This window comes from Nonomuraea sp. NPDC049421 (genome assembly GCF_040677005.1).
Classification (GTDB): domain Bacteria; phylum Actinomycetota; class Actinomycetes; order Streptosporangiales; family Streptosporangiaceae; genus Nonomuraea; species Nonomuraea salmonea.
In genome coordinates, this window is sequence record NZ_JBFAQA010000005.1 from 16,772 (window position 1) to 379,754 (window position 362,983).

At 70.9% G+C, this 362,983-nt stretch carries 333 protein-coding genes, 3 tRNA genes, 5 pseudogenes and 1 riboswitch; of the genes and pseudogenes, 185 read left to right on the top strand and 156 right to left on the bottom strand.

All coding sequences use genetic code 11. The features are described from left to right. A partial coding sequence (locus tag AB0K18_RS10425; protein ID WP_364912801.1) for a tetratricopeptide repeat protein occupies positions 1-845 on the top strand: 845 nt, incomplete at its 5' end. Positions 846-2,014: 1,169 nt separating this feature from the next. Here AB0K18_RS10425 and AB0K18_RS10430 read toward each other — a convergent pair. Further along, complete coding sequence (locus tag AB0K18_RS10430; protein ID WP_364913628.1) at positions 2,015-3,157, bottom strand: hypothetical protein; 1,143 nt, start codon at positions 3,155-3,157, stop codon at positions 2,015-2,017. Between AB0K18_RS10430 and AB0K18_RS10435 the strand changes: the two genes are divergently transcribed. Together AB0K18_RS10435 and AB0K18_RS10440 are read left to right on the top strand one after the other, a co-directional pair. Further along, positions 3,076-3,630 (top strand): polymorphic toxin-type HINT domain-containing protein, encoded by a 555-nt coding sequence (locus tag AB0K18_RS10435; RefSeq protein ID WP_364912804.1) that lies wholly within the window; start codon positions 3,076-3,078, stop codon positions 3,628-3,630. The two genes, AB0K18_RS10430 and AB0K18_RS10435, sit on opposite strands and share 82 nt — an antisense overlap. After that, a complete protein-coding gene (locus AB0K18_RS10440; RefSeq protein WP_364912805.1) occupies positions 3,627-4,253 on the top strand; it encodes a hypothetical protein in 627 nt (208 codons plus the stop codon). The genes AB0K18_RS10435 and AB0K18_RS10440 overlap by 4 nt, the downstream gene beginning before the upstream one ends. Before the next feature lie 44 nt (positions 4,254-4,297). Here the strand turns inward: AB0K18_RS10440 and AB0K18_RS10445 are convergent, their stop codons facing one another. Then, positions 4,298-4,765, bottom strand: coding sequence for an integrase core domain-containing protein (locus AB0K18_RS10445; protein ID WP_364912808.1), 468 nt, complete (start codon positions 4,763-4,765; stop codon positions 4,298-4,300). A gap of 180 nt (positions 4,766-4,945) precedes the next feature. Continuing rightward, complete coding sequence (locus tag AB0K18_RS10450; protein WP_364912810.1) at positions 4,946-5,080, bottom strand: hypothetical protein; 135 nt, start codon at positions 5,078-5,080, stop codon at positions 4,946-4,948. 671 nt (positions 5,081-5,751) lie between these two features. On the opposite strand from AB0K18_RS10450, the gene AB0K18_RS10455 reads away from it, so the two are divergent. From AB0K18_RS10455 to AB0K18_RS10465, 3 genes are all read left to right on the top strand, one after another. After that, positions 5,752-6,516 carry a hypothetical protein gene (locus AB0K18_RS10455; RefSeq protein WP_364912812.1) on the top strand — a complete coding sequence of 255 codons (765 nt, stop codon included), beginning with the start codon at positions 5,752-5,754 and terminating at the stop codon, positions 6,514-6,516. A gap of 149 nt (positions 6,517-6,665) precedes the next feature. Then, entirely contained in the window at positions 6,666-10,022 is a 3,357-nt protein-coding gene (locus tag AB0K18_RS10460) for a polymorphic toxin-type HINT domain-containing protein (RefSeq protein ID WP_364912814.1), read from the top strand. Continuing rightward, complete coding sequence (locus tag AB0K18_RS10465; protein WP_364912817.1) at positions 10,022-10,462, top strand: Imm1 family immunity protein; 441 nt, start codon at positions 10,022-10,024, stop codon at positions 10,460-10,462. The genes AB0K18_RS10460 and AB0K18_RS10465 overlap by 1 nt, the downstream gene beginning before the upstream one ends. Positions 10,463-10,601: 139 nt before the next feature. Here the strand turns inward: AB0K18_RS10465 and AB0K18_RS10470 are convergent, their stop codons facing one another. The 6 genes from AB0K18_RS10470 to AB0K18_RS10495 all read right to left on the bottom strand — a co-directional run bounded on the left by AB0K18_RS10470 (position 10,602) and on the right by AB0K18_RS10495 (position 14,929). Then, positions 10,602-10,745, bottom strand: coding sequence for a hypothetical protein (locus AB0K18_RS10470; RefSeq protein WP_364912819.1), 144 nt, complete (start codon positions 10,743-10,745; stop codon positions 10,602-10,604). Continuing rightward, entirely contained in the window at positions 10,735-11,139 is a 405-nt protein-coding gene (locus AB0K18_RS10475; RefSeq protein ID WP_364912821.1) for an integrase core domain-containing protein, read from the bottom strand. The genes AB0K18_RS10470 and AB0K18_RS10475 overlap by 11 nt, the downstream gene beginning before the upstream one ends. An 18-nt stretch (positions 11,140-11,157) precedes the next feature. Further along, the gene (locus AB0K18_RS10480; RefSeq protein WP_364912824.1) at positions 11,158-11,547 is read right to left on the bottom strand and encodes a hypothetical protein; all 390 of its coding nucleotides are present in this window, start codon (positions 11,545-11,547) and stop codon (positions 11,158-11,160) included. A gap of 425 nt (positions 11,548-11,972) precedes the next feature. Beyond that, positions 11,973-13,190 (bottom strand): site-specific integrase, encoded by a 1,218-nt coding sequence (locus tag AB0K18_RS10485; protein ID WP_364912827.1) that lies wholly within the window; start codon positions 13,188-13,190, stop codon positions 11,973-11,975. A 530-nt stretch (positions 13,191-13,720) separates the two neighbouring features. Continuing rightward, positions 13,721-14,500 carry a plasmid pRiA4b ORF-3 family protein gene (locus tag AB0K18_RS10490; protein ID WP_364912830.1) on the bottom strand — a complete coding sequence of 260 codons (780 nt, stop codon included), beginning with the start codon at positions 14,498-14,500 and terminating at the stop codon, positions 13,721-13,723. Positions 14,501-14,572: 72 nt separating this feature from the next. Further along, positions 14,573-14,929, bottom strand: coding sequence for a hypothetical protein (locus AB0K18_RS10495; RefSeq protein ID WP_364912832.1), 357 nt, complete (start codon positions 14,927-14,929; stop codon positions 14,573-14,575). 93 nt (positions 14,930-15,022) lie between these two features. Here AB0K18_RS10495 and AB0K18_RS10500 point away from each other — a divergent pair, with 93 nt between their 5' ends. From AB0K18_RS10500 to AB0K18_RS10510, 3 genes and pseudogenes are all read left to right on the top strand, one after another. Next, positions 15,023-16,321, top strand: a complete 1,299-nt coding sequence (locus AB0K18_RS10500; RefSeq protein ID WP_364912834.1) for a hypothetical protein — start codon at positions 15,023-15,025, stop codon at positions 16,319-16,321. A 73-nt stretch (positions 16,322-16,394) separates the two neighbouring features. After that, a pseudogene (locus tag AB0K18_RS10505) lies at positions 16,395-17,571 on the top strand (IS3 family transposase). 105 nt (positions 17,572-17,676) lie between these two features. Then, positions 17,677-17,829, top strand: a complete 153-nt coding sequence (locus AB0K18_RS10510; RefSeq protein WP_364912837.1) for a hypothetical protein — start codon at positions 17,677-17,679, stop codon at positions 17,827-17,829. A gap of 600 nt (positions 17,830-18,429) precedes the next feature. Here the strand turns inward: AB0K18_RS10510 and AB0K18_RS10515 are convergent. Next, positions 18,430-20,034, bottom strand: a complete 1,605-nt coding sequence (locus AB0K18_RS10515; protein ID WP_364912840.1) for a hypothetical protein — start codon at positions 20,032-20,034, stop codon at positions 18,430-18,432. A gap of 997 nt (positions 20,035-21,031) precedes the next feature. On the opposite strand from AB0K18_RS10515, the gene AB0K18_RS10520 reads away from it, so the two are divergent. Further along, entirely contained in the window at positions 21,032-21,451 is a 420-nt protein-coding gene (locus tag AB0K18_RS10520) for an HIT family protein (RefSeq protein WP_364912843.1), read from the top strand. A gap of 339 nt (positions 21,452-21,790) precedes the next feature. Here AB0K18_RS10520 and AB0K18_RS10525 read toward each other — a convergent pair whose 3' ends face one another. The 6 genes from AB0K18_RS10525 to AB0K18_RS10550 all read right to left on the bottom strand — a co-directional run bounded on the left by AB0K18_RS10525 (position 21,791) and on the right by AB0K18_RS10550 (position 26,165). Beyond that, the gene (locus tag AB0K18_RS10525; protein ID WP_364912846.1) at positions 21,791-22,009 is read right to left on the bottom strand and encodes an IS3 family transposase; all 219 of its coding nucleotides are present in this window, start codon (positions 22,007-22,009) and stop codon (positions 21,791-21,793) included. Between the two features lie 42 nt (positions 22,010-22,051). Further along, positions 22,052-22,627: an IS3 family transposase gene (locus tag AB0K18_RS10530; protein ID WP_364913600.1), complete on the bottom strand. Its 576-nt coding sequence runs from the start codon at positions 22,625-22,627 to the stop codon at positions 22,052-22,054. After that, a complete protein-coding gene (locus tag AB0K18_RS10535) occupies positions 22,627-22,932 on the bottom strand; it encodes a transposase (protein ID WP_364912848.1) in 306 nt (101 codons plus the stop codon). Before AB0K18_RS10535 ends, AB0K18_RS10530 begins: the two co-directional genes overlap by 1 nt. 309 nt (positions 22,933-23,241) lie before the next feature. Beyond that, the gene (locus tag AB0K18_RS10540) at positions 23,242-23,808 is read right to left on the bottom strand and encodes a hypothetical protein (protein ID WP_364912850.1); all 567 of its coding nucleotides are present in this window, start codon (positions 23,806-23,808) and stop codon (positions 23,242-23,244) included. Between the two features lie 28 nt (positions 23,809-23,836). Continuing rightward, complete coding sequence (locus AB0K18_RS10545) at positions 23,837-24,964, bottom strand: NucA/NucB deoxyribonuclease domain-containing protein (protein WP_364912853.1); 1,128 nt, start codon at positions 24,962-24,964, stop codon at positions 23,837-23,839. A 574-nt stretch (positions 24,965-25,538) separates the two neighbouring features. Further along, positions 25,539-26,165 carry an ATP-binding protein gene (locus AB0K18_RS10550; RefSeq protein WP_364912855.1) on the bottom strand — a complete coding sequence of 209 codons (627 nt, stop codon included), beginning with the start codon at positions 26,163-26,165 and terminating at the stop codon, positions 25,539-25,541. A 647-nt stretch (positions 26,166-26,812) separates the two neighbouring features. Between AB0K18_RS10550 and AB0K18_RS10555 the strand changes: the two genes are divergently transcribed. Both AB0K18_RS10555 and AB0K18_RS10560 read left to right on the top strand, forming a co-directional pair. Beyond that, positions 26,813-27,403 carry an RNA polymerase sigma factor gene (locus tag AB0K18_RS10555; protein ID WP_364912857.1) on the top strand — a complete coding sequence of 197 codons (591 nt, stop codon included), beginning with the start codon at positions 26,813-26,815 and terminating at the stop codon, positions 27,401-27,403. Further along, positions 27,400-28,368 carry a CU044_5270 family protein gene (locus AB0K18_RS10560; protein WP_364912860.1) on the top strand — a complete coding sequence of 323 codons (969 nt, stop codon included), beginning with the start codon at positions 27,400-27,402 and terminating at the stop codon, positions 28,366-28,368. The genes AB0K18_RS10555 and AB0K18_RS10560 overlap by 4 nt, the downstream gene beginning before the upstream one ends. Positions 28,369-28,378: 10 nt before the next feature. Here the strand turns inward: AB0K18_RS10560 and AB0K18_RS10565 are convergent, their stop codons facing one another. After that, positions 28,379-29,290: a DUF4241 domain-containing protein gene (locus AB0K18_RS10565; RefSeq protein ID WP_364913604.1), complete on the bottom strand. Its 912-nt coding sequence runs from the start codon at positions 29,288-29,290 to the stop codon at positions 28,379-28,381. Continuing rightward, on the bottom strand, positions 29,197-29,574 hold the full coding sequence (locus tag AB0K18_RS10570) for a hypothetical protein (RefSeq protein WP_364912862.1): 378 nt from the start codon (positions 29,572-29,574) through the stop codon (positions 29,197-29,199). Before AB0K18_RS10570 ends, AB0K18_RS10565 begins: the two co-directional genes overlap by 94 nt. Positions 29,575-29,595: 21 nt before the next feature. On the opposite strand from AB0K18_RS10570, the gene AB0K18_RS10575 reads away from it, so the two are divergent. From AB0K18_RS10575 to AB0K18_RS10585, 3 genes are all read left to right on the top strand, one after another. Further along, on the top strand, positions 29,596-32,550 hold the full coding sequence (locus tag AB0K18_RS10575) for an AAA family ATPase (RefSeq protein ID WP_364912864.1): 2,955 nt from the start codon (positions 29,596-29,598) through the stop codon (positions 32,548-32,550). Between the two features lie 80 nt (positions 32,551-32,630). Then, positions 32,631-32,807, top strand: coding sequence for a hypothetical protein (locus AB0K18_RS10580; protein WP_364912867.1), 177 nt, complete (start codon positions 32,631-32,633; stop codon positions 32,805-32,807). A gap of 17 nt (positions 32,808-32,824) precedes the next feature. Next, complete coding sequence (locus tag AB0K18_RS10585) at positions 32,825-39,049, top strand: carboxypeptidase regulatory-like domain-containing protein (RefSeq protein WP_364912870.1); 6,225 nt, start codon at positions 32,825-32,827, stop codon at positions 39,047-39,049. Between the two features lie 296 nt (positions 39,050-39,345). Here the strand turns inward: AB0K18_RS10585 and AB0K18_RS10590 are convergent, their stop codons facing one another. Beyond that, on the bottom strand, positions 39,346-40,350 hold the full coding sequence (locus tag AB0K18_RS10590; protein WP_364912873.1) for a LacI family DNA-binding transcriptional regulator: 1,005 nt from the start codon (positions 40,348-40,350) through the stop codon (positions 39,346-39,348). A 79-nt stretch (positions 40,351-40,429) separates the two neighbouring features. On the opposite strand from AB0K18_RS10590, the gene AB0K18_RS10595 reads away from it, so the two are divergent. From AB0K18_RS10595 to AB0K18_RS10620, 6 genes are all read left to right on the top strand, one after another. Then, the gene (locus tag AB0K18_RS10595; RefSeq protein WP_364912875.1) at positions 40,430-41,707 is read left to right on the top strand and encodes a polysaccharide pyruvyl transferase family protein; all 1,278 of its coding nucleotides are present in this window, start codon (positions 40,430-40,432) and stop codon (positions 41,705-41,707) included. Further along, a complete protein-coding gene (locus AB0K18_RS10600) occupies positions 41,700-42,611 on the top strand; it encodes an ABC transporter permease subunit (RefSeq protein WP_364912877.1) in 912 nt (303 codons plus the stop codon). The genes AB0K18_RS10595 and AB0K18_RS10600 overlap by 8 nt, the downstream gene beginning before the upstream one ends. A gap of 89 nt (positions 42,612-42,700) precedes the next feature. After that, entirely contained in the window at positions 42,701-43,570 is an 870-nt protein-coding gene (locus tag AB0K18_RS10605; RefSeq protein ID WP_364912880.1) for a carbohydrate ABC transporter permease, read from the top strand. A gap of 33 nt (positions 43,571-43,603) precedes the next feature. Further along, positions 43,604-45,235, top strand: coding sequence for an extracellular solute-binding protein (locus tag AB0K18_RS10610; RefSeq protein WP_364912882.1), 1,632 nt, complete (start codon positions 43,604-43,606; stop codon positions 45,233-45,235). 34 nt (positions 45,236-45,269) lie between these two features. Beyond that, entirely contained in the window at positions 45,270-48,677 is a 3,408-nt protein-coding gene (locus tag AB0K18_RS10615; RefSeq protein ID WP_364912885.1) for an alginate lyase family protein, read from the top strand. An 89-nt stretch (positions 48,678-48,766) separates the two neighbouring features. Continuing rightward, on the top strand, positions 48,767-49,015 hold the full coding sequence (locus AB0K18_RS10620; RefSeq protein WP_364912888.1) for a hypothetical protein: 249 nt from the start codon (positions 48,767-48,769) through the stop codon (positions 49,013-49,015). Here the strand turns inward: AB0K18_RS10620 and AB0K18_RS10625 are convergent. From AB0K18_RS10625 to AB0K18_RS10650, 6 genes are all read right to left on the bottom strand, one after another. After that, positions 48,976-49,932, bottom strand: a complete 957-nt coding sequence (locus AB0K18_RS10625; RefSeq protein ID WP_364912891.1) for a hypothetical protein — start codon at positions 49,930-49,932, stop codon at positions 48,976-48,978. The genes AB0K18_RS10620 and AB0K18_RS10625 overlap by 40 nt on opposite strands. A 76-nt stretch (positions 49,933-50,008) precedes the next feature. Further along, positions 50,009-50,689 carry a DUF998 domain-containing protein gene (locus tag AB0K18_RS10630; protein WP_364912893.1) on the bottom strand — a complete coding sequence of 227 codons (681 nt, stop codon included), beginning with the start codon at positions 50,687-50,689 and terminating at the stop codon, positions 50,009-50,011. Between the two features lie 142 nt (positions 50,690-50,831). Then, positions 50,832-51,032, bottom strand: coding sequence for a hypothetical protein (locus AB0K18_RS10635; RefSeq protein WP_364912896.1), 201 nt, complete (start codon positions 51,030-51,032; stop codon positions 50,832-50,834). A gap of 111 nt (positions 51,033-51,143) precedes the next feature. Then, the gene (locus AB0K18_RS10640) at positions 51,144-51,773 is read right to left on the bottom strand and encodes a PASTA domain-containing protein (RefSeq protein WP_364912898.1); all 630 of its coding nucleotides are present in this window, start codon (positions 51,771-51,773) and stop codon (positions 51,144-51,146) included. Positions 51,774-51,859: 86 nt separating this feature from the next. Continuing rightward, on the bottom strand, positions 51,860-52,057 hold the full coding sequence (locus AB0K18_RS10645) for a hypothetical protein (RefSeq protein WP_364912901.1): 198 nt from the start codon (positions 52,055-52,057) through the stop codon (positions 51,860-51,862). A gap of 101 nt (positions 52,058-52,158) precedes the next feature. Continuing rightward, positions 52,159-52,806, bottom strand: a complete 648-nt coding sequence (locus tag AB0K18_RS10650; protein WP_364912903.1) for a winged helix-turn-helix transcriptional regulator — start codon at positions 52,804-52,806, stop codon at positions 52,159-52,161. A 101-nt stretch (positions 52,807-52,907) separates the two neighbouring features. Here AB0K18_RS10650 and AB0K18_RS10655 point away from each other — a divergent pair, with 101 nt between their 5' ends. Next, positions 52,908-53,195, top strand: coding sequence for a DUF4287 domain-containing protein (locus AB0K18_RS10655; RefSeq protein WP_364912905.1), 288 nt, complete (start codon positions 52,908-52,910; stop codon positions 53,193-53,195). A gap of 132 nt (positions 53,196-53,327) precedes the next feature. On the opposite strand, the gene AB0K18_RS10660 is transcribed toward AB0K18_RS10655, so the two are convergent. After that, entirely contained in the window at positions 53,328-54,023 is a 696-nt protein-coding gene (locus AB0K18_RS10660) for a hypothetical protein (protein ID WP_364912907.1), read from the bottom strand. 488 nt (positions 54,024-54,511) lie between these two features. Here AB0K18_RS10660 and AB0K18_RS10665 point away from each other — a divergent pair, with 488 nt between their 5' ends. Continuing rightward, on the top strand, positions 54,512-55,291 hold the full coding sequence (locus AB0K18_RS10665) for a hypothetical protein (protein ID WP_364912909.1): 780 nt from the start codon (positions 54,512-54,514) through the stop codon (positions 55,289-55,291). Positions 55,292-55,311: 20 nt separating this feature from the next. Here AB0K18_RS10665 and AB0K18_RS10670 read toward each other — a convergent pair whose 3' ends face one another. From AB0K18_RS10670 to AB0K18_RS10680, 3 genes are all read right to left on the bottom strand, one after another. Continuing rightward, a complete protein-coding gene (locus AB0K18_RS10670) occupies positions 55,312-56,118 on the bottom strand; it encodes a hypothetical protein (protein WP_364912912.1) in 807 nt (268 codons plus the stop codon). Beyond that, positions 56,115-56,663 carry an RNA polymerase sigma factor gene (locus AB0K18_RS10675; RefSeq protein ID WP_364912915.1) on the bottom strand — a complete coding sequence of 183 codons (549 nt, stop codon included), beginning with the start codon at positions 56,661-56,663 and terminating at the stop codon, positions 56,115-56,117. The genes AB0K18_RS10670 and AB0K18_RS10675 overlap by 4 nt, the downstream gene beginning before the upstream one ends. A 170-nt stretch (positions 56,664-56,833) precedes the next feature. Then, entirely contained in the window at positions 56,834-57,715 is an 882-nt protein-coding gene (locus AB0K18_RS10680) for a TIGR03854 family LLM class F420-dependent oxidoreductase (protein ID WP_364912918.1), read from the bottom strand. A 569-nt stretch (positions 57,716-58,284) separates the two neighbouring features. On the opposite strand from AB0K18_RS10680, the gene AB0K18_RS10685 reads away from it, so the two are divergent. The 3 genes from AB0K18_RS10685 to AB0K18_RS10695 all read left to right on the top strand — a co-directional run bounded on the left by AB0K18_RS10685 (position 58,285) and on the right by AB0K18_RS10695 (position 64,982). Further along, the gene (locus AB0K18_RS10685) at positions 58,285-59,259 is read left to right on the top strand and encodes a multicopper oxidase domain-containing protein (RefSeq protein ID WP_364912921.1); all 975 of its coding nucleotides are present in this window, start codon (positions 58,285-58,287) and stop codon (positions 59,257-59,259) included. Positions 59,260-59,364: 105 nt separating this feature from the next. Further along, positions 59,365-63,303: a ThuA domain-containing protein gene (locus AB0K18_RS10690; RefSeq protein ID WP_364912923.1), complete on the top strand. Its 3,939-nt coding sequence runs from the start codon at positions 59,365-59,367 to the stop codon at positions 63,301-63,303. Positions 63,304-63,371: 68 nt separating this feature from the next. Beyond that, complete coding sequence (locus tag AB0K18_RS10695) at positions 63,372-64,982, top strand: chitobiase/beta-hexosaminidase C-terminal domain-containing protein (protein WP_364912926.1); 1,611 nt, start codon at positions 63,372-63,374, stop codon at positions 64,980-64,982. A 135-nt stretch (positions 64,983-65,117) separates the two neighbouring features. Here AB0K18_RS10695 and AB0K18_RS10700 read toward each other — a convergent pair. The 5 genes from AB0K18_RS10700 to AB0K18_RS10720 form a co-directional block, all read right to left on the bottom strand. After that, positions 65,118-65,191, bottom strand: a tRNA-Thr gene (locus AB0K18_RS10700). A 10-nt stretch (positions 65,192-65,201) separates the two neighbouring features. Beyond that, positions 65,202-66,617: a hypothetical protein gene (locus AB0K18_RS10705; RefSeq protein WP_364912929.1), complete on the bottom strand. Its 1,416-nt coding sequence runs from the start codon at positions 66,615-66,617 to the stop codon at positions 65,202-65,204. Positions 66,618-66,641: 24 nt separating this feature from the next. Further along, complete coding sequence (locus AB0K18_RS10710; RefSeq protein ID WP_364912931.1) at positions 66,642-67,133, bottom strand: hypothetical protein; 492 nt, start codon at positions 67,131-67,133, stop codon at positions 66,642-66,644. 19 nt (positions 67,134-67,152) lie between these two features. Next, entirely contained in the window at positions 67,153-68,580 is a 1,428-nt protein-coding gene (rox, locus tag AB0K18_RS10715) for a rifampin monooxygenase (RefSeq protein ID WP_364912934.1), read from the bottom strand. Between the two features lie 307 nt (positions 68,581-68,887). Continuing rightward, positions 68,888-70,069 (bottom strand): SGNH/GDSL hydrolase family protein, encoded by a 1,182-nt coding sequence (locus AB0K18_RS10720; RefSeq protein WP_364912937.1) that lies wholly within the window; start codon positions 70,067-70,069, stop codon positions 68,888-68,890. 318 nt (positions 70,070-70,387) lie between these two features. On the opposite strand from AB0K18_RS10720, the gene AB0K18_RS10725 reads away from it, so the two are divergent. From AB0K18_RS10725 to AB0K18_RS10755, 7 genes are all read left to right on the top strand, one after another. Further along, positions 70,388-71,173: a GntR family transcriptional regulator gene (locus AB0K18_RS10725; protein WP_364912940.1), complete on the top strand. Its 786-nt coding sequence runs from the start codon at positions 70,388-70,390 to the stop codon at positions 71,171-71,173. 118 nt (positions 71,174-71,291) lie between these two features. Continuing rightward, complete coding sequence (locus tag AB0K18_RS10730) at positions 71,292-72,332, top strand: ABC transporter substrate-binding protein (RefSeq protein WP_364912943.1); 1,041 nt, start codon at positions 71,292-71,294, stop codon at positions 72,330-72,332. A gap of 5 nt (positions 72,333-72,337) precedes the next feature. Further along, complete coding sequence (locus tag AB0K18_RS10735) at positions 72,338-74,035, top strand: iron ABC transporter permease (RefSeq protein ID WP_364912945.1); 1,698 nt, start codon at positions 72,338-72,340, stop codon at positions 74,033-74,035. Positions 74,036-74,055: 20 nt separating this feature from the next. Then, a complete protein-coding gene (locus AB0K18_RS10740; protein ID WP_364912947.1) occupies positions 74,056-75,195 on the top strand; it encodes an ABC transporter ATP-binding protein in 1,140 nt (379 codons plus the stop codon). 4 nt (positions 75,196-75,199) lie between these two features. After that, positions 75,200-76,006, top strand: coding sequence for a phosphatase (locus AB0K18_RS10745; RefSeq protein WP_364912950.1), 807 nt, complete (start codon positions 75,200-75,202; stop codon positions 76,004-76,006). Between the two features lie 11 nt (positions 76,007-76,017). Then, complete coding sequence (locus AB0K18_RS10750; RefSeq protein ID WP_364912953.1) at positions 76,018-78,282, top strand: phosphodiester glycosidase family protein; 2,265 nt, start codon at positions 76,018-76,020, stop codon at positions 78,280-78,282. Between the two features lie 218 nt (positions 78,283-78,500). Beyond that, the gene (locus tag AB0K18_RS10755; RefSeq protein WP_364912956.1) at positions 78,501-78,686 is read left to right on the top strand and encodes a hypothetical protein; all 186 of its coding nucleotides are present in this window, start codon (positions 78,501-78,503) and stop codon (positions 78,684-78,686) included. Here AB0K18_RS10755 and AB0K18_RS10760 read toward each other — a convergent pair. Next, positions 78,676-79,533 carry a LysR substrate-binding domain-containing protein gene (locus tag AB0K18_RS10760; RefSeq protein WP_364912958.1) on the bottom strand — a complete coding sequence of 286 codons (858 nt, stop codon included), beginning with the start codon at positions 79,531-79,533 and terminating at the stop codon, positions 78,676-78,678. The genes AB0K18_RS10755 and AB0K18_RS10760 overlap by 11 nt on opposite strands. A 105-nt stretch (positions 79,534-79,638) precedes the next feature. On the opposite strand from AB0K18_RS10760, the gene AB0K18_RS10765 reads away from it, so the two are divergent. The 4 genes from AB0K18_RS10765 (at position 79,639) to AB0K18_RS10780 (ending at position 84,572) form a co-directional block, all read left to right on the top strand. Further along, positions 79,639-80,664, top strand: coding sequence for a hypothetical protein (locus tag AB0K18_RS10765; RefSeq protein ID WP_364912961.1), 1,026 nt, complete (start codon positions 79,639-79,641; stop codon positions 80,662-80,664). A 292-nt stretch (positions 80,665-80,956) separates the two neighbouring features. Then, positions 80,957-81,421 carry a (2Fe-2S)-binding protein gene (locus AB0K18_RS10770; RefSeq protein WP_364913607.1) on the top strand — a complete coding sequence of 155 codons (465 nt, stop codon included), beginning with the start codon at positions 80,957-80,959 and terminating at the stop codon, positions 81,419-81,421. Further along, positions 81,418-82,401 (top strand): xanthine dehydrogenase family protein subunit M, encoded by a 984-nt coding sequence (locus tag AB0K18_RS10775; RefSeq protein ID WP_364912964.1) that lies wholly within the window; start codon positions 81,418-81,420, stop codon positions 82,399-82,401. The genes AB0K18_RS10770 and AB0K18_RS10775 overlap by 4 nt, the downstream gene beginning before the upstream one ends. Next, a complete protein-coding gene (locus tag AB0K18_RS10780) occupies positions 82,398-84,572 on the top strand; it encodes a xanthine dehydrogenase family protein molybdopterin-binding subunit (protein ID WP_364912967.1) in 2,175 nt (724 codons plus the stop codon). Before AB0K18_RS10775 ends, AB0K18_RS10780 begins: the two co-directional genes overlap by 4 nt. On the opposite strand, the gene AB0K18_RS10785 is transcribed toward AB0K18_RS10780, so the two are convergent. The 3 genes from AB0K18_RS10785 to AB0K18_RS10795 form a co-directional block, all read right to left on the bottom strand. Beyond that, positions 84,554-85,252: a TetR/AcrR family transcriptional regulator gene (locus AB0K18_RS10785; protein WP_364912969.1), complete on the bottom strand. Its 699-nt coding sequence runs from the start codon at positions 85,250-85,252 to the stop codon at positions 84,554-84,556. The two genes, AB0K18_RS10780 and AB0K18_RS10785, sit on opposite strands and share 19 nt — an antisense overlap. A 26-nt stretch (positions 85,253-85,278) precedes the next feature. Then, positions 85,279-86,115 (bottom strand): alpha/beta fold hydrolase, encoded by an 837-nt coding sequence (locus tag AB0K18_RS10790; protein WP_364912972.1) that lies wholly within the window; start codon positions 86,113-86,115, stop codon positions 85,279-85,281. Between the two features lie 67 nt (positions 86,116-86,182). Further along, positions 86,183-86,917, bottom strand: a complete 735-nt coding sequence (locus AB0K18_RS10795) for an NUDIX domain-containing protein (protein ID WP_364912975.1) — start codon at positions 86,915-86,917, stop codon at positions 86,183-86,185. Between the two features lie 88 nt (positions 86,918-87,005). Between AB0K18_RS10795 and AB0K18_RS10800 the strand changes: the two genes are divergently transcribed. Genes AB0K18_RS10800 through AB0K18_RS10810 form a run of 3 tightly spaced genes read left to right on the top strand, consistent with a single transcriptional unit; the run spans position 87,006 to position 90,303 of the window. Then, on the top strand, positions 87,006-88,751 hold the full coding sequence (locus AB0K18_RS10800; protein WP_364912977.1) for a hypothetical protein: 1,746 nt from the start codon (positions 87,006-87,008) through the stop codon (positions 88,749-88,751). Further along, positions 88,748-89,629, top strand: a complete 882-nt coding sequence (locus tag AB0K18_RS10805) for a 5'-methylthioadenosine/S-adenosylhomocysteine nucleosidase (protein ID WP_364912980.1) — start codon at positions 88,748-88,750, stop codon at positions 89,627-89,629. The genes AB0K18_RS10800 and AB0K18_RS10805 overlap by 4 nt, the downstream gene beginning before the upstream one ends. Next, a complete protein-coding gene (locus tag AB0K18_RS10810) occupies positions 89,626-90,303 on the top strand; it encodes a hypothetical protein (RefSeq protein ID WP_364912982.1) in 678 nt (225 codons plus the stop codon). The genes AB0K18_RS10805 and AB0K18_RS10810 overlap by 4 nt, the downstream gene beginning before the upstream one ends. 280 nt (positions 90,304-90,583) lie before the next feature. Here AB0K18_RS10810 and AB0K18_RS10815 read toward each other — a convergent pair whose 3' ends face one another. After that, complete coding sequence (locus AB0K18_RS10815) at positions 90,584-90,775, bottom strand: hypothetical protein (protein ID WP_364370870.1); 192 nt, start codon at positions 90,773-90,775, stop codon at positions 90,584-90,586. A gap of 166 nt (positions 90,776-90,941) precedes the next feature. Between AB0K18_RS10815 and AB0K18_RS10820 the strand changes: the two are divergent. Together AB0K18_RS10820 and AB0K18_RS10825 are read left to right on the top strand one after the other, a co-directional pair. Further along, positions 90,942-91,058: pseudogene (locus AB0K18_RS10820) on the top strand (DUF4236 domain-containing protein); the annotation flags it as partial. 3 nt (positions 91,059-91,061) lie between these two features. Beyond that, entirely contained in the window at positions 91,062-91,937 is an 876-nt protein-coding gene (locus AB0K18_RS10825) for a hypothetical protein (RefSeq protein WP_364913630.1), read from the top strand. A gap of 104 nt (positions 91,938-92,041) precedes the next feature. Here the strand turns inward: AB0K18_RS10825 and AB0K18_RS10830 are convergent, their stop codons facing one another. Genes AB0K18_RS10830 through AB0K18_RS10840 form a run of 3 tightly spaced genes read right to left on the bottom strand, consistent with a single transcriptional unit; the run spans position 92,042 to position 93,597 of the window. After that, complete coding sequence (locus tag AB0K18_RS10830) at positions 92,042-92,212, bottom strand: hypothetical protein (protein ID WP_364912986.1); 171 nt, start codon at positions 92,210-92,212, stop codon at positions 92,042-92,044. Then, positions 92,196-92,567, bottom strand: a complete 372-nt coding sequence (locus AB0K18_RS10835) for a hypothetical protein (RefSeq protein ID WP_364912989.1) — start codon at positions 92,565-92,567, stop codon at positions 92,196-92,198. The genes AB0K18_RS10830 and AB0K18_RS10835 overlap by 17 nt, the downstream gene beginning before the upstream one ends. Positions 92,568-92,589: 22 nt before the next feature. Then, positions 92,590-93,597: a LacI family DNA-binding transcriptional regulator gene (locus AB0K18_RS10840; RefSeq protein WP_364912992.1), complete on the bottom strand. Its 1,008-nt coding sequence runs from the start codon at positions 93,595-93,597 to the stop codon at positions 92,590-92,592. Between the two features lie 154 nt (positions 93,598-93,751). On the opposite strand from AB0K18_RS10840, the gene AB0K18_RS10845 reads away from it, so the two are divergent. From AB0K18_RS10845 to AB0K18_RS10865, 5 genes are read left to right on the top strand one after another with little or no spacing between them, the layout of a single operon-like run. Next, on the top strand, positions 93,752-95,080 hold the full coding sequence (locus AB0K18_RS10845; RefSeq protein ID WP_364912995.1) for an extracellular solute-binding protein: 1,329 nt from the start codon (positions 93,752-93,754) through the stop codon (positions 95,078-95,080). 10 nt (positions 95,081-95,090) lie between these two features. Then, a complete protein-coding gene (locus tag AB0K18_RS10850) occupies positions 95,091-95,972 on the top strand; it encodes a sugar ABC transporter permease (RefSeq protein WP_364912997.1) in 882 nt (293 codons plus the stop codon). Then, the gene (locus tag AB0K18_RS10855; RefSeq protein WP_364913000.1) at positions 95,972-96,817 is read left to right on the top strand and encodes a carbohydrate ABC transporter permease; all 846 of its coding nucleotides are present in this window, start codon (positions 95,972-95,974) and stop codon (positions 96,815-96,817) included. The genes AB0K18_RS10850 and AB0K18_RS10855 overlap by 1 nt, the downstream gene beginning before the upstream one ends. Before the next feature lie 29 nt (positions 96,818-96,846). Further along, on the top strand, positions 96,847-98,241 hold the full coding sequence (locus AB0K18_RS10860; protein ID WP_364913003.1) for a cellulase family glycosylhydrolase: 1,395 nt from the start codon (positions 96,847-96,849) through the stop codon (positions 98,239-98,241). After that, the gene (locus AB0K18_RS10865; protein WP_364913004.1) at positions 98,238-99,329 is read left to right on the top strand and encodes a mandelate racemase/muconate lactonizing enzyme family protein; all 1,092 of its coding nucleotides are present in this window, start codon (positions 98,238-98,240) and stop codon (positions 99,327-99,329) included. The genes AB0K18_RS10860 and AB0K18_RS10865 overlap by 4 nt, the downstream gene beginning before the upstream one ends. Positions 99,330-99,351: 22 nt before the next feature. On the opposite strand, the gene AB0K18_RS10870 is transcribed toward AB0K18_RS10865, so the two are convergent. Then, positions 99,352-100,746, bottom strand: a complete 1,395-nt coding sequence (locus AB0K18_RS10870; RefSeq protein ID WP_364913007.1) for a hypothetical protein — start codon at positions 100,744-100,746, stop codon at positions 99,352-99,354. A gap of 163 nt (positions 100,747-100,909) precedes the next feature. On the opposite strand from AB0K18_RS10870, the gene AB0K18_RS10875 reads away from it, so the two are divergent. Together AB0K18_RS10875 and AB0K18_RS10880 are read left to right on the top strand one after the other, a co-directional pair. Continuing rightward, positions 100,910-103,687 carry a BTAD domain-containing putative transcriptional regulator gene (locus AB0K18_RS10875; RefSeq protein WP_364913010.1) on the top strand — a complete coding sequence of 926 codons (2,778 nt, stop codon included), beginning with the start codon at positions 100,910-100,912 and terminating at the stop codon, positions 103,685-103,687. A 50-nt stretch (positions 103,688-103,737) separates the two neighbouring features. Then, the gene (locus AB0K18_RS10880; protein ID WP_364913012.1) at positions 103,738-106,524 is read left to right on the top strand and encodes a BTAD domain-containing putative transcriptional regulator; all 2,787 of its coding nucleotides are present in this window, start codon (positions 103,738-103,740) and stop codon (positions 106,522-106,524) included. A 39-nt stretch (positions 106,525-106,563) separates the two neighbouring features. Here AB0K18_RS10880 and AB0K18_RS10885 read toward each other — a convergent pair whose 3' ends face one another. Then, on the bottom strand, positions 106,564-108,198 hold the full coding sequence (locus tag AB0K18_RS10885) for a hypothetical protein (protein WP_364913015.1): 1,635 nt from the start codon (positions 108,196-108,198) through the stop codon (positions 106,564-106,566). A gap of 170 nt (positions 108,199-108,368) precedes the next feature. Here AB0K18_RS10885 and AB0K18_RS10890 point away from each other — a divergent pair, with 170 nt between their 5' ends. After that, positions 108,369-108,575, top strand: a complete 207-nt coding sequence (locus tag AB0K18_RS10890) for a hypothetical protein (protein WP_355424071.1) — start codon at positions 108,369-108,371, stop codon at positions 108,573-108,575. 9 nt (positions 108,576-108,584) lie between these two features. Here AB0K18_RS10890 and AB0K18_RS10895 read toward each other — a convergent pair whose 3' ends face one another. From AB0K18_RS10895 to AB0K18_RS10905, 3 genes are all read right to left on the bottom strand, one after another. Then, positions 108,585-109,640, bottom strand: coding sequence for an alpha/beta hydrolase (locus AB0K18_RS10895; protein WP_364913018.1), 1,056 nt, complete (start codon positions 109,638-109,640; stop codon positions 108,585-108,587). Between the two features lie 25 nt (positions 109,641-109,665). Beyond that, on the bottom strand, positions 109,666-110,286 hold the full coding sequence (locus AB0K18_RS10900) for a DUF3887 domain-containing protein (protein ID WP_364913021.1): 621 nt from the start codon (positions 110,284-110,286) through the stop codon (positions 109,666-109,668). 214 nt (positions 110,287-110,500) lie between these two features. Next, positions 110,501-111,058, bottom strand: coding sequence for a hypothetical protein (locus AB0K18_RS10905; RefSeq protein WP_364913025.1), 558 nt, complete (start codon positions 111,056-111,058; stop codon positions 110,501-110,503). Between the two features lie 250 nt (positions 111,059-111,308). Between AB0K18_RS10905 and AB0K18_RS10910 the strand changes: the two genes are divergently transcribed. From AB0K18_RS10910 to AB0K18_RS10945, 8 genes are read left to right on the top strand one after another with little or no spacing between them, the layout of a single operon-like run. Beyond that, positions 111,309-112,781: an oligopeptide:H+ symporter gene (locus AB0K18_RS10910; RefSeq protein WP_364913028.1), complete on the top strand. Its 1,473-nt coding sequence runs from the start codon at positions 111,309-111,311 to the stop codon at positions 112,779-112,781. Further along, on the top strand, positions 112,778-113,998 hold the full coding sequence (locus tag AB0K18_RS10915) for a ketosynthase chain-length factor (protein WP_364913031.1): 1,221 nt from the start codon (positions 112,778-112,780) through the stop codon (positions 113,996-113,998). Before AB0K18_RS10910 ends, AB0K18_RS10915 begins: the two co-directional genes overlap by 4 nt. A gap of 16 nt (positions 113,999-114,014) precedes the next feature. Continuing rightward, entirely contained in the window at positions 114,015-114,770 is a 756-nt protein-coding gene (locus AB0K18_RS10920; RefSeq protein ID WP_364574069.1) for an SDR family oxidoreductase, read from the top strand. Further along, complete coding sequence (locus AB0K18_RS10925) at positions 114,767-115,126, top strand: antibiotic biosynthesis monooxygenase (protein WP_364913034.1); 360 nt, start codon at positions 114,767-114,769, stop codon at positions 115,124-115,126. The genes AB0K18_RS10920 and AB0K18_RS10925 overlap by 4 nt, the downstream gene beginning before the upstream one ends. After that, entirely contained in the window at positions 115,123-115,443 is a 321-nt protein-coding gene (locus tag AB0K18_RS10930; protein ID WP_364913037.1) for an antibiotic biosynthesis monooxygenase family protein, read from the top strand. Before AB0K18_RS10925 ends, AB0K18_RS10930 begins: the two co-directional genes overlap by 4 nt. A 51-nt stretch (positions 115,444-115,494) precedes the next feature. Continuing rightward, positions 115,495-117,150, top strand: coding sequence for an acetyl-CoA carboxylase carboxyltransferase subunit alpha/beta (locus AB0K18_RS10935; RefSeq protein WP_364913040.1), 1,656 nt, complete (start codon positions 115,495-115,497; stop codon positions 117,148-117,150). Beyond that, on the top strand, positions 117,147-117,638 hold the full coding sequence (locus AB0K18_RS10940) for a biotin/lipoyl-containing protein (RefSeq protein ID WP_364913043.1): 492 nt from the start codon (positions 117,147-117,149) through the stop codon (positions 117,636-117,638). The genes AB0K18_RS10935 and AB0K18_RS10940 overlap by 4 nt, the downstream gene beginning before the upstream one ends. Further along, entirely contained in the window at positions 117,635-119,053 is a 1,419-nt protein-coding gene (locus AB0K18_RS10945) for a biotin carboxylase N-terminal domain-containing protein (RefSeq protein WP_364913046.1), read from the top strand. Before AB0K18_RS10940 ends, AB0K18_RS10945 begins: the two co-directional genes overlap by 4 nt. 15 nt (positions 119,054-119,068) lie before the next feature. On the opposite strand, the gene AB0K18_RS10950 is transcribed toward AB0K18_RS10945, so the two are convergent. The 5 genes from AB0K18_RS10950 to AB0K18_RS10970 all read right to left on the bottom strand — a co-directional run bounded on the left by AB0K18_RS10950 (position 119,069) and on the right by AB0K18_RS10970 (position 124,289). Continuing rightward, a complete protein-coding gene (locus tag AB0K18_RS10950) occupies positions 119,069-120,925 on the bottom strand; it encodes a BTAD domain-containing putative transcriptional regulator (protein ID WP_364913049.1) in 1,857 nt (618 codons plus the stop codon). A gap of 521 nt (positions 120,926-121,446) precedes the next feature. Beyond that, positions 121,447-122,703, bottom strand: a complete 1,257-nt coding sequence (locus AB0K18_RS10955) for a beta-ketoacyl-[acyl-carrier-protein] synthase family protein (RefSeq protein ID WP_364913052.1) — start codon at positions 122,701-122,703, stop codon at positions 121,447-121,449. After that, on the bottom strand, positions 122,700-123,182 hold the full coding sequence (locus AB0K18_RS10960) for a cupin domain-containing protein (RefSeq protein WP_364913054.1): 483 nt from the start codon (positions 123,180-123,182) through the stop codon (positions 122,700-122,702). Before AB0K18_RS10960 ends, AB0K18_RS10955 begins: the two co-directional genes overlap by 4 nt. Continuing rightward, positions 123,179-123,517, bottom strand: a complete 339-nt coding sequence (locus tag AB0K18_RS10965) for a TcmI family type II polyketide cyclase (protein ID WP_364574087.1) — start codon at positions 123,515-123,517, stop codon at positions 123,179-123,181. Before AB0K18_RS10965 ends, AB0K18_RS10960 begins: the two co-directional genes overlap by 4 nt. Before the next feature lie 88 nt (positions 123,518-123,605). Next, positions 123,606-124,289: an SDR family NAD(P)-dependent oxidoreductase gene (locus tag AB0K18_RS10970; RefSeq protein WP_364913057.1), complete on the bottom strand. Its 684-nt coding sequence runs from the start codon at positions 124,287-124,289 to the stop codon at positions 123,606-123,608. 152 nt (positions 124,290-124,441) lie between these two features. Between AB0K18_RS10970 and AB0K18_RS10975 the strand changes: the two genes are divergently transcribed. Continuing rightward, entirely contained in the window at positions 124,442-125,683 is a 1,242-nt protein-coding gene (locus AB0K18_RS10975; protein WP_364913060.1) for a nucleotide disphospho-sugar-binding domain-containing protein, read from the top strand. Positions 125,684-125,703: 20 nt separating this feature from the next. Here the strand turns inward: AB0K18_RS10975 and AB0K18_RS10980 are convergent, their stop codons facing one another. Next, a complete protein-coding gene (locus AB0K18_RS10980; protein WP_364913063.1) occupies positions 125,704-127,704 on the bottom strand; it encodes a carbamoyltransferase C-terminal domain-containing protein in 2,001 nt (666 codons plus the stop codon). 14 nt (positions 127,705-127,718) lie between these two features. Further along, a complete protein-coding gene (locus AB0K18_RS10985; protein WP_364913066.1) occupies positions 127,719-128,849 on the bottom strand; it encodes a cytochrome P450 in 1,131 nt (376 codons plus the stop codon). A 166-nt stretch (positions 128,850-129,015) separates the two neighbouring features. Between AB0K18_RS10985 and AB0K18_RS10990 the strand changes: the two genes are divergently transcribed. Further along, positions 129,016-130,035, top strand: a complete 1,020-nt coding sequence (locus AB0K18_RS10990; protein WP_364913069.1) for a methyltransferase — start codon at positions 129,016-129,018, stop codon at positions 130,033-130,035. Here the strand turns inward: AB0K18_RS10990 and AB0K18_RS10995 are convergent. Together AB0K18_RS10995 and AB0K18_RS11000 are read right to left on the bottom strand one after the other, a co-directional pair. Beyond that, positions 129,983-131,464, bottom strand: a complete 1,482-nt coding sequence (locus AB0K18_RS10995; protein ID WP_364913608.1) for an MFS transporter — start codon at positions 131,462-131,464, stop codon at positions 129,983-129,985. The two genes, AB0K18_RS10990 and AB0K18_RS10995, sit on opposite strands and share 53 nt — an antisense overlap. A 5-nt stretch (positions 131,465-131,469) precedes the next feature. Beyond that, the gene (locus AB0K18_RS11000) at positions 131,470-132,492 is read right to left on the bottom strand and encodes an LLM class flavin-dependent oxidoreductase (protein ID WP_364913072.1); all 1,023 of its coding nucleotides are present in this window, start codon (positions 132,490-132,492) and stop codon (positions 131,470-131,472) included. 252 nt (positions 132,493-132,744) lie between these two features. On the opposite strand from AB0K18_RS11000, the gene AB0K18_RS11005 reads away from it, so the two are divergent. The 5 genes from AB0K18_RS11005 to AB0K18_RS11025 all read left to right on the top strand — a co-directional run bounded on the left by AB0K18_RS11005 (position 132,745) and on the right by AB0K18_RS11025 (position 136,548). Then, on the top strand, positions 132,745-133,224 hold the full coding sequence (locus AB0K18_RS11005; protein WP_364913074.1) for a hypothetical protein: 480 nt from the start codon (positions 132,745-132,747) through the stop codon (positions 133,222-133,224). Between the two features lie 69 nt (positions 133,225-133,293). After that, on the top strand, positions 133,294-134,091 hold the full coding sequence (locus AB0K18_RS11010; RefSeq protein WP_364913076.1) for an SDR family oxidoreductase: 798 nt from the start codon (positions 133,294-133,296) through the stop codon (positions 134,089-134,091). 37 nt (positions 134,092-134,128) lie between these two features. Next, positions 134,129-135,316 (top strand): cytochrome P450, encoded by a 1,188-nt coding sequence (locus AB0K18_RS11015; RefSeq protein WP_364913078.1) that lies wholly within the window; start codon positions 134,129-134,131, stop codon positions 135,314-135,316. A gap of 13 nt (positions 135,317-135,329) precedes the next feature. After that, positions 135,330-135,539 (top strand): ferredoxin, encoded by a 210-nt coding sequence (locus AB0K18_RS11020; RefSeq protein WP_345388421.1) that lies wholly within the window; start codon positions 135,330-135,332, stop codon positions 135,537-135,539. 7 nt (positions 135,540-135,546) lie between these two features. Further along, positions 135,547-136,548, top strand: coding sequence for a reductase (locus tag AB0K18_RS11025; protein ID WP_364913080.1), 1,002 nt, complete (start codon positions 135,547-135,549; stop codon positions 136,546-136,548). 93 nt (positions 136,549-136,641) lie between these two features. Here AB0K18_RS11025 and AB0K18_RS11030 read toward each other — a convergent pair whose 3' ends face one another. From AB0K18_RS11030 to AB0K18_RS11040, 3 genes are read right to left on the bottom strand one after another with little or no spacing between them, the layout of a single operon-like run. Next, a complete protein-coding gene (locus AB0K18_RS11030; protein ID WP_364913082.1) occupies positions 136,642-136,848 on the bottom strand; it encodes a ferredoxin in 207 nt (68 codons plus the stop codon). 2 nt (positions 136,849-136,850) lie between these two features. Next, positions 136,851-138,047 (bottom strand): cytochrome P450, encoded by a 1,197-nt coding sequence (locus AB0K18_RS11035; protein ID WP_364913085.1) that lies wholly within the window; start codon positions 138,045-138,047, stop codon positions 136,851-136,853. Positions 138,048-138,072: 25 nt separating this feature from the next. Continuing rightward, positions 138,073-139,128 carry a methyltransferase gene (locus AB0K18_RS11040; RefSeq protein ID WP_364913088.1) on the bottom strand — a complete coding sequence of 352 codons (1,056 nt, stop codon included), beginning with the start codon at positions 139,126-139,128 and terminating at the stop codon, positions 138,073-138,075. Positions 139,129-139,341: 213 nt separating this feature from the next. Here AB0K18_RS11040 and AB0K18_RS11045 point away from each other — a divergent pair, with 213 nt between their 5' ends. Next, positions 139,342-139,740 carry a SchA/CurD-like domain-containing protein gene (locus tag AB0K18_RS11045; protein ID WP_364913090.1) on the top strand — a complete coding sequence of 133 codons (399 nt, stop codon included), beginning with the start codon at positions 139,342-139,344 and terminating at the stop codon, positions 139,738-139,740. Here AB0K18_RS11045 and AB0K18_RS11050 read toward each other — a convergent pair. Further along, positions 139,717-140,724, bottom strand: a complete 1,008-nt coding sequence (locus AB0K18_RS11050) for a methyltransferase (protein WP_364913093.1) — start codon at positions 140,722-140,724, stop codon at positions 139,717-139,719. The genes AB0K18_RS11045 and AB0K18_RS11050 overlap by 24 nt on opposite strands. A gap of 200 nt (positions 140,725-140,924) precedes the next feature. Between AB0K18_RS11050 and AB0K18_RS11055 the strand changes: the two genes are divergently transcribed. The 8 genes from AB0K18_RS11055 to AB0K18_RS11090 all read left to right on the top strand — a co-directional run bounded on the left by AB0K18_RS11055 (position 140,925) and on the right by AB0K18_RS11090 (position 145,669). Beyond that, positions 140,925-141,662 carry an SDR family oxidoreductase gene (locus AB0K18_RS11055; RefSeq protein WP_364571263.1) on the top strand — a complete coding sequence of 246 codons (738 nt, stop codon included), beginning with the start codon at positions 140,925-140,927 and terminating at the stop codon, positions 141,660-141,662. A gap of 18 nt (positions 141,663-141,680) precedes the next feature. Next, complete coding sequence (locus AB0K18_RS11060) at positions 141,681-142,532, top strand: LLM class flavin-dependent oxidoreductase (RefSeq protein WP_364913096.1); 852 nt, start codon at positions 141,681-141,683, stop codon at positions 142,530-142,532. Between the two features lie 31 nt (positions 142,533-142,563). Further along, a complete protein-coding gene (locus tag AB0K18_RS11065) occupies positions 142,564-142,944 on the top strand; it encodes a SchA/CurD-like domain-containing protein (RefSeq protein ID WP_364913098.1) in 381 nt (126 codons plus the stop codon). Continuing rightward, positions 142,941-143,906, top strand: coding sequence for an NAD(P)-dependent oxidoreductase (locus AB0K18_RS11070; protein ID WP_364913101.1), 966 nt, complete (start codon positions 142,941-142,943; stop codon positions 143,904-143,906). The genes AB0K18_RS11065 and AB0K18_RS11070 overlap by 4 nt, the downstream gene beginning before the upstream one ends. Further along, complete coding sequence (locus AB0K18_RS11075) at positions 143,903-144,355, top strand: DUF1772 domain-containing protein (RefSeq protein WP_364913104.1); 453 nt, start codon at positions 143,903-143,905, stop codon at positions 144,353-144,355. The genes AB0K18_RS11070 and AB0K18_RS11075 overlap by 4 nt, the downstream gene beginning before the upstream one ends. Positions 144,356-144,440: 85 nt before the next feature. Further along, the gene (locus AB0K18_RS11080) at positions 144,441-144,701 is read left to right on the top strand and encodes an acyl carrier protein (RefSeq protein WP_355430381.1); all 261 of its coding nucleotides are present in this window, start codon (positions 144,441-144,443) and stop codon (positions 144,699-144,701) included. Between the two features lies 1 nt (position 144,702). After that, entirely contained in the window at positions 144,703-145,158 is a 456-nt protein-coding gene (locus tag AB0K18_RS11085) for an SRPBCC family protein (protein ID WP_364913107.1), read from the top strand. A 37-nt stretch (positions 145,159-145,195) separates the two neighbouring features. Beyond that, entirely contained in the window at positions 145,196-145,669 is a 474-nt protein-coding gene (locus tag AB0K18_RS11090; protein ID WP_364913109.1) for a DUF1772 domain-containing protein, read from the top strand. Positions 145,670-145,761: 92 nt separating this feature from the next. On the opposite strand, the gene AB0K18_RS11095 is transcribed toward AB0K18_RS11090, so the two are convergent. Both AB0K18_RS11095 and AB0K18_RS11100 read right to left on the bottom strand, forming a co-directional pair. Beyond that, positions 145,762-148,338: an FtsX-like permease family protein gene (locus tag AB0K18_RS11095; RefSeq protein WP_364913112.1), complete on the bottom strand. Its 2,577-nt coding sequence runs from the start codon at positions 148,336-148,338 to the stop codon at positions 145,762-145,764. 5 nt (positions 148,339-148,343) lie between these two features. Then, positions 148,344-149,078: an ABC transporter ATP-binding protein gene (locus tag AB0K18_RS11100; protein ID WP_345388393.1), complete on the bottom strand. Its 735-nt coding sequence runs from the start codon at positions 149,076-149,078 to the stop codon at positions 148,344-148,346. 176 nt (positions 149,079-149,254) lie between these two features. Here AB0K18_RS11100 and AB0K18_RS11105 point away from each other — a divergent pair, with 176 nt between their 5' ends. Further along, positions 149,255-149,827 (top strand): MarR family transcriptional regulator, encoded by a 573-nt coding sequence (locus tag AB0K18_RS11105; RefSeq protein WP_364913116.1) that lies wholly within the window; start codon positions 149,255-149,257, stop codon positions 149,825-149,827. Positions 149,828-150,035: 208 nt separating this feature from the next. Beyond that, positions 150,036-150,311 (top strand): hypothetical protein, encoded by a 276-nt coding sequence (locus tag AB0K18_RS11110; protein WP_364913119.1) that lies wholly within the window; start codon positions 150,036-150,038, stop codon positions 150,309-150,311. A gap of 65 nt (positions 150,312-150,376) precedes the next feature. Here the strand turns inward: AB0K18_RS11110 and AB0K18_RS11115 are convergent, their stop codons facing one another. After that, positions 150,377-150,640: a hypothetical protein gene (locus AB0K18_RS11115; protein WP_364913122.1), complete on the bottom strand. Its 264-nt coding sequence runs from the start codon at positions 150,638-150,640 to the stop codon at positions 150,377-150,379. Positions 150,641-150,834: 194 nt separating this feature from the next. Here AB0K18_RS11115 and AB0K18_RS11120 point away from each other — a divergent pair, with 194 nt between their 5' ends. From AB0K18_RS11120 to AB0K18_RS11135, 4 genes are all read left to right on the top strand, one after another. Then, positions 150,835-153,813 (top strand): ABC transporter permease, encoded by a 2,979-nt coding sequence (locus AB0K18_RS11120; RefSeq protein ID WP_364913125.1) that lies wholly within the window; start codon positions 150,835-150,837, stop codon positions 153,811-153,813. After that, positions 153,810-156,389 carry an FtsX-like permease family protein gene (locus AB0K18_RS11125; RefSeq protein ID WP_364913128.1) on the top strand — a complete coding sequence of 860 codons (2,580 nt, stop codon included), beginning with the start codon at positions 153,810-153,812 and terminating at the stop codon, positions 156,387-156,389. The genes AB0K18_RS11120 and AB0K18_RS11125 overlap by 4 nt, the downstream gene beginning before the upstream one ends. An 80-nt stretch (positions 156,390-156,469) precedes the next feature. Beyond that, positions 156,470-157,579: a C45 family peptidase gene (locus AB0K18_RS11130; protein WP_364913131.1), complete on the top strand. Its 1,110-nt coding sequence runs from the start codon at positions 156,470-156,472 to the stop codon at positions 157,577-157,579. A gap of 152 nt (positions 157,580-157,731) precedes the next feature. Beyond that, the gene (locus AB0K18_RS11135) at positions 157,732-158,136 is read left to right on the top strand and encodes a spore-associated protein A (protein WP_364913134.1); all 405 of its coding nucleotides are present in this window, start codon (positions 157,732-157,734) and stop codon (positions 158,134-158,136) included. A 60-nt stretch (positions 158,137-158,196) separates the two neighbouring features. Here AB0K18_RS11135 and AB0K18_RS11140 read toward each other — a convergent pair whose 3' ends face one another. From AB0K18_RS11140 to AB0K18_RS11160, 5 genes are all read right to left on the bottom strand, one after another. Beyond that, positions 158,197-158,343, bottom strand: a complete 147-nt coding sequence (locus tag AB0K18_RS11140; protein ID WP_364913137.1) for a hypothetical protein — start codon at positions 158,341-158,343, stop codon at positions 158,197-158,199. A gap of 153 nt (positions 158,344-158,496) precedes the next feature. After that, on the bottom strand, positions 158,497-160,287 hold the full coding sequence (locus AB0K18_RS11145; protein ID WP_364913140.1) for an FtsX-like permease family protein: 1,791 nt from the start codon (positions 160,285-160,287) through the stop codon (positions 158,497-158,499). Between the two features lie 5 nt (positions 160,288-160,292). Further along, the gene (locus AB0K18_RS11150) at positions 160,293-161,030 is read right to left on the bottom strand and encodes an ABC transporter ATP-binding protein (RefSeq protein WP_364913143.1); all 738 of its coding nucleotides are present in this window, start codon (positions 161,028-161,030) and stop codon (positions 160,293-160,295) included. Then, entirely contained in the window at positions 161,027-161,557 is a 531-nt protein-coding gene (locus tag AB0K18_RS11155; RefSeq protein WP_364913146.1) for a PadR family transcriptional regulator, read from the bottom strand. Before AB0K18_RS11155 ends, AB0K18_RS11150 begins: the two co-directional genes overlap by 4 nt. Positions 161,558-161,651: 94 nt before the next feature. Further along, on the bottom strand, positions 161,652-162,527 hold the full coding sequence (locus tag AB0K18_RS11160) for an AraC family transcriptional regulator (RefSeq protein WP_364913149.1): 876 nt from the start codon (positions 162,525-162,527) through the stop codon (positions 161,652-161,654). Positions 162,528-162,572: 45 nt separating this feature from the next. Here AB0K18_RS11160 and AB0K18_RS11165 point away from each other — a divergent pair, with 45 nt between their 5' ends. Both AB0K18_RS11165 and AB0K18_RS11170 read left to right on the top strand, forming a co-directional pair. Beyond that, a complete protein-coding gene (locus tag AB0K18_RS11165) occupies positions 162,573-163,118 on the top strand; it encodes a sugar ABC transporter permease (protein WP_364913152.1) in 546 nt (181 codons plus the stop codon). Between the two features lie 15 nt (positions 163,119-163,133). Continuing rightward, the gene (locus AB0K18_RS11170; protein ID WP_364913155.1) at positions 163,134-163,718 is read left to right on the top strand and encodes a hypothetical protein; all 585 of its coding nucleotides are present in this window, start codon (positions 163,134-163,136) and stop codon (positions 163,716-163,718) included. 21 nt (positions 163,719-163,739) lie between these two features. On the opposite strand, the gene AB0K18_RS11175 is transcribed toward AB0K18_RS11170, so the two are convergent. Further along, positions 163,740-166,037: a tetratricopeptide repeat protein gene (locus AB0K18_RS11175; protein WP_364913158.1), complete on the bottom strand. Its 2,298-nt coding sequence runs from the start codon at positions 166,035-166,037 to the stop codon at positions 163,740-163,742. A gap of 408 nt (positions 166,038-166,445) precedes the next feature. Between AB0K18_RS11175 and AB0K18_RS11180 the strand changes: the two genes are divergently transcribed. Then, positions 166,446-167,471 carry a LacI family DNA-binding transcriptional regulator gene (locus AB0K18_RS11180; RefSeq protein ID WP_364913161.1) on the top strand — a complete coding sequence of 342 codons (1,026 nt, stop codon included), beginning with the start codon at positions 166,446-166,448 and terminating at the stop codon, positions 167,469-167,471. On the opposite strand, the gene AB0K18_RS11185 is transcribed toward AB0K18_RS11180, so the two are convergent. Next, on the bottom strand, positions 167,456-169,012 hold the full coding sequence (locus tag AB0K18_RS11185) for a glycoside hydrolase family 43 protein (protein WP_364913164.1): 1,557 nt from the start codon (positions 169,010-169,012) through the stop codon (positions 167,456-167,458). The genes AB0K18_RS11180 and AB0K18_RS11185 overlap by 16 nt on opposite strands. A 124-nt stretch (positions 169,013-169,136) precedes the next feature. Between AB0K18_RS11185 and AB0K18_RS11190 the strand changes: the two genes are divergently transcribed. The 4 genes from AB0K18_RS11190 to yicI are packed head-to-tail and all read left to right on the top strand — an operon-like array spanning position 169,137 to position 174,585. Then, on the top strand, positions 169,137-170,486 hold the full coding sequence (locus AB0K18_RS11190) for an extracellular solute-binding protein (protein WP_364913167.1): 1,350 nt from the start codon (positions 169,137-169,139) through the stop codon (positions 170,484-170,486). A 51-nt stretch (positions 170,487-170,537) separates the two neighbouring features. Next, positions 170,538-171,464, top strand: a complete 927-nt coding sequence (locus AB0K18_RS11195; protein WP_364913170.1) for a sugar ABC transporter permease — start codon at positions 170,538-170,540, stop codon at positions 171,462-171,464. Beyond that, positions 171,461-172,345 carry a carbohydrate ABC transporter permease gene (locus AB0K18_RS11200; RefSeq protein ID WP_364913173.1) on the top strand — a complete coding sequence of 295 codons (885 nt, stop codon included), beginning with the start codon at positions 171,461-171,463 and terminating at the stop codon, positions 172,343-172,345. The genes AB0K18_RS11195 and AB0K18_RS11200 overlap by 4 nt, the downstream gene beginning before the upstream one ends. A 5-nt stretch (positions 172,346-172,350) precedes the next feature. Further along, positions 172,351-174,585, top strand: a complete 2,235-nt coding sequence (gene yicI / locus AB0K18_RS11205) for an alpha-xylosidase (RefSeq protein ID WP_364913176.1) — start codon at positions 172,351-172,353, stop codon at positions 174,583-174,585. On the opposite strand, the gene AB0K18_RS11210 is transcribed toward yicI, so the two are convergent. Then, complete coding sequence (locus AB0K18_RS11210; RefSeq protein ID WP_364913179.1) at positions 174,570-174,827, bottom strand: hypothetical protein; 258 nt, start codon at positions 174,825-174,827, stop codon at positions 174,570-174,572. The genes yicI and AB0K18_RS11210 overlap by 16 nt on opposite strands. Positions 174,828-174,923: 96 nt before the next feature. On the opposite strand from AB0K18_RS11210, the gene AB0K18_RS11215 reads away from it, so the two are divergent. The 3 genes from AB0K18_RS11215 (at position 174,924) to AB0K18_RS11225 (ending at position 176,362) form a co-directional block, all read left to right on the top strand. Beyond that, entirely contained in the window at positions 174,924-175,127 is a 204-nt protein-coding gene (locus tag AB0K18_RS11215) for a hypothetical protein (protein ID WP_364913182.1), read from the top strand. 118 nt (positions 175,128-175,245) lie between these two features. After that, a complete protein-coding gene (locus AB0K18_RS11220) occupies positions 175,246-175,815 on the top strand; it encodes a DUF5709 domain-containing protein (RefSeq protein ID WP_364913185.1) in 570 nt (189 codons plus the stop codon). 10 nt (positions 175,816-175,825) lie between these two features. Further along, entirely contained in the window at positions 175,826-176,362 is a 537-nt protein-coding gene (locus AB0K18_RS11225; RefSeq protein WP_364913187.1) for a hypothetical protein, read from the top strand. A 134-nt stretch (positions 176,363-176,496) separates the two neighbouring features. On the opposite strand, the gene AB0K18_RS11230 is transcribed toward AB0K18_RS11225, so the two are convergent. Genes AB0K18_RS11230 through AB0K18_RS11240 form a run of 3 tightly spaced genes read right to left on the bottom strand, consistent with a single transcriptional unit; the run spans position 176,497 to position 181,365 of the window. After that, positions 176,497-178,428, bottom strand: coding sequence for an alpha/beta fold hydrolase (locus tag AB0K18_RS11230; protein WP_364913611.1), 1,932 nt, complete (start codon positions 178,426-178,428; stop codon positions 176,497-176,499). Next, entirely contained in the window at positions 178,428-180,215 is a 1,788-nt protein-coding gene (locus AB0K18_RS11235) for an N-acetylglutaminylglutamine amidotransferase (RefSeq protein WP_364913189.1), read from the bottom strand. The genes AB0K18_RS11230 and AB0K18_RS11235 overlap by 1 nt, the downstream gene beginning before the upstream one ends. 7 nt (positions 180,216-180,222) lie before the next feature. Next, positions 180,223-181,365, bottom strand: a complete 1,143-nt coding sequence (locus AB0K18_RS11240) for a glutamate--cysteine ligase (RefSeq protein ID WP_364913192.1) — start codon at positions 181,363-181,365, stop codon at positions 180,223-180,225. A 127-nt stretch (positions 181,366-181,492) separates the two neighbouring features. Between AB0K18_RS11240 and AB0K18_RS11245 the strand changes: the two genes are divergently transcribed. Continuing rightward, a complete protein-coding gene (locus AB0K18_RS11245; protein WP_364913195.1) occupies positions 181,493-182,209 on the top strand; it encodes a DUF2071 domain-containing protein in 717 nt (238 codons plus the stop codon). Between the two features lie 18 nt (positions 182,210-182,227). On the opposite strand, the gene AB0K18_RS11250 is transcribed toward AB0K18_RS11245, so the two are convergent. Continuing rightward, positions 182,228-182,701: a MarR family transcriptional regulator gene (locus tag AB0K18_RS11250; protein ID WP_364913197.1), complete on the bottom strand. Its 474-nt coding sequence runs from the start codon at positions 182,699-182,701 to the stop codon at positions 182,228-182,230. A gap of 78 nt (positions 182,702-182,779) precedes the next feature. Here AB0K18_RS11250 and AB0K18_RS11255 point away from each other — a divergent pair, with 78 nt between their 5' ends. Next, the gene (locus AB0K18_RS11255; protein ID WP_364913200.1) at positions 182,780-184,879 is read left to right on the top strand and encodes an MMPL family transporter; all 2,100 of its coding nucleotides are present in this window, start codon (positions 182,780-182,782) and stop codon (positions 184,877-184,879) included. On the opposite strand, the gene AB0K18_RS11260 is transcribed toward AB0K18_RS11255, so the two are convergent. Beyond that, positions 184,859-186,067, bottom strand: coding sequence for a flavin-dependent oxidoreductase (locus AB0K18_RS11260; RefSeq protein WP_364913203.1), 1,209 nt, complete (start codon positions 186,065-186,067; stop codon positions 184,859-184,861). The genes AB0K18_RS11255 and AB0K18_RS11260 overlap by 21 nt on opposite strands. Before the next feature lie 99 nt (positions 186,068-186,166). Then, positions 186,167-187,045 (bottom strand): hypothetical protein, encoded by an 879-nt coding sequence (locus AB0K18_RS11265; protein WP_364913205.1) that lies wholly within the window; start codon positions 187,043-187,045, stop codon positions 186,167-186,169. Between the two features lie 115 nt (positions 187,046-187,160). Between AB0K18_RS11265 and AB0K18_RS11270 the strand changes: the two genes are divergently transcribed. Both AB0K18_RS11270 and AB0K18_RS11275 read left to right on the top strand, forming a co-directional pair. Continuing rightward, on the top strand, positions 187,161-187,673 hold the full coding sequence (locus AB0K18_RS11270) for a SigE family RNA polymerase sigma factor (protein ID WP_364913207.1): 513 nt from the start codon (positions 187,161-187,163) through the stop codon (positions 187,671-187,673). Beyond that, entirely contained in the window at positions 187,660-188,385 is a 726-nt protein-coding gene (locus tag AB0K18_RS11275) for a hypothetical protein (protein ID WP_364913210.1), read from the top strand. The genes AB0K18_RS11270 and AB0K18_RS11275 overlap by 14 nt, the downstream gene beginning before the upstream one ends. Here AB0K18_RS11275 and AB0K18_RS11280 read toward each other — a convergent pair. The 3 genes from AB0K18_RS11280 to AB0K18_RS11290 all read right to left on the bottom strand — a co-directional run bounded on the left by AB0K18_RS11280 (position 188,369) and on the right by AB0K18_RS11290 (position 194,374). Next, a complete protein-coding gene (locus AB0K18_RS11280) occupies positions 188,369-189,649 on the bottom strand; it encodes an acyltransferase (protein WP_364913213.1) in 1,281 nt (426 codons plus the stop codon). The two genes, AB0K18_RS11275 and AB0K18_RS11280, sit on opposite strands and share 17 nt — an antisense overlap. Positions 189,650-189,689: 40 nt before the next feature. Beyond that, positions 189,690-193,373, bottom strand: a complete 3,684-nt coding sequence (locus AB0K18_RS11285) for a hypothetical protein (protein WP_364913216.1) — start codon at positions 193,371-193,373, stop codon at positions 189,690-189,692. A 353-nt stretch (positions 193,374-193,726) separates the two neighbouring features. Then, positions 193,727-194,374 (bottom strand): hypothetical protein, encoded by a 648-nt coding sequence (locus AB0K18_RS11290; RefSeq protein WP_364913218.1) that lies wholly within the window; start codon positions 194,372-194,374, stop codon positions 193,727-193,729. Between the two features lie 420 nt (positions 194,375-194,794). Between AB0K18_RS11290 and AB0K18_RS11295 the strand changes: the two genes are divergently transcribed. Beyond that, positions 194,795-196,129, top strand: coding sequence for a GAF domain-containing SpoIIE family protein phosphatase (locus AB0K18_RS11295; RefSeq protein ID WP_364913221.1), 1,335 nt, complete (start codon positions 194,795-194,797; stop codon positions 196,127-196,129). On the opposite strand, the gene AB0K18_RS11300 is transcribed toward AB0K18_RS11295, so the two are convergent. Further along, positions 196,124-197,122 carry an ABC transporter permease gene (locus AB0K18_RS11300; protein WP_364913223.1) on the bottom strand — a complete coding sequence of 333 codons (999 nt, stop codon included), beginning with the start codon at positions 197,120-197,122 and terminating at the stop codon, positions 196,124-196,126. The genes AB0K18_RS11295 and AB0K18_RS11300 overlap by 6 nt on opposite strands. Before the next feature lie 91 nt (positions 197,123-197,213). On the opposite strand from AB0K18_RS11300, the gene AB0K18_RS11305 reads away from it, so the two are divergent. Next, entirely contained in the window at positions 197,214-198,068 is an 855-nt protein-coding gene (locus AB0K18_RS11305; protein ID WP_364913226.1) for an aminoglycoside phosphotransferase family protein, read from the top strand. A gap of 325 nt (positions 198,069-198,393) precedes the next feature. Here AB0K18_RS11305 and AB0K18_RS11310 read toward each other — a convergent pair whose 3' ends face one another. Continuing rightward, entirely contained in the window at positions 198,394-199,446 is a 1,053-nt protein-coding gene (locus AB0K18_RS11310) for an amidohydrolase family protein (RefSeq protein WP_364913228.1), read from the bottom strand. A gap of 69 nt (positions 199,447-199,515) precedes the next feature. Here AB0K18_RS11310 and AB0K18_RS11315 point away from each other — a divergent pair, with 69 nt between their 5' ends. After that, complete coding sequence (locus AB0K18_RS11315; protein WP_364913232.1) at positions 199,516-200,115, top strand: TetR/AcrR family transcriptional regulator; 600 nt, start codon at positions 199,516-199,518, stop codon at positions 200,113-200,115. 163 nt (positions 200,116-200,278) lie between these two features. Here the strand turns inward: AB0K18_RS11315 and AB0K18_RS11320 are convergent, their stop codons facing one another. Further along, positions 200,279-201,283: a polysaccharide deacetylase family protein gene (locus AB0K18_RS11320; protein ID WP_364913235.1), complete on the bottom strand. Its 1,005-nt coding sequence runs from the start codon at positions 201,281-201,283 to the stop codon at positions 200,279-200,281. A gap of 380 nt (positions 201,284-201,663) precedes the next feature. Between AB0K18_RS11320 and fdhA the strand changes: the two genes are divergently transcribed. The 4 genes from fdhA to AB0K18_RS11340 all read left to right on the top strand — a co-directional run bounded on the left by fdhA (position 201,664) and on the right by AB0K18_RS11340 (position 207,387). After that, positions 201,664-202,887, top strand: a complete 1,224-nt coding sequence (gene fdhA / locus AB0K18_RS11325; protein WP_364913238.1) for a formaldehyde dehydrogenase, glutathione-independent — start codon at positions 201,664-201,666, stop codon at positions 202,885-202,887. Between the two features lie 188 nt (positions 202,888-203,075). Further along, the gene (locus AB0K18_RS11330) at positions 203,076-203,702 is read left to right on the top strand and encodes a TetR/AcrR family transcriptional regulator (protein WP_364913240.1); all 627 of its coding nucleotides are present in this window, start codon (positions 203,076-203,078) and stop codon (positions 203,700-203,702) included. After that, on the top strand, positions 203,702-205,438 hold the full coding sequence (locus tag AB0K18_RS11335; RefSeq protein ID WP_355428628.1) for an ABC transporter ATP-binding protein: 1,737 nt from the start codon (positions 203,702-203,704) through the stop codon (positions 205,436-205,438). Before AB0K18_RS11330 ends, AB0K18_RS11335 begins: the two co-directional genes overlap by 1 nt. Beyond that, on the top strand, positions 205,435-207,387 hold the full coding sequence (locus tag AB0K18_RS11340) for an ABC transporter ATP-binding protein (RefSeq protein ID WP_364913242.1): 1,953 nt from the start codon (positions 205,435-205,437) through the stop codon (positions 207,385-207,387). The genes AB0K18_RS11335 and AB0K18_RS11340 overlap by 4 nt, the downstream gene beginning before the upstream one ends. Positions 207,388-207,558: 171 nt before the next feature. Here the strand turns inward: AB0K18_RS11340 and AB0K18_RS11345 are convergent, their stop codons facing one another. The 3 genes from AB0K18_RS11345 to AB0K18_RS11355 are packed head-to-tail and all read right to left on the bottom strand — an operon-like array spanning position 207,559 to position 209,620. After that, positions 207,559-208,023 (bottom strand): hypothetical protein, encoded by a 465-nt coding sequence (locus AB0K18_RS11345; protein ID WP_364913245.1) that lies wholly within the window; start codon positions 208,021-208,023, stop codon positions 207,559-207,561. Between the two features lie 56 nt (positions 208,024-208,079). After that, on the bottom strand, positions 208,080-208,784 hold the full coding sequence (locus AB0K18_RS11350; RefSeq protein ID WP_364913248.1) for a DUF4097 family beta strand repeat-containing protein: 705 nt from the start codon (positions 208,782-208,784) through the stop codon (positions 208,080-208,082). Further along, positions 208,781-209,620 carry a TetR/AcrR family transcriptional regulator gene (locus AB0K18_RS11355; RefSeq protein ID WP_364913251.1) on the bottom strand — a complete coding sequence of 280 codons (840 nt, stop codon included), beginning with the start codon at positions 209,618-209,620 and terminating at the stop codon, positions 208,781-208,783. Before AB0K18_RS11355 ends, AB0K18_RS11350 begins: the two co-directional genes overlap by 4 nt. A gap of 436 nt (positions 209,621-210,056) precedes the next feature. On the opposite strand from AB0K18_RS11355, the gene AB0K18_RS11360 reads away from it, so the two are divergent. The 4 genes from AB0K18_RS11360 to AB0K18_RS11375 all read left to right on the top strand — a co-directional run bounded on the left by AB0K18_RS11360 (position 210,057) and on the right by AB0K18_RS11375 (position 214,052). Next, the gene (locus tag AB0K18_RS11360) at positions 210,057-210,392 is read left to right on the top strand and encodes an Lsr2 family protein (RefSeq protein ID WP_364913254.1); all 336 of its coding nucleotides are present in this window, start codon (positions 210,057-210,059) and stop codon (positions 210,390-210,392) included. 251 nt (positions 210,393-210,643) lie between these two features. Then, positions 210,644-212,239 (top strand): FAD-dependent oxidoreductase, encoded by a 1,596-nt coding sequence (locus tag AB0K18_RS11365; RefSeq protein ID WP_364913257.1) that lies wholly within the window; start codon positions 210,644-210,646, stop codon positions 212,237-212,239. Next, entirely contained in the window at positions 212,236-213,435 is a 1,200-nt protein-coding gene (locus tag AB0K18_RS11370) for a cytochrome P450 (protein WP_364913259.1), read from the top strand. Before AB0K18_RS11365 ends, AB0K18_RS11370 begins: the two co-directional genes overlap by 4 nt. A 155-nt stretch (positions 213,436-213,590) precedes the next feature. Further along, positions 213,591-214,052, top strand: coding sequence for a hypothetical protein (locus tag AB0K18_RS11375; RefSeq protein WP_364913262.1), 462 nt, complete (start codon positions 213,591-213,593; stop codon positions 214,050-214,052). Here the strand turns inward: AB0K18_RS11375 and AB0K18_RS11380 are convergent. After that, positions 214,040-214,792, bottom strand: coding sequence for an NAD(P)H-binding protein (locus AB0K18_RS11380; RefSeq protein WP_364913264.1), 753 nt, complete (start codon positions 214,790-214,792; stop codon positions 214,040-214,042). The genes AB0K18_RS11375 and AB0K18_RS11380 overlap by 13 nt on opposite strands. An 82-nt stretch (positions 214,793-214,874) precedes the next feature. Here AB0K18_RS11380 and AB0K18_RS11385 point away from each other — a divergent pair, with 82 nt between their 5' ends. Next, complete coding sequence (locus tag AB0K18_RS11385) at positions 214,875-215,360, top strand: Rrf2 family transcriptional regulator (RefSeq protein WP_364913267.1); 486 nt, start codon at positions 214,875-214,877, stop codon at positions 215,358-215,360. An 81-nt stretch (positions 215,361-215,441) separates the two neighbouring features. Here the strand turns inward: AB0K18_RS11385 and AB0K18_RS11390 are convergent, their stop codons facing one another. The 3 genes from AB0K18_RS11390 to AB0K18_RS11400 are packed head-to-tail and all read right to left on the bottom strand — an operon-like array spanning position 215,442 to position 218,073. Next, positions 215,442-215,636, bottom strand: a complete 195-nt coding sequence (locus AB0K18_RS11390; RefSeq protein WP_364913269.1) for a ferredoxin — start codon at positions 215,634-215,636, stop codon at positions 215,442-215,444. Between the two features lie 29 nt (positions 215,637-215,665). Beyond that, positions 215,666-216,877, bottom strand: a complete 1,212-nt coding sequence (locus AB0K18_RS11395) for a cytochrome P450 (protein ID WP_364913270.1) — start codon at positions 216,875-216,877, stop codon at positions 215,666-215,668. 29 nt (positions 216,878-216,906) lie between these two features. Beyond that, positions 216,907-218,073: an FAD-dependent oxidoreductase gene (locus AB0K18_RS11400; protein WP_364913272.1), complete on the bottom strand. Its 1,167-nt coding sequence runs from the start codon at positions 218,071-218,073 to the stop codon at positions 216,907-216,909. Between the two features lie 128 nt (positions 218,074-218,201). Here AB0K18_RS11400 and AB0K18_RS11405 point away from each other — a divergent pair, with 128 nt between their 5' ends. Then, positions 218,202-218,819 carry a TetR/AcrR family transcriptional regulator C-terminal domain-containing protein gene (locus AB0K18_RS11405; protein WP_364913275.1) on the top strand — a complete coding sequence of 206 codons (618 nt, stop codon included), beginning with the start codon at positions 218,202-218,204 and terminating at the stop codon, positions 218,817-218,819. Positions 218,820-218,846: 27 nt separating this feature from the next. After that, a complete protein-coding gene (locus tag AB0K18_RS11410; protein ID WP_364913278.1) occupies positions 218,847-220,691 on the top strand; it encodes a DUF2264 domain-containing protein in 1,845 nt (614 codons plus the stop codon). Between the two features lie 7 nt (positions 220,692-220,698). Here the strand turns inward: AB0K18_RS11410 and AB0K18_RS11415 are convergent, their stop codons facing one another. From AB0K18_RS11415 to AB0K18_RS11440, 6 genes are read right to left on the bottom strand one after another with little or no spacing between them, the layout of a single operon-like run. Next, the gene (locus tag AB0K18_RS11415) at positions 220,699-220,896 is read right to left on the bottom strand and encodes a CsbD family protein (RefSeq protein ID WP_364913279.1); all 198 of its coding nucleotides are present in this window, start codon (positions 220,894-220,896) and stop codon (positions 220,699-220,701) included. Between the two features lie 40 nt (positions 220,897-220,936). Further along, on the bottom strand, positions 220,937-222,025 hold the full coding sequence (locus AB0K18_RS11420; RefSeq protein ID WP_364913282.1) for a Gfo/Idh/MocA family oxidoreductase: 1,089 nt from the start codon (positions 222,023-222,025) through the stop codon (positions 220,937-220,939). Continuing rightward, the gene (locus tag AB0K18_RS11425; protein ID WP_364913285.1) at positions 222,022-222,807 is read right to left on the bottom strand and encodes a ThuA domain-containing protein; all 786 of its coding nucleotides are present in this window, start codon (positions 222,805-222,807) and stop codon (positions 222,022-222,024) included. Before AB0K18_RS11425 ends, AB0K18_RS11420 begins: the two co-directional genes overlap by 4 nt. 20 nt (positions 222,808-222,827) lie before the next feature. Continuing rightward, positions 222,828-223,646, bottom strand: coding sequence for a carbohydrate ABC transporter permease (locus AB0K18_RS11430; protein ID WP_364913288.1), 819 nt, complete (start codon positions 223,644-223,646; stop codon positions 222,828-222,830). 10 nt (positions 223,647-223,656) lie between these two features. Continuing rightward, positions 223,657-224,598 carry a sugar ABC transporter permease gene (locus AB0K18_RS11435; protein WP_364913291.1) on the bottom strand — a complete coding sequence of 314 codons (942 nt, stop codon included), beginning with the start codon at positions 224,596-224,598 and terminating at the stop codon, positions 223,657-223,659. Positions 224,599-224,612: 14 nt separating this feature from the next. Further along, positions 224,613-225,791 (bottom strand): extracellular solute-binding protein, encoded by a 1,179-nt coding sequence (locus AB0K18_RS11440; RefSeq protein ID WP_364913293.1) that lies wholly within the window; start codon positions 225,789-225,791, stop codon positions 224,613-224,615. Between the two features lie 299 nt (positions 225,792-226,090). Between AB0K18_RS11440 and AB0K18_RS11445 the strand changes: the two genes are divergently transcribed. Further along, positions 226,091-227,098, top strand: a complete 1,008-nt coding sequence (locus AB0K18_RS11445) for a LacI family DNA-binding transcriptional regulator (RefSeq protein ID WP_364913296.1) — start codon at positions 226,091-226,093, stop codon at positions 227,096-227,098. Here AB0K18_RS11445 and AB0K18_RS11450 read toward each other — a convergent pair. Further along, positions 227,043-227,687, bottom strand: coding sequence for a TetR/AcrR family transcriptional regulator (locus AB0K18_RS11450; protein WP_364913297.1), 645 nt, complete (start codon positions 227,685-227,687; stop codon positions 227,043-227,045). The genes AB0K18_RS11445 and AB0K18_RS11450 overlap by 56 nt on opposite strands. A gap of 80 nt (positions 227,688-227,767) precedes the next feature. On the opposite strand from AB0K18_RS11450, the gene AB0K18_RS11455 reads away from it, so the two are divergent. The 3 genes from AB0K18_RS11455 to AB0K18_RS11465 all read left to right on the top strand — a co-directional run bounded on the left by AB0K18_RS11455 (position 227,768) and on the right by AB0K18_RS11465 (position 230,020). After that, positions 227,768-228,178 carry an organic hydroperoxide resistance protein gene (locus tag AB0K18_RS11455; RefSeq protein ID WP_364913300.1) on the top strand — a complete coding sequence of 137 codons (411 nt, stop codon included), beginning with the start codon at positions 227,768-227,770 and terminating at the stop codon, positions 228,176-228,178. A gap of 91 nt (positions 228,179-228,269) precedes the next feature. After that, the gene (locus tag AB0K18_RS11460) at positions 228,270-229,637 is read left to right on the top strand and encodes a HAMP domain-containing sensor histidine kinase (protein WP_364913303.1); all 1,368 of its coding nucleotides are present in this window, start codon (positions 228,270-228,272) and stop codon (positions 229,635-229,637) included. Positions 229,638-229,738: 101 nt separating this feature from the next. After that, a complete protein-coding gene (locus tag AB0K18_RS11465) occupies positions 229,739-230,020 on the top strand; it encodes a hypothetical protein (protein WP_364913306.1) in 282 nt (93 codons plus the stop codon). A gap of 11 nt (positions 230,021-230,031) precedes the next feature. On the opposite strand, the gene AB0K18_RS11470 is transcribed toward AB0K18_RS11465, so the two are convergent. Together AB0K18_RS11470 and AB0K18_RS11475 are read right to left on the bottom strand one after the other, a co-directional pair. Next, complete coding sequence (locus AB0K18_RS11470) at positions 230,032-230,388, bottom strand: STAS domain-containing protein (protein ID WP_364913309.1); 357 nt, start codon at positions 230,386-230,388, stop codon at positions 230,032-230,034. A 123-nt stretch (positions 230,389-230,511) separates the two neighbouring features. After that, positions 230,512-231,414, bottom strand: coding sequence for a hypothetical protein (locus AB0K18_RS11475; protein WP_364913311.1), 903 nt, complete (start codon positions 231,412-231,414; stop codon positions 230,512-230,514). A gap of 84 nt (positions 231,415-231,498) precedes the next feature. Between AB0K18_RS11475 and AB0K18_RS11480 the strand changes: the two genes are divergently transcribed. The 3 genes from AB0K18_RS11480 to AB0K18_RS11490 are packed head-to-tail and all read left to right on the top strand — an operon-like array spanning position 231,499 to position 233,837. After that, on the top strand, positions 231,499-231,867 hold the full coding sequence (locus tag AB0K18_RS11480; RefSeq protein WP_364913313.1) for a MerR family transcriptional regulator: 369 nt from the start codon (positions 231,499-231,501) through the stop codon (positions 231,865-231,867). After that, a complete protein-coding gene (locus AB0K18_RS11485) occupies positions 231,864-232,736 on the top strand; it encodes a patatin-like phospholipase family protein (protein ID WP_364913316.1) in 873 nt (290 codons plus the stop codon). Before AB0K18_RS11480 ends, AB0K18_RS11485 begins: the two co-directional genes overlap by 4 nt. A 24-nt stretch (positions 232,737-232,760) precedes the next feature. Further along, positions 232,761-233,837, top strand: coding sequence for a 1-acyl-sn-glycerol-3-phosphate acyltransferase (locus tag AB0K18_RS11490; RefSeq protein WP_364913318.1), 1,077 nt, complete (start codon positions 232,761-232,763; stop codon positions 233,835-233,837). On the opposite strand, the gene AB0K18_RS11495 is transcribed toward AB0K18_RS11490, so the two are convergent. Continuing rightward, a complete protein-coding gene (locus AB0K18_RS11495) occupies positions 233,737-234,300 on the bottom strand; it encodes a helix-turn-helix domain-containing protein (RefSeq protein ID WP_364913321.1) in 564 nt (187 codons plus the stop codon). The genes AB0K18_RS11490 and AB0K18_RS11495 overlap by 101 nt on opposite strands. A gap of 89 nt (positions 234,301-234,389) precedes the next feature. Here AB0K18_RS11495 and AB0K18_RS11500 point away from each other — a divergent pair, with 89 nt between their 5' ends. After that, positions 234,390-234,785, top strand: a complete 396-nt coding sequence (locus tag AB0K18_RS11500) for a nuclear transport factor 2 family protein (protein ID WP_364913324.1) — start codon at positions 234,390-234,392, stop codon at positions 234,783-234,785. Between the two features lie 77 nt (positions 234,786-234,862). Here the strand turns inward: AB0K18_RS11500 and AB0K18_RS11505 are convergent, their stop codons facing one another. Further along, complete coding sequence (locus AB0K18_RS11505; RefSeq protein WP_364913326.1) at positions 234,863-236,347, bottom strand: cobyric acid synthase; 1,485 nt, start codon at positions 236,345-236,347, stop codon at positions 234,863-234,865. Between the two features lie 136 nt (positions 236,348-236,483). Here AB0K18_RS11505 and AB0K18_RS11510 point away from each other — a divergent pair, with 136 nt between their 5' ends. Continuing rightward, the gene (locus AB0K18_RS11510; RefSeq protein WP_364913329.1) at positions 236,484-237,863 is read left to right on the top strand and encodes an MFS transporter; all 1,380 of its coding nucleotides are present in this window, start codon (positions 236,484-236,486) and stop codon (positions 237,861-237,863) included. A gap of 59 nt (positions 237,864-237,922) precedes the next feature. On the opposite strand, the gene AB0K18_RS11515 is transcribed toward AB0K18_RS11510, so the two are convergent. After that, entirely contained in the window at positions 237,923-238,228 is a 306-nt protein-coding gene (locus AB0K18_RS11515) for an antitoxin (protein ID WP_364913332.1), read from the bottom strand. A gap of 148 nt (positions 238,229-238,376) precedes the next feature. On the opposite strand from AB0K18_RS11515, the gene AB0K18_RS11520 reads away from it, so the two are divergent. The 3 genes from AB0K18_RS11520 to AB0K18_RS11530 are packed head-to-tail and all read left to right on the top strand — an operon-like array spanning position 238,377 to position 241,179. Beyond that, on the top strand, positions 238,377-239,270 hold the full coding sequence (locus tag AB0K18_RS11520) for an ABC transporter ATP-binding protein (protein WP_364913334.1): 894 nt from the start codon (positions 238,377-238,379) through the stop codon (positions 239,268-239,270). Next, on the top strand, positions 239,267-240,058 hold the full coding sequence (locus tag AB0K18_RS11525; RefSeq protein WP_364913337.1) for an ABC transporter permease subunit: 792 nt from the start codon (positions 239,267-239,269) through the stop codon (positions 240,056-240,058). Before AB0K18_RS11520 ends, AB0K18_RS11525 begins: the two co-directional genes overlap by 4 nt. Beyond that, on the top strand, positions 240,058-241,179 hold the full coding sequence (locus AB0K18_RS11530) for a helix-turn-helix domain-containing protein (protein WP_364913339.1): 1,122 nt from the start codon (positions 240,058-240,060) through the stop codon (positions 241,177-241,179). Before AB0K18_RS11525 ends, AB0K18_RS11530 begins: the two co-directional genes overlap by 1 nt. Positions 241,180-241,206: 27 nt before the next feature. On the opposite strand, the gene AB0K18_RS11535 is transcribed toward AB0K18_RS11530, so the two are convergent. The 4 genes from AB0K18_RS11535 to AB0K18_RS11550 all read right to left on the bottom strand — a co-directional run bounded on the left by AB0K18_RS11535 (position 241,207) and on the right by AB0K18_RS11550 (position 246,190). Then, the gene (locus AB0K18_RS11535) at positions 241,207-241,824 is read right to left on the bottom strand and encodes a LysE family translocator (RefSeq protein ID WP_364913342.1); all 618 of its coding nucleotides are present in this window, start codon (positions 241,822-241,824) and stop codon (positions 241,207-241,209) included. Positions 241,825-241,829: 5 nt separating this feature from the next. Next, entirely contained in the window at positions 241,830-242,777 is a 948-nt protein-coding gene (locus tag AB0K18_RS11540; RefSeq protein WP_364913345.1) for a quinone oxidoreductase, read from the bottom strand. Between the two features lie 578 nt (positions 242,778-243,355). After that, positions 243,356-244,345, bottom strand: coding sequence for a virginiamycin B lyase (locus tag AB0K18_RS11545; protein ID WP_364913348.1), 990 nt, complete (start codon positions 244,343-244,345; stop codon positions 243,356-243,358). Positions 244,346-244,489: 144 nt separating this feature from the next. Continuing rightward, the gene (locus AB0K18_RS11550) at positions 244,490-246,190 is read right to left on the bottom strand and encodes an ABC-F family ATP-binding cassette domain-containing protein (protein WP_364913614.1); all 1,701 of its coding nucleotides are present in this window, start codon (positions 246,188-246,190) and stop codon (positions 244,490-244,492) included. Between the two features lie 49 nt (positions 246,191-246,239). Between AB0K18_RS11550 and AB0K18_RS11555 the strand changes: the two genes are divergently transcribed. Then, entirely contained in the window at positions 246,240-246,836 is a 597-nt protein-coding gene (locus AB0K18_RS11555; protein ID WP_364913351.1) for a TetR/AcrR family transcriptional regulator, read from the top strand. Positions 246,837-246,929: 93 nt separating this feature from the next. On the opposite strand, the gene AB0K18_RS11560 is transcribed toward AB0K18_RS11555, so the two are convergent. The 6 genes from AB0K18_RS11560 to AB0K18_RS11585 form a co-directional block, all read right to left on the bottom strand. Beyond that, entirely contained in the window at positions 246,930-248,561 is a 1,632-nt protein-coding gene (locus AB0K18_RS11560) for a serine/threonine-protein kinase (protein WP_364913354.1), read from the bottom strand. Between the two features lie 90 nt (positions 248,562-248,651). After that, complete coding sequence (locus AB0K18_RS11565) at positions 248,652-249,257, bottom strand: HAD family phosphatase (protein WP_364913357.1); 606 nt, start codon at positions 249,255-249,257, stop codon at positions 248,652-248,654. Further along, entirely contained in the window at positions 249,247-250,329 is a 1,083-nt protein-coding gene (locus AB0K18_RS11570) for an ABC transporter ATP-binding protein (protein ID WP_364913360.1), read from the bottom strand. The genes AB0K18_RS11565 and AB0K18_RS11570 overlap by 11 nt, the downstream gene beginning before the upstream one ends. Beyond that, positions 250,326-251,180, bottom strand: a complete 855-nt coding sequence (locus AB0K18_RS11575; protein WP_364913363.1) for an ABC transporter permease subunit — start codon at positions 251,178-251,180, stop codon at positions 250,326-250,328. Before AB0K18_RS11575 ends, AB0K18_RS11570 begins: the two co-directional genes overlap by 4 nt. Then, positions 251,168-251,992 (bottom strand): ABC transporter permease subunit, encoded by an 825-nt coding sequence (locus tag AB0K18_RS11580; protein ID WP_364913366.1) that lies wholly within the window; start codon positions 251,990-251,992, stop codon positions 251,168-251,170. Before AB0K18_RS11580 ends, AB0K18_RS11575 begins: the two co-directional genes overlap by 13 nt. Continuing rightward, positions 251,989-253,029 carry an extracellular solute-binding protein gene (locus tag AB0K18_RS11585; RefSeq protein WP_364913368.1) on the bottom strand — a complete coding sequence of 347 codons (1,041 nt, stop codon included), beginning with the start codon at positions 253,027-253,029 and terminating at the stop codon, positions 251,989-251,991. The genes AB0K18_RS11580 and AB0K18_RS11585 overlap by 4 nt, the downstream gene beginning before the upstream one ends. Positions 253,030-253,252: 223 nt before the next feature. Here AB0K18_RS11585 and AB0K18_RS11590 point away from each other — a divergent pair, with 223 nt between their 5' ends. The 3 genes from AB0K18_RS11590 to dnaE all read left to right on the top strand — a co-directional run bounded on the left by AB0K18_RS11590 (position 253,253) and on the right by dnaE (position 258,010). Continuing rightward, positions 253,253-254,020: a GntR family transcriptional regulator gene (locus tag AB0K18_RS11590; protein ID WP_364913371.1), complete on the top strand. Its 768-nt coding sequence runs from the start codon at positions 253,253-253,255 to the stop codon at positions 254,018-254,020. A gap of 61 nt (positions 254,021-254,081) precedes the next feature. Beyond that, positions 254,082-254,348: a DUF6504 family protein gene (locus tag AB0K18_RS11595; protein ID WP_305915238.1), complete on the top strand. Its 267-nt coding sequence runs from the start codon at positions 254,082-254,084 to the stop codon at positions 254,346-254,348. Beyond that, entirely contained in the window at positions 254,348-258,010 is a 3,663-nt protein-coding gene (gene dnaE / locus AB0K18_RS11600; RefSeq protein ID WP_364913374.1) for a DNA polymerase III subunit alpha, read from the top strand. Before AB0K18_RS11595 ends, dnaE begins: the two co-directional genes overlap by 1 nt. 4 nt (positions 258,011-258,014) lie before the next feature. Here the strand turns inward: dnaE and AB0K18_RS11605 are convergent, their stop codons facing one another. Together AB0K18_RS11605 and AB0K18_RS11610 are read right to left on the bottom strand one after the other, a co-directional pair. Next, positions 258,015-258,863 carry a DUF4328 domain-containing protein gene (locus tag AB0K18_RS11605; protein ID WP_364913376.1) on the bottom strand — a complete coding sequence of 283 codons (849 nt, stop codon included), beginning with the start codon at positions 258,861-258,863 and terminating at the stop codon, positions 258,015-258,017. A gap of 46 nt (positions 258,864-258,909) precedes the next feature. Then, positions 258,910-259,560, bottom strand: coding sequence for a response regulator transcription factor (locus tag AB0K18_RS11610; RefSeq protein ID WP_364913379.1), 651 nt, complete (start codon positions 259,558-259,560; stop codon positions 258,910-258,912). A 107-nt stretch (positions 259,561-259,667) separates the two neighbouring features. Here AB0K18_RS11610 and AB0K18_RS11615 point away from each other — a divergent pair, with 107 nt between their 5' ends. Further along, the gene (locus AB0K18_RS11615) at positions 259,668-260,345 is read left to right on the top strand and encodes an ABC transporter ATP-binding protein (protein WP_364913382.1); all 678 of its coding nucleotides are present in this window, start codon (positions 259,668-259,670) and stop codon (positions 260,343-260,345) included. Further along, complete coding sequence (locus tag AB0K18_RS11620) at positions 260,342-262,279, top strand: FtsX-like permease family protein (RefSeq protein ID WP_364913384.1); 1,938 nt, start codon at positions 260,342-260,344, stop codon at positions 262,277-262,279. Before AB0K18_RS11615 ends, AB0K18_RS11620 begins: the two co-directional genes overlap by 4 nt. A 3-nt stretch (positions 262,280-262,282) precedes the next feature. Here AB0K18_RS11620 and AB0K18_RS11625 read toward each other — a convergent pair whose 3' ends face one another. Beyond that, on the bottom strand, positions 262,283-263,284 hold the full coding sequence (locus AB0K18_RS11625) for an LLM class F420-dependent oxidoreductase (protein ID WP_364913387.1): 1,002 nt from the start codon (positions 263,282-263,284) through the stop codon (positions 262,283-262,285). 88 nt (positions 263,285-263,372) lie between these two features. On the opposite strand from AB0K18_RS11625, the gene AB0K18_RS11630 reads away from it, so the two are divergent. Continuing rightward, entirely contained in the window at positions 263,373-264,800 is a 1,428-nt protein-coding gene (locus tag AB0K18_RS11630) for a sulfatase (protein WP_364913390.1), read from the top strand. Positions 264,801-264,849: 49 nt separating this feature from the next. Here AB0K18_RS11630 and AB0K18_RS11635 read toward each other — a convergent pair whose 3' ends face one another. Continuing rightward, positions 264,850-265,596 carry an FCD domain-containing protein gene (locus AB0K18_RS11635; RefSeq protein ID WP_364913393.1) on the bottom strand — a complete coding sequence of 249 codons (747 nt, stop codon included), beginning with the start codon at positions 265,594-265,596 and terminating at the stop codon, positions 264,850-264,852. A gap of 81 nt (positions 265,597-265,677) precedes the next feature. Here AB0K18_RS11635 and AB0K18_RS11640 point away from each other — a divergent pair, with 81 nt between their 5' ends. Genes AB0K18_RS11640 through AB0K18_RS11650 form a run of 3 tightly spaced genes read left to right on the top strand, consistent with a single transcriptional unit; the run spans position 265,678 to position 268,375 of the window. Next, positions 265,678-266,409, top strand: coding sequence for a (Fe-S)-binding protein (locus AB0K18_RS11640; RefSeq protein ID WP_345388164.1), 732 nt, complete (start codon positions 265,678-265,680; stop codon positions 266,407-266,409). Continuing rightward, positions 266,406-267,815: a lactate utilization protein B gene (locus AB0K18_RS11645; protein WP_364913396.1), complete on the top strand. Its 1,410-nt coding sequence runs from the start codon at positions 266,406-266,408 to the stop codon at positions 267,813-267,815. The genes AB0K18_RS11640 and AB0K18_RS11645 overlap by 4 nt, the downstream gene beginning before the upstream one ends. After that, on the top strand, positions 267,812-268,375 hold the full coding sequence (locus AB0K18_RS11650; protein WP_364913399.1) for an LUD domain-containing protein: 564 nt from the start codon (positions 267,812-267,814) through the stop codon (positions 268,373-268,375). The genes AB0K18_RS11645 and AB0K18_RS11650 overlap by 4 nt, the downstream gene beginning before the upstream one ends. 159 nt (positions 268,376-268,534) lie before the next feature. Here AB0K18_RS11650 and AB0K18_RS11655 read toward each other — a convergent pair whose 3' ends face one another. Together AB0K18_RS11655 and AB0K18_RS11660 are read right to left on the bottom strand one after the other, a co-directional pair. Next, positions 268,535-269,548, bottom strand: coding sequence for a Vms1/Ankzf1 family peptidyl-tRNA hydrolase (locus AB0K18_RS11655; RefSeq protein ID WP_364913402.1), 1,014 nt, complete (start codon positions 269,546-269,548; stop codon positions 268,535-268,537). Positions 269,549-269,551: 3 nt separating this feature from the next. Further along, the gene (locus AB0K18_RS11660) at positions 269,552-269,956 is read right to left on the bottom strand and encodes a DUF2795 domain-containing protein (protein WP_364913405.1); all 405 of its coding nucleotides are present in this window, start codon (positions 269,954-269,956) and stop codon (positions 269,552-269,554) included. Positions 269,957-270,033: 77 nt separating this feature from the next. Here AB0K18_RS11660 and AB0K18_RS11665 point away from each other — a divergent pair, with 77 nt between their 5' ends. The 10 genes from AB0K18_RS11665 (at position 270,034) to ettA (ending at position 286,144) form a co-directional block, all read left to right on the top strand. Continuing rightward, on the top strand, positions 270,034-271,113 hold the full coding sequence (locus tag AB0K18_RS11665; RefSeq protein WP_364913408.1) for a GNAT family N-acetyltransferase: 1,080 nt from the start codon (positions 270,034-270,036) through the stop codon (positions 271,111-271,113). Between the two features lie 79 nt (positions 271,114-271,192). Further along, positions 271,193-272,371: a precorrin-6y C5,15-methyltransferase (decarboxylating) subunit CbiE gene (gene cbiE / locus AB0K18_RS11670; protein ID WP_364913616.1), complete on the top strand. Its 1,179-nt coding sequence runs from the start codon at positions 271,193-271,195 to the stop codon at positions 272,369-272,371. A gap of 68 nt (positions 272,372-272,439) precedes the next feature. Beyond that, positions 272,440-273,285, top strand: a complete 846-nt coding sequence (locus tag AB0K18_RS11675; protein WP_364913410.1) for a sirohydrochlorin chelatase — start codon at positions 272,440-272,442, stop codon at positions 273,283-273,285. 12 nt (positions 273,286-273,297) lie between these two features. Then, positions 273,298-274,368: a nicotinate-nucleotide--dimethylbenzimidazole phosphoribosyltransferase gene (gene cobT, locus AB0K18_RS11680; RefSeq protein WP_364913412.1), complete on the top strand. Its 1,071-nt coding sequence runs from the start codon at positions 273,298-273,300 to the stop codon at positions 274,366-274,368. A 281-nt stretch (positions 274,369-274,649) separates the two neighbouring features. Beyond that, positions 274,650-275,882 carry a uroporphyrinogen-III C-methyltransferase gene (gene cobA, locus AB0K18_RS11685; RefSeq protein WP_364913415.1) on the top strand — a complete coding sequence of 411 codons (1,233 nt, stop codon included), beginning with the start codon at positions 274,650-274,652 and terminating at the stop codon, positions 275,880-275,882. 698 nt (positions 275,883-276,580) lie between these two features. Then, a complete protein-coding gene (locus AB0K18_RS11690) occupies positions 276,581-278,986 on the top strand; it encodes a dynamin family protein (RefSeq protein WP_364913417.1) in 2,406 nt (801 codons plus the stop codon). Next, entirely contained in the window at positions 278,983-280,605 is a 1,623-nt protein-coding gene (locus AB0K18_RS11695; protein WP_364913420.1) for a GTP-binding protein, read from the top strand. Before AB0K18_RS11690 ends, AB0K18_RS11695 begins: the two co-directional genes overlap by 4 nt. 336 nt (positions 280,606-280,941) lie before the next feature. Beyond that, on the top strand, positions 280,942-281,601 hold the full coding sequence (locus tag AB0K18_RS11700; protein WP_364913423.1) for a single-stranded DNA-binding protein: 660 nt from the start codon (positions 280,942-280,944) through the stop codon (positions 281,599-281,601). Positions 281,602-282,416: 815 nt separating this feature from the next. After that, the gene (locus AB0K18_RS11705) at positions 282,417-283,766 is read left to right on the top strand and encodes a GGDEF domain-containing protein (protein WP_364913425.1); all 1,350 of its coding nucleotides are present in this window, start codon (positions 282,417-282,419) and stop codon (positions 283,764-283,766) included. Between the two features lie 713 nt (positions 283,767-284,479). After that, positions 284,480-286,144, top strand: a complete 1,665-nt coding sequence (gene ettA, locus AB0K18_RS11710; RefSeq protein WP_364913428.1) for an energy-dependent translational throttle protein EttA — start codon at positions 284,480-284,482, stop codon at positions 286,142-286,144. A 258-nt stretch (positions 286,145-286,402) separates the two neighbouring features. Here the strand turns inward: ettA and AB0K18_RS11715 are convergent, their stop codons facing one another. The 3 genes from AB0K18_RS11715 to AB0K18_RS11725 all read right to left on the bottom strand — a co-directional run bounded on the left by AB0K18_RS11715 (position 286,403) and on the right by AB0K18_RS11725 (position 288,162). After that, complete coding sequence (locus tag AB0K18_RS11715) at positions 286,403-286,579, bottom strand: hypothetical protein (RefSeq protein WP_364913431.1); 177 nt, start codon at positions 286,577-286,579, stop codon at positions 286,403-286,405. A gap of 63 nt (positions 286,580-286,642) precedes the next feature. Further along, on the bottom strand, positions 286,643-286,846 hold the full coding sequence (locus AB0K18_RS11720; RefSeq protein ID WP_364913434.1) for a hypothetical protein: 204 nt from the start codon (positions 286,844-286,846) through the stop codon (positions 286,643-286,645). Continuing rightward, complete coding sequence (locus AB0K18_RS11725; RefSeq protein WP_364913437.1) at positions 286,843-288,162, bottom strand: MFS transporter; 1,320 nt, start codon at positions 288,160-288,162, stop codon at positions 286,843-286,845. Before AB0K18_RS11725 ends, AB0K18_RS11720 begins: the two co-directional genes overlap by 4 nt. A gap of 164 nt (positions 288,163-288,326) precedes the next feature. Here AB0K18_RS11725 and AB0K18_RS11730 point away from each other — a divergent pair, with 164 nt between their 5' ends. From AB0K18_RS11730 to AB0K18_RS11740, 3 genes are all read left to right on the top strand, one after another. Next, positions 288,327-288,839 carry a VOC family protein gene (locus AB0K18_RS11730; protein WP_364913440.1) on the top strand — a complete coding sequence of 171 codons (513 nt, stop codon included), beginning with the start codon at positions 288,327-288,329 and terminating at the stop codon, positions 288,837-288,839. 73 nt (positions 288,840-288,912) lie between these two features. After that, entirely contained in the window at positions 288,913-289,320 is a 408-nt protein-coding gene (locus AB0K18_RS11735) for a Zn-ribbon domain-containing OB-fold protein (RefSeq protein ID WP_364913443.1), read from the top strand. Then, a complete protein-coding gene (locus tag AB0K18_RS11740) occupies positions 289,317-290,444 on the top strand; it encodes a thiolase (protein WP_364913447.1) in 1,128 nt (375 codons plus the stop codon). The genes AB0K18_RS11735 and AB0K18_RS11740 overlap by 4 nt, the downstream gene beginning before the upstream one ends. Before the next feature lie 113 nt (positions 290,445-290,557). Here the strand turns inward: AB0K18_RS11740 and AB0K18_RS11745 are convergent, their stop codons facing one another. Together AB0K18_RS11745 and AB0K18_RS11750 are read right to left on the bottom strand one after the other, a co-directional pair. Next, positions 290,558-292,645, bottom strand: coding sequence for an acetate--CoA ligase family protein (locus AB0K18_RS11745; protein WP_364913450.1), 2,088 nt, complete (start codon positions 292,643-292,645; stop codon positions 290,558-290,560). Positions 292,646-292,650: 5 nt separating this feature from the next. Further along, the gene (locus AB0K18_RS11750; RefSeq protein WP_364381314.1) at positions 292,651-293,823 is read right to left on the bottom strand and encodes an acyl-CoA dehydrogenase family protein; all 1,173 of its coding nucleotides are present in this window, start codon (positions 293,821-293,823) and stop codon (positions 292,651-292,653) included. A gap of 91 nt (positions 293,824-293,914) precedes the next feature. Between AB0K18_RS11750 and AB0K18_RS11755 the strand changes: the two genes are divergently transcribed. Next, on the top strand, positions 293,915-294,526 hold the full coding sequence (locus AB0K18_RS11755; protein ID WP_345388109.1) for a TetR/AcrR family transcriptional regulator: 612 nt from the start codon (positions 293,915-293,917) through the stop codon (positions 294,524-294,526). Here AB0K18_RS11755 and AB0K18_RS11760 read toward each other — a convergent pair. Further along, positions 294,523-295,341 carry a MaoC/PaaZ C-terminal domain-containing protein gene (locus tag AB0K18_RS11760; protein ID WP_364913454.1) on the bottom strand — a complete coding sequence of 273 codons (819 nt, stop codon included), beginning with the start codon at positions 295,339-295,341 and terminating at the stop codon, positions 294,523-294,525. The two genes, AB0K18_RS11755 and AB0K18_RS11760, sit on opposite strands and share 4 nt — an antisense overlap. Before the next feature lies 1 nt (position 295,342). Then, positions 295,343-296,242 carry an SDR family oxidoreductase gene (locus AB0K18_RS11765; RefSeq protein ID WP_364913457.1) on the bottom strand — a complete coding sequence of 300 codons (900 nt, stop codon included), beginning with the start codon at positions 296,240-296,242 and terminating at the stop codon, positions 295,343-295,345. A 76-nt stretch (positions 296,243-296,318) separates the two neighbouring features. On the opposite strand from AB0K18_RS11765, the gene AB0K18_RS11770 reads away from it, so the two are divergent. The 3 genes from AB0K18_RS11770 to AB0K18_RS11780 are packed head-to-tail and all read left to right on the top strand — an operon-like array spanning position 296,319 to position 299,360. Beyond that, positions 296,319-297,749, top strand: a complete 1,431-nt coding sequence (locus AB0K18_RS11770) for an MFS transporter (RefSeq protein WP_364913460.1) — start codon at positions 296,319-296,321, stop codon at positions 297,747-297,749. A 14-nt stretch (positions 297,750-297,763) separates the two neighbouring features. Continuing rightward, positions 297,764-298,192, top strand: coding sequence for a thioesterase family protein (locus AB0K18_RS11775; RefSeq protein ID WP_364913462.1), 429 nt, complete (start codon positions 297,764-297,766; stop codon positions 298,190-298,192). A gap of 13 nt (positions 298,193-298,205) precedes the next feature. After that, positions 298,206-299,360 carry an MFS transporter gene (locus AB0K18_RS11780; RefSeq protein WP_364913464.1) on the top strand — a complete coding sequence of 385 codons (1,155 nt, stop codon included), beginning with the start codon at positions 298,206-298,208 and terminating at the stop codon, positions 299,358-299,360. On the opposite strand, the gene AB0K18_RS11785 is transcribed toward AB0K18_RS11780, so the two are convergent. From AB0K18_RS11785 to AB0K18_RS11800, 4 genes are all read right to left on the bottom strand, one after another. Next, on the bottom strand, positions 299,355-300,863 hold the full coding sequence (locus AB0K18_RS11785; RefSeq protein ID WP_364913467.1) for a glycoside hydrolase family 13 protein: 1,509 nt from the start codon (positions 300,861-300,863) through the stop codon (positions 299,355-299,357). The two genes, AB0K18_RS11780 and AB0K18_RS11785, sit on opposite strands and share 6 nt — an antisense overlap. A gap of 18 nt (positions 300,864-300,881) precedes the next feature. Further along, positions 300,882-301,262, bottom strand: coding sequence for a globin (locus AB0K18_RS11790; RefSeq protein ID WP_364381334.1), 381 nt, complete (start codon positions 301,260-301,262; stop codon positions 300,882-300,884). A gap of 10 nt (positions 301,263-301,272) precedes the next feature. Then, positions 301,273-302,136, bottom strand: coding sequence for a mechanosensitive ion channel family protein (locus AB0K18_RS11795; protein ID WP_364913469.1), 864 nt, complete (start codon positions 302,134-302,136; stop codon positions 301,273-301,275). 596 nt (positions 302,137-302,732) lie between these two features. Continuing rightward, a complete protein-coding gene (locus AB0K18_RS11800; protein WP_364913472.1) occupies positions 302,733-303,017 on the bottom strand; it encodes a hypothetical protein in 285 nt (94 codons plus the stop codon). 275 nt (positions 303,018-303,292) lie between these two features. Between AB0K18_RS11800 and AB0K18_RS11805 the strand changes: the two genes are divergently transcribed. The 7 genes from AB0K18_RS11805 to AB0K18_RS11835 all read left to right on the top strand — a co-directional run bounded on the left by AB0K18_RS11805 (position 303,293) and on the right by AB0K18_RS11835 (position 311,370). Then, on the top strand, positions 303,293-304,834 hold the full coding sequence (locus tag AB0K18_RS11805) for an XRE family transcriptional regulator (RefSeq protein WP_364913475.1): 1,542 nt from the start codon (positions 303,293-303,295) through the stop codon (positions 304,832-304,834). Then, a complete protein-coding gene (locus AB0K18_RS11810; RefSeq protein ID WP_364913478.1) occupies positions 304,831-305,319 on the top strand; it encodes a GNAT family N-acetyltransferase in 489 nt (162 codons plus the stop codon). Before AB0K18_RS11805 ends, AB0K18_RS11810 begins: the two co-directional genes overlap by 4 nt. 301 nt (positions 305,320-305,620) lie before the next feature. Continuing rightward, complete coding sequence (locus AB0K18_RS11815; protein WP_364913480.1) at positions 305,621-306,871, top strand: DMT family transporter; 1,251 nt, start codon at positions 305,621-305,623, stop codon at positions 306,869-306,871. Between the two features lie 200 nt (positions 306,872-307,071). Then, a complete protein-coding gene (locus AB0K18_RS11820; protein WP_364913483.1) occupies positions 307,072-308,790 on the top strand; it encodes a tetratricopeptide repeat protein in 1,719 nt (572 codons plus the stop codon). A 31-nt stretch (positions 308,791-308,821) separates the two neighbouring features. Then, positions 308,822-309,274, top strand: a complete 453-nt coding sequence (locus tag AB0K18_RS11825) for a hypothetical protein (protein WP_364913485.1) — start codon at positions 308,822-308,824, stop codon at positions 309,272-309,274. Positions 309,275-309,376: 102 nt separating this feature from the next. Then, positions 309,377-310,522: a pyridoxal phosphate-dependent aminotransferase gene (locus AB0K18_RS11830; RefSeq protein ID WP_364913488.1), complete on the top strand. Its 1,146-nt coding sequence runs from the start codon at positions 309,377-309,379 to the stop codon at positions 310,520-310,522. A 74-nt stretch (positions 310,523-310,596) separates the two neighbouring features. Then, on the top strand, positions 310,597-311,370 hold the full coding sequence (locus AB0K18_RS11835) for a hypothetical protein (RefSeq protein ID WP_364913491.1): 774 nt from the start codon (positions 310,597-310,599) through the stop codon (positions 311,368-311,370). Between the two features lie 98 nt (positions 311,371-311,468). On the opposite strand, the gene AB0K18_RS11840 is transcribed toward AB0K18_RS11835, so the two are convergent. Genes AB0K18_RS11840 through AB0K18_RS11855 form a run of 4 tightly spaced genes read right to left on the bottom strand, consistent with a single transcriptional unit; the run spans position 311,469 to position 313,918 of the window. Then, complete coding sequence (locus tag AB0K18_RS11840; protein ID WP_364913494.1) at positions 311,469-311,954, bottom strand: NUDIX domain-containing protein; 486 nt, start codon at positions 311,952-311,954, stop codon at positions 311,469-311,471. After that, the gene (locus tag AB0K18_RS11845; RefSeq protein ID WP_364913497.1) at positions 311,951-312,289 is read right to left on the bottom strand and encodes a helix-turn-helix domain-containing protein; all 339 of its coding nucleotides are present in this window, start codon (positions 312,287-312,289) and stop codon (positions 311,951-311,953) included. The genes AB0K18_RS11840 and AB0K18_RS11845 overlap by 4 nt, the downstream gene beginning before the upstream one ends. A 22-nt stretch (positions 312,290-312,311) precedes the next feature. Beyond that, positions 312,312-312,944, bottom strand: coding sequence for a DUF47 family protein (locus AB0K18_RS11850; RefSeq protein WP_355420143.1), 633 nt, complete (start codon positions 312,942-312,944; stop codon positions 312,312-312,314). Between the two features lie 23 nt (positions 312,945-312,967). Continuing rightward, positions 312,968-313,918, bottom strand: coding sequence for an inorganic phosphate transporter (locus tag AB0K18_RS11855; protein WP_364913500.1), 951 nt, complete (start codon positions 313,916-313,918; stop codon positions 312,968-312,970). Between the two features lie 176 nt (positions 313,919-314,094). Between AB0K18_RS11855 and purU the strand changes: the two genes are divergently transcribed. Then, the gene (gene purU, locus AB0K18_RS11860) at positions 314,095-314,949 is read left to right on the top strand and encodes a formyltetrahydrofolate deformylase (protein WP_364913503.1); all 855 of its coding nucleotides are present in this window, start codon (positions 314,095-314,097) and stop codon (positions 314,947-314,949) included. 104 nt (positions 314,950-315,053) lie between these two features. Here purU and AB0K18_RS11865 read toward each other — a convergent pair whose 3' ends face one another. Next, the gene (locus AB0K18_RS11865; protein WP_364913506.1) at positions 315,054-317,111 is read right to left on the bottom strand and encodes a prolyl oligopeptidase family serine peptidase; all 2,058 of its coding nucleotides are present in this window, start codon (positions 317,109-317,111) and stop codon (positions 315,054-315,056) included. A gap of 283 nt (positions 317,112-317,394) precedes the next feature. On the opposite strand from AB0K18_RS11865, the gene AB0K18_RS11870 reads away from it, so the two are divergent. Genes AB0K18_RS11870 through AB0K18_RS11880 form a run of 3 tightly spaced genes read left to right on the top strand, consistent with a single transcriptional unit; the run spans position 317,395 to position 318,986 of the window. Further along, complete coding sequence (locus AB0K18_RS11870; protein ID WP_345409331.1) at positions 317,395-317,901, top strand: HNH endonuclease; 507 nt, start codon at positions 317,395-317,397, stop codon at positions 317,899-317,901. A 56-nt stretch (positions 317,902-317,957) separates the two neighbouring features. Next, entirely contained in the window at positions 317,958-318,755 is a 798-nt protein-coding gene (locus AB0K18_RS11875; RefSeq protein WP_364913509.1) for a GNAT family N-acetyltransferase, read from the top strand. 18 nt (positions 318,756-318,773) lie between these two features. After that, positions 318,774-318,986, top strand: coding sequence for a zinc ribbon domain-containing protein (locus AB0K18_RS11880; RefSeq protein WP_364913618.1), 213 nt, complete (start codon positions 318,774-318,776; stop codon positions 318,984-318,986). 237 nt (positions 318,987-319,223) lie between these two features. Here the strand turns inward: AB0K18_RS11880 and AB0K18_RS11885 are convergent. The 5 genes and pseudogenes from AB0K18_RS11885 to AB0K18_RS11905 all read right to left on the bottom strand — a co-directional run. Next, positions 319,224-319,907: pseudogene (locus AB0K18_RS11885) on the bottom strand (serine hydrolase); the annotation flags it as partial. 87 nt (positions 319,908-319,994) lie between these two features. Next, positions 319,995-320,495, bottom strand: a complete 501-nt coding sequence (locus AB0K18_RS11890; RefSeq protein WP_355420158.1) for a WYL domain-containing protein — start codon at positions 320,493-320,495, stop codon at positions 319,995-319,997. A 65-nt stretch (positions 320,496-320,560) separates the two neighbouring features. Next, a complete protein-coding gene (locus AB0K18_RS11895; RefSeq protein ID WP_364913513.1) occupies positions 320,561-321,004 on the bottom strand; it encodes a hypothetical protein in 444 nt (147 codons plus the stop codon). Between the two features lie 110 nt (positions 321,005-321,114). Continuing rightward, positions 321,115-322,953, bottom strand: a complete 1,839-nt coding sequence (gene ilvD, locus AB0K18_RS11900; RefSeq protein WP_364913515.1) for a dihydroxy-acid dehydratase — start codon at positions 322,951-322,953, stop codon at positions 321,115-321,117. A 152-nt stretch (positions 322,954-323,105) separates the two neighbouring features. After that, complete coding sequence (locus AB0K18_RS11905) at positions 323,106-323,933, bottom strand: nuclease-related domain-containing protein (protein ID WP_364913518.1); 828 nt, start codon at positions 323,931-323,933, stop codon at positions 323,106-323,108. Positions 323,934-324,073: 140 nt separating this feature from the next. On the opposite strand from AB0K18_RS11905, the gene AB0K18_RS11910 reads away from it, so the two are divergent. Further along, entirely contained in the window at positions 324,074-324,226 is a 153-nt protein-coding gene (locus tag AB0K18_RS11910) for a hypothetical protein (protein WP_364913521.1), read from the top strand. Positions 324,227-324,241: 15 nt separating this feature from the next. Next, positions 324,242-324,448, top strand: a pseudogene (locus AB0K18_RS11915) (amidase family protein); the annotation flags it as partial. Between the two features lie 104 nt (positions 324,449-324,552). On the opposite strand, the gene AB0K18_RS11920 reads toward AB0K18_RS11915, so the two are convergent. Then, positions 324,553-324,726 (bottom strand): type II toxin-antitoxin system prevent-host-death family antitoxin, encoded by a 174-nt coding sequence (locus AB0K18_RS11920; RefSeq protein ID WP_364365171.1) that lies wholly within the window; start codon positions 324,724-324,726, stop codon positions 324,553-324,555. Between the two features lie 53 nt (positions 324,727-324,779). Here AB0K18_RS11920 and AB0K18_RS11925 point away from each other — a divergent pair, with 53 nt between their 5' ends. From AB0K18_RS11925 to AB0K18_RS11950, 6 genes and pseudogenes are all read left to right on the top strand, one after another. Next, positions 324,780-324,854: a helix-turn-helix domain-containing protein gene (locus AB0K18_RS11925; RefSeq protein ID WP_364913621.1), complete on the top strand. Its 75-nt coding sequence runs from the start codon at positions 324,780-324,782 to the stop codon at positions 324,852-324,854. Continuing rightward, a pseudogene (locus AB0K18_RS11930) lies at positions 324,853-325,587 on the top strand (transposase); the annotation flags it as partial. The gene AB0K18_RS11925 and the pseudogene AB0K18_RS11930, both read left to right, overlap by 2 nt. A 60-nt stretch (positions 325,588-325,647) precedes the next feature. Next, a complete protein-coding gene (locus AB0K18_RS11935; RefSeq protein WP_364913623.1) occupies positions 325,648-326,496 on the top strand; it encodes an amidase family protein in 849 nt (282 codons plus the stop codon). Beyond that, the gene (locus tag AB0K18_RS11940) at positions 326,382-326,702 is read left to right on the top strand and encodes an amidase family protein (RefSeq protein ID WP_364913626.1); all 321 of its coding nucleotides are present in this window, start codon (positions 326,382-326,384) and stop codon (positions 326,700-326,702) included. The genes AB0K18_RS11935 and AB0K18_RS11940 overlap by 115 nt, the downstream gene beginning before the upstream one ends. Positions 326,703-326,754: 52 nt before the next feature. Further along, on the top strand, positions 326,755-327,042 hold the full coding sequence (locus AB0K18_RS11945; protein WP_364913524.1) for a hypothetical protein: 288 nt from the start codon (positions 326,755-326,757) through the stop codon (positions 327,040-327,042). 91 nt (positions 327,043-327,133) lie between these two features. Further along, positions 327,134-327,496, top strand: coding sequence for a TPM domain-containing protein (locus tag AB0K18_RS11950; RefSeq protein WP_364913527.1), 363 nt, complete (start codon positions 327,134-327,136; stop codon positions 327,494-327,496). 39 nt (positions 327,497-327,535) lie between these two features. Here the strand turns inward: AB0K18_RS11950 and AB0K18_RS11955 are convergent, their stop codons facing one another. The 3 genes from AB0K18_RS11955 to pepN form a co-directional block, all read right to left on the bottom strand. Then, positions 327,536-328,486, bottom strand: a complete 951-nt coding sequence (locus tag AB0K18_RS11955; RefSeq protein ID WP_364913530.1) for a hypothetical protein — start codon at positions 328,484-328,486, stop codon at positions 327,536-327,538. A 159-nt stretch (positions 328,487-328,645) separates the two neighbouring features. Beyond that, a complete protein-coding gene (locus AB0K18_RS11960; protein WP_364913533.1) occupies positions 328,646-329,938 on the bottom strand; it encodes a protein kinase in 1,293 nt (430 codons plus the stop codon). Positions 329,939-330,022: 84 nt separating this feature from the next. After that, positions 330,023-332,566 carry an aminopeptidase N gene (pepN, locus tag AB0K18_RS11965; protein ID WP_364913535.1) on the bottom strand — a complete coding sequence of 848 codons (2,544 nt, stop codon included), beginning with the start codon at positions 332,564-332,566 and terminating at the stop codon, positions 330,023-330,025. An 89-nt stretch (positions 332,567-332,655) separates the two neighbouring features. Here pepN and AB0K18_RS11970 point away from each other — a divergent pair, with 89 nt between their 5' ends. Together AB0K18_RS11970 and AB0K18_RS11975 are read left to right on the top strand one after the other, a co-directional pair. Beyond that, on the top strand, positions 332,656-333,276 hold the full coding sequence (locus AB0K18_RS11970) for a disulfide bond formation protein DsbA (protein WP_364913538.1): 621 nt from the start codon (positions 332,656-332,658) through the stop codon (positions 333,274-333,276). A gap of 101 nt (positions 333,277-333,377) precedes the next feature. Beyond that, the gene (locus AB0K18_RS11975; protein WP_364913539.1) at positions 333,378-334,781 is read left to right on the top strand and encodes an aldehyde dehydrogenase family protein; all 1,404 of its coding nucleotides are present in this window, start codon (positions 333,378-333,380) and stop codon (positions 334,779-334,781) included. Here the strand turns inward: AB0K18_RS11975 and AB0K18_RS11980 are convergent. After that, positions 334,778-335,509 carry an SDR family oxidoreductase gene (locus tag AB0K18_RS11980; RefSeq protein ID WP_364913542.1) on the bottom strand — a complete coding sequence of 244 codons (732 nt, stop codon included), beginning with the start codon at positions 335,507-335,509 and terminating at the stop codon, positions 334,778-334,780. The genes AB0K18_RS11975 and AB0K18_RS11980 overlap by 4 nt on opposite strands. 9 nt (positions 335,510-335,518) lie before the next feature. Beyond that, complete coding sequence (gene def, locus AB0K18_RS11985; RefSeq protein ID WP_364913545.1) at positions 335,519-336,004, bottom strand: peptide deformylase; 486 nt, start codon at positions 336,002-336,004, stop codon at positions 335,519-335,521. A gap of 100 nt (positions 336,005-336,104) precedes the next feature. On the opposite strand from def, the gene AB0K18_RS11990 reads away from it, so the two are divergent. After that, on the top strand, positions 336,105-336,572 hold the full coding sequence (locus tag AB0K18_RS11990; RefSeq protein ID WP_345388030.1) for a ribose-5-phosphate isomerase: 468 nt from the start codon (positions 336,105-336,107) through the stop codon (positions 336,570-336,572). On the opposite strand, the gene AB0K18_RS11995 is transcribed toward AB0K18_RS11990, so the two are convergent. Both AB0K18_RS11995 and AB0K18_RS12000 read right to left on the bottom strand, forming a co-directional pair. Further along, the gene (locus tag AB0K18_RS11995; RefSeq protein ID WP_355420198.1) at positions 336,569-336,715 is read right to left on the bottom strand and encodes a hypothetical protein; all 147 of its coding nucleotides are present in this window, start codon (positions 336,713-336,715) and stop codon (positions 336,569-336,571) included. The two genes, AB0K18_RS11990 and AB0K18_RS11995, sit on opposite strands and share 4 nt — an antisense overlap. Positions 336,716-336,748: 33 nt before the next feature. Beyond that, a complete protein-coding gene (locus tag AB0K18_RS12000; RefSeq protein WP_364913548.1) occupies positions 336,749-337,978 on the bottom strand; it encodes a GNAT family N-acetyltransferase in 1,230 nt (409 codons plus the stop codon). A gap of 118 nt (positions 337,979-338,096) precedes the next feature. On the opposite strand from AB0K18_RS12000, the gene AB0K18_RS12005 reads away from it, so the two are divergent. Further along, positions 338,097-339,212, top strand: coding sequence for a PP2C family protein-serine/threonine phosphatase (locus tag AB0K18_RS12005; RefSeq protein ID WP_364913551.1), 1,116 nt, complete (start codon positions 338,097-338,099; stop codon positions 339,210-339,212). 128 nt (positions 339,213-339,340) lie between these two features. On the opposite strand, the gene AB0K18_RS12010 is transcribed toward AB0K18_RS12005, so the two are convergent. After that, entirely contained in the window at positions 339,341-339,937 is a 597-nt protein-coding gene (locus AB0K18_RS12010; RefSeq protein ID WP_364913554.1) for a response regulator transcription factor, read from the bottom strand. Positions 339,938-340,090: 153 nt separating this feature from the next. Here AB0K18_RS12010 and AB0K18_RS12015 point away from each other — a divergent pair, with 153 nt between their 5' ends. Beyond that, complete coding sequence (locus AB0K18_RS12015) at positions 340,091-341,395, top strand: site-2 protease family protein (RefSeq protein WP_364913557.1); 1,305 nt, start codon at positions 340,091-340,093, stop codon at positions 341,393-341,395. A gap of 22 nt (positions 341,396-341,417) precedes the next feature. On the opposite strand, the gene AB0K18_RS12020 is transcribed toward AB0K18_RS12015, so the two are convergent. Continuing rightward, positions 341,418-342,206, bottom strand: a complete 789-nt coding sequence (locus AB0K18_RS12020) for a hypothetical protein (RefSeq protein WP_364913560.1) — start codon at positions 342,204-342,206, stop codon at positions 341,418-341,420. Between the two features lie 228 nt (positions 342,207-342,434). On the opposite strand from AB0K18_RS12020, the gene AB0K18_RS12025 reads away from it, so the two are divergent. The 4 genes from AB0K18_RS12025 to AB0K18_RS12040 all read left to right on the top strand — a co-directional run bounded on the left by AB0K18_RS12025 (position 342,435) and on the right by AB0K18_RS12040 (position 346,184). After that, on the top strand, positions 342,435-343,355 hold the full coding sequence (locus AB0K18_RS12025) for an ABC transporter ATP-binding protein (protein WP_364913562.1): 921 nt from the start codon (positions 342,435-342,437) through the stop codon (positions 343,353-343,355). A 27-nt stretch (positions 343,356-343,382) separates the two neighbouring features. Next, positions 343,383-344,168: an ABC transporter permease gene (locus tag AB0K18_RS12030; protein WP_364913565.1), complete on the top strand. Its 786-nt coding sequence runs from the start codon at positions 343,383-343,385 to the stop codon at positions 344,166-344,168. 61 nt (positions 344,169-344,229) lie between these two features. Beyond that, positions 344,230-345,510, top strand: coding sequence for a sensor histidine kinase (locus AB0K18_RS12035; protein WP_364913568.1), 1,281 nt, complete (start codon positions 344,230-344,232; stop codon positions 345,508-345,510). Continuing rightward, entirely contained in the window at positions 345,507-346,184 is a 678-nt protein-coding gene (locus AB0K18_RS12040) for a response regulator transcription factor (RefSeq protein WP_364913571.1), read from the top strand. Before AB0K18_RS12035 ends, AB0K18_RS12040 begins: the two co-directional genes overlap by 4 nt. Positions 346,185-346,196: 12 nt before the next feature. On the opposite strand, the gene AB0K18_RS12045 is transcribed toward AB0K18_RS12040, so the two are convergent. The 6 genes from AB0K18_RS12045 to AB0K18_RS12070 all read right to left on the bottom strand — a co-directional run bounded on the left by AB0K18_RS12045 (position 346,197) and on the right by AB0K18_RS12070 (position 351,664). Further along, positions 346,197-347,153, bottom strand: coding sequence for a hypothetical protein (locus AB0K18_RS12045; protein ID WP_364913573.1), 957 nt, complete (start codon positions 347,151-347,153; stop codon positions 346,197-346,199). Positions 347,154-347,158: 5 nt separating this feature from the next. Next, positions 347,159-347,297, bottom strand: a riboswitch (cyclic di-AMP (ydaO/yuaA leader). 71 nt (positions 347,298-347,368) lie between these two features. Further along, a complete protein-coding gene (gene galT / locus AB0K18_RS12050; protein WP_364913576.1) occupies positions 347,369-348,442 on the bottom strand; it encodes a galactose-1-phosphate uridylyltransferase in 1,074 nt (357 codons plus the stop codon). Further along, the gene (locus AB0K18_RS12055) at positions 348,439-349,215 is read right to left on the bottom strand and encodes a DeoR/GlpR family DNA-binding transcription regulator (protein WP_345388001.1); all 777 of its coding nucleotides are present in this window, start codon (positions 349,213-349,215) and stop codon (positions 348,439-348,441) included. Before AB0K18_RS12055 ends, galT begins: the two co-directional genes overlap by 4 nt. 289 nt (positions 349,216-349,504) lie before the next feature. Beyond that, complete coding sequence (locus AB0K18_RS12060) at positions 349,505-350,830, bottom strand: TrpB-like pyridoxal phosphate-dependent enzyme (RefSeq protein WP_364913579.1); 1,326 nt, start codon at positions 350,828-350,830, stop codon at positions 349,505-349,507. Positions 350,831-350,834: 4 nt separating this feature from the next. Continuing rightward, positions 350,835-351,488 carry a uridine kinase gene (locus AB0K18_RS12065; RefSeq protein ID WP_364913582.1) on the bottom strand — a complete coding sequence of 218 codons (654 nt, stop codon included), beginning with the start codon at positions 351,486-351,488 and terminating at the stop codon, positions 350,835-350,837. 105 nt (positions 351,489-351,593) lie between these two features. Next, positions 351,594-351,664: transfer RNA gene (locus tag AB0K18_RS12070), tRNA-Gly, on the bottom strand. A gap of 89 nt (positions 351,665-351,753) precedes the next feature. On the opposite strand from AB0K18_RS12070, the gene AB0K18_RS12075 reads away from it, so the two are divergent. The 4 genes from AB0K18_RS12075 (at position 351,754) to AB0K18_RS12090 (ending at position 353,622) form a co-directional block, all read left to right on the top strand. Continuing rightward, positions 351,754-351,830: transfer RNA gene (locus AB0K18_RS12075), tRNA-Pro, on the top strand. A gap of 166 nt (positions 351,831-351,996) precedes the next feature. Then, positions 351,997-352,398 carry a DoxX family protein gene (locus AB0K18_RS12080; RefSeq protein ID WP_364913585.1) on the top strand — a complete coding sequence of 134 codons (402 nt, stop codon included), beginning with the start codon at positions 351,997-351,999 and terminating at the stop codon, positions 352,396-352,398. A 6-nt stretch (positions 352,399-352,404) separates the two neighbouring features. Next, positions 352,405-353,094: a hypothetical protein gene (locus tag AB0K18_RS12085; RefSeq protein ID WP_364913588.1), complete on the top strand. Its 690-nt coding sequence runs from the start codon at positions 352,405-352,407 to the stop codon at positions 353,092-353,094. Between the two features lie 27 nt (positions 353,095-353,121). Then, positions 353,122-353,622, top strand: a complete 501-nt coding sequence (locus tag AB0K18_RS12090) for a DinB family protein (RefSeq protein WP_364913591.1) — start codon at positions 353,122-353,124, stop codon at positions 353,620-353,622. Between the two features lie 16 nt (positions 353,623-353,638). On the opposite strand, the gene AB0K18_RS12095 is transcribed toward AB0K18_RS12090, so the two are convergent. Beyond that, the gene (locus tag AB0K18_RS12095) at positions 353,639-354,115 is read right to left on the bottom strand and encodes an ATP-binding protein (RefSeq protein WP_355420232.1); all 477 of its coding nucleotides are present in this window, start codon (positions 354,113-354,115) and stop codon (positions 353,639-353,641) included. 234 nt (positions 354,116-354,349) lie between these two features. Here AB0K18_RS12095 and AB0K18_RS12100 point away from each other — a divergent pair, with 234 nt between their 5' ends. The 6 genes from AB0K18_RS12100 to AB0K18_RS12125 all read left to right on the top strand — a co-directional run bounded on the left by AB0K18_RS12100 (position 354,350) and on the right by AB0K18_RS12125 (position 362,504). Further along, positions 354,350-355,216, top strand: coding sequence for a helix-turn-helix transcriptional regulator (locus AB0K18_RS12100; RefSeq protein ID WP_364913594.1), 867 nt, complete (start codon positions 354,350-354,352; stop codon positions 355,214-355,216). Positions 355,217-355,395: 179 nt separating this feature from the next. Then, positions 355,396-356,781, top strand: a complete 1,386-nt coding sequence (gene tig / locus AB0K18_RS12105) for a trigger factor (RefSeq protein WP_364913596.1) — start codon at positions 355,396-355,398, stop codon at positions 356,779-356,781. 340 nt (positions 356,782-357,121) lie between these two features. Next, positions 357,122-357,754 (top strand): ATP-dependent Clp protease proteolytic subunit, encoded by a 633-nt coding sequence (locus AB0K18_RS12110; protein ID WP_043640066.1) that lies wholly within the window; start codon positions 357,122-357,124, stop codon positions 357,752-357,754. An 11-nt stretch (positions 357,755-357,765) separates the two neighbouring features. After that, positions 357,766-358,389 carry an ATP-dependent Clp protease proteolytic subunit gene (locus AB0K18_RS12115; protein ID WP_364381435.1) on the top strand — a complete coding sequence of 208 codons (624 nt, stop codon included), beginning with the start codon at positions 357,766-357,768 and terminating at the stop codon, positions 358,387-358,389. A 184-nt stretch (positions 358,390-358,573) separates the two neighbouring features. Further along, on the top strand, positions 358,574-359,857 hold the full coding sequence (clpX, locus tag AB0K18_RS12120; protein WP_043640058.1) for an ATP-dependent Clp protease ATP-binding subunit ClpX: 1,284 nt from the start codon (positions 358,574-358,576) through the stop codon (positions 359,855-359,857). A gap of 82 nt (positions 359,858-359,939) precedes the next feature. Continuing rightward, entirely contained in the window at positions 359,940-362,504 is a 2,565-nt protein-coding gene (locus tag AB0K18_RS12125; RefSeq protein WP_364913599.1) for a valine--tRNA ligase, read from the top strand. The last annotated feature ends 479 nt before the right edge of the window (positions 362,505-362,983 follow it).

Sequence of the window (362,983 nt, forward strand, 5' to 3'; positions counted from 1 at the left end):
AGGAACGGGCGCTGGCCATTTTCGAGGCGGCGCTCGGCCCCGACCATCAGAACGTGGCTATCGGACTGGGGAATCTTGCGTCGAGTTATCGTGAGTTGGGCCGCCCTGGTGAGGCGGTTCCGCTACAGGAACGGGCGCTGGCCATTTTCGAGGCGGCGCTCGGCCCCGACCATCAGAACGTGGCTATCGGACTGGGGAATCTTGCGTCGAGTTATCGTGAGCTGGGACGCGATGATGAGGCGGTTCAGTTGGGGGTACGGGCGCTGACCATCACCGAAGCGGCGCTTGGCCGCGACCACCCACACGTGGCTACCTTGCTAGGGAACTTGGCGCTGAGTTTCAGTGCATTGGGCTATCATGATGAGGCGGTTCAACTGGGGGTACAGGCGGTGGCCATCGCCGAAGCGGCGCTCGGCCCCGATCACCCGAACGTGGCTTCCTTTCTAGGGGGCCTGGCGGCGAGTTCTCGTGGTTTGGGCCACCCCGGTGAGGCGGCCTCGCTGGAGGAGCGGGCGCTGACCATCACCGAAGCGGCGCTCGGCCCCGACCACCCGGACGTGGCCATTCGACTGGCGAACCTGGCGGAGAGTTTTCGTGTTTTGGGCCGCTCTGGTGAAGCGGTCTCGCTCCAGAAACGGGCGCTGGCCATCACCAACGCGGCGTTTGGCCCCAACCACCCTAATGTCAAGGTCTTACGAGAGCACCTGGACGTGATTCGCGAACATACCAAGCAATCTTGTGAACAGGTGCCCGCCCGATTTAGCGGTCGAGACCGTAACGCCCCTTGTCCGTGTGGTTCGGGTAGGAAGGTCAAACGCTGCCATGGCGTCCACCCGGCCTCCTGACGTGTCAACGGCTCACAGAATGCCCTGTACCTTCCCCTGCCAGCCGTTTCGGGAGCCTCGCCATCATGAACGCGAGAACAACACGCCACGATGCGGAGACCTCCTGGACAGTCCCACGGCTTCACCGTCCTTCCTGACAGGACGGGACGTCCTGCACACGCCTTCAGAACCTGGCGCTCGGCACGCGGGCTCGTGGGCAGGCGGACACACAAGCCATGCACGCCCTGCATGAACGGGCCTTCCTTGATCAGAGCGTGTTGCGCTTGTGCAGACGGCTGTACAACTGGGCGGCGCCCTGGCGGGTCATCCCTCCCACGGCCTGGCCGACTAGATCCCATGGGGTATCGGCTTCGCGGGCACGGCGCATCGCCTCGCTCAGCAGCTTGTCGAGTGTGTGTCTGCCGAAAATTACATCCGTGCAGGTCAAGAGGCAGCGGGTCCAGGTTCTCGATGCCTGTGGGCGGATCGTCGTGGGTGGCCGGCACAGGACTGGATGACGTCGCCCAGGGTGCGGTTCAGGTAGAGCGGTCGGCGGCGTTGGAGCACGCGCCGAGCGCACAGGCGTCAACCCAGACTTCATGTGGGTGCGGGCTGGCGTGGGATCCACAATGCGAAGGTGTGGCACGATAGTTGATCACGGTGTCCGCTGTGCTCGGTGCGTGCTCGTACGCCCCGTCACGCGTCGTCAAAGCCCGGCAATGCTCGACACGCAATGCGCGCGAAGGCGGCACGAACTACTGTCAAATGGCACTCCGCGACACTAAAGGATCTTGCTTCTAATCCGACGGTCGCAGGTTCGAATCCTGCAGGGCGCGCAGATCATGACGAGGGAAAACCCCGCCTCACCTGCACGGATACAGGAAGGCGGGGCGCTCGCATGTCCGGCTGTCTACGGCGCTCATCGATCGTTTGCGGGCGTCTCCGCCCAATGTCCGCCCACGGTTGCGAGGCTCACGGATCGTCGTCCAGAGCCGCAGTGATGCGACGCTTGGCGGCCAGGTCCTGGCCGACGATGCACTTGGTGTAGATCCTCAAGAGGACTTCCACGCTGTGGCCTGCCCACTCGGCAACCTGCGTGGCCGGCACGCCCGCGTTGAGCCAGGTCGAGACACAGGCGTGGCGCAGGTCGTAGACGCGCTTCGCGAGCGGCGATGACGCCTCTGCTTCGGTTAGGGCCTCTGCTCGCGCCTTGGCCCAGACACGCCGGTAAGTGATGCTGGGCAGTTCGTCACCGCGAACGCCGGTGAAGAGCCGTCCGCCGGGGCCAGTGTCGAACTCGGCGAGGTGGGCGCGGATGAGCTTGGTGAGCGCGGGAGGGCATGGCACAGAGCGTGTCTGACCTTCGGCGCGGTGCTTGAGCGCCCTTTCTTCGCGCAGGGCGCCGTCATCGGTCCACTCGCGGCCGGCGAAGGGTGCTGCACTGGCGAGGTGGAGTTCTCCCAATCGTCGGCTGGTGGCTCCATCTCGCCGGTCTCGGGATTTGCGACCAGCTCGGGGATGGTGACGTTGTCCCTCCGGAGGTTCACCGCCTCTTCGGGACGTAGGCCGGCGTAATACATGGCGCCGAAGAAAGCCACGAGACGCTTTCCGCTCGGCTTCTGTGCGCCGACCTCGGTGAGCAGGCGGCGTGCCTGCGCTGGATTGACCACGCTGCGCTTGTCCACCTCGTAGGTCACCTTCGGCGGCTTCCATTTCAGCGACTTGATCGGATTCGTGGTCAAGAGCTTGAGTTCGATGGCGTAGTCGAGGGCGTTCTGAAGGATGGTCTTGTTCCTGCGAATCGTGCTCGTGGCTGCGGGTTTACCACTGAGTTTTGCCGTGGCGGTGTCGAGCATGCTCCGCACTGTTGCGGCTTCGGCAAGCGCGGAAACCGGCAGGGTGTTCTTGGCGAGCCATGCCAGCGCATCGGCCATTTCTTCGGGGGACTCGGCACGCTGCTTGCTGTTGAACCCCCAGCGGCGCATGGCCGTTCGTAGGGTGAGGTCGTCTGGCTTGCCCTTGCCGTTCCTGAGCAGGGCGGGCGTGGCGGCGGTGAGGGCTCGGGCGATGTCCTGCCGGTACTTCGCTGAGGCGGACTTCCACTTGAAGTCGGCGAACTTGCAGGCGAACTCGTACCAAGTCATTTCGACTTGATCCGCGCGATTCCACTTCACAGGCTCGCCCGTCAGGAGGCTGAACGCTTCACCATCCCGTGCGGCGGTAACCAGCTTGCTGCGGTAGCCGTCGGCTTGTGCGCTCTTCTGGAAGGTCTTCTTCCATTCCTTGCCCGCCGTCGTCGTGGGCGCCTGCGCCACGAAGGTGGGTCGATGCAACGTATCTTCATCCGGGATCTTGGCTCCGCACCTCTGCCGGTACCTGGATTCAGGTTGCTGACGTTAAGCGCTGGACGGCAGCGCAGCAGGTTTTCAATCTGACTATCGCCGACGTGCACACCTATCATGTCCTGATAGGCGACGTTGCGGTCCTGGTTCACAATGCCGAGCGCATTCCTTCGTTCGTCACTGATATGCTCAGAGCTATTAAAGACGGCAGCCTTGGGCAGCGTAAAAATTCTGATGGCAGTCTAGACTTCTATCGGTATAGGGCGCCGGATCCGCACACTGGGTTAGGGGGGATCCGCGTAAAAATAGGTGGTGGGACGGGGCGAAAATCTACGGAGTTGAAGGAAATAATAGCTTTAGAATTCTCGAAAAGGATGGCAAATATGTCTGGGTCCAAAACCACAACTATAAGAATCTTAGATCGTTCTGCGACTAGTCTACATTGCGAATGGGTCATCCGATGAACGAGCAGTTGATCGCCGAACTCATGTCAAGTTTCGGCATGAAATTCCTTGGACCCAGAAGGCGAACGGGAATTCCTACCTGGGTGGCGTCGGTGATGACGACGGTCGGCCCGGGCGAGGGGCGCTATGATCGCACGGTCAGCCGCAGCAACCCCCATTCGGTCGAAATATTCAACCGTGACTGGTATGCGCTCTCGTCTGAGGCGGGGCTGTTTTCGGGCGAGCATGAATTCCTCGTATCGCTGGATCCAGGTATCGATCCGGATTTTGACCGAGCTCGGGAGGCGTCCGATGACTCATCAGACCCGGCCTGGTGGGAGTGCGAGTGGGGAGCGGTGGAGCTCCAGGCTGGATGGGATTTGGCTGGGCAAGGAGCAGCGTCCGGTGTCGTCGGCTCCGGGTACGGCTATCCCGGATTTGTGATGTCTTCTATGAGCGGCTCAGTATTCGTCGTCGGAACGGTTTGGCAAGAGGAAATCGGCGTTGCGGTGTTGCCGAAACCTCATTGTTCCTCAACGCTGCAGGAGGCGGCACGGCGATATCTGGCAGGGCGTCGAACGGCCTCAGAGAGGGAAGACTTGAAGGCCTGGCTTGCTCGTGGTGAGAAGTGTCCTCCTGCGTAGACCTTGAATAAGTGCTGTGCCTGCCGAAATTCTATCCATGCTGGTCAAGCGGCGTGTGAGTATTCGTGGAGGATGCCGCCGAGTCGGTCGCGTCGGCGTACATTCAGGTCGGTGATTCGCTCTGGATCCGTGATCGGATTGGGGACGGTACGCAGCGGCGCTGCTTGGTTCAGGGCTTGGTGGGCTCGGTGCTGGTTGTAGAAGCGTTCGTACTCACGTAGGGCGTGCCGTAGGTGGTTTTCGTTCCAGATGAGGCATCGGTCGAGGAGTTCGCGGCGGCACGACTGCACCCACCGCTCCATGATCGAGTTCATGCGCGGTATCCGGATGCCGGTGATCACGGTCTTGATGCTGGCTTCGGCGGGGATCTCGTCCATGAGCGCGGGGAACTTCCCATCCCTGTCTCGGATCAGATATCGCGGTCGGTAACCCGTATCGATCAGATCTGTCACCAGGTTCCTGATCGCCTGGGCGACCCAATCTGGGGTGGGGTGCGCGGTGGTGCCGAGCACCCGGATGCGCCGGGTGGTGTGCTCGATGACGGCCAGGATGTATCGGCGCTGGCCGTTCCGGGTGATGGTCTCGATGAAGTCGCAGGCCAGTAGGGCGTCTGCTTGCGAGCGCAGGAAGTCGGCCCAGATGGTGGATGCCCGCTCGGGCGCTGGCTCGAGTCCCTCCTGCTTGAGGAACTCTCAGACCGTGGATGGTGCCACCTTGATGCCGAGGGTGATGAGCTCTCCGTGAACACGCCGGTAGCCCCAGTTGGGGTTCTCCTGGACCAGGCGCGGAATGAGGGCGTGGATGGAGCGGGCCGTGGGTGACTGCATGGGCCGCCTTGGCCGGCAGATTAGGGCATGGCGCCGTCGTATCAGATCGCGGTGCCAGCGTGGGACGGTGTCGGGCCGGACCAGGAGCCGTAGCCGGCCTAGGACCTCGCGGGGCAGAGAGGTTAGGAGCGCGGCAACGAAGGCTCGGTCCTCGGGTGCGGATTTCACTCTGGTGTCAGCGCTGAGTTGGCGTTCAAGGACGGTGATCTGGTGACGCAGGACGAGGATCTCTACGTCCTTGTCCCGATCGCTCATAGGAAGCAACCGCAGCGCGGCGAAGGCGTTCGTGACGGTCAGGTACGCCAGGCGAAGGAGCACAGCGGATCATCCTGCCGTACGCGCTCCCGTCTCTCGGGGGATCGGAGCTCGCGTACGTCACGCGAAGCCCTCGCAGGGCCACGACCTGGGTGGAGGCAATTATCGGCAGGCGCAGACCTGATCCATGAATACGCGCAGATCGCATAAGGTGACCGAGTTTCTGACCACAGGCTACCGATTTGGGCTGGGCATGGATGTCTACTCGTTCTTGACGGAGACCTTTCACTTTCGGTCACGCCTTCTATCTCTCTAGAGATCAAAGAGTGCCTGATCGCCTTCTATCCGACCTGCACGATTGCTTTGTATCGTCACTTGATTGATCCAGATCTCCTGCTCGTTGGCGAGGGCGTTGCATGAGACTTAGGGATTCACGGTGGACAGAGGAGCAGTTCGAGGAGTGGTTCCAGACCCGATTCGGTCAGTGGGTCAACGACCGGTTCAGGGAGGGTTTCAACGCAGAGCTGGACCGGCGGATGCCGGTATGGGCGGACAAGGTGGATGGCCGTTGCCGGGACCAGTTCGACACCCGGTTCGATTCCCGGTTTGCCAGCCGTATCAACGCGTGGCAGGACCATGAGCTGAAGAAGGGCTTCGACGCCTGGCTTGAGGAGGTATTCGACACCCTGTTCACGGTGTGGGCGAATACGTGGGCAGATAAAGCCGACTTCCATGAGCGTTTCGATCTGCGCTTCGAGCGTCTCTTCGAGGAGAAATTCGAGGAGAAGCTTGACGAGGTCGTCACGGCGCGAGTCGCCAACCGGATGCACGACTTGATCGATCTGCGCATCAAACAATGGGCGGTGGACCGCCGGCAAGCCGTGGACGCCGCCGAGTCTCCCAGCGACAAAGAGGATGACGGAGTAGACGAGGCAGTCGGCATGAGGGAAGACGCAGCTGAGCAGGAACTGTCGGCGAGCGAGGCAGACGAGCAAGATGCTCTCACAGCGACGGCCGCCGAACTCGCTGAGTGTTTGGCCAAGAAGCCGGTAGGACCTCAGCAGATCCGCAGGCTGCTCAGAGGCCAGGAAATCCCTGGGTCGCGTCCGGCCAGGTACCTGCTGGGTGATGCAGCCGTGACCCTGCTGCTGCGCAAGGGGCGGCCGTCTACGCGTCCCTAGCGGTGCGCCGCATTCCGGATCAGCCCCGCTTCGTAGCGGCTGGGCCCCTGGCAGCATCTTCTCCGGGTCTTGCCTGCCGGGTGGGGTGGAGTGACGTCCGATGCCCGCGTGCGGGTGTCCCTCGTTGTGGTGATGGAGCGTGACGGCGTATGCGCCGGTATTTGGCATGGAATCGTTCGGGCCGTCGCACCTACAGCTACGACGCGCTCGGCCGTCCCGCCAAGACCACCAACGCCCTGGGCAACACCATGGCCGGAAGCTACGACCTGGCGGGACGCCTCACCGAGGTGCAAAGCCTGAACAACACCGGCGCGACGGTACGCGCCGTCGGCCTAGGCTACGACGCGGCCGGCAACCCGATCCGCCACACCTCCGGCGAAGGCCACGTCACCCGTTACACCTACGACGCCACCAACCTGCTCACGCAGATGGTCGAGCCGGTCTCCGCCGACGAGTCGATCACCACCAGCTTCGGCTACGACGCCGCCGGCGCCCGCACACGCGTCACCGACGGCCGGGGCAACGCCACCTGGACCGGCTACAACACGCTCGGATTAATCGAAACACTCACCGAACCGGCCACCGCAGCGCACCCCGACGTGGCCGACCGCACCTGGACGCACGTCTACGACGCCAACGGCAACGAGACCGCGCTCATCCAGCCCGGTGGCGTCCAGCACGACAAGGAGTACGACAACCTCAACCGGCTGACCAAGGTCAGCGGATCAGGTGCGGGCATCGTCGCCACCGACAAGACCTACGGCTACGACCTGGCCGACCGCCCCACCAAGGTCAGTGACCAGACGCTGGAGTACAACGACCGCGGTCTGCTCACCAAGCTCACCCCGCCCACCGGAACCGCGACGACCTTCGCCTACGACGCGGTCGGCAACCCAACCCAGCGTGTGGACATCACCGGCACCACCACCTACACCTGGGACGCCGACGACCGGCTCAAAACCGTCACCGACCCGGTCAGCGGCCGCACCAACACCTACGCCTACGACCGAGCCGACCGGCTGACGACCATCACCTCAGCCAATCCGGTCAACACCCAGGCCTTCACCTACGACGCCCTGGACAGAGTAGACACACACACGCTGAAGGACAGCAGCGGCGGCCAGCTCTCTAAGATCACCTACGGCTGGGACAAGGACGACAACCTCACCAGCAAGGTCACCGAGGGCCTCGCCGGAGCCGGCAGCAACACCTACGGCTACGACCACGCAGGCCGCCTCACCTCCTGGACCGGCCCCGACGGCACCACCACCGCCTACGAGTGGGACGCCTCCGGCAACCGCACCAAAGCCGGCAACAAGACCTACACCTACGACGAACGCAACCGGCTCACCGAGGGCGACGGCAGCACCTACACCTACACCCCGCGCGGCACCCTGGCCACCCAGACCAAGAACGGCGTCACCCGCAACCTCACCTTCGACGCCTTCGACCGGCTCATCAACGACGGCGACGCCACCTACACCTACGACGCCTTCGACCGCATGGCCACCCGCCAGCGAAGCGGCGCCGCCCAGCAACACTTCGCCTACGCCGGCCTCGACAACGACATCATCGCCATCACCGACCAGACCGGTGCCGTACAAGCCAGCTACGGCCGCGACCCGTTCGGCGGCCTGATCAGCATCAAGGAAGGCACCACGCCCGCGACCGGCGCCCTCACTGACCTCCACCACGACCTGGTCGGCACGTTCACCGGAACTGCGCTGTCCAGCACCACCACCTACAACCCCTTCGGCGAAGTCACCGCCGAGACCGGTACCAAACCCGCCCTCGGCTACCAGAGCGAATACACCGACCCCGACACCGGCAACGTCAACATGCACGCCCGCTGGTACCAACCAGGGATCGGTACGTTCATCTCCAGGGACAGTTGGACCTTGCCTCCTATCCCCTCAATCCACAACAATCGCTACGCATATGGCAATGGCAGTCCGCTTCGCTATACCGACCCGAATGGCCATGCATCAATTCCTCTGGATTGCGTTACGCGCGCCTGGTGGTTTATACCTCTCTGTGTAGTTTTCACCCCAGATCCACTCGAGGGTGAGGGCAGTGGCGGCGCATGTAAGGATAAATGGGGTAGGACCGCTTCTTGTAACCCACCCCCGGCGCCTGGTAAGTGCGCCGAATTTGCGAACGCGTGCCGAAAGGACGGTGCAAACAAAACATCCCCTCCGAAGAAAAAAGGGGAGAAGAAAAGAGGCAATCCTACAGTTCCTCCCGTGGTTCCCGTGCCGCCGCCAGTTCCACCGCTCGCACCTGTCCCTCCCACTAAGGGTCCGCGAGGAACAGGCAAGAAGGATAATGGACCAACCTATCGCTGGGTCAACGTCAAACGTCCAGACTGCAAAACCTGTTTTGAGGAAGGAGAGCTTTCCATTGAAGAGAAGTGTCCTCTCGCTCCTGGAGCACCATGCGAGAATCCCAACCGCATCCAAATAGGCGTTGACTCACTTGCAGATCTTGCCGGTGTGGAGAGCGGCCTCGACTCCGTCACCGACTCCATCATCACTTGCGATGATGCCTGGAACCTTACTGGGCTCTGCATCGACGGTGTCGGCGTCGTCGACGCTCACCAGTCAACCGACACCGACTACGGCGATCCGCCACCTCCAACCATCTTCTCCTGCGACGGCCCCCCCAATAGCTTCACTTCCGGCACCGAAGTACTCATGGCCGGCGGCTCCACCAAGCCCATAGAGGCAATAAATATCGGTGACATGGTTGTCGCCTCCGATCCGGACACTGGCCGGACAGCGGCTCGCCCCGTAACGGCGCTGATTGACGGCATCGGAACCAAACGACTGGTCGAGATCACCGTGGAGACCGACGGAGGCGTCTCCGGCCCCACTGGGACGATCACTGCGACGGACAACCACCCCTTCTGGGTGCCTGCCCTGCATCTGTGGGTCGACGCTGGCAGTTTGCAGCCCGGCATGTGGCTACAAACAGCGGCCGGTACATACGTCCAGGTCGCCGCAGTACAGGCATGGACCACTGTCGAGCGAGTCCACAACCTAACAGTCGACGACTTGCACACCTACCATGTCGTAGCTGGTAGTGCGTCAGTTCTAGTCCATAATGTTGATGACCCAGGCTGTGACGATCTGCCCCCCTATGTTCCGGGGCGCGGAACAAGTGGTCGAGGGAAAGCTGCGGATGGCAGTAGGACGTACGATCTTAGAAGTGGCGATAAGAAGAGAGATGCCGATCTAATCAGTTGGGTTAATAATAGGCTGCGCGAAACGGGCCACATCAAGGGGGCGTATACCTCATGGCGGGCCAGCGATGTAGAGCAGAAGATGGTTGCCATCATGGCTCGGGACGGCATCAAAAAGGCAGACCTAGAAATAAATAACCCAAACGGCCCGTGTTCGATTCCACTAGGCTGTGACAGGGTGCTGGACGACCTTCTCGGCGAGAACGAACTTACGGTAAGATGGCCAGGAGGGCCACCTGGAGGAAAGACTTACGGAGGTCGTTGATGAAGAAACCTCGGGCCGTAGCTCGGTATCTGTCCGAACACAGCAAGGAACCGATGTTGCTGAGTACATCCCAAGATGCCGACACGCTTATCGACGCGTTGGCGTCCGCTCCCATCGATCGCAATCTGGCGCAGATTCATTCGCTGGAGCGGCAAAGCTTGTCTTCAGGAACTCCTGATCATGAGCTACTCGTTGGCATTGATTCGCTTCTCGCTGTTGGAATTCTTGCATTTATGGACGACGAGCATGGCAATCTAGTAACGGCAGGGCCATCAGAAACGCGAAGTGAGCCGATCTATTGCATTATGGGTCACGCGACTGAATTTCCCGCTCATTCGGAAATCGCAATCGACCAGGTGCGATTGGCACTCAAAGAGTTTATTTCTTCTGGAGGTCAGTGCCCTACCTCCGTTATATGGAAGACAGCTGAATTTACGTGACCACGGAGTCGGTTGAGCGAGTGAACGGCATGCGTGTCGGGCGGCGTCTGGTTGGGTGGACTTAAGCGGAGCAAGCTCAGGGAGTATGTGTCGAGCACAGCGATCGACACCTATATGTGCGGCAGCTTTGATCCCAGCGTTAGTGCAGGTAGGGAAGGTAGGCATCGAGGATCGCGCGCTCGTCGATGATGAGTTCGTCGGCGCTGGCGGTTGTGGCGTAGCAACGCACGGTCTTGCGAGACTGCGCCTGCCGAAAATTGCATCCATGCTGGTCAAGCGGCATGTGAGTGCTCGTGGAGGACGCCGCCGAGCCGGTCTCGTCGGCGGATCTTCAGGTCGAGGATTCGCTCTGGGGCCGTGATCGGATCGGGGATGGTGCGCAGCGGGGCTGCTTGGTCCAGGGCTGGATGGGCGCGATGCTCGTTGTAGAAGTGTTCGTACTCGGCCAGAGCGTGGCGGAGGTGGTGTTCGTTCCAGAGCAGGCAGCGGTCCAGGAGTTCGCGGCGGCAGTTCTGCACCCACCGTTCCATGATGGAGTTTACCCGCGGCATCCAGATGCCGGTGAGCACGGTGGAGATACCGGCTGCGATGAGGATCTCGTCCATGAGAGCGGGAAATTTGCTGTCGCGGTCTCGGATAAGGAATCGTGCCCGGCAGCCCGCGTCCTCCAAGTCCATGACGAGATTCCTTAACGTCTAGGCGACCCAGGCCGCGGTTAAGTGGGCGGTGGTGCCGAGCACGAGGATACGCCTGGTGGCATGCTCGATGACGGCCAGGATGTAGTGGCGCTGTCCGTTGAGGGTGACGGTCTCGATGAAGTCACAGGCTAGGAGTGCGTCGGCTTGGGAGCGCAGGAAGTCGGCCGAGGTGGTGGAAGCTCGCTCGGGTGCTGGGCCGATGCCTTCCTGCTTGAGGATCCCCCAGACGGTGGACGGCGCGACCTTGAGGCCGAGTGTGGTGAGCTCGCCGTGAACGCGCCAATATCCCCAGGACGGGTTCTCTCGGACCAGGCGCAGGAAGCGTGTGCGGATGGAGCGGACGGTTGGCGGCCTGCGCCTGCCGAAAATTCCGTCCGTGCAGGTCAAGCGGTATTCGAGGAGGATGCCGCTGAGTTGGTCTCGTCGGGGTCGGAGTTGCGTCCACGGGAGTGGCGTACAGGTTGGAGCACGTGCCGAGCACTCCGACCGTCGTCTATCGATGGCGTCGTTGACACTGGAGCGCGGGATCCATCCAGGGCCGCGGCGCAATGTCGAATAGAGTGGCCCGGCCGTGCTCGGTACGTGCTCGTACGCCCCGTCACACGCCGTCAGGACCCGGCACCGCCTGACACGCAAAACGCGCCGAGGCGGCACGAATCGTCCTTCAACGGCACGGTGCGGCACCTAAAGATCTTGCTTCTAATCCGACGGTCGCAGGTTCGAATCCTGCAGGGCGCGCTTCTCCACCAGCGGAGACCCACATTATGGTCACGCTTGATGATGGTGTGGGGCAGATGTGAGGCAAAGCTGGGTCAGCCGCCGAGCGGCCGCCCCAGCGCGGACGCGGCACTGAGCACTAGCCGGGCCGTCTCCTGGGCCGCGTGGTGGGCCACCTCTGGCAGCACCGAGACGTAGGTGTCGGCGGTCAGCATGATGCTGGCATGCCCGAGCATGGCCTGCACCACCTTCAGGTCGGTGTGCGCGGCCAGTGCCAGGGTGGCGGCGCCGTGCCGTAGGTCGTGCAGCCGGATAGGGGGCTGTCCGGAGGCGGCCACCAGCCGGCGGAACCGGCCGGTGAGGTAGTCCGGCCGCAACGGCGCCCCATCCGCGGTGGTGAACACGTACCCCGAATCCTGCCAACGGGTGCCCGGCGCCGCGCTCAGCTTCTCTTGGCGCTCATAGTGCCGGGTCAGCACCCGTACGGTCTCCGCGTCCAGGGCCGCCACCCGGCAGCTGGCGGCGCTCTTCGGTGGCCCGGTCACGACCTGGCCGTCGGCGTGCACTCGCTGCTGCGTCACCGTCAGCTCGGCGGTCTGGAGGTCGATGTCCGTCCAGCGCAACCCGGCCAGCTCGCCGCGGCGTAGGCCGCGCAGTGCGGCCAGCCACCAAGCGGCGTACAGGCGGTCCTGTGCGACGCCGGTGAGGAAGGTCGCGAGCTGTTGTCCGGTCCAGACCGCCACCGCCGGGCGCTCTCCCGCTTGCTGCCATCGGGCCGTCCGCCCGGCGGTCCAGACGACTGGATGCGGTCGGCGGGGATGGGGGAGTTCGGCGCCGTTGGCCGGGTTGATGGGGATCAGCCGGGCGCGCACCGCGGCGTTCAGTGCGGTCCACAAGGTGGCGTGAATTCGCACCACGGTGGCGGGCGACAGTCGGCGGCCGGTCGGCGAGGGGCGGGACGCCAGCGTCGCGAGCAGTCCGTTGACATCGCGAGAGGTGAGCTGGTGGAGCAGGATCCGTCCCAGCTGCGGGATGAGGTAGAGGCGGATGTGTGTGGCGTAGCCTTGCCGGGTCGACGGACGTAGGGCGTTCTTGGTGGCCAGCCAGCGTGCCAGCCACTGTTCAAGGGTGCATCCGGCCCCTGCGCCGTCATGGTCGGCAGCGGCCAGGGCGCGGCCTGCCGCTTGGGCTTCCTCGGGGTCGGCGTAGCCGCCCTGGCGGATGCGCTGCCGCTGCCCGTCCAGGCCGCGCACCTGCACCGCGAAGTACCAGCTGCCATGGTCGTCGTCTATTGGCAGACGCGGACACGTCACCCCTCGCTGGTGTCCCGTTTCTGCATCCACACAGCCGCATCGCCTGCTGACCTGCACACGAGTCTTCGGCATCTGTCCCACCTCCTCCTCTCACGGTGGGCGACGACAGACGCGCCGGCCAGGGCTCGCACTCGATCAGGGGATGACCTCAGGGCAATGTCCAGGGTGCGGGGAACTCAGGTTGAGCCGGGCCAGCGCTCCGTACCGGTTGGCTGCCCGCTGGGAGGCTTCAGGGCGTTCTGGTGCTGGCGGACGTTGGGCCTCTGTCCGGCCTTTTGGCGTTGTTTCGCTTCCGGCAGCGTGAACGCGTACGCCCTCAACTCATCAGGGGGCGTCGCATCGTACGAGGTGAGCCCACCACACGCTGACCCTCACCCGTGGTCGTCCCGAGCTGTCAGCTTGAACCTGACCTCCGCTCCAGGGGCAAGACTGGCGATCACGCTTGTGCCCTCCCGACGTCAGAGGCTATGGCGTGGCCGGCCTTGAAGGCCGCGACGTCCCACGTGACTGGCGGCAGAAGGGGAGACGGATCACCCGGCCGACGACAACGCCTTTCGGGTGGCTTCAAGCGCGAACCGGGCGGGGTCGAATTCCTGCGCGCTGTTCAGGCCGGCCCAATGGACGTATTCATTGTGCTCGTCGTGCCTGGGATCGGCCAGCGCCCGCCGGAAGTGTTCGTAGCCTGTGATGCCGCCGACGTCCTGTGGCGGGCAGGCGCCCGCCCCGTCCACCAGTATCGGGTAACGGGCTCCTTCCTCCGCGGTGAGGATGTCCTCCAGCACGATGTCATGTCGCCAGCTGTCGCCCAGATCGTACTCGTACTCCATGGCCGCCCCGGCTTGTGTGAGTACGTCCTGCAGCTGGGTCTTCTTTTCGTCCCGGACGTCCAACTCCCATTCGGGTGATGCCTGGCCGTACAGGACGCCGTCCACCGTGAACAGGTGGAGGTGGCTGTTCTCCCAGCCCATCGCCGTGACCAGGATGTGGTGCAGCCTGGCGAGGGTGGTCGCGGGGGAGACGAGCAGGCGCCGCCAGATCACCGGATCGGCGCTGTCCTGGAGCGTCACCAGGATTTGGTGGATCGGCTCTCCTGGTGCGGCTTCACCCAGGGTGCGCTGTACGGCGTGGACGGCTGCCGGAGTCAGAGCTGCCGTCTCCTCCGTGAGCTCCACCACGCCCAGCCGCGCCAGGACGGTCAGCAGCCGATCGATGTCCTGATCGGTCATTCGCCGTTGCGCTTGCGGGTCGCGCATCTCGTAGTACGGCGAGGCGATCTGCCAGGCCAGCTCCCGCAGATTCGCGACGGACACCGGTCCACCGTACAACCTACGCTGCAACGCCGGCCAGATGAGCGCGAACTCCTCGCCGACCAGGGATGAGTATCAGTAATTCTTAGGAAAGAGCGCCTGGCTCATCTTCCCCAGTGCTGTGAACGACGCCTCCCACAACCGCTTCGGGTCATTCAGCAGCGGTGCCGCCTTCTTCGCTGGCAGCAGCCGTCCCTTGACTACCCTGACCAGCCCGGTCGCTTTGGCCCATTCCACGATCAGGTTCAGTTCGGGCAGTTCGGTGCTGCTCTTCGTCCGGAACACCCGGTCGCCGATCTTCGGGTCGATTTCGTCGCCGGTCTTCAGCAGCGCCACCAGCGTCCGCGCGTCCGACAGCGTCAGCTTCCCCGTTTGGGTCAGCTTCCGGCCTTCGCCCACCCACTCGGTAAACGCTCGCAACTCCTCCTGCATAGCGTTCAGGGTATGACGCGGGAGTTCGCCTCAGCCGCCCGCACTGCGCGAACGAGCCCTCCTGGCTCGCGAACATCCGTAGGATCGGGTGTCGTGGCGAAGAAGCGCAAGGCGAAGGCAAGCCCCAGGCGAGGGGTCAGCGGTCATCCTGCTCGGCGCGCGCTGCAAATGGCCGCCCGCCGGCCCGCACCCGATCCTCGTTCCGGGCTGCTTGATTTGCTGCTGGACACAGCTGGGGATGAATGGTGGCCGGACTCTCAGAATGCGATCATCGAGCGCCTCGCCGACCTGCCCGCCCACTCGCCGCTGCGGCTGGAGAACGCCGTCGTCGACCTGGTGGGCGAGGAGTTGTGGGCACGTACTCAGACCGAGACCATGGGTTTCCACTGGGACCAGTACTTGGCCGCTCTGGCCGATCTCGTCCGCGACAAGATCCAGATCGGCGCGCGTACCGGCAGTAAGGTGGATGACCTGTGGCGGTTGCTGCACGGGCTGGCGGCGATGACCCCACCGCCCAGCGGGCAGATGCTACGCCGCGACCCCGACCTCGCCGTTCGAGAAGCCATCACGGACGCCACGGCGGCCTTGGCCAAAACCGGCATCGCTTCCGGATGGCCGAGTGACGTCCTCCGGGCCGGTCCGGCCGGGGAACCACTGCTGCTGGCTGACGCGTACGGCTCGCGGTACGCGCTCCTGGCCCCCTTCGCCTGGGGCGAGCAAGACCCGCACTGGTACTGCTGGGACATCGACCGTTGCACCGGAGACCGGGTCGTGCATGCCGGCGTCTTCGCCTCACCGCAGGAAGCGTTGACTGAGTGGCGAGCCGCAGTCGGGGCGCACGCGGCACCCGCCTTCGCTCAACCGGCTCCGTGCGACCAGGCCACAGCCCGCGACCTGTTGAATCCGCTGTGTCGTTCTGACCTCGTGGGTGCCCTGCTGATGGGCAGTGAGTCGCGACAGCTCATCGCCGAGCATTTCCGCCTGCGCCAGCGCGCCCGCGCGCTCTGCGGGTCGTTCACCGTCGCTCTCGGGCCCAAGCCTCAGCTGGACCTGAACCCGATCATCGACGACTTCACCGCCTGGCTACGCGATCGAGATGACCGTCGGCCCGAACGGGAAGATGTCGCCACGCTCGCCGACCATTGGTCCCACCTGCCCGGGCCCGGCTATTACGCCTGCTCCCCGCACCGGATCGAGCACGCCGTGATCCTCATCGCGGACGGTTACATCGAGAAGTACGCCGAGGCCGCACTCGATCTGCTGCCGCAGTGGGTCGAATGGTGCATCGAGCGCACCGGCCTGACCGGCGAACTGGCAGAGCGATCCCGCCGGGCAGCCACGAACAACCGGTGGAACGGATCTGACACCATGGACCTGCGCCGCATCGAATAGGGCGGGTGAGGTGCCTCGAAGATCCCGGACAGCCAGCTACATAAGCTGACAGCAGTCTGAAAGAGGTAGGTACGTGACGAGGCGTCGCCGGCAGTTCTCGCCGGAGTTCAAGGAAGAAGCCGTCCGCATGGTGCTGGAGGGCGATCGGACGGTCGCGTCGGTGGCGCGGGAGTTCGACATCAATGCCAGCACTTTGGGCAGCTGGGTGAACCGGCATCGGGTCGCCAGCGCGCAGGAGGAGCAGCAGCGGCCGGTCTCGGCTCCGGAACGGGCCAGGATCAGGGAGCTGAAGCGGGAGAACGCCGAGCTGCGCGAGAAGTTGATCCTCCTGAGATAAGCGGCCGCCTTCTTCGCGTCCGAGACTCGATGACGCTCGCCAAGTACGAGCTCATCGACGCGGAGAAGGCCCGTCACTCCATTGCGCGGATGTGCGCCTGGCTGGGCGTGTCCCGCTCGGGCTACTACGAGTGGCGCGGGCGGCCGGCCTCGGCCACCGCGCAACGCCGCACGCTGCTGGGCGCGCTGGTCACCGAGATCTTCGCCGGCTCGCACGAGACCTACGCTACCGGCGCGTGCACGCCGCCCTGGCCCGCCGCGGCGAGCGCTGCTCGGCCGAACTGGTCCGTGCCCTGATGCGCGAGCAGGGCCCCATCCCGGCCCAGGTGCGAGCGTTCCGGCCGGCCACCACCGTCGCCGGCGACTCCCGTGGCATCCCCGACCTGGTCGGCCGGGACTTCACCGCCGCCCGTCCGGGCGTCAAGCTGGTCGGCGACATCACCTATATCCGCACCTGGGAGGGCTTCCTCTACCTGGCCACCGTGATCGACTGCCACAGCAAGGCGGTGCTGGGCTGGGCGATGGCCGATCACTACCGCACCGAGCTGATCAAAGACGCGATCCGGATGGCCACCGGCACCGGCCTGCTCCCGAGCGGCGCGGTGTTCCACGCCGACCGCGGCTCGAACTACACCTCGGAGGAGTTCGGCCGCTTCCTGACCGGCCAGGGCATCCGCCGTTCGGTCGGCCGCACCGGCGTCTGCTGGGACAACGCGATGGCCGAATCGTTCTTCTCCGCGCTCAAGAACGAGTGGCTGCACCGCTTCGTCTTCACCACCCGAGCCAAAGCCAAACGGCAAGTTATCCGCTACATCGAAGGGTTCTACAACCACCGGCGCCTGCACTCGGCGCTCGGCTACCGAACACCCATGGAGGTACTCAACGAGTCCCTCTCAGCCCAAACAGCCGCATAGGCTACGCCCCATAAGACGGCTGTCCGGAATCACCGCGGCCCCTCACATCGACCATTAAGTGCGGCTGGAGTACTAGACGGGCACAACATCCAGCACACTTTCGCCATGCTGATCGCGGCAGCGGGCATCCAGGCACCGCCCGGCCGCCGTGATCCCCGGCTGCACGACTTGAGGCATACGTTCACCGTCGCGACGATGCTGGACTGGTATCGCGACGGCGGGAGCATGCAGGTCCAGCTCCAGCTGCTGTCCACCTGACTCGGCCATGTGGACCCGAAGTCGACCTACTGGTGCCTCCAGGCCGTCCCCGAGATCCTCGCCCTGGCAGCCGACAGGCTCGTGCAGGCCGACGGGCAGGTGACCCGGTGACCGATCTTGCCCCCATCCTGCAGGGGGTCTTCACCGACCGGCTGGCTCGGCAGATGAAGGCCAGTCCGAACACGGTCACGGCTTACCGCGGCACGTGCCAGCTCCTGCTGTCTCTTCGCGCAGGCCAAGACAGGGAAGGCCCGTACACGCCTCCCTCTCCTGACGGCCGGAGGTCGAGTACGCCATGCGAAGCCCTTGTAGGGCTATGACGTGGACGGACGCGATCATCGGCAGGCGCAGAGTTCGTATCGGCAGACTACCGCGCGATCTCCTGGCGGAGTTGGAGGTGACGCTGGTGAACAACGACTTCCAGGTCCGGGCCGAGCTCAGCTGGGAGCTTACGGAGGACGAGCTGGGGCACATGAATCGCATTCTCCAGAGTGTCACCGCCGAGTTTTGCGGCCGCCTGACCTCCCCGAGATGAGCGCGCGGTGAGCGCCTCGAGGAGGTCAGGGGCGGTCCCGCCCGATCCCGACCCGGAGCGTGCGACTATTCGATGCTCTCCTTGACCTCCACCTCGTGGTCGGCCTTCGCGGGCGTATAGTCGGCGTTCCCCGCCCACTCGACGGTGTAGGTGTAGTGCCCTGTCTCGGCCGGTCTGTCGGAGAAACTGTAGGTCCCGTTCTTACGGCCGGCCGCGCCCGGCAGCGTGGTCGTGACGGTGCCGTTGGCGTTGGTGACGGTGCGCTTCACCGTGAGCGGGTAACCCCATCCCGAGGGCGGGGGCGCGGGCAGCAACACGCCGCTGAGCGTCAGGGCAGCGTCGACGGGCCACTCCGAGGGCCCCGTCACCGTGAGCGACGAGGTGTTCTTGACCGTCACCTTCGCCGAAGCCGTACTCCAGCGAACGTGGTCGTCACCGTCCCAGAGCACGGCATAGGTATACGCCCCGCCGGCCGCCGGGGTGTCGGTGACGGTGAAGGTCCCGTCGGGCGCGGTCGTCACGCCGGCGAGCGTCTCGGTGGTCCCGTCGGGCAGGCGGCGGGTCACCGTGAGCGGTTTGGCTCCCGTCGCCGCTCCGCCGGGCAGTTCGAGGCGGCCGGTCAGCGTGAGCAGCTGGTTCACCACCCCGCCGGACGGGGGCGTCAGCGTCAGCGCGGAGGCCGGGAAGGTGATGTCCTCCACCCGCCACAGGTGGAGCCGCCCGGAGGAGGCGGTCTTCACGGCGAAGACGTCCGTCCCCGAGAACGCGAGGCGGTCTGTGCCTCCGGCCACCGCCGGGTTGTCGAGCGCGTGGATCGTCGCCCCCGTCACCGCGTCGTACATCACGAGGTTCGCGCCGTCACCCTGCCCGACCACCACGTACGCCCCGTCCGGGCTGATCGCGACGGCTGAGGAGGAGTCTTCGACGGTCGACTCTCCCGCATAGGTGCGGATTCGCTCCAGGCTGTTGGCGTCCCACAGATCGGTCCCGCGCCCGGGAAAGGCCACCGAGAAGAACTTCGACCCGTCCGGGGTGACGACGAGATCGCCCACTCTGCCGAGGTCGTGCGTGAATCCGTCGATCTCGCCGCGCAAGGTGGGAGTGCCGCTCACGTCATAGACGAACAGGTGGCCGGTACTCGTCCCCAGTTGACTCAAGACCAGCGTGCCCCCGTTGGCGGCGAGCAGTGGAGCACCGGAGATCCCTGATGCGACCACGATCGGCTGTGGTGCCGTCACTGTCAGATCGAGCCCGACCACGCCGCCGTTCCAGTTGCTGTCGCAGCCGTAGCCCACCCACAGCCATTCGCCGGACCGCGCCAGGTGCGTCGGGCACGGGTACGACAGGAGGTCGATGCGCCGGGTGATCTCCAGGGTGGCCGTATCGATCTCGACGACCTGTCGCGGACCGACCAGCGCCGCATACAGGTGCGCGCCGTCCTGCGACATCGCCAGCCCGGAGGCCTCTGTCAGCCCGCCGACCTCGCCCAGGAGGTCACCGTTGGTGTCGGCGACAACGAGTTGACCCCCGCTCGAGACGAAGACTTTTCCGTTGCCCAGGGCCAGATCGCCCGGCCTGTAGTAGCTGTAGTCCACGCCGAGGTCGGTCGTGGTGTCGGCGGCGGAAGCGGCCGGGCTCAGCGCGACGAGGAGCCCGGCCACCGCGGCCATGGCCGAGACGAGGCTCAACGACCGGCGTGCGAGTCGGCCGGGCGGTGACGCGAGAGGGCGGGAACGTGCCATGGATAACAGACGCACAGAGATCTCCGCTCGTGAGGCGATGGGAAAGATCCAAACGCCCTGATCAAGCCAGAAAATCGCACGCTCCGTCAAGATCGGCAGTCGGCGATCGTCTCGGCTTTTCGCGCACTGATATCGAATCGTGACAGGTGTCGCTCGCTTCCTTCAGTTGCGCGATCTGACGGATGTTCGCGTGTTTGAGCACGTGCCGAGCGCGGCGACCGTCATCGCTACAGAGTGCCGGCGTGCTGCGGGGTAGGGAATTCGTGTGGCGCCATCTGCAATGATTCTTCGATTAGGGTGTCAGTCGTGCTCGGTGCGTGCTCGTACGCCCCGTCACACGCCGTCAGGACCCGGCACCGCCTGACACGCAAAACGCGCCGAGGCGGCACGAATCGTCCTCCAACGGCACGGTGCGGCACCTAAAGATCTTGCTTCTAATCCGACGGTCGCAGGTCCGAATCCTGCAGGGCGTGCTTTGATCATGGTCTGACCTGCGCTTACGTGGGATCGGACGCGTTCTCGATGTTTCGTCTGGCGGTTGCGTGCTCCGTACGTACTCGCCCGCAGAACTGCACATACCATGATCCATTCGCCATCCCTCACTCGGCCGGAGAGCAGAGGCCCCACGTGACGTGGCACTTTCGCGAAAGTCTCGGTCCGGGCAGCAGCACAGGCTGGGAAGGTGGCCTGGCGTGCTGCTGCCGGACATTCAAGGGGCAGTTTCCTGGCGTCGCGCGGCGCTGCGTGTGGTTGCGTCTACGTCCGTTTCTTCACTGCCCGTGGATGAGGACCGAGTCTCGATTCGACCGCCGCTCGACGGTACGGGTCGCAGTGAGGCTCTGGGAGGCTCTGGACACGCCCCGCTCTCCCCAAGCCTGATCAGCGTCGCTACGCTCTGGTTCGATCAAGTGGAGGAAGGGCGGCCATGACTAGGACCTGTACATTCTGCGGCATCGTTGCTGGGGAGATCCCCGCGGAGATCGTCTACTCCGACGAGCACGTGGTCGCCTTCCTCGACATCTCGCAGGCGACTCGCGGTCACACCCTGGTCGTCCCTCGCGAGCACTGTCGCGACCTGACCGACATCGGCCCGGACCGCGCGGGCCTGCTGATGCGGGGCGCTGTGCACACCGCCGCCCTCCTGCGGCGCGCGCTGGAACCGGGCGGAATGAACATCTGGCACGCCACCGGCCCTACGGCCTGGCAGACCGTGTTCCACTTCCACCTTCACCTGCTTCCCCGCTACACCCCCGAGGAACTCAAGCAGGCATGGACGCATAGGGAGCTGCCGCTGTCGTCGCTGTCGCCACTCGCCGATCACATCAGAACCGCCGCAGCGTCCTGAAAGCGGCGTCACTCCGGCGCCGTCCGCATGGTTCACCCCACGTGGACGGCGCGGGGCGTGACTGTTGAAACCAGCGACGACTTCGATCGGAGCGGGTAGCTTGCGCTGCGGAGATCACCGAGTTGCGTACGGGTTAGAGCACGTGCCGAGCACTGCGACCGTCATCTATAGATGGTGCCGACAGATGGTGCCGACGTGCGCAGGAGGCGGACGGCGAGGGGTGGGACGTGGGCGTCGCCAGCCGGGACTGGCTTCCAGATGTAGCGGTGTGTGAACCGCGCCGGGATTGATGGAGGCCGTGGTGTGCCCCGAGTTCGGTGGAGTCGGGTTCCTGGATTGTCATGCCACGGTGGGTATGTTCTCGAACTGTATCGGGGTGAGTATGCCCAGGCTGCTGTGTCGTCGTTGCCGGTTGTGCCAGATCTCCAGGTATTCGAAGATCGCGTTCGCGAGTTCGATGCGGGTGTTCCACCTTCGGCGGTCCAGGAGTTCGACGTGCATCCGGGAGCAGAACGATTCCATCATGGCGTTGTCGAAGCAGTCGCCGACGCTGCCCATCGAGGGCAGCAGGCCGGAGTCCTTGGCCCGCTGGGTGAAGGCTCAGGATCCGAGCTGGACCCCCTGGCCGGAGTGGATGATGGTTCCTGCGGGTGGTGTGCGGTTGTCGATGGCCATGCCTAACGCGCTGGTCACCAGCGTGGCGGTCTGAGGGAGTCGATGGACCAGCCGACCACCCGGCGGGAGTAGGCGTCCAGCACTATGCAGCAGTACACCTTGCCCTCGCGGGTTCGGGTGCTCGGTGATGTCGGTGATCCACAGCTGCTTGGGCCCGGTCCAGGTGAAGGCGCGGTCGACCAGGTCGGTGGCGATCTGGTCCGGTCTGGCGCGCCGCCACTTGGGCCGGCCGCTGAGTCCTTCCGGCCCGGCCCGGCGCATGAGCAGCTCCACCGCTTCGTGGCTGACCGTGACCTGGTGGCCGAGGGTCAGTTCGGCGTGCACCTGGCGGGCGCCGTAGGTGCCGCGCGAGTCCTGGTGGATCTGCCGGATCAGGCTGGTCAGCCAGGCGTGCCGGATGGCCCGCGGCGAGGGCGGGCGGTCCTGCCAGGCGTAGTAGCCGGACACCGACACGTTCAGGACGCGGCAGGCGACCTCGACCGGGATGCCCTCGCCGGCCATCACCGCGATGGCTTCACATCGTCTTCTGGGGGTGCCGCCTGGCGGATCAGCTCGATCGCCCGCCGGGTGGCCTGCAGCTCGGTCTCCAGCTCGGCGATGCGCCGTCTGGCGACCGCCGGCTCGGCCTTCTCGCCGCTGGTCAGGCCCGGCTCCAGGCCGCGATCGATGCGGTCCTGGCGGCGCCAGGTGTAGATCGTCTGCGTGCTGATGTCCAGGTCATGTGCCAACTCGGTGGTCGCGCGACCTGCTTTGAGCAGGTCCAGTACCTTGCGCCGGAACTTCGGCAGGTAGCCCCGTCGTCCCATGCCACCTTCCTCTCATCAAGCGGCACAAGAATCCAGAAATCCACCTCCACTCAACCCGGGGCACACCAGGGCCTCTAGGAAACCCGGACCGGTTCATGCCGCTGCGGGTGTGGCTACTGGCTGGCGATCGGAATTTCTTGGAGTGGGAAGGGCTCACTCGAGCGCCGTCATCGGGGTCGATGTCTTGCAGGATTGGGGTTACAAGAGGGCGGTGCTCCTCCGATCCCTGCAAGTGAGGCGGACGCGGACAGCTTCGAGGGCCCACTCCTGCTGGGATGGGCCCTCGTGCTGCGACGTTCGATGGCGCGCTCAGAGTCGCCCTCTGTCGCCGAAGGGATCATTATTGGCGCTCGACCAGGATCTGATCTGGTCAGACAAGCTAGCCTCCCCATGCTGCGTCTCCGCTGAGGAGAACCCCTCATCAGCGCTGACAGGCCAGGTCACGATCAGGAACTCCTCCATCGCGCTTGGGGTTCCACCTGTTGCTCTTGCCGAGTTCGGGCGGCGGGTATGGACGCGTACCCCGTAGCTTCCGGGCCCTCGCGGAGTCAGGACCGGTAGTTCATCTGGCGGGAAGTCCATGAAGCCCATCACCCGCATGAGCCCCGTGGAGGTCACGAGTTCGATCTCTGCAACCTTGTCCCAGCCGGACGACTGCCGCTCCGGTGGATGGTCCCATATCTGAACGCTCACTTGAACGGGACCGGTGTGCACGTCAGCCCAGATGGTTGCTGCGTCCTTCCGCGCCACCACTAGCCGCGCGGAGTCGCCCATCGGAGGCTCCGTATAGGTCTCCTCGTCTGCCGCCTTGATGAGCATTTGGTGGTAGGAGACGTTGACGACCGCTCTCGCTGTTGGAGGGATGTCAGAGCTCATGACGCAAGGCTACCGTGATAAGCCCTGGTTAATTGACGACTTGAATGTAGAAGGCGTCCCTGGCGATGAGCCTGTAGTCCCGGTAGAACCCTTTCAAATGGGCGCCGCCAGCCTGGTTTTGTTCTATGGGGATAAGGCGCCAACTATAGTCGCCGCCGCTCGTAGCCGCACCCTCCAGGGTCGAGGCTGGAGGATACTCATCACATTCCCAGCCGGCTGGACGAGGGCTGGGTGCATCCTGGCATGCGGTGTTGCGATTTTCGGTGATGTCTGACTGGTTCCTGATCCGATGCAGCGGATAGTTGTTGCCTGGCGTGGGCGGTGCGCCAGGAAGGCCCTCAGTCTGGGCTTCGGCGATGTGGTTGGCGTAGCCTAGAAGGATCGACCGAGGGACCTTGTGAGTCCCCCAGAAGAGGGGAAAGACGCATCCGTAGTAGGCGATATCGCCGCCTGCGGCCTTGTAATCACAGCGGAGCGGCTCGAAGATTTCCGATACGACAGTTACCGCGTCCACTGCCAGCGGATGGATAAAGACTAGTTCGGCCTCGGGGAAGATTCCGTTCGAGACTTCGACCTGAGTGCCGGAGAGCTGGCCTGAGAGTTCGTGGTGAACTCTCTTGTATTCTCCTTCCACAAGCTCGGTCGGAGGGTAGGGATTTGTCATGACGTTACAGGGGCCGCTGCAACCTGGGATTGCCGTGAACATGATGGCATAGCCTTGTCCGTCCAGGTCTTCCGCTCCGACCCATTGATCGAAGGTGATTTCGTTCTTTGCCGGGTTCGCGGTGATGAGGCTCCACAGATCGAGTTCGAACTTGCCAACCTGCTTGACGCCTTGACGCACGATGATGGTGCCCAGTTGGTGTGAACACCCTTGTACTCGGTTGGTTGGCCACTCATTCAAGAAGTCGGCGCACCATTCAGGTACTTCGGCCGGCCGAGCGAGAGCTTGGATCGCATTGCGAGCGGCGGGTTCTGCCGGCTCGAAACAGATCGTGTAGGGCTTGCCTTCGGTCTGCGAGGGTTGCGTGCTCTGGCAGGTATCCTGAACTACCGCTTTGCGCTTTGCGTTTGGGTTGACTCGGCCAGGTTCTTCGGATGGGCCTTGCCGATGCTTTTCCAGTTTTGCGATGAGCGGGTTTCCGGGGTCGGTCATCGGAGGATTGGCTAAGGCGGGCGATGGCGCGAGAACGGCCAGGGCTAAGAGTGGGCCCACCGTCGCTGCTAATGCTGCTCGGAATCGCAAACCAGTATTCTCCCTTCCATGCCCGCCAGGGCATGCCTCATGGCCGTGGGACAGTAGCCCCAACGGAATGACCTTACGGTAGATTGTTTATCCTAGGGTTGCGAGATTTGACAGCCTTGACAATCGTTAGTGCATATGTAGGCGAGCATCTACAGAACTTCCATATAAGCGAACCGTGAGGGCGCGGCTACGTAGGGCTGAAGTGTTCTCAGTAGGTGCAACGCGCGCAGGCTCATAAAGCTGACTGGTTGAGGGCGCGCGCAGATGGCAAATCCCACGCCCCATGCCGCGTTCCGCAGATGTGTGCAGGAAAAGCACACGGATATGAGCTCTGAGCTCCGGGAACGCTTGCGGGCGTGCTGATGCGGCGTGTCACTGGGCTTGAGCGTTGCGCCTGGTCAGGTGTCTGCGGCGGGGATGGCCTCGACGATTTTCGTCGGGGGCGGGATGTCGAGTTTGGCCAGGATGTCGCTCTGGGGTTTGATCAGCTCTGCGCGCTGGCGGAAGGTGCCGGCGGATGCCGGTCGAGCAGGGCCGCTGCCGCTTTCGGGGCCAGCCCCGAAAGGCGCGACTCCGGCAGGCCGGGGGCGGGAAAGGAGCCCTCGCCGTCCCGGGCAGCGAAGATCATGACCACGCCCTCGGTGTGCAGGCGCCGGGCGGCGAACAGCAGCGCCTCCCGCGAGGCCCGGTCGATCCACTGCGCGTCATCCACGAGACACAGCAGTCCCGTCTCGCCCGCGTACTCCGCCAGGAGGGACAGCACCCCCAAGCCCACCAGCATCGGCTCCGAGCCGGTCGCGGGCCCGAGCCCGAACGCGGCCTCCAGGGCCGCGCGCTGCGGGCCTGGCAGCGCGGCGAGATGGCCGAGCGCCGGGCGCAGCAGCAACTGCAGCCCCGAGAACGGCAGCTCCGCCTCGAACTCGACCCCCGTGCCGCGGACCAGCCGCAGGTCGCGGGCCGCCGCGGCGGCGTGGTCGAGCAACGCCGTCTTGCCGATGCCCGGCTCGCCGCGCAGCACCAGCGCCGAACTGCCCCCCGCCCGCGCCCTCGCCAGCAGTTCGGCGATCGCGTCCATTTCGGGCTCTCTTCCGTACAGCCCCCCCGCGCCCATGACCCCATCCTGGCATTCGTCCAGGCAGGCTCACGATGTGGCCATGAGAGTCGCGCTTTCGTCTTTCACGGAGGTCGCTGCATTCGCGGTGGACAGCAGGTGATCCGGCGCATGCCCACCCCGGTTCAGCCCTCAGCCTGGCCGGAGGCGTTCACGGGCAGCTCGCCTTCTCACTCCAGGGGGATGGCGTTGACGACCTCGCGCCACTCGTAGCCGCCCCCGTGACCGCTGACCGAAGGGTGCGCGCCCTTCCATGCGGTGAGCACCGGCTCGATCTCCAGCAGAGCAGCGTCGCGAATGTTGCGATCCCATCGGGGGTTCGAGGAATCGCGAACCGCTCCGCGTCACGAGCTAGCATCTCCAGTTCACCTATCAGGGATCGAATCCGGCGCTGAGAGACCGCTGTGCTGTCGCCGGCGCAGGCATGCACTTCGGCGGTGATGGTCACCGGTCGCGTCCCTGCCCGATCCTGCGGTTGGAGCGGAGCCACGTGCCCCATTCGGCGAACTTCGACACTGAAGATCTCTTTGGGAGGCACTGGTGAAGTGGACCTAAGTGTCCTGCATGGATGTGATGTCCGGTCCGTGTCGTCCACAGGGGCTCGTGGCCGTCGAGAACTCGATCCGTCCCATCGGGAAACAGCAGGCATGACACGAACATCACCGGAGGAGATGGTCGAGGCGGATGACGCCGAGCTCATCCGCCGGTCAATCGACGATCCGGAGCGGTTCGCCGGCCTGTTCGACCGGTATGTCGAGCAGATCCACCGCTATGTCGCGCGGCGGCTGGGCGTGCAGGTCGCCGACGACATCGTGGCGGAGACGTTCCTGACCGCCTTCCGCTCCCGCGCCTCCTACGATCACGCGCAGCCGCTGGCCAGACCGTGGCTGTACGGCATCGCCACCAATCTCATCGCCAGGAGACGGCGCGACGAGGAGCGGTTCCTGCGGGCGCTGGCGCGTACCGGTGCGGAGCCGCCGCCTGAGTCGATGGCCGACGCGGTGGTCGGCCGCGTGGCGGCGCAGGCCGAGGACCGCCGGCTGGCGGGGGCGCTGACGAGCCTGGCCCGCGGAGATCGCGACGTGCTGCTGCTGGTCGCGCTGGGAGACATGGCCTACGACGAGGTGGCCCAGGCGCTCGGCATCCCGATCGGGACCGTGCGCTCGCGCCTGCACCGGGCCCGCAAGCAGGCGCGGGCCGCCCTCGGCACCGGCGATCACACGAGTGAGGACGCATGATGGACGAGTTCGGACGGTTCCTGGAAGCCACCCCGCCGATCACCGGCGAGGCGAAGGAGGCGGCGCGCACCCGGTTGCTACAGGCCATGCGCGAGCCGCTTCCCATGTCGCCGACGCCCCCGCCGAAGCGGCGCGGGCCGCGCCTGGCCTGGCGGCTGGCGCTGGCCGCGGCGGTCGCGCTGGCCGTCGGCACGGGCCTCATCACGGTGCGGGGCGGTGAACAACCCGCCACCGTCCCCATCGCCGGCGTTCAGGAGCTCGGCGCCAGGGCGGCCAGGAGCGCCGAGACCGACCCGTACAAGATCACGCCGTCACCGGGCCGCTGGCTCTACGTGAAGCAGACCATCGCTCCGCTCCGCAAGGAGCCGGAGCCCGAGGTGGATCGCGACAGGCGCATGACCCTTGAGACCTGGTACAGCCTGGACGGCAAGCAGATGGTGCTGGACGACGGACGCGGCAAGCTCGTCACGGAGGAGGTCGGCCCCGGCATCACGGGCGCGGACCTGGCCACGACGCCGGTCACGCCCGAGGAGATGATCGCCAGGATCGGGGCGAGCGTCGACGCGACCCCCGTGACGGAGTTCGACGACGCCGGCGCGACCCGGCAGGAGCGGATCTTCCTGAAGATCTCCCAATTGCTGAGTGAGCAGCCGTTGGCCGCCGACGTGCGGGCCGCGTTGTTCCGGGCGTTGCCCATGATCCAGGGGGTCTCGGTCAGGCAGGACGCGATCGACGCGGCCGGCCGCCACGGGGTCGCGTTCGACTACACGGGAACGTGGGAGCGCTTCGAGATCATCGTCAGCGCGCAGGACTACCAGTTCTTGGGGACGTACGGCGAGAGCGTCGCCGACCGCACCTACGACCTCCCCGGCGGCGCGACGCGCACGGTCAAGGCGGGCACCCCCCTGGTGTGGAGTGCCCGCATGACGGCCGAGATCGTGGCCAAGCCCGGTGACCAGCCGTGACGCGCCCGTGTCAGTAGTCGATCCGCAGTGAGGCCGCCTTACGATACGGCCGAACCGCGTCCCCGGGTACCCGCCGCCTGGCCTCGTCCTTGGGACCGATCAACTGGACCACGTCGAACCCTGAAGAGCGACGATGCTCGGCCCAGCCGTCGATGACGTCGTTGACCCGGGCCGTCATCCACGTGGCCGTGGCGCCGGGACTGGTGAAGGGCGCCTCGCGTCGGTCGTCGGTCACCGGGGTGGTCAGCGGCAGGTGGACGGCTGTCGACGGCACCGTGGGCGGCAGCGAGTCGGTGTCGTGCAGGATGAGCATGTCCGCCACGAACGCGGTGACTTCCCCGTCGGCGTCCCGGCCTATCCACACCGGGTAGCTGCCGTCGCCCAACCCGCTCTGATAGGCGATCAGGTTGGTGCCGGTCTCCGGGGCGCGGAGCTCGGAGTCCAAGAGGTCCATCTCGTTGTACTCGTCATCCAACTCCTCGACGAGGCTCCCGAGCTCCTCGCGGCCCGAGGCGTCGAGGAAGCAGCCCATACCCGCATCCACGCCGAACCCGAAGAACTCACCGGCGCCGAGCAGCCGGGCGTCCTGCCCCGGCAGGAGCGCGGGCTCCCAGCCGGCGGTCGGCTTGTCGAGGATCCGCACCATCACGGCCGGGGTCTCGCCCTCGCCGTCCGTCCCCTCCCACCGCATGGAGGCGATCAGAACGGCGTAGTCGCCAGGCGCCACGGTGACGGTGAAGGGAACGGCATCATCCAACAGGAAGGGGTCGGTGGCGATCACCGAGCCGGTGGGCAGGTGAAGCCACCCCGCATGCGACGGCTCGGTGATCAGTGCGACGCGTCCGTTTGCCGGTATTCCAGCTCCTTGTTGAGCCGTTCGTACTCGTCGAACAGGAACAACCCGAGATGACCATGGCCCCAGTCGGCCTGGAACAGGGTCTTCGGCCTCCCTTGCGCGGACAGCAGGACGGCGTATCGCTCACCTGATGCGTCCCTGTCACGGGCCTGTGGTTCCGAGATCGGAGCGACGGCGGCACGGGCCTGTGGATCCCACCCCTCACAGTAGGTGACGTCAACTACCTGACCGGGCCCCACGGCAGCGACATCAGCACCCGGCCCATCCTCGTGGCCTGCCAGGTCGTCGCTCCAAGGGCTCTGCCAAGATTGTCGGGCTGATAGACGAAATGTGCCGTTGCGCCCGAGCATCGGAAAGCGAGATCATCACGCATGCTCGACCCCCTCCCCGACGACGATGGGACTTCACCGACGGTTTCCACGCCGCTTTTCGTGGGTCGTGATCGGGAGATGGCGGCGCTTCGAGTCGCCTTGGCCAGGCCACCGGCGATCGTGCTGGTGGAGGGTGAGGCGGGGATCGGGAAGAGCCGGCTGCTGCGGGAGTGGCTGGCCGCGCCGGACCAGCGCACTGCCTTGGTCTCGGTGTGCCCGCCGCTTCGCGAGTCGCTGACGTTGGGGCCGATCGTCGACGCGTTCCGTGGGATCGGCCGCCCGGTGTCGCGATCGCGGCTCACCGAGCTCGCGGGTGCGTTACGGCCCCTGTTCCCTGAATGGTCCTCGGACCTGCCGCCCGCGTTGCCGCCTTTGAACGATGCGAAGGCGGCACGGCATCGCCTGTTCCGCGCCCTGGACGAGCTGCTGCGGGCTCTGCACGTCGACGTTCTCGTGCTCGAGGACGCTCACTGGGCAGACGAGGTGACCTTGGAGTTCCTGCTGTTCGTCGCCTCTCGGCAGCAGGCGGACGGGCCGAGCCTCGTGATCTCCTATCGGCCGGAGGAGGTGGACGCAGGATCGCTGTTGCTGCGGCTGACGTCCCGGATTCCCGCCGGCGTGACCCAGCTGAGGATCGCCCTGGCGCCGCTGCGACCCGACGACACGGCAGCGCTGGTGTCCTCGATGCTGGACGGCAACCCGATATCGCAGGAGTTCACGACGTTCATGCACGAGCGGACCGGTGGGGTGCCGCTGGTGCTGGAGGAGTCGGTCCGCCTCATGTGCGACCGTGCCGACCTCGTCTTCCGCGACGGACAGTGGGTCCGGCTGAAGCTGCGCAAGCTCCAGGTGCCGCCGACGGTGCGCGACTCCACCCGGGAGCGGGTGGGCCGTCTGTCGCCGACGGCGCAGCAGGTGTTGCGAGCCGCGGCCACGTTGGCCGAGCCGTCATCGGTGGCCACGATCGCGATGACCGCCGGTCTGTCACCGGCTGCGTGCCGGGGCGCCATCGCGGAGGCGGCCGACGTCGGCGTCCTCGACGGAGACGACCGCGGCCAGTGGCGATTCCGGCACGTGCTGGCCGCCACGGCCGTCTACGAAGCGATCCCGCTGACCGACCGCAGACACTTCCACCTGTTGGCCGGCCGGGCCTTGGAGGGCATCCATCCGCCGCCCGTCGCACGCCTTGCCCACCACTTCCGTGAGGCGGGCGAGACACGGTCCTGGGCGCGGTACGCCGAGCAGGGCGCCGAGCTGGCCATGGCCTCGGGTGACCACACCAAGGCGGTCGACTTGCTGGTCGATCTGTTCTCGTGGTCCGAGTTGCCGCCGGCGGATCGGGCACGGGTGGCGCGCATCGCCGGAGTAGCCGCACTGGGCCGTCGTGAACCGGTCGACGAGGTCTACCACCGTGTGATCCGTACCTTGCGCTCGGTGCTGGAGACCCCCGGTCTCTCCGCCCGCCAGCAGGCCGAGATCCGTAACCCCTTGGGCCGGCTGCTGATCATCGGGGGTGAGGCGCAGGCCGCGCTCAGCGAGCTCGAGCAAGCGGTGACCAACCTCGACCATGACCCGGTCGAGGCGGCCCGGGCGATGACCTATCTGGGATGGGCCTACGCGGGACCGTGGCCGGCGTCGACCCATCGGCGCTGGCTGGATCGCGCCGCCGAGCTCACCGCCGGCGTCGACTCTCCCGCGGAGCGGCTCAACCTGGCCGGCAACCGAGCCGCCGCGTTGCTCATGCTGGGCGAGGAGGAGGCCTGGGACGTCGTCGCCGGGCTGCCCGTCGACGGCGCGACCTCGGCGGAGCGGCTCGACGTGGCCCGCATCCACACCAATGTCGGGACCGGCGCGCTGATCTGGGGCCGGTACGCCGACGCGGAGAAGCACCTCTCCGTGGCCATGCGCCTCGCCGAGGCCGAGCACGCGTCCCGGCTGCGACACAACGTCCGGCTCGAACAGAGCAACCTGGCGTGGTTCACCGGCCGGTGGGAGGGTCTCGCGGAGGCGAGCGCGGCGCTCGCCGGCGCCGACCGGGACCGGCCGGCGCTCTACCTCGGCAGCATTCGCCTCGCGGCCCGGCTGGCGGCCGCCGCAGGACGGCGGCGCGCCGCGAGGGAGCAGTTCCGGCTGGTCCTTGAGGAGTCCGCCCGTCTCGGCGCGGCCGACGACACGATGGAGGCCGCCGCAGCGCTGGCCCGACTGTGGCTGACGGAGCGGAACAGCGGCCGGGCGCTGCAGATCACGAACGAGCCGATGGACACGGTCCGGAGAAAGGGCATCTGGGTCTGGGCGACGGACCTCGTCCCCGCCCGGATCGAGGCGCATCTCGTCGCGGGCGACCTGCGGGCCGCGACCCGCCTGGGCGACCAGTTCGCCAGAGGACTGCGTGGCCGTACGGCGCCTGCGCCTCGCGCCGCCCTCGCCGTATGCCGTGCGCTGCTGGCCGCCGCGGCCGGAGACCACGCCCGCGCGGCGAGGGCGTACGACCGGGCGGCGCGGGCCTGGGACGCGTTGCCCCGCCCCTACGACGCCATGCTCGCCCGCGAGCGTCAAGCCGAGGCGCTCATGGCGCAAGGCCAGATCGAACAGGGCCGGGAGCTGCTGGCCGCACAGTACGAGCACCTGTTCGGGCTCGGAGCCCGCGGCGACGCGGACCGTGTCGCGCAGCGGCTTCGCGAACACGGCGCCGAGGTTCCGCGCTTGTGGCGCGGCGGTCGGCGGGGGTACGGCGACCGGCTCTCACCTCGTGAGCTCGACGTGGTGAGGCTGGTCGTCGCCGGCAAGACGAACCGGGAGATCAGCCGGATCCTGGCCAAGTCACCGGCCACGGTGGATCAACAGCTGCGTGCGGCGATGCGTAAGTTGAAGGTGAGCACCAGAACCGCGCTCGCGGTCAAGGCAGTAGAGGCCGGAGTGTTCGCGGAAGAGGACTCCCTCGGCGACCCGTCGTGAAAATTGACGTATCCGCCGGATAGCGAAGATCGCTCGTCACCCAGAGCATGACTTCATGATCCATGCCCCTAGGGCGATGCATGCCTGAGCGACCTGTCGCGCGTGACGACTCCCTCATCGACCCCCAGCACCCACTTGAGCTGTCGCGCGGCGGCGTCAGCACCCCTGACGCCCCCGACGCCCCTGACGCCTCCGATACCCGGGACGACGGCGATGACGGCGATGACGAGAGCCACGACCCCTACCAACCCCTGTAGGCCGGAGGACCCCCCACGTGAGACTGCAAGCCCTCGTCACCTCGCTGGCCTTAGCGGTCGGCCTGAGCATGATCGCGCCGGCACCGGCGTCGGCCGCTGAGCCGGATCCCGGTGCACCCGCCAACAAGATCACGTCGGATCTGAAGGGCCGTTTCCGCACGGAGCCGGTCTCCGACTTCTGGATCACGTTCGACACCAAGGCCGACCTCGCGCCGGCGATGAAGATCGCCGACTGGGCCGCTCGCGGTCAGTTCGTCTACGACGCACTGCAGGCCGCGGCCAAGGCCTCCGCGGCGTCCGTGTCCGCCGAACTCGACGCGGCGGGCGTGAAATACACGTCCTACCCGCTCGTCAACGCCGTGCTCGTCAAGGGCGGCACGCAGGAGCTCGCGCTCGACGTCGCCTCGGTCGGGCAGGTCGCCGAGATCCATGCGTCGCCGCAGGTCGCGCTGGTCGAGCCCGTGGACGGGAAGACGCCGGACGACCAGGCCACCCGCCCCGCCGCCCCCAAGGACGGCTCCAAGGACGCCTCCAAGGACGCCGACGCGGACGCCGCCGAGGACGGCACCGTCGCGTGGGGCCTGGACGCCATTCACGCTCCCGAGGCCTGGGCCATGGGGGCCACCGGTTCGGGCATCACCGTGTCCAACCTCGACTCGGGTGTCAAATTCGACCACCCCGCCCTGACGCGGCAGTACCGCGGTAAGAAGCCCGACGGCACCGTCGACCACAACTACAACTGGATGGCCACCCGGGGTACGTGCACCGCGGCACCGTGCGACGACGACGGACACGGCACGCACACCATGGGCACCATGGTCGGCGACGACGGCACCAACCACGTCGGCGTCGCCCCGGACGCGCAGTGGATCGCGACGAACGGCTGCTGCGACAGCACCGGCGTCGAGTCGTTGCTCAAGTCCGGCTGGTGGTTGCTCGCCCCGACCGACGTCAACGGGAACAACCCAGACCCGTCCAAGCGCCCCCACGTCATCAACAACTCGTGGGGCCAGACCGTCGAGCACAACTTCGACGACTTCTTCCGGGCCATCGACGAGGCCTGGAGCGCCGCGGGCATCTTCAGCGTCTGGTCGTCGGGCAACACCTCGCCGTACGCGGCGTGCGACACCGTCTCCTCGCCCGGCTCCGCCGAGAGCGCCTACTCGGTCGGCGCCTACGCGTCGGACGGCACGCTCGCGTTGTTCTCCCGCAAGGGCGAGGGTGAAGGTGGCCGGATCAAGCCCGAGATCTCCGCTCCGGGCGTCGCCGTCACGTCGTCCTACCCGAACGACGGTTACATCGCGATGTCCGGCACCTCGATGGCTGCTCCGCACGTCGCCGGCGCCGTCGCCGCCCTGTGGAGCTACGACCCGACCCTCATCGGCCAGGTCGAGGAGACCCGCCGCCTGCTGGCCGAGTCGGCCGTCGACGTCGACGACACCGAGTGCGGCGGCGCCGCCGGCTTCAACAACAAGTACGGCGAAGGCCGGCTCGACCTCGTCCGCCTGCTCAAGCTCGCACCCCGGGAGGGCGGCACCCTCACGGGTGTCGTCACCGCCGACGGCGCCCCGGTCTCCGGCGCCGACGTGACGATCAGCGGACCGTTCAGCCGGTCCGTCGGGACCGACAAGGACGGCCGGTTCACGGTCAGCCTCCCGGTCGGCGACTACCAGCTCAGCACCAAGCCCTTCGGGTACCTGACCGCGACCGCGAGCGCCACGATCGCCCTCGGCCAGGACACCTCGGTCGAGATCGCCCTCACCGCCGCCGCGCGCCACGACATCAGCGGCAGGGTCGTCGACGACAAGAAGCAGCCCGTCCCGAACGCCGACGTCTCCGTCAAGGACACGCCGCTGGACGCCGTGCGCACGGACGCCGACGGCGCGTTCACGATCGCCGGTGTGCCGGAGGGCCAGTACGGGCTCGCCGTCACGCCCAACGCCTGCTTCTCGCCGACGTCCGTCCCGCTGACCGTCGGCGCCGAGAACACACCGCTGGAGATCCCGGTCGGGCTCGTCGTCGACAAGGGCGGCTACAGCTGCTCTGTGTCCGAGGGTGAGTACCTGCGCGGCACCGACCCGGTCACGTACGGGAGCGGCGTGTGGGCGACGGTGAACCTGCCGTTCCCGATCGCGCTCTACAACGGCAGCCACGACAGCCTCGCCATCAGCCTGCGCGGCGTGATCTCCCCGGACAGCTCCACCGGACCCGGTTTCGGCGGTGCGGGCCTCTTCCCGTTCACCGTCTCGTCCCCCGTCCAGTTCGCCGACGGCGGGGGAGTCTTCACGGCGGCCACCAAGGTCGACGGCGAGGACGCGTTCGTCATCGAGTTCCGCGACGCCAAGATCTGGGCCTACCCGATCCGGTCCGAGTACACGGAGCCGGTCAGCTTCTCGGCCACGCTCACCCGCTCGGGCAAGGTGATCTTCGGGTACGGCGACGGCATCGGGACCGAGGACCCGGTGACCGGCGGCGCCCGCACCATCACCGGCATCCAGGGCTGGGCCGGTGTGGACGGCATCCGGTTCTCCGAGAACGTGCCGGTGCTCCACGACGGGATGATCGTCACCTACGATCTTCCTGACTGGGGCTACCTCGACGCGACCGTCGTCGACAAGAACGACGGGCTGCCGGTGTCCGGGGCCAAGGTCTCGTTCACCGACAAGAACGGCCTCGTCGAGAGCGTCACGACCAACGGCACGGGCGTCGTGCACCGCCAGCTGCCGGTCGGCGGCTACACGATGACCGTCGAGGCGCCGAACTACGTGACGGGGTCGTACGACTTCACCCTCGACAAGCTCTTCGCGAAGGCGACGATCGACGCGCGCCTCAGCACGGGCGTCGCCGGCCTGCAGGTGAGCGGCCTCGACGCCGTGATGGGGACCGACCAGAACGGTGTGGGCTCGCTCACGCTGACCAACACCGGTTCCGCCCCGCTCACGTACGACCTGGGCGAGGCCGCGCGCCACCCCGAGCTCGACGCCGCCGGCGCCATCACGCGCACCGGGAAGGGCACGGACAGCACGATCGACCTCAAGGCGTGGAAGGCCGGCGCGAGCGGCATGCAGCGGTCGAACGTCGACGGCAAGGCCGCGAAGGCGAGCGCCGCGGAGGCGAAGGCGGCCGACAAGGTCGGCACGACCTCCGGCGGCGACGTCATCACCCGCATCGAGATCCCGGGCACGATCGCGGAGAAGGAACCCTCCGGCATCGGGTACGACGGCGACGTGTGGGTGCACGACTACAACGCGCGGACCAACACCGCCTACACCGTGACGGGCAAGAAGACCGGCAAGGTCTTCGACGCCTCGTGGAATCCCCAGTACCGGGCCTTCGACATGGCGCTCGACACCAAGACCGGTGACATGTGCCAGATGGAGGACAGCCCGGCCAGCTACATCCACTGTTTCGACCGGGGGACAGGCAAGGAGACCCGGCAGATCAAGGGTGACTGGTCCACGCTGCAGCTGACCGGACTCGCCTACAACCCCGCCGAGGACGTGTTCTACGTCGGCGGCCGGTCGAACGGCCTGATCGGGACCGTCGCAGGGACGTCGCACGACAACGCGGGTGCGCTGCTGTCCTTCTGCACCCCGCCGCTGCGCGAGGTGATGGGCCTGGCCTACAACCAGGCCTCGGACACCATCTGGTACACCGACCTCACCTCGGACAGGCCCACCCGCCTGCTGCAGGTCGACCCCGACGACTGCTCGCTGGTCAACGCGTGGTGGTTCCCAGGCCAGAAGGTGGGCCAGGGTGGCGGCCTCGAGACCGACTCGACCGGGGCGCTGTGGGCGGCGGACCAGATCGCCGATGACGTCGTGCTGGTCGACGTCGAGGACGACCTGGTCACCGACCTGCCCTGGCTGTCGCTCTCCTCGACCGGCGGCACCCTCGCCCCGGGCGAGTCGACGACGGTCAAGGTTGCGATCTCCTCGAAGGACGCCGACCCGGGCACGCTCGGCGCGAACATCATCGTGCGCTCCGACTCGGGACGGCAGTCCAAGACCTACGTCCCGGTGACGCTCACGACCACGAAGTACCAGGTCGGCGTCAACGCCGGCGGCCCCTCGTTCACCGACGCCTCCGGCTACACCTGGTCCGGCGACCAGACGGCCCGTGGCAAGGACTGGGGCTACACCGGGAAGAGCAAGGCGACCTCCACGAGGGCCCCGATCGCGGGCACCGAGGACGACGCCCTGTTCCAGGCCCAGCGCACCACGCCGGGCAAGGACCTGGTCTACACGTTCCCCGACGCGCCGAAGGGCACCTACGCCGTCGACCTCGGGTTCGCCGAGATCGAGCGGGTGAAGCAGGGCAAGCGGGTGTTCGACGTCCTCATCGACGACGAGCTGACGCAGTACGCCTACGACCCCGTGAAAGCCGCCGGCCAGAACACCGCCGACTGGCACACCGCCGTCGTGCAGCACGACGGCGGTCCGCTGACCGTGGAGCTGAGGGGCAGCAAGGGTCTGCGGGCTCCGAGCGTCGCGGCGCTGCGCGTGACGCTCGATCCGCGCGGAGACAAGGAGGAGCCGGAGCCCCAGCCCGAGGAGCCGGAGCCGGGCCCCGTGCCCGTGTCCCCCGCCGGTCGCTCGTACGCGATGGAGGTGACCGACGGGCTCTACCGCCAGGGTACGGAGGACTCCGGGTGGCACGGCGATGACGCCTGCGGCGTGCTGTGGTTCGACTCCAGCTTCCTGTTCCCGTTCTACGACACGGCCTGGGACGGCGTGTGTGTGACGACGAACGGCGCGCTGGTCTTCGACCGGGCCAGTTCCCTGGCGAACAACACGGCGCTGCCGACGCCGTACGTGTTCGACGCGGTCTTTCCGTTCTGGGACGACCTGGTCGTCGACAACGAGGCGGGCATCTACTTCGGCACCACCGAGGTGGACGGCCTGGCCGCTGAGGTCATCGAGTGGCGCAACGTCACCTTCGACAGCGACAGGACGGCCCGGGTGAGCTTCTCGGCCACCCTGATCGCGGACGGCCGCATCCAGATCGGGTACGGCGGCGGCGTCGGCGGTGACAACCCCGTCACCCGCGGGTCGTCGGCGACGGTCGGCCTGGAGAGCCTGGCGCGCAACCCCGCGAGCCTGTACTCCTTCAACCAGCCCACCCTGACGGCCGGTCTGGGGCTGGAGTACACCCTCCCGGCCGCGGGCACGATCGAGGGCACGGTCACCGACGCGAACGACGGCAAGCCGATCGCGGGCGCGATCGTCACGCTCACCGGGCCGAACGGTGAGCGGGTCATCACCGCCGACGAGAAGGGCCGGTGGAAGGCCCAGGCCCTGGTCGGCGCGAACACCGTGCAGGTCTGGGCGCCGAACTACGTCACGGCGAGCCACCCGGTGACCATCGCCAAGAAGGACCAGGCCGAGGTGGTCGACACGGCGTTGGCCACGGGCGTCGCCACCGTCACGGGAGGTGACCTCGACTGGTTCCTCGGCCCGGACCAGAAGGCGACCGCCGACGTGGTCGTGACCAACACCGGCTCCGCTCCGCTCGAGGTGCGGCTCAGCGAGCAGAAACGCACCAGCGACGGCGGGCACGAGGCCGCCGACCTTCCGTGGCTGACCCTCACGGGCCCGGCCGCGGCCGGCACGGTCGAGCTCGCGGCCGGCGAGTCCACCACGGTCACGGCGACGGCCGACAACGCCGCGGTCGAGCCCGGCGTGCTCGTCGGGGACGTGCTCGTGGCGTCGAACACCGGCAAGGGCGAAGCCCAGCTCAGACCGGTCAGCCTGGCGACCTCGGCCTACTGGCAGGGCGTCGACGCGGGCGGGTCAGGGCACGTCGGTGCCGACGGCTTCGTCTGGGCGCCCGACCAGAAACTCGGCTCACGGCCGTGGGGCTACGTCGGCGGCAAGGCGCGTGCCACCAAGGCCGGCATCGGCGGCACGGAGGACGACGACCTGTTCCGCACCCAGCGGACCGGCGAGACGTTCACCTACGTGTTCAAGAACGCGCCCGCCGGGAAGTACCGGATCGGCCTCGACTTCGCGGAGATCGAGAAGGTCAAGGTCGGCAAGCGTGCCTTCGATGTCCTGGTCGACGGCGAAGTCGCGCTCCACGACCACGACGTGCAGAAGAAGGCGGGTGCGCTGACCGCGGACGTGAACACGGTCACCGTCGAGCACGGCGGTGGCGATCTGAAGGTCGAGTTCCTCCGCGAGAAGGGCGAGCGCGACCCGATCCTCAACGCCCTGAAGGTCCAGGAGGACCCGCGCCTGTGAGATAACCGACCCATCCGCCGGCAGCGGTCAGAGCCTCCTCGGAGAAAAACGCCGTGGAGGCTCTGACCACGCCTCCCGAGTTCGCGGCTCGCGACCTGCGCTCGCCGAGAACAGCGGCTGATCTCCTCTTCGGCCGTCGATGCACTTGGCGTAGACACGCAGCATCATGTCCACGCCATGCCCCGCTCTCTCGGCTGCTTCATCCGCGTGCGCGCCCGCGTTGAGCCAGAGCGAGGCGGCCGAGAGCCAGCGGTCGTACGGCCGGCCCGCCAGGGGAGAGGACGATCATTCGACCGCTAGTCGCGGAGCCGGGTCAGGGCGGTCGCTGAGTCGCGGATCACCAGCTCAGGCTCGGGGTCGGTGATGACGCCGCCGATGATCGGCCGCCCCGCGATCAAGTCGTAGAGCGACTCGACGCCGGCCCGGCCGAGTTCGTACATGGGCATCCGGACGGCGGTGACGGCCGGGCGGAGGTGGTGCATCAGGTCGACGTCGTGGATGCCGACCACGGACAGCTGGTCGGGGATGGTGATGCCGAGGTCGTGGGCGGCGGCCAGGACACCGACCGCGCTCATGATGTTGTTGACGACGATGGCAGTCGGCGCGGTCGCCGCCTGCATGGCCTGCCGGAGGCCGTCGGCGCCGGCCTGCTCGCCGAACCCGGTGGCCAGGTGCGGTGCCGGGGTCAGGCCGGCGGCGGACATCGCCTGCCGGTAGCCCAGGTAGCGCTGCTGGGAGAGGTATCCGGAACCCCCGACGAAGACGATGTGGCGGTGGCCGAGGTTGGCCAGGAACCGCGTCGCGATCTCGCCCGCGCGGAGGTCGTCCACGTCGATCCAGGGGTGGTCCACGTCATGTTCGAGGATGAGGATCGGCTTCGGGTGGGAGCGGAGTTCGGCCATCACGTCGTCGTCAAGCAGCCCTTCGCCGCGGATCAGGATGCCGTCGACCGTGCCGTGGCTGAGCAGCCGGGTCAGGAACCGGCTGCCGGAGCGCGTCGTCTCGGCGTCGCCCAGCAGGACCGTCGCGCCGTGCTCCGCCGCCGCCTCGTAGACCCCGCGCCGCAGCGGCCCGTAGACCGGGTTGTCGATCTTGTTGAGGATCATCGCGATCATGTCGGTCTGGTTGAGCCGTAGCGAGCGCGCCGTCTGGTTGGGCTGGTAGCCCAGCTGCTGCATCGCCTGGAGCACCCGGGCGCGGGTGGATTCCTTCATCCGGGTGTGGCTCGTGCCGTTGACCACCGCCGACACCACGGCGAGCGACACTCCGGCGGCCCGTGCGACGTCACGTTGCGTTGCCATGGTCAGAGCCTACTCGGTTATTGACGTAACGTCTCACCATCTCTATGTTGAAGCAACGTTACGTCATGAAGGAGTCTGTATGACATCGACACGTCGCACCGTCCTCCTGCGGTCCTCCTGGGCGACGGTGAACATCGGCGACGTGGCCCACTCCCCTGGCGTGGTGCGGGCGTTTCAGCGGTTCGCGCCCGAGGTCGAGGTCGTCCTCTGGCCGATACGGCTGGAGGAGCGCGAACGATCCATGCTGCGGCACGCGTTTCCCGACGTGCGCGTCGTCGACGGCGCTCTCGGTGCGGACGGGCCGAGCACCCCGGAACTGGCCGCCGCCATCGACGGCGCGGACGTCCTGATGCACGGATCGGGCGCGGACGCCTTCCAGGGCGCCGAGATCGACTGGTGGCGCGAGCACGTGGGCCGCCCGTACGGGTACTTCGGGATCACCGTGGATCCGCTGTGCCCGCCGACCACGGCGACGCTGCCCGAGCTGGCACAGATGGTCGATCAGCTCCCGCCGTCCTATCTCGAGGACGACGTCAAGGACCGTTTCGACGGCGCCGACTTCGTGTACTGCCGCGAGACGCTGACCCTGGCCACCCTGCGCGGCCAGAAGATCACCGGGCCCCACCTCGCCTTCGGGCCGGACGGCACGTTCGCGTTCGACCACACCGACGACGTCGCCGCCGCTCGCCTGCTGGAGGAGCTCGGCCTGCGGCCCGGCCGGTTCGCCTGCTTCGTCCCGCGGCTGCGCTACGCCCCGTACGCGAAGATCTACGGCACCGCACCGACCCGCGAGCAGATGCGGCGCGACGCGATCAACCGGGCCACCGCGACGCAGGACCTGGCGGTGCTGGCGGCGGCGATCGAGACCTGGGTACGCGTCAGCGGCCTGCCGGCCGTCGTGGTGCCCGAGATGAGCTATGCCGTCGAGCTCGCCCACGAGCAGCTTCCGGGCCTGCTCAGCCCGCAGACGCTCGGTCAGGTCAGGATCCTGGACCGCTACTGGCCGCTGGAGGAGGCGACCGGTGTCTACGCCGTCTCGTCGCTGGTGGTCAGCATGGAGTGTCATTCGCCGATCATGGCGGCACGACATGCGATCCCGACGATCTACCTTCGGCAGCCGACCGAGACCACGAAGTCCCAGATGTTCGCCGACCTCGGCGCCCCCGACCTGGTGATCGAGCTCGACCATCGTGCCTCGGCGACGGTCGTCGCGGCGGTCACCGACATCGCGACCGACCCGGCGCCCGCGGTCGCCCGGAGCAGGAGGGTCGCGGCCAACGCCGACGATCGGCTGCGGGCGGCGGTGGAAGCCTGCGTGGCGGGCCGGCCCCTGTCGGCGGGGATCGGCGATGCGTAGCCTGCGCGAGCGCTGGCGGCGCGACCGGGTCCTGCTGCTGCTGGCGCTGCCCGGGGTCACGGTGCTGCTGCTGTTCCACTATCTGCCGCTCGGCGGGAACGTCATCGCGTTCCAGGACTTCCAGCCGTTCCTCGGCATCTGGCACAGCCCGTACGTCGGGCTGGACAACTTCGAGCCGGTGCTCACCGGCGACCCGGTGTTCCTCAACGCGCTCGTCAACACGCTGATCATCACGCTGATCCAGGTGGTCTTCGTGTTCCCGCTGCCGATCTGCCTGGCGTTGATCCTCAACGCGACCATCAGCGAACGGCTCAAGCGCCTGGCCCAGTCGATCCTCTACATGCCGCACTTCCTGTCCTGGGTGATCGTGGTCGCCCTGTTCCAGCAGATGTTCGGCAACGGCGGGATGCTCAACGCCTGGCTGCGCTCGGCCGACCTGTCCACGTTCAGCATCGTCGGCGTACCCGAGCTGTTCAAGCTCATGATCACCTCACAGGTGATCTGGAAGGACACCGGCTGGTCCACGATCATCTTCCTCGCCGCGCTGTCCAGGGTGGATCCGGCGCAGATGGAGGCCGCGGTGGTGGACGGCGCCTCGGCGGTGCGCCGCCTGTGGCACGTGACCCTGCCCGCCATCCGCCCGGTGATAGTCCTGCTGCTGATCCTGCGGCTCGGAGACTCGCTGTCCGTCGGGTTCGAGCAGATCATCCTGCAGCAGGCACAGGTCGGCGCCGGCGCGAGCGAAGTGCTCGACACCTACGTCTACAACCACGGGATCGTCGGCGGCGACTGGGGCACCGCGGCCGCGGTGGGGCTGATCAAGGGCATCGTCGGTGTCGCGCTCGTGCTCGGCGCCAACCGGCTGGCGCACGCCCTGGGCGAGCAGGGGGTGTACGCCAAATGACGAGCCGACCTGCGCCGGCCGCGGTGTCCGTGGCGCGCCGCGCCGCACGCACAGAACCACGCCCTGGCCGCAGCGGCCGTCCTGTCTGGATGGGCGAGCCGAGCAAGCTGGGGGTCGGCGCCCGGGGACTCGTGCTCGGCCTGGGCTGCCTGGCGGTCCTGGTGCCGTTCTGGGCGGTGCTCATGACCAGCATCGCCTCCCCGGAGGAGGTCAACAGCGCGGGCGGCTTCGTGCTGTGGACGAACGAACCGACGCTGGACGCCTACCGGGCCGTCCTGTCCGGCGGGATCGTCACCCGTGCGCTGCTGGTGAGCGCCGGCGTCACCCTGGCCGGCACGGCGCTCAGTCTCGTCGCCACGATCGCCCTGGCGTACGCGCTGTCGCGGCCGGGTGCGTTGCTGCAGAAGCCGATCCTGCTGATGACGCTGTTCACCCTGCTGTTCAACCCGGGCATCATCCCGATGTACCTGACGGTCAAACAGCTCGGCCTGCTGGACGACTACCTGGCCCTGATCCTGCCGGTGCTGGTGAACGCCTTCAACGTCATCGTCATGCGCGCGTTCTTCCAGGGCATCCCAGGCGAGCTGCGGGAGAGCGCCTACATCGACGGCGCCGGGGAGCTGCGCATCCTGCTGCGGATCGTCCTGCCCCTGTCGAAGGCGGTCGTCTCCGTGATCGGGCTGTTCTACGCGGTGGCGTACTGGAACTCCTTCTTCTCCGCCATGTTGTACCTCCAGTCGTCGGAGAAGTGGCCGCTGCAGCTGGTGCTGCGCACCTACGTCGTCAACAACACCCCGATCGGGGCCGACCAGCTCAGCTCGAACCTGGAGAACCTGCCACCACAGGTCTCCGTCCAGATGGCGATCCTCGTCATCTCCGTCCTGCCCATCCTCTTCATCTACCCCTTCATCCAAAAGCACTTCGCCAAGGGACTCATGGTCGGCGCCGTCAAGGGCTGACCGGTCGTCCGCGCAGTGTGGCAAGGAGACGTCATGGCACCCATCTTCAGCCGCCGCCGCGTCCTGGCACTCGGCGCGGCAACGGGGCTGGCCCCGCTGCTCGGGGCCTGCGGCGACGGCGGCCCGAGCTCGCCGAACGGCTCGCACAGCCCGGCCGGGTCGCTCAAGCTGCCCACCTACAAGCCCGTCACCGTGGCCGCGCCCGACCTGGCCGCCGAGCCGGCCGGGGTGTCGCCGGGGTACTTCACCTACCCGGCCACCTCCAGCGCCGCGGCACAGCCGGTGCGGGGTGCGGCCGTCACGGCACTGACGTACACCTATGACCCGATCGCGCCCGCGCTCGGCTCGAACCCCTACTGGCAGAACCTCAACAGCGAGCTCGGCACCGAGCTGAAGATCACGTACGTCGCCTCGACCGACTACAAGAGCAAGGTCGCCACGACCATCGCCGGTGGCGACGTGCCCGACATCGTGGCCGTCCAGGGCGTCGTCCAGCAGATGCCGGCCATGCTGCAGGCGACGTTCACCGACCTCACCGAGCACCTGTCAGGGGACGCGGTCCTCGCCTACCCGAACCTCGCCGCCCTGCCCACCGACGCCTGGCGCGGCACCGTCTACGACCAGCGGATCTGGGGCGTCCCCGTGCCGCGGGCCCGGATCGGCACCGTGCTGTACACCCGGGCCGACCTGCTGGAGAAGGCGGGGCTCGGCCTCCAGCCCGACTCGTGGGCCGAGTTCCAGGAGATGGCGCGTGCGCTGACCGACGAGCGGGCCGGTCGGTGGGCGTTCGGGCAGATCCCGTTCAACACGATCCTCGAGATGAACGGGATCACCGGCAACTGGCCCGGCGGCGTCGGCGTCTGGCAGGCCCAAGGCGGCGTCTTCACCCACTCAGGGACGACACCGCAGTTCATCCAGGCCCTTGAGGACACCGTCGAGCTGGTGAAGTCGGGGGTGGTGCATCCCGACCACGCGGGCGCCCCCAACACGAAGCGCAACGCGTGGATGCTGGCCGGCACGACCTCGTTCACCGTCGGCGGATACGCCGGGTGGGGCAAGTTCTACGGCCAGGCGAAGGACGTGCCAGGATTCCGCCTGACCGGCATGCTCTCGCCCACCCGTGACGGCAAGGGGACGCGGGTACGCACGCCCGGCCCGACCCTTTCCAGCTTCACCGCCGTCGCCAGGACCGACGACGCCAACCGGATCAAGCAGATCCTCAAGGTCCTCGACTGGTTGTGCGCGCCCTTCGGCAGCAGCGAGTACCTGGCACTCCGGTACGGCGTCGAGGGCCGGACGTTCACCCGCGACGGCGCCGACCCGGCACTCACCGAGGCCGGTCGCAGCCAGCTGTTCCTGCCGGTGCGCTACCTCGCCGAGGCATCGCCGGTCATCTACGAGCCGGGCAACCGCCAGGCCGTGCAGGACCAGCACGACCACCAGGTCGCCGGCGTCCCGCTCGCCGTCGAGGACCCGACGCTCGGGCTGTACTCGGAGACCGCCGCCAGCAAGGCGGCCAGCGAGCAGCAGGAGCTGGACTCGGTGCTGCTGGAGATCCAGCTGGGCAACAAGCCCGTCTCGGCGTGGCAGCCGGCCATCAAGAAGTACATGGACCGGGTGGGCGACAAGATCAAGGCCGAGTACGAGGAGCAGGCGGGTGGCTGACGTGAACCCTCACGAAGATAGGGAGAAACCAGTGGTGAGACGGAGCAGGTTACGTCGGTACACCCGCCGCCGGGCACGTGCGGCGATCGTGCTGGCTCTGGTGGCGGCGTTCCTGTCGCCGGCCGGTGCCGCCGTCGCCGACATGTCGGACCTCGGCCGGCTGCTCGACCTGACGCGCCCGGGGCTCGGCGCGGTGGCGGCCGAGCTGGCCGCCGGTGACGAAGCGGGCGCCGCGAGCGAGCTCAAGGTCTATTACGCGGGCCGCACCGGCGTCCAGTACCCGGCTCCGGCCGCGGGCTCGGGCGGTGGCGACGCGGGCCCCGACGAGCTCGCGGCGGGGATCTTCCGGTTCGGCTCCCAGACCCGCGACTTCTACGACAGCGCCGAGCAGCGGATCGACGTGGACTGGCAGGACCTCTGGGGCGGGACGCAGAGCGCCCCCGGCGGCGCGCAGACGTTGATGAGCGACTTCACGTTCATGCCCAAACTGGCCTCCGCGTACCTGACCGCGAGCGACCCGGCGAAGCGCGCGGCGTACGCGAAGGCGTGGATGGACATCTCGCTGGACTTCTTCGCCGACAATCAGAGCTGGCCGCAGGGCCGCAACCTGTCGGCGGCCAAGCGGCTTGCCCAGCTCATCAGCACGTTCTCCGTGTTCCGGGCCGATCCCGGCATCGACGCGAGCGATCTCGTGGCCTACCTGTCCGGCGTGCACGCCACGACGAACTACCTCGTCGGCGTGCTGCAGATCCATTTCGGCAACAACTGGTACATGTCGATGGCCCGCTCCGTCCACGCGGCAGCCGTGTTCCTGCCCGAGTTCTCGGCATCGTCCGGCTGGGAGTGGTTCGCGATGCGCTCGGCCGAGCGGTTCGTGCGCACGTGGCTGAAGGGCGACGGTGTGTACCGCGAGCCGGCGTTCAACTATCAGGCGTACGTGGCGGACATGCTCAACGCCGTCGTCACACTCGCACAGTCCAACGGGCGGACCGTTCCTGACGCGCTCGCCCAGGGGGCGGACTGGATCGCGGACTCGCTGTTCGCGACCCGACAGCCGAACCTCGAACCCGCGGCGATCGGCGACACGCCGAACGACACCGCGGGGACGTCGGCCATCCGCCGGAGCGGCGTCCGCAACTCCTGGTCCGACTTCACCTGGGTCGCCACCGGCCGGAAGCAGGGGACCGTCCCGACGCTGTCGTCCACGGTGTTCCCGATCAGCTTCGCGGTGCAGCGTTCCGGGTGGGACGCCGACGCCCGCTACCTGCTGATCAACAACCAGAACACCAGTTACACCGCCTCGCATCGGCATCCGGACGACCTCAGCCTGGTGATGGCGGCGTACGGGCGTCCGCTGATCGTCGACTCCGGGGTGGGGGACTACAGCTCGACCGAGACGAACAACTGGATGCGCCGTGAGACCGAGGCGCACAACACCGTCGAGGTCGACGGAGAGCCGCAGGCCGAAGGCGTTGCCCGCACGACGTCGCGGTGGCGTTCGAACGCGGGCCTCGACATCTACCGCGGTGCGGCGATGGGCTACCGGCCGGTCGAGCACGATCGCGTGGTCTACTTCGTCAAGCCCGGCTTCTGGGTGGTCTCCGACGCCCTCACCGGTGACACCGCCGCGCATAGATACCGGCAGCTCTGGCACTTCCCCGGCGATCCGGTGGCCGTCGACTCGACGACGAAGGCCGCCACGGTCGGGTTCGACACCGTGCCGGGAGCCGCGTCCGTCGCCGGCGTGCGGCTCATCCCGGTGGCCACGCCCGGCGCCGCAGTGACTCCCAGGGTCCACAAGACCGGCGCCGTACGCGTCGGCGAGCGGGTGCTCACCGACGTCGACTTCCTGTCGTACGACTGGTCCTCCACGGGGCCGACGGGACTGGACACGGTCGTGGTCCCCGGCCCGGCCGGCGCGGCGCCCTCGGTGACGGCGAAGCGCATCGCCATGTCCGGGGTGAGCCACTCCACGGCGACGGCGATGGAGATCGCCATGCCGGGCGCGACCGGGCGCTTCTACCTGTCGCGCGAGGCGAACCCCTCATCGAGGACGTTCGGGGCCGCCACGACCAACGCCGAGACCGCGTACCTCGAACGTGCTTCGGGCGGCGGCCTCACCCGGTACGCGCTGACCAGAGGGACGTCGCTGACCGACGCGAACAGCACCGTCGTCGGCGCGACCGCACCGGTGTCCGACGTCAGCGTGGAGCTGAGCGGCACGACCGCCCGGATCTCGATGGGGGACCCGTTCACCGGCACGCTCTCCCTCCACGCGCCGAACGCGACCGCGGTGACGGTGAACGACGCCCCGATCACGTTCACCCGAACGGGCGACCTCATCACCGTGTCACTGCGGGAACAGTTCGCCCCGGCGCCCGTGCTCGCCGACGAGTTCGACGACGCCGGCCTGGACCGCACCGTCCATGACTTCGACGGATCCTTCGGCGGCTGGACGCCGGTCCAGGGGACCTGGGCGGTGAGCGGCGGACAACTGGCACAGACCTCCACCGCGGACATCGTCTCGTTCGCGGCGCTGCAGGACGTACCGGATGACGTGGTCATGTCCGCGGACGTCGTTCCCGGACCACGCGGCCAGACTACGTCCCGTACCGGTCTCGCGTTCCGCTACCAGAATGCCCGCAACTACTACCGGGCCGAAGTGCTCAACTCCACGTCGGGCGCGACGCTCAAGCTCGTGAAGATCGACGACTCGGATACCGAGGTCCTCGCGGAGACGGCGCTGCCGGGCGGCGCCAACGTCCCGCACACGCTGGTCGTGTCCGCGATCGGGAAGCATCTGAGCGCCAAGGTCGGCGACACGTCGATCTTCGCGGACGACACGCGGTTTCCGACGGGCGGTGCCGCCGCCTACACGCATCGACGGGCCGCGAGCTTCGACGACATCGTGATCAGGGAAGGGCTCGACCAGGCCAACTGGCGAGGAATAAGCGGGTCCGTCTCCGTCGCCTCGGGCAGGCTGCGCCTCACGCCTGCCGACGGCCGGGCGCACGTCCTGGCCGAGCCGACCCTGCCGAAGCGCTTCTCCGACGCGTGCGACTACGCCGTGGAGACCACGCTCACGCTCGAGGGACCCGCCGCCGGTAACGCGGGAATCTCGCTGCGGGACAGCACGGACGCGTACGGGTACCGGATCCACGTCGGCAGGACGAGCGACGGAGACCGGTACGCGAGCATCATCCGCGAGGCCCACGCGTCGGGCCCCTTCATCGTGGCCAAGGCGGATCTCAGCGATCCGCTGACAGGTCCCGTGCGGCTGGGCGCGACGATTCACGGCGACCGCATCACGATGACGTTAAACGGCGAGGAGATCCTGAAGGGCCGCGACACCGTGGTCCGCAGCGGCGGCGTCGGGCTCTACGCCTCCACGAAGACCTCGTTCGAAGACGTCACCGTCGCCGGCTCCTGCGGAGGACGCTAGCCCTGCCCCTGCCACGAGCAGGTGCCCTCGCCGCGTCAGGACGAGCGTGGGCACCTGCACCTCGCGGATCAGCGCATGGTGTATCGGGTGTGGCAGCCCTCCATCCACGCCTCGTCGAATTCCCGGCGTTCGGCTCGCGAGCGGGCCGGCGCTCCTCCACGATCTGGATCTCGACCGGCAGGATCACCGGGCGCTTCCTCGATCGGGAGAGCGACGCACGGGTGGAGGCGCGCAACGGGGTGATCGTGGTCGGGGACGCGGCCGTCACCGACGAGGAGTTCAGCGGTGGGGCGTTCGATCAGGTGTCCCAGGGGTGGGTTTCCAGGTTGCCCAGATGATCGATGGCGACGCGGTCTTCGCGGGCGAGGGTCGTCACCAGGTCGTCGGCCTCGTCAAGGGTGACGTGACGGCCGCGGGAATGGCGGGCCTCCTGGTCAGGGGTTTCCAGCCACAGCCGGCGTCCGTCCTCCCAGCGCATCTGGATGACGCCGCCCGAGCGGCCGATGAAGACGGCGAAGTTGCCCTTCCTGGGCGTGAGATCGAGCAGGAGGCTTCTGGCCTGTTCCAACGGCATCGGTACCGGTTCGTCCTCGTAACGGCCCCGCCGGTAGTCGCAGTAGGTGACGGTCATGTGGTGCGGGTCGGGGGAGGCCGGCGGTGGGCCGCCCGGCCAGGTGGCGAGTCGGCCGAATCGTCGGCGGCGCCAGGCCAGGGGCACCTCGATGCGCGTGCCGGGATCGCCGTTCCACTGCGCCTCCAGGCCGTGGCGGCGGATCGTCTCGGCCACCTCCCTGCCGATGCCGGCCTGATCGGTGGTGACCGAGGCGTCGTTGAACACCCCGTAGGCCAGGCTGAGGCGGCCGCCGTCCACAGCGTCCCGCATGTCCTGCCGGTGGCAGAAGACATAGCCGCGGTACGCGTGCCGCTCGTCGTCCGGCACCTCCCCGCCGATCTCGGCGATCCCGCAGTTCTGGCAGCACGCGAAGTCCGCCCTCGCGACGATGCCCGCGAGCTCCAGATCTTTGAACGCGCGCAGCAGCCGATCGCTGTCGAGCACCTCCGGCCAGATCGGCTGGTCGGACAGGTAGCGCGAGAACTCCTCGACGGCCAGCTCGCGCAGCAGCGATTCGGCCCCCGGAGTGCCTCCCAGGAGATCGGTGCCCTGTTCGACGATGCCGTCGAAGTCGTCCTGGCCCAGCGCGAGCAGAAGCCGTACGAACTCTCGCGCTTCGGACTTTTGCCTCTCGTCGAACATGCTTCCGTAGTATGCCGTCTGGGCGGCCGGCGGGGCACTCGCCGTGGACTGGAGCGGCCCTCCATGACAGAGATGATCAGGCGGGTGCCGTCGCGCGGGGCCGAGTCAGCCGGTACGCGGCCAGGAGCGACGCCCACGTCATGATGAGCGCGATGGCGAGGGCGAAGGCGACATTGGCCACGCGGGAGCCCTGCACCACGAAGATCGAGATCCAGGCCGCGAGAAAGAGTGCGCCGATCGCCCTGCTCAGGAGGGCCCGGCTGCGGCGTTGGGTGGCCGCGAAGTGCCGGCCGAACGCGAAACACGCGGCGACCAGCGCGAGAAAGGCGACCCCCGAGACGAGCAGGTGCACCATCCCCTGCGTGCTCATGCTCGTGGGCGTGCCGAGGGGCGTCCCAGGCGGAAAGCCGTCGGCAGGATCGGCGGAGAAGAAGGCGGCGGCGACCATCCCGGCGCCGAAGACGCCGACCAGTCGCGGCCCCCAGATGCCGCCCCGGCGCGCCGGGTCATGCGCCCGGTGCAGGCCGACCGCTCCGGCCACGAACAGCAGGCCGCTGACCGCGAAGTTGGCGATCTGCACCCAGCCCTGGTCACCGTTGCTCAGCATGCTGGCCGGGTGCCGGCTGATGTCGAACCCGTCCCTGGTGAGCAGCTGCAGCACGACCACGACGATGTAGAGCGGGCCGGCGGCGGTGCCGCACATCAGCAGCGTCCGCGTCGCCCTGCCGGCCGCTGCGGAGGTGAGGTTGTCGGTCATTCGGCCTGTTCCTCTCACGAGAACGAGATGAGCTGTGGCGCGCCGGGTCATCTGCCGCCGTCCCCGCCGGTCTCGGAAACCACGTGCCCCATGGGTAACGCGACGGCCGTGGAGATGCCGTCGTTTCGCAGGTCGCTGTCGATCATTCGTCGTCCTTCTCCTCATCGTTCGAGCCGGGTCGGCCATTCGCGGACGGCGGCTCGTCAAGCGGGTGGTGGTGCTCGCGCCGGCCACTCGCGAGTTCGGCGCCCAGCGCGTCCAGGCACCAGCTCCAGAACCGGCGAAAGCGCTCCATCTGAATGCCGACCTCCCGGATGGTGCGGGGCCGGCGTCGTACGGACACAGGGGATCCCGGCCGCGTCGCCGAACACGTCGAGTGAGTGCACGAGGCCAACAATCCCACTCTTCGCTTATATAAGTCAATCCTAATAACGAACCGTCGCCTGGGCGGCGATCACCGGGTGCACGCCCCCTTGCTGTCGGCGACTCGCAGCCTCAGCGTCGTCCCGTAGTGCTGGCGCATGCTCTGGCCGGCGGGCGGGTCCTGGGTGCAGACGGTGCGTTCGAGGTGCGAACCGTCGTCGTATCCCTCGGTCACGATGGGTTGGCTGCTGACGAGTGGGAAGCCGAGCTGCAAGGCCTTCTGCTTCGCTTCGTTGCCGGCCTTGCCGACGAAGTTCGGCACGACGGGCCAATCGGTGACACGGCCATCGGGCGGGCACGGCACCTGCGGTGGCAGGAAGCCGAGCTCTACCTTCTTGGCCTGGGAGTCCTCGACCTGGGTGCAGACGATCCAGGTGCCGGAGTAGGACTCACCGTCGAACAGATGGCCGTCGGGCAGAGCCTTGTACGCGGTGGCATAGGCGGGCCAGGAGCGCCTCAGCTCGCCGCTGACGGCGTCGAGCGTCTTTCCCTTGAAGGAGGGCAGCGCGGGGGAGGGGCGTTGCGATTCTGTGCTGCTTCCCTCGCTCGCTCCGGTGGGAGCTCCGGTGGAAGCTCCGGTGGAAGCTCCGCCAGAGCAGGCCGCCAGACCGAGCGCGGGCACTGCCAGCAGATTGAGTGCGAGGAGGCTGATTCTCACCATTGCCGCTCCTGAGCGTGGTCGGACATGGCGCGACCTTAATGGTCGTCTTCGCGCTGCGGGGCAGCGCGCCGATGATCGGTCGGCGGCTAGGCGACGTTGAACCACTTGGTGCAGGTCCAGCGGTTGCTGGATTTCAGGCAGGCGCGGAACCAGCGGCCGCTCGGCTGGTTCACGCCGCGGGTGTGGGCTCCGCCTCCCTTGGCCTTGGCGTGGCAGGAGTGGTAGCCGTGGCCCCAGCCGAGAGAGATCCGGTCGCCTTCGCGGATCACCCAGCCTCGTGTCATCTCTCGCTCCTTAGCGTCCGTCGATGAACGAAGGATGGCCGAGGGGGCGTTGAAGATCTGTTGAGCGCACGTTGAAGCGCTGAAGGTCGCGGCCTGTGCCGTCAGAAGCGAAACATTTCGGCGAATCGGTCGAGCAGCGCGGGGTCGCCTTCTGTTTGTACGCTGCCGTCGCGGAGTACGTCGTCAGGAGTCTTGCTGCCGCTCATCAGTTCGCGGATGGGGTAACCGGTCAGGCGTTCGATGACGAGGTCGGGGGAGGGGTGGGGGCCGATGCCGACGGTGAGCTTCCCTTGGGTGATCTGCAGGCGGAGCGTGATGTCCCTCATGCGGATCTCGTAGCCGGCGGTGATTTTTTCTGCTGCTTCCGGTCGGTAGGTGGTGTGGAAGGACATGGCGACCGATTCGGCGGTGATGAGCTCGCCGGGGCGGGGCTCGGTGAGCGTCCGCGCGCCCCAGCGGCCCAGTGCGATCAGCGCGGGCTCGAGGTCGCGTCCGTAGTCGGTGAGCTCGTAGACCACGGCGCGCTCGGGGCGCGGCAGCGCGCGGCGGGTGGCCAGACCCGCCTCCTCCAGCTGTTTGAGGCGGGTCGAAAGGATGTTGGTCGGGATGGTGGGCAGACCTTTGTGCAGGTCGGTGAAGCGCTGGGGCCCGATGAGCAGGTTGCGGATGATCAGCATGCTCCACCGTTCGCCGACCATCTCCATCGCGCGGGCCAGGCCGCAGAACTGTCCGTACTCCCGAGAGGCCATGATGCAGATCCTAACCCATGGTTCAGTTGACAAAGTCTGCTTGTAAAAGACAAGCTTGCCTGGCGCGAGATCGTGACAGGTCGTACAGAATGGAGAAGCGCATGTCGTTCCAGGCCTACCTCGACAACATCGAGACCAAGACCGGACTGACCCCACGTGAGTTCATCGCTCTGGCGAAGGAACGCGGCTTCGACGACCCGTCGGTGAAGGCCGGAGTGATCGTTGACTGGCTGAAGCAGGACTATGGGCTCGGACGTGGACACGCGATGGCGTTGGTGCACGTCATCAAGAAGGGGCCGAAGATCGACGCCAAACACGTCGGCAGCTCGGGCTCCCACCGCGACGAGTCCGACACGCTCTGGCTGGACGGCAAAGACAACCGCCCCTGACAAGCCGCCCGAGCCGCTGCTTGGGCCTTCAGTGTCGCGACGGAGTGTCGGTGCGTCCATCATCAGCGGACGGTGACGACGGCGAGTCTGCCGTTCGTGTTCGCGCCGGCGGGTGGCTGGGCCCTGCCGTCGTCAGCACACTGGCTTCTGGTAGCGGGAGAGGCGGAGCTCGAATCCTGTGGCCTGGCCGGAGGGCGTGAGTGCGTGGCCGCCGCTGGTCGTGAGGCTCCATAGCCAGGGCTGTACGTGGCGGAGCGGGGATCCTTCGGCGCCGGCGCAGATGGCCTGGCGCAGGGCCAGGCGTAGACGATGCAGTTCTTCCAGGTCTGCTGCCGGATGGTCCACCGCTCGCTGTCGGCCGTCCCTTGCGGTCGCTTGGGCCAGGGCCATCGCCTGGGCTTCGACTGCCGGCGGCTCGTTCCTCTTGCTGGAGACCTGCTGTGTCCTCCAGTCGGACCAGTTTGATCCGATGCTGTACAACGCCGCCAGCAGTGCCGTGAGGACCTGCCGTTCCTCTTCCATGCCCTGACCCCAGATGTCCCTCAGCAACGGGATGATTCGGGCCCAGGTCACATGAGCGAACCTTCTGCCGTCCTCTTCGGGCGGCGGTGTGAAGGTGAGCGGGGGTGTCAGGTAGGTGAGGTCCACTTTGGTGTGCGGATGATGGTGGCGGGCGAGCGTGTAATAGCCGGAAAGCTGGCCTCGTCGATGGCTGGAGCTCTCGGTCTTCAGTTCGATCATCCACAGGCGTTCCGTCCACAGCACCGCGTAGTCGGGGGCTCCGCCCTGCTCGTCGTCGTGGCGCGGGCGTAACTCGAACTCGTCCACGAACAGCGGCTGCCCGTTCCAATCGGCCCGTCCGAATGACAGCGCGTCCAGCGATCGGAGGAACCGGGCGCCCTGGGGTGACAGAGGGGTACGGCTGTTCCATCGGGGATACGGGCCGCCCACGATCAACATGGTCAGGAGGCGCTGGCAGTACTCCTCTCGTCCCAGTCGTAGGCGTCCCAGCAAGTGGATGGGGTCTTCTATCGTCATACCTCTCACGCTTTCAGTCGGACGGCCGGCGTGGCATGGGAAGGTGGTCCGGCGGAGGAGGAAGCATGTCCATTGATCTGTCATTGACTCCGATTCTCGCTCGCTCAGCTAAAAAAGGCAGAACAAGGCTTCATGACCGTGCCCAGAGGCGGGATCGACTGTCGGCTTCGGCCGTTCGTACCTGCCGTAGCGTGTGGCAGCCTGGGCGGGTGGCGGTCTTATGGGGGCGAGAGGAAATTGTCCAAGCGGTCAGGAGTTGTTTGCTCCGGGCCGGGGTGATGGCGGACGGGTTCTCCGGTGTCGATGTGGTTGCGGAGCCGGAGAAGCTCTTGGTGATTTTCCGTTGGCGGCGGGATCCGAACGTTTACGCCTTTGAGGTCGCGTTTCCGGCCGCGCCTAGAAGTCCGTGGACCGGTCTGCCGGTGAGCTCGGCGGATGAGTGGGCCGTGGAGGTGCTGGCCAAGCTCACGGAGGAACTCGCGACCGGGTTGGTGAGTCGTAGCCGCCGGAAGGTTCGCGAGGGGTACGTCGTGCTGGATGCGCGGGACGCCCCGGATGTCTCTCCCGCTGGGTTCAGTCTCAGCTCGGTGCCACTCGTCGGGTTGCCGTCCCGCCCGAGGCGGCGGCGCGGGACCCATGCGGAGGAGTTGGTGCCTCTGCCCGCCTCCGAGACCGGGACGTGGCTGGCCAAGGTGGGCATGGATGTGAGCGTTCCCCATCGGCTGATCGCCGAGGACAGGCTCGCCTGCTGGGTGCAGGCGTATGCGGACGAAGCGCGCAGGCACCGTTACGTCGGGCATGCGGTCGCGTCGTGGGAGGACGAGCGGCGCGGCGCCGCGCGTCTCGATCTGGTCCAGATCCGGCCCGGCGTCCCGGCGGAGGTACGCGGTGCGCTGGTGCATGTCGTGGTCCGTACGGCGGCCGAGGACGGTGCTCTGCGCGTGGTCACCGCGATCGACGATCCAGGACTCCACCCGTACGGCTTCCAGGCCGCGGCCGGGGGCGGACTCGTGTTCGGCACCGTCGACACCGAGCCGCCGCCGGGAGGTCACGGGTGAGACGGCCTACCCGGAGGCCGTCAGCCCTCGGCTTCCGGGCCTACGAACAGGATGGCCTGGTCGTCCGTGCCGCGCAGACCCTCGTGGACGTGCCAGCCGGGGTCGACGTCGCCGGCGGGGACGCCGTGGGGGTAGGGCTGGTCGGAGCCCCGGTATCGGTAGCGGTACTCGATGCGCATGCCGCGCGCGCGGAGGATGGCGACCGCCTCCGCCACCGTGTACTGGTCGATGCCGGGCAGGCCGATGCCCTCGCCCGGCTGGTCGCCGGGGCCTGTGTCGTACATCTCACCCTGCTCCGCCGTACGGCCGAAGACGATCCTGGCGAACGACCGGTAGCCCACCGGCACCTTGACGGCCACCGAGCACGCGTGCTGCCCGCATGAGCCGCCGATGGCCTCGATCCGGCCGGCCGGATCGTCGCGATCCTCCATGAACAGGACGGTGCCCGCCTTGTCCTGGCTCGTGGGGGCCAGCTTGAGGTCGATGTCCATGCCTCGCTGCCGGAACTCCTCCCGGTAGCGCTCGGGGTCGGCGTTCGGGTCCTGGATCCGTACGACGAGATAGCCGCCCTCGCGCTGGAAGGACAGGGCCGCCGCCTCCGCCCGTTGCGGCCCTCCCCAGACGGCGGTGAACGCGATCATCGCGGCGGCCGTCGCCGCCGCCGCGAGCGGAATGCCGACGAAGAGGCGCCACCGCGGCCGGGGTGCGGGTTCCGGAGTGGTCGCGGTGATGTGCGCTGCCAGCGCGTCCCTGGTCTCCGTGCTCACCAGCGTGGCGATCTCGTCGTCGGTGACGGGGTTGAGGCGGCTGATCGAGATCCCGGTCATGCGGAGTCTCCTTCCGGTACGTGGGCGCGGGCGGCATGCCGTGGCGGCTCCGCCGGCAGGGCGCGGGCCAGGCGGCGGCGGGCCCGATGCAGGCGGATCCGTACGGCGTTGGCCGAGCAGCCGAGCACGACCGCGATCTCGGCGATGGACAGACCCTCCCAATCGGCGAGCGACAGGACCTCCCGGTAGCCGTCCGGCAGCGCCCCGAAAGCCGTCGCCAGGGCGTCCATAGCGGGCTCCTCCCGAACCTGCCGTTGGACGACGCTCAGCTCGGAGGCCAGCTGGGTGGTCAACGCGGCGTGCCGCCGTTCACCGCGGCGATGGTTCGCGAGCACCCGTCGCGCGACGCCGAACAGCCATGGACGTGCCTTCTCGCCCGCGGGCACGTCGTCCAGCCGCCGCCACACGGTCATGAAGGTCTCGGCTAAGACGTCGGCCGCGTCATGGCCGTTCGCCGTCCGCCGTACCAGGTAGGCGAGCACCGGATCATGGTTGGCCTGGTACAGCTCCTCGAAGCGACGACGTCTGTCGTCAGGTGGTGGCACGACTTCACGCTCCCTCTGCGTCCGACATTTCGCACATGTCCTGCAGAGGGCGGATGATTTCACTGCCGCCGGAATCAGCCGCCAGCCCCCGCACCGGGCGGCGGCTCACCATAGGCCGGGGCAGGGGTCGCCGCGCCCTGACCCCGGCCCCGAGCACCGGCGGAAGCCGGTCAGTTCTGCAGGGGCATGAGGTGCGTGGCGAAGTCGTCGAGCCAGCGTTCGGCCGAGGGCACGGGGGTGGCGGGGCGGACGACGAACTTGGTGATGCCGGCGTCGACGAAGCGTTCGATCATCGCGCGGGCGGCGGGCCAGCCGACCGGGACGATCTCGGCGGGGTCGGCGCCCGGGTTGCGTCTGGCGATGGCGTCGAGTGCGGTGGCGGGGATCTCGGTGGTGGCGACCGCGAGGCTGGTGCCGTAGTGGTCGGCTTCGATCTCGCGGCCGGCCTCGGCCGCGTGCGTGGCGATCGCCGTACGGCCCGCGGCGGCCTGGCCGGGGGTGAGGAAGCTGGCGAGCCAGCCGTCGGCGAGCCGGCCGGCGCGGCGCAGGGCGCGCTCGCCGCTGCCGCCGACCCAGATGTCGAGCGGTTTCGGCGGGAGGGGGCCGATGCCGACGTCCTGTACGGTGAAGTACTCGCCGTGGAAGGTCACCTTCTCCTGGCTCAGGAGGAGCCTCAGCAGTTCGAGCGACTCGTCGAACACCGCGCCGCGCGGCCCGGGGACGGGGAACGCCTCCCGGTCGGCGGGTCTGGCCGGGGTCAGGCCGAAGGCCGGCAGGACGCGCTTGGGGGCGAGCGCGGCCAGGGACGCCAGTTGCTTGGCCACCCGCAGCGGGTGGCGGCCCGGCAGGATCATCACACCAGTGCCGACCTTGAGCTTGCGGGTGGCGGCCAGCGCGTACGCCATGCCGACCATGGGCTCGACGGCCGGCTCTTGGACCAGCTCCGACAGCCACAGGGAGTCGATCCCGAGGGCCTCGGCCCGCTCCGCCAGCCCGGCGAGGTGGTGAGGGGTGTCTCCCGGCGGCGGCGCGATCCCGATGCGTACCTTCACCGGCCCATTATCGCGGCCCTGACTCCCGTGCGGCCGCCTGAGGGCCGGCCCGGGATGACGACGGCTGAAACGGTGAGCACACAAAGGCGCGCGTACGCATATTGATCACCATCACCACTCAAAGCTCAGGACATTGCGCCGGGGGAGGGGAAGCGGAGCGAAGGGGGAGGGGCCGGGCATAAAGGCTGTATAAAGTGATCGCGTCGGGCCCATTGATAACACCCGTGCTCACTCGTTGTCCAGCCACCAGTTTCGCCGCGCTCCGTCACGTAGCGCGATCGAAGAGGCCGTCATCAGCCGATACGCTGCGTCACACCCCACCGAAATGGCCGCGGCCGGCCACTTGTCGGACGAGTCGCTCGCTCGTACGACGGACACGGGGAGTGATCACCGGCCTAACGCCGATGACCTGCCCGTCCATAGCCGGATATGAGCCGAAGTTCTGACGCTTTCGGTGTTACTTCTTGACATTTCGCCGGAAATGGCGCGTACTTCGATCGAAGATCGGTCTAACTACCCCCGCCCCGAGCACCGCACAAACCCTCGCAAGCGTCACCGATTGGGGAACCGTGACCGAAGTACGTAGCGGCATGGCCGAAAACCTGCTCTCCCGGCGTGCCTTCACCACCTCGGCGGCGGCCGCCGCCCTCGCACCCCTGGTCACCACGCAACCCACCGCGGCGTCGTCCCTGGCCGGCCCGGCCGCGGGCGCGGTCCGCCGCATCACCCTGTACGCCGAGCGGCTGGCGGACGGCCAGCTCGGCTACGGCCTGGAGCCCGGCAAGGCGACGATCCCCGGGCCGCTCATCGAGATGGTCGAAGGCGACACGCTGGAGATCGAGATGGTCAACACCCTCGACGTCGCGGCCAGCCTGCACGTCCACGGCGTGGACTACGACGTGGCCAGCGACGGCACCCGGCTGAACGACGGCGTCGTCGAGCCGGGCGGCCGGCGTACCTACATCTGGCGCACCCATGCGCAGGGCAAGCGCGGGGGCGGCGCCGGCATCGAGCCGGGCAGCGCCGGCTACTGGCACTACCACGACCACGTGGTGGGCACCCCGCACGGTACGGTCGGCATCCGGCAGGGGCTCTACGGCCCGCTGGTGGTCCGGCGGAAGAAGGACGTCAGGCCGGACAAGACGTTCACCGTCGTCTTCAACGACATGATGATCAACAACCGCCCCGCGCACGACGCGCCGGAGTTCGTGGCCAAGGCCGGCGAGCGCGTGGAGTGGATCGTGATCACGCACGGCGAGTTCTACCACACCTTCCACATCCACGGGCACCGCTGGGCCGACAACCGCACCGGCATGCTGGAGAGCACCGACGACCCGAGCCGGATCATCGACACCAAGATCTGCGGGCCCGCCGAGTCGTTCGGCTTCCAGCTGATCGCGGGCGAGCGGGTCGGACCTGGGGCGTGGATGTACCACTGCCACGTCCAGAGCCACTCCGACATGGGGATGGCCGGCATCTTCAAGGTGACCGACGAGAACGGGAACGTGCCAGGTCAGCCCGGCGACGGTCACACAGGCCACTAGAAACACCCTCGACATCCGCGACAGGTCCCGAGCCACTCTCGATCCCGAGGAGCGACGATGGGTCGAACAGACCGTTTACCGTCCCGATCATCTTTCTGGCGGCGTGTGTTGACAACGCTGTCGATCGCCGTCCTGGTGCTCGGCCTGGCGCCACCGGCCGTCACGCCGGCCCTGGCTCAGGCCCCCGCCGCCCCGGACGCCAAGAAGGCCGCCGTCCGCGTGCTGGTCTTCAGCGGCCTGGCCGCGCAGCAGGACGACCCGGTGCGGACGGCCGTGACCGCGATCAGGGAACTGAGCAAGAAGAACGGGTTCACCGTCGAGGAGGCCCAGGATCCCGCGGTCTTCACCGCCGACAACCTGGCCCGCTACCGCGGCGTGGTGTTCCTGTCCGCCAACGGCGTGACCCTGGACGAGGCGCAGCTCGCCGCCTTCCAGACGTTCATCAGGAACGGCGGCGGGTTCGTCGGCATCCGCGACGCCGCCAAGGCGCAGGTGGACTCGGCCTGGTTCACCGAGCTGATCGGCACCCGCCCCGTCGGCGCCCTGCCCATCGCCGAGAAGGTGACGGAGAGCGCGGCGAGCGGCGAGAACCCGCCGAACGAGACCAAGGACAAGGTGTTCGACGGCGACAACGACACCAAGTGGCTGGCCAGGACGCCGACCGCCTGGGTGCAGGGCAAGCTGGAGGAGCCGGTCGCGATCGCGCACTACGCGCTGACCTCGGCCAACGACTTCGCGGGCCGGGACCCGAAGGACTGGACGCTCAAGGGCTCGCAGGACGGCACGACCTGGACGGATCTCGACAAGCGCAGCGGGGAGACCTTCCCCCAGCGCTTCCAGACCAAGGACTACGAGTTCGAGAACGACACGGCGTACCAGTACTACCGGCTCGACATCACCGCGAACAGCGGCGAGCCGCTCACCCAGCTCGCCGAGCTGCGGCTGTACGGGCCCGACGCCGCGCCTCCGCCCGAGCCGAAGGCGCAGAAGGCCACCGTGGACATCGTCGACCGGCGGCACCCGGCGAACGAGGGGCTGCCGCTCACCCTGTCGCGGACCGACAAGTGGCTGAGCTGGAGCCCGAACCCGGTGGGCAAGGTCCACACGATCGCGCAGGTCGAGGAGTGGACGTACAACCCGAAGATGGACGGCAACGGCGCGTTCCACCCGGTCTCCTGGTGCCGTGACTACGACGGCGGCCGGTCCTTCTACACCGGCATGGGCGGCACCGCGGACAGCTACGCCGACAAGCACTTCCGCACCCACCTCACGGGCGCCATCCGGTGGGCGGCCGGCATCGTCAGGGGCGACTGCCAGGCGACCATCGCCTCCAACTACGCCGTGGAACGGCTGACCGGGCAGAACGCGCAGGGCCAGATGGACCAGATCGGCGAGCCGCACGGCCTGACCGTCGCGCCGAACGGCAAGGTCTTCTACATCGGCAAGGCGGCCTGCGCCACCGGCCCGGTCCCCGACTGGAACGACCCGAAGGTGGGCCTCGGCTGCGGCACCATCCACCAGTGGGACCCGCGCACCAAGCAGGTCAAGCTGCTCGCCACGCTGCCCGTCATGGGCAACCGCGGCAGCGGCGACGAGCTGGTCAAGAACGAGGAGGGCCTGGTCGGCATCACGCTCGACCCGGACTTCGCGGAGAACGGCTACATCTACGTCTACTGGATGCCGCACGCCTCGATCGACCGCGACCGGCGCATCGGCAAGCGCACGGTCTCCCGGTTCAACTACGAGTCGCGGACCCAGACGATCGACCTGGACAGCCGCAAGGACCTCCTGGCGTGGGACACGCAGATCCACAGCTGCTGCCACGCGGGCGGCGGCATGGCGTTCGACGACGACGGCAACCTCTACATCGGCACCGGGGACAGCAACTCCTCCGGCGGATCCAGCGGCTACTCCGGCAACAACTGGACCCAGGACTACAAGGGCACCTCGTTCCAGGACGCCCGGCGTACCTCGGGGAACACCAACGACCTCAACGGCAAGATCCTGCGCATCCACCCCGAGCCCGACGGCACCTACACGATCCCCGAGGGCAACCTGTTCACCGGCAAGGAGGAGGGCGGCGGCAAGACCCGCCCCGAGATCTGGGTGATGGGCGTGCGCAACATCGCGCGGCTCCAGTGGGACAAGGTGAACGACTGGATCACCGCCGGCTGGGTCGGCCCCGACGCCTTCGGCCCGAGCGAGACGTGGGGCCCGGCGAAGTACGAGACCGCGACCGTGCTCACCTCCGCCGGCAACCAGGGCTGGCCGTACTGCATGGGCGACAAGCAGCCCTACCGCGACCGCAGCAACAGCGACGCGACGCAGCCGGCCGACTGGTACGACTGCGACGACCTGAAGAACACCTCGCCGCGCAACACCGGCCTGGTGGACATCCCGCCGGCGCGCAAGAACATGATCTGGTACTCGCCGCAGGGCGGCGGCCCCGTCTACCCGGAGCGGCAGGACGGCAGCGGGCTCCCGTCGTACCAGCAGGGCGAGGAGACCTTCACCATGCCGTACCTCAAGGGCGGCAACCAGGCGGTCATGTCCGGCCCGACCTATCACCGCTCCCTGGCCGACACCGCCAGCGGGGTCGCGTGGCCGGAGTACTGGGACGGCAAGTGGTTCATCGGCGACGAGGGCAACAGCAACAACCGCATCGCCGTCACCGTGGATCCGAAGACCGCGAAGGACGCGGGCCGGCCGGCGTTCGCCGAGGACCTGCGGCACATCATCCCGGGCGGCACCGGCGCGAACCAGCTCCAGTCGTGGATGGACGCGAAGTTCGGCCCCGACGGCGCGCTCTACATGCTCGACTACGGCAACGGCTTCTTCAGCCTGCACCCGAACCAGAAGCTGATCCGCATCACCTACAAGGGCGGCCCGGCGACGCCGGACCCGAGCGCGGCCGTGGTGCGCCCGGCCCGGCAGAACGCCGACCCCAGGACGATGACGTTCTCCAGCGCCCAGGCCGGCGGCGTGGCGTGGGAGTGGAACTTCGGCGACGGCAGCGAGCCGTCCACGCAGGCCGCCCCGACGCACACCTACCCGGGCTTCGGCGTCTACCAGGCGACGCTGAAGGTCACCTACGCCGACGGCGAGCAGGCCACCGGGAAGATCGTCGTCACGGTCGGCTGCGGCGCGCCCGACGCCAGGCCGACGGTGCAGTTCCTGGACACGCTCACCGGTGTGCGCAACAAGGTCGTCGCGGGCGGCTGCACGATCAACGACCTGATCGACGACGAGCGCCAGTGGAAGAACCACAACCAGTTCGTCAAGCACGTGCAGGCCGTCGTGGACCAGCTCCTGGCGGACGGCGTCATCACCGCCCAGGAGGCGGACGCCCTGCGCAAGGCCGGCCGCCAGTCGGAGGTCGGCAAGGTGAGCGGGTACGAGCCCATCTTCGACGGCACGGCGTCGTCGCTGCTGGGCTGGAGCCAGGCGCCGTCCGGGCAGTTCACCCTCCAGCCGGACGGCACGATCCGCAGCTCGGGCGGCCTGGGCATGTTGTGGTACGCGGACAAGGCGTACGCGGACTTCTCGGTCCGGCTGCAGTTCCGCGACAGCTCGCCCGGCACGACCCGCGCCAACAGCGGCGTCTTCGTCCGGTTCCCGGATCTGAGGACCCCGCTGGAGCAGCGTCCCGCGGGGAGCTGCGGCACGGTCGGCTCGGCGCGCACGTCACCCGCGTGGGTCGCGATCTTCTGCGGCCACGAGATCCAGATCTACGACGGCGACACGGGCGAGCCGCAGAAGACCGGCTCGGTCTACAACTTCTCGTCCAACAGCCTGAGCCGGGCCGGGGTGACCCCGAAGGGCCAGTGGAACGACTACGAGATCAGGGTGGTCGGCCAGCACTACACGATCACCCGCAACGGCACGGTGATCAGCGAGTTCGACAACACGCCGGGGAAGGCGTCGTCGCGCGCCGGTGACCCGCCCACGGACCTGCGCCAATTCATCAGCGGGTTCATCGGGCTGCAGAACCACGGCAACAGCGACGTGATCGACTTCCGCAACATCCGCGTGCGCGAACTCTAGGCCGGGCGCCGGGCGCCGTCCCCCCTGCGCCCGGCACCCCCCACCAGCTCGGAAAGGTGCATCGACCCATGCATGTCTCCCTCTTACGTCGAGTGCGCGCAGCGGTGACGGCGCCGCGGCTCGCGGTGGTGCTGCTCGCCGTGGCGCTGCCCGCGCTCTTCCTCTCCTCCGTCCAGGCCGAGGTCCAGCCGCGTACGCAGGCCATCTCCGTGAAGGCCGCGGAGCAGGTGCTGACCTGGACCGCCGACGACAGCATGACCGCGTACAAGACGGCGCCCGAGTCGGCGACGGCGGGCCCCGCCACCATCGTCTTCGAGAACAGCACGGCCACCGGCAACACGACCGGCATGACGCACACGCTGACCTTCGACGTCTCGACGCCCGGCTACAACCACGACGTCAACCTCAACATCATCGCCAGCCCCTTCGACGCCGACGGCGGCCGGCACGTCGCCCAGGTGAACCTCACCCCCGGCAAGTACCGCTACTCCTGCGTGATCCCAGGACACGGCCAGATGTTCGGCGAGTTCGTCGTCACCGACGGCGGAGGCGAGGACACGACCGCGCCGCAGGTCGCCGCGCAGGTGGCGGGCGACCAGAACGAGGAAGGCGCCTACGTCGGCGCGGCCACGGTCACGATCTCGGCGAGCGACACCGAGTCCGGCGTGGACACCGTCGAGTACGCGCTCGACGGCGGCGCGTTCGCCGCCTACACGGCCCCGGTCTCGGTCGACCAGCCCGGCGAGCACACGGTGACCTTCCGTGCCACCGACAAGGCGGGCAACACCTCGGAGGTGGGCTCGGTGACGTTCACCGTGGCGGCTCCGCAGGGCGAGGACACGACGCCGCCCGAGGTCACCGGTGAGGTGACCGGCGACAGGAACGAGGAGGGCCAGTACGTGGGCGCGGCGACGGTGACGCTCACGGCGAGCGACGCCGGGTCCGGCGTGGACACCGTGGAGTACTCGCTGGACGGCCAGCCGTTCGCGGCGTACACGGAGCCGCTGTCGGTGGACCAGCCCGGCGAGCACACGGTGACCTTCCGTGCCACCGACAAGGCGGGCAACACCTCGGAGGTGGGCTCGGTGACGTTCACCGTGGCGGCCTCGCAGGGCGGGGACACCACCCCGCCGCAGGTCTCCGCGCAGTTGTCGGGCCGGCAGGACTCGGCGGGCAACTACGTGGGCTCGGCGACCGTGATGCTCTCGGTGAGCGACACCGAGTCGGGGGTCGCCACGCTGGAGTACTCGCTCGACGGTGAGCCCTACGCCGAATATCCGTCCCCGGTGTCGGTCACCGAGTCCGGCGCGCACACCTTCGCGTACCGGGCCACCGACCGGGCCGGCAACACCTCGCCGGTGGCGACGCTGCGGTTCACCGTGGTCTCTCCCGAGGACGACACCACGCTGCCGCAGGTGGCGGCCGCGCTCACCGGCACCCAGGACTGGGCCTGGAACTACGTGGGCTCGGCGACGGCGACGCTCACGACGAGCGACGTCGGCTCAGGGCTGGACAAGGTGGAGTACTCGCTGGACGGCCAGCCGTTCGCGGTCTACACGAAGCCGCTGAAGGTCGATCAGCCCGGCGCGCACGTCCTGTCCTATAGAGCCACCGACAAGGCGGGGAACATGGCGGTCGGCACCGCCCCCTTCATGATCGTCGAACCCGCCGCCGAGTAGGCCGGGCTCCGGCCCCGGGTCCCGGGGCCGGAGTCACACGGCGTCGTAGCCGGTGGTGCAGCGAAAAGCCCGGCTCGGGAGGCAAGGGCGGGGGCGGCGCTGCTGGTGAGTGTTACGCGTACGCAGTTGGTGAGGCTTCGCCGGCCGGGCTCGAACCGGCGTCCACCCGGAATGACGAGCCGGGCGCTCTACCGCTGAGCTACGGCGAAGCCGCGATCATTATGGCCGGTCGCCGTGCCGGTCGCCACCGGGTTCGTCGGGCAGGTTTCCGGTGATCACGCCTGCTTCGAACGCGTGCGTGATCTCCGGGGCGCGGCCCGGTTTGACGGGTCTGCCGCTGAACGCCCCCGCGCTGCGCAGCAAGGACGCCCACACGGGGTCGGCGACCTCGACGCCGTGGACGAGCTCGGGCGTCACCTCGAAGCGGGGCACGCTGCGCTTCGGGCGCGGCATGGTCCAGCCGCGCTGGCTCGCCACGATCCCGGCGCGCGCGCAGGCGTTCTCCACCTGCTGCCGGGTGCAGGAGACGGCGCCGTCGAGCACGTCCCACGGGAAGGGGAGCCGCGCCCACACCAGCGTGTCGGGGTCCAGGTCGGAGCCCGTGCTGCGGCGCCAGCGCACCAGGTCGTACGCCATGAGCCGCATCACCTTGCCGGGGCAGGACACGTCCAGAAGGTGCAGCGTCCCGGTCGCCGACAGGCATTCGAGCCAGGACAGCCGGGCGGTGTTGTACGCCTGGGCGAGGAGGTTCCAGGTGGTGGAGTCGTCGCCGCGGTAGACGATCATGTCCTCGCGGTCGAAGTCGTTCTCCTCCCACACCTCGCGCAGATGGACGGCGCAGTCGCGCATGGCCGTGAACCACATGCCGAGCAACCGGCCCCGCTCGGTGTCGCTCAGCCGCGCCAGCACCTGCGCGTCCGCGTAGACCCAGGAGATCATCGCCCAGTCCGTACGGTCGCCGCACCGCCGCAGCAGCATCTGCGCGATCTCGTCGAACGCGCTCTCGCGGCCGGACAGCGAGAACTCGCGGCGCAGGTTCCTGCGGGCCACGTAATAGGCGATGAAGCACGCCGCCGCCGGGTCGCTCAGGAAGCGTTCGAGCGTGATCCGGGACGCGAACCGGGACCGGCCGAGCAGCGTCAGACGTCTCTTGTCCTGCTCGCGGCGGAGCGTCCCGGCCTTCGCCTCCAACCGGCGCAGTGCCCGGAACCGCCGGTTGTACTGTCGTTTCGACACCTCGATGCCGGCCGCCGCGCGTTCGGCCCGGTCCAGGCGGTCGTCGAGGAAGTCGCCGTGCCCGGAGATCCAGCCGACCTCGTCGCCCACCCGCGCGGCGAACCCCATGAGCGCGTCCGGCCGATCGCCGTCCACCGTGGACGCCTCGTCAGGCACCTCGAACAACCGCGCCGTCGCCGCCACCTGCCGCGCACCGCCCACGGGCCGGGCGAAGTCCTCGCTCATCGAGGTCGCGTACCCGCGCCGCGCGCCGGAGTGCTCCGCCGCCCGCTCCAGCAGCCGCCGCTCCCGATCGGTCAGGCCCGGTTCCGCGCGCAGGACGAGCTCGGCGATGTCCTCGGGACGCCGCCGCTGATCGAGCGACGCGTGCAGCTCCGCCAGAAGCGCGTGATCAGTCACGCTGCTCATTATGGCCACGGTCCATCAGGACCACTGGGCGGCGCTGCCGACGGGCCGATCGGGGCACTCCAGGCAGACGAAGAGATGTGCGTCGCCGGCGTCGCCGATCATGAGGCCGCTGGGGCCCAGCTGCTCAGGGTCGAAGTCGGAGCTGAGGAGATGCCGCTCCTCAAGGGGCGCCCACCTCGGGGCGGCGCCCGGGTCGTGTTCCCAGCTGGCGATCGTCAGCAGGTGCTCCATCTCGTGGCCGTGACGGCAGGTGACGGTCTCGGGGGCCTGCACCCAGGGGATCCAGCCGCCGACCTTCGTGCCCGGGGCGACCGACAGCTGGTCCTCATAGAGGTCCGCACCGATCAGTGCTGATTTCTCGATCTTCTCGTACAGCTCGTCCGGCAGCTCCTCGATCGGATACTCCCTGACCCGCAGAACCTGGCACAGGTCCGTGCCCGGCGGGAACGGCAGCTCGGGGAAGATCTCCGCCACGTCGTACGGGGGCGGCGGTGTCGTCAGGCCCACGTCTTCTCCTCCGATCAGGTCAGGGAGTGAAGGTACCGAACCAGTGGGACAGTTCCGTGGTCAGCTCTGCCTGGGTGTCGCCGGTCCAGGCCACGTGGCCGTCCGGGCGGAGGAGGAGGGCGGGGGCGGGGAGGTCGGCGGTGCGCACCGCGATGCGGTCCACGCGGTCCGTCCACCCTTCGGTCGAGAGGCGGCCGGTGCCGTCGAGGAGCAGGGCGCGGCCGGAGCGCATGTGCGGGTAGAGGCGGCCGTCGCCCAGGTCGATGTCGCGCAGGCGGCGTCCCACCAGGTTGGAGCCGGTGCCGAAGTCGTAGCGGACGCCGATGGCGGTGAGCTGCTCGGCGAGGTACGTGCTCACCTCGTCGAACCGCAGGAGCCGCCCCAGCAGCCGTCCCACCGCCCGGGGGCCTGGCTCGGCGGACATCAGGTGCATGCGGACCCGCGTGTCGTCCAGCACGTCGGCGGCCACCGGGCGGCGTTCGGCCTCGTAGGTGTCCAGCAGCCCGTCCGGCGCCCAGCCCGCGACCTCGGCGGCCAGCTTCCAGCCGAGGTTGAAGGCGTCCTGGATGCCGAGGTTCAGCCCCTGCCCACCGGCCGGCGGATGGACGTGGGCCGCGTCCCCGGCCAGCAGCACCCGGCCGGAGCGGTAGCGGTCGGCCAGGCGGGTGGCGTCGCCGAAGCGGGACAGCCAGCGTGGCTCCCGTACGCCGAAGTCCGTGCCCGCGACCGCCTTGAGCGCCTGCCGGAAGTCCTCCAGCGCCGGCGGCACGGCACGGTTCCCGGCCACGTCCAGGGCGGGCACGACCACCCGGTACACCCCGTCGCCCAGCGGCGCCAGGCCGAAGCGCGGCTGCGTCGCACGGATCCGCGCGACGGTGGCGGCGATCACCGACGGGTCCTCGTCCGCCTCCATCTCGCCGAGCAGCGTGTCCATCCTGCTCGGCTCGCCGGGGAAGCCGATGCCGAGGAGCTTGCGCACGGTGCTGCGGCCGCCGTCGCAGCCCGCGAGGTAGCGGGCGCGCAGGCGCGTGCCGTCGCCCAGCTCGGCGGTCACGCCGCCGTGGTCCTGGTGGAGGCCGGTCAGCTCGGCGCCGCGCCGGATCTCGGCGCCCAGCCCCGCGGCGTGCTCGGCCAGCAGGCGTTCGGTGACGATCTGCGGGATGGCGAGCAGGTAGCCGTGCGCGGTGTCCAGATCGGCGGGCGCGGGCCGGTCGGCCCCGCCGAGGGAGACGCGCAGCGGGTGCCGCCGGCCGTGGTCGAGGAAGCGTTTCAGCAGGCCGCGCTGGTCCATCACCTCGATGCTGCGTACGTGCAGGCCCTGCGCCTTGGCGTACGGCGCCGGCTCGGTCTCCTTCTCCAGCACCAGCACCCGTACGCCGTGCAGCCGCAGCTCGGCCGCCAGCATCAGGCCGGTCGGCCCGCCGCCTGCGATGATCACGTCGAACATGCGCTTCAGTCTGGGCGGTGCCCGGGGTCTTGCCGCAAGCCCCAGGTCGCGCTATAGCTTGGAAGCGGCAGGGGGACGCGATAGACCGACCCGTGCGAGCGTGACTCGGCGGTGAACTCGGCCCCGCCCAGTCGGCGTGCCGGGTCTCCGGCTCCATCCCGGCCGGCTGCGCCATGAGGTCGAGCTCGGCCGGCCAGATGCAGCGGTGCGGGCTGCGGAACACACCTTGGCACGCGGCCCGCCCGTCCCCGGCGAGGGGACGGCCGACGCCGGTGGCGGCGTCGGCCGTGCTCGGAGATCCGGCAGGTCAGCGGTCGCGTCTCTGCAGAATCGGGCGCAGGACCTTCTCGTACGTCTTCGCGTACGTCGCCATGCCGAGGTCGCTGGGGTGCGAGCCGTCCACCAGTTCCTCGGGCCCGGGGAGTTTGTCGGCCGAGAGGTAGGACAGACCTCTGACGCCGGAGGCGCGCAGGTTCTCGTAGGCCGTGCGCAGGGCGGCCGCGTTCTGGGCGTTGCGGGTGCGGCGGAACTCGACGAACTGGCCGTCGCCGTACCGGCGGTCCTCGACCATCACGATGGGCGTGTCGGGGCGGGCGGCGCGCAGGATGTTGACGAAGGGTTCGGCGCGCTCGGAGATCTGCTGCGGGTTCATGTTGGGGGAGCTGTCGACCACGTAGACGGACGCGTCGAGCTCGGTGAGGAGCTGGGCGATCTCGGGCTCCATCCGCGCGTTGCCGGAGAAGCCGAGGTTGATGGTGGGGACGTCGAAACGGCGGCCCAGGAGCGCGGTGATGGACATGCCGGGCCTGGACGCGACGCCGCCCTGCATGATCGAGCTGCCGTAGAAGACGGCGGGCGGGGTGGTGCGCGGCGCGACCCCGAGGAACTTGGCGCCGGCCTGGACGCCGATCTCCAGCCGCTGCGGGCTGTTGTAGAGCGGGAGGTAGGCGGTGTAGAGGCGCTCGCCAGGGTCGACCGCGATGCCCATCTGCTGGTCGATGTTCTGCGCCGCCGGGTGCGTGTTGGCGAGCCAGGCGTCATGGCCCTCCGGGGTACGCGCGTACAGGTCCACGCCGCTGTGGCCGATGGCGGGCATGTGGTACATCGCGACGGTGGCCAGGCTGAGCCGGTAGCGGGCCCGGAAGATGGTCGAGTCGGTGACGAACCGGGTCAGGAGCCCCGAGGAGTTGCGGCTGCGCACCCAGACCTCAGGGGTCACGACGCCTTCCGCCTTGGCCGGCAGCCGGTCGTAGTAGGCCACCGTGTCGGACCAGCCCTTGCCCTCGACGCCCCAGTGCGAGACGTCGTACCAGGCGATGTCGCCCTCGACGGTGGGCGTCACCTCGACGAACTCGGTGGGCCACGTGGCGGGCGGGTGCGGGACGGCGGCGTTCGCCGGCGTCGGTAACAGGCCGGGGATCGCGAGGGCGGCGCCGCCGGCGCCCGCGAGCCCGAACAGATGACGTCGATTGACCATGTGGTTGCCCATCGGTGCTCCCTTGTCGGAACGATGCTGCTCAGGGCCGAGGCCGGTCGGGGGAAGGCGCGGGTCGGGGCAGGGTGGTCATGCGTCGGCCCTGATGCGACGATGATCGGACCCGGCCTGACGGTCGCGGCCAGCCATGGGACGGAGGAGTGGCGGTGGCGTCATCACGCCCCGCCCTGGTTCACCGGAAGGTCATGATTCTTCGGTGACTGTAAGAGTTGGTATACAAGTCGTCAATACCAATCCGTGGCCGTGACGTAAAATGCGGGGGAAGTGCGGGTGTCGCCATAAAGGGGCTATAGAGGGCAGGAGGGGGTGGACGTGAGCGACGCGGACGCTCGTCGCGGGCGCAAGCACAACATGGTCCGCGAGCGGATCATGAGCCTGCTCGAAGACCTCAACGTGGGAGATCCGATTCCGCCCGAGCGGGTGCTCGAAGAGGACTGCGGCGTCTCCAGGCTCACGGTGCGGCGCGCCGTCGACGACCTGGTCAGGGACGGTCACCTCATCCGCAAGCAGGGCAGCGGCACCTACGTCGCGCGGCCCACGATCACGCAGTCGCCGACGGCGTCGTCGTTCTCCATGGGGCTGCGCAGGCGGGGCATCACGCCCTCGACGCGCGTCGTCGGCGTGGAGCGCTCCGACGCGGGTGTGCGCATGAGCTGGCGGCTGCAGATCGCGCCGTCCGACATGATCGTGACGATCCGCCGGCTGCGGCTGGCCGACGGCGACCCCATCGCGCTCGCCACCACGACGCTGCCCGACGCGCTGGTGCCCGGCCTGCCCGCCGACGAGCTGGAGGAGAAGTCCCTCTACCAGTTGCTGTCGGAGAAGTACGGCCTGAAGGTGGCGGCCGGCACGCAGACCATCGAGCCGACGGTGCTCAGCCAGGAGGAGTCGGGCGTGCTGGACGCGCCGCCGTACTCTCCCGCGTTCCTCTTCAGGACGGCGACCCGCACGTCGGACGGCGTTCCCATCGAGTTCACCCAGACGTTGTTCCGCGGCGACCGCTACATGATCACATCGGAGCTGGACCTGACGGCGACCCCTGAGGAGGACCTCGGACACCCACGCGGAGTGACCCACAAGGTGACGTCTCTGGGATGACGATCGGCCAATTGGTCTACAAGAGGTATTGACACCTCGCGTCACAGATAACACCATTTCGTGCATCGTGACCTTGCGTCCCCTTCCTGCGGGCGCATCGATCCGAAGGCGGTCACTCATGCACAAGTCCCTGTTACGAGTCGCCGCAGGCGCGCTCTCTCTCGCACTCCTCATGTTCGGGTCGGCCTGCGGATCCGGCGGCGGCGGCGACGACGCCGCGTCCGCGTCCGGCGGCGGCACGGTGACCTGGTACACGCCGATGCCGGAAGAGCCCGCCCGGCGGCTGGCCGAGGCGTTCACGGCCGAGACCGGCACCGAGGTCGAGGTGCTGCGGCAGAGCGCCGGCGAGCTCCTGGCGCGGCTGAAGGCCGAGGCGGGCCGTCCGGCGGCCGACGTGATCGGCCTGGCCAGCGGGGACGCCGGACCGCTCGCCAAGGAGAAGCTGATCCGGTCGTTCAAGCCCGCCGCCGAGGGCATCGACAAGCGGTTCGTCGATCCCGAGGGCTACTGGCACGCCAACGAGCTCATCCTGATGACCGTCGGCGTCAACGCCGACCGGTGGAAGGAGGAGACCGGCGGCGCCCCGCTCCCGACGACGTGGGACGAGTTGCTGCGCCCCGACCTGAAGGGCCAGCTCGTCATGCCGAACCCGACGCTGTCCGGCACCGGGTACACGTTCGTGGCGACGCAGATCTTCCGCCACGGCGACGAGGCGGGCGCGTGGAAGTTCCTCGACGAGTTCCACAAGCTGATCGGCCAGTACACCGACAGCGGCGGAGCGCCGTCGCAGCTCGTCGCCACCGGCGAGTACGCCGCCGGCGTCTCCTTCGCCCACGACCTGCTCAACGTGCGCGGGGCCGGCTTCCCCATCGAGCTCGTCTACCCCAAGCCCACCGGCGTCGTCATCTCCGGCAACGCGCTCGTCCAGGGCTCGCCGAACCCCCAGGGCGGCGAGAAGTTCGTCCAGTGGCTGCAGGGCAAGAAGGCGTCCCAGATGATCGTGGACCTCGTCCACTCCTACCCCGTGCGCAGCGACGTGGACCTGCCCGACGGCGCGCAGGGTCTCGCCGAGCTCGACCTGGTGGACTACGACCCGGTACGCGCGGGTGAGATGCGCGACGCGGTGTCCAAGGAGTTCGCCAAGCGGTACGGGGTCTGATGCCCGTGCCTTCGACGACCCAGCGGACCGTCGTACCGGAAGAACGGACCGAGCGGGCCCCCGGGACCCGGCCCGACTGGCAGCGGCGCAGTCGCCGCCGCCTGCTGGCCGACCGGATCACGGTGGGCACGCTCGTCGCCTACGTCGCCGGCCTGCTCCTCCTCCTCGTCCTCGTGCCGACGGTCGCCATGCTGTTCGAGCCCGACGGCGAGGCGTGGAGCAGGCTGGCCGAGCCGCGCGTGGCGACGGCCGCGAAGAACACCGTCGTCATCGGCGTGGCCTCCACGCTGAGCGCCACCGTGGTCGGCTTCCTGTTCGCCTACGCCCTCAGCAGGCCCGACATCAGGGGCCGGGCCGTGCTGCGGGTGATGGCCCTGCTGCCGCTGATCTCGCCGCCGTTCGTCGTCGGCCTGGCGGTGCTGCTGCTGTTCGGGCGGCGCGGCCTGATCACGCACGAGCTGTTCGGCCTGGACATCAGCCTCCTGGGACTCGGCGGGCTCTGGCTCGTGCAGACGCTCGCCTTCTTCCCCATGGCCACGCTGACCCTGCTGCCGACGCTGAAGAACATCGGCTCCACCCTGGAGTGGGCCAGCCGGGACCTCGGCTGGACGTGGTTCCAGACGTTCCGCCGGGTCACGCTGCCGCTGGCGTTCCCCACGATCCTGAACGCGCTGCTGCTCGTCGGCATGTTCGTCATCACCGACTTCGGCAACCCCGTCCTCATCGGCGCCGGGTACCAGGTGCTGTCGGTCGAGGCGTACGTGCAGGCCGTGGGCCGGCAGGACTTCGGGATGGCGGCGGTGCTGTGCGTGCTGCTGTTCGTACCGACGCTGATCCTCTTCCTGATCCAGCGGCGTGTGCTCGCGCGGCGGTCCGCCGTCACCGTGTCGGGGAAGACGGGCAGCCTGCCGCCCGCGCCGCTGCCCGCGGCCGTGCGGCGCGGCCTGCTCACCGTCCTCGGCCTGGTCAGCATCCTGATGATCCTCATCTACGGGAGCATCCTGGTCGGCTCGTTCACCCGGGCGTGGGGCGCGGACTGGAGCCTGACGCTGGACCACTGGCGGACGGCCCTCCTGCGCGGTGACGACATCCGCAACTCCGCGCTGTTCTCCGCCACGGCGGCGATCATCACGACGATCAGCACGCTGGTCGCCGCGTACGTCGTGCACCGCACGCGGGTCTTCGGCCGGGGCGTGATGGACGGGCTCGCGGTGCTGCCGTCGGCGATCCCCGGGACGATGATCGGCATCTCGTGGCTGCTCACGTTCAACGAGCCGCCCATCGCGCTGACCGGCACCGCGCTGATCCTGGTGCTGGTCATGGTCGTGCGGGCCATCCCGGTCGGCTACCGGACCGCGGTGACCACCATCAACCAGATCAGCCCGTCGATCGACGAGGCCGCCACCGACCTCGGCGCCTCGCGCGCCCGGGTCATCGTCCAGATCATGTTCCCCCTGCTGGGCGGCGCGTTCACCACGTCGCTCGTGTTCGGGTTCCTCCACGCGATCAACACGCTGAGTGCCGTGATCTTCCTGACCTCGCCGGGCATCGGCCTGGGCGCGCCCACCATCGTCAACCTCGCCGAGTTCGGCCAGTGGGGTGCCGCGACCGGTGTCGCGGCCGGCCTGATGGTGGTCAGCTTCGCCGGGCTCGCCGTCGCGAAGCTCGCCCTCGGCTCCCGGCTGCGGCTCTACGACCTGTGACACCTGCTGATGGAGATTCCATGATCGAACTGAAGTCGTTGTGCAAGTCGTTCGACGGGGTGCCGGCCGTGCGCGACCTCGACCTCGTCGTCGGCCGCGGCGAGTTCCTCTGCCTCCTCGGCTCCAGCGGGTGCGGCAAGAGCACCACGTTGCGGATGATCGCCGGGTTCATCCAGCCGGACAGCGGGAGCGTGCTCATCGACGGCGTGGACGTGTCAGGGTACGGCCCTGACGCGCGGCCGACGTCCATGGTGTTCCAGGACTACGCGATCTTCCCGCACCTCACCGTCGCGGAGAACATCGAGTTCGGGCTGAAGGCGCAGAAACTGGCCAAGGACGAGCGGGCCCGGCGCACCGAGGAGGCGCTGGAGCTGGTCGGCCTCACGGGGCTCGGCGGCCGGCGGCCGAACGAGCTGTCGGGCGGCCAGCAGCAGCGTGTCGCCGTCGCCCGGTCGCTGGCGATCAGGCCGTCGGTGCTGCTCATGGACGAGCCGCTGTCCAACCTCGACGCGAAGACCCGCATCCAGCTGCGCACCCAGCTGCGCGAGATCCAGCGCGACACCGGGACGACGATCGTCTACGTCACCCACGACCAGGAGGAGGCGCTGGCCCTGGGCGACCGGATCGCCGTCATGAAGGACGGCTCGCTCGAACAGCTCGGCAGCGGGCACGAGATCTACCTGGCCCCGTCCAACGGGTTCGTCGCCGACTTCGTCGGCATCACGAACTGGCTGGCGGGGGAGTACGCGGGCGGCTCGGACGAGTCGTGGGAGGTGAACGTCGCGGGAGCGGTGCTCCCCGCGACGCCCGCGAGCACGTCGTCCTCCGTCTCGCCCGGCTCGCCGGTGGACGTGTCGGTACGCCCCGAGGACGTGTCGCTCAGCGAGGAGGACGCTCCCGGTGTGGGTGCCGGCGCGGGTGCGGGTGTGCTGCGCGGTGTCGTCCGCGACGTGCAGTTCCTCGGCCCGGTCGTCCGCACCTACGTCGAGGCCGCCGGCTCGGTCGTGATCGTGCACTCGGCCCAGAGCGGCTGGTCGCCGGGGGCGAAGGTGCGGCTGAGCATCGGCGAGGGAGCGGCGCGGGCGTTCCCCAGGGTCGAGGGCGCGTGGCGCCCGCCGGAAGCCGCCGCCCGGCCCGTCGTCGCGGCGGCGGCGAGCTGACGGCATGGGCATCGCACACGAAGAGGCGGAGCTGCGCGACCTGCTCGTCGAGCGGAGCCTGTCCGGCGGCATCAGGACCGTCCGCCGGCAGTCGCTGGCGTACGCGCACAAGATGCTCAAGGGAGACCTGGACAACACCTTCGGCCTGGAGGACTGGCGTACCGCGTCCATCGACGAGGTCGTGGCCGCCGTCGAAGCCGGGATCGGCGACCGCATCACCGACGGCGACCCCGAGCTCGGGTACATCGCGCCCGGGCACACGCTGGCCGGCATCAGGGCGCACGCCGACGCCCTCGCCCCCTTCCTGCGGGACGGCGGCGGCACGGTGCTGCTGGCGACCGGGCACCCGACCGGGCTGCTCGACCACTACGCCGACCTGGCGCGCGCGCTGCGGAACGCGGGCAACAGGATCGTCAGCGTCCTCGACGACCACCGGCTCGACCGTGCCGTCGGGGCCCACGCCGCCGGCGAGACCGGGATCCGGTTCTTCGGCGGGGTCGCGTGCGCCTTCCACGACGAGGCGATCCTGCACACCCACCGGCCCGACTACATGGAGGCCATGATCGCCGCGGTGGCCGGCGGCGGCGCGCGGATCGATCTCGTCATCGCCGACCACGGCATGGCGGGCGCGGCGATCGCGGCCGGCCTGCCCACGCTGTCGATCGCCGACGCCAACGACATCGCCCTGTTCCTGGCGCACGCCAGGGGACGGCACGAGCCCGTCCTGCCGATCGAGGACAACTTCACGCCCGCCGAGTTCGCGCCGGTGACCGCGTACATGCTCCGCCGCGCGGCCGGTATCGCTGTTTGAGGAGGATGGTCATGTCCCGTCGTGATTTGCGGCGCTGGAGCCTGTTATCTGCGGCTCTCGCTCTCGTCCTGACCGGCCCGGCGTACGCGGTGGCGACGCCGCCGCCCGCCGCCGCGGCGGTCGTCGTCGAGGGCCGCACCGAGACCTACCGTGAGACCCAGCCGGTCGCTCCCGGCGTCGAGCTGAGCACGGTCGAGCTGTACGGGCCCGACGGCGCCACCGGGGAGCCCGGCTGGCTGCAGACGTACCAGATGTCCGTCGACCTCAAGGCCGGCGTGCAGATCGGGCGGCTGTTCCCCGGCCAGGTCGCCGCGCGGCGGCCGCTGCTCGACATGGCGCGCGAAGCGGGCGCCATCGCGGCGACGAACGCCGACTACTTCGACATCGCCGCCTCGGGCGCGCCGTGGGGCGTGGCCGTCCAGGACGGCGAGCTGCTGCAGTCGCCGCTGCCCAACACGAAGGCGACGCAGACGAACCAGACCGCGGTGATGTTCTCCGAGGACCAGATCGGCGCCATCGGCGAGATCGTCTTCGAGGGCACCGTCAAGCTGCCCGGTAAGACCGTCCCCCTGGACGCGCTCAACAAGGCCGAGCTGCTCAAGGACCAGATCGGGATGTTCACCCCCGTCTGGGGCACCTACTGCCGCTGCCATCCGGTCAGGGGCGTCGCGCGGACGATCGAGGTGGTCGTGCGCGACGGCGTCGTGACCGAGGTGGTGGACGTCCCCCGCGAGGGCGCGATCGCCGAAGGCGCGTTCGTGCTGGTGGGACGGGAGGCCGGCGCCGACGCGCTGTCCTCGCTGCGGGTCGGCGACCCGGTATCCGTGGACTACGCCGTACGCGCTCCCGGCGACATGAAGGTCAAGGCGGCCGTGAGCGGACGCCAGCTCATCGTCGCCGACGGCAAGCCGCTCCGGCTCCCGCCCGAGAACAACACGCCGGAGCCCCGCACCGCCGTCGGCTTCTCCGCCGACGGGACCAGGATGTGGCTGGTCGCGGTGGACGGCCGGCAACCCGAGTTCTCCCGCGGCATCGGGCTGGACGAGCTGGCCGAGATGATGGTGAAGCTCGGGGCGCACACCGCGCTCAACCTCGACGGCGGCGGCTCGACCACGCTCGTCGTCCGCGAACCTGGCCAGCGGCAGGTGGACCTCGTCAACCGGCCGTCGGACGCGGCGGGCACCCGTCCCGTGCCGACCGGGCTGGCCATGTTCCTGCCCAAGGGCAGCGGCAAGGCCAAGGGCTTCTGGGTGAGCACGGCGACCGAGCGCGACCGGTTCCCCGGGCCCGAGGCCGCCGCGTCGTGGCGTACCGAGCGGGTCTTCCCCGGGCTCACCCGCCGGCTGACGGCGGCCGCGTACGACGAGACGTACGGGCCCGCCGACAAGCCCCGCACCGTCAAGCCGCACTGGCGGGCCGGCGACGGCCGGGTCGGCCGGGTGGACCGCGACGGCGTCTTCCGCGCGCTGGCGTCCGGCGAGACGACCGTGACGGCCAGGCACGGCAAGGCCGCCGGCGACATCGACCTCACCGTGCTGGGCCCGCTGGCCCGCCTGGAGACCGACGCCCGCCGCATCAACCTCCTGGCCAAGGACGCCCAGGGGACCTTCGAGGTCAACGGCGCGGACGCCGCCGGGTACGCCGCCCCCATCGACCCCGCCGACGTCCGCCTCGCCTACGACAAGGCGGCGCTGGAGGTGACCCCGACCGGCGACGGCGCGTTCACCGTCACCGCCAGGGCCGCGGAGGGCGAGCACGTCGTCACGGTGACCGCCGGCGGCGTGCGGACGGAGCTGGTCGTCGGCATCGGAACCTCCCAGGACGTCGTGGACACCTTCGACGACATCTCCAACTGGGACTTCTGGAGCCTGCGCGCCACCGGCACCGCCTCCTCCACCCCCGACGGTCACGCCGGGAACGGGCTGAAGCTGGACTACGACTTCACCCAGAGCACCGAGACGCGCGGCGTCGGCATCTGGCCGTCCGCCAACCTCCTCCCGGTGGCCGGCCAGCCGACGGCGTTCAAGCTGTGGGTGCGGTCGGAAGGCCACGACCAGCGGACCCGCCTGGAGGTCGTCGACCGCAACGGCACCCTGCACACGATCGAACCCGCCTTCATCACCGAACCCGGGTGGCAGCAGATCACCTACGACGTGCCGGACGGCATGGCGTACCCGGTGAGCCTGCGCCGCATCTTCTTCAACGAGATCAACCCCGACGTCCGCTACACCGGCACGCTGGTCCTGGACGAACTGACCGCCGTGGCCGCCGGCTGACCCCGCCTGAGCGCGGCGACCGGGCGGTCGCCGCGCTCACAGCTGAGGCGGGCCCGCACGGTGCGCTCGCCACCCGAGGTGGTGTCCGCGTCCAGTGCGTACGCGAGGCTGGTGCGGCGAGGGGGCGCCGGCCCGGTGGGCGGGGGAGTGTTGTGAGGCCGCCCAGTGCCGCCCCCAGGCCGAGGCGGTGGCGGAGCAGGGCCGTCAGCTCGATCCCCATGGCCATGCTTTGCTGCTACGCGTACGAGCGCGGCGGCGTCCTGACCTCCATCGCCGTCCATTTCGCCACGAACGCCAGCATGGTCCTGCTCACCGTCCAGCAGCCCGTCACGCTGGCGGTCATCATGGGCCTCCAGGCCGTCACCGCCACCGCGCTCCTCGCCACCCACCGTGCTAGCCGGTGAGGCGGAGCAGGGCGGACTCGCGGAACGGGGTGAGCAGGGGATTGTCGTCGCCGGCTCGCGTCGCGAGTGCCACCTGGCTGGGCGGCACGTCCTCCAGGGGGACGCTGGTGACGCCCGGGTGGTCCGCGCGCAGGCCGGCGGAGACGATGGCCACGGCCTGGCCGGCGGCGACGATCTCGAACTTCTCCTCGGGCGACTCCACGAGCGGGCCGTCCGAGCGGGGGACGAGGCGCCAGTACGCGTTCCACAGCGGGTCGGGCAGACGGGGGATCGGTTCGCCGTCGAGGTCGTCGAGCGTCACGTGGTCCTTGCCGGCCAGGCGGTGGCCGCGGGCGACCAGGACGGCGCGCGGCTCGTCGTACAGGAGCGTCACCTGGAGGCCGGCGTCGCGGAGCGGGAGGCGGCACACCGCCGCGTCCACCCGGCGCGCGAGCAGCGCGGCGCGCGGTTCGTTCCAGGCCAGTTGCACCACGCGGACGTCGGCGTCGGGGTGACGGTGGCGCAGTTCGCGTACGGCGGGCAGGACGGGCACGTGCAGGGTGTGCCCGATCGCGATCCTGCGGGGACGGGCCGCGGCGCGGGTGGCGGACACCGCCTGCGCCGACGACCGCAACAACGCCTTCGCGCGCGGCAGGAACACCTCGCCCGCCTCGGTGAGCCGGGTGCCGTACGGGGTGCGGTCGAGCAGGGGAGTGCCGAGCCGGCGTTCGAGCGCGCGGATCTGGCGGCTCAGCGAGGGCTGGGTGATGTGCAGGGCCTGCGCGGCCCGGCCGAAGTGCCGGTGCTCGGCGACGACGGTGAAGTAGCGCACTGATCGTAAGTCGAGATCCGGCTCTGACTCGGCCATGCCTGCAGCATAACTCCGGGCCTGACGTCGGGTGATGCCTCGGGCGTATGAGGATGCCGCACAGGCTTTGGACCGCGCGGGCGGGCTCTCCAGACCATGGGAGCCATGACAAGAAGCGAGAATCACGAGTCCGCGACGACGCGCCGCGCCGTGCTCAGGACGGCGGCCGGGCTGTCGGCCGTCCCCCTCCTCGCCGGCACGACGGCGGCCGCCGCGCCCGGCGAGGACGAGATCCTGCGGCAGATGGCCGACGCGTTCGGCCGGCAGCTCCGCTCGCCGATCATGCGCACGCCGGCGGAGCAGGGCCTCGACTACGAGGACGTCACCTTCCAGGCGATCGACGGCGTGCCCATCGAGGGCTGGTTCATCCCCGCCCGTGGCTCCGACCGGCTGATCATCGCCAACCATCCGATGGGGTTCAACCGGTCGGGGCTGCCCGGCCATCTGGAGCCGTGGAGGTCGATCTGGAGCTCCAGTGGCAACGACTTCGAGGTGGATCTCGTACCCGACTACAAGATCCTGCACGACGCCGGCTACCACGTGCTCGCCTACGACCTGCGCAACTCCGGTCTCAGCGGCGCCGCCAACGGCGGCATCGCCTCCAGCGGCATCTTCGAGTCGCGTGACGTGCTCGGCTCGCTCCGCTACGCGCGCGAGCGCCGCGACACCAAGGGCATGCGGATCGGGCTGTTCAGCCGCTGCCTGGGCTGCAGTTCGACGTTCCACGCGATGAGCAGGGACCCGCGGGCGTTCGAGGGCGTGCGCTGCCTGGTGGGGCCGCAGCCGGTCACCATGGAGGTCATCATGGCGCGGCGGCTGGTCATGGCGGGGGTGCCGGCCGACCGTATCGATGAGCTGGAGCGGCTGGTGGTGCTCCGGACCGGCATCCCGTTCGCGGCGCGGCAGCCGCGGGAGTGGGCGAAGGGGGTGCGGGTTCCGACGTTCCTGTACCAGGTGCACGATGACACGCTGACGGAGCCGAGTGACGTGCAGGCGATGTTCGACAATATCCCGGTCGCTGACAAGAGGCTCCAGTGGGTACGCGGCACGAACCGCCGCTTCGACGGCTACCTGGAGTTCCAGCGGCGGCCGCAGCCGATGCTGGAGTGGTTCGCGTCCCATATGGACTGAATCGTTGCTAACAAGCTGCCGCTAGCACCTCTTGACGTAAGCATCGATAACGAAATAGCGTTTTCAGTGCTTACATGTCTGGGGAGGGAGCGCGATGAACGACCACGGCAGATCCACCTTCGACCCGCACGAGCCACCGGAGAGACGTACGGAAGCCCTGCTCGACCCGTCCCTGCACACCCGCCGCACGGTGATCAAGGGCGCCGCCGTGACCGCGGTCGCCGCGGCGGTGGCGGGGAGCGGCATCGCGTTCCCCGCCCCGGCGCACGCCGCCGCCGCGCCCGGCACGACGATGGAGGTCGAGATGACCGTCAACGGCCGGGCGCGCACGGTCGTCCTGGAGCCGCGGGTGACGTTGCTGGACGCGTTACGCGAGCGGCTCGGCCTGACCGGCACCAAGAAGGGCTGCGACCGCGGCGAGTGCGGGGCCTGCACGGTGCTGGTGGACGGCGAACGGGTCAAGTCGTGCCTGACGCTGGCGGTGATGCGGCAGGGGGCCGAGATCACCACGGTCGAGGGGCTGGCGCGGGGCGACGAGCTGCACCCGGTGCAGGAGGCGTTCATCAGGCACGACGCCTTCCAGTGCGGCGCCTGCACGCCCGGCCAGATCATGTCGGCGGTGGCCTGCATCGATGAGGGGCACGCGGGTTCCGAGGCGGAGATCCGCGAGTGGATGAGCGGGAACCTGTGCCGGTGCGCGGCCTACCAGAACATCGTGGCCGCCGTCGCCGACGCCGCGAAGGAGGTGCGGCGATGAGGGCCTTCGGTTACACCGTCGCCCGCGACCCGGCCGGCGCGGTGCGGGCCGCGACGAACACCGCCGGCGCGACGTACGTGGCGGGCGGCACGGATCTGCTCAACCTCATGCGCGACGGCGCCGAGGCCCACGACCACCTCATCGACGTCAACCGGCTGAACCTCGCCTCCATCACCGCCGGCTCCGGCGCGCTGCGCATCGGAGCGGCGGCCAGGATGCGGCAGGTCGCTGAGCACGCCGGGGTGCGTGAAGAGTTCCCCGTGCTGTCGGAGGCGCTGCTGGCCTCGGCGTCCCCGCAGGTGCGCAACATGGCCTCGATCGGCGGGAACCTGTTGCAGCGCACCAGGTGCGGATACTTCCGCGACGCCGGCTCGGCCTGCAACAAGCGGGTGCCCGGCAGCGGCTGTCCCGCCATCACCGGCCAGAACAGGTCCCACGCCGTCCTCGGGGGCAGCGAGCACTGCATCGCCACCCACCCCTCCGACCTGGCGGTGGCGCTGACCGCGCTGGAGGCGACCGTGCACCTGCTCGGCCCCGGCGGCGAGCGCGCGGTCCCCATCGCCGACTTCTACCTCCTGCCCGGGTCCACCCCTGACCAGGAGACGGCGATGCGTCCCGGCGAGCTGATCACCCGGGTCGACGTGCCCCGCACGGACCTCGCCGGGCGGTCGCGTTACCTGAAGCTGCGCGACCGGGCCACCTTCGAGTTCGCGGTGGTGTCGGTGGCCGCCGCGCTGCGGACGAGGGGCGGCGTGGTACGGGACGTCCGGCTGGCGTTCGGCGGCGTGGGCACCCGCCCGTGGCGGGACACCCGGGTCGAGGCGGCGCTGCGGGGCCGTCCGCTCACCCCGCAGGCGATCCAGGAGGCGGGCCGGCTCCTGGTCGCGGAGGCGAAGCCGTACGAGGGGAACGCGTTCAAGGTCGAGCTCGTCCAGCGCGCGCTGGTGAGCATCCTCGGTGAGCTGGGAGGGCTGCGATGAGCGGGCTGGTGGGCAAGGGCGTGGCGCGGGTGGACGGCCGGGCGAAGGTCACCGGCGCCGCCCGTTACGCCGCTGACCAGGAGGTGCCCGGTGTGCTGCACGGCGCGCTGGTGATGAGCACGATCGCGCGCGGCGAGGTGCTGGAGATCGACCGCCGGGCGGCGCTGGCGCATCCGGGCGTCGTCGCGGTCTACACGCACGCGGACCTGCGGCGGCTTAATCTGCCGAATTTTCCGTACAACCGGCGGTTCATCCCCATGCAGGACACGCGGGTGCACCAGCAGGGGCAGCCGGTCGCGTACGTCGTGGCCGAGACCCTGGAGCAGGCCCAGGAGGGGGCCGCGCTGGTGAAGGTGCGCTACCGGGCCGAGGAGCCGGTCGTGCGGATGGCGGACGTGCTCGGCGAGGCGTTCCTGCCCGAGCGGTTCCGCGACCGGCCCAACGAGATCGCCCGGGGTGCCGCCGCCGCCGCGTTCGAGCAGGCACCGGTACGCGTCGACCGGACGTACGGCAGCCCGATGCAGCACCACAACCCGATCGAGCCGCACACCACCACCGCCGTCTGGGAGAACGGCACGCTGACCCTCTACGAGAGCACCCAGGGCGTGGTGTTCGCGCGGGACGCCGTCGCGACGGCGTTCGGGTTCGACCAGCCGGCCGAGAAGGTCAGGGTCGTCTCGCCCTACCTGGGCGGCGGGTTCGGCGCCAAGGGCCCCACCTACCCGCACACCCTGCTCACCGCGGCGGTGGCGGAGCTCTGCGGCCGGCCCGTGCGGCTGGTGCTGTCGCGCGCGCAGATGTACACCTCCAACGGCCACCGCGCCGAGCACCGCCACCACCTGCGGCTGGGCGCCGACCGGCAGGGCCGGCTGACCGCCATCGAGAGCACCTCGACGGCCCAGGTGACCCGCGTGGACGAGGCCATCTACAACGGCAGCGAGTCCGCGGTGCGCCTGTACGCCTGCCCGAACGTGCACGTACGCCAGCTCGGCGTCCGGCTCGACCTGCCCACGTCGAGCTACATGCGCTCGCCCGAGACGACCGCGCACTTCGGCCTCGAGACCGCCATGGACGAGCTGAGCTACGAGCTCGGCATCGACCCGGTCGAGCTGCGCGTACGCAACCACACCGACGTCGACCAGCAGGCCGAACCGCCCGCGCCCTATCCGGGCAAGCGGCTGCTGGAGTGCTACCGGGTCGCGGCCGAGGCGTTCGGCTGGTCCCGGCGCCGGCCCAAGCCGGGCACCACCAGGGACGGCGATGAGTACGTCGGCTGGGGCATGGCCACCGAGACCCACACCCACGCCGCCATCCCGTCCCAGGCCAGGCTCACCGTCGGCACCGACGGGCGGGCGACCCTGCGGACCGCGACCCAGGAGATCGGCACCGGCACCTACACCGTGCTCACCCAGATCGCCGCGGAAGGGCTCGGCCTGCCGCTCGGGCACGTCACGACGCTGCTCGGCGACACCGCGTACCCCGCCGCCTCCCTGTCCGCCGGGTCGGCCACGATGCCCAGCGTGGCGGGCCCGGCGGCCGAGGCGGCGGCGCAGGCGCGGCAGGCCGTGATCGCCCTGGCCGTCGCCGACCCGCGCTCACCGCTGCACGGCGTGCCCGCCGGCGAGGTCGTGGCCGGGAACGGCCGCCTGTCCGCGCGCGGGCGCACGGACACCTACCGCGACGTCATGCGTCGTCACGGCCGGCCCGTCGAGGCCACGGGGAGCAGGAGGAACACCGGCGGGCACGCGTTCGGCGCGGTGTTCGTGGAGGTGCGCATCCATCCTCGGCTGGGGCGGCTGCGGGTGTCGCGGGTGGTGGCCGCGTACGACCTGGGCCGGGTGCTCAACCGCAGGACCGCGCGCGGGCAGGTCATCGGCGGGGTGACGTGGGGGATCGGGTTCGCGCTGATGGAGCACACGATGGTGGACCCGAACACCGCCCGGGTCGTCAACCCGAACCTGTCCACGTACCTCGTGCCCGTCTGCGCGGACGTGCCGTCGGTGGAGGCGCTCTTCGTGGACCCCGAGGAGCAGAACGCCGAGCTGACCGGGATCCGCGGCTTCGGCGAGACACCGGGGACCGGGGTGCCCGCCGCCATCGGCAACGCCGTCTACCACGCCATCGGCCGGCGGCTCAGGGAGGTGCCCTTCACTCAGGACAAGCTGCTCTGAGCGGCCCTGTCGAGCAACTCGTCCAGCAGGGCCCGCTCGCCCGGCGTGTAAAGACCCGGCACGTCGTCGAGGACGGCCATCAACCCCACGGCCCGCTGAGTCACGCTCGGCGGGCCGGTCGGCGTCTCCGTGGTGATCGCCGCCAGCACCGCCTCGCGCAGGCGGCCGGGCAGGGCCGGGTCGCGCTGCTCCTGCGGGGTGCGGATGAGGTTGAGCGTGCAGCCGACGCTCGCCGCGTGCATCATGTCCATCGCCGTGCGTACGCCGACGGTGAGCCGGCCGGCGGCGGCGATGCGTTCGACCAGCAGGCGCAGTTTCTCCATCGACCGCTCGGTGCTGCGCCGGTGGGCGTCGGGGGTCTGGCGGCCGAACATGAGCATGTACTGCTCGGGGTTCTCCAGGCCGAAGCCGACGTGGTTGTCCCAGCCGCGGCGCAGGTCGTCCACCGGGTCGCCGGAGGGCTTCTGCCTGTCCTTGCTCGCGAGGTAGCGGGCGAACCCGTCGGCCGCGACCGCTTCGAGCAGCCCGTTCATGTCGGTGAACAGGCGGTAGAGCGTGGGCGCCTGCACACCGGCCGCCGCGCTGACCGTACGCGTGGTCACCCCTTCGCGGCCCTTGTCGCGCAGCAACTGGGTGGTGGCGTCGATGATGCGCTGGCGAACCTCTTCCCGATCAGCCATGTATCAACGATAACAGAATTCCGCTATCAACCGTTTTGTACGATCACCTCGGCCAGCCGGCCGGGCATGGACAGGAACGGCGAGTGGGAGGCGTCGAGCGAGACGACGGACGTCGGATTGCCGGAAAACGCCGCGTCCGCCTCGGCGACGAACCTCCTCTGCACGGCCGGCTGGAGCGCCTGGTCCTTGGCGCAGAGGACGTACGTCCGCGGCACCGACCCCCAGCCCGCCCGGGTCAGCGTGGTGGTGCCCAGCATGATCCCGAGCGGCCCGTCCGGGGTCAGCAGCCCGGTGGCGGCATCGGCGAGCCTCGGATCCACATCGCCGTAGAACGCCTCCCGCAGCCCCCGCCGGTAGGCCGGGTCATCGGTGGCGACGTCCAGCCGCAGCGCGCCGATCTCGGCCGGATCCCCCCGCAGCAGGGGCGCGACCTGATCGCCCGCGGCCTCCGGAATCCTCGTGTAGGCCACCGCCGGCATGTCCGACGCCGGCATATAGGCCGTCAGATAAACGGCATGCGCCACCAGCTCGGGCGCCTGCTCCGCCACCCGCGTCAGCACCGGCCCCGCCGCGCTGTGGGCGACCACCGTGACCGGCTCACCCCGCCCGATCCGCTTGACCTGCTCCGTCAGCAACGCGGCCGCGCCGTCCAGGCTCACGTCCGCGACGGGCGACACCTCGGCGGCGACCGCCGCGCGATCGTAGGGCCGCTCGGTGAACCACCGGGGACGGCGCGCATGGAGCCCGTGCCCCGCCATGTCCACGGCGACGGCCGTCCGCCCCGCGGCGACCAGGTGGGGGATGACCTCGCTCCAGCACCAGGAGCCATGCCAGAAACCGTGCACCAATACCAGCGTGGACATGAACGCTCCCCGGGATCACACGAACGTCGTGCTCCATACTGCCCGCCCCGCGCGCGCCTCGCGGAGGCTAGCGCAGAGCAGAAGCGGTCGTGTGGCGGCGGGCGAGGTGCCCCTCGCGTAGTAGCGGCGGATGCAGTAGCTGGGCGGGACCGCGGCGGTAGAGGGGGGCGGGACGGCCTGGCTCGGTGAACCGCCGTTCCCCTGTTGCCTCCAAGAACTGGTCGGCGCGGGTGACCTTGCGACGGAAATTGCTCGGGTCGAGCTTGAGCCCCCATACGGTCTCATAGACCTTGCGCAGGTCGGAGATGGTGAACGGTTCGGGACAGAATGCGGTGGCCACCGTCGTGTACTCCAGTTGCGACCGGGCCCGCTCCAACGCGTCGCGAAGGATGGTCAGGTGGTCGAAGGCCAGCAGATCGGGCTCGGGCAGGACCGACGACACCGGCGCCCACGCGGCCTTCGCGGCATCCGTGCCGGCCTGTGGAATCGGCAGGTCGGGGCCGAGTGCCAGGAAGGCCATGGTGATCACGCGTCCCCGAGGGTCGCGATTCGGTTCGCTGTAGGCGCGAAGTTGTTCCAGATGCAGCAGGGCCGCGTCCAGGCCCGTCTCCTCCTCGAGTTCGCGCCGGGCGGCGTGCTCAAGGGTCTCGCCCGGCCGTAGGAAACCGCCGGGGAGAGCCTGGCAGCCTCTGAACGGTTCATTTCCGCGTTCGATGAGGAGAACATGAAGTTCGTCGTCCCGAATGGTGAGGATGACGAGGTCGACAGTGACCTCAATCCCCACTTGGTGCTCGCGTGACAAGACTCTCTCCCCTTTAGGTCATATTGACCTTATAGGATTGTGGACTTAAGGTCATAGCTACCTAAATTCAGCAGGAGATAGGGGCCACATGGCCAACGGTGCGGATTCACCTGGGCGGCGACCTGCTCATCCACGGGGTAAAGCCACTCGGCAACTGTGTGCCGGCGTCTACTTCGACCGGGACTATCGCGACTCGGTGATCTGGCGGGTGCTGCTCGACCCCGCTCATCGCGTGGCACCTTCGTACGGCTTCGATCTGGTGCCTGTTGTTGCGCACGCCAAGCGTGCGCTGATGCTGGAGGTCTGCGAGCGGCTCGGATATCTGTCGGTGTTCGTCGGGGCATGGCTGGTCCTGCCCGCGCTGGCCCTCACGGTGGTGTGCATCCTGCTGCTCTGGCTGGCTGTGCGGCGACTGGCTCGTACGCTGCCCGCGATCGGGCGACGGCAGGCGCTGGAGGCAGTCGACCACTTCCTGCACCGCAGACGATACCGCCAGCACAAGCGCGGGTTGGAGGAACTGCGCCGCGAGGTGAGACTGCTGTTCATAGCGTGTGCAGCGCTCATCGTCGCCCCCCTTCTGATGGCGGCGCTGCACTATCAGTCCATCGAGAGCGTGCTCCGCATGGCGGTGGTGCTCATCGCCGCGCTGGCCCTTTTCGCGTTCACTGCGGCCGCAGGCCGACGGCTGGGTGCCAACCGCATGTGGGTCTCCGACTCGTTGGGTTTCGGGCGGATGAGCCAGCGCATGAAACGCATCAGGGAACAGCAGGAGTCCGAGTACGCGATCTACCGGCGGCCCGTAACGAAAAGCGAGGAAGACGACGAGGACGAGGACGGTATCCGCCTGCGTTTGACGGCGGACTACTTCGAAGATCCGCAGGACATCTTCGTCGGCGCGGGTGAGCTCGTGCACAAGTGGCTGCCACCGCTCATCGTGCCCCTGCTTCCGGAGCCGGAAGCGCCCGAAGGCGAGGAAAGCGTCCGTGACTTCGAGCCGGACATGCTGGTGGACGTGCTGCACAAGGCTGTAGAGGAGGTCGGTGGGGAAAACGAGCCGACCTCGCTGCCGGGTCTCAGCATCGGGGACCGAATCTATGTAGAGGAGATGGTTCTGTCCAAGGACCGGGACCGCCTGCGAAGCTCGCTCGATCCGGACGAGCGCAGGAAGATTATCAACAACCCCTACGGTCCCTTTCATCACTTTTTGGAGATCTCCACGTCGCCGACCGGTGAGGTGGTCGTGACGGTGTTCGTCCGCGTCACGATCAAGGCCAGAACGCTCTGTCTCGACTTCGCGGCCTGCGCCCTGACCAGGCTTCCCAGAGAGTACGAAATCCTCGATCACTACGGCGAAAGGGGATGGGGGTCGGTGATGCGGGAGGGGCTCAAAGCGGTCCTGCGCCTGCCGGACGAGATTTTGGCCATGCGGCGCATCGCCGGTGTGCCTCGGCTGCTCCTGGCCTGGCTGCTGGCCCGCGTCGACTGGACGGTCCTGCCGCGCAGAGGGTCGGCCGTCGGGACAGCTCATCGAGTGCGCGAGGATCGCGCCACCCCCTGGCAAGATGCCGAGCACGACCGCGCCGAGATTCTCGGCCTGATGAAGATCATCGAGCAGCGGCTGTTATGGGCGACAGAGAAATTCCTGGAGGACCACGGTGTTGACACCTCCGAGTTCAAAAAGCGGGCACAGCTGATCATCAGTGCAACGGTTCTCAACATGGGCCGAATGGAGATTCGTGACTCGGCCATCGGCAAGAACGCCTCCCGGACCAATCAGTACGGGTCCGATCAGCAACAGGAGCCCAACGACCAAAAGGACGGTGAATCATCGTGAGCCGGCTGCACGTCGACGGCATCCTGAACTACGGCGATACCATGACTGTGCGCGACTCGGCGGTGGGCAGCAACGCCAAGGTGGTACGGACCGCCGGAGCGTCTTGCGACGAAACCGCGGAGCGCACCCAGGTGGGAGTGATCAGCATCCTGCCGCTGGAGACCCGGGCCGTGCAGGCCGCACTCGGGCTTCGCAGTGAACGCGTCGGAGATCTCACGTTCTACCGGGCGGTCGTGGACGGAGTGACGGTGGCCGCCACTATGGCTCTCGAACAGGGACAACGCTCGGCCATGGCCGCCTACGCCAACCTTGTCGAAGCCTTCGACCCTGAGGTCACGGTGCTGGCAGGGATCGGTGGAGGTATCCACAAGTCCGTGGCCATTGGTGACGTGATCCTGGCCACGGAAATGGTTTACTACGACTTGCGCAAGGTCACGCCCTCCGGCACTCATCGCCGCGGTCAGACGCGGCCGGTGCCCGCTGCCGTCGGCCATGCGATTAACACCTTTATGGCCGATCTCGATGCGTCTCACCAGCTGACGATCGTGGATCCTGAGGGAACGCCGCGATCATCGGCTGTGCATGCGGGCCCCATCGGGTCGGGGGAAGCGGTCATCGCGGACGAGGACGCCGCCGAGATCGCGTTCCTGGCATCGTTCAACGACAAGATTCTTGCTGTTGACATGGAAGCGGGTGGTCTCGGACAAGCGTGCCACGAACGCTCGGCCGCCTCGGGGCGCCAGCATCGTTGGATGGTCATACGTGGCATCTCCGACCACGCCGATCAGCACAAGTCCGACACACCTCAGCAAGTCGCGGCTTGGCACGCCGCTCAAGTCCTGCGTCGTCTGCTGCCCTACCTCAGGACCACGCGATGAACGACTTCACCCTGGGCGTGGTCAGCTCGATGGCGGCGACAGCGCTGACCGTCGCGGTGGGATGGGTTCTCTCCGCCCGTGCCCGCGACTGGGCCGTCGCTGTACTCTCGCACTATTCCGGGTTGGGGGTGCGCAAGCTGTACCGCCAGCAGCGGCGGGCGGCGGACGAATTGGCTACCGACCTGGCCCGCGCTCGGTGGGTTTGCGTGCTCACCGGCCGCGGCAACGAGCTCACGCGGGATGCCTTCGCCCCGATCTGGTCAGGCGCGGTACGACCCCTCGATGCGGTGAAGGTGCTGCTGCCCGACCCCCGGCCCGGCTCCTGGCTGGTCAGGCGAGAGGAGTCGCTCCGTCGCTTCGACCGGGGGCTGAGGCCCGGTATGTTGCTCGAGCAGGTGCGCAACAACGCGGAGTACGTGCGGGAAGCAGCGCAGCACATGGACGTCGTCGAGTTGCGCTTCTACGACATGCCGAACCTGTATCGGATCATTCTGACCGACGAAGTCGCGTACATAACGCTCTACGACGAGACCGAACACGGTCGTAACTCACCCTGTCTGGTTGCGCGACCACCGGGACTGCTCTACGGGCTTGCCTTGCGCATCTTCACCGGCGCCTGGGAGAGCAGCGGTTCCGCTCGCACCAGCCCTGCGAATTCGGACCTGGGAGGGTGACGGCTTGGCGCACCATCTGGCGGCCTGCGCCGGGACTCCTGCGCCAACATACGTTGATACGCAAGGGCGGATATGTGCCCTCTGCACCTCCACAGAAGGCCCCCGCAGAGGACGACGGGCCGGGATCGGTTCTCCATCTCGTTCCAGTGCGCACGCGAGGAGCACCTCCGGCACGTCCCGGCGCAACGGGACGTCGTCGATGACGGGCGAGGGCGCTGGTCATGACCAAGCGACACAGCTTGACGAACACCAGCGCCGCTTCTCGCATTGCTACGACACGCTAGTCGGCGGTGCGCAGCAGCATCGCCTCCACCTCGGCCCCGGCGTCGGCCGTGCACACGTACGTCGGCCGTCCCGTCGCCGGTTCGACGAAGTACAGGGTCGCGCGCTTGCCGCACCGCGAGCACCGTGCATCGGGCCCGCCACCTAGCTCGGCCAGCCCGACCTTGATCTCTGGGATCACGAAAGCCATGCGGGAAGCGTAGATCGGCACGATCAGGCCGTCCGTGGCGACAACCCGCCTTACGAAATCATGCCCGTACGTTGTTCCACCTGGGAGACGCCGACCCGAGTTCTGGGACATCGGGCCTCGGTAACGGCGGTCCTGGCTGGAGGGATTCCTCATCGTGGGTTTCTATGTGCGTACCAGCCTGAGGGTTGGACCGTTCCGTTTCACGCTCAGTCAGGCTGGGATGGGGGTCTCGACCGGGATTCCCGGGCTTCGGGCGGGGATGATACCTCGGGGCAACGTTGTGCGCATGGGGCACGGCATGGTCTCCTACCGCACCACCGCGTCCGGACGTGACGTCGTCATGCATGATGCCGTCAGCCTGGTCCCGGCGCAGCCGAGCGACATCGTCCAGCAGGTGCAGCGGGCCGCCGCGCGCCGGGCGTACTGGCCGTTCGCGCTGGCTGCGCTGCTCGCCTCGGGGCTGGTCACGGGGCGTTTCGGACTGGTCGTCATCGCCGTCGGACTGCCTTTCGTGCTCTGGGTGGCGTTGCGCGATCGGGCGGCGCGCGCGGTGGTCGTCATGTACGACGTGACCGACGAGGCCGCCCAGCGCTTCGATCACCTCGTCGCCTCGATCGCCGGCCTCCAGCGGGCCCACGGATTCTGGCTGATCACCGCATCGGGCGCGGTCATCGACACCTACCAGTTCAAGGTGAACGCCGGCGCCTCCACGCTGCTGCGCAGGCTGAACGCCGCGGTCCGGTTCGCGGGACCGCGGATGCTGGTCACCAACGTCGCCGTCCCGACCCTGACCGCGGGCAGCCTGTCGGTGCACTTCCTCCCCGATCGCGTCCTGGTCCAGGACGGCCGCCACATCGCCGACCTCGCGTACCAGCACCTCCAGGTCGCCGTGGAACCTTCGCGCTTCATCGAGGAAGGGCCGGTGCCACGCGACGGCACGGTCGTAAGCTCCACCTGGCGCTACGTCAACGTCAAGGGCGGCCCCGACCGCCGCTTCAAGAACAACGCCATCCTGCCGATCCTGTTGTACAGCAGGCTCATCCTGCGCAGCCACAGCGGCCTCCATCTCGCCTGGGACGCCTCACAGCCCGCGCTCGTCCACGCGGTGGCGACTGCACTTCAGCACCTCATCGCCACCCACCCACCCGTCATCCACCCTTGAGGAGTCGCGAAACCGGCATGCCGGGAGCGGAACGTCTCGAAGCGGCGACGCCGGAGACGTACCTGGCCGTCAGCCGCTACAACCTGCCGTAGCACCAGAGGCGATCAGCGGTCGTGCAGGGTCGCATTCGCCTGTCTGGAGACTTCCTCGTTCGGGTCCTGGAGCAGAATCTCCAGGATCTCTCGTGGGGTGGTGGGCCAGGTGGCGAGCCACCAGCGCACGTTCAGTGAGCGGTCCTTGGCGAGCAGCCGGAGGTCCTCATCGTCCAGTTCCACGAACTTCAGCAGGGTCGCGCGGACGCGGGCCGAGCGGTCGCGGGTGGGAGGGCAGGTCCCAGCGCACCGACCCGTGCGGGTCGTCGACCAGGATCAGCAGGAGGTCGGCGGGGCAGGAGGGGTTGGCGGCCAGGGTCTGGCGGGTTCTGAGGTCGGGGTCGTTCGCCAGGGGGCGGAGCAGGTCCCAGGCGTCCAGGTCGGTACGGGCCGCCAGCACGCGCCGGACGGATCGGGAGGGGTCGTTCACCAGCACGGCCAGGACGTCCCTCGGTAAGGGGACGGCTTGTGCGGCGAGGACGCGGTGCCGCACGAGCTTGGCGTGCGCGAGGCTGCGGAGATCGTCCTGAGGCGGCATGGTTCCTCCTTCGGCATGGTCCCTACTTCGGCGGGGCGCAGGAGGAGCGGGGGACGAGGCGGGTGGGGAGGCGGACGTGGCGTTGGGCGGGGTCGCGGCCGGCCAGCAGGTCGAGGAGCATCTCGACGGCTATCAGGCCCATCTGCTGGATCGGCTGCTCGACCGTCGTCAGGGGCGGGTCGCTCATCATGCTCTCGGGGACGTTGTCGAAGCCGATGACCGAGAGGTCTTCTGGGACGCGCAGGCCCATCGACGTGGCCACCTCGATCGTGGAGATGGCGGAGACGTCGTTCGCGGCGAAGATCGCCGTGGGTGGGCTGGGGAGGGTGAGCAGCTCCCGGACGGTGTTGCGGGCGTCGGTCTCGTCGTAGCCGGCGACGCGGATGAGGGCGGGGTCAAGCGGGAGGCCGGCGTCGGCCAGGGCGGAGCGGTAGCCCTCCTCGCGTAGCGGGCCCGACTCCAGGTCGCGGGGCGGCCGGCCGAGGAAGCCGATGCGCCGGTGGCCGAGGGCGATGAGGTGTTCGGTGGCCAGGCGGCCGCCCTGGAGGTTGTCGGCGTCGACCGTCGGGACGGTCTCGCGCCCGCTGTGCGGATCGACGGCCACGACCGGGGTGCCGCCGTCGACGTCGAGCACCGTGGGCGTGACCAGCACCGCGCCGTCGATGAGCGTGCCGGACAGGCGCGACAGGTAGCGCCGCTCCCAGCCGAGCCGGCCCGAGCCCTTGCCGCCGCCCGCGTAGACCACCAGCTCGTAGTCGGTGCCCCTGATCGCGCGGGCGGCGCCCTTGAGCAGCTCGGCGCTGAACGGCTCGATGTCCCAGACCAGGACGCCGATGACGTTGGTGCGCTGGTTGCGCAGGCTGCGGGCCACGAGGCTGGACTCGTAGCCCAGCTCGGCGATCACCTCGCGCACCCGGTCGACGGTGGCGGCCGCCACGCCGTAGCGGTCGTTGAGCACCTTCGACACCGTCGCCACCGACACCCCGGCATGCTCGGCGACGTCGCGGATCGTCACGCGGCCACTGTTCACGGCGCCGATCCTAGCGCATGTAAAACGTTATCGATAACGATTGACATCGGCGTGAGCGGACTTGCACCATGTCGGACTAACCGCAGCAAGACCGGCTGTGTGCGGTGTCATGCCGGAGCCCTGTCTCCGGCGGGTGCGCAGGAAGGTGAAGGACATGAAGACAGCGGTCGGATCCCCCAGACCACTGCTCGCGATCGGGCTCGCCGTGCTGACGGCGGGCGTCGCCGCCTGCGGGACCTCCGGTCCCCGGCAGGCCGGGAGCACCTCGGCGGACGCGGGAGGCCCTTCCGCGTGGATCATCAGCGGCGTCACCGCCAAGGCCTTCCAGAACTCCTTCGACTCCTGGAACGCGGCCCACGAAGGGCAGAAGTTCGCCATCCAGGAGTTCGCCAACGACCCCTACAAGCAGAAGATCCGCACCGCCGTCGGCGCGAAGCAGGCCCCCACGCTGATCTACGGCTGGGGCGGCGGCGTGCTCAAGTCGTACGTGGCCGCCGGCGCCGTCGAGGACCTGAGCGACCTCGCCGAGGACCCCGCGGTCAAGGACCGGTTCCTGCCCTCGATCGCCGCGGTCGGCAAGGTGGACGGCAAGACGTACGCGGTGCCGAACAACGGCGTGAAACCGGTGGTCGTCTACTACAACAAGGACCTGTTCGCCAAGATCGGCGCCCAGCCGCCCAAGACGTGGAACGAGCTGATGGCGCTGGTGCCGAAGTTCACGGGGGCGGGCATCGCGCCGTTCACCGTGAGCGGCCAGGCCAAGTGGCCGCTGCTGCCGTGGCTGGCGTACCTGGTCGACCGCATCGGCGGCCCGCGCGTCATGGACGACATCACCGCGGGCAAGCCGAACGCCTGGTCGGACCCGGCGGTGACGGAGGCCAACAAGAAGATCCAGGAGCTGGTCAAGGCGGGCGGCTTCGTCAAGGGCTTCTCCTCGATCTCCACCGACAGCGGCGCCGACGTGGCCCTGCTCTACACCGGCAAGGCCGCGATGACGCTCGGGCTGCCCGCGACGTACCAGACGATCAAGACGGCGAACCCGCGGTTCGTCAAGGACGGCAAGCTCGGCTACGTGCCGTTCCCCGCGGTGGAGGGCGGCAAGGGCGACCCCGCGAACGTGGTGGGCAACCCGACCAACTTCTGGTCGATCTCGGCGGCGGCGACGCCGGAGCAGAAGCAGGCGGCCCGTGAGTACGTCAAGAGCGATCTGCTGAACGAGAAGTACGCCGCCGACCTGCTGGCCGTGGGCAACGTCCCGCCGGTGGAAGGAGCGGAGGACGCCATCGCCAAGTCGGACGACCCCGCGTACTACTCGATGATCTACGAGACGGCGAAGAAGGCGCCGAACTTCCAGCTCAGCCTGGACCAGGCACTCGCCCCCGAGGCGGGCGACAAGCTGCTGACCACGCTGCAGCAGGTCTTCCTCGAAGAGATCACCCCAGAGCAGTTCGCCACCACCATGAACGCCACGATCACCGGCTGAGGCGATGCACGTGTCCGCAACCCGAGCCCGCACCCGCAGCGGGCTGTTCACCCTGCCGGCGCTGGCGATGTTCGTGGTGTTCGCCGTGATCCCGCTCGCGGGCGCGGTGGTCCTCAGCCTCACCCGGTGGGACGGCCTCGGCGAGATCTCGTGGGAGGGCCTCGGCAACTGGGCCGAGGTGCTGCGCGACCCGGTGACCGGCAACGCGCTCCTGCTCACCCTGAAGATCATGGTGTTCTCGTGGGTGGTGCAGACGCCGATCAGCCTGCTGCTCGGCGTGTTCACCGCGGGGACCCAGCGCTACCGGGCGGTGCTCGCCGTGCTGTACTTCCTGCCGCTGCTGCTCTCGTCGGCCGCCGTGGCCATCGCGTTCAAGGCCGTGCTCGACCCGAACTTCGGCCTCGGCGGGGTGCCGGGCCTCGGCTTCCTCAGCCTCGACTGGCTCGGCGACCCCGACCTCGTGCTGTACGTCGTGATCTTCGTGATCGCATGGCAGTTCGTGCCCTTCCACACCCTGCTCTACCAGGCCGCCGTCCGGCAGATCCCGGCCTCCCTGTACGAGGCCGCCGACATCGACGGCGCCGGCCGCGTCAAGCAGTTCCGCTACGTCACCCTGCCGCAGCTCCGCAACACCGTCGTCACGTCGTCCACGCTCATGGTGACCGGCTCGCTGACGTACTTCGACGTGGTGTTCGTGCTCACCGGCGGCGGTCCTGGCAACGCCACGCGGCTGCTGCCGCTCGACATGTACCTCACCGGCTTCTCGGCCAACGACATGGGCAAGGCCAGCGTGCTCGCCGTGATCCTGGTCGTGACCGGGCTGGCGCTGGCCTTCTCGTTGACCAAGTACACCGGCTTCGCCCGCATGCGCAGCGAACAGGAAGGGCTCTGATGGCCACCACCCTGACCAGGACCAAGGTACGGCGGCTGCCCAACGTCGGCGCCGGCATCGGCGGCCTCGTCTGGCTGGCCGTCATCATCGTGCCCATCTACTACGTGGTGATCTCCAGCCTGCGCAGCCAGACCGGCTTCTTCGACAGCAACCCGCTGGCCCTGCCGGACAGCGTCTCGCTCGACAACTACGCGCTGGTGCTGGAGAGCGGGTTCGGCCGCTACTTCCTCAACAGCGTGATCATCACGGTGGTCTCGGTCGTGGTGACGGTCGCGTTCTCGCTGATGGCGGCGTACGGGGTGGTGCGCGGTGAGGGCAGGCTCGCGCGTACCGGCTTCTCGGTCTTCCTGCTGGGCCTGGCGATCCCCGTGCACGCCACGATCATCCCGCTCTACTACATGATCACCCGCCTGCACCTGTACGACAGCCTGCTCGCGCTGATCCTGCCGTCCATCGGCTTCGCGATCCCGATCACGGTGCTGATCCTGGCGAACTTCATCCGCGACATCCCCAGGGAGCTGTTCGAGTCGATGCGGATGGACGGGGCGGGCGACTGGGTCATGCTGTGGCGGCTGGTGCTGCCGCTGGCCCGTCCCGCCCTGGTCACGGTCGGCATCTACGACGCGCTGCACGTCTGGAACGGCTTCCTGTTCCCCCTCATCCTCACCCAGAGCCCCGACCTGCGCGTGCTGCCGATGGCGCTGTGGGCGTTCCAGGGCGAGTTCACCGTGGACGTCCCCGCGGTGCTGGCCGCCGTGGTGCTGTCCACCCTCCCCATGCTCGTCGCGTACGTGCTGGGCCGCCGCCACCTCGTACGCGGCCTCACGGCCGGCTTCGGCAAATGACCCCCACCCCAAGGAGAGATCCCACCACCATGCACGAGTCCGCAAGGCTGCACATCGACGGCGACCGACTGGTGACCGCGTCCGGCGAGACGGTTCGCCTGCGCGGCGTCGGGCTCGGCGGCTGGATGAACATGGAGAACTTCATCACCGGCTACCCCTCGACCGAGGAGCTGCAGCGCGCCGCGCTGCGCCGGGTGCTCGGGCAGGACGTCTACGACGCCTTCTTCGAGCGCTTCCTGGAGGTGTTCTTCACCGACGACGACGCGCGCTTCCTCGCCGATCTCGGCATGAACAGCGTCAGGGTGCCGTTCAACTACCGGCACTTCGAGGACGACGACCGGCCGATGCGGCTCAAGGACGAGGGTTTCCTGCTGCTCGACCGGGTGATCGAGACGTGCGCGCGGCACGGCCTCTACACCGTGCTCGACCTGCACGCCGCGCCCGGCTACCACAACCAGCGCTGGCACAGCGACAACCCCACGCACCGGTCGCTGTTCTGGACGCACCGGCACTTCCAGGACCGGGTCGTGCACCTGTGGGAGGCGCTGGCCGACCGGTACAAGGACAACCCGTGGGTGGCGGGCTACAACCCGCTCAACGAGCCGGCCGACCCGTCGGGCGAGCGCATCGGGCCGTTCTACGAGCGGCTGCACGCCGCGATCAGGGCCGTCGATCCGTCGCACGTCCTCTTCCTGGACGGCAACCGGCACGCCACCGACTTCGAGCTGTTCGCCGACCCGCTGCCCGGCACGGTCTACACCGTGCACGACTACGCGCTGGCCGGCTTCGCCGACAGCGGCGACTACCCGGGCCCCTCGCGGGGGCGGCACGTCGATCGCGACTACCTGGAGGCCAGGTTCCTGGAGCGGGCGGAGTACATGCGGCGTACCGGGACGCCGATCTGGGTGGGGGAGTTCGGGCCGGTCTACAGCACGCCGTACGGGGGTGACCCGGCGCTCGACGGCGCCCGCTACCGCGTGCTGGCCGACCAGCTCGGCATCTACGACGCGTACGGGGCCGGCTGGAGCCTGTGGACGTACAAGGACATCGGGCTGCAGGGCGTCGTGCACGCCGCCGCGGACTCGCCGTACCTGCGCAGGATCGCGCCCGTCCTGGAGAAGAAGGCCCGGCTGGGCGTGGACGTGTGGGGCGGCGTGGACACCGGCGTCCGGCACCTGCTGGAGCCGATCGAGCGGACCGTGGCCGAGGAGTTCCCGGGCTTCGACCCGTCGCCGTTCGGCCAGAAGCAGTGGATCCACGTGCTGGTGCGGCACATCCTGCTGGCCGAGCCGATGGTGGACGAGTTCGCCGCGCTCTTCGCCGGCATCGACGCGGAACAGGCCAGGGAGCTGGCGGACTCGTTCCGGTTCGACCGCTGCGCCGTACGGACGCCCCTCGCCGAGACGCTGAGGAAGCACCTGTGAAGATCACCGAGATCGAGACCCTGACCCGGGGCAAGCTCGCCGTCGTCCTGGTCCGCACCGACGACGGCCTGGAGGGCATCGGGCAGACCGCGCCGTACGAGGCGGCCACCACGGTCAGCGTGCTGCACTCGATGGTCGCGCCGATGTTCGTCAGCCGCGACCCGTGGGACGCCGAGGCGCTGGTCGACGCCTGCCTGCGGACGCACTACAAGTTCCCGAGCAGCTTCCTGCACCGCGCGCTCGCCGGAGTGGAGACCGCGCTCTGGGACATCATGGGCAAGGCGGCGGGCCGGCCGGTGTGCCAGCTGCTCGGCGGGCACGCGCGCACGTCCGTCCCCATGTACGCCTCCAGCATGTCCCGCGCCATCACCCCCGAGGACGAGGCGGAGCGGCTCGGCCGGCTCATCGGCGAGCAGGGGTTCAGGGCGGTCAAGATCCGGGTGGGGGAGGCGATGGGGCGCGACGGCGACGCGGCGCCTGGGCGTACCGAGCGGATCATCACGCACCTGCGCGACGCGCTCGGCCCCGACGTCGACCTGTCGGCGGACGCCAACGGCGGGTACTCGGTGCCCAGGGCGATCAGGGTCGGCCGGATGCTGGAGGAGCACGGCTACTTCCACTTCGAGGAGCCCTGCCCGTTCACCGACCTCGAAGCGACCGCCCAGGTCACGGCGGCCCTCGACATCGCCGTCTCCGGCGGCGAGCAGGACTTCTCGCTGCCGCAGTTCGGCCGCATGATCGCGATGCGCGCGGTGGACATCGTGCAGCCCGACATCGGCTACATCGGCGGCGTCTCGCGCGCCCGCAAGGTCGCCGTGCTCGCCGAGGCCGCCGGGATCCCGTGCACCCCGCACTGCGCGAACGACTCCCTGCTGCGCGTCTTCACCCTCCACCTGGCCGCGGCGATGCCGGCCTGCGTGCATCCGCAGGAGTGGAGCATCGAGACCACCCCGTGGACGCAGGACGTCTACGGGCCGCTGCCCGAGGTGCGCGACGGCGAAGTCCCGGTGCCGACGGAACCCGGCTGGGGCGTCGAGCTGCTGCCGTCCTTCGCCCGCACCGCCGACCGGGCCCTGACCCGCGCCTGATCACCCGTCGGCGTGAGAAGCCTCACCCGGTGGCGTACAGGCCGGCGATGAGCGCTCCGAGGTCGGCGCCGTAGTTCTCGTGGTAGACCTGCGCCGAGCAGTAGACCGGGCCGCCCCGGCGGGCGAGGTTCGGCGTCCAGACGGCGGCGTTCTCCACGCCCGGATCGCTCATCGTCATGCCGGTGAGGGTGATGTCGTCCACGCCGGCGTCCACGACGTAGTTGGTCACGGCCTTGCGCTCGTACAGACGCCATTGCAGCGTCGCGCTCGTCGCGCCGGCCAGCCGGGACGTGACGTCGACCGTCGCCCGCACCCACGTGCCCGCCGTGACGTCACGTTCCCAGACCACCGTGCCGTTGAGCAGGAACTGCTTGACGTGGTGGCCCGCCGGATCCTGCGGCCCGCGGGTGTCGCTGTGGTGGAAGGTGATCCGCTTGACCGTCCCCGAGGTCAGGGTGGCCGTCCGCGTCGCGCCGCACCACATGCCGGCCGTGGTCGCGGTGTTCTGCTGGACCACGAAGCTCAGCCGCCCGGAGCCCGTGCGGGCCAGGTTGTCGGCCGCGGGGCGTGTCCACGCCAGGTCGCGGGAGTGGTACGGGAGCTTGTACTGCAGCACGCCGGCCAGCTCACCGCTGCGGACGTGCTCGACGCCCTTCCTGGTGACCGCCTCGACGTAGGACACCGTGGGCTTCTGGGCGGCGTGGCTCAGGGGGTGGGCGTAGGGCATCAGGTAGATCTCGGTGCCGGGCAGCCGCTGGGCGAGCTGCCGCACCTGGTACGACAGGCTCCACGGCCAGGAGGTGTCGCGGTACGGCTCGTCGCGGAAGGGGAAGATGACCCCGTCCAGCAGCGGGATCTGCTCGGCGACGAACGCGTCGGTGAACTGGGGGTAGTAGACGGTCGGGACGAATTTGAGGTCGGGGCTGATCGCCTCGGCCGCCGCCCGCATCTGCCGGAGGTAGGCGGGGGTGAACGCGCGCAGGTCGTAGGCGTAGTCGTCCACCGTCCAGCCGGTCAGGTTCGGGTGGCTCCCGGCGAGCGTGGCGATCTCGCGCGACCAGGCGACGTAGTCGTGCCTGAACGGCCTCGACACGCAGCAGCCCGCCTGGCTCGGCGAGTACACCAGCACCCAGACGTCGACCCCCGCCGCGGCGGCCGCAGGCAGGAACTCGTCGCGCAGGTCGGTCCACTGCACGTCGTCACCAGCCATCGGATACACGTAGGTGTTCGCGTTGATCGCCTTGAGCCCGGCGATGATCGCCTTGGTGTCGGTGTGCCTGACCCCGTCGGCGCGTGGTTGCTCCTCGCGTATGAGGTTGCCCACCGTGCCCAGGACGCCGGGGGCGGCGGCGTGGGACACGCCGGGAAGCATTGACAGCAGCACGGCGAGCACGGTCGCGAGCGCGAGACGGGTCACGGGGTTCCTTCGCCAGGTGATCAGGGGTGGGACCGGTGAGCGTAACGACCGGCGGTATGCGTCCGGTATGCGGACGTCATAGGTGGATCGTCACAAGCCGCCAGCGGGCGAACCGGCGCGGTGACTAGAATTTGTGATCTTGGCTGACGACGGGAGCGTTCGCTTGAGCCTGGAGATCAAGTTACTGGGTCCGCTGGAGGTCGAGGCGGGCGGCAGGGCGGTCACGATCGGCGGGGAGCGGCGGATCGGCGTGCTGGCCCGGCTCGCCCTCGACGCCGGGCAGGTCGTGCTCACCGAGACACTGCTGTCCGACGTGTGGGCGAGCAGCTCCGCCGCCACCGCCACCAAGCAGCTGCACATCGTGATCTCGAAGCTGCGCGACACGCTCGGCCCCGGCGTCATCGAGACCGTGCCGGGCGGCTACCGGCTCGCCGTCGAACGCGACCACGTGGACGTGCACGCCTTCGCCCACCTGTCCAGGCAGGCCCGCGCCGCCTGCGCGGACGGCGCCACGGCCACCGCGGACGCGCTGTTCCGCGGCGCGCTGGAGCTGTGGCGGGGGCCGGCGCTGACCGAGGTGGACGCGCCCTGGGCGGGCATCGAGGCCGAGCGGCTGGAGGCGGAGCGGCTCAGCGTCCTTGAGGACCACGCCGAGCTGCGGCTGGCCGCCGGCGACCAGCGGGCCCTGGCCGGCGAGCTCGCCGGGCTCGTCCGGGCGCACCCGCTGCGCGAACGTCTCACCGGCCAGCTCATGCTCGCGCTGTATCGGGACGGCCGGGCGCCCGAGGCGCTGGAGACGTACCGGCGCCTGCGCCGGGCCATGGTGGACGAGCTGGGGATCGAGCCGGACGCCGAGCTCCGCCGGCTGCACCAGGCCGTCCTCGCCAAGGATTCCGCACTCGACCTGCCCAGGACGCGGCGGCTCGAGCACGTTCCTCCGGCGGAGCTGCCCGCCGACGTCCAGGCGTTCACGGCGCGGGCGGACGAGGCGGACCGGCTGCGGGCCGACCTGCTGAGCGACGTCATGGTGACCGTGATCGACGGGCCGGGCGGCGTCGGGAAGTCGGCGCTCGCCGTCCACGTCGCGCACGGCGTCGCCGGCCGCTTCACCGACGGCGTCATCTACGTCAACCTGCACGGCTCCACCGCCAGGCTCGCCCCGCTCGCCCCCATCGAGGCGCTGCGCCACCTGCTGCGCTCACTCGGCCTCGACGGCGCCGCCATCCCCTCCGACGCCGAGGAGGCCGCCGCCCGCTACCGCTCGCTCACCGCCGCGAGCGACCTGCTGGTCATCCTCGACAACGCCCGCAACGTCCGCCAGGTACGCCCGCTCATCCCGGCCGGGCCCGGCTGCCGGGTGCTGATCACCGGCCGCGACCCGCTCGCCACCCTTAGCAACGCCCGGCACCTTCACCTGGGCGGGCTCGACGACGCCAACGCGGCCACCCTGCTCGCCCGGATCGTCGGATCCGGTCGCCTGGAGGCCGAGCCGCGGGCGGCGGAGGAGATCGTCCGGCTCTGCGGCGGTTTCCCGCTCGCGCTGCGCATCGTGGGCGCGCGCCTGGCCGCACGTCCCGACCGTCCGCTGTCCCACCTCGCGGCCCGTCTCGCCGACGCCACCAGACGGCTCGACCTGCTGGAGTACGCGGACCTCGCGGTACGCGCCGGCCTCGCGGTCAGCCATCAGCAGTTGCGCGAGGAGCCCGCCGGCCAGGACGCCGCGCACCTGCTCTGCCTGCTCGGGCTGGCGGACCTGCCCACGTACACGCCCGCCGCCACGGCCGCGCTGGCCGGCTGGCCGGAGCACCGCGCCGAGACCGCCCTGGAACACCTCCTCGACGCCCGCCTGCTCGAACACGCGGGGCCGGACCGCTACCAGCTCCACGACCTGGTCGGCCTGTACGCGCGCGAGCAGGACCTCCCTGACGACGAACGCGCGAGCGCGACCCGCCGCGTGCTGCACCACTACCTGGCCACCGCGCAACGGGCCGCCGACCTGCTGAACGACCACACGGAGGCCGGCATGTACGCCACCGACCAGGCAGGCGAGGAGCTGCCCACGCTGGAGGCCGCCAACGCCTGGCTGGTCGAGGAGCGGGCCGACCTCGTCGCCACGGTACGCCAGGCGGCGCGGCTGGCCGACGGCTCGGCGGTCGGGCTCGCCCACCACCTGCTGTGGCTGTTCGACCGCAGGGGATGGTTCGCCGAGGCACTCGAAGTGGGTGCGGAGGTGCTGCGGCAGGCCAGGGAGCGGGCGGACTGGCAGGCTCAGGTCAACCTGCTGCAGGGGCTCGCCGGCATCCATCAGCAGGTCGGCGATCTCCAGGAATCCGTGCGCTGCCTGGAGGACGCGCTGGCATGCGTCGATCGGACGGAATCGTCCCGCAGGAAGGCCGGCCTCTACAACGACCTCGGCATCACCTACACCCAGATGAAGCGCTACGACGACGCGCTCAACGCGCTGCGCGGCGCCCTCGCCATCACCCAGGAAGAGGGGCGGACCCTGCACGAGGGGATGGTCCGCTCCAACCGGGCGCAGGTCTATCACCGGCAGGGGAGGCACGCCGAGGCCGTGGACGAGGCGCGGCTCGCCCTGTCGCTGACGGTGAAGGATCAGGGCAACGCCGGCGCGGTGGGCACCGCGCACGACACGCTGGGCGACTGCCTGCGGGCGCGGGGCTCGCTCGAGGAGGCGGTCGGCGAGTACCGCGTGGCCATCGAGTGCCAGCGCGAGGCCGGCTACACCATGGGCCTCGCCGTGTCCCACTGGTGGCTCGGTCACACCCTGTACGACCTGGGCCGGCACGAGGAGGCCAGGGAGTCGTGGCGGGTGTCGCTGGCGATCCTGCGCGAGGCCAGGCTGCTCACGCCCGAGGAGGAGGCCCGTTACCTCGCGCAGCCGGTCCCCGACCTGCCCGAGGCGATCAAGAACCAGCTCTGAGAACCAGGACATACCGGCGGCATACCGCGCCTGCGTAGGGTCCTGCCCTGATGACACTCGAGATCGGGCTGCTCGGGCCCTGGCAGATCACGATGGACGGACGGCCGCTGCGGGTGGCCGGCCGCCGCCGCGTCGCCGTGCTGACCCGCCTGGCCCTTGACGCGGGCCGGCCCGTCACCACGCGCCGGCTCGTCGCCGACGTGTGGGGGCAGACCTCCACGGCCACGGCCGCCAAACAGGTCAACATCGTCGTGTCGAAGCTGCGCGACACGCTCGGCTCCGACGCCATCGTGACCGTGCCCGGCGGCTACCTGCTCGACGTTCCCCGCGAGCAGGTCGACGCGCACCGGTTCACGCTGCTGGCCGGCCAGGCGCGCACGGCCCGCGACCGGGGCGAGTCCGGCACGGCGGACAGGTGGTTCCGCCAGGCGCTGGACCTGTGGCGGGGACCGGCCCTGGCCTGGCTGGACGAGCCGTGGGCGCAGGAGGAGGCCAAGCGCCTGGAGGCGGAACGCGTCGCCCTCTTCGAGGATCACACCGAGCTGCGGCTGGCCGCGGGTGACCAGCTCGCGGTGATGGCCGACCTCGTGCCGCACGTCAAGGCGTACCCGCTGCGTGAGGGGCCGCGCGCGCAGCTCATGCTGGCGCTCTACCGGGCGGGGCAGCCGGGCGAGGCGCTCGCGGTCTACCAGGAGGGGCACGCGGCCATGGTCGAGGAGCTCGGCCTGGAGCCGGGCGCCCCGCTGCGCCGGCTGCGGGAAGCCATCCTCGCCAGGGACCCCGCGCTCGACCTGCCCGTGCCGGCGCGGCAGGCCACGATCGTCCCCGCCGAGCTGCCCGCCGACACACGGTCCTTCACCGCCCGGCGGGAGGAGGTGACGTGGCTGAGCGAGGCGCTGCTGCACGCGAACGTGGCCGTCATCGACGGGCCGGGTGGCGTGGGCAAGTCGGCGCTCGCCGTGCACGTGGCGCACACGATGGCCGGGCGGTTCCGCGACGGCGTCGTCTACCTCAACATGAACGGCTCCACGCCCGGCCTGCCGCCCCTGCCCGTGCCCGACGGCCTCGGCCACGTGCTGCGGTCGCTGGGTCTCGACGGGTCCGCCGTGCCGTCCGACGTGGAGGGGGCGGTGGCCCGCTACCGGTCGCTCACCTCGGGGAGCGAGCTGCTCGTCATCCTGGACAACGCGCTCGACGCCCGGCAGGTGCGGCCGCTCATCCCGGCCGGGCCGCGCTGCCGTACCGTCATCACCAGCCGCACCGCACTCGGCGGGCTGGACGCGGAGCTGGGGGACGTCCGCCGGCTGCACCTGGCCGGGCTCGGCCACCGGGACGCCGTCACGCTGCTGTCCAGGATCGCCGGTGCCGAGCGCGTCGAGCGCGAGCCCGAGGCCGCCGCGGCGGTCGCCCGGCTCTGCGGCGGCCTGCCGCTGGCCGTGCGCATCGCCGCCGCCCGCCTGGTGGCGCGGCCCGACCGGCGGATGGCCGACCTCGCCGGCCGCCTGGCCGACGCCACCCGCCGCCTCGACACCCTGCAGTACGACGACCTCGCGGTACGCGCCGGCATCGCGGTCAGCCACCGGCAGCTCCACGAGGAGCAGGACGGCCACGACGCCGCGCACGTACTGCCGCTCCTGGGCCTGCTCGACACACCGACCCACACCCCGGCCGCCACGGCCGCCCTGGCCGGCTGGCCGGAGCCACGGGCGGAGGCGGCCCTCGAACACCTGCGCGCCGCCCGGATCCTGGAACCGGCCGGCCGCGACCGGTACCGCTTCCACGACCTCATCCGCCTGTACGCCAGGGAGCAGGCCGCCGAGCTGCCCGGGGACGAGCGCGCCGCCGCGCTCGACCGCGGCTACCACCACTATCTGGCCACGCTCAACACCGCCACCCTGCTCGTGCACCCGCAGCCCATGGAGCCCTGCTACGAGGCCGAACTGCCCGGCGTCCCGCTCGCCGACGCGCAGGAGGCCGGCAGGTGGACCGAGGCGGAGCGGGACAACCTCCTCGCCGTGACCCACCAGGCGATGGAGTCCGCGGTCCCGCACGTCGCCCTCGGGCTGGCGCTCGGGCTGCACATGCCGTTCAACTACCGGGGCTGGGTCACGCACCTGGCCGACGTTCACGCCGGCGCGGTCGAGCTGGCCGCGCGGTGCGGCGACCGGGCGGGTGAGGCGCAGGCGTCGGCGTACCTCGGCTGGGTCCACCGCGACCAGGGACACGACGAGCAGGCCATCGCGTACCTGGAACGGGCGGCGGAGCGCTGGGACGAGGCTGGGCTGCCGCACCGGCGCACCGGGCCCGTCAACAATCTGGGGATCATCCACACCAAGCTGGACCGGCTCGACCTCGCCCACACCTACCTGTCGGAGGCGCTGTCCATCGCCGTGGCGAGGGGCGAGGAGTACCAGCGCGGGGCCATACTCAACAACCGCGCGCACGTGCTCTACCGGCAGGGCCGCTACGACGAGGCCGTCGCCGAGGCGAAGGAGGCGACCGCGGCGTGGGCCGGCAGCCTGTACGGCGAGGGCCTGTCCCGCGAGACCCTGGCCCGCGCCTACATGCACGCCGGCCGCCTGGAGGAGGCCGCGGAAACCTTCCAGGTGGCGCTGACGCTCCTGCACGAGGGCGGCTACCGCATCGGCTACGCCGTCGCCGCCTGGTGGTCCGCCCAGACCCTGCACGCCCTGGGCAGGACGGACCTGGCGCGCAGGGACTGGCGCCGCTGCTTCACCGCGCTCCTGGAGGCCCGCCTGCTGACCCGCTCGGAAATGGACGACCTGCTGGCGCAGCCCGTCCCCGGCATGCCCCAGCCGATCAGGCACATGCTGTAGAGGAAGCCCCGCCGGTTCTGCGGCGGGGCTTCCCTCACGTCACTCGACCGTGATGCGGTGGACGGCCTTGGCCGGGCCGGCCGTGATGTCACCTCCCCATGTCGCGAGGTAGGTGTAGCGGCCGGCGGTGGTGAGGGTGTCGGTGAGCGTGAACGTGCCGTCGGCGTTCAGGCGTACCGGCGGGAGCGTCACGCTGTCACTGGCGCCGTCGACCTTGATGCTGCGCAGCACGGTGAACGTGGTCCACGAACCGAGCGATCGGCCGTTCGCCGTCAAGGTGCCGGTCAGCTGCACGGTCGTGCCGGCGGTGCCCGTCTCGGGGCCGTCCAGGGTGAGGGTGGACCTGTCCCTGGCGTTCAGGGCGGCGAAGGCGCCGGCGCGGCGGTAGCGATCGTCGCCCTCCCAGTACACCAGGTAGATCCACTCGCCCCGCTCCTGCATGGTGTCCTCGAAGCTGAACGTGCCGTCCTTGCCGGTCCGCACGCCGGTGATCAGCTCCTTCCCCTCGTAGGTCGAGCGCCGGACCACGGTGAGCGGCTTGAGCGCGAGCGGCTTGCCGTCGGCACGGGTGAGCCGGCCCTCGATGGTGGCCGGCGAGCCGACGTACGCGTACGTCGGGGCCGTCACCGTCAGCGTGGAGGCCGGCAGCTCGGCGCCGGTCACCCGCCACAGCAGCAGCCGGTCCGTCGTGCTGCGCAGCAGCATGAAGACGTCGGAGCCGGAGAACGCGACGCCGTCCAGGAGTGCCTCGGCGTCCCACTGCTCGGCCCCGAACAGCGCCGTGCCGCTCGCGGCGTCGTAGACGGTGAGGTCGTGGTTGCCGTATTCGGCGGCCAAGGCGACGTAGGCGCCGTCGCCGCTAAGTGCCACGGCCGACGCGTAGCCGACCCAGCCGTCGCCGTATTCGCCGGTCACGGTCAGCGTGCGGGTGTCGAACCGGATGACGTCGTTGGGGCTGCTGGCCATGGCGAACAGCGCGGTGCCGTCGGAGCTCAGCGCGAGGTCGCGCAGGTAGTCCAGGTAGACCTGGTCGCCTTCGATGGTGCCGCGCAGCTCGGGGGTGTCGCCGACGACGTCGTAGACCAGCAGGTCGCCCTCGTGCACGCTGCGCTGGCCGACCACCAGCGTGTCGCCGGCGGCCGCGAGCACCGGAGCGCGCAGCTGCTCGCCGCCGACCGCCACCGGCACGGGGGCGGTCGCGCTCAGGTCGAGGCCGACGACGCCGCCCTTGCCGGTGTCGCACCCGTGCCCCACCCACAGCCGCTCGCCCAGCAGCGCCAGACTGACCGGGCACGGGTGTGACGACAGGTCGAGCCTGCGGGTGACGGCGAGGCTCGCGGTGTCGATCTCGGCGACCTCGTTCGAGCCGCTGAGCGCCGCGTACAGGCGGGCGCCGTCCTGGGCAATGGCAAGCTGGCGGACGCCGGACAGCCCGGTGATGACGTCGCCGGTGGGGATGCCGGTGGCGTCGGCCACGATGACCCGGTCGTCGGCGCCGACGAACACCCGGCCGCCGCCGACGGCCAGGTCGGCGCTGTAGGCCTGGGTGGTCACCCCGAGGTCGGCGGGGGCGGTGGCCGCCGCGGCGGCGGGGGTGGGGACGGTGAGCAGGCCCGTGACCAGGCCGGCGGCGCCCAGGTGAGCGGCTAATCGGCGGACGAGGGAATGACGCACGAGAACCTCCGAAGACGATGGGAACGTACGTTCTAATAACGTCGTACGGAGGCTCTCGCGTCAAGATCGGCCACTCGCGTGACACCGAACCGTGATCATGCGAATTCCAGGATGGCGGGTTCGGGCGGACGGTGCGAATGTAGAGGCATGGCGACCCGCTGGAGGAGAACGTGGGAAACCCCGAGCTGACCACCAAGACAGTGCTTGCCGCCATCCGTGACCACGGAGACGCGGCCTACGACTTCCTCATCGACGACTACCCGTCCGACCGGGTGATCGCCGAGTTCACCAAGGCGGCCAGGTCGGGCTTCACCACGTTCGGGGTGGCGGTGCACATGGCGTCGCTGACCGACAAGGGCCGTAAGGAGCTCGGCTGAAGGCGGCGGTCACCGGGCGAACGCCTGGAGCGCCTTCTTGAGCTGCCGTGAGTACGGCAGCGGGTCGCCGTAGTGCTCGGCGGTCCTGCTCGGGTCCTCCTTGAGCACGTGGCTGACCCCGGTCAGCCGGACGAACGTCGTGTCGGCCTTCCTCAGCCCGGTGGCCAGGTGCTCGACGTCCGCGCAGCTCACCTGGATGTCGGCGTCGCTGCAGCTCAGCAGCGCCGGGGTGCGGGGCTTGAGCCGGGCGGCGACCTTGGGCGGGTCGAGGCGGTCGATCTCCGACAGGAACTTCGCGTTCACGGGGGAGAGCAGGCTCGACAGGCCGCCGGGCAGATTCGGCGGCACCGTGCCGTCGGCGCGCAGCGACGCGACGGCCCGCGCCATGGCGTCCCCGATCTCCTTCGCCTGCGCCTCGGTGATGAGGCCCGCCTGCACCTGGGCCCGCAGCTGGGCGGTGACCTGGGCGCTGATGACGTCGAGGTAGCGGCGGCTCAGCGGCTGGAGCAGGGCGACGCCGCGCACCGGGGTCTTCGACCTGGTGGCGAGCAGGAGGGCGAACAGCGCGCCCTCGCTGTGCCCGATGGCCGTGAGCCGGCGCTTGTCGACGCCGGGCCGCCTGGCCAGGAACGCCAGCGCCGCCTGGGCCTGCCGCTCGAAGACGCCGACGCCGATATCGGCGACCTTGTCCGCGTACGGGCCGAGCCCGGTCTTGCCGGTGCCCAGCTTGTCGTAGCGCAGGCTCGCCACGCCCGCCTTGGACAGCAGCTCGGCCGTCGACTTCAGCGAGTTGACGCCGCTGAGCAGGGCGCTGTTGCCGTCGCGGTCGGTGGGGCCGCTGCCCGCGATCAGCAGCGCCGCCGGAACGGGTCTGCCCGCGCGTGCCGGGTGGCGCCAGGTGCCGTACACGGTCATACCGTCCACCCGGAAGCTCACCTCCTCCTCGACCCAGCGGGCCTGCGCGGAGGCGGCGGCCGGGGGAGCGGCGGCGGCTCCGTCCACGTACGCGGCGGTCAGGAGGGTGAACGCGCACAGGCAGGCGGTCAGGCGTGAGCGGACGAGCATGGGTCACTCCCTTTCTCGGGGAACGTCACAGAGCGTCGGGGCGCAGGAGGTAGAACCCGGCGGTCCTGCCGTCGCGGTCGTAGGTGACGCGCAGGGTCAGCTCGCCCGCCTCGAAGAACAGCGGGGCGTTCACGACGGTGTGGTCGGCCGCCTGGTGAGCCGTCGGCTCGCCCATGCGTTCGTAACCGCCGATCGCGCCGACCACCTGCGCCCAGATCGTGGCGAGCTGGTCGGGGGAGAGCCCGGCGGCCATCGTCTCGTCGAAGTCGCGGCACACCTCCTCCCACCGGCCGTCGGCCAGGCCGGCGACCAGCGCCGTCGTACGGTCGGCCGCGCCGGGCAGGATCGTGTCGGTCATGGGAGCTCCTGTTCGCGGGTCGAGGGGCCGGCCGAAGCGCTGGAACGCGGCCTGCCGGCTGGAGCCCAGCACGTCGCCGATCTCCTGCCAGGTGTGCCCGGCCGTACGCGCGCCGGCGACCGCCGCCCGCATGGCCTGATCGGCCACCCGCGCGAGGTCGCGAGCCGCCGCGACCGCCTCGAGCGGCGCGGCGGCGGCACTCAGCCGCTCCAGCAACCGTCCCGCGGCCTCCGCCAGGTCCGGTTCCGTTGCGTCGTCAATATCTCCTTTACGAGCGGTGTCTGTCAAGTTCTCTTTTACGTGCTCCGCCTGATCGCGAGCCCTCCGCGCCGCGCTCCGGCAGGTCGCGTCGCAGTACTCGCGCTTCCTCCCCCGGCCTGACCTGGTGGGAAGTGGTCTCCCGCACTGGCGGCAGGCCAGGCTGTCGTACGACTCCACGCCGCTGCTCCTTATTTCGTGCCAGCTCGATGGCACGTAATAATATCCGAGAGCAGCACGAAAATCAGACCCTGATCCCCTTCACGATGGCGGGGAGATCGCGGACCAGGGGCGCACTGGCCATCACGGTGACGACGACGCCGCCGCGCGCCACCCAGCCGACGTACCGGCCGTGGCCCAGCGCCCCGTCGCCGGTCTTGCCGAGGACCTTTCTGCCGCCCAGCCGCGCGGGCTTGCCGGCGCTCGTGAAGGTGCCGAGGTCCACGGGAAGCTTTCGCAGGTCCTTCAGGTCGCGCGCCTTCGGCCAGCAGACCACCCGCACCCACAGGGATCGGTGGGCGCGGTCGGTGTCGTCGCGGTCGTCCGACCAGCGGTAGGCGTACTCGGTGACGCCGTCGTGCCTCGACGCCTCCAGCTCCCCGTAGGTGAAGCCCTTCGGAAGGTGGGCGACGCGGACCCCCTTGAGCGCTCGGGTGCCCTTGGCGGGCTTGTCGGTCCGTCCCTTCAGCTCCGCCTTCGACGGGGCGGGGCAGGTGGGAGCGGCGTGGGCGGGGAGCGCGAACAAGGTCGCGGCGGCTATGGGGGCCGCGGTGAGGGCGGCGAGGATTCTGATCGTTTTCATGCCGGGTTGGATGCCGGTCCGCGCCCATAAGTTGCGGCGAACGCCGATGGGCCGGCGCCCGCTGCCCGCGCCGCAAGGGAGATTCGAGTCGGCTGCCGTACCCAAGAGGGGTGTTGCTGGGTCGAGCCGAAAGAAGGGCCTGCATGTACGGACTGACAGTTCTGGTGCGCGCCGGCGAGCGGGCGGGCGGCCTCCCCCGGGGCGGCGGGCCGCGATGAGCACCGCCGACAGAGCCATCACCCTGCGCGGGATGCCTCGCTGGTACTTCACCCTGTTCACCAGCGACGCGCTCGAACGCTTCGGCTTCTACGGCCTGCAGGCCATCCTGGTGCTGTACGCCTCGGCCCCCGCCACGAGCGGCGGGCTCGGCCTGCCGGTCACCGACGCGGCGACGTTGTTCGGCGCCTGGATCGGCTTCATGTTCATGCTGTCCATCGCCGGCGGCTGGCTCGGCGACCGGGTGCTGGGCAACCGGCGCGCGCTGGTCGCGGGCTGCCTGACGGGCATGGCCGGATACCTGTGCCTGGCGGTGCCCGCGGGCTGGGCGGCGGCGGTCGGACTGCCGCTGGTGGCGGTCGGCGGCGCGGTCTACAAGCCGAACCACCAGGCCATGATCAACATGATGTTCGGCGGGAGCCGGGGCCGCGAGGCCGGGATCTCGCTGATGTACGTCGCGACCCAGGTCTCCGCCCTGGCGGCACCGCTGCTGGTCGGCTATCTGGGCGAGCGGGTCAGCTGGAGCCTGGCGTTCCTGGTCGCGGCGCTGGTCATGCTGATCACCGGGGTGCAGCTCCGGGTGAGCGCCGCCCAGTTCGGCGAGGTGGGGCAGCGGCCGGTGCGGCCTTTGACGGCCGGCGAGCGGGGGGCCGCCGCGCGGCGTACCGGGCTGGCCGGCGGGGTGGTCCTCGCCGTGGTGCTCGGCCTGGGGCTGGCCGGGATGCTGAGCGTGTCGCTGGCGATCGGGCTGGTCGGCGTGTTCAGCGTGATCGTGCCGATCGTCGGATACACCGTGGTCTACCGCAATCGCGGGCTCGGCGCGGACGACCGGCGCAGGCTGCGCGCGTTCCTCGCCGTGTTCCTCGGCTCCACGCTGTTCTGGATGATCATCGCGCACGCCGCGTCGCTGCTGAACCTCTTCGCCCGCGACCACGTGGACCGCGTGGTGTTCGGCATGGAGATCCCGGCGAGCTGGCTGCAGGCGGCGACGCCGCTGTTCATCCTCATGCTCGCGCCGCTGATCGCGGTGACGCTGCCGGCGCTGTCAGGCCGCACCCACGTGCCGGTCAAGCTGGCCATCGGACTAGTCCTCGTCGGCGGCGGCTTCCTCGTCATGTCGCTGACCACGGTGTTCGCCGCGTCGGGCGAGAAGGTGTCGCCGCTGTGGCTGGTCGTCGTCTACCTCACCCACGCGTGCGGCGAGGTCATCGTCGCCGCGGTGATCATCTCGGCCGCCGCCGAGGTGCTGCCGGCCGGCTACATGGGACGCACGCTCGGCCTGATGTGGCTGTTCGCCGGGCTCGGCGGCGGGCTGGGCAGCGGCGTGGTCAGGCTCGCGGAAGTCGTCCCCGAGCCGATCTACTACCTCGGCCTCGGAGGCGTGGCGAGCGTCGTCGGGCTCGCGTTCGCGCTCGGCCGGCGGGCCCTCGCCAACGGGCTGAGGGCGGGCCTCGAGACACCGGCGGAGCGTCCGGAGAGCGACGCCGTCACGGAGGGCAGCCGATGAGCGAACGCAACGACCGGCCGGTGGTGACGGGCATCGGCGTCATCGCCCCCACCGGCATGGACACCGAGACGCACTGGCAGGCCACGCTGGCCGGCAAGTCGGGCATCGGCCGGATCACCCGCTTCGACGCCGGCGGCTATCCCGTGCGGCTGGCCGGGCAGGTGCCCGGGTTCGTCGCCTCGGAACGCCTGCCCCACCGGCTCATCCCGCAGACCGACCACTGGACGCACATGGGCCTGGCGGCGGCCGAGTCGGCGCTGGCCGACGCCCGCGTGGTGCCCGCCGAGCTGCCCGAGTACGAGATGGCGGTGGTGACCGCGAGCTCGTCGGGCGGCACCGAGTTCGGCCAGCACGAGATGGAGCGGCTCTACCAGAACGGGCCCTCCTGGGTGGGCGCGTACCAGTCGATCGCCTGGTTCTACGCCGCCACCACCGGCCAGGTGTCGATCAGGCACGGCATGCGCGGCCCCTGCGGGGTGATCTGCTGCGAGCAGGCCGGCGGCCTGGACGCGGTCGGGCAGGCACGCAGGCTGATCCGGCGGGGCTCGCGCGTCGTGGTGACCGGCGGCACCGACGCCTCGCTGTGCCCGTACGGGCTGGTCGCGCAGCTGTCCAACGGCAGGATGTCCACCGTCGACGACCCAGAGCGCGCGTACCTGCCGTTCGACGAGGACGCCTCCGGCTACCTGCCGGGGGAGGGCGGCGCGATGCTCATCGTGGAGAGCGCCGAGAGCGCGGCGCGGCGCGACGCGACCGTCTACGGCGCGGTCGCGGGCTACGCGGCGGGCTTCGACCCCGCCCCGGGCTCGGACCGGCCGCCGGCCCTGCGCCGCACGATCGAACGCGCGCTCGCCGACGCCGGCATGTCGCCGTCCGACATCGACGTCGTGTTCGCCGACGCCTGCGGCACGCCGGACGACGACCTGGCCGAGGCGCGGGCCATCACCGAGGTGTTCGGCCGGCGCGGCGTCCCGGTCACCGCGCCCAAAACTCTGACCGGCCGGCTCTACGGCGGCGGCGCCGCACTCGACGTGGCGACGGCGCTGCTCACGCTGCGCGACGGCGTCGTCCCCGCCACCACCGGCACCTCCCGGCTCGCGCCGGGCTGCGACATCGACCTGGTCCTCGGCCGGCCGCGCGACGGCGCGCTGCGGACCGCGCTCGTCCTGGCCCGCGGGCACGGCGGATTCACCGCCGCGCTCGTGCTCACGAAGTGAAAGGGAAGGGAACACCATGGATCTCGGCCTGAGCGGTAAGCGGGCACTCGTCACCGGCGGCACCCGCGGCGTGGGCCGCGGCATCGTGCTCGCGCTCGCCAAGGCGGGCGTGGACGTCATCACCAACTACCGGCAGGAGGGTGAGAACGTCGTCTCGCTGGAGCACGAGCTCAAGCAGATCGGCGGCCGCCACGGCGTGCTGCGCGCCGACCTCACCGACCCCGGGCAGATCGCCGGCCTGCTGGAGCAGTGCGGCGAGCGGTTCGACGGCCGGCTCGACCTGGTGGTCAACAACGCCGCCGCGATCAGCCACGTCCCCTACGCCAAGCTCGACCTCGCCGAGTGGCAGCGCATCGTGGACACCAACCTCACCGCCGTGCACCTGACCATCCAGAACGCGCTGCCGCTGCTGGGCGCGGGCTCGTCGGTCATCGGCGTCAGCTCGAAGTCGATAGAGGTCGGCATCCCGCTGCGCGCCCACTACACCGCGACCAAGGCCGCGCTGCACGGCTTGTTCCGCACCCTGGCCAGGGAGTTCGGCCCCCAGGGCATCCGGTTCAACGTGGTGGCGCTCGGCATGATCCACACCGAGGCGTTCGACGCGATGCCGGAGGAGCAGCGGAACCAGATGATCGAGCGCTACTCCGGCAAGACCTGCCTGGGCCGGCTCGGCACCCCCGACGAGGTCGCGGGCGCGGTGATGTGGCTGGCGGGAGACCTGTCCCGGTACGTCACCGGTTCCGTCGTGGCGGTGGACGGGGGGATCTCATGAGCCAGGCCCGGTTCCGCGTCATGCTGCGCCTGCAGATCAAGCCCGGGATGGAGCGCGAGTTCGAGCGGGTGTGGATGGAGGTCGGCGACTCGGTCACCACGCACCCGGCCAACCTCGGCCAGTGGCTCGCCCGCGACGGCGAGGAGAAGGGCGTCTACCACATCATGAGCGACTGGGTGGACGAGCCGCGCTTCCGCGAGTTCGAGCTGAGCGAGCGGCACCTGGAGCACCGCAAGAAGCTGCACCCGTACCGCTCGGGCGGGTCGATGAGCACGGCCCACATCGTCGCGCACCTGCCCGGCGCCACCTCGGAGGAGACGGCCACGCACGAGGCGTGGGAGGAGGCGGCGCGATGACGGCTCAGGCGCCCGACGGGCACGGCGTCCGGGTGCTGCTCTACCACGCCACGGACGACCCCGCCGGCATCGAGGCGGCCTACCACGAGGCGAGCAACCGGCTGGCCGGGGTGCCCGGCCTGCTCGGCAACGAGCTGCTGCGCTCGGTCGCCGACGAGGGCGACTTCGTGGTGGTGAGCACGTGGCGCAGCATGGAGGACTTCGAGAAATGGGAGCAGGGGCCGGACCACAAGCGGCAGACGGCGCCGCTACGCCCCTTCCGTGACGGCAGGATGCGCCGGCCGTTCGCCGTCTACCGAGTAACAGCGTCCTACTAGCCAGGAGACCGGCTCGTGAAACTCGTTCCGAATGGGACTTCGCATACCACGATGGATCTGACCGACTGGCTGTCCTGCGCGGGCTGCGGGATGCTGGTCTACCGCAAGCGGTTCGACCGCATGGGCGGGGTGTGCCCCGACTGCGGCAGGCACGCGCCGCTGACCGCCGAGCAGCGGCTCGGGCGGCTGCTCGACCCTCGCTCCGGCACGACGGTGGAGCCCGCGCCGTCGGTGCACGACCCGCTCCGGTTCGAGGACCTGCTGCCGTACGCCGACCGGCTGGACACCGCCCGCTCGCGCACCGGCATGGACTGCGCGGTGCGGGTGGTGCGCGGCACCGTACGCGGGCGCGGCGTCGTGGTGGCGGTCATGGACTTCCGCTTCCTCGGCGGCAGCATGGGCACCGCCGAGGGCGAGGCGGTCGTGGCCGCCGCCGAGGAGGCGCTGAAGCACCGGCTGCCGCTGCTGATCGTCACCGCGTCGGGTGGCGCGCGCATGCAGGAGGGCGCGTTCTCCCTGCTGCAGATGGCGCGGACGAGCAACGCGATGGCGGCGCTCGACGAGGCGGGCCTGCTGACGATCACGCTGGTGACCGACCCCACCTACGGCGGGGTGGCGGCGTCGTACGCGACGCTCTCCGACGTGATCATCGCCGAGCCCGGAGCCAGGATGGGCTTCGCCGGACCCCGGGTGATCGAGCAGACCATCAGGCAACGGCTGCCCGAGGGCTTCCAGACCGCCGAGTTCCTGCTGGAGCACGGCCTGCTCGACGGCGTCGTGCCGCGCGCCGAGCTGCCGCAGGTGCTGCAGCCGCTGCTCGCCCTGGGCACGCCGGCCGAGCCCGGCTGGGGCGCGGCCGTCGAGGACCCGGTGATCCGCTACCCGGACCTGCTGCCCGAGCGGCCCGCCGCGCAGGTGGTCAAGCTGGCCCGCGACCTGGGCAGGCCGACCACGCTCGACCACGTCGCCGCCTGGGGCGGCGAGTTCGTGGAGCTGCGCGGCGACCGGGCGGGCGCCGACTGCCCCGCCGTGGTGGGCGGCCTGACCGACCTGGACGGCCTGCCGGTGATGGTGATCGGCCACCAGAAGGGCCACACCACCCAGGAGCTGGTACGCCGCGACTTCGGCATGCCGTCGCCGGCCGGCTACCGCAAGGCGGTGCGCCTCATGCGGCTGGCCGCGAAGCTGCGGGTGCCGGTGGTCACGCTCATCGACACGCCTGGGGCGCACCCCGGCCTGGAGGCCGAGCGGCACGGTCAGGCGCACGCCATCGCCGACTGCCTGCGGGTGATGGGCTCGCTCGACGTGCCCGTGGTCAGCGTGGTCACCGGCGAGGGCGGCAGTGGCGGCGCCCTGGCGCTTGCGGTGGCCGACCGGCTGCTGGTGAGCGAGAACGCCACGTTCTCGGTGATCAGCCCGGAGGGCTGCGCGGCGATCCTGTGGCGCAGCGGCGAGGCCGCCGCCACGGCGGCGGACGCGCTCGGCGTGGACGCGCCTACGCTGCTGGCCAACGGCATCGTGGACGGCGTCGTGCCGGAGCCCGCGGGCGGCGCCCACGTGGCGCCCGAGCAGGCGAGCGAGGTGGTGCGCGACGCGGTCGTGTGCGCGCTGCGCGAACTGCGCGAGCAGGACGGCGCCGCGCTGCGCGAGGCCAGGCGGCGGCGCCTGCGCTGGTTCGGCACCTACAGAGAGAAGGTGGCTCTATGACGGACGGGCAGCAGCCGAGCGCCTGGGACGGCGCGCTGGCCGGCCTGGGCGCGCGGGACGCGGTGGCGATCCTGTGCCGGGGGCTGGCCGACGCCGTCCAGGCGGCGCCCAGGCCGCCGAGCAGGGCGTGCGTCCGGCTGGGCAACGCGAGCATCGAGGTCGAGTGGCCGGCGCTCGCCGAGCCCGCCCCCGGCGCGTACGCCCCGCCGGAGGCGGCGGACCCCGCCACCGAGGCGGCGGGGCACACGGTGCGGGCCGAGCTGGTGGGCACCTTCTACCGCAGGCCGGAGCCGGGCGCGAAGCCGTTCGTGGAGGTCGGGGACCTCGTCGAGCCGGGCCAGCAGGTGGCCATCGTGGAGGCGATGAAGCTGATGAACCCCGTGACGGCGGACGTGGGCGGCCGGGTGTCGCACGTCCTCGTGGACGACGCCCAGAGCGTCGAGTACGACCAGCCGCTCATCGTGATCGACCAGGAAGCCGACGAATGACCGGGGACACGCGCCGCCCGTTCGACACCGTCCTGGTGGCCAACCGCGGCGAAATCGCGCTGCGTATCGTACGGACGTGCCGGGAGATGGGCATCAGGACCGTCGTCGTGCACTCGTCGGTCGACCGTGACTCGGCCGCCGTACGCGCCGCCGACGTCGCCACCCAGATCGGCCCGGGACCGGCGAAACGCAGCTACCTCTACCCGCCGGCGATCATCGAGGCCGCGCTGCGCACCGGCGCGCAGGCCGTGCACCCCGGGTACGGGTTCCTGTCCGAGGACCCCGACTTCGCGGAGATCTGCGCGGCCAACGGCCTCGTCTTCGTCGGCGCCCGCCCCGAGGTCATGGCGAGACTCGGGGACAAGGCGCTGGCCAGGAGCATGATGGCGGACGCCGGCCTCCCGGTGCTGCCCGGCACGCCCGAACCCGTCGGCACCGTCGCCGACGTGGTGGAGGCCGGGCGGCGCATCGGCTTCCCGCTGATCATCAAGGCGGTGGCCGGCGGCGGCGGGCGCGGCATGGCGGTGGTGCGCAGGATGGAGGACCTGGCCTCCGCCTACCGCGCCACCGGCGCCGCCGCGCGCGCGGTGTTCGGCGACGGCCGGGTCTACCTCGAACGGCTGATGGAGCGGGCCAAGCACGTCGAGGTCCAGGTGCTGGCCGACGAGCACGGCTCGGTCGTGGCGCTCGGCGACCGCGACTGCTCCGTGCAGCGGCGGCACCAGAAGCTCATCGAGGAGACCCCCGCGCCCGGCGTGTCGCCCGGGCTGTCCGCCCGGCTCGCCGAGGCGGCGGTCGCCGGGGCGAAGGCGGCGGGCTTCACCGGCGCGGGGACGTTCGAGTTCCTGGTGGCCGGCGAGGAGTTCGCGTTCATCGAGGTCAACTCGCGCATCCAGGTCGAGCACCCGGTCACCGAGGCGGTGACCGGGATCGACATCGTCCGCGAACAGCTCTGGATCGCCGCCGGCCGGCCGCTCTCCTTCTCGCAGGAGGACGTCCGCCCGCGCGGCGTCGCCGTGGAGTGCCGCATCAACGCCGAGGACCCCGAGCGGGACTTCGCGCCGAGCGCGGGCACACTGAGCGAGTTCGTGCCGCCGGGCGGCCCGTTCCTCCGCGTGGACACGCATGCCTACGCGGGGTACGCGGTGCCGCCCGACTACGACTCGCTGCTGGCCAAGGTGATCGCCTGGGGGCCCGACCGCGAGCAGGCGATCGCCAGGATGGAGCGGGCCCTCGCGGAGTTCCGCATCGAGGGCCGCGGCATCCGTACGACGAAGGCGCTGCTGCGGGCCGTGCTGGCCGAGCCGGCCTTCCGGGCGGGCGCCCACACCACGTCGCTGCTGACCGAGGGCGTCTCCATGAACGGGACGCCCGCCCGCTCGGCGGGTTCACCCCCGGGTGCGAGCCGGGGGTGAACCGCCGAGGCGGGGTCACGAGACGTGCGCATGTCCGGCACCGACGGCTCGGTAAGCGGCCGAGCCGTCGACCGGGCCCGCGTCCGCGAGCAGCAACCGCCCCGCCGCTCGCACGCTGGGTAGGAAACGGTAGTGCAGGTCCCCGTCCGTTCCGAGTTCGGCGACCATCAGCTGGAACTCGACGAGCTCGTCCAGCAGCGACTCCGTCTGCGCCTCGGTCATGTCGAGCAGGCACGAGGCGAAGCGCGGCGTGAACGTCGAGAGGTCCAGCCTGGTGAGCTTGCGGAAGGCCCGCTGGACGCTCGGCGGAGCGAGCCGGTAGCTCAGCTCCACGCTGGCGTACAGGAACAGCTCGTGGTGGTTGGGTGTGCCGGGTTCGGACGGCAGGCCGCTGCCCTTGACCACCTTGCTCAGCGGCCAGTGCCGTCTCAGTTGCAGCAGCGCGGCGGCCGCCTGCAGCGCCGTGGGCAGGCCGTCGCAGAGGCGCACCAGCTTGCGGGCGGCGTCCTCCTCCTGCATGACGCGGTGCTTGCCGAGCACGTTGACCAGCAGCCGCAGGCCCTCCTCGACGTTGAGCGGGCCCACCTCCACGACCGCGGTCACCACCGGCGCCGACAGCTGCCTGCGCGCGGTGACCAGGACGCCGCAGTCGGGGCTCGCCGGCACCAGCGGATGCAGCTGGTCGGCGCGGACCACGTCGTCGAGGGTCACCAGCACGTGCCGGTCGGCCGTCCAGGTGCGGAAGAGCCGGGAGCGCTCGCTCAGCGTGCCGGGGATGCGGTCCTCGGGCACGTCGAGCGCGCGCAGGAACTCGGCGAGCACGTCGCGGGGGTCGGCGGGGCGGCCCTGGGCGTCCACCAGCCGCGCGTAGAGCTGTCCGTCGGGGTAGGGGCCGTTGGCCCGGTGCCCGACCTGCGCGCACAGCGCGGACTTGCCGGAGCCTGGCGGACCGGTGATGACGACCACCGGTGGCGCGTGATGCTGCCGCGCGGACAGTGCCCCCAGCACGGCGCCGACCTGCGGCTGCCGGCCGACCAGGGCGGTGCGCTCAGGGGGGAGCTGGCGCGGCGGCCTCGTACGGCTCAGCGTGACGGGCGCCCTGGGCTGGGGGAGCGCGAGGCTTTCGTCGGCCGCCAGGACGGCGCGATGCAGCTGTTCGAGGTCGCTGGACGGGTCGAGGCCCAGCTCGCCGGCGAGCGTGCTGCGGGTGCGCTGATAGACCTGCAGCGCCTCGGAGCGCCGGCCCGCGCGGTGCAGCGCCAGCATCAGCTTGCCCTGGAACCCCTCGTGGGTGGGCTGCTCGGCGGCCAGCCTGGTGAGCTCTCCGAGCAGTTCGTGGTGCCTGCCGAGGTAGAGGTCCGCCTCGATGCGGCGTTCGAGGGTGTTCCTGTTGATCTCCTCCAGCCGCAGCACCTCGGCCCGCAGCACGGGGCCGTGGCCGACGTCGACGAGCGCGGGCCCGCGCCACAGGCGCAGCGCGTGGGAGAGCGTGTCGGCCGCGGCGTTCATGTCGCCCGCCTCGAGCTCTCTCCTGCCCTGGTCGGACAGGCGCTCGAACCGCGTGGTGTCGAGCATGTCGGGGTCGAGGAACAGCGCGTAACCGTAGGGAGAGGTACGCAGTGCGGCGTCGGCGGGTGCGTCCCCCGCGCCGCGCCCGTCCGGCGGCGTGCCCAGTCGCAGCAGCTTGCGCAGCTGGTAGATGTACGTCTGCAACGTGGTGGTCACACTCGCCGGCGGGTTGTCCTCCCAGAGCTCTTCAATGATCTTGTCGGTTCTGACGACGATGCTCGACTGGACGGCCAGCAAACTGAGCACCGTGCGCAGTTTGGGGGCCGACGGCGTCAGGACGACGCCATGTCTGAGTACTTCCATTGGTCCGAGCAGGTTGATTTCCACCACCACACGCACCGTCCCCTGCATCCATTGGCCGGCGTACGTGCGGGAGGACCCCGCACGCCGCGCGCCATGCGTCTGCTTACCCGAGAGCGTGCGCCGACAGCGTTGAGACGTCACCCCGTTGTCGTCGGCCACACTGGACGATCTGCTTCCTCAAGGGAATTTAGCAGATGCGTGTTACAAGATCTCGAAATTCACTCGAAGATCACTGGGTTTCGGTAGATGGTGGTACTTGACTGAGAATATTTCCACATTCTGACAAATGGCATCAGGGAAATCCCTGAACCTATCCCCTACTCCCGGTGCCGTCGTCCTGTGCGGATGCCGGTCAACGAGCCGTCCGCCATTCGAGGAGAGGCCTGTGAGCTGGGTATATCCCGAGTATGCCGGGCTGCGGCCCTTGCCGGCGAGTAGTGGTGATCCCTGGTTTCACGACTCTTCCCCTTGGTTGCCTTGACATGGATAGATAATCGAGTCATGGCCATTGTGCTGTGCCGTTATACGGAACGGGCCAGGACCATCGCGCTTTGGAACCCGCCGAAACCGCTGCCCACACTCAGCACCACGTCCATTTCGTGGTCGCGCGCTGTAATCGGCACATAGTCCAGGTCGCATTCGGGATCGCGGTTGTGCAGATTGGCCGTGGGCGGCACGACCTGCCGTTCCAGCGCCAGAGCGCACGCCGCGACCTCCAGCGAGCCGATCGCACCGAGTGAGTGCCCGACCATCGACTTGATCGAGCTCGCCGGAATCTCGTACGCGCGCTGCCCGAGGCTGCGCTTGAACGCCGCCGTCTCGTGCCGGTCGTTCTGGCGCGTCCCCGAGCCGTGCGCGTTGATGTAGCCGACGTCCGCCGGGTCGATCCGTGCCTGGTCCATCGCCACCCTGATCGCCTCGGCCATCTCGCGCCCGTCGGGCCGCAGGCCGGTCATGTGGAAGGCGTTGCTGCGGCTGGCGAAGCCGGCCAGGTGCGCGTAGATCCGGGCGCCGCGCCGCCGCGCCGACTCGGCCTCCTCCAGCACCATCACGGCGGCGCCCTCGCCGAGCACGAAGCCGTTCCTGGTCGCGTCGAACGGGCGCGAGGCGTGCTCGGGGTCGTCGTTGCTCGGCGAGGTCGCCCTGATCGCGTCGAAGCAGGCGGAGGTGATGGGCGACAGCGGCGCGTCCGTCGCCCCGGCGATCACGACGTCCGCCGCGCCCTCCTGGATGAGCACGGCGCCGTGGCCGACCGCGTCCAGCCCCGAGGTGCAGCCGGTCGAGATCAGCGCCGCCGGGCCCTCGGCGCCCGCCTCCCACGCCACCTCGACGGCCAGCGTGCTCGGCACCATGTAGCCGTACAGGTGCGGCACGCCGTAGGTGTGGTCGGCGAGCCAGTGGCGGCCCTCGTCGGTCAGGACCGTGTACTCCTCCTCCAGGCTCATCGTGCAGCCCACGGCGCTGCCGATGGCGACGCCGACCCGGTCCGGCTCGACGGTCCCGAAGTCGAGGCCGCTGTCGGCGACCGCCTCCCTGGTGCAGACCGTGGCGAACTGGGCCGCCCGGTCCATCCGCCTGACCTGCTGCGCCGACAGCCCCGCGGCCCTCGGGTCGAAGTCCACCTCGGCCGCGATCTGCGAGCGGAACCCGCTCGGGTCGAACAGCGTGATCCGCCGGGTCGCGGTACGCCCTTCGGTGAGCAGGTTCCAGAACGCCTCCCGGCCGATGCCGCCCGGCGCGACCACCCCGATACCGGTGATCACCGCCTCTCTGCTCAACTCGGCCCCCCGACCTGCGGGCCCGGCTCCTGCGGCGCCGGCAGCTGCTCGGTGTCCACGTGGCCGAGCTCGGGACGGGGCGCCAGCGGCGACAGGTGGAAGACCACCTGCGCGCGCTCCGTCCCGACGTTCACCAGCCGGTGCCGTACGTCGATCGGCACCAGCAGCGAGTCGCCGGCGTTCAGCGGGATCGGCGCGCCGTCCAGGCTCATCTCCAGCTCGCCCGCGACGACGTGCAGGAACTCCTCCGAGTACGGGTGGTAGTGCTCGGCGACGAACTCCCCGGCCTCCAGGTAGAGCACGCCGCCGAACCCGGAGGCGCAGGCGGCCGTCTTGGGGCTCAGCGTGACCCTGATGTCGCCGCCGCGGCGGCGGTTGGGCGCCACGTCCGCGGCCTTCACCACGGCGGGCCTGGCCGTCTTGGCGATCTTCGCGCCGGTCGTCCCGGTGCTCGTCCCGGTGCTCGTCTCCGTAGTCACTGGATCCTCCCCTTGTCGCTGGTCCACACGTAGAACGGGCTCGCCATGGCGTCCTTCGGCTCCTTCCAATCCGGGTCGTACGGCGCGACCAGCTTGGCCAGCCGCGCGTTGACGTCCTCATAGAGCGGGTGGCTGCGCGCCTTGTAGAGGTTGGGGGAGATGTCCTCGTCCGCCTCGACGAGATGGAAGTAGAGGTCGTGGAAGTGGAAGAGGGTCCGCCTGCTCACCCCCACCATGTGGGGCAGCTCCGACTCGTCCGACGCGCCGAACGTCTCGGCGATCGGCCCGATGTTGTCGGCGCTCCTGAGCTTGGCGACGATCAAGGTCCTGTGCACGTTCCTCGCCTCCTGCGGTGAGTGGGAAAGGCTGCCTCGATGGTGGCCGTACGCAGTGGAAAGATGCTCGAAGTAAGCTCCATCGGGCTCACCACCCGATCTCCCTGCCGCCGCTCAGGAACACGCCGGAAGGCCCGTCGTCGGGCAGGGTGGCGGCGTCGGCGATGCCGGCGGCGGCCTGCTCGGGGGTCCGCTCCGCCCTCGGCATCATCCTGGTCCTGGTCTGTCCCGGGTTGACCGCGTTGACCAGCACGCCGGTGCCCTTGGTGCAGGTGGCCAGCATCGTCGTCAGCCCGTTGACGGCGGCCTTCGACACCGAGTACGCCGGCGCCCCCGTCCACAGCCCGGCGCTGAACGACCCGGTGCCGCTGGAGACGAAGACCACCCGCCCCCAGCCCCTTTTGACCATGCCGGGCACGAACGCCTGGGCCACCCGCCAGCCGCCCAGCAGGTTGACCGCGAGCGTGCGCTCCACCACGTCCAGCGGCACCGCCAGCGGGTCGTCGCCGGCGTCGAGCAGCACGCCCGCGTTGCACACGAGCACGTCCACGGCGCCGAGCCGGGCCGCCGCCCGCCCGGCCGCGTCGGGATCGGTGACGTCGAGGGGATGGGAGCGGACGTCGGGGCCGATGCGCGCGGCGGCCTCGGCGGCGGCGTCGCCGTCCCGCGCGGTGACGATGACGCGCAGGCCCCGGCGACGCAGCTCGGCGGCGGTCGCGTGCCCCAGCCCTCGGTTGGCCCCGGTGATCAGGGCGGTGCGTGGTTCGCTCATGCCGTCACGATGGCCGCGCCCGCTCGATGCGCGACGGTGCCGCGCTCCAGCGAGTCTCCAGGACGCGGTGCCATCGTCGGCGCAGGAGCACGCGCCCTCCGACCGGCTCTGCAGGCGGGCGCGACCGCGATCAGCCGAGGAGGAGATGCCCCATGCGGGTGCTGTTCACGACCTGGGCCTGGCCCTCGCACCTGTACGCGCTGGTCCCGCTGGCCCGCGCCTGCCGCGCCGCGGGGCACGAGGTGATCGTCGCCAGCGAGCCAGGACTGACCCGCGACGTCCTGCGCGCCGACCTGCCGTCGGCGGTCGTGGGAACGGACGTCGACACGGCCGGGATGGTCCACGAGTTCCTGCTGCCCCTGCCGGGCGACCCGGCGCCGGTGCGCGACGGCAAGGGGCCGAGGGTGCTGCGCATGCTGATGGCGCACGCGGAGACCATGACGCCCGGCCTCGTCGAGCTGATCAGGGACTGGCGGGCCGACCTCGTGGTGTACGACCAGGTGACACTGGCTGGCCCGGTCGCCGCGGCGGTCACCGGCGTCCCCGCCGTGCGCCAGCTCTACGGCGTGGACCTGCTGCAGCGGGCCCGCGCCGTGCTGCCGGACGCGCTGGCGCCGCTCGCCGACCGGCTCGGCGCGGGGCCGGTGGACCCGTACGGCACGGTGAGCGTGGACCCGGTGCCCACCGGCATGCAGCTGCCCGGCGAGCACCGGGTGCTGCAGATGCGGCACCTGCCCTACAACGGGCCGGAGGCCGCGCCCTGGCGCCCGCCGGCCACGCGCGGCCGGCCCCGGGTGTGCGTGAGCTGGGGGCACACCATCGCGAAGGTGGACCCGTCCAGGTTCGTCGCCGGCCGGATCGCCGCGGCGCTCGCGGAGGCGGGCTTCGACGTGGTGCTCGCGGTCTCCGCCGCGCAGCGCGACCTGCTCGCCGCCCGGCCCGACCTGCGGACTGGGCGGTGGGACCCGCCGGCCGGGCGTCGGGACCAGCCGCCCGGCCGGCGGGAGGCGGAGGGCTCGCTGCCGGAGAACGTGCGCGTCGTGGTGGACACGCCGCTGCGCGACGCGCTGCGCGACTGCGACGTCTTCGTCGGGCACGGCGGCGCCGGCGGCATACTCGCCGCGCTCGCCCAAGGGCTGCCCATGCTGCTGGTGCCGCAGCTGCCCGACCACGCCGGGCACTCGGGGCGGGCCGTGGCGACCGGCGCGGCGTCCGTGCTCGGCGCGGCCGGGCTGACGCCTGAGGATCTGCGGGATGAGGTGACCAGGCTGCTGGACGCCCCCGAGCCCGGCCTGGCCGCCGCCGAGCTGTGCGAGGAGATGGCCGCCCGGCCGGCGCCCGCCGAGGTGGCGGGCGCGCTGACCGAGCTGACCCCCTCACTCGCGCGCGGCTGAACGCCGGATCCGCCGGATCGCTACGCGCCGGTGATCTGGCGGACGGCGCCCAGCTCCAGGTTGAGCAGCGCGTCGGGCCCGAACGTGGTGAACCTGTGTTCGGCGCGCCGCATGCTGCGCTCGGCGGCCTGCCGCAGCGACGGGTCGGCGCGCAGCCTGCTGTCCACCGCCTCGTACGCCTCCGCCGCCCCCTCCTCCGTGCGCAGATCGAACTTCCCGCTCAGGGCGAGGTCCAGGTAGAGCACGTGCAGGTACAGCTCGGGCAGCCCGTACGGGTTCAGCTCGGCGTGCACGGCCTCGGCCCGGCTCTCCGGGATGGCGGTGAACGGCTGCCGCGTCCGCGGGTAGGGCCCGCCCGCGGCGTACCGGTCGAAGTTCTTGAACACCACCCTGCGCCCGTTGAGATAGGCGACGCTGATCCTCCTGCGCAGGCAGAAGTTGATCGTCTCGCGGATGGTGTCGATGATCGGCTCGCCCTTGTCGTTCAGCGAGGTGTTGCAGAGCATCGGCACGCCGGTGCGCTCGTGGAAGGCGGTCAGCAGCGCGTGCAGCGCCGGGTTCTGCGCGGCGTTGAGCGACTGCACGCGGGCCGAGTAGTCGAGGTGCGCCACCGCCGGGATCTGCGCGCGCCGCTCCTCCCTGATCGTGAAGGTCTCCAGCATGTACGGCGACGGCCTGCTGTCCTCGAACCACTCCGCCAGCCGGTCCTCCAGCACCACCGGCGCGACGGGCCGCCACCACTCGCGCAGCTTGAACGCGTTGAGCGCGTCCTTGGCCGCCCGCGAAGTCGGGTCGCCGATCAGGCTGCGGTTGCCCAGCGCCCGCGGCCCGATCTCGGAGCGGCCGTGGAACCAGGCGATGGGCTCGGCCAGGATGTCCCGTACGGCCTGGTCCAGATCGAGGTCGGAGACCTCCGCGACGTGGTCGCCGAACTCCGCGAGCGCCCCGTCGAGGTCGTCGTCCGCCCGCCCCAGGTACGCGCCGGGGAACCGGAAGGTGAACGGCTCGCCGCCGGTCTTCTTGTGGAAGGCGGCCAGGCCGATGCCGACCGCCTGCCCGCCGTCGTCCACGCAGGGCGGGGCGAGGAAGCCGCGGAAGCCGTACTTCTCCATGAGGTGGCTGTTGGTGGGGCAGTTCAGCGCGTAGCCGCCGGCCAGCGCGAGGTGCGTGGTCGCCGGGTCGAGGTCGTAGCGCTCCAGCGCGGTCTCGATGCTGCGCTCCATCACCATGACCGAGATCGCCTGGATCTCCTTCATGACGGCGCTGACAAAGCTCTCCTCCTCGGTGAAGTCGGGGTCGGTGCTCGCCGTCTCCTTGACCTGGGCGACGATCTCATCGAACGCGCGCGGCGCGCCCTCCAGCGCGGCCAGGCCGGTGAAGTCGTAGGAGTCGAGGATGTGCTGACGGTCGCACCGCCCGGTGGCCGTGGTCGCGGTGGCGAGCGCCATCAGCGTGCCCTCGCGCATCTTGAACCGGTCTTTGGCGGTGCTGTAGAGCAGGCCGGGCGAGGCGACGGGGAACGTCTCGACGACGCCGCGCCGGCTGACCGCGCCGGTGAACCAGTAGCGCTTGTAACGCCCGTCGAGCAGGCGGTCGGGGCCGCCGTCCACGGCCAGCGTCAGGATGTCGCCGCCGAAGAACGTCTCGCTGTCCAGCAGCATCGCGCTGTAGAGATGCGCGATGCTGTGGAAGGACAGCTCCGGATACTCCTCGACGAAGTGGTAGTCGTTCGTGGTCGCGAGCCCCGGGGTGCCCCAGATCTCGGTCATGTCGTCGAGCGACACCCCGAACGGGCCGATCAGGCCGTTCACGAACGCACGCAGCTCCTCCATGCTGAGGAACGGCGTCCGATGGTGTTTCAAGCCGCTCATCCGCTCGAACTCCCAGTGGCCGAGGAGCCGGATCAGCGATCCCTCCTTGTGCCACAGCGACACGTTGTTGTCGTGCCGGTACGACACCATCGCCAGCCGGTGCAGCCCCGGGATGGTCACGTAGCTCGAAAGATAGAAGCCGTCTCGCATGTCTCCTCCGGTGGTCACCAGGTGACGGGAACCTCGACGAAGCCGAGTTCGAGTGGGTTGTCGTGATGCCTGAGCTCGGTCACGTCCACCGCGAGCCGCAGGCCGGGGAAGCGCCCGATCAGCTGGGCGAACGCGGTCCGCAGCTCGAGCCTGGCCAGCGCCGCGCCCAGGCAGTAGTGGGGTCCCGCGCTGAAGGCGATCTGGTCCCGCGCGTCCCTGGTGACGTCCAGGCGCAGCGGGTCGGGGAACACGGACGCGTCGAAGTTGGCGGACTCCAGCACCGGCACCACGCCGGAGCCGGCCGGCACGGTGCACCCGCCGATCTCGATGTCGTCGGTGACGTAGCGCAGCATCGACAGCGAGTGGCCGGCCACCTGGAAGCGCAGCAGCTCCTCCACCGCGTCGGGGATGCGCTCGGGGTCGTCGCGCAGCAGGGCGAGCTGGTCGGGATGCCGCATGAGGAGCACCGCCCCGCTGCCGATCTGCGCCGCGGTCGTCTCGTGCCCGGCCATCAGCAGCACCGTGCACCAGACGTGCAGCTCGTGCGTGCTCAGCCGCCCGTCCTGGTCGTCGTGCACGGAGATCAGCTCGCTGATCAGGTCGTCGCCCGGCTCCGCCCGCTTGACCTCGATCAGCTCGCCGATGTACTGCCACGCCTCGCCCAGCCCGGTACGGAAGCGCTCCTGGTCGGCCACCGGGACGCCGAGCAGGCGGCAGATGACCCGCAGCGTCAGCGGCAGCGCGAACTCGGAGACCAGGTCCACCGGCGGCTTCCGCCACCGGTCGAGCAGCTCCGCCACCACCTCCTCGACGTAGGGGCCCAGTTTCTCGATCCGCGCCGGGGTGAACGCCTTCGTCATCAGGCGGCGCATGCGGGTGTGCTCGGGCGGATCCCGGTCGATCTTCGGGTTCTGGAACATCTTGGTCCTCGCCGCCGCGGTCATGCGCGGCGCGCCCGGCCGCTCCCTGTTACGGCTCAGGCGCCGGTCCGACAGCACCGCCCGCACGTCCGCGTAGCGCGTGACCAGATAGACCGGGTCGCCGCTCGGCATGACCGCCCGTACCACCGGCTCGTCCCGGAGCGTGGCGAGTTCCTCCGGCGGTCGTGCCCCTGGCGGCCAGTCGAACGGGAACTTGAGCGTCATCGGGCTCTCCTGCTCTGCGTGAGGTCGTCACCCAGAACGATGGGCGCGGCGGCTCAAGGCGCCCGCAAGCGGCGCTGGACTCTCGTCCTGGTCTCGCTCGGTGTTCGAGCGGGCGAGCAGAGCATGAGGCGGCACATCGTCCACCAGGTGGTGAGAGGAAACGGATATGACCAGCACGACAGGACCGTCTCCCGCGGCCAGGGTCCGCCGCCTGTCCAACTCGGTGCAGGACGCCGCGATCGTGCGGGCGGCGGCGGAGCTCGGACTCGCCGACGCGGTCGGCGACGGGCCCACGCCGGTGACCGAGATCGCCGCGCGGGTGTCCGCCGAGCCGGCGACGCTGGCCCGCCTCCTGCGGGCGCTCACCGCGTACGGGATCTTCGAGCAGGTGACCCCGGACATGTACGCGCACACCGAGATGTCACGCGCGATGCGCAGGGACCATCCTGGTGGCCTCATCCACACCCTGCTCACCCCGTCCGACTGGGGCTGGGCGATGTGGGGCAGGCTCGCGGAGTCGGTCAGGGCCGGCCGGTGCCTGTTCCCCGACGTCTTCGGCACCGACTTCTTCGACTACCTGGGCGAGCACCCCGAGGCGCAGGCGCGGATGTTCCGCGGCATGACGTCGTGGTCGGACCAGATGAACCCGGCGCTGGTGGGCGCGCTGCCGCTGGAGGGCGTGGGCACCGTCGCCGACATGGGCGCGGGCTCGGGGACGCTGCTGCGCGCGATCCTGGAGCACGCCCCGCACGTGTCGGGCGTCTGGTTCGACACCGAGGCCACGCTGGCCGTGGTGGAGGACGAGCTGCTGTCAGGCCCGCTGTCGGAGCGCTGCGCGCTGGTCACCGGCGACTACTTCCACGAGGTGCCCTTCAGCGCCGACCTGTACGTCTTCAAGCTCACCCTGCACATGTACGACGACGAGCCCTCCGAGCGCATCCTGCGCAACGTGGCGGCGTCGGCCAAGCCGGGGGCGCGCATCGTCATCGCCGACCCGCTGCTGCAGGACCCGCCGGCGAGCAAGTTCGTCCCGTCGATGGACCTGCACATGCTGCTGGTCATGGGCGGCAAGGAGCGCACCGAGCAGGACTACGCCGACCTGTTCAAGCGGGCCGGCCTGGAGTTCACCGGCATCACGCCGACGGGGACCGACTTGCATCTGACCGTGGGGCGGGTTCCCGGCTGACCCGCCGGGACCGCGCGTTCAGGTAGGAGCCGAGCGCCGCGAGCAGCACGCTCGCGGCGCACACCAGCAGCGTGAACCTGACCGCCGCGCCGAACGCGGTCCCGTAGGAGGTCTGGGCGAGCCCGGCGTCCAGCCTGGCCTGCAGCACCGTGCCCAGTACGGAGATCCCGAACAGCGTCCCGGTCTGGCGGATCGTGTTGAACACCCCTGAGGCGGCGCCCGCCAGGTCGGGGCTCACGTCCCGCATGGCGAGCGAGGTGATCGGGCCGAACGCCGCCGACTGCGACAGCCCGGCGATCGCGAGCGGCGCCACCAGCGCGTACCCGGCCACGCCGGGCCGGCTGAGCAGCGCGACGGCGGCCAGGGCGGCGGCGTAGACGAGCAAGCCGCCCAGCAGCACCCGCTCACCGCCGTACCGCTCGGTCAGGCGGGCCGTGACGGGGAAGCCGAACGTCATGCCCAGCGCCCACGGCGCCAGCGTGAGCCCGGCCTGCGCGGCCGGCATGCCGAGCACCGTCTGCAGGAAGAGCGTCATGGTCAGCGACAGCGTGATCACGCACATCGACACGATCGCCATGGACGCGGTCATCAGCGTGAACGTGCGGTCGGCGAACAACCGGGTCGGCACCAGCGGCTCCCGCGCGCGGTGCTGGTGGACCACGAACCCGGCGAGGAGCAGGAGGCCGAGCCCGATCACCATCGGCACGGTGATCGGCACGTCCGCCACCGACGCGACCGTGCCCCAGCCGTAGTGCCTGCCCTCCAGCAGGCCGAACGTGATCGCGCCGAGCCCCACGCCGGCCAGGGCCGCGCCCGCCGCGTTCAGCCGCCTGGCGGCCTGGCCGGTCACGGCGGGCGGGACGACGAGCAGGGTGAGCACCACGATGAGCACGCCGACCGGCAGGTTCATGGCGAAGATCGAGCGCCAGCCGGCCGTGGAGACCAGCAGGCCGCCGAGCGTCGGCCCCGCCACGCCGGCGAGGCCCGCGGTCACCCCCCACACCGCGCTTGCCCGCCCGCGCCGCTCCGGCGGGAAGACCAGCGTCATCATCGTCAGCGTCTGCGGGATGATCAGTGCGGCGCCGACGCCCTGGAGCAGGCGGGCGCCGATGAGCTGCCACGGCGTCTGGGCGAACCCGCACAAGGTCGAGGCGACGGTGAAGACCGCCATGCCCGTGAGGAACACGGTACGCGGCCCCGCCACGTCGCCCAGCCGGCCGGCGGTGACGGTCAGCACGGCCAGGGCCAGCACGTAACCGCCGACCACCCACAGCACCTCGCTGAGGCTCGCGCCGAGCCCCGCCTGGATCTCCGGGACGGCGATGCTGACCGAGGTGGAGTTGAGGATCGTGATGAAGTAGCCGAGGCAGGTGGTCGTCATGACCGCCCAGGGGTTGCCGCGCAGCGCGGCGAGCCTGCGGGTGCCCATGGCGCTCACGCGGCGAGGCCGGCGCGGTCCAGCGCCTTCGCCGCGGTGCGCAGGATCTCGACGCGCTCGGCGGTCGTGCCGCCGAAGGGCGAGACGAGCAGGGTGGTGATGCCGTGCTCGGCGTACGCGCGCATCCGCTCGGCGACCCGCTCGGGCGGGCCGAGCAGCGAGATGTGCTCCACCAGGCCGGCCGGCACCGCGGCGGCGGCCCCGCGCGGGTCGCCCGCGGCCATGCGCTCGTGCACGACCGCGCTCTCCTTGCCGTAGCCCAGCCGCTCGAAGAGCGCGAGGTAGACGTTGCGGCTGCGGCCGCCCATGCCGAGGAAGTGCGACAGGTAGCCCCTGATCGGCGTGGCGGCCGTCTCGACGTCGGCGCCCAGCGCCATGGGGACGCCGCAGAGCACCTCGAACCCCGCGAGCTGCTTGCCGGCGCGGGCCCGGCCGGCGCGCAGGGCGTCGATGGTCTTCGGCAGCTCGCCGGGCGGCGAGAACGCGCCCAGCCAGCCGTCGGCGATCTCCCCGGCGAGTTCGAGTCCGCCCGGTGCGACGGCGGCGAGGTAGATGGGCACCCGGGCCGGCTCGCCGTACAGCCGCAGCGGCGCGGCCGTGCAGCCCTCGGGCGGGAGCCGGTAGTGGGCGCCCTCGTGGGTGACCGGCTCGCCGGTCAGGGCGCGGCGCACGATGTCCACGTACTCGCGGGTCCTGGCGAGCGGCCGCCGGAACGGCACACCGTGCCAGCCCTCGGAGATGTCCGGGTTCGACACCCCGAGTCCCAGGCGGAACCGGCCGCCGGACAGGGCGTCGAGCGTGGAGGCGGTCAACGCGGTCATCGCCGGCGTGCGGCCGGGCACCTGGAAGACGCCGGAGGCCAGGCCGATGCGGGTGGTCGCGGTGGCCACGGCCCCCAGAACGGTCGCGCCGTCCGCGCGGAACCCCTCCGGGACGACCGCGAGGTCGAACCCGAGTCGTTCGGCCTCCCGCGCGACCTCCACCGCGTCGAGATAGGAGAGATTGACACCGAGCTTCATGCCTAGGCCGTCCCTTCTGTGAGGCCGCTCTGTGAGGCCGCTCTGTGAGGCCGCTCTATGACCCGCTCCATGGGCCGCTCTATGGGCCGCCGGTGCGGCGGGCCGCGCCTGCGCGCTCAGCGTCACAGGCCCGCCTCGAAGACGGAGCAGGTAGCGGCGGAAGTGCGGTCGTGCGATCTCGGCCGAGGGCGGTTGGACCGCCGTTCGAGCACCCTGCCGGATAAAGGAGTGCCACGTCCGAAGGGAGCTCGCATGAGAACGGACCTGAACCGCCGCAGCCTGCTCAGCCGGGGCGGGAGCCTCGCCCCGCTGGTCGGGCTCGGCCTGCTCGCCGGGGCCACGCCCGCCGCCGCCGAGACCGGCGCCCAGGAGAGCAGGCGCCTCCCGCTGCTCGGCACCTGGGCGGTGGAGGTCACCTTCCCCACGGTGAACCGGCCGCCGGAGGCCGGCCTGTTCGCGTTCGTCGCGGACGGCGTCCTGGTGGCGACCACGACAGGGGCGGGCCACCTCAGCCTGGGCTCGTGGCGGCTGGCCTCAGGCGGCTTCTCGTTCTCCTTCCGCCACTTCATGTACGCCGACGACGACGGCACCTGGACCGGCGAGGTGCGCATCGAGCAGACCGGCACGTTCACCTCCTCCTCCTGGCAGGCGACCGGCACCGGCACCGCCTTCGACACCGAGGGCAACCAGGTCGCCGTGGTCCAGAGCGCGACCCGCGCCACCCGCTACTGACTCACTTCAGCCTGATTCGAGCCGCTGTCGACGTACGACCGCGACGCTGCACATCGGAGAGGAGCCAACATGGAACTCGGACTCGCGGGCAAGGTCGTCCTGGTCACCGGTGGCAGTGGATCCATCGGCGCCGCCATGGCGGAGGCGTTCGCCGCGGAGGGCGCCCACGTCGCGCTGACCTTCCGCGACAACGCGCAACGCGCAGAAGAGCTGGCCCGCGTCATCGGCGAGCGGGGCGGCCGGGCGATGGTCGTCAAGTACGACCTCGCCGACCCGGCCGCCATCCGCTCGTGCGTGAGCGCCGTGCTCGACGAGTGGGGGCGCCTCGACGTGCTCGTGCTGAGCGCCTCCGCGCAGGACGGCACCCGCACCGCGCCGGTGAACTTCGAGGACGTGCCGCCCGAGGAGTGGTCGCCGCTGCTCCGGGCGGACGTCGAGGGCTCCTTCCACACGGTGCAGGCCGTGCTGCCTGCCATGCGGCGCCAGGCATGGGGCCGCATCATCCTCATCTCGGCCAACATCGTCGCCCGCGGCGCGACCGGGGACGAGGCGTTCGTGTCGAGCAAGATGGCGCTGCACGGCCTGGGCCGCACGCTGGCCACCGAGCTGGCGCCCGACGGGATCCTCGTCAACGTGGTCGCCCCGGGGGCCACGGTGAGCAGGGGCTTCCTGCGCCGCTTCCCCGAGGAGAAGCAGGCGAGGTTCGCCGAGCTGGACGACGTACAGATCAAGCGCATGCTCAACCAGGACCGTCCCGTCGGCAAGGTGTCGACACCCGCGGACGTCGCCAACACCGTGCTGTTCCTGGCGTCCGAGGCCAACGGGAACGTCAGCGGTCAGGTGATCCACGTGGCCGGGGGCCATTGAGCCGCCCGGCCGTTCAGGACACGGAGCAGGAGAGACGATGACCACAGCACCGCCCGCCTTTCCCCAGGCGCGCGTCTGCCCCCACCTTCCACCCCCGGCGTACGCGGAGCTGCGCGGGGGACCGGCGCTGCGCCGGGTGACGACCCACGCCGGGCAGCTCGCGTGGCTGGTGACCCGCTACGACCAGGCCCGTACGCTGCTCAAGGACCCGAGGCTGTCGTCCGACCGCAGGCGTCCAGGCTTTCCCGTCATCTCGGTGCAGGTCAAGCTGCTGACCGAGCGCAAGCGCCAGGCGCTGATCGGGATGGACCCGCCGGAGCACGACGAGCAGCGGCGGATGTTCCTGCCGGACTTCACGCTGAAGAAGGTGCGCGAGCGGCGCGCCGACATCGAGCGCATCGTGCACGAGTCACTCGACGACATGCTGGAGCACGGCCCGCCGGCCGACCTCTACCGGGAGTTCGCCCTGCCCGTGCCCTTCCGGGTGATCTGCCGGCTGCTCGGCGCCCCCTGGGAGGACCGCGACTTCTTCCAGGACGCCATCCGCCGGCTGGTGCGCACGTTCGACACCGCCGAGGGCCGCCAGGCGGGCGCCGAACTGCTCGCCTACTTCGAGCACCTGGTCACCGAGTACAAGAAGACCCCCGACGGCGCCGGGCTCATCGGGCGGCTGGCCGGCACCGGCAGGATCGGCGACGACGACCTCGCGCTCGCGGCCATGTCGCTGCTCATCGCCGGCCACGAGACCACCGCGGCGATGATCTCGCTGGGCGCGGTCACGCTGATGGAGAACCCCGACCAGCTCGCCGCCATCCGCGCGAACCCCGAGGCGATCGCGCCCGCCGTGGAGGAGCTGCTGCGCTTCCAGTCGATCGCCGACAGCGCGAACCTGCGGGTCGCCACCGCCGACATCGAGATCGACGACGTGGTGATCAAGGCGGGGGAGGGCGTGCTGATCCCCGGCTCGCTCGCCAACAGGGACGCCGGCGTCTTCACCGACCCCGACGTCTTCGACCCGAGCCGCGACGCGGGCGGGCACATCGCCTTCGGCTACGGCAGGCACCAGTGCCTCGGCCAGAACCTCGCCAGGCTGGAGCTGCAGATCGCGCTGACCGCGCTGTGGCAGCGCATCCCCACCCTGCGCATGACGGTGCCCGCCGAGGAGCTGGCCCCCCGCCCGCCCGGCGCGATCCAGGGCATCGACGCGCTGCCGGTGACGTGGTGAGAGGGGGAGCGGCATGAGCGTCGTGGGTGACCAGCGGGTGTGCGTCGGCGCGGGCATGTGCGCGCTGACCGCGCCGGGCGTCTTCGACCAGGACGAGAACGGCCTGGTGGTGGTGCTCACGGAGACGCCCTCGGGACAGGCCATGGACCAGGCGCTGCGCGCGGAGCGGCTGTGCCCGTCGGGAGCGGTGCGGGTCGGCACGCTCTCTCGTCCAACGGAATGAGGATCGGATGCGCATTCTCCTGCTTGGCGGTACGGAGTTCGTCGGCCGCGCCGTGGCCGAGGCGGCGCTGGCCAGAGGCTGGGAGGTCACGGTGTTCCACCGGGGGCGGCACGCGCCGCCGCCCGGCGTGCGGGCGCTGGAGGGCGACCGCGGCCTGCCCGACGGCATGCGGGCACTCGCGGACGGCGAGTGGGACGCGGCGGTGGACACGTGGTCGGGCCCTCCCCGGGTGGTCCGCGACACGTTGCGGCTGCTGGACGGCCGGATCGGCCACTACACCTACGTCTCCAGCCGCGGCATCTACGACTTCCCCGTGCCCGCGCCGCTCACCGAGGAGCGGCCGGTGGTGGCCGGCTCGCCGGACGGCGAGGAGATCGGCTACCGGGACGCGAAGGCGGGCGGGGAGGTGGCCGCGGAGCGGGCGCTCGGTGAGCGAGCCCTGCGAGTGCGGCCCGGCCTGATCTTCGGGCCCCGCGAGAACTCGGGGCGGGTGCCGTGGTGGCTGCGGCGCGCCGCCCGGGGCGGGGTCCAGCTCGCGCCGGGGCCGCGTACCTCGTCGCTGCAGTACATCGACGCCCGCGACCTGGCCGCCTTCGTCCTGGACGCGGCGGGCCGCGGCCTGCACGGCGCCTACAACCTCGTGTGCCCGCCGGACCACGCCACGATGGAGGCGTTCGTCACCGCCTGCGCCGAGGTCACCGGCGCCGGCGCCGAACTGCGCTGGGTCGACCCCGAGCCGATCCTGGCGGCGGGGATCCGGCCGTGGGTCGATCTGCCGGGCTGGCTGCCGCCCGGCGACATGTACGAGCTGCTGCACAGGACCGACGTGTCCAAGGCGGTGGCGGCCGGGCTGCGCTGCCGTCCTGTCGAGGAGACCGTGGCCGACACCTGGGCCTGGTTGCGCGACGTGGGCGGCGACGTGCCGGAGAGCTCCCAGAGCGCCTATCGCGCGGACCACGTCCCGGCCGACCTGGACCCGGACCTGGAGGCGAAACTTCTGGCCGGCTGAGCCAGGGGCAGGAGCGTCCGGCTCGGCGCGGGCCGGAGACGAGGCGGCCGCCGGCGGTACATCCGCCGGCGGCCGCTTCATGCCGGGCCCCGATCAGTCGCCCGCACGTGCCTCGAGGAGCCGGATCGTGCCCGTCGGGCAGCGCCTGGCCGCCTCGCGGACGAGGTCGGCGAGGGCGGCCGGCGGCTCCGGCTCGCGTACCACGACCACGGTCTCGTCGTCGTGGCCGAACACCTGCGGCACGGCGGCCACGCACAGGCCGCTGCCGCAGCACGTGTCACGATCCACCGTCACGCGCATGCTCACCACTCCACCGGGATCCTCAGCAGCCCGCCGATCAGCGTCCCCTCACTGCGGCCCAGCTCGGCCGCGGGCACGGCGAGCCGCAGGTCGGGGAAGCGGCGCAGCAGCGTGTCCAGCACGATCTGCAGCTCCAGCCGGGCCAGCGAGGCGCCGATGCAGAAGTGCGGCCCCACGCTGAACGTCAGGTGGTAGTTGGACGGCCGCGCCACGTCGAACTCGTGCGGGCAGCAGAACACGCTCTCGTCCCAGTTCGCCGACTCGACCGCCGGGATGATGCTCGTGCCCTTCGGCACCGTCACCCCGCCCACCTCGATGTCGTCGGTGACGTAGCGGAGCATCGACAGCGAGCCGTTGAGCAGCTTGAAGCGCAGCACCTCCTCCACCGCCGACGGCACCAGCGACAGGTCCGCGCGCAGCTTGGCGAGCTGGTCGGGATGGGCCAGCACCTTCGCCACCATGTAGCCGATCTGGCTGGCCGTGGTCTCGTAGCCGACCAGCAGGAGCAGCCGGCACCACCAGTGCAGCTCGTACTCGCTCAGGCGGGTGTCGTCGTCCTCGTGGACCTGCGTCAGCGCGCTGATCAGGTCGTCACGGGGGTTCGCCCGCCGCTTCTCGATCAGCGCCCCCATGTACGCGCTGATCTCGCGCATCGCCGCGCCGATCTCGGGCCCCGAGTACTTGCCGGTGGACAGGAACCGGTCCGTCCAGCCGCGGAAGCGGTCCTGGTCCTCGGCGGGCACGCCCAGCAGGTCGCAGATGACCCGGATGGACAGCGGGAACGCGACGGCCTCCGACACGTCGGCCGGGCACGGCCCGTTCTCCATCTTGGTCACCAGCTCGTCCACGATCTCCTGCACCTTGGGGCGCAGGTTCTCGACCATGGTGGCGGTGAACGCCTTCATCACCAGCCGCCTGACCCTGGTGTGCTCAGGCGGGTCGGGGTCCATCCGCTCGTCCTGGAACATCTTGTTGTTCGAGGTCATGCGGGCCGCGTCGGGGCGGTTGAGATTGCGGCTGACCCGGTGGTCGGTCAGCACGGACCGCACGTCCTCGTACCGCGTGACCAGCACCGCCCGGTCGCCGCTCGGCAGCACCACGGGGAGCACGGGACGCTCGCGCAGGTCCGTCAGCTCGGCGGGCACGTCGAGGGGGGAGGGGCGCGGGAACGGGTACGGTACCGGCTGTTCGCTGCTCATCTGGTCACCTTCCTGATCATGCGGCTCACACCGGCCGGGCCTCGACGATGCTGTGGGGCGGCTCCGTCGGGTGGATGTCGACGACCTCGAAACCCGACTCCTCCACGAGCCGCGTCCAGTCGGCGACGGTCCGCTCCCGGCCGCCGTTGGTGACCGCCATCGAGATGTCCATCAGCTTGATGTAGTGGGGGTCGTTGCCCTCCGGGACGACGCCGTCCACGATCAGCACGCGGGCGTCGGCGTCGTCGCCGATCGCCTGCCTGATCCTGCCCAGCACCTTGCTGCACTCGGCGTCCGCCCAGTCGTGCATGACGGCCTTCAGCGTGTACGCGTTCGCGCCCGACGGCACCTCGTCGAAGAAGCTGCCGCTGACCAGCTCGACCCGGTCGGCGACGCCCTGCGCGGCGAGCACCGGCGGCGCCGTCGCGATGGCGGTCTCGATGTCGAACAGGATGCCCCGCGAGTCCGGGTAGCGGCGCAGGATGGCCGACAGGAACCGGCCCTGGCCGCCGCCGATGTCGGCGATGGTGGCGAAGCGCCCGAAGTCGAAGGAGTCGGCGATCTTCGGCGCGCGGCTCTCGTTCAGCTCCGACATGGCCTTGTGGAACGCGGCGGCGAACTCGGGAGCCTCCTGCTCCAAGTACTCGAAGAAGTTCTTGCCCTCCCGCAGCTTGCGGCCGTTGGGCTCGCCGGTGCGCACGGTGTCGTAGGCGTAGCCCCAGCAGTTCCACACGGTGGTCTCGCCGTAGAAGTAGGCGAGGTACCTGAGCGAGCCCGGCACGTCGCTGCGCAGGTACTGCGCCTTCGGCGTCAGCTCGAAACGCCCGTCGCCGCGCTCGGCGAACACGCCGACGGACGCGGCGGCGCGCAGGAACCGGTGCAGCGTGGGCGCGTGGCTGTCGGTCCGCGCGGCCAGGTCTTCGACGCCGCACGGGCCGTCGGCGAGCAGGTCGGCGACGCCGAGGCGGGCGAGCACGTTCAACGTGCCCGCCACCCATTTGCCGGCCAGCATCATGAGCAGTTCCTGCTGCTCCTCGCCGGGACCCTGCGCCGGTACGCGGTCGGTCGAGGTCGTGGTCATCCCGATTCCTCCTTCTGGGTGACAGGTCGTTTCCGCCGCCTTCGGGCCGGTCAGGGGCCTGCCATGCCCGGCAGGCTGCCACCGGCGGCTCAAGGGCGGATCAAACCGGCATGGAGCGCGGGCCGGGCCTTCCGGCCGAGCGGTTCGCGAGGGCGTTTCGAGCCTCGCCGCGCATCCTGGGGACCCACGTTCACGATCTCCCGAGGAGTTGCCATGCCGTACACGGCGATCACTTATGACATCAAGGGCGGACACGAGGACGAGGTCGCCGAGGTGTTCGCGAACTTCCGGCGGCCGTCCGGGAACGTCGTCCCCGGGGCCGACGGCGGCCAGGCCGGCCGCATCCTCGCCACCGCGGTGTTCATCAGGGACAGCATGCTGGTGCGGTTCATCGAGTACGAGGGCGACCTCGACGCGGTGATCAAATTCATGGCCACCCAGCCGGGCGTGGCAGAGGTCGAGCGCAAGCTCGCCCCCTACCTGAACAGGCCGCGCGACACCGGCACGGTCGAGGGCTTCACCAAGACCTTCAACGCCAGCCGGCTGCGCTGCATCACCCAGTTCGCGGTGCCCAGGAACCCGGAGCCCTCAGCCTCTGCGGCAGACCAGTAGCGTGTCGAAGTCGCCGAGCGGCCGGTGCTCCAGCGCGGTGAAACCGGCCGCCGCGGCGTGCTGCCTGACCTCCTCGACCGGATACTCCGAGCCGCCCTCGGTGACCAGCATCATGTCGAGGCTGATCACCAGGTTCTCGATCAGGGCGGGGCCCTCGTCGAGCATGCGGTCGTAGATCACCAGCGCGCCGCCCGGCTTGACCGCCGCGCCGGCCTTCTCCACCAGGAAGCGGCGGCTCTCCTCGTCGTAGTCGTGCAGCACGTGCCCCAGGACCACGACGTCGGCGCGCGGCAGCGGGTCCTTGAAGAAGTCGCCGCCGTGGAAGCTCATCCGCTCGGTCAGGCCCAGTCCTGCCATGTGCTCGTCGAAGAACGGCTCCATCTGCGGCAGGTCGAACACGGTGCCGGTCAGGTCGGGGTGCGCCTTGGTGATCTGGCCGGCCAGGTTGCCCCGGCAGCCGCCGACGTCGAGCAGCGTCGCGTGGCCCGAGAAGTCGAACGCCTCGATGAGCTGCGGCCCGAGCACCTGGGTCAGCGCGTCCATCATGTGGATGAACCGGCCCAGGATCTTCGGGTCGCGCAGGACGTCCTGGAAGTCGCCCTTGGCCTGCGGCTCGCCGGTGCGCAGGGCCTCGGACAGCTTGCCCCAGGCCGGGTAGAGGTTGTCGTTGGTCCTGCGCATGAACCCGCCGACGTACGTCGGCTGCTCGCGCACCAGATACTGGTCCGCGCCGGCGGCGTTGCGGAAGCCGTCGCCGTGGCGTTCCAGCAGGCCGAGCGCGGTCAGCAGGTGCAGGAAGTCGCGCAGGCCGCGGCCGTGCAGCCCGAGCCGCTCACGCAGCTCCTCCTCGGTGGCCGGGTTGTCGTGCAGGACGGTGAACAGGTCCAGCTCCACCGCGGTGAGCAGGGCCTTGGCCTCGCAGAAGGCGTTGCACAGCCGGATGAGCCCGGTGGGGGTGGTGACGTCCGGAGCGATGCCCGTCATACGTGACTTCCTTTCTCGCAGCCCTGGCCGACGGTCGTGCCGGGTCGCTCGCGACGCTTCCATCGCGAGGTGGAGACCGGCTCGAAGCCGGTTGGAGCGCGACGGCGGCGCCGCCCTGCCTCGACCGGGAATCGAGGGGCGGACCAGCCGGTGCCTGCACGATGGGCCGAGCCGTACGTCGCAGCGAGAGGAATGGTCTGGTGGATCAAGGGCTACGCGGCAAGCGCGTGCTGGTGACCGGTGGGACCAGGGGCATCGGTCGTGCCACGGTCCTCGCCTTCGCGCAGGCCGGCGCACACGTTCTGGCATGTCATCACACCGAGGGCGAGGACGCCGACACCCTCGCAAGGGAGCTGAAGGAGCTCGGCGACCGCAGCCGGGTGGTGCGGGCCGACGTGACCGACTCCGCGGACGCCCGCCGGCTGGCCGGCACCGTGGACTCCGAGCTCGGCGGGCTCGACGTCCTGGTCAACAACGTCGGCGTGGACGGCGCGGCCCCGTTCGCCAAGATCTCGGGCGAGGAGTGGCAGCGGCTGCTCGACCACAACGTGACCTCCGCCTACCTCGTCACGCAGTCGATGCTGCACCTGCTGGCCGACGGCGCCTCGGTGATCAACATCGGCGCGTCGGCGGCGCTGCGCGGGCGGATGAACGGCGTGCACTACTCCGCCTCGAAGGCGGCGCTCATCGGGTTCACCCGGGGGCTGTGCAAGGAGCTGGGCGCCCGCGGCATCAGGGTCAACCTGGTCGCGCCTGGGCTCACCGAGACCGAGCCGGGTGCGGGGCTGCCGCCGCAGGTCGTCGAGCGGATCGTGTCGATCACGGCGCTCGGGCGGCTCTGCCGGCCGCACGACGTGGCCGGCGCGGTGCTGTTCCTGGCGGGCGACACCTCCCGCTACATCAGCGGCGTGACCCTGAACGTGGACGGCGGGATCTGAGCGGCGGGCGGGAGACCCATGGACATCGGAGTCGGCGCGCCGAGCACCGTTCCCGGCACGGACGGCAGGGAGCTGGCCGAGTTCGCCCGCCGGGCCGACCGGCTCGGCTTCAGCACGCTGGCCGTGCTCGACCGGCTGGTCTACGACAGCTACGACACCGTGGTGACGCTGGCCGCCGCGGCGGCCGTGACCGAGCGCATCACGCTGGCGCCCACGATCCTGCTGGCCGCGTACCGGCCGAGCGCGACGCTGCTGGCCAAGCAGCTGGCCAGCGTGGACCGGCTGTCCGGCGGCCGGCTGGTCGTCGGCGTCGCCGCGGGCGGCAGGGAGGACGACTTCACCGCGACCGGCGTGCCGTACGGCGGGCGCGGGCGCCGCCTCGACGCGGTGCTGGAGGAGATGGAGCGGGTGTGGTCGGGGAAGGTCCCCGGCGTGGGTCCGCGCCCGCAGCGCGGCGGGATCCCGCTCTGGGTCGGCGGCAACTCGGCCGCCTCGATGGCGCGCGCCGCGAGGTACGGCATCGGCTGGATCTCCGGCAGCACCCCGCTGCACCGGTACGCCGAGGTCGCCGCCACCGTACGCAAGTGCTGGGCCGACGCGGGCCGCACCGACCAGCCCCGGCTGGGCGCGCTCGCCTACGTCGCACCCGGCGCGGACCGCAGGCAGGCCGGCGGCCGCTACCTGCTCGACTACTACGCCTACACCGGCCAGAAGGCCCGCTTCCTGGCCGAGAACGTCATCACCGACGACACCCGGCTGCGCGAGACGATCGACGGCTACGCCGCCGCCGGGTGCGACGAGCTCATGCTGATCCCCTGTACGTCCGATGCCGGCCAGCTCGACCTGATCGCCGAAGTGGCCTTCGGCTGAGCCCGCGCCGACGATTGAGAAGGAGGACGCCATGCCGTACGCGGCCATCACCTACCGGGTCAAACCGGGTTACGAGGACGAGATCGCCGAGATCTTCGCCGGCTTCCAGCGGGTGGACACCCCGGTGTTCGCCGGCGACGACGGCGCCGACGCCGGCCGGCTGCTCGGCACCGCGGTCTTCATCAAGGACGACGTGATGGTGCGGATCATCCACTACGAGGGCGAGTTCGCCGCCATCGCCCGCCACATGGCGAAGCAGCGCGGCGTGCACCTGATCGAGGACCAGCTCGCCCCCTACCTCCAGGAGCAGCGGGACACCGGCGACGAGGCCGGGTTCGGCCGGTACTTCCGCGACGCCGTCATGCGCTGCATCTCCCAGTTGTCCGTCGAGACCCACTCCGCGCAGCGATGAGCGAGCGGCCGACGTCGATCGCGGTGCTCGGGCTGGGCGGCATGGGCGCGGGCATGGCGCGGGCCCTCGTCGCCGCGGGTGCGCGCGTCACCGCGTACAACCGGAGTCCTGACAAGGCCGTGCCGTTGCGCGAGGCGGGGGCCGCGATCGCGGCCACCCCGGCCGAGGCGGTGGCCGGCGCCGAGGTCGTGCTGCTCAGCCTGGCCGACGAGGCGGCCGTGGAGCAGGTGCTGTTCGGCGCGCTGGACGGGCGGCTGCCGGCCGGCGCGGTCGTCGTGGACACCTCGACGGTCACCCCGGCCTTCGCCGTGGACGCCGAAGCGCGGCTGGCGAAGGCGGGGGTGCGGCGGGTCGAGGCGTGCGTGCTCGGCAACCCGGCGATGGCCGCGAAGGGCGAGCTGCGCGTCTTCGCCGCCGGTGAGGACGCGGCGGTGGCCGACGTGCGCGACGTGCTGGAGGCCATCGGGCAGGACGTCCGCGTGCTCGGGCCGACCGGGAACGCGAGCGCGCTGAAGCTGGCGTTCAACCTGATGCTGGGCGTGCAGATCATCGGGCTCGCGGAGGCGGTGACGTTCGTCGAGGCCATGGGCGTCGATCGGGGCGTGCTGCTGGACGTCTTCGAGCGCAGCGGCTGGCGCTCGCCGGTGCTGTCGTTCCGCGCGCAGTTCATGCGCGGGCGGACGTACCGGCCGGCGGCCTTCCGCGCCACGCTCATGCACAAGGACCTTCGCCTGGCGATCCAGGAGGCGCAGGCGCACGGGGCCGAGCTGCCGGTGACGGCGAGCGCCCTCGACCGCTACACCGCCGTCCTGGAGGCCGGCCGCGGCGACGACGACGCCGCCACGGTCGCCGAACCGACACCCCCCGCCGACCTCCCCACGCCCGCCGACCCGGTGTCACGCGGCGATCGCATCCCCACCCCCGCCGAGCCGGCCACGGACGGCGGAGGTCAAGGGCCGTGATCACGGATCTGCTGGCCGTGGCGGCGCTGGTGGGGAGCGGGGTGGTGGCCGGAGTGCTGTTCGCGGTCGCGCTGAGCGTGCTGCCCGCGCTCTTCGCCATGCCGGCCGACCGCTACGTCTACACCCACCAGCTCGTGGGCCGCCGGTGGGACCCGACCATGCCGATCATCGTGCTGACCTCGATGGTCCTCGACATCGTGCTCGCGGTGCTGACCAGGGCCGAGCCGGCCGCGCTGTTCGCCACGGCCGCCGTCCTGCTGCTCGGGGTGTCGGTGGTCTCGCACTTCTGCAACGTCCCGATCAACCGGGTGGTCAAGGCCCTCGACCCGGACAAGGTGCCGCCCGACTGGCGCGACCCCCGCCCGCTGTGGCGGCGCTGGCACCTGCTGCGCACCGCGCTCGCCCTGATGGGCGTGACGGTGAACGCCGTCGCCGTGGTGCTCGCCTGACCGCGCCGGGCACCGCGGCGCAAAGCCGGATGAGAAGTCAGAAAGCGCCGGAACATGGCGCGGCCGACCGAATGGAGAAACTGCAATGAGCGCCTTCGACATGGACGAACTGAAGGACATCCTGCGCAAGATGGGCGGCGTCGACGAGGCCGACCTCGACGGCGACATCGCCGACACGGAGTTCGCCTTCCTCGGCTACGACTCGCTGGCCCTGCTGGAGCTGTGCAGCCAGGTGGAGCGCCGCTACGGCGTCCAGATCAGCGACGAGGCTGTGCTGGACATGCCGACGCCGGCCAAGGCGATCGACTACGTCAACTCGCTGCTGACGGCGAAGGCGGGTGCGTGACATGGCCGGGCACACCGACAACGAGATCGTCGTCAACGCTCCCATGCAGCTCGTCTGGGACATGACCAACGACATCGAGTCCTGGACCGAGCTGTTCAGCGAGTACTCGGAGGCCAAGATCCTCTCGGACCGTGACGGCACGATCCTGTTCAGGCTCGCGCTGCACCCCGACGAGAACGGCAAGGTGTGGAGCTGGGTGTCGGCCAGGCGCCCCGACGAGGCCACGAAGACCGTCCGCTCGCAGCGGGTGGAGACCGGGCCGTTCAAGTACATGTGGATCTACTGGGAGTACCTGCAGGAGGACGGCGGCGTGCGCATGCGCTGGGTGCAGGACTTCGAGATGAAGGCGGAGGCGCCGGTCGACGACGCGACGATGCAGGCGCGGCTCAACCGCAACACCCCCGTGCAGATGGCACTGATCAAGCAGAAGGTGGAGGCCGCCGCGGCCGCCCGCTGAGCGGTGCGGACGCGAGGGCCGGTGGCAGGCTGACCGTTTGGAGGAGCTCGTGCTGGAGATCGTCGTCCCGCTCGTCCTGCTGGCCAACGGGCTGGCCGCCGGGGTGCTGCTCGGCACCCAGATGGGCGGCTGGCCGCTGCTGGACAGCCTGCCACCCGACCGCTACGTGCACGCGCACGCGTTCTTCTCGACCAGGTTCGACCCGTTCATGCCCGCCTGCCTGCTGCTCACCACGCTCGGCGACCTCGCGCTCGCCCTGCTGGCCGAGGTCACGGCGGCGCGGGTGCTGTACCTGGTGGCGGCCGCGCTCTGCCTCGGCACGATCGCGATCTCGGTGACGAAGAACGTGCCGGTGAACCGGTGGGTACGCACCCTCGACCCCGACCACCTGCCCGACGACTTCGCGCAGCGCGACCCCCGGCGGCAGTGGGGCTCGTGGAACCGGGCGCGCACCGCCCTGTCCACCCTCGCCCTGATCGTCAACTGCGCCCTCGTCGGCCTGGTCCTGTAACCCCCCGCGACGTCACCCCACGACGCCAAAGGCCGGCTCCCGTGCGAGAGGAGCCGGTCCTTGGCGTGTCCTGTCGACGTCTCACCCGCCGTTCACTCGGCTTTGGCGGCCTCCAGCACCGGCACGTTCGCCGCCCGGCGCGCGGGCAGCGCCGAGGTGAGCAGCGTCGCCACCGCCGCGCCCGCCAGGAGCGCCAGGAACAGCCACCACGGCGGCGCCGGGCGCAGGAACGAGCTGCCGCTGGTGACGTACAGGAGCCCCAGGGTCCCGATGCCGATCACCAGGCCGAGCAGCGTGCCCAGCACGACCACGGTGGCCGCCTCCCAGCGGACGATCCCGCGTACCTGCCGCACGGTCGCGCCGACGGCACGCAGCAGCCCGAACTCGCGGGTGCGCTCGACCACGCTCATCGAGACCGTGGTCGCCATGCCGAACAGGGCCAGCAGCAGCGCCATACCGACGAAGCTGTACGTCGAGCGCAGCGCCCTGGTCTGCGACTGCGATGCGGCGTCCACGTACGCGTCCCTGTCGAGCACCCGCACCCCCGGCACCCCGGACAGAGCGCTCTGCAGCGCCTGCGCGGAGCCCCCGCGGACGAGCACCGCCAGCGTGGCCGCGTTGGTGTCGAGCCGGTCCATCGTCGCCGGGGCCACGAGTGCCTGGTCGGCGAACAGGTGGGACGGGTCGTGGTAGGAGCCCGCGATCTTGAGCGTGACCCGGCCCTGGAGGCCGCGTACCACGATGTCCTGGCCGCGCCGCAGCCCCCGCTCCTTCATCACGGTCGAGGCCAGCGCGATCTCCCCGTCGCGCAGGACGGGCGGCCTGCCGCCCAGCCGCAGGACCTCGCGCAGGCCGCTCTGCTCGGCACCGCTGACCAGGAAGCGGTACGGCTCGGCGCCGCCGGGCGACACCAGCGTGACCTCGCTCTGGGTCAGCAGCGCGCTCGCCGACACGCCGGGCGCGTTCGCGACCTTGGCCGCGACGTCGCGGGCCAGCGGCGCGGGCGCGCCCTCCGCGGTCCGCGCGGTCGAGGCGATCGCGTGCTCGGCGACCATCACCTGCCGCCCCGCCTCGATGAACCGGTCGTGCACCGACATCGTCACCAGCACCAGCGAGGCGACCAGCGCGACGCCGAGCATCAGCGACGAGGCCGCCGAGGAGACCCGGCGCGGGCTGCGCGTGATCGTGGCCCGCGCGAGCCGCCCGGTCTCCCCGCTGACCACGGTGCCGACCCGCCCCACCAGACCCCCGAGCGGCCCGACGAAGAACGGGGTGAGCACGGCCAGCCCTGTCACGCCCAGCATCGACGCGAAGAGCACCATCAGCGTGATCGCGAACGTGCGGTCCGAGCCAGGCGTGTCGCTGATCCGCACCGCCACCGCGACCCCGCAGAACAGGAGGGCGGCGGCGAAGAGCCCGCCCGCGAGCAGCAGCCGGGGCCAGCGGCGTTCGACCGGCTCGGCGACGGTGCTGCGCAGCGCCTCGATGGGCGAGACCGCCCCGGCGCGGCGGGCCGCCCGCCAGGCGGCGGCCTGGGTGACGAGGATCCCGGCGGCGGCGGGCACGAGCAGCGCGGCGAGGCCGAACTGCGGGTCGGACGCGGAGACGTCGAAGCCGTCTTTGGCGAACAGCCAGATGATCAGCTCGGCCAGCGGGAAGCCGGCGGCCACGCCGCCCAGCGCCGCGACCGTGCCCAGCACCAGCGCCTCCAGCCGGATGAGCCGGCCGATCTGGCGGGGCGTGGCGCCGATCGCGCCGAGCAGCGCGAGCCGCCTGGTGCGCTGCCTGACGAGGGTGCCGAAGGTGTTGGCCACCACGAACAGGCCGACGAAGATCGCCACGGAGGCGAGCATGCCGACGACGCCGGCGATCGAGGCGCCCTCGCCCGCCGCCGCCGCGGTCTGCGCGGCCCGTACGGACGCCGCGGTGCGTACGGTGGCCGTGTCGCCCAGCTCGCGGGAGACCTCGTCGCGCAGCCGGTCGGCGGACACGCCGGGAGCGGCCTTCAGCCAGACGCCCTGCCAGCTGCCCGGCGGCAGCATCGCGGCCTGCCGCACGGTCTCGGGCGGCGCCAGCACGAGGTCGCCCGCCGCCACCGCGCCGCGGTCCTGGACACTGACGATGCCGGAGATCCGCACCTGGCGGGTCTCGCGCGGCAGCGTCAGCGTCAGCGGGTCGCCGACGCCCAGCTCGCCGGCGCGCGCCAGGTGCCGGATGACCACCACCTCGCCGTCGGCGGCCGGCGCGCGGCCCGCCTCCAGCCGGTACGGGCTCAGCCGCGCATCGGCCACCCAGGGACGCAGCAGCGTACGGCCCTCGGCCGCCGCCATGATCGCCTGCCCGTCGGCGCGGGCGGCCGTCACCGCGACCGTGGCGTCACCGGCCGCCGCGGCCACCCCGGGCCGGGAGGCGAGCCGGTCGAGCTGGATCCGGCCGTCCGGCGGCGCGAACGGGTCGGCGGGATCGACGGTGCCGCCCTGCACGAGCACGTCGGCGTTGGCGTACTCGGTGGCGTCGCTGCCGGCCACCGCCTCCTGCGCGCGCAGCGCGAACTGCGTCGAGCCCGCGATGAGCGCGATCGAGCCCAGTGCCGCCAGCAGCGTGGCGGTGAGCCGCACCCAGCCCTCGGCGAACGTGCGGCGCGCGATCAGCCACAACGGGTTGCCCATGACGCTCAGCCCTCGATCTTGCGCATGCGGGCGTGCACGGCGTCGATGGTGGGCCCGGCCAGCTCGTCCACGATCATCCCGTCGGCCAGGAACAGCACCCGGTCGGCGTACGCGGCGGCGGCCGGGTCGTGGGTGACCATGACCACCGTCTGCTGGTAGTCGTCCACGGCGGCGCGCAGGAAGCTCAGCACCTCGGCGCTGGAGTTCGAGTCCAGGTTCCCGGTCGGCTCGTCCGCGAACAGCACCTCCGGCCTGGTCAGCAGCGCCCGCGCGACGGCGACCCGCTGCTGCTGGCCGCCGGACATCTCCGAGGGCCGGTGGCTCAGCCGGCCGCGCAGGCCGAGCGCGTCCACGATCGTGTCGAACCAGCCGGGCTCCACGTCACGGCCCGCCAGCCGGCCGGTGAGCCTGATGTTCTCCTCGGCGGTCAGCATCGGCAGCAGGTTGAACGACTGGAAGACGAAGCCCATGCGGTCGCGGCGCAGCTCGGTGAGCCGGGTGCGGGACAGCTGGGTGAGGTCGGTCTCGCCGACCCTGATCGTGCCGGACGTCACCACGTCAAGACCGGCCAGGCAGTGCATGAACGTCGACTTGCCCGAGCCCGACGGGCCCATGATCGCGGTGAACTCGCCGCGGACGAACGCGGCCGAGACCCCGCGCAGCGCGTTGACCGCGCCGTCGCCTGATCCGTAGGTCTTGGCCACCTGCGAGGCGACCATCACCTGGCCCGCCCCGGTCATCGCGGTCCTCCCGCGTGGCGGGGGAGCGGGCGCGGCGCGTCCTGCCGGGCCGTGGCCTGGCGTGTGCGGCTGCGGGTCGGCTCGGGCATGAGGATCTCTCCTGGTCGGCGAATATTTGAACCCCTGCGAGATAATCTCACTGTGAGACTATATCGGATGGGACTACAGTGGGCCGCATGCTCCAAGATCTGCTCGAGCGCTTCCTGGCCGGAGAGGGCGGCCCCGCCGCCGACCACGTGGGGCTCGGGATGCTGCTGGCCGAGGTGCACAACCAGAGCCGGGAGCGGCTCAACCAGGCGCTGCGCCCGCTGGGTCTCAATGTCCGCACATTCGCCGTGCTGCTCGCGCTCCCGATGTACGGCCCGGTCAGCCAGCGTGATCTCATCGACCGCCTGCGCATCGACAAGTCCGCGATGGTCCGGCTCATCGACGAGCTGGAGGCTCGCGGGCTGGTCGCCCGCGAGCGGGCGCCGCAGGACCGGCGGGCCTACTGCATCGTGCTGACGCCCCAGGGTGAGCGGACGCTCGCGGCGGCGCGGCAGGCCACCGACCGGATCGGCGGCCACCTCTTCGGGTCGCTGCCGGAGTCCGAGCGCGGGCTGCTCGTCGAAGTACTGCGCGGCGTGGCGGAACGCGCCGCCACTCCTGCGCCGGACGCCACTCCTTCGCCGGACGCCACTCCTTCGCCGGACGCCACTCCTTCGCCGGACGACGCCACCTCTTCGCCGGACGCCGCCGCCCCTCGCTGAACGCCGCGGCCCTGCTGAACGCCGCCGCCCCGCTGAACGCCGCGGCCCCCCGCTGACCTGCGCCCCGAGCGGGGAGTGGACAGGGGTCACTTGCGGTCGCCCGTTATGGCGACATTTCGGTATTGACACCCTTCGGGCAAGATCCGTAGCGTGTCGGGTAAAGGCCGAAATTTAGGGCGTTCTTGAACGCCTTGCGGAAAGGAAAAGTGTGCGACGCAGACTGGCGAAAGTCGCTTCGATCCTCCTCGCGACAGGATTTCTGACGGCGGGAGGCACCTTCCTCGCAACCACCTCCGCACAAGCAGAGACCACCCGCACGTCGAATGTCGCGGCCCCGGCCGCCGTATGGGTGGACTACAAGAACTATCTCGACTATGAGGCCTGCCGCCAGCAGGGCAGGGAAATGCTCGGCGGCGGCGTCGTCATCGCCTACAGGTGCGATTGGGACAGCCCGTTCTGGATCCTGCGCGTACGCATCGAATAGGTGCGGAAAAGGTCCCGGTCAGGGCGGCGAAAGGTGCTCCGCCGCCCTGACCGGGTTTCATCTTCTCAGCGGTAGACGCTCAGCAGCCAATAAGGGCTGTCCCACGAGCAGTCCCAGTCCTTGATGATTCCGGCGTTCAGCAGTTCGCCGCCCTCGCGGGCGCACGCGGCGTAGGTCGCGTAATTCTTGTACGGTGACCAGCCGGCCGCGGCCTGCGCCTGCTGCGTCGTTCCGGCCGCCGCTGGAGCGGCTGAGAGGGAGGTTATTCCGGCTGTCAGGAATGCCGCCGCCATAAGCGTCGAGGTGGCTCGCGCCAGTCTACGTCGCACGCTTTTCCTTTCCGCGGGAAACCGATTATTCGGCCTTTCGGGACACGCTACGGATCTTCACGGAGATCTGTCAACGCCGGATTTCGGACAGCACTTCGCCTGATCACCTTCCCGTATCAGCTGGCCGATCGCTCTTGCCGCCGGTCGGGCCCGCGTCCGAAGGTCTAGAAGGATCGGGGGAAGGAGAGGCGGGAATGCGGGCGCCGCTGGTCGTGAAGCGGGCCCTGGATGAGCCGTTGCTCCTGCTCGGCGCGTTCGGGGCGATCCTCCTGGCGACGACCACGCTGGTGGCGATGACCATGTACGCCGCCGCCGTCTCCGGCGCGGGCGTACGCGAGGCGGTGCGGGACGCCCACTACCGCCAGACCAGCGTCACCGTCACCGCCCAGGTCGACGCCACGACCTTCCCCCAGTACGACCGCCTGGTCCGCGACCGGCTGACCGAGACCTTCGGAGCGCCGCCCGGCGTCACCACCAGCCTGCGCTCCGACTCGTACGTCATGCCGGGCGAGGACGACGAGGAGCTGCCCGGCCTGCTGCGCTTCGGCAGCCACGACGGGCTCGACCGGCACGCCAGGCTGGTCGCGGGCAGGTGGCCGCAGACCGGGGGAGAGACGGTGGAGGCGGCGATCTCGGAGCCGGCGGCCACCGCCACCGGGTTCGAGGCCGGCGAGGAGTTCGTCACCAAGGCGCGCGGCGACGGCCACCCGGTCAAGGTCCGCGTCGTCGGCGTCTTCCGGCTCGACGACCCGGTGGGCGAGCGCTGGGCCGGTGAAGAGCTGCTGAGCCGGGGCGTGGAGCGCGGCGAGTACACCACGTACGGGCCCCTCATCGTGACCCCCGAGACCTTCGTCGCCGGCTTCGCCACCCGCGTCAGGGCCGTCTGGGCGGCCGAGCCCGGCTTCGGCACGCTGACCGCCGAGCGGCTGCGCCCGCTGGCGGCCGCCGTCGGCGGGCTGAGCCGCGGGCTGCCGGCGGCGGGCTGCGTCACCTGCCTGACCGCCACCGACCTGCCCGCGCTGCTCACCCAGCTCGACAGCGCGTCCCTGGTGACCCGCTCGGTGCTGCTGATCTCGATGCTGCAGCTCCTGCTGCTGGCCGGCTACGCGCTGGTGCTGACCGCGCGGCTGCTGACCGACCACCGCCGCATGGAGACGGCGCTGCTGCGCTCGCGTGGCGCGGGCACGGGCCGGCTGGTGGCGCTGGCGGGCGGCGAGGCCCTGCTGATCGCGCTGCCGTGCGGGGTGGTCGCGCCGTTGCTCGGGCCGCCGCTGATCGCGCTGATCGGCCTGCTGTCCGGGACTTCGGTGCGGACCGAGCCGGACGCGGGGGCGTACCTCGTCTCGTTCGGGGTGGCTTCGGCCGCCGCCGTGCTGCTGGCGCTGCCGGCGGTGGCGGGCGGGCGGCGCACGTACGTGCAGGAGCAGTCGGCGCGCGGCCGTGGCCTGCGGCGCGCGCTGATCCACGGCGCGGGCGGCGACCTGGCGCTGCTGGCGGCGGCCGGGCTGGCGATCTGGCAGCTGCAGCGCTACGGCGGCCCGGTCACCGCGACGGCGGCGGGCGGGCTCGGCATCGACCCGCTGATCATCACCGGCCCCGCCCTGGCCCTGCTCGCGGGCGGCCTGCTGGGGCTGCGCCTCGTGCCGCGCGTGTCGCGGCTGGCCGAGCGGGTCACCGCCCGCCGCGCCGGCCTCGCGCCCGCGCTGGGCGCCTGGCAGGTGAGCAGACGGCCGCTCAGGTACGCGGGCCCCGCGCTGCTGCTGACCCTGGCCATCGCGATCGGCGTCATCTCCCTGGCCACCACCGCCACCTGGCAGACCTCGCACCGCGACCAGGCCGACCACCAGGCGGGCGCCGACCTGCGGCTGCGCGGGCCTTCCGAGGGGCCTGAGCTGGGGGTGCTCGGGCGGGGGACGGCGTTCGCGGCGCTGCCGGGCGTCACCGCCGCCTCGCCCGCCTTCCGCGCGCAGACCGACGTGGGCGGCGAGAGCGCGCTGCTGCTCGCCCTGGACGCCGACCGGCTGCCCGAGCTGCTCCACCTGCGTCCCGACCTGTCGGCACAGACGGTTCCGCAGCTCGCCGCCGCGATCACCGGCGATCGGGGCGCACGGTTGGAGCTGCCCGGCAAGCCGCGCGCGCTCACCGTGCGGGCCGACGCGCGCGCCGCCGGGCCCGGCAGGCTGGTGCTGTCCGACGCGCTCGGCGTCTGGCACGACCTGCCGCTCGGCGAACTGCGAGAAGGCGCCAACACGGTCGAGCTCGACCTGGCCTCGCTCGCGGGCCGCTCGGGCACGATCACCTATCCGCTGTCCGTACGCGGCCTCGCGGGGGCGGGGGACCCGCGGCTGACCGCGCTGAGCGCGGACGGCGGTGACGTTCCGGTGAGCGGGGCGCTCGGCGCCGCGCGGAGGCCGCTGCCCGTGGTGCTCACGTCCGGCCTCGCCGCCGCGCTCAGGCTGACCACGGGTCAGTCCGGGGAGGTGCGCTTCTCCGGACTGGTCGTGCGGATCGAGGTCGTGGGCATCGTGACGAGCCTGCCCACCAGTGACCCCGGGCAGGAGGGCGTGCTCGCCGACTGGGAGTCGCTGCACACGTACGAGCTGGCCGCCGCGCAGCCGTCCAGGCCCGCCACCGAATGGTGGCTCGCCACCACCGACTCGGCGCCCGCCAGGGAGGTGCTGCGCCGCAACCCGCAATGGGACGTCACCGCCGTGGACCGGCACGAGCTGGCGGCGAAGCTGCGCGACGACCCGCTGGCCGGCGCGCTGCGCGGCGGGCTGACGCTGGGGTTCGCGGCGGCGCTCGGCTTCGCGGTGCTCGGCTTCCTGGTGAACGCGGTGGTCGCGGCGCGGGAGCGGCGGGCCGAGTTCGCGGTGCTGCGGGCGCTCGGCACCGGGCCCCGGCAGATGTTCGGGCTGCTCGCCACCGAGCAGGCGTTCGTCATCGGGTTGTCGCTCGCGTCCGGCACCGCGCTCGCCGTCGCGGTCGGCGGCCTGGTGGTGCCGCGCATCGTGCTGAGCGGGCAGGCGGCGGCGGTGGCGCCCGACGTGCTGTTCCGGCTCCCGTGGGGGTCCGTGGCGGTGCTGCTGGCCGTGGTGACGGCGGTGCTCGCGGTGATCGTCGCGGGGCTGGCCGAGCGCATGTGGCGGGGACAGAGCTTGGAGGAACGTTGAGGATCCCCCTGGGCGTCCGCACGCACGCGGGCACCGTCGCGCTGCTCGCCGTGCTGACGGCGCTCGCCTGCCTGCTGGTCTCCGGGCTGCCGCGAACCATGCAGGCGTCGTACGACGAGGCGCTGCGCAGATCGCTGACCGGGGCCGACGTGACGGCCGCCGACCTGACCGTCACCGGCGCCCCGGCGCAGCAACCCGGCGAGCTGCACTCGCGCGCCGAGTTCGAGTACGCGGCGCAGCGCTGGCGCGCACTCGTGCCGGCCGCGCTGCGCCCCCTGACCGGGCCGGGCGGCCACATCAGCGCCAAGACCTTCCGCACGCCCGCCGAGGGGAAGGGCCCGATCCGCGAGTTCGTCAACCTCGGCTGGCTCTCCGACGCCGACCGGCGCGTGGACTGGGTGCGCGGCCGTGCCCCGGGCGCGCCCACCACCATGCGGTACGCGGGAAGCACGATCCCCGTCATCGAGGTGGGCGTCGCCGAGGAGGCCGAGTCCCGGATGGGGCTGCGCGTCGGTGAGACCAGGCTGCTCGGCGAGAGCGTGCACACGGCCGTGCGGATCGTCGGCGTCTTCCGCGCCAAGGACCCGGCCGACCGCGCCTGGGGCCACGACGCCGACGTCCTGCACGTCACCCACGCCGTGCCCGCCGACGGGCCGGAGGAGCTGCACACCACCACGCTCATGGCGGACGCCGGGCTGGCCGCGCTGGCCGACCCCACCCGCAACCTGACCTACCGCTGGGTGTTCCCGCTCGACCCGCGCGCCGCGAACGCCCTGTCCGCGCCCGGCGTCCCCGCCGCGGTCGCCGAGTTCCGCCGGCAGGTGGACGTCCAGGGCACCGGCCTCATCAGCTACCGCCTGGCCACCGGGCTGCCCCAGCTCATCACCGCCTTCCTGACCGCGCTCGCCGCCGCCCAGACCGTCCTGTACCTCGTGCTCGGCGGGCTGTTCGCGGTCGCGCTCGGCGTCATCGCGCTCGCCGCGCGGCTGCTGACCGACCGCATGGAACGCACGCTCGCCCTGGCACGGGCGCGCGGCGCCGCGCTGGGGCAGGTGGTGGCCGCGGGGACCGCGCTGACCGCGCTCACGACGGGGCCCGCCGCGCTCGCCGGGTACGCGCCGGCGTACCTGCTGCCGGGGCCCGCGCTGCCGATCGTGCACATCGGGCCCCTGGCCGTGGTCGTCGTCACCGTGGCCTTCGCCGGGACGCGCGTGGCGCTCGCCCACCGCACCCCACTGCGCGAGCGGCGCGGCGACCTGGCCGCGGTCCGGCCGTCCGCGCGGCGCGTCACGGTGGAGGCGCTGGTCGTCGTGCTCGCGCTGGCGGGGGCGTACCTGCTGCGGGCCAGAGGGGTGTCGGGGAGCGCGCGGCAGGATCCGTACCTGCTGGTGATCCCCGTCGCGCTGACGCTCGCCGCCGCGCTGATCACCCTGCGCTGCCACCCCTACCCGCTGCGGCTGCTCGTCCGGCTGGCCGCGCGCGGGCGGGCCGCCGTGCCGTTCCTGGGGCTGGCCAGGGCGGCCAGGCAGCGCGCCACGGGAGCGCTGCCGGTGCTGATCCTGCTGCCCGCGCTGAGCCTGTCGGTGTTCGCCGCGGTGATCCACGACGGGATCACCACCACCCAGCAGGTGGCGTCCTGGCAGAAGGTGGGCGCGCCCGTCAAGCTCACCGCGGCCGGCCTCACGCCCGAGACGATCGAGCGGGTACGCACCGCGCCCGGCGTCGAGCGGGTGGCCCCCGCCATGACCGGCCGCGCGCAGATCACGGGCACCGGCGAGCAGCCGTACGTCGTCGCCGTGGACTTCGCCCAGTGGCGGCGGGTGAACGAGGGCGCCCCGATCAGCCTGCCCGCCCTGTCCGGCGGCACGTCCGCGCTGGTCTCGCCCGCGCTCGGGCCGCGCGGCACCTTCGACCTCACCTGGCTGTCACCCCTACGCCTGAACGCCCAGGGCGTCATCGACGCCGTGCCCGGGTTCTACGCCGGCGGGCAGTTCCTCCTCGTGCCGTGGGAGGTGCTGCCCTGGCACGCGGCCGACACGCTGCTCATCAAGGGCGACATCAGCCCCGCCGAACTGGCCCGGCTCGTCCCGTCGGCCACCATCGAGACGCAGGAGGCGGCGCTGCGGGCCATCCAGGCCGATCCGCTGACCGGGACCGTCCGGACGACGATGGTCGTGGTGACGGTGGCGCTGGGGGCGTACGCGCTGGTCGCGATCGTGCTGTCGCTCGTCGCCGGGGCCGAGGGGCGGGCGCGGACGGTGTCGCTGCTGCGCACGCTCGGGCTGTCCGACCGGCAGGCCAGGCGGCTGACCCTGCTGGAGCTGCTGCCCGTCGTCGTCATCACCGCGCCCGTGGGCGTGGCCCTGGGCATGGGGCTGCCCGCGGCGCTCGGCCCCGGTGTGGACGTGTCGGTGTTCGCCGGCGGCCTGCCCGTCGCCGACCACACCCCGGGCCTGCTCACACCTGCGGCGCTGGCGGCGGGGCTGGCGCTGTGCGCGGTGGCGGGGGCGTACGCCCACACCGCCATGACGCGGCGCCGCAAACTCGACGCCGCACTCCGCGTCGGCACCGACTGACCGAACTCAAGGGGGTGCCGCCTGCAGGCCGTCAGCGGAGGGTCAGGGCGCGGTCAGCGGGGGGCGGGAGGGTCGGGGGCATGAACATCACTCAAGTCGCGGGCGGCAGGCAGGACTTCCAGCTCGTGCGTCACATGACCGTACAGGGCGGGCAGATCGGGATCGGCAGGCGGCTCACCGACGAGGCGTTGCGGCTCGGCTGGCGGCCCCGCCCGGTGGACCCCACCGTGAACCGGGCCAGGCGGACCTGGTTCGAGCGGCACTGGCCGCAACACCACGCCAGGATGGACGGCGCGGCCGAGGCGCTCGGCCTTGACCCCGACCAGGACGAGCTGGCCCTGGACGGGCTCGGCTACGTCCCGACCGGCTCCGCCTGCTCGGCCCTGTGGGTGCCGCCGTCGGCGTCGGCGGACGGTCACGGCAGGATGGCCCGCAACTACGACTTCTTCACCCTGACCGCGAGCGAGTTCAACGGCGGCGCACCGGGGCCGGACGAGCTGCCGATGGCCGCCCGCCCGTACGTGATCACCACGATCCCGGACGACGGCCTCGCCTCCACCGTGATCACCATGTCGGACCTCGACGGCTGCATGGACGGCATCAACGAGGCGGGGCTGGCGGTGACGCTGCTGATCGCCGACATCGAGAACGCCGAGCCGCCGCAGGACACCACCCCGCAGGTCGGCCTGAGCAGCTTGCAACTGCCCCGGTTCCTGATCGACACCTGCGCGACCGTGGAGCAGGCCAAGCAGGCGCTGCTGTGCGCCAAGCAGTACGACCACGGCGCGCCGCTGCACTACCTGATCTCCGACGCGCACGGCGGCGCGTTCGTGTGGGAGCGCGGCGCGAACGGCACCGAGCACATCGTGGAGGTCGGCGACGGGCCGCTGTGCGTCACCAACCACCAGCTGCACCGCCACCCCGACCCGATGGCGCTGCCCGCCGACACCGAGGAGACGCTCGGCACGTACGGCCGGCTGCGCGCGCTGTACGAGCACAGCAAGGGCGTCACGATGTCGGAGCGCGACATGTGCGACGGCCTGGAGGTGGTGCGCGCGCCCGAGTTCGGGCCGTTCCGCACGCTGTGGCGTACGGTCTTCGACACCGCCGAGCGGACCCTGTCGAGCTCCTTCTACCTGGGGGACGGGCGGTACACCGACGAGCTGGTCTTCAGCGCCCGCCGAGGGTGACCTGTGGCGTATGGGGCCGTCCTTTACCTACGTTTGACACTGGTAGCAAAGGTGCATAAGTTGCACCGCACCACGTGTGTGGCGATCTTCGTGCCCGGTGCGGGCGCGAGCAGCCACCGCGCGACAGCTGGACGACGTTAGGAACGGCTCTTATGCGCAGATACAACCGGGCCGGCGTGCTCGCGCTCACCAGTGCGGCCGCCCTCGCCGGATCCCTCCTCACGAGCGCCCCCGCGCAGGCGGCGTCGTCGCCCATCGCCGCGTGCGGCAGCAGCTACCACGTGATCGACAAGCACAGCCTGGGCGGCGCCACCGTCTACCTGCTCTACAACGGCAAGACCAACTGCGTCGTCACGTGGCGCAACAAGCCCAGCAGCAAGCGGGTCTACCTCAAGGCGCTGATCCACCGGGAGCGCCAGCCGTGGAAGGTGGACGGCGGTAACTTCACCACCTACGCCGGGCCCGTCAAGATCGACGCCAGGGGCTACTGCGTCCAGTGGGGCGGCGACTACGGCAAGAAGAAGTGGACCTCGAAGTTCGGCCACTGCGGCAAGTGATCCCTACCGCCTGAAGGTGACCCGGCCTGAAGTGACCCGGCCTGAAGTGACCCGGGCCGCCTAAGGGGTGGCGAATGGCGGGGCGCCGGACCAGGCGGGCAGGGGCTCGCAGCGGGCCCGCCACTCGTCCGGCAGGCGCGTGGCCGCGCCGGCGGCCACGATGCCGCCGACGATGGCGCACGTGGTGTCCACGTCGCCGCCCGCCATCGCCGTCGTCCACAGGGCGCTCGCACCAGCCTGAGCATCCGGTTCGTCGCCGGGCCGTAGCCCCGGTCGAAGTCGTGGCGCGCGGCGGAACCCGACGCCAGCTCGTCCTGGGCGACGCCGCCGCGATCGCCTCCCATTATGGGACAGCTACGATTACGCCGCCTCGGCGCTGAGCGTCGGGGCCACCGGGCGCCGGGCCGCGAGCCGGGTGGGCAGGGCGACCAGCGCCGCCGTCACCACCACGGCCGCCGCCGCCACGGCGAACAACCCCCACGCCGGCGGCGCCACCGCGTTCCTGGCGCTGAACAGCAGGTTCATGAACGCGCCCAGTGGCACGCCGGCGAGCGCGCCCGACACCGCGGGCAGAAGCTGGGCGACGGACAGCCCGGCGGCCACCTGACCGGGGGTGGCGCCGACGGCCTGGGCGATGGCCAGGTTCAGGCGGGCGTCCATGGCGGTGGTCCAGGTGAGGATCAGCGTGTTCACCACCGCCAGGACGACGATCAGCACGGTGACGGCGAGCAGCACCCGGCGGTCGTGCTCGCCGCGCAGGTTCGGCAGGGCGGAGGAGCCGTTCAGGCCGTAGCCGCGGTTGTGCTGCGCCTGCAGGGCCAGCAGGGCGATCAGCGTGATGACGGTGACGGCGGTGGCGCACGCCTGCAGCACGGCGCGGCCCGGCCTGCGAGCGGTCAGCCGCAGCCCGAGCAGGAGCGGCGTGGGCAGCAGCGCGGACAGCGCGGTCAGCCAGGGCCGGTGCCGCGGGCGGCGCACGCCGGCGCCCAGTGCCGTGACGGTGGCCGTACGCAGGGCGTGCAGCGTGGGACGCAGCGTCGACAGCACCGCCACCACGACGGCCAGCACCGCCGTCGCGACCACGGCCGAGCCGGTCAGCGTGACGTCGCCGATCCTGCTGGCGGTGGGGGTGGCCACGGCCGGCATGGCCAGCCGGGCGGCCACCAGCCCGAGCACGTTCCCCGCCACCGCGAGCACCAGGTACTCGGTGAGCAGGACGGTCGCGATCAGGCCGGGGGTGGCGCCGACGGCCTTGAGCAGCCCGGCCCTGCGGGTCTGCTCGGCCGTCCGCCCGGCGGCCAGCGCGGCCACGCCGGTGACGGCCAGCAGGTCGAGCAGCCATCCGCCGAGCACCAGGATCGGCTGGCTGTTCCTGAGGATCACCATGTCCTGCTGCGCCGTGAACTGCCAGGAGTGGAAGTTCACCCTGATGGCGTCGAGCTCGTGGTGGGCGTCGCGGAAGGTGTCGGCGGTGGCGGGGTCGCGCAGCTTGAGATCCACGGCGGTGGTGACCTCGAGGTCGCGGGCCTCCGCCAGAGCCCGCGCGTCGGACGTGGTCAGCCAGGCCAGCCCGCTGTAGTCGCTGGGACCGCCGCCCGGCCCGATCTGCGCCGCCCACGGGTAGATGGAGGTGGCCGCCGTGACGGCGACCCCGACGACGGGGTACGTCCGCCCGGCGATCGTCACCCGGTCACCGGGCCCGACCTCCAGCGCGGTCGCGAACCCCCGCTCCAGCACCAGGCCGCCGGGACGCACCCACTCGCCCGAGGTCACCACCGGCCGCTCGACGGCGGCGGGCCGCTCGTCGATGGCATGCACCACGACGGGCGACTTGATCCCGTCGCGCGCGCTGAGCTCGCCGTAGACGATCCGGTACGGCCCCCGGTGCGCGACGACCCGCGGATCCTCCGTCAGCGAGGCCAGAGCCGGCGCCACGGCAGGCCCCGACTCCCCGGAAAGCACCACCACGTCGGGCCCGGCGGTGGCGGCGCGCGTCTGCGCGTGAAGGGAGTCGCTGACGCCGGGCAGGGACACCCCCACGGCCAGCGTCGCCGTGGCCACCGCCACCGCGAGCAGGAGCAGCACCCCCTGAACGCGATGCCGCCGCAGATCGGCCCGCACCAGCCGCGCGACGAGCACGAGAGAGCTCACGGCGGTCAGCCCTCCAGCCCGATGAGCCCGCCCAGCCCGCCCAGCCACTGGCCGCCGGTGCCGGTCATGACGGTGTCGCCGACGAACATGCCGTCGCGCATGGTGATCAGCCGGTCGGCCGTGGCCGCCACGCGCTCGTCGTGGGTGACGATCACCAGCGTCTGGCCCGAGCCGCGCAGGTCCTCGAAAATGCGCAGGATGTCGTTCGTGGCGGCGCTGTCGAGGTTGCCGGTGGGCTCGTCGGCGAGGACGACGCGCGGGTCGTTGACCAGCGCGCGGGCGACGGCGACGCGCTGGCGCTGGCCGCCCGACAGCTCCGACGGCAGATGACGGGCGCGTTCCGCGAGGCCGACCCGTTCGAGAAGGCCGGCCGCGCGGCGTCTGGCCTGCCGGGGCGAGCGGCCGGCGAGCAGCGCGGGCAGCTCGACGTTCTCGGCCGCCGACAGCTCCTCCACCAGGTGGAACGCCTGGAACACGAAGCCCACGGAGCGCCGCCGCAGCCGGGCCAGGGCACGCTCGCTCAGCGTGTCGATGCGCCGCCCGTCCACCCACACCTCGCCCTCGGTCGGCCGTTCGAGACCGCCCAGCAGGTGCAGGAGTGTGGACTTCCCGCAGCCGCTCGGCCCCATCACGGCCAGCGACTGCCCCTCGGGCACCTCCAGGTCGATCTCGTCCACCGCGCGGACCCGGCTCTGCCCCTGGCCGTGCGTCTTCACCAGGCCGCGGGTCTGCACCGCGATCATGCGTCCTCCGTCCCGGCGCCGGGCGTCCAGGCGCGTTCGCAGACGTCGAGCCAGCGCAGGTCGGCCTGCAACCGCAGCACGACCCCCTCGAGCAGCAGGGCGGCCCCCGGCCCGGGCGGCTCGGCGAGCGCCGCCTGCTGGGCTTCGCGCAGGCGGCGCAGCAGCTCGCGGCGCTGCGCGGCGACCAGCTCCACCGGGTCGGCCAGCCGGGCCGCCGCGGCGGCGGTGAGCTTGAGATGGAACTCCGCGAGGTCGGGCTTCGGCCAGCCCACCTCGCTCAGCCAGGCGGTCACCCGCTGCTGCCCGGCCGGCGTCAGCGCGTAGACCTTGCGCTCGGGCCGGTCGGGCAGGCCGTCGGCCCGCTCGCAGACGACGAGCCCCGCCTTCTCCAGGCGGGACAGCGTCACGTAGATCTGGCCCCGGTTCATCGCCTCGCCGAGCGGGCCCAGGCTGCGGCGCAGCCGGGCGTGCAACTGGTAGCCGTGCGACGGCTCCTTGGCGAGCATCGCGAGCACCGCGTCCTGCATGGTCGCTCCCCTAACGGTTGGCTAATAGATAGCGGTTACCCAAGGGGAGTGTCAAAGCGGCGCACGCACCGCCGCCGTCGTACGCGCGGTGTGATCACACCGGCCGGCCGGTGAGGCGGGTGGCGTCCTGGCTTGGAGGCAGGCCGTACTGGCGGCGGTACTCGCGGCTGAACTGGGAGGCGCTGTCGTAGCCGACGCTGTGGGCGACGGCGGTGACGTCGCGGGGATGGGCGGCGAGCAGCAGCCGGGCCTGCTGGAGGCGGAGCTGCTTCTGGAACTGGATCGGGCTCAGCGCGGTCACGGTCTGGAAGTGCCGGTAGAACGCCGACGGGCTCATGCCGGCCGTACGGGCCAGGTCCTCGACGCGGAACGGCTCCGCGTAGTGCTCCTTGATCCACCGCGCCGCCCTGGCGACGTGGCTGAGGCTGCTGTCGGCCAGGCCGAGCTGGCGCACGGTGCCGCCCTGGTCGCCGGTGAGCACCCGCCACAGGATCTCGCGCTTGACCATCGGCGCCAGCACGGCCTGGTCGCCCGGCCGGTCGAGCAGCCGGACCAGGCGGGTCAGGGCGTCGAGGAGGTCGTCCGTCATGGACGCGACGGCGATGCCGGGCAGCGCGGGCCCCCGCCCCTGCGGCGGGTCGGCGTGGAGCAGCAGGTCGGCGATGGCGGACGGGTCGAGGACGAGCGCCATCCCCACGGCGGGATGATCGGGGCCGATGTCCACGAAGTGGCCGGTGCACGGCAGGTCGATGGAGGCCACCAGGTAGCTGCCCGGCCGGTATTCGAGCACCCGGTCGCCCACCACGAGCCGCTTCGCCCCTTGGGCGAGCACCGCGAGCACCGTGCCCGACATGGAGGGCGAGGGCGGGCCGGGCTGCTCGATCCTGGCGATGTGCAGGCCGTCGACGGCAGTGGTCTCGTCGGGGCGGACGTGCCGGTCGAGCAGGGAGAGCAGCTCGTCGAATCCCATCGCTCCACCCTACGCCGAGCCGTCTCGCGCGCCCGTCCCCCCGAAATGCCCACGACCACCATGCTGTACGTCGTCGTGGCCGTGCCGCTGAAGCTGGCACTCGCGCTCGGCGCGGCGATGCTGCTGAAGAACCTCACCAGGGGCAGGGGCTTCTACCGCTCGGCCTTCTACGCGCCGTCGCTGCTCGGGGCGAGCATGTCGATCGCGCTGGTGTGGCGGGCGCTGTTCAACGACGGCGGCTCGGTGACCGACGTGCTCAAGTGGTTCGGCATCGACACCGGAGGCTGGGTCGGGAACCCGCAGCTCGCGGTGTTCGCGGTGGTGCTGCTCGCGGTGTGGCAGTTCGGGGCGCCCATGGTGATCTTCCTCGCCGGGCTGCAGCAGATCTCTCCCGAGCTGTACGAGGCCGCCGCCCTCGACGGCGCCGGCGCCTGGCGGCAGTTCGTCTCCGTCACCGTGCCGATGCTGTCGCCGGTCGTCTTCTTCAACCTGGTGCTGGAGATCATCCAGTCGTTTCGGTGCTGCCGATCGTGCTGTTCTTCTTCGTGTTCCAGCGCTACCTGGTGCAGGGCATGGCGACCTCCGGGCTGAAGGGCTGAGGGCGGGATGGCCCGCGTGACCGGCAGGGCGCCCGGCGAGCCGTTCGGGCCGGGGTTCGCGCTCTTCGCCGACATGCTGCTGGCCGGGCTGCTGACCACCGTCGCGGCGGTGCCGGTGGTGACCGTGCCGGCCGCGTTCGCCGCCGCGTCCGCGTCGCTCAGGGAGTCCGCGACCGGCGGCGCGCACGTCACCGTCGCCGGGTACGCGCGGCGGCTGCGCGCCCGGCTCACCCCCGGGACGCTGGCCGCCGGGCTGGCCCTGCCGCTGCTCGCCGGGGTGCTGCTGGTCGACCTGGCGCTCGTCCGTGCCGGGCTGCCGGGCGCCGGCGTCATGGCGCCCGCGCTGGTCCTGCTCGCGCTGGGGGCGCTGACCGTCGGGCTGCGGGCGGTCGCCTCGCCGTACGGGCCGTCGGTCCGTACGGCGCTGCACCGCTCGGCCGGCGATCCGCGCGGCACGCTCCTGCTGGCCTGCGCGGTGCTGCTGGCGGTGCTGCTCGTTTGGGCGATCCCGCTGCTGGTGCCGCTGCTGCCGGGCCCGCTGGCGTTCGCCGCCGCCGTCGTGGACCTGCGTTCGGCGGATGAGCGCGCCTGAGACCTGCGCCCCTCCCGGCGGTCAGGGGAGGGCGGCGAGCTTCTCGCGTACGGCGTCCGCCTGGGGCCGGCCCGACTCGGCGAGCAGGCCGAGTGCGCGGCGCCACGCGGCGCGGGCCTGTTCCCGTGCGCCGGCCGTGGCGTGGACGTCGCCCAGGTTGACGAGCGTCTGGGCGAGGAAGGAGCGGCTGTCCAGCTCCTCGAACACCGTGGCCGCCCGCCGGTAGTACGCCACCGCGTCGGAGTGCCGGCCCGCCCGGTGGTAGGCGTGGCCGATGGTGTCCCAGGTCAGCGCCTGGTTGTTGGGGTCGTCGAGCTGCTCGTACAGGGCGGCGGCCCGGCGGCAGTAACGCAGCGCCTGCTCGTACTCGCCGGTCTCCACGAGCACGTTGCCCGCCGTGTTGAGCGCCATCGCCTGCCCGATGAGGTCGTCGGCGGCCACGTACAGGCGCAGCGCCCGGGTGCCGTGGTGCAGCGCCTCGGTGTACTGGCCCTGCCGGTAGAGCAGCGCGCACAGGTTGACGTGGGTGTGCGCCTGGCCGACGCGGTCGCCGAGCCGGTCGTACAGGTCGAGCGCGAGCCGGATGTGCGGCTGCGCCTCCACGTGCCGGCCCAGGTTCGAGCAGGCCATGGCGATGCCGCGGTGGGCGATGGCCTGCGCGCGTACGTCGCCGAGCCGCTCGGCGGCGTCCAGCCCGGCGCGCTGGGTGGCGCGCCACTCGTCCCAGTGACCCTGCCGGTAGAGGAAGTCGGTGACGACCCAGACGAGCTGCCAGGCGTGTACGTCGAACGCCTCGGCGGCGGCCCGGGAGATCAGCCCGAGCAGCACGCGGTGCTCGTTCGCGTACCAGGCGAACGCCTGCTCGTAGCCGTCGAACGCGGTGACCGTCACGCCCGCCTGGCGGGAGGCGAGGGTGATGGGCTCGCGGTGCGGGTTGAGCAGGCGGGCGGCGGCGTGGCCGGTGTGCAGGTGGTGGTCGAGCAGGCGGTGCAGCGCGGCCCGCCGCTCGGCGGCGTGCGGGCGTACCAGCTCGGCGGCGTAGCTGCGCAGCAGGTCGTGCAGGCTGTAGCGGCCGGGCAGGTGCTCGGTGAGCAGGTGCGCGCTGCGCAGCTCGCCGACCGGCGCGCGTAACCGCTCGGGCGTGACGCCCGCCAGGCTGGCCATCGCGGCCGGGGTGAAGTCGGGCCCGGGATGCACCGCCAGCAGCCGGAACAGGCGGGCCGTCTCGGCGCTCAGCGTCCGGTACGACCAGGAGAAGACGGCACGGGCGTCGGCCGCCGGATCACCGGCGTCGAGCGTGTCGAGGCGGCGGCGCCGGTCGCCGAGCTGGGCGGCGACCGAGGCCAGGGAGAGCGCGTGGGTGGCGGCGTGCGCGGCCGTGATCGCCAGCGCCAGCGGCAGCCCGGCGCAGCGGGCGATGATCGCGCCGGCCGCATCGGGCTCGGCGGCGACGCGGGCCGCGCCCAGCCGGCCGGCCAGCAGCTCCCTGGCCTCCTCGTCGCGCAGCAGGTCGAGGGTCAGCGCGGCGGCCGCCTCCGTCGCGACCAGGCCGGTCAGCGTGTTGCGGCTGGTCACCAGCACCGCGCAGGACGGGGCCGCGGGCAGCAGCGGCTTGACCTGCTCGGCCTCCAGGGCGTTGTCCAGCACGATGAGGACCCGCCTGTCGGACAACGTCGTGCGGTAGAGGGCGGAACGTGCGGCGAGGTCGTCCGGGATCTGCCGGGGCGGTACGCCCAGCGCTTCGAGGAACGTGCCCAGGGCGTCGCGCGGGTCCACGGCGTCGCCCGACGGGCAGAAGCCCTTGAGGTTGACGTAGAGCTGGCCGTCAGGGAACCAGCCGCGCGCCCGGTGCGCCCAGTGCAGCGCCAGGCACGTCTTGCCGACGCCGGCCATGCCGGAGACGACGCAGATCCGGGTGGCTGCGCCGCCCGCCTGCGGCCCCAGCAGCTGGTCCAGCTCCGCCAGCGCCTCCGTCCTGGCCACGAACCTGGACACCCCCACAGGAAGCTGCCGCGGCTCGCGCCGCCCGCCTTCTGTCTCCGGGCCGGCGGCCTCTTCGGCGGGCGGGGGAGGAGGGCCCGCCTGGGCGGCGGCGGCGAAGGCGGCCTGTTCGAGCGGGTCGAGCTGCAGCGCCTCGGCCAGCAGCCGGAGCGACCTGCTGCGGGGCCGCTCCACCGCGTCGCCCTCCAGCCGGCGGATCGTCCGGACGTTGACCCCGGTCTTGCTCGCCAGCTCCTCCTGGGTCAGCAGCGCCCTGTTGCGCCACGCCCGGACGAGCGCTCCCAGACTCTGACCCTCCTGAACGATCCCAGCAGACATGGTGACCCCTCGATCCATGCGCATTGCCCATATCCCCGTGCCCCCCGCCGGGGTGGAGTCTACGAGACCATCCATAACACCTAGGGGTGTCATGTCTGTTTATTTCGGAGGTGTGTCCGAAATGGCGGGACAAATGTTCTGAGCTGGGCATTGATCGTTTGATCGTGTGAAAAGTAAATAATCTTGTCAAGGTGGATCAACGCCCGGAGCCGCGCGTGCGGCAGGCGGACCCCCGTGTCCGCGAGAATGGCGTCACCGGCCCTTCATCTTCGCCGGTGAAGGCGGTCGGCCACCAGGACGAAAACCGGGCATTCGCCGGACAGCGCATCGCGTACGCCGCAAAGGCGTACGCCTGCGACCACGGCATGCCCTATATGATCCGTCTTCTGCGGAGGCGGGAGTATGAACATGAATCGGGCACCGGGCATGGTGGACGTGGCACGCGAGGCAGGCGTGTCCCACGTCACCGTCTCCCGCGTGCTCAACGACCACCCCTCCGTACGCCCCGAGACCCGGGCCAGGGTGGAGGCCGCCATCGAGAAGCTCGGCTACCGGCGCAACAGCGTCGCCCGCGCGCTCAAGAGCCGCCGCTCCTCCACGATCGGCGTGGTGCTGGCCGGCGCCGAGCTGTACGAGCTGCCCAGGATGCTGCGCGGCGTGCAGAGCGCGGCCCAGCGCGCCGGCTACTGGGTGAACCTGGCGAGCTGGCAGGGCGGCAGCACCCGCGACTTCGCCGAGACGTTGCGGCGGCTCACCGACCAGGCGGTCGAGGCGGTCGCGGTGATCGGCGACCGGCCGATGGTGGTGGACGCGCTGGCCGAGATCGCCACCGACGTGCCGGTGACGGTCATCGTGTCCGGCACGGTGCCCAACCCCGACCTCGGTTTCGTCGAGCTGGACCAGGAGCTGGGGGCGCGACTGGCCGTACGCCACCTGCTGCAGCTGGGGCATCGCCGCGTCGCCTACCTCACGGGCGCGCTGCGCACCTACGACGCGCGGGCCCGGGTGGACGGCTGGCGGGCCGCGCTGGCGGAGGTGCCGGAGGCCCAGGGCGAGCTGTTCGAGGGCGACTTCACCGGCAACAGCGGCTACCGGCTGGCCACCTACCTCGTGACGCGGCACGAGGCCGAGCCGCCGACCGCGATCTTCACCGGCAACGACCAGATGGCCATGGGGGTGCTGGCGGCCTTCGCCGAGCTGGGCGTGCGGGTGCCGCAGGACGTCTCGCTCGTCGGGTTCGACGACATACCGGGGGCCGCGTACCTGGTGCCCGCGCTGACCACCGTCCGCCAGGACTTCCTCGGGCTCGGCGAGCGCTGCGTCGAGCAGTTGCTGGGGCGGATCAAGGGTGACGCGCCCGCGACCGAGCGCATCCCGCCCGAGCTGGTGGTCCGCCGCAGCACCGCCCCGCCCAGGGATCAGGCCGGCTCGTAGTCGAACCAGCCGAACCGCGCACGCCCCGTGCCGCAGGCGTAGAGGCCCAGGTAGACGCCGACGAACCCGCCGGCGCGCTCGGTGCTGAGGACGGCGCGCTCGACCGTGCCGAGCGTGGCCCAGGTGGTGGCCGGGGTGGTGGCCGGGGTGGTGGCCGGGGTGGTGGCCCGGGTGGTGGCCCGGGTGGTGGCGCAGCCGGCGCGGAAGGTGTAGCCGGTCTCGTCGCCCTCCACCTCCAGCACGATTTCCCCGTGCACAGGCGCGGTGGCCAGGCGGGTGGGGACGCCCGACTCCCGTACGGTCAGCACCGCCTCGCCGTCGATGAGGGTGAGCGTCGCGTGCTGGTCCTGGTTCTGGAAGACGGCCAGCCCTGCCTCGGCACCCGGTCGCGCGCCCGTGAAGGTGAGGCTGGTGCGGGCGCGGAACCGTACGTGCTGCTGCCGCCGCCCGACGAACGCCGGCACGCCCAGGGTCGAGAGCGGCTCAGGACCCGCCTCGATCTCCAGCCCGTCGCCCGTCAGATGATCCACCGGGCCGCGCAGGCTGTTCCACTCCGGCCCGAGCACCGGCCCGTCGAAGTGCTCCCGCCCGGCCGGCGGCTCGTCCTCGGGGAGGGCGGCGGCGATCGAGGGGAGGCGTTCGTCCAGGCGCACCCCGCCTGACTCGGGGGCGAAGACCGGCCCGGCGGGCGTCCAGGTGACGGGCACCAGGAAGGTCTCGCGGCCCAGCGTGTGGGTGCCGTCGATGGGGCGGACGCCCAGCGTCACCGCCCACGTCTCGCCGTCGGGCGTGTCCACCAGATCGGCGTGCCCCACGTTGTGCACCGGCTCGCCGGGATCCCGGTGCCGGTGGGTGAGCAGGGGGCTGCGCGGGTCGGTGACGTACGGGCCGGTGACGGTTCCCGCGCGGGCGGCGGTGACGCTGTGGTTGCGCTCGGTGCCGCCCTCGGCCGCGATCAGGTGGTAGGTCCCGTCCCGCTTGTACAGGTGCGGCGCCTCCACCCACGCCCCTCGTACGGCGCCGTGCCACAGCACGTGGGTCGGCCCCACGAGCTTCAGCCGCTCGAGATCCAGCTCCCGCATCCACAACTCGCCCGGCCCGACGTCACCGGCGGCGTCCCGGCAGGCGGTGAACCAGCAGCGGCCGTCGTCGTCGAAGAACAGTGAGGGGTCGATGCCCTCGGCCTCCAGCGGCACCGGGTCCGACCACGGCCCGGCGGGGTCGTCGGCGGTGGCGACGAAGGTGGTCCGGCCGCGCCGCTCCACGGCGAGCGTGGACACGACGTAGAACCGGCCCTCGTGGTGGCGGATCGTCGGCGCCCACAGCCCGTCGGAGACGTCGAGCCCCTCCAGCGGCAGCAGGCCAGGCCGGTCCACCACGTGGCCGAGCTGCCGCCATCGCACCAGGTCACGGCTGTGGAAGACGGGCAGTCCAGGGAAGTACGCGAACGACGAGGTGACCAGGTAGAAGTCGGCCCCGACCCGGCAGATCGACGGGTCCGGATGGCAGCCGGGCAGGACGGGGTTGCGAAAGGTGGGCACGGGGGCGGGCTCCGGTGGCGTGTTACAAGAAGGGGCTTGACAGAATGACAACGTTAACATCAGGTTAGAAACCCAACGCAAGGCCCGGCCCCCCGCCGGAGAGCACCTGTCCGAGGAGACCGCCATGACCCCACCCTCCCTGCCCCCGCGCCGCAGGCGCAGGACGCTCCTGGGCGCCGCCGCACTGGTCGCGGCCCTGACGGCGTCGCTGGCCGCATGCGGTTCGAGCGAGCCGGAATCCGCGGGCACGGCGAGCGCGGACGGTCCGATCACGCTGCAGTTCTGGACCTGGAGCCTCAAGGGCAGCGACCCCGCCGCGCAGGCGATCGTGGACAAGTACCACGAGCTCAACCCCAACGTCACGGTCAAGCTCTCGGAGGTGGGCGGCACGTCCGACACCGCCGCCAAGCTGCTGGCCGCCGACCAGGCCGGCGACACCCCCGACGTGGTGCAGATCGAGTACCGCGGCGTGCCCGCGCTGGTCGTGGCGGGCGCCGTCAAGGACATCACCGCCGACGTGGCGTCCGTCAAGGCGAACGTCGACCCGAACATCTGGGCCCAGACCACCTTCAACAACCAGGTGTACGGCGTCCCCCAGGACATCGGCCCGATGGTGCTCACCTACCGCAAGGACCTGTTCGACAAGTTCGGCGTGAAGGTCCCCACCACGTGGGCCGAGTACGCCGACGCCGCCGAGAAGATCCACAAGAAGGACCCCGAGGTCTACATCGCCAGCTTCGCGGCCAGCCAGCTCGAGTTCTTCGCCGCGCAGGCCGCCCAGGCCGGCGCGCAGTGGTGGAGCACCGACGGCAACAGCTGGAAGGTCGGCATCGCGAGCGAGCCGTCGCTGAAGACCGCCGACTTCTGGCAGGACCTCGTCGAGCGCGACCTGGTCAAGGTGGAGCCGCTGCTCACGCCGGAGTGGAACGCCCAGGTCAACAAGGGCAAGATCCTCAGCTGGGCGGCCGCGGCCTGGGCGCCGAGCGTGCTCTACACGGTCGCGCCCGACACCGCGGGCAAGTGGGAGTCGGCGCCGCTGCCGCAGTGGACGAAGGGCGACCCGGCCGTGCCGTTCCTCGGCGGGTCGGCGTTCCTGGTGCCGGAGAAGTCGAAGCACGCCGCCGAGGCGGCGAAGTTCGCGGCCTGGCTGGGCGCCTCCGACGAGGGCTCGAAGCTGCTGCTCGGCCTCGACCTCTTCCCCGGCGGCAACGCGGGCCGGCAGGCCACGCTCTCCCACGAGCCGCCCAAGCTGATGCCGCAGCAGAAGGACTTCTACCAGGTCACCGACCAGGTGATCAAGAACACCACCATCCCGGTCACCTGGGGGCCGAACGTCAACGTGGCGCAGAGCGCCTTCGGCGACGCGCTCAACAAGGCCGCGCTGGCCAAGTCCTCCTTCCGGGAGGTGTACCAGGCCACGCAGCAGGCGGTGGTCGCCGACCTGCAGAAGTCCGGTTACACCGTCACCCAGTAAGACGCGCGGGGCCCGCCCAGGGCCCCCGCTCGATCCCACTCTGGACGTCTCATGCCCGCCTCCTCCGCCGGCCGCCGCACCCGCCTGCGCGCCGTCGCCACCCCATGGCTGTTCGCCTCGCCGGCGATCGTGCTGTTCACGCTGTTCATGGTCATCCCGATCGGTTACGCGATCTACCTGAGCTTCCGCGGCTTCCGCGTCGAAGGCGGCGGGGCGTTCGGGCGGCGCGTGCAGACCTTCGTCGGGCTGGACAACTACACCGCCGCGCTCAGCGACCCCGAGTACGCCGCCGGGCTCGGCCGCGTGCTGCTGTACGGAGTGATCTCCATCCCGAGTGTGCTCGGCCTGGCCCTGCTGTTCGCGCTGCTGCTCGACACCCCGAGGGTGCGGGCGCGCGGCTTCGCGCGTACGGCGATCTTCCTGCCGTACGCGGTGCCCGGCGTCATCGCCAGCCTGCTGTGGGGCTTCCTGTACCTGCCCAGCACGAGCCCGATCACCTACATCGCCCGCGAGCTGAACGCGGGGCCGCTGGACTTCTTCGGCTTCCCCGCCCTCTACTTCTCGCTGGCCAACATCGCGCTCTGGTCGGGCGTCGGCTTCAACATGATCATCATCTTCACGTCGCTGCGCGCCATCCCCACCTCGGTCTACGAGGCGGCCCGCATCGACGGGGCCAGCGAGCTGCAGATCGCCTGGCGGATCAAGATCCCGCTGGTGGCGCCCGCGCTCGTGCTCACCGGCCTGTTCTCGGTGATCGGCACGCTCCAGCTCTACAGCGAGCCGGCCACGCTGCGGCCGATGACGACCACGATCGGCTGGACGTGGGTGCCGCTGATGAAGATCTACCAAGAGGCGTTCTCGAACGACAACCTGGGCGGGGCCGCCGCCGCGTCCGTGGTGCTGGCCGTCGGGATCCTCGCCATCTCGCTGCTGTTGCTGCGCTTCTTCCAGCGCCGGACCTTCGGAGACAACGCATGACCGCCGTCACGAGCACCGGCGACCGCCAGTTCGGCCGGCGGCGCACGGTGAAGCGGCGCAGGCCGCGGCTGGCGCTGGTCGTGCTGCTGCTCGGCGCGCTCTACTGCCTGACCCCCGTCGCCTGGGTGGTGCTGGCCGCGTCGAAGACCTCGCGCGAGCTGTTCACCACGTTCTCGTTCGCGCCGGGCACCGGGCTGATCGACAACCTGATCGACCTCAGCACGTACGGGGGCGGCCAGTTCTGGAAGTGGGGCCTCAACTCGCTCATCTACGCGGGGCTCGGCGCGGTGCTGTCGACCCTGGTGGCGGCGATGGCCGGTTACGCCCTGGCGAAGTTCCGCTTCCGCGGCCGGCAGGTGCTGTTCTCGGCGATCCTGGCCGGCGTGCTGGTGCCCGGCGTGGTGCTGGCGGTGCCGCAGTATCTGCTGCTGGCCGCCGTCGGCCTGGCCGGGACGCACTGGTCGGTGCTGCTGCCGGTGATCATCAACCCGTTCGGCATCTTCCTGTGCCGGGTGTTCGCGGTGGCGTCGGTGCCGGAGAGCACGCTGGAGGCGGCCCGCCTGGACGGCGCCGGCGAGCTGCGGATCTTCGTCACGATCGTGCTGCCGATGATGATCCAGGGCCTGGTGACGGTGTTCCTGCTGCAGTTCGTCGGCATCTGGAACAACTTCCTGCTGCCCTTCATCATGCTCTCCGACCAGGACAAATACCCGATCACACTGGGCCTGTACACGTTCCTCGGCAAGGGCGCGGGCGACGGTGACCTCTACTCGCTGGTCATCACCGGCTCCGCCGTCGCCGTCATCCCGCTGATCATCCTCCTGCTGGTCCTGCAGCGCTTCTGGCGCGCGGACCTGCTCGCCGGCGGCCTGAAAGGTTGATGGGCATGAAGTTCACCGACGGGCTCTGGCAGCTGCGTCCCGGCGTCACCGCGCTGTACGCGGCCGAGGCCTACGACATCGACGCCGGCGCCGACGCGATCACCGTGACCGCGCCCACCACCGTCATCACCCGGCGCGGCGACACCCTCAACCGCCCGGTGCTGACCCTGCGGCTGTCGTCACCGCTGGAGGACGTGATCCGCGTCCGCATCGACCACCACAGCGGCGGCGGCGAGCAGCGCGGCTTCGACCTGCCGGCCGACGGCCCGGCCAAGACCGACGGCACGACGCTCACCAGCGGCGCGCTCAGCGCCACCGTGACGCCAGGCGCCCCCTGGAACCTGGCCTTCCACGCCGACGACCGGCCGCTCACCACGAGCGGGCACAAGTCGATCGGCTACTTCCAGCTCGCCGCCGACGCCCAGACCGACCCGGGGCCGGTCGGCAAGCCCAGGACGGGGCCGTCCGCCCACCTCGCCCAGCAGCTCTCGCTCGGCGTCGGCGAGGTGGTCTACGGGCTCGGCGAGCGCTTCGGGCCGCTGGCCAAGAACGGGCAGACGGTCGACATCTGGAACGCCGACGGGGGCACCTCCTCCGAGCAGGCGTACAAGAACGTGCCGTTCTACCTCACCAACCGCGGCTACGGCGTCTTCGTCAACCACCCGGGGCACGTGTCGTACGAGGTGGGGTCGGAGGTGGTGCAGCGGGTGCAGTTCTCCGTCGAGGACGAGAGCCTGGAGTACTTCGTCATCTACGGGCCCACCCCCAAGCGGATCATCGAACGCTACACCGCGCTCACCGGCCGCCCCGCCCGGCTGCCCGCCTGGTCGTACGGGCTGTGGCTGTCCACCTCGTTCACCACCGACTACGACGAGCGGACCGTCACCTCCTTCATCGACGGCATGGCCGAGCGGGACCTGCCGCTGTCGGTCTTCCACTTCGACTGCTTCTGGATGCGCGAGTTCAACTGGTGCGACTTCGCCTGGGACCCGCGCGTCTTCCCCGACCCCGAGGGCATGCTGGCCCGGCTGCACGCCAAGGACCTGCGGGTCTGCGTGTGGATCAACCCGTACATCGGGCAGCGCTCGCCGCTGTTCGCCGAGGCCGCAGAGCGCGGTTACCTCCTGCGGCGGCCGGACGGGGGCGTCTGGCAGTGGGACATGTGGCAGGCCGGCATGGGGCTGGTCGACTTCACCGACCCCGACGCCACGCGGTGGTTCCAGTCGAAGCTGCGCGGCCTGCTCGACCAGGGCGTGGACGCGTTCAAGACCGACTTCGGCGAGCGCATCCCGCTCGACGTCGTCTACCACGACGGCTCCGCGCCCGAGCGCATGCACAACCTCTACACCCAGCTCTACAACGAGGCCGTGTTCGAGGTGCTGGAGGAGCGGCGCGGGCGGGGCGAGGCGGTGCTGTTCGCCCGCTCGGCCACGGCCGGCGGGCAGCGGCTGCCCGTCCACTGGGGCGGCGACTCCGGCTCCTCGTACGAGTCCATGGCCGAGAGCCTGCGCGGCGGCCTGTCGCTGGCGTTCTCCGGCTTCTCGTTCTGGAGCCACGACATCGGCGGCTTCGAGGGCACGCCCGACCCCGGCGTGTTCAAGCGGTGGGTGGCCTTCGGGCTGATGTCCTCGCACTCGCGGCTGCACGGCTCGTCGTCCTACCGGGTGCCGTGGGCGTTCGACGAGGAGGCGGTCGAGGTCACCCGGCTGTTCACCAAGCTCAAGCTGCGGCTGATGCCGTACCTGTACCAGGCGGGCGTCGAGGCGCACGAGAGCGGCACGCCGGTGATGCGGCCGATGGCGATGGAGTTCCCCGGCGACCGCACCGCCGCCCATCTCGACACCCAGTACATGCTCGGCCCCGACCTGCTCGTCGCGCCCGTCTTCACCCCTGACGGGACGGTGGAGTTCTACCTGCCCGACGGCACGTGGACGAACTACCTGACGGGGGAGCGGGTCGAGGGCGGGCGCTGGCGTACCGAGCGGCACGGCTTCACCTCGATGCCGATCTACGTGCGCGAGGGCGCCGTGCTGCCCGTCGGCGCCAGGGACGACCGGCCCGACTACGCCTACCTCGACGGCCTCACCCTGCGCGTCTACCCCGGGCCCGACGGCGAGACCACGCTCACCGTCACCGACCCCGTGACCGGCACGCCGGCCCGCTTCACGGTCACCCGGTCAGGCGGCGAGGTGATGGTCACCTCCACCGCTCCGTCCGGCTGGCGTCACGAGCCCGCCTGAGCGATCGGGCAGTGCGTGCCCCGGTAGATCGTGGGCATGCAGCGGTTGCAGTGGATGCAGGTGGAGGCGACGCCCGGGTCCTGCCTGATGCGGTCGATGAGGCCGGGCTCCTTGAGCAGGGCCCGGCCCATGGCCACGAAGTCGAAGCCCTCGGCCATGGCCCTGGTCATGCTCATGCCGAGCAGGTTCGGCCGCCTGCTGGGCGCCAGCGCGGGAAGCCGGGTGGAGGCCGGGTCGGCCACCGGGCCCGGGTGCCCGAGCCGGGCGGACGCTTGGACGCAAGCGGACCGCCCCCACCTGGGCGTTCGCTGCTCGACGCCCGGGGTAGCCGTAGCCGCATGACCACTCCTGATGAGAACGCGGCGAAAACCGACACCGAGCGGCTGCTGGACGCGGCCCAGGAAGACGAGCGGAACGCCCGCGAGCCCGCGGACGAGCCCAGGCACGCCGGCCAGGCGGCGATGGAGGAGGCCCTGCGCCAGTCCGGCCAGACGGCCGAGGACCTCACCTCCGGCACGGAGAACGGCGAGCCGGCGGAGTGAGGGGGCCCCGCACTCCCTGGCGGCCCGCACTTCCTGGCCCCCCGCGCTTCGCCTGGCGGGGCGCGGGCCGCGTTACTGCGGAGACCTTGGGGGCAGCGGGCGAAATGAGGGAGTTGAGATGAGTCATCACGTACCAGAGCACGATCCTCGTTCGCGGTTCGAGGACGAAGGCATACCGGATCTCCAGGACGGCACGCCGCAGCAGCAGTGGGCGGTCGATCCGCAGGAGGCGCCGCTGCCCGCCGACGAGCCGGTGGCCGTGGAGGAGTTCGGCACCACCGACGACGAGCAGATCCAGGGCGAGTCGCTGTCCGGGCGGCTGGATCGGGAGATGCCCGAGGACAAGCCCCAGTTCGGGGTGGAGGAGGGCGCGACCGCCGGGCGCCGGGCCGGTGACGACTCCGACGCGCCCGCCGTGGACCGGGTGACCGAGGAGGGCGGCCTCGGCGTCGGCTCCGACCTCGACACCGGCCGCGAGCGGGACAGCGGCATCGACCCCGTGCCGGGCGCGCAACCCGAGGAGCCGTCCGGGCAGGTGTGGGACGAGCCGCGGCCCGCCGGTCGCCTCGTCGCCGCGGACGAGGGCGCGCACGGGGACGACGAGCCCGACGAGATCGCCACCGAGGTCGGGCCGGACGGCGGCGGCTTCACCGCGGAAGAGGCCGCCATGCACATCGAGCCGGAGTGAGGGGAGGACCATGGCGAGCAAGGACGACGACAAGCGCCGGGAGCAGGACAAGGGCACGACGTTCGACCCCGACCTGCACAACATGGGCGGCGACGTGGGGCCCGCCGGCATCCCCGGCTCCGACGACTCCGGGTACGCCGAGCCCATGGGATACGTCACGGGCCGCGACGACGGATGGTCGGTGACGGCGGGATCGGGCGAGAAGTCGGTCGCGGCCCGTACGGACGAGATCGAGGACCACGTCGCCACCTACGGCCCGAGCCCGCACCCGATGCCGGAGGACCAGCGCGAGCAGCGGGGCGAACCGGGCGACCCGGGTTTCCGCGTGCAAGGCCCCGTGGACGAGTCGGAACACGGCCTCATCGTGGACGACGAGGGCGAACCCCCGTCAGAGCCGGAGGGCGCGCTGCGCGGCGGCGAACACATCAGCGCCGACGTCGACTGGGTGGCCTCGGACGAGGAGGACGACCCGGACGGCGGCTCCGGCCGCACGGGCGCCGACGACGGCGGCTACCTCCCCGGCGAAGGCACCGGCCGCCCCTACTGACGCGCCGCGACGGCCCGGGCCGTGGCGCGGGCGGCCTGCCCCCGCCGCGCCCGGGTGGCCTCCTCCGCCGCGCCCGGGTGGCCTCCTCCGCCGCGTTCGGGCGGCCTGCCGCCCCGTGCCGGTGGTGCGCGCGGTCAGCGGTGGGGGTGCAGGTGGGCGGAGAGCCAGTCCGTGACCCTGGTGACGTAGCTGACGCGGTTGGCGATGCGGCGGATCTCGTGGCCCTCGTCGTCGAACACCAACGACTCGCAGGGCAGGCCGAGCGCGGCGGCCGCCGCGATCACCTGCTCGGCCTCGTACAGCGGGACGTTGGTGTCCTGGGCCCCGTGCACCACCAGCAGGGGAGCGGTGAGGCGGTCGAGGGCGCGCAGGGGTGACAGGGCGCGGAGCAGGTGGCGGTCGGTGTCCGGGTGGCCGTACTCGCCGACCGCCGCCGCGGCGATCCACGGTTCGGTACGGGCGTAGAAGGTCGCGAAGTCGGCGATGCCGCTCACGGTCACGCCGGCCCGGAACAGGCCGGGGTGGGTGACGAGCGTGGCCAGGGTCAGGTAGCCGCCGTACGACCAGCCCATGCAGGCCAGCCTCGACGGGTCACCGGCGCCGATGCGGGCCAGCTCCGCCGCGCAGTCGGCGACGTCGTCGATGGCGTGGAAGCGCAGCTCGCGGTCGTCGGCCTGGCGGAAGGCCCGCCCGTACCCGCCGGAGCCGCGCACGTTCGGGGCGAACACCCCGATCCCGGCGGCCAGCAGGCTCTGGTAGAGCGGGTTGAACGCGGGCCGCTCCTGGTCCTCGGGCCCGCCGTGCAGGAACAGCACGTACGGCGCCGGCCCCTGCGCGTGCGGCGGCCGATAGAGCCAGGCGGCGAGCTCCAGCCCGTCGCGCGCCGGGAACCGCACCAGCTCGGCGCCGGTCGCCGTGGGCAGCCGCCCCGCGCCGGCGGCGTAGCGGTAGTGGCCCTGGCCGAGGTCGCAGAGCACGACGTGCGACGGCTCCTGCGGGCTCTCGGCGGCGAGCGCGGCCAGGGCGCCGTCCCAGCCGATGCGGGCGGAGGTGACCACGTCCGCGGGCGGGGGCGGGAGGTGCTGGAGCCGGCCGCGTTCGAGGTCCAGGACGTCCAGCTCGGAACGGCCGTGCGCGTTCCACACGAGCAGCGCGCGGCGCCCGTCGGCGCTCAGCGCGAAGCGGTCCAGCTCGGCGTCTTCCCGCTCGGCCAGCACCACGGCCTCGGCTCCCTGGTGCACGGCGAGCAGCGCGGCCCGGTCGCGACCGGCGTCCGACACCAGGTACGCGGTCCTGCCGTCGGGGGAGAGCGCCCCGTCGTCGGTGGAGCCGGGCAGTCCGGGCAGCAGGAGCCGCTCGCCGCTCGGCTCGTGCCCGCCGAGCGCCTCGGAGCGCAGGTCCACCACGTACATCCGGCGGCGGCCCCGCGGCCCGCGCCGCAGCAGCATCCTGGCGTGGTCACGGCTGATCGCCACCGGCCGCAGCAGCGGACCGGCGGCGATGACCTGCCGCCCGCCGGTGACGGCGTCCACGAGCACGGCTCTCGACACGCCGTCCGCCGACGTCTCCGTGACGAGGACCGTCTCCCCGCGCCCGGTCCAGCGCACCAGCGAGGCCGACCCGCCGTCGGGCGCGGCGACCAGCCGCAGGTCGCCGCCGTGCGGCTGAACGGTCCACACCTGCGTGTGCTCGCCGCCGCCCGGCGCGACGAGCACGGCGAGATGCGTCCCGGTCGGCGCCCAGCTCACGTCCACCACCGGCTGCGGCCCCGTGTCCACGACCCACGCCTCGCCCGTCCCCAGGAGCGGCCTGATCCACACGCGCGGCGACCCGTCGTGGTCGCTGACGAAGGCGACCGCGCTGTCGTCGGGCGCCAGAGCGGGCGCCAGGCAGCTCCACGCGGTCAGCCCGGCCACCCCCGGCAGGTACGACAGCCCGCCGAGCAGGCACCCGTCCGGATGCGGATGCTCTTGCCGAGCCAGGTGCTCCAGGCGGGGGAGCGCGAACGGGTACACCGGCCCGGCCCCGCCCACGGGCAGGCGGGGTTCGCCGGCGGGGCGGGTCATCACAGGCCGTGCGTCTGCAGCCACAGCTCCAGCAGGCCGAGCTGCCACAACGTGTTCACGCCCGTCGGCGTCCTGTCCCGTTCCGGGTCGGCGAGCAGCCGGTCCACGTAGTCGCGGCGGAACAGCTCACGCTCGCGCGCCGCCCGGCCGGTCAGCACGTCACGCACGAGGTCGAGCAGCGCCCCGTCCACGTGCCGGATCGCCGGTACGGGAAAGTACCCCTTCGGCCGGTCGATGACCTCGGCGGGCAGCAGCCGCCGGGCGGCGTCCTTGAGCACGCCCTTGCCGCCGTGGGCCAGCTTCAGCTCGGCGGGGCAGGCCGCGGCCAGCTCCACCAGCTCGTGGTCGAGGAACGGGGTGCGCGCCTCCAGTCCGTGCGCCATCGTCATGTTGTCCACCCGCTTGACCGGATCGTCCACCAGCATGGCGGTGGTCTCCAGGCGCAGCACGGCGTCCAGCGCGGTGTCCGCCCCGGGCCGGGCCAGGTGCTCGCGCACGAAGTCGCCGCTGGCGTCGTGGTCGAGCAGGCGTTCCTTGGGCAGGATCGCGGCCAGCCCATCGTGCGGCCGGTCGAAGAACGCGCGCGCGTAGACGTCGGCGGCCTGCTCGCGGGGCACGTCGGCCAGCGGCGGGAACCAGCGGTAACCGGCGAACACCTCGTCGGCCCCCTGCCCCGACTGCACCACTTTGACGTGCTCGGCGACCTCCTGCGCCAGCAGGTAGAAGGCGACGCAGTCGTGGCTGACCATCGGCTCGCTCATCGCCCGCACCGCGCCGTGCAGCCCGTCGAGCAGCCGCTCGTCCGGGATGCGGATGCGGTGGTGGTCGGTGCCGAAGCGGCGGGCGACCAGGTCGGAGTACGCGAACTCGTCGCCCCGCTCGCCGCCCGCCGCCTCGAAGCCGATGCTGAACGTGACCGGCGGCTCGTGCTCCTCCTCGGCCAGCAGCGCCACGATGACGCTGGAGTCCAGGCCGCCGGAGAGCAGCACGCCGACGGGCACGTCCGCGACCGTCCTCCTGCGTACGGCGGCGCGCAGCGCGTCCATGACGGCGTCCTGCCACTCCCGGCCGTTCAGCCCGGCCGCCTCCGGCAGCGCGCCGCGGGTGTGGGGCGGGTCCCAGTAGCGGTGGTCGGTGCGGGTGCCGTCCGCCTCGATCACCCGTACGGTCGCCGCCGGCAGCTTGCGCACCCCCGCGAGGATCGTGCGCTCGCCGGGCACCAGCGCGTGGAAGGTCATGTAGTGGTGCAGCGCCACCGGGTCGATGCCGGTGTCCACGCCGCCCCCGGCCAGCAGGGCGGGCAGCGAGGAGGCGAAGCGCAGCCGGCGGCCGTCCTCCGTGACGTACATCGGCTTGATGCCGAGCCGGTCGCGGCCCAGGATCAGGCGGCCGGTGGCGCGTTCGTACACGGCGAAGGCGAACATGCCCTTGAACCGTTCGACGCAGCGCGGCCCCCACCGGTGGAACGCCTTCATCAGCACCTCCGTGTCGGAGGTGGAGGAGAAGCGGTAACCGGCGCCGCGCAGCTCGTGCCGCAGCTCGGCGTAGTTGTACAGGCAGCCGTTGAACACCACCGTCAGCCCCAGCTCGACGTCCACCATCGGCTGGGCGCCCTTGTCCGACAGGTCGATGATCTTCAGCCGCCGGTGGCCCAGCGCGACGGGGCCGCGCGACCACAGGCCGGAGCCGTCGGGGCCGCGCGCGTGCATCGTCTCCGTCATCCGCCCGACGGCCCCGATGTCGGCCTCTTCACCGTCGAGGCGCAGCTCTCCGCTCAGTCCGCACATGGCACGCTCACGACGCCGACCGGTACGCGGGCGGATCGCCCGGACGATCCCACCCGTACGCCCTGGTCTCGGCCAGCAGCAGGTCCACCACGTCGGTCAGCCGCCCCCGCCTGGCGAACGCGCGCCGCTGCCGCTCCGCCGACGTGCCCCTGGCCAGCACCTCCTTGACCAGCACGGACACGAGCTCCGCGTCGCCCGTCTCCTCCAGCTGCGGCCGCAGGCCCTCGACCAGCCGCCTGATCACGACCGGCGCCGGGCGGGGCACGCCGCTCACCGGGTCGATCAGCTCGCCCTCCAGCCCCGAGCGGGCCGCCTGCCAGGAGGCCGCGCGTACGGCGGCGAGCTGCACGGTGCGCTCCACGCCCTGGCGGATCTCCTGCAGCTCCCTCGCGACCATCGCGCGGAACAGGCCGGTGATCAGCACGATGTCCTCGACGCGCGGGCAGGAGTCGCAGATGCGCAGCTCGACCGTGGGCACGTGCTGCGAGGGACGGATGTCGGAGTAGATCATCCCGGGGTCGGTGATGACGCCGGTGCGGATCAGCTCCTTGATCATCTCGTCGTACTCGGCGGCGGAGTCGTACTTGTCGATCGGGCCGGCCGTGGGCCAGCGTTGCCAGACCAGGCTGCGGTAGCTGGCGTACCCGGTGTCCTCGCCGTCCCAGTACGGCGAGCTGGCCGACAGTGCCAGCAGCGGCGGCACCCACGGCGTCAGCCGGTGCGCCACCGCGACGGCCAGATCGGGGTCGCGCACCTGGGCGTGCACGTGCGTGCCGCAGATGAGCTGGTCCCTGGTGAGCTGCTGGTAGTCGCTCAGCATCTGCTCGTAGCGGGGCTCCTGCGACACCTTCTGCTCGCGTCTTTCGACCAGTGGCGCGCTGCCGGCCGCGACGATGCCCAGCTCGACCGCGTCGGCCTGCTCGACCAGCCGCCGGCGCAGCTCCCCGAGGTCGCGGGCCAGGTCATCCAGCTTCATGAACGGCGCGCTGTTGGACTCCACCGTCGAACGTTGCAGCTCACGCGCGTAGCTCTCCGGAGGCAGCGACTCCAGCAGCAGGTCGGCTCGCGCGGCCAGGCGGCGGGTGGAGAGGTCGACGACGTGGAACTCCTCCTCCACCCCCACCCGAATCGCTTCCTCGTCTCCCTCCACGACCATCACCCCTTGTCCAGTGGAATCCGGTGAACCTCTCCACTCCCCACAGAAAGGGCAAATGCACCTAATTCCCCGAGGTCAAAGCTCACGGACTACCTGTCCGCGCCCGGGGCAGGGGAACCGGATGCGACCCCCGCCGTCGCCCCGCGTGCGCCGTCCGGTGATGTACCACCGGTGGGCGCGCATGACGTTCCTGCACTGGCGCTACCACCCGGACCAGGTGCAGGCACAGCTCCCCGCGGGGCTGACGGCCGAGACGTTCGACGGGTCGGCGTGGGTGGGGCTCACGCCGTTCCTCATGCGCGACGTACGGCTCCCCGGCCTGCCCGCGCTGCCCCGGCTGTCCGTGTTCCCCGAGACGAACCTGCGGACGTACGTACGCGACGAGCGCGGCCGTACCGGCATCTGGTTCCTGTCCCTGGACGCCGGTCGCCTGGCCGCCGTGCTCGGTGGGCGTGGCGGTTACGGGTTGCCGTACGCCTGGTCGGACATGTCGGTCGAGACCCGCGACGGCCGCACCCGCTACCGGTGCCGCCGGCGGCTGCCCGGCCCGTACGGCGCCCGCTGCGACGTGGACGTGACGCTCGGCCTGCCACTGCGGGAACGCGAGCGGGACGACCTGGCGCACTTCCTGACCGCCAGGTTCCGGCTGTTCAGCCTTGTGGCGGGCCGCCTGGTCACCGCCGAGGTGGAGCACCCGCCCTGGCCCCTGCACCACGCTCAGCTCGACGGCCTGGACCAGGACCTGGTACGCGCCGCGGGCCTGCCCGCTGCCGAGGGGCCGCCGCTGGTGCACGGCTCACCGGGCGTCCCGGTGCGGGTCGGCATGTGGGGCCGGTGAGGGTCAGGTGGGCTGCGGTCAGCGGGGGGTGGAGCGGAGCACGCCGAGCTCCTCGTTCATCGTGTCGAGGAAGGCGGCCACCGTGCGCAGCTCGCCGGGGCTGAACCGGCTCAGCACCCGCTCGGTGCCATGCCCCAGGGGCCGGAAGAACGCCCCGGCCAGCTCTTGGGCGGCCTCGCGATAGTGCAGATGGACCACCCGCCGGTCGTGCGCGTCGCGGACCCGGCGGATGTGCCCCGCCCGCTCCAGCCGGTCGAGGCAGGCGGTGACCGCGCCCGAGGTGAGATTGAGCTCCTCGCGCAGCTTTCCGGGCGTGATCGGGCCGAGCGAGTCGAAGATCATGATCAGCGCCTGCACGTCGGTGGTGTGCAGGCCCTGTGCCTGGGCGAACTCGTGGGCGATGCGGTTGAACTCGGCGGTCATCCGGCGCAGCCGGGTTGCGAAGGACCGCAGGTCGATCTCAGGCTCGCCGTCCCCTTCGCCGCCGTTCATGCGGACCATGCTACATTAGCTTGATAATTGAGAATCTCACTGATCGAGCTACTAGGCGTGGCGAAAGGGTGACCCCGCATGGCGCGGCGATCGATCCGCTGGCTCGTCCCGGCACTGCTGGTGCTGGCCTGGATGGCCGTGGGCGGCGGTCTCGGACCGTTCGCCGGCAAGCTCTCCGAGGTCTCCACGAACGACCAGGCCGCCTTCCTGCCCGAGAGCGCCGAGTCCACACGGGTTCTGGAGGTGCAGGAGAAGTTCCGGCAGGGAGACACGCAACCCGTCATCGTCATCTGGACCTCCGGCGGCGCCGCCGTCACCCCCGAGCAGACCGCGGCGGCCACCGAGGCGCTCGCCGCGCTGCGCGGCACGTCCGGCGTCGTCGGCGCCCCTTCGCCCGCCTTCCCCTCCGACGACGAGAAGGCGCTGCGGGGCATCGTGCAGCTCAGCCCCGACATCAGCAGCGGCGGCCTCGGCGACGTGCTGGACCGCATCCGCGAGGCCGTTCCCGTCGAGGGCCTGACCACGCAGCTCGGCGGCCCCGCCGCCACCAGGGCCGACCTGGGCGACGCCTTCTCCGGCATCGACGGCCTGCTGCTCGGCGTCGCGCTCATCACCGTCCTGGTCATCCTGCTGGCCGTCTACCGCAGCGTGCTGCTGCCGCTGGTCATCATCTCCGGCGCCGTCTTCGCGCTCGGCCTGGCCTGCGCCGTGGTCTACTTCCTGGCCGACCGCGACATCGTCCGCGTGGACGGCCAGGTGCAGGGCATCCTGTCCATCCTCGTCATCGGCGCGGCCACCGACTACGCGCTGCTGCTCACCGCCCGCTTCCGCGAGGAGCTGGCCGCCGGGCGCGACAGGTTCGCGGCCGGGCGCATCGCGCTGCGCCGCTCGATCGAGCCCATCGTGGCCAGCGCCGCCACCGTGGCGCTCGGCCTGCTCGCCCTCCTGCTCAGCAGCCTGACCAACAACCGCGCGCTCGGCCCGGTCGGCGCCATCGGCATCGCCTGCGCCGCGCTCAGCGCGCTCACCTTCCTGCCCGCCACCCTGGTCCTGCTCGGCCGGGCCGCGCTGTGGCCGGCCAAGCCGCGCCCGGCCGACGCCGGCGCGAGCGGCATCTGGGGCCGCGTGGCCCAGCTCATCGACCGCGGGCCGCGCCTGGTGTGGGCCGCGTCCGTGCTGCCGCTCGCCGCGCTCGCCCTCTTCGCGCCCCAGCTCAACGCGCGCGGCGTGCCGCTGGAGGAGACGTTCGTCAACGACGCGCCCTCCGTGGCCGCGCAGGCGGCGCTCAGCGAGCACTTCCCCGGCGGCTCCGGCCAGCCCGCGGTCATCGTCGCGCCGGAAGACCGCGCCGCCGCCGTGACGGAGCGGGCGAAGGCCGTCGACGGCGTCTTCGAGGCCGCGCCGGTCAGCGAGAGCGGCCGTCCCGGCGGCGTGGCCAAGGCGGTCGACGGCAAGGTGCTGATCGAGGCCACGCTGCGCGACGAGCCCGACAGTGACGCCGCCAAGGACACCGTCAAGCGGCTGCGCGACTCGCTGCACTCCGAGGACGGCGTGCTGGTCGGCGGCTACAGCGCCCAGCAGCTCGACACCACCGACACCGCGAAGAAGGACACGCTGCTCATCGTCCCCGTCGTGCTGGTGATCATCCTGCTCATCCTCATCGTGCTGCTGCGCTCGCTGGCCATGCCCGTGCTGCTGGTCGCCACCGTGGCGCTGAACTTCCTGGCCACGCTCGGCGTCTCCATGCTCGTCTTCGAGCACCTGTTCGGCTTCACCGGCTCCGACGCGTCGGTGCCGCTGTACGGGTTCGTCTTCCTGGTGGCCCTGGGCGTCGACTACAACATCTTCCTGATGTCCAGGGTCCGCGAGGAGACGGAGCTGCACGGGGCCCGCGAGGGCGTGCTGCGCGGCCTGGTCAGCACCGGCGGGGTGATCACCTCGGCGGGCGTGGTGCTGGCGGCCACGTTCGCCGCGCTGGTCGTGATCCCGCTGACGTTCCTCGTGCAGACCGCGTTCATCGTCGCGTTCGGCGTGCTGCTCGACACGCTCGTGGTGCGGTCGCTGCTGGTGCCGGCGCTCGTCCGTGACCTGGGCGGCCGGGCCTGGTGGCCCAGCAGACTGGGCCGCGCGCACGAGTCGCGGCCGGCCGCCGAGCTTTCACCCGCTCAGCGGCACTGACCAGCTGCGGCGGGCGTTGAGCGTGGCGGGCTCGAACCCGGCCAGCCTCTTGTAGTGCAGGGCGATCTCCTCGCGCTCCGCCCGCGGCATGACGTACTCGATGTCGGAGAAGCCCAGCGGCGCGCGCTCGTCCGCGATCTTCAGGATGACCTCGGGCCCGTCCTTCCTGTTGGCCAGCACGATCTCGCCGGTGACCGGGCGGCGCTGCTCCTCGTAGAAGGCGAGGCCCAGGTCGTTGGCCAGCGCGTACGCCAGCACCCGCGCGTCGATGACCGCCTGCGTGCCGCCGTTGGACCCCGTCGGGTACATCGGGTGCGCCGCGTCACCCAGTAACGTCACGTTCCCCTTCGACCAGTACGGCAGCGGATCCCGGTCCACCAGCGGATATTCGAGCACCTGCGCGGCCCCCACGACGAGCGCGCACACGTCGAGCTCGTCGCAGTGCCAGCCCTGCACGTGGGGCAGGACCTTGGAGACGCCGATCGGCTGGTTCCAGTCGCCCGTGGGCACGCCCTGGACGTCCGTCCTGTGCTGGACGGCCCAGTTGATGAGCTGGGTGCCGTCGTCCGACGGCGGCGCTATGGGGTAGATGACCAGCTTCTGCGTTCGGTCGCCGATCATCAGCATGGACCGGCCGGTCATGAACGGCCTGCCGTACGTGGTGCCGCGCCACAGCACGTCGCCGCCCGGCACCGGCTCGCCCTCGTCGGGGAACAACGCCCGCCGCACGTCCGACCTGATGCCGTCGGCGCCGATGAGCAGGTCGGCGTCGTGGTCGAGGTCGGTGATGCGGGAGCCGAGCACGACCGCGCCCGGGCCGAGCCGCTCGCGTACGGCGTCGAGCAGCAGGAGCAGCAGCCGGCCCCGGTGGATCGAGTATTGGGGCCAGCGGTAGCCGGCGGCGCGGCCGCGCGGCTCGGACCAGATGCGCTGCCCGCGCGGGTTGAGGAAGGTGAGGTCGGCCGTGGCCACGCCGGCCTCGGCCAGCCGGTCGCCCAGGCCGAGTTCCATGAGCTCGCGCACGGCGTGGGGCAGGAGGTTGATGCCGACGCCGAGCGGCTGGATCTCCTCCACCGCCTCGTGCACGGTCACGTCGGTGATGCCGGCGGCGTGCAGGCTGAGCGCGGCGGTGAGCCCGGCGACGCCGGCACCGGCGATGATCACGCGCATCGAGCTGGGTCCGGCCATGAACGCTCCCCGGGACACATGATCCTTGTCAGGAGCGTAAAGCGGAACCTGGAAGATCGCCATGCCCGCCGGCGGGTCAGGACGGCCGGGGGAGCCGGGTCACGGGAGGGCGGGCACGGCCGGTGGCGTGTCGGTCCAGCCGGCCTCGACCACCGTGGTCTCGTTCTTGCCGGTCAGCGGCCGGTCAGGGTCGTCGGTCGCGCTGCCGGACGACAGCAGCATCATCCGCTCGGTGTCCACGATGAACCGCTGGGTGGTCGTGTTCTCCCCTCCCGAGCGGGTGTGCACGACGGCGCTGCCGGTGCGGCCGAGCGCGTCCGTGGCCTGACCGTCGGCGCGGACGTCCGGCATCGTGAGCAGCAGCCGGTACGCGGCGGTGCGGACCTCCTTCGGGGCGGGCAGGTCGTGCAGGAGCAGGGGCAGCGCCGACGTCACCCACGAGTCCAGGCCGTTCTCCGGGACTCGGTGGACCCGGCCGGCCTGGCGCAGCCAGTCCTTCAGGCGCTCGGCGTCGGCGGGCAGGCGCTGCACCTCCTCGTACGTCAGCCGCTGCCCCGCCAGGAAGAACTGCGTCGAGGATCGGTTCGGTGAGACGTGCCCGTTGGCGGGCTGGGTGGACATCTTCACCGTCTTGCCGTCGATGGATTCGCTCCACTTGCCGGGGGAGCCGTTACGCTTCCACGCCTGCTCGTCGGCGGCGCTGATCGGCCGTGCACCCAGTTCCCTGCTGCCGGTCCAGAACCGGCCGTCACGGGTGGCCCAGCCCTCTATGATCTGCCGTTCGGTCAGCCGGTATGGGTCCGCCTTGGTGCCGAACCGCCACGGATGCTCCGACGCGTGGATGACCCGGGTGTGCCAGTAGGCGCCCTCGGGCGACCCGGCGTCGGCGGTCGAGGCGGTCATGATGCCGGCGCCCAGGGCCAGTCCGGCGGCGACAGCGGTCGCCAGGAGGCCCGCGAATCTCGTACGTCTCGTCACGCACTCCTATACGCCCCGGCCCGGCCGGAGGTTGCCCGCGAAATAATCGCCGACCGCGGGGCAACGCGACTCCCGGCCCGGGCGTATCAGAGGGCGTGACATTGGACAGACGATCGTGAACGGCGCGGAACACGACTTCGGCGCGTTCGTGGCGGCGCGCGGCACGAGCCTGCTGCGCGTGGCGTACCTCGCCTGCGGCGACGCGAGCGAGGCCGAGGACGTGCTGCAGACCGCGCTGGAGCGTACCTATCGGAACTGGGACCGAGTCCGCCACGACAGCCCCGAGCCCTACGTGCGCCGCACCATCATCAACCTCTCCATCAGCCGCGCCCGCCGCCGCGCGATCCTCAGCTTCATCCCCGTGCACACCCCGCCGGAGCGCGCGGCCCGCACGACGGACGCCGACTTGCGGCACGTCCTCATGGAGGCGCTGCGCGAGCTGCCGCCACGGCAGCGCGCGGTGGTCGTCCTGCGCTACTGGGAGGACCTCAGCGAGCAGCAGACGGCCGAGGTGCTGGGCTGCTCGACGGGGACGGTGAAGAGCCAGGCGTCGAAGGCGATGGCGAAGCTGCGTGCGGCGTTCGGCGGCGCCGACGTGGAGGGAGTGATCAGCAATGCCCACGCTTGAGAACGAGCTGCGCCGGCTCATGGCCGAGGAGACCGCGGACCTGCACGCGGCGCCCGACCTGCTGGACCGGGTAGTCGCCCGCACCAGGAGCCGGCGCAGGAGGCTCAGTGCGACCGCGGCGGCCCTGTCGGTTGCGGTGATCGCGGCCATGCCGGTCGGCTATGTGGCCGCCGGCTCGCTGGCGAACTTCCCCGACCAGGTGACGGTCACTCCCGAGCCACCGGCCATCGACGACACCCCGCCGGTGCGTTCGGATCCGCCGGACTTCGGGGATCTGGGCGACGGACGGGAGTTCGGCCACGTCAAGGTGGGCTACCTGCCCAAGCGCCTGCAGTGGAAGCACTGGTCGATTGACTACGGCGACGCCTACAGCACCAGCTACGACTACAAGGGCGACAAGAACGGCTTCTACTGCGTCCAGATCTACATGTACGAGAACGACGCCTCCTTGGAGCTGACCGACCGGATCGAGATGTACCGGAGCGAGGGGGACGGCGAGGACGTCACCGTCGGCGGCCGGGCCGGCTACCTGGTGATCCAGAACGTCGGCGAGGACGGCATGAAGGGCACGCCGACGCTGTTCGTGCAGCTCAAGGAGCGGCAGTGGGCGGAGATCTCGTTCAGCCCCACCTACGCCAAGGACCTCGAGAGCGCCACAAGGGTCGAGGCGGAGCTGCGCAAGATAGGCCAGGGGCTCAGCTCGACGCTCTGACCGCGGGCCCGCCCACCAGCCGGCGGCCGAACGCGTGGGCCGGCCGCTCGACGTACCGGTAGGACAGGGCGGCCGACCCCACCACCGTGCAGCACACCACCAGCGAATAGCCGATGCGGGTGGGCAGCGGCACCGGGCCTGGGTCGGGGACCAGCCGCCGCAGCACCTGGATGAACAGGGGGTGCAGCAGGTAGACGGAGTAGCTGATCAGCCCGAGGCGGACGAGGGGCTGCGGCATCGCGTACGAGCGGACCAGGCGGCAGGCCAGGAACGTCAGCCAGGCCGCCGCCACCGCCGCCGACCAGCTCCACCGGAACGCCATCGCCTCGTCGTCCGGCATGCCCCAGCCGGGGCCGTACCAGAAGGCGGCGGCGATGGACGCGGCCGGCACCAGCGCGATCATCCAGCGCCCCACGCCGCGCCTGAGCTGCCCGTGGTCGAGCCGGTAGAGCGCGGTGCCGGCGAACATCGTGCCCAGGATCGCCACGCTCTGCCAGGCGCCGATCCTGCTGTTGACGCACAGCAGCACGATGGCCAGCGCCCCCACGGCGGCGCCGCCGGCCAGGCGGAGACGGTGACCGCCGATGAGGACGGCGGCCAGCCCCAGCACCCCCATGCCGGTGGCGGCCACGACGGTCACCTCGACGCCGAGCGCGCTCGACAGCGCGCCCGCGGGCAGCACCCCGCCCACGAGCACGCCCGCCACCGCCACGCCGAGCACGCCGGTCGTGCGGGGGCGTCCCCGCCCGAGCAGGAAGAGTGCGGTCACCAGCAGGTAGAAGACCATCTCGTACGAGAGCGTCCAGAACACTTTGACGACGCTGGGCACCTGGAGGAAGTCCTGCATCATGGTCACGTGGGCGACGGCGCCCGTGAGCGGATGGTCGGCGACCTGGTCGGGCAGCTCCCAGTAGACCGGCACCAGCCCGAACAACGTCCCGGCCAGCGCCACGAGGATCCACAGCGGGTAGAGCCTGAACAACCGGCCCGTCCAGAACCCGGTGACGCTGCCCCGCCGCTCCAGCGAGGCCGGCACCACGTAGCCGCTGATGAGGAAGAACACCATCACGCCGTACTGGCCGAAGTCGAACCACGGGCTGACGTTGGCGCGGACCTCGGGGAAGAGCGCGTCCAGCAGGTGCTCGAAGAGCACGGCCAGCACGGCCACACCGCGCAACGCGTCGAGCCAGGTCTGCCGCCGGGCCGCCGGCCGTTCGTGCCCCTGCAGGCCGCTGCCCTTCTCGGCGGCCACGTTGGTAACCATCCCATAACGCTAAAGGGTCAAGCTGGGTGAATGCTGAGAGTCAAGACCGGATCCCTCCGCCGGGCACGCTCGTGAGATCCTCGACCGCGTCCGCCGCCCACCGGCTGACCTGTGGATTCACGGCGGCGTTCGAGGCGAGCGCGCGGAATATCGTGACGGCGGCCACAGGATCGAATGCCGCGAGTGTTTCGGCCGCCCGGAACCGCACCTCCGCGTCCGGGGTCTCACCCAGGGCGATGAGCAGACGGACGCCGGCACCCCGGTCCAGGCAGGCGAGCATGCCGGCGGCCCGGACGCGCACGACGCCGTCAGCGCCGCTCCCGGCGGCCATGGCCGTGAGCAGCGGGACGGCCTCCTGAACCGCCACGGCGGCGTCGGCGCCGTTCCCGGTGGTTGTAGCCGTGAGCAGCGGAACAGCGTCCTGGACGCCCGCGGCGGCATCGAGCCTGAGATGGCCCGGCACCGTCACGTCGGCGGCCACGCTGTGGAACGCGCGGGCGGCGGCGTCGCAGTCCAGCTTCATCAGGGCCTTCGCGGCGGCGAGCCGGCAGGAGCCGTCCAGACGGGGGTCGATGGCGAGGGCGTGCAGCACCGGCGCGGCGGCCTGCGGATGCAGCTCCATGAGTGCATCGGCCGCCCGGGACCGCAGGATCCCGGTGAGCCGGGCGTCGCCCGCCATGGCGGCGAGTGCGGCGACACCGGCCCGCCGGTCCGTCTCCGCGAGCGTCTCGGCCGCCCTGACCCGGACGATCCCCTGCGCGGTGCCGTCCTCCGCCATGGTCGCCAGCGCGGCGGCGCCGGCGCCTGGGTCCTGCGCCGCCAGCCGCTCGGCCGCCCGCAGGCGGGTCACGTCGGAGAGCGTCGTCTCCGCCGCGAGCGTGCGCAGCGCCTCGAAGGCGATCGACGGGTCCAGCGGGCCCAGCGCCCGGGCCGCCTCATAGCGGGCGGAATCGTCCACTCGCCGGTCCGCGGCCAAGGTCCGCAGCAGCCTGATGCCGGCCTCCCGGTCCAGCGCCGCCAGCTTGGTCGCCGCCTTGACGGAGACCCGGCCGGTGCCCTGCGCCAACGCCGAGAAGGCGGCGAACGCCGCCGAGGCGTCCAGCGGCTCCAGCGCCTCAGCCGCCGTGCAGCGGTGCGTAGCGCTCACGCGGGGGTCGGCGGCCAGCGTGCCGAGTGCGTCGGCGGCCGTCGTCAGGTCCAGTTCGCGCAGCCTCAGGGCGGCGTCCAGCCGGTAGGGGTCGCGCTGCTCGGCGTCGCAGGCCAGGGCGTACAGGGCCGCGACCGACGCCTGCGCATCGAGGTCCCGCAGCGAAGGGGAGGTCAGCAGGCGGTAGTAGTCGACGCCCCTTTCCACGTCGGCCAGGGCGCGGACGGCGGAGACCGCCGCCGCCTGATCCAGGTTCCGTAAGGCCAGGACGGCCTGGATCCGGGTGGCCGTCCAGGCGCTGGTGTCGGCGACCAGCGCGTGCAGCGCGGCGACGGCCGCCGCCTGGTCCAGCTTCCGGAGCGCCTGCGCCGCCGCCAGCCGCGAGCTGCCCGGCACGCGCGACTCGGCGGCCAGCGCGCGCAGGGCGGACGTGGCCGCCGCCGGGTCCAGCTCGCCGAGCTCCTTCGCCGCCGCCACCCGGAAGGCCCCTGCCATGCCGCGCTCCGCCGCCAGGTCACCGAGAGCCTGCACCGCCGCCGTCCTGTCGTGCCGGGCGAGTCTCCTGGCCGCGTCCAGCCGGATGGGCCGGCGCAGCTCCTGATCGGCGACGAGGTCACGGAGGGCTCCGACGGCGCCGGCCCGATCGAGTGCCGTGACAGCGAAGGCCGCCTGGAGGCGGGCGTGATGTCCCAGTCGCGGATCGGCCGCCATGGTGATCAGCAGGGCGCTCGCCGCGCGGACGGTCTCCGCCGCCAGCTCGGCACCCTCGCGCGCGAGCTCGGCGACGCAGGCGGCAGTACGGCGATCCGTCGCCAGCCGGTGCAGCGCGCCCGGCAGCTCCAGGTCGGTGCCGGCGCGTTGCCAGGCGAGGATGAGGAAGCGGTGATACGAGGTCGGCTCCGCCGAGGTGGGTCCGTCAAAGAGCTGCTCGAACGCGTGCTTGCTCAGCACGGCGTCCCCCGCGACGTGGCGGGCGGCCAGGAAGTCGGCGACGGTCTGGTGGACGAACGTCATGGCGGCGTCCCGTCCTGCCACCAGACCCGTCCTGTGCGTCGTCTGGACCACCAGCGCCTCCCACTCCCTGGCGGGCAGGCCGTCGGGGCGCAGCTCGGCGGCGGCGTACGTCACGGCGGTGAAGAGGTCGGTCGTGCGGCCGTCCTGCCGCTCGGCGGCCACCGCGCCGAGCGCGAGGAGCACGCGTCGCGGCAGCCCGTTGACGGCGGGCGCGGCCTGCTCGCCCAGGTGGTCGAGGCGGTTCCTCAGGTGCTGGGTGATGCTGAGCGGCGCGGCCTCGTACATGTCCTGTTCGAGCAGGTCGAGGAAGGTGTCGTAGATCCCGAACCGGTCGCGGGGGAGTGGCCGGTCGGGGCGGGCCGTGCGGATCTGGCACAGGATGGCGGCCACCAGGGGGATCCGTGCCAGGTCACCCGTCGTCGTGATCGGGGGGTGGTGCGCCTCAGCCGACCCGTACGCGCTGATCCAGCTCCGGGCCAGGTCGCTGAGCCGGGCGTCGTCGAGCCGTAACAGGTCATAGCCGATCATGTCGGGGTCGTTGTCGACGGCCTGCTGTTCCTCGTCCGACAGGTGGCGGCTGGTCAGGACGAACCGGTAAGGCCCGGCGCGGTGGGAGCGCAGCAACCGGATGACCGTCGTGCGGCGGCGGAGGTCGATGATCTCGTCGAGGCCGTCGATGAGCACCAGCCAGTGCCTGCCGGGGTAGGGCTCGCGCCAGAAGAAGTCCTCGGGCAGCGGCAGCACGTGTCGCCCCCTGAGCTGCACCTCGGTCGCCGCCTTGAGCTGGGCGGCGAACGAGCCGGGCTGGGTGAGGTAGGAGGCGGGCACGTAGAGCGGGGCGGCGGACGGCGGCCAGTGAGCGCCGGGTGACCGGGTGAGCCAGCGATCCGCCAGCGTGATCAGCGCCATGCGGAGCAGGCTGGACTTGCCCGAGCCTGGGCCGCCGAGGAACACCCTGGTCCCTCCGTCGTGGCCGATGAGCTCCTCGGCGGACTGCGGCTCGTCGTACACCGCCTTCTCGACCATCGGGCGCTCGCGCGCGCCGGGGTCGGGCAGTGGGTGGTGTCGCCTGACCTGCCGGCGGATGTAGACGTCCGGCAGCGGCGGCAGCATCGCCCCTGGCAGCACGCCCGGATAGGGGTGCTCGGCGGCGGCGTCGCGAGCCGCCGCGAGGTAGGAGTTCAGCAGCGTCAGGTCAGGCGCCTGGGGAGAGCGGACCGGCCGGGAGGCACGTTCCTCCCTCGCCTGATTCCAACGGGCCTCGCAGTCCCTGCGTCGCTCCCGCCACCACGGGGAGGCGGATGGCGGCACACGGCCCGCGTCGTCACCGGTGTACCGCAGCAGTTGCGCGACCAGGCTCCACAGCACCTCGACGTTGGACGGCACCGCGCCCCGCGTGAACCAGTCGGCGACCTGGGAGGTCGTCAGCCGTACCCCGGACTCGCCGCTATTGGCCTCCTCGATGACCCTGGCCCTGCTGTAGCCGGGCACGGCCCGCTTGGCACGCTCTTCCAGCCCCCGGAGGTACGCCTGGAGCGGTGCCGGCTCCGGTCGAGACGCCATGCCACCTCCTCCTGTTCAGGCGAGCCCGTCCGGCGCGTCCGGTCCTGGCGCGGCATGAGGGCTGCGTGACCTGCCCTTCTCCGCTGCCGATCCGGTCCGTCCGCTCTGTCTGGCGAGTGCTCGTGCCACTGCTCTTTCCTTGAGCCCGTCCCACCTCAAAGGAGGAGAAGATCGGTGAATGACCCATTAGTCATGATCGCTATGGTTGCTGCGGTTATCGTGCTGATTATTGCGGTGACCGCGATCATCATTGTGCGATTCGCCCTCGACGGAACCGCGTCGACCGACCGCGCTCGGGTCCTGAACGGCGTCGCCCAGATAATCCGCGCCATCCGGGGTCGGAGATAGGGAGATCAGGTGGAAAGTCGTTCGGTACTGACAGGTGCGGGCAGCAGCTTCCCGAACGGCACGTTCCGCAGGACGCGCAGCCTTTCCCTGGCCTGCGGATGACCCCGGTCGGCCGCGAGGCGGTAGTAGAACCCGGCGATGTCCCGCTTGGCCGGGCCCTCCCCCTCGTAGGCCAGGCCGTAGTTGTAGGACTGCTGAGCCGCGTACATCACCGGATGCGGGTCCTTGTCGAACGCTTCGGCGTCGGGGTGGCGCTTCCTGAGGGCGTCATGGAGCCAGAAGCGGGCCTGCGCGTGCTCGCCCAGCAGCAGGTGGATGATCGCCAGCCGGTACGTGCACTCGACGTCACCCTCGGAGGCCAGCCGCACCAGCCGGGCGACGGTCCTCGTCGTACGCCGCTCGGCTTCGTCGGCCGGCGTCCGGTACAGGTCGAACGAGCCGATGGCGGGCACCCGCGGCTGCTCCGACCGGGCGGCGAGCCAGCGCTCCTGCCACTGCTGTACGGTGCCGAGCGCCTCGGCCGGCAGGCCGGTCAGCTCGGCGTGGCGGTGACAAACCATGACGAAGGAGGCGACGAGCCCCCAGTCGGGGAGGCGCTCGCGCTTGCCCTTGAGTATGTCGTTGAGCGTGCTCGGGGGCAGTTCCTTGGGCATGCCCTCCGTTTGCGACAGCCGGTGCATCTGGGAATAGCTCGGCTGGCCGGCCGATTCCCGCAGCGCTATGAGCGCGGCTATGAAAGCTGATTGGGCTCCTGCCCGGGAAGTGTCAGTCATCGTCCTTGATGAGGTCGTAGGTCGTGCGGTGACGCCATATTTGCAGAAAGAGTCTCGTATACAGCGGTACTTCCGAGATTCCATCTCATCCGGTTTCGATCGTCACTTTAGGCACGTCACGGACCATTGATCTCATCAGTGATGCATGCCTCAATGAAGTGATCTTTCCGGATGAATCCGGAAAGATACGGATGACTTCGGATGGAAGCGGATCGCAGCAAGCACGGCGGGCCTGTGACCAGGTGTCATGCCGGGGGCACGGGGCATGAGGGGAGGGCGGGGGCATCTCGGGGGGTGGAGGTGAGCGAGCAGGAGCGCGACGACGGCGCGTACGGTGCGGACCTGGGGCCGCTGGGTGCCGAGAGCGTCCAGCGCATGCGGGCGGGGCTGCGTCAGATCCAGGAGCTGCACGGCCGGATGGAGCGGCTGCTCGACGCGATCCTGGCGATCAGCTCCGAGCTGGAGCTGAACCAGGCGCTGCGCACCGTCGTGGAGGTCTCGGCCGACCTGGTGGACGCCCGCTACGGCGCGCTCGGGGTGCTGGACGAGCGGGGGCAGTTCACCGACCTGGTCACCTACGGGGTGCCCGACGAGGTGGCCGACGCGATCGGCCGCATGCCCACCGCCCACGGCCTGCTGGCCGAACTGGTCTCCCGGCCCCGCCCGATGCGGATCGACGACGTGACCACGCACCCCTCCTTCCGCGGCTACCCCGCCTCACACCCGATCATGAAGTCCCTGCTGGGCGTGCCCGTCCTGGTACGCGGCACCGTCTACGGCAACATGTACTTCGCCGACAAGCGCGGCGGCGGCCCGTTCACCGGCGACGACGAGCGGCTCATCGCGGCCCTCGCCAGCGCGGCCGGCGTGGCCATCGAGAACGCCCGCCTGTACGAGCGCATCCGCCGCAGCGCCGAGACCTTCCAGCGCAGCCTGCTCCCCGAGCTGCCCGACATGAACGGCCTGCGGGCGTGCGCCCGCTACCGCCCCTCCACCGCGGTCCCGCCGATCGGCGGCGACTGGTACGACGTCGTCATGCTGCCCGACGGCGTGGCGTGCCTGGTGGTGGGCGACGTGATGGGTCACGACGTGCGCTCGGCGGTCGTCATGAGCCAGATCAGCAACATGCTCCGGGTGATCGCGTACGAGCTGTGCCGGCCGCCGTCCCGCATCCTCGCCCGCCTGGACGAGGTGCTGCACAGCCTGCACGGCGGGCCGATGGCGACGGTGCTGGTGGCCCGCCTGGAGGAGCGCGGCGACGCGGAGTGGCTGCTGGGCTGGTCCAGCGCGGGCCATCCGCCGCCGCTGCTGGTCACCGACGACGGCGCGGCCTTCTACCTGCGGGCGGAGGCCGGTCACCCGCTCGGCGTCGCCCCCGATCTGCCGCGTCCCGACCATGAGCAGGTCGTCCCGGCCGGCTCGAACCTGATCTTCTACACCGACGGCCTGGTGGAGGAGCCGCCTGAGGGGATCGACGCGGGCATGGCCGACCTCGCGCGCGCCGCCGCCGAGCTGCGCGACCTGCCGCTGGAGGAGATGTGCGACCGGCTGCTCGCGCACCGCGGCGAGCGGTTCAGCGACGACGTCGCCCTGCTCGCCGTGCGGGTGGCCGCGCCCGCGGCCCTGCGGTCATGAGCCGGGACGGCGCTCGCGCAGGATGAGGAAGACCGCCATCGAGCCCAGCGCCCACACCGCGAGCACGAGGAACGGCATCAGCCGCTGGTGGCCGCCGAAGTAGACGGCGGTGTGCTGGGCGTTGACCGAGGCGCCGGGCGGCAGCCAGCGGCCGATGGCGCCGAGCGGCGAGGGCAGCAGCGGCCACGACACCGCGCCGCCCGACGACGGGTTGCCGAGCAGCACCATCAGTCCCCAGGTCGGCAGCATGGCCCAGCGTCCGACGAGGGTGTTGAACATGGTGAACACCATGCCCGACGCGAACATGGTCAGCGCCAGGATGAACCACGACTCCGTGATCGGCAGGTCGAGCGCGCCGAGCACCCAGTCGACGATGGCGACGATGGCCAGCGCGCCGAGCGCCGAGTACGTGATGACGGCCGCGATGCGCTGCCAGGGCGTCAGCCCGCCCGCGTGCACGTTGAGCTGGACGGCGCCGATGAACCCCATGACCACCGCGGCCAGCGTGATGTAGAACAGCGCCAGGCCGCGCGGGTCGCCGCGCTGCAGCGGCTTGATGTCGCGCACGGTCAGCCGGACCCCGATGCGCGCCGCCGCCACGGGCGCGGCCTGGGTGAGCACCTGCGCGACCGACGCGCCCGCGGCGCCGGAGACGTCGAGCCTGACGTCCGAGCCGCGCACCACGAGGATCCCGAAGACGCGCTGCTCCTCGACCAGTTGCCGGGCGTGCGCCGGTGACGGCTGGTAGATCAGCGCGAGCGAGGCGTTGAGCTCCCGTTCCAGGCCGGCGGCGAACGCCCTGCCGCGCACGGTCTCGTGGCTCACCCCGACCACCGCGACCGGGATCCGATGCGGGGTGGGGTTGGCCATGGCGTACGTGTAGGAGCCCGCGAACAGCCCGGCGCCGGCCGAGACGATGAGGATGAGCACGGCGGCCGGCCCGTACGGCGACTCCTTGAGAGCCTCCCAGCGGTGGCGCAACCGTTCGTGCATGCCCTCACGCTAGGCACGCGCGGCCCGCCGCCCCGGCGGTGACACGCGCCCCTTGTGCAGGTTTGGTCCTCCGGCGGCGTAGGCTCGCGCGGTGAACGAGCCAGAACCTCTGACCGACGACCTGCTGGAGATCGCCGACGCGCTGGTGCCGGGCGCGCCGCTGGACCGGGCGCGGCGCGGTCCCGGCGGGGTGCACGACGTGGTGCTGCTGCCGGGCGTGGCGGCGGTACGCGTCTCCCGCCGCCCGCTCGGCGCGGCGCAGATGCCGCGCGGGGCCGAGATCCTGCGCGCGGTCCGGGCGGCCGGGCCGCCCTTCGAGGTGCCTGAGCCGCTGACGCCGGTGACCGACTTCGGCGAGCGCAGGGCCGTGGCGGTCTCCTGGATCGACGGTACGGGGCTGCCGGAGGGCCAGGGGGATCCCGGGCAGATCGCCGGGCTGCTGGCGGCTTTGCGCGAGCTGCCGGTGACGGAGGCGCTGCGCGGGCTGCTGCCCGCGCCCAGGGCGCACGACGGGCACTGGGCGCGCGTGCTGGAGCACGAGGTGCTGCCCCGGCTGCCGGAACGGCTGCGGCCCGAGGCGGAGCGCAGGCTGGCGGCGGCGCTGGAGCTGGAGACGGTGCCCGACGTGCTGGTGCACGGCGACCTGGCCGGCGACAATGTGCACTGGGCGCAGGACGGCACGCTGGTCGGGGTGCTCGACTGGGACCGGGCGCAGCTGTTCGACCCGGCGATCGACGCCGCGTTCATGGGCTGGCACGGCTGGGAGAACGTGCGGGCGGCCGTGGACGCCGACACCTGTCGCCGGGCCAGGGTCTGGGACCGGTTGTTCGGGGTGAACATCCTCTGCGCGGTGTTCACCATCGGCGGTGACCCGCTGCCCCTTCCGGACAGTTACGCCCGGCACATCGCGGCCTGGATGGAGGCGGAGACGGGCGCGGTCCGGTAGTCGCTTTACGTAGTGATATCGCCGTCAAGGCACCGTGAAATTGCGAAATATGCCCTGGTTTGTGGTGATTTCCGGCCTAGCCTGAACACGAAGGGAGCAAAGCTACGGGGGAGGGACGACCATGGCTGGAGGTCCCGGATTCGAGCAAGGGGGCGGCTGCGGCCGACGCGGCTGGCGATGCCGCTGGCGGAGGCGCCGCTGGCGCTGGAGGAGAAGGCGCTGGTGGGGCTGGGGCGGCCCGTGGGGAGGCGGCGGCTGGGGCTGGTGACGGCTCCTGACCGTACGAACGATCATGATCGTCCCGGGCCTGGGGGTCCCGGCACGGTCATGACCGCTCGACCCCGGCGCACCACACCCGCAGCACGTTGCGCGTGGCGGTGATGTCGGCGAGCGGGTCGCCGTCGATGAGCAGCAGGTCGGCCCGCATGCCCGGCGCGACGACGCCGCGGTCGGCCAGCCCGAAGTGGCGGGCGGGCAGCGAGGTGGCGGCCCTGAGCGCGGCCGCCGTACCGAGCCCGGCCTCGACGAGCAGCGCCAGCTCGTCGTGCAGGCTTCTCCCGTACGGGACGGCGAGCGCGTCGCCCAGTTCGTCGTTGGCGTCGGTGCCGGCCAGGACCGGGACCCCGGCCCTGTGCAGGGCCACGACCGTGGCCTGCGCGGCGGCGAAGCCCTCGGGCCGGCCGGAGAGGCTCGCGATGGCCCGCATCATCGTCAGCGTGGGGACGGCGACGCGCGTCCGCTCCACGTCGGGCTCGCCGGCCGGGATGCCCAGCGGGGCATGAGTCACCACGTCGGCGCCCGCGTCGATCGCCATCGTGTAGGCGCCGGAGGTGGCCGCGTGTGCGACGACCTGCCTGCCGTGCCGGTGCGCCGCCTCGACCAGCGCCCGCGCGACCTGCACTCCCGGTCCGCCCTGGCCGGGCGCCTCCAGGATGACCTTGATGTAGTCGGATCCCTCCGCGACCCGCGCCGCGACCCACTCCTCGGCGGCGTCCGGATCGGTCACGACGGCCTCCTCGGGCAGGCCGAGCAGCTTGGCGTGCCGCCCGCCGGGCCCGATGGCCGGCAGCCCGGCACTGCGCAGGTCCGTGGTGCCCGACGCGCGCCGCAGGGAATCCGGCAGCTCCGGTGGCCATGAGGCCATGTCGAGCGCCGTGGTCACACCGTGACGGGCCAGCACGTCCAGCGTTTCCCGCCTCCGTACGTGAACGTGCGCGTCGATCAGGCCCGGCAGGAGGACTGCGCCGCGCGCGTCGACGACCCTCCCGCCACCCGGCCCGCCCTCGATCAGCCCGTCGCGCACGGTCATGGTCACCGGCGCGGTCAGCTCCCGCCCGTCGAAGACCCGCACATCGACCACCGAGAACGCTTCGCTCATGTCCACCCCTATAAGAGACAGTTTTGTCCTCTAAGAGAGTGTACGGCGACGTCCGCTATAACCGGAGGGGTGACCTTCCGTCCTGGCACCGAGCCGTCCACGCGGCGGCGGGGGAGTGAGCTGACCAGGGCCGTCTACCAGGCGGCCTTCGAGGCGCTCGCCGAGCAGGGGTTCGGTGCGCTCGCGTTCGACAAGCTCGCGCCGCGCGCCGGCACCGGCAAGTCGGTGCTGTACCGGCGCTGGTCCTCGCCGGACGAGCTGCTGCTCGCCGCACTCCGTGACCCGGTCGTCGGGTTCGGCGAGCAGCACGTCCCTGACACCGGGTCGCTGCGCGGCGATCTGCTGGAGCTGCTGAACAGGTTCGCCGCCGTCCTGTCCGAGCCGCGGGGGCGGGCGCTGCACCAGCTGCTGAACGATCGCGGGCGGCCGCCCCGGCTGGCCGCGGCGGTCAAGGAGCTGGTGATCGTCCCGCATCGGGACACCCTGCTCGGCTGCCTCAGGGCCGCCGCCGAGCGGGGCGAGGCCGACCCGGCGCGCGTGACCCCGCTGGTGGCCTCGGTGGGGCCGCGCATGCTCCTCGGCGAGTCGGCCGACAAGGGGTTCGCGACCGCCGAGGACGTCGTCACGCTCGTGGACGAGATCCTGCTCCCCCTGGCGGCCCCTCGCTGAGCGGCCGGCGGCGGGCCCTCGGCTCAAGGGCCCGCCGCCTCCCCCCGTCCGGCCGCGGCGGAAGGGCACCAGGCGGCGCGGCCGGCCGGGGTGTCTTGAGGCGGGTGGTTCGCCGTGGGTGGTTCGCGGCGGGTGGTTCGCGGCGGGTGGTTCGCGGCGGGCGTCAGCCGGTGCGGCAGGAGACCGAGGGCCAGGTCCAGTTGCCGCCGTGCTGGACGGTGAAGCCGAAGGTGTTGCCGTTGCCGTTCGGCCGCATCGTCATCACGCGCCCGCTGGAGTCCCAGGACGGGCTGCCGTTCCACGTGGCGATGACGCGCTGCGGCGAGTTCAGCGTCACCGTGACGATCCACGAGCTCGACCCCGACGCCGTCACCGACAGGTTGAACCGGTCGCCCCACTGCTGGCCCGGCGTGATGGTGGCGGTGCAGGAGCCGCCGGGCGGCGGGGTGGTGGGGCCACCGCCGCCGTCGGGGGCGACGGCACGGCCGGTGCTGGGGGAGATCATGCCGGCGCACAGGTTGCGGCTGCGCAGGTTCGCGGCGATCTGGGGGACGGCGGCCAGGGTGGTGGCGTACTGGTCGTGCATGAGGATGACCTGGCCGTTCTGCAGGCGGCCCGCGGCCTGGACGATCTGGGCGGTGCTCGCGCCGTTCCAGTCCTGGGAGTCGACGTCCCACAGCACCTCGGTGAGGCCGAGCTGCTGCTCGATGGACCTGACCGTGCCGTTGGTCTCCCCGTACGGCGGCCGGAACAGCCGCGGCGCGCTGCCCGTGACCTGCTGGATGACCTGCTGGGTGCGCTGCAGCTCAGAGGTGATCTGCGAGCTGCCGAGCTGCGTCAGGTGGGGGTGCGACCAGCTGTGGTTGCCGATCCACATGCCCGCGTCGCGCTGCGCCCTGACCAGGCTCTGGTTGTTCTGGGCGTTCTGGCCGGTGTTGAACATGGTGGCGCGCAGGCCGTTCGAGGTCAGGGCGTTGAGCAGGTTGAGCGTGTTGCCGGGGTTGGGCCCGTCGTCGTACGTCAGCCCGACGTACCCGGCGCTGCAGTCCGCCGCGGCGGCGTGGCGTTGGGCCGCGACGGCTGAGGTGGCGGTGACGGCGAGGCAGGTGGCGAGGATCGCACCTAAGAGCGCGGTGACGAGCGCGCTGCGGCGTTTCCGGTCGATCATGCTGATCCCTTTGATCGTCTGAGGGGGCTGCACCTGCGGTCATTGTGAGAACGACACCGAAATGTGTCAACGTCTGACAGAAATGTTTCGGACATGCGTCGGTAATACGGCGGGCAGCAAATGCTCTCACATGCCTTTATGGCGGCCGATAATTATCGGATCCATGAAAGCTTCTATCACGGCCGCGGCAGGTCTCGGTCAACGGCGGGCCCCTAGTCGGTCACGGCCGCAAGCGGGCAGACGCCGGTGGGTATATTCGGCAGGAGAGGGCGTTTTATGCGTCTTTTTCAGCTTCTGTCGCAATGTCGCGGGCAGGGGGGTGATCAGGAAGGCCGTCGAGAACCGTACGCCCGTCACCTTCTGAAGAGGGAGAGTTCCCCATGCCCGGCAACAAGGGAGTCGTGTACGAAGGCCCAGGAAAGGTCGAGGTCCACGAACTCGACTATCCCGATTTCGAGCTGAAGGACGGTCCCGGCGTCAACCCGGGCAACGTCGGGCGCAAGCTGCCCCACGCCGCCGTCGTCAAGACCGTCGCCACCAACATCTGCGGCAGCGACCAGCACATGGTCAGGGGCCGTACGACCGCGCCCCAGGGCCTCGTGCTCGGCCACGAGATCACCGGCGAGGTCGTCGAGACGGGCCCCGGTGTGGAGTTCATCAAGGTCGGTGACCTCGTGTCCGTGCCGTTCAACATCTCCTGCGGCCGGTGCCGCAACTGCAAGGAGGGCAAGACCGGCATCTGCGAGCACGTGAACCCGGACCGGCCCGGTTCAGCGTACGGGTACGTCGACATGGGCGGCTGGATCGGCGGGCAGGCGCAGTACGCGCTGGTGCCGTACGCGGACTGGAACCTGCTGAAGTTCCCCGACAAGGACCGGGCGATGGAGAAGATCCTCGACCTGGCCATGCTCTCGGACATCTTCCCGACCGGCTACCACGGCTGCGTGACCGCCGGCGTGCAGCCCGGCTCGACCGTCTACATCGCCGGCGCCGGCCCGGTCGGACTGGCCGCCGCCGCGTCCGCGCTGCTGCTCGGAGCCGCCGTCGTCATCGTCGGCGACCTCAACAAGCAGCGCCTTGAGCAGGCGCGCAGCTTCGGCTGCGAGACCGTGGACGTCTCGCGGGGCGAGCCCAAGGACCAGATCGAGCAGATCCTCGGCGAGCCCGAGGTGGACTGCGCCGTGGACGCGGTCGGCTTCGAGGCGCGCGGCCACGGCCGGGAGGCGCAGACGGAGCACCCGGCGACCGTGCTCAACACGCTGATGGACGTCACCAGGGCGGGCGGCGCGCTCGGCATTCCCGGCCTGTACGTGACCGGCGACCCGGGCGCCGCCGACGAGGCCGCCAAGCAGGGGTCGCTGTCGATCAGGATCGGGCTCGGCTGGGCCAAGTCGCACAGCTTCACCACGGGGCAGTGCCCGGTCATGCGCTACAACCGCCAGCTCATGCAGGCGATCCTGCACGACCGCGTGCAGATCGCCAAGGCCGTCAACGCGACGCCGATCCCGCTGGACGAGGCGCCGCGCGGCTACCAGGAGTTCGACGAGGGCGCGGCCCGCAAGTACGTCCTCGACCCGAACGGCTACCTCGGCGCCGCCGCCTAGTTCCGGAGGTACGGTGTCGGACGTGCTGTACGGCTCGCCCGACACCGTCCTCGTCGTCATCCGCGGCGACTCAGGCTCTTTTTGTGCCCCCCGTCTGTCCCCCTACCAGGGCGTTTAGCGGTCGGCGGAGGCTTTGTCCGGATAAAAGCCGTTGAACGAGCGAGTGCTCACTCATTAGCCTCTTCGGCATGAGTAAGAGGCGACGGGTGCCGGCCATGGCACCGGAAGACCGGAGGGCCGCGCTCATCGCCGCCACGCTCCCGCTGCTGCGCGAACACGGCACCGGTGTGAGCACCAGGAAGATCGCCGAAGCCGCGGGCGTGGCCGAAGGCACGATCTTCGGCGTCTTCCCCGACAAGGCGTCACTCGTACGGGCGACGCTCATGCACGCGTTCGACCCGCGACCGGCCGTCGAAAGCATCCGTGCCGTCGGCACCGAGACCGGGTTGCGCACCCGGCTGAGCCAGGTGGTGAAGCTGGTGCGCGACGGCACGAAGACCAACGAGCGGCTCCACGCCGGCGTCGGGGAAGTGGCGATGCGCGACAAGGAGTTCGCCCAGCACCTGCTCAGCAGCCGCCGCCACATCGCCGACGCGGTGGCCGCCCTCATGGAGCCCGACCGCGACCGGCTGCGCCGTTCCCCCAAGGCCGCGGCGCACCTGCTGCTCATGCTGATCGCGGTCAGCACCCAGGCCAAGTTCGGCCCCGCCGGCGACGAGTTCAGCGACATGGACGACGACGAGATCGTCTCCGTGCTGCTCGACGGGCTGCTCGTACGGCCTTCCCCCACTCCATTCACAGAAAGCACCAGTTGATGCTGTTCCGTCTCCTGCGCGTCCAGCTCAGGCCGTACGGGAAAGAGATCACGCTCGTCGTCCTCTTCCAGTTCGTCCAGACACTGGCCACGCTCTATCTCCCCACGCTCAACGCCGACATCATCGACGACGGGGTCGTCAAGGGCGACACCGGCACGATCATGCGCATCGGGCTGCTGATGCTGGGTGTGACGCTCATCCAGATCGTCTGCTCGATCGTGGCCGTCTACTACGGCGCCTACATCTCCATGGCCCTGGGCAGAGACCTGCGGGCCGCCGTCTTCCACCGCACCCAGGCCTTCTCCGTCCAGGAGGTCAACAGGTTCGGCCCGCCCTCGCTGATCACCCGCACCACCAACGACGTGCAGCAGGTCCAGCTGCTGGTGCTGATGACGTTCACGATGATGGTGGCCGCGCCGATCATGTGCGTCGGCGGCATCGTGCTGGCGCTGCGCCAGGACACCGCGCTGTCGTCGCTGCTGCTCGTGGTGCTGCCGCTGATGATCGTCATCGTGGGCACGATCGTCGTGCTGATGCGGCCGCTGTTCCGTACGATGCAGGAGCGCATCGACCGGATCAACCAGGTGCTGCGCGAGCAGATCACCGGCATCCGCGTGATCAGGGCCTTCGTCCGCGACACGCACGAGCGCGAGCGCTTCGGCGTGGCCAACGACCGGCTCACCGACGTCTCGCTCAAGGTCGGGCGGCTGATGGCGCTGATGTTCCCCTCGGTCATGCTGGTCGTGAACGTCTCCAGCGTCGCCGTCATCTGGTTCGGCGGCCACCGCATCGCCGACGGCACCATGCAGGTGGGCGCGCTGACCGCGGTCATCTCCTACCTCATGCAGATCCTCATGTCGGTGATGATGGCGATGTTCATGTTCATGATGATCCCGCGCGCCGAGGTCTGCGCCGAGCGCATCAAGGAGGTGCTCGACACCGAGCCGACCGTCCACCCGCCGGCGAACCCCGTCACCCCCGGCCGCCACGACGGCGAGCTGGAGCTGCGCTCGGTCGGGTTCCGCTACCCGGGCGCCGAGGAGCCGGTGCTGTCCGGCCTCACCTTCACCGCCAGGCCGGGACGGACGACCGCGATCATCGGCAGTACGGGCAGCGGCAAGACGACGCTGCTCAACCTGGTGCCGCGGCTGTTCGACGCGACCGAGGGCGAGGTGCTGGTCGACGGCGTCGACGTCCGCGACCTCGACCCCGCCGCGCTGTCCCGCGCGGTCGGCCTCGTCCCGCAGGCGCCCTACCTCTTCTCCGGCACCGTGGCCTCCAACCTCAGGTACGGCCGCCCCGACGCCACTGACGAGGAACTGTGGCGCGCGCTGGAGATCGCGCAGGCCCGCGAGTTCGTCGAGGCGATGCCAGGACAGCTCGAGGAGCCCATCGCCCAGGGCGGCACCAACGTCTCGGGCGGACAGCGCCAGCGCCTGGCCATCGCCAGGGCCCTGGTGCACCGGCCGGAGATCTACCTCTTCGACGACTCGTTCTCGGCCCTGGACTACGCCACCGACGCCCGGCTGCGGGCCGCGCTGGCCGAGGAGATCACCGACGCGACCATCGTCATCGTGGCCCAGCGGGTCAACACGATCCGCGACGCCGACCTCATCCTCGTCCTCGACGACGGCCGCCTGGTCGGCAGCGGCACCCACGCCGACCTCATGACGAGCTGCCCGACGTACAGGGAGATCGTCCTGTCCCAGCTCACCGAACAGGAGGCCGCAGCATGACGGCCCAGGCGCCCGCGCGCCGCCCCCAGCCCGGCTTCGGGCCCGGCCGCATGATGGGCGGGCCCGCGGAGAAGGCGCTCGACTTCCGCGGCACGCTGCGCAGCCTGATGCGGCTGCTGCAGCCCGAGCGCGCGCTGCTGATCGTCATCCTCGCGCTCGGCGCCACCAGCGTCGCGCTCACCGTGGTCGGCCCCAAGATCCTCGGCTACGCCACCGACCTGATCTTCTCCGGCGTCATCGGCGCCCAGCTCCCGCCGGGAGCCACCAAGGAGCAGGCGGTCGCCGGGCTGCGCGCCCAGGGCCAGGACACCTTCGCCGACATGGTCTCCTCGATGCACGTCGTGCCGGGCCAGGGCATCGACTTCACCGGGCTCGCCCAGGTGCTCGCCTGGGTGCTGGCCGTCTACCTGCTGGCGGCGGCGCTCGGCATCGTGCAGTTCCGCATGACCACGACCGTCGTGCAGCGGGCCGCCGCCCGGCTGCGTGAGCGCATCGAGGCCAAGCTGGGCCGGCTGCCGCTCAGCTACTTCGACTCCCAGCCGCGCGGCGAGATCCTCAGCCGCGCCACCAACGACACCGACAACATCGCCCAGAGCCTGCAGCAGACGATGAGCCAGCTCATCACCTCGCTGCTGACGGTCGTGGCGGTGCTGGTCATGATGTTCGTGATCTCGCCGGTCCTCGCGCTGATCGCGCTCGTCACGGTGCCGGTGACGGTCTGGGTCACCGCGCTCATCGGCAAGCGGTCGCAGCCGCAGTTCATCGCGCAGTGGTCCTCGACCGGCAAGCTCAACGGCCACATCGAGGAGATGTACGGCGGCCACACGCTGGTCAAGGTGTTCGGCCGGCAGAAGGAGGCCGAGGACACCTTCACCGAGCACAACCAGGCCCTGTTCGGCTCCAGCTTCCGCGCCCAGTTCATCTCCGGCGTGATCCAGCCGGCCATGATGTTCATCGGCAACCTCAACTACGTGCTGGTCGCCGTGGTGGGCGGGCTCAAGGTGGCGTCGGGCTCGATCTCGCTGGGCGACGTGCAGGCGTTCATCCAATACTCCCGGCAGTTCAGCCAGCCGCTCACCCAGGTGGCCGGCATGGCGAACCTCGTCCAGTCGGGCGTCGCCTCCGCCGAGCGGGTCTTCGAGCTGCTTGAGGCTCCCGAGCAGTCGGCCGAGCCCGCCAAGCCCGCGCGGCCCGAGCAGGTCAGGGGCCGGGTGGCGTTCGAGAACGTGTCGTTCTCCTACAGCCCCGACCGCCCGCTGATCGAGAACCTGTCGCTGACCGTCGAACCCGGCCAGACCGTGGCCATCGTCGGCCCCACGGGAGCGGGCAAGACGACGCTGGTCAACCTCATCATGCGCTTCTACGAGGTGACCGGCGGCCGCATCACCCTCGACGGGGTGGACATCTCCGAGATGTCCCGCGAGGAGCTGCGCTCCAACATCGGCATGGTGCTGCAGGACACCTGGCTGTTCGGCGGCACGATCGCGGAGAACATCGGCTACGGCGCCGGGAACGCCACCCGCGAACGCATCGAGGCCGCCGCCGAGGCCGCCCACGTCGACCGCATCGCCCACACCCTGCCCGACGGCTACGACACCGTCATCGACGAGGAGGGCGCCGCGGTCAGCGCCGGCGAGAAGCAGCTCATCACCATCGCCAGGGCGTTCCTGGCCGAGCCGGCCATCCTCATCCTGGACGAGGCCACCAGCTCGGTCGACACGCGTACCGAGGTGCTCATCCAGCGCGCGATGAGCTCGCTGCGCGAGGGGCGTACCAGCTTCGTCATCGCCCACCGCCTGTCCACGATCCGCGACGCCAGCCTGATCCTCGTCATGGAGAACGGCCAGATCGTGGAACAGGGCACCCACGAGTCCTTGGTGGCGGCCGGCGGCGCCTACGCCCGCCTCCACGAGGCCCAGTTCGCCCAGGCCGTGGTGGAAGTCGAGTAACACGACAGGGGAGGGGCCGCCCGTTTCCCTCCCCTTACGTCGTCCGGCGCAACTCGAAGTCGGAGTTCAGCAACTCGACGGTCGGAACTCCCGCCCTAGAGGACTCCTTAGGCATGCGACGGTCGTGAAAGCGGAGGATCGCGCATTTCCCCTTGCTCCCTTCCGCGTCACTCAGGTGAGGGCCTGGTCCAGGGGGAGGAAGGTGGCGCCGTGGGAGACGGCGCGGGCGCCCAAGACGTGGCCGGCGCACATTCTCGTCTCCGTGCCTGCGGGGTCGATGACCTTCCAGGTCACCGGGGCGCCGCACGGTTCGCCTGGTCTTGGGGTGGGTCTGCTCTGGCCGCAGACCCGGCAGGTCGAGACGCCTGCCATGGAGGTCAGGGTGTTGCCATGGGTCGGGCAGACGGCCCAGGTCATCGCGCAGGGTTCTACCTGGGTGCGGGCCAGGTCCGTCGCCGCGTGACGCAGGTCGTCGGTGGCGCGGGTCAGCCAGTCGGCGGCGTGGCGGGCCGCCACCAACGGGTCGGCGGCGCCCGGCTGCACGTCGACGGGGGTGTCGCAGGCGGCACGGACCTCGGCGGCGAGTGCCTCGGCCCGGCTCGCGAAGGCCCGCAGCTGCGCGGGGGTGACGGTCATGGGCGCCTCCACGGAAAGACCGGTGTGGTGGTGATCCCGACCCTACGTCCTGGCGGTCAGGCGGGCGTGAGCTCGATGTCGCCCGAGTCGCTGGAGAGTTCGATCGTCCGCTGGGCGGCCGGGTCGTGGGCGGTCTTGACGTTCTCGTCGCCGGAGTCCGTCGTGGTCTTCACCTTGTACGGCCCCTCAGGAACCCGTACGGCCGTGTCGCCCGAGTCGGTGAAGGTCGTGAGCGCCTGCGGCGGCCCCGCGAAGGCCAGCCGCAGGTCGCCCGAGTCGCTCTTCGTGACGACCCGTCCGGCCGTCAGACCGTCGCCCTTGATCGTGCCGGAGTCGCTGGTCACCTCCACGTCGCCGGCCAGGCCCGTCAGCGTCATGTCGCCCGAGTCGGAGGTCAGCTGGACGCGGGTGGCCTTGGGCACCTCGACCCGGTAGGCGACGTCGCAGTTGACGCCGATCGAGCCGAAGCCCCAGGTGGTGGGGCAGGTGAACGACAGCTCCAGCGTGTCGCCGCGCACCTGGTGCTCGGTGGTCGGCTTGCTCTTGCGCCAGCTCAGCAGCTCGGTCACGTGGATGCCGGGGCGGTCGGACCCGATCACCTCGATCGTCCCCGCGTCGGTCGTGACGCGCAGCGCCGCCACCTGCTCGGTCACGTCGTAGCCGGCCGAGTCCTCGTTCAGTGCCCCCGCCGCGCCGCAGGCCGTCGTCAACGCCGCCATCCCGGCGAGACCCGCGATCAGCGCCGCTCTCCTCATCCTCATGAGGCACCATTCTCCGCGAAGGCCCACGTACCCGGCCTCGGGGTGATCCCTGGATTCGCCCCTGAGACCCGGCTCGGGGACATCAGGACAGCCGGCATCGAGCCGACGGCATCCACGGGTCGGCCGGGGGCTCGGCGGTCGCGTTCGCGTAGTCCGGGTACTTCCACCGGCACACCGACGCCGGGTCCACCGCCGACTCCGAGCCGTTGCACCGCGTGTAGCCCCAGCCGCGTTGTACGCCCCCTTGTAGCCCTTGGCCTTGCGGTACGCGCTGACGTCGTGGTGTGGTCGGGGATGCCGGCCTGGGCCTGCCGCAGCAGCGCCGAGCCGGCTATCGCGGTGAGCGCGTGCTCGACCACCTCGGACCCGGCGACGGCCGCCTGCTCCTGCTCGGCCACGCTGACGCCGAGCGCGATGGTGGCGATGCCGGAGGCGATCACGGTGGCGGCGGCGGGGTCGTAGCCGCGCTCGCCGAGGGCGCGCAGCTCCTGCTCCATGTTCCTGATGCCGGACTGCCCGCGCGGGAACAGGCGCAGCATATGGCCGGCGGTGCCGGGATGGTCGTGGGTGAAGCGACACAGCTGGAGGGCGAAGCCCACCAGGTGGGGGACGAGCGGCTGCGCGGGGTCGTCGGTCAGCCGCAGCTCGCCGAGCACGGCCTCGCCGACCAGTGCCTCCAGGACCGACCTGCTGGGCACGTGGCGGTAGATCGCGGCGGTGGTGACGCCGAGCGCGTCGGCGACGCGCTGCATGGTCAGCTCGTTGAGCCCGATCCGCTCGCCGGCCGCGATGACGTCGGCGACGGTGAAGCCGGCCGGGCGGCCACCCGTCCGCACCGGATCACCCCCAAAGTCATGGACCATGAGTTAGAGGAGTGATCATTCGGGCGCAAGCGGTTCAGGATGCCGCCCCGAATGGTGGAACGCTCCCAAGTCCGGCGCCCGTCAATGGCGTCCTGCGACGCCCGCACGTCCTGAGGAACCGTTGAGTCCGCGCCGCCGGCCACGGGCCGATGTGACGAGTTCGCCTATGTGCGAGGCCGAACCGTGTCCTTTGAATTGCTCTTCAACACCGCCGTTTCAGCGCCATTGAAGCCTGGATCGCGCGCGCTGCCGGGCCTGGACCGGAATCGGGAGGTGGACGGACTGAAGGGGGATGACCAGGGCAAGCGCCGAAGTGGCGGGCGGCCGGAGCCACGCCACGCCCCTAAGATGCACTTCTTGCTGAAGAGCGTTACAGTACCTGCAACGTAAACGTATTTGGAGCACCCTAATGGCGAAGCGCATTGTTGAATCCTTTATCGATGACATCGACGGCAGTGACGCCGAGGGCACGACGAGGTTCGCGCTCGACGGCACGAACTACGAGATCGACCTCTCCGGGTCCAACAGAGAGAAGCTGGAGAAGGCGCTGGCGCCGTTTATCACCAAAGCCCGCGCCATCCGCGCCGACAGGGGCACCCGCGGCCGCCGCGGCGGTTCTTCGCGCGCGGTGAGCCGCGAGAAGGCCACCGAGATCCGCAAGTGGGCCAAGGCGCAGGGTCTGCCGGTGAGCGAGCGGGGCCGCATCGCCTCCTCCGTCGTCGAGCAGTACGAGGCCGCCCACTAGAGCACCACCTGACGGACCGGCGGGGAGCGGGTTTCCGGCCGGTCCGGCAGCGCAGGTGGGCTGATCCCTCGTGCCGGAGGCGTCCGCTTCGCCGCCTTCCGCAAGAAAGCCCTTCGACCTGGGCAAAAACCGGGGCAGGATCAGCTCAGGCAGGCTACGGCGCGGCCCGCCCCGGGTAGGTCACCGCGGGCCGGGCCCGCCACCGCCGAGCGAGCCCAGCGCGTGTTCGCGCGACGGGGGAGTGACCTGCGGTGAAAGTCGTCGTCGACCTGACGCGCTGCCAGGGATACGGGCAGTGCGCGTTCCTCGCGCCCGACGTCTTCACCATCCGCGACGAGGCGCTCCTGTACGACCTCGACCCGGCCGACGAACGGCGCGAGCAGGTGCTGCGGGCCGCGGCGGCCTGCCCGGTGCAGGCCATCCACCTCGACGCGGCCGAGAGCCCGTACGTCCCTCGCCAGAGCGCCCCGCAGAAGGGCCACGGCAGGCGCATCGTCATCGTGGGCGCCTCGCTGGCCGGGGCGCGGGCGGCGGGCGTGCTGCGGCGCGAGGGCTTCGCGGGCGAGCTGACCGTGATCGGCGCGGAACGCGACGCCCCCTACGACCGGCCGCCGCTGTCGAAGCAGGTTTTGACCGGCCAGATCCCGCCCGACCACACTTTGCTGCCGAGCGTGCGCGAGGTGGAGGCCGAGTGGCTGTGGGGCACGGAGGCGACCGGCCTCGACATCGCCGCCAAGCGGGTACGCCTGGCCGACGGCCGCGAGCTGCCGTTCGACCGGGTCCTGCTGGCCACCGGCACCCGCGCCCGCCCCTGGCCGAATGAGACCGAGTCGGCGCTGCGGGGCGTACACACCCTGCGCACCCAGCAGGACGCCGCCCGCCTGCGCGAGGCGCTGGCCGCCCGCCCGAACCGGGTGCTGATCCTCGGCGCCGGGTTCACCGGCAGCGAGATCGCCTCGGTCTGCCGCGAGCTGGACCTGCCGGTGACGGTCGTCGAACGCGGCCCCGCCCCGCTGGTCAACGCGCTGGGCCGGGTGATCGGCGACGTGGCGGCGCGGCTGCACCGCGACCACGGCGTGGACCTGCGCTGCGACACGACCGTCACGGCCCTGGAGGACGACGGGAACGGCCGGTTGCGCGGCGCCCGGCTCTCGGACGGCAGCACCGTGGAGGCCGAGGTGGCGGTCGTCGCGCTCGGCTCGATCCGCAACGTCGAATGGCTGCGCGACTCCGGCCTGGCCGCCGGAGTGTGGGGCGTGACCTGCGACGCGGGCTGCCGCGCCGTGGACACCAACGGCCTGGTCATGGACGACGTCTTCGTGGCCGGCGACATCGCGCGCTTCCCGCACCCGCTCTACCAGTACCAGTTCATGACGCTGGAGCACTGGGGCAACGCGGTCGCCCAGGCCGAGATCGCCGCCCACAACATGGTCAGCGACCAGGCGCACCGCTGGCCGCACCTGGCGGTGCCGGTGTTCTGGTCGAGCCAGTTCGGCGTCAACATCAAGTCCGTCGGCGTGCCCACGTTCGCCGACCAGCTCGTCGTCACGCAGGGCTCGACGGCCGAGCGGCGCTTCGCCGCCGTGTACGGCTACCAGGGCCGCGTCACCGCCGCCGTCACCTTCGACCAGGGGATCTGGCTGGAGTTCTACGAGCGGCTGATCGAGCGGGCCGCGCCGTTCCCGCCGGACTTCCGGCACGTGGACCGGCGTGAGGAGGCGGGGCCCGTGCCGGCGGGGGTGCCCGACCGGGTGGTGGCCACGGCGGGCGCGACCGTCGTGGTGACCGGTCACGACCCGGCGGAACGCCGCGCCACGCTGCTGCATCCACCCCAGGGAGCGTCATGAGCGTCTTCGACCGCATCCTCGACCCGGCGAACAGGGCCGACCCCTACCCGCTCTTCGACGAGCTGCGCAGGACACCGGTGGCGCGGCAGGAGGACGGCACGTACGTGGTGAGCACGTACCGGGAGATCGTCGAGCTGCTGCACGACCCGCGGGTCAGCTCCGACCGCCGCAACCTGCGCGTGCCCGACGAGTCGCCGGACCCGGCGCCGTCGTTCATCGGGCTGGACCCGCCCGAGCACGACCGGCTGCGGGCCCTGACCATGCGCCACTTCGGGCCGCCGCATGCGCCGCGGCTCATCGACGGGCTGCGGCCCGCCATGCTGGAGGTGACGACCCGGCTGATCGACGGCCTGGCGGACCGGCGGCAGGCGGACCTCGTGGACGAGGTGGCCTACCCGCTGCCGGTCGCGATGATCTGCCGGATCCTGGGCGTGCCGGAGGCGGACGAGCCGCGCTTCCACGCCTGGGCCGACCAGATCATCGACACGCTGGGCCCTGGCGAGCACGACAGGGCCGAGCGGGAGCGCGCGCGGCAGGCGGTCGCGGACCAGCTGCGGGGCTACCTCGGGGAGCTGGTCGAGCGGCGGCGCGCGCAGCCGGGCGACGACCTGCTGTCCGGGCTGATCACCGATCGGGACGGCATGGAGCCGCGCCAGGTGGTCGCCACCGCGGTGCTGCTGCTGATCGCCGGGCACGAGACGACGATCAACCTCATCGCCAACGGCATGCTGACGTTCCTGCGCGACCCGGCCCTGCTCGACCGCCTGCGCGCCGACCCGGGGCTGATCGTGCCCGCGGTGGAGGAACTGCTGCGGTACGAGCCGCCGGTGCAGCTCATCTCGTCGCGGGTGGCGCTGGAGGACATCGAGGTGGCCGGCGTCACCGTCCCGGCCGGGTCACCGATCGTGCTCGCGCTGGCGGCGGGCAGCCGCGACCCCGCCCACGTGCCCGATCCAGGGACCTTCGACCCCTGCCGGCCGGGCAACGAGCACCTGGGCTTCGGCGGCGGCGTGCACTACTGCTTCGGCGCGCCGCTGGCCAGGCTGGAGGCGCAGATCGTGCTGACCGAGCTGATCCGCAGGCTGCGCGCGCCCCGGCCGGCCGCCGACCCGCCGCCGTACCGGCCGAGCCCGATCCTGCGCGGCCCGCGCCACCTGCTCGTCGACTACGACGGGGTCGAGCCCGTGAGCAGCTGATCGGGCACCACCTCGGGCAGGCCGCGCAGCCAGGTCCCCAGGTCGGCCGCCCACCACCGCCATGCGGCACGTGCACCGCCGGTGCGGCGTGGCGTTGCCGGTGCGACGGAGGCGTGCGCCAGCATGGGGGAGTCACAGGAAGGCGAGGGGGACGGGTGCGGGCGATCGCGGCGATGGTGGTGACGGTCGCGCTCACCGCCACCCCTGCGCAGGCAGGCGAGGACGACGGCACCGACGACAACGACGACAAGACGCCCAAGTGGCGTAAGCTCACGTCCTTCTTCGTCTCGCCCGAGTCACCCCACCAGAACGACGTCATCCGCGTCCTCCTGCACTGCCCGGACGCCGCCGACCACGCGATCGTCGGCTCCACCGCCTTCCCCCTGAAGGGCTCGTGGCGCACCTTCCGCGAGGTGGGCGTGGGCCTGACCGGGCGGAACTTCGGCCGGCGGGGCGTCATCATCTCCCGCTACGCGCCGCCCGGCCACCACGACGTGTCGATGAAGTGCATCAAGGTGCGCATCGACAAGAAGACGAAGATCAGGAAGGTCAAGGTGATCAGCCGCGCGTCCGCGTCGCTGTTCGTCCGTCCCTTCCGCATCCGTCAGTATTTCTGAGCCTGCTCGGCCAGCCACTGCTCGAACGTGGTCGGCGCGATGCGCACGCGCTCCCCGGGCAGCATCACGTCGCCCGCCATCGACGCGTCGAAGATCCCGTGCCACGTCGGCACCAGCTTCACCTCGCGCCCCCGCGCCTGGTGCGTGCGCCTGGCCATGTCCACGAGGTCCTGCGGGTCGGGGCCCGCGACGTCGGCGTAGCGGCCCTGCGGCTCGCCGGCCGCGACCTCGGCCAGCACGGCCGCGATGTCGGACGGCGCGATCGGCTGGACGAGCAGCGGCGCGAGGGTGGCGACGCCGTCCTGCTCGGTCCAGCTCGCGACCATCTCGGCGAAGTCGTGGAACTGCGTGGCCGGCACGATCGTCCACGGCACGGGACCGGCCTCCACCAGCCGCTCCTGCTCGCGCTTGCCCGCGTAGTGCGCGTTGCCCGGCACGCGGTGCACGCCCACGATCGACAGCAGCACGTGGTGCCGCACGCCGGCGCGCTGCTCGGCGGCGAGCAGGTTGGCGGTGGTGGTGCCGAAGAGCTCGACGGTCTCCTCCCTGCCGACCGGCGGGGCGCTGATGGCGTCGACGACCGCGTCCACGCCGGTCAGCGCCTGGTCGAGGCCCTCGCCCGTCACCAGGTCCACGCCCAGCGACCGGCTGACGCGGACGACCTCGTGCCCGTCGCCCTCCAGGAAGGCGACCGTACGGGAGCCGATGTTGCCGGTGGCCCCGGCGACTGCGATGCGCATGATGACGTTCCTCTCCTCGCGCTACGGCGTCACCATATCTCGGACTTAACAGATCCTCAATCTCCTCGATATGATGGTCGGCGTGAAGCTGCCTGTGAGCACCGAATGGTTGTTGCACTGCGCGTCGACGCTGGCGCAACTCGACCTCGGAGCGACCGCGTCGGCCGCACAGCTCGCCGACTACTACGACCTTCCCGCTCCTTACCTGGCCAAGCAGCTTCAGGCGCTGGTCAGGGCCGGGGTGCTGGCCGCCACGACGGGGCCGAGGGGAGGGTTCAGGCTCGGGCGGCCGCCGGGGGAGATCACGCTGCTGCAGATCGTGGAGGCGGTCGACGGGGCGGCGTCGCCGTACGAGTGCCGCGAGATCCGCATGCGGGGGCGCGGCGCGCTGCCGGAGGAGGACTGTCAGGAGACGTGCGTGCTCGCGGCCAAGATGTACGAGGCCCACGAGGCGTGGCGGCGCAGCCTGGCGGGGGTCACGCTGGCCGACATCCTGGCCGGCCTCCCCGACGCCATCCCGGCGCGCACCCGGTCGATCATCGCGGGAACGCCGAGGGCGCCCCGCTGACGTCGGTCAGCGGGGCGCCCACGGCGTGCGGGAGCCCGCCCGGTCGCCACGACCGCCGGGCGGGCCCGGTATCGGCCCGCGTCAGTCCGCGAGCTCGATGGCGGCCCCCGGGCACACCGCGGCCGCCTCGCGCACCACGGCGTGCTGGTCGGGGCCGGGCGAGTCGTCCAGCAGGATCACGATGCCGTCGTCCTCACGCTGGTCGAACACCTCGGGCGCGAGCAGCACGCACTGCCCCGCGCCGCAGCACTTGTCCTCGTCGATGATGACTTTCACGATGTCGTCTCCTTCTCGGATCAGGGAGGTCACCAGCGGACGGGCAGCGTACGAAGGCCGCCGACCGCCAGCCCCTCCACCCGCTCCAGCTCCGCCACCGGCACCGCCAGCTCGAGCGAGGGCAGCCTGCGCAGCAGCACCTCCAGCACGACCTGCAGCTCGGTGCGCGCCAGCGACTGCCCCAGGCACGAGTGCGCGCCGGAGCCGAAGGCGAGGTGCGGGTTTGGGCTGCGGGTCAGGTCCATCTCGCCGGCGTGCTCGAACGCGCTCTCGTCCCGGTTGGCCGCGGCCATGCTGCAGATCACCGTGGTGCCCTTGGGCAGCACCTCCCCGCCGACCTCGCTCTCGACGGGCAGGTAGCGGGGCAGGCCGAAGCCGGAGTTCGCGTCCATGCGCAGCGACTCCTCGACCGTCGTACGGATCAGCGCCGGCTCGTCCAGCAGCCGCTCCCACCGGCTCCGGTCGGCCAGCAGCATCGCGACCATCTTGCCGATCATGTTGGCGGTGGTCTCGTGCCCGGCCACCAGCAGCCCCATGCCGGTCACCAGGATCTGCAGGTCCGACAGCCCGCCCTGCTCGGGGCCGCCGGCCGCCAGCAGCTCGCTGAGCAGGTCGTCGCCCGGCTGCGCGCGCCTGGCCTCGACGTGGTCGGACATGTACTGGAAGAACTCCGCCTGCGCGGCGTCGATCTCCTCCTTGGCGTAGCGGGTGAGGTTGAGGAACGTGTCCGACCAGTACGAGAACCGGTCGCGGTCCTCGGCGGGCACCCCGAGCATGTCGCAGATCACGTACACCGGCAGCGGGAAGCCGAGCGACGCCTTGAGGTCGGCGGGCGCACCGCGCTTGACCATGTCGTCGATGAGGTCGTCGGCGATCTGCGCCATCGCGGGCCGCAGCGCCGCCATCCGCTTGGCGGTGAACCACCGGCCGACCAGCCGCCGCCAGTGCTGGTGGCCCTCGCCGCCGTCAGGGATGATCTGGGCGACGTCGCTGTTGAACACCCCGCCGCCGTCCGCCGACAGCCGCGCCGCGTCGGGGGCGGTGAGCCGGCGGGTGAAGCGGGGGTCGGCGAGCACCGCCTTGACGTCCTCGTACCGGGTGATGAGCCGCGCGCCGTCGCCGCTCGGCAGCTTCACGTGCGCCACCGGGCACTCGCCGCGCAGCCGCGCCCACTCCGCGGGCGGGTCCAGCGCCGCGTCGTTGGGGATCGGGTAGTTCAGGACCTGCTCATTGACACTCATGCGGCCTCTTCTCGTGAACGGATCGGCTTCTATGCCGGGGTGAGGTGCTGCTGGCGGAGCACGCGGGCCTGCTTGGCCATGTTCCAGCCGAGCACGCCGGTGACCCGGCCCTCCTCGCGGTAGACGGCGGCGAAGCGGTGCTGCTCCGGGTCGCCGTCGGTGACGCTCGCCACGGCCTCCTGCGACGGCAGGCCGTGCGCCTGGATCTTGACGTCGTACTGGTCGGTCCAGAAGTAGGGGATGGGCGTGTACGGCCGGTCCGCGCCCAGCAGGTTCGCCGCCACGACCTGGGCCTGCTCGGTGGCGTTCGTCCGGTTCTCCAGGCGCAGCCTGCGGCCCAGGACCTCGTGGTGGAAGGACGCCACGTCGCCGACCGCGTAGACGCCGTCGGCCGCCCGGCAGCGCGCGTCGCACTCCACCCCGTCGCCCAGCCGCAGCCCGCTGCCCGCCAGCCAGCCGGTCGCCGGGCGGGAGCCGATGGCCACCACGACGGCGTCGGCGTCCAGCGTCTCGCCGGTGGCCAGGCGCACGCCCCTGACCCTGCCCGCCGCGCCGGTCAGCGCCTCGACGGTGACGCCGAGCCGCAGCCGGACGCCGCGTTCCTCGTGCGTACGGGTGAGGTGCCCGGCGATGACGTCGCCGAGCTGGTCGGCCAGGATCGCCCGGCCCATGCCGACGAGCGTCACGTCGAGGCCCATGCCCCTGGCCGTCGCCGCGATCTCCGCGCCCAGCACGCCCTCGCCGACGACCACCAGCCGCCTGGCCGCGGTCAGGCCGAGACGCAGGGCGAGCGAGTCGTCCAGGCCGCGCAGCACGTGGACGCCCGCCAGCCCGTCCTGGCCCGGCAGCCGGCACGGGACCAGGCCCGTCGCGATGACGACGGCGTCGGCGCGCACCACGCGGCCCGACGCCGTGGTGACCGCCCGCTCCCGCGCGTCCAGCGCCGTGGCGGCCTCGCCGCGGACGAAGGCGGCGCCCAGCGCGTCGAGCTGCTCCTGCGTACGCAGTTGCGCGCGGGCCGGCTCCCATGCCCCGGCCAGCACCTGCTTCGACAGCGGCGGCCGGTCGTAGGGCAGGTGCGGCTCGGCGTCGAGCAGCGTCAGGCGGCCGGTGTAGCCCTGGCGGCGCAGCGCCTCGGCGGTGCCCAGGCCCGCGGCGGAGGCGCCGACGATCAGGATGCTCTCTGGCGGTGTCACTCCGCCTTCCTCCCGTGCCCGGCTGCATGTATGCGCATATGTCTGGTCCTTTCCGGCATTCCGCCCTGAACATTACCCTACACATGTAGGAAAACCTTCACCTGTAGTCAGAAGGTAGGGTGAAGCGCGTGGCGACCACAAGAGCAAGCAACACGCCGTCGGGTGACCGGCGCGTCCGCCGCACCCAGACCGCCCTGGCCCGCGCGCTGCTGCGGCTCGTCGAAGAACGCGACCTGTCCCGCATCGCCGTCGCCGACGTCGCCGAGCTCGCCGGAGTCAGCCGCTCGACCTTCTACGACCACTACCGCGACGTGCACGAGCTGGCCGAGGCCGCCTGCACCGCGATGATCGACCGGCTCGTCGAATCCCTGCCCATGCCGGCCGTCGACGCGGAAGACCCGCTGGCCGAGGCCGCCGCGTCCCTGGAGGCGTTCTTCGCCAGCCTCGCCGAGCACGCGGGGCTCTACCGTGCGCTGCTCGGGCCCCAGGGCAGCGCCCGCGTCGCCGACCACATCCGCCGCCGCACCGCCGCCGCCATCCACGCCCGCCTCAGCGAGGAGCCGTCCGCGCAGGACGACGACCCGCACGACGTGAGCGCCGCGTTCACCGCGGGCGCCCTCATCGGGGTCGCCTCCGACTGGCTGCACCGCGGCTGCCCCCGCACCCCGGCCGAGATGGCCGCGCTGACCTGGCCGCTGATCACCGCCGTCCACCCCCTCCCGCTCCGGCCCCGCCCTCGAAGCTGAGTGGTTGATCCACTTAGGATGCGGTTCATGCCGCTGCACCTCCCTCCGCCCGACGACCGACTGTCCGGACACACCGGCTACACCCGGGCCCACTGGGAGGCGATGGCCGACCACCTGCTGGCGTCGGTGGCGCCGTACGCCACCGAGGGCTTCGCCCAGTACCGCCTGCCCGGCGAGCCCAGCATCTCCGGCACGGTCAGCGACGGGCTGGAGGGCTACGCCCGCACGTTCCTGCTGGCCGCCTTCAGGATCGCCGGCGCTCAGGGCGACGTGGAGCCCGAGCTGATCGAGCGGTACGCGAGCGGCCTGATCGCCGGCACCGACCCCCGCCACCCCTTCGCCTGGCCGGCGCTGACCGACATGGCGCAGCCGCTGGTCGAGGCCGCGTCGATCGCGCTGGCGTTGCACGAGGCCCGGCCGTGGATCTTCGACCGGCTCTCACCGGAGCAGCGGGAGCGGGTGGTGGGCTGGCTCGCCGGGTTCATCGGCAAGAGAACGCCCGACAACAACTGGGTGCTGTTCCGGGTGATCGTCGAGCAGTTCCTGGCCGAGGTGGGCGGCCCATACGAGTCGGACGAGATCACCGGCGGCCTGGAGCGCATCGAGGAGTGGTACGCCGGCGACGGCTGGTACACCGACGGCAAGGGCAAGAACTTCGACTACTACTGCGGCTGGGCGCTGCACCTCTACCCGTCCCTGTGGGCGCGGATGGCCGGGGACACCGCCCGAGCCGAGCGCTACGCCGGCCGCCTGCGCCTTTTCCTCGAGCAGTACCAGCACTTCTTCGCGGCCGACGGCGCTCCCGTGCACCAGGGGCGGTCGCTGACGTACCGGTTCGCGACGGTCGCGCCGCTGTGGCTGGGCGCGCTGACCGGCGCCACGCCGCTGCCGCCGGGACGCACCCGCCGCGTGGCGAGCGGCGTGCTGCGGCACTTCGCCGAGCGCGGCGTGCCCGACGAGCGCGGCCTGCTCACCCTCGGCTGGTACGGCCCCTTCCGCCCGGTCGTGCAGCCCTACTCGGGCCCCGCGTCGCCCTACTGGGCCAGCAAGGCGTTCATCGGCCTGCTGCTGCCGCCCGAGCACCCGGCGTGGACCGACCCGGAGGAGCCGGCCCCTATCGACCTGGCCGACCAGAGCGTGGCCATGCGGGGGCCCGGCTGGCTGCTGCGCGCCACCCACAAGGACGGCGTGGTGCGCCTGCTCAACCACGGCAGCGACCGCGACCGCGTGCAGAGCAGGGACGGCGTCCCCGATCCCCACTACCTCCGCCTCGCCTACACCAGCCACACCGGGCCCGAGGCGAGCGGCGTGGACAACAACCTGGCCGTCATCGCACCCGGCGGCGCCACCTGCCTGCGGCGGTCCATCGAGCCCCTCGCCGTCTCCGACGGCTTCGCCGCCTCGGCCCACCAGGACGGCGACGTCCGCGTGGTCACGGCCGTCGTGGTCGCGGGGGCATCCGAGATCAGGATCCACCAGGTCACCGCGCCCGCCGGGCACCACGTACGTGACGGCGGCCACGCACTGGCCGCCGAGACCCCGCCCGAGCTGCGGCAGGGCGACAGCGTGGCGTCGGCCAGGCGCGCGGACGGCCTGACCAGCGCCGTCCGCGCCCTGCACGGCTTCACCGGCACGGGCCTGGCCACGGCCGAGCACGCCAACGCCTTCGGCCGGCACTCCGCCACGCCGTACGCGGTGGCGACCGGCCACCCCGGCGGCACCGCCGTCTACGTCAGCCTCGTCCACCTGTCGGGCGCCGGCGAGGAGCCGCCCGCGCCGTCGGTCGAGGTGACGGACGGCGCGGTCGTCCTGGGCCTGAAGAACGAGACGGTCACCGTCCGCCTCGGCCCCGTCCCCGCCCGCACCCGGTAGAGCCGGGTCACTTCTTCTTGAAGGTGTCCTTCACCTTCTTGCCCGCGTCCTTGATCTTCTCGCCGGCCTGCTTCAGGCCGCCCTCGGTCTGGTCGGCGCGCCCCTCGGCGCGCAGCTCCTCGTCGTCGGTGACGTCGCCGACGTTCTCCTTCGCCCGTCCCTTGAGCTCCTGAGCCTTGTTGCGGAACTTGTCGTCGGTGCCCATGTCCGTGCCTTCCTGCTCGATTTGCCGCGGGCCCTTGTCCTTACCGAGCGGGAAGGGCGGAAACGTGGTCCCATGACGCGAGCCGGGCGTGGATCTCCTCCCGTACCGGAAGGGTGAGCGCCTCGGCGTGGGCGCGGGCGAGCAACCCCTCGATCGAGACCCGCTCGCCCGTCTCGGCCGCCCGCACCGCCGCCTCCACCATGGCCAGGCTGCCGATGTTGCGGGCGATCGCCCCGGAGGGAACCGTGCCGCCGCGCACCGCCGCGACGAACTCCACCAGCGCCCCCGCGATCTGCTCGTGCTCGCCGGGCGGCACGAGCAGATCGGCGGCGGCCCCGTCGAGGCTGGAGCCGACCCGCTGCTCGCCGTCCCACGTGGCGCTGCCGCCGGGACCGACGGCCCGCCACTCGCCGTTCCACGAGGTCTCCAGCCCGTCGGCGCACCAGCTTCCGTTGTAGACGTAGCGGACGCCGTCCTCGAAGCGGAAGGTCGCGGTGGCGGAGGCGTCGCCGCGGTACCAGCTCCATGGCGGGTTCCAGCTCTCGCACGTCACCGACACGGGATCGGCGCCGAGCAGGTAGCGGGCCGCGTCGAAGGCGTGGATGGCCATGTCGACCAGCAGCGGCTGGTCCATCTCGTCGCGGAACCCGCCGAAGCGCGGCCCGCGGAAGAACGACGTGGTGAGCAGGCCTGGCGGGCCGAGCCGGCCGATCAGCCGCCGGTACTCGGCCAGGGCCGCGTAGTAGCGCCGCGACTGGCTGATCATCAGCAGCCGCCCCGACGCCTCGGACGCGGCGGCCTGCACCAGGGCCTCGGCCAGCGTCGGCGCGGCCGGTTTCTCGCACAGCACCGGCACCCCGGCGAACAGCGCCTCGACGCTGACCGCGGTGTGCGCGGCGGGGACGGTGACGTTGACGACCGCGTCGGGCTCGACCGCCGCGAGCAGCTCGCCGAGCGAGCCCGCGACCGGGGCCGCGCAGCCCGTCTCGCGCAGGGCCGCCCGCGCCCGCTCGACGTCGAGGTCGGCCACCCCGGCCAGCTCGACGTCGCCGGAGGCCGCCAGCGTACGCAGCCAGGCCAGCCCCATGGCCCCCGCGCCCACCTGGACGACGCGCAGCGGCCGGCTCATTCCGCGTCCTTGTTGTGCATGGCCCCCCGGTACCCGTGGCCGTTGAAGAAGTCGTCCCTGTCGTAGCGCAGCAGCGTCGGCAGCGCCCGCCGGTCGGGGTCGCAGGCCGCCCACTCCACGCCGTTCGCGATGACCTGCAGCACGTCGGGATGGTGGTAGACGGGGTAGTCCTGGTCGCCGGGGCTGAAGTAGAAGATCTTGCCGTTGCCGCGCCGGAAGGTGCAGCCGCTGCGGAACACCTCGCCGCCGCTGAACGAGCTGATGAAGATGAGCTCGTCCGGGGTGGGGATGTCGAACTGCTCGCCGTACATCTCCTGGGCGGGGATCTCGATCGGATGCGGCACGCCGCGCGCGATGGGGTGCGCCGGGTTCACCGTCCAGACCAGCTCGCGGTCGTTGTCGCTGCGCCAGCGCAGCGTGCAGGTGGTGCCCATCAGCTTGGTGAAGATCTTCGACCAGTGGCCGGAGTGCAGCACCACCAGGCCCATGCCGGACAGCACGTGCCGGTGCACGCGCTCGACGACCTCGTCGGCCACCTCGCCGTGCGCCGCGTGCCCCCACCAGGTGAGTACGTCGGTGCCGGCCAGCACCTCCTCGGTCAGTCCGTGCTCGGGGTCGTCGAGGGTGGCGGTGGCGACCTTCGCCCGCTCGCCCAGCCGGGCCTCGACGCCCCGCCTGATCGCGTTGTGCATGCCGTCGGGGTAGATCTCGGCCACGTGGGGCTCGGTCTGCTCGTGCCGGTTCTCGCCCCACACCAGGACGTTGAGGGTTCGAGTGGTCAAGGGGACGTCCTTTCCATAGGTCACTTGACGGCGCCGCTGACGGCGCCGGCCGCGATGTAGCGCTGAGCGAAGATCAGCAGCAGCCCCGCCGGGACGGACGCCAGCACGGCCGTGGCCATGACGGCGGCCCAGTCCTGCGAGTTCGCGCTGATGTAGTCGTAGATGCCGAGCGTGATGGGCCTGACCTCGGGCGTGCTGGTCAGGGTGAGGGCGAACAGGAAGTCGCTCCACGCCGACAGGAAGGTGAACAGGGCCGCCGTGACGATCGCGTTCCTGCTGATCGGTACGACGATCGCGAGGAACGCCCGCAGGTTGCCCGCCCCGTCCACCATCGCCGCCTCCACGAGCGCCGGCGGGATCGACCCCATGAACGCCCTGATGAGCAGCACCGCGAAGGGGATGCCCGCCGCCGAGTTGGCCAGGATGAGGCCGAACACGTTGTTGATCAGGAACAGCGAGTTGAACAGCGGATAGAGCGCGTTGGCGATGACCATCGCCGGGATCATCTGGGTGATCAGCAGCACGAGCAGGAACACCGTGCCCGCCTTGGTGCGGAAGCGGTACAGCCCGTACGCGGCGGGCGTCGCGATCGCCAGCGTCAGCACCACGGTCCCGAGCGCGATGACCAGGCTGGTGACGAAGTTGCGGCCCTGCTCGGTCACGGCGGTGGCGTAACCGGACAGGTCGGGGTGGACGGGGAAGAAGTCAGCGGCGGCGGCGCCAGAAGCGGCCTGGAGGCTGGTGTTGACCATCCAGTAGACAGGGAAGATCATCACGGCCAGGAGGACGACGCCGAGCACCGTCATGGGCAGTTTCCGAGCAGTGGAGGTGTGGTTCACGTGCGGCGCCTCACTCGTGCGGCTCGCGGCGCGAGATGAACAGGTAGATGAGGGCGAAGACCAGCGAGACCACGATGAGGACGTTGCTGATGGCGGCGCCCTGGCCGAAGTCGAACTCGACGAACGACTTGTTGTAGGCGTTCGTGGCCAGCGTCTGGGTGGAGTTGGCGGGGCCGCCGCCGGTCAGGCCGAGGATGATGTCCACGACCTTGAGCGTGTAGACCACGCCGAGCACGATGACGACGCTCACCACCGACCGGATGCTGGGCCAGGTGATGTGGCGGAACGCGGTCCAGCCGGTGGCGCCGTCGAGCGCGCCCGCCTCGTACAGGTCCTTCGGCACCGCCTGCAGGCCGCTGTAGAGGATGGCGACGTTGAACGGGATGCCGAGCCAGATGTTCACCCCGATCACGCCGGCCAGCGCGAGCGTCGGATCGACCAGCCACGGCACGGCAGGGACACCGAACAGGCCGAGGAACTGGTTGAGCGCGCCGCTCTCCTGGTCGAGCAGCCACTTCCAGACCGCGCTGGAGGCGATGAGCGGCAGCAGCCACGGCAGCAGCAGCAACGCGCGCAGGAAGCCGCTCAGCGGGAAGTTGCGCTTGAAGAACAGCGCCAGCGCCAGCCCGATCACGAACTGGAAGGTGATCGAGCCGACCGTGAACAACGCGGTGTTCACCAGCGTGGTCGTGAACAGGTGGCTGGACAGGATCGTCACGTAGTTGGTGAGCCCGACCCAGGGCGCGTGCCCGCTGTAGAAGGTCGAGGTCGTGTACTCCTGGAAGCTCATGACGACGTTCTGGACGATCGGATAACCGAAGAACATCGCCACGAAGGCCATCGCGGGCAGCGTGAACAACCACGGCGTGGCCCGCTTGAGCAGGCGCGCCCACAGCAGGTCGCGCCGGCCGCGCGCGGCGGCCGCGGAAAGGCTGAGATCGGCTGAGGTCACCACGCGGCTCCTTGTCACTCGCCCTGCGCCTGGCGCAGGGCCTCGGCGGGCGCGGCCTTGCCGGTCAGCGCGATCTGCACGGCGTTGTAGATCTTGGTGGCCGCCTTCGGCCAGTCGGGTCCGAGGGTCGCGGTACGCGAGCGCGCGGTCCGCACGGTGGTGACGAACGTCGCGATCGCCGGGTCCTCGGCCGCGGCGCGATCGGCGACCCCGGGGTTCGTCGGGACGGTCTGCGTGACCTTCGCGGTCTCGCGCTGCAGCTCCGGCGAGACCAGACATCTCACGAACCGCCCCGCCTCGGCCATCCTGGCCTTGTCGCCGGTGCGCGGCACCGTGAACAGCTCGCCGCCGAGCGGGGCGACCGTGGGCTGCGTGGCCAGCCGGGTCGGGATGGTGAACGTGCCCCAGTCGACCTCGTGCTGCTTCCTGAGCGCGGGGATCTGCCAGGGTCCGTTGACCACCATCGCGGCCTTGCCGGCCATGAACTGGTCGATGACGTCGTCCTGGCTCCAGATGATCGAGCTCTTCGACATCGAGCCGTCGTTCTGCAGGTCGACGAGGAACCGCAGCGCCTGCACGGTCGGGGGAGTGGTGATGTCCTGCTCGGTGCCGCCGTTGCCCCACATGAACGGCAGGAACTGCCAGGAGCCTTCGTAGGTGTTGACATTGCTCATCGCGAAGCCGTACCGGCCGGGGGCGGTCAGCCTTTTCGCGGTGGCGCGGAGTTCGTCCCAGGTTCTGGGGACTTTCGTGATGCCGGCCGCCCGGAACAGCGCTTTGTTGTAGAAGATGCTGAGCGTGTTGACCGAGGGGGCCAGGCCGTACACTTTCCCGGCGTACGTGCCGGCCTTCACCACGGCCGGCGTCATTCCCTCGCCGTGCAGGCCGTAGTCGGACAGCGGGGTGAGCGCGCCCGACTCGGCGATCTGCTGGACGTCGGGATTGTCGAGCATGAGCACGTCGGGCAGGGTGCGCGAGGAGCTCTGCTGGAGCACCTTGGGGATCAGTCCCGGGCCCGCGACGTGGTCGATCCTGATGTCGAGGCCGGTCTGACGCGCGCACGAGCGGTAGAGCGGGTCGTGCAGCTCGTCGTAGTAGTCCTGGATGACGAGGGGGCCGGTGGCTTGCGCGTCGGCGGCGGTCCCGCCGCACGCCGACAGGGTGAGGGGGATGAGAACCGCCGCGACAGTCACTTTGGGCGCCTTCCCGTGACGCTTTTGTGCTGTCTCCATGTGAGCTACTCCTAGGGGGTCGCCACGGAGTCGATGAAGGGTCGTTTACAAGGGGAAAGGGGCTGCGGGAAGTGATGCCGCCACTCGCGGGGCGGCCAGGGCAGTGATCGAAATAAAGCGCTTAACCGCGCTGGCTTGACCGATATGTTGCGCCTGTCCGACGGCGATGTCAACAACAAGTTAAGCGTTTTACGAAACGCGGGCGGGCGATATAGTCGCAGATGCTTCGCGCGGCCCTGACGAGTCGGGAGGCGGCATCCATGGTCACGATGCGCGACGTCGCCGAGCGGGCGAACGTCTCCATCGCCACGGTCTCGTTCGTCATCAACGGCACCAAACGGGTCGCGCCCGAGACCCGCGCCCGCATCGAGGCGGCCATCCAGGAGCTCAACTACCGGCGCAACGTCGTCGCCCGCGCCCTGGCCAGCTCGCGCACCCGCATACTCGCGCTGCTCCACCCCGACCTCGAGTCCAAGCCCAACGCCACGGTGATCCAGTTCGTCATGGGCGCGGCCCACGGCGCCCGCGAGCGCGGCTACGACCTCGTGCTGTGGCCGGTCAACGACGACGAGCAGATGTCCCACCTGCTGGCCGGGGGGCTCGTGGACGGCGTGCTGCTCATGGAGGTGCAGATCCGCGACGCGCGGGTGGCGCGGCTGCTGGCCTCACGCGTGCCCTTCGCGCTGATCGGCCGCACCGAGGACGACGGCCTCCCGTACGTCGACATCGACTTCGCCACCACCATCCACCAGGCCGTCGAGCACCTGCGCGGGCACGGCCACGAGCGCGTCGCGCTGGTCGCCCAGCAGACCGACGCCACCACCGAGCCCGGCCGCATCATGCGGGTCGAGTCGGCCTACCTCGACGCGATCGCGCCGCTCGGCCACCCGCCCGCCGTCATCAGGGTCGAGAGCACCTCCGCCGGAGGCCGGGCCGCCGCGCGCCGGCTGCACGACGACTTCCCCGAGGTCACCGCCGTCGTGCTGGTCAACGAGGGCGCCGCGGCGGGCCTCGCCAAGGGCACGCGGGCGCTCGGCCGTCAGGTGCCGGGCGACCTGTCGATCATCTCGGCCGCGACCACGCGCGAGCTGGGCGAGATGATCGAGCCGTCGCTGACGGTCATGGCGGCGCCGGCCGCCGAGCTCGGCCGGATGGCCGCCGACGCGCTGATCGACCGGCTCGAAGGGGCCGAGGAGGCGCCGCCGCAGGTGCTCATCCCGTGTGCTCTGGTGCCGGGGGAGTCGGTGGGGCCGCCGCCGGCCCGCTGACGTCGAGGCCCGCCTGCGGGCCGACGAGCCTGGCCAGCGCCTCCTGGGCGGTCGCGCGTACGGCGGCGGGGTCGTCGAGGTCGAAGCCCACGACGAGCCCGTCCCTGAGCATCAGCAGCAGGTCGGCCGTGCGCTCGGGGTCGGGGTGCCCGGCCTCGGCCAGCAGGTCGCGGTAGAGGTCGCGGTTCCAGCGGCGGTGCTCGACGATGGCCTGCCGCACCGGGTGGGCCGGGTCGGGATATTCGGCCGCGGTGTTGACGAACGGGCAGCCGCGATAGCCGGGCCCGCTGCCGAACTCGCAGAGGTGGACGAAGAACGTGCGCAGCCGCTCGTACGGGGCGTGGTCGCGGATCAGCTCGGCCGCCGCCGTGCGCTGCAGCCCGCTCTGGTCGGTGATGTAGGCCCTGACCAGGTCGTCCTTGCTGGGGAAGTGGTGGTAGAAGGTCGCCTTGGCCACGCCCGCCTCGGCGATGATCCGGTCGATGCCGACCGTGTGGATGCCCTCGGCGTAGAACAGCCGCGTCGCCGTCTCCAGCACGCGCTCGCGGGCGGGGCTCGGCCGGCGTCCCTGCAACGTTCCTGCGCTCACAGATTGACGATACCAGACAGGTCTGTCTACTATCGGCGCAAGACCGAACAGACAGGTCTGTCTAGTTGAAGGGGCATGACATGAGCATGTACACCGCCATCGCCACCGCCGCCGGCCGCGACGGGCGCGCCGTCAGCTCCGACGGGCGGCTCGACGTCAAGCTGGCCCTGCAGAAGGAGCTAGGCGGCGACGGCGAGGGCACCAACCCCGAGCAGCTCTTCGCCGCCGGTTACGCCGCCTGCTTCGCCTCCGCCATGCGCTTGGTGGCCGGGCAGCAGAAACTCGACGTCGCCGACGCGGCGGTCACGGCCGAGGTCCGCCTGTCGCCCAACGGCAAGGGCGGCTTCCAGCTCTCGGTGACCCTGCGCGCCGAGCTGCCCGACCACATCGGCCCCGAGGCGGGCCAGGCGCTCCTTGAGGCGACCCACCAGGTGTGCCCGTACTCCAACGCCACGCGGGGCAACATCCCGGTCGAGCTCGTCATCGAGTAGGGCGTTGCACCTTAAGCGCCTTTGTCAGGGAATCTCCCGAAGATCGCGGTCAAGGTCCCCCCTGTGATGGTGTGGCCTTCGGGGGAGACGCGTGGGCAGACTGTGGGGCCGGTCGTTGCGGACGCGGCTGGCGTTGTTCGCCAGTGTCACGATGTTGCTGCTGAGCATCATCGTGAACGCTTTCGTGCTGCTCGGAATCAGGAACGAGGTCGCCGAGATCCGCGCCCACGAGCTGTCCACCAGGGCCGTACGCGTGCTGATCCTGATCAAACGGGGGCGCCTGCCCCAGGTGCTCGACCAGGACGGCACCGACGGCATGCAGGTCCTCGACCACACCGGCCGGCCGGTCGCCTGGACACCCAACCTGGCCGGCCGACCCCGCCTCACCACTGTCGTGCCGCACCGCTCCCTGGCCAACGACGCCGGGATCGTGTGCGGCATCCCGGCCTTCGATGGTGAGTGCAAGATCACGGTGACCGTGATCGCATACCAGCCGGAGGGGGAGTGGCTGGTCTACGCCTTCGGCCCCGCCGTGCCCTGGTACGTCAGCCCGACGACGCTCATCTTCCAGATCGGCGTGTCGGCCGCGCTGGTCACGCTGACCTGGTTCGGCGTGTCCCGCATCGTGGCGAGGACCCTGGCGCCCGTCGGCAGCATCACCAGGAAGCTCGCCGAGATCAGCGCGGGCGGCGGCGGCCTGCGGGTGCCCGTTCCGGTGAACGACGACGAGATCAGGGCGCTGGCCGAGACCAGCAACCAGACCCTGGAGCGCCTGGAAGCCGCGCTCGCCGGGCTCCAGGACGCGATGGAGCGGCAGCGCAGGTTCGCCACCGACGCCTCCCACGACCTGCGCAGCCCGATCACGGCGATGCGGGCACAGATGGAGGACGCCATGCTCCATCCCGAGGAGGCCGACTGGGCGGAGACCGGCCAGAAGGTGCTGGCCAGCCTCGACCGGCTGCAGGCCATCGTGGGCGACCTGCTCACGCTCACCAAGCTCGACGCCGGAGCGCCCGACCAGCGCGAGCCGGTCGACCTCGCCGAGCTGGTCGCCGCCGAGACGGCGCGGCCGCGCTCCAAGGAGTTCGTCACGACCCTGGAGACCGGCGTCGTCGTCATGGGCGACCGGCTGCAGCTGGCCCGCCTGCTGACCAACCTGCTCGACAACGCCGAGCGGCACGCCGAGCGGCGGGTCATCGTCACCGTGCGGCGGCAGGGCGACGACGCGGTGGCGGAGGTCGTGGACGACGGGGCCGGCATCCCTCCCGAGCACCGCGAGTTCGTCTTCCAGCGCTTCGCCCGCCTCGACGCCGCCCGCAACCGCGACGCCGGCGGCACCGGACTCGGGCTGCCCATCGCCAGGGAGATCGCGACCGCGCACCTCGGCACGCTCTCCATCGAGGACTCCGACACCGGCGCCCGTTTCGTGCTGCGCCTGCCGATCCTGGAGGAGGACTGAGCCCGCCGTGACGGGTGCGCAACCAGCGACATGACTGACATGAGGAGGATCGGGGCACATGCAGTTCCGGACCAGGTTTGTGCCACCGGAGGGAGAGCCACATGGATCAGCCGGGTACCGGTAGCCGGAACGTCCACGACGGCGCGGATGCGGCGACCGGCCGCGTACGCTGCACGCCTCCTCCCGCCGCCGAGCTGTTCGAGATCGTGGTCCTGGACACCACCGGCGGCGATCCGCACTGGCACACCATCGGCTGGGGCGTGAACCGGGGAGACGCCGACACCATCGCGCAGTCGTACGTCACCCGTCCGGTATGTCCGTACGAGGAGGCTCGGATCCGGCAGAACGGGCACCTGGTGGGGGTGCACCGCCGGCAGTCCTGACCCCCGTGCCGTCAGGGCCTGGCGTGGCCGGCGGCCAGGACGGCCGCCAGCGCCTGTTCCACGTCGTCGTGGAAGGTCGCCGCGCGATCGGCGCCCGTGATCTCCAGCAGCCTGGCCGGCATCGGCTGCACCCCCGCCAGATGCAGGCCGGCGCCGTGGGCGCGGGCCAGCGCGCCGGCGGCGAGCAGTACCGCGAGGCCGGAGCTGTCGATGAAGGTCAGCTCGCGCATGTCCACGATCACGTGGTCGCCGAACCGGCGGCGCTGCCCGCCGATGAACTCCTCCAGCTCGGCGGAGGTGCTGATGTCGACCTGGCCGGCCACGGTGAACAGCGTGGCCCCTGAATAGTGGCGACAGGTGAGTTTCACGGGCTCTCCTGGCGTTGGTCGGCCGGTGGCTGGTCGTACGGGGGGTATCGCGGGGACGCCAACCGATGCAGCAACCTTATGCCCGCCGATCAGACACCCGAAAGAGGATTCGTCAAAGGATCTTCAGGAAGGATCCTGGGCGGACCGGTCGTCCATCACGCCGTACGCCGTCGCGCGGAAGAGGAACGACGCCCACGACCGGTAGGGCCGCCAGGCGTCGGCCAGCCGCCGGTACGCGGACGGCGGCGCGTCCTCCGCCAGCCCGTACGCCTCCCGCAGGATCGCGAACAACCGCGGCTCGTCACCGGGGAACGCGTCCGGCGCCCCCGCGCCCCTGATGAGGATCAGCCCCGCCGAGAACGGCCCCACGCCGGGCAGCGACCGCAGCTCAGCCAGCGCCTCCTCCGGGGCCAGCGAGCGCAGGTGCTCGGTGGTGAGCAGGCCGTCGAGCGCCGCCCTGGCCAGGCCGCGCAGCCACTCCTCCTTCTGCGCCGGCAGGCCGAGCCCGCCCGCGTCCAGCAGCGAGACCGGCGGCGGGAACGCGGCGAACGGCTCACCGTCCACCACCACCTCCGCGCCGTACCGCTGCGCGATGCGCTGCTTGATCGCCGACGCCACGACCATCGACGAGCGCTGCACGATCACCGCCCAGCAGGCCGCCTCCCACGGGCTCCAGAAGCACACGGGACGCAGGCCGGGACGCAGCCGGAGCAGGTCGCCCAGCACCGGGTCGGCGTCGCCGAGCTTGGCGAAGCCGGTGCCGTCGACGTCGAGCGAGAAGATCCGCGCCACCTCGCCCCTGATCGCCGGGCCCGTCGGGCGCGTGGTGGTGACCGACACGCCGCCGGGGACGCCCGTCACGCTCACGCCGATGGGCCGCCAGTCGGCCTCCGCGCTGTACGCGAAGCGCAGCGTCCGCCCGTCGGAGGGCAGCCTGCTGGTGGCCGGCCAGTCCTCCACGAAGCGCAGGGAGTCGGCGAACTCGAACGGGCCCTCGGCGGTCAGCGTGAATCCGTGCGTGGTCATGCCGCTGATGTTAGGCGGCCTCCGGTGCCTGGCGTACGGTGAAATCCTGACGCTGACGTCAGCAGCACCTGAGGGGGAGATCGGATGCGGATCGGCGAGCTCGCCGCCCAGGCCGGGGTGAGCGTGCGCGCGCTGCGCTACTACGAGGAGCAGGGCCTGCTCTTCTCCGAGCGCACGCCCAGCGGGCAGCGCGTCTATCCGGATGGCGCGGTGGAGCGGGTCAGGCTCATCCGGCAGCTCTACGCGGCCGGGCTGGCCAGCAAGGCCATCGAGCCGATCATGCCGTGCGTGATGTCGGGCGAGGTCGTGCCCGAGCTGATCGAGCGGCTGCGGGCCGAGCGGGAGCGCATGGACGACAAGATCAACGAGCTGGTCGAAGCCCGGACCAAGCTCGACTCCATCCTCGCCGTCGCCGACGCCGTCGCCCACGAGGGCGGGAACTGCCCCCGATGACCCAGGAGGGCGCGGACGCTCCCGGCGAGGGCGTTCCCGGCGGTCCCGGGTGCGCGCCCGAGACCGCGTTCGTGCTCGGGGGCGGGGGCGTGCTGGGCGCCCACGAGGTGGGGATGCTGCGGGCGCTCGACGAGGCGGGCGTCCGTCCCGGGCTGGTGGTGGGCACGTCCGTCGGCGCGCTCAACGGCGCGGTCATCGCCGCCGACCCGGCTCAGGCGGTCGCCAGGCTGACCGGTCTGTGGCGTTCCGACATCGTCCGTACGGCCTTCGCCGGCTCCTGGGCGGCCCGGCTGTCCACGCTCGCCAAGACGCGCACCCACCTGCACCCCAACGAGCCGCTGCGCGGCGTGCTGCGCGAGACCGTGCCGGCCGCCCGCATCGAGGAGCTGGCCGTGCCGTTCCAGTGCGTGGCCGCCTCGGTCGAGCGCGCCGCGGCCCACTGGTTCAGCTCGGGGCCGCTGGTGGACGCGGTGCTGGCCTCGTGCGCCGTACCGGGGTTGCTGCCGCCGGTGGTGATCGGCGGCGAGCACTTCTACGACGGCGGGCTCGTGCACAGCATCCCCATCGGCAGGGCCGTGCAGCTCGGCGCCAGGCGTGTCTACGTCCTGCACGTCGGCAGGATCGAGCGCCCGCTGAGCCCGCCGCGCAGGTTCTGGGAGGTGGGCATGGTGGCGTTCGAGATCGCCCGCAGGCACCGCTTCGCCGAGGACCTCGCCACGCTGCCGCCCGGCGTGGAGGTGCACGTGATGCCGTCGGGTGTGACCACGCCCGTCTCGCCGCTGCGCTACCGCGACGGCTCCCAGGTGGCGGCCTGCATCGACCGCGCCTACCAGGCGTCTTCCCGCTACCTGCGCGAAAGAGGAGGATGAGAGTACGCCCTTGAGGAGGCCGCCGTGCTTCCACCTCGCATCCTGCGCAGGGTCGTCCTGGCGCCCCTGGTCATCGTGGTCACCGTGTTCATGCTGGTGACGCTGCCGTTCTGGCTGGTCGTCACGGCCGCCGCCTCTCTGCGCCTGCCGCCGCCGCAGCGCAGGGGCGCGCGGTTCGTCTGGTTCGCGGTGGCGTGGCTGACGCTGGAGTCGGCGGTGCTCATCGCGTGCCTGTGGCTGTGGGTGGCGGGCGGCGCGAAGCGGCAGGAGCGGCATTACGCGCTGATCGGCTGGTTCCTGACCCGCGTGTACGGCGCCGCCGAGCGCATCTTCCTGCTCACCACCGACATCGAGGAGCCAGAGCCGACCCCGGAGGAACAGGAGGCCCGGCTCTCCCGGCCGGTCATCGTCCTGTCCAGGCACGCGGGCCCCGGCGACTCCTTCCTGCTGATCCACCACCTGCTGGCCCGCTACCACCGCCGGCCCCGCATCGTCATGAAGGCCGCGCTCCAGTACGACCCGTCGCTCGACGTCGTCGTCAACCGGCTGCCGAACGCGTTCGTGCCCCGCAGCACCGACCAGAGCGGCGTCACCGCCGAGATCCGCCGCCTCGCCGCCACGATGGGCGACAGGGACGCGCTGGTGATCTTCCCCGAGGGCGGGAACTTCACCCCGCGCCGCCGCCGCCTCGCCATCCGGCGGCTTGAGGAGAAGGGCCTGACCGGCGAGGCGGGCCGGGCCCGCGACATGGACCACCTGCTTCCGCCCCGCCCGAACGGCGCCATCGCCGCCGTCGAGTCATGCCCGGCCGCCGACGTCATCTTCGTCGCGCACACCGGGCTCGACCAGCTCGTCACCGTGGGGGACGTCTGGCGCAAGCTTCCCGTCAGCGCGCACATCACCGCGAAGTGGTGGCGCGTACCGGCCGCCGAGATCCCCAGGACCCGCGAGGAGCGCGTCCGCTGGCTGTACGACCACTGGGCGCTCATCGACGCCTGGATCACCGAGCAGCGCGGAAGCCGTCCAGGAGCCGGGTCACCGTCCGATGACGGAGGTCGTCCGGCCAGCCGCCCGCCAGCGCGCCGTGGGTGGCGGCGGTGAGCACGGCCATGACCTCGTCGAGCCGCACGTCGGGGCGTACGGCCCCGGCTTCGCGCGCCGCCTCCAGCAGCGTGCCGAACACCTCACTGAGCGCCATGATCTGCTCGCCAGGCTCGATGGGCGCGCCTTCCTCGGCGAGCAGGCTCACCACGGCGCCGATCCTGGCCGAGCTGCCGACGAGGAAGGCGAAGTAGTCGAAGAACGCCGACCCCGGGTCCCCATCGGCGATGAGGGTCTCCGCCTCGGCGACGAGCCGCCGCCGCAGGTCCTTCATGATCGCGGTGAGGAGGGCGTGCTTGGTGGGGAAGTGACGGAAGACCGTCCCGATGGCGACGCCCGCTCGTGCGGCGACCTCCTCCGTGGACGCCGATGTGCCCCGCTCGGCGAACACCTCCTCGGCGGCGGCGAGGATGCGGGCGCGGTTGCGCCGGGCGTCGGCGCGCATGGGCTTGGTGGTCGTCATTCGTCCGCTCGTTGACAAGATGAGTCCTCGACTCATATCAATGAACCTGAGTCCTTCACTCACCTTAGCCTTCCTGCGAAGGGAATCCCATGCCCGACCGCACCCCGCGAGACCTCTTCGCCCGCTTCCAGCACAACGTCCTGTCCGGAGCCGCGGCCCTCGACGCGGAGATGCTGGCCGACGACGTGGTCGTGGAGCAGCCGTTCGCGCGCCATAGGACCGAGGGGCGGGAGCGGGTCGCGGCCATGGCGGAGGAGGGCCGCGCGTCCCTCCCCGTCACCTTCGAGGAATTCCGCGACGTGACCGTCCACGAGACCTCCGACCCGGAGGTGATCGTCACCGAGTACCAGCTGGTGGGCACCTTGCGGGGAAGCGACGTGCGCGCCCAGGCCGCCTTCGTGGTGGTGCTGCGCGCGAGGGACGGGCGGATCGTGCATTGGCGCGAATACCAGGACCGCGCCGCCATCACCGAAGCCCTCACCTGACCCACCCCACCGCCGCCGTTGACGCGGCGCTCGCCTCTGCTGTGGCGTTCCGCCCCCGCTTCCCGCGCGATCCCTCTCTAGGGGGCGCCGGGTGGGAGTGTGGGGAGTGTGGGGGAGGGACCTTGTTCGATCAGGTGGAGGAGGGCGTCCGTGTCCATGTGGTGGTCGATGAGGTCGCCGAGGGCGTCCAGGCGGGCCTCGCGGAGGCGGGCGAAGTCGGTGTCAGGGGCGGGGGTGAAGGCGCGGCCGGCGCGGTCTGCGACGTCGGTCAGGAAGGCGCGGCGGAAGCCGTCGTTCTCCAGGGCGCCGTGCCAGGTGGTGCCGAAGACGTTCGCCGAGCGGCAGCCGTCCAGGAAGGGCTCGCCGCCCTCGACGGTCGCGACGCCGTGGTGGATCTCGTACGCGCGCACCGCCTCCCCGTACGCGGACCCGACGGGCCGGCCGAGCCGCTTGTCCGCCCCGAACGCGACCCGCACCGGCAGCAGCCCGAGCCCCTCGACCCGGCCCGCCCCCGACTCGACGTCGTCCACGATCTCCCGCCCGAGCATCTGGAACCCGCCGCAGATCCCCAGCACGGGCCCCGTCCGCGCGCGCAGGGCCGCCGCGAGCCCGCTCTCCCGCAGCCAGGCCAGGTCGGCGACGGTGGCACGGGAGCCGGGCAGCACGACGAGGTCGGCGTCGTCCAGCTCGCCGGCGGAGGTGGCGAAGCGCACCACCACACCGGGCTCGGCGGCCAGCGCGTCCACGTCGGTGAAGTTGGAGATGCGCGGCAGCCGTACGACGGCGACCCGCAGCGTCTGCCGCCCGTACGCAGGCCGCACCGCCACCTGCCGCCCGTCGAGGGCGAGTGAGTCCTCGACGTCCAGCCAGAGCCCGTCCAGCCAGGGCAGCACCCCGTAGACCTCGCGGCCGGTGAGCCGCCTGATCATGTCGAGCCCCGGTTCGAGCAGTTCCTTCGCGCCGCGGAACTTGTTGACCACGAACCCGGCCACGTGCGCCTGATCGGCGGCGTCCAGCAGGCCGACCGTGCCGTAGAAGGCGGCGAACACCCCGCCCCTGTCGATGTCGCCGACCACGATGACGGGCAGGTTCGCGGCCCTGGCCAGGCCCATGTTGGCGATGTCGCCGCGGCGCAGGTTGATCTCGGCCGGGCTGCCCGCGCCCTCGCACACCACCACGTCGTACTGCTTCCTGAGCCGTTCAAGCGCCTCCAGCGCGGTCGTGCGCAGCAGGTCCTTCAGCGCGCCGTACTCCATGGCGTCCACGTCCGCGACCGGCCGGCCCATGAGCACGACCTGGCTGCGGCGGTCGCTGCCCGGTTTGAGGAGGATCGGGTTCATGTCGGCGGCCGGTTCGAGGCCGGCGGCCTGCGCCTGCACGGCCTGCGCGCGGCCGATCTCGGCGCCGTCGGCGGTGACGTACGAGTTGAGCGACATGTTCTGCGCCTTGAAGGGCGCGACGCGCACGCCACGGCGGGCCAGCCAGCGGCAGATCCCGGCCGTGACCACGCTCTTGCCCGCGTCCGATGTGGTGCCCGCCACCAGGAGTGCGCCGTTGACCATGGCCACACCGTATCGAAGCCGCAGATCGCGAAATTTCCAGGTAACCGGCCATTTACGAATGCTGTGACTTCTGTCACTCTGGCTAGAACGTCGCACTAGAACTGGATTCTAGAGTCACCTACGCGAAAGGGTGGGCATGGTCGGGACGTTCGGCTCGCCACGGACGGGCACCATCGACGCGCGATCCCGCGCGCCATTCGGCTGGGCACCCCTGGTGGTGCTGTTCATCGTCGGACTAGTGGACAGGATGGAGGCCAACCTGCTGTCGGGCGTGCTCCCGGTCATCCAGCGGGAGTGGCACTTCAGCGACACCGCGGCCGGCTCCATCCCGACCGCCGCCGCCCTGGCCGCCGCCGTGGTGGCCCTGCCGGCCGGTTACCTCGCCGACCGGTTCAGCAGGACCCGGATCATCGCGATCGTCGTCTTCTGCTGGGCGCTCGCCACGCTGGGCTCCGGCCTCGCGACCGGGTTCGCCATGTTCTACCTGATGCGGGTGCTGCTGGCCGCCGCCGAGAACATCGACAACCCGGCCGCCGGCAGCCTGCTCGCCGACTACTACCCGCCCGCCAGCCGGGCCAAGGCGTACGGGCTGACCCGCGTCACCACGTACCTCGGTGGTGTCGGCACCCTGCTCGGCGCCCAGCTCGCCGCCGCGTTCTCGTGGCGTACGGCGTTCCTCATCATGGTCGTGCCGGGCGTGCTCACGGCGCTGCTGGTCTGGTTCCTGCGCGAGCCGCGCCGCGGCGAGCTGGACCGGATGGTCGCGAACGGCGCGATCGCCCCGGAACCGTCCATGGCCGGTGCCGGTGGTGGTGCCGGCGGTGGGGCCGCTCCGCCTGCGTCTTCCGCCCCCGCCGGGGCGGAGGTCAAGCCGCCGTTCCTGACACAGGTGCGCGGCGTCATGGCCATCCCGACGCTGCTGTTCGTCTGCGTCGGGCTCGCGCTGCTCAGCCTCGGGCTGGCCGGGATCTTCTTCTGGCTGCCCACGTTCATGGTGCGCACCCTCGGCGCGGACGTCGCCACCGCCGGCTCGCTCAGCGGCCTGCTCACCATCGCCGGCACGCTGACCGGCACCCTGGTCGGCTCCTGGCTGGGCAGGAAGTGGCACGGCACGATCAAGGGCGGGCGCCTGCTCGCGGGCGGCGGCGGCATCACGGCCGGCTCGGTGGTTCTCGCCGGCGCGCTGTCCATGGACTCGGTCGGCGCGCTGGCCGGCCTGATGCTGCTGGCCAGCGCGCTCATGTCGATCGCGATCCCCAACATGACCGCCTGCCTGGCCGACGTGGTGCCGGCCGCCGCGCGCGGGCTCGGCTTCGCCGTCCTGCAGCTCTTCCTGACCGTCGGTACGGCCTTCGGCTCGCTGGTCGTCGGCATCGTCTCCGACGGGACAGGCTCGCTGCTGACCGGCATGTACGTCCTGATCGCCCCCATGGTGGTGGGCGGCCTGCTCACGCTGGGCGCCAGGGCGTCGTTCGAACGGGACGCGGCAAAGGTCCTGGAGGACGCCCGCCACTGACCCGTCCGCCTCTCGGGATGCGGCGGGGGCCCTTGGGCGCCCGCCGCCGGCCCGTGCGGTCAGCCCTGAGGCGGCATGCGCCGCTCCTGCTCCTCCTGGGTCGGGGGCGGCTGCTGCCCGGCCTGCCGGCCCGGCTGTCCCGGCTGCTGTCCTGTCGGCTGGCCGGTCTGCTGGCCGGTCTGGTCCTGCCCGCCGCCGTAACGGCGCTGGACGGTGTCCGCGCCTCTGCTGATGTGCTCGTCGTACTTGTGGCCGGTGCGCTCCTTGGCGTACTGCTCGGCGCGGTCGACGATCTGGTCGGCCTGCTTGGAGTGTCCCCTGGCCAGGTTCTCTGCCTTCTTCAGCCACTCTCCGATGCGGCTCATGACCTTTTCCCCGTTTCTTCCGGTTACGCCCGCCCCCTACCCCGCCAACCTGGGATGATGTCTTTGCCGGAATCCGGCAGCGAACTCGTCCGCAGACTGCCGGACCTCCCCCATGACGCGCGGCCCCCCGAGGCGCGACGATGCGGGCATGACAGCAGTGGTGCAGGCCGAGGGGCTGACCAAGTACTACGGCGCCCGCCGCGGCCTGGAGGACCTCACGCTCGACATCCAGCCGGGGGAGATCTTCGGCTATCTCGGGCCCAACGGCGCGGGAAAGACCACGACTCTCCGGCTCCTGCTCGACGTGATCAGGCCCACCCGGGGCGCCGTGAGCGTGCTCGGCGGTCACCCGCGCGAGCCCGCCGTCCGCGCCAGGATGGGCTACCTGCCCGGCGACCTGGTGCTGGAGGGCCGCGACCGGGCCGCCGACTACCTGCGCTTCCTCGCCAGGGTCCGCGGCGGCGTGCCCGCCTCCCGCATCGAGGCCCTGGCCGAGCGCTTCGACGCCGACCTATCGGTGCCCATGCGCAAGCTCTCCAAGGGCAACAAGCAGAAGATCGGGCTCATCCAGGCGTTCATGCACGAACCCGAGCTCGTCCTCCTCGACGAGCCGACCGTGGGGCTCGACCCGCTCGTGCAGCAGGAGTTCCTGGCGCTGGTCCGGGAGGTGCGAACCTCGGGGCGTACCGTGCTGATGTCCTCCCACGTGCTGGCCGAGGTCGAGAGCGTCTCCGACCGGGTCGGCATCGTGCGCGGCGGGCGGCTGGTGGCCGTCGAGAACGTCGCCGTGCTGCGCGAGAAGGCGGTGCGCCGCGTCGAGCTGCACTTCGCCGCGCCCGTCCCGCGTGACGCCTTCGAGGGGCTGCCCGGCGTACGCGACCTGCGGGTGGAGGGCGCCGCCGTGCGGTGCACGATCGACGGACGTCCCGACGCCCTGGTCAAGGCCGCCGCCCGGTTCACCGTCGTGCACCTCGTCAGCGCCGAACCCGACCTCGAAGAGATCTTCCTGACCTACTACAGCGACGAGGAGGCGGTCCGATGATCGCCAGAAGCCTGCGCGAGCACCGCCGCCCCCTCTTGTGGTGGACGCTCGGCATCAGCGCCTTCATCGCCCTGTACGTCGCCGTCTACGGCGCCGTCCGCGCGAACCCGGACACGTACGGGCCGGCCATGCTGAACAAGTTCCCCGGCCCGTTGCGCGACCTCATGGGCGGCATGCCGGACATCACCTCTGGCGCCGGTTACCTCCAGACCGTCGTCTACCAGCTCTTCGTCCCCATGCTGTTCATCGCCTGCGCGACGCTGCTCGCCAACCGGGCGCTGGCCGGGCCGGAGGAGGCCGGCACGCTCGAACTCGTCGTCACCCTGCCGGTGGACCGGCGGCGGCTGGTGCTCGACAAGTTCCTCGCGCTGGCCGTCGCGCTCGTGGTGGTGGCCGTGGTGACGTTGCTGGTCGCGGTCGCGATGAGTGCGCTCGTACGGACCGGGGTGCCCTTCGACCGCATCCTGGCCGCGCAGGTCGGCGTCCTGCTGCTCGCCCTGTTCTTCGGCGCTCTGGCCCTGGCCGTCGGAGCCGTCGCCGGGCGCCGGGCCGCCGCCTCGTCCGCCGTCGGCGTGTGGGCCGTCCTCGGGTACGCGGTCGTCACCGTGGGCCGCTCGTGGGAGGCCGTCGCCTGGCTGCGGTGGCTCTCGCCGTTCCACTACTACGCCGACGGCCGGCCGCTCTATGAGGGGCTGCCCGTCACCGACTACCTTGTCCTCGCGGGGGCGACGGCCGTGCTCGCACTCACCGCGGTGCTCGCCTTCGACAGGCGCGACGTAGGAGTCTGATGCCGCCCACGGACCCACCCCCGGCCGCGCCCACCGGCCCGCCCTCCGGCCCGCCTTCCGGCCCGTCTGGCGGGCCGTCTGGCGGGCCGCCCGCGGATGTGTCCGCCGACCTGCTCGCTGACCAGCTCGCCGGGCTGCTCGACGGGCACCGGCGGCGGTTGGCCGAGTATGCGGCCACCGGACGGGCCTTCGACCGGCGCGCCCTCGACGCCTACCGCGCCGCCGGCAGCCAGGCCGCCCGGGCCGGCGTACCGCTGCGGCTCCTCGTCGACCGCGCGCTCGCCGCGGGAGAGGGCGTGCCCGGCGTGCTGCCCGCGCTGCGCAGGGCCGTCTCCGCGCTCATGGAGGGGTACGAGCAGGCCCAGCTCACCGCCATCCGCGAGGAGGAGAGCGCGCGCAGGGAGTTCGTGGACGACCTGCTCCAGGGCCGGGCCGAGCGGCTCGCGGAACGGGCCGAGCACTTCGGGCTGCGGCTGGCCGAGTCGTACGTCGTCGCCGTGGCCCGCGGGCTGCGCGACGGCGACCAGGACCGCATCGAACGCGACCTCGTCGCCCGCTTCGGCTCCCACAACGTGCTGGTGTCCGTACGCGACGGGCTGCTGGTCTGCGTCGCCCCCGCCACGCTGGGGGCCGCCGTCGGCGAGTTCGTCCACCACGTACGCAACCGCTTCCCGCCCGGCTGGCGCGTCGGCGTCGGCCGCCCCAAACGCGGCCCCGGCGGAGTCGTGACCTCCTACCGCGAGGCCGCCCAGGCCCTCGAACTGGCCGACGGGCTCGGCCTCACCACCGACGTCGTCAAGGCCGCCGACCTGCTGGTCTTCCCCGTACTGCTGCGCGACAGAGGCGCCATCGAGGACCTGGTGACCAGCGTGCTCAACCCGCTGCTCGACGCCAGGGGCGGACCGGAGCCGCTGCTGGAGACCCTGGAGGCCGTCTTCGCCTCCCACGGCAACCAGACGGCCGCCGCCCGGCGGTTACGGGTGAGCCCGCGGGCGGTGACGTACCGGCTGGAACGCATCCGCCGCCTGACCGGCTTCTCCCCGGACGACCCGACCCAACGCTTCACCCTGGAGACGGCCGTCCTCGGCGCCCGCCTCCTGAACTGGCCGGCCGCCTTCTGACCACAACCGCATGCGCACCCCGCCGACTCAATCACTGACGGCCAGGCGTACCCCGAACCCCACGATCACCACTCCGGTCACCCGATCGAGAGCCCGCCGCACCCGAGCCGACCGCAGGAACCCGCTCATCAACGACGCGAACCCGATCAATCCGGCACTCCACACGAGCCCCTCGACCACGTGCACCCCGGCCAGCACCAGCCCCATGACCGCGTGCGGCGCTCCATCCGGGATGAACTGGGGCAGCATCGCCACGTAGAAGGCCCCCACCTTGGGATTGAGCAGGTTCGTCAGCAGCCCCCGCCGCAACCCCTTCCAGAAGCGCACCTCCTGCCCCTCCACCACCTCATGCCCGGCCTCCCGCTTGAGCAGCATGCGCATCCCCATCCACACCAGGTACGCCGCCCCCGCCCACCGCAGCACGTCATAGGCCACCTGCGAGGCCGCCAGCAACGCCGACAGCCCCGCGGCGGTGAGCACACCCCACACCAGCGTGCCGAGCTGGATGCCCAGCGTCACCCCCAAGGCCGGACGCCGCCCGGCCAGCAGGGACGTCCGCAGGATCAACGCCGTGTCGAGCCCGGGCGTCACCGTGAGCAACGCGACCACGGCGGCGAACGACCAGATGGAGGTGGTGATGTCCATGAAGGTCAGGGTATGAGAAGCAGCTTCCCTGTGGTCCGCCGCCCCGCCAGGTCCTCATGCGCCTGCCGGGCGTCGGCCAGCGGGTAGCGGTGGGAGACGTTGATCCGCACCTGGCCCGCGCCGATCCAGCCGAACAGGTCGGCGGCGCGCTGCAGCAGCTCGGCCCGCTCCGCCACGTAGTGCACGAGCGTGGGCCTGGTCAGGAAGAGCGAGCCCTGCTTGTTGAGCACCTGCGGGTCGAGCGGCGGCACCGGGCCGCTGGCGGCGCCGTACAGGGCCATGAGCCCGCGCGGACGCAGCGCCTCAAGCCCGCCGTCGAACGTGGCCTTGCCGACACCGTCGTACACCACGTCGATCGTGCCCCGCAGAGCCTGCGCGAAGTCGTCGTAGCGCAGCACCTCGTCCGCGCCCGCCTCCCGCGCCAGCTTCTCCTTCTCGTCGGTGGAGACCGTCGTGTACACCTTGGCGCCCTTGAGCTTGGCCAGCTGGATGAGCAGCTGCCCCATGCCACCGGCCCCCGCGTGCACGAGCACCCGGTCGCCCGCTTCGACCTCGTACGTGGAGTGCGTCAGATAGTGGGCCGTCATGCCCTGCAGCATCGCCGCCGCCGCCAGCTCGGCCGGCACGCTGTCCGGCACCGGCACCAGCCGATCGGCCGGCACCACGGCCTTCTCGGCATAACTCCCGAGCACACTCGCCCACGCCACGGTGTCACCCACCGCGACACCCTCTACTCCCGGGCCGACGGCGGACACCGTCCCGGCCCCTTCGGACCCGATGGAGGTGGGCAGATCGAGCGGATAAGCACCGGACCGGTGGTAGATGTCGATGAAGTTCACCCCGCTGGCGGCCACATCCACGACCACCTCACCGTCCCCGGGCACCGGATCGGGACGCTCGACATACTCAAGAACCTCTGGCCCGCCTTGGGCGGACACGATGATCGCACGCATACCCCTAGTCAACTCCGCCCCACCCATCACCCGCCACCCACCCCCAGCCCCACCCCTCCAGCCGGTCCCAGCTATGGGACCACAGGTCATCGATCTCCCCGATGGGACCGCCGACCAGGCGGGCGTAGAGTCGCCCCCACTGCTGGGGACCCGCCCGTGGGTCGGCCGCCACTCACTTCGGGTGCTCGCCGTCCACCCCACCTCACCTGCGGGGTCACTGACTGAGCCGGCGTAGAGACACGCTGGTGGGCACCCGCCCGTGGGTCGGCCGCCACTCACTCCCGGCGGTCGCCGCCCACCTGGCCTCGCCTCTGGGGCCATTGGCCGAGCCGGTGCAGAGTCAGCCACGCTGCTGGGCGCTCGCCCGCCACTCGGCCGTGTCCACTCTCAGCAGTCGCCACCTGATCCGCATCACCTCTGCGGGACCGCTGAGCAGGCCGGTGCAGAGCCCCCATGCTGCTGCGCACCTGCCCGTCAGTCGGCCCCCGCGACCTCGACACTTCGATGGGGCTGTTCGGGGTCGCGCGGAGGTTGTGGCATGGGTGGGGCCCATTACCGTGTCTTCCGCTTGAGGGTCGTCACACGTGGCGGGCCAGGGCGCCGGCCTCCAAGGCCACCCAGATCGCTCCGTCCGGGCCCACCGTCAGCCCGTGTGGCTCCGCCTTTCGCTCGGGCTTCGGTGCGTCGTCCCCGGGATCGGCGTTCGGTCCCTGAGAGTTGTCCTCCTCTTCCGTGCTCGGTCCTTGGGAGTTGTCCTCCTGCTCCGTGTTAGGTGCCTCGGTCCCGTGCCCGGCCGCCGGCTTTGGGACCGCTGGGAGAGGGTGTTCTTCGATCTCGCCGTCTACCGTGATGCGGCCCAGGCGGCCGGTGCCCCATTCCGTGAACCACAGGGCGTTGTCGGGGCCGGTGACGATGGCGTGGGGGCGGGCGGCGCGGTCGGGGAGTGGGTATTCGGTGATCTTGCCCTGGACGTCGATCCGGCCTATCTGGCCTGCGCCGATCTCGACGAACCACAGGGCGTCGTCGGGGCCGCGGGTGATGCCTACCGGGGCCGCGTTCGCCGTGGGGAGTTCGTACACGGTCACCTCGCCCGACAGTGAGATGCGGCCGATGGCGTTGCCCTGGTTGATGGTGAACCAGAGCGCGTCGTCCGGGCCCGCCACGATGAACGACGGCATGCCGCCCTTCACCGGCACGTCGTAGGAGGTCATCGTGCCGTCGGTGGCGATGCGGCCGATCCTGTCGGTCGACATCTGGGTGAGCCACATCGCGCCGTCGGGGCCGGCGGCCAGCCCGTACGGCGAGTCGACCGTGTAGGCGGTGCGCCGCCCGTCGGCGGTGATGCGGCTGACCCGGCCGCCCTTCCACTCGCTGAACCACACGGCGTCGTCGTGGCCGCGCACGATCATGGTGGGCAGCCCGTCGGCCGGGTCGAGCTGGTGGATCTCGGGCTTCTCGCCCGGCACCAGCCGCCCGACGCGCCCCTCGTGGACGAGCGTGAACCACAGGGCGCCGTCGGCCGCGGTGGCCAGGCCGTAAGGCGAGCCGGAGTCGATGATGGTCAACATGGGAGTCCCCCCGATGGTCGTGGTCAAAAGTCGCACCCGTGCGAGCTCCATCTAGGTCGTGGTCAAAGGATGCGTCCTCGTGCGAGCTCGATCTCGGTCGAGGTCAAAGGATGCGTCGTCGTGCGAGCTCGATTCCGGTTGTGGTCAAAGGATGCGACCTCCCGCGAGCTCGATCTCGCTGCCGTGGAAGCGCCGGATGAGGGCCCGGTCGTGGGAGACCATGACAAGAGTGCCGCGGTAGCCGTCGAGTGCGCGTTCGAGCTCTTCTGCCAGCACGGGCGACAGGTGGTTGGTGGGTTCGTCGAGGAGCAGCAGGTCGTGTTCGCGGGCCAGCAGCTTGGCCAGCGCGAGTCGCCGCTGCTGGCCGACCGACAGGTCGCCCACCCGCTGGTCGAGTGTGTGCGGCCGGAACAGGCCGGTCGCCAGCAGCGCCGCTCTGCGGTCGTCGGGATGACCCTCGCAGTACGCCTCCAGCACCGGCAGCGACGGGTCGAAGCTCACCTCCTGCGGCAGGTGACCGACCCGGCACCGGGCCCGTTCGGCCAGGACGCCCAGCAACGTGGACTTGCCCGCGCCGTTGCCACCCCTGACCAGGACCCGGTCACCGGCCCTGATGGTGAGCGCGTCCACCCGCAGCCGCTCACCCACCTGGACGTCCCGCAACTCCACCAGCACAACATCCGTGGCAGGAGCACCCGCCTCCAACGGCGCCGCCCCTTCGGGCGTCGCGGCCCCCTCGTCAACGGTCCGCTGTGGGCCCATGGCCGGGGAGGGGGTTGTACCGCCGGGGTCGGTGGTGAAGGTGGCGTGGAAGTGCAGGGGGGCGGGTGGGCGGGGGACCGGGTCGGCTTCCAGGCGGCGCAGACGCTCGTGGGCGTTGCGGACCCGGCTGGCGACCGAGCTCTGCACGCGCCCCGCGTTGCGGTCGTAGGCCATCTTGTTGTTGTCGCGCATCACGCGCCCGGCCGCGACCCGGTGGGCGGTGGTGGCGGCGTGTTCGCGGACCTGGCGGACCTCGGCGCACCAGGCCGCGTACGCCTGCTCCCACCGCGCCCTGGCCGCCGCCTTGGCCGCCAGGAAACCGGTGTAGCCGCCGCCGAACCGGCTCACCGAGCCCTGCTCGACCTCGATGATCGCGGTGGCCACCCGGTCGAGGAAGACGCGGTCGTGGGAGACGACGGCCACCGCGCCCCTGTGCTCGCGCAGCCGGTCTTCGAGCCAGGTCAGGGCCGGCTCGTCGAGGTGGTTGGTCGGCTCGTCGAGCAGCAGCACGCGGGGGGCGGCGGCCAGCACGCAGGCCAGGCCGAGCCGCGCCTGCTCGCCGCCGGACAGGCTGCCGAGCGTGCGGTCGTGGCCCACGTGCGCCAGCCCGAGGCCGTGGAAGGCCCGCTCGACGCGCGCGTCGGCCTCGTAGCCGCCGCGCAGCTCGTAGGCCGTGCACAGCTCGCCGTATTCGTCCATGACCTGCTGCGTCGCCTCCTCCGACAGCGCCGACTCCAGCTCGCGCATCCTGCGCTCCATGGCACGCAGGTCGGCCAGCGCGGCGTCGACGGCCTCACGGACCGTGCCGCCGGACGCCGGGCCGAGCGTCTCGGCGAGCGTCTGGCCGACGTAGCCGAGGTCGGCGCCCGCCCGGACCTCGCCCCGGACCTCGCCCTCGTCGGGCCGCTCGGTTCCGGCCAGCAGGCGTACCAAGGTGGACTTGCCCGAACCGTTCTCGCCGACGATGCCGACGCGCTCGCCGCTGCGTACGGACATGGACACGTCGCTGAGGACGGCGCGTCCGTCGTAGGACTTGAAAACCCCGCGAAGACTGATCAGGATGGAACTCCAATCGCAACTGATGTTGCTTTAGGATGGCACAAGATCAGAACTAACGCAACTGGAGTAGTTTTTGGAGCGCAAAGAGCCCGTCAGGCGTCCGGGTGGGCGCAGCGCCCGCGTACGCGACGCCGTACGCCAGGCGACCCTCGCCGAGCTGGCCGAACACGGCTACGCGGGCCTGACCGTGGAGCGGGTCGCGGAGCGGTCAGGCGTGCACAAGACGACCGTTTACCGGCGGTGGGGCGGTGTCGAGGGGCTGATCTCCGACGCGCTCGAACTCGCCGCCGACGAGCCGTGGCCCATCCCCGACACGGGGTCGATCGAGGGTGATCTGCGGGGCATCGTCCAGCTTGTACGGGTCGGCTTCCAGGACCCGGCGCTGGGCCCTGTGTCGTCCGCCTTCGTGGCCGCCGCCGTGCAGAACGAGGCCGCCGCCCGTTCGCTGCACGAGTTCTTCGTCTCGCGCCACGAGCAGTCGGCCTCGGTCGTACGCCGGGCGATCCAGCGCGGCGAGCTGCCCGACGTCGTCGATCCCCGGGAGGTGATCAGGGTGGCGGTCGCGCCCGTCTACTACCGGCTGTTCGTCGCCCACGAGCCGGTCACGGAACGCGACGCCGACCGCGCCGCCGACGCCGCCCTCGCCGCCGCCCGCGCCGGCGTCCTATAAGCCGGTGCCCCCAAGCCGGCGTCCTTCAAGCCGGCGTCCTTCAAGCCGGCGTCCTTCAAGCGAAGCGCGGCGTGGGTGCCTCATGAGCGGAGGTTACGGCTCCAGGCGGCCGCGTAGTTCGAAGTCGTCCCAGGTCGTGCGCACCACCGACCTGTCGTCCTTAGGCGTGCGCGCGAACAGCCCGAGCGAGCCGTTGCCGATCCCGTTCGGGTCCTCCGCCTCCTGGACGAGCTCGTCGTCGACCCACATCGACAGCCGCACGGTCTTGCCGCTCTGCTCGCACGCCACCGTGATCCGCGCCTTGCCGGGCAGCGCGTCCACCTTCACGGGCTGGGCGATCATGCCCCCCGAGCCGTCGACGATGCGGCGGATGCGGGCGTTGCCCTTGGTGTCGAGGGTGAACTCGTAGTAGTTGTCGCCGTCTTCGGAGTTGTGGCAGTAGAGGCCGTATTCGCCGGTGCCGACGCTCTTGGTGACGTCGGCGGTGACGGCCATGACCACCGACTGCGGCAGCATCGGCGTCGGGCTCGCCGTCGGGTCGGGCGTCGCGGTCGGCGTGTAGAACAGGTAGGGCACGGGCGCCCTGGCCCACCGCTCCTCGTAGTCGGGCTCGGCGTCCATCCCGTACGTGCCGTCGGTCCGGTAGCCGACGCTGCCCGCGGACTGCGGGTCGTACGAGCCGGTCCAGCCGCCCGTCGTCTGCGTGAAGTCCTCCTGGTAGAGCAGCCCCAGGTCTTTGGGCGGCCCGCCCGGGACGAACAGCGCCCAGGCGCCCACCCCGGCCGCCAGCACGACCGCCGCGGCCGCCGCCACCGCCGCGTACAGCCTGCCCCGCCGCGCCCGCACGCCGCCCGGCGCCGAGGCGACCGTGTAGGGGGCGGTGGACTGCTGCCAGGCCACCTGTACGGTGTGCGCCGCCTGCTCCGGCGCCGCCGACCGGCCCACCAGGGCGTCGAGGAGCTGCTGCGCGGTGGGCCGCTGGGACGGGTCCTTGTTCAGGGCCGCGGCGACCAGCTCGCGCAGGCCGGGGTCGATGGCCTCGAGGTTGGGCTCGGTGTTGAGCACCTGGTAGACCATGGCCGGCAGCGTGTCGCCGCCGAACGGAGCGCGTCCGCTCGCCGCGAACGCCACCAGGCACCCCCACGAGAACACGTCACAGGCGGGCGAGATCGGGTCCCCGCGCAGCACCTCGGGCGCCATGTAGCGGGGCGTGCCGATGACCTCGCCGGTGCTGGTGACGCCGCCGATCGTGTCGAGCGCCCGCGCGATGCCGAAGTCGATCACGCGCGGCCCCACGGGGGACAGCAGCACGTTGGACGGCTTGAGGTCGCGGTGCACGACCCCGGCCGCGTGGATCGCGGTGAGCGCCGTGGCCACGCTGACGGCCAGCGCGTCGAGGCTGGAGCCGCGCAGCGGGCCCGACTGGCGTACGGCCTCGTCCAGGTTGGGGCCGGGGACGTATTCGGTGACGACGTAGAGCTGGTTGCCTTCGAGCGCGGCGTCGAGCACGGCGGCCGTACAGAAGCGTCGCACCCGCTGCGCCGCGTCCGCCTCCCTGCGGAACCGCATGCGGAACTGCTCGTGCTGGCTGAGCTCCGGGTTGATCACCTTGACGGCGACCCGTTGCCCAGCGGGATCCTCGGCGAGGTGGACCGTGCCCATCCCACCCCGCCCCAGCACGCTTAGCAGCCTGTAGCGCCCGATGTGGGAGGTTTCACCGCTCACGCCGCGCAAGCTTACCGACACCTGCGGCATCGCCGCAGATCTCGGCCCCGACACGCGTACATGAGATGCCTTTTCACCGCATGACGGCCTTCACGGGGTGACGCACGCGCACACCCTGAGCAGGGAAGGAAGCCCGTGCTCAGGGCCCGCGACGAGGACGTGGCAGCCCGCGGCGCGGGCCGCCGCTATGCCGGTGGGGCTGTCCTCGATGGCCACGCAGCGCGAGGGGCTCGCGCCCAGGCGGCGGGTGGCCTCCAGGTACGGGTCGGGCCAGGGCTTGCCGCGTTCGGTGTCCTCGTCGGTGATGATCAGGTCGAACGTGTGGCCCAGCCGGGGCAGCACCAGCTCCACGACACAGCGGGGCGAGGCGCTGACCAGAGCGGTGGGGATGTCGACGGCGGCCAGCCCGGACAGCAGCTCGGCGGCGCCCGGCAGGACCGTGGCGTCGCGCTCCACCCGATCGGCGAACGCCTCGGTGAGGCGGGCGACGAGGGCGGGCTCGCCGAGGTGGCGGGCCACGTCCTCGATGGTGCGCCCATGGACGTGCGGGACGTCGTCCTGAGTGAGCGGACGGCCGGCGACCTCGGCGACCGCCTCCCACCACAACCCCTCGGTGTCCACCAAGGTCCCGTCCATGTCCAGCAACACCGCGTCCGGGGCGGTGGGTGGTGAAGGGCCGGCGGAGTCAGCGGGCATCGGCTGCGACGGTCGGGGCCGGGGCTGTGACGGTGCGGGGGGACACGAGGACCGGGCGTTCCACCAGGCGGACCGAGACCTGCGCCCCCGGGCCCAGGCGGGCGGCCTCGTGGCCGGGGACGTCGGCCAGGACCTCGCCGCCGGCCACGGCGAGCCGCAGCCGTACGGAGGCGCCGCGGAAGGACGCGGCGAGGACCTCGGCGCGAGCACCTCCAGCCTCCTCAGGGGCGGTGACCTGGACGGCCTCGGGCCGGACCAGCACGTCCACGGAGGGATCATCGGGTACGGGCCCGTCGAGCGGCAACGACTGCCCCAGGACGGACACCCGGTCACCCGACACCTGCCCGGCGAGGTGGTTCATGGTGCCGACGAACTCGGCGACGAACGGCGTGGCAGGCCGGTCGTACACCTCGGCCGGCGCGCCGACCTGTTCGAGCCGCCCGTCCCGCAGCACCGCGACCCGGTCCGCGACGGACAGGGCCTCCTCCTGGTCGTGGGTGACGAAGATGGTGGTGATGCCGAGGTCGAGCTGCAGCCGCCGGATCTCCTCGCGCAGCGTCACGCGCACCTTGGCGTCCAGGGCGGACAGCGGCTCGTCGAGCAGCAGCACGCGCGGTTCGAGCGCGAGCGCCCTGGCGAGCGCGACGCGCTGCTGCTGCCCGCCGGAGAGCTGGTGCGGGTAGCGGTCGGCGTGGGAGGGCAGCCCGACGAGTTCGAGCAGCTCGTCGGCCTTGGCCCGCCGGGCGGGGGCGGGCACCTTGCGCACCCGCAGCCCGAAGGCGACGTTGTCGCGGGCGTTGAGGTTGGGGAAGAGCGAGTACGACTGGAACACCATGCCGGCGTCGCGCCTGTTGGCCGGCACGTCGGTGACGTCGCGGCCGTCGACGAGCACGGCTCCCGAGTCGGGACGCTCGAACCCGGCCACGCAGCGCAGCGCGGTCGTCTTGCCGCACCCCGACGGCCCCAGCAGGGCCACGAACTCGCCGGGCGCGATGACCAGATCGAGGCCGTCGAGCGCCACCGTCCTGCCGAAGACCCGCCGCAGCGCCCTGAACTCCACCGATGCCGTCATTTCCCCTCCTTCTTCTTCCCGAACACCGTGGACACGGCGAGCAGCAGCAGCCAGATGAGCAGCAGGCTGAGTATCGACACCGCGACCGACAGCTGGCCCTTGGAGCCGGAGACGGTCACGATCCACACCGCGAACGGCTCGTACCCGAGCAGGCTGGCCACGGTGTACTCGCCCAGCACCAGCGCCAGCGTCAGGAACGACGCGCTGGCGAGGGCCGAGCGCAGGTTGGGCACGACGACGCGGGCCAGCACGTACGGCCACGACGCCCCGAGGTTGCGCGCCGCCTCGACGAGGGTCCGCACGTCCATGGTGCGCAGCCCGGCGTCCAGCGACCGGTAGACGAACGGCAGCACCAGCACCACGTACGCGAGCACGAGCACGACGGGGAAGCCCGGGTCCTGCACGGCGATGATCGTGGCCCAGAACGGCGTCGGTTCGAGCAGCTCGGTGCCGTTGCGCAGCGTGGTGCCGATCCCGGCGACGAACGTGATGGGCGGCACCACCAGCGGCAGCGTGCAGATCACCTCCATGACGGGCCGCAGCCGGGGCGTGAAGAGCCGTACGGCGAGCATGGCGGGCAGCGTCAGCAGCAGCACCAGCACGATGGTGGTCAGGGCGAGCCCGAGCGAGAGCGTCAGCGAGCGGACGAAGCCGTCGGCGGTGAGCAGCTCGCCGTAGGGGGCGAACGACACGCCGGTGGCAGGGGTGTGGATCGTGTACCAGAGCGAGGTGCCGAGCGGGATCAGGAAGTACGCGGCGGCCGGCGCGAACACCAGGCCCCGCCAGGCCCGCGGGCGGTGGCGGCGGGCGACGTCGCCCGAGACGCGTTCGAGGCCGGTCAGTGCAGCCATCGCGAGGTCCTCCTCTGCAGCGGCAGGTAGACGGCCATGACGAGCCCGGCGACGACGACCATGTCGAGGCTGAGCGCGAGCGCGATGTTCTCGTAGCCGATCAGCACGTCGCCGGTCAGCGCGCTGGCGATCTTCAGGGTGACGAGCGGGACGACGGTGCCGACCATGGCGTTGGCGGTGGCGTACGCGGAGAAGGACGACCCGAACAGCAGCACGACGCCGCCCAGCATGGCGGGGGCGAGCACCGGCAGCGCCACGAAGCGCCAGTAGTGCCAGGCGGTGGCCCCGCTGCCGGCGGCGGCCTCGCGCCATTGGGGGCGCAGCCCGTCGAGCGCGGGGGCCATGGCGAGCACCATGAGCGGGATCGAGAAGTACAGGTAGACCACGACCAGGCCCCAGAACGTGTAGAGGGAGCCGGACGGCAGCCCCACCAGGCCGCTGATGACGCCGGAGTTGCCGAGCGTGGCGATCCAGAAGAACGCCAGCGGCACCCCGCCGAAGTTGGCGAGCACGCCGGAGGCGGTCAGCACGGCCTCGCGCAGCAGGGTCGAGCGCGAGGTGACGACCGCGTACGCGAGGAACGTGCCGAGCACGGCCCCGAGCAGCGCCACCATGGCCGACAGCTCGATGCTGCCGATCATGGCGGTGAGGTAGCCGCCCTGCAGGCTCTGCGTGACGTTGGCCAGGCTCGGCCGTCCCTGCGCCGTGAAGGCCCCCGCCACCAGCGCGATGGCGGGGACGCCGAACACGAGCGCGAAGAACGCGAGCAGCGGCAGGGTGCCGAGCCAGCCCTTGGACCGGGAGCGGCTCATCCCGAGATCGCGGCGTCCCAGTCGGAGGCCAGCTTGGCCTTGGCCGCGTCGACCTGCTCGGAGGTGGGGAACGTGGGCGTGCCTTCGACCTCGGGGAGCAGCTCGGCGAGCGCCTTGTCGACGGTGCCGTCGGCGGTCATGGCGGGCAGCAGGACGGGCCTGGCGAAGCCCTTGAGGTAGAGGTTCTGGCCCTCGGCGCTGTAGAGGTACTCCTGCCACAGGCGGGCGGCCGCCGGGTGCGGCGCGTCCTTGTTGACGGCCTGGGCGTACATCTGGAAGTACTTGCCGTCCGTGGGGACGTTCACCTGCCAGTCGATGCCCTTGGCGGCCAGCTGGGGGGCGTAGGCGGCGTTGTTGTAGTCCCAGTCGATGCTGATCTTGGTCTCGCCCTTCTCGATGGTCGCGGGCGTGGTCTCGACCGGGTTGTAGTTGCCGGCGTCCTTGAGCTTCTTGAAGAACTCGATGCCGGGGCCGATGTCGTCGAAGGAGCCGCCGCCGGCGATGGCGGCGGCGTAGACGCCGGCGAAGGCGGAGCCGGCCTCGGTGGGGTTGCCGTTCATCGCGACCTGGCCCTTGTACTCGGGCTTGAGCAGGTCGGCGAAGCTCGTCGGGCAGGTCTTGATCTGCTTGGCGTCGCAGCCGATGGAGACGTAGCCGCCGTAGTCGTTGACCCAGAGCCCGGTCGGCTCCTTCTGCCCCTCGGGGATCTTGTCGAAGGTCTGCACCTTGTACGGCGCGAACAGGCCCTCCTCGGCCCCGCTGATGGCGAAGGACTGGCCGAGGTCGAGCACGTCGGGGGCGCGGTCCTGGCCCTTGCGGGTCTTCACCGCGTTGATCTCGTCGGCGCTGGCGGCGTCGGGGGTCTCGCTCTCGATCTTGATGCCGTACTTCGCCTGGAACTTCTCGATGATCTCGCCGTAGTTGGCCCAGTCGGGCGGCAGGGCGATGACGTGCAGGCTGCCCTCCTTCTTGGCCGCCTCGACGAGCTTGTCGAACCCGCCGAAGTCGGCGGCGGAGGTGGCGGTGGCCGCGTTCACGCCGCCTTGCGCCGTTGTGGACTGTCGGCTGCTCGGAGCGGCACCACACGCCGCGGTGAGGAGGGTCAGGACTGCGGCAACGCCGGCCGCACGGGCGCGAGGTGTGAACACGACGCCTCCATTTTCCAGGGGGTGTAGCAAGAAGGTAGGGGAACTTGTACAAACAAGCGAGCACCAGTAAGTCGCATGAATGTTGCTCTTTCATGAATGGGGAGGGTCGGGAATGGTCGCGCGCTATGAACGGATCGCCGATGCCTTGCGCGAGGAGATCCTGTCCGGCGTGCACCCGGTCGGCTCCCAGCTGCCCAGCGAGGCCGAGCTGGCGGAGCGGCACGCGGCGGCGCGCGGCACCGTACGCCAGGCGGTGGCCGTGCTGGCCGCCGAGGGCCTGGTCGGCTCCCGGCAGGGGGCCAGGCGCATCGTGCTCGGCAGGGCGCGCAGCCAGAGCTTCGCCGAGCTGCACAGCTTCGCCCAGTGGGCCCGCGCGAACGGCTACCGCTACGGCGGCCAGGTGATCGCCCAGCGCCGCCGCCGGGCGAGCGGCGCCGAGTCCGCCAGGCTCGCCTCTGAGGAGGTGCTGGAGGTGCTGCGGGTGCGCTCGCTGGAGGGCGAGCCCGTGCTGCTCGAACGCACGGTCTACGCCGGGTGGGTGGCCGCCGCCGTCGAGGAGCTGCCCGCCGGCTGCGAGTCCGTCACCGAGGCCCTGTACGCCTCCATCGGCCTGGTGTTCGCCTACGGCGAGCACCTCATCGACGCGGTGGCCGCGGGCGCCATGGACGCCCGTCTCCTGGGCGTGCGCAGAGGCAGCCCGCTGCTGCGCCAGCGACGTGTGACGACCACCCACGAGGGCAGGCCGGTGGAGTCGTCGGACGACCGCTATCGCCCGGGCAGCGTGGCCTTCAGCATCCGCAACTCGATCGGCGCGAACCCGCTCGCCCGGCAGGCGGGCGACTTGCGTTTCGGAGCGGGAGAACATATGTTCGAGTCATAAGCGCCCGTCTTCCCCCGGGTGGCTCAGCACAGGCACCACCAGAGCCGCGGGGAGACGCGTCTTGAGCAGACTCTATGGCGATCCGATAGAGGTGTGGACCCGAGACGGGGAGCCCACCCAGTTCGTCTGGCGTGACCGGCTCTATCTCGTCCGCCGCGTGCTCGACCACTGGGTGGTCGCGCGCGAGTGGTGGAAGACCGGCGAGGGCGACCCGGGTGAGCGCCAGTTCTGGCGGGTCGAGGCCAGCCCGGGCCGCGAGGTGGGCTCCTACGAGCTGCGTTACGACACCGCAGGCAACGGCTGGCTGCTGTTGAGGGCGTGGGACTGATGGCGCCCCCGTTCCCTCACCTCAACGTGAGCTCCGCCTACTCGATGCGCTACGGCACCGCGTTCCCGCGCGCGCTGGTGAGCAGGGCGGCCGACTACGGCATGGACATCCTGGCGCTGACCGACCGCGACGGCCTCTACGGCGCGATCAAGCACGTGCAGGCGTGCGCCGAGGCCGGCATCGCGCCCGTCGTCGGCGTCAACCTGGCGCTCGACGCGCCCGCCGGGGCGTTCACCCCGGTGCCCGGCATCCGCACGCCGCGCCCGCGCACCGGCCCCGCGGCCGAGGACCGCGTCACGGTGCTGGCCCGCGGCAAGGGCTGGTCGCGGCTGGCCCGCCTGGTCACCGCCGCCCACTACGCGGGCGAGCGGGGCGCGCCGAAGGTGACCCGCGAGCTGCTCGCCGAGTGGGCAGGCGGCCCCGGCACACCAGGATTCGGCGCGGAAGACGGCCTCGTGGTGCTGCTCGGCCCCCGCTCCGACGTGGGCCGCGCGGTCGCGGAGAGGCGCGACGAGCACGCGAGGACGCTGCTCGGCCTGTGGCGCGCCGCCCTGCCCGGCGTGGTGGTCGAGCTGGTCGACCAGTACGGCTTCCGCGACGCCACCACGGCCGTGCGCATGCTCGGCCTGGCCGAGTCGATGGACGTGCCGGCCGTGCTGACCAACGCCGTGCGCTACCTCGACCCCGCCGACCACCAGGTGGGCGACGTGCTCGACGCGGCCCGCCAGCTCGTCCCGCTGCACCCGCGCCACCTCGACCGCACGACCTCCCACGCCTACCTCAAGGGCACCAAGGAGATGCTGCAGGTGGCGGCCAAGGTGTGCGCGGGTGACCAGGAGCGGATGGTCCACCTGCTGCGCACCACCAGGAGACTGGCGGAGGCGTGCGCGATGGACCCGCTCGACCTGCTGGCGCTGCGCAACGACCCGCCCGCGCTGCACCTGCCCGAGATCGGCCGCGACCCGGTGCCGCTGCTGCGCAACCGGGTCGAGGACGGCCTGTTCAGGCGCGGGCTCGACCGCTCGGCCGAGGCCAGGCGGCGGCTGGACGACGAGCTGGCCATCATCGAGCGCAAGCGCCTGTCGGGCTACTTCATCGCGGTGGCCGGCATCACCGACATGATCCGCGGCATGGGCATCCGCTGCGCCATCCGCGGCTCGGGCGCGGGCAGCCTGGTCAACTACCTCATCGGCATCGGCGAGGTGAACCCGCTCGACCACGGCCTGCTCATGGAGCGCTTCCTGTCGGAGGGCCGCATCGGGCTGCCCGACATCGACGTCGACGTCGAGTCGGCCCGCCGCCTCGACTGCTACCAGGCCATCTTCGAGCGTTACGGCGAGTCCAGGGTGGCCTGCGTGTCCATGATGGAGACCTACCGCGCCCGCAGCGCCATCCGCGACGTCGCCGGCGCCATGGGCCTGCCGCCCCACGAGATCGACGCCATCGCCAAGGCGTTCCCGCACATCAGGGCCAAGCAGATCACCGCGTCCCTGCACGACCTGCCCGAGCTGCGCGAGAGCCGGCTCGGTGACGCGGGGCTCGACCGGGTGTTCCGGCTGGCGGAGAAGCTCGACGGGCTGCCCAGGCACATCGCGCTGCACCCGTGCGGCGTGCTGATCGGCAACGCGGGCCTGCGCGACCGCACGCCGGTGGAGCGCAGCCTGCTGGAGTTCCCGATGTCGCAGTTCGACAAGGAGGACGTGGAGGAGGCGGGGCTGCTCAAGCTCGACGTGCTGGGCGTGCGGATGCAGTCGGCCCTGGCGTACGCGCTGAGCGAGGTCAAGCGGGTGGACGGCATCGAGGTGAAGCTGGACACCCAGCACGGCGACGAGCAGCCCGACGTCCAGTACGTCCCCCACGACGACCAGGAGACGTACGACATGATCTGCGCCTCCCGCACCCTGGGCTGCTTCCAGATCGAGTCGCCCGGCCAGCGCGAGCTGGTCGCCAAGCTGGAGCCGCGCAGGATGCACGACCTGATCGTGGACATCTCGCTGTTCCGTCCAGGACCGGTCAACTCCGACATGGTCACCCCCTACCTGGAGGCCAGGGGCGGCTGGCGGCAGCCGTACTACCCGCACGAGCGGCTGCGCGAGGCGCTGAAGGAGACCCACGGAGTGGTGGTCTTCCACGAGCAGGTGCTGAAGATCATCTCGGTGATGACCGGGCGCGACCTGTCCTACGCCGAGAAGCTGCGCCGCACGCTCGACACCCCGGAGGGCCGCGCGCGGGTGCGCCGCGCGTTCATGCCGCTGGCCAGGGCCAACGGGTTCGACGACGCGGCCGTGGAGCGGGCCTGGCAGGTGCTCGACGCGTTCGGCTCCTTCGGGTTCTGCAAGGCGCACGCGGCGGCGTTCGCGCTGCCCACCTACCAGTCGGCCTGGCTCAAGCGGCACCACACGGCGGCGTTCTTCGCCGGGGTGCTCACCCACGAGCCCGGCATGTACCCGCCGCGCGTCATCATCGACGAGGCCAGGCAGTGCGGGGTGCGGATCCTCCCGCTCGACGTCAACAAGTCGGGCAAGGACTGGCAGGTCGAGCGGCTCGGGCCGCGCGTGCAGGTGCGGGTGCGGCCGTCCGGGCTGGAGGGCGGCTCACGGGTGCGCAGGGAGTTCAGGATCGGCGACATCGGCAAGGGGTACGCGCTGCGCGTGCCGTTCTCGGCCATCAAGGGCGTGAGCGAGGCGGAGGTCGAGCGGATGGTGGCGGGGCAGCCGTACACGTCGCTGGCCGACTTCTGGGACCGCGCCAGGCCGTCGCGGCCCACGATCGAGCGCATCGTCCAGGTCGGCGGCCTCGACGCGCTGCACGACCTGCACCCGGGCGGCCCGCGCTGGCGGCCGGGCGAGCTGACCCGCCGCGACCTGATCGCCCAGGTGGGCGTGCTCGACCGCGCGTCGGCCCACGGCGTGCAGGCGGGCCCGCGCAAGTCCCGCCGCTACAGCTCCCACATGTCTCGGCAAAGGGACGTGTCGCCTCCCCAGAACGCGGCTCCTCCGGCGGTGCAGCTTCCGCTCGGGTTCGGCGAGAGGCTGCCGCCGGGGGAGCTGCCCGAGATGACCGAGACCGAGATGGTCGAGGCCGAGCTGGACATCCTCGGCATCGACGTCAGCCGGCACGTCATCAGCTTCCACCAGGAGCTGCTCGACGCGCTCGGAGTGGTACGTTCCAGCGACCTGCTCCGCCAGCGCAACGGGGCGGAGATCCTGGTGGCCGGGGTCAAGGTGGCCACCCAGACGCCGGCCATCCGCTCGGGCCAGCGGATCATCTTCACCACGCTCGACGACTCGACGGGGCCGATCGACCTGACGTTCTTCGAGTCGGTGCAGGGCCGGTGCGCCTCGATCGTGTTCGGCTCGTGGCTGATGCTGGCCAGGGGAGTGGTCAGGCGCACGGGGGCGCGGGCGGTGACGATGCGGGCGGTCGACTGCTGGAACCTGGCCGACCTCGACGCGCTCTGGCGCTCGCGGGGCATCGAGGCGGTGCGCGCCCTCATCGACCGGGCTCCCGAGGAGGCGGCGGGCGTCGGCGGCCGGCCGATCGAGTACGCCAACGGCTTCCGCCTGTCGCCCTACTCCGACCTCGCCCCCGCCGTCACCACGAACCCGCCGCGGCAGCTGTGGCACGCCAGCCCCGGCAGTTCGGGCCCGACGGCGGCGTGACCGCTCAGCCGGTCTGCGGCTGCGTCTGAGGCGGCGCCTGAACAGGCGCCTGAACAGGCGGCTGCACCGGAGTCTGTACGGGCGCCTGCGGCTGCTGCGGGATCACCGGCTGAAGCTGTGTCTGAAGCTGTGTCTGAAGCTGTGTCTGGGGCTGTGACTGAGTCTGGGGTTCGGGCTTGGGGTGGGCGGAGACCCGCAGGGTGCCCGACTCCAGGGTCCACGTCGTCCGCGCGGCCCGCTGCAGCCCGGCCAGCTCGCGCACCGTGGCGGCGCACAGCACCGCCGCCACCGCCGCGCAGGCCAGCTCGGGCACGCCCACGCCGGTCAGGTCGACGTCGGACGAGCCGAGCGGCAGCCGGATCGTCACCATCGCCAGCGTGGCCAGCCAGCTCAGCCACCACGCGGCCAGCAGGACCAGCCACCTGCCCCGGCGGCCGGCCGGCGGGCGGGCGCCCCGCCACACCTGGTCGACCAGCACCACGGGCGCGACCAGGTTGACCAGCGGGATCAGCCAGGCCGCCGCCACCGGGCCGGTCGCGGCCGAGCGGTCGTTGGCCCGCCTGGCACGTACCAACCAGGTCACGTACGCGGCGGCGGCGGCGATCGTGGTGCCCGCCACCAGCATCATCAGCACCGCGAACAGCGTCACCGCCCCCACCACCGCCTCGGCGTCGGCCCCCTGGGGCCGGCCGCCGAACGCGGCGAGCTGCACGGCGAGGTCGCGGCCGCGGGTCAGCTCGAAGATCACGAGGGCGGCGAGGGAGAGGACCTGGGCGGTCAGCGTCACGTAGACGGCGGCGGCTCTGGCGGGTGATGCCTGGGTGTAGCGCACGTTGTTCTCCCCCCGGGCCATGCGCTGAGGTTCTGATTCACTTGTATCCCGGGAGCCCCGCTGTTAATCAGCTCACCACGCCGGATTCCCACGCCCATGCCGCGATTCCGACCCTGTTGCGCACGCCGAGCTTGGCCTGGATGCTCCCGAGGTGCGTCTTGACCGTCGACAGCGACACGAACAGCTCGGCGGCCACCTCCTTGTTCGTCCGTCCTCTGGCCACCAGGCGCACGACGTCCAGCTCGCGGTCGGTCAGCGGGTCGGCGGCCGGCAGCGGGGCGCGTGTGCGGGGCTGCGACAGGTGCTGCAGCAGCCGTACGGTCACCGAAGGCGACACCAGCGCGTCGCCCACCGAGGCGGCCCTGACGGCCTCGACGAGCAGCGTGGGGCCGCTGTCCTTGAGCAGGAAGCCGGTGGCGCCGGAGCGCAGGGCGCCGTAGACGTACTCGTCCAGGTCGAACGTGGTGACGATGACGACCCGCAGCGGGTCCTCCACGCCCGGCCCGGCCAGCGCCCTGGTCACCTCCAGCCCGTCCAGCTTGGGCATCCTGATGTCGAGCAGGCACACGTCCGGGCGCAGCCGCCTGGCCTCGGCCACCGCCTCCGCCCCGTCGGCGACGGCGGCGACGACCTCCATGTCCGGTTGCGCGTCCAGGATCATTTGGAAGCCGGTTCTTACCAGTTGCTGATCGTCGGCGATGAGTACCCGAATAGTCACCCGACAACTCTATGGAGCGGCCGGCACGAGGATCGGCCGTTCGGCCGATGACGGACCGACCGCACGGCCGATCCGCCCGTCCCTTCCTTCCCGGAAGGCTGGTCGCCATGAACGACGTACTTGTTGGACGGGCCCTGACCAAGCGGTTCGGGCAGACGACGGCGCTGGGTGGCGTGGACATCACCGTACCGGCCGGCGAAGCGGTGGCGATCATGGGACCGAGCGGGTCCGGCAAGTCGACCCTGCTGCACTGCCTGGCCGGCATCATGAAGCCGGACGACGGCGAGGTGCACCTGCTCGGGCAGCGCATCGACAAGCTCGGCGAGCGCAAGCGCAGCGCGCTGCGGCGCACCCGCTTCGGCTTCGTCTTCCAGTTCGGCCAGCTGCTGCCCGAGCTGCCCGCCGACGAGAACGTGGCGCTGCCGCTCATGCTGGGCGGGGTGCCGCGGACGCAGGCCGTACGCCAGGCCCGCGAGTGGTTCTGGCCGCTCGGGCTGAACGGCATGGAGACCAGGCGGCCGGGCGAGCTGTCCGGCGGCCAGGCGCAGCGGGTGGCCATCGCCAGGGCCCTGGTGACCAAGCCGGCGGTGGTCTTCGCCGACGAGCCCACGGGAGCGCTCGACCAGCAGACCGGCCAGGAGACCATGCGGCTGCTGGTGGAGGCGACCAAGCACAACGGCGCCTGCCTGATCGTCGTCACCCACGACCCCAACGTGGCCTCCTGGTGCGACCGCACGGTCGAGGTCCGCGACGGCCGCCTGCTGGCGAGCGGGGCGATGGCGTGAACCTCGACCTCACCTGGCGGCTCATCAAGGGCGGCGGGCGCAAGGGGATGCTCGGCACCTGGCTGACGTTCGGGGCGGTGGCCGTGGCGACGGCGCTGCTGCTGTTCGCGGTGGCCGCCAATTTCGCCTTCCAGGCCAGGGCCGAGCGCGGCGCCTGGCGCAACCCGGTGCCCGCCACCACGAACGCGGTCGCCGTCGAGGCGCAGCGCTTCGACTTCGTCCGCGACCGGAAGATCACCGTCATCGACCTGGCCGCGCTCAAGGGCGCGAACCCAGAAGCGCCGCCCGGCCTGCCGCGCTTCCCCGCGCCCGGCGAGGTGTGGCTGTCGCCCGCGCTCGCCCAGCTGGCCGGTGAGCTGCCCGCGGCCGAGCTGGCCGCGCGCTATCCGAAGCGCGCGGGCGTCATCGGCGACGAGGCCCTGGTGTACCCGGGTGAGCTGGTCGCGGTCTTCGGCCAGGCACCGGACGCGCCCGTGATCACGGCGCCCCGCCTCGACGACTGGGTCATGTCCAGGCCGCCGGTCAAGGTCGCGAGCCTGGCCGGCGAGCCGAGCGAGGACGCGGTCGCCTACCAGTGGCTGTCGGCCATCGCCGGGGTGCTCATGGTGGTGCCGCTGCTGGTGTTCGGCGGGGCGGCGGCGCGGCTCACGGTGGCGAGACGTGACCGGCGGCTGGCCGCGCTGCGGCTGGTCGGCGCCACACCCGGCCAGGTCGTCGCGATGACCGTGACAGAGGCGGTGCTCGTCGCGCTGGCCGGCGCGCTCGCCGGAGCCGCCGTCTACGCGCTGTCCGTGCCGCTGCTGACGCGCATCGAGATGCAGGGCGGACCGTGGTTCGCCGGCGACCTGCTGCCCGGCCCGCTGCTCCTCGCCGGGGCGCTGGTCGCGGTGCCGCTGCTGGTCGGCCTGTCGGCGGTGGCCGGGCTGCGGCGGGTCGTGGTGAGCCCGCTCGGCGTGGCCAAGCGGGAGACGCCGCCCGCCATGCGGATCTTCCGGGTGCTCGCCCTGTTCGCCGCCCTCGCCGTCTTCCCCCTGCTGAGCAGGGAGACCAGCGTCACCGTCATCGCGATCGCGCTCGCCCTGGCGTTCCTCTGCCTCAACCTGGCGGGACCGTGGGTGGTCGGCATCATCGGCCGTATCGCGGCGAAGAGCGCGCGCGCTCCGGCCGGGCTGCTGGCCGCCCGGCGGCTCGTGGACGACCCGCGCTCGGCCTGGCGCACGGTGAGCGGCGTGGCGCTGACCGGGTTCGTGGCGGGCTTCCTCGGCCTGCTCAGCCCAGGGGCGTTCGAGGAGGTCACGGGGCCGCCCCAGCTCAGCGTGAGCGTCACCGAGGGCAAGCTCGCCGAGGTGGCAGGGCAGGCCCGCGACCGGCTCAAGGAGGCCGGCGTGACCGCCACCGTCGAGCCGCGGGACAAGGCCGTGGTCGCCGCGCTGGGCAGCTCGGCCGACGCCGCGACGCTGGACAGGGCGCGTACCGCGCTGGCCGATCTCGTGCCCGGGCACACGCCCACCACCCAGGAGGAGGGCCGGCGCTTCGGCGCGGAGATCCTCGCCGACATCAGGGTCGGGACGATCGTGGTGCTGTCGGTGTCGTTCCTGGTGGCCATCACCAGCTCGGGGATCACCGCCATGTCGTCGGTGCTGGACCGGCGGCAGACGTACGGGCTGCTGCGCCTGGCCGGCACGCCGCTGGAGGTGCTCGACAAGGCGCGCAGGTCCGAGACGCTCATCCCGCTGACCGTGATGGGCGGCGGCGCGATCCTGACCGGGGTGTTCTGCGGGCTGCCGTTCATGCTCGGCGAGCCCAACGTGACCGGCGCGCTGACCCTCGCGGTCTGCGTCGTCGCGGGCTTCGCCGGGGTGATCGGGGCGGGCGCGCTGAGCCGGCCACTGCTGCGCTCGGTCACCACCGACCCCGCGCCGCGCCCCGACTAGCCGCTAGCCGAGCACGAGGTCGCGGACGAGCTTCAGCGAGGGCTCGTCCCGCACCCCCATCACCAGCAGGCTGGTGACCGGGCTGCGGTGCCACAGCTCGAGGCGTTCCTTGATCCGGCCGGGCGGGCCGACGAGCGAGATGCCGTCGGCCAGCTCGTCAGGGATCGCACGGAACGCCTCGTCCCTGCGTCCTGCCAGGTAGAGCGACTGGATGTGCTCGGCGGCCTCGGCGTAGCCCATGCGGCCGATGATGTCGGCGTGGAAGTTGCGCTGCTTGGCGCCCATGCCGCCGATGTAGAGGGTCAGCATGGTCTTGACGCCGTCGAGCGCGGCCCGTACGTCGTCGGAGATCACCACCAGCACCATGGCTGCCACGTCGAAGTCGGCGGGGGCGCCCGCGAGCGCGTCGCCGTACATCTGCTCGATCTTCTCGGGGAACGCGAACAGCGGCAGCCAGCCCTGCGCCACCTCGGCGGCCAGGGCCACGTTCTTGGGCCCCTCCGCGCCGAGATAGACGGGGATGTCCTCGCGCAGCGGGTGCGTGATGAGCTTGAGCGGCTTGCCGAGGCCGTCCGGCAGCGGCAGCGGGTAGTGCGGGCCTTCGCTGGTCACCGGCTCTTCGCGGCGCCACACCTTGCGCATGATCTCGACGTACTCGCGGGTTCTGGCCAGCGGCCTGGCGAACGGCTGGCCGTACCAGCCCTCCACGACCTGCGGGCCCGACGCGCCCACGCCCAGCAGCAGCCGGCCGCCGGTGAGGTGGTCGAGGGTCATCGCGGTCATCGCCGTCGTGACCGGCGGCCTGGCCGAGATCTGCGCGATCGAGGTGCCGAGCTTGATGCGGCTGGTACGCGCGCCGTACCAGGCGAGCGGGGTGAACACGTCGCTGCCGTACGCCTCGGCGGTCCACACCGAGTCGTAGCCGAGCCGTTCGGCCGCCAGCACCGATGCGGTCGCGTCGTCGGCGCCGCGCTGCCAGTAGCCGAGGTTCAGGCCGAGCTTCATTTCAAGGACCACCTCCGGAATTAAGTTCTATTACTGCCGTGGCGGCCCCCACGTGTCAATGGCGGATCCTCCGGGGAAGTCACACTCTGTGCTCAAGGCCCTGTCGCGACTCGTCTGCCTGCTGCTCCTGCTGCCGGCGGCCGAGCCCACCGTGGCCCAGAGCCAGTCGCGGCCCAACATCGTCGTCATCATGGCCGACGACCTCGAGACCGGCACGCTCCACCACTTCCCGAACATCACCCAGCAGCTCGTGGCCCAGGGCGCCTCGTTCGACCGGCACTTCGTGACGAACTCCTGGTGCTGCCCGTCCCGTTCGTCGATCCTGCGCTCCCAGCACGTCCACAGCCACGGCGTGCTCACCAACACCGCTCCCGAGGGCGGCTTCCACCGCTTCCACGAGCTGGGCCTGGAACGCTCCACGCTCGGCACCTGGATGCAGCAGGCCGGCTACCGCACGGCGCTGATGGGCAAGTTCCTCAACCACTATCCGGGGAACTCGGCGCCCGAGACGTACGTGCCGCCCGGCTGGAACGACTGGCGGGTCCCCGTACGCGCCCTCTACGAGGAGTACGGCTACCGGCTCAACGAGAACGGCGCGCTGCGCGACTACGGCTGGGCCGAGCAGGACTACCTGTCCGACGTGCTCGCCGGTCACGCCCGCTCCTTCATCACGGCCTCCGATCAGCCGTTCTTCCTCTATCTGAACCCGGTGGGCCCGCACAACCCGGCCAACCCGGCCTTCCGGCACGCCGAGGCGTTCCCGATGGAGGTCGCGCCGCGCACGCCGTCGTACGACCAGGACGACATCAGCGCCGAGCCGCTGTGGATGCAGATGCAGCCGCCGCTGTCGCCGCGCGCTGAGGCCGTCATCGACGAGCGGCACCGCGCCAGGCTGCGCTCGATGCTCGGCGTGGACGACCTGGTCGGCTCGGTGCTGCGGGCGCTGCAGGAGTCGGGCAAGCTCGACGACACCTATGTCTTCTTCACCTCCGACAACGGCTTCCACCTCGGCACGCACCGGCTCAAGCACGGCAAGACCACGCCGTTCGACGAGGCGATCAGGGTGCCGCTCGTCGTCAGAGGGCCCGGCGTCGCGCCCGGCTCGACGGTCGCGCACATGAGCGCCACGATCGACCTCGCGCCGACCGTCGCCGAGTTGGGCGGCGCCACCGTGCCGGACTTCGCCGAGGGGCGCTCGCTCGCGCCGCTGCTGCGGGGCCGGCCGCCGCCGGAGTGGCGCAGACAGGTGCTCGTGGAGTTCGTCCGCCCGGCCAACCGCATGTCGGCGGCCCAGACGCCCGTGCCCGCCTACCAGGCGCTGCGCACCGAGCAGTACACATACGTGCGGTACGAGACGGGGGAACGGCAGCTCTACGACCTCGACGCCGACCCCTACCAGCTCGACAACCTCGCCATGTCCGCCGACCTGTCGCTGCTGGCCCGGCTGGACGAGCGGCTGTCGGCGATGGCCGCGTGCTCGGGGGCGACCTGCCGGCAGGCCGACCGGGTGGAGTGAGACCGGGTGGAGTGAGACCGGGTGGAGTGAGACCGGGTGGAGTGAGCGGTCAGCGGAAGAGCGTGGGGTAGGCGTGCGCCAGATGCTCGGAGACCGCTCGCGCCGCCTCCTCGGGGTCGCCGCCGTCGATGGCCTCGAGGATGCGTACGTGGTCGGCGCGCAGCACCGAGGTGTCGCCCAGCCGGCGGACCGCCTCGACCGAGTACTTGCGCATCGAGTCGCGCAGCGAGCGCATGATGGCGGCGACCAGCCGGTTGCCGGAGGCGTCCGCGATCGCGCAGTGGAAAGCCGTGTCGTGCTCCACGAACTCCTCCGGCGACCCGGCCGCGTCCATCCCGGCCAGCGCCGCGGCCAGCTCCGTGGTGGCGGCGCCCACTGTGGCACCCCCTGCGGCGGCGTGGGCGGCGGCGTGGGCGGCGGCGCGGGTGGCGGCGTGGGCGGCGGCCCACTGCTCGATCATGTGCCGGGTGTCGATGACCTCGCGCATCTCCAGGCCGGTCAGGCCGAGGTGGAGGCGCAGCAGGTCGCTCAGCGCCGAGTCGGGGCGCGAGGTGAGCACCGCGCCCGCGTCGGGGCCCCGTCCCGCCTGGGACGAGACCACGCCGAGGGTCTCCAGCACGCGCATCGCCTCGCGTACGGAGGAGCGGCTCACGCCGAGCTGCTCGGCGAGGTGCCGCTCGGCGGGCAGCCGGTCGCCCACGGTGAGGCCGTCCTCGGCGATGCGCCGCTCGATCTGAGCGAGTACGTCCTCGAACGTCCGCGTCCGCTTGACGGGACGCCAGCCGGTTCCGTCCAACAGCCCTCCCTGGCCGGACATGATGGCTTCGAGTATGGTCTGACCATATTGTGGTCGGACCATACCTTTGGAAGGAGAGTCGTGCGAGTCGCCCTGTTCATTACGTGCGTGAACGACACGCTCTTCCCCGGCACCGGCAAGGCGGTCGTGTCGCTCCTGCGCAGGCTCGGCTGCGAGGTGGACTTTCCCGCCGCCCAGACCTGCTGCGGGCAGATGCACGTCAACACCGGATACCGGACGGAGGGCGTACGGCTGGCGCGGCACTTCACGGAGGTCTTCGCCGGGTACGACGCCGTGGTGGCGCCGTCGGGGTCGTGCGCGGCCATGGTGCGCGAGCAGTATCCGAAGCTGGCCAAGCCGGGCAGCCGGGGCGCGGCGGCGATCGCGGAGGTCGCGCCCAAGGTGTACGAACTGTCGGAGTTCCTGATCGACGTGCTGAAGGTTGACGACGTCGGCGCATATTTCCCGCACCGGGTGACATATCACCCGACGTGCCACTCGCTGCGCGGCCTCCACCTGGGCGACCGCCCTCTGCGGCTGCTGCGGAACGTGCGCGGCCTCGAACTCGTCCCGCTGCCCGGCGCCGAGGAGTGCTGCGGCTTCGGCGGCACGTTCGCCGTGAAGAACCCGGCGATCTCCGCCGCGATGGGCGCCGACAAGACCCGCAACATCCTGGACACCGGCGCCGAGGTGCTGTGCGCGGCCGACAACTCCTGCCTCATGCACATCGGCGGCACGCTGGGCCGGCAGCGGGCGGGCGTCAGGACCATGCATCTGGCCGAGATCCTCGCGTCCACGGAGGAGGCCCAATGAGCGCGACATTCCTCGGGATGCCAGGAAATTTCCCGGAAAACTCGGAGAAGGCTGTCCAGGACTCGCAGCTGCGCTTCAACCTCCGCAAGGCCACCCACACCATTCGCGGCAAGCGCGCCTCCGTCGTCGGCGAGCTGCCCGACTGGCAGGAGCTGCGCGCCGCCGGCAAGGCCATCAAGGACCACACGCTGCGCAACCTCGACCGCTACCTGCTCCAGCTGGAGGCCGCGGTCACCACGGCGGGCGGCACCGTCCACTGGGCGAGGGACGCCGCCGAGGCCAACCGCATCGTCACCGAGCTGGTCAAGGCCACCGGCGAGCGCGAGGTGGTCAAGGTCAAGTCGATGGCCACCCAGGAGATCGGGCTCAACGAGGCGCTCGCCGAGCACGGCATCGCCGCGTACGAGACCGACCTCGCCGAGCTGATCGTGCAGCTCGGCGACGACTTCCCGAGCCACATCCTGGTCCCCGCCATCCACCGCAACCGCTCGGAGATCCGGGAGATCTTCCTCGACAGGATGCCCGGTGTCTCGGCCGACCTCACCGACGACCCGCCCGCGCTGACCGAGGCGGCCCGGCTGCACCTGCGCGAACGCTTCCTCAGGAGCAAGGTCGCGATCTCCGGCGCCAACTTCATGGTGGCCGAGAGCGGCACCCTCGTCGTGCTGGAGTCGGAGGGCAACGGCCGCATGTGCCTGTCGCTGCCCGAGACCCTCATCAGCGTCGTCGGGATCGAGAAGCTGCTGCCGTCCTGGCGGGATCTGGAGGTCTTCCTCCAGCTTCTGCCGCGTAGCTCCACCGGTGAGCGGATGAACCCGTACACGAGCATGTGGACCGGCGCCGTCGAGGGCCAGGACTTCCACCTGGTGCTGCTCGACAACGGCCGCACCGACGTGCTCGCCGACGAGGTGGGCCGCCAGGCGCTGCGCTGCATCCGCTGCTCGGCCTGCCTGAACGTGTGCCCCGTGTACGAGCGGGCCGGCGGCCACGCGTACGGCTCGGTCTATCCGGGGCCGATCGGCGCGATCCTCACCCCGCAGCTCAGAGGCATGACCTCGGAGCTGGACGCCTCGCTGCCGTACGCCTCCAGCCTGTGCGGCGCCTGCTACGAGGTGTGCCCGGTCGCCATCGACATCCCCGAGGTCCTGGTGGACCTGCGCGCCAAGGCGCCGCACGCGGCGGCCGAGAAGGCCGGCATGAAGGTGGCCGGCTGGGTGCTCGACGACCACGAACGCCTGGCCAAGGCGCAGCGCGCGGCCTCCCGGCTGCGCAAGGTGGTGCCGAGACGGCTGCCCGGGCCGCTGTCGGCGTGGACCGACACCAGGGACGTGCCGGAGATCCCCGAGGAGCCGTTCAGGGACTGGTGGCGGCGGACCGGCGGCGGCGCGAGCGAGGAGGCGGAATGAGCGCGCGTGAGGAGATCCTGGCCAGGATCGGCAGGGCCGTGGCGGGGGCGCCCGACGTCGAGATCCCGCGCGGCTACCGCGTGCGGCGGGAGGTGGACGCGGCCGAGCTGGTACGCCTGTTCGCCGAGCGGGTGGACGACTACCGCGCGATCGTGCACGTCGTGGCGGTGGCCGACGTGCCGGCCACCGTCGACGCGTGCCTCGGCGAGCGCAGGATGATCGTCCCCGACGGCTTCGACCGGGAGGGCGGCTGGCCCGACCTGCGGACCGCCGACGGCGTGATCACCGGCTGCGCGGTCGCCGTCGCCGAGACCGGCACCATCGTCCTCGACCACGGGCCCGGCCAGGGCACGCGGGCGCAGACGCTGGTGCCCGACTACCACCTGTGCCTGGTGCGGGCCGACCAGATCGTCCCCGGCGTGCCCGAGGCGATCGCCAGGCTCGACCCGTCGCGGCCCCTCACCTGGATCAGCGGGCCGTCGGCGACCAGCGACATCGAGCTGAACCGGGTCGAGGGCGTCCACGGCCCCCGCACCCTGGAAGTGGTCATCAGCACCTGAGGCCCTCGGCGAAGGACCGCGGCTCCTGGCGGTGGCCATGGGTCCTCACCCCTGGCCGGTGGGGATGGGCCGCTCCTGGTCGGTGGCGATGGGCCGTCGCGGTGTCCTGGCCTGTGGCGGGGCGCCGTGGCGGCGTTTTTGTCAGTTTTGTCAGTTCTGTCAGTAGCGCAGGACCGCGGCGACGTCCTTGACGTCGTCGGTGAACCACACCTCGGCGTCCGTCATCGCGGCCGCCCTGACCAGCGCGGAGTCGGCGCGTTCGCGTACCGGCTCGGCCACCCCCCAGTGGCGCAGCTCGTTGGGGTCGGTGCCCACCTGCGTGCCGCCCTCGCCGACCCAGACCGGCGCGGACAGCTCACCGGGCATCAGCACCGCGTGCACGCGGCCCTCGCGCAGCGCCTGCGCGACGCGCGCGGGCCCGGTGGGCGCGGCCGACTCCTGGTGGCGTTCGAGCAGCTCGGCGCAGCGGCGGGCGAGCCACTCGTCGAGCGCGCGCTCCACGTCCTTCTCGAACTGCCCGTGGTCGTCACGGCTCCCGTGCTCGACGATCGTCACGCGGTCGGCCGACTGGGTGCCGAGATGGCGCAGCAGGTACGAGCGCGACTTCGGCTGCCCGGCCACCAGGACCAGCTCCGCGCCGATCCTGCGTACCTGCTCGTCGATCTCGCGGGCGACCGCGACCGCGTTCTTCTCCCAGGTGTCCTCGACGGCCTGCTCGTAGCGGCGCTGCGACCAGCCGCCCTGCGACGTCTTCTGCAAAGGCCACGACTCGGCCTGCACCGTCGTCCTGCGCGGCGCGCCGCCGCCGTACACGGTCACCTCGGCCCCCGCGTGGTCCACGATGACCCGGATGTGCGGCACGTTCTCGCCGCGCCGCATCAGCATCGGCGTGACGTGCGGTAGCGGCGAGCAGGTGGCCAGCTCGTCGGGCGGCTGCGCCAGCGACTCCGCCAGCACCACCGTGCCGTCCGTCGCGAACAGCGCCCGCCCGGCGGCGGCCTGCAGCGCCTCCTCCTCCAGCGCCTCGATGGTGGCGTCGTCCACCTGGTGGTCGAGCCGGTCGCGGACGCTGCGCCAGTGGGCCTTGCGCTCCGGGACGGTGAGCGCTCCCATGTAGACCGACGCGTACGGTCCGCGCCGGTCGTACAGGGGGCGGATGAAGTCGAGCCGCACGGTTCAGAACCTCCGCTGCTCCACGCCGAGACCGAGGGTCTTGGCGACGTCGGACATGTTCGTGTAGTCGCGATCGGGCAGCGACTCCACCATGTCGATCACGGGATCGGGAGCGCCTTCACGGCGGGCCCTGGCCAGCAATTCCTCCTTCGAGGCCGGCCAATGGGTGTCGCTCAGCCACTTCGCCAGGTCGCTGCGGACGTCCACGTCACGCTGCGTCATGCCCTCCGAGACGCCGGGCGCGTGACCGGGCGGGTACGACGACGACTCCTCTCCGGCGGACGGCATGGCCTCGGGCTCCTTCCACTCCTCGGCGTGCGTGGTGCCGCCGCCGCGCATCATGCCCTCGGTCTCGTGCTTCTGCTCCTCGTCCAGGCGGGGTCCGTGCTTGTCGCTCCCACGTTCCATGCTTCTCTCACTCCTCTCTGATGCGCCCCTACCCCCGCTTTCGTGGGCAAACATCGCGGCTGTGTACCCTGCCCAGCGTGTTCGACCCCGATGTGCGCGTCGCCACGGCCCGGCTGACGCTGCGGCCGTTCGGCCCTGAGGACGCGCCCAGGATCCGCTCGATCGTCAAGTCCGGCGTACGGTTCCTGCCGCCCGGCGCGCCCGCCAAGGCCGGCGGCGTCGAGCAGTGGCTGCGGCAGGGCGTGCACGAGCTGCGCCGCAGCGGCCAGGGCATCCACCTCGCGATGACCGACGGCGAGGGCCTCATCGTGGGCGCGATCAGCCTATTCAAGACCTCGTGGAGTACGGGGACGACCGAGGTCGGCTACGGCGTGCACCCCCTCTACCGGGGCCGCGGCTTCGCCACCGAGGCGGTGCGCGGGCTGGCCAAGTGGGCGTTCGAGACGGTCGGGCTGCGCCGCATCGACCTGACCGCGAACCTGGACAACCACGCCTCGCTCAGCGTCGCCCGCAAAGCGGGCTTCACCTGGGAGGGCGTGATCCGCGAAGCCGTGCTGGACGACGACGGCACGCACGACCTCGTCGTCTTCGGCCTGCTGCGCACCGACAGCCCGGCGCCCGGCGCCACGCTGCCGAAGGCGGACCTGCTCACCGAGCGACTGCGGCTGCGCCCCCAGGAGCCGCGCGACGCGCCGTACCTCGCGGCCACCGGGGCGGACCCGCTCACCCAGGAGTACACAGGCGTGCCGCGCGGCTACACCGAGGAGCACGCGCGCGCCTACATCGCCCACACCGAGCGCCAGCGCATCCGCGGCATCGGCGTCGCCTGGACCGCCGAGGAGCTCGCGACCGGCAGGTACGTGGTCAACCTCGACCTGCGCGACCTCGACTGGCACAACAGGACCGCCGAGGTCGGCTACATGACCGCGCCCTGGGCCAGGGGCAACGGCTACGCGGCGGAAGCCGTGCTGGCCGTCGCCCGCTGGCTGTTCGAGCGGCACGGCTTCGCCCGGCTCCAGCTGCGCGCCGCCACCGCCAACACCGCCTCCCAGCGGGTCGCCGAGAAGGCCGGCTTCGTCCGCGAGGGCGTCGCGCGCTCGTCGCTGGCCGGCGAGGACCTGGTCGTCTACAGCCTCATCCCGTCGGATCTGGCCTGAGGGCACGACGGACTGACCCCGTCACCCTTTGTGAAACCCCTCCGCAGCCGTCACCCTTGAGGTGAGGACGGTGAGGCGCATGATCACGGTGGTCGGCTGGGACGGTTCCGAGCTGTCGGCCAGGGCGGTGACCAGGCTGCACGAGGCGGGGCTCGTCGTGGGCCCCGACGCGATCATCGGGCGGCTCAAGCTGAACGCGGCGACCGCGCGGGACACGTCGCTGCTGGAGACCATCGAGGACCATCTGGAGCACGGCGAGGGCCCCGCGGTCGTGCTCGCCCAGGGCGACCCCGGCTTCTTCGGCGTCGTCCGCGAGCTGCGGGCACACGGCCTCGAACCGGACGTCCTGCCCGCCACGTCGCTCGTCGGCAGGGCCTTCGCCCGCGCCGGGCTGCACTGGGACGACGCCCTGGTCGTGGCGCCGTCCGGGCCCGCGCAGCTGCCCAGGGTGGTCAACGCCTGCCGCGCCCACCCCAAGGTCGCGCTGCTCGTCGCGCCCGGCGTCGGCCCCGCCGAGATCGCCAGGGAGCTGGCGCCCACCACGCCGCGCGCGCTCATCGTCTGCGAGGACCTCGGCGGCCCCGACGAGCGCGTCACCCACAGCCGCATGGGCGAGGCCACCACCCGGCCATGGAAGGACCCCGACGTGGTGCTCGTCGTCGATCCGCTGCACCGGCCGGGCGAGCGGGGCTGGGTGGCGGGTGCGCGGCCTGGGCCGGAGGAGTGGGCGCTGGCGTTCGGCGACGACGGGATCCCGCCCGAGGTGCGGGCGTACGTGCTGGCCAAGCTGGGGCCGCGGCTCGGCGACCTGGTCTGGGACGTCGGCGCCGGCGTCGGCCAGATCGCCGTCGAGTGCGCCAGGCTCGGCGCGGCCGTCGTTGCCGTCGAACGCGACGAGGCCCGCTGCGCCGCGCTGCGCGCCAACGTACTCGAACACGGGGTGAAGGTGGCGCTGACCAGGGGGCAGGCGCCGCCCGCGCTGGAGCCACTGCCCGACCCCGACGCCGTCTACGTGGGCGGCGGCGGGCTCGACGTGATCGACGCCTGCGCCGCGCGGCGGCCACGCGCGCTGGTCTGCGCGCTGCGCAAGGTCGAGCAGGTGCCCGCCGTGCTCGACCGGCTGCGCGAGCAGGGCTACCGCGGCGAGGGCACGCAGATCCTGGCCTCCAGGCTGAGCGTCGACCCCGACGGCGCGCACCGCCTGACCGCCGCCGACCCTGTCTTCGTGGTGCACGCCAGGCCCGCGCACGCAGGGTGACCTGTTCCCTACGGGCGCGCATCGGTTATCCTCGCGTGACTTTGTCTACCGCACCGGAGATTCCCTCAATGAAGCCGCCGCTCCTGCTGATCGGGCAGGGCTCACAGGACGACGCCTACGCCGCCGAGTTCGGCAGGTTCGTACACCGCCTGCGCTGCCGTCTCGACCAGACGGGCGCCGACGTCTCGGGCGGCTACCTCGAGCGGGCCACGCCCCGGCTGAGCGACTCGGTGGCCTCCCTCGTCGCGCGGGGGCACCACAGGCTGGTCGCGCTGCCGCTGAGCCTCAGCAGGGTGGGCGAGGAGTTCCCGGCCGCGATGGCGCTGGAGCAGCAGCGCCACCCCACGCTCATGTACGACTACGGCCGCCCGCTCGGCCCGGACCCGCGCGTGCTGGCGCTGCTGGCCGAGCGGCTCAACGAGGCCGCCACAGAGATCTCCCGCCCGCGCTCGCTGGAGCTCGCCGGTGCCAGGCCCCGGCTGCGCGCGGTCGACGCCTCGCCGTCCGAGGACCTCCACGCGCACGTCGAGCCGGGCGAGACCGCCGTCGTCCTGGTCGGCGAGGGCTCCACCGACGCCACCGCCAACGCGGAGATCCACCGCGTCTCCCGGCTGTTCTGGGAGACCCACGCCTACGACTTCATGACCGTCGAGACCGCGTTCGTCTCCGTCACGCCGCCCGGCGTGCCCGGCGGACTCGAACGCTGCCGCAGGCTCGGCGCCAAGCGTGTCATCGTGGTGCCGTACCTGCTGTTCGCGGGCGGGCTGCTGGAGCGCGTGTGGGCGCAGGCGCTGGCGTACGGCGCCGGGCACCCCGATCTCGACATCCGCTGCGCAGAGGTGATCGGCGACTGCGAGATCCTCGCCGACGTCGTCATCGACCGCTACGAAGAAGCGCTCCAACTCGTCCCGTAAGTGGAGGTTTTCGTGCTCGCCGAGACGCTCGCCGCGATCCGCCCCGCCGACCCGCGGGCGCTCGCCGACGCCCGCGCCCACCAGGACCGCCTCACCAAACCCCGCGGCTCACTCGGCGCGCTGGAGGAGGTCTCGATCCGCCTCGCGGGCGCGGCCGGCGTCAGCCCGCCGCCCATGCCCGAGCCGGCCGCCCTGGCCATCTTCGCCGCCGACCACGGCGTGCACGCGCGCGGCGTCAGCCCGTGGCCGCAGGAGGTGACCGTGCAGATGGTCGCCAACTTCCTCGCCGGCGGCGCGGTCGCCAACGCCTTCGCGGCGCAGGCGGGCGCGTCCGTGACCGTGGTGGACGTCGGCGTCGCCGCCGACCTGCCCGACGCGCCTGGGCTCATCAAGCGCAAGGTCGCGTACGGCACCGCCGACCTGTCCGCGGGCCCCGCCATGACCGTCGACCAGGCCGTCCGGGGCTTGGAGGCGGGCATCCAGGTCGCCGGGGACCTCGTGGACTCCGGCGCGCGCTGCCTCATCACCGGCGACATGGGCATCGCCAACACCACCGCCTCCGCCGCCCTCGTCTCCGCCTTCACCGGCAGGGACCCGGCCGAGGTGACCGGGCGGGGCACCGGCATCGACGACGAGACGTACGAGCTGAAGGTCGGCATCGTCCGCCAGGCCATGCGCTCCCACGCCCTGGCCGACGTCGCCTCCTCGCCCAGCGAGGCGCTGCGGGCGCTCGCGGCCGTCGGCGGGTTCGAGCACGCGGCCATCGCGGGGTTCATCCTCGCCGGGGCCGCCGCCCGCGTGCCGGTGATACTCGACGGCGTCATCTCCGGGGCCGCCGCGCTGGTCGCCGCGGCGCTCGACCCCGCCGTCACCGACCACTGCGTGGCCGGCCACCGCTCCGCCGAGCCCGGCCACGGCGCCGCGCTCGACCACCTCGGGCTGCGCCCGATCATGGACCTGGAGCTGCGGCTCGGCGAGGGCACGGGCGGCCTGCTGGCGCACCCGACGGTGTGCGCGGCGGTGCGGGTGCTGCACGAGGTGGCCACGTTCGACTCGGCGGGGGTGACCGAGAAGTCCGTGTGACGTGCCGTACGGCGACCGGGGCGCCCAGGTTTCCTGGCCGCGCCCGGCCGTCACCGCGCCACGTCTGCCGGACGCTCCGAACGGCCCTCGGCAAGGGCGGTGGCCTGCGGGATCGGGTTATCCTTGGTGCCTGGCAGCGATGGCCGGACGCCGTGGTGACGATGAGGGCGGGCCTCGCGCGGTCGCTTTCCACGCTCGTTAACGTGTGCGCAGCAAATGACACAGGCGAAGCCGGTAGGTTTACCTCTTAACACAACCTTCGCGAACGGGAGATTCCCCCCATGGGTCCCTACCTCCTCGGCCTGCGGCTTTCCGGCCGCCGGGTGCTCGTCGTGGGCGGCGGCCGCGTCGCCCAGCGCCGGGTGCCCGCGCTGCTAGAGGCCGGTGCGGAGGTCACGGTCGTCTCGCCGTCCGTCACACCGGCGCTCGACGACCTGATCGCCGCCGGAAGGGTCACGTGGCACGCCCGGCCCTACGAGGTCGGCGACTGCGACGGGGCCTGGCTCGTACAGGCGTGCTCCGACGACAGGTCGGTCAACACGGCGGTCGCCGCCGAGGCGGAGGCCAAGCGCGTGTGGTGCGTGCGCGCCGACGACAAAGACGCCTCCGCCGCCTGGACCCCGGCCACCGGGCGGGTCGACGAGATCGGCGTGGCCGTCACCGCCGGCGGCGACCCGCGCAGGGCCGCGGGCATCCGCGACGCCATCGTCGGCGCGCTGCGCGACGGCACCGTCGACGCCCGGCGCAACCGCACCAAACCCGTCGGCGTCGCCCTCGTCGGCGGCGGCCCCGGCGACCCCGGCCTCATCACCGTGCGCGGGCGCCAGCTGCTCGCCCAGGCCGACGTCGTGGTCGCCGACCGCCTCGCGCCGCGCGCCCTGCTCGACGAGCTGGCCCCCGACGTCGAGCTCATCGACGCCGCCAAGGTCCCCTACGGCCGTTCGCTGCCCCAGGAGACCATCAACGAGCTGCTCATCGACCGGGCCAGGCAGGGCAAGTTCGTGGTCAGGCTCAAAGGCGGCGACTCGTTCGTGTTCGGGCGGGGCGGCGAAGAGCTCATCGCCTGCGCCGAGGCCGGCATCCCGGTGCTCATCGTGCCCGGCCTCACCAGCGCCGTCGCCGTGCCCGCCGCGGCCGGCGTGCCCGTCACCCATCGCGGGGTGAGCCAGGAGTTCCACGTCATCTCCGTGCACGTGGCGCCCGACGACTCCGCCTCCACCGTCGACTGGCCCGCCCTGGCGCGTTCCCACGGCACTCTGGTGCTGTTGATGGCCGTCGAACGCCTGCCACAAGTCGCAGAAGCGCTCATCCGTGACGGACGTTCTCCAGAGACTCCCGTAATGGTGGTGCAGGACGGTACCCTTCCGACCCAGCGGGCGGTCACCGCTTCGCTTTCCACCGTGGCCGACCGCGTGTCCGCGGCTGGGATCCGGCCGCCGGCGATCGTCATCGTCGGCGACGTCGTGAGGGTCGGCCAGGAGGTCGAGATGGTTCGAGCGGAGCGCTTGCCGTGAACACGGCCATGGATGACGGGCGGCCGGAGCCGCCCGGGGAGCAGACGATGAGCTTCCGCCCGATGACCGACGACGCCCTCCCGGAGGCTTCCGCCTCCGCAGAGGGCACGGGGGACCCGGCTCCCGCGGACGACCACCCGCGCCGCCCCAAGAAGTCCAAGCCCCGCACTTCCCTGCAGGAGGCGACCCCCCTGACCGAAGCCCCCCCGGTCACCCCCGAGGACCCCACAACCTCAGACGCCGTAATGCCTGACGAGGCCGACGCGCCAGAATCCAGCGAGCCCGAAGCGGCCGCCGGCGGCGACGTTGAGACGGCCGAAGCCGGACAGACCGGCCCGACCGGAGCCACTGAGCCCGAGCCGACCCAAACCGCTGAGGCTCAAGCGGCCGCTCCCGGCGACGCTGCAACTGCTGCCCAAGCCCAGGCCAAAGCGAGCGCTGTCAGCGCAGCCTCCGGTGAACAGGCGGATGCCGTGGCGTCGGAGGCTGCTGAGCGGGCGGATGCCGTTGCGTCGGGATCTGGTGAGCGGGCGGATGTCCTGGCACCGGGATCTGGTGAGCGGGCGGATGCCGTTGCGTCGGGATCTGGTGAGCGGGTGGATGCCGATGCCTCTGCGTCCGAGGAGCAGGGCGGGCGCCGGCCTTCGCTCTTCGAGAAGCCTTCGTCCCCCAGACCTTCCATGTTCGAGAAGCCCGCCGTGTTGCGAAACCCTCCTGCCACCGACAACCCCTCGGGTGAGTTCCCGGCGCCCGGCCGGTCGTCCCCTGCCGAGGGCTCGGCGGCCGATGACGGGACCTCGTGGGCGTTCCGTCCGGCGCGCAAGGTCGAGCAGCAGCCCGAGCCGCCTTCGGGGCGCACGTCGATGTTCGAGAAGCCGGCCGTTCTCCGAGAGCCCGCGCCCGGTGACAGGCCGTCCTTCGCGTCCACGGACGGGCCTTCGTACCCGTCCACGGACGCGCCGCCCTATTCGTCCAGCGATGGGCCGTCCCGTCGGTCCACGGACGAACCGTCGCTCCCGTCGCTCGACTGGCCGTCGTTCCCGTCCATCGACGTGCCCGCGGCGTCCTCTGAGCCTTCCTCGGGGCGTCCCTCGCTCTTCGAGAAGCCGGCCGTGCTGCGGCAGCCACCGGTGGGCAAACAGCCGTCCCCGTCGGCCGACGCCGGTGACGTACAGGATGCTCCGCAGCCCGATGAGCCGGTGAGTGCGGATGAAGCCGGAAAGCCGGAAACCTCCGGGCCCGCCGCGTCCGAGCCGCAGTCCCAGAGCGAGCAGACCTCCGGCGAGCAGCCGAAGGACGGCGAGCAGGCCGTTTCCGGCGAGCCCTCGGAGGACGGCGAGTCCGCTGACGACGGCGAGCGGGCTGAGGCCGAGGACACCCAGGCCAAGGACGCTCAGGAGGATGGGGGCGAGGCCGGGTGGCCGGAGGTGTCGCCGCCCGGGCCCGGTGAGCGGGTCGAGGAGTTGCCGCCCGAGACGGTCGAGGCGCTCACGACGGCCCTGAACGTCCTCCGCGAGAGCATCGCCGACGTGCGCTTCTGCGACGACCTGCCAGGGTCGGCCGAGGCGCGGCAGGCGCAGGCGGCCCTGCTGGCCCAGATGGAGAACTACGTCGTCCCGAGGATCAAGACGAGCACGGCCCCGGCCCTGATCGTGGTGGCCGGTTCGACGGGCGCGGGCAAGTCCACGCTGGTCAACAGCCTGGCCGAGAAGAACGTCTCGCGCACGGGCGTACGCCGCCCGACCACCGGCACCCCCGTGCTGGTCTGCCATCCGGAGGACCACAAGTGGTTCGCGGAGGGCGAGTTGCTGGGCGGCCTCGAGCGGCTCGACAAGCCGACCCCTGAGGCGGGCCTGGACAGCGTGGTCATCGCCCCGACGGAGAAGCTGCCGCAGGGCGTGGCGCTGCTCGACACCCCCGACATCGACTCGGTGGTCGAGGAGCACCACGAGATCGCCCGCCGCATGCTCGACACCGCCGACCTGTGGATCTTCGTGACGACGGCCGCCCGCTACGCCGACGCGCCGGCCTGGAACGTGCTGCGCCTGGCCAAGGAGCGCGGGGCCCGGCTGGCGATCGTCCTGTCCCGGGTGCCCGACAAGTCCGCCGACGTAGTGCTCAAGCATTTCGTCCGCATGCTGACCGAGTACGGTCTGGGCGACATCGAGCGGTTCGTCATCCACGAGTCGAAGGTGTCCGACGGCAGGCTGCCCGACAGCGAGGTCACGGAGCTGCGGCTGTGGCTGGCGGAGCTGTCGGTCGACGAGGCCAGGCGGGCGGCGGCCGTACGCGAGACGCTGAACGGCGTGCTCAACAGCTTCCGCACCCGCGTGCCCGCGCTGGCCAAGCACCTGGAGGCGGGGGCCGCGATCAGGGCGGAGCTGCGCGGCGACGTCGAGGCGGCGTTCCTGAGCGCGTTGAGCGACATCGACAAGGCGTCCAAGAACGGCTCGCTGCTGCACGGCGAGGTGCTGGCCCGCTGGCAGGACTTCGCCGGTTCCGGCGACCTGATGCGCGCGCTGCACCTGCGCAGGCGCGGCAGGGCGGCCAGGCAGGCGCCGGAGCGGGTGCTGGCGTTCAAGGCGGCGATCAGGTCGGGGCTCGAGTCGGTGATCGTCGCCGCGGCCAACCGCGCCTCGAAGGAGGTGGCGGCGCGCTGGCGGCACCGCTCGGAGCTGGGGGTCAAGCTCGGGGAGGACCTCGACAGGCCGTCGGACGACCTCGTACGCCACACCGGCCGGGCGATCGCGTCCTGGCAGGAGCACCTGGGCGAGCTGGTGCGCACGGAGGGTGTGGCCAAGCGCTCGGTGTCGAAGATCGTCTCGTTCGACCCCGAGTCGCTCGCCCTGATCTTCATGGTGGCCATGTTCAGCGGGGGCAACGGCGAGGGCGTGCCGCACCGGCTGGTCAACGCCCTGCTCGGCGCCGAGTCCCTGCGCGGCATCGGCACCAAGGCATTCAGTGATCTCCGGGCCAGGATCGGCATGCTCTTCGACGAGGAAGCCATGCGTTACGTGAAGGCGCTCGACTCCGCCGGCATTCCGGACGAGTCAGTCGCAACCCGCCTCTACCAGGCTACGTACAACCTCGAGGTCGCTCGATGACCACCACGACCACCAGGCCGGGGCTCGCCCCGAGACTGTCCGCGCTCGCCAAAGTGGTGGAGCTGGGCCAGGGGCGGCTCGACCAGAAGCTGCTCGACGAGGCCAGTGCGCTGCTGCTGCGCGCCGGCGACCGGCTCAAGCTGTCGTCCGAGCACACCGTCGTCGCCCTCGCGGGCGGCACGGGCAGCGGCAAGTCGTCGCTGTTCAACGCCATCTCGGGGCTGGAGCTGTCGCCCACCGGCGTACGCCGGCCCACCACCGCCCGTACCCACGCCTGCGTGTGGGGGCTCGACGGGTCGGGGCCGCTGCTCGACTGGCTGCAGATCCAGTGGCGCCACCGCTTCTCCCGGGCGAGCGCGCTCGACAAGGGCGACAGCCAGCTGCACGGATTGATCCTGCTCGACCTGCCCGACCACGACTCGATCAGGGCGCTCACCGACACCGAGGCCGACCGGCTGATCGGGCTGGCCGACCTGGTGGTGTGGGTGCTCGACCCGCAGAAGTACGCCGACGCGTCCACGCACCGGCGCTACGTCACGGAGCTGGCCGGGCACGACGCGGTCACCGTGTTCGCGCTCAACCAGGCCGACCGGCTGACCACGGAAGAGCTGGCCGAGCTGGTCATCGACCTCAACGACCTGCTGCGCAAGGAAGGCGTCGAGCACCCCAGCGTCGTACCGACCTCCGCCGTCACCGGCCGCGGCGTCGAGAGCCTCAAGAGCGTGATCGCCACCGCGGTCGCCCGGCGCAGGGCCGCCATCCAGAAGCTCGAAGCCGACCTGCAGCGGCTGGAGCAGAAGCTCAGCCAGGCCATGCCGATGGGCGAGGCCCTGTCGGCGCCGTCCGCGGTCGACGAGGCCCGCCGCATGGGGCTCACCGACGCGCTGTGCGACGCGGTGGGCGTGCCTGCCGTGGGCGAGGCCATGGAGAACATGTACGCCGAACGGTCGAACCGGTACGTCGGGTGGCCGTACCCGCGGTGGGCGGGGAAGTTCCGTGCCGATCCGCTGAAGAGCCTCAAGCTCGACGACGTGGCGGAGGAGATCCGCGGTATCAGCACGACGTCGGTCACCGCGCAGTCGGCCGAGGTGGCGAACGCGGTGCAGGCGCTGGCCGACGGGCTGTCCGGCGGCATGCATCCGGTGTGGCGGACGGCCGTCCACAAGGCGGCTCGTGGCCGGTCCAGGGGGTTGCCCCAGGCGCTCACCGAGGATCTCGCCGAGGTGGCGCCGCAGCTCGATCGCGTACCGGTGTGGTGGTGGGTGCTCAGGGTCTGGCAGTACCTGCTGGTGCTGGCGTTCGTGGCCGGCCTCGCCTGGCTGGCTGTCGGGCTGCTCATGCCCGGCCAACTGCCGGATGCCCTGGAGCTCCTGGGTGACAGTGCGACGTTGCCGTGGGTGGGGCTGATGATGGCGTCCGTCCTGGGGTTGGGGGCTTTGTCCGGCATCGCCTCCCGGAACTTCGTCGAGCTGGGCGCTTCGCGGGAGCGGGAGCGTCTCGAACGGGAGATGCGCCGGCGGGTCGCGGCCGTGTCGGCGACCATGGTCGTGGAGCCGGTGGAGGAAGAGCTGAAACGGCACCACGCCTTCTACATGGCCATGCGGGACTTGTCCGTCTGAGGGGTGTTGGAGGCTGCCCGCGTTCGTACGAGCGGGCAGCCTTTTCCATGCGACGGCTCTTACGTCCCACCACCACCGCTGCTCAGGGTGTGGAGACACCACCACCGCTGCTCAGCTTGTGCAGGCACCACCATCGCTGCTCAGCGCTCAGAGACACCGCGCCCATTGACCGGCGCCTGCGGTGTCGCCATCGCGAACGGGCCCCCTTATCCACAGGCGGCGCCCGTTCTGGCTTCTCCTCCACAGAACCCCGTTCGGGCATCCCTGGCCCCACTCTCCCGCGGCACCGTATTGCCCAGGTCGCGGGCAGCGGGCCCGCCGCATGGGAGGCATGGGATGAACGACATCTACATCACGCTCACCGGTAACGTCGCAGCCGAGCCCAGGCAGTACAGCTTCGACGAGGGCACCAAGGTCACCTCGCTGAAGGTCCTCACCTCACACCGCTACTTCGACAGGAAGACCGGCCAGTGGACGGACGGCGAGAAGGTCTGCTTCACGGTCCGCTGCTGGCGTGCGCTCGGGGAGAACGTCGCGGCCTCCATACGCGCGGGGCAGCCGGTGGTGGTGTCGGGCAAGCTCCGCATCCGTGAGTTCGGCACCGAGGGAGACCGCCGCTTCATGCCCGAGATCGAGGCCAGCGCCGTAGGCCACGACCTGCGGTGGGGCACGGGAGCGTTCACCAAGCCCGAGCGCAGCGGCATCGGCCCCATGAGCAAGGAGATGCGCGAAAAGCTTGACGAGGAGACCCGCGACTGGGCCATGGGCACCCGCCCCAGCCGCACCCCCATGCCCGGTTTCACCGCCGCGAACCCGGAGCAGCCGCAGCCACCGGCTCAGGACACCAGGTCGGGCAACACCCTCGTCCGCACCCTGGGCCCCAACGACGACACAGTCCGCATCCTGACCGCCACTACGGCAGCAACCGACCCCGAGGGGACGGCAGCGACTGAGGAGGAAGACCACCCGGAAGCAGAAGAACGCGCCGCCGCCTGACAGGCAACCTCGCCCCGTGCCGCGTAGGCCAGCGCCGCACCGGCCTTGACCACCATGCGGCACGGGACATCGCGGAACGCGCCGACATCCGCGCCCACCCTGCACGCCCAACGGACAGCGGGCACGCTCACCCGCATGTCCAACGGACGGCGGACGGGCTTACCCTGCAGACCCCAACGGGTGGCGGGCGCGCTTACCCTGCACGGGTCGCGCCCCAACGGGTGGCGGGCGCGCATCGCTCATCGCTCACCGTCCCTGGCCCGCAGCGGGCATCGACTGAGGTCGCCACCAGCCCCACGCCGCCGAGGTGGCGCGCACGCGTCGCGCGCAAGCAGGAAAGGGGAACGGGCGAGAGGCCGGGGGAGAGGTGCAGCCGGGCGCAAGGGGATCGGGCGGGGGAGGGAGCCGGATGGGAGGGAGCCGGGCGAAAGGGAGTTGGGCGGAGGGAGTCCGGGCGGGAGGGAGTCCGGGCGGGAGGGAGCGAGGGAGGGAGGGGTGGGGAGGCGGGGTGCGTGCCGCTAGAGCGGTGTGACGGGGCTGGTGGTGAGGCGGGAGGGGGAGGGGGGCACCGGCCGGAATTTCGCGAACGCCCCCGAGGGACGGCCGATGGTGTGTTGCCCGCCTCAGTGGGCTAGAGCACCTGTCATGTCCAGGTCACGCCCCGCACCATGGTTGCTCCTTTCCAGCGCGGCTGTCCGTCATGGCCCGCTCGCGAATTGAGCAGGTGTGGTCATTGCCAAACGTATCGGTTCCCATCGCACATCGCACACTCCGCAATTATTGTGTTACACATCGTTAGTCTGAGAGGAGACGAGATGGCGGTGACCAGTCACGCCTCGATCAAGCCTCGCGACGGAGTGTCAACACTGACCGACCGCTGGCCATTGCTGGGGCAACGTCGCCCCCTGGTCGGCTACTTGTGCGCGATCGTCGCTCTTGATCTCGTCGCGATCGTCATGCTCTCGGCGTTCACCGTCTTCCAGTGGCGGGACGCGCTGACGTTCGCCGCTCTCATGGCGTGCGGCGCCGTCTGCATCGAAGCGACCAGGCGGCTCGGCATGCCCGCCGGAGTGTCGCGCGACCTGCTGTCGGCGTGGTGGCTGCCGGTGGCGCTGCTCCTCCCGCCGGTGTACGCGCTCTTCGCCCCCATCGTGCTGCAGATCCTGCTCCAGGTGCGGGTACGCGCCACCGTCCTCTATCGCCGGGTGTTCAGCTCGGCCGCCATCGGGCTCGCCGGGTGCACGGCGTCCCTGGGGTTCCACTGGTTCGTCCCCGACCCGTCGGTGCTGTCCCAGGGGAGTGGGGCGCCGATCATGTTCGCGGTGGCCGCCGCCGCGCTCTTCGCGGTGCTCAACATCGCGCTCATCGCCATCGCCGCCCACACCGCCGATCCCGACATGACGTGGCGCGAGGTGCTGTGGGACCGGGAAAGCGTGCTGCTGGACATCGTCGAGCTGTGCCTGGGCGTCACGGTCTCGATCGCGTGCGGGCTCAACATGGCTCTGCTGCTGCTCGCGCTTCCGCCCGTGGTGCTGTTGCAGCGCAGCCTCCTGCACGCGCAACTCCAGGCCGCCGCCCGTACGGACGCCAAGACCGGGCTGCTCAACGCGGCCGCGTGGCAGCGCGAGGCCGACACCGAGATCGTACGAGCGCGGCGCACCGGCGAATCCCTGGCGCTCCTCATCATCGACATCGACCACTTCAAGCGCGTCAACGACGCTCACGGCCATCTCGTCGGCGATGAGGTGCTGGTCGGGGTGGCGTCCATGCTGCGCAGCCAGTTGCGCGACTACGACGTGGTGGGCCGGTTCGGCGGCGAGGAGTTCGTGGTGCTGCTGCCCGGCGCCGACATCGACGAGGCCCGCCGTGTCGCCGAACGCCTGCGCGTGCACATCAGCCATATGGCCGTCCCCGTCGAGGACACCCTGGTCAAGGTCACGGTCTCGACGGGTGTGGCGTTGATGAGCGTGCACGGTGACGACCTGATCGACCTGCTGACGGCCGCCGACCTGGCGCTCTACCGGGCCAAGGAGCTGGGCCGCGACCGCGTCTGCATCCCCGCCGTCCCGTCCCCGCCACCCCACCCCCTTTCTACGGACACCACCCCGCCCCCCGACCCCACCCCCGCGCCTAACCAGGACCGCGACCCCGACCCCACCCCCTGACCAGGCCACCCGGCCTTCCCTCGCCCCACATCCGCACGCCCGTTACCTTTTGTCCAGCATCCGCACGCCCGTTCCCTTCCGTCCGGCATCCGCACGTCGTTTCCCTTCACCCGACATCCGCGGGCGTCCCCTTTCCCACCCCGTCGTGCCGTCGCCGGCGCTGTTTGCGGCGTGTGGTGTCAGCGCTGTCAGGACGGCGGCCACCGGCGGGTCTGAAAAGGGTCCGGGCGGTGCCGTCACGCGTGTCGGCTGGTGAGGCCCGGCCTTGGGGTTGAGAGGGGTTCGGAGGCTGGGGGCGCGGGGGCCGGGTCATGGAATCACCGGGCTGGGGCCACAGGGACCGGGGTCGTGGGCTCACCCTGAGGGGAGTCGGGGCCGGGGTCATGGGCTCGCCGGAGGGGCGCGGCGCCGAGGTCATGGGGTCACCACACTGGGGTGCGGTGGCGCGCCCGCTCCGGCAGCACGCGCTGATCGCCGCCGCGCCGCAAGCCCGTCCGTCGGCCGCCCTGCCATCGGCGGGTGGGGGTGGGGGATCGTGGGCATCTGGGTGGGCGGGGTGGGGAGGGTTGTGTTGCCCCTTGGGTCTTGCTTCCCCGCAAGAGGGTGTGTTCTTGCATGTCGGGGGTGACAGCCCGGGGCTTGGGGTGGTGGCTGGTCGGGTTGACGAGTGGGAGCGGCGGAAGCCCGGGTTGGGAGCCCCTAAGCTAGATGGCATGCCGGAGTACATCTACACGCTGCAGCGCGTGCGCAAGGCGCACGGCGACAAGGTTGTCCTTGACGACGTCACGCTGTCGTTCCTGCCCGGAGCCAAGATCGGTGTCCTGGGGCCGAACGGCACCGGGAAGTCGACGCTGCTCCGGATGATGGCCGGCCTGGAGCAGCCGTCCAACGGCGAGGCCAAGCTGATGCCGGGCTTCACGGTCGGCATGCTCCAGCAGGAGCCGCCGCTCAACGAGGAGAAGACCGTCCTCGGCAACGTGCAGGAGGGTGTCGCCGAGACGATGGCGATGCTCGAGCGCTACAACGAGATCGCCGAGCAGATGGCCACCGACTACAGCGACGAGTTGCTGGAGGAGATGGGCAAGCTCCAGGAGCAGCTCGAGCACCGCAACGCGTGGGACCTCGACAGCCAGCTCGAGCAGGCGATGGACGCGCTGCGCTGCCCGCCGCCCGACGCCGACGTCTCGAAGCTGTCCGGTGGTGAGCGCCGCCGGGTGGCGCTGTGCAAGCTGCTGCTAGAGGCGCCCGACCTGCTGCTGCTCGACGAGCCCACCAACCACCTCGACGCCGAGAGCGTGCAGTGGCTGGAGTCGCACCTGGAGAAGTACGCGGGCACCGTGCTGGCCGTCACCCACGACCGCTACTTCCTCGACAACGTCGCCACCTGGATTCTCGAGCTCGACCGGGGCCGGTGCTACCCCTACGAGGGCAACTACTCCACCTACCTCGACATGAAGGCCCAGCGGCTCAAGGTCGAGGGCCAGAAGGACGCCAAGCGCAAGAAGCGCCTGGAAGATGAGCTGGAGTGGGTCCGGTCCAACCCGAAGGCCCGCCAGACCAAGAGCAAGGCCCGTCTCCAGCGCTACGAGGAGATGGCCGCCGAAGCCGACAAGTACCGCAAGCTCGACTTCGAAGAGATCCAGATCCCGCCGGGCCCGCGTCTGGGCACCACGGTGATCAAGGCTGAAAAGCTCACCAAGGGCTTCGATGAGCGGCTGCTCATGGAGGGGCTGACGTTCGACCTGCCGCGTAACGGCATCGTCGGCGTCATCGGTCCCAACGGTGTCGGTAAGACGACGCTATTCCGCATGATCACCGGTGGCGAGACGCCCGACGAGGGTTCCATCATCATCGGCGACACGGTCAAGATCTCGTACGCCGACCAGAGCCGGGGCGGCATCGACCCGAGCAAGAACGTCTGGGAGGTCGTCTCCGACGGGCTCGACCACATCAAGGTCGGCAACGTGGAGATGCCGTCGCGGGCCTACATCGCGGCGTTCGGGTTCAAGGGCCCTGACCAGCAGAAGAAGGCCGGCGTGCTGTCGGGCGGCGAGCGCAACCGGCTCAACCTCGCGCTCACCCTCAAGCAGGGCGGCAACGTGCTGCTGCTCGACGAGCCCACCAACGACCTCGACACCGAGACCCTGTCGTCGCTGGAGAACGCGCTGCTCGACTTCCCGGGCTGTGCCGTGATCACCTCCCACGACCGGTGGTTCCTCGACCGCATCGCGACCCACATCCTGGCCTGGGAGGAAGGGTCGAACTGGTTCTGGTTCGAGGGCAACTACGCCGACTACGAGAAGAACAAGATCGAGCGGCTGGGCGCCGACGCGGCCCGCCCGCACCGGGTGACCTACCGCAAGCTCCACCGCGACTGATTCCCGCGGGCGCGGGTTTCGCAAGGCAAGCACTCAACCGCCGAAACCACCACTATCAGGTGCTTCTCGACATTTCGCCTGATAATGGTGGTTTCGGCGTTTCCGGGCGTCGGTCAGGCCGGGCGTCGGTCAGGCGGGGTGGCGGGGTGGCGGGGTGGCGGGCGCAGGCGTGCTGCGCGAGGGGTGTCGGGTGGTGTGGGGTTCGCTGGTTCGGGCGGGGGCGGTCTTCGTTGTCAGGGTGGGGAGGACGGGCAGGATTCAGGGGACTTTGCTGAGGGCGGCGAGGGATTCGATGAAGAAGTAGATGACGCGGAAGAACGCCAGCACGTCCCCGCGCTCCAGCCGCAGCCCCCGATACATCACCACCCGCCCGGGGTCGGCGCCGGCACGGAATTCGTGCCAGGATCCGCCCAGCATGAACACCGGCAGCTCCACCTCGGCCTGCCGTTCGCCGTGGTGGAAGCCGGCCGAGATGCCGACGAACGCGTCCCGCTCGTCCTAAGTCATGCGCTCGCGCCAGTCGACGGCGTCCTGGGAGAAGTCGAGCTCGTAGACGTCCCAGCGCTGGCGCAGGTAACGCTTGTAGAGCTCGGTGTAGCTGGGCAGGCGCTTGAGGTCGTGGTGCACGTACGCGACGTCGTCGATGTCGAGGTCGCGGATCTGCCGCAGCGAGGACTCCGCGACGTCGGACAGCTTCGTCATGCCTCCGCCTCCCCGACGGCGACCGGCGTGGGAGCGGGCTGGGAGGGCCGCCGCCAGGGCCCATTGAACAGCAGGATGGCGGGGATGAACAGGACGAGGCAGCCGAGCGCCACGAACAGCCACGTCTGCCAGTTGGTGGCCTCGACGACGTGCGGGATGAGGAGCAGGCCGACCACCGCGATGCCCTTGCTGAGGAAGCCGAACAGCCCCCACGCGGTGCCCTGCAGGCGAGGGTCGGCGTCCTCGGCGTCCTCGGAGTAGTTGGCCATCCAGGGGGCGTAGGCGACGCCGAGCGAGCCGCCGAGCAGCGCGCCGACCACCATCAGCAGGCCGGTGGAGACGCCTTCCTGGCCGAGCGAGACGGCGAGGTAGGCGGTGACGAGGACGGCGGCGACGGTGCCGCCGAGCGAGAACGGCTTGCGCAGTTGCGTACGGTCGGACAGGCGGCCGGTGATGATGAGCGTGATGAGGTTGAGGCTCCAGAAGGCGGCCATGATCGTGGACGCCTCCGCGCTGCTGATGCCGAGCGCGCCGACCAGCATGGTCTGCCCGAACAGCGAGAGCGTGATGTAGAGGACGAGCCACAGCGAGATGCCGATGACGTGGGCCCAGATGTTGCGCCGCCTGAACAGCGAGCGCAGGGTCGGCGGCTTGGAGAGGTCCACGACCTGGCTGGCGGCGCGTTCGGTGTGCTGGATCCTGGCCCGCAGCTCGGGGGAGAGATCGGCGATGTTGAACGCGATGACGATCGAGATGACCAGCGAGAAGCAGCCCATGATGACGAACTGGGAGCGCCAGGAGTCGTTGAAGATGGGCAGCGTCCATCCGGCGACGGCGGCGGCGAGGAAGTTGGCGCCGACCGGCCCCCACGTCCAGAAGCCGAACGCCTGGGCGCGGCCGAGGCGCGGCGAGAAGTCGCGGATCAGCGGCGCGGTGCTGGCCATGGCGACGCCGTCCACGAACGCCAGCGCGATCCGGGCGATCAGCAGGTCGCGCGGGCTGTGCACGAGGGTCATGGTGAAGCAGAGGACGGCCGTCAGCGCCATGAGGGGGATGAGCAGCCTGACCCGGCCCAGGCGGTCGGTGAGCCGGCCGCCGATGATGGAGGCGATGGCCCCGGTCACGGCGGCGCCGCCGGACACCGCGCCGTACGTTGCCAGCGACATGTCGAGGTCTTTGAGCAGCAGGGGCACGACGGGGGCGATCTGGCCTTCGTACGAGCCGATGAGGATGGCCAGCACGGCCATCGTGAGGATTTTCATGCGCCGGGCGCCGGTCGGGTACTCGTCGAGCTCACGGACGTAGGACAGCCTCATGGCCAACCTTTCTGGTCGAGCTTTACCCCCGTGTAGTTCTAGAAGACAGCTCTAGAATCTATTTCTGCGATGCTGCCTCTCACATCTGGCTCCGTCAAGGGTGTGAGGCCGGGTCCGTGGCTAGAATGAAATTCTAGGATTGCCGAGAGCGAGGAGCCCCCCGCGTGGACCTGGAACTGGACGGCCTCGACGTACACTTCGACCACACCGCCGTGGCGGCGCCCCGGATCAGGGACCTGCTGCCGATCTACCGCGACCTGCTGGGCGGCCGGCATCTCGGCGGCGGCGGCGACAACCTGCGGGCCGGCTACCGCACGCTGCAGCTCACGTACGGCAACGGCGGCAAGGTCGAGCTGATGGAGCCGCTGGCCGGTTCGACGTTCTTCGACAGCTTCTTCGAGCTCACCAGGGGCAGAGGCGGCGTCCACCACCTCAACTTCCACGTCAATGACATCGGCGCGGCGGTGGCCAGGCTGACCGGGCGTGGCTATCGGCTGCACGGGCTCAACCGGTCGGATCCGCGCTGGCAGGAGGTGTTCCTGCACCCCAAGGAGGCGCACGGGGTGCTCATCCAGCTCGCCCAGCCGGGGCCGCGCCAGCCGGCCGAGGAGCGCCCGGCCTTGGAGGACGTGCTGGCCGGCCGCGGCAGGAACGGCAACGGCATCCCCAGCCCCTGAGCATCAGGGGCTCTTGAGGTGCGGCAGAACTTAGATCTAGAGTGGAATTCTAGAACTAGGATTGGGGAGGCTGATGAAGCCGGCACCTAAGCCCACACCGGAGACCCAGCCCTTCTGGGACGGGACGGCCGTGGGCGAGCTGCGGATCCAGCGCTGCACCACCTGCGAGCGCCACTACTTCTACCCCCGCCCCACCTGCCCCCGGTGCGGCGGCGACCAAGTCGAATGGGTCCGCGCCAGCGGGCGGGCGACCCTCTACTCGTACGTCATCAACCACCGTCCGGCGCCGGGCTTCGAGGAGGAGGCCCCGTACGCGATCGCCGTCGTGGAGCTGGAGGAGGGCGTGCGGATGATGACCAACATCGTGGGCGTGCCGAACGTCCCCGAGAACCTGCCCCTGGACATGGAGCTGCAGGTGGTGTTCGAGCGGCGGGGTGAGGTCACCGTGCCGCTGTTCGAGCCGGCCGGAGGTGCCCGATGACCGTGGTGATCGCCGGCGCCGCCGAGACCGACGAGGTGGGCCGCCTGCCCGGCCACTCCACGTTGCAGCTCCACCTGGAGGCCGCCAGGAACGCCCTCGCCGACGCGGGCATGACCATCCACGACATCGACGGCATCGCCACGGTCGGCACGCCCGGCCCGATCCAGGTCGCGCACGCCCTCGGCGTCACGCCCGCCTGGCTGGACGGCACGGGCGTGGGCGGGTCGTCGTTCCTCTTCCACGTCCGGCACGCCGCCGCCGCGATCAGGGCGGGCATGTGCCACACCGTGCTCATCACGCACGGCGAGTCAGGGCGCTCGCGGGTCGGGGCCGGTCGCTACGGCATGGGGCCCGACTCGCTGCTCGGGCAGTTCGAGCTGCCGTACGGGGTGGTCGGCCCGCCCACGTCGTTCACCATCACCGCGCTGCGCTACATGAAGGAGACCGGCCTCACCCACGAGCAGCTCGCCGAGGTCGCGGTGGCGCAGCGGCGCTGGTCGCACCTCAACCCCAGGGCCATGTACCGCGACCTCATCACGGTCGAGGACGTGCTCGCCTCGCGCCTGGTCGCCTATCCGTTCCACCTGCTGGAGTGCTGCCTGGTCACCGACGGCGGCGGCGCGCTGATCGTCACCACGCCCGAGCGGGCCCGGCGCTCCCCGGTCTACCTGCTGGGCTCGGGGGAGGCGGCCGAGTCGCCGATCATCTCCCAGATGGAGGACTTCACCACCTCCAAGGGCTTCCGCCTCTCGGGCGAGGCGGCCTTCGCCGAGGCGAAGATCACGCACGCGGACGTGGACCATCTCATGGTGTACGACGCCTTCGCCCACGTACCCATCTACGGCCTGGAGGACCTGGGCTTCGTCGGGCGCGGCGAGGCGGGGGCGTTCATCGCGGAGGGCCACACCTCGCCGGGCGGCCGGCTGCCGCTCAACACCAACGGCGGTGGCCTGTCCTACACGCACACCGGCATGTACGGCATGTTCGCCATCCAGGAGTCGGTACGCCAGCTGCGCGGCGAGGCGGCGGCGCAGGTGCCCGGCGTGGAGGTGAGCGTGGTCCTGGGCAACGGCGGCATGTTCGCCTCGGCCGCCACCCTCGTCCTGTCCAACCGCCTGCCCTGAGCAGGAGAGGGGCGCCTGAGGGGGCGCCCCTCTCCACGAAACCAGGGGCAAGGATCCTTCGGACCAGGGAACCCGGACCGGTGAACCGGCCCTGGGCCGCCCGGACCGCGGGGTCAGCGCCAGGTGATCAGTGCGTCGAGCGCTTCGACGCGGGAGCCGGTGACGAGCAGCGGGTTGATCTCCAGGGACTCCAGCCCTTCGCCCAGCGACTCGGCGAACGAAGCGACGCGGGCCACCACGTCCGCCACCGCGTCCAGGTCCGCGGCGGGGCCGCCGCGCACGCCGTCCAGCAGGGCCGCGCCGCGCAGCTCCGCCAGCGCCGTACGCACCTCGCCCGCGTCCACCGGCAGCACCCGCAGCGCGGTGTCGCGCAGCACCTCCACCCAGACCCCGCCGAGCCCCACGGCCAGCGTGAGCCCCCAGGCGGGGTCGCGGACGACGCCGACCAGCAGCTCGATCCCGCCGCCGCGCTGCGGCTGGACGAGCACGCCGTCGAGCGACGGCACCGCGGCCACCACCTCCCGGTACGCCCGCCGCACCTCCTCCTCGGCGGCGAGGCCCAGCCTGACCCCGCCGACGTCGCTCTTGTGCCCGAGCCCTTCGGCGGCGGCCTTGAGCACCACGGGATAGCCGAACCGGCCGGCGGCGGCGACCGCCTCCTCCTCCGAGCGGGCCAGGTCGGACGGCACGACCGGTAGCCCGGAGGAGGCCAGCAGTGCGGCGGCGCGGTGCTCGGCCCACACCCCGTGCGCGCCGGGCGGGCGCAGCGTCCCTTCGGCGCGGGGGATGGGCTCGGGCCGGGACAGCACCCTGGCCCGCGTCCGCGACCACCGTACGGCGGCCCCGATGGCGTGCATGCCGTGCTCGATCCCGCCCGCCACATACGGGAACCCGGTCTCCTGCTGCACCTGCCGCCCGAACGCGGTCACGTCGGTCAGCACGTTGCTCACCACCACGACCGGCACCCGCGAGGCCGCGATGCGCTCGGCGCTGGCCGTGTACTGTGCCAGGACGGGCGCCGGGTCGGGGGGCGCGAGCTTGGGCGGCTCGGATAGCAGCATGACGAGGTCGATGTTCGGGTCGGCGGTGACCACGTCGAGCGCGCGGCCGAGCAGTGTGCGGTCGATGAGCACGTACCCGGTGACGTCGAGCGGGTTCTGCACGGTGCCGAAGGCCGGCACGATGTCCCTGAGCCGTTCGACCGTCTCCGGCGCGAACGCCGGCAGCTCCAGGCCCTCGTCCTCGGCCCGGTCGGCGATGATCTCCGAAGCGCCGCCCGACGGCGTCACGACGCCCACCCGCGGCCCCGGCAGCGGTCCGCTGGAGGCCAGCAGCCCCGCGGTGATGATGAGATCCTCCAGCGAGCGCACCCGGATCACGCCGAGCTGGCGCAGCGCCGCGTCGATCACGTCGTCGTCGCCCACCAGCGCGCCGGTGTGGGCCTGGGCGGTGTGCGAGGCGAGCGTGCTGCGGCCGATCTTGAGCGCCACGATCGGCTTGCCCGCTTCCAGCGCCCGCCGCGCCACCCGGGAGAACTCGGCCGGGTTCCTGATCGTCTCCAGGAACAGCGCGATGACCTTGGTGGCCGGGTCGTCCACGAGGTAGTCGATGACGTCGGTGACGCTCACGACGGCCTCGTTGCCCATGGAGGTGAGCAGGCTGATGCCGACGTTGCGGGCCTGCGCGAAGGAGAGCACCGAGCTGGCCAGCGCGCCGCTCTGCAGCACCACGCCGACCTCGCCGCGCAGCAGCGGCGGCGGGATCGGCAGCCCGTACGGGGTCACGCCCGCGGCGGCGTTGATGTAGCCGTTGCCGTTGGGCCCGAGGATGGTCAGCCCGTGTTCCACGGCGAACCCGGCGATCTCGGCCTCCAGCCGCGCCCCCTCCTCGCCCGACTCGCCGAACCCGGCCGTGAGGATCACGTAGCAGCCGATGCCTAGCTTGGCGCCCTCGCGCAGCACGCCCAGCACGGAGGCGGTGGGCACCATCACGTACGCGAGATCCACGGGTTCGGCGATCTCGGTGAGGCTCTTGTGCGCCGGCATGCCGTGCACCACGCCGCCCCGGGGGTTCACCAGGTGCACGGGCCCGGGAAACCCGTGCGCGCGCAGGTTGCCGAGCGTGCTGATGGACCAGCCGGACTTGTCCGTCGCCCCGACCAGGGCGATCGAGCGCGGGTTGAACAGTTCGCGGACGGACATGCCCCTCACTCTCCGATGAGGCCGAGCCGAGCGTGCCCCTTGATCAGGTTGCGGGCGATCGTGCGCCGCTGGATCTCGTCGGTGCCCTCGAAGATGCGCAGCAGGCGCAGCTCGCGATACCACCGCTCGATCGGCAGCTCCTTGGTGTATCCCATGCCCCCGTGGATCTGCAGCACCCGGTCCACGACCTGGTTCGCCATGACGGCGCCGTTGAGCTTGGCGATGGAGGAGGCGTGCCGGGCGTCCATGCCCTGGCCCACCTGCCAGGCGGCGTACAGCGTGAGCCACTTGGCGGCCTCGATCTCCACCTGGGAGTCGGCGATCATCCACTGGATGGCCTGGTAGTTCGAGATGGTCTGGCCCATCGACTTGCGGATCTTGGCGTAGTCGATGGCCATCTGCAGCATGCGCTCGGACGAGCCGATGGCGCGCGCGGGGATCATGTAGCGGCCCTGGCCGATCCACTGCATGGCCAGCTCGAAGCCCTTGCCCAGCTCGCCCAGGATGTTCTCCTCCGGCACCCGGACGTCCTGGAACACCAGCGAGGCGGGGCCCCACTGGCCCATGGTCGGGATCGGCTCGGACGTCCAGCCCATGTCCCTGTCCACCAGGAAGCAGGTGACGCCGTGCTCCTCGGCCAGGGCGAAGACCATGACGAAGTCGGCCTCGTTGCCGCCGGTGATGAACGTCTTCTCGCCGTTGATCACCCACTCGGCGCCGTCGCGGGTGGCGCGGGTGCGGATGTTGCGGGCGTCGGAGCCGGCGCCGGGCTCGGTGATGGCGAAGCAGGAGCGGCGCTCGCCCTCGATGGTGGGGATGAGGTAGCGCTGCTTCTGCTCGTCGGTGCCGGCGTACAGGATGTTGTCGGCGCTGCCGCCGAACGAGAACGGCACGAACGTCCGGCCGATCTCCATGGCGATGATCGCGGACATGATGGGGCCGAGGGCGGCGCCGCCGTACTCCTCGGGGGTGTTGATGCCCCAGAAGCCCGACTTCCTGGCCTTGGCGCGCAGGTCGCGCAGCACGTCGGCGTCCAGGCCGGGGCGGCCCTCGCGCTCGTTGCGCAGGACCTCCGGCTCCAGCGGCATGACCTCCTTCTCGATGAAGGACCGGACGGTGTCACGGATCTGCCGTTCCTCGGGGGTGAGCGAGAAGTCCACAGCCGCCTCCCAGGGCATTTTCTAGAATCGTTCTCTAGGAAGAGGTTCTAGCCTATGTCGTCCAGTGTCAAGAATCGGATTCTAGAATTCGCCGCGCTACGATAGGCGCATGGCACGCAAGTCCTCGTGGGAGTGGAGCCGTACGGCCCAGACCCGCAAGAGCATGCTGCAGGCCGCCCGTGAGGTCTTCAGCGAGCACGGCTTCGCCGACTCCAACGTCTCCGACGTCGTCGCCCGCGCCGGGTCCAGCGTGGGCAGCCTCTACCACCACTTCGGTGGCAAGACGGAGCTCTTCCTCGCCCTCTACGAGGACCACCAGGCCGCCCACGAGCAGGCGTCGGCCGCCAGCGTGGCCAAGGCCAAGAAAGAGGGGGTCACCGACCCGGTCGAGCTGCTGATCGCGGGCGCGCGGGCCTACCTCGCGGGCGCGTGGGAGCGCCGCGACCTGGTCAGGCTCTTCATCGACGGCGACGGCCCTCCTGGTTTCGAGCTGATCCGCCGCACCCGCGGGCGCGAGTGGGTACGCCAGAACGCGGTGCTGCTCGGCGCCGGCGGCGACCCGCTCGACCGGTTCACGGTGGCCGTGCTGACCAGCATCATCGGCGAGGCCGCCCGCGAGGTCGCCACCTCCGACAACGAGGAGGAGGCGCAGGAGGTGATCGAGGCGGCGGTGACGCTCATCCACCGCCTCGACCCCCTCAGGGAGCTGCGCGAGGGCTAGCCGATCGTCGCGCGGCCCCGGTCGATCACCACGGTCCCGTCGTCCTTCGCTGTCCTGAACAGCACGTCCGTGCCGTCCGCCCAGATCGAGACGGTCAGCGGCTCACCGGGGAAGACCGGGCTGGAGAAGCGCCCCGACATCGCCTTGAAGCGCGCCGGGTCGGAGCCCGCCACCGCGTGCAGCAGCGCCCGGCCGGTCACCCCGTACGTGCACAGCCCGTGCAGGATCGGCCGGTCGAACCCGGCCCTGGCGGCGAACTCCGGGTCGCTGTGCAGCGGGTTGTAGTCGCCCGACAGCCGGTAGATGAGCGCCTGCTCCGGATACGTCGAGTACGTCACCTTGTGGTCGGGCGCCCGGTCCGGCGCCGCCCAGGAGTCGCGCGGCCCCCGATCACCGCCGAACCCGCCCTCGCCCCTGATGAACACCGAGCTGTAGGACGAGATGACCAGATCGCCGGTGTCGAGATCGACGGCCCTGGCCTCGGAGGTGACCAGCGCGCCCGAGCCCTTGTCGTAGATGCCGGTCACCTTCGAGGTGGTCCGCACGCCGCCCGCCGCGGGCAGCTCCCGGTGCAGCTCGAAGCCCTGCTCGGCGTGGACCAGCATGGCCGGGTCGAAGCCGCCGAGCCGCCGCCCCGGCGCCTGCGCGGCCAGCACCGCGAACGTCGGCAGCACCCGCTGCCCCTTCTCCGTGGTGAACTCCAGCTCCGAGGTGCCGGCGCCGACGCCGAGCGCGTACAGCATGGTGTCCTTGGCCGTCCACGTGCGCTCGTGGGGCGCGCTCTCGACACCGATCACGCTGTGGTCGAGTGGCATGTCAGTCCTCCCGTCCGGGGACGCGGCCGTTGGTCAGCGCGTTGGGCGCGGCCTTCTCGACCAGCGCGGGGATGACCGAGCCCAGCTCGGCCGGATCCCAGCGGCCGCCCTTGTCCACGCCGGGCCCCGCGTGCCAGCCCTCGGCCACGCTGATCACCCCGCCGCGCACGTTGAACACCCGCCCCGTGATGCTCCTGGCCTCCGCGCTGGACAGCCACACCACCAGCGGCGCGATGTCGTCGGGGTCGGCGCCGGTGGCGCCCTTCGGCAGCAGGTTCTCGGTCATGCGGGTGAGCGCGGCGGGCGCGATCGCGTTGACCGTCACGCCGTAGCGCTCCAGCTCCCTGGCGGCGATGACGGTCAGGCCCGCTATGCCGGCCTTCGCGGCGCCGTAGTTACCCTGACCGGGGTTGCCGTAGATGCCGGAGGACGAGGTCGTGTTGATGATGCGGGCGTCCACCTGCTCGCCCGCCTTGGCCTTCGAGCGCCAGTAGGCGGCGGCGTGGCGCAGGGGTGCGAACGTGCCGCGCAGGTGCACCCTGATGACCGCGTCCCACTCCTCCGCGGTCATGTTGACCAGCATCCGGTCGCGCAGGATGCCCGCGTTGTTGACCAGCACGTCGAGCGTGCCGAAGTGGTCGATGGCGGCGCGGACCAGCCGCTCGGCGCCGTCGAAGTCGGAGACGTCCTCGCCGTTGACGATCGCCTGGCCGCCCATGGCCTCGATCTCCGCCACCACCTCGGCCGCCGCTCCCGACGAGCCGGTGCCGTCCACCTCCGCTCCGAGGTCGTTGACCACCACCTTCGCGCCCTGCCTGGCGAACTCCAGGGCATGTCCCCGTCCGATGCCCCTGGCCGCGCCCGTGACGATCACCACGCGGCCCTCGACTATCCCGCTCATCCGACACCTCGAATCCTTGACCGGCGAACGATGCGAATAAGATTCTAGTATTGAAATCTAGAAAGGATAAGGGCCTTTGGCGGCGACCACCCCGACCCTCGGCTACGCCTGGCGAACTCTGTCGGTCGTGAGCCTGGCCAGCGTCCTGACCGGGCTCGGCGGCAGCGCGATCAACGTCGCGCTCCCCGAGATCGCGCGCAACACCGGCGCCGACGCCACCGCGGCGAGCTGGATCCTCCTCGGCTACCAGTTGACCACGACCGTCCTCATGGTGGTATTCGGCAGACTGGCCGACTTGTTCGGCAGGCGCAGGATGTACCTGCTGGGGCTGGCCACGTACACGGGGGCCGCGCTGCTCGCCGGGCTCGCCCCGAACGCCTGGCTGGTCGTCGCCATGCGGGTCGTGCAGGCGGCGGGCGCCGCCATGCTGCTCACCAACAGCGCGGCCCTGGTCAGCGACGCCTTCCCACGCGAGCGGCTGGGCGAGGGCATGGGCGTGTACGTCGCCTCGTTCTCCATCGCCGGGCTGATCGGCCCCACGCTGGGCGGCGTGCTGGCCGAGAGCCTGGGCTGGCGGTGGGTGTTCTGGTTCAACGTGCCGATCGGGCTGCTCTGCCTGCTGTGGGGCTCGATCACACTGCGCAGGACGGCGCCCGCCCGGCGCGACGGCGGGCTCGACGCGCCGGGCAGCCTGCTCGTGCTGCTGACGCTGGGCGGGCTGCTGCTGGCGCTGTCGGAGTTCACCAGGCTCGGCTGGCAGCATCCGCTGGTGCTCGGCGGCGCGGTGGCCTTCGTGGTGGGGCTGCCGCTGTTCGTGCTCAGGGAACGCAGGGCCGCCCACCCCGTGGTGGACATGAGCCTCTTCCGCGAGCCGTCCTTCGCCTTCGGGACGCTCGCCTCGTTCCTCAACGCCGTCGCGCGCATGGGCATGGTCTTCCTCGTCGCGCTCTACTTCCAGGCCGTCCGCGGGGACGATCCCGTACAGGCAGGGCTCAAGGTGCTGCCGCTGGCCGTGGCCGCCCTGTGCGCCTCGGTCGTCTCCGGCTTCCTGCAGCGCCGCTTCAGCGCCCGCACCCTCGCCGTGGCCGGGGCCGCGACGACCTCCTGCGGCCTCGCGGTCATGATGGCGGTGATGTCCACGACGATGCCGTATCCGGCCGTCGCCACCGGGCTTGTGCTCATCGGCCTCGGCTCCGGGATCTTCCTGCCGTCCAACAACACCGCCATCCTCGACGGCCTGCCGTCGAACCGGCTCGGCATCGTCAACGCCATGCGGCTCATGCTGCAGAACACCGGCAACGTCGTCGGCACCGGCATGGTGCTGTCGATCCTCGTCGCGCCGCTGCCCGCCGCGCTGCACCAGCAGGTCTTCGCCGGCACCCTCGGCCTGCTCTCCGGCGAGGCCGTCGGGCAGCTCGTCACCGGCTACCGGTGGGCGCTCGGCACGATGGCCGCGGTGTCGGTGCTGACCGTGCTGACCTGCCTGGCCCGGCGCAAGGCCACCTGACGTGGCCGGGTACGGTGGCGGACGTGGACGAACCTTCCCCGGCCCGACGGCACATCTATCCCCGCGTGGTGAGATTCGGTGACATCGACTCCCAAGGTCATGTGAACAACGTGCGCTTCCTCGACTACCTCGAGGACGCGCGGTTCGGCATGTTGAGCATCGACCCGTACAAGGAGGGTGTGGAGCCCTTCAAGGGGCTGGTCGTGACGCGCCACGAGATCGACTACCGGCGCCCGCTGGGCTTCCGCGCCGAGCCCGTACGCGTCGAGACCTGGGTGACGGAGATCCGGGCGGTACGGTTCACGCTGCGTTACGAGATCCGCGACGACGAGGACCTCTACGTGACCGCGAGGTCGGTGCTCGCGGCGTACGACGTCGAGCGGGCCGCGCCCCGCCGCCTGACCGAGAGCGAGCTGGCCTACCTCAAGCGGTACGCCGAATGACGTACCTCTGAGCATGAAGCGGTGGTGGATGCTGGCGCTGGGCGTCAACGCGCACGCCAGCGTCACCCTGGGGCTGTTCGGACTGCCCCTGGTCATGCCCGAAATCTTGCGACATTTCGGTGTCTCGCTGCCAGTGGGTGGCCTGATAGGGAACGCCCCGGCGATCGGTATCCTGTGCGCCCTCGTCGCCTGGGGCGCGCTCGCCGACCGGCACGGCGAACGGCTCGTCTTGGGACTCGGCGTCGGTGTGGCCGCCGTGACGCTGGCCGCCGCCGCGTTCGCCGAGGCCACCTGGGCCGTGATCGCGCTGCTCGCCCTGGCCGGCGCGGGCGGCTCCGCCGCGATGGTCGGCGGCGGCCGGATCGTGCTGCGCTGGTTCAGCCCGCCCGAGCGCGGCGTCGCCATGGGCGTGCGGCAGGTCTCCTTCACCCTCGGCATGGCGGCCGCCGCCTTCGTGCTGCCGCCCGTCGCCGCCGCCCACGGGCTGACCGGCGTGCTGCTGCTCTGCTCGGTGCTCAGCCTGCTGGCCGCCGTGCTGGCCGCGCTCTTCCTGGCCGAGCCGCCGCACACGGCGCCCGAAAGCAGGGCGGCCGCGGCGGGCTCGCCGTACCGGCAGCCCGCGTTGTGGCGAGTGCACGCCACCAGCGCGCTGCAGGCGGTGCCGCAGATCGTGGTCACCACGTACGGCGTGGACTGCCTGGTCACCTCCTACGGCTGGGACGGCGTCGCGGCGGGGCGGCTGTTCGGCGTGGCCGCGATCGGCGGCGCCGTGGTCCGCGTCGCGGCCGGTCGCTGGTCGGACAGGACCGGCCTGCGCATGCGTCCCCTGCTGCTGCTCACGCTCTGGAACCTCGTCGTGCTTGCCCTGCTCGTCGCAGGCGCGCTCACCGGAGCCGCGTTCGGCGTGGTCATGCTGGCGCTCGCCTCGGTGATGACCGTGGCGGGCAACGGCCTCGCCTACCTCACGGCCGGCGAACTGGCCGGACCCGGCTGGGCGGGCCGGGTGCTCGGCACCCACAACACCGTCCAGAACACCGTCGCCCTCGTCGCCACCCCGCTCGCCGGCCTGCTCATCGAGGGCGCCGGCTACTGGGCGGGCTTCGCCGCCGGCCTCGGCTGCGCGCTGGTCTCGCTGCCGGTCATCCCGCTGCGCGCCGACCGCTCATGACGCGCGCCGCAGCCACACCGCCGTGTCCTGCGGCAGCAGGCCGCGCTTGAGCGGGCCGCTCGTCAGCAGCACCTCGGTGTGCTCGGGCAGGTGCACCGGGCCCGTGCCGCAGTTGAGTGCGCAGATCAGCGGACCCCTGGTGAAGAAAAGCGCTCCCTCAGGGGAGTCGAGCCACTCCAAGGTGTGAGGAATCTCTCCCGCCAGCGCGCGGCGCAGCGCCAGGGCCCGCCGGTAGAACTCCAGCGTCGAGTCCGCCACCCCTTCCTGCTTCTCCACGCTCAGCTCCGCGAACGACTCCGGCTGCGGCAGCCACGGCTCCACCCCGCCCGGCGAGAACCCGTGGGACGGCGGATCGACCGTCCAAGGGATCGGCACCCGGCACCCGTCGCGCCCCGGCAGCTCACCCTTCGACCGGAAGAAGATGGGGTCCTGCCTGGCGTCGTCCGGCAGGTCGGTCACCTCCGGCAGCCCCAGCTCCTCGCCCTGGTAGAGGTAGGCGGAGCCGGGCAGGGCCAGCATCGTCAGCAGCGCCGCCCTGGCCCGCGCCAGGCCCGCCCCAGGATCGTCCGTACCGTAGCGGGTGCGGTGGCGTACGACGTCGTGGTTGGACAGCACCCACGTCGCGTACGGCACCGCCGCCAACGTGTCGTCGATCACCTTGCGGAACGCGGTGGCCGACCACGGCGCCTCCAGCCAGGCGAAGTTGAAGCTCTGATGCAGCTCGTCGGGGCGTACGTAGCGGGCGAGGTCCTCGGCGTCGTCGGTCCACACCTCGCCCACCGCCATCCGCTCCCCCGGGTAGGAGTCGAGCAACCGCCGCCACTCCCGGTAGACGCCGTGCACCTCCGGCTGCCCCCACACCGGCGAGACAGAGGCGAACGACTGGTCGTCCACGTCGGGCAGCCCCTCCGCCTTGTAGAGCCCCATCGCCACGTCGATGCGGAACCCGTCGACGCCGCGCTCCAGCCAGAAGCGCAGCACGTCCAGGAACTCCTCGTGCACCTCGCGGTTGCGCCAGTTGAAGTCGGGCTGCTCGGGCGCGAACAGATGCAGGTAGTACTGCCCGTCTGGCGCCTGCGTCCAGGCGGGTCCGCTGAAGGTGGACTTCCAGTTGTTGGTGTGGTCGCGGAAGATGTAGCGGTCGCGGCCCACCCCGCGCAGCGCCTCCTGGAACCACGGGTGCGCCGACGAGCTGTGATTGGGCACGATGTCCACGAGCACCCGCAGCCCCAGCTCGTGCGCCTGCGTCACCAGCGCGTCGAAGTCGTCCAGCGAGCCGAACAACGGATCGACGCCGCGGTAGTCGGCCACGTCGTAGCCGCCGTCGGCCATGGGGGAGGGGTAGAACGGGGTCAGCCAGATGGCGTCCACGCCCAGCCGCCGCAGATAGGGCAGGCGCTCGCGGATGCCGGCGAGATCGCCGACGCCGTCTCCCGAGGCGTCGGCGAAGCTGCGGACATAGATCTCGTAGACGACTGCGTCACGCCACCAGGGGATATCCATGTGGCGTGTCATGCCCCGTTATGTGGGGGAGTTCACCAGGCTGTGGGCCGCGTAGACCAGATAGTCCCAGAGCCGCTTGTCCTGCTCCTCCGGCAGGTCGAGCGAGTCGACCGCGTCACGCATGTGCCGCAGCCAGGCGTCGCGCTCGGGCTCGCCGATGACGAACGGCATGTGCCGCATGCGCAGCCGGGGGTGGCCGCGCTGCTCGCTGTAGGTCTTGGGACCGCCCCAGTATTGGACCAGGAAACCGCGCAGCCGCTCTTCCGCGCCCGTGAGATCGGGCTCCGGATAGAGCGGCCGCAGCAGCGGGTCTTCCGCGACCCCCTCATAGAAGCGGTGTACGAGGCGCCGGAACGTCTCCTCGCCCCCGACGGCGTCGTAAAAGGAGGTCTCTGTCACGATCCCTAGCTTAGGCGCTGCCCACCAGCTGAATGCCCGCGGTGTCGAGCGCCGACTTGACCCGCAAGCGCATCTCGCGCGCCACCTCGGACTGCGCCGACGGCAGCGTCTTGGTGGTGATGCGGAACACCAGCGAGCTGTCGGACAGCTGCTCGACGCCGTAGACCTGCGGCTCTTCGACGATCTTGCTCTCGCGCAGCTCGGCGTCGGCCCACATCTCCTCGGCCACCTGCTCGAGCAGCACCTTGACGCCCACCACGTCGGCGTCGTACGCCACGGGAACGTCCATGTACGCCCTCGACCACCCCTGCGACTCGTTGCCGACCCGGGTGATCGTGCCGTTGCGGATGTACCACACGCGGCCGTCGGCGTCGCGCAGCCGGGTGATGCGCAGCGTGACCGCCTCGACGGTGCCCACGGCGGCGCCCGTGTCGATCACGTCGCCGACGCCGTACTGGTCCTCCAGCAGCATGAACATGCCGGCGATGAAGTCCTTCACCAGCTCCTGCGCGCCGAAGCCGACCGCGACGCCGAGGATGCCGACGCTGGTCAGCAGGGGCGCGATCGGGATGGTCAGCCGGTCGAGCACGGTCAGCGCCGCGGTGCCGAGCACGACGATCGAGGCGACGTGCTTGAGCACCGACCCCATGGTCTCTGCCCGCTGCTTACGCCGCTCGTGCAGCAGTGCGTCGATGCCGTCGGGAGCCGCTCCCTTGCGGAACCGGCTCGTGATCGACCCACCCGTGGCCGCTCGGTTGACCACCCTCGTGATGATCCGGTGCGCGACGTTCCGCAGAACGAAGGCGAGCACGAGGATCAGGACGATGGTTATCGCGCTGGACACCAGGGGCGCCCAGGGCTCGTTGCCGAACACCCTGACCAGGGTAGAGCAAAGAACCGTGTCACTTTGGCAGACAGCGGACATTTGCGTGGTCATCTGATCCACGTCCGGCAGAAGCGACGGAGACGCGGATGGTGGTGCCGGCGTCACCAGCAGTAACACTATGGTGGATCCCCCTCCGGAAGCGGTTCGGTCGCCTATTGGACCGTTTCGATCCAAAAGATACCGCCGACCGAACCGCCCGCCGTCACATCACGCCGGGGAAGACGGGGTCGCCGGCTCTCTGGGCCGCGGAGGGAGAGAGACGGCGCTCCGATGACGGACGGCTCGGAACGGGACACGCACCCGGAAGCGTGTCCCGAGCCGGTTCCGGGAGGGATCCCCCGAACACCCGCCCGGTGATGCGGGCGGGGGTCTGAGAGCCCGTACGGCGGGCGGCGCCGTACGGGCGGGCCTCACAGGGAGGCCATGAAGAGGCATGTGACGTGCGGCCGGCCGGAACCGGCGGGGTGACCAAGGGCCCGGGCACGCCGGAGCCCCTCCGCACCGGTCACCCCGCCGGCTCCCAGAAGCCGCCGCGGGTCGCGGTGAGCCGCGGTGGCTGCGCTCCACCCGGATCACCACGCCGTTCACTCACCCGCGACGGCGAGCACGCGGGCGACCTTGTTCGCCGCACCGGCCGGGTCGTCGGCCGTGTGCATCCGGTCGCCCCAGGACCAGCAGTACCACCAGGCCGAGACCTCCGAGACGGCGGCCGGGCGGCACGTGACGTTCTCGGAAAGGCTCGTGGCGTCCGGGTTGATCACCCGGACGAAGGTGTGCCCGCTCTGGGTCCGGACCACTCGTGCGAGCAGTCCGCGAGCGCCGAGTTCGGTCACCAGACGCTCAAGGTGCTCGAAGTTGTCGTCCCCCACCGTTCGTCCCTCCCTTGGGAATCGTTGCCGGTGCGCCAAAGATGGCCCAAGTCAAGGGTTCGCGCAACGGGGCTGTTTGCTCACGGGGAGTCGCTTCTCACTCGTGGGTTGTAAGAAACAGTCCTCGGGAGGACGATCCTTAACCGTAGGCTCCCTATCGGCGTTTCCCATCCCGTCGTCATTGCTTCATAGTCATGGGTAGGCGTACAGCGACTTGAGGACTACGCTGAGTCACCAGTTGCGGACCGGTCGAGACTTGCGTGAGAGGGGCCGGGATGTCCGGCAGACAGCACCGAGAGACGGAGATCGCCCGGCGGATCAGGGCCAGGGGCCTCGCCGCCGGGCGCACGTCGGCTCAGATAGCTGATGAGATCCACGAGGCGTGCACGACACAGTTCAGCACGACCCGCATCAAGGCGCACCGACTGGCCTACGGGATCGCGCTGGCCGACGTCATCGAACAGGTGAGAGCCCTGTTCGAGCGCGACTCCAAGCCGATGCCCGGCATCGGAGAGACCCTGTTGTCGGCGTACGAGAGCGGGCTGAAACGCCCGGGCCCGGAATACCTGCATTATCTGTGCACGGTCTATCGGGTCGAGCCGATCGCCCTGGGCTATGACGCGCCCTGCATCTGCGGCCACGGCCACCGCATGCCGGGCGTCGTCGGCGGTGACTCCAAGGACCGCTGCCAGCAGCAGGATCGCGAGCTGGTGATCAAGCCGATGGAGCCCGAGCCCGACGCCGAGGAGGACGAGAACATCCTCCGGCGCACCCTCTTAAACCTTCTCAACTCCGACGCCAAGGGCGCGGAGCTCGACGGGCCGGTGCTGGGGGCGTGCGAGGGCATCCGGCGCAGGATGGACGAGACGCTGGTCTCGGCCACGGTGTCCGCCGCGATGCTCGACCAGTGGGAGGAGGCGACGGTCAGCTTCGGCCGCCAGTACACGACGACGGCGCCGCTGCGGCTGCTGTGCGACGTGCTGCTGGAGCTGAGCGCCGTACGCACGGCGATGTCCCGCCGCCAGCCGATCGACCTGCAGGAGCGGCTGTGCAGGATGGCCGCCCAGCTGTCCGGCCTGAGCGGGATGATCCTCATCAACCTGGGCGATCACCGGCTGGCCCGCTCGTTCTTCCGCACGGGGCGCACCGCCGCCGACGAGACCGGCGACCGGGCGCTGCGCGCGTGGATCTGCGCACGCGAGTCGCTCGTGCCGCTCTACTTCGGCGACGCCCGCGAGGCGCTCAACCTCGCCAAGAAGAGCCGCGACATGGCCGGCTCCACGCCCTGCCCCGCGCAGGCCATGGCCCCGGTCGTCGAGGCCAGGGCGCTGGCCGCGCTGGCCGGCAACGACAACAAGAAGGAGATCGTCGACCAGGCCAAGCGCGCTCTCGCGCGGGCCAGGAACGCCTTCTCCCACATGAAGGCCGAAGACCGCGAAGACGTCGCCTTCGGCTACACCGAGAAGCAGCTCTACTTCTACCAGGGCGACGTGCTCACCAAGCTGGGCCAGACGCTCGAGGCGGAGGTCGTGCTCGACCAGGCCCTCGGCAAATACGAGGACCATATCCTCGACCAGACGCTCATCCGGCTCGACCAGGCTCAGTGCAAGCTGCTCGACGGTGACGTCCGGGAGGCGGTGGCCATCGCGACCAAGGCGCTCAGCCTGGTTCCCGGCGACTACCGCACCGACCTCATCATGCGTCCCGCGATCCTGCTCGGGAAGCAGCTCGAGGCGGCCAACGCTCCCGGTCTCGATGAGTACCTGGCGCAGCTGCGACGGCCCAGACAGCACCAGATGCAAGGGGGCGATGCATGAAGCTGGAGATCAGGCGCTATCGCTGGTCGGATCTCGACACCCTGCTCGCGCTCCACCGGATCTGCCTCGCCGAGGTCGGCCTGGTCCCGGGTGACGGCGTCTACTACGACGACGACTTCCCGCGGATCCAGGAGATCTACCTCGCCTGCGGCGGCGACTTCCTGGTGGGCGAGGTGGGCTCACGGATCGTGGCGATGGGCGGGCTGAAACCCGTCGACACCGCCACGGCCGAGGTCTGCAGACTGCGCGTGCATCCGGAGTTCCAGCGGCGCGGGTTCGGGGCGGCCATGCTGGCCGCGATCGAGCGGCGCGCGGTGGAGCTCGGCTTCCAGTGCGTACGCGGCGACACCACGCTCAACCAGGAGGCCGCGCTGGCGCTCTATCAGCGCCGCGGATGGCGCGAACTCTCCCGCGAGCGGGTCGGCGAACTCACCGTGATCTACGGCGAGAAGCGGCTGGTCCCGCGCGCCGTAATGGAACGCTAGCCGGCACCACCCTTTACGGCCCCATCCACCCCCTCCTGGGGCCGCTACCTTCGACTTTCCCGGTGCAGCCACCCGGGAACACCGGCGTGACATGCCCGCCGGGACTCTTTCCGGACATTCCACGGCCTCGGCATTCCAGGTCCGTATCTCAAGCAGGAAATGTCCGATCATGCCGTATCGGCCCCCGCGGATAAGGTTGTACGAACCTGCGGGTGAGGCTCTTACCACTGAGGTGTAAGCAAGCCTCACCGGCTGCTCCCTGTACATCTGACGTCGCGAATAGTAGTGCCATGCTTTCTCCATGGCAGGTGTGCCCGCTTCCCGCCCCCTATTGGGAGCCGTGCTTCTGTTGTTCGTCAGCGCCGCATGGGGGTCGGCGTTCCCGCTGATGAAAGACCTCATTCTCCGTTTACCGGTGGAGGATCTGCTCGCCGAGCGCTATCTCGTCGCGGGGCTCACGCTGCTCGTCATCAGGCCACGGGGGCTGCGGGGGATGTCATGGCGTTCCTGGTCGCACGGCGTGCTACTGGGGGTGCTGTTCGGGGTCGGGCAGGCGGCTCAGGCGGTGGCGCTCAACAGCCTGCCGTCGGCGGTGTCGGGGTTCGCGGTGGGGTGCAGCGTGATCATCACGCCGATCCTGACGCTGGTGCTGTACCGCCAGCGGGTGGCGCGGCGGATCTGGGCGGGGGTGGTGCTCGCGCTGGCCGGCATGGGGGTGTTCGCGTTCGTCCGCGGCATGGACACCGACGACATGTCGTTGCCCGCGCTGGGGGTCACGCTCCTCGCCGCCGCGCTGTACTCGGGCCACACGCTCTTCCTGGCCCACCTCTCCAAGCGGCCGTCGGGCTTTCCCGCGTACGGGCTGACCACCGTGCAGCTGCTCACCATCGGGGTGCTGACCGGCTGCTTCGCCGTACGCGACGGGATCACCCTGCCGGCCGACCTGCCCGACTGGACGATCCTCGCCCACCTGTCCGTGGTGTCGTGCGCGCTGGGCTTCCTGGCCCGCTCGTACGGGCAGAAGTACCTGTCGGCGATGCCGAGCCAGATCCTCATGTCGACCCAGCCCGTGTGGGTGGCGGCGATCGCGGTGATCTGGTTCGACGAACCGATGGGCTGGGGCATGATCGTGGGCGGTGCGCTGATGGGCGGGGCGACGTTGTTCGCGCTACCGTCACGCTCCGTGACCAGGCGCGACGACGGCGGCCGCCACCACCTGCTGACGATCGCCCGCAGGGCCGCGCACGCGCTGGCCGAGCAGCGGGTCAAGCGGGAGGACCGGCTGCGGTTCCAGAGCGGGCCCGTGCCCTATCTCGCCGCCAGCGCCTGTACGGACGCCGCGTCCTGCCCCTGGCAGACCCATTCGCTCAAGGGCGGCGCGGAGCCGAGCCTCGAACGGCTGCTCAACCGGGCCACCCGCATCGTTCGGGCCAAGAACGGGCCTGGGTGCTGCCAGTCGGTCACGTTGCTCGGGCGGTGCCTGTGCGATCTCATGGAGGATTCCGAGCAGCAGGCTCATACCACAGGATTGCAGCGGTGGTTTCGCTCCTAATAGGTTAGACATACCATTCGAAAGGCAAGTGCATTTTATCCATTAGCCTCCCACTTATTCGGAATAAACCTTGCTATTCGGTGAGGTGCCCTAATAATGGGTGATTAACCCCGAGTGGAGAGGCACGTCATGAAGCGCATCGTCGTCCGCAAGCCTGGTACCGCGAGGCTCGCAGGGACCTCCAGCGTCATTCACAAGGGGTGACTGAGGAGAGGTCCCACCTCAAGGTCCTGGGCGATCCACCCGCCCTAACCGGGGCCGCGCGGCCGGAGATGCCGATGATCGACGCGCATCGACGGCCACGCGGCCCTTACGCCTTCGCCGCCGCCCTGCTGAGCCACCTGGTGCCGGCGGCCCTGCGGGACTTCCCCGATCTGGTGGCCGCGCACGACATCGAGATCCTGGCGGCGGCGCCCGAGCTGGCCGGCCTGGTGAAGGCGCGGGTCAAGGCCGGCAGGGGCACGATCGACGCCGGGCTCTCCGACGAGGAGCGCATCCTCGTGCCCGCGCCCCGCCGTACGCTGCGGCTGGCCAACGGGATCGCCGAGTTCGTCCGCGACGCCGTGCCGCCGGGTTCGTCCGTCATGGTGTGCAACGCCGCCGCCGCCGACCCCACCGACACCGAGCTGATCGACGTGCTGATGCGGCGGGTGCCGCCCGCCATCCTGGCGATCACCGTCTACTCCGGCGGCCCTGAACCTCCGAAGGAGCACCGCGACCCGGGCGAGCTGTGGGAGCTCGTGGACCGGTGCATGCGCGAGGGGTTCCTGCACGCCGTGGCCGAGCTGGGCGAGCTCGGCATGGCGGCCACGGAGCCGGGCGGCGACCTGTGGTGGCGCTTCGCGCAGCGCACCGCCACCGCGCTCGGCGGCCTCGGGCGCACCGCGCAGGCTCGCGCCCTCTGGGACCGCGTACGCCTGGCCAGCCAGGACCCGGCCATGCACGCCGCCGCCGCGTACGGCACCGCCATGCTCGACGCCCGCCACCCCGACCCCGCCCAGCGCGACCTGACCCGCGCCCGCGCCTGGCTCAACCTCGCCATCGCCGTCTCCCGCCTGCTGCCCGACCCCGCAGAACGCGCCTTCAAGCTCGGCTTCGACCGCAACGGGCTGGCGCTCGTCGAGCTGCGCGAAGGCCGGGCGGACGCCGCGCTGGCCCTCGTCGAGTCCGCCATCGAGCTGGCCGGGGAGCTCGGCGCGCGGCACCCCGTGCACCGGATGGTGCTGCTGGCCAACAGGGCCCAGCTGCTGGCCGGGCGCGGGCAGGTCAAGGAGGCGCTGGAGGACTACGCCGCCGCCATCGCCCTCGACCCGGGTTTCCCCGACTATCACCTGGAACGCGGCAACCTGCTCTTCCGGCTCGGCCGCCACGACGAGGCCCTGGCCGACTTCGAGCGCGCCATCGACGCCGGGCCCCCGCTGCCCGAGGGGTACTACAACCGGGCGGAGCTGCGTACGGTGCGGGGCGACACCGACGGCGCCCTGGCCGACCTGGGGCACGTGATCGAGCTCGACCCCTCCTACCTCGACGCCTACATCAACCGCGCGGGCCTGCTGGCCGCGCTCGACCGGGACGAGGCCGCCAGGGCCGACGTCGAGGCGGGGCTGGCGCTCGCGCCCGGCAACCCGCACCTGCTCACCGTGCTCGGCCAGCTGGAGACGGCCGCGGGCCGCCTGGCCGAGGCCGCCGACGCGCTCGACCGCGCCGTCGAGGGCGCCCCCGACCTCGCCGCCGCCTGGGGAAACCGGGGCATCCTGCGCTACGCGACCGGCGACCTGGAGGGCGCGATCGCCGACCTCACCCGGGCCATCGCCCTGCAGCCCCAGCCCGACCTGTACGCCAACCGCGCCGTCGTCCTGCGCATCCTCGGCCGCCACGCGGAGGCCGAGGCCGACGACCACCGGGCCGCCCAGCCCTGACCTCCGCCGGCCGGGTGGCAGCATGAGGGGCATGACGGGGCGAATCGGGCGGGCTGCGACGGTGTGCGGGGTGCTCGGCGTGTGGTGGTGGGCCAGCGTGCGGCTGGCCTGGACGGGCGTCGGGTGCGCGGACAGGGGATGCCTGGTGCCGTCGATCGCCGTGCTCGTGGTGATCAGCCTGGCCGGGCTGGCGGGGGCGGCGTACGCGCTGGACCGGGTGGACGTGCGGCCGGGGCGGCGGGTGGCGTTCGTCGCTGTGGGGACGTTCGTGGTGATCAGGATCGCGGGAGAGGCCGTGCCGTCGTGGACGTCCACGCTCGCGCACGTGCTGGCGACCGGCGCGGCGTTCGCGGTGGCGGGGGCGCTGGCGGCCCTGATGACGGAGCCGAGGGCGGCGCGCGGGGCGCGGATCGCCGCGATCATCTTCGTGGCCGCCCTGATCCCCGCCGCGCTGGCCGCCGCACTCACCCTGTACGACCTGTGACCCCATGACAGCAGCCTCCTGGACGACCTCTGCCCCCTTGACAGCAGCCCCCAGATGACGGACGTTCCGTATACGGAACCCCTTCTTCGCGGAGGTGCTGCCATGCGCCCCAACTCCCGTTTCGCGCACGTCCAGCCGTTCGACATCGACCGGGTGGCGGCCGAGGCCGGCGCCGACCCCGACGTCCTGCGCCTGGAGAACCTCGACACCGACGTCCCGCCGCCGCCCGCCGCCGTCGCGGCCACCCGGAGGTCGCTGGAGGAGGGCACGGGCAACAGCTGGCTGCCCTTCACCGGCCTGCCCGAACTGCGCGCGGCCGTCGCGGACGACCTGCGGCGGCGCACCGGGCTCGGCTACGACCCGCTGCGCCAGATCACGATCACCTCGGGCGGCACGTCGGCGGTCATGCCGGTGCTGCTCGCCACCACCGAGCCCGGCGACCCGGTGGTGCTGACCGACCCGACGTACGCGGGCCTGCTCCAGCGCGTCCGTCTGTCCGGCGCGAGCCCCCACCTCGTGCCGCTGCGCGTGCACGACGGCCACTGGCGGCTCGACCGTGAGGCGCTGTCGCAGGTGCGGACGGCGGCGGCGCTGCTGCTGATGAGCCCGTCGATGCCGTCGGGGGTGGTGCTCGACCATGACGACTGGGCGGCGGTGGCGCAGGTGTGCGAGCGCACCGGCGCGTACCTGATCTACGACGCGGCCATGGAGCGCATCGTCTTCGACGGCTATCCGCAGATCAACCCGTGCCGGGTGGACGGCCTGGGCGAGCGGACGATCATCATCGGCTCGATGTCGAAGGAGTACCGCATGATCGGCTGGCGCATCGGCTGGGTGGCCGGCCCGCCCGGCATCATGTCCAGGATCATGGTCGCGGGCATCTACAACACGACCGTGGCCAGCGGTTTCCACCAGTTCGGCGCCGCCGCGGCGCTCAGGGAGCCGTCGGGGGTCGCCGAGGCGGTGGCCGAGTACCAGGCGCGCCACGAGACGGTCGCCGCGCAGCTCGCCGACCTGCCGCTGGTGCGCGCCGGCGGCGGCTGGTCCTGCCTGGTGGACGCCGAGGCCATGGGCCTGTCCGCTCCCGAGCTGTCGGCCCGCCTCCTCGAACGCGGCAGGATCGCCGCCACCCCCATGACGGCGTGGGGCGAGCACGTGGCGCCCCGGTACGTCCGCCTGGTCTTCAGCAACGAGCCCGTCAAGCGCCTGTCCGAGCTGCGCTCCCGCTTCGCCGCCGCCCTGGAATGAGGCCCTGGAGTGAGGCCCTGGAGTGAGCGCGTGGCATGGCGGGAGGGGGCGGCCGGTGGGTCTACGGTTGGCGGGTGAGCTTCAACGAGCTGCTCGACCACCTCGATCACGGCGCCGGCGCGCAGGCCGCGGGCATCAGGCGCGGCTACGGCGGGCCGCCGCCCCGCACGGTCGCGGTCGGCTCAGGGCTGACCAGGCTGCGCTGCGCCTCCCTGCTCAAGCCGCTGTACGCCTGGGTGGCGGCCCACCGCATCGCCGACGCCGAGCGGTGGCGCAGGCACGCCGAGCCCGCGATCGTCCTCTCCTCCAACGCCGACACGCTCGGCCTGTGGCTGTCGGTCGGGCCCCGCGTCATCCTCGACGACCTGTGCGAGCGCACCGGCGTGCGCTGGGAGCCGCCCAACGGCGACCCGTCGCGGTTCGGCTCGGTGGAGGTCGCGGCGGGCGAGGTGGCCGCCGCGTACGCGGTGCTCGCCCAGGCCGCCGCGACCGGCGACCCGGTGGCGGAGACGGTGCTCGGCTGGATGGCGGAGGTGCCCGACTCACAGACGTTCGGGGCGCGCGAGGCCGTGGGCCGGCCCGGCGCCGCGGTCAAGTGCGGCTGGTACGGCGGGCCCGACGAGACGTGCCTGCGTACGCATGCGGTGGCCGTCCTGCCCAACGGGGGCAGCAGGGCCAGCGTGGTCGTCGCGATGACCGCGCTGCCCTACACCGACGCGCACGAGCGCGAGGTCTACCGCGAGCGCGTCACGACGGGCCTGTCGGTGGAGGACCGCCACGAGAAGGTGGCGGGCGAGCTGCTGCGCGGCCTCATGACGCGGACGATGGCCGAGCTGGGTCACGGCTGACCGCACGGCTGACCGCGCCCGGACCTGAGCCCGCCGGAGGTCGTGGGTGAGCCGCTCGGACCTAGGCTCGCCGGAGGTCGTGGGTGAGCCGCTCGGGCTTAAGCTCGCCGGAGGTCGCGGGTGAGCCGCTCGGCCTCAGGCTCGCCGGGGTCGCGGGTGAGCAGTGCGACGATCTCGGCGAGGTGCGGCGGGTCGACGGTCTCGGGCAGCTCCTCGGCCCACACGTGACCGAGGAGGCCGGCCTGCTCCTCGTCGGTCAGCGCGCCGGGCACCACCTCGGGGCGGGCCTCGTCGAAGCGGGCCAGGTAGAACGGCTCGCGCCGGACGTAACGGACACCGAGCCAGGTGAAGTCGCGCTCGACCTCGACCATCCGCTCCGACACCGCCGCGCCGGGCAGCCCGGTCTCCTCGGTCAGCTCGCGCCTGGCGGCGTCGAGCGGCGTCTCACCGGGTTCGAGCCGGCCGCCGGGCGGCTCCCAGAGGTCGGCCCCGGCGACCCGGTCGTACCAGTGCATGAGCAGCACCCGGCCGTCACGGTCGAGGCAGACGACCCGCGCGGCGGGAGTGTCCTGGACGTCGCTCACGGCCCCTCCTCGCCGACGACCAGCGCCAGCAGCCCCGGGAACCGCTCGTCGAACTCGGCCCGGCGCAGCCGGTTGAGCCGCCGCGCCCCCTCGTCGCGCTGCTCCAGCAGCCCGACACCGCGCAGCACGGCGAAGTGGTGGCTGAGCGTGGACTTGGCGACCGGCAGGTGGTTGAACGTGCCGCAGGGCCGCTCCCAGTCGGGTACCCCGGCCAGCTCACGCACGATGCGCCGGCGGATCGGGTCGGCGAGCGCGTCGAGGGCGGCCTGAAGCGTGACCTCGGCGGGCGCGGTGTGCGTGAGGCCGCGGGTCCTGCTCCGGACGTGTTGTTCCATAACAGTCGAACATCCTACCTGGTCACCGTTTCATGGCGCCGTCGGCGATCGCGTCCGCCGCCTCTCCGATGGCCACGCCCACGATCTCCAGCCGGCGTACCAGCTCGCGCTGCTTCATGGCCTCGGCGGTCAGCTCGCCGGAGAAGATGCGGGAGATCTCGTACTGGTACATCCGCCTGATCGCTCCGCCCGCCTTCTTCGCCTCAAGCGCGTCCTGGGCGACCACCGACGGCCGGGAGGCGAGGTCGCGCACCGCGTTCTCCAGCGCGTCGATGCCCACGATGACCTGGTCGAGCAGGGGAGTGAAGCGGATCTGGTCGGGCACCCGGTAGAGGTGCGACTCGCGGACGAAGTCGCGCAGCGAGTCGAGCACGTCGTCGATCGAGCGCGAGAGCCGGAACAGGTCCTCCCTGTCGATGGGGGTGACGAGGGCGGTCTTGAGCTCGTCGATGAGGCGGGCCCGCTCCTCGTCGCCGAGGTGCTCGATCGAGCGCATCTGCTCGTGCGCGCCCGTCCTGCCGACCTCACCGCCGATCATCGCCATGGCCAGCCACGCGCCTTCCTTCGTGGCCTCGAGCTGGCCCAGCAACGCCTCGGTGAGCGCACTGTCCATGCGCCCGGTCATGAGGTCCTTGATCCGCCTCAGTCGTTTCACGGCACCCCCTACTAAGAAGACCGTCACGTCCACCTCACGCCCGCGAATCCCTTCATCAAGAGAGCGAGTCCCCAGCCGAGGAGCCCGCTGGCCGGCAATGTCAGCAACCAGGCCGCCACGATCTTGCCCGCGGCGTACCAGCGCACCCGTCCGCCGCCCTGCGCCACGCCCGCGCCGATGAGCGCGCCCGCGATGGCCTGGGTCATGCTCACCGGCATGCCGGCCGCCGCCGACGCGATCACCGCCGTGCCCGCCGACAGCTCCGCTGCCACGCCGTGCGCGGGCCGGGAGACGATGATCTCCCTGCTCAGCGTGCGGCCGCCCCTCGGCAGCCCGTACATCGTGCCGATGCCGAACAGCGCCGCGACGAGCACCGTGTACGTGACCGGCGCCCCGGTGAACCCGGCCGCGACCATGAACACGGCCAGCATCTTCTGGGCGTCGTTGGAGGCGTACGCCAGCGTCTGCAGCAGGAACCCGGCCCAGTGCCAGCGCCACAGCCCGCGGGCCGTGGTGGCGGCGACCAGCACCCGGATCAGGACCCACGCCAGCAGCCCGCCGACGATGGGCGCCGCGACGCCGAACGCCAGCACCAGCGCGACCGAGCCGCCGGAGACCGGCAGCCCCCAGCCGAGGCCGGCTCCGGTGAGCCCGCCGACGACGGCCAGGGTGAGGCTGGTCGGGCGGCCCTTCGCGCTGAGCGTGGTCACCACGATCAGCGCCGCGACGACCGCGATCGTCATCGCGATGCGCGCGCCCGGCTCGTCGAAGGAGGCCAGCCGGTTGACGAACGTCAGTGCCACCTGATGGGTGAGCAGCGGCACGGTGGCCACGGCCACGACGAGGACGAGCACCCCGGTCACCGGTCGTACGGTCGGCAGCTTGAGCCCTGTCGCGACGAGCGCGCCTCCGTCATTGATCCCCGACACGACGGCGAAGAGACCGGCCACCACGAACAGTACGACGGCTTCCAAAGGCACATGCTCCATCTCCGCCCCGCCTGCCTGCGGCGGGACACCCTAGAGGTCACCTACGGTATCGGGCCGGGTTGCAACCGACTAACTACCCTGAAACGCAAGTAACAGCATCACTGCTCGAAGACTTCCCAGGTACCCTCGACGTGACCGCCCACAGCCCCGAGAGTGAAGCGATGACCAGCCCCGCCGAACACATCCTGACGCTGTCCTGTCCCGACCGGCCCGGTGTCGTGGCCGCCGTCTCCGGCCTGCTCGCCGGACGCGGTTGCAACATCATCGAGAGCCAGCAGTTCGGTGACAGGGTGGGGCAGCGCTTCTTCATGCGCGTGCAGTTCTCCTCGCCGCTCGGCGAGGACGACCTCAACGCCGCGTTCGCCGCGCTGGCGCCCGACTTCGCGATGGAGTTCAGGCTGCGCGACGTCGCGCGCAAGCCGCGCGTGCTCATCATGGTGAGCAGGTTCGACCACTGCCTCAACGACCTGCTCTACCGCGTACGGTCGGGCGCGCTCGACATCGAGATCGCCGCCGTCGTCTCCAACCACCCCGACCTGCGCCCGCTCACGCAGTCCAACGGCATCGACTACCACCACCTGCCGGTCACCCCCGAGACCAAGCCGCGCCAGGAGGCCGAGGTGATGGCGCTGGTCGAGCACTATCAGGTCGATCTGGTGGTGCTGGCCCGCTACATGCAGGTGCTGTCGGAGGAGCTCTGCGCGAAGCTCGCGGGCCGGGCCATCAACATCCACCACTCGTTCCTGCCGTCGTTCAAGGGCGCCAAGCCCTACCACCAGGCTCACAACCGCGGCGTCAAGCTCATCGGCGCGACCGCCCACTACGTGACGGCCGACCTCGACGAGGGCCCGATCATCGAGCAGGAGGTGGTCAGGGTCAACCACAGCCACTCGCCCGAGGACCTGGTGGCGATGGGGCGCGACGTCGAGTGCGTGACGCTGGCCAGGGCGGTCAAATGGCACGCCGAGCAGCGGGTGCTGCTCGACGGCCACAAAACGATCATCTTCCCGCGCTAGGGCCGGTACGTCCCCTGGCCGGGCATGACCCGGTCGGCCGGCCCGCCGCCGAACGCGGTGACCGACCGGCCGCCCGCCTCCATCGGCGCGCCATGCCTTCGAGGCTATAGCCCGGTGTGCTTGGCGAGGAAGGTCAGCGTGTCGGCCCACAGGTCCGCCGACCTGCTCACCGCGCGGGCCCCGTGGCCCACCTCGGCCTCGTTGCGCAGCAGCACCGGCCGGTCGGACGTCGAGGCGTGCTGCATCGCCGCGCACGTCTTCCAGGCGTGCAGCGGGTGCACGCGGGTGTCGGACTGGAAGACCGTGAACAGCGTCGCCGGGTAGGCCACCTGCTCCTTGACGTGGTGGTAGGGCGAGTAGCCGTGCAGCCAGCCGAACTGCTCGGGGTCGTCGGCCGAGCCGTACTCGACGTTCCAGGTGGCGCCGAGGCCGAACTTCTCGTACCTGATCATGTCGAGCAGCGGGGCCGAGCAGACCACGGCCGCGTACAGGTCGGGACGCTGCGTCAGCGCGGCCCCCACCAGCAGGCCGCCGTTGGAGCCGCCGGAGATGCCGAGTTGCTCGCGGGTGGTGACGCCGGTGGCGATGAGGTGCTCGGCGGCGGCGTGGAAGTCGTCGAACACGTTCTGCTTGTGGGCCAGCATGCCCGCGCGGTGCCAGTCCTCGCCCTCCTCGCCGCCGCCGCGCAGGTTGGCGATGGCGTAGACGCCGCCGGCCTCCACCCAGGCGAGGATCGTGGCGGAGTAGCCGGGCGTCATGGACAAGCCGAAGCCGCCGTAGCCGTAGAGGACGGTGGGCCGCGGGCCGGACGCCTCGCCCTCGGGCGAGATGATCAGCATGCGGACGTCGGTGCCGTCCTGTGAGCGGTAGACCACCTGCTCCGTACGGACCGGCGGCACCTCCACCACGCCAGGCGAGGCCGCCCACAGCGTGGTCTCGCCCGTCCGCGCGTCGTAGCGCTGCACGTTCGGCGGCGTGGTGTTGTCGGTGTAGCCGAACCACGCCTCGTGGCCGCCCTCAGGACGCTCGACGATGCCGCCGATCGAGCCCAGCCCCGGCGTCGGCACCTCGCCGACGCGCTCGCCCGTCGCGAGGTCGTGCACGGTGATCTCGCTGATGGCGTGGCGGGTCCAGCCGACCAGCATGACCGGACGGTCGAGGTCGTCGAGGATCGCGAAGTCGGTCAGCACCGCCTCGGGGTCCTCGGGGATGAGGTCGCGCCAGCTCTCGTAGCCCGGCTCGGCGGGGTCGGTGACGCAGACCCTGCCGCGCGGCGCGGCGCGGTCGGTGTGCACGTAGAGGCGGCCGTCGCGGCCGAACACCAGCCCCGTCTGCGCGTCCACGCCCTCCTGCACGACCCGCAGCTCAGGCCGGTCGATCGGCGACTCGGTCAGGTCGGCCACCCACAGGTCGTTGCGCGGCGCGGTGCCCTCGGACGCCGACACCTGCAGCCAGCGGCCGTCGCGGGAGACAGAGACGCCGTAGTAGTTGGTCATCTTCATGCCCTGACCGAAGATCATCACGTCGTCCTCGGTGGAGGTGCCGACGCGGTGCAGGTAGACGCGGCGGTGGAACTGCCGCTCGTCCTCGGGCACCTCGATGCCGGGCAGCCGGCGCACGTAGTAGAACGCCTCGCCGCCCGGCAGCCACGCCACGGGGGAGTAGCGGCAGCGGTCGATCGGCCCCTCGACGCGAGCGCCCGTCGCGACGTCGATCACGTAGAGCACCGACTCCTCGTCGCCACCCACCGAGATCTGGTACGCCAGCAGCCGCCCCTCCTTGTCGGGCTGCACCGCGTCGAGCGTGGTCAGCCCCGACGGGTCGAGCTCCATCGGGTCGATCAACGCACGCTCGGTGCCGTCGGGATCGACCACGTAGTAGACCGCGTGCTCCTGGTCCGGCGTGCGGCGGGAGAAGAAGCGACGCTCGCCACGCCAGACAGGCGCACCCACGGAGCCCGACCTGAGCAGCTCGGCGATGCGGCTCTTGAACCGCTGCGGCCCCCGCTCCCTGGCATAGAGCTCGGCCTGCGCGTCCAGCCACCCCTTGGTCTCGGGGCTGTCCGGGTCCTCGAGCCAGCGGTAGGGGTCGGGGACAGGGGTTCCGTGCAGGATGTCGACGGTGTCTTCGCGGCGTGCGCTCGGGTACGGCTCTCGCGTCATGGACCGAACCCTACTGCCAACGGGCATGCGTAAAGTGCTGGTCGAGCGGGCATAAAACGTACCGTGCGTCCCTCTGGTCATTCCGGGCAGAGATTTTTGGGGTGGCGGGGACCACGGTGCAAACGCCAGACTTGGTGACAGGACGGTGCCGTGGTGACCACCCGTCGGACCGTCCGGCGGAGGTCCACGTGACGGAAGCACGAGTGCCCCAGGAGGGGCCGACAGCCGGGACATGCCGCGGCATGTCCCCTTTGATACGCGCGCAGCAGGGAGAGGCCCGATGATGCGCCAGGTCCTGCTGCTGAATGCCACCTACGAGCCGTTGACCACCCTGTCGCTGCACCGGGCGATCGTCCTGGTGCTGCGCGACAAGGCCGAGGTCGTCCACCGCGACGGCAGGGGCGCGGTGCTGCGCTCCGCGAGCCGCACGCTCGACGTGCCCTCGGTCATCAGGCTCCGGAGATATGTCCGCATCCCTTACCGTTCCCGTATTCCGCTGACCAGGGCCGCCCTCATGCGGCGCGACGACTACCGCTGTGCCTACTGCGGGCAGAAGGCCGAGACGATCGACCACGTCATCCCCCGGTCGCGGGGCGGCGCCCACACCTGGGAGAACTGCGTCGCCTCGTGCACCACGTGCAACCACAGGAAGGCCGACAAGTATCTGGAGGAGCTGGGGTGGACGCTGCGCGTGCACCCCGCGGTGCCACGGGGCGCCCACTGGCGGCTCATCGGCGCCTCGCTCGTCGGCGACCCGCAATGGGCGCCCTACCTCGAAGCGGCCGCTTGAGCCGGGTCTGAAACGGCGTTGAGTGGGCAGGCCCCCGCCTGACAGCATGGACAGGCATGTGGACCTTCACCTCCGACGTCGAGGCGTACGCCGCGGTCGCCGAGCCGTTCCTGCTCGGCGACCCGGTGCGCAACACCGTCCCGCTGACGGTGCTGGCCGGTCTGCGGGCCGGCATGCCGGCCAAGGATCCACTCTTCGGCTGGTGGTCGGCCGGCGGCGAGGTGCGCGGGGCGGTCTTCCGTACGCCGCCGCATCCCGTCGGGCTCTTCTCGGTGCCCGTCGAGGCGGTCGCCCCGCTGGTGGACGCGCTCGGCGGCGACCTGCCGGTGCTGGTCGGGCCGCTAGACGTGGTCGACGCGGCCGTCCGGCTGCTCGGTGAGCCCGCGCGGGTGGTGTCGGAGCGGCTCTACCGCCTCGGCACGCTCACCGTCCCCGACGTTCCCGGGCAGGGCCGTCCCTGTGTGCCCGGCGACTTCCCGCTGCTGGTGAGCTGGTATCACGCCTTCGGCGAAGAGACCGGCATGCCGGAGGGCGACGTCGTCGAGCGGGTGGCCAGGCGGCTGGCGGGCAGGGAGCTGTTCGTGTGGGAGGACGAAGGCGCGCCCGTCTCGCTGGCCGGGCTCTCGCCGTCGTGCGGCGGGGTGTGCCGCATCGGTCCCGTCTACACGCCGCCCTCACGCCGCCGCCGCGGTTACGGGGCCGCCGTCACGGCGTACGCCAGCCGTACGGGGACGGACGAGCGCCAGGCGCAGGTCGTGCTCTTCACCGACCTGGACAACCCCACCAGCAACGCCATCTACCAGGCCATCGGTTACGAACCGGTCGGCGACTACGCCCATGTCGCCTACGCCTGACGCGGTTACCATGGCTGCATGCCGCGTTACGACTTCCGGTGCCGCGCCTGCGGCTCCACCTTCGAGGTGTCCCGTCCCATGTCGGCCTCCGACGCCCCGGCCGCCTGCCCCGAGGGGCACGACGACACGGTGAAGCTGCTGTCCACCGTCTCGATGACGGGCAGCGCCGCCGCGCCCAAGGGCGGCGGCGGTGGCGGTGGCTGCTGCGGCGGCGGCTGCTGCTCCTCCTAGCTGCACCCCAACCGCCGGACCTGGTGACACCGACTCGCCTGTCGTCGGCACCGTCGTCGGCACCGTCGCCGGCGGCTGTTCCGTGATGGCGGTGACCGCGAGTCTCGACAGTCGTTCGACCGTCGTGACGCCCGCCTCCATGGTGGGGCTGCGCTCCGACAGCACGGCGATGAGCAGGTCGTGGCCGGCGACGATGACCCGGCCCACGCTGTTGACCGTCCACAGCCCGTCGTGCCGCGCGGCGGGCAGCCAGCCGTTCTTCAGCGCCACCTCGCCGCCGGCCGCCGCCGCGCTGACGCCCCATGCCTGCGCCGGCTCCACCGACGACATCAGCTCCAGCGCGTAGCGGCGCTCGCGGTCGGGCAGCGGCCCGCCGGGCACGACCAGCCGCTCCAGCACTTCCACCTGGTCGGAGGGCCGGCTGCGGGTGTAGCCCCACGACGTGTCCGCGCCGGGCGTGGTGTGCCGCACGCCCAGCCGGCGCAGCGTCCGAGCCAGGCCGGGCGCGCCGCCGATCGCCGCGTACAGCTCGCGTGCGCAGTCGTTGTCGCTCTGCCGGATCATCCGCGAAGTCAGCCGCCGCTCGTGCGCGCTGAGCCGCCGGCCGTGCCCGTCCAGCAGGAACGCCAGGAGAATGTCCAGCTTGGCCACGCTGGCCAGCAGGAACGAGGCGTGCTCGCGGAAGGCGTACCTGACGCCCGTCGTACGGTCGTGGACGGCCAGCGCGGCCCGTCCCGGCCGCCCGCTCAGGTAGTGCTCCAGCCTGAGGTCGAGGGTTCGCCACACGTCGGTGGGCGGCGAACCCTCGCCCGGCTCGGGGGCGTGCAGGACAGGAAGGCTCGGGGGCGGCTCAGGCGGCCCGGCACCGCCGGGGAGGGTGACCAGCAGGGCGGCGAACAGCGACAACTCCCGTACGCGCATGTGCGGGAGCCTGCCAGCCGCCACCCCAACGGCCGGGGCGAGCAGAGTCAAACCCCGGCCAGTTCTCCTGAGGTCAGGCGCCCTGGGTCATGCGGCCGTGGAGGCGCGCCGCTTGCGGCGCTGGAACGGCAGGAACCGGTCGGCCAGGTGCGGCCTGGACGGCGTGAGCGTCGGCTCGACCGCGATGATCCGGTCGAACCTGAACGCCCTGATCGCCCGGCGCATCCTGCACACGCCGACGAGGTACCAGTATTCGCGGTGCACCAGGCACGTCACCGGCTCCACGTCACGCGCGGTGACGCGGCCGGAGGCGTCGCGGTAGTGCAGGCGGACGTTGAGCCGGCTGGTGATGGCGTCGGCCATGAGCCTGGCCCGCGCGGCGACGTCGGCCGGCAGCGGCTCGGTGAGGGTCGTGAGCGTGGTGGCGATGACGTCGTCGTCGAGGTCGAGGTGCTCGAATGCGTGCTGCAGGCCACGCCGTGCGGTGACGGCCTGGGGCCCCGCTCCGAGGTGGGCGAGGGAGAGTGCGAGTGCGGCGATCTCGGCGGTCGTCAGCGGGCGAGTATCGTGCTTCACGACTGTCGTCATACCCCAACAATAGAGATGACGACCGACATTTTTCGAAAACCTGTCCGGAAGGACACCCCGTCGTGTCAGGGGTAGTGGCGGTATCCGGCGGCTCGGGCCTCCTCCTTCGTGCAGAAGAACCTGTCCTGCAGCGGCGTCGCGTAGAACTCGTCTCCGGGGACGTTGTAGGTCATGGCGGCCATGAAGCCGGAGGCGACGACCGGCAGGCCACCGCACCTGACCACGTGGTACGGGTACCGCGTCATCTCGGCGATCACCGGCGTGAAGGACGCGAGCGCGTACACGACCGCGGCGGCCGCCAGTGCCCGCAGCCAGTCCGGCCGGAAGCGCAGCAGTGCGAGCGGGATCAGCCCCACGAGGAAGGCCAGGCCGAACAGCCCCAGATAGGGCACCACGAACGCCACCCACGGCCGTCCCCGCAACGCGACGACCACCGCGACCAGCCACAGCGCGGGCACGCCTGCGACGAACGCGGCCAGCCACGCGCTCGCCCGCAGATATGACCTCATGTGGGATGAGATGCCGGACCGCGTGGATCGGTTCCCTGGAAGACGCGAGAACCCCCGCCGCGGCGCGACGGGGGTCCTTCGTGTCGGGTTTCGTCAGCCGTGTCGGTTCGTCAGCGGGAGAGCTGCGTCAGGTCGCGTGAGGCGCCCGTGGAGGCGGACGTCGTCATCGCCGCGTACGCCTGCAGCGCCACGCTCACCGGCCGGTTGCGGTCGCGCGGCCGGTAACCGCCCAGGTCGGCCAGCAGCCGCTCGCGGCGCTGGGCCAGCTCGTCCTCCGGCACCCGCAGCTCGAGACCCCGGTTGGGGATGTCGATGTCGATGATGTCGCCGTCCTCGATCAGCGCGATCGCCCCGCCTTCGGCGGCCTCGGGTGAGGCGTGGCCGATGGACAGGCCGGAGGTGCCGCCGGAGAAGCGCCCGTCGGTGACGAGCGCGCACGCCTTGCCCAGGCCCTTGCCCTTGAGGAAGGACGTCGGGTAGAGCATCTCCTGCATGCCGGGGCCGCCCTTGGGGCCTTCGTACCGGATGACGACCACGTCGCCGGCCTTGACCCGCCCGCCGAGGATGCCCTCGACGGCCTGCTCCTGCGACTCGAACACCACGGCCGGCCCGCTGAACTTCCAGATCGACTCGTCCACGCCGGCCGTCTTCACGACCGCGCCGTCGCGCGCGATGTTGCCGTAGAGCACGGCCAGGCCGCCGTCGGCGGTGTAGGCGTGCTCGCGGTCGCGGATGCAGCCGGCCTCGCGGTCGAGGTCGAGGGTGTCCCAGCGGTTGTCCTGGGAGTAGGCCTTGACCGTGCGGACGTTGCCGGGCGCCGCGTGCCACAGCTCGACGGCTTCGGGCTTGACCGACGGCGAGCGCACGTCCCAGGCCGCCAGCACGTCGGCCAGCGTGCCGCCGGTGACCGTGGGCACGTCGCGGTGCAGCAGCCCGGCGCGGTCGAGCTCGCCCAGGATGGCGGGGATGCCGCCGGCCCGGTGGACGTCCTCGACGTGGTATTTGTCGGTGGCCGGGGCCACCTTGCACAGGCACGGCACCCGCAGCGAGATCTCGTTGATCTCCTTGAGCCCGAAGTCGACCTCCGCCTCGCGGGCGGCGGCCAGCAGGTGCAGGATCGTGTTGGTGGAGCCGCCCATGGCGACGTCGAGGGTCATCGCGTTCTCGAACGAGGCGCGGGTGGCGATCGAGCGCGGCAGCACCGACTCGTCGCCGTCCTCGTAGTAGCGGCGGGTGATCTCGACGAGCTGCCGGCCGGCGTCCTCGAAGAGCTGCTTGCGGGCCTTGTGGGTGGCCAGCACGGTGCCGTTGCCGGGCAGCGCCAGGCCGATGGCCTCGGTCAGGCAGTTCATGGAGTTGGCGGTGAACATGCCGGAGCACGAGCCGCAGGTCGGGCAGGCGTTCTCCTCCATCTCCAGCAGCTCGGCGTCGGAGACGGAGTCGTCGGCGGAGGCGATCATCGGGTCGATCAGGTCGAGCTTCTTGCCGGGCGTCTTGCCGGCCTCCATGGGGCCGCCCGAGACGAAGATCGTCGGGATGTTCAGCCGGAACGCGGCGAGCAGCATGCCCGGCGTGATCTTGTCGCAGTTGGAGACGCAGATCAGCGCGTCGGCGCAGTGGGCCTCGACCATGTACTCCACGGCGTCGGCGATCAGCTCGCGCGACGGCAGCGAGTAGAGCATGCCGCCGTGGCCCATGGCGATGCCGTCGTCGACCGCGATCGTGTTGAACTCGCGGGGGATCGCCCCCGCCTCCCTGATCGCCGCGGACACCACGTCGCCCACCTCGCGCAGATGCACGTGACCAGGGACGAACTGGGTGAAGCTGTTGGCCACCGCGATGATGGGTTTACCGAAGTCGCTCCCGGCTACGCCGGTCGCCCGGAGCAGGGCCCGGGCGCCGGCCATGTTCCTGCCGTGGGTGACTGTACGTGACCTGAGGGCGGGCATTGGCGCTTCTCCCATCGCTTAGTGAGTCTTCACATGGTACGGCCACCGCCCGGTACATGAGACGACTGTCCAGACGCCGGACATCCCGGCACGAAAAAAACCGGCCGTCCGTCTCGGTGATCGAGACGGACGGCCGGTCGGCGTCTGGTCGGTCAGCCCTCGCCGTAGCGCGGCGGCAGGACCTGCGCGGCGATGTCGTAGATGCGGTCGATCTCGGCGGCGGTCAGCGCCCGCTCGCGCTTGGTGATCCACTTACGGGCGCGATCGCCCTGGTAGACGTCCACGTCGCGGATGGTCATGATCTTCCACGGGACCGGCGGGCCGTAGATGGCCAGCGACGGCACGACCGAGATCTCCCGGCCGAACATCTCGCTGATCAGCTTGCTCGCCTCCGACGCCTCCCACTTGGCCTCGGTGAGCCGGGGCTTCATGTCGAAGGGGCCGTGGAAGAGCTTTTTGCCCATCTGCACGCGTACGGGGAGCCGGCGATCCCACTTCTCGGAGTCGACCGCGTACACGCCGGTCGGGCCCACCACGAGATGGTCGATCTGCGCCTCGCTGCCGGGGATCGCGCGGGCGTGCAAGGTGCGGTAGCCGCTGCGTTCGAGCTTCTTCAACTGCGCCTCGGTGCGGCGCTCGGCGACGGACGAGCGCCGCCACGCCGGCACGGACGAGTGGGAACGCGAACGGTAGACCGCCTCCAGGACGGCCGCGATCACACCCGCGGTCACCCCTACCCGCCAGTCGCGCACAAGGAAGCCCACCGCGAGGCCGACGGCCACCGCCACCAGAGCGCGGTTGCGCAGGCGGCGGACCCGTGGTTGTTGCAGCAGGCTGCGTACGGACGCGCGCTCGACCGGCGCGTACGTGGAGGTGGGCGCCGAAGGCCTCGCAGCGGCGGTCTGCTCGCTTTCTGGCCGGTCGCTCACCCAGATAGGTGAGGCGTTGTGACCGTCTTCACGCTGGTTGTCGGAGTCCACGCAACTCACCGTAGCCCGGGGTTTCGATCGATTCCTAGTGTTGTCGTGTCCATAGTTTTATGGCCCGGCTCATCGTGTTCCACGCATGTTTTCGGGGTATGTCTTTTGTTCTTCTCTAGAGATGCCCAAGGGTTCCGAACGTGTCTGAACTCCACGAGCTGTCCGCGCTCGACCAAGCCCGCTCCATCCGTTCGCGCGACATCTCGCCCGTCGAGCTCACGCGGCACTACCTCGAACGGATCGAACGCATCGATCCGGACATCGGCGCCTACGTGACCGTGACCGGCGAGTAGGCACTCGACCAGGCCCTCAGCCTGGAACGCGAGCTGCCCGACGGGCCGCTCGCCGGAGTGCCGATCCCGGTCAAAGATCTTAACCTGGTGAAGGACGTGCCGATCGGTTTCGGCTCGGCCACCTACCGTGACTTCGTCGCGCCCGTCGACGACACCGTCGTCACCCGCCTGCGCGCAGCCGGCACGATCACGCTCGGCAAGACCGCCACCCCCGAGTTCGGCCTGCCCTGCTACCGAGATGCGAGCCAGTGCTCCGGCCTTCAGGCCGGGGGTGAAGGCCCGCGCGGGAGGGCCGTCAAGGCCCGAGCGTGCTCTAACCCGCAGTGTCAGCCGGGCTCGCGCTGCGCTTCGGCGGCTTCCGCGACTGGCACCGGCACGATGGCGGCGACTCTGCGCCCCCGGTTGGTGATGTAGGTGATGCGGCCTCGGACAGCGGCGTCGTTGAGGACGTCCGCGAACAGCCGGCGCGCGTCGGCGACGCTCATCTCTTCCGACTCCATACGGGGCAGCGTACATGGACGCATCTTCATGTACCTAGATGTACAATTGATATGTGCAGCTCCGGTACTGCTTCCGCCTCTACCCGACGCCGAGTCAGCGTCAAGCGCTGGCCAGGGCGTTCGGGTGAGATCGGCGACGTGCCGGTCCGCTGGTCGCGTTCGCTGCCCGCCGAGCCGTCCAGCGTGACGGTGATCAAGGACTCGGCGGGCCGGTACTTTGCCTCGTTCGTGGTCGAGACGGGCGACGAGCCGCTGCCGGAGACGGTCGCCGAGGTCGGCATCGACCTGGGCCTGACACACTTCGCGGTCTTGTCGGACGGCCGGAAGATCGGCAACCCGCGTTTCCTGCGCCGCGCCGAACGCCGGTTGAAGAAAGCCCAGCAGGCGCTCAGCAGGAAAGCGAAGGGGCCGGCGAACCGGAAGAAGGCCGTCGTCAAGGTCGCCAGGGCGCACGCCCGGGTGGCCGACGCGCGCCGGGACTTCGCGCACAAGCTCTCCACCCAGATCATCCGTGACAACCAAGCGGTGATGGTGGAGGACCTTGCTGTGAAGGGCCTGGCCCGCACGAAATTGGCGAAGAGCGTGCACGACGCCGGATGGGGCCAGTTCACGGCGATGCTCGCCTACAAGGCCGCCCGGTACGGCCGCACGCTCGTCAGGACCGACCGGTTCTTCCCGTCGTCGAAGCTGTGCTCGGCCTGCGGGACCGTCGCCGAGTCGATGCCGCTGAACATCCGCTCGTGGACCTGCCCGTGCGGCGCGGCCCACGACCGGGACCTCAACGCGGCGATCAACATCCTCGCCGCTGGACGAGCGGAGAGGCTGAACGCCTGCGGAGGGACCATGAGACCCGCCGCCTAGCGGAGGGGCAGGACCCAGCGAAACAGGAAGCCACAGAGGTGCCGTACGACGCGGCACGGGCTGAATCCCCGGCCTTCAGGCCGGGGAGCGCGTCAAACCGAGACCTCCGTCGGGCCGCCCGCCCGATCGCCGTGGGATCCGCGCACGCCGGCGGGCGGCTGCAGCGGGGGAGCGGCCGCCGCCGTGGCCGCGGGGCTCGCCCCCGCCGCCCACGGCAGCGACGGCGCGGGCTCGATCCGTATCCCCGCCTCGGTCTGCGGCCTGTACGGCATCAAGCCCACGCGCGGGCGCATCAGCTTCGCGCCGATCATCCCCGACCTCGCCGGTCTGTCCACGAACGGGCCCATCGCGCGTACCGTCGCCGACGCCGCGGCCCTGCTCGACGTCATGGCCCACAACGCGCCCGGTGACCTCTACCTGGCGCCGCCGCACGAGGGCACGTTCCTCTCCTGCGCCTTCCGCGAACCCGGCCGGCTGCGCATCGCCCGCTACGCCGAGCCCGTCGTGCCGGAGGCGGAGGTCGACGCCGAGGTGCTGGCCGCGTACGAGGAGGCCGCCAAGACCCTCGCCGACCTCGGCCACGACGTCGTCGAGATCCCCCGCCCCTTCGGGCCCGACGTGGTGCCCACGTTCGTCACCCTCTGGTACGCCTTCGCCTGCATGCACCCCGTACCCGAGGAGAACGAGCACCTGCTGCGGCCACTCACCCGCTGGCTGCGCCGCGCGGCCACGCCACCTCGGCGCCCGGCTTCCTCCAGGCCCAGGCGCAGCTCCAGCTCGCCACGCGCGCCGCCCTGGAGATCACGAACGCCTACGACGCCGTCCTCACCCCGACCGTCACCCAGCCGCCCCGCCCCGTCGGCTGGTTCGAGGACGTGGACGACCCGGAGGAGACGTTCGAGCGGATGAAACGCTTCGCCGCCTTCCCCGCCATCTACAACGTCAGCGGCCAGCCCGCCGTGAACCTGCCCCTCCACCGGAGCGCCGGCGGGCTGCCCGTCGGCGTCATGCTGGCCGGCCGGATCGGCGAGGAGGGCCTGCTGATCTCCCTGTCGGCGCAGGTGGAGGCGGCCAGGGGCGGCTTCTGGGGCGCCCGGCGGCCCCCGGTCTGGTAAGACAGCCGCGGCGGGTCTGGCCGGACCCGGCGGCGAGGATTACGGTCTTGTTGTGAACAGTGCGGCAGAGATCCTGCTCTTCCTCATCGGGGCGTCCATGGGGCTGTTCGTCCTGATCACCCTGCTCGTCCTGCTGCCCGGCCGCGGCCCCGCCCGGCCCCGCTCGGGCCCCGTCTGGCTGGGCGGCCCCTCCAGGAGCGAGCGCGGGGTGAGCACTTCCGGCCTGGTGCTGGCCGACCGCGTACCGGAGTGGGCCGACGTCCCAGAACACGACTGGGTGACCGCCGCGGAAACCGCCGAACCCAGCGCCCGCACAGGCGGCGCCTCCGCCGGCTGGTGACCCCCATGCCCAACCTCCCCACATCCCAGGCCCGCCGCACCACCGGCCGAGGGCTGATCGCCGCCCGTCCCACCACCTGGCGAGGTGCGTCATGCGAGGACTGACCGCCGCACAGGCCGACGACATCCGGCAGGCGTTGCACACCGCCGAGCGGCGCAGCGGCCTGCGCTTCGGCCTCTTCATCGGCGAACCCGCCGGCGGCCGGCGCCACTTCGCCGAACGCCTCCACGCCGCACTCGGCACGGAAGCCCCCGACGCCGTGGTCATCCTCGTCGACCTGACCGGACGCGGCCTGGAGATCGTCACCGGCGAGAACGCCAGGCGCCGCCTGAGCGACGGCGCCTGCCGGCTGGCCGGGATGTCGATGGCCACCGCCTTCAGCGTGGGCGACCTGGCGGGCGGCCTCCTGTACGGCGTCGCCGCCCTCGGCGAACACGCCACCGCCCGCCGCTGACCTCACATCCCGGTAGCGGGGCCGGCGAAGGCGGCGGAGTCACAGGCGTTCGAGCAGGGTGACGATGTGGCGGCTGACGCCCTCCAGCAGCGTCGCGGGCTCGATGGGCGCGTCCGCGACCGCCGAGAACAGCGACGGCAGGCCGGGCAGCGGGAACCCGTCGTCCTTGAGCGCCGCCGCACCCACCGCGTTCTTGTCGAGCGTGGCCCGGCTGCGCTCCCAGGCATCCAGCACCTCCTCAGGGGACGGCACCCCGAACCCGTGCCCGACCGGCGCCGCGTGCCGCAGCCGTACGAGCGGGGTCTCGGCGAAGGCCAGCGCCGTACGGGCCCGCGTCTGCAGGTCGGCGCGCGGCTCGGGATCGATCCAGTCCATGGCCGTGCAGGGGTTGCGGCAGGTGGCCACGCACACGGCCAGCGCCCCGGCCACCTGGCTGTGCTGCCGGTCGAAGTACGCCCGCCACCCGTCGGCCGGCTCCACGGAAACGCGCAACGTCCGGTTGGTGGCGGACTGCTCGGACTTGGTGTGATCGCAGTCCCGATCCCCGATCACCCCAAACCGGCTGCCCACCGCGCTCAGCCCCTCAGGCCACCGCGCCGGATCGCCGGCGTGCCCGAGTTGCGGCTCGAAGGCCAGCAACGGCAGGTACTCGCTGGCGATGTGCACGGCCGCGATCATCGGGCTGAGCTCGCGCCGGTGCCACCGGGCCGCGATGACCTCGAGCAGCAGCCCGTACGCGGGCCGCAGCGACTCCAGGGCGCCCCGCGGCTGCTCGCGCGGGGTCTGCGGCATGTGACAAGCCCGGGCACGCCGCCGCAGGTCGGCGGGCACCACCCGCGCCTCGGCCGCGAAGTCCTCGGCGTCCAGCGAGAGCAACCGGTGCCCGAACTCGCACACTTCCTCGATCTCCCCGGCGGGGGCGAGCGCACCGAGATCGGCGAAGGCGTAACGACGGGCAAGGGCGATGAACAGGTCACGAGTCGAGTCCACGCGACGACTTTCTCACGATCAGCGCCCGATGACGGACATGCACCCCTCGACCCCCCAGCCCCGCAACCCACCGCGAAGCGCAGGAGCAGGACGGAAAAGGGGCCGGAGCCGGAAAGCGTGGACGAAGGCGGGACGCCCGCTGATGGGCAGGTGGCCCGGTCAGGGGCAGGGGGCGCGGATGCACTGGACGTCGCCCGTCGGCTTGCTGACCGTGGGCTCCGACGTCGGCTCCTCCGGGCCCGGCGGGGTCGTCGGCTCCTCCGTCGGTGTCGGCTCGGACGGCGTCGTGGGCGGGGAGCTGGGGGTGCGGGTCGGGGTGGTGGGGATGGTGGTGGTCGGGTGGGAGACGCTGGGCGCGGGGGTGCTCGTCGCCGACGGCTTCGGGGTGGGGGAGCGCCGGACGGGCTGGGCCGTGGGGCGCCTGGGGGTGGCCGTCGGGGTGGGAGGCACGATGTCGACCGGGGTGCCGAGGAAGGTGGGCGGCGAGACGTTGGCGCCGCCGCTCGTCGGCTCGGCGGGACGCCACCACACGGTCCCGGCCACGACGGCGGTGACGATGACGGCGATGAGCATGGTGAGCCCGGCCCGCAGCGTCTTGTTGCGGCGCCGCGGCGCGGGCAGCTCGCGGGGAGCGCTCAGCGCCTTGCGCGCCGCCTCGGCCATCTGCGGCGCGGACTGCCAGCGCGCGTCGGGCGACTTCTCCAGCGCCCTGGTGACGACCTGCCGCGGCCCGGGCGGCACGCTGTCGGGCAACCGGGGCACGGGGGAGTTGAGGTGCTTGAAGATGATCTGTACGGGAGTGTCGCCCTGGAACGGCAGCTCCCCGCTCAGGCACTCGTACGCCACCACCCCCAGCGCGTAGACGTCGACCGCGGGCGTCACGTCGCTGGCGGTGGCCATCTCGGGAGCGCAGTAGCCGGCCGAGCAGAGCATGGTGCCGGTGGCCGTGAGCTGCCCCGCAGAGGCGGAGTGGGCGATGCCGAAGTCGGTGAGCACCACGCCGCCACCGGCCCTGACCATGAGGTTGGCGGGCTTGACGTCGCGGTGCACGATGCCCTGGGCGTGGGCGGCGGCCAGCGCGTCGGCGACCTCGGCGACCAGCCGCATGGTGACCTCGACGCCGAACGGCCCGCGCCGCAGCACCCGGTCGAGCGACTCGCCCTCGACGTAGGCCATCACCAGGAAGCTGACCCGGCGCCCCTCGACCTCGCAGACGCCGTAGTCGTAGACGTCGACGACGCCGGGGTGGCGCAGCGTGGCCATGGCCCTGGCTTCGTTCTGGAAGCGCTGGATGAAGGTCGGGTCTTCGCTGAGCGCGGGCATCAGCACCTTGACCGCGACCGTGCGCCCGAGCACGGTGTCGTCGGCACGCCACACCTCGCCCATGCCGCCGCCGCCGAGACGGTCGCCGAGCACGTAGCGGTCGTTGAGGGTGGTCCCCGCGCCTAGCACCGTTCGAGGCTAACACCGCACCCGGGGTGCCATCGTCAACTCGATGTAGCCGGTAGGCCACGGAGACCTACCGGCTGTGATCGATCAACCTGCCGCCGCGGCGTCCTTCTCCCGGTTGCGCAGCGCGCGGCCGACGCCGTCGGCGCCCTCGAGGATGAGCCTGCGCAGCGCCTGCGGCGGCTGCGCCTCGGTGAGGAAGCGCTGGGCGGCCTCGACCGTGGCGGGCTCGATGAGGAACGAGGGGAAGCAGCCGACGGCGAACGTCGAGGCCTGGTCGAACGTCCACTCCTTGTAGATGCGGCCGGCCTCGGCGAAGTACTTCTCCCTGTACGGCGCCAGCAGGTCGATGTGGTGCGGGTCCTGGAAGCCGCCGATGGTGGCCCTGGCGATGTGGTTGGCCAGCTCGCCGCCCACGATGCGCTCCCACGCCGCCGCCTTGGCATCGGCCGTCGGGATGGCGGCCCGGCACGTGGCGGCCGAGCGCTCGCCGGTGGCCGTGGGGTCGCGCCGCAGCTCGGCCTCGATGTCGGCCTCGCCGCACCGGCCGCCGGAGACGAGCGCCTGCAGCAGCGTCCAGCGCAGGTCGGTGTCGACGGCCAGCCCGTCGGGCACCGAGGTGCCGTCGAGGATGCCCTGGAGCAGGTCGAGGTCGCCGCCCGAGGTGGCGACGCCCGCGAACGCCTGCACGAAGGCGAGCTGGTGGTCGGAGCCCGGCGCGGCGGAGCCGAGCAGCGCGCGCAGCTCGGTGGCCAGCAGCGCGAGGCCCTCGTGCTGCCAGGCCGGGTCGGCGTACTGCTGCACGGCCTGGCGGGCCTGGCGCAGCACGGCCTGCAGGACCGTGATGTCGGTGACCGTGGCCGCGCCGGAGACGACGAGCTTGACGTAGTCGCGGGCGGGCATCTCGCCGTCGCGGGTCATGTCCCAGGCCGCCGACCAGCACAGGGCGCGCGGCAGCGACTCGGTGATCTTCGCGATGCCGCCGTCGACGAGCGTGCGCAGGGAGGCGTCGTCGAGGCGGATCTTGGCGTAGGTGAGGTCGTCGTCGTTGAGCAGCACCAGGTCGGGCTGCTCCTCGCCGACGAGCTGGGCCACCTCGGTACGGGCGCCGACGACGTCCAGCTCGACCCGCTTCGTCCGGGTGAGGGTGCCGCCGGAGAGCGAGTACAGGCCGATCGCGATGCGGTGCGAGCGCAGCGTCGGGTAGTCGGCAGGAGCCTCCTGCAGCACCTCGAACTTGGTGAAGCGGCCCCCGGACACCTCGAACTCCGGCCGCAGCGTGTTGACCCAGGAGGTCTCCAGCCACTCCTTCGACCAGGCCGACAGGTCGCGCCCGGAGGTGCGCTCGAGGGCGTCGAGCAGGTCCTTCAGCTCGGTGTTGCCCCAGGCGTGCTCGGCGAAGTAGTCGCGGACGCCGGCCAGGAAGTTGTCCAGCCCCACGTACGCGACGAGCTGCTTGAGCACGGACGCGCCCTTGGCGTACGTGATGCCGTCGAAGTTGACCTCGACCGCCTGCATGTCGGGGATGTCGGCGGAGATGGGGTGGGTGGAGGGCAGCTGGTCCTGGCGGTAGGCCCAGGCCTTCTCCACGTTCGCGAACGTCGTCCACGCCCCGCCGCCCCACCGGGTGGCCTCGGCCTGGGCGAGCACCGACATGTAGGTGGCGAACGACTCGTTCAGCCACAGGTCGTCCCACCAGCGCATGGTGACGAGGTCGCCGAACCACATGTGGGCCATCTCGTGCAGGATCGTCTCGGCGCGCCGCTCGACGACGGCGTCGGTGACGCGGGAGCGGAAGACGTAGTCCTCCAGGAACGTCACGCAGCCCGCGTTCTCCATGGCGCCGGCGTTGAACTCGGGCACGAAGAGCTGGTCGTACTTGCCGAAGGGGTAGCGCACGCCGAACACGCGGTGGAAGAAGTCGAAGCCCTGCCGGGTGACCTCGAGGATGTTGTCGGCGTCGAGGTGCTCGGCGAGCGAGGCGCGGCAGTAGATGCCGAGCGGGATGCCGTCGTGCTCGGAGGTCACCTTGTGGTACGGCCCGGCGACGAGCGCGGTGATGTAGGTGGACATGACCGGCGTGGGCGGGAACTCCCACCGCTTGGCGGTCTGCCCTGGCACGTCGCTCACCGTGTCGGCGGCGGCGTTGGAGACGACCTCCCAGTCGCCCGGCGCCAGCACCGTGAGCTTGAAGGCGGCCTTGAGGTCGGGCTGGTCGAAGCAGGCGTACATGCGGTGGGCGTCGGCCGTCTCGAACTGGCTGTGCAGGTAGACCTTCTGGTCGACCGGGTCGACGAAGCGGTGCAGGCCCTCGCCGGTGCGCATGTAGCTGCAGCGGGCGTCGACGACGAGCTCGTTGGCGGCGGCCAGGGACGGCAGCGGGAAGCGCCCCTGCTCGGCGTCGTAGGCGCTGACGTCGAGGTCCTCGCCGTTGAGCGTGACCCGCCTGACCTCGGCGCCGTGCAGGTCGATGAAGGTGGACGACCCCGGGGCCGTGCTGGTGAAGCGGACCTTCGTGACGCTCTCGAAGCGCTCGTCCCCCTCGGTCAGGTCGAGTGCCACGTCGTACGACTCGACCGTCAACAGCCGGGCGCGCTCACGAGCCTCGTCCCGGGTCAGGTTGCCTGCCAACTTGCGCTCCTTTTCACCACTTCGTCGGGGTTGTCCGTATCCTGCCACGCCGGGAATAGGACCCGAACCACCTCAGGTTACGGGCTGACATGACAGAGAAGATTCCCGTGGACCTCTGGTTCGATCCTGCCTGTCCGTTCGCCTGGATCACCTCACGATGGCTGCTCGAAGTCGAGAAGGTCAGGCCGATCGAGCCGCGCTGGCGGCAGATGTCCCTCTACTTCCTCAATGAGGACAAGGACGTCCCCGCCGACTACCTCGAGCGGGCCGCCAAGGGCATGGGCTCCGTACGCGTCGTCGCCGCGGCCGCCGCCAAGCACGGCGAGCAGGTCATCGGCCCGCTCTACACCGCGCTCGGCACCCGCCTGCACAACGAGGGCCTCGGCAAGGAGCCCGAGCGGCTGCGCGAGGTCATCGAGGGCGCGCTCGACGAGGTCGGCCTCGACCGCTCGCTCGCCGACGAGATGCGCTCCGAGGAGTGGGACCCGGCCATCCGCGCCTCCCACGAGGAGGGCATCGGCCTGGTCGGCGAGGAGGTCGGCACCCCGATCATCCGCGTCGGCCAGAACGCCTTCTTCGGCCCGGTCATCACCAGGATCATTCGTGGCGAGGACGCGGGCGAGCTCTGGGACGGCGTCCTCATGGTCACCCGGTACGACGACTTCTTCGAACTCAAGCGCACCAGGACCAAGCGCCCGCAGTTCGACTGACCACTCCGGGAAGAAGAAAAGCCGGTCGCGGTGTAAAGGGCTTATCCCCGAGTGCGGATCAGCCCTCGCATCCCGGGCCTGGTCGCTGTCAGGATGGGTCCATGCGTCAGCTGTACATCGGCGGCTCCTGGACCGCATCGGCATCCGACGAACCCATCGAGGTCGTGAACCCGGCCACCGAAGACGTCATCGACCATGTGCCCGCCGGCACGCCCGATGACGTCGAGGCGGCGGTGGCCGCGGCCGGGCGAGCCTTCCCCGAGTGGTCGCGCACGCCCGCCGCCGAGCGCGGCAGACTGCTCGCCGAGGCCGCCGAGCTGCTGAGACAGCGTTCGCACGACATGGCCAAGACCATCGCGACCGACATGGGCGCGCCGCTGGGGTTCGCGCTCAAGGTGCAGACGCTCACGCCCGCCGCCGTCCTCGCCTCCTACGCCGAGCTGGCCGGGAGCCACCCGCGCGAGTCGCGGGTCGGCAACTCGCTGGTCGTGAAGGAGCCGGTCGGGGTCGTCGCCGCCATCACGCCGTGGAACTACCCGCTGCACCAGGTCGTGTGCAAGGTCGCGCCCGCGCTGGCCGCCGGCTGCACCGTGGTGCTCAAGCCGAGCGAGGTCGCGCCGCTCGCCGCGTACGCGCTGGCCGAGATCTTCGACGAGGTGGGCCTGCCGCCGGGGGTGTTCAACCTGGTCAGCGGCCGCGGGCCGGTCGTCGGCGAGGCCATGGCCGCCCACCCGGGCGTCGACATGGTCTCCTTCACCGGCTCCACCGCCGCGGGCCGCCGGGTGGCCGCGCTCGCCGCCGAGACCGTCAAGCGGGTGGCGCTGGAGCTGGGCGGCAAGTCCGCCAACCTCATCCTGCCCGACGCCGACCTGCCGCTCGCGGTCAAGGTCGGCGTGGCCAACTGCTTCGTGAACGCGGGCCAGACCTGCTCGGCGTGGACCCGCATGCTCGTCCAGCGCGACCAGTACGACGAGGCCGTCGGGCTGGCCGTCGAGCTGGCCCGCGGCTACCGCGTCGGCGACCCCTTCGACGAGTCCACCAAGATCGGGCCGCTGGTCTCGGCCGCCCAGCGCGACCGGGTGACCCGCTACGTCAACCGGGGCCAGGAGGAGGGCGCCAGGTTGGTGGCGGGCGGCACCGAGCGGCCGCACGAGCGCGGCTACTACGTCGAGCCCACGGTCTTCGCGGCCGTCGAGCCGGGCATGACGATCGAGCAGGAGGAGATCTTCGGCCCGGTGCTGTCGCTGATCCCGTACTTCGACGAGGACGACGCCGTCAAGATCGCCAACGGCACCCCCTACGGCCTGGCCGGGGCGGTCTGGGCGGGCACCGACGAGCGCGCGCTCGACGTCGCCCGCCGCCTGCGCACCGGCCAGGTGGCCGTCAACGGCGGCCGGTTCAACCCGATGGCCCCCTTCGGCGGCTACAAGCAGTCGGGCCTCGGCCGCGAGCTGGGCGAGCATGGCCTGGAGGAGTTCTTGGAGACCAAGTCACTGCAGCTCTAGACGAGCAGGCCGCCCGTGGCCAGGATGTTCTGGCCGGTCACCCACCGCCCGTCGGGGCCGGCCAGGAACGCGACCACGGCCGCGATGTCGTCGGGCCTGCCCAGCCGCCCCAGCGCGGTCATGGCGGGCGTCTGCGCCAGCGCCTCCGGCGGGTTGGCGCCGCGCAGCATGTCGGTGTCGGTGGCGCCGGACGAGACCACGTTGACCGTGATGCCGCGCCCGCCCAGCTCGCGCGCCGCCACCTTGGCGAACTGCTCCATCGCCCCCTTGCTGCCACAGTAGAGGGCCAGGGTGGGGGCGGGCACCCGCGTGTTGAGCGAGGAGACGTTGACGATGCGCCCGCCGTCGCGCATCACCCGGCCAGCCCACTGGATGGCCAGGAAGACCGCCTTGGCGTTGACCGCGAACACGCGGTCGTAGTCGTCGCCGGTGATGGCGTCGATGGGTTTCTGGGCCTCGGCGGTGGCGGCGTTGTTGACCAGGATGTCGAGGCCGGGCAGCCGCGCCTCCGCCTCGGCGAACAGCCGCCGCAGGTCCTCCTCGTCGCCGAGGTCGGCGCGCACGGCGTGTGCTCCCGTCTCCTTGGCGACCTGCTCGGCCGCCTCGGCGGAGCTCTGGTAGCAGAAGACGACCTCGGCGCCGTCGGCGGCCAGTCGCTCGACGATCGCCCTGCCGATGCCCCTGGAGCCGCCGGTGACCAGTGCGCCCTTGCCGGAAAGTACGCTCATGCCGCCAAGCTACGCCTTGAGCATGATCGTCCGGGCCTCGGTTCGCGGCAGGCGATCGACGTAGAGCCTGCCGTCGAGGTGCTCGGTCTCGTGCTGCATGCAGCGCGCCAGCGAGCCGCGCGTCTTGAGGCGGACGGGCCGCTGCAACCGGTCGAGGCCCTCCACCGACACGCCCGCGGCGCGCGCGACCGGCGCATAAAGCGGCTTGCGGGTGCCGCGGTCGGTCACCGACAGGCAGCCCTCCTCGTCGATGACCTCTTCGGGGTCGTCCACGGTCAGGACCGGGTTGATCACGTGTCCTTTCCGGCCGGCGATGTCGTAGACGAACAACCGCCGCGACACGCCGATCTGCGGGCCGGCCAGACCGACGCCGTTGACCGCGTACATGGCCTGGAACATCTCCTCGATGAGCCTGCGCAGCTCGCGGTCGAAGTCCGTCACCGGCTCCGCGGGCGTGCGCAGGACGGGGTCGCCGAGGGCCCGGATCTCTCGCATGACTCTGCTCTCGCTTCTCGTGTAAGGACTGGGTATGGATAGGAGTCCTTACTCTACCGAGCGGGAACCTCTCGCCGGGGGGCTGTGGAAGACTGGCACCGTGCGTGTCTACATCGGTGCCGACCATGCCGGCTATGAGCTCAAGAACCACCTCGTGTCCTGGCTGAAGGACCACGGGCACGAGGTGACCGACTGCGGTCCCTTCGTCTACGACGCCGAGGACGACTATCCCGCGTTCGTCCTGCGCGCCGCCGAGGGCGTCGCCGGCGACCCGGGCAGCCTGGGCATCGTGATCGGCGGATCGGGCAACGGCGAGCAGATCGCCGCCAACAAGGTGCGCGGCATCCGCGCCGCGCTCGCCTGGAGCGAGGAGACGGCCGGTCTCGCCCGCGAGCACAACAACGCCAACATCGTCAGCGTCGGCGCCCGCATGCACTCCACCGAGGAGGCCACCAGGTTCGTGGAGGTCTTCCTGTCCACGTCGTTCTCCGGCAGCGAGCGCCACAGCAGGCGCATCGCGCAGCTGACCTCCTACGAGACCATCGGCCAGCTGCCCTCGCTCCCTTAGCCCTTGCGCTTGGCCTCGCGCCTGGGCATCTCGTCACGCAGGGGCCGCCTGTCGGCGGCCTCCTGCTGTTGCTTCGACGGTCGCGACACGTCGCGGGCCCGCATGGCGACGACCGGCGTGATCTGCAGACTTTGCAAGGCCATGCCGTCGAGCCTACGTCAGGATCGCCGGGCGGGTCAGAAGACCAGCCCCGTCCACGGCTTCGGGCTCCACGACATCGCCGTGGCCAGCCTGTGCACGACGCCCGCGGTGTGCTCGCGCAGCAGGCCCGCCTGCAGCTGCTCGCCGAGCATCCCGTCGCCGAGGTACGCCGAGCCGAGCGAGGCCACCGGCAGCGTGACGTCCGGCTCGTCGTCCACCGGCTTGCACGTGGCGCCCGTCAGGTCGGCGCTCAGCCGCCAGCGCCGCGCGTTCCACGGGCAGACGTCGTCCTCGACCTCGATCACCACGTCGACCGGCGCCGCGTACGACCGCGCCGACAGCGCCCTGTCGACCTCGACCAGCCGCACCCACAGCTCGTCCGACCAGCGGGCGCGGACCTGCCGCTGGTCGGCCAGCAGCGCGATCAGCGGGTCGTCGACCGGCCTGCCGTACGTCTCGACGCGGGTGACCAGGTCGCGGTCGAGCACGTTGCGCCAGAGCAGCGCGTACGCGGCCGGGTCGGCCGCCTCCAGCTCGCCCAGCATCAGCGTGCCCGCCGGGATGTCGTTGTCGTCCCACGACGACTTGATGCGGAACAACGCGTAGCCGCGCACGCCCTGGTCGTCCTCGGCCAGGATCGCCCGCAGCGGGCCGCGCCCTCCCTGATCGGCCTCCTCGTCGGCGAGGATGCCCGTCCAGTGGTGGGCGTTGCGCTCGTAGCGGCCGGGGCGCCGGGTGACGACGGCGGCGAACAGCTTCTCCAGCTCCTCGCGCACCTGCGCGGGCTTGGCCACCCTGATCCGCAGCGACGGGTCATGGGGAGCGTTCCGCACGAACGCCGAGCGGCGGGTGTCGATGCGGAACGGCAGGTTGGTGGAGGCCCTGCCGTAGCCGTACCGGCCGTAGATGAGGGACTCGGACGCGTAGAGCGCGGCCACGGGCTCGCCGCGCTCACGGATGTCGGACAGCTGCCGGCGCATGAGCGCGGACAGCACCCCGCGCCGGCGGTGGGAGGGCAGCACGCTGACGGCCGTCACCCCGGCGACGGGCAGCTGCCCGCCGGGGACCGACATCGTGAAGCTGTAGATGGAGGTGACGCCGGCCATCTGGTCGCCGTCGAAGGCCGCGAGCGTGCGGTCGAACTCCGTCTCGGCCTTGGCCCGCTCGACCATGGCGGGATGGGGCGCCCACCCGAACGCCTCTTCGAGCACCTGGCTGTAGACCGGGAACTCGGACTCATCAATCGGACGGATCGGGTACGTCATCCGTCCACGGTAGGAGCAGGCAAAGGGGTGAGGCCACCGAATATACCTGCTTAATGATCAAGGCGTTGGTCAAGTGGGCTGCCCAAACAGGGGTCAGACCGATACAGTCAGGCGCATCATGAGTTCCCGTCCGGCGCCGCTGATCCCGCCACGGGTCCGCGCCGCCCTGGTGCGGGTGCCCTTCCTCGTGCACGTCGTCCGCTTCGTCCGGCGCGTGCTCATCGCCCGTGACCGCAACCTGCTCATCACGCTCATCGTGCTGGCGCTCGTCATCGGGTTCCTCGCGGCCGAGGTGTCCAACGAGTGGTTCTCGCCGTCGCTGCTCATCCTCGTCACGCTCGTCGGCGGGCTCCAGCTCCGGCTGCGCAGCCTGATCAAACTGCTGGTGGGCGTCGGCGTCTCGCTGGGCTACGTCGCGATCAACCTCGGCGCGGGCCGAGTGGGGCTCGGGCTCGGCGTGACGATCCTGTTCACCACCGTGCTCGCCGTGCTCATGGCCCGCACCAGGGGCAAGCTCGGCGTCCAGGGCCTGCGCGGCGACGCCATGCTGCTGGAGCTGCGCGACCGGCTGAAGAGCCAGGGCGAGCTGCCCCAGCTGCCCAAGGACTGGGGCGCGAAGGTCGTGCTCAAGCAGGCGGGCGGCTCGTCGTTCGGCGGCGACTTCCTGGTCTCCATGCGCGACGGCGACTCCGTCGAGATCGCGCTGGTCGACGTCTCGGGCAAGGGCGTCGACGCCGGCACCCGTGCGCTGCTGCTGTCGGGCACGTTCGGCGGCCTGCTCGGCTCGGTCGACGACTTCCTGCCCGCCTGCAACTCCTACCTGCACAGGCAGCGCGGCGACGAGGGCTTCGTCACGGCCGTGCACCTGCGGCTCGACCTCGCCACCGGCGACTACACGATCACCTCGGCCGGGCATCCGCCGGTCGTGAAGTTCGACGCCGGCACCGGCAACTGGCAGGTCGCCTCGGCCAAGGGCGTCGTGCTCGGCGTGGTGCCCGACCTGCACTGCGAGCCCGACAGCGGCACCCTGCGCAAGGGCGACGCGCTGCTGCTGTTCACCGACGGCCTCATCGAGCAGCCCGGCCGCGACATCGACGCCGGGCTCGACCGGCTGCTCGGCGAGGCCGAGCGGCTGCTGCCGTCGGGCTTCCGCGACGGCGCCAGGGCCCTGGTCAACGCCATGGCCTCCGGCCACAACGACGACTGCGCGCTGGTGCTCATCTGGCGACCGTGACGTTTCACACGGGACGAGTCGTGACACCGGTCACTTTCAGCGGACGCCGCCCGGCTGAGATCCTCTAGGGGGTCGGGCCCCGGCGGAGCGGCGCGGCTCCACCGGGTCCCGTCACGCGGCTCCTCCCGTCACAACCAGCCGCAGTCACTCGCGATGCGCACCGCGTCGAGCCGGTTGCGGGCGCCCGTCTTGCACATGATGCGCGACAGGTGGTTGCGCACGGTGCCGACCGACAGGAACAACTCGTCGGCGATCTCCGTCGAACGGGCGCCGCCCGCCGCGATGCGCAGCACGTCGAGCTCACGCCTGGTCAGCGGGTTGGTGGCGCACTCCAGCGCGGCCACGGCCAGCTCCGCCTCGATCGCCCGATGGCCCGCGGCCACCTGGCGCACGCCTTCCGTCAGGTGCTCGGGGCGTACGCACAGGCTCATGAAGCCCAGCGCGGCACCCGCCAGTGCCTCGCGGACCTGGGCCGGGTTGGCGGCGGCCGACAGGAGCAGCACTCCGCAGCGGGGCGCGTGCTCGGCGAGCAGGGCGCTCGCCGGCCGTCCCGGAAGGTCGAGATCGACGACCGCCACGTCGGGATCGGCGTCCAGCGCCGCACGGACCACCTCGTCGGCGTGTCCTGCCTCGGCGACCACCCGCATGTCGGGCTCGGCTCCGAGCGTGGCGAGCAGACCACGGCGCACCAAGGGAAGGTGCTCGGCGATCAGTATGCGGATCAAGACGTCCCCCTCCGTCGTCTCTTAGGGTGATCGTCTGATCGCACCCTGTCAATGCCTGTCAAAAGCGGTACGCCGTGCGGCGTGGCGAGTTCGACTACTCTGGGGCTGTCGGACCTTTCGTCTGTCCTTATCGTTTGCCGGGAGCGCGTCTAGATGAACTGGCTCTACGCCGTGGGGATCATCCTGTTCCTCCTCGGCCTGATGGTCTCCATCGCGCTGCACGAGCTCGGTCACCTGGTCCCCGCCAAGATCTTCGGGGTCAAGGTCACCCAATACATGGTGGGTTTCGGCGGCACCGCGTGGTCCCGGCGCAAGGGTGAGACCGAATACGGCATCAAGTGGATCCCGTTCGGCGGCTACATCCGCATGATCGGCATGCTGCCGCCGCGTCCCGGCGACGATCCGACCAAGGTGCGCAGCACCGCCACCGGGCCGTTCCAGGGGCTGATCGAGTCGGCCCGCGACGCCGCCCAGGAAGAGGTGCGGCCGGGCGACGAAGAGCGCGTCTTCTACCGCAAGAAGTGGTGGCAGAAGGTCATCATCATGTCGGGCGGCCCGGCGATGAACTTCGTGCTCGCCTTCGTCTTCTTCAGCATCCTGCTGGTCGGCATCGGCCTGCCCACCTGGGCCCCGATCGTCTCGCCCGACACCAACACGTGCGTGATCCCGATCTCCGAGCAGCGCGCGCAGTGCACGCCCGCCGACAAGCCGACCCCGGCCGCCCAGGCCGGCATGAGGCCGGGCGACGAGATCGTCGCCTTCGACGGCAAGAAGATCACCTCGTGGGACGACGCCACCAAGCTCATCCGCTCCCACGGCCCCGGCCCGGCCAAGGTCGGCATCGTCCGCGACGGCAAGCCGATGACGCTCGACGTCACGCTCATCGCCCAAGACCGGCCCAACCTCGACGACCCGACGAAGATCGACAGGAACGTCGGCTTCCTCGGCGTGCTGCCGACCGAGGTCATGCAGAAGCAGAGCATCGGCCAGGTGGTCGGCTACATGGGCGACCTGTCGGTCAGGGTCGCGAGCTCCCTGCTCAACCTGCCCAACAAGATGGTCGGCGTCTGGCACGCCGCCTTCTCCGGCGAGGAGCGCGACCCCGAGGGCCCGGTCGGCGTGGTCGGCGCGGGCCGCATGGGCGGCGAGATCCTCGCCTCCGACCTGTCGACCGAGAAGAAGATCGCCATCTTCGTCAACCTGCTGGCCGGCTTCAACCTGGCGATCGGCATGTTCAACCTGCTGCCGCTGCTGCCGCTCGACGGCGGCCACATCGCGGGCGGCCTGTGGGAGGGCATCAAGCGGGCCTACGCCAGGATCATGCGCAGGCCGGAGCCCGCCTATGTGGACATCGCGAAGGTGCTGCCGGTGACGTACGCGGTGGCGATCGTCATGATCATCATGGCGGGCCTGCTCGTCTACGCCGACCTGGTCAACCCGCTCACGCTGACGAACTGACCCCGTGCCGGTCCGCTGAGCGTCACCAGGTCAGCAACCGCAGCCGCGTCCGCTCCCCGGCAGGTCGCGCCTGCACGCGCAGCTCGGGCACCGCGTCGCGCAGCACCGAGATCCCGAGCGGCACGAGCACCAGGCACAGGGCGGCGCCCGACAGGACGCCGTCGACCAGCTCGCTCCTCTTCAGCACGCCGGTCCACAGCCACCCGGAGAACACGAACAGCGCCAGCCGCCCGGTGCCGAACACGCCCGCACGGAAGGCGGCCGCGCCGAGGACCAGCGTCCCGAGGTAGAGGCCGAAGGCCGCCGAGACCGGCACCCGCCAGGGCCCGTAGGAGATGTCGGCGTACAGGTCCATGACGATCCCGGTCGTACGCTCCAGCCCGAGCGTCCCGATCAGCCGCAGGGCCGTCTCGTCCACCCCGGCCCAGTACAGGCGCGAGAACAGGCCCACGACCAGCAGCGCGCCGCCCAGCAGCGCCGCCCGGGGCGAGCGCGTGGCGACCACCCTGGCCAGCGTGGCGAAGGCCAGGCACAGCACGATGGCGCCTGCCGTGTAGAGGGCGTACCCGGCCGTGGCGAGCCCGGGGTTCAGGACGTACGCGGCGAGCTGTTCGGGCGCGGCGAACGGCTGCGCGGCGAAGGACGCCCGCTGCTCCGGCGTGAAGTCCGCCGTGCGCCCCGCCAGATGACGCAGCGCCAGCCCGGCGAACCACAGGAGCGGCCCGAGCACCAGGGCGCCGCCGCCGAGGAGCCGCCCGGGAAACCAGGCGTTGGAGTGGACCGATGGGGGAGTGAGCGTGATCGATGACATGGCGCTCACCCTGGCGTGCGGGAGAAGACCGCTGCATCTGCCTTTCGTCAGGTAAGGGATGCCTCTTTCGTACAGCAGCCGTCATGTGGCGATCCACCGATCGGCTGAGCCGACGCCTCCACCGTTCGGCGGTCAGGTCCCGTCTCCTGCCCGATGGTGGCGGAAGTGCTGGTCGTAGCAGGCTGAATGCGTCAATCACCGATGGGCCGACTCCCGAAGGACGCGCGCATGCCACCAGTGATCGAGGTACGCAACCTCCACAAGCGCTATGACGACAAGATCGCGGTCGATGATGTCTCGCTCACCGTCCAGGAGGGTGAGATCTTCGGCATCCTCGGTCCGAACGGCGCCGGCAAGACCACGACCGTGGAGTGCATCGAGGGCCTCCGCACGCCGGATCGCGGTGAGATCAGGGTGCTCGGCCTCGACCCCCTCCGGGACCGCGCCGAGCTGACCCGGCGGCTCGGCGTCCAGTTGCAGGCCGGCCACCTCCCCGAGCGGCTCCAGGTCGCCGAGGCCCTGCGGCTCTACAGCTCCTTCTACCCCGAGCCCGCCGACTGGCGCGCGCTGCTGGACGGCCTCGGCCTGGCGGACAAGGCGAGGACCAGGTACGCCAAGCTGTCCGGCGGCCAGAAGCAGCGGCTGTCGATCGCGCTGGCCCTCATCGGCGGCCCCCGGGTGGCGATCCTTGACGAGCTCACCACCGGTCTCGACCCGCAGGCCCGGCGCGACACCTGGGACCTGATCGAGGGCGTGCGCTCCCGTGGGGTGACGATCGTGCTGGTCACCCACTTCATGGAGGAGGCCGAGCGGCTGTGCGACCGGCTCGCGCTGATCGACGCCGGCCGCGTCGTCATGGTGGACACCCCGGCCGGTCTGACCGAGCGGGCGCGCATAGGGCAGCGGATCCGGTTCCGCCCGTCCAGGCCGATGGACGACCGCCTGCTGACGAGCCTGCCCGACGTCTCCGGCGTCACCCGCCAGGGTGAGCTGGTCATCGTCGACGGCAACGACAACGCGCTCAACGCCGTCACCACCGTGCTGGCCCGCCACCAGATCGTGGCCGAACAGCTCCGCGTCGAGCAGGCGAGCCTGGAGGACGCGTTCGTCCAGCTGACCGGCAAGCGCCTCGACCCCGGCCCTCGGTAACCATCACAGAGAGAGGACCTCATGCCCATGTCAGCCCAGCACAGCGCCGCACCCACCGTCACCGCCGGACGAGGTTCCGCCACGTGGCGGCTCATCGAGGCCGAGAGCACGTTGTGCATCAGAGACAAGGTCGGCCCTCTTTGGGGTATCGGCTTCCCGCTGGTCCTGCTGATCATCCTCGGTAGCGTGCCCGATCTGCGGGAGGCCGTGGAGGACGGCGGCGGCCTGACGTACTTCGACCTCTACGTCCCTGTCTTGATCCTGTTCAATCTGGCCATCCTGGCCACGACCTCCCTGCCGACCACGCTCGCGGGATACCGGGAGAACGGCGTGCTGCGGCGCATGCGGACCACGCCGGTCGGCCCGGCCCGCGTGCTCGCCGCCCAGCTCGCGGCCAACTTCGCCATAGCGGCCGTCGGCATGGTCCTGTTCCTCGCGGTGGCCGGGTTCGGCTTCGGCGTCGGCCTGCCGAAGCACCTTCTCGGTTTCACCCTCGCCTGGCTGCTCGCGGCGGCCGCGCTGCTCGCGATCGGCCTGCTGATCACCGCCCTCGCGCCCGGGCGCGGCCCGGCCACGGCGATCGGTACGGTGCTGTTCTTCCCGATGATGTTCTTCGCCGGACTCTGGATACCGATCTCGCTGATGCCGCCGTTGCTGCGGAACATCGCCCACTACACTCCGCTCGGCGCGGGCATGGGGGCGTTCCAGGACGCGTACCAGGGTCACTTTCCCTCCGCCGTGCCGCTGCTGACCCTGGCGGCCTACGCGGTGGTGTGCGCGTTCGTCGCGGTGCGCTGGTTCCGCTGGGAATAGGCGCTGGGGACAGAGGCCGGGGACAGAGGCCGGGAATAGAATCCGGCGGGGAGAGGGAGTCGTGAACAGGAAGAGTCCGCACCAGCCGCCGTTCTTTCTGGTCAACGTGGTGCCGTACGCGCTGCTGGTGCTCCTCGTCGCGATCCTGTTGTTCGCGGAGGACCAGGCGGGCGCGTCCTTGCTCCTCGACCTCGGCCTGTGCGGGCTGGCGGCCGCGTGGATGCTCGGCATGTTCACCCTGCGTCCCGGCTGGTGGGACCGGCCGCGAATCATGGGGGTGTTCGTCGCGGGGCTGCTCGTGATCACCGCTGTTCTGGTGGCCCGTCACCCCGTTTTCGGGCTCTTCACCCCTGCCCCCTACATCTACTCCTTCACGGTCCTGCGCTGGCCGTGGCGGCTGCTGGGCGTCGCCGCCACGGCGGTCCTTGCCGGTACGGCGCAGGCCTCCGGCATCCCCAAGACGGACGTGTTCGGCCTGACGATGCTCGTGACCATCGTCGCCTTCAACATCGCCATGATGTGCGCCTGCGCTTGGGTCCTGCGGCTCGCCGAGAAGGAGGAGGAGCGGCGCGAGCAGACCCTCGAAGAGCTGAGCCGGACGAACCGGCTGCTGGAGGCTTCGCTCGCCGAGAACGCCGGCCTGCATGCCCAGTTGCTCGCCCAGGCCAGGGAGGCGGGCGTGCTCGACGAACGCCAGCGGATGGCCCGCGAGATCCACGACACCCTGGCCCAAGGGCTCACCGGCATCATCGCGCAGCTCCAGGCTGCCGAGCAGATGCACGAGGTCCCGGCGCCGTGGCGCCGGCCCTTCGACGCCGTCAAGAACCTGGCGAGGGAGAGCCTGGCCGAGGCGCGGCGCTCGGTCGACGCGCTCCGGCCCGAGCATCTGCGGACCGCACGCCTGAGCGACGCGCTCGCCGACGTCGCCGACCGGTGGTCGAAGCTGCACGGGCTCACCGTTCACGTCACGACGACCGGCACGGTACGGCCCATCACACCCGAGGCCGAGTTCGCGCTGCTGCGCACGGCACAGGAGGCATTGGCCAACGTGGCCAGGCACGCGGACGCGACCAGGGTCGGGGTCACACTGTCCTACCTGGAGAACGCGGTCGCGCTGGACGTGCGTGACGACGGCAAGGGCTTCGATCCGCCCGGTCCCGAAGCCGGCACGGCCACAGGCGGCGGGTCACGGCCGCCGTCCCCCAGTGGCGGATTCGGCCTGACCATCATGCGGCAGCGCGTCGAAGGACTGTCCGGCACTCTGCAGATCGAGTCCGAGCCCGGCGCCGGCACCGGGATCTCGGCCTGCATCCCCACCCTGCCGGCCGGGAGCCACGCATGACAGATCACAGGGCCGAGGCGGCGGCCGGGACCCCGATCCGGTTGGTGATCGCGGACGACCATCCGGTCGTCAGGGACGGGCTGAGCAGCATGTTCGCCTCCGCGCCCGGATTCGAGGTGCTGGGGGAGGCCGAGGACGGCGCCTCAGCCGTACGGCTCGCCAGGGAGCTCCAGCCCGACGTGATCCTGATGGACCTGCGCATGCCCGGCATGGACGGGCTGTCCGCGATCATTGAGCTGACCAGGCTCGGCGTCACCGCGCGTGTGCTGGTTCTGACGACCTACGACACCGACACCCACGTTCTTCCGGCGATCGAGGCGGGTGCGACCGGCTACCTGCTCAAGGACTCTCCCCGGGAGGACCTGCTGCGGGGCGCGCGGGCCGCCGCCAAGGGCGAGAGCGTGCTGTCCCCTTCGGTGGCCGCACGGCTGATGAACCGGGTCAGGACGCCCGCGCCGCAGCTGCTCAGCCGGCGTGAGCTTGAGGTCCTCGAACTCGTGGCGGCCGGGAACACCAACCGTGAGGCGGCCGCCCGGCTGTTCATCACCGAGGCCACGGTCAAGAGCCACCTTCTCAACATCTACGCCAAGCTCGGCGTGGGAGACCGTGCCGCCGCCGTCACCGAGGCGTTCAACCGGGGTCTGCTCGTCCCGCGCGCGCCTGAACCGCCCTGACCCTGCACCTGCTCAGTTCATCGAGATGTGCACGTGATCGTAGTGGTTCTCGGTGATGCTGCCGCGGTCGGACATCGTGCGCCAGCCGCTGCCGGAGTTGATGCGCTGCTTCCAGATCACGTACTTCACGCCGAGCTTGTCCTTGTTCTGCAGCGCCCACTCCGCGATGCGGTCGCCGAGCGCGTTGTTGGCGGCCGAGGGCATGCTGCCGCCGGTGCTCATCATGAAGTCGCAGGCCCGGCCGAGCGGGTGCTCGCCGCTGGCGCCCCCGCGGAAGCAGCCCACCGTGAACGGCAGCGCGAAGTTCTTCTCCACCTGGGCCTTCATCAGCCGCGTACGCGGGGTGATGTTGTCGGTGCCGCCGGGCAGCTCGGGCGCCCAGGTGCCGTTGGACTTGCGGCCCGTGGCGACCGGCACCAGGTCCTGCAGCTTCTTCTCGATGTCCTTGATGACGTCCTCGGCCTCGCGGCGCCGGCCGGCGACCGTGGCGGCGTCCGACTTGATCTTGGCCGTCAGCGCGGCGGCCTCCTCGCTGGCCTTCTTGCGCTCGTCGCGGGCCTTGGCCACGCTCTGCACGACGGCCTGCTGCTCGGCGGTGAGCTGTTCGAGCAGGGCCGCGCTGCCGCCGTTGCTGGGCAGCATGAAGCCGGGCAGCGACGGGTCGACGTTCTGGTAGCGCAGGCGGGCGATCTCGGCGACCCGCTGCTCGGCCGCGGCCAGCGTCTGCTCGGCGGCGGCCAGCTTGGCCTGCGCGTTCTTGGCGGCCTCCTGCGCCTCGGCCAGCTCGACCCGCTTCAGGTTGTACTTCTCGATGAGCTTGTCGACCTTGTTGTTGAGCTGCTTGAGCTGGGCGCGGAGCTCGGACTCGGTCGGTTTGGGCGCGGCCGTCGCGACGTTCGCCGGGAGGATGGCGAGGGCGGCGGCGGTGACGAGACCGATGGCAAGTTTCGCGGGGGACGAAGCCGCCACGTAAGAGTTCCTCTCCCTCTGCCGGCCGGGTTAGCTGACGGGTTCGGGCATGGAGCTCCCTACCGCTGTCGCGGATTCACCCCAAGGTGCGGATTGGGTCCCCGGCTCCCGGGCGACGCGCCCGGGATTAGGCGGGCGGTCGGCCGGGTTATGGCCGCCGCATATGGGGATATTAGTGGTAGATCACGAGTCATGCGACCTTAAGTAGAAATCTATTAGTGATCTATCTGTGACCGGAGCAGCCGCGCCGCTTCCTCCGGGCGTACGTCGTTCACGAACGCGCCCATCGCCGACTCCGAGCCGGCCAGGTACTTGAGCTTGTTCGGCGCCCGCCTGATGCTGAACAGCTCCAGGTGCAGGTACGCCAGCTCCCTCCCCGTACGCACCGGCGCCTGGTGCCAGGCCGAGATGTACGGCATCACGACCCCGAACAGCCCGTCGAACGCCCGCAGCACCGAGGTGTAGAGCGGCGCGAACGCGGCCCGCTCCGCCTCCGTCAGCGCCGCCAGGTCGGGCACCTGCCGGTGCGGATACACGTGCACCTCGAACGGCCAGCGCGCCGCGGCGGGCACGAAGGCCGTCCACAGCTCGTTCGCGGCCACCACCCGCGTGCCCGCGGCGCGCTCGGCGGCCAGCACGTCGGCGAACAGGTTGCCCTTGTACCGCTGCGCCGCGCCGAGCTGCAGCTTCGTCCTGGGCGTGACGTACGGGTAGGCGTAGATCTGGCCGTGCGGGTGGGCGATGGTGATGCCGATCTCCTCGCCCCGGTTCTCGAAGCAGAAGACCTGCTCGACGCCCTCGATGGCGGACAGTTCGGCCGTGCGGTCGGCCCACGCCTCCATGACCAGCTCCACCTGGTCGTCGGAGAGCCTGGAGAAGGAGGAGTCGTGGTCGGAGGTGAAGCACACCACCTCACACCGCCCCACTCCCGGCCGGACCTCACTCAGCCCACCGACATCCTCATAAGTCCCGAAATTTCCGGAAAAAGAGGGGAAGCGGTTCTCGAACACGACCACGTCGTAGTCGTACGACGGGATCTCCGTCGACCGCTCGTCGCTCGACGGGCACAACGGGCACTCGGCCGTGCCGCCCGTGGGCAGGAACGTCCGCGTCTGCCGGTGCCCCGCGATCGCGATCCACTCCTCGGTCAGCGGGTCGTAGCGCAGCTCGGAGGCCGGCGGCCGGGGCTCGAGCGGCCGGCGGTCGATCGCGCTCCTGTCGGCGTCGTCGCGCCGGTCGAAGTAGATCAGCTCCCGTCCGTCGGCGAGATGGGTGATGGTGCGCTTCACGAGCCCTCCGCGATGATCAGTTCGCCGGCCCGTTCGGCCAGCTCAGTGCGTGCTTCCTCGGGCAGGCCCGCGTCGCTGACGACCACGTCGGCCTCGCTCAGCTCCGCGATCGTGCTGATGCCCACGGTGTTCCACTTCGTGTGGTCGGCGGGGACGACCAGCCGGGTCGCCGCCGCCACCAGCTCCCTGTCGGTCTCCGACTCCAGCAGGTTGGGCGTGGTGAACCCGGCCCGCACGCTCATTCCGTGCACGCCGAGGAAGAGCGTGTCGACGTGCAGGCGGCGGATCGCGGCCACCGCGACCGGCCCCACCAGCGCGTCGGACGGCGTGCGCACGCCACCGGTCAGCACGACCGTGCGGTCGGCGCGCGGGTTGCGGTGGAAGACCTCGGCGACCGGGATCGAGTTGGTGATCACGGTCAGCTCGGGCACGCCGATCAGGTGGTGGGCCAGCGCCCACGTGGTGGTGCCCGCCGACAGCGCGACGGCCGTGCCGGGGCGGACGAGCGTGGCCGCCTGCCGGGCGATGGCCTCCTTCTCCTGCTGCTGGCGGGCCGACTTGGCGGTGAAGCCGGGCTCCTCGGTCGAGCCGGGGCCCAGCGCGGTCGCGCCGCCGTGCACCTTCTCCAGCAGGCCGCGCTCGGCCAGCACCTCGAGGTCGCGCCTGATGGTCATGTCGGAGACGCCGAGCTCGCGTACGAGGTCGGCCACCCGTACGCCGCCGTTGCTGCGGACGCGTTCGAGGATCGCCTGCTGACGCTGCTGTGCGAGCACACCCGCTCCTTCCAACACATTCCACCAAATTATGACACGGATTTGTTGGGGAATGTTAGTTCGTGCGGAACGCTTGCGCTGGTCAGCGTGCCGGGAGACGTTGAAGGCCCAACCGGTGCCGATCAAGCGGAGGCGAGCTCATGGCCAGACGCGCACGTAAGGGCAAGGCGCGCAAGAAGAAGAAGGCCAACCACGGCAAGCGTCCCACCGCGCGATGACCTGCGCGATGACCTGCGCGTGACCTGCCGGGTGGCCGCCCGCGCGGCCGCCCGCGCGGCCACCCGGCGGCCTATCCGGGCAGCCCCTGTCCAGGCAGTTCTGTGAGCGCCAGGTCGATGCGCTCCTGCGGCAGCGCGTAGTCCTCCAGCTCATCGGCCAGGTAGCGGTCGTAGGCGGCCAGGTCGAAGTGGCCGTGACCGCACAGCGCCGTCAGGATCACCTTCTCCTCGCCGCTCTCCTTGCAGCTCAGCGCCTCGGCGATGGTCTCCGCCAGCGCGTGCGTGGGCTCGGGCGCCGGCAGGATGCCCTCGGTGCGCGCGAACCGTACGCCCGCCGCGAAACACTCCCGCTGCGACCGGGTCACCGCCTCGAACAGGCCCAGCTCGTACATGTGCGACAGCAGCGGCGACATGCCGTGATAGCGCAGGCCGCCCGCGTGGATCGGGTCCGGCACGAACGAGTGGCCCAGCGTGTGCATCTTCAGCAGCGGCGTGAACCCGGCCGTGTCGCCGAAGTCGTAGGCGTACGCGCCGCGCGTGAACGACGGGCAGGCCGCCGGCTCGACCGCCCTGAACTCCGTCGCCAGCCGCCCCGCCAGCTTCTCCCGCAGGAACGGGAACGACAGGCCCGCGAAGTTCGAGCCGCCGCCGGTGCAGCCGATCACCAGGTCCGGCATCTCGGGCAGCTGCGCGAGCGCCTCCTCGCCGATCACCGTCTGGTGCATGAGCACGTGGTTGAGCACCGAGCCGAGCGCGTAGCGGGCGTCGGGGTTCGCGCCGGCCACCTCCACCGCCTCGCTGATCGCGATGCCCAGGCTGCCGGGCGAGTCGGGGTCGTCGGCCAGCACCTTGCTGCCCGCCCCGGTCGCGGGGGAGGGGCTCGCGTGCACGGTCGCGCCGTACACCTGCATGAGCGAGCGCCGGTACGGCTTCTGGTCGTACGACGCCCGGACCATCCAGATCCGGCACTCAAGATCGAACTGGGAGCACGCGAAGGCCAGCGCAGAACCCCACTGCCCCGCGCCCGTCTCCGTGGTGAGCAGCCGCACCCCCTCGCGCGCGTTGTAGTACGCCTGCGGCACCGCCGTGTTCGGCTTGTGCGAGCCCGCCGGGGAGACGCCCTCGTACTTGTAGTAGATCCTGGCCGGCGTGCCCAGCGCCTGCTCCAGGCGGCGCGCCCGCATCAGCGGCGTGGGCCGCCACAGCCGGTAGACGTCCAGCACCTCCTGCGGGATCGGCATGAACCGCTCGCCGCTCACCTCCTGCCCGATCAGCTCCATCGGGAAGAGCGGCGCGAGATCGTCGGGGCCCACGGGCTGCCGCGTGCCGGGATGCAGCGGCGGCGGAGGCGGTGCGGGCAGGTCAGGGATGATGTTGTACCAGTTGCTGGGGATCATCGCCTCAGTGTGCGCCGCCGCGTCCGCGCGTACCAGTACCGTCGGGCACCAGCACGGCGAGGCGCGCCGGATGGTCCGATCGCACCACCACGTCCGCACTCAGCTGCGGGTCGGTCTCACGCTCGTACCGCTCGTACGCGGGCAGCTTCCACCGCTCGTCCTCCGGCGTGCCGCGTTCGAGCGCGCCCCGCGACAGCCACAGGTGCACGCTCACCTCGAACGCCAGCCCGCGCCCCAGCAGCAGCGTCCCGTCGACCAGCACCACCCCGCCGGGCGGCAACTCCTCGTACGGCGCCCGGTAGGCCCGGTCGATGGAGCTGTCCCACAGCGCGGGCAGCACCCGGCCGGTCTCGCTCGCGTCCAGGACCTCCCTGCGCAGGGCCTTCACGTCCAGCCAGTCGTCGTAGAAGGCGTCGGGGTCGGTCCTGCCGTACTCCAGCCGCAGCGACGCCGGCCGCAGGAAGTCGCCGGCCGACACCCGCACCACCGGCCGCCCGCGCAGCCGCAGCGGCGCGACCAGCTCGTCGGCCAGCCCCTCGGGCCGCGCCGCCGGCGCTCCGTCGACGGCCACCCGCACGTGATCAGCGGGCGGACGGTCGGAGATCAGCTCGGCCAGCTCCTCGACGAGAGCCTCACGGGAGATCGGTCGCGCACGCATCGCCTCCACCCTACGAGCGCTCGCTTTCAAGGCGCGAACCGCGGCTCGGACATGAGGAAGGCCAGGCACCCCTGGTGGGGCTGACCTGGCCTTTTCGCCGTAGAGAGCGGACGACGGGAATCGAACCCGCGTAGCTAGTTTGGAAGACTAGGGCTCTACCATTGAGCTACGTCCGCGCGAACCGGTCGAACTCTGGTCTAGACTTCATCCGGTCGTCAGGGCGTAAGCGTACCGGAGTCCCGGAGCGCATGCGCACTCGGCGAGACGGGGCGTGGCGCAGCTTGGCAGCGCGCTTGCTTTGGGAGCAAGAAGTCGCAGGTTCAAATCCTGTCGCCCCGACCAGGTCACAGGCCCCACCCGATCCGGGTGGGGCCTGTTGTGCTTGAGGAGCGCAACAGGTTCTTGAGCAGAAGGGTGTAGGCAGGTGCACCCCATCGGGTAGCTGGCGCGATTCTCCCCGGGCGCCGATGTTCCTAGCGTCGGAGATAGCCGATCGAGGGGAGAGAGCATGACGGTCGTACAGAGACGCGGCTCAGGACGGGTCGCCAATGTCGTGCTGTGGGTGCTGCAGGTCGCGGTGGCGGGGTTCTTCATCATGAGTGCGCTGGGGAAGTTCACCGGGAGCGAGCCGGCCGCGTCCACGTTCGAGGCGATCGGGTGGGGTGACTGGTTCCGTCACCTGACCGGGGTGCTGGAGGTGGCCGGGGCGGCAGGGCTCGTGGTGCCGGTGCTTGCCGGGGTGGCAGGGCTGGCGCTCGTGGCGCTGACGGCGTGCGCGGCGCTGACGGAGGTGCTCCTGTTCGGCGGGCCGCCGATGCTGCCGCTTGCCGTGCTCGTCCTGTGCGCGGTGATCGCCTGGGGTCGCAGGGACGCGACGGCGCGCCTGTGGGCGCTGGTGACCGGGCGCTGAGGGTGCATGGAGCTGTTCGCCGACGACCCGATGGCCGCGCCGCTGACGTACCCGGGCCGGATTCCCGAGAGGTCGGGGGTGCTGGACGGTGACGCGTACGTGCCGGGGGAGTGGCGGGCGGCCGGTGAGCTGCTGGCGGCGCGCGGGTGCGCGCCGCTGGAGGCTCGTCACCGCGTCGTCGCCGTCGGGTCCAACGCCGCGCCGGGCCAGCTCCGCAGGAAGTTCTCGAACCACGGGGTACGCCCGGTCGTCCCCATGGCGCTCGCCGACGTGCCGGGCATCGCCCCCGGTGTCTCCGCCCACGTCAGCAGGTGGGGTTACGTCCCGGCCGCACCCGTACGGACGCCGGGGGAGAGCTCAAGGCTGTTCGTGCTCTGGCTGGACGAGCGGCAGCTCGCCGCACTCGACCTCACCGAGCCCAATTACGTACGCCGCCCGCTCACCGACCCCGTCACCCTGGAGGACGGCACCCGCCTGCCGCCCCCCTTCGTGTACGAGGGCAGGCACGGCTGCCTGGCGGACGGCGACGGCCGGCCGCGCCGCCTGACCGCCCAGCGCCCGCTGATCGCCTCGCTCCTGGACGCCTCCGCCGCCCTGCGCCACGTCTGCGGCGACACGCCGGAGGAGTTCGTGGAGAACGTCAGGGACGACACCGTACGCGAGGCCGCCACCCGCATCCTTCAGCACCATAAATAGTGATAAATCCGGATAAGGTCGGTCAGCGTGACCGACACCAGAACCATCCCTCCCCTGTCCGGCGACGAGCGCACCCTGCTCGTCAACTGGCTCGAATGGCACCGCGGCACCCTCGCCGTCAAGTGCGCCGGCCTCACGGACGACCAGTTGCGCCTGCGCTCGGCGGAGCCGTCCGAGCTGTCCCTGCTCGGCCTCGTCAGGCACATGGCCCACGTCGAGCGCGTCTGGTTCCGCAACGTGCTCAACGGCGAGGACCTGCCCAAGCTCTGGGACAAGGACCGCGACAACGACGCCGACTTCAACGAGGTGGACACCGCCTCGGTGAAGGAGGCGTTCGCCACCTGGCAGGAGGAGATCGAGCACGCCCGCGCCATCTCGGCCGCCAAATCGCTCGACGCCGTCGGCGACCGCAAGGGGCGCGACTGCACGCACCGCTACATCCTGGTGCACATGATCGAGGAGTACGCCCGCCACAACGGCCACGCCGACCTGCTGCGCGAGCGCATCGACGGAGTGATAGGCGACTAGCGGAGAGAGCGGCGGCTCAGGCGTCGGCGCGGAACAGCGCCCAGACGGCCTTGCCGCCGCGCGCCAGCGGGTCCCAGCCCCAGCACTGGCTGTAGGTCTCGACGATGTAGAGCCCGCGCCCGTTCTCGGAGATGAAGTCGGGCTCCTTGGGCGTCGGCACCTCGTCGCTCGGGTCGGCCACGGCCAGCAGCACGTGCGGCGTCACCCGCATCAGCAAGAGCTCGATCTCGCGCCGCCCGGCCGCGTACATCGCGTACCTGACGGCGTTCGTGACCAGCTCGGAGACCACCAGGGCGGCGTCGTCGCTCAGCTCGTGCAGGCCCCAGCCGCGCAAGGTCGAGCGGGTCACGTCCCGTGCGGTCTTGACCGAGTCGGCCTGGAAGGGGAGCGGGCAGGCGGTGGTGTACGGCTTGCCGCCCATGAGCAGGTGGTCGAAGCCCACCTCACGGGTGATCTGCAGGCAGTCGGCAGTGGCCAGAGGGTCCTCCACCATGCTGCCGATACCTCCCCGTTAAGCCTTGGTTAGTGCATGTATGGCCCAATATGCACTAAGCCATCATGGGTCACGAACGCGGCAGCTGCAAGACCCAAATGCACGTGCAGGTGCAATGTGCAGGCGCAAGCGGCGTTTTCTGGTCAAAAGTCATGTAATCGGACACCCGGTTGAGACCTTGTCATACGCGGCAGTGTGGTGTCACTGTGTGTGCGGACCTTGATAGGAGGCAAAGTGACGCAGAACCAGCCGGGTTCCGGACCGACGGCGCTGCGCATCCTCCTGGGCTCCCAGCTGCGCAAGCTCAGGGAAGCGAAGAACGTCACTCGCGAGGAGGCCGGCCACATCATCCGCGGGTCGGAATCCAAGATCAGCCGGATGGAACTCGGCCGAGTGGGGTTCAAAGAACGCGACGTGGCGGACCTGCTGACCTTGTACGGGGTCGTGGATCAGCAGGCCCGTGCCGCCGTACTCGACCTGGTCTCCACCGCCAACGAGCCGGGCTGGTGGCACCGGTTCAACGACGTCCTGCCCACATGGTTCCAGGCGTACGTCGGCCTCGAGGAGGCCGCCGCCAGGATCAGGACCTACGAGGTCCAGTTCGTGCCGGGACTGTTGCAGACCAAGGAGTACGCGAGGGCTGTGGTGACCGCCGGGGCGGCGGGCATCGGGGCGGAGGAGATCGCCAGGAGGGTGGACCTGCGTCTGGAGCGCCAGCGCATGCTCGACAGGCCCGACGGGCCCGTCTTCTGGGCGGTGATCGACGAGGCCGCGCTCAGGCGGCCCATCGGCGGGATCGAGGTGATGAAGGCGCAGATCGAGCACCTCATCGACCTCATGCGCCAGCCGAACATCACCATCCAGATCATGCCGTTCAGCTTCGGCGGGCACAGCGCGGAAGGAGGCGCGTTCAGCATCCTGCGCTTCCCCGACACCGACCTGCCCGACGTCGTGTACGTGGAGCAGCTGGCCAGCGCGCTCTACCTGGACAAACGTGAGGATGTGGACCGATACACCGAGGTGATGGAGCGGTTGTGCGCCGTGAGCACCACCCCGGATGAGACGATCGAGCTGTTGAGGACGATCGCGGACGAGTTCTGACCCGCGTTTCTCACAGCGGTGGCGTCGTGGTTGGGTGTGCATCTGCCCTAGACTGGCCATCGGCGTTGGATGCCGCCGTGGCGGAGCATGCCCAACACCGCTCATGTGGGCGCGGCGCGTGAGCCGTACCGAATGGACGCGCCCGCGATCACTCGTAGCTTGATCAAGGAGACCATTCCGTGAAGACCGCTGTCGAGGAGCTCAGCCCGACCCGGGTCAAGCTCACTGTCGAGGTGCCGTTCGACGAGCTGCGCCCGAGCATGGATGCGGCGTACAAGAAGGTCGCGCAGCAGGTGCGCGTCCCCGGGTTCCGGCCTGGCAAGGTTCCGGCCCGCATCATCGAGCAGCGCTTCGGCCGGGCGGTAGTGCTGGAGGAGACCCTCAACGACGCGGTGCCCAAGCTGTACGGCCAGGCCGTCGACGAGGTCGACGTGTTCCCGGTCAGCCAGCCGGACATCGAAGTGACGAAGATCGACGACGGTGAGCAGATCGAGTTCACCGCAGAGGTCGACATCCGGCCCAACTTCGACGTCCCCGACTACCAGGGCATCGAGGTCACGGTCGACTCCGCCGAGGTCTCCGACGAAGACGTCGACACCCAGCTCGACGCGCTGCGCCAGCGGTTCGCCACGCTCACCGGCGTCGAGCGGGCCGCCGCCACCGGCGACTTCGTCGTGATGGACCTGCGCGCCGAGATCGACGGCCAGAACATCGAGGAGCAGCAGGCCAACGAGGTCTCCTACGAGGTCGGCGCCGGCTCCGTGCTGCAGGGCCTCGACACCGCGCTCGAGGGCATGTCCGCGGGCGAGGAGAAGAGCTTCAAGACCGAGCTGGTCGGCGGCGAGAACGCCGGCGAGGAAGCCGACGTGATCATCAACGTCAAGTCGGTCAAGGAGAAGGTGCTGCCCGAGCTCGACGACGAGTTCGCCCAGCTCGCCAGCGAGTTCGACACGCTCGACGAGCTCAAGGCCAGCATCCGTGAGCAGGCCCGCCGCAACAAGCTGATCGACCAGGTCGTCCAGGCTCGCGAGAAGTCCCTCGACGCGCTGCTCGAGAAGATCGACATCCCGCTGCCCGACAGCGCGCTCAAGGCCGAGGTCGACGCCCGCAAGCACAACCTCGACCACCAGATCGCCGAGAGCGGCCTCAGCCGCGACGCCTTCTTCCGCCTCTACCAGACGACGGAGGAGGAGCGCTTCGAGGAGTTCGAGAAGAACTCCGCGCGCGCCATCAAGGTCGGCTTCGTGCTCGACAAGATCGTCAAGGCCGAGGAGCTGGGCGTCTCCGAGCAGGAGCTGACCAACTTCGTCGTGCGCCGCGCCATGGAGATGGGCGTGCAGCCCAACGAGCTGGCCCAGCACCTCGCCGACAACGACCAGCTGACGCTGGCCATGGTCGAGATCGTGCGCGACAAGGCCAAGTCGGTCCTGGGCGACGCCGCCAAGGTCGTCGACACCGACGGCAACGAGGTCGACCTCAAGGCGATCTACACCGAGATCAACGGTGAGCAGGTCGTCGAGGAGGGCGAGGATGAGCCCGCCGAGGACGCCAAGCCCGAGGCCTGACGCCTCACCCGCTTCACGCGAAAGCCCCCGGGATCTCCCGGGGGCTTTCGCGTGCCGCCCCTCCACCGGCGCTGAGGCAGCCCAGCACGCGCCGCGGGCGCGAACGACGTACGAGGGCCGACTCGGGTGTGCGACCGCCTCAGGGCCGTCTCAGGGGCCGTCTCAGCGCTCCCGCGGAACCGCGCGTAAGGACACGAAAGCCGCCGGGAACAACGGCAAACGCGACGCCCGAACATGCGCCGTCAGCGAACAGCACCAGGGACCGGGCATGAGCTGTAGGCAGCGCGCGTTAAGGTCACAAGCAAAGCCAATCGATTACGACGCATCGGAAGGTGACGCTGTGACCAGCCCGCCGACCTTCTATCAGCCTGAGTCTCGAGGCCGTGAGAACGGCTCCGCCTTCCGGCTTGAGGACCAGCTCTACCAGCGCCTGCTCCGCGAGCGCATCATCGTGCTCGGGCAGGAGGTCAACGACGAGATCGCCAACCGCATCTGCGCGGAGCTGCTGCTGCTCGCGGCCGACGACCCCGAGCGCGACATCACGCTCTACATCAACTCGCCGGGTGGCTCGGTGAGTGCCGGCATGGCCATTTACGACATGATGGAATACGTGCCCAATGACGTTTCCACTGTGGTGATGGGCATGGCGGCATCGATGGGGCAGTTCCTGCTCACGGCCGGGGCACGGGGCAAGCGCTACGCCCTGCCGCACGCCCGGGTGATGATGCACCAGCCGTCCGGCGGCATCGGTGGCACCGCCGCCGACATCGCCATCCAGGCCGAGCAGATGCTCTATGTGAAGAAGACGCTGGCCGAGCGCATCGCGTTCCACACCGGGCAGCCGCTGGAGCAGATCGAGTCCGACTCCGACCGTGACCGCTGGTTCACGGCCGAGGAGGCCAAGGACTACGGCTTCATCGACCACGTGGTGCGCAGCGCGCGTCAGGTGCCCTCCGCGGGCCCGGTCTCCTAGGGGGAGCTGACATGAACATCCAGAGCCGTTACGTTCTCCCCTCCTTCGTCGAGCGCACGTCATACGGCGTGAAGGAGATGAACCCGTACAACAAGCTCTTCGAGGACCGCATCATCTTCCTCGGAGTGCAGATCGACGACGCGTCGGCCAACGACGTGATGGCCCAGCTGCTGACGCTGGAGTCGCTCGACCCCGACCGTGACATCAGCATCTACATCAACTCGCCCGGCGGCTCCTTCACCGCCATGACGGCGATCTACGACACGATGCAGTTCGTCCGGCCGGAGATCCAGACCGTCTGCCTCGGCCAGGCCGCGTCCGCCGCGGCCGTGCTGCTGGCCGGCGGCACCCCGGGCAAGCGGTTCGCGCTGCCCAACGCCCGGGTGCTGATCCACCAGCCGTCCACCGAGGGCGGCGGCCAGGGAAGCGACATCGAGATCCAGGCCCGCGAGATCCTCCGCATGCGCACGCTGCTGGAGGACATCGTGGCCCGCCACACGGGCAAGCCTTCCGCCGACGTCCGCAAGGACATCGAACGCGACAAAATTCTCAACGCGGACGAGGCAAAGGCGTATGGTCTGATCGACGACATCATCCCGTCCAGGAAGAAGCGAGCTCAGGCCGTGGCTTCCTAGACGAGACGTGACGCACCGGGGCGCTGCCCAATAGGGCACGTTCCGGTGCGACTCGCCGCTAGGGGGCTCACTGAGGGCCCAGAAGACGGTAACGTCGAAACCTGAGCGGTTCGGCCTAGTCCGGAGAATGTCCGGAGACACTGCTCTCGTGAGCAGGGCGGTCCCACGCAAAGGAGTATCTGGGGTGGCACGCATCGGCGACGGGGGAGACCTGCTGAAGTGCTCTTTCTGCGGAAAGAGTCAGAAGCAAGTCAAGAAGCTCATTGCCGGTCCAGGCGTCTACATCTGCGATGAGTGCATCGATCTCTGCAACGAGATCATCGAGGAGGAGCTGTCCGAGTCCTCCGAGCTCAAGTGGGACAACCTGCCCAAGCCGAGGGAGATCTACGAGTTCCTCGACGCCTACGTCATCGGTCAGGACAAGGCGAAGAAGGCTCTCTCGGTGGCGGTGTACAACCACTACAAGCGGGTGCAGTCGGGCGACCGGGGCAGAGACGACGGTCTCGAGCTGGCCAAGAGCAACATCCTGCTGCTCGGGCCCACGGGTTCGGGCAAGACGCTGCTGGCGCAGACCCTGGCGAAGATGCTCAACGTGCCCTTCGCCATCGCCGACGCCACCGCGCTCACGGAGGCCGGCTACGTCGGCGAGGATGTCGAGAACATCCTGCTCAAGCTCATCCAGGCCGCCGACTACGACGTCAAGAAGGCCGAGACCGGCATCATCTACATCGACGAGGTCGACAAGATCGCCCGTAAGAGCGAAAACCCGTCGATCACGCGCGACGTGTCCGGTGAGGGCGTGCAGCAGGCGCTGCTGAAGATACTGGAGGGCACCACCGCCTCGGTGCCTCCGCAGGGCGGCCGCAAGCACCCGCACCAGGAGTTCATCCAGATCGACACCACCAACGTGCTGTTCATCTGCGGTGGGGCGTTCGCCGGTCTGGAAAAGATCATCGAGTCGCGCATCGGCAAGAAGGGCATCGGCTTCAACGCCATCATCCGCTCGAAGGAAGAGGTCGACACGGCCGACATCTTCGGCGACGTGATGCCGGAAGACCTGCTCAAGTTCGGCATGATCCCCGAGTTCGTCGGCCGGCTCCCGGTCATCACCTCGGTGCACAACCTCGACCGTGAGGCGCTCATCCAGATCCTCACCGAGCCCCGCAACGCGCTCGTCAAGCAATACCGCAAGCTTCTCGAGCTCGACGGCGTCGAGCTCGAGTTCACCGACGGCGCCCTCGAGGCGATCGCCGACCAGGCGATCCTGCGCGGCACCGGCGCCCGCGGCCTGCGCGCCATCCTGGAGGAGGTGCTCCAGTCCGTCATGTACGAGGTGCCCTCCAGGCAGGACGTCGCCCGCGTGGTCATCACCCGCGAGTCGGTGATCGAGCACGCGATCCCGACGCTCGTCCCGCGCGACCAGCTCGCCGCCAAGCAGCAGCGCACACCACGCGAGAAGTCGGCCTGAGCGCCACCAGTCAGATCGGCAACGCCCCGTGGTCACCGGCCATGGGGCGTTCCGCTTTCCCGTCTCCCTAGAATTGGTCACTGTGACAACGCCAGAGCTGCCTACTCAATACACACCGGCCGACGTCGAGACCCGCAGCTACGAGCGCTGGGTATCCGAAGGCTACTTCCGCGCCGACCCGGGCAGCTCGCGCGAGCCGTACAGCATCGTCCTCCCGCCGCCCAACGTGACGGGCGTGCTGCACATCGGGCACGCCCTCGACCACTCCATCCAGGACGCGCTGACGCGCCGCGCCCGCATGCAGGGGCGCGAGACGCTCTGGCTGCCCGGCATGGACCACGCCGGCATCGCCACCCAGAACGTCGTCGAACGCGAGCTGGCCAAAGAGGGCAAGTCGCGGCACGACCTCGGGCGCGAGGCGTTCGTCGAGCGCGTCTGGGAGTGGAAGGAGGAGTCCGGCGGCCGGATCCTCGGCCAGATGCGCAAGCTCGGCGACGGCGTCGACTGGTCGCGCGAGCGGTTCACGATGGACACGGGGCTGTCGCGGGCCGTGCAGACGATCTTCAAGAAGCTCTTCGACGAGGGGCTCATCTACCGCGCAGAGCGCATCATCAACTGGTGCCCGCGCTGCCTGACCGCGCTGTCCGACATCGAGGTCGAGCACAGCGAGGACGAAGGCGAGCTCGTCTCCATCCGCTACTCCGACGAGATCGTGGTGGCCACCACCCGCGCCGAGACCATGCTCGGCGACACCGCCGTGGCCGTTCATCCGTCCGACGAGCGTTACGCCCACCTGGTCGGCACCATGGTCGAGGTGCCGCTGACCGGGCGCATGATCCCGGTGGTCGCCGACGAGCACGTCGATCCCTCGTTCGGCACCGGCGCCGTCAAGGTGACCCCCGCCCACGATCCCAACGACTTCGAGATCGGCCGCCGGCACGACCTGCCGTCGATCACCGTCATGGACGAGCGCGGCGTGATCACGGCGCACGGGCCCTTCCAGGGGCTCGACCGCTTCGAGGCGCGTCCGGCCGTGGTGGCCGCGCTGCGCGCCGAGGGCCGCGTCGTCACAGAGAAGCGCCCCTACCTCCACTCCGTCGGCCACTGCTCGCGCTGCAAGACGGTGGTCGAGCCGAGGCTGTCGCTGCAGTGGTTCGTCAACGTCGCGCCGCTGGCCAAGGCCGCGGGCGACGCCGTGCGTGACGGGCGCACCCGCATCCACCCGCCGGAGATGGCCAAGCGCTACTTCGACTGGGTCGACGACATGCACGACTGGTGCATCTCCCGCCAGCTGTGGTGGGGCCACCGCATCCCGGTCTGGTACGGCCCCGGCGGCGAGGTCGTCTGCGTCGGCCCCGACGAGGAGCCGCCCGCCGGTTACGTCCAGGACTCCGACGTCCTCGACACCTGGTTCTCCTCCGGCCTGTGGCCGTTCTCCACGATGGGCTGGCCCGACCACACGCCCGAGCTCGAGCGCTTCTACCCGACCTCGGTGCTGGTGACGGGCTACGACATCCTGTTCTTCTGGGTCGCCAGGATGATGATGTTCGGCCTGTACGCCATGGACGGCGAGCCGCCGTTCCGTGTCGTCGCGCTGCACGGCATGGTCCGCGACCAATACGGCAAGAAGATGTCGAAGTCGTTCGGCAACGTGGTGGACCCGCTCGACTGGGTCGATCGCTTCGGCGCCGACGCCACTCGCTTCACACTGCTGCGCGGCGCCAACCCCGGCGCCGACGTCGCGGTGAGTGAGGAGTGGGCGGCCGGCTCGCGCAACTTCTGCAACAAGATCTGGAACGCCACCCGCTTCGCCCTGATGAACGGCGCGGCCGTGGGGTCGCTGGAGGGCGCCGAGCTGACGGCGGCCGACCGGTGGATCCTGTCGCGGCTGCAGACGGTGATCACGCAGGCCGACGCGGCGTTCGAGGAGTTCGAGTTCGCCAAGGCGTCCGACCTGCTCTATCACTTCGCCTGGGACGAGGTGTGCGACTGGTACCTCGAGCTGGCCAAGATCCAGCTCGGCGAGGGCCTGGAGCACACCCGGCTGGTGCTCGGCCACGTGCTCGACGCGCTGCTGCGGTTGCTGCATCCGCTGGTGCCGTTCGTGACCGAGGAGTTGTGGCGGGCCGTCACCGGTGGCGAGTCGATCGTGGTGGCCCCGTGGCCCACGGCCGACCCGCGCTTCACCGACCCCGACGCCGAGGCCGAGATCGAGGCGCTGCAGGAGCTGGTGACGGAGGTCCGCCGGTTCCGCTCCGATCAGGGGCTCAAGCCGGGTCAGAAGGTGGCCGCGCGGCTGGGGCTGGCCGGCACGTCTCTGGCGGGCCAGGAGAGCGCCGTACGCTCGCTGCTGCGCCTCACCGAGCCCGGCGAGTCGTTCAGCACCACCGCGCGCCTGACGGTGAGCGGCGTGAGCGTTGAGCTCGACACCGCCGGCGCCATCGACGTCGCGGCCGAGCGCAAGCGGCTGGAGAAGGACCTCGCGGCCGCCCGCAAGGAGGCCGCTCAGGTGGCGGCAAAGCTGGGCAACGAGCAGTTCATGGCCAAGGCGCCCGAAAACGTGGTGGCCAAGGTCAGGAGCCGTGCCGAGCAGGCGTCCGCGGACATCGACCGCCTCGAGGCGCAGCTCGCCGCCCTAGGTGTTTAGACGGTACGCACGCAGGGAAGGTCCATTCGTTACCGGAGAGTGGACCTTCCACGCCTCAGAGGCTGCTAGAGTTTTCAACCGCAGGGCCGATCGGTCCTGACATCCCAGTGAACGAACCTCGACCTTCGGGTTGCGTCCGCCACGCGGTTGGACAAGAGCCCAAAGTTGGAGTAAGTTAGCAGGGTTGCCTCGAGAGGGGCGAAGTCCGGAAGATCCCGGATCGGGCGGTTTGACAAGGTTCGTCCAGATCTGGTAATCTAAAGGAAACGAAATGTGCGCCTCGCGCACCGGGGTCTCCCAAGGATTCTGGTGCGGATGTACGCGTCCGTTTCTTGAGAACTCAACAGTGTGTTAAAAGCCAGTGCATGATGCACAACCCCGTCATTTTTGACGGATTCCTTTGGTTGACATCCATCGGTTGGTGGGTGTTGGCCAGGACTTCTTTTCAAGCATTGTTTGGAGAGTTTGATCCTGGCTCA

What these genes read in the sequence shown, in the direction of transcription:
- AB0K18_RS10440 (WP_364912805.1), top strand. Translation starts at nt 3,627, where the DNA reads ATGAACGAGCAGTTGATCGCCGAACTCATGTCAAGTTTCGGCATGAAA.
- AB0K18_RS10450 (WP_364912810.1), bottom strand. Translation starts at nt 5,080, where the DNA reads ATGCAGTCACCCACGGCCCGCTCCATCCACGCCCTCATTCCGCGCCTG.
- AB0K18_RS10455 (WP_364912812.1), top strand. Translation starts at nt 5,752, where the DNA reads ATGAGACTTAGGGATTCACGGTGGACAGAGGAGCAGTTCGAGGAGTGG.
- AB0K18_RS10460 (WP_364912814.1), top strand. Translation starts at nt 6,666, where the DNA reads ATGCGCCGGTATTTGGCATGGAATCGTTCGGGCCGTCGCACCTACAGC.
- AB0K18_RS10465 (WP_364912817.1), top strand. Translation starts at nt 10,022, where the DNA reads ATGAAGAAACCTCGGGCCGTAGCTCGGTATCTGTCCGAACACAGCAAG.
- AB0K18_RS10470 (WP_364912819.1), bottom strand. Translation starts at nt 10,745, where the DNA reads ATGCCGCTTGACCAGCATGGATGCAATTTTCGGCAGGCGCAGTCTCGC.
- AB0K18_RS10475 (WP_364912821.1), bottom strand. Translation starts at nt 11,139, where the DNA reads ATGGACTTGGAGGACGCGGGCTGCCGGGCACGATTCCTTATCCGAGAC.
- AB0K18_RS10495 (WP_364912832.1), bottom strand. Translation starts at nt 14,929, where the DNA reads ATGCAGGAGGAGTTGCGAGCGTTTACCGAGTGGGTGGGCGAAGGCCGG.
- AB0K18_RS10510 (WP_364912837.1), top strand. Translation starts at nt 17,677, where the DNA reads ATGCTGATCGCGGCAGCGGGCATCCAGGCACCGCCCGGCCGCCGTGAT.
- AB0K18_RS10515 (WP_364912840.1), bottom strand. Translation starts at nt 20,034, where the DNA reads ATGGCCGCGGTGGCCGGGCTCCTCGTCGCGCTGAGCCCGGCCGCTTCC.
- AB0K18_RS10520 (WP_364912843.1), top strand. Translation starts at nt 21,032, where the DNA reads ATGACTAGGACCTGTACATTCTGCGGCATCGTTGCTGGGGAGATCCCC.
- AB0K18_RS10525 (WP_364912846.1), bottom strand. Translation starts at nt 22,009, where the DNA reads ATGGGCAGCGTCGGCGACTGCTTCGACAACGCCATGATGGAATCGTTC.
- AB0K18_RS10530 (WP_364913600.1), bottom strand. Translation starts at nt 22,627, where the DNA reads ATGGCCGGCGAGGGCATCCCGGTCGAGGTCGCCTGCCGCGTCCTGAAC.
- AB0K18_RS10535 (WP_364912848.1), bottom strand. Translation starts at nt 22,932, where the DNA reads ATGGGACGACGGGGCTACCTGCCGAAGTTCCGGCGCAAGGTACTGGAC.
- AB0K18_RS10540 (WP_364912850.1), bottom strand. Translation starts at nt 23,808, where the DNA reads ATGAGCTCTGACATCCCTCCAACAGCGAGAGCGGTCGTCAACGTCTCC.
- AB0K18_RS10545 (WP_364912853.1), bottom strand. Translation starts at nt 24,964, where the DNA reads ATGACCGACCCCGGAAACCCGCTCATCGCAAAACTGGAAAAGCATCGG.
- AB0K18_RS10550 (WP_364912855.1), bottom strand. Translation starts at nt 26,165, where the DNA reads ATGGGCGCGGGGGGGCTGTACGGAAGAGAGCCCGAAATGGACGCGATC.
- AB0K18_RS10555 (WP_364912857.1), top strand. Translation starts at nt 26,813, where the DNA reads ATGACACGAACATCACCGGAGGAGATGGTCGAGGCGGATGACGCCGAG.
- AB0K18_RS10560 (WP_364912860.1), top strand. Translation starts at nt 27,400, where the DNA reads ATGATGGACGAGTTCGGACGGTTCCTGGAAGCCACCCCGCCGATCACC.
- AB0K18_RS10570 (WP_364912862.1), bottom strand. Translation starts at nt 29,574, where the DNA reads ATGCTCGGGCGCAACGGCACATTTCGTCTATCAGCCCGACAATCTTGG.
- AB0K18_RS10575 (WP_364912864.1), top strand. Translation starts at nt 29,596, where the DNA reads ATGCTCGACCCCCTCCCCGACGACGATGGGACTTCACCGACGGTTTCC.
- AB0K18_RS10580 (WP_364912867.1), top strand. Translation starts at nt 32,631, where the DNA reads ATGCCTGAGCGACCTGTCGCGCGTGACGACTCCCTCATCGACCCCCAG.
- AB0K18_RS10590 (WP_364912873.1), bottom strand. Translation starts at nt 40,350, where the DNA reads ATGGCAACGCAACGTGACGTCGCACGGGCCGCCGGAGTGTCGCTCGCC.
- AB0K18_RS10595 (WP_364912875.1), top strand. Translation starts at nt 40,430, where the DNA reads ATGACATCGACACGTCGCACCGTCCTCCTGCGGTCCTCCTGGGCGACG.
- AB0K18_RS10600 (WP_364912877.1), top strand. Translation starts at nt 41,700, where the DNA reads ATGCGTAGCCTGCGCGAGCGCTGGCGGCGCGACCGGGTCCTGCTGCTG.
- AB0K18_RS10605 (WP_364912880.1), top strand. Translation starts at nt 42,701, where the DNA reads ATGGGCGAGCCGAGCAAGCTGGGGGTCGGCGCCCGGGGACTCGTGCTC.
- AB0K18_RS10610 (WP_364912882.1), top strand. Translation starts at nt 43,604, where the DNA reads ATGGCACCCATCTTCAGCCGCCGCCGCGTCCTGGCACTCGGCGCGGCA.
- AB0K18_RS10625 (WP_364912891.1), bottom strand. Translation starts at nt 49,932, where the DNA reads ATGTTCGACGAGAGGCAAAAGTCCGAAGCGCGAGAGTTCGTACGGCTT.
- AB0K18_RS10630 (WP_364912893.1), bottom strand. Translation starts at nt 50,689, where the DNA reads ATGACCGACAACCTCACCTCCGCAGCGGCCGGCAGGGCGACGCGGACG.
- AB0K18_RS10640 (WP_364912898.1), bottom strand. Translation starts at nt 51,773, where the DNA reads ATGGTGAGAATCAGCCTCCTCGCACTCAATCTGCTGGCAGTGCCCGCG.
- AB0K18_RS10645 (WP_364912901.1), bottom strand. Translation starts at nt 52,057, where the DNA reads ATGACACGAGGCTGGGTGATCCGCGAAGGCGACCGGATCTCTCTCGGC.
- AB0K18_RS10650 (WP_364912903.1), bottom strand. Translation starts at nt 52,806, where the DNA reads ATGGCCTCTCGGGAGTACGGACAGTTCTGCGGCCTGGCCCGCGCGATG.
- AB0K18_RS10655 (WP_364912905.1), top strand. Translation starts at nt 52,908, where the DNA reads ATGTCGTTCCAGGCCTACCTCGACAACATCGAGACCAAGACCGGACTG.
- AB0K18_RS10665 (WP_364912909.1), top strand. Translation starts at nt 54,512, where the DNA reads ATGGCGGACGGGTTCTCCGGTGTCGATGTGGTTGCGGAGCCGGAGAAG.
- AB0K18_RS10670 (WP_364912912.1), bottom strand. Translation starts at nt 56,118, where the DNA reads ATGACCGGGATCTCGATCAGCCGCCTCAACCCCGTCACCGACGACGAG.
- AB0K18_RS10695 (WP_364912926.1), top strand. Translation starts at nt 63,372, where the DNA reads ATGCATGTCTCCCTCTTACGTCGAGTGCGCGCAGCGGTGACGGCGCCG.
- rox (WP_364912934.1), bottom strand. Translation starts at nt 68,580, where the DNA reads ATGTTCGACGTGATCATCGCAGGCGGCGGGCCGACCGGCCTGATGCTG.
- AB0K18_RS10720 (WP_364912937.1), bottom strand. Translation starts at nt 70,069, where the DNA reads ATGGGCAACCACATGGTCAATCGACGTCATCTGTTCGGGCTCGCGGGC.
- AB0K18_RS10730 (WP_364912943.1), top strand. Translation starts at nt 71,292, where the DNA reads ATGCACAAGTCCCTGTTACGAGTCGCCGCAGGCGCGCTCTCTCTCGCA.
- AB0K18_RS10740 (WP_364912947.1), top strand. Translation starts at nt 74,056, where the DNA reads ATGATCGAACTGAAGTCGTTGTGCAAGTCGTTCGACGGGGTGCCGGCC.
- AB0K18_RS10745 (WP_364912950.1), top strand. Translation starts at nt 75,200, where the DNA reads ATGGGCATCGCACACGAAGAGGCGGAGCTGCGCGACCTGCTCGTCGAG.
- AB0K18_RS10750 (WP_364912953.1), top strand. Translation starts at nt 76,018, where the DNA reads ATGTCCCGTCGTGATTTGCGGCGCTGGAGCCTGTTATCTGCGGCTCTC.
- AB0K18_RS10755 (WP_364912956.1), top strand. Translation starts at nt 78,501, where the DNA reads ATGGCCATGCTTTGCTGCTACGCGTACGAGCGCGGCGGCGTCCTGACC.
- AB0K18_RS10760 (WP_364912958.1), bottom strand. Translation starts at nt 79,533, where the DNA reads ATGGCCGAGTCAGAGCCGGATCTCGACTTACGATCAGTGCGCTACTTC.
- AB0K18_RS10765 (WP_364912961.1), top strand. Translation starts at nt 79,639, where the DNA reads ATGACAAGAAGCGAGAATCACGAGTCCGCGACGACGCGCCGCGCCGTG.
- AB0K18_RS10770 (WP_364913607.1), top strand. Translation starts at nt 80,957, where the DNA reads ATGGAGGTCGAGATGACCGTCAACGGCCGGGCGCGCACGGTCGTCCTG.
- AB0K18_RS10775 (WP_364912964.1), top strand. Translation starts at nt 81,418, where the DNA reads ATGAGGGCCTTCGGTTACACCGTCGCCCGCGACCCGGCCGGCGCGGTG.
- AB0K18_RS10780 (WP_364912967.1), top strand. Translation starts at nt 82,398, where the DNA reads ATGAGCGGGCTGGTGGGCAAGGGCGTGGCGCGGGTGGACGGCCGGGCG.
- AB0K18_RS10785 (WP_364912969.1), bottom strand. Translation starts at nt 85,252, where the DNA reads ATGGCTGATCGGGAAGAGGTTCGCCAGCGCATCATCGACGCCACCACC.
- AB0K18_RS10790 (WP_364912972.1), bottom strand. Translation starts at nt 86,115, where the DNA reads ATGTCCACGCTGGTATTGGTGCACGGTTTCTGGCATGGCTCCTGGTGC.
- AB0K18_RS10800 (WP_364912977.1), top strand. Translation starts at nt 87,006, where the DNA reads ATGGCCAACGGTGCGGATTCACCTGGGCGGCGACCTGCTCATCCACGG.
- AB0K18_RS10810 (WP_364912982.1), top strand. Translation starts at nt 89,626, where the DNA reads ATGAACGACTTCACCCTGGGCGTGGTCAGCTCGATGGCGGCGACAGCG.
- AB0K18_RS10815 (WP_364370870.1), bottom strand. Translation starts at nt 90,775, where the DNA reads ATGGCTTTCGTGATCCCAGAGATCAAGGTCGGGCTGGCCGAGCTAGGT.
- AB0K18_RS10825 (WP_364913630.1), top strand. Translation starts at nt 91,062, where the DNA reads ATGGGGCACGGCATGGTCTCCTACCGCACCACCGCGTCCGGACGTGAC.
- AB0K18_RS10835 (WP_364912989.1), bottom strand. Translation starts at nt 92,567, where the DNA reads ATGCCGCCTCAGGACGATCTCCGCAGCCTCGCGCACGCCAAGCTCGTG.
- AB0K18_RS10845 (WP_364912995.1), top strand. Translation starts at nt 93,752, where the DNA reads ATGAAGACAGCGGTCGGATCCCCCAGACCACTGCTCGCGATCGGGCTC.
- AB0K18_RS10855 (WP_364913000.1), top strand. Translation starts at nt 95,972, where the DNA reads ATGGCCACCACCCTGACCAGGACCAAGGTACGGCGGCTGCCCAACGTC.
- AB0K18_RS10860 (WP_364913003.1), top strand. Translation starts at nt 96,847, where the DNA reads ATGCACGAGTCCGCAAGGCTGCACATCGACGGCGACCGACTGGTGACC.
- AB0K18_RS10880 (WP_364913012.1), top strand. Translation starts at nt 103,738, where the DNA reads ATGACACTCGAGATCGGGCTGCTCGGGCCCTGGCAGATCACGATGGAC.
- AB0K18_RS10895 (WP_364913018.1), bottom strand. Translation starts at nt 109,640, where the DNA reads ATGCTCGTCCGCTCACGCCTGACCGCCTGCCTGTGCGCGTTCACCCTC.
- AB0K18_RS10905 (WP_364913025.1), bottom strand. Translation starts at nt 111,058, where the DNA reads ATGAAAACGATCAGAATCCTCGCCGCCCTCACCGCGGCCCCCATAGCC.
- AB0K18_RS10910 (WP_364913028.1), top strand. Translation starts at nt 111,309, where the DNA reads ATGCCTCGCTGGTACTTCACCCTGTTCACCAGCGACGCGCTCGAACGC.
- AB0K18_RS10915 (WP_364913031.1), top strand. Translation starts at nt 112,778, where the DNA reads ATGAGCGAACGCAACGACCGGCCGGTGGTGACGGGCATCGGCGTCATC.
- AB0K18_RS10920 (WP_364574069.1), top strand. Translation starts at nt 114,015, where the DNA reads ATGGATCTCGGCCTGAGCGGTAAGCGGGCACTCGTCACCGGCGGCACC.
- AB0K18_RS10925 (WP_364913034.1), top strand. Translation starts at nt 114,767, where the DNA reads ATGAGCCAGGCCCGGTTCCGCGTCATGCTGCGCCTGCAGATCAAGCCC.
- AB0K18_RS10930 (WP_364913037.1), top strand. Translation starts at nt 115,123, where the DNA reads ATGACGGCTCAGGCGCCCGACGGGCACGGCGTCCGGGTGCTGCTCTAC.
- AB0K18_RS10935 (WP_364913040.1), top strand. Translation starts at nt 115,495, where the DNA reads ATGGATCTGACCGACTGGCTGTCCTGCGCGGGCTGCGGGATGCTGGTC.
- AB0K18_RS10940 (WP_364913043.1), top strand. Translation starts at nt 117,147, where the DNA reads ATGACGGACGGGCAGCAGCCGAGCGCCTGGGACGGCGCGCTGGCCGGC.
- AB0K18_RS10945 (WP_364913046.1), top strand. Translation starts at nt 117,635, where the DNA reads ATGACCGGGGACACGCGCCGCCCGTTCGACACCGTCCTGGTGGCCAAC.
- AB0K18_RS10950 (WP_364913049.1), bottom strand. Translation starts at nt 120,925, where the DNA reads ATGGAAGTACTCAGACATGGCGTCGTCCTGACGCCGTCGGCCCCCAAA.
- AB0K18_RS10970 (WP_364913057.1), bottom strand. Translation starts at nt 124,289, where the DNA reads ATGAGCGAACCACGCACCGCCCTGATCACCGGGGCCAACCGAGGGCTG.
- AB0K18_RS10975 (WP_364913060.1), top strand. Translation starts at nt 124,442, where the DNA reads ATGCGGGTGCTGTTCACGACCTGGGCCTGGCCCTCGCACCTGTACGCG.
- AB0K18_RS10980 (WP_364913063.1), bottom strand. Translation starts at nt 127,704, where the DNA reads ATGCGAGACGGCTTCTATCTTTCGAGCTACGTGACCATCCCGGGGCTG.
- AB0K18_RS10985 (WP_364913066.1), bottom strand. Translation starts at nt 128,849, where the DNA reads ATGACGCTCAAGTTCCCGTTCGACTGGCCGCCAGGGGCACGACCGCCG.
- AB0K18_RS10990 (WP_364913069.1), top strand. Translation starts at nt 129,016, where the DNA reads ATGACCAGCACGACAGGACCGTCTCCCGCGGCCAGGGTCCGCCGCCTG.
- AB0K18_RS10995 (WP_364913608.1), bottom strand. Translation starts at nt 131,464, where the DNA reads ATGGGCACCCGCAGGCTCGCCGCGCTGCGCGGCAACCCCTGGGCGGTC.
- AB0K18_RS11000 (WP_364913072.1), bottom strand. Translation starts at nt 132,492, where the DNA reads ATGAAGCTCGGTGTCAATCTCTCCTATCTCGACGCGGTGGAGGTCGCG.
- AB0K18_RS11005 (WP_364913074.1), top strand. Translation starts at nt 132,745, where the DNA reads ATGAGAACGGACCTGAACCGCCGCAGCCTGCTCAGCCGGGGCGGGAGC.
- AB0K18_RS11010 (WP_364913076.1), top strand. Translation starts at nt 133,294, where the DNA reads ATGGAACTCGGACTCGCGGGCAAGGTCGTCCTGGTCACCGGTGGCAGT.
- AB0K18_RS11015 (WP_364913078.1), top strand. Translation starts at nt 134,129, where the DNA reads ATGACCACAGCACCGCCCGCCTTTCCCCAGGCGCGCGTCTGCCCCCAC.
- AB0K18_RS11020 (WP_345388421.1), top strand. Translation starts at nt 135,330, where the DNA reads ATGAGCGTCGTGGGTGACCAGCGGGTGTGCGTCGGCGCGGGCATGTGC.
- AB0K18_RS11025 (WP_364913080.1), top strand. Translation starts at nt 135,547, where the DNA reads ATGCGCATTCTCCTGCTTGGCGGTACGGAGTTCGTCGGCCGCGCCGTG.
- AB0K18_RS11030 (WP_364913082.1), bottom strand. Translation starts at nt 136,848, where the DNA reads ATGCGCGTGACGGTGGATCGTGACACGTGCTGCGGCAGCGGCCTGTGC.
- AB0K18_RS11035 (WP_364913085.1), bottom strand. Translation starts at nt 138,047, where the DNA reads ATGAGCAGCGAACAGCCGGTACCGTACCCGTTCCCGCGCCCCTCCCCC.
- AB0K18_RS11040 (WP_364913088.1), bottom strand. Translation starts at nt 139,128, where the DNA reads ATGACCACGACCTCGACCGACCGCGTACCGGCGCAGGGTCCCGGCGAG.
- AB0K18_RS11045 (WP_364913090.1), top strand. Translation starts at nt 139,342, where the DNA reads ATGCCGTACACGGCGATCACTTATGACATCAAGGGCGGACACGAGGAC.
- AB0K18_RS11050 (WP_364913093.1), bottom strand. Translation starts at nt 140,724, where the DNA reads ATGACGGGCATCGCTCCGGACGTCACCACCCCCACCGGGCTCATCCGG.
- AB0K18_RS11060 (WP_364913096.1), top strand. Translation starts at nt 141,681, where the DNA reads ATGGACATCGGAGTCGGCGCGCCGAGCACCGTTCCCGGCACGGACGGC.
- AB0K18_RS11065 (WP_364913098.1), top strand. Translation starts at nt 142,564, where the DNA reads ATGCCGTACGCGGCCATCACCTACCGGGTCAAACCGGGTTACGAGGAC.
- AB0K18_RS11070 (WP_364913101.1), top strand. Translation starts at nt 142,941, where the DNA reads ATGAGCGAGCGGCCGACGTCGATCGCGGTGCTCGGGCTGGGCGGCATG.
- AB0K18_RS11080 (WP_355430381.1), top strand. Translation starts at nt 144,441, where the DNA reads ATGAGCGCCTTCGACATGGACGAACTGAAGGACATCCTGCGCAAGATG.
- AB0K18_RS11085 (WP_364913107.1), top strand. Translation starts at nt 144,703, where the DNA reads ATGGCCGGGCACACCGACAACGAGATCGTCGTCAACGCTCCCATGCAG.
- AB0K18_RS11095 (WP_364913112.1), bottom strand. Translation starts at nt 148,338, where the DNA reads ATGGGCAACCCGTTGTGGCTGATCGCGCGCCGCACGTTCGCCGAGGGC.
- AB0K18_RS11100 (WP_345388393.1), bottom strand. Translation starts at nt 149,078, where the DNA reads ATGACCGGGGCGGGCCAGGTGATGGTCGCCTCGCAGGTGGCCAAGACC.
- AB0K18_RS11105 (WP_364913116.1), top strand. Translation starts at nt 149,255, where the DNA reads ATGCTCCAAGATCTGCTCGAGCGCTTCCTGGCCGGAGAGGGCGGCCCC.
- AB0K18_RS11120 (WP_364913125.1), top strand. Translation starts at nt 150,835, where the DNA reads ATGCGGGCGCCGCTGGTCGTGAAGCGGGCCCTGGATGAGCCGTTGCTC.
- AB0K18_RS11130 (WP_364913131.1), top strand. Translation starts at nt 156,470, where the DNA reads ATGAACATCACTCAAGTCGCGGGCGGCAGGCAGGACTTCCAGCTCGTG.
- AB0K18_RS11135 (WP_364913134.1), top strand. Translation starts at nt 157,732, where the DNA reads ATGCGCAGATACAACCGGGCCGGCGTGCTCGCGCTCACCAGTGCGGCC.
- AB0K18_RS11140 (WP_364913137.1), bottom strand. Translation starts at nt 158,343, where the DNA reads ATGGCGGGCGGCGACGTGGACACCACGTGCGCCATCGTCGGCGGCATC.
- AB0K18_RS11150 (WP_364913143.1), bottom strand. Translation starts at nt 161,030, where the DNA reads ATGATCGCGGTGCAGACCCGCGGCCTGGTGAAGACGCACGGCCAGGGG.
- AB0K18_RS11155 (WP_364913146.1), bottom strand. Translation starts at nt 161,557, where the DNA reads ATGCAGGACGCGGTGCTCGCGATGCTCGCCAAGGAGCCGTCGCACGGC.
- AB0K18_RS11160 (WP_364913149.1), bottom strand. Translation starts at nt 162,527, where the DNA reads ATGGGATTCGACGAGCTGCTCTCCCTGCTCGACCGGCACGTCCGCCCC.
- AB0K18_RS11165 (WP_364913152.1), top strand. Translation starts at nt 162,573, where the DNA reads ATGCCCACGACCACCATGCTGTACGTCGTCGTGGCCGTGCCGCTGAAG.
- AB0K18_RS11170 (WP_364913155.1), top strand. Translation starts at nt 163,134, where the DNA reads ATGGCCCGCGTGACCGGCAGGGCGCCCGGCGAGCCGTTCGGGCCGGGG.
- AB0K18_RS11175 (WP_364913158.1), bottom strand. Translation starts at nt 166,037, where the DNA reads ATGTCTGCTGGGATCGTTCAGGAGGGTCAGAGTCTGGGAGCGCTCGTC.
- AB0K18_RS11180 (WP_364913161.1), top strand. Translation starts at nt 166,446, where the DNA reads ATGAATCGGGCACCGGGCATGGTGGACGTGGCACGCGAGGCAGGCGTG.
- AB0K18_RS11190 (WP_364913167.1), top strand. Translation starts at nt 169,137, where the DNA reads ATGACCCCACCCTCCCTGCCCCCGCGCCGCAGGCGCAGGACGCTCCTG.
- AB0K18_RS11195 (WP_364913170.1), top strand. Translation starts at nt 170,538, where the DNA reads ATGCCCGCCTCCTCCGCCGGCCGCCGCACCCGCCTGCGCGCCGTCGCC.
- AB0K18_RS11200 (WP_364913173.1), top strand. Translation starts at nt 171,461, where the DNA reads ATGACCGCCGTCACGAGCACCGGCGACCGCCAGTTCGGCCGGCGGCGC.
- yicI (WP_364913176.1), top strand. Translation starts at nt 172,351, where the DNA reads ATGAAGTTCACCGACGGGCTCTGGCAGCTGCGTCCCGGCGTCACCGCG.
- AB0K18_RS11215 (WP_364913182.1), top strand. Translation starts at nt 174,924, where the DNA reads ATGACCACTCCTGATGAGAACGCGGCGAAAACCGACACCGAGCGGCTG.
- AB0K18_RS11220 (WP_364913185.1), top strand. Translation starts at nt 175,246, where the DNA reads ATGAGTCATCACGTACCAGAGCACGATCCTCGTTCGCGGTTCGAGGAC.
- AB0K18_RS11225 (WP_364913187.1), top strand. Translation starts at nt 175,826, where the DNA reads ATGGCGAGCAAGGACGACGACAAGCGCCGGGAGCAGGACAAGGGCACG.
- AB0K18_RS11230 (WP_364913611.1), bottom strand. Translation starts at nt 178,428, where the DNA reads ATGACCCGCCCCGCCGGCGAACCCCGCCTGCCCGTGGGCGGGGCCGGG.
- AB0K18_RS11235 (WP_364913189.1), bottom strand. Translation starts at nt 180,215, where the DNA reads ATGTGCGGACTGAGCGGAGAGCTGCGCCTCGACGGTGAAGAGGCCGAC.
- AB0K18_RS11245 (WP_364913195.1), top strand. Translation starts at nt 181,493, where the DNA reads ATGCGACCCCCGCCGTCGCCCCGCGTGCGCCGTCCGGTGATGTACCAC.
- AB0K18_RS11250 (WP_364913197.1), bottom strand. Translation starts at nt 182,701, where the DNA reads ATGAACGGCGGCGAAGGGGACGGCGAGCCTGAGATCGACCTGCGGTCC.
- AB0K18_RS11255 (WP_364913200.1), top strand. Translation starts at nt 182,780, where the DNA reads ATGGCGCGGCGATCGATCCGCTGGCTCGTCCCGGCACTGCTGGTGCTG.
- AB0K18_RS11260 (WP_364913203.1), bottom strand. Translation starts at nt 186,067, where the DNA reads ATGGCCGGACCCAGCTCGATGCGCGTGATCATCGCCGGTGCCGGCGTC.
- AB0K18_RS11275 (WP_364913210.1), top strand. Translation starts at nt 187,660, where the DNA reads ATGCCCACGCTTGAGAACGAGCTGCGCCGGCTCATGGCCGAGGAGACC.
- AB0K18_RS11280 (WP_364913213.1), bottom strand. Translation starts at nt 189,649, where the DNA reads ATGGTTACCAACGTGGCCGCCGAGAAGGGCAGCGGCCTGCAGGGGCAC.
- AB0K18_RS11285 (WP_364913216.1), bottom strand. Translation starts at nt 193,373, where the DNA reads ATGGCGTCTCGACCGGAGCCGGCACCGCTCCAGGCGTACCTCCGGGGG.
- AB0K18_RS11290 (WP_364913218.1), bottom strand. Translation starts at nt 194,374, where the DNA reads ATGCCCAAGGAACTGCCCCCGAGCACGCTCAACGACATACTCAAGGGC.
- AB0K18_RS11300 (WP_364913223.1), bottom strand. Translation starts at nt 197,122, where the DNA reads ATGCACGAACGGTTGCGCCACCGCTGGGAGGCTCTCAAGGAGTCGCCG.
- AB0K18_RS11310 (WP_364913228.1), bottom strand. Translation starts at nt 199,446, where the DNA reads ATGAGCGAAGCGTTCTCGGTGGTCGATGTGCGGGTCTTCGACGGGCGG.
- AB0K18_RS11320 (WP_364913235.1), bottom strand. Translation starts at nt 201,283, where the DNA reads ATGATCGACCGGAAACGCCGCAGCGCGCTCGTCACCGCGCTCTTAGGT.
- fdhA (WP_364913238.1), top strand. Translation starts at nt 201,664, where the DNA reads ATGCCCGGCAACAAGGGAGTCGTGTACGAAGGCCCAGGAAAGGTCGAG.
- AB0K18_RS11330 (WP_364913240.1), top strand. Translation starts at nt 203,076, where the DNA reads ATGAGTAAGAGGCGACGGGTGCCGGCCATGGCACCGGAAGACCGGAGG.
- AB0K18_RS11335 (WP_355428628.1), top strand. Translation starts at nt 203,702, where the DNA reads ATGCTGTTCCGTCTCCTGCGCGTCCAGCTCAGGCCGTACGGGAAAGAG.
- AB0K18_RS11340 (WP_364913242.1), top strand. Translation starts at nt 205,435, where the DNA reads ATGACGGCCCAGGCGCCCGCGCGCCGCCCCCAGCCCGGCTTCGGGCCC.
- AB0K18_RS11345 (WP_364913245.1), bottom strand. Translation starts at nt 208,023, where the DNA reads ATGACCGTCACCCCCGCGCAGCTGCGGGCCTTCGCGAGCCGGGCCGAG.
- AB0K18_RS11350 (WP_364913248.1), bottom strand. Translation starts at nt 208,784, where the DNA reads ATGAGGATGAGGAGAGCGGCGCTGATCGCGGGTCTCGCCGGGATGGCG.
- AB0K18_RS11360 (WP_364913254.1), top strand. Translation starts at nt 210,057, where the DNA reads ATGGCGAAGCGCATTGTTGAATCCTTTATCGATGACATCGACGGCAGT.
- AB0K18_RS11370 (WP_364913259.1), top strand. Translation starts at nt 212,236, where the DNA reads ATGAGCGTCTTCGACCGCATCCTCGACCCGGCGAACAGGGCCGACCCC.
- AB0K18_RS11380 (WP_364913264.1), bottom strand. Translation starts at nt 214,792, where the DNA reads ATGCGCATCGCAGTCGCCGGGGCCACCGGCAACATCGGCTCCCGTACG.
- AB0K18_RS11395 (WP_364913270.1), bottom strand. Translation starts at nt 216,877, where the DNA reads ATGAGTGTCAATGAGCAGGTCCTGAACTACCCGATCCCCAACGACGCG.
- AB0K18_RS11410 (WP_364913278.1), top strand. Translation starts at nt 218,847, where the DNA reads ATGCCGCTGCACCTCCCTCCGCCCGACGACCGACTGTCCGGACACACC.
- AB0K18_RS11415 (WP_364913279.1), bottom strand. Translation starts at nt 220,896, where the DNA reads ATGGGCACCGACGACAAGTTCCGCAACAAGGCTCAGGAGCTCAAGGGA.
- AB0K18_RS11420 (WP_364913282.1), bottom strand. Translation starts at nt 222,025, where the DNA reads ATGAGCCGGCCGCTGCGCGTCGTCCAGGTGGGCGCGGGGGCCATGGGG.
- AB0K18_RS11445 (WP_364913296.1), top strand. Translation starts at nt 226,091, where the DNA reads ATGGTCACGATGCGCGACGTCGCCGAGCGGGCGAACGTCTCCATCGCC.
- AB0K18_RS11455 (WP_364913300.1), top strand. Translation starts at nt 227,768, where the DNA reads ATGAGCATGTACACCGCCATCGCCACCGCCGCCGGCCGCGACGGGCGC.
- AB0K18_RS11465 (WP_364913306.1), top strand. Translation starts at nt 229,739, where the DNA reads ATGGATCAGCCGGGTACCGGTAGCCGGAACGTCCACGACGGCGCGGAT.
- AB0K18_RS11475 (WP_364913311.1), bottom strand. Translation starts at nt 231,414, where the DNA reads ATGACCACGCACGGATTCACGCTGACCGCCGAGGGCCCGTTCGAGTTC.
- AB0K18_RS11480 (WP_364913313.1), top strand. Translation starts at nt 231,499, where the DNA reads ATGCGGATCGGCGAGCTCGCCGCCCAGGCCGGGGTGAGCGTGCGCGCG.
- AB0K18_RS11485 (WP_364913316.1), top strand. Translation starts at nt 231,864, where the DNA reads ATGACCCAGGAGGGCGCGGACGCTCCCGGCGAGGGCGTTCCCGGCGGT.
- AB0K18_RS11495 (WP_364913321.1), bottom strand. Translation starts at nt 234,300, where the DNA reads ATGACGACCACCAAGCCCATGCGCGCCGACGCCCGGCGCAACCGCGCC.
- AB0K18_RS11500 (WP_364913324.1), top strand. Translation starts at nt 234,390, where the DNA reads ATGCCCGACCGCACCCCGCGAGACCTCTTCGCCCGCTTCCAGCACAAC.
- AB0K18_RS11505 (WP_364913326.1), bottom strand. Translation starts at nt 236,347, where the DNA reads ATGGTCAACGGCGCACTCCTGGTGGCGGGCACCACATCGGACGCGGGC.
- AB0K18_RS11510 (WP_364913329.1), top strand. Translation starts at nt 236,484, where the DNA reads ATGGTCGGGACGTTCGGCTCGCCACGGACGGGCACCATCGACGCGCGA.
- AB0K18_RS11515 (WP_364913332.1), bottom strand. Translation starts at nt 238,228, where the DNA reads ATGAGCCGCATCGGAGAGTGGCTGAAGAAGGCAGAGAACCTGGCCAGG.
- AB0K18_RS11520 (WP_364913334.1), top strand. Translation starts at nt 238,377, where the DNA reads ATGACAGCAGTGGTGCAGGCCGAGGGGCTGACCAAGTACTACGGCGCC.
- AB0K18_RS11525 (WP_364913337.1), top strand. Translation starts at nt 239,267, where the DNA reads ATGATCGCCAGAAGCCTGCGCGAGCACCGCCGCCCCCTCTTGTGGTGG.
- AB0K18_RS11530 (WP_364913339.1), top strand. Translation starts at nt 240,058, where the DNA reads ATGCCGCCCACGGACCCACCCCCGGCCGCGCCCACCGGCCCGCCCTCC.
- AB0K18_RS11535 (WP_364913342.1), bottom strand. Translation starts at nt 241,824, where the DNA reads ATGGACATCACCACCTCCATCTGGTCGTTCGCCGCCGTGGTCGCGTTG.
- AB0K18_RS11540 (WP_364913345.1), bottom strand. Translation starts at nt 242,777, where the DNA reads ATGCGTGCGATCATCGTGTCCGCCCAAGGCGGGCCAGAGGTTCTTGAG.
- AB0K18_RS11545 (WP_364913348.1), bottom strand. Translation starts at nt 244,345, where the DNA reads ATGTTGACCATCATCGACTCCGGCTCGCCTTACGGCCTGGCCACCGCG.
- AB0K18_RS11565 (WP_364913357.1), bottom strand. Translation starts at nt 249,257, where the DNA reads ATGCCCGCTGACTCCGCCGGCCCTTCACCACCCACCGCCCCGGACGCG.
- AB0K18_RS11570 (WP_364913360.1), bottom strand. Translation starts at nt 250,329, where the DNA reads ATGACGGCATCGGTGGAGTTCAGGGCGCTGCGGCGGGTCTTCGGCAGG.
- AB0K18_RS11575 (WP_364913363.1), bottom strand. Translation starts at nt 251,180, where the DNA reads ATGGCTGCACTGACCGGCCTCGAACGCGTCTCGGGCGACGTCGCCCGC.
- AB0K18_RS11580 (WP_364913366.1), bottom strand. Translation starts at nt 251,992, where the DNA reads ATGAGCCGCTCCCGGTCCAAGGGCTGGCTCGGCACCCTGCCGCTGCTC.
- AB0K18_RS11590 (WP_364913371.1), top strand. Translation starts at nt 253,253, where the DNA reads ATGGTCGCGCGCTATGAACGGATCGCCGATGCCTTGCGCGAGGAGATC.
- dnaE (WP_364913374.1), top strand. Translation starts at nt 254,348, where the DNA reads ATGGCGCCCCCGTTCCCTCACCTCAACGTGAGCTCCGCCTACTCGATG.
- AB0K18_RS11605 (WP_364913376.1), bottom strand. Translation starts at nt 258,863, where the DNA reads ATGGCCCGGGGGGAGAACAACGTGCGCTACACCCAGGCATCACCCGCC.
- AB0K18_RS11615 (WP_364913382.1), top strand. Translation starts at nt 259,668, where the DNA reads ATGAACGACGTACTTGTTGGACGGGCCCTGACCAAGCGGTTCGGGCAG.
- AB0K18_RS11625 (WP_364913387.1), bottom strand. Translation starts at nt 263,284, where the DNA reads ATGAAGCTCGGCCTGAACCTCGGCTACTGGCAGCGCGGCGCCGACGAC.
- AB0K18_RS11645 (WP_364913396.1), top strand. Translation starts at nt 266,406, where the DNA reads ATGAGCGCGACATTCCTCGGGATGCCAGGAAATTTCCCGGAAAACTCG.
- AB0K18_RS11650 (WP_364913399.1), top strand. Translation starts at nt 267,812, where the DNA reads ATGAGCGCGCGTGAGGAGATCCTGGCCAGGATCGGCAGGGCCGTGGCG.
- AB0K18_RS11660 (WP_364913405.1), bottom strand. Translation starts at nt 269,956, where the DNA reads ATGGAACGTGGGAGCGACAAGCACGGACCCCGCCTGGACGAGGAGCAG.
- cbiE (WP_364913616.1), top strand. Translation starts at nt 271,193, where the DNA reads ATGATCACGGTGGTCGGCTGGGACGGTTCCGAGCTGTCGGCCAGGGCG.
- AB0K18_RS11675 (WP_364913410.1), top strand. Translation starts at nt 272,440, where the DNA reads ATGAAGCCGCCGCTCCTGCTGATCGGGCAGGGCTCACAGGACGACGCC.
- cobA (WP_364913415.1), top strand. Translation starts at nt 274,650, where the DNA reads ATGGGTCCCTACCTCCTCGGCCTGCGGCTTTCCGGCCGCCGGGTGCTC.
- AB0K18_RS11695 (WP_364913420.1), top strand. Translation starts at nt 278,983, where the DNA reads ATGACCACCACGACCACCAGGCCGGGGCTCGCCCCGAGACTGTCCGCG.
- AB0K18_RS11700 (WP_364913423.1), top strand. Translation starts at nt 280,942, where the DNA reads ATGAACGACATCTACATCACGCTCACCGGTAACGTCGCAGCCGAGCCC.
- AB0K18_RS11705 (WP_364913425.1), top strand. Translation starts at nt 282,417, where the DNA reads ATGGCGGTGACCAGTCACGCCTCGATCAAGCCTCGCGACGGAGTGTCA.
- ettA (WP_364913428.1), top strand. Translation starts at nt 284,480, where the DNA reads ATGCCGGAGTACATCTACACGCTGCAGCGCGTGCGCAAGGCGCACGGC.
- AB0K18_RS11720 (WP_364913434.1), bottom strand. Translation starts at nt 286,846, where the DNA reads ATGACGAAGCTGTCCGACGTCGCGGAGTCCTCGCTGCGGCAGATCCGC.
- AB0K18_RS11725 (WP_364913437.1), bottom strand. Translation starts at nt 288,162, where the DNA reads ATGAGGCTGTCCTACGTCCGTGAGCTCGACGAGTACCCGACCGGCGCC.
- AB0K18_RS11735 (WP_364913443.1), top strand. Translation starts at nt 288,913, where the DNA reads ATGAAGCCGGCACCTAAGCCCACACCGGAGACCCAGCCCTTCTGGGAC.
- AB0K18_RS11740 (WP_364913447.1), top strand. Translation starts at nt 289,317, where the DNA reads ATGACCGTGGTGATCGCCGGCGCCGCCGAGACCGACGAGGTGGGCCGC.
- AB0K18_RS11745 (WP_364913450.1), bottom strand. Translation starts at nt 292,645, where the DNA reads ATGTCCGTCCGCGAACTGTTCAACCCGCGCTCGATCGCCCTGGTCGGG.
- AB0K18_RS11750 (WP_364381314.1), bottom strand. Translation starts at nt 293,823, where the DNA reads ATGCCCTGGGAGGCGGCTGTGGACTTCTCGCTCACCCCCGAGGAACGG.
- AB0K18_RS11755 (WP_345388109.1), top strand. Translation starts at nt 293,915, where the DNA reads ATGGCACGCAAGTCCTCGTGGGAGTGGAGCCGTACGGCCCAGACCCGC.
- AB0K18_RS11760 (WP_364913454.1), bottom strand. Translation starts at nt 295,341, where the DNA reads ATGCCACTCGACCACAGCGTGATCGGTGTCGAGAGCGCGCCCCACGAG.
- AB0K18_RS11765 (WP_364913457.1), bottom strand. Translation starts at nt 296,242, where the DNA reads ATGAGCGGGATAGTCGAGGGCCGCGTGGTGATCGTCACGGGCGCGGCC.
- AB0K18_RS11780 (WP_364913464.1), top strand. Translation starts at nt 298,206, where the DNA reads ATGAAGCGGTGGTGGATGCTGGCGCTGGGCGTCAACGCGCACGCCAGC.
- AB0K18_RS11785 (WP_364913467.1), bottom strand. Translation starts at nt 300,863, where the DNA reads ATGGATATCCCCTGGTGGCGTGACGCAGTCGTCTACGAGATCTATGTC.
- AB0K18_RS11805 (WP_364913475.1), top strand. Translation starts at nt 303,293, where the DNA reads ATGTCCGGCAGACAGCACCGAGAGACGGAGATCGCCCGGCGGATCAGG.
- AB0K18_RS11810 (WP_364913478.1), top strand. Translation starts at nt 304,831, where the DNA reads ATGAAGCTGGAGATCAGGCGCTATCGCTGGTCGGATCTCGACACCCTG.
- AB0K18_RS11815 (WP_364913480.1), top strand. Translation starts at nt 305,621, where the DNA reads ATGGCAGGTGTGCCCGCTTCCCGCCCCCTATTGGGAGCCGTGCTTCTG.
- AB0K18_RS11825 (WP_364913485.1), top strand. Translation starts at nt 308,822, where the DNA reads ATGACGGGGCGAATCGGGCGGGCTGCGACGGTGTGCGGGGTGCTCGGC.
- AB0K18_RS11830 (WP_364913488.1), top strand. Translation starts at nt 309,377, where the DNA reads ATGCGCCCCAACTCCCGTTTCGCGCACGTCCAGCCGTTCGACATCGAC.
- AB0K18_RS11845 (WP_364913497.1), bottom strand. Translation starts at nt 312,289, where the DNA reads ATGGAACAACACGTCCGGAGCAGGACCCGCGGCCTCACGCACACCGCG.
- purU (WP_364913503.1), top strand. Translation starts at nt 314,095, where the DNA reads ATGACCAGCCCCGCCGAACACATCCTGACGCTGTCCTGTCCCGACCGG.
- AB0K18_RS11865 (WP_364913506.1), bottom strand. Translation starts at nt 317,111, where the DNA reads ATGACGCGAGAGCCGTACCCGAGCGCACGCCGCGAAGACACCGTCGAC.
- AB0K18_RS11870 (WP_345409331.1), top strand. Translation starts at nt 317,395, where the DNA reads ATGCGCCAGGTCCTGCTGCTGAATGCCACCTACGAGCCGTTGACCACC.
- AB0K18_RS11875 (WP_364913509.1), top strand. Translation starts at nt 317,958, where the DNA reads ATGTGGACCTTCACCTCCGACGTCGAGGCGTACGCCGCGGTCGCCGAG.
- AB0K18_RS11880 (WP_364913618.1), top strand. Translation starts at nt 318,774, where the DNA reads ATGCCGCGTTACGACTTCCGGTGCCGCGCCTGCGGCTCCACCTTCGAG.
- AB0K18_RS11890 (WP_355420158.1), bottom strand. Translation starts at nt 320,495, where the DNA reads ATGACGACAGTCGTGAAGCACGATACTCGCCCGCTGACGACCGCCGAG.
- AB0K18_RS11895 (WP_364913513.1), bottom strand. Translation starts at nt 321,004, where the DNA reads ATGAGGTCATATCTGCGGGCGAGCGCGTGGCTGGCCGCGTTCGTCGCA.
- ilvD (WP_364913515.1), bottom strand. Translation starts at nt 322,953, where the DNA reads ATGCCCGCCCTCAGGTCACGTACAGTCACCCACGGCAGGAACATGGCC.
- AB0K18_RS11920 (WP_364365171.1), bottom strand. Translation starts at nt 324,726, where the DNA reads ATGGAGTCGGAAGAGATGAGCGTCGCCGACGCGCGCCGGCTGTTCGCG.
- AB0K18_RS11950 (WP_364913527.1), top strand. Translation starts at nt 327,134, where the DNA reads ATGCGAGGACTGACCGCCGCACAGGCCGACGACATCCGGCAGGCGTTG.
- AB0K18_RS11970 (WP_364913538.1), top strand. Translation starts at nt 332,656, where the DNA reads ATGACAGAGAAGATTCCCGTGGACCTCTGGTTCGATCCTGCCTGTCCG.
- AB0K18_RS11975 (WP_364913539.1), top strand. Translation starts at nt 333,378, where the DNA reads ATGCGTCAGCTGTACATCGGCGGCTCCTGGACCGCATCGGCATCCGAC.
- AB0K18_RS11980 (WP_364913542.1), bottom strand. Translation starts at nt 335,509, where the DNA reads ATGAGCGTACTTTCCGGCAAGGGCGCACTGGTCACCGGCGGCTCCAGG.
- def (WP_364913545.1), bottom strand. Translation starts at nt 336,004, where the DNA reads ATGCGAGAGATCCGGGCCCTCGGCGACCCCGTCCTGCGCACGCCCGCG.
- AB0K18_RS11995 (WP_355420198.1), bottom strand. Translation starts at nt 336,715, where the DNA reads ATGGCCTTGCAAAGTCTGCAGATCACGCCGGTCGTCGCCATGCGGGCC.
- AB0K18_RS12000 (WP_364913548.1), bottom strand. Translation starts at nt 337,978, where the DNA reads ATGACGTACCCGATCCGTCCGATTGATGAGTCCGAGTTCCCGGTCTAC.
- AB0K18_RS12005 (WP_364913551.1), top strand. Translation starts at nt 338,097, where the DNA reads ATGAGTTCCCGTCCGGCGCCGCTGATCCCGCCACGGGTCCGCGCCGCC.
- AB0K18_RS12015 (WP_364913557.1), top strand. Translation starts at nt 340,091, where the DNA reads ATGAACTGGCTCTACGCCGTGGGGATCATCCTGTTCCTCCTCGGCCTG.
- AB0K18_RS12020 (WP_364913560.1), bottom strand. Translation starts at nt 342,206, where the DNA reads ATGTCATCGATCACGCTCACTCCCCCATCGGTCCACTCCAACGCCTGG.
- AB0K18_RS12025 (WP_364913562.1), top strand. Translation starts at nt 342,435, where the DNA reads ATGCCACCAGTGATCGAGGTACGCAACCTCCACAAGCGCTATGACGAC.
- AB0K18_RS12030 (WP_364913565.1), top strand. Translation starts at nt 343,383, where the DNA reads ATGTCAGCCCAGCACAGCGCCGCACCCACCGTCACCGCCGGACGAGGT.
- AB0K18_RS12040 (WP_364913571.1), top strand. Translation starts at nt 345,507, where the DNA reads ATGACAGATCACAGGGCCGAGGCGGCGGCCGGGACCCCGATCCGGTTG.
- AB0K18_RS12060 (WP_364913579.1), bottom strand. Translation starts at nt 350,830, where the DNA reads ATGATCCCCAGCAACTGGTACAACATCATCCCTGACCTGCCCGCACCG.
- AB0K18_RS12065 (WP_364913582.1), bottom strand. Translation starts at nt 351,488, where the DNA reads ATGCGTGCGCGACCGATCTCCCGTGAGGCTCTCGTCGAGGAGCTGGCC.
- AB0K18_RS12080 (WP_364913585.1), top strand. Translation starts at nt 351,997, where the DNA reads ATGACGGTCGTACAGAGACGCGGCTCAGGACGGGTCGCCAATGTCGTG.
- AB0K18_RS12085 (WP_364913588.1), top strand. Translation starts at nt 352,405, where the DNA reads ATGGAGCTGTTCGCCGACGACCCGATGGCCGCGCCGCTGACGTACCCG.
- AB0K18_RS12095 (WP_355420232.1), bottom strand. Translation starts at nt 354,115, where the DNA reads ATGGTGGAGGACCCTCTGGCCACTGCCGACTGCCTGCAGATCACCCGT.
- AB0K18_RS12115 (WP_364381435.1), top strand. Translation starts at nt 357,766, where the DNA reads ATGAACATCCAGAGCCGTTACGTTCTCCCCTCCTTCGTCGAGCGCACG.